431 protein-coding genes, 5 tRNA genes, 1 other RNA gene, 5 pseudogenes and 3 riboswitches (2 of these 445 only partly in view) are annotated in these 455133 nt (G+C 66.1%); of the genes and pseudogenes, 198 read left to right on the top strand and 244 right to left on the bottom strand.

Features of this window, described 5'->3' with window-relative positions:
• Window positions 1–465 carry the 5' portion of a TetR/AcrR family transcriptional regulator gene (locus QNO03_RS13545; protein WP_289603670.1) on the bottom strand. The gene continues 147 nt to the left of window position 1, outside the view, so 465 of the gene's 612 nt are visible here — the first part of the coding sequence; it begins with the start codon at window positions 463–465; the stop codon falls past the left edge of the window.
• Window positions 466–611: 146 nt separating this feature from the next.
• Here QNO03_RS13545 and QNO03_RS13540 point away from each other — a divergent pair, with 146 nt between their 5' ends.
• From QNO03_RS13540 to QNO03_RS13530, 3 genes are read left to right on the top strand one after another with little or no spacing between them, the layout of a single operon-like run.
• Window positions 612–1415 carry an SDR family oxidoreductase gene (locus QNO03_RS13540; RefSeq protein ID WP_289603669.1) on the top strand — a complete coding sequence of 268 codons (804 nt, stop codon included), beginning with the start codon at window positions 612–614 and terminating at the stop codon, window positions 1413–1415.
• A 47-nt stretch (window positions 1416–1462) separates the two neighbouring features.
• The gene (locus QNO03_RS13535) at window positions 1463–2716 is read left to right on the top strand and encodes an acyl-CoA dehydrogenase family protein (protein ID WP_289603668.1); all 1254 of its coding nucleotides are present in this window, start codon (window positions 1463–1465) and stop codon (window positions 2714–2716) included.
• A gap of 5 nt (window positions 2717–2721) precedes the next feature.
• Window positions 2722–3819: a phosphotransferase family protein gene (locus tag QNO03_RS13530; RefSeq protein ID WP_289603667.1), complete on the top strand. Its 1098-nt coding sequence runs from the start codon at window positions 2722–2724 to the stop codon at window positions 3817–3819.
• Between the two features lie 28 nt (window positions 3820–3847).
• Here QNO03_RS13530 and QNO03_RS13525 read toward each other — a convergent pair whose 3' ends face one another.
• Window positions 3848–4885 carry an NAD(P)-dependent alcohol dehydrogenase gene (locus QNO03_RS13525; RefSeq protein WP_289603666.1) on the bottom strand — a complete coding sequence of 346 codons (1038 nt, stop codon included), beginning with the start codon at window positions 4883–4885 and terminating at the stop codon, window positions 3848–3850.
• A 125-nt stretch (window positions 4886–5010) separates the two neighbouring features.
• Between QNO03_RS13525 and QNO03_RS13520 the strand changes: the two genes are divergently transcribed.
• Window positions 5011–5580: a hypothetical protein gene (locus QNO03_RS13520; RefSeq protein ID WP_289603665.1), complete on the top strand. Its 570-nt coding sequence runs from the start codon at window positions 5011–5013 to the stop codon at window positions 5578–5580.
• A gap of 145 nt (window positions 5581–5725) precedes the next feature.
• Here QNO03_RS13520 and QNO03_RS14710 read toward each other — a convergent pair whose 3' ends face one another.
• Together QNO03_RS14710 and QNO03_RS13515 are read right to left on the bottom strand one after the other, a co-directional pair.
• Window positions 5726–5827 carry an MFS transporter small subunit gene (locus QNO03_RS14710; RefSeq protein ID WP_442860216.1) on the bottom strand — a complete coding sequence of 34 codons (102 nt, stop codon included), beginning with the start codon at window positions 5825–5827 and terminating at the stop codon, window positions 5726–5728.
• The gene (locus QNO03_RS13515) at window positions 5827–7230 is read right to left on the bottom strand and encodes an OFA family MFS transporter (RefSeq protein ID WP_289603664.1); all 1404 of its coding nucleotides are present in this window, start codon (window positions 7228–7230) and stop codon (window positions 5827–5829) included. The genes QNO03_RS14710 and QNO03_RS13515 overlap by 1 nt, the downstream gene beginning before the upstream one ends.
• Window positions 7231–7624: 394 nt before the next feature.
• Here QNO03_RS13515 and QNO03_RS13510 point away from each other — a divergent pair, with 394 nt between their 5' ends.
• On the top strand, window positions 7625–9079 hold the full coding sequence (locus QNO03_RS13510; RefSeq protein ID WP_289603663.1) for a hypothetical protein: 1455 nt from the start codon (window positions 7625–7627) through the stop codon (window positions 9077–9079).
• A 117-nt stretch (window positions 9080–9196) separates the two neighbouring features.
• On the opposite strand, the gene QNO03_RS13505 is transcribed toward QNO03_RS13510, so the two are convergent.
• The 3 genes from QNO03_RS13505 to QNO03_RS13495 form a co-directional block, all read right to left on the bottom strand.
• Window positions 9197–9808, bottom strand: a complete 612-nt coding sequence (locus QNO03_RS13505; protein WP_289603662.1) for a dihydrofolate reductase family protein — start codon at window positions 9806–9808, stop codon at window positions 9197–9199.
• A gap of 95 nt (window positions 9809–9903) precedes the next feature.
• Window positions 9904–10452 (bottom strand): acyl-CoA thioesterase, encoded by a 549-nt coding sequence (locus tag QNO03_RS13500; RefSeq protein WP_289603661.1) that lies wholly within the window; start codon window positions 10450–10452, stop codon window positions 9904–9906.
• Window positions 10453–10560: 108 nt separating this feature from the next.
• Window positions 10561–11667 carry an NAD(P)-dependent alcohol dehydrogenase gene (locus tag QNO03_RS13495; protein ID WP_289603660.1) on the bottom strand — a complete coding sequence of 369 codons (1107 nt, stop codon included), beginning with the start codon at window positions 11665–11667 and terminating at the stop codon, window positions 10561–10563.
• Window positions 11668–11857: 190 nt separating this feature from the next.
• Between QNO03_RS13495 and QNO03_RS13490 the strand changes: the two genes are divergently transcribed.
• On the top strand, window positions 11858–12154 hold the full coding sequence (locus QNO03_RS13490) for an EthD family reductase (RefSeq protein WP_289603659.1): 297 nt from the start codon (window positions 11858–11860) through the stop codon (window positions 12152–12154).
• 4 nt (window positions 12155–12158) lie between these two features.
• Here the strand turns inward: QNO03_RS13490 and QNO03_RS13485 are convergent, their stop codons facing one another.
• The 8 genes from QNO03_RS13485 to QNO03_RS13450 all read right to left on the bottom strand — a co-directional run bounded on the left by QNO03_RS13485 (window position 12159) and on the right by QNO03_RS13450 (window position 19791).
• The gene (locus QNO03_RS13485) at window positions 12159–12842 is read right to left on the bottom strand and encodes a DUF6308 family protein (RefSeq protein WP_289603658.1); all 684 of its coding nucleotides are present in this window, start codon (window positions 12840–12842) and stop codon (window positions 12159–12161) included.
• A 10-nt stretch (window positions 12843–12852) separates the two neighbouring features.
• Window positions 12853–13854 carry a glycine betaine ABC transporter substrate-binding protein gene (locus tag QNO03_RS13480; protein WP_289603657.1) on the bottom strand — a complete coding sequence of 334 codons (1002 nt, stop codon included), beginning with the start codon at window positions 13852–13854 and terminating at the stop codon, window positions 12853–12855.
• Window positions 13854–14513, bottom strand: a complete 660-nt coding sequence (locus QNO03_RS13475) for an ABC transporter permease (RefSeq protein WP_289603709.1) — start codon at window positions 14511–14513, stop codon at window positions 13854–13856. The genes QNO03_RS13480 and QNO03_RS13475 overlap by 1 nt, the downstream gene beginning before the upstream one ends.
• Window positions 14514–14629: 116 nt before the next feature.
• Complete coding sequence (locus QNO03_RS13470) at window positions 14630–15910, bottom strand: ABC transporter ATP-binding protein (protein ID WP_289603656.1); 1281 nt, start codon at window positions 15908–15910, stop codon at window positions 14630–14632.
• A complete protein-coding gene (locus QNO03_RS13465; protein WP_289603655.1) occupies window positions 15903–16544 on the bottom strand; it encodes an ABC transporter permease in 642 nt (213 codons plus the stop codon). Before QNO03_RS13465 ends, QNO03_RS13470 begins: the two co-directional genes overlap by 8 nt.
• 840 nt (window positions 16545–17384) lie before the next feature.
• Entirely contained in the window at window positions 17385–17951 is a 567-nt protein-coding gene (locus QNO03_RS13460) for a hypothetical protein (RefSeq protein WP_289603654.1), read from the bottom strand.
• A gap of 144 nt (window positions 17952–18095) precedes the next feature.
• On the bottom strand, window positions 18096–18554 hold the full coding sequence (locus tag QNO03_RS13455; RefSeq protein WP_502874586.1) for a DoxX family protein: 459 nt from the start codon (window positions 18552–18554) through the stop codon (window positions 18096–18098).
• Window positions 18555–18615: 61 nt separating this feature from the next.
• Window positions 18616–19791, bottom strand: coding sequence for a M20 metallopeptidase family protein (locus QNO03_RS13450; protein WP_289603653.1), 1176 nt, complete (start codon window positions 19789–19791; stop codon window positions 18616–18618).
• Window positions 19792–20007: 216 nt separating this feature from the next.
• On the opposite strand from QNO03_RS13450, the gene QNO03_RS13445 reads away from it, so the two are divergent.
• The 4 genes from QNO03_RS13445 to QNO03_RS13430 all read left to right on the top strand — a co-directional run bounded on the left by QNO03_RS13445 (window position 20008) and on the right by QNO03_RS13430 (window position 24561).
• Window positions 20008–21438, top strand: coding sequence for a sensor histidine kinase (locus QNO03_RS13445; RefSeq protein WP_289603652.1), 1431 nt, complete (start codon window positions 20008–20010; stop codon window positions 21436–21438).
• Between the two features lie 71 nt (window positions 21439–21509).
• Window positions 21510–22349: a response regulator transcription factor gene (locus tag QNO03_RS13440; protein ID WP_289603651.1), complete on the top strand. Its 840-nt coding sequence runs from the start codon at window positions 21510–21512 to the stop codon at window positions 22347–22349.
• Between the two features lie 104 nt (window positions 22350–22453).
• Window positions 22454–23335: an ABC transporter ATP-binding protein gene (locus QNO03_RS13435; RefSeq protein ID WP_289603650.1), complete on the top strand. Its 882-nt coding sequence runs from the start codon at window positions 22454–22456 to the stop codon at window positions 23333–23335.
• Window positions 23332–24561, top strand: coding sequence for an ABC transporter permease (locus QNO03_RS13430; protein WP_289603649.1), 1230 nt, complete (start codon window positions 23332–23334; stop codon window positions 24559–24561). The genes QNO03_RS13435 and QNO03_RS13430 overlap by 4 nt, the downstream gene beginning before the upstream one ends.
• Before the next feature lie 2 nt (window positions 24562–24563).
• On the opposite strand, the gene malQ is transcribed toward QNO03_RS13430, so the two are convergent.
• Both malQ and QNO03_RS13420 read right to left on the bottom strand, forming a co-directional pair.
• On the bottom strand, window positions 24564–26732 hold the full coding sequence (malQ, locus tag QNO03_RS13425; protein ID WP_289603648.1) for a 4-alpha-glucanotransferase: 2169 nt from the start codon (window positions 26730–26732) through the stop codon (window positions 24564–24566).
• Window positions 26733–26838: 106 nt separating this feature from the next.
• Complete coding sequence (locus tag QNO03_RS13420) at window positions 26839–27165, bottom strand: DUF6221 family protein (protein ID WP_229946551.1); 327 nt, start codon at window positions 27163–27165, stop codon at window positions 26839–26841.
• Window positions 27166–27278: 113 nt separating this feature from the next.
• On the opposite strand from QNO03_RS13420, the gene QNO03_RS13415 reads away from it, so the two are divergent.
• Window positions 27279–27512 (top strand): hypothetical protein, encoded by a 234-nt coding sequence (locus QNO03_RS13415; protein WP_229946548.1) that lies wholly within the window; start codon window positions 27279–27281, stop codon window positions 27510–27512.
• A 21-nt stretch (window positions 27513–27533) separates the two neighbouring features.
• Here the strand turns inward: QNO03_RS13415 and QNO03_RS13410 are convergent, their stop codons facing one another.
• Complete coding sequence (locus QNO03_RS13410) at window positions 27534–28301, bottom strand: SDR family NAD(P)-dependent oxidoreductase (protein WP_289603647.1); 768 nt, start codon at window positions 28299–28301, stop codon at window positions 27534–27536.
• Between the two features lie 73 nt (window positions 28302–28374).
• Window positions 28375–31836 carry a bifunctional proline dehydrogenase/L-glutamate gamma-semialdehyde dehydrogenase gene (locus tag QNO03_RS13405; protein WP_289603646.1) on the bottom strand — a complete coding sequence of 1154 codons (3462 nt, stop codon included), beginning with the start codon at window positions 31834–31836 and terminating at the stop codon, window positions 28375–28377.
• A 133-nt stretch (window positions 31837–31969) separates the two neighbouring features.
• On the opposite strand from QNO03_RS13405, the gene QNO03_RS13400 reads away from it, so the two are divergent.
• Window positions 31970–32866: a LysR family transcriptional regulator gene (locus QNO03_RS13400; RefSeq protein WP_289603645.1), complete on the top strand. Its 897-nt coding sequence runs from the start codon at window positions 31970–31972 to the stop codon at window positions 32864–32866.
• Window positions 32867–33109: 243 nt separating this feature from the next.
• Here QNO03_RS13400 and QNO03_RS13395 read toward each other — a convergent pair whose 3' ends face one another.
• The 6 genes from QNO03_RS13395 to QNO03_RS13370 form a co-directional block, all read right to left on the bottom strand.
• Entirely contained in the window at window positions 33110–33904 is a 795-nt protein-coding gene (locus QNO03_RS13395) for a hypothetical protein (protein WP_289603644.1), read from the bottom strand.
• A gap of 117 nt (window positions 33905–34021) precedes the next feature.
• Window positions 34022–34492, bottom strand: coding sequence for a hypothetical protein (locus QNO03_RS13390; protein ID WP_289603643.1), 471 nt, complete (start codon window positions 34490–34492; stop codon window positions 34022–34024).
• A 721-nt stretch (window positions 34493–35213) separates the two neighbouring features.
• A complete protein-coding gene (locus tag QNO03_RS13385; RefSeq protein WP_289603642.1) occupies window positions 35214–36143 on the bottom strand; it encodes a YsnF/AvaK domain-containing protein in 930 nt (309 codons plus the stop codon).
• A gap of 221 nt (window positions 36144–36364) precedes the next feature.
• Window positions 36365–38053 (bottom strand): long-chain-fatty-acid--CoA ligase, encoded by a 1689-nt coding sequence (locus QNO03_RS13380; protein ID WP_289603641.1) that lies wholly within the window; start codon window positions 38051–38053, stop codon window positions 36365–36367.
• A gap of 83 nt (window positions 38054–38136) precedes the next feature.
• Complete coding sequence (locus tag QNO03_RS13375) at window positions 38137–39108, bottom strand: ATP-grasp domain-containing protein (RefSeq protein WP_289603640.1); 972 nt, start codon at window positions 39106–39108, stop codon at window positions 38137–38139.
• Window positions 39109–39259: 151 nt separating this feature from the next.
• A complete protein-coding gene (locus QNO03_RS13370; protein WP_289603639.1) occupies window positions 39260–40012 on the bottom strand; it encodes an SDR family NAD(P)-dependent oxidoreductase in 753 nt (250 codons plus the stop codon).
• Window positions 40013–40140: 128 nt separating this feature from the next.
• Between QNO03_RS13370 and QNO03_RS13365 the strand changes: the two genes are divergently transcribed.
• The 3 genes from QNO03_RS13365 to QNO03_RS13355 all read left to right on the top strand — a co-directional run bounded on the left by QNO03_RS13365 (window position 40141) and on the right by QNO03_RS13355 (window position 43172).
• Window positions 40141–40815: a phosphoribosyltransferase family protein gene (locus QNO03_RS13365; protein ID WP_289603638.1), complete on the top strand. Its 675-nt coding sequence runs from the start codon at window positions 40141–40143 to the stop codon at window positions 40813–40815.
• 159 nt (window positions 40816–40974) lie between these two features.
• The gene (locus QNO03_RS13360; RefSeq protein WP_229946518.1) at window positions 40975–41571 is read left to right on the top strand and encodes an HdeD family acid-resistance protein; all 597 of its coding nucleotides are present in this window, start codon (window positions 40975–40977) and stop codon (window positions 41569–41571) included.
• A 314-nt stretch (window positions 41572–41885) separates the two neighbouring features.
• Window positions 41886–43172 (top strand): ammonium transporter, encoded by a 1287-nt coding sequence (locus tag QNO03_RS13355; protein WP_289603637.1) that lies wholly within the window; start codon window positions 41886–41888, stop codon window positions 43170–43172.
• A gap of 84 nt (window positions 43173–43256) precedes the next feature.
• On the opposite strand, the gene QNO03_RS13350 is transcribed toward QNO03_RS13355, so the two are convergent.
• Window positions 43257–45050, bottom strand: a complete 1794-nt coding sequence (locus QNO03_RS13350) for a thiamine pyrophosphate-requiring protein (RefSeq protein WP_289603636.1) — start codon at window positions 45048–45050, stop codon at window positions 43257–43259.
• A gap of 244 nt (window positions 45051–45294) precedes the next feature.
• On the opposite strand from QNO03_RS13350, the gene QNO03_RS13345 reads away from it, so the two are divergent.
• From QNO03_RS13345 to QNO03_RS13330, 4 genes are all read left to right on the top strand, one after another.
• Window positions 45295–45828, top strand: coding sequence for a dihydrofolate reductase family protein (locus QNO03_RS13345; protein WP_229946510.1), 534 nt, complete (start codon window positions 45295–45297; stop codon window positions 45826–45828).
• 220 nt (window positions 45829–46048) lie between these two features.
• Window positions 46049–46864 (top strand): alpha/beta fold hydrolase, encoded by an 816-nt coding sequence (locus QNO03_RS13340; RefSeq protein ID WP_289603635.1) that lies wholly within the window; start codon window positions 46049–46051, stop codon window positions 46862–46864.
• A 7-nt stretch (window positions 46865–46871) separates the two neighbouring features.
• Window positions 46872–48434 carry a PAS domain-containing sensor histidine kinase gene (locus tag QNO03_RS13335; RefSeq protein WP_229946504.1) on the top strand — a complete coding sequence of 521 codons (1563 nt, stop codon included), beginning with the start codon at window positions 46872–46874 and terminating at the stop codon, window positions 48432–48434.
• Window positions 48435–48576: 142 nt separating this feature from the next.
• Window positions 48577–49053, top strand: coding sequence for a GtrA family protein (locus QNO03_RS13330; RefSeq protein ID WP_229946502.1), 477 nt, complete (start codon window positions 48577–48579; stop codon window positions 49051–49053).
• A gap of 7 nt (window positions 49054–49060) precedes the next feature.
• On the opposite strand, the gene QNO03_RS13325 is transcribed toward QNO03_RS13330, so the two are convergent.
• The 8 genes from QNO03_RS13325 to QNO03_RS13290 all read right to left on the bottom strand — a co-directional run bounded on the left by QNO03_RS13325 (window position 49061) and on the right by QNO03_RS13290 (window position 55349).
• Window positions 49061–50440, bottom strand: coding sequence for an NAD-dependent succinate-semialdehyde dehydrogenase (locus tag QNO03_RS13325; RefSeq protein WP_229946499.1), 1380 nt, complete (start codon window positions 50438–50440; stop codon window positions 49061–49063).
• Between the two features lie 153 nt (window positions 50441–50593).
• A complete protein-coding gene (locus tag QNO03_RS13320; protein WP_229946497.1) occupies window positions 50594–51358 on the bottom strand; it encodes a trimeric intracellular cation channel family protein in 765 nt (254 codons plus the stop codon).
• Between the two features lie 30 nt (window positions 51359–51388).
• On the bottom strand, window positions 51389–51679 hold the full coding sequence (locus QNO03_RS13315; protein ID WP_289603634.1) for an Rv3202a family protein: 291 nt from the start codon (window positions 51677–51679) through the stop codon (window positions 51389–51391).
• Between the two features lie 99 nt (window positions 51680–51778).
• Window positions 51779–52828 (bottom strand): glucose 1-dehydrogenase, encoded by a 1050-nt coding sequence (locus tag QNO03_RS13310; RefSeq protein WP_289603633.1) that lies wholly within the window; start codon window positions 52826–52828, stop codon window positions 51779–51781.
• A gap of 239 nt (window positions 52829–53067) precedes the next feature.
• Window positions 53068–53437, bottom strand: a transfer-messenger RNA (tmRNA) gene (gene ssrA, locus QNO03_RS13305).
• Window positions 53438–53635: 198 nt separating this feature from the next.
• Window positions 53636–53932, bottom strand: a complete 297-nt coding sequence (locus tag QNO03_RS13300; RefSeq protein ID WP_442860215.1) for a hypothetical protein — start codon at window positions 53930–53932, stop codon at window positions 53636–53638.
• 54 nt (window positions 53933–53986) lie between these two features.
• Window positions 53987–54319, bottom strand: coding sequence for a hypothetical protein (locus tag QNO03_RS13295; protein WP_289603632.1), 333 nt, complete (start codon window positions 54317–54319; stop codon window positions 53987–53989).
• A gap of 247 nt (window positions 54320–54566) precedes the next feature.
• Window positions 54567–55349: a hypothetical protein gene (locus QNO03_RS13290; protein WP_289603631.1), complete on the bottom strand. Its 783-nt coding sequence runs from the start codon at window positions 55347–55349 to the stop codon at window positions 54567–54569.
• Between the two features lie 285 nt (window positions 55350–55634).
• On the opposite strand from QNO03_RS13290, the gene QNO03_RS13285 reads away from it, so the two are divergent.
• From QNO03_RS13285 to QNO03_RS13245, 9 genes are all read left to right on the top strand, one after another.
• Window positions 55635–56297, top strand: a complete 663-nt coding sequence (locus QNO03_RS13285; RefSeq protein ID WP_289603630.1) for a nucleoside/nucleotide kinase family protein — start codon at window positions 55635–55637, stop codon at window positions 56295–56297.
• Between the two features lie 149 nt (window positions 56298–56446).
• Window positions 56447–57364 (top strand): SMP-30/gluconolactonase/LRE family protein, encoded by a 918-nt coding sequence (locus QNO03_RS13280; RefSeq protein ID WP_289603629.1) that lies wholly within the window; start codon window positions 56447–56449, stop codon window positions 57362–57364.
• Window positions 57365–57435: 71 nt separating this feature from the next.
• Window positions 57436–58512 (top strand): CdaR family transcriptional regulator, encoded by a 1077-nt coding sequence (locus QNO03_RS13275; RefSeq protein ID WP_289603628.1) that lies wholly within the window; start codon window positions 57436–57438, stop codon window positions 58510–58512.
• 96 nt (window positions 58513–58608) lie between these two features.
• Window positions 58609–59838, top strand: a complete 1230-nt coding sequence (locus QNO03_RS13270) for a glycerate kinase (RefSeq protein WP_289603627.1) — start codon at window positions 58609–58611, stop codon at window positions 59836–59838.
• A gap of 55 nt (window positions 59839–59893) precedes the next feature.
• Window positions 59894–61249, top strand: a complete 1356-nt coding sequence (locus QNO03_RS13265; RefSeq protein ID WP_289603626.1) for a GntP family permease — start codon at window positions 59894–59896, stop codon at window positions 61247–61249.
• A gap of 136 nt (window positions 61250–61385) precedes the next feature.
• Complete coding sequence (locus QNO03_RS13260) at window positions 61386–62852, top strand: amino acid permease (protein WP_289603625.1); 1467 nt, start codon at window positions 61386–61388, stop codon at window positions 62850–62852.
• Window positions 62853–63018: 166 nt separating this feature from the next.
• Window positions 63019–63432 (top strand): hypothetical protein, encoded by a 414-nt coding sequence (locus QNO03_RS13255; protein ID WP_289603624.1) that lies wholly within the window; start codon window positions 63019–63021, stop codon window positions 63430–63432.
• A 57-nt stretch (window positions 63433–63489) separates the two neighbouring features.
• A complete protein-coding gene (locus QNO03_RS13250; protein ID WP_289603623.1) occupies window positions 63490–63804 on the top strand; it encodes a hypothetical protein in 315 nt (104 codons plus the stop codon).
• Between the two features lie 100 nt (window positions 63805–63904).
• Window positions 63905–65164, top strand: a complete 1260-nt coding sequence (locus QNO03_RS13245) for an Nramp family divalent metal transporter (RefSeq protein ID WP_289603622.1) — start codon at window positions 63905–63907, stop codon at window positions 65162–65164.
• 3 nt (window positions 65165–65167) lie between these two features.
• Here QNO03_RS13245 and trxB (QNO03_RS13240) read toward each other — a convergent pair whose 3' ends face one another.
• The 7 genes from trxB (QNO03_RS13240) to QNO03_RS13210 all read right to left on the bottom strand — a co-directional run bounded on the left by trxB (QNO03_RS13240) (window position 65168) and on the right by QNO03_RS13210 (window position 69129).
• Window positions 65168–66145: a thioredoxin-disulfide reductase gene (gene trxB, locus QNO03_RS13240; RefSeq protein ID WP_289603621.1), complete on the bottom strand. Its 978-nt coding sequence runs from the start codon at window positions 66143–66145 to the stop codon at window positions 65168–65170.
• 74 nt (window positions 66146–66219) lie between these two features.
• The gene (locus QNO03_RS13235) at window positions 66220–67095 is read right to left on the bottom strand and encodes an ABC transporter permease (RefSeq protein WP_229946464.1); all 876 of its coding nucleotides are present in this window, start codon (window positions 67093–67095) and stop codon (window positions 66220–66222) included.
• Window positions 67092–68018: an ABC transporter ATP-binding protein gene (locus QNO03_RS13230; RefSeq protein WP_289603620.1), complete on the bottom strand. Its 927-nt coding sequence runs from the start codon at window positions 68016–68018 to the stop codon at window positions 67092–67094. The genes QNO03_RS13235 and QNO03_RS13230 overlap by 4 nt, the downstream gene beginning before the upstream one ends.
• A gap of 61 nt (window positions 68019–68079) precedes the next feature.
• On the bottom strand, window positions 68080–68256 hold the full coding sequence (locus QNO03_RS13225) for a hypothetical protein (protein WP_284162242.1): 177 nt from the start codon (window positions 68254–68256) through the stop codon (window positions 68080–68082).
• A gap of 205 nt (window positions 68257–68461) precedes the next feature.
• Complete coding sequence (locus QNO03_RS13220; protein ID WP_229946457.1) at window positions 68462–68602, bottom strand: hypothetical protein; 141 nt, start codon at window positions 68600–68602, stop codon at window positions 68462–68464.
• A 76-nt stretch (window positions 68603–68678) separates the two neighbouring features.
• Window positions 68679–68966 (bottom strand): hypothetical protein, encoded by a 288-nt coding sequence (locus tag QNO03_RS13215; RefSeq protein ID WP_289603619.1) that lies wholly within the window; start codon window positions 68964–68966, stop codon window positions 68679–68681.
• A 90-nt stretch (window positions 68967–69056) separates the two neighbouring features.
• A tRNA-Ala gene (locus QNO03_RS13210) sits at window positions 69057–69129 on the bottom strand.
• Between the two features lie 232 nt (window positions 69130–69361).
• Here QNO03_RS13210 and QNO03_RS13205 point away from each other — a divergent pair.
• Entirely contained in the window at window positions 69362–69766 is a 405-nt protein-coding gene (locus QNO03_RS13205; protein ID WP_289603618.1) for a four-helix bundle copper-binding protein, read from the top strand.
• Here QNO03_RS13205 and QNO03_RS13200 read toward each other — a convergent pair.
• A complete protein-coding gene (locus QNO03_RS13200) occupies window positions 69763–70278 on the bottom strand; it encodes a mycothiol transferase (protein WP_289603617.1) in 516 nt (171 codons plus the stop codon). The genes QNO03_RS13205 and QNO03_RS13200 overlap by 4 nt on opposite strands.
• A gap of 145 nt (window positions 70279–70423) precedes the next feature.
• Between QNO03_RS13200 and QNO03_RS13195 the strand changes: the two genes are divergently transcribed.
• From QNO03_RS13195 to QNO03_RS13180, 4 genes are all read left to right on the top strand, one after another.
• Window positions 70424–70645 (top strand): hypothetical protein, encoded by a 222-nt coding sequence (locus tag QNO03_RS13195; protein ID WP_229946449.1) that lies wholly within the window; start codon window positions 70424–70426, stop codon window positions 70643–70645.
• Between the two features lie 115 nt (window positions 70646–70760).
• A complete protein-coding gene (locus QNO03_RS13190) occupies window positions 70761–72698 on the top strand; it encodes a heavy metal translocating P-type ATPase (protein ID WP_289603616.1) in 1938 nt (645 codons plus the stop codon).
• Between the two features lie 16 nt (window positions 72699–72714).
• Window positions 72715–73710 (top strand): magnesium and cobalt transport protein CorA, encoded by a 996-nt coding sequence (locus QNO03_RS13185; protein ID WP_289603615.1) that lies wholly within the window; start codon window positions 72715–72717, stop codon window positions 73708–73710.
• Window positions 73710–74114, top strand: a complete 405-nt coding sequence (locus QNO03_RS13180) for an META domain-containing protein (protein ID WP_289603707.1) — start codon at window positions 73710–73712, stop codon at window positions 74112–74114. The genes QNO03_RS13185 and QNO03_RS13180 overlap by 1 nt, the downstream gene beginning before the upstream one ends.
• Before the next feature lie 9 nt (window positions 74115–74123).
• Here QNO03_RS13180 and QNO03_RS13175 read toward each other — a convergent pair whose 3' ends face one another.
• Window positions 74124–75485 carry an MFS transporter gene (locus QNO03_RS13175; protein WP_289603614.1) on the bottom strand — a complete coding sequence of 454 codons (1362 nt, stop codon included), beginning with the start codon at window positions 75483–75485 and terminating at the stop codon, window positions 74124–74126.
• 232 nt (window positions 75486–75717) lie between these two features.
• Here QNO03_RS13175 and QNO03_RS13170 point away from each other — a divergent pair, with 232 nt between their 5' ends.
• Window positions 75718–77157, top strand: a complete 1440-nt coding sequence (locus QNO03_RS13170) for a DHA2 family efflux MFS transporter permease subunit (protein WP_502874591.1) — start codon at window positions 75718–75720, stop codon at window positions 77155–77157.
• 97 nt (window positions 77158–77254) lie between these two features.
• Here the strand turns inward: QNO03_RS13170 and QNO03_RS13165 are convergent, their stop codons facing one another.
• Window positions 77255–78136, bottom strand: coding sequence for a manganese catalase (locus QNO03_RS13165; protein WP_229946445.1), 882 nt, complete (start codon window positions 78134–78136; stop codon window positions 77255–77257).
• A 198-nt stretch (window positions 78137–78334) separates the two neighbouring features.
• Between QNO03_RS13165 and QNO03_RS13160 the strand changes: the two genes are divergently transcribed.
• Entirely contained in the window at window positions 78335–79807 is a 1473-nt protein-coding gene (locus tag QNO03_RS13160; protein ID WP_289603612.1) for a S10 family peptidase, read from the top strand.
• A gap of 3 nt (window positions 79808–79810) precedes the next feature.
• Here the strand turns inward: QNO03_RS13160 and QNO03_RS13155 are convergent, their stop codons facing one another.
• Both QNO03_RS13155 and QNO03_RS13150 read right to left on the bottom strand, forming a co-directional pair.
• Window positions 79811–80566: a class I SAM-dependent methyltransferase gene (locus tag QNO03_RS13155; protein ID WP_289603611.1), complete on the bottom strand. Its 756-nt coding sequence runs from the start codon at window positions 80564–80566 to the stop codon at window positions 79811–79813.
• Window positions 80567–80608: 42 nt separating this feature from the next.
• Window positions 80609–81109: a DUF456 domain-containing protein gene (locus QNO03_RS13150; RefSeq protein WP_289603610.1), complete on the bottom strand. Its 501-nt coding sequence runs from the start codon at window positions 81107–81109 to the stop codon at window positions 80609–80611.
• A 297-nt stretch (window positions 81110–81406) separates the two neighbouring features.
• Between QNO03_RS13150 and QNO03_RS13145 the strand changes: the two genes are divergently transcribed.
• Complete coding sequence (locus QNO03_RS13145) at window positions 81407–82576, top strand: TIGR04086 family membrane protein (RefSeq protein ID WP_289603609.1); 1170 nt, start codon at window positions 81407–81409, stop codon at window positions 82574–82576.
• A 623-nt stretch (window positions 82577–83199) separates the two neighbouring features.
• Here the strand turns inward: QNO03_RS13145 and QNO03_RS13140 are convergent.
• A complete protein-coding gene (locus tag QNO03_RS13140) occupies window positions 83200–84108 on the bottom strand; it encodes an SDR family oxidoreductase (protein ID WP_289603608.1) in 909 nt (302 codons plus the stop codon).
• Window positions 84109–84328: 220 nt separating this feature from the next.
• Here QNO03_RS13140 and QNO03_RS13135 point away from each other — a divergent pair, with 220 nt between their 5' ends.
• A complete protein-coding gene (locus QNO03_RS13135) occupies window positions 84329–84769 on the top strand; it encodes a universal stress protein (RefSeq protein WP_289603607.1) in 441 nt (146 codons plus the stop codon).
• Window positions 84770–84785: 16 nt separating this feature from the next.
• Here the strand turns inward: QNO03_RS13135 and QNO03_RS13130 are convergent, their stop codons facing one another.
• Window positions 84786–86309 carry an MFS transporter gene (locus QNO03_RS13130; protein ID WP_289603606.1) on the bottom strand — a complete coding sequence of 508 codons (1524 nt, stop codon included), beginning with the start codon at window positions 86307–86309 and terminating at the stop codon, window positions 84786–84788.
• A 127-nt stretch (window positions 86310–86436) separates the two neighbouring features.
• On the opposite strand from QNO03_RS13130, the gene QNO03_RS13125 reads away from it, so the two are divergent.
• The 5 genes from QNO03_RS13125 (at window position 86437) to mdlC (ending at window position 91139) form a co-directional block, all read left to right on the top strand.
• Entirely contained in the window at window positions 86437–87003 is a 567-nt protein-coding gene (locus QNO03_RS13125; protein WP_289603605.1) for a TetR/AcrR family transcriptional regulator, read from the top strand.
• A 71-nt stretch (window positions 87004–87074) separates the two neighbouring features.
• Entirely contained in the window at window positions 87075–87542 is a 468-nt protein-coding gene (gene rraA / locus QNO03_RS13120; protein WP_289603604.1) for a ribonuclease E activity regulator RraA, read from the top strand.
• Between the two features lie 8 nt (window positions 87543–87550).
• On the top strand, window positions 87551–88129 hold the full coding sequence (locus tag QNO03_RS13115) for a dienelactone hydrolase family protein (protein WP_289603603.1): 579 nt from the start codon (window positions 87551–87553) through the stop codon (window positions 88127–88129).
• Between the two features lie 181 nt (window positions 88130–88310).
• Complete coding sequence (locus tag QNO03_RS13110; RefSeq protein WP_289603602.1) at window positions 88311–89534, top strand: MFS transporter; 1224 nt, start codon at window positions 88311–88313, stop codon at window positions 89532–89534.
• Window positions 89535–89546: 12 nt separating this feature from the next.
• Window positions 89547–91139, top strand: coding sequence for a benzoylformate decarboxylase (gene mdlC / locus QNO03_RS13105; RefSeq protein WP_289603601.1), 1593 nt, complete (start codon window positions 89547–89549; stop codon window positions 91137–91139).
• A gap of 43 nt (window positions 91140–91182) precedes the next feature.
• Here mdlC and QNO03_RS13100 read toward each other — a convergent pair whose 3' ends face one another.
• Both QNO03_RS13100 and QNO03_RS13095 read right to left on the bottom strand, forming a co-directional pair.
• Window positions 91183–92028, bottom strand: coding sequence for an HpcH/HpaI aldolase/citrate lyase family protein (locus QNO03_RS13100; RefSeq protein ID WP_229946425.1), 846 nt, complete (start codon window positions 92026–92028; stop codon window positions 91183–91185).
• A gap of 118 nt (window positions 92029–92146) precedes the next feature.
• The gene (locus QNO03_RS13095) at window positions 92147–92494 is read right to left on the bottom strand and encodes a 2-oxo-4-hydroxy-4-carboxy-5-ureidoimidazoline decarboxylase (protein ID WP_289603600.1); all 348 of its coding nucleotides are present in this window, start codon (window positions 92492–92494) and stop codon (window positions 92147–92149) included.
• A 416-nt stretch (window positions 92495–92910) separates the two neighbouring features.
• Between QNO03_RS13095 and QNO03_RS13090 the strand changes: the two genes are divergently transcribed.
• On the top strand, window positions 92911–93351 hold the full coding sequence (locus QNO03_RS13090) for a DUF3995 domain-containing protein (protein WP_289603599.1): 441 nt from the start codon (window positions 92911–92913) through the stop codon (window positions 93349–93351).
• A gap of 159 nt (window positions 93352–93510) precedes the next feature.
• On the opposite strand, the gene QNO03_RS13085 is transcribed toward QNO03_RS13090, so the two are convergent.
• Together QNO03_RS13085 and QNO03_RS13080 are read right to left on the bottom strand one after the other, a co-directional pair.
• Window positions 93511–94404 carry a dihydrodipicolinate synthase family protein gene (locus QNO03_RS13085; protein WP_289603598.1) on the bottom strand — a complete coding sequence of 298 codons (894 nt, stop codon included), beginning with the start codon at window positions 94402–94404 and terminating at the stop codon, window positions 93511–93513.
• Between the two features lie 11 nt (window positions 94405–94415).
• On the bottom strand, window positions 94416–95330 hold the full coding sequence (locus tag QNO03_RS13080) for an EamA family transporter (RefSeq protein ID WP_289603597.1): 915 nt from the start codon (window positions 95328–95330) through the stop codon (window positions 94416–94418).
• Window positions 95331–95376: 46 nt separating this feature from the next.
• On the opposite strand from QNO03_RS13080, the gene QNO03_RS13075 reads away from it, so the two are divergent.
• From QNO03_RS13075 to QNO03_RS13065, 3 genes are all read left to right on the top strand, one after another.
• The gene (locus QNO03_RS13075) at window positions 95377–95853 is read left to right on the top strand and encodes a MarR family winged helix-turn-helix transcriptional regulator (RefSeq protein ID WP_289603596.1); all 477 of its coding nucleotides are present in this window, start codon (window positions 95377–95379) and stop codon (window positions 95851–95853) included.
• 165 nt (window positions 95854–96018) lie between these two features.
• The gene (locus tag QNO03_RS14680) at window positions 96019–96843 is read left to right on the top strand and encodes a GNAT family N-acetyltransferase (protein WP_354003903.1); all 825 of its coding nucleotides are present in this window, start codon (window positions 96019–96021) and stop codon (window positions 96841–96843) included.
• 114 nt (window positions 96844–96957) lie between these two features.
• The gene (locus tag QNO03_RS13065; protein WP_289603595.1) at window positions 96958–98238 is read left to right on the top strand and encodes a glycosyltransferase 87 family protein; all 1281 of its coding nucleotides are present in this window, start codon (window positions 96958–96960) and stop codon (window positions 98236–98238) included.
• On the opposite strand, the gene QNO03_RS13060 is transcribed toward QNO03_RS13065, so the two are convergent.
• Complete coding sequence (locus tag QNO03_RS13060) at window positions 98157–98747, bottom strand: GNAT family N-acetyltransferase (RefSeq protein ID WP_289603594.1); 591 nt, start codon at window positions 98745–98747, stop codon at window positions 98157–98159. The genes QNO03_RS13065 and QNO03_RS13060 overlap by 82 nt on opposite strands.
• Before the next feature lie 73 nt (window positions 98748–98820).
• On the opposite strand from QNO03_RS13060, the gene QNO03_RS13055 reads away from it, so the two are divergent.
• Window positions 98821–99021, top strand: coding sequence for a hypothetical protein (locus tag QNO03_RS13055; RefSeq protein ID WP_289603593.1), 201 nt, complete (start codon window positions 98821–98823; stop codon window positions 99019–99021).
• A 62-nt stretch (window positions 99022–99083) separates the two neighbouring features.
• Here QNO03_RS13055 and QNO03_RS13050 read toward each other — a convergent pair whose 3' ends face one another.
• The 3 genes from QNO03_RS13050 to bsh form a co-directional block, all read right to left on the bottom strand.
• Window positions 99084–99569 carry a MarR family winged helix-turn-helix transcriptional regulator gene (locus QNO03_RS13050; protein ID WP_289603592.1) on the bottom strand — a complete coding sequence of 162 codons (486 nt, stop codon included), beginning with the start codon at window positions 99567–99569 and terminating at the stop codon, window positions 99084–99086.
• Complete coding sequence (locus tag QNO03_RS13045; RefSeq protein ID WP_289603591.1) at window positions 99536–100432, bottom strand: alpha/beta hydrolase family protein; 897 nt, start codon at window positions 100430–100432, stop codon at window positions 99536–99538. Before QNO03_RS13045 ends, QNO03_RS13050 begins: the two co-directional genes overlap by 34 nt.
• A 119-nt stretch (window positions 100433–100551) precedes the next feature.
• Entirely contained in the window at window positions 100552–101499 is a 948-nt protein-coding gene (gene bsh / locus QNO03_RS13040; RefSeq protein ID WP_289603590.1) for a choloylglycine hydrolase, read from the bottom strand.
• A 229-nt stretch (window positions 101500–101728) separates the two neighbouring features.
• Here bsh and QNO03_RS13035 point away from each other — a divergent pair, with 229 nt between their 5' ends.
• Complete coding sequence (locus tag QNO03_RS13035; protein WP_289603589.1) at window positions 101729–102415, top strand: M23 family metallopeptidase; 687 nt, start codon at window positions 101729–101731, stop codon at window positions 102413–102415.
• A gap of 316 nt (window positions 102416–102731) precedes the next feature.
• On the opposite strand, the gene QNO03_RS13030 is transcribed toward QNO03_RS13035, so the two are convergent.
• The 8 genes from QNO03_RS13030 to QNO03_RS12995 form a co-directional block, all read right to left on the bottom strand.
• Window positions 102732–103532, bottom strand: a complete 801-nt coding sequence (locus tag QNO03_RS13030) for an HpcH/HpaI aldolase family protein (protein WP_289603588.1) — start codon at window positions 103530–103532, stop codon at window positions 102732–102734.
• Entirely contained in the window at window positions 103517–104302 is a 786-nt protein-coding gene (gene hpaH / locus QNO03_RS13025; RefSeq protein WP_289603587.1) for a 2-oxo-hept-4-ene-1,7-dioate hydratase, read from the bottom strand. Before hpaH ends, QNO03_RS13030 begins: the two co-directional genes overlap by 16 nt.
• An 89-nt stretch (window positions 104303–104391) precedes the next feature.
• Entirely contained in the window at window positions 104392–105489 is a 1098-nt protein-coding gene (hpaD, locus tag QNO03_RS13020; RefSeq protein WP_289603706.1) for a 3,4-dihydroxyphenylacetate 2,3-dioxygenase, read from the bottom strand.
• Window positions 105490–105539: 50 nt separating this feature from the next.
• Window positions 105540–107057 carry a 5-carboxymethyl-2-hydroxymuconate semialdehyde dehydrogenase gene (gene hpaE / locus QNO03_RS13015; protein ID WP_289603586.1) on the bottom strand — a complete coding sequence of 506 codons (1518 nt, stop codon included), beginning with the start codon at window positions 107055–107057 and terminating at the stop codon, window positions 105540–105542.
• A gap of 36 nt (window positions 107058–107093) precedes the next feature.
• Complete coding sequence (locus QNO03_RS13010; RefSeq protein WP_289603585.1) at window positions 107094–107816, bottom strand: GntR family transcriptional regulator; 723 nt, start codon at window positions 107814–107816, stop codon at window positions 107094–107096.
• Complete coding sequence (locus QNO03_RS13005) at window positions 107813–109297, bottom strand: fumarylacetoacetate hydrolase family protein (protein WP_289603584.1); 1485 nt, start codon at window positions 109295–109297, stop codon at window positions 107813–107815. The genes QNO03_RS13010 and QNO03_RS13005 overlap by 4 nt, the downstream gene beginning before the upstream one ends.
• 177 nt (window positions 109298–109474) lie before the next feature.
• The gene (locus tag QNO03_RS13000; protein WP_289603583.1) at window positions 109475–110089 is read right to left on the bottom strand and encodes a hypothetical protein; all 615 of its coding nucleotides are present in this window, start codon (window positions 110087–110089) and stop codon (window positions 109475–109477) included.
• Between the two features lie 722 nt (window positions 110090–110811).
• On the bottom strand, window positions 110812–111549 hold the full coding sequence (locus tag QNO03_RS12995; RefSeq protein ID WP_289603582.1) for a DUF4145 domain-containing protein: 738 nt from the start codon (window positions 111547–111549) through the stop codon (window positions 110812–110814).
• A 423-nt stretch (window positions 111550–111972) separates the two neighbouring features.
• On the opposite strand from QNO03_RS12995, the gene QNO03_RS12990 reads away from it, so the two are divergent.
• A complete protein-coding gene (locus QNO03_RS12990; protein ID WP_289603581.1) occupies window positions 111973–113055 on the top strand; it encodes an alkene reductase in 1083 nt (360 codons plus the stop codon).
• A gap of 322 nt (window positions 113056–113377) precedes the next feature.
• On the opposite strand, the gene QNO03_RS12985 is transcribed toward QNO03_RS12990, so the two are convergent.
• Window positions 113378–114352 carry a CPBP family intramembrane glutamic endopeptidase gene (locus QNO03_RS12985; RefSeq protein ID WP_229946387.1) on the bottom strand — a complete coding sequence of 325 codons (975 nt, stop codon included), beginning with the start codon at window positions 114350–114352 and terminating at the stop codon, window positions 113378–113380.
• Entirely contained in the window at window positions 114342–115262 is a 921-nt protein-coding gene (locus tag QNO03_RS12980; RefSeq protein WP_229946386.1) for an alpha/beta fold hydrolase, read from the bottom strand. The genes QNO03_RS12985 and QNO03_RS12980 overlap by 11 nt, the downstream gene beginning before the upstream one ends.
• A gap of 276 nt (window positions 115263–115538) precedes the next feature.
• On the opposite strand from QNO03_RS12980, the pseudogene QNO03_RS12975 reads away from it, so the two are divergent.
• A pseudogene (locus tag QNO03_RS12975) lies at window positions 115539–115655 on the top strand (histidine phosphatase); the annotation flags it as partial.
• A gap of 202 nt (window positions 115656–115857) precedes the next feature.
• Here the strand turns inward: QNO03_RS12975 and QNO03_RS12970 are convergent.
• Window positions 115858–116556, bottom strand: coding sequence for a TetR/AcrR family transcriptional regulator C-terminal domain-containing protein (locus tag QNO03_RS12970; protein ID WP_229946382.1), 699 nt, complete (start codon window positions 116554–116556; stop codon window positions 115858–115860).
• Between the two features lie 104 nt (window positions 116557–116660).
• Here QNO03_RS12970 and QNO03_RS12965 point away from each other — a divergent pair, with 104 nt between their 5' ends.
• A complete protein-coding gene (locus QNO03_RS12965) occupies window positions 116661–117395 on the top strand; it encodes a DUF4386 domain-containing protein (RefSeq protein ID WP_289603580.1) in 735 nt (244 codons plus the stop codon).
• A gap of 100 nt (window positions 117396–117495) precedes the next feature.
• Window positions 117496–118008, top strand: a pseudogene (locus tag QNO03_RS12960) (oxidoreductase); the annotation flags it as partial.
• A 159-nt stretch (window positions 118009–118167) separates the two neighbouring features.
• Here the strand turns inward: QNO03_RS12960 and QNO03_RS12955 are convergent.
• The 5 genes from QNO03_RS12955 to QNO03_RS12935 all read right to left on the bottom strand — a co-directional run bounded on the left by QNO03_RS12955 (window position 118168) and on the right by QNO03_RS12935 (window position 123851).
• A complete protein-coding gene (locus tag QNO03_RS12955; RefSeq protein WP_289603579.1) occupies window positions 118168–119208 on the bottom strand; it encodes a 2-hydroxyacid dehydrogenase in 1041 nt (346 codons plus the stop codon).
• 9 nt (window positions 119209–119217) lie between these two features.
• Complete coding sequence (locus tag QNO03_RS12950) at window positions 119218–119850, bottom strand: histidine phosphatase family protein (protein WP_289603578.1); 633 nt, start codon at window positions 119848–119850, stop codon at window positions 119218–119220.
• Window positions 119847–121331, bottom strand: a complete 1485-nt coding sequence (locus QNO03_RS12945; protein ID WP_289603577.1) for an FGGY-family carbohydrate kinase — start codon at window positions 121329–121331, stop codon at window positions 119847–119849. The genes QNO03_RS12950 and QNO03_RS12945 overlap by 4 nt, the downstream gene beginning before the upstream one ends.
• Window positions 121328–122827 carry an FGGY-family carbohydrate kinase gene (locus QNO03_RS12940; protein ID WP_289603576.1) on the bottom strand — a complete coding sequence of 500 codons (1500 nt, stop codon included), beginning with the start codon at window positions 122825–122827 and terminating at the stop codon, window positions 121328–121330. The genes QNO03_RS12945 and QNO03_RS12940 overlap by 4 nt, the downstream gene beginning before the upstream one ends.
• A 70-nt stretch (window positions 122828–122897) precedes the next feature.
• Window positions 122898–123851 (bottom strand): sugar-binding transcriptional regulator, encoded by a 954-nt coding sequence (locus QNO03_RS12935; protein WP_289603575.1) that lies wholly within the window; start codon window positions 123849–123851, stop codon window positions 122898–122900.
• A gap of 286 nt (window positions 123852–124137) precedes the next feature.
• Between QNO03_RS12935 and QNO03_RS12930 the strand changes: the two genes are divergently transcribed.
• The 5 genes from QNO03_RS12930 to QNO03_RS12910 are packed head-to-tail and all read left to right on the top strand — an operon-like array spanning window position 124138 to window position 128916.
• The gene (locus tag QNO03_RS12930) at window positions 124138–125343 is read left to right on the top strand and encodes an ABC transporter substrate-binding protein (RefSeq protein WP_289603574.1); all 1206 of its coding nucleotides are present in this window, start codon (window positions 124138–124140) and stop codon (window positions 125341–125343) included.
• A 59-nt stretch (window positions 125344–125402) separates the two neighbouring features.
• Window positions 125403–126260: a carbohydrate ABC transporter permease gene (locus tag QNO03_RS12925; RefSeq protein ID WP_229946364.1), complete on the top strand. Its 858-nt coding sequence runs from the start codon at window positions 125403–125405 to the stop codon at window positions 126258–126260.
• Complete coding sequence (locus QNO03_RS12920; RefSeq protein WP_289603573.1) at window positions 126257–127156, top strand: carbohydrate ABC transporter permease; 900 nt, start codon at window positions 126257–126259, stop codon at window positions 127154–127156. Before QNO03_RS12925 ends, QNO03_RS12920 begins: the two co-directional genes overlap by 4 nt.
• Window positions 127157–127186: 30 nt before the next feature.
• Entirely contained in the window at window positions 127187–128233 is a 1047-nt protein-coding gene (locus QNO03_RS12915) for an NAD(P)-dependent alcohol dehydrogenase (protein WP_289603572.1), read from the top strand.
• Window positions 128230–128916, top strand: coding sequence for an HAD-IA family hydrolase (locus QNO03_RS12910; RefSeq protein ID WP_289603571.1), 687 nt, complete (start codon window positions 128230–128232; stop codon window positions 128914–128916). The genes QNO03_RS12915 and QNO03_RS12910 overlap by 4 nt, the downstream gene beginning before the upstream one ends.
• A gap of 388 nt (window positions 128917–129304) precedes the next feature.
• Here the strand turns inward: QNO03_RS12910 and QNO03_RS12905 are convergent, their stop codons facing one another.
• Window positions 129305–129679, bottom strand: coding sequence for a hypothetical protein (locus QNO03_RS12905; protein ID WP_289603570.1), 375 nt, complete (start codon window positions 129677–129679; stop codon window positions 129305–129307).
• A 187-nt stretch (window positions 129680–129866) separates the two neighbouring features.
• Between QNO03_RS12905 and QNO03_RS12900 the strand changes: the two genes are divergently transcribed.
• The 3 genes from QNO03_RS12900 to QNO03_RS12890 all read left to right on the top strand — a co-directional run bounded on the left by QNO03_RS12900 (window position 129867) and on the right by QNO03_RS12890 (window position 131653).
• Window positions 129867–130319, top strand: a complete 453-nt coding sequence (locus QNO03_RS12900) for an SRPBCC family protein (RefSeq protein ID WP_289603569.1) — start codon at window positions 129867–129869, stop codon at window positions 130317–130319.
• A gap of 97 nt (window positions 130320–130416) precedes the next feature.
• Window positions 130417–131058: a hypothetical protein gene (locus QNO03_RS12895; protein ID WP_289603568.1), complete on the top strand. Its 642-nt coding sequence runs from the start codon at window positions 130417–130419 to the stop codon at window positions 131056–131058.
• Window positions 131059–131083: 25 nt separating this feature from the next.
• The gene (locus tag QNO03_RS12890; RefSeq protein WP_289603705.1) at window positions 131084–131653 is read left to right on the top strand and encodes an MOSC domain-containing protein; all 570 of its coding nucleotides are present in this window, start codon (window positions 131084–131086) and stop codon (window positions 131651–131653) included.
• An 18-nt stretch (window positions 131654–131671) separates the two neighbouring features.
• Here the strand turns inward: QNO03_RS12890 and QNO03_RS12885 are convergent, their stop codons facing one another.
• The 4 genes from QNO03_RS12885 to QNO03_RS12870 all read right to left on the bottom strand — a co-directional run bounded on the left by QNO03_RS12885 (window position 131672) and on the right by QNO03_RS12870 (window position 134376).
• The gene (locus QNO03_RS12885; protein WP_289603567.1) at window positions 131672–132220 is read right to left on the bottom strand and encodes an NAD(P)H-dependent oxidoreductase; all 549 of its coding nucleotides are present in this window, start codon (window positions 132218–132220) and stop codon (window positions 131672–131674) included.
• A complete protein-coding gene (locus QNO03_RS12880; RefSeq protein WP_289603566.1) occupies window positions 132217–133278 on the bottom strand; it encodes an LLM class flavin-dependent oxidoreductase in 1062 nt (353 codons plus the stop codon). The genes QNO03_RS12885 and QNO03_RS12880 overlap by 4 nt, the downstream gene beginning before the upstream one ends.
• 2 nt (window positions 133279–133280) lie before the next feature.
• Complete coding sequence (locus QNO03_RS12875; protein ID WP_289603565.1) at window positions 133281–133685, bottom strand: winged helix-turn-helix transcriptional regulator; 405 nt, start codon at window positions 133683–133685, stop codon at window positions 133281–133283.
• A gap of 121 nt (window positions 133686–133806) precedes the next feature.
• Complete coding sequence (locus tag QNO03_RS12870) at window positions 133807–134376, bottom strand: DapH/DapD/GlmU-related protein (protein WP_289603564.1); 570 nt, start codon at window positions 134374–134376, stop codon at window positions 133807–133809.
• A 226-nt stretch (window positions 134377–134602) separates the two neighbouring features.
• Between QNO03_RS12870 and QNO03_RS12865 the strand changes: the two genes are divergently transcribed.
• Window positions 134603–135643: an FAD-dependent monooxygenase gene (locus tag QNO03_RS12865; protein WP_289603563.1), complete on the top strand. Its 1041-nt coding sequence runs from the start codon at window positions 134603–134605 to the stop codon at window positions 135641–135643.
• Between the two features lie 30 nt (window positions 135644–135673).
• Here QNO03_RS12865 and QNO03_RS12860 read toward each other — a convergent pair whose 3' ends face one another.
• On the bottom strand, window positions 135674–136654 hold the full coding sequence (locus QNO03_RS12860; RefSeq protein WP_289603562.1) for a hypothetical protein: 981 nt from the start codon (window positions 136652–136654) through the stop codon (window positions 135674–135676).
• Window positions 136655–137002: 348 nt separating this feature from the next.
• Here QNO03_RS12860 and QNO03_RS12855 point away from each other — a divergent pair, with 348 nt between their 5' ends.
• Window positions 137003–137719, top strand: coding sequence for an NADPH-dependent F420 reductase (locus QNO03_RS12855; RefSeq protein ID WP_354003902.1), 717 nt, complete (start codon window positions 137003–137005; stop codon window positions 137717–137719).
• Between the two features lie 103 nt (window positions 137720–137822).
• Here QNO03_RS12855 and QNO03_RS12850 read toward each other — a convergent pair whose 3' ends face one another.
• From QNO03_RS12850 to QNO03_RS12835, 4 genes are all read right to left on the bottom strand, one after another.
• Window positions 137823–138374 (bottom strand): dihydrofolate reductase family protein, encoded by a 552-nt coding sequence (locus QNO03_RS12850; RefSeq protein WP_289603561.1) that lies wholly within the window; start codon window positions 138372–138374, stop codon window positions 137823–137825.
• Window positions 138375–138456: 82 nt separating this feature from the next.
• Complete coding sequence (locus QNO03_RS12845) at window positions 138457–140007, bottom strand: DUF6297 family protein (RefSeq protein WP_289603560.1); 1551 nt, start codon at window positions 140005–140007, stop codon at window positions 138457–138459.
• A gap of 3 nt (window positions 140008–140010) precedes the next feature.
• Window positions 140011–140697: an ABC transporter ATP-binding protein gene (locus QNO03_RS12840; protein ID WP_289603559.1), complete on the bottom strand. Its 687-nt coding sequence runs from the start codon at window positions 140695–140697 to the stop codon at window positions 140011–140013.
• A gap of 49 nt (window positions 140698–140746) precedes the next feature.
• Window positions 140747–141061, bottom strand: coding sequence for a DMT family transporter (locus QNO03_RS12835; RefSeq protein WP_229946320.1), 315 nt, complete (start codon window positions 141059–141061; stop codon window positions 140747–140749).
• Between the two features lie 10 nt (window positions 141062–141071).
• Window positions 141072–141138, bottom strand: a riboswitch (guanidine-III (ykkC-III) riboswitch).
• Between the two features lie 138 nt (window positions 141139–141276).
• Here QNO03_RS12835 and QNO03_RS12830 point away from each other — a divergent pair.
• Window positions 141277–141522, top strand: a complete 246-nt coding sequence (locus QNO03_RS12830; RefSeq protein ID WP_289603558.1) for a hypothetical protein — start codon at window positions 141277–141279, stop codon at window positions 141520–141522.
• Between the two features lie 26 nt (window positions 141523–141548).
• On the opposite strand, the gene QNO03_RS12825 is transcribed toward QNO03_RS12830, so the two are convergent.
• Window positions 141549–142481 carry an AraC family transcriptional regulator gene (locus tag QNO03_RS12825; protein ID WP_289603557.1) on the bottom strand — a complete coding sequence of 311 codons (933 nt, stop codon included), beginning with the start codon at window positions 142479–142481 and terminating at the stop codon, window positions 141549–141551.
• Window positions 142482–142596: 115 nt separating this feature from the next.
• Here QNO03_RS12825 and QNO03_RS12820 point away from each other — a divergent pair, with 115 nt between their 5' ends.
• Both QNO03_RS12820 and QNO03_RS12815 read left to right on the top strand, forming a co-directional pair.
• Window positions 142597–143334, top strand: coding sequence for an SDR family oxidoreductase (locus QNO03_RS12820; protein WP_289603556.1), 738 nt, complete (start codon window positions 142597–142599; stop codon window positions 143332–143334).
• 117 nt (window positions 143335–143451) lie between these two features.
• Entirely contained in the window at window positions 143452–144096 is a 645-nt protein-coding gene (locus QNO03_RS12815; protein WP_289603555.1) for a hypothetical protein, read from the top strand.
• 25 nt (window positions 144097–144121) lie between these two features.
• On the opposite strand, the gene QNO03_RS12810 is transcribed toward QNO03_RS12815, so the two are convergent.
• Complete coding sequence (locus tag QNO03_RS12810) at window positions 144122–144655, bottom strand: VanZ family protein (protein ID WP_289603554.1); 534 nt, start codon at window positions 144653–144655, stop codon at window positions 144122–144124.
• 145 nt (window positions 144656–144800) lie between these two features.
• A complete protein-coding gene (locus tag QNO03_RS12805; protein WP_289603704.1) occupies window positions 144801–146699 on the bottom strand; it encodes an FAD-binding monooxygenase in 1899 nt (632 codons plus the stop codon).
• A gap of 222 nt (window positions 146700–146921) precedes the next feature.
• Between QNO03_RS12805 and QNO03_RS14675 the strand changes: the two genes are divergently transcribed.
• The 5 genes from QNO03_RS14675 to QNO03_RS12785 all read left to right on the top strand — a co-directional run bounded on the left by QNO03_RS14675 (window position 146922) and on the right by QNO03_RS12785 (window position 151143).
• The gene (locus QNO03_RS14675; protein ID WP_354003905.1) at window positions 146922–147305 is read left to right on the top strand and encodes a Rossmann-fold NAD(P)-binding domain-containing protein; all 384 of its coding nucleotides are present in this window, start codon (window positions 146922–146924) and stop codon (window positions 147303–147305) included.
• Entirely contained in the window at window positions 147190–147717 is a 528-nt protein-coding gene (locus QNO03_RS14670) for an NAD(P)-dependent oxidoreductase (RefSeq protein ID WP_354003904.1), read from the top strand. Before QNO03_RS14675 ends, QNO03_RS14670 begins: the two co-directional genes overlap by 116 nt.
• A gap of 71 nt (window positions 147718–147788) precedes the next feature.
• Window positions 147789–148994, top strand: a complete 1206-nt coding sequence (locus QNO03_RS12795) for a low temperature requirement protein A (RefSeq protein WP_289603553.1) — start codon at window positions 147789–147791, stop codon at window positions 148992–148994.
• 189 nt (window positions 148995–149183) lie between these two features.
• Window positions 149184–149525: a YnfA family protein gene (locus QNO03_RS12790; RefSeq protein WP_229946309.1), complete on the top strand. Its 342-nt coding sequence runs from the start codon at window positions 149184–149186 to the stop codon at window positions 149523–149525.
• Between the two features lie 181 nt (window positions 149526–149706).
• Entirely contained in the window at window positions 149707–151143 is a 1437-nt protein-coding gene (locus QNO03_RS12785) for a DUF2252 domain-containing protein (protein ID WP_289603552.1), read from the top strand.
• An 18-nt stretch (window positions 151144–151161) separates the two neighbouring features.
• Here the strand turns inward: QNO03_RS12785 and QNO03_RS12780 are convergent, their stop codons facing one another.
• Complete coding sequence (locus tag QNO03_RS12780) at window positions 151162–153564, bottom strand: ATP-binding cassette domain-containing protein (RefSeq protein WP_289603551.1); 2403 nt, start codon at window positions 153562–153564, stop codon at window positions 151162–151164.
• A gap of 167 nt (window positions 153565–153731) precedes the next feature.
• Between QNO03_RS12780 and QNO03_RS12775 the strand changes: the two genes are divergently transcribed.
• The 4 genes from QNO03_RS12775 (at window position 153732) to QNO03_RS12760 (ending at window position 155900) form a co-directional block, all read left to right on the top strand.
• A complete protein-coding gene (locus QNO03_RS12775; protein WP_289603550.1) occupies window positions 153732–154694 on the top strand; it encodes an alpha/beta hydrolase in 963 nt (320 codons plus the stop codon).
• Window positions 154695–154752: 58 nt separating this feature from the next.
• Window positions 154753–155007, top strand: coding sequence for a hypothetical protein (locus QNO03_RS12770; RefSeq protein WP_289603549.1), 255 nt, complete (start codon window positions 154753–154755; stop codon window positions 155005–155007).
• 90 nt (window positions 155008–155097) lie between these two features.
• The gene (locus tag QNO03_RS12765) at window positions 155098–155343 is read left to right on the top strand and encodes a hypothetical protein (RefSeq protein WP_289603548.1); all 246 of its coding nucleotides are present in this window, start codon (window positions 155098–155100) and stop codon (window positions 155341–155343) included.
• Window positions 155340–155900, top strand: coding sequence for a hypothetical protein (locus QNO03_RS12760; protein ID WP_289603547.1), 561 nt, complete (start codon window positions 155340–155342; stop codon window positions 155898–155900). The genes QNO03_RS12765 and QNO03_RS12760 overlap by 4 nt, the downstream gene beginning before the upstream one ends.
• 28 nt (window positions 155901–155928) lie before the next feature.
• On the opposite strand, the gene QNO03_RS12755 is transcribed toward QNO03_RS12760, so the two are convergent.
• Both QNO03_RS12755 and QNO03_RS12750 read right to left on the bottom strand, forming a co-directional pair.
• Window positions 155929–156774 (bottom strand): aldo/keto reductase, encoded by an 846-nt coding sequence (locus QNO03_RS12755; RefSeq protein ID WP_289603546.1) that lies wholly within the window; start codon window positions 156772–156774, stop codon window positions 155929–155931.
• Between the two features lie 31 nt (window positions 156775–156805).
• Window positions 156806–157207, bottom strand: a complete 402-nt coding sequence (locus QNO03_RS12750; RefSeq protein WP_289603545.1) for a (R)-mandelonitrile lyase — start codon at window positions 157205–157207, stop codon at window positions 156806–156808.
• Between the two features lie 313 nt (window positions 157208–157520).
• Between QNO03_RS12750 and QNO03_RS12745 the strand changes: the two genes are divergently transcribed.
• Window positions 157521–158273: a glucose 1-dehydrogenase gene (locus QNO03_RS12745; RefSeq protein WP_229946289.1), complete on the top strand. Its 753-nt coding sequence runs from the start codon at window positions 157521–157523 to the stop codon at window positions 158271–158273.
• 90 nt (window positions 158274–158363) lie between these two features.
• On the opposite strand, the gene QNO03_RS12740 is transcribed toward QNO03_RS12745, so the two are convergent.
• The 3 genes from QNO03_RS12740 to QNO03_RS12730 all read right to left on the bottom strand — a co-directional run bounded on the left by QNO03_RS12740 (window position 158364) and on the right by QNO03_RS12730 (window position 161683).
• Complete coding sequence (locus tag QNO03_RS12740) at window positions 158364–159506, bottom strand: serine hydrolase domain-containing protein (protein WP_289603544.1); 1143 nt, start codon at window positions 159504–159506, stop codon at window positions 158364–158366.
• Window positions 159507–159600: 94 nt separating this feature from the next.
• A complete protein-coding gene (locus tag QNO03_RS12735; protein ID WP_289603543.1) occupies window positions 159601–160167 on the bottom strand; it encodes a GNAT family N-acetyltransferase in 567 nt (188 codons plus the stop codon).
• Window positions 160168–160300: 133 nt separating this feature from the next.
• The gene (locus tag QNO03_RS12730) at window positions 160301–161683 is read right to left on the bottom strand and encodes a DUF2254 domain-containing protein (protein WP_289603542.1); all 1383 of its coding nucleotides are present in this window, start codon (window positions 161681–161683) and stop codon (window positions 160301–160303) included.
• 208 nt (window positions 161684–161891) lie between these two features.
• Between QNO03_RS12730 and QNO03_RS12725 the strand changes: the two genes are divergently transcribed.
• On the top strand, window positions 161892–163832 hold the full coding sequence (locus tag QNO03_RS12725) for an MFS transporter (protein ID WP_289603541.1): 1941 nt from the start codon (window positions 161892–161894) through the stop codon (window positions 163830–163832).
• A gap of 2 nt (window positions 163833–163834) precedes the next feature.
• Window positions 163835–164299: a MarR family winged helix-turn-helix transcriptional regulator gene (locus QNO03_RS12720; RefSeq protein WP_289603540.1), complete on the top strand. Its 465-nt coding sequence runs from the start codon at window positions 163835–163837 to the stop codon at window positions 164297–164299.
• On the opposite strand, the gene QNO03_RS12715 is transcribed toward QNO03_RS12720, so the two are convergent.
• The 3 genes from QNO03_RS12715 to QNO03_RS12705 all read right to left on the bottom strand — a co-directional run bounded on the left by QNO03_RS12715 (window position 164283) and on the right by QNO03_RS12705 (window position 167754).
• Window positions 164283–165905 (bottom strand): ATP-binding protein, encoded by a 1623-nt coding sequence (locus QNO03_RS12715; RefSeq protein ID WP_289603539.1) that lies wholly within the window; start codon window positions 165903–165905, stop codon window positions 164283–164285. The two genes, QNO03_RS12720 and QNO03_RS12715, sit on opposite strands and share 17 nt — an antisense overlap.
• Entirely contained in the window at window positions 165898–166713 is an 816-nt protein-coding gene (locus QNO03_RS12710) for an alpha/beta fold hydrolase (protein ID WP_289603538.1), read from the bottom strand. Before QNO03_RS12710 ends, QNO03_RS12715 begins: the two co-directional genes overlap by 8 nt.
• 543 nt (window positions 166714–167256) lie before the next feature.
• Entirely contained in the window at window positions 167257–167754 is a 498-nt protein-coding gene (locus QNO03_RS12705) for a MarR family winged helix-turn-helix transcriptional regulator (protein ID WP_289603537.1), read from the bottom strand.
• A gap of 95 nt (window positions 167755–167849) precedes the next feature.
• Between QNO03_RS12705 and QNO03_RS12700 the strand changes: the two genes are divergently transcribed.
• Window positions 167850–169712 carry an ABC transporter ATP-binding protein gene (locus tag QNO03_RS12700; RefSeq protein ID WP_289603536.1) on the top strand — a complete coding sequence of 621 codons (1863 nt, stop codon included), beginning with the start codon at window positions 167850–167852 and terminating at the stop codon, window positions 169710–169712.
• Between the two features lie 22 nt (window positions 169713–169734).
• Here QNO03_RS12700 and QNO03_RS12695 read toward each other — a convergent pair whose 3' ends face one another.
• From QNO03_RS12695 to ctaD, 9 genes are all read right to left on the bottom strand, one after another.
• Complete coding sequence (locus QNO03_RS12695; protein WP_229946267.1) at window positions 169735–170112, bottom strand: VOC family protein; 378 nt, start codon at window positions 170110–170112, stop codon at window positions 169735–169737.
• A 393-nt stretch (window positions 170113–170505) separates the two neighbouring features.
• Window positions 170506–173025: an MMPL family transporter gene (locus tag QNO03_RS12690; RefSeq protein WP_289603535.1), complete on the bottom strand. Its 2520-nt coding sequence runs from the start codon at window positions 173023–173025 to the stop codon at window positions 170506–170508.
• Window positions 173026–173062: 37 nt separating this feature from the next.
• Window positions 173063–173728, bottom strand: a complete 666-nt coding sequence (locus QNO03_RS12685) for a TetR/AcrR family transcriptional regulator (protein ID WP_289603534.1) — start codon at window positions 173726–173728, stop codon at window positions 173063–173065.
• A gap of 57 nt (window positions 173729–173785) precedes the next feature.
• Window positions 173786–174763, bottom strand: a complete 978-nt coding sequence (locus QNO03_RS12680; protein ID WP_289603533.1) for an aldo/keto reductase — start codon at window positions 174761–174763, stop codon at window positions 173786–173788.
• Between the two features lie 27 nt (window positions 174764–174790).
• The gene (locus tag QNO03_RS12675; RefSeq protein ID WP_289603532.1) at window positions 174791–175675 is read right to left on the bottom strand and encodes a Rieske (2Fe-2S) protein; all 885 of its coding nucleotides are present in this window, start codon (window positions 175673–175675) and stop codon (window positions 174791–174793) included.
• Window positions 175676–175812: 137 nt separating this feature from the next.
• Window positions 175813–177183, bottom strand: a complete 1371-nt coding sequence (locus QNO03_RS12670; RefSeq protein WP_289603531.1) for an FAD-binding oxidoreductase — start codon at window positions 177181–177183, stop codon at window positions 175813–175815.
• 85 nt (window positions 177184–177268) lie between these two features.
• Window positions 177269–179107 carry an L-lactate permease gene (locus QNO03_RS12665; RefSeq protein ID WP_289603530.1) on the bottom strand — a complete coding sequence of 613 codons (1839 nt, stop codon included), beginning with the start codon at window positions 179105–179107 and terminating at the stop codon, window positions 177269–177271.
• A 287-nt stretch (window positions 179108–179394) separates the two neighbouring features.
• Window positions 179395–179859, bottom strand: a complete 465-nt coding sequence (locus QNO03_RS12660) for a DUF4383 domain-containing protein (protein WP_289603529.1) — start codon at window positions 179857–179859, stop codon at window positions 179395–179397.
• 111 nt (window positions 179860–179970) lie between these two features.
• On the bottom strand, window positions 179971–181725 hold the full coding sequence (ctaD, locus tag QNO03_RS12655; RefSeq protein ID WP_229946241.1) for an aa3-type cytochrome oxidase subunit I: 1755 nt from the start codon (window positions 181723–181725) through the stop codon (window positions 179971–179973).
• Between the two features lie 196 nt (window positions 181726–181921).
• On the opposite strand from ctaD, the gene QNO03_RS12650 reads away from it, so the two are divergent.
• The gene (locus QNO03_RS12650; protein WP_289603528.1) at window positions 181922–182701 is read left to right on the top strand and encodes an SDR family oxidoreductase; all 780 of its coding nucleotides are present in this window, start codon (window positions 181922–181924) and stop codon (window positions 182699–182701) included.
• A gap of 14 nt (window positions 182702–182715) precedes the next feature.
• On the opposite strand, the gene QNO03_RS12645 is transcribed toward QNO03_RS12650, so the two are convergent.
• The 6 genes from QNO03_RS12645 to gcvP form a co-directional block, all read right to left on the bottom strand.
• On the bottom strand, window positions 182716–184290 hold the full coding sequence (locus QNO03_RS12645) for an alanine/glycine:cation symporter family protein (protein WP_229946236.1): 1575 nt from the start codon (window positions 184288–184290) through the stop codon (window positions 182716–182718).
• A 106-nt stretch (window positions 184291–184396) separates the two neighbouring features.
• The gene (locus QNO03_RS12640) at window positions 184397–185812 is read right to left on the bottom strand and encodes an L-serine ammonia-lyase (RefSeq protein ID WP_289603527.1); all 1416 of its coding nucleotides are present in this window, start codon (window positions 185810–185812) and stop codon (window positions 184397–184399) included.
• 11 nt (window positions 185813–185823) lie between these two features.
• Entirely contained in the window at window positions 185824–187131 is a 1308-nt protein-coding gene (glyA, locus tag QNO03_RS12635; protein ID WP_289603526.1) for a serine hydroxymethyltransferase, read from the bottom strand.
• Entirely contained in the window at window positions 187128–187505 is a 378-nt protein-coding gene (gene gcvH / locus QNO03_RS12630; protein WP_230022736.1) for a glycine cleavage system protein GcvH, read from the bottom strand. Before gcvH ends, glyA begins: the two co-directional genes overlap by 4 nt.
• Before the next feature lie 106 nt (window positions 187506–187611).
• The gene (gcvT, locus tag QNO03_RS12625; protein WP_289603525.1) at window positions 187612–188739 is read right to left on the bottom strand and encodes a glycine cleavage system aminomethyltransferase GcvT; all 1128 of its coding nucleotides are present in this window, start codon (window positions 188737–188739) and stop codon (window positions 187612–187614) included.
• Window positions 188740–188752: 13 nt separating this feature from the next.
• Complete coding sequence (gene gcvP, locus QNO03_RS12620) at window positions 188753–191605, bottom strand: aminomethyl-transferring glycine dehydrogenase (protein ID WP_289603524.1); 2853 nt, start codon at window positions 191603–191605, stop codon at window positions 188753–188755.
• 150 nt (window positions 191606–191755) lie between these two features.
• Window positions 191756–191862: riboswitch (glycine riboswitch) on the bottom strand.
• A 286-nt stretch (window positions 191863–192148) separates the two neighbouring features.
• On the opposite strand from gcvP, the gene cycA reads away from it, so the two are divergent.
• The gene (gene cycA / locus QNO03_RS12615) at window positions 192149–193636 is read left to right on the top strand and encodes a D-serine/D-alanine/glycine transporter (protein WP_289603523.1); all 1488 of its coding nucleotides are present in this window, start codon (window positions 192149–192151) and stop codon (window positions 193634–193636) included.
• Between the two features lie 22 nt (window positions 193637–193658).
• On the opposite strand, the gene QNO03_RS12610 is transcribed toward cycA, so the two are convergent.
• Genes QNO03_RS12610 through QNO03_RS12590 form a run of 5 tightly spaced genes read right to left on the bottom strand, consistent with a single transcriptional unit; the run spans window position 193659 to window position 196128 of the window.
• On the bottom strand, window positions 193659–194282 hold the full coding sequence (locus tag QNO03_RS12610; protein WP_289603522.1) for an Asp23/Gls24 family envelope stress response protein: 624 nt from the start codon (window positions 194280–194282) through the stop codon (window positions 193659–193661).
• 48 nt (window positions 194283–194330) lie between these two features.
• A complete protein-coding gene (locus QNO03_RS12605; protein WP_229946220.1) occupies window positions 194331–194945 on the bottom strand; it encodes a DUF6286 domain-containing protein in 615 nt (204 codons plus the stop codon).
• Window positions 194942–195343: an Asp23/Gls24 family envelope stress response protein gene (locus tag QNO03_RS12600; protein WP_289603521.1), complete on the bottom strand. Its 402-nt coding sequence runs from the start codon at window positions 195341–195343 to the stop codon at window positions 194942–194944. Before QNO03_RS12600 ends, QNO03_RS12605 begins: the two co-directional genes overlap by 4 nt.
• On the bottom strand, window positions 195340–195519 hold the full coding sequence (locus tag QNO03_RS12595) for a hypothetical protein (protein WP_229946216.1): 180 nt from the start codon (window positions 195517–195519) through the stop codon (window positions 195340–195342). The genes QNO03_RS12600 and QNO03_RS12595 overlap by 4 nt, the downstream gene beginning before the upstream one ends.
• Window positions 195520–195549: 30 nt before the next feature.
• Entirely contained in the window at window positions 195550–196128 is a 579-nt protein-coding gene (locus tag QNO03_RS12590) for an Asp23/Gls24 family envelope stress response protein (protein WP_229946214.1), read from the bottom strand.
• A 229-nt stretch (window positions 196129–196357) separates the two neighbouring features.
• Here QNO03_RS12590 and QNO03_RS12585 point away from each other — a divergent pair, with 229 nt between their 5' ends.
• Window positions 196358–196999, top strand: coding sequence for an RNA polymerase sigma factor (locus QNO03_RS12585; RefSeq protein ID WP_229946211.1), 642 nt, complete (start codon window positions 196358–196360; stop codon window positions 196997–196999).
• Window positions 197000–197116: 117 nt separating this feature from the next.
• The gene (gene aceB, locus QNO03_RS12580) at window positions 197117–198715 is read left to right on the top strand and encodes a malate synthase A (protein WP_289603520.1); all 1599 of its coding nucleotides are present in this window, start codon (window positions 197117–197119) and stop codon (window positions 198713–198715) included.
• Here the strand turns inward: aceB and QNO03_RS12575 are convergent.
• The gene (locus tag QNO03_RS12575; RefSeq protein WP_289603519.1) at window positions 198705–199847 is read right to left on the bottom strand and encodes an alcohol dehydrogenase catalytic domain-containing protein; all 1143 of its coding nucleotides are present in this window, start codon (window positions 199845–199847) and stop codon (window positions 198705–198707) included. The two genes, aceB and QNO03_RS12575, sit on opposite strands and share 11 nt — an antisense overlap.
• 173 nt (window positions 199848–200020) lie before the next feature.
• Between QNO03_RS12575 and QNO03_RS12570 the strand changes: the two genes are divergently transcribed.
• A complete protein-coding gene (locus QNO03_RS12570; protein ID WP_289603518.1) occupies window positions 200021–200479 on the top strand; it encodes a helix-turn-helix domain-containing protein in 459 nt (152 codons plus the stop codon).
• A 121-nt stretch (window positions 200480–200600) separates the two neighbouring features.
• Window positions 200601–201719 carry an alanine dehydrogenase gene (ald, locus tag QNO03_RS12565; protein ID WP_289603517.1) on the top strand — a complete coding sequence of 373 codons (1119 nt, stop codon included), beginning with the start codon at window positions 200601–200603 and terminating at the stop codon, window positions 201717–201719.
• A 68-nt stretch (window positions 201720–201787) separates the two neighbouring features.
• Here ald and QNO03_RS12560 read toward each other — a convergent pair whose 3' ends face one another.
• Window positions 201788–202384, bottom strand: coding sequence for a TetR/AcrR family transcriptional regulator (locus tag QNO03_RS12560; protein ID WP_229946200.1), 597 nt, complete (start codon window positions 202382–202384; stop codon window positions 201788–201790).
• A 111-nt stretch (window positions 202385–202495) separates the two neighbouring features.
• On the opposite strand from QNO03_RS12560, the gene QNO03_RS12555 reads away from it, so the two are divergent.
• Window positions 202496–203056, top strand: coding sequence for an NADPH-dependent FMN reductase (locus QNO03_RS12555; protein ID WP_229946660.1), 561 nt, complete (start codon window positions 202496–202498; stop codon window positions 203054–203056).
• 170 nt (window positions 203057–203226) lie between these two features.
• On the opposite strand, the gene QNO03_RS12550 is transcribed toward QNO03_RS12555, so the two are convergent.
• Together QNO03_RS12550 and QNO03_RS12545 are read right to left on the bottom strand one after the other, a co-directional pair.
• Complete coding sequence (locus tag QNO03_RS12550; RefSeq protein ID WP_229946194.1) at window positions 203227–203415, bottom strand: hypothetical protein; 189 nt, start codon at window positions 203413–203415, stop codon at window positions 203227–203229.
• 30 nt (window positions 203416–203445) lie between these two features.
• Window positions 203446–204405, bottom strand: coding sequence for a lantibiotic dehydratase C-terminal domain-containing protein (locus tag QNO03_RS12545; RefSeq protein ID WP_229946193.1), 960 nt, complete (start codon window positions 204403–204405; stop codon window positions 203446–203448).
• Between the two features lie 470 nt (window positions 204406–204875).
• Between QNO03_RS12545 and QNO03_RS12540 the strand changes: the two genes are divergently transcribed.
• A complete protein-coding gene (locus QNO03_RS12540) occupies window positions 204876–205844 on the top strand; it encodes a helix-turn-helix transcriptional regulator (protein WP_229946192.1) in 969 nt (322 codons plus the stop codon).
• A gap of 63 nt (window positions 205845–205907) precedes the next feature.
• Complete coding sequence (locus QNO03_RS12535; protein WP_289603516.1) at window positions 205908–207206, top strand: aminotransferase-like domain-containing protein; 1299 nt, start codon at window positions 205908–205910, stop codon at window positions 207204–207206.
• 7 nt (window positions 207207–207213) lie between these two features.
• Here the strand turns inward: QNO03_RS12535 and QNO03_RS12530 are convergent, their stop codons facing one another.
• From QNO03_RS12530 to QNO03_RS12515, 4 genes are all read right to left on the bottom strand, one after another.
• Complete coding sequence (locus QNO03_RS12530; protein ID WP_289603515.1) at window positions 207214–208686, bottom strand: dihydrolipoamide acetyltransferase family protein; 1473 nt, start codon at window positions 208684–208686, stop codon at window positions 207214–207216.
• A gap of 70 nt (window positions 208687–208756) precedes the next feature.
• Window positions 208757–209740 carry an alpha-ketoacid dehydrogenase subunit beta gene (locus tag QNO03_RS12525; RefSeq protein WP_289603514.1) on the bottom strand — a complete coding sequence of 328 codons (984 nt, stop codon included), beginning with the start codon at window positions 209738–209740 and terminating at the stop codon, window positions 208757–208759.
• Complete coding sequence (pdhA, locus tag QNO03_RS12520) at window positions 209737–210999, bottom strand: pyruvate dehydrogenase (acetyl-transferring) E1 component subunit alpha (RefSeq protein ID WP_289603513.1); 1263 nt, start codon at window positions 210997–210999, stop codon at window positions 209737–209739. Before pdhA ends, QNO03_RS12525 begins: the two co-directional genes overlap by 4 nt.
• Before the next feature lie 143 nt (window positions 211000–211142).
• On the bottom strand, window positions 211143–212282 hold the full coding sequence (locus QNO03_RS12515) for a histidinol-phosphate transaminase (protein ID WP_289603512.1): 1140 nt from the start codon (window positions 212280–212282) through the stop codon (window positions 211143–211145).
• Window positions 212283–212323: 41 nt separating this feature from the next.
• Here QNO03_RS12515 and QNO03_RS12510 point away from each other — a divergent pair, with 41 nt between their 5' ends.
• Window positions 212324–212743 (top strand): phage holin family protein, encoded by a 420-nt coding sequence (locus QNO03_RS12510; protein WP_229946181.1) that lies wholly within the window; start codon window positions 212324–212326, stop codon window positions 212741–212743.
• A 108-nt stretch (window positions 212744–212851) separates the two neighbouring features.
• Here QNO03_RS12510 and QNO03_RS12505 read toward each other — a convergent pair whose 3' ends face one another.
• Together QNO03_RS12505 and QNO03_RS12500 are read right to left on the bottom strand one after the other, a co-directional pair.
• On the bottom strand, window positions 212852–214480 hold the full coding sequence (locus QNO03_RS12505; RefSeq protein ID WP_289603511.1) for an HNH endonuclease signature motif containing protein: 1629 nt from the start codon (window positions 214478–214480) through the stop codon (window positions 212852–212854).
• A 2087-nt stretch (window positions 214481–216567) separates the two neighbouring features.
• Entirely contained in the window at window positions 216568–216819 is a 252-nt protein-coding gene (locus QNO03_RS12500; protein WP_289603510.1) for a hypothetical protein, read from the bottom strand.
• A gap of 219 nt (window positions 216820–217038) precedes the next feature.
• On the opposite strand from QNO03_RS12500, the gene purB reads away from it, so the two are divergent.
• A complete protein-coding gene (gene purB / locus QNO03_RS12495) occupies window positions 217039–218454 on the top strand; it encodes an adenylosuccinate lyase (protein WP_289603509.1) in 1416 nt (471 codons plus the stop codon).
• 104 nt (window positions 218455–218558) lie between these two features.
• On the opposite strand, the gene rlmN is transcribed toward purB, so the two are convergent.
• Window positions 218559–219821 carry a dual-specificity RNA methyltransferase RlmN gene (gene rlmN / locus QNO03_RS12490; RefSeq protein ID WP_229946170.1) on the bottom strand — a complete coding sequence of 421 codons (1263 nt, stop codon included), beginning with the start codon at window positions 219819–219821 and terminating at the stop codon, window positions 218559–218561.
• Between the two features lie 126 nt (window positions 219822–219947).
• Here rlmN and QNO03_RS12485 point away from each other — a divergent pair, with 126 nt between their 5' ends.
• Window positions 219948–220472 (top strand): GNAT family N-acetyltransferase, encoded by a 525-nt coding sequence (locus QNO03_RS12485; RefSeq protein ID WP_229946168.1) that lies wholly within the window; start codon window positions 219948–219950, stop codon window positions 220470–220472.
• A gap of 25 nt (window positions 220473–220497) precedes the next feature.
• Here QNO03_RS12485 and QNO03_RS12480 read toward each other — a convergent pair whose 3' ends face one another.
• Window positions 220498–220980 (bottom strand): nucleoside deaminase, encoded by a 483-nt coding sequence (locus QNO03_RS12480; RefSeq protein ID WP_289603508.1) that lies wholly within the window; start codon window positions 220978–220980, stop codon window positions 220498–220500.
• A 235-nt stretch (window positions 220981–221215) separates the two neighbouring features.
• On the opposite strand from QNO03_RS12480, the gene QNO03_RS12475 reads away from it, so the two are divergent.
• Window positions 221216–221689, top strand: coding sequence for a VOC family protein (locus QNO03_RS12475; RefSeq protein WP_229946164.1), 474 nt, complete (start codon window positions 221216–221218; stop codon window positions 221687–221689).
• Window positions 221690–221722: 33 nt separating this feature from the next.
• Here QNO03_RS12475 and QNO03_RS12470 read toward each other — a convergent pair whose 3' ends face one another.
• The 4 genes from QNO03_RS12470 to QNO03_RS12455 form a co-directional block, all read right to left on the bottom strand.
• A complete protein-coding gene (locus QNO03_RS12470; RefSeq protein WP_229946162.1) occupies window positions 221723–222616 on the bottom strand; it encodes a carbohydrate ABC transporter permease in 894 nt (297 codons plus the stop codon).
• A gap of 4 nt (window positions 222617–222620) precedes the next feature.
• The gene (locus tag QNO03_RS12465; RefSeq protein ID WP_229946160.1) at window positions 222621–223565 is read right to left on the bottom strand and encodes a carbohydrate ABC transporter permease; all 945 of its coding nucleotides are present in this window, start codon (window positions 223563–223565) and stop codon (window positions 222621–222623) included.
• Entirely contained in the window at window positions 223565–224785 is a 1221-nt protein-coding gene (locus tag QNO03_RS12460; RefSeq protein WP_289603507.1) for an ABC transporter substrate-binding protein, read from the bottom strand. The genes QNO03_RS12465 and QNO03_RS12460 overlap by 1 nt, the downstream gene beginning before the upstream one ends.
• 362 nt (window positions 224786–225147) lie before the next feature.
• Window positions 225148–226035, bottom strand: a complete 888-nt coding sequence (locus QNO03_RS12455; RefSeq protein WP_289603506.1) for an alanyl-tRNA editing protein — start codon at window positions 226033–226035, stop codon at window positions 225148–225150.
• Window positions 226036–226128: 93 nt separating this feature from the next.
• Between QNO03_RS12455 and QNO03_RS12450 the strand changes: the two genes are divergently transcribed.
• The 3 genes from QNO03_RS12450 (at window position 226129) to QNO03_RS12440 (ending at window position 228138) form a co-directional block, all read left to right on the top strand.
• Window positions 226129–226205: transfer RNA gene (locus QNO03_RS12450), tRNA-Met, on the top strand.
• 76 nt (window positions 226206–226281) lie between these two features.
• The gene (locus tag QNO03_RS12445; protein WP_289603505.1) at window positions 226282–226923 is read left to right on the top strand and encodes a GNAT family N-acetyltransferase; all 642 of its coding nucleotides are present in this window, start codon (window positions 226282–226284) and stop codon (window positions 226921–226923) included.
• Window positions 226924–226980: 57 nt separating this feature from the next.
• The gene (locus QNO03_RS12440) at window positions 226981–228138 is read left to right on the top strand and encodes an alpha-hydroxy-acid oxidizing protein (protein WP_289603504.1); all 1158 of its coding nucleotides are present in this window, start codon (window positions 226981–226983) and stop codon (window positions 228136–228138) included.
• A 42-nt stretch (window positions 228139–228180) separates the two neighbouring features.
• Here the strand turns inward: QNO03_RS12440 and QNO03_RS12435 are convergent, their stop codons facing one another.
• From QNO03_RS12435 to QNO03_RS12420, 4 genes are all read right to left on the bottom strand, one after another.
• Window positions 228181–228807 carry a TetR/AcrR family transcriptional regulator gene (locus QNO03_RS12435; protein ID WP_289603503.1) on the bottom strand — a complete coding sequence of 209 codons (627 nt, stop codon included), beginning with the start codon at window positions 228805–228807 and terminating at the stop codon, window positions 228181–228183.
• 231 nt (window positions 228808–229038) lie between these two features.
• Window positions 229039–229854, bottom strand: a complete 816-nt coding sequence (locus QNO03_RS12430) for a DUF1295 domain-containing protein (RefSeq protein WP_289603502.1) — start codon at window positions 229852–229854, stop codon at window positions 229039–229041.
• A 40-nt stretch (window positions 229855–229894) separates the two neighbouring features.
• On the bottom strand, window positions 229895–230584 hold the full coding sequence (locus QNO03_RS12425) for a response regulator (protein ID WP_289603501.1): 690 nt from the start codon (window positions 230582–230584) through the stop codon (window positions 229895–229897).
• On the bottom strand, window positions 230577–231857 hold the full coding sequence (locus tag QNO03_RS12420; RefSeq protein WP_289603500.1) for a sensor histidine kinase: 1281 nt from the start codon (window positions 231855–231857) through the stop codon (window positions 230577–230579). The genes QNO03_RS12425 and QNO03_RS12420 overlap by 8 nt, the downstream gene beginning before the upstream one ends.
• 132 nt (window positions 231858–231989) lie before the next feature.
• Between QNO03_RS12420 and QNO03_RS12415 the strand changes: the two genes are divergently transcribed.
• The gene (locus tag QNO03_RS12415; RefSeq protein ID WP_289603499.1) at window positions 231990–232523 is read left to right on the top strand and encodes a GNAT family N-acetyltransferase; all 534 of its coding nucleotides are present in this window, start codon (window positions 231990–231992) and stop codon (window positions 232521–232523) included.
• A gap of 1 nt (window position 232524) precedes the next feature.
• Here the strand turns inward: QNO03_RS12415 and QNO03_RS12410 are convergent, their stop codons facing one another.
• Window positions 232525–234060, bottom strand: coding sequence for a HAMP domain-containing sensor histidine kinase (locus QNO03_RS12410; protein ID WP_289603498.1), 1536 nt, complete (start codon window positions 234058–234060; stop codon window positions 232525–232527).
• Window positions 234057–234806, bottom strand: coding sequence for a response regulator transcription factor (locus tag QNO03_RS12405; RefSeq protein WP_289603497.1), 750 nt, complete (start codon window positions 234804–234806; stop codon window positions 234057–234059). Before QNO03_RS12405 ends, QNO03_RS12410 begins: the two co-directional genes overlap by 4 nt.
• A 192-nt stretch (window positions 234807–234998) precedes the next feature.
• Here QNO03_RS12405 and QNO03_RS12400 point away from each other — a divergent pair, with 192 nt between their 5' ends.
• The gene (locus QNO03_RS12400) at window positions 234999–235838 is read left to right on the top strand and encodes a formate/nitrite transporter family protein (protein ID WP_289603496.1); all 840 of its coding nucleotides are present in this window, start codon (window positions 234999–235001) and stop codon (window positions 235836–235838) included.
• Between the two features lie 18 nt (window positions 235839–235856).
• Here the strand turns inward: QNO03_RS12400 and QNO03_RS12395 are convergent, their stop codons facing one another.
• Window positions 235857–236351 (bottom strand): FBP domain-containing protein, encoded by a 495-nt coding sequence (locus tag QNO03_RS12395; protein ID WP_229946126.1) that lies wholly within the window; start codon window positions 236349–236351, stop codon window positions 235857–235859.
• Window positions 236352–236850: 499 nt separating this feature from the next.
• Here QNO03_RS12395 and QNO03_RS12390 point away from each other — a divergent pair, with 499 nt between their 5' ends.
• The 3 genes from QNO03_RS12390 to QNO03_RS12380 all read left to right on the top strand — a co-directional run bounded on the left by QNO03_RS12390 (window position 236851) and on the right by QNO03_RS12380 (window position 240302).
• Window positions 236851–237369, top strand: coding sequence for a CarD family transcriptional regulator (locus tag QNO03_RS12390; protein ID WP_229946124.1), 519 nt, complete (start codon window positions 236851–236853; stop codon window positions 237367–237369).
• A gap of 538 nt (window positions 237370–237907) precedes the next feature.
• Window positions 237908–239269, top strand: coding sequence for a hemolysin family protein (locus QNO03_RS12385; protein WP_289603495.1), 1362 nt, complete (start codon window positions 237908–237910; stop codon window positions 239267–239269).
• Complete coding sequence (locus QNO03_RS12380) at window positions 239262–240302, top strand: hemolysin family protein (RefSeq protein WP_289603494.1); 1041 nt, start codon at window positions 239262–239264, stop codon at window positions 240300–240302. Before QNO03_RS12385 ends, QNO03_RS12380 begins: the two co-directional genes overlap by 8 nt.
• On the opposite strand, the gene QNO03_RS12375 is transcribed toward QNO03_RS12380, so the two are convergent.
• The 5 genes from QNO03_RS12375 to QNO03_RS12355 form a co-directional block, all read right to left on the bottom strand.
• Window positions 240299–240892, bottom strand: coding sequence for a DnaJ family domain-containing protein (locus tag QNO03_RS12375; RefSeq protein WP_289603493.1), 594 nt, complete (start codon window positions 240890–240892; stop codon window positions 240299–240301). The two genes, QNO03_RS12380 and QNO03_RS12375, sit on opposite strands and share 4 nt — an antisense overlap.
• 115 nt (window positions 240893–241007) lie before the next feature.
• The gene (locus QNO03_RS12370; protein ID WP_229946115.1) at window positions 241008–241583 is read right to left on the bottom strand and encodes a hypothetical protein; all 576 of its coding nucleotides are present in this window, start codon (window positions 241581–241583) and stop codon (window positions 241008–241010) included.
• A gap of 16 nt (window positions 241584–241599) precedes the next feature.
• Window positions 241600–242745 carry a zinc-dependent alcohol dehydrogenase gene (locus QNO03_RS12365; protein WP_289603492.1) on the bottom strand — a complete coding sequence of 382 codons (1146 nt, stop codon included), beginning with the start codon at window positions 242743–242745 and terminating at the stop codon, window positions 241600–241602.
• A gap of 51 nt (window positions 242746–242796) precedes the next feature.
• Window positions 242797–244347 carry a sensor histidine kinase gene (locus QNO03_RS12360; protein WP_229946111.1) on the bottom strand — a complete coding sequence of 517 codons (1551 nt, stop codon included), beginning with the start codon at window positions 244345–244347 and terminating at the stop codon, window positions 242797–242799.
• 223 nt (window positions 244348–244570) lie between these two features.
• Window positions 244571–244735, bottom strand: a complete 165-nt coding sequence (locus QNO03_RS12355) for a hypothetical protein (RefSeq protein ID WP_289603491.1) — start codon at window positions 244733–244735, stop codon at window positions 244571–244573.
• Here QNO03_RS12355 and QNO03_RS12350 point away from each other — a divergent pair.
• The gene (locus QNO03_RS12350; RefSeq protein ID WP_229946108.1) at window positions 244734–245684 is read left to right on the top strand and encodes a lantibiotic dehydratase C-terminal domain-containing protein; all 951 of its coding nucleotides are present in this window, start codon (window positions 244734–244736) and stop codon (window positions 245682–245684) included. The genes QNO03_RS12355 and QNO03_RS12350 overlap by 2 nt on opposite strands.
• 57 nt (window positions 245685–245741) lie before the next feature.
• Window positions 245742–246473 (top strand): GAF and ANTAR domain-containing protein, encoded by a 732-nt coding sequence (locus QNO03_RS12345; RefSeq protein WP_289603490.1) that lies wholly within the window; start codon window positions 245742–245744, stop codon window positions 246471–246473.
• A 30-nt stretch (window positions 246474–246503) separates the two neighbouring features.
• Here QNO03_RS12345 and QNO03_RS12340 read toward each other — a convergent pair whose 3' ends face one another.
• The 3 genes from QNO03_RS12340 to pstS all read right to left on the bottom strand — a co-directional run bounded on the left by QNO03_RS12340 (window position 246504) and on the right by pstS (window position 249512).
• A complete protein-coding gene (locus QNO03_RS12340) occupies window positions 246504–247976 on the bottom strand; it encodes a mannitol dehydrogenase family protein (protein ID WP_229946103.1) in 1473 nt (490 codons plus the stop codon).
• A 93-nt stretch (window positions 247977–248069) separates the two neighbouring features.
• Window positions 248070–248270: a hypothetical protein gene (locus QNO03_RS12335; protein WP_229946101.1), complete on the bottom strand. Its 201-nt coding sequence runs from the start codon at window positions 248268–248270 to the stop codon at window positions 248070–248072.
• 126 nt (window positions 248271–248396) lie between these two features.
• Window positions 248397–249512 carry a phosphate ABC transporter substrate-binding protein PstS gene (pstS, locus tag QNO03_RS12330; RefSeq protein WP_289603489.1) on the bottom strand — a complete coding sequence of 372 codons (1116 nt, stop codon included), beginning with the start codon at window positions 249510–249512 and terminating at the stop codon, window positions 248397–248399.
• A gap of 231 nt (window positions 249513–249743) precedes the next feature.
• Between pstS and QNO03_RS12325 the strand changes: the two genes are divergently transcribed.
• A complete protein-coding gene (locus QNO03_RS12325; protein ID WP_229946095.1) occupies window positions 249744–250124 on the top strand; it encodes a DUF1304 domain-containing protein in 381 nt (126 codons plus the stop codon).
• A gap of 24 nt (window positions 250125–250148) precedes the next feature.
• On the opposite strand, the gene QNO03_RS12320 is transcribed toward QNO03_RS12325, so the two are convergent.
• From QNO03_RS12320 to QNO03_RS12305, 4 genes are read right to left on the bottom strand one after another with little or no spacing between them, the layout of a single operon-like run.
• The gene (locus tag QNO03_RS12320) at window positions 250149–251057 is read right to left on the bottom strand and encodes a DNA-3-methyladenine glycosylase family protein (protein ID WP_289603488.1); all 909 of its coding nucleotides are present in this window, start codon (window positions 251055–251057) and stop codon (window positions 250149–250151) included.
• Window positions 251054–251737, bottom strand: coding sequence for an alpha-ketoglutarate-dependent dioxygenase AlkB family protein (locus tag QNO03_RS12315; protein WP_289603487.1), 684 nt, complete (start codon window positions 251735–251737; stop codon window positions 251054–251056). Before QNO03_RS12315 ends, QNO03_RS12320 begins: the two co-directional genes overlap by 4 nt.
• Entirely contained in the window at window positions 251734–252363 is a 630-nt protein-coding gene (locus QNO03_RS12310) for a methylated-DNA--[protein]-cysteine S-methyltransferase (protein WP_289603486.1), read from the bottom strand. Before QNO03_RS12310 ends, QNO03_RS12315 begins: the two co-directional genes overlap by 4 nt.
• Complete coding sequence (locus QNO03_RS12305) at window positions 252350–252829, bottom strand: RNA polymerase sigma factor (RefSeq protein WP_289603485.1); 480 nt, start codon at window positions 252827–252829, stop codon at window positions 252350–252352. Before QNO03_RS12305 ends, QNO03_RS12310 begins: the two co-directional genes overlap by 14 nt.
• A gap of 117 nt (window positions 252830–252946) precedes the next feature.
• Here QNO03_RS12305 and QNO03_RS12300 point away from each other — a divergent pair, with 117 nt between their 5' ends.
• Complete coding sequence (locus QNO03_RS12300; RefSeq protein ID WP_289603484.1) at window positions 252947–254488, top strand: long-chain-fatty-acid--CoA ligase; 1542 nt, start codon at window positions 252947–252949, stop codon at window positions 254486–254488.
• A 202-nt stretch (window positions 254489–254690) separates the two neighbouring features.
• Here QNO03_RS12300 and QNO03_RS12295 read toward each other — a convergent pair whose 3' ends face one another.
• A complete protein-coding gene (locus tag QNO03_RS12295; protein ID WP_289603483.1) occupies window positions 254691–255665 on the bottom strand; it encodes an EamA family transporter in 975 nt (324 codons plus the stop codon).
• A 215-nt stretch (window positions 255666–255880) separates the two neighbouring features.
• Between QNO03_RS12295 and QNO03_RS12290 the strand changes: the two genes are divergently transcribed.
• Window positions 255881–256222: a hypothetical protein gene (locus QNO03_RS12290; RefSeq protein WP_289603482.1), complete on the top strand. Its 342-nt coding sequence runs from the start codon at window positions 255881–255883 to the stop codon at window positions 256220–256222.
• A 103-nt stretch (window positions 256223–256325) separates the two neighbouring features.
• On the top strand, window positions 256326–257105 hold the full coding sequence (locus QNO03_RS12285; protein ID WP_289603481.1) for a sigma-70 family RNA polymerase sigma factor: 780 nt from the start codon (window positions 256326–256328) through the stop codon (window positions 257103–257105).
• 25 nt (window positions 257106–257130) lie between these two features.
• Here QNO03_RS12285 and QNO03_RS12280 read toward each other — a convergent pair whose 3' ends face one another.
• Window positions 257131–258069 (bottom strand): glycosyltransferase family 9 protein, encoded by a 939-nt coding sequence (locus tag QNO03_RS12280; RefSeq protein WP_229946070.1) that lies wholly within the window; start codon window positions 258067–258069, stop codon window positions 257131–257133.
• Between the two features lie 139 nt (window positions 258070–258208).
• Here QNO03_RS12280 and QNO03_RS12275 point away from each other — a divergent pair, with 139 nt between their 5' ends.
• From QNO03_RS12275 to QNO03_RS12245, 7 genes are all read left to right on the top strand, one after another.
• On the top strand, window positions 258209–258742 hold the full coding sequence (locus QNO03_RS12275) for a D-glycero-alpha-D-manno-heptose-1,7-bisphosphate 7-phosphatase (protein WP_289603480.1): 534 nt from the start codon (window positions 258209–258211) through the stop codon (window positions 258740–258742).
• Window positions 258739–259800 carry a glycosyltransferase family 9 protein gene (locus tag QNO03_RS12270; protein ID WP_289603703.1) on the top strand — a complete coding sequence of 354 codons (1062 nt, stop codon included), beginning with the start codon at window positions 258739–258741 and terminating at the stop codon, window positions 259798–259800. Before QNO03_RS12275 ends, QNO03_RS12270 begins: the two co-directional genes overlap by 4 nt.
• Window positions 259797–260831: a glycosyltransferase gene (locus tag QNO03_RS12265; RefSeq protein WP_289603479.1), complete on the top strand. Its 1035-nt coding sequence runs from the start codon at window positions 259797–259799 to the stop codon at window positions 260829–260831. The genes QNO03_RS12270 and QNO03_RS12265 overlap by 4 nt, the downstream gene beginning before the upstream one ends.
• Complete coding sequence (locus tag QNO03_RS12260) at window positions 260828–262081, top strand: glycosyltransferase (protein WP_229946059.1); 1254 nt, start codon at window positions 260828–260830, stop codon at window positions 262079–262081. The genes QNO03_RS12265 and QNO03_RS12260 overlap by 4 nt, the downstream gene beginning before the upstream one ends.
• On the top strand, window positions 262078–262737 hold the full coding sequence (locus QNO03_RS12255) for a D-sedoheptulose-7-phosphate isomerase (RefSeq protein ID WP_502874585.1): 660 nt from the start codon (window positions 262078–262080) through the stop codon (window positions 262735–262737). The genes QNO03_RS12260 and QNO03_RS12255 overlap by 4 nt, the downstream gene beginning before the upstream one ends.
• Complete coding sequence (locus tag QNO03_RS12250; protein ID WP_289603478.1) at window positions 262734–264098, top strand: PfkB family carbohydrate kinase; 1365 nt, start codon at window positions 262734–262736, stop codon at window positions 264096–264098. Before QNO03_RS12255 ends, QNO03_RS12250 begins: the two co-directional genes overlap by 4 nt.
• Window positions 264099–264238: 140 nt before the next feature.
• A complete protein-coding gene (locus QNO03_RS12245) occupies window positions 264239–264943 on the top strand; it encodes an SDR family oxidoreductase (protein WP_502874590.1) in 705 nt (234 codons plus the stop codon).
• A 40-nt stretch (window positions 264944–264983) separates the two neighbouring features.
• On the opposite strand, the gene QNO03_RS12240 is transcribed toward QNO03_RS12245, so the two are convergent.
• Window positions 264984–265916: a DMT family transporter gene (locus tag QNO03_RS12240; protein WP_289603476.1), complete on the bottom strand. Its 933-nt coding sequence runs from the start codon at window positions 265914–265916 to the stop codon at window positions 264984–264986.
• On the opposite strand from QNO03_RS12240, the gene QNO03_RS12235 reads away from it, so the two are divergent.
• Entirely contained in the window at window positions 265915–267330 is a 1416-nt protein-coding gene (locus tag QNO03_RS12235; RefSeq protein WP_289603475.1) for an aminotransferase-like domain-containing protein, read from the top strand. The two genes, QNO03_RS12240 and QNO03_RS12235, sit on opposite strands and share 2 nt — an antisense overlap.
• Window positions 267331–267441: 111 nt before the next feature.
• On the opposite strand, the pseudogene QNO03_RS12230 reads toward QNO03_RS12235, so the two are convergent.
• The 5 genes and pseudogenes from QNO03_RS12230 to gap all read right to left on the bottom strand — a co-directional run.
• Window positions 267442–267648 (bottom strand): annotated as a pseudogene (locus tag QNO03_RS12230) (helix-turn-helix domain-containing protein); the annotation flags it as partial.
• A complete protein-coding gene (locus tag QNO03_RS12225) occupies window positions 267648–268139 on the bottom strand; it encodes a DUF2975 domain-containing protein (RefSeq protein WP_289603473.1) in 492 nt (163 codons plus the stop codon). The pseudogene QNO03_RS12230 and the gene QNO03_RS12225, both read right to left, overlap by 1 nt.
• A gap of 88 nt (window positions 268140–268227) precedes the next feature.
• Window positions 268228–269277 (bottom strand): CU044_5270 family protein, encoded by a 1050-nt coding sequence (locus QNO03_RS12220; RefSeq protein WP_289603472.1) that lies wholly within the window; start codon window positions 269275–269277, stop codon window positions 268228–268230.
• Window positions 269243–269839 (bottom strand): RNA polymerase sigma factor, encoded by a 597-nt coding sequence (locus QNO03_RS12215; RefSeq protein WP_289603471.1) that lies wholly within the window; start codon window positions 269837–269839, stop codon window positions 269243–269245. The genes QNO03_RS12220 and QNO03_RS12215 overlap by 35 nt, the downstream gene beginning before the upstream one ends.
• Window positions 269840–269993: 154 nt before the next feature.
• Window positions 269994–271001, bottom strand: coding sequence for a type I glyceraldehyde-3-phosphate dehydrogenase (gap, locus tag QNO03_RS12210; RefSeq protein WP_229946034.1), 1008 nt, complete (start codon window positions 270999–271001; stop codon window positions 269994–269996).
• Between the two features lie 98 nt (window positions 271002–271099).
• On the opposite strand from gap, the gene QNO03_RS12205 reads away from it, so the two are divergent.
• On the top strand, window positions 271100–272305 hold the full coding sequence (locus QNO03_RS12205; protein WP_229946032.1) for an ROK family protein: 1206 nt from the start codon (window positions 271100–271102) through the stop codon (window positions 272303–272305).
• A gap of 7 nt (window positions 272306–272312) precedes the next feature.
• Here QNO03_RS12205 and QNO03_RS12200 read toward each other — a convergent pair whose 3' ends face one another.
• The 6 genes and pseudogenes from QNO03_RS12200 to QNO03_RS12175 form a co-directional block, all read right to left on the bottom strand.
• On the bottom strand, window positions 272313–272723 hold the full coding sequence (locus QNO03_RS12200) for a VOC family protein (protein WP_229946030.1): 411 nt from the start codon (window positions 272721–272723) through the stop codon (window positions 272313–272315).
• Between the two features lie 5 nt (window positions 272724–272728).
• A pseudogene (locus tag QNO03_RS12195) lies at window positions 272729–273101 on the bottom strand (helix-turn-helix transcriptional regulator).
• Window positions 273102–273357: 256 nt separating this feature from the next.
• The gene (locus QNO03_RS12190) at window positions 273358–273810 is read right to left on the bottom strand and encodes a hypothetical protein (protein ID WP_289603470.1); all 453 of its coding nucleotides are present in this window, start codon (window positions 273808–273810) and stop codon (window positions 273358–273360) included.
• Window positions 273811–273982: 172 nt separating this feature from the next.
• Window positions 273983–274210 carry a hexameric tyrosine-coordinated heme protein gene (locus tag QNO03_RS12185; protein ID WP_289603469.1) on the bottom strand — a complete coding sequence of 76 codons (228 nt, stop codon included), beginning with the start codon at window positions 274208–274210 and terminating at the stop codon, window positions 273983–273985.
• A 79-nt stretch (window positions 274211–274289) separates the two neighbouring features.
• Window positions 274290–275483 (bottom strand): glycosyltransferase family 9 protein, encoded by a 1194-nt coding sequence (locus QNO03_RS12180; protein ID WP_289603468.1) that lies wholly within the window; start codon window positions 275481–275483, stop codon window positions 274290–274292.
• Between the two features lie 119 nt (window positions 275484–275602).
• Window positions 275603–276544, bottom strand: coding sequence for a sugar phosphate isomerase/epimerase family protein (locus QNO03_RS12175; RefSeq protein ID WP_289603467.1), 942 nt, complete (start codon window positions 276542–276544; stop codon window positions 275603–275605).
• 118 nt (window positions 276545–276662) lie between these two features.
• Between QNO03_RS12175 and QNO03_RS12170 the strand changes: the two genes are divergently transcribed.
• The 5 genes and pseudogenes from QNO03_RS12170 (at window position 276663) to QNO03_RS12150 (ending at window position 281650) form a co-directional block, all read left to right on the top strand.
• Window positions 276663–277376 (top strand): GntR family transcriptional regulator, encoded by a 714-nt coding sequence (locus QNO03_RS12170; RefSeq protein WP_289603466.1) that lies wholly within the window; start codon window positions 276663–276665, stop codon window positions 277374–277376.
• Between the two features lie 168 nt (window positions 277377–277544).
• Window positions 277545–278543: a 3-hydroxyacyl-CoA dehydrogenase family protein gene (locus tag QNO03_RS12165; protein WP_289603701.1), complete on the top strand. Its 999-nt coding sequence runs from the start codon at window positions 277545–277547 to the stop codon at window positions 278541–278543.
• Window positions 278544–278627: 84 nt separating this feature from the next.
• A complete protein-coding gene (locus tag QNO03_RS12160; RefSeq protein ID WP_289603465.1) occupies window positions 278628–280376 on the top strand; it encodes a dihydroxyacetone kinase family protein in 1749 nt (582 codons plus the stop codon).
• An 8-nt stretch (window positions 280377–280384) separates the two neighbouring features.
• Window positions 280385–281101, top strand: a pseudogene (locus tag QNO03_RS12155) (triose-phosphate isomerase); the annotation flags it as partial.
• An 81-nt stretch (window positions 281102–281182) separates the two neighbouring features.
• Entirely contained in the window at window positions 281183–281650 is a 468-nt protein-coding gene (locus QNO03_RS12150; RefSeq protein ID WP_289603700.1) for a ribose-5-phosphate isomerase, read from the top strand.
• Between the two features lie 31 nt (window positions 281651–281681).
• Here the strand turns inward: QNO03_RS12150 and QNO03_RS12145 are convergent, their stop codons facing one another.
• Window positions 281682–282704: a LacI family DNA-binding transcriptional regulator gene (locus tag QNO03_RS12145; RefSeq protein WP_229946015.1), complete on the bottom strand. Its 1023-nt coding sequence runs from the start codon at window positions 282702–282704 to the stop codon at window positions 281682–281684.
• 318 nt (window positions 282705–283022) lie between these two features.
• On the opposite strand from QNO03_RS12145, the gene QNO03_RS12140 reads away from it, so the two are divergent.
• From QNO03_RS12140 to QNO03_RS12100, 9 genes are all read left to right on the top strand, one after another.
• Window positions 283023–284336 (top strand): extracellular solute-binding protein, encoded by a 1314-nt coding sequence (locus QNO03_RS12140; protein WP_229946013.1) that lies wholly within the window; start codon window positions 283023–283025, stop codon window positions 284334–284336.
• Complete coding sequence (locus tag QNO03_RS12135) at window positions 284333–285250, top strand: carbohydrate ABC transporter permease (RefSeq protein WP_229946011.1); 918 nt, start codon at window positions 284333–284335, stop codon at window positions 285248–285250. The genes QNO03_RS12140 and QNO03_RS12135 overlap by 4 nt, the downstream gene beginning before the upstream one ends.
• Window positions 285250–286137: a carbohydrate ABC transporter permease gene (locus QNO03_RS12130; protein WP_289603464.1), complete on the top strand. Its 888-nt coding sequence runs from the start codon at window positions 285250–285252 to the stop codon at window positions 286135–286137. The genes QNO03_RS12135 and QNO03_RS12130 overlap by 1 nt, the downstream gene beginning before the upstream one ends.
• 56 nt (window positions 286138–286193) lie before the next feature.
• Window positions 286194–287339 (top strand): Gfo/Idh/MocA family protein, encoded by a 1146-nt coding sequence (locus tag QNO03_RS12125; protein ID WP_289603699.1) that lies wholly within the window; start codon window positions 286194–286196, stop codon window positions 287337–287339.
• 32 nt (window positions 287340–287371) lie between these two features.
• A complete protein-coding gene (locus QNO03_RS12120) occupies window positions 287372–288067 on the top strand; it encodes a ThuA domain-containing protein (protein WP_229946009.1) in 696 nt (231 codons plus the stop codon).
• On the top strand, window positions 288052–289161 hold the full coding sequence (locus QNO03_RS12115) for a Gfo/Idh/MocA family protein (protein WP_289603463.1): 1110 nt from the start codon (window positions 288052–288054) through the stop codon (window positions 289159–289161). The genes QNO03_RS12120 and QNO03_RS12115 overlap by 16 nt, the downstream gene beginning before the upstream one ends.
• Window positions 289162–289249: 88 nt before the next feature.
• Window positions 289250–290686, top strand: a complete 1437-nt coding sequence (locus tag QNO03_RS12110) for an aldehyde dehydrogenase family protein (protein ID WP_289603462.1) — start codon at window positions 289250–289252, stop codon at window positions 290684–290686.
• Window positions 290683–292224: a D-glycero-beta-D-manno-heptose 1-phosphate adenylyltransferase gene (gene rfaE2, locus QNO03_RS12105; protein WP_289603461.1), complete on the top strand. Its 1542-nt coding sequence runs from the start codon at window positions 290683–290685 to the stop codon at window positions 292222–292224. The genes QNO03_RS12110 and rfaE2 overlap by 4 nt, the downstream gene beginning before the upstream one ends.
• Entirely contained in the window at window positions 292221–293114 is an 894-nt protein-coding gene (locus QNO03_RS12100; RefSeq protein WP_289603460.1) for a glycosyltransferase family 2 protein, read from the top strand. The genes rfaE2 and QNO03_RS12100 overlap by 4 nt, the downstream gene beginning before the upstream one ends.
• Before the next feature lie 55 nt (window positions 293115–293169).
• Here the strand turns inward: QNO03_RS12100 and QNO03_RS12095 are convergent, their stop codons facing one another.
• The 5 genes from QNO03_RS12095 to QNO03_RS12075 all read right to left on the bottom strand — a co-directional run bounded on the left by QNO03_RS12095 (window position 293170) and on the right by QNO03_RS12075 (window position 297888).
• Entirely contained in the window at window positions 293170–293538 is a 369-nt protein-coding gene (locus QNO03_RS12095; protein WP_502874584.1) for a hypothetical protein, read from the bottom strand.
• Window positions 293539–293614: 76 nt separating this feature from the next.
• Window positions 293615–294169: a DUF308 domain-containing protein gene (locus QNO03_RS12090; RefSeq protein ID WP_289603458.1), complete on the bottom strand. Its 555-nt coding sequence runs from the start codon at window positions 294167–294169 to the stop codon at window positions 293615–293617.
• A 56-nt stretch (window positions 294170–294225) separates the two neighbouring features.
• Window positions 294226–295584 (bottom strand): MATE family efflux transporter, encoded by a 1359-nt coding sequence (locus QNO03_RS12085; RefSeq protein ID WP_289603457.1) that lies wholly within the window; start codon window positions 295582–295584, stop codon window positions 294226–294228.
• Window positions 295585–295690: 106 nt separating this feature from the next.
• Window positions 295691–296974, bottom strand: coding sequence for an MFS transporter (locus QNO03_RS12080; RefSeq protein WP_289603456.1), 1284 nt, complete (start codon window positions 296972–296974; stop codon window positions 295691–295693).
• The gene (locus tag QNO03_RS12075; protein WP_289603698.1) at window positions 296971–297888 is read right to left on the bottom strand and encodes a DUF4031 domain-containing protein; all 918 of its coding nucleotides are present in this window, start codon (window positions 297886–297888) and stop codon (window positions 296971–296973) included. Before QNO03_RS12075 ends, QNO03_RS12080 begins: the two co-directional genes overlap by 4 nt.
• A gap of 176 nt (window positions 297889–298064) precedes the next feature.
• Here QNO03_RS12075 and QNO03_RS12070 point away from each other — a divergent pair, with 176 nt between their 5' ends.
• A complete protein-coding gene (locus tag QNO03_RS12070) occupies window positions 298065–299183 on the top strand; it encodes a WD40/YVTN/BNR-like repeat-containing protein (protein WP_289603697.1) in 1119 nt (372 codons plus the stop codon).
• Complete coding sequence (locus QNO03_RS12065) at window positions 299161–299502, top strand: MoaD/ThiS family protein (protein ID WP_289603455.1); 342 nt, start codon at window positions 299161–299163, stop codon at window positions 299500–299502. Before QNO03_RS12070 ends, QNO03_RS12065 begins: the two co-directional genes overlap by 23 nt.
• A gap of 107 nt (window positions 299503–299609) precedes the next feature.
• Here the strand turns inward: QNO03_RS12065 and QNO03_RS12060 are convergent, their stop codons facing one another.
• The 8 genes from QNO03_RS12060 to QNO03_RS12025 all read right to left on the bottom strand — a co-directional run bounded on the left by QNO03_RS12060 (window position 299610) and on the right by QNO03_RS12025 (window position 310097).
• Window positions 299610–300374 (bottom strand): transglycosylase family protein, encoded by a 765-nt coding sequence (locus QNO03_RS12060; RefSeq protein WP_289603454.1) that lies wholly within the window; start codon window positions 300372–300374, stop codon window positions 299610–299612.
• Window positions 300375–300866: 492 nt separating this feature from the next.
• The gene (gene mmsB, locus QNO03_RS12055) at window positions 300867–302117 is read right to left on the bottom strand and encodes a multiple monosaccharide ABC transporter permease (RefSeq protein WP_229945983.1); all 1251 of its coding nucleotides are present in this window, start codon (window positions 302115–302117) and stop codon (window positions 300867–300869) included.
• Between the two features lie 2 nt (window positions 302118–302119).
• Window positions 302120–303628 (bottom strand): multiple monosaccharide ABC transporter ATP-binding protein, encoded by a 1509-nt coding sequence (gene mmsA / locus QNO03_RS12050; RefSeq protein WP_502874589.1) that lies wholly within the window; start codon window positions 303626–303628, stop codon window positions 302120–302122.
• Window positions 303629–303722: 94 nt separating this feature from the next.
• On the bottom strand, window positions 303723–304838 hold the full coding sequence (gene chvE, locus QNO03_RS12045) for a multiple monosaccharide ABC transporter substrate-binding protein (RefSeq protein WP_289603452.1): 1116 nt from the start codon (window positions 304836–304838) through the stop codon (window positions 303723–303725).
• Window positions 304839–304885: 47 nt separating this feature from the next.
• Entirely contained in the window at window positions 304886–306400 is a 1515-nt protein-coding gene (gene araA / locus QNO03_RS12040) for an L-arabinose isomerase (protein WP_289603451.1), read from the bottom strand.
• Between the two features lie 2 nt (window positions 306401–306402).
• Window positions 306403–307173 carry an L-ribulose-5-phosphate 4-epimerase gene (locus tag QNO03_RS12035; protein WP_289603450.1) on the bottom strand — a complete coding sequence of 257 codons (771 nt, stop codon included), beginning with the start codon at window positions 307171–307173 and terminating at the stop codon, window positions 306403–306405.
• Window positions 307170–308858: a ribulokinase gene (gene araB / locus QNO03_RS12030; protein WP_289603449.1), complete on the bottom strand. Its 1689-nt coding sequence runs from the start codon at window positions 308856–308858 to the stop codon at window positions 307170–307172. Before araB ends, QNO03_RS12035 begins: the two co-directional genes overlap by 4 nt.
• Window positions 308859–309050: 192 nt before the next feature.
• Window positions 309051–310097 (bottom strand): LacI family DNA-binding transcriptional regulator, encoded by a 1047-nt coding sequence (locus QNO03_RS12025; protein ID WP_289603448.1) that lies wholly within the window; start codon window positions 310095–310097, stop codon window positions 309051–309053.
• Between the two features lie 110 nt (window positions 310098–310207).
• Here QNO03_RS12025 and QNO03_RS12020 point away from each other — a divergent pair, with 110 nt between their 5' ends.
• Window positions 310208–312205, top strand: a complete 1998-nt coding sequence (locus QNO03_RS12020; protein ID WP_289603447.1) for an APC family permease — start codon at window positions 310208–310210, stop codon at window positions 312203–312205.
• Between the two features lie 43 nt (window positions 312206–312248).
• Here the strand turns inward: QNO03_RS12020 and QNO03_RS12015 are convergent, their stop codons facing one another.
• From QNO03_RS12015 to QNO03_RS11950, 14 genes are all read right to left on the bottom strand, one after another.
• Window positions 312249–312875 (bottom strand): cell division protein CrgA, encoded by a 627-nt coding sequence (locus tag QNO03_RS12015; RefSeq protein ID WP_229945965.1) that lies wholly within the window; start codon window positions 312873–312875, stop codon window positions 312249–312251.
• A gap of 59 nt (window positions 312876–312934) precedes the next feature.
• On the bottom strand, window positions 312935–314317 hold the full coding sequence (gene dnaB, locus QNO03_RS12010) for a replicative DNA helicase (protein WP_229945963.1): 1383 nt from the start codon (window positions 314315–314317) through the stop codon (window positions 312935–312937).
• 575 nt (window positions 314318–314892) lie between these two features.
• Window positions 314893–315342 (bottom strand): 50S ribosomal protein L9, encoded by a 450-nt coding sequence (gene rplI, locus QNO03_RS12005; RefSeq protein WP_289603446.1) that lies wholly within the window; start codon window positions 315340–315342, stop codon window positions 314893–314895.
• A gap of 18 nt (window positions 315343–315360) precedes the next feature.
• Window positions 315361–315600 carry a 30S ribosomal protein S18 gene (gene rpsR / locus QNO03_RS12000; RefSeq protein WP_007269381.1) on the bottom strand — a complete coding sequence of 80 codons (240 nt, stop codon included), beginning with the start codon at window positions 315598–315600 and terminating at the stop codon, window positions 315361–315363.
• A gap of 151 nt (window positions 315601–315751) precedes the next feature.
• Window positions 315752–316321, bottom strand: coding sequence for a single-stranded DNA-binding protein (locus tag QNO03_RS11995; RefSeq protein ID WP_229945960.1), 570 nt, complete (start codon window positions 316319–316321; stop codon window positions 315752–315754).
• A 33-nt stretch (window positions 316322–316354) separates the two neighbouring features.
• On the bottom strand, window positions 316355–316708 hold the full coding sequence (gene rpsF, locus QNO03_RS11990; RefSeq protein ID WP_229945955.1) for a 30S ribosomal protein S6: 354 nt from the start codon (window positions 316706–316708) through the stop codon (window positions 316355–316357).
• Window positions 316709–316909: 201 nt separating this feature from the next.
• On the bottom strand, window positions 316910–318190 hold the full coding sequence (locus QNO03_RS11985) for a M18 family aminopeptidase (protein WP_289603445.1): 1281 nt from the start codon (window positions 318188–318190) through the stop codon (window positions 316910–316912).
• A gap of 168 nt (window positions 318191–318358) precedes the next feature.
• On the bottom strand, window positions 318359–319198 hold the full coding sequence (locus QNO03_RS11980; protein WP_289603444.1) for an ABC transporter permease: 840 nt from the start codon (window positions 319196–319198) through the stop codon (window positions 318359–318361).
• Between the two features lie 40 nt (window positions 319199–319238).
• The gene (locus QNO03_RS11975) at window positions 319239–320192 is read right to left on the bottom strand and encodes an ABC transporter ATP-binding protein (protein ID WP_289603443.1); all 954 of its coding nucleotides are present in this window, start codon (window positions 320190–320192) and stop codon (window positions 319239–319241) included.
• Window positions 320193–320305: 113 nt separating this feature from the next.
• Window positions 320306–321238 (bottom strand): ABC transporter ATP-binding protein, encoded by a 933-nt coding sequence (locus tag QNO03_RS11970; RefSeq protein ID WP_289603442.1) that lies wholly within the window; start codon window positions 321236–321238, stop codon window positions 320306–320308.
• Window positions 321239–321279: 41 nt separating this feature from the next.
• Complete coding sequence (locus QNO03_RS11965; protein ID WP_289603441.1) at window positions 321280–322122, bottom strand: ABC transporter permease; 843 nt, start codon at window positions 322120–322122, stop codon at window positions 321280–321282.
• The gene (locus QNO03_RS11960) at window positions 322119–323135 is read right to left on the bottom strand and encodes an ATP-binding cassette domain-containing protein (RefSeq protein ID WP_229945946.1); all 1017 of its coding nucleotides are present in this window, start codon (window positions 323133–323135) and stop codon (window positions 322119–322121) included. The genes QNO03_RS11965 and QNO03_RS11960 overlap by 4 nt, the downstream gene beginning before the upstream one ends.
• A 66-nt stretch (window positions 323136–323201) precedes the next feature.
• Entirely contained in the window at window positions 323202–324410 is a 1209-nt protein-coding gene (locus QNO03_RS11955) for an MFS transporter (protein WP_502874583.1), read from the bottom strand.
• Between the two features lie 9 nt (window positions 324411–324419).
• Entirely contained in the window at window positions 324420–326102 is a 1683-nt protein-coding gene (locus QNO03_RS11950) for an ABC-F family ATP-binding cassette domain-containing protein (RefSeq protein WP_289603439.1), read from the bottom strand.
• A 113-nt stretch (window positions 326103–326215) separates the two neighbouring features.
• Between QNO03_RS11950 and QNO03_RS11945 the strand changes: the two genes are divergently transcribed.
• Window positions 326216–326536 carry a putative quinol monooxygenase gene (locus QNO03_RS11945; protein ID WP_229945940.1) on the top strand — a complete coding sequence of 107 codons (321 nt, stop codon included), beginning with the start codon at window positions 326216–326218 and terminating at the stop codon, window positions 326534–326536.
• A 2-nt stretch (window positions 326537–326538) separates the two neighbouring features.
• Here QNO03_RS11945 and QNO03_RS11940 read toward each other — a convergent pair whose 3' ends face one another.
• The 4 genes from QNO03_RS11940 to QNO03_RS11925 all read right to left on the bottom strand — a co-directional run bounded on the left by QNO03_RS11940 (window position 326539) and on the right by QNO03_RS11925 (window position 330923).
• The gene (locus QNO03_RS11940; RefSeq protein ID WP_289603438.1) at window positions 326539–326808 is read right to left on the bottom strand and encodes a hypothetical protein; all 270 of its coding nucleotides are present in this window, start codon (window positions 326806–326808) and stop codon (window positions 326539–326541) included.
• A 112-nt stretch (window positions 326809–326920) separates the two neighbouring features.
• Window positions 326921–328369, bottom strand: coding sequence for a phytoene desaturase family protein (locus QNO03_RS11935; RefSeq protein ID WP_289603437.1), 1449 nt, complete (start codon window positions 328367–328369; stop codon window positions 326921–326923).
• Window positions 328366–329460 (bottom strand): lipid II:glycine glycyltransferase FemX, encoded by a 1095-nt coding sequence (locus tag QNO03_RS11930; RefSeq protein WP_289603436.1) that lies wholly within the window; start codon window positions 329458–329460, stop codon window positions 328366–328368. Before QNO03_RS11930 ends, QNO03_RS11935 begins: the two co-directional genes overlap by 4 nt.
• A complete protein-coding gene (locus tag QNO03_RS11925; protein WP_289603435.1) occupies window positions 329457–330923 on the bottom strand; it encodes a glycosyltransferase family 87 protein in 1467 nt (488 codons plus the stop codon). The genes QNO03_RS11930 and QNO03_RS11925 overlap by 4 nt, the downstream gene beginning before the upstream one ends.
• Before the next feature lie 186 nt (window positions 330924–331109).
• Between QNO03_RS11925 and QNO03_RS11920 the strand changes: the two genes are divergently transcribed.
• Window positions 331110–332195, top strand: coding sequence for an inositol-3-phosphate synthase (locus QNO03_RS11920; protein ID WP_229945930.1), 1086 nt, complete (start codon window positions 331110–331112; stop codon window positions 332193–332195).
• Window positions 332196–332267: 72 nt separating this feature from the next.
• On the opposite strand, the gene QNO03_RS11915 is transcribed toward QNO03_RS11920, so the two are convergent.
• The 5 genes from QNO03_RS11915 to QNO03_RS11895 all read right to left on the bottom strand — a co-directional run bounded on the left by QNO03_RS11915 (window position 332268) and on the right by QNO03_RS11895 (window position 338637).
• The gene (locus QNO03_RS11915) at window positions 332268–333953 is read right to left on the bottom strand and encodes a formate--tetrahydrofolate ligase (protein ID WP_289603434.1); all 1686 of its coding nucleotides are present in this window, start codon (window positions 333951–333953) and stop codon (window positions 332268–332270) included.
• Between the two features lie 145 nt (window positions 333954–334098).
• Window positions 334099–335343 (bottom strand): D-inositol-3-phosphate glycosyltransferase, encoded by a 1245-nt coding sequence (gene mshA / locus QNO03_RS11910; protein WP_229945927.1) that lies wholly within the window; start codon window positions 335341–335343, stop codon window positions 334099–334101.
• A 192-nt stretch (window positions 335344–335535) separates the two neighbouring features.
• Entirely contained in the window at window positions 335536–335658 is a 123-nt protein-coding gene (locus QNO03_RS11905) for a hypothetical protein (RefSeq protein ID WP_269437777.1), read from the bottom strand.
• 808 nt (window positions 335659–336466) lie between these two features.
• Window positions 336467–337123 carry a histidine phosphatase family protein gene (locus QNO03_RS11900; RefSeq protein WP_229945925.1) on the bottom strand — a complete coding sequence of 219 codons (657 nt, stop codon included), beginning with the start codon at window positions 337121–337123 and terminating at the stop codon, window positions 336467–336469.
• A complete protein-coding gene (locus tag QNO03_RS11895; protein WP_289603433.1) occupies window positions 337120–338637 on the bottom strand; it encodes a CCA tRNA nucleotidyltransferase in 1518 nt (505 codons plus the stop codon). Before QNO03_RS11895 ends, QNO03_RS11900 begins: the two co-directional genes overlap by 4 nt.
• Window positions 338638–338781: 144 nt before the next feature.
• Here QNO03_RS11895 and QNO03_RS11890 point away from each other — a divergent pair, with 144 nt between their 5' ends.
• The 13 genes from QNO03_RS11890 (at window position 338782) to QNO03_RS11830 (ending at window position 356759) form a co-directional block, all read left to right on the top strand.
• On the top strand, window positions 338782–339312 hold the full coding sequence (locus tag QNO03_RS11890; protein WP_229945920.1) for an NUDIX hydrolase: 531 nt from the start codon (window positions 338782–338784) through the stop codon (window positions 339310–339312).
• Window positions 339313–339388: 76 nt separating this feature from the next.
• Entirely contained in the window at window positions 339389–341050 is a 1662-nt protein-coding gene (murJ, locus tag QNO03_RS11885; protein ID WP_289603432.1) for a murein biosynthesis integral membrane protein MurJ, read from the top strand.
• 199 nt (window positions 341051–341249) lie between these two features.
• Window positions 341250–342704 (top strand): discoidin domain-containing protein, encoded by a 1455-nt coding sequence (locus QNO03_RS11880; RefSeq protein ID WP_289603431.1) that lies wholly within the window; start codon window positions 341250–341252, stop codon window positions 342702–342704.
• Between the two features lie 175 nt (window positions 342705–342879).
• Window positions 342880–343926, top strand: a complete 1047-nt coding sequence (trxB, locus tag QNO03_RS11875; RefSeq protein ID WP_229945913.1) for a thioredoxin-disulfide reductase — start codon at window positions 342880–342882, stop codon at window positions 343924–343926.
• A 28-nt stretch (window positions 343927–343954) separates the two neighbouring features.
• Entirely contained in the window at window positions 343955–344281 is a 327-nt protein-coding gene (trxA, locus tag QNO03_RS11870; RefSeq protein ID WP_229945911.1) for a thioredoxin, read from the top strand.
• Window positions 344282–344338: 57 nt separating this feature from the next.
• Complete coding sequence (locus QNO03_RS11865) at window positions 344339–345481, top strand: peptidoglycan-binding protein (RefSeq protein WP_289603430.1); 1143 nt, start codon at window positions 344339–344341, stop codon at window positions 345479–345481.
• Window positions 345482–345763: 282 nt separating this feature from the next.
• A complete protein-coding gene (locus tag QNO03_RS11860) occupies window positions 345764–347893 on the top strand; it encodes an acyltransferase family protein (RefSeq protein ID WP_289603429.1) in 2130 nt (709 codons plus the stop codon).
• Between the two features lie 172 nt (window positions 347894–348065).
• Window positions 348066–348884 (top strand): dolichyl-phosphate beta-glucosyltransferase, encoded by an 819-nt coding sequence (locus QNO03_RS11855; protein ID WP_229945904.1) that lies wholly within the window; start codon window positions 348066–348068, stop codon window positions 348882–348884.
• Window positions 348884–350353 (top strand): glycosyltransferase family 4 protein, encoded by a 1470-nt coding sequence (locus QNO03_RS11850; RefSeq protein ID WP_289603428.1) that lies wholly within the window; start codon window positions 348884–348886, stop codon window positions 350351–350353. Before QNO03_RS11855 ends, QNO03_RS11850 begins: the two co-directional genes overlap by 1 nt.
• Before the next feature lie 17 nt (window positions 350354–350370).
• The gene (locus tag QNO03_RS11845) at window positions 350371–353352 is read left to right on the top strand and encodes a glycosyltransferase family 39 protein (protein WP_289603427.1); all 2982 of its coding nucleotides are present in this window, start codon (window positions 350371–350373) and stop codon (window positions 353350–353352) included.
• A 4-nt stretch (window positions 353353–353356) separates the two neighbouring features.
• Window positions 353357–354736, top strand: coding sequence for a hypothetical protein (locus QNO03_RS11840; protein WP_289603426.1), 1380 nt, complete (start codon window positions 353357–353359; stop codon window positions 354734–354736).
• A gap of 5 nt (window positions 354737–354741) precedes the next feature.
• Window positions 354742–355920, top strand: coding sequence for a glycosyltransferase family 4 protein (locus QNO03_RS11835; protein WP_289603425.1), 1179 nt, complete (start codon window positions 354742–354744; stop codon window positions 355918–355920).
• A gap of 47 nt (window positions 355921–355967) precedes the next feature.
• Window positions 355968–356759: a PIG-L deacetylase family protein gene (locus QNO03_RS11830; protein ID WP_289603424.1), complete on the top strand. Its 792-nt coding sequence runs from the start codon at window positions 355968–355970 to the stop codon at window positions 356757–356759.
• 10 nt (window positions 356760–356769) lie between these two features.
• Here QNO03_RS11830 and QNO03_RS11825 read toward each other — a convergent pair whose 3' ends face one another.
• Entirely contained in the window at window positions 356770–357864 is a 1095-nt protein-coding gene (locus QNO03_RS11825; RefSeq protein WP_289603423.1) for a glycosyl hydrolase family 28-related protein, read from the bottom strand.
• A 176-nt stretch (window positions 357865–358040) separates the two neighbouring features.
• Window positions 358041–358592 carry an ArsR/SmtB family transcription factor gene (locus tag QNO03_RS11820; RefSeq protein WP_289603422.1) on the bottom strand — a complete coding sequence of 184 codons (552 nt, stop codon included), beginning with the start codon at window positions 358590–358592 and terminating at the stop codon, window positions 358041–358043.
• Window positions 358593–358653: 61 nt separating this feature from the next.
• On the opposite strand from QNO03_RS11820, the gene QNO03_RS11815 reads away from it, so the two are divergent.
• Window positions 358654–359940 carry an MFS transporter gene (locus tag QNO03_RS11815; protein WP_289603421.1) on the top strand — a complete coding sequence of 429 codons (1287 nt, stop codon included), beginning with the start codon at window positions 358654–358656 and terminating at the stop codon, window positions 359938–359940.
• Between the two features lie 2067 nt (window positions 359941–362007).
• Here QNO03_RS11815 and QNO03_RS11810 read toward each other — a convergent pair.
• The 8 genes from QNO03_RS11810 to rpmH form a co-directional block, all read right to left on the bottom strand.
• Window positions 362008–363153 carry a ParB/RepB/Spo0J family partition protein gene (locus QNO03_RS11810; RefSeq protein ID WP_502874588.1) on the bottom strand — a complete coding sequence of 382 codons (1146 nt, stop codon included), beginning with the start codon at window positions 363151–363153 and terminating at the stop codon, window positions 362008–362010.
• 371 nt (window positions 363154–363524) lie between these two features.
• Window positions 363525–364673 carry a ParA family protein gene (locus QNO03_RS11805; RefSeq protein ID WP_289603419.1) on the bottom strand — a complete coding sequence of 383 codons (1149 nt, stop codon included), beginning with the start codon at window positions 364671–364673 and terminating at the stop codon, window positions 363525–363527.
• A 120-nt stretch (window positions 364674–364793) separates the two neighbouring features.
• Window positions 364794–365426 (bottom strand): 16S rRNA (guanine(527)-N(7))-methyltransferase RsmG, encoded by a 633-nt coding sequence (rsmG, locus tag QNO03_RS11800; RefSeq protein WP_229945881.1) that lies wholly within the window; start codon window positions 365424–365426, stop codon window positions 364794–364796.
• A 37-nt stretch (window positions 365427–365463) separates the two neighbouring features.
• Window positions 365464–366009 (bottom strand): Jag family protein, encoded by a 546-nt coding sequence (locus tag QNO03_RS11795; protein WP_229945878.1) that lies wholly within the window; start codon window positions 366007–366009, stop codon window positions 365464–365466.
• The gene (gene yidC / locus QNO03_RS11790; protein ID WP_229945876.1) at window positions 366006–366968 is read right to left on the bottom strand and encodes a membrane protein insertase YidC; all 963 of its coding nucleotides are present in this window, start codon (window positions 366966–366968) and stop codon (window positions 366006–366008) included. The genes QNO03_RS11795 and yidC overlap by 4 nt, the downstream gene beginning before the upstream one ends.
• Window positions 366969–366977: 9 nt before the next feature.
• On the bottom strand, window positions 366978–367349 hold the full coding sequence (gene yidD / locus QNO03_RS11785; RefSeq protein WP_289603696.1) for a membrane protein insertion efficiency factor YidD: 372 nt from the start codon (window positions 367347–367349) through the stop codon (window positions 366978–366980).
• 29 nt (window positions 367350–367378) lie between these two features.
• Window positions 367379–367726 (bottom strand): ribonuclease P protein component, encoded by a 348-nt coding sequence (rnpA, locus tag QNO03_RS11780; RefSeq protein WP_229945873.1) that lies wholly within the window; start codon window positions 367724–367726, stop codon window positions 367379–367381.
• A 63-nt stretch (window positions 367727–367789) separates the two neighbouring features.
• Window positions 367790–367927, bottom strand: coding sequence for a 50S ribosomal protein L34 (gene rpmH, locus QNO03_RS11775; protein WP_022892375.1), 138 nt, complete (start codon window positions 367925–367927; stop codon window positions 367790–367792).
• Between the two features lie 537 nt (window positions 367928–368464).
• Between rpmH and dnaA the strand changes: the two genes are divergently transcribed.
• From dnaA to QNO03_RS11720, 11 genes are all read left to right on the top strand, one after another.
• Window positions 368465–369883 carry a chromosomal replication initiator protein DnaA gene (gene dnaA, locus QNO03_RS11770; protein ID WP_229945871.1) on the top strand — a complete coding sequence of 473 codons (1419 nt, stop codon included), beginning with the start codon at window positions 368465–368467 and terminating at the stop codon, window positions 369881–369883.
• Between the two features lie 611 nt (window positions 369884–370494).
• Window positions 370495–371619, top strand: coding sequence for a DNA polymerase III subunit beta (gene dnaN / locus QNO03_RS11765; RefSeq protein ID WP_229945868.1), 1125 nt, complete (start codon window positions 370495–370497; stop codon window positions 371617–371619).
• A gap of 147 nt (window positions 371620–371766) precedes the next feature.
• Window positions 371767–372951: a DNA replication/repair protein RecF gene (gene recF, locus QNO03_RS11760; RefSeq protein ID WP_289603418.1), complete on the top strand. Its 1185-nt coding sequence runs from the start codon at window positions 371767–371769 to the stop codon at window positions 372949–372951.
• Entirely contained in the window at window positions 372935–373474 is a 540-nt protein-coding gene (locus tag QNO03_RS11755; protein WP_229945864.1) for a DciA family protein, read from the top strand. The genes recF and QNO03_RS11755 overlap by 17 nt, the downstream gene beginning before the upstream one ends.
• 265 nt (window positions 373475–373739) lie before the next feature.
• The gene (gene gyrB, locus QNO03_RS11750; protein WP_442860212.1) at window positions 373740–375797 is read left to right on the top strand and encodes a DNA topoisomerase (ATP-hydrolyzing) subunit B; all 2058 of its coding nucleotides are present in this window, start codon (window positions 373740–373742) and stop codon (window positions 375795–375797) included.
• Between the two features lie 75 nt (window positions 375798–375872).
• Window positions 375873–378530, top strand: coding sequence for a DNA gyrase subunit A (gene gyrA, locus QNO03_RS11745; protein WP_229945862.1), 2658 nt, complete (start codon window positions 375873–375875; stop codon window positions 378528–378530).
• Entirely contained in the window at window positions 378527–379036 is a 510-nt protein-coding gene (locus QNO03_RS11740; RefSeq protein ID WP_229945859.1) for a DUF3566 domain-containing protein, read from the top strand. Before gyrA ends, QNO03_RS11740 begins: the two co-directional genes overlap by 4 nt.
• A gap of 142 nt (window positions 379037–379178) precedes the next feature.
• Window positions 379179–379252 (top strand) — tRNA-Ile (locus tag QNO03_RS11735).
• Window positions 379244–379417, top strand: coding sequence for a DLW-39 family protein (locus QNO03_RS11730; protein ID WP_354003901.1), 174 nt, complete (start codon window positions 379244–379246; stop codon window positions 379415–379417). The genes QNO03_RS11735 and QNO03_RS11730 overlap by 9 nt, the downstream gene beginning before the upstream one ends.
• 67 nt (window positions 379418–379484) lie before the next feature.
• Window positions 379485–379557: transfer RNA gene (locus QNO03_RS11725), tRNA-Ala, on the top strand.
• 172 nt (window positions 379558–379729) lie between these two features.
• Window positions 379730–380647 carry a DMT family transporter gene (locus QNO03_RS11720; protein ID WP_289603417.1) on the top strand — a complete coding sequence of 306 codons (918 nt, stop codon included), beginning with the start codon at window positions 379730–379732 and terminating at the stop codon, window positions 380645–380647.
• 98 nt (window positions 380648–380745) lie between these two features.
• On the opposite strand, the gene QNO03_RS11715 is transcribed toward QNO03_RS11720, so the two are convergent.
• Entirely contained in the window at window positions 380746–381732 is a 987-nt protein-coding gene (locus QNO03_RS11715) for a hypothetical protein (protein ID WP_289603416.1), read from the bottom strand.
• Between the two features lie 152 nt (window positions 381733–381884).
• On the opposite strand from QNO03_RS11715, the gene QNO03_RS11710 reads away from it, so the two are divergent.
• Together QNO03_RS11710 and QNO03_RS11705 are read left to right on the top strand one after the other, a co-directional pair.
• On the top strand, window positions 381885–382427 hold the full coding sequence (locus QNO03_RS11710; protein ID WP_229945853.1) for a peptidylprolyl isomerase: 543 nt from the start codon (window positions 381885–381887) through the stop codon (window positions 382425–382427).
• A gap of 218 nt (window positions 382428–382645) precedes the next feature.
• Window positions 382646–383356 (top strand): rhomboid family intramembrane serine protease, encoded by a 711-nt coding sequence (locus QNO03_RS11705; protein ID WP_354003900.1) that lies wholly within the window; start codon window positions 382646–382648, stop codon window positions 383354–383356.
• Window positions 383357–383766: 410 nt separating this feature from the next.
• Here QNO03_RS11705 and QNO03_RS11700 read toward each other — a convergent pair whose 3' ends face one another.
• A complete protein-coding gene (locus QNO03_RS11700) occupies window positions 383767–384018 on the bottom strand; it encodes a cell division protein CrgA (RefSeq protein WP_229945849.1) in 252 nt (83 codons plus the stop codon).
• A gap of 201 nt (window positions 384019–384219) precedes the next feature.
• Between QNO03_RS11700 and QNO03_RS11695 the strand changes: the two genes are divergently transcribed.
• Genes QNO03_RS11695 through QNO03_RS11685 form a run of 3 tightly spaced genes read left to right on the top strand, consistent with a single transcriptional unit; the run spans window position 384220 to window position 385853 of the window.
• Window positions 384220–385008, top strand: coding sequence for a class E sortase (locus QNO03_RS11695; protein WP_502874582.1), 789 nt, complete (start codon window positions 384220–384222; stop codon window positions 385006–385008).
• A gap of 1 nt (window position 385009) precedes the next feature.
• Complete coding sequence (locus tag QNO03_RS11690; RefSeq protein WP_229945846.1) at window positions 385010–385180, top strand: hypothetical protein; 171 nt, start codon at window positions 385010–385012, stop codon at window positions 385178–385180.
• 4 nt (window positions 385181–385184) lie between these two features.
• Window positions 385185–385853, top strand: a complete 669-nt coding sequence (locus QNO03_RS11685; protein ID WP_289603414.1) for an aminodeoxychorismate/anthranilate synthase component II — start codon at window positions 385185–385187, stop codon at window positions 385851–385853.
• Here QNO03_RS11685 and pknB read toward each other — a convergent pair.
• The 7 genes from pknB to QNO03_RS11650 are packed head-to-tail and all read right to left on the bottom strand — an operon-like array spanning window position 385850 to window position 395150.
• The gene (pknB, locus tag QNO03_RS11680) at window positions 385850–387748 is read right to left on the bottom strand and encodes a Stk1 family PASTA domain-containing Ser/Thr kinase (protein ID WP_289603413.1); all 1899 of its coding nucleotides are present in this window, start codon (window positions 387746–387748) and stop codon (window positions 385850–385852) included. The two genes, QNO03_RS11685 and pknB, sit on opposite strands and share 4 nt — an antisense overlap.
• 6 nt (window positions 387749–387754) lie before the next feature.
• Window positions 387755–389569 carry a protein kinase domain-containing protein gene (locus QNO03_RS11675; protein WP_289603412.1) on the bottom strand — a complete coding sequence of 605 codons (1815 nt, stop codon included), beginning with the start codon at window positions 389567–389569 and terminating at the stop codon, window positions 387755–387757.
• A complete protein-coding gene (locus QNO03_RS11670) occupies window positions 389566–391005 on the bottom strand; it encodes a peptidoglycan D,D-transpeptidase FtsI family protein (RefSeq protein WP_229945835.1) in 1440 nt (479 codons plus the stop codon). Before QNO03_RS11670 ends, QNO03_RS11675 begins: the two co-directional genes overlap by 4 nt.
• Window positions 391002–392420 (bottom strand): FtsW/RodA/SpoVE family cell cycle protein, encoded by a 1419-nt coding sequence (locus QNO03_RS11665; RefSeq protein ID WP_229945833.1) that lies wholly within the window; start codon window positions 392418–392420, stop codon window positions 391002–391004. The genes QNO03_RS11670 and QNO03_RS11665 overlap by 4 nt, the downstream gene beginning before the upstream one ends.
• Window positions 392420–393889, bottom strand: a complete 1470-nt coding sequence (locus tag QNO03_RS11660; RefSeq protein WP_289603411.1) for a PP2C family protein-serine/threonine phosphatase — start codon at window positions 393887–393889, stop codon at window positions 392420–392422. Before QNO03_RS11660 ends, QNO03_RS11665 begins: the two co-directional genes overlap by 1 nt.
• A 44-nt stretch (window positions 393890–393933) precedes the next feature.
• Window positions 393934–394419: an FHA domain-containing protein FhaB/FipA gene (locus QNO03_RS11655; RefSeq protein ID WP_442860211.1), complete on the bottom strand. Its 486-nt coding sequence runs from the start codon at window positions 394417–394419 to the stop codon at window positions 393934–393936.
• Window positions 394419–395150 (bottom strand): FHA domain-containing protein, encoded by a 732-nt coding sequence (locus QNO03_RS11650; protein ID WP_229945828.1) that lies wholly within the window; start codon window positions 395148–395150, stop codon window positions 394419–394421. The genes QNO03_RS11655 and QNO03_RS11650 overlap by 1 nt, the downstream gene beginning before the upstream one ends.
• A 461-nt stretch (window positions 395151–395611) precedes the next feature.
• Between QNO03_RS11650 and QNO03_RS11645 the strand changes: the two genes are divergently transcribed.
• Window positions 395612–395694: transfer RNA gene (locus QNO03_RS11645), tRNA-Leu, on the top strand.
• Between the two features lie 143 nt (window positions 395695–395837).
• Here QNO03_RS11645 and QNO03_RS11640 read toward each other — a convergent pair.
• A complete protein-coding gene (locus QNO03_RS11640; protein ID WP_289603410.1) occupies window positions 395838–396227 on the bottom strand; it encodes a DUF5997 family protein in 390 nt (129 codons plus the stop codon).
• A gap of 51 nt (window positions 396228–396278) precedes the next feature.
• Here QNO03_RS11640 and QNO03_RS11635 point away from each other — a divergent pair, with 51 nt between their 5' ends.
• Window positions 396279–397022: a LysR family transcriptional regulator substrate-binding protein gene (locus tag QNO03_RS11635; protein WP_229945822.1), complete on the top strand. Its 744-nt coding sequence runs from the start codon at window positions 396279–396281 to the stop codon at window positions 397020–397022.
• A 113-nt stretch (window positions 397023–397135) separates the two neighbouring features.
• Window positions 397136–397513 carry a VOC family protein gene (locus QNO03_RS11630; RefSeq protein ID WP_229945819.1) on the top strand — a complete coding sequence of 126 codons (378 nt, stop codon included), beginning with the start codon at window positions 397136–397138 and terminating at the stop codon, window positions 397511–397513.
• A 1-nt stretch (window position 397514) separates the two neighbouring features.
• Here QNO03_RS11630 and QNO03_RS11625 read toward each other — a convergent pair whose 3' ends face one another.
• The 3 genes from QNO03_RS11625 to QNO03_RS11615 all read right to left on the bottom strand — a co-directional run bounded on the left by QNO03_RS11625 (window position 397515) and on the right by QNO03_RS11615 (window position 400705).
• Window positions 397515–399245: a cation:proton antiporter gene (locus QNO03_RS11625; RefSeq protein WP_229945816.1), complete on the bottom strand. Its 1731-nt coding sequence runs from the start codon at window positions 399243–399245 to the stop codon at window positions 397515–397517.
• A gap of 59 nt (window positions 399246–399304) precedes the next feature.
• Window positions 399305–400081, bottom strand: coding sequence for a metal-dependent hydrolase (locus tag QNO03_RS11620; RefSeq protein WP_289603409.1), 777 nt, complete (start codon window positions 400079–400081; stop codon window positions 399305–399307).
• A 105-nt stretch (window positions 400082–400186) separates the two neighbouring features.
• Window positions 400187–400705 (bottom strand): gluconokinase, encoded by a 519-nt coding sequence (locus QNO03_RS11615; RefSeq protein WP_229945809.1) that lies wholly within the window; start codon window positions 400703–400705, stop codon window positions 400187–400189.
• A 205-nt stretch (window positions 400706–400910) separates the two neighbouring features.
• Here QNO03_RS11615 and QNO03_RS11610 point away from each other — a divergent pair, with 205 nt between their 5' ends.
• A complete protein-coding gene (locus QNO03_RS11610; protein WP_229945807.1) occupies window positions 400911–401615 on the top strand; it encodes a FadR/GntR family transcriptional regulator in 705 nt (234 codons plus the stop codon).
• Between the two features lie 40 nt (window positions 401616–401655).
• Here QNO03_RS11610 and QNO03_RS11605 read toward each other — a convergent pair whose 3' ends face one another.
• Window positions 401656–402153: a Dps family protein gene (locus tag QNO03_RS11605; protein ID WP_229945805.1), complete on the bottom strand. Its 498-nt coding sequence runs from the start codon at window positions 402151–402153 to the stop codon at window positions 401656–401658.
• A 280-nt stretch (window positions 402154–402433) separates the two neighbouring features.
• On the opposite strand from QNO03_RS11605, the gene QNO03_RS11600 reads away from it, so the two are divergent.
• Complete coding sequence (locus QNO03_RS11600) at window positions 402434–403024, top strand: SRPBCC family protein (RefSeq protein ID WP_354003899.1); 591 nt, start codon at window positions 402434–402436, stop codon at window positions 403022–403024.
• Between the two features lie 81 nt (window positions 403025–403105).
• On the opposite strand, the gene QNO03_RS11595 is transcribed toward QNO03_RS11600, so the two are convergent.
• Window positions 403106–404590: an FAD-dependent oxidoreductase gene (locus tag QNO03_RS11595; protein WP_289603408.1), complete on the bottom strand. Its 1485-nt coding sequence runs from the start codon at window positions 404588–404590 to the stop codon at window positions 403106–403108.
• Between the two features lie 155 nt (window positions 404591–404745).
• Here QNO03_RS11595 and QNO03_RS11590 point away from each other — a divergent pair, with 155 nt between their 5' ends.
• Together QNO03_RS11590 and QNO03_RS11585 are read left to right on the top strand one after the other, a co-directional pair.
• On the top strand, window positions 404746–405246 hold the full coding sequence (locus tag QNO03_RS11590; protein ID WP_229945801.1) for a DUF4383 domain-containing protein: 501 nt from the start codon (window positions 404746–404748) through the stop codon (window positions 405244–405246).
• An 82-nt stretch (window positions 405247–405328) separates the two neighbouring features.
• Window positions 405329–405556: a DUF2630 family protein gene (locus tag QNO03_RS11585; protein WP_229945799.1), complete on the top strand. Its 228-nt coding sequence runs from the start codon at window positions 405329–405331 to the stop codon at window positions 405554–405556.
• Window positions 405557–405559: 3 nt separating this feature from the next.
• Here the strand turns inward: QNO03_RS11585 and QNO03_RS11580 are convergent, their stop codons facing one another.
• Genes QNO03_RS11580 through QNO03_RS11570 form a run of 3 tightly spaced genes read right to left on the bottom strand, consistent with a single transcriptional unit; the run spans window position 405560 to window position 407724 of the window.
• Entirely contained in the window at window positions 405560–405862 is a 303-nt protein-coding gene (locus QNO03_RS11580; RefSeq protein ID WP_289603407.1) for a hypothetical protein, read from the bottom strand.
• A 5-nt stretch (window positions 405863–405867) separates the two neighbouring features.
• Entirely contained in the window at window positions 405868–406773 is a 906-nt protein-coding gene (gene ku / locus QNO03_RS11575) for a non-homologous end joining protein Ku (protein ID WP_289603406.1), read from the bottom strand.
• Between the two features lie 15 nt (window positions 406774–406788).
• Window positions 406789–407724: a hypothetical protein gene (locus QNO03_RS11570; protein ID WP_289603405.1), complete on the bottom strand. Its 936-nt coding sequence runs from the start codon at window positions 407722–407724 to the stop codon at window positions 406789–406791.
• Between the two features lie 173 nt (window positions 407725–407897).
• Between QNO03_RS11570 and soxR the strand changes: the two genes are divergently transcribed.
• The 4 genes from soxR to QNO03_RS11550 all read left to right on the top strand — a co-directional run bounded on the left by soxR (window position 407898) and on the right by QNO03_RS11550 (window position 409949).
• Entirely contained in the window at window positions 407898–408356 is a 459-nt protein-coding gene (gene soxR / locus QNO03_RS11565; RefSeq protein WP_229945790.1) for a redox-sensitive transcriptional activator SoxR, read from the top strand.
• 80 nt (window positions 408357–408436) lie between these two features.
• A complete protein-coding gene (locus QNO03_RS11560; protein WP_289603404.1) occupies window positions 408437–408988 on the top strand; it encodes a flavin reductase family protein in 552 nt (183 codons plus the stop codon).
• Window positions 408989–409053: 65 nt separating this feature from the next.
• Window positions 409054–409272: a PLDc N-terminal domain-containing protein gene (locus QNO03_RS11555; RefSeq protein ID WP_229945788.1), complete on the top strand. Its 219-nt coding sequence runs from the start codon at window positions 409054–409056 to the stop codon at window positions 409270–409272.
• A 2-nt stretch (window positions 409273–409274) separates the two neighbouring features.
• Complete coding sequence (locus QNO03_RS11550; RefSeq protein WP_502874581.1) at window positions 409275–409949, top strand: pentapeptide repeat-containing protein; 675 nt, start codon at window positions 409275–409277, stop codon at window positions 409947–409949.
• Here the strand turns inward: QNO03_RS11550 and QNO03_RS11545 are convergent.
• Together QNO03_RS11545 and QNO03_RS11540 are read right to left on the bottom strand one after the other, a co-directional pair.
• Complete coding sequence (locus QNO03_RS11545) at window positions 409946–411172, bottom strand: L,D-transpeptidase (RefSeq protein ID WP_289603402.1); 1227 nt, start codon at window positions 411170–411172, stop codon at window positions 409946–409948. The two genes, QNO03_RS11550 and QNO03_RS11545, sit on opposite strands and share 4 nt — an antisense overlap.
• Window positions 411173–411318: 146 nt before the next feature.
• A complete protein-coding gene (locus QNO03_RS11540) occupies window positions 411319–412818 on the bottom strand; it encodes an SDR family oxidoreductase (RefSeq protein ID WP_289603401.1) in 1500 nt (499 codons plus the stop codon).
• A gap of 160 nt (window positions 412819–412978) precedes the next feature.
• Between QNO03_RS11540 and QNO03_RS11535 the strand changes: the two genes are divergently transcribed.
• The 4 genes from QNO03_RS11535 (at window position 412979) to QNO03_RS11520 (ending at window position 419248) form a co-directional block, all read left to right on the top strand.
• Complete coding sequence (locus tag QNO03_RS11535) at window positions 412979–415624, top strand: ATP-dependent DNA ligase (protein ID WP_289603400.1); 2646 nt, start codon at window positions 412979–412981, stop codon at window positions 415622–415624.
• Window positions 415625–415660: 36 nt separating this feature from the next.
• The gene (locus tag QNO03_RS11530; RefSeq protein WP_289603399.1) at window positions 415661–418141 is read left to right on the top strand and encodes a phosphoketolase family protein; all 2481 of its coding nucleotides are present in this window, start codon (window positions 415661–415663) and stop codon (window positions 418139–418141) included.
• 102 nt (window positions 418142–418243) lie between these two features.
• Complete coding sequence (locus QNO03_RS11525; RefSeq protein ID WP_229945779.1) at window positions 418244–418711, top strand: SRPBCC family protein; 468 nt, start codon at window positions 418244–418246, stop codon at window positions 418709–418711.
• A 78-nt stretch (window positions 418712–418789) separates the two neighbouring features.
• Window positions 418790–419248 carry a GNAT family N-acetyltransferase gene (locus QNO03_RS11520; protein ID WP_289603398.1) on the top strand — a complete coding sequence of 153 codons (459 nt, stop codon included), beginning with the start codon at window positions 418790–418792 and terminating at the stop codon, window positions 419246–419248.
• 100 nt (window positions 419249–419348) lie between these two features.
• Here QNO03_RS11520 and QNO03_RS11515 read toward each other — a convergent pair whose 3' ends face one another.
• On the bottom strand, window positions 419349–420347 hold the full coding sequence (locus tag QNO03_RS11515) for an SDR family NAD(P)-dependent oxidoreductase (RefSeq protein WP_289603397.1): 999 nt from the start codon (window positions 420345–420347) through the stop codon (window positions 419349–419351).
• 183 nt (window positions 420348–420530) lie between these two features.
• Between QNO03_RS11515 and QNO03_RS11510 the strand changes: the two genes are divergently transcribed.
• Window positions 420531–421538, top strand: a complete 1008-nt coding sequence (locus QNO03_RS11510; protein ID WP_289603396.1) for a LacI family DNA-binding transcriptional regulator — start codon at window positions 420531–420533, stop codon at window positions 421536–421538.
• 15 nt (window positions 421539–421553) lie between these two features.
• Here the strand turns inward: QNO03_RS11510 and QNO03_RS11505 are convergent, their stop codons facing one another.
• Window positions 421554–422600, bottom strand: a complete 1047-nt coding sequence (locus tag QNO03_RS11505; RefSeq protein ID WP_289603395.1) for a winged helix DNA-binding domain-containing protein — start codon at window positions 422598–422600, stop codon at window positions 421554–421556.
• A 72-nt stretch (window positions 422601–422672) separates the two neighbouring features.
• Window positions 422673–423788, bottom strand: a complete 1116-nt coding sequence (locus QNO03_RS11500; RefSeq protein WP_229945769.1) for a GTP pyrophosphokinase — start codon at window positions 423786–423788, stop codon at window positions 422673–422675.
• Window positions 423789–423894: 106 nt separating this feature from the next.
• Here QNO03_RS11500 and QNO03_RS11495 point away from each other — a divergent pair, with 106 nt between their 5' ends.
• The 4 genes from QNO03_RS11495 (at window position 423895) to QNO03_RS11480 (ending at window position 427150) form a co-directional block, all read left to right on the top strand.
• Window positions 423895–424653, top strand: a complete 759-nt coding sequence (locus QNO03_RS11495; protein WP_289603394.1) for an alpha/beta hydrolase family protein — start codon at window positions 423895–423897, stop codon at window positions 424651–424653.
• A 34-nt stretch (window positions 424654–424687) separates the two neighbouring features.
• Complete coding sequence (locus QNO03_RS11490) at window positions 424688–425596, top strand: carbohydrate kinase family protein (protein ID WP_289603393.1); 909 nt, start codon at window positions 424688–424690, stop codon at window positions 425594–425596.
• 88 nt (window positions 425597–425684) lie between these two features.
• Window positions 425685–426221 carry a YbhB/YbcL family Raf kinase inhibitor-like protein gene (locus tag QNO03_RS11485; RefSeq protein ID WP_289603392.1) on the top strand — a complete coding sequence of 179 codons (537 nt, stop codon included), beginning with the start codon at window positions 425685–425687 and terminating at the stop codon, window positions 426219–426221.
• Between the two features lie 77 nt (window positions 426222–426298).
• Entirely contained in the window at window positions 426299–427150 is an 852-nt protein-coding gene (locus QNO03_RS11480; RefSeq protein ID WP_289603391.1) for an HAD family hydrolase, read from the top strand.
• Here QNO03_RS11480 and QNO03_RS11475 read toward each other — a convergent pair.
• The 3 genes from QNO03_RS11475 to QNO03_RS11465 form a co-directional block, all read right to left on the bottom strand.
• Entirely contained in the window at window positions 427071–427850 is a 780-nt protein-coding gene (locus tag QNO03_RS11475; protein ID WP_289603390.1) for a phosphatase PAP2 family protein, read from the bottom strand. The two genes, QNO03_RS11480 and QNO03_RS11475, sit on opposite strands and share 80 nt — an antisense overlap.
• Window positions 427847–429139 carry an alpha/beta hydrolase gene (locus QNO03_RS11470; RefSeq protein WP_289603694.1) on the bottom strand — a complete coding sequence of 431 codons (1293 nt, stop codon included), beginning with the start codon at window positions 429137–429139 and terminating at the stop codon, window positions 427847–427849. Before QNO03_RS11470 ends, QNO03_RS11475 begins: the two co-directional genes overlap by 4 nt.
• Window positions 429140–429209: 70 nt before the next feature.
• Entirely contained in the window at window positions 429210–431744 is a 2535-nt protein-coding gene (locus QNO03_RS11465; RefSeq protein WP_289603389.1) for a bifunctional lysylphosphatidylglycerol flippase/synthetase MprF, read from the bottom strand.
• 124 nt (window positions 431745–431868) lie between these two features.
• Between QNO03_RS11465 and QNO03_RS11460 the strand changes: the two genes are divergently transcribed.
• Together QNO03_RS11460 and QNO03_RS11455 are read left to right on the top strand one after the other, a co-directional pair.
• Entirely contained in the window at window positions 431869–432678 is an 810-nt protein-coding gene (locus tag QNO03_RS11460; protein ID WP_502874580.1) for a glycerophosphodiester phosphodiesterase family protein, read from the top strand.
• A 46-nt stretch (window positions 432679–432724) separates the two neighbouring features.
• Window positions 432725–433834, top strand: a complete 1110-nt coding sequence (locus QNO03_RS11455) for a glycerate kinase (RefSeq protein ID WP_289603387.1) — start codon at window positions 432725–432727, stop codon at window positions 433832–433834.
• Here QNO03_RS11455 and QNO03_RS11450 read toward each other — a convergent pair whose 3' ends face one another.
• Window positions 433835–435148 (bottom strand): uracil-xanthine permease family protein, encoded by a 1314-nt coding sequence (locus QNO03_RS11450; protein WP_289603386.1) that lies wholly within the window; start codon window positions 435146–435148, stop codon window positions 433835–433837.
• Window positions 435149–435291: 143 nt separating this feature from the next.
• Between QNO03_RS11450 and QNO03_RS11445 the strand changes: the two genes are divergently transcribed.
• Window positions 435292–436161, top strand: a complete 870-nt coding sequence (locus tag QNO03_RS11445; protein ID WP_289603385.1) for an SDR family NAD(P)-dependent oxidoreductase — start codon at window positions 435292–435294, stop codon at window positions 436159–436161.
• Window positions 436158–437567: an aldehyde dehydrogenase family protein gene (locus QNO03_RS11440; protein WP_289603384.1), complete on the top strand. Its 1410-nt coding sequence runs from the start codon at window positions 436158–436160 to the stop codon at window positions 437565–437567. Before QNO03_RS11445 ends, QNO03_RS11440 begins: the two co-directional genes overlap by 4 nt.
• Window positions 437568–437639: 72 nt before the next feature.
• Here QNO03_RS11440 and pgm read toward each other — a convergent pair whose 3' ends face one another.
• Window positions 437640–439271, bottom strand: coding sequence for a phosphoglucomutase (alpha-D-glucose-1,6-bisphosphate-dependent) (gene pgm / locus QNO03_RS11435; protein WP_229945744.1), 1632 nt, complete (start codon window positions 439269–439271; stop codon window positions 437640–437642).
• A gap of 132 nt (window positions 439272–439403) precedes the next feature.
• Between pgm and QNO03_RS11430 the strand changes: the two genes are divergently transcribed.
• Window positions 439404–439766, top strand: a complete 363-nt coding sequence (locus QNO03_RS11430; RefSeq protein ID WP_289603383.1) for a hypothetical protein — start codon at window positions 439404–439406, stop codon at window positions 439764–439766.
• A 71-nt stretch (window positions 439767–439837) separates the two neighbouring features.
• Here the strand turns inward: QNO03_RS11430 and QNO03_RS11425 are convergent, their stop codons facing one another.
• Both QNO03_RS11425 and QNO03_RS11420 read right to left on the bottom strand, forming a co-directional pair.
• Window positions 439838–441043, bottom strand: a complete 1206-nt coding sequence (locus tag QNO03_RS11425) for a cobalamin-independent methionine synthase II family protein (protein ID WP_289603382.1) — start codon at window positions 441041–441043, stop codon at window positions 439838–439840.
• Between the two features lie 18 nt (window positions 441044–441061).
• A riboswitch (SAM riboswitch) is annotated at window positions 441062–441186 on the bottom strand.
• Window positions 441187–441316: 130 nt separating this feature from the next.
• A complete protein-coding gene (locus QNO03_RS11420) occupies window positions 441317–442786 on the bottom strand; it encodes a peptide MFS transporter (protein WP_283995851.1) in 1470 nt (489 codons plus the stop codon).
• A gap of 210 nt (window positions 442787–442996) precedes the next feature.
• Between QNO03_RS11420 and QNO03_RS11415 the strand changes: the two genes are divergently transcribed.
• The gene (locus QNO03_RS11415; protein ID WP_289603381.1) at window positions 442997–443983 is read left to right on the top strand and encodes an MsnO8 family LLM class oxidoreductase; all 987 of its coding nucleotides are present in this window, start codon (window positions 442997–442999) and stop codon (window positions 443981–443983) included.
• Window positions 443984–443990: 7 nt separating this feature from the next.
• Here the strand turns inward: QNO03_RS11415 and QNO03_RS11410 are convergent, their stop codons facing one another.
• A complete protein-coding gene (locus tag QNO03_RS11410) occupies window positions 443991–445391 on the bottom strand; it encodes an amidase (protein ID WP_289603380.1) in 1401 nt (466 codons plus the stop codon).
• Between the two features lie 145 nt (window positions 445392–445536).
• Between QNO03_RS11410 and QNO03_RS11405 the strand changes: the two genes are divergently transcribed.
• From QNO03_RS11405 to QNO03_RS11390, 4 genes are all read left to right on the top strand, one after another.
• A complete protein-coding gene (locus QNO03_RS11405; protein ID WP_289603379.1) occupies window positions 445537–445863 on the top strand; it encodes a rhodanese-like domain-containing protein in 327 nt (108 codons plus the stop codon).
• Complete coding sequence (gene pheA, locus QNO03_RS11400; RefSeq protein ID WP_289603378.1) at window positions 445860–446840, top strand: prephenate dehydratase; 981 nt, start codon at window positions 445860–445862, stop codon at window positions 446838–446840. The genes QNO03_RS11405 and pheA overlap by 4 nt, the downstream gene beginning before the upstream one ends.
• Before the next feature lie 49 nt (window positions 446841–446889).
• Entirely contained in the window at window positions 446890–447864 is a 975-nt protein-coding gene (locus QNO03_RS11395; RefSeq protein ID WP_289603377.1) for a DNA topoisomerase IB, read from the top strand.
• A 124-nt stretch (window positions 447865–447988) separates the two neighbouring features.
• A complete protein-coding gene (locus QNO03_RS11390; protein WP_229945724.1) occupies window positions 447989–448252 on the top strand; it encodes a hypothetical protein in 264 nt (87 codons plus the stop codon).
• 61 nt (window positions 448253–448313) lie between these two features.
• Here QNO03_RS11390 and QNO03_RS11385 read toward each other — a convergent pair whose 3' ends face one another.
• On the bottom strand, window positions 448314–449387 hold the full coding sequence (locus QNO03_RS11385) for a diacylglycerol/lipid kinase family protein (protein ID WP_289603376.1): 1074 nt from the start codon (window positions 449385–449387) through the stop codon (window positions 448314–448316).
• 67 nt (window positions 449388–449454) lie between these two features.
• Here QNO03_RS11385 and serS point away from each other — a divergent pair, with 67 nt between their 5' ends.
• Window positions 449455–450729, top strand: coding sequence for a serine--tRNA ligase (gene serS, locus QNO03_RS11380; RefSeq protein WP_289603375.1), 1275 nt, complete (start codon window positions 449455–449457; stop codon window positions 450727–450729).
• 55 nt (window positions 450730–450784) lie between these two features.
• On the top strand, window positions 450785–451633 hold the full coding sequence (locus QNO03_RS11375) for an HAD family hydrolase (RefSeq protein WP_229945716.1): 849 nt from the start codon (window positions 450785–450787) through the stop codon (window positions 451631–451633).
• A 19-nt stretch (window positions 451634–451652) separates the two neighbouring features.
• On the opposite strand, the gene QNO03_RS11370 is transcribed toward QNO03_RS11375, so the two are convergent.
• A complete protein-coding gene (locus QNO03_RS11370) occupies window positions 451653–452288 on the bottom strand; it encodes a hypothetical protein (RefSeq protein WP_229945713.1) in 636 nt (211 codons plus the stop codon).
• A 100-nt stretch (window positions 452289–452388) separates the two neighbouring features.
• Here QNO03_RS11370 and QNO03_RS11365 point away from each other — a divergent pair, with 100 nt between their 5' ends.
• Window positions 452389–452601, top strand: coding sequence for a hypothetical protein (locus QNO03_RS11365; protein ID WP_289603374.1), 213 nt, complete (start codon window positions 452389–452391; stop codon window positions 452599–452601).
• A 62-nt stretch (window positions 452602–452663) separates the two neighbouring features.
• Here QNO03_RS11365 and QNO03_RS11360 read toward each other — a convergent pair whose 3' ends face one another.
• Window positions 452664–453209 carry an inorganic diphosphatase gene (locus tag QNO03_RS11360; protein ID WP_229945706.1) on the bottom strand — a complete coding sequence of 182 codons (546 nt, stop codon included), beginning with the start codon at window positions 453207–453209 and terminating at the stop codon, window positions 452664–452666.
• Window positions 453210–453410: 201 nt separating this feature from the next.
• Between QNO03_RS11360 and dacB the strand changes: the two genes are divergently transcribed.
• Entirely contained in the window at window positions 453411–454838 is a 1428-nt protein-coding gene (gene dacB, locus QNO03_RS11355; RefSeq protein WP_289603373.1) for a D-alanyl-D-alanine carboxypeptidase/D-alanyl-D-alanine endopeptidase, read from the top strand.
• Window positions 454839–454899: 61 nt separating this feature from the next.
• Window positions 454900–455133, top strand: the beginning of a protein-coding gene (locus tag QNO03_RS11350) for an Rv3626c family coenzyme F420 biosynthesis-associated protein (protein ID WP_289603372.1). Its footprint extends 918 nt past the window's final position; 234 of the gene's 1152 nt are visible here — the first part of the coding sequence; the start codon lies at window positions 454900–454902; its stop codon lies beyond the right edge, outside the window.

The raw sequence follows: 455133 nt of genomic DNA, 5'->3' as shown, positions 1-455133 counted from the left end.
GGTGAAGCGGCCGCTGCGCACGGCTTCGGCCACGACGTCGTCCAGGAGTTTCTGCTGCCGGTCCCGGGCCGCGATATGCCCGGCCCGGGCCGGCCCCTCCAGGCTGCGGATCTCGCTGGCCGCAATGAAGGCGTGCTCCCAGCGGTAGGCGTGGACCAGGACCAGGCATTCGATGAGCAGGGCAAACCGCTGCTCCACGTCACCCCCGGCCTCGGCCAGGGCCGCCGTGCTGCGGGCGTACAGGTCTGCCATGGCGGATTCGGCAATCCCCACCAGCAGCGCCTGTTTGGACGGGTAGTGATGATACAGCCCGGGCACGGAGAGCCCGGCGCGGGTGGCGACCGTGCGGATGGTAGTCCCGTGGTACCCGTGCTCCACAAAACAGTCCAGGGCGGCGCGCAGCAGCGGGGGCAGGGCGGGGACGGAGAAGTCCCGCCAGCCGGGCTGCACACGGGTGTCGGTCATGCCGTCCCTTCCATGCAAACAATGTGGGAGCAATGCGAGAACAATGTGACCCTTGACACGTTCGGAGGGCCTGCACCAGACTAACCGTACCGAGCGGTCGCTCGGTAGTAGGTCCGGGAAGTAGTTTGAGCGGAAGTTGGCGCAGCATGACGGAACAGACGCCGGAGCAGCCGGAGCAGGGCCCAACCAAGGCCCGCCTCGAGGGCAGGACGGCAGTGGTCACCGGAGCCAGCCGCGGCATCGGACTGGCCATCGCCCGGCGGCTGGTGGCCGAAGGCGCGAAGGTCTGCATCACTGCCCGCAACATCGGCCCGCTGAAGGAAGCCGCCGCGGAGTTCCCGGAAGGCACCGTGCTGGCGGTTGCCGGCCGGTCCGACGACCCGGACCACCGCGCCGAGGTGCTGGACACCGTCGCGGACACCTGGGGCCGGCTGGACATCCTCGTGAACAACGCCGGGGTGAACCCCGTCTACGGCCCGCTGAGCGAGCTGGACCCGGAGGCTGCCCGCCGGATCCTCGACGTCAACGTGCTCGGCACCCTCGCCTGGGTCACCGCCGTCTGCGCCCATGAAGCCCTGGACTTCCGCGGCCGCGGCGGCTCGGTATTGAACCTCTCCTCCGTCTCGGCGCAGACACCTGCCGCCGGCATCGGCTTCTACGGCATCAGCAAGGCCGCCGTGGAACAACTCACCCGTACCCTCGCCGTCGAGCTGGCACCCACCGTGCGCGTGAACGCGCTGGCACCCGCCGTCGTCAAGACGCAGTTTGCCCGTGCCCTGTACGAAGGGCGCGAGGAAAAGGTGAGTTCCACCTACCCGCTCAAGCGGCTCGGCACCCCGGAGGACGTGGCCGGCGCGGCTGCCTTCCTGGCCTCCGACGACGCCGCCTGGATCACCGGGCAGATCATCAACCTCGACGGCGGCCTGCTGGTGGCCGGCGGCGCGGCCTGACCCGCCCGCTGGCCGAACAGCATCCCGCCACCCTAAGGACCCCCGCCATGAGCACCGTTTCGCCGGAGATCGAAGACCTGCGCCTGCGCACCCGTGAATTCATCCGCGGCACGGTGATCCCCGCCGAACCGCGGCCGGGCGCCGTCGTACCGGAGGCCCTGCTGGCGGACCTGCGCGCCGCCGCGAAGGCAGCCGGCGTCTTCGCCCCGCACGCACCGCACGAATACGGCGGCCAGGGCGTGCCGCTGGAGCATTGGTCCCCCATCTTCCAGGAGGCCGGCTACTCGCTGATCGGCCCGTCGGCGTTGAACTGCATGGCCCCGGACGAGGGGAACATGCACATGCTGCACCTGATCGGCAGCGAGGAGCAGAAGCAGCGTTATCTGGCTCCGCTGGTCTCCGGCGCGGCCCGCTCCTGCTTCGGTATGACCGAGCCGCACCCGGGCGCCGGTTCGGACCCGGCCGCCCTGCGCAGCACTGCCGCGAAGGTCGACGGCGGCTGGCTGATCACCGGGCACAAGCGCTTCACCAGCGGCGCCAACAACGCCACCTTCTGCATCGCCATGGTCCGCACCCCGGCGGTGGACGGCGCCCCCGCCGGAGCCACCATGCTCCTGGTGGACATGGACGCCCCCGGTGTGCGGATCGGCGAGCAGCTGCACACCATGGACCGGGCGATCGGCGGCGGGCATCCGCACGTGCACTTCGAGGACGTATTCGTGCCGGATACCGCCGTGCTCGGGGCACCCGGGGAAGGCTTCCGCTACGCGCAGGTCCGGCTTGGCCCGGCCCGGCTGACCCACTGCATGCGCTGGCTCGGCTTGGCCCGGCGGTCCCTGGACATTGCGCTGGACCGGACCAACCGGCGCGAGATTTTCGGATCGGTCATGAATGAACTCGGCCTGGCGCAGGAAATGATCGCCCAGTCCGTGATCGACATTGAAACCTCCGATGCCATCATCACCAAGACCGCGGCGCTGCTGGAGAGCGATGCCAGGGCCGGCTCCGCCCTGTCCTCGGTGGCCAAGGCCCACACCTCGGAGGCGGTGTACCGCGTGATCGACCGAAGCCTGCAGCTGTGCGGCGGCGACGGCGTCACCGACCGGCTGCCGCTGGCCTCGTACCTCAACGAGGTCCGCGCCTTCCGCATCTATGACGGCTCCAACGAGACGCATAAGTTGGCCATTGCCCGCCGCGCCTCCGCACACCGCCGCCGCGAGGTGGAGCACGGCGCCCCCGATCTCGCCGATGTGTCCCGCCCGGTGTCCGACGCCGAATCCCCCGCCGAAGCGAAAGCCTGAACGCCATGCACACCACTGCCGACGGCACCGAAGTTGTCGCCACCCGCGCCGACGCCGATGCGCTTGCCTCCCCTCCCCTGCTGATCCTGGACGAGGTCACCGCGTTCTTCGACGCACACGGGCTGGGGTCGGGACCACTGTCCTGGACGCAGATCGGCGACGGGCAGTCCAACATCACCTACCGGATCCGGCGCGGGAACGAGGACTTCGTACTGCGCCGCGGCCCGCGCCCCCCGCTGCCCCGCTCCACGCATGACATGGTCCGCGAGGCGAGGATCCAGCAGCTGCTGCGCGTGCAGGGGGTGCCGGTTCCGGAAATCCTGGCCGTCTGCGAAGACGAGTCGGTGCTCGGGGTGCCGTTCTACGTGATGGCTTTCCTCGACGGCCTGGTCATCACCAACACCATCCCGCCGGCGCTGACGTCGATGGAGGACCGCCGGGCCACCAGCGCCGCCGTCGTCGACGCCCTGGTCCGCATCCACTCGGTGGATGTGGGCAGCGGGGATCTGGCATCCTTCGGCAAACCGGAGGGGTATCTGCAGCGCCAGGTGGCCCGGTTCTCCGGGCTGTGGGAGGTCAACACCCTGCGCAACCTGCCCGAGGTGGCCCGGATAGGCAGCTGGCTGGCGGACAACGTGCCCGAAAGCCAGGCCGCATCGGTGCTGCACGGTGACTACCGGCCCGGAAACCTGATGTTCGCTCCGCAGTCCCCCGCACGGGTCATTGCGGTCCTGGACTGGGAGATGTCCGCCATCGGCGATCCGCTCGCGGACCTTGGCTACCTCACCGCCACGTACTCCGAACCCGGCAGCGCCGTCACGCCCCTCGAGCTGACCGGAGTGACCCGCAACCCCGGCTATTACACCCGGGAGGACGTCATTGCGGCCTACCGGGAGCGGATGAACCTGGATCTGGACGCGCTGCCCTGGTACCAGGCCCTGGCACTGTGGAAGGCCTCGATTTTCTGTGAGGCCATCTACACCCGCTGGCTCAAGGGCGAACGCCCCAACGACCGGGTGTTTGCCCCGTCGCTGGAGACCGGGGTGCCGCAGCTGCTGCGCACCGCCGCAGGGTTCGCGGGACTGGCACCGGCACCGCTGTAACGTCCGGTGCCGGTTCCTCCGGACCCGGCTAGGGCACGACGACGGCGCGGCCCAGCAGCTGGTTGTTCTTCAGTTTCTCGTAAGCCGCCGGCGCTTCCTCCAGGCTGAATACCTCGGTGTGCACATTGAGTCCGCCGCCCCGGGCCAGGTCCAGCACCTCGAAAAGTTCCGGCCGGGACCCCCAGTACGGGGCCCGGATGGAGGTTTCCCAGGCCGCGGTGGCCCCCAGGCCCACCGGCAGGGTTCCGGCGCCCACACCCACCAGCACCTGGTCGCCCTGTGATCCCACCATTGCCTGGCCCATGTCCAGCGTGGCCTGGATGGTCACGAAGTCGAAGACCGCGTCCACGCCCCGGCCGCCGGTCAGGTCCCGGACCAGGTCCACCGCACCGGGCTCGGACGGGAAGGTGTAGTGCGCGCCGACGTCGGTGGCCAGGTTCAGCTTCGCCTCGTCGATATCCAGTGCCACCACGGTGGCCGCGGTCATGGCCCGCAGGATCTGCACGGCCACGTGCCCCAGCCCGCCCACACCGATAACGACGGCGGTGGCGCCGGAGGGCAGTTTCTCCAGCGAACCCTTGATGGCGTGGTACGGGGTGAGTCCGGCGTCGGTCAGGGACACGTTCTGCACCGGATCCAGCTCCCCCAGTGGCAGCAGGTGCCGGGGACTATCCACAATCAGGTATTCCGCCATGGCCCCGGGGGCACCGAGCCCGGGCGGCGCAATACCGAATTTCCCGGCGTTGCGGCAGTAGTTTTCCCGGCCGCTGGAACATTCGTAGCAAAGTCCGCAGCCCCACGGCCCGTAGACGGCCATGGGGGTGCCCTCCTCGATGTACTGGACGCCTTCGCCCACCCGGTCCACCACTCCGGCGCCTTCGTGCCCCAGTGTCAGGGGCAGTCCGTAGATGTATTCGTTCTCCGGCAGGCTCATGATGAATTCGTCGGAGTGGCACACACCCGAGGCCGTGACCTTCAGGCGCACCTGCCCCGGGCCGGGTTCCGGAGTGTCAATCTCCACCACTTCGGGCGGCTGGCCGATGGTGCGGTACTGAAGGGCTCTCATGGCATGCTCCTGCTCTCCGCGGCGGCGGAGTATCCGCCGGGGCGCGGTGGATGGAATGTGCCCTTTAAGCGTTGCACCCGCGTCCCCGGTTCCGCAGCCCTCGAGCCGCAGGTAGCGTGTGGGTCATGAAGAATCTTCCGCTGTCTCTCGCGCTCGCCGCCTCCTCCGGCATATTCACCCTGCAAAGGCCGGCCGACTGGTCCCCGCGGATGCGCCGCACCTACATTGTTGCTCCGGGTGTTGCCCTCGGCGCCATCGGCGTCCTGGCCGTCCGAAAGGGCGCCCAAAAGGGAAGGGAACTGGCAGCTGCCGGGACCGTTGACCTCGTCACCCCCTTCACGGCTGGGGCTGGGTCTGGGGCTGGGACTGGGACTGGGACTGACGGCGGCGGCGAAGGCACCGATTCCACCACTGCGCCTTCCTACGTTGCCGGGAACGCGTCCGGACACCGGACCCTGGTGCCGGCAATTGCGCTGGCGGTTCTGGCGGCAACGGTGGGTACAACCGTGAGCGGGCTCCTGGCACTGGGCCTGGTGCTGGACGAGCGTATGGAAACGTGGCTGGTCCGGCGCGGGGTGGCGCAGCCCCGGCGGGTGATGGCGGTTGCTGCCGCCGCGGGTTCCCTGATCCTGGACCAGGCGATGGATTCGAGGGACTCGTCCAAGGACTCCAGGGAGCCAGGCGTCCATCGGTAGAGCCGGCGTACTGCCTCCTGCTGCGGCAGGAAGGTTAAACACTGCGGGCCGGCAGCGGGTGTTTTCCACACCCGCTGCCGGCCCGTTGTATTCCGTTCGGCTAAACAGCGTTTAGCCGAACGGTGTTGTCTAACTGATTGGTGCTTTAGCCGAAGAGCGCCGAAGCCTTGGTCAGGGTCTGAAAGATCCCGTAGGCCAGCGGAGCTCCCACCAGCACCCAGCTCACTGTCAGCTTTGCCTTAGTCATTAGCGTTCTCCGTTTACGGTAGCGGTCTGTTCCGGAGCCACGGGTGAAGACTTCGGCTCGTGGTAGCGGGATGCCACCGGTGTCACCAGCAGGTTGGCGATGAAGCCCACCACCAGCAGGCCCACCATGGTCAGGAGCGCGGGCTGGTAAGCCGCGGCCGTGAGTTCACCGGGGGTGCCCTGGGAATCCAGGAACGAGTTGACGATCAGCGGACCGGCAATGCCCGCGGCAGACCATGCAGTGAGCAACCGGCCGTGGATAGCACCGACCTGGTAGGTGCCAAAGAGATCCCGTAGGTAGGCCGGTACCGTAGCGAATCCGCCTCCGTAGAAGGAGATGATGATGAACGCCAAAGCCACGTACAGGAAGGTGGAACCGCCGCCGAACAGGGACAGCAGGATGTACAGGGCGCCACCGAGGCCGAGGTAGACCATGTAGATGCGCTTGCGGCCCACCAGGTCCGACGTGGCGGACCAGACAAAACGACCGCCCATGTTTCCAATGGAAAGCAGGCCCACAAATCCACCGGCAACGGCAGCGGAGACCAGGGAAACGCCGTCGGGCTGGCGGAAGAAGTCCTGGATCATCGGGGCAGCCTGCTCCAGGATGCCGATGCCGGCGGTGACATTGCAGAAGAGCACAACCCAGACCAGCCAGAACTGCTTTGTCTTGATGGCGTTGGCCGCGGACACGTGGTTGGTGGTGACCATGGCCTTGGCCTTGACCTTGGAGGGGTCGAAGCCTGCGGGCTTCCAGTCTGCCGCCGGCACGCGGATGCTCCACGCTCCGTAGAGCATGTAGACCAGGTACACCAGTCCCAGGGTGAGGAACAGTTTGCCTACGGCGTCGCCGCTGGCCACCCATCCTTCGGTTCCGGACTCCGGATCAAAGAAGCCCAGGAGGGCTGAGGACAGCGGGCTGGCGACCAGCGCGCCGCCGCCGAAGCCCATGATGGCCATGCCCGTGGCGAGTCCCGGACGGTCCGGGAACCACTTCATCAGGGTGGAGACCGGGGAAATGTAACCGATGCCCAGGCCGATGCCGCCGATGAAGCCGTAGCCCAGGTAAAGCAGCCAAAGCTGTCCGGTAAAGATGCCCACGGAACCGACGAGGAAACCGCCCGCCCAGAACACGGCGGCGACAAACATGGCCTTGCGGGGTCCGTTGCGGTCCACCCAGGTGCCCAAGACGGCAGCGGAGAGGCCGAGCATCACGATGGCAATGGAGAAAATGACGCCGATCTGCGTCAGGCTGGCGTCGAAGTACTCCACCAATGCCGTCTTGTAAACGCTCGTGGCATACACCTGGCCGATGCACAGATGCACCGCCAGCGCTGCCGGTGGAATCAGCCACCGGTTAAATCCGGGCGGTGCGATCGTTCGGTCGCGGTCCAGCCAACTCATCAAAAAACTCCCTTTATCTCACGCTAAATCTTGTCTCTCAACAACGATGCCTCGTGCGGCATGTCTTGCCCCGGTCCGACACGCAGTTTTCACCGGCTGGACCAAACAGCGGGCCGACATACCGCGCAACCTACTCGCCGGTAACTAATTTTGAAAAAGGCTTGCTTTGTTACCGATGGGTAGCTTAGATGTAACAGACATCACACTGAGTTCGGCCGGATATGTCTCACCGTTGCGACTGCCCCGGCCTTTTGCATCCGCGAAGGCTGCGCCTACCCGCGCAGCGCAGTCAGTCTCGAACCCGTAAGAAGCAGAAAAAGGACATTCAATGACGAGTTCTCCGTCCGGACGCGCCGCTAGCCGCCCGCACACACTTTTAACCATTCTTTTGGCATTGTTCCTGGTTCTCCTCCTGGCCTTCTTCGTCCTCTTTACAGGCAAGGTAGCCAGCGGAGCATCAGAACTGAGCGACGGCGCGGAGCGTGCCTCCACCGGCGCGGGCGACCTGCAGGAGGGCGCGGATAAGGCCAAGGCCGGCGCGGACAAGGTTGCCGCCGGTTCCGAAAAGGTTGATACCGGCGCGAACACCCTGGCCACGGGCATCTCCTCCGCCAAGACGGGTGTCACCACCCTGAAGGAAGGCGCCACCACGCTGGATGAGGGCGCACTCAAGCTCCTGGCCGGCGCAGAGGCCGCCAACACCGGTGCCAACAAGCTGGCCGCCGGTGCCACCAACGCCCGGACCGGTGCCGGGACTTTGGCCGCCGGTGCCAACGAGCTCTACACGAAGATGGCGCCGCTGGTCGGCGGGTCTCAGGAGCTGGCTGCCGGGGCCGATTCTGCTGTTGACGGCATCAATAAGCTCGCTCCCGGCGCAGCTGCGGTAAACGGCGGCGTGCTGGAGATTTATGCCGGCATCAACAGCACACCGGGTAAGGACGGCAAGACCGCCTACACGAATATCTCGGATGACTTTGCCCGCACCGGCAGTGCCTACGGCAAGGAAGGCGTCTCCGCCGGCGCGATTGAGCTGCGGACGGCTGGAGCAACTCTAAATGCGCTGACAAACCCCCTCGGCACACTAATTGGGGACGCGATGAAGGCTGGAGTGCCGGTGCCGCAAGCGTTGCTCGATGCTGCTGGTGGCCTTGGCGGAGGCTCGGGCGATCGCCTGATTGAAGCCGCAGACAAGCTCGAAGGACTCGAACGCCTTGTGGCGGGCATTGACGTAGGCCTCAAGGGCAACGGAACCCCGCAGGCGCCCGGCCTCATCTACGGCGCCGATGCCGTTTCCGACGGCCTGGCCGAGCTGCAGGGCAAGGCACCCGCACTGGCCGCGGGTGCACACAGCGCCGCGGACGGCGTCGCACAGCTTTACGCCGGCGCCGGCAAGCTGAACACCGGTGCAGGAACCCTCTACACAGGTCTGGACACGCTGGAGACCGGCGCGTACACGCTGGCCGACGGCAACTACAAGATCTACGACGGCACCATCACCCTCGCCGACGGCACCAGCCGCCTGGCCACGGGCACCGAGTCCCTGGACGAGGGCGTAGTGAAGCTCGACGACGGCGGCAAGACCCTGACCGCCGGCACCAAGGAGCTGAAGACCGGCGCCTCGGACCTGGCTGACGGCAACGGCGAGCTGGCCGAAGGCAGCAAGACCCTGGCCGACGGCAACAGCAAGATCTCCGAAGGTGCGGACACCATGCGGGCCAGCACCACGGCGCTGACTCCGGGTGAAATCCTCACCTCCCCGAAGATCCTGGCCGTGCTCATCCCGCTGCTCCTGCTGCTGATCCCGATCGGCATGCTGATCGCCAGCACACGCCGCGGCGCCCACGGCTAGTCCCTCACCGGACAGCAGCACCGTTGTACCGCTAGACCGCACCACCACTCGCATCACTGCAGAAAAGGGCAGGTACCGCACCCGCGGTACCTGCCCTTTTCCGTGTCGGGCATGGATTCAGGGAGCGGACCCGGAACCGGTCGGCAGAGCCGCAGGGTGCAGCGTCACCGAGATGGCTCCGGACCGGGTGGTCTGGGGCTGGGAGACGCTGTAGGAGGCGGCCTCCCGGATGTCTTCGAAGAGCCGCTTGCCCTGGCCCACGACCACCGGGAAAATCAGCAGCCGGTACGCGTCCACCAGCCCGGCCGCAGCCAGTGCCTGCACCAGCTGGTAGCTGCCGTGCACCTGGAGTTCGCCGCTGCGCCGGGACTTCAGCCGTTCCACGCTGGGCATCAGCTCCCCTTCGAGCAGAAGGGTGTTATACCAGGGCACACGCGGCATGGTGGCGGAGACCAGATACTTCGGCAGGCTGTTCAAAGCTGTGGCAATGAGGTCCCCGGGCTGGTTCGCGGCCTCCCAATAGGGCTGCATCATGTCGTACGTGTTGCGCCCCAGCAGGAGTGCATCGGCCATGGCGTACCACTCGGAGACAATCTGCTCCAGATCGGGATCAGCATGCGGAATCAGCCACCCGCCGCCGGTGAAACCACCGGACGGGTCTTCCTCCCTGCTGCCCGGAGCCTGCATCACGCCGTTCAACGTCAGGAAAGTGTTGACCGTCAGCTTCACCGAGCACCCCGTTCCTAGGTCCCCCTGTTTCTAGGGTCGGCCCGGCATCCGGGGGTGTCAACGGTCCCGGACAACCCCCGGGGCGGCAGTTCCGGTTAGGCCCAGGTGTGCGGAGCGGGGCGGCGGGTGCTCGGCAGGGCGACGGCGGCACGCCAGTCGTTGATCCACTCCGGCAGTTCCAGGTCCGACGGCGGGACGGCGCCTACGGCCTGGAAGATCTCCTCGTTGCTCACCGGGCCGTTCTTGGACACGAGCCGGGTGCAGATGACGGCACTGGCGTAGATCTCGCCGTCCACCACCATGCGCTGCTCGATGTAGATGGCGCGCTCATCGAAGCCGATGACCCGGGTTTCGATGCTGTAGCGCTGGTGCAGCTGCAGCGACTTGCGGAAGCTGATGGTCTCGTTGTTCGCCACCGGACTCCAGCCGCGCTTCTTCATCACGTCCCAGACGCCGCTTCGGACCAGCAGGTCAAAACGGCCCAGGTCCATCAGCGAGAAATACATGCCGTTGTTCAAGTGCATCGCAAAGTCGATGTCCGAGAGCAGGACTTTCATGGGCACCGAAGAGGTGTCGAAGAAGCCGAGCTTGGGGCGGCGGCGGGCGCGGAAGAGGGTCAGGATGGTGCGCAGGATCAGGTGCATGCCAGCTATATTACCGCTCAGTAACATAGTGTCGAGGTGCACCGCGGAAATTTCTTTTTCCGGTCCGTTCTTCGCGGACCGGCTCGGGTGCCCGCTACCCCACGCCTTTCAGCGCCACGGCTGGACCATGGCCTTCAGCGCTCCCGGCTGCTGGCCGGCGTCGAGCGCTTCCCGCACCTCGCCGAGCCCAAACTCATGGGTGACCAGCACGTCCAGGTCCACCCTGCCCTCGGCCACCAGCGAGATGGCCAGCGGCCAGGTGTTGGCGTAGCGGAAGATGCCGGTGAGCCAGATTTCGCGGTTCTGGATGATGCCGACCGGCAGTTCAACGTCCTCGGCACCCATACCCACCAGCACCGCCCGGCCGCCCGGGGCCACCGCGCGGATGCCGGCACGGACAGCGCTCGGTGCGCCGGAGGCGTCGATGAACGAGTCCACCCCCAACCCGTCCACCGGCTGCGATGCGTGCAGGGTATGCGTGGCGCCGTGCCCGGCCGCGAAGTCCAGCCGGTCCTGGGCAATATCGCTGACGTAGACGGCACTGGCACCGAAGGCCCGCGCCACCTGGGCAATGATCACCCCGACCGGTCCGGCACCCGCCACCAGCACGCGGTGCCCGGGGCCGACGCCGGCCTTCCGGCAGGCCCAGATGCCTACCGACAGCGGTTCCATCAGGGCAGCGGCTTCATCCGAAACCGTGTCCGGAACGGTGTGGGCGAAGTCGGACTCAATCACCACGTATTCGGCGAAGGCCCCGTCCACCGGCGGGGTGGCATAAAACGCCATGTCCGGGCACAGGTTGTACCGGCCCTGTCTGCACTGCCCGCAGCGGCGGCAGGGCTTCTGCGGCTCGATGGACACCCGCTCGCCGATCCGGGCCGCATCCACGGCGGAGCCGACGGCGGCAACGGTCCCCGAGGCCTCGTGCCCGAGCACCAGCGGTTCCTCCACCACAAACTGCCCTATCCGTCCGTGCCGGAAATAATGCACGTCGCTGCCGCAGACCCCGACGGCGGCCACCCGGACCAGCACCTCGTCCGGTCCCGGCTGCGGGAGCGGGCGTTCGTCGACGGAAAGGAGGTTGGGAGTGTCGGCGCTGCCGGCGTCGTCGGCGTTTTTACCCTGTCCGGCCGGGACGCGCAGGACCGAGACGCGCATCGTCTCCGGCAGGTCCGGCGTCGGCATTGCAGCGGCGGGACTGGTGGAAAGCGACATGCGGTTCCTCCTCGTTGCGGGTCCGCGGGCTCCGGTGGGCTCAGGCGTAGTCAGGACTCTAGCCCGGTGCGGGCCTGCTGTCCTTAAACCACCGCCGGCCCTGTCCCAACTCCGTTTCCCCTGCCCTGTCCCGGAGGCGCCGGGCGGAGTACCTTGAAGCGCGTACTCCCCTTCGTGGAGCAGGAGCCCAATGCAGACCCTCGTTGTCCTCTTCGGGCATCCCCGGAACCCTGATGCCTTCCGCCGGCACTACCGGAGCGTGCACCTGCCGCTGGTGCGCAACATCCCCGGGGTACGGGAGCTGCGCGCCTCGGAGGAGCTCGGCTCGTCTGCCGGCACGCCCCCGTATTTCGCGCTGTTTGAAGCGGATTTCGATGACGGGCCCGCCATGCAGGATGCCTTGACCACGGCCGAGGGGCAGGCTGCCAATGCCGACATTCCCAATTTCGCCACCGGTGGACTGACCGTGTTCACCTACCGGCGGTAGCGGCTTAGTCGTCGCCCGGCGCTTTCCGGAAGCCGCGCTGCTTGGCGTCCATCCACAGAATGACGTCCATGGCCCGCAGGGTGGACACCCGCGCCGGCAGCGCCGCCCGTTTCTGCACGGTGTCCAGGCGCCGGACCAGCTCCCGGTCATTGGCGGTCAGCAGGGCGTACCATTCCTCCCACTGGGTGAGGGAACTGGCCACGCCGGTGCTGCGGGCCACCAGAGGATCCCAGATGGGAATCAGTTTCGGGCGCTTGCGGGCCAGCAGCTTGCTGGTTTTGCCCGGACCCATCCTCCACTGCCCGCCCTTGTAGCCGCGGAAAAGGTCCCAGAGCAGCCAGGCCGGGCTTTCCTTACCCAGGACGTGCAGGTATTCAACGCCGGTCACGTCCGCCAGCTCCAGGGTCACCGGAATCAGTTCCAGCAGCTCGCCGATTTCCGGAGCCTGCGTTTCGAGCAGTCCCACCACCGCCGGACCCTTGAGGTCCTCACCCAGCAGCGCCAGCGCCACCAGGTCGTCGGCGGTGATGCGGTTGGCAGCACCCGGCGCATCGCCGCCGCCGGCCCACGTATCGAACCGCGCCCCGGTCCGCACGTGGCCGGAGGTCAGTTTCTGCGTGTAGTAGCGGTGCAGCAGGCCGGCGGCGTCGTCGACCCGGCCGGCGTCGAGGATGGCTGGCAGGTCCACGGTGTCCACCTCACTCGGGAGCGGTGATCAGGCCCTTCTCAACCATCCAGTCGAACGCGACGTCGGCGGGTTCCTGGCCGTTAACGTCCACGGCAAGGTTCATCTTGCGCAGTTCCTCGTCGGTAAGCAACGGAGATACCTGCGCGAAGATGTCCGCCAGCACGGGATACTCCTCCAACGCCTCGGTGTTGAAGACCGGAGCGGCGTTGTAGGCGGGGAAATAGGCCAGGTCATCCTCGAGCACGGTCAGCTCGAGCGAATCGATGCGCCCGTCCGTGGCAAAGACCTCGCCGAAGTTGCACTCCCCGGCGTCGGTGGCCGAGTACACGGCACCGGTGTCATAGATCCCCACGTTGGCGTCCGGCACCCCGTTGGGCGCACCGCGCGGCATGCCGTACTTTTCGAGCAGCGGATTCATGCCGTCCGGCCGGGAATTGAACTCGGCCTCGAGGCAGAAGGTGCGATCCTCAACCGGCAGCCGGGCGATGTCGGAAATGCTCTCCACTCCCAGTTCCTGCGCGGCCTCGGTGCGGATGGCCATCGCATAGGTGTTGTTCAGCGGTGCCGGGTCGCCCCAGGTGACACCGTTCGCGAGGTCCGCGTCATGCACGGCCTGCCACTGTTCCTGCTTGTCCGGGATGCCCGCACCCTGGCCGAGGTAGGCGATCCATCCGGTGCCGGTGTACTCCCAGGTCATGCCGGCCTGCCCGGAGAGGAGCAGCTCGCGCGCCGGCTGGCTGCCGGGCACGTTGGTCAGGTCGGTGACCTCGAAACCTGCGACCTTGGTGGCCAGCACGGCGATCTTGCCCAGGATGAGCTGCTCGGTGAAGTTCTTGCTCGTGACGGTGAGTTTGGCGTCGTCGGGCAAGCCCTCGACCGGCTGGATGGAGCCGGGATCCGCCTCCGGCACATAGGAGGCTGCCGGCTGCAGGCCGCAGCCCGAAAGCAGCAGGCCGACGGCGGCGGCACCGGCTGCTGCCAGGCGGACGCGCGTGGTTGACGGCTTGTTCATCAGAGTCCCTTCGGCCGGGCGATGTGCTCGACCAGGCGGCCGATCCAGTCGACCACCAGGGCCAGCAGCGCCACCAGCAGGGCGCCGGCAACCAGCACGGTGGTCAGGTTCAGGTTCACGCCGGTGGTGATGAGGATGCCCAGCCCGCCGCCGTTGACAAACGTGGCGAGGGTGGCGGTGCCCACCAGGAGCACCAGGGCGGTCCGGACGCCGGAGAGCATCACGGGCACCGCGAGCGGCAGTTCCAGCCGGAACAGCACCTGGGAGTTGCTCATGCCCACGCCGCGGCCGGCCTCCACAACGCGCGGGTCCACCTGCTGCAGGCCCACCATGGTGTTCCGCATGACCGGGAGAAGGGCATAGACCACCAGGGCGCCGATGGCGGCCCGGAAGCCGAAGCCGAGCCAGAAGGCCAGCAGCACCAGCAGCCCGATGGCCGGTGCGGCCTGGCCGATGTTGGCCAGCGCCATAATCGGGCCGGTGAACCGGCGCATCCGTCCGCGGGTCAGCAGCACGCCCAGCGGGATCGCGACCACCAGCACAATCACCGCGGACACACCGGTCAGCAGCAGGTGCTGGACGGTGTATTCCCACAGCGCTGCGGGGTCCAGGGTGGTGCGCTCGGTGACGCTGAGCTCCGCAGTGGTCAGCCACAGCATCAGCAGCCCGAAAGCCACCGCAATGCCAGCCAGCTGCAGCAGCAGGGGGCGCCACGACGTCGGTCCGGCACCGGTTTCGGCCTCGGCCCGGGCCTGCGCGGCCGTGGGGACGGCGGTCACCGGGTGCCCTGGCCGGCGGCAGCACCGGCGTCGTCCTGCACCGGAACCGGCGCCGCGTCGGTGCCGCGCTCGATGCCGCCGCTGTTAAGACCAACCGGAGCGCTGGAGGAACCCAGCTGCGCGGCGTCGTTCGCTGCCGTGATGGCTTCCATCACGGTCTGCACGGTGACGGTCCCGAGGAAACGCTCGTGCGGACCGGTGACGAGCGCCGCCCCGGTGCTGGAGACCAGCATGGTGTCCAGTGCGTCGTTCAGCGTGGACTGGTCGCTGATGACCGGAAGCTTGGGGTCAACGGTGTTGGTGTGCCGGTCCAGCCGGGAGAGCTGCCGGCGGGAGAGCCACTGGATGGGCCGTTCGCGTTCGTCCAGGACGACGGCGTTCTGCTCGCCCGCGCCCTGCAGCCGGGAGAGGGTGTCGCTGGCGAGGTCGCCAATGCCGGCCGTGATGGGTGCGGTCAGTTCCACCTCGTTCACCCGGGTCAAGGTGAGCTGTTTCAGGCCGGCGCCGGAGCCGATGAAGTTCTCCACGAACTCGTTGGCGGGGTTGGCAAGGATCCGTTCCGGGGAGTCGTACTGCACCAGCTGGGCGCCCTCGTCGAAGATGGCGATCCAGTCCCCCAGTTTCACGGCTTCGTCGAAGTCATGGGTCACGCAGACGATGGTTTTCTGCAGCTCGGACTGGATGTGCAGCAGCTCATCCTGGAGCCGCTGCCGGGTGATCGGGTCCACGGCGCCGAACGGTTCGTCCATCAGCAGCACGGGCGGATCGGCGGCCAGTGCGCGGGCCACGCCCACACGCTGCTGCTGCCCGCCGGAAAGCTCCTTCGGGTAGCGGTCCCGGTAGAGCGCCGGATCCAGGGACACCAGTTCGAGCAGTTCATCCACCCGGGCCTGGATGCGGTCCTTGTCCCAGTCGAGCATCTTGGGGACGACGCCGATGTTCGCCGCGACGGTCATGTGCGGAAAGAGCCCGCCGGCCTGGATGACGTAGCCGATGCCGCGGCGCAGCTGGTCGCCGTCGATCCCGGTGACGTCGTCGCCGTCGAGGATGATCCGGCCGCTGCTGGGCTCGATGAGCCGGTTGATCATTTTCAGCGTGGTGGTTTTACCGCAGCCGGACGGGCCCACGAGCATCACGATACTGCCCCGCGGAATTTCCATGGTCAGCCCGCCGACCGCCGGTTTGTCCTGCCCGGGGTAACGCTTGGTGACGTTGTCGAGCAGGATGCCGGTGCCGGTGGTTGTGGCGCCGGTGGAAGGGGAAAGGGTCTCAGACACGGATACCTCGCGGGGTTGTGAGCCGGCCGAGGCCGACCAGGAGAAGGTCAAGGATCAGGGCCAGCAGGATCACGCCGACGACGCCGACCACTACGGATTCGAGCGAATTGGCACCACCCAGGCGGGACAGGCCGGTGAAGATGAAGCCGCCCAGTCCCGGGCCGAGGGCGTAGGCCGCGATGGCGGCGATGCCCATCACCATCTGGGCGGACACCCGGACACCGGCAAGGATGACCGGCCAGGCCAGCGGCAGTTCGATGCGCAGCAGGGTGCGCAGCCGGCCCATGCCGACGCCGCGGGCAGATTCGATGACGGTCGGGGAAATCCCGGCCAGCCCCACCACCGCGTTACGCAGGATGGGCAGGGTGGCATAGAACGCCACCACGATGACGGCAGGCACGGCGCCGAATCCGAAGGGTGCGATCAGCAGGCCGATCAGTGCGAAGGACGGCAGCGTCAGGCCCACAGCGGAGACGCCGTTGGCCACTCCGCTGAGGGTCTTGTTCCGGTACACCAGTGCTGCGATGACCACGGCAATGACCGTCGCCAGGAGCAGGCACTGCAGAACTAGGCTGAAGTGCTGCCATCCGGCGAACAGGATCTGTTGATACCGGTCCGCCACGAATTCCCACACATCAAGACCTCTTCACTTGGTTACGAACGCTTCTGTCGTCCGCCCGCACATGGTGTCTGGGCGAAAACTACCAAGCAAGCTTACCGTTACCTGCTTCACATTAAGCGCCGAAAAGCTCCGAACCGGAACATCGTGACGCTTTAGCAGCGGTCTGGGGTGGGGTTTGGGTGGGTTGATGCGGGGTGCTGGGCGGGGCTGGGGGTGGGGGGTTGACGGGGTGCTCCGGGTGCTCCGGGCCCGGCCGTATCCGCCGGGGCTTTCTTCCTTGTGTCGAGGTTCTCTTCCGGCCGCTTTACCTTCTGTACAGCTGATGCGGCCAGGCCTCCACCTTCTGTACAGCTGATGCTGCCTGGCGGGCCCTTAGGGCGCATCTGCTGTACAGAAGGTGGCGTCTGCCGAGGTGCTTCCGGCACGGTTTCCCACGCGGTGCGACGGGCGTGGCTGGTGTTGTCCCAGCTGCAACATCCGCACCACCGAGTGGGACGCTCTGCTGCGAACGAGGATCCTGGCGGGTATCCCCACACAGCCTCCCACTTGGTGTGAATGGTGTGGTCCGTGTTGTCCCAGCAGCAACAACGGCACCACCGGGTGGGACGCTCTGCTGAGATTGAGAGTCCCAGGCTGGTCCATAGCGCTGTAGATGTCCCCCGGTCAGTCAGCAGGCAGCATTTACTGCACTATGAACGGCGGGCCGCCCGATCGATGTACAGATAACGGGGCTTAGCACCGTTCGTTGTACAGATAATGGGCTCATTCGGCATCGAAAAGCCCATTATCTGTACAGTCACTGCGCGCCGCGTCAGGCCTTTTCGTCGTCCCCGGCCCCAAATCCTCTCCGAGCTATTTCTCCGCGGGTTCCACGATTTCCAGTACGACGTTCGACCCGCTGTCAGGGTGGTAACTCCACGAAGCTGAGATGTCCCCCCACTGCGCATTTTGTGTGCCGTCAAGGGCCCGGGTGTTTCCCATTCGACTACTGACGCTGTCCGGCATGCCGGTCGCACCCAGAACGCATTCGATGTCTTCGTAGGCAGCACCGGTGGCGTAGTACTCCTCGCCCTGGCCATCCATTGTCAGGCTCTGGCCCTCGTCGCCAAGTTCAATTCCCGTTTCATCTTCAACACCGCATGTGCTCACCGCATCAATTAATGCGGTGGAAGGTCGAGTCGACGTCAGATCAATCTGCGCGATCAGGAGGCCGGCACCAAGCCCCACCAACAATCCGGCTGCAGCAAACAGCACGTAATTCCGGCGAGGAGAAGGCGACGCCGGCATGGCGGCTGCATTCGGCACCATTCCGGACGGTGGATCCAACGGTCGTGGCCGCGCGGGCGGCGCAAGGGGCGCCGGGGGCACATGGACGGCGTTGGGGACGGGGGCGGTCTGGTGATGCGGGTCCTGCGTCATAGCGTCTTCCTTTAGTACAGCCGGCGGATAGACAGAGCTCTGGCGCCCGCCGCTGTACTGTTCGCGCCTTTATCTACCCTCGGCACCCCGCGGGTATTGGTAAGGCTGGACGTAACGCCCCGCCCAACCGCCACCACCACACACCTATCCCTTCAACCCCTCCCGCAGAGCCTTCCACGCACCGGTGGACCACAGCGCCCACAGCACCAGCGGCGGCTGGAAGAACAACCGCACCAGCCGGGCGCGGTCCGAATCCAGACCGAACGCGTCCGTATGCGTGACGTACTGGGAGATGTTGCCCGGGAAGATGGCAATGAAAAACGCTGCGGCCGCCAGACCGACCGGGACCCGGCGCTTCCGCAGCAGGATCAACGACGCACCAAGACTTATTTCGGCCACACCGGACAGCAGCACCACGGCGTCCTCGTCCAGCGGCACCCAGCCCGGCACCTGCGCCTGGAATTCCTGCCGGGCGAAGGTCAGGTGCGAGGTACCGGCAAACGCCAGGAACGTCCCCAGCCCGACGGCTGCCCAACGCCGGGGTTTTGACATCGGCGGCGCTGGGCGGGCAGCAAGGGCGAGGACTTTCTTCAGGGCAGACATGCTCCCGACGCTAACACCCCGGCGTCGGCCGAGGCAGGGGCACCCGCTCCCTCCCCAGCCCCTAGGTCAGCCGGTTATACGCCAGCTGTGCCAGGGCGGCAGCCTGGTCCCCCAGCACCGCATCGTCGAAGACCACCCGCGGGGAGTGGTTCCACGCGGCGGTGACCGGGTTGACCGACGGCGGCGTCGCCCCGAGGAAGAGGAAGGTACCCGGGACTTCATTGAGCACCAGGGAGAAATCCTCCGACCCCATCAGCGGGTCCCGGGATTCCAGTACCCGGTCCTCGCCGAAAATCTCCCGCAGACCAGTGATCGCCTCCCGGGTCCGGTCGGCATCATTGCGGGTGACCGGGTACCGGATGGTGAAGTCCACCTCCGCGCTGCAGCCGTGCGCGGCGGCAATCCCCTCGGCGAGCGCCTTGGACTCGACGATCACCCGGTCCAGGGATTCCTCCGACAAGGTACGCACGGAGGCACCCAGGCTGGCGGAATCGGGAATCACGTTGATCGCTTCCCCGGCGGAAAGCTGCGTCACGGTAAGCACAATCGGATCGAACGCGGAAAACCGGCGGGTGGCCATGGTCTGCAGCGCCGTGGCGATCTCGGTCAGCGCGGGCACCGGGTCGATGGCGGTCTGCGGCTGTGAGCTGTGCCCGCCTGAGCCCTTGACGGTGATCCGCAGTTCGTTGGCGCCGGCCATCAGCGTGCCGGACTTGGTGCGGAACACGCCCAGCGGGCCGGGCCGCACGTGGATGCCGTAGGCGGCGACGGGACGTTCCCCGGCGGCGTCGAGCACTCCCTCGTCGATCATCAGGCTCGCGCCGTCGTGGCCCTCCTCCCCCGGCTGGAACATAAAGATCACGTTGCCGGAGAGGTCCTGCTGCTGGGCGCAGAGCAGGCGGGCCGCACCCACGAGCCCGGCCACGTGCAGGTCATGCCCGCAGGCGTGCATGGCGCCGTTGGTGGAGGCATAGTCCAGGTCCGTCAGTTCGTTCACCGGCAGCGCATCCATGTCTCCGCGCAGCAGGACGGTGGGTCCGGGTTCCGCCCCGCGCAGCACGGCGACCACGGAGGTGGTCTTGACACCCAGGATGATCTCCAGGTCCAGTCCCTCCAGCGCGGCGAGGATCTTTTCCTGTGTCCGCGGCAGGTTGATTCCGGTCTCCGGGTCCCGGTGCAGCTCACGGCGCAGGGCCACCAGTTCAGGCAGTATCGCCTGTGCTTCCTGTACAAACATGCTTGAAGTCCCGTCATCCGCGCTGATAACCGGCCGGTACGGCCGCTGCTATCTACGCAGTAAACCACCCCTTCCCCTCCAGCACAGCGGTCGACGTCCCAACAGGGCGATTACGGGAAACGACGACGGCGGGACGGCCGGAGTTCCGCTCCCTCTGGGGGTGCTCATCCCTGCGGCCGATACTCCGCCGCCCCCGCCCCTCCTAGACTGGGCACCATGATCGAGACCACGGCCTTCGACACACCCGGGTCCGGGCACGGCCCCGGACAAGGCTCCACCGGCACCGAGCAGCACGGACCGACGCGTCCGCGCTGGCTGACACGCCTCCCGTGGCGCACCGGCGAGGACTGGGAACGCCCGGGACCCACCCGCGAGCAGCAGCGCCATGACGTCATCGGCACCATCGTCCTGCTGCTGGTCTCGGCCTTCATCCTGGAAGTGAGCCGCGGAATCGGTGCCGTGGCCGGGGAAACCAAACCCATCTGGCTCCAGCACCTGGCCATGGCCCTGATCATCCTGCCGCTGGCGGTGCGCCGGCGTTACCCGGTGGCCGTGATGCTGGCGTGCAGTGCGGTGTTCCTCGGCCTGGGCCTGCTGGTGCCCTCGGTCTCCATGCAGATGACCTTCCAGGCCGCCTACTTCGCCTCGCTCTACACAGCCGTCGCCTGGGCGAAGGACCGCAGGATGCTCTGGCTCGGTACCACCGTGGTCATTGCCGTGATGGCCTTGTGGGTCATCCTTTCCTTCACCGTCTCCTCCTCCTATGACTCCGTCCTGGAACGGATCATGGAAGGCGATGACACCTACCGCGGCTTCCTGCCCCCGCTGGTGTCGCTGGCGATCTACAACTTCGCCATCAATGCCGCCTACTTCGGCGGGGCCATCATGTTCGGCATGAACGCCTGGCGCAGCGCCCACCAGCGCGAACTGCTCCTCACGCAGTCCGCCCAGCTGGAAGTCCAGGCGGCCGAGCTGGCCCGGCAGGCGGTGCTCGACGAGCGGCTGCGCATCGCCCGGGAGCTGCACGACGTCGTCGCACACCACATCGCGGTGATCGGCGTCCAGGCCGGCGCGGCGCGGCGGGTGCTGGAGAAAAAACCCGGGGCTGCGGCGGGCGCCCTGCAGACCATCGAGGGTTCCTCCCGCGAAGCGGTGGAACAGATGCGTTCCCTGCTGGGCGTACTGCGCTCGGGCGAGCAACCGGGGCCGGAGTCCGACGGCGGTGCTCGGCGCGCGCCCGAGCCCGGGCTGGCGGACCTCCCGGCGCTGGTGGCGGAGCATGGGCAGCTGGGACTGTCCGTTTCCTACCACCGGTCCGAGGACGTTCCCGGTGCCCTGGACCGGGTCCCCGCACCGATGGGCCTGTCGATTTACCGCACCGTGCAGGAGTCCCTGGCCAACGTCCGCCGGCACTCGACCGCCGGTTCCGCCGTCGTGGCCCTGCGTACCGGCACCACGGGGGAGGGACGGGCCTGGGTGGAAGTGGAAACCGTCGATGACGGCCGGCCGCGGACCGGCAGCACCGCGGGTTCCGGATTCGGCATCCGGGGCATCCGCGAACGTGCCGATCTGCACGGCGGCATCGCCGAGATCGGACCGCGGTCCGGCGGCGGCTGGCGCGTCCGGGTCCGGTTTCCGGTGCGCTGACCGCTACCGTGGTTGCCGAAGGCCGCATACTGCGGCCGGCAGAATTCCTTCGAAAGGCAGATACCTAAGCAATGGAACCGATCCGGGTCCTGCTCGCCGATGACCAGGCCCTGCTGCGGGCCGGCTTCGCCATGATGCTTTCCGTGGAGGAGGAAATCGAGGTGGTGGGCCAGGCCGCCAACGGCGCCGAAGCGGTGGAGTTCGCCGCCACCCACCCCGTGGACATCATCCTCATGGACGTGCAGATGCCGGTCCTCGACGGGATCCGGGCCACCGAGCAGGTGGTGGCGGCCGGCACCGCGAAGGTCATCATCCTCACCACCTTCGAACGCGACGACTACCTGTTCGACGCACTCCGTGCCGGCGCCAGCGGGTTCCTGCTCAAGAATTCCGACCCGGACGACCTGGTGGCTGCGGTCCACGCCGTCGCCGGCGGCCACGCCCTGCTGGCACCGGAGATGACGGTCCGCGTGATCGAGCGCTTCACCCGGCAGCTGCATGCCGAAACCGCCGGTGCCCGCCGCGATTCGGCCCTTCCGGGGGCCGGTTCCGGCGCTGCCGTGGGGATGCAGCCGCCGTCGGACGGAATGCACTCGGGCGGAATCCAGCCGGGCGGCACCCAACTGGGCGGCGCGCCGTCGTCGTCCGGTTCCGGCTCCGGTTCCGGGTCCACCGAGCAGCGGAAACTGCTGGCGTCGCTGACCTCCCGCGAACGCGAAGTCCTGGAACATGTGGCCGCAGGCAGGAGCAACGCCGAGATCGCCGCGGAAATGTTCGTCGCCGAAGCCACCGTCAAGACCCACGTGTCCAACCTGCTGGGCAAGATCCAGGTCCGGGACCGGGTGCAGGCCGTGGTGTTCGCCTACGAGTCCGCTCTCATCCTCCCGGGGGACAAGCCCGCGGCCGGCTGACCCGGCGGCTTCCATCCCGCGGCCGATCCCCTGCGGCGCTCTTCTGCCTAAGCTCGAAGCAGAAGTCCCCACTAGGCCCGGCCTTTCCGGGAAAGGAGCAGCGCATGCTGCAGGTCCGCAACCTCACCCGCCGCTTCGGCGACAAAACCGCCGTCGACGACGTCACGTTCGACATCCCCTCCGGCCGCATGACCGGCTTCGTCGGGGCCAACGGCGCCGGCAAGACCACCACCATGCGCATGATCATGGGCGTCCTGACCGCCACGTCCGGGGACGTACTGCTGGACGGCGCCCCGGTCACCGCTGCGCAGCGCGCACAGTTCGGGTACATGCCCGAAGAGCGCGGCCTCTACCCCAAGCAGCCCATCATCGACCAGCTGGTCTACCTCGGCCAGCTGCACCGGATGAGCCAGTCCTCGGCCCGCCGCGAGGCACTGGAACTGCTGGACCGGTTCAACCTGGCCGACCGCAGCAAGGACAAGCTCGAATCCCTCTCCCTGGGCAACCAGCAGCGGGTGCAGATCGCCGCGTCGCTGCTGCACCGGCCCACCGTCCTGATCCTGGACGAGCCGTTCTCCGGACTGGACCCGCTCGCCGTCGACTCCATGGTGGAGCTGCTGCGGGAGCGGACCTCCGCCGGCGTTCCGGTCCTTTTCTCCAGCCACCAGCTGGACCTGGTGGACCGGCTCTGCGACAACCTGGTGGTACTGCAGAGCGGCCGCCTGATGGCCGCCGGCACCGGCGACGAACTGCGCGCCACGGCACCCCGGCGGCACCGCATCACGGTCTCCCCCGACGCCGGCTGGCTGCGCGAGGAGCCCGGGCTCACCGTCGTCGACGTCGCCGGCCCGTCCGCGCTGGTGGAGTTCGACGACGACATCTCCGCCCAGCGCACCCTCGCCGCCGCCCTCTCCCGCGGCACGGTGCAGGAATTCTCCCCTCTCCGCCCGTCCCTGAGTGACATCTACCGTGAGGTGACAGCATGAGCACCGCAACCCGCACCCCCGTGGACAAGCCCGGACAGGCTCCGGAGACTCCGGACACCACCCCTGCCTGGGCGATCGTGACGCTGCGCGAAGTCACGGTCAAGATGCGTGACCGCACCTACCTGCTCTCCACGCTCGTGACCCTGCTGCTGATCGTGGGCAGCGTCCTCTTCAACGCCTACATGTCCTCACGCGGTTCGGACCATACGGTGGCTGTGGCAGATAGCGCCGCCACCGAAATCGTCGCCGCCGCCGACGCCGCCGGACAGGAAGACGATGGAAACACCAGCTTCGAAGCCAAGACGGCCGACTCCCCGGAAGCCGCCCTGCAGCTGGTCCGCGATGAAGAAGCCGACGCCGCACTGATCCAGGGGAAGGACGGAACCTGGACCCTGACCGGAAAGGACGAGATCAGCTCCGGGCTGCGCGGGCCGCTGTCCGAAGCCCTGACCAGCTACGTCATCAGTGAAAACGCGGCCGCTGCCGGCACCACGGCGGAGGAGCTGACCGCCGGCAGCGCGCTGGATGAAGCCCTGCTCGAAGGAGACGCAGACAAGGCCGTTATGGCCTCCATCGTCGGCTTCGCCTTCAGCTTCCTCTTCTACATGGCCACCATCATCTTCGGCATGGCGATTGCCACGTCGGTGCTGGAGGAGAAGCAGAACCGGGTGGTGGAAATCCTGGCGACCGCCATTCCCATCCGGCAGCTCCTCTACGGCAAGGTCATCGGCAACACCATCCTCGCCGTCGTGCAGCTGGCGCTCTACGGCGGCGCGGCCCTGCTGGCCCTGAACCTGACCGGGACCGCGGACATGGTCGGGTCCATCATCCCGGTCTCCGGCTGGTTCCTGGTCTTCTTCCTGATCGGGTTCCTGATCCTGGCCGCCGGTTGGGCGATGCTCGGGGCCATGGCCAGCCGGTCCGAGGACCTGAACAGCAGCTCCACCCCGGTGATGGCGGTCATCTTCGCAGCCCTGTTCGCCGGGATGTTCGCCAAGGGGCAGCTGCTGGTCATTGCCTCGTTCGTGCCCGTCATTTCCTCCGTGGCCATGCCCATCCGGATGCTTAACTCGGATGTGCCGCTGTGGCAGACCTTCGCGGCCCTGGCCATTGCGCTGGCCGCGGCCTACGCCCTGCTGGCCTTCGCCGCGAAGATCTACCGGCGGGCGGTACTGCAGAGCGGAGGCGCACTGACCCTGCGCAAGGCCATGAAGCTGGAGCAGTAGCCCTAGATCCCCTTCTGCATCAGGGCGGCCAGGGAGCGGAACCGTTCGTTCCGCTCCAGGCCGTCCAGCAGCACCGCTTCACCGTCGGGACCGCAGAGCGGAATCCGCCAGTTGGGATACTCATCGGCGGTCCCAGGCTGGTTCTGCGTCTTTTTCTCGCCGACCAGGTCGGCCAGGGCCACGCCCAGCAGCACCGACGGCGTCTGCAGGATGAACTTATGCAGCGCCTCCACGGTCTGCTGGATTTCTTCCCCATGCATCTGCCCGGCCACCTGCTTCGAGGCGGATTTCGGCAGCAGCCCGCGCTGCCGGAGCCCGTCCAGGACAGCTTCCTGGGCCTTGCTGTCCGCCGCACGTTCCTCTTCCACCGGCCGGTTCAGCAGGCCCAGGGACTCACGCAGGTTCACGTGTTCGCCGGCCAGGTAGCCGGCCGTCGGCGGAAGATCATGGGTGTTCACGCTCGTGAGCGCCCCCACCCGGTATTCCTCGGGAGCGCGGGGGCCGTCTTCGGTCTGCTCGAACCAGAGGATGGAGGTGCCCAGCACGCCCCGCTCCCCCAGGTACTCCTGGACCCACGGCTCGAACACGCCCAGGTCCTCGCCGATGACGACGGCGCCGGCCCGCTGCGCTTCCAGCGCCAGGATGCCGATCATCGCCTCGTGGTCGTAGTAGACATAGGCGCCTTCACCGGGCGACTCCGCGTTCTGCGGAATCCACCAGAGCCGGAACAGGCCCAGGATGTGGTCCACCCGGATGCCGCCTGCATGCCGGAGGATGGTGCGGATCATGTCCCGGTAGGCGGCGTAGCCGGACTCGGCCAGGCGTCCCGGGTGCCACGGCGGCTGGCTCCAGTCCTGGCCGCGCTGGTTGAACATGTCCGGCGGGGCACCCACGGAGATGCCCTCGGTCAGCACATCGCGGAGCATCCACGCGTCGGCGCCGCTGGGGTGCACTCCCACGGCAAGGTCATGGATCACGCCGATCCCCATGCCGGCCTTCTTCGCCGACCGCTGCACGGCCTCGAGCTGTTCGTCGCAGATCCACTGCAGCCACTTGAAGAACTCGATCCGTTCCTGCAGGCGGGGCAGCTGGCGGACGACATAGTCGCTGTCCGGGCTGGAAGCCTCGGCCCATTCGGGGGCACCGGGCGCCAGGTCCTCGGCGAGGGCGCACCAGAGCGCAAAGTTGTCCAGGCCCTGGCCGGCGTCGGCCTTGAAGGCATCAAACTGCTTCTGCCGGCTGGGGCTGCGCTCCACCTGGTACACGTCCTGCAGCACTGACAGCTTGGCCCCGTAGCTGGCGTCGCGGTCCAGTTCCCCGGCGGAGGTGTTGGCCGGGTAGAGGGAACGGGCCGCTTCCTCCGCGGCTTCCCGCCCGCCGTCGGTCAGGTAGGCGTACTCCGGGACGGCTTCCACCCGGATGTACAGCGGGTTGAAGAACCGCCGGGTGGTGGGCAGGTACGGGGACGGTTCGATGGGCGGCACGGGTTCCGCGGCGTGCAGCGGGTTGATCAGGACGAACCCGGCGTCGTACTCCGTGCCGGCGACGGCGGCGAGGTCCGCCAGGTCGGTCAGGTCCCCGATCCCCCAGGACCGGGAGGAGCGGACCGAGTACAGCTGGGCTTGAACACCCCAGGTGCGGCGGGCTTCGAGGGCGTCCGCGGTGTCGAGCCGGTCCGGGGTGACCACCAGGACGGCGCTGCCGGAAATGTCACCGCTGCGCACCTGAAGCCGGTGCCAGCCCAGGTCCAGGTCCTGAGGCAGCTGGACCAGGGTGCGGGCCAGCAGTGTGCCGTCGATGTCCCGTTCCTCGTCGGACTGCTTCGGCCAGTCGAGTTCCTGCTCGGAGCCGTCCTCCAGCTGCAGGGTGAGCTGCGCGGAGCTGCCGGCGGGCAGGTGCACCGGCACGCTGCCGGGCTTGCCCTGGCGGACGACGGCGGTGGGCGGCAACGGCCGTTTCCAGGCGGCCGCCCTGGACTCGGCCAGGGACCGTTCCAGGTCCTCCTCCGAGCCGGTCGCCATACCCATCGCGGAAAGAACACTGCGCAGCGTGGCGTCGGAGACCTGCTGCTCGGAACCGTCCCATCCCGTGAAGGTGGTGGCTACCTTGTGAAAGTCGGCAAGCTGGCGGAGCAGATCCGGCGTGGAGGGGGCTGTTGGCTTTTCACTCATAAAACCAATCTATGGCCCGCAGGCCGCCGCCCGCATCTTCAGCCCCGGACCCCGGACCCCGGACCCCGCCAGGCCCGGCCTGGCCGGGCCCGGCCGGGCGGTGCTCCTAGGGACGTTCCTGCGTCAGGCGCCAGGTGTCCTGGAAATCCGGATGGTCCTCATGCACGGAGGCAAGGGCGGAGAGGGCCAGCCGCGTCCATTCCAGTTCCTCACGGAACTGGGGGTCGTCGTCGGGATCCACCACCATGCGCGAAAGGGCATGGCGGCGGGCACCTCCGATGATCTCGATGAGCATCAGCTTCGTTTCGCATTCCTTCAGCAGCCGCTCTTCGTACCAGCGGTCGGAAAGTGAAACATCGGAGGAGGAGAGTAGTTTGCGGGCCTCGGAGATGTCTTCCTGGAAACGCGTGACCAGGAAATCGACGATATCCATGGCCGAATCCTACCTGCCGCCATGCCTGCCGGTCAGGGGTCCATGCGTGAACGGGAATATTTACCGGCGATGCCGTGGTTAGTGTAAGTATCAACTAATTCAGGAGATGCATTTTGTCGGTAACCAGCGACCACTCCCCCGTCACATCTGCGCGCGCCCGGCGCGTTCGCAGCATCCGTTCACTCCACCGTGGAGACACCGTTGAAGCCCGCAGCGGCGGCACCACCTATTTCCGTGGCGAGATCCAGGACACCGCGCCGGGTCTGGCCACGGTCTGGATCCGCGATGAGTCCACCGGCCTGCGGAGCGCGGCCAGCATGGACGATTTCAGCATCTGGAAAGTCTAGACACCCCGCCGCCAACCTGCTTCAGCGGTCGATGAGGGCCCCGGCGCTGATGTTCAGCGTGGCCGCGGTCATGCTCGCAGCGCGGTCTGAGGCCGCGAACGCTGCCGCGTAGCCCACATCCTCCAGGGTGGCGGCGTGGCCCAGCATGGTGGATTTAGTGATGGCGTCGGCGATCTCGCCGGCGCCTTCCATGTTTTCCGGCAGGGTTTCCGGGATTCCGCCCGAGCGCAGGGTCAGCACCCGGATGCCGTAGCACCCCAGTTCACTGGCAAGCTGGCGGCGCATGGCTTCCATCGCTTCAAAGGCGGTCAGCAGCCCGCCCAGGTACAGTCCCGGCACCGGATCGCCGGAGCCGCCAAAGACCAGGATCACTCCGGAACGCTGGCGCATCATCTGCCGTGCGGCGGCCTGCGAGGTCAGGAAAAACGTCTGGACCGCCGTGGCGACCGGCCGCAGGTAGTCGGCCAGGGGCATCTCCACCATCGGTGTTCCCTGCACGTCACCGTGCTGGATGACATTCAGGGAGATGTCCAGGCTTCCTGCAGCCGCAACCACGTCATCGGCGTGTTCGCGCACTGCCTGCTCATTCGTGGCGTCCAGCAGTGCCGTGTCCACTGTTCCGCCGGCATGGCGGATCTTCGCCGCCACGGCTTCGAGCGGCTCCGGCGTCCGGCCGGCGAGGAATACGCGTGCCCCTTCCCGGGAGAAGGCCTCCGCCACGGCGCCGCCGATCCCTCCGCCGCCGCCGTAGATCACCGCGTTCTTACCGTTGAGCATTCCCTGCAGCATGGCGTCCTCCCGGTTGGCTTGACCGGCCCCATCATGGACCGCGCCACGCGCAGAGGCAATGCCCGGTGAACGCCTAGATCAGCGCGTCCGAGAGGAAGTTCGGCGTTCCGAACCGGTGCGCGGTGATGCTCACGGCCTGCTCGTGCAGGAACGGCAGCAGCTCCAGGCGGCCCGACTCGGTCACGGGCTGGGCGTAGACCGCAATGTCCGGGGTGCCTCCGGTGGCTTCGGCCAGTGCCTGCACAGACCCGCCAATCAGCCGGATACGTCCGGACGTGAGCGAGGCAGCGGAGGCCAGCCATGCGGCGTCGTCCTCCACCCGGAACTCAAGTCCAAGTTCGGTCAGTACCGCCCGAACCCCGGCGGGGAGGTCGACGGCGGTGGAGATGGTGACTGCCGATCCTGCGGTCAGTGCCGCGGCAAGGACTCTGACCAGCAGGGCTGCGGGCTGTCCCTCCGACAGCCGGACGGTGACGGGAACGGGCACGTACCGGAAGACGTTGCGTTCGGCGGAGAGGCCGGACACGTCCTTGGCGGTGCCGAATTCGCTGTTCCAGGCGCGGATGTCGCTGTTCGCTGCGCGGCGGAGGAAGGCGCCGTCGTCGGCGGTGAACACCGCACCGGCCGATTCGGCGGCAGCGACAAGGCGTGCTGCCGGCGCGGCGGCGGGAAGCTCGGTGGCGGGAGCGGAGGTGCCGTTGACGGCTTCCCAGTTGCCCAGCCCGATCAGGTAGTTCGGGCCGCCGGCCTTGGTGCCGGCACCGACGGCGGACTTCTTCCAGCCGCCGAAGGGCTGGCGGCGGACGATGGCGCCGGTGATGCCGCGGTTCACGTACAGGTTGCCGGCCTGTATGCGGTTCAGCCAGACGTCCATTTCCGCGGGCTCGAGGGAATGCAGCCCGGCGGTCAGGCCGTAGTCAATGTCATTGGCGATATCGATGGCCTCTTCGAGGGTCGCGGCCGTCATGACGCCGAGGATCGGGCCGAAGTACTCGGTGAGGTGGTATTCGGAGCCGCGGCGGACACCGGTGCGGATGCCCGGGCTCCACAACCGGCCGCTCTCGTCGAGCTGTTCAGGCTGCAGCAGCCAGGTTTCACCCTCGCCGAGTTCGGTGAGGCCCCGAAGCAGCTTGCCCGCGGCGGGTTCGATGACCGGACCCATCTGCGTAGTGGGATCCTCCGGGTAGCCGACCTTCAGTGACTGGACGGCGTCCACCAGCTGGTTCCGGAAGCGCGGCGACTTCGCCACGGAGCCCACCAGGATCACGAGCGACGCGGCGGAGCACTTCTGCCCGGCATGCCCGAAGGCGGACGCGGCGACGTCGCGGGCGGCGAGGTCGAAGTCCGCGCTCGGGGTGACGATCACAGTGTTTTTGCCCGAGGTTTCGGCCAGCAGCGGCAGGTCGGGGCGGAAGGAGCGGAACAGTTCGGCGGTCTCGTAGCCTCCGGTCAGGATCACGCGGTCCACGGCCGGGTAGGAGATCAGCTGGCGGCCGAGTTCCGTTTCACCCAGCTGCACGAGCTGCAGGACGTCACGCGGAACGCCCGCTTCCCAGAGGGCTTCCACCATGACGGCGCCGCTGCGGGCGGACTGGCGGGCGGGCTTGATGACGACGGCGGACCCGGCGGCCAGGGCGGCGAGGGTCGAACCGGCCGGGATGGCAACCGGGAAGTTCCACGGCGGGGTGACCACGGTCAGGCGGGACGGCGCGAAACGTGCGCCCTCCACGGTGTCGAGTTCGCGGGCGAGCTCGGCGTAGTAATGCGCGAAGTCGATGGCCTCGGACACCTCGGGGTCCGACTGGTCCAGGGTCTTGCCGGTTTCAGCGGCCATAACCTCCATCAGCTCGGCCCGGCGGGCCTCCAGCACTTCGCCGGCGCGGTGCAGAACCTCGGCACGGTCGGCGCCGCTGAGCGCACCCCACGCCTTGCCCTTGGTCACGGCGGTGGTGATGACGGCGTCGAGCTCTGCTTCGGTTTCGACGGCGGCAGCTGCCACTGCGTCCTTGCCCAGCTTCGATCCGGGGACGCGGGACAGGATGGCCCGGCCCCAGGCCTGGTTGGCGGGCAGCGACGGGTCGCTGTCCGGGGTGTTGTCGAAGCTGTCCGTGGCGGCGGCGACGGGCAGGTTCCGGTCCTGCACGCGGTGCGGGGCGGGCACGGCGGTGTCCAGGTTTTCCAGCGAGGCCAGGAAACGCAGCTTCTCGCGCTCAAAGAGTGCCTCGTTTTCGGCCAGTTCGAAGACGGCGGACATGAAGTTCTCTGAGCTGGCGCCCTCCTCGAGGCGGCGGATCAGGTAGGCGATGGCGACGTCGAACTCCGCCGGGTGCACCACCGGGGTGTAGAGCAGCAGGCTGCCGACGTCGCGGCGCACCACCTCGGCCTGGCCGGCGGCCATCCCCAGCAGCATTTCGAATTCGATGCCGTCCCGCACTCCGCGTTCCCCGGCCAGCAGCCAGGCGAACGCGACGTCAAACAGGTTGTGCCCGGCGACGCCGATCCGCACATTCTGAATGCGGTCCGGGTGCAGGGCATAGTTGATGACGCGCTTGTAGTTGGTGTCGCTGTCCGCCTTGGTATGCCAGGTGGCCAGCGGCCAGCCGTGCAGCGAGGCTTCGACCTGTTCCATCGGCAGGTTGGCGCCCTTGACCACGCGGACCTTGATGGCGGCACCGCCGTCGGCGCGGCGCTTGGCAGCAAATTCCTGCAGCCGCATCATGGCCGAGAGTGCGTCCGGGAGGTAGGCCTGGAGCACGATCCCGGCTTCCAGGTCCTGGAACTCGGGCTGCGAGAGGATGCCCGTGAAGACCGCCATGGTCATCTCCAGGTCCTTGTATTCCTCCATGTCCAGGTTGATGAACTTCTTCACCGGGGACTGCGCGGCGCGGCGGAAGAGCGGGGTCAGGGATTCAATGACGTGCTGGACGGCTTCGTCAAAGGCCCACGGGGAGTGCGGGGCGACGGTGGAGGAGACCTTGATGGAGACGTAGTCGACGTCGTCGCGGGCCAGGAGGGCATGGGTGCCTTCCAGCCGGCGGGCTGCCTCGTGCTGGCCAAGGACCGCCTCGCCAAGGAGATTCATGTTTAGCCGGATGTTGTCCTTGCGGATGCCGGCGATGGCCTTGCCCAGCTTGGCGTCGGTGGCGTCCACAATCAGGTGCCCGACCATTTCGCGCAGCACCTTCCGGGCTGCCGGAATGACGATCTGCGGAACCACCGGGCCGAGGATGCCGCCGGCACGCACGGCGGCGCGCATGTACCAGGGCAGGAAGCCGGGTACGCGGGGAGCCAGGGCTGCGAGGTTGCGGGCGGCGACGCGGAGATCTTCGGGACGGACGACGCCGTCGACAAAGCCCACGGTGAACCCGAGGCCGTCCGGGTCCTTCAGGACTCCGGCCAGCTGGGCGGCGGAGGCATCCACGGGGACAGCAGCTGCTTCGGTCAGCCAGCGCCGGACGAGGGCGACGGACTGCTCCGCCAGCTCGGCGCTGGGAACGGCGTCGGCGGTGGCGCGGTCTTCAAAGATATCGGTCATGATGTGGTGCTCTTTTCACAAGTGGCTGTCCCCGGAGTACTGACCCAGTCTGCGCTTGATGTTCAATTAGATAAAGCGATCTTTTCCGACCGGTACAGATTGGTTTTCCTTAACGATTCGAAGGGCTCCCTGCATGCTCGATATCCGTCGCCTGCGGCTGCTGCGCGAACTCAAAATCCGGGGCACGCTGGCCTCCGTCGCTGCGGCCCTCAACTTCAGCCCGTCCTCGGTGTCGCAGCAGCTGGCCCTGCTCGAGAAGGAGGTGGGAGTGCCCCTGCTGCGCAAGACCGGACGCCGGGTCACCCTCACTCCGCAGGCCGAGATCCTGGTGGATCATGCGGCGGGAATCCTGGACGCCCTGGAACGGGCCGAAGCGGATCTGGCCGAGTCCCTGACGACCGTGACGGGCACGGTCCGGCTGGCCGTTTTCCAGTCCGCAGCGCTGGCCCTGCTGCCGGACGCCCTGACGATCCTGGGCCGGGACTACCCCGAGGTGCGGATTGAAATGATCCAGCGTGAACCCGAAACGGCGCTGTATGAAACCTGGGCCCGGGATTTCGATCTGGTGATTGCCGAGCAGTACCCCGGCCACGCCGCTCCCCGGCATCCCGGGCTGGACCGGGTGCAGCTCACCACGGACGCCATCCATCTGGCTGTGCCTTCCGGCGGGCAGGGCGGGGACATCCGTTCCATCGAGGACACCGCCGCCCGTGCCTGGGTGATGGAACCCCGCGGTGCGGCGTCACGGCACTGGGCCGAGCAGGCATGCCGGCAGGCAGGGTTCGAACCGGATGTCCGGTACGAAACGGCCGACCTGCAGGCGCAGATCCGGCTGATCGAGTCAGGCAACGCCGTCGGCCTGATGCCGGAACTGGTGTGGACCGGACGGGTTCCCACGGTCCGGCTCCTGGACCTCCCCGGCAGGCCGCGGCGGACCATCTTCACGTCGGTGCGGGAGGCAGGAGCGCAGCGGCCGGCCATTCTCGCGTGCCGGGAGGTGCTGGAGCGTACGGCGCGGCTGGTGTCGTAGGGCTGGTTTCCTGGTTCCCTGCCAGCGGCCTCCCGGGGTGGGATTCTGCTGCCAGTTCGGGATCCTGCTGCCAGTTCGGGGTTCTGCTGCCGGCGGTCCGCGATCCTGCTGCCGGTTCGGGATCCTGCTGCCAGTTCGGGGTTCTGCTGCCAGTTCGGGGTTCTGCTGCCAGTTAGGGAAATTCCTCCACTGCAGCGTGGCAGGGATTTCCCAAACCGGCAGCGTTTTCCCATATCGGAGGGTTTACTGCGGTTCCTCAGCTCCGGGGTTTACTCCGGACCAGGTGGCAGCGCCCCCCGAGTTGGGGAAGACGGTTGTCTTCATGGTGCGGTCCCCGGCCACCCCGGCCGGAACGTAGTACGCCGACAGGTCAGGAACGTTGGGGTCGTAAGGCGCATAAAGTCCCGGTGCGAGCGCAACCACCAGCCCGTCAACAAGCTTCCCGTCGAACCATGCGCCCACCCGGTAATCCACGGAGGCGGCATTGACGATCAGGGGGTAGCCCGGGAACGTTGCGCTGGCCTCGTCCGCTGTTGAGGAGGCCGGAGCAGCGGGTGCCGTCCCGGCGTCGGCCGCGGTCTCGTAGGGCGCGCACTGGATCAGGAGTTCCGAAACAGCGTCTCGCCAGGCAAAGATATCGAAGCCCGGGAAGGGACCGGGGCCCTCGGCCAGCGGTATGGCGCCGTCCATCGAGGCTGACAGGTCCTTGAGCAGGATGCCCATGCCCTCCGGGGCGCTGGCGGCGATATCTTGGACTTCCGCGTTAACGGTGCGGGCACTGTCGGCGGAGCCCTGGACGCTGAACGTTGTGTCGTTGTCTTTCACAAAGTAGATGGCTTGGTAGAGGGGCCCATTACCGCCGGTCCCGAGGAGCTTGAGACACGTTCCCTCCGCCGAGTCCAGCGCCACCGTTTCGGCGGTTGCGGAAGGCTTCGCGGTTGCGGCAGCGGGAGCTGAATCGTCCGGCTCCGCTGCTTCTGCGCTGCAGCCGGTGACGAACAGCAGGGCCAGGGCCGGTACGGCAGCAGTTTTGCGCATGGTTCCCCCAGGAATCGTAGACAGTGGCCCCACCCTAGCGCCTAAACCGGAGCGGCCGGGGTTTTGGTGCCGGGGCTCTTGCGTCAGGGCCGGGGCTCCGGCAGACGCTGCTTGGCCTCAGCTGACCCGGTACGGCGCACAGCTTGTCTCGAGTTCCGCAACGGTGGTCCTCCAGGTATCGGCGTTGAAGGTCCAAGGAGAACCGGGGTTTTCTGCAATCTTTATGGTGTTCTCCATCGGTGAGGACAGCTCCTCCAGCAGCGGCTCCATCTCCGGAGAGGCATCCTGAGCCACCCCCTGGATTTCCTCATGCAGTGCGCGGGCAGTCTCCACGGTTCCCTCGAAACCGCTAGTTCCACCACCGATTTTTACCAGGGAGGCTGCTTCGCGGAGGGGTCCGTTGCCCTCGGTCCCGAGGAGTTTGCGGCAGGTTTCCTCGTCCGAGTCCTGCGCCACCGTCTCGGCGGATGCGGAAGGCTTCCCTGTTGCGGTGCCAGTGGCAGACGACGCGCCGGACTCCCCTGCTTCGGCGGCGCAGCCGGTGACAATCAGCACGACAAGCGCCGGAATGGCGGCAGTTTTTCTCATGGTTCCCCCAGGAATCTTGGACAGTGGCCTCACCCTAGCGCCTAAATCGGCCCGCCGGCGGTATTCGGGAGCCAACGCTCGGGTGTACAGCTGACGGGCCCATTCCCGCCCTGGCCTTGTTCGAAGTACAGCTAACGGGCTCATCGCCGTCCCGGGGTTGTTCGAAGTACAGCTAACGGGCTTATGACCGACGGATAAGCCCGTTACCTGTACTAGCAATGGTCCGCCCACCGTCGAGTGTGCAGTAGATGCTGCCTGGGACCCATCCAGACAGCATCTACTGCACACTGAAGGCCGACGAACACACCCCACGGCCGGCCAAGGGCCAGGACCCCGGGCTAAGTCGGCCGCCGCGCGCACGAGGTCCCACGCATTGGTGCTGTTGTTGCGCGAGTGGTCCCGCCAGCACCCATATGCCCCAAAGGCTGGGACCCTGTGCTGGCCCTTCGGTGCTGCGCTCGCCGGGCTGGACTGGACTGATCTACTGAGCAGCACATGGGGTTATGGGCATCCATCCCAAAACCCCGTTATGTGCTCAGTAGATTCGGCCAGGGCCGGATTAGCCCCGTTATGTGCTCAGTAGATTCGCAAAACTCCCTTATCTGCTCACTAGATTCAGCCCCAGCCCGGAAACCCGTACAAACAAGCCGCACAGCAGAACGGCGGGCACCGGAAACCCGGGACCCGCCGTCGTGCCTAGTGCGTCGTGCGCGTTGAAGAGTTAGGACCCGGACCCCGACCCCGACCCCGAGGATCCGGACCCGGACCCCGAAGACCCCGAACCGCCCGACTTCTTCCCGTGGGAGGAGGAGTCGTTGACGTCCGTGTCGATCTGCTCCTTGCGGACCTCCTCGGAGACGCTCTCGGTGCCGGTCACCGTTTCGGTATCCAGGCGGACGCGTTCCACCGGCTCGGTGTGCTTGGACACCACTGCTTCTTCGGCGTGCAGCGTCACCTCGTGCTCGTCCTCAGTGAGCTCGGAGCCGGACAGTGCGTCCCCCGCATTGGCGTCCGTGATGGGTTCACGCTCGATCCGCACCTCTTCGTGACTGACCGGAACCTGCTTGGTGACGGTCTCCGTCACGATGTATTTGCGCAGCCGGGCCTTGCCCACCGCACGGCTCTCGGTGCCCACGTTCAGGCGCTCCTCGGACCGGGTCATGGCGTCGTCCCCGCTGGATCCCGAACCCGACGATGAGGAAAGGTTGGACGTGCCCGAGCTGCTGGACGTGCCGGCGGTCCGCGAATCCGACACCGTGCCGCTGCTCAGGTCGCTGTCCCGCGTCTCGGTAATCGTGTCGGTTTCCGAAATGGACTCCGAAGAACCGTCGTCGTAGCTGAAGCCGTAATACCGGTACAGCGTGACTTCCTCTTCCGGGCTGATCGATCCGTCGCTTTCGATATGCGGCGCGTTCCGAACCTCTTCCTTGGAGTAAGGCACCATGACGTCGGCGCCGTCAACGCTCGCCTCACTGAGGGGGATAAAGGTTTCCGACGTGCCGAAGAGGCCGGTGTTCACAGTGACCCATGCCGGTTCGTCGGTCTGGTCATCCAGGTAGAAGGTGCCTACGGAACCAATTGTGTCGCCGTTCGGCCCCACCACGTTGCCCGAACCACTCATGAGTCCTTCGACCTGCTGATTCGTGATCATCTTGTTCTCCTCGCGACAGCGAATCCGCCGGATCGGTTGACCGGCGGCGATTCACCACAGGCCCGGTTCGGAGACAGACGACGAGGCGGTCGGTTACCCGCCTACGGCTCCGGGGCCGGCTGGTTGACTGGTGAGGAACCTGGCATACATACCAAGTCCACTTATCATTCCAGCCCCCCACCGGGAGACCCGTCAATAGGTACTTGCAGCGAGGAGGTGAACTACGCGTCCTGCAGCAGGGTGTCCCGCACCTGGCGGCGCAGGACCTTGCCCAGCATGGACTTGGGCAGTTCCTCAATGGCGACAATCCGGCGCGGCACCTTGTAGGGCGTCAGGCGTTCCCGGCAGTAGGCGCGCAGCGCGGCCTCATCGAGTTCGGCACCTTCCTGGAGTACGACGGCGGCCACCACCTGCTCGCCGCCGTCGGCCCTCGGCAGGCCCACCACGGCGGCGTCGAGAATGTGCTGGTGCGTGCGCAGCACGTCCTCCACCTCGGACGGGGAAACGTTGAACCCACCGGTAATGATCAGTTCCTTGCGGCGGTCCACCACCTTCACGAAGCCGTCCTCATCCACAGTGACAATGTCGCCGGTACGCAGCCAGCCGCCGTCGAGCAGCACCTCGGCGGTACCCTCGGGATTGTTCCAGTACCCGGCAAAGACCTGCGGTCCGCGGACCAGCAGTTCACCGGCGGCGCCGGACTCGACGTCGTTCTCCGGGCTCTCCGGATCCACGACGCGCATCTCGGTGCTCGGGAACGGAACGCCGATGGTGCCGTTGCGGCGCGTCTCGGCGAACGGGTTGCCCAGGGCCACCGGGGAGGATTCGGTCAGGCCGTAGCCTTCCACCAGGAGGCCGCCGGAGACCTCTTCCCACAGCTTCACGGTCGCGGCCGGCAGGGTCATGGCCCCGGAAATGGCGTACCGGATGGTGGACAGGTCCACGCCCCGCTTGATGGACTCGTGCGCGGTCTTTTCGTAGATCGGCGGAACGGCGCAGAAGACGGTGGGCTTCGACTTCTTGGCGGCGGCCAGCACCAGGTCCACGTCGAACTTGGGGAACAGCACCAGCCGCGACCCGGTGAGCACCGAGAAGGTCAGGTACAGGGTGAGGCCGAAGGCATGGAACATCGGCAGGACGCCGTAAATGACTTCCTTACCCTCCTGCGCCCCGTGCATCCAGGCCTTGCCCTGCAGGGCGTTGGACCGCAGGTTGTAATGCGTCAGCATCACGCCTTTGGGCAGCCCGGTGGTGCCGGAGGTGTACTGCAGCGCCGCCAGGTCGGTGACCGCCGGGCGCGGGTGCTCCGGCGCCAGGGGTGCGTTGTCCAGCAGCTCTTCCCAGGACATGGTGTGTTCGGTCTTGGTGGTCAGGCCCTCGCGGGTGCGCCGCAGGGAGGGAACCGGAAGGGCCAGCGCCATCCGCTTAACCCGGGGCATCGCCTTGACGATGTTCACGGCCACGATGGTTTCCACGGCCACGTCGCCCGGGAAGTCCTGGACCTTCGCCACGGCCTTGTCCCAGACAATGGCGACCTTGGCGCCGTGGTTCTCGAACTGGTGGCGCAGCTCCCGCTCGGTGTAAAGCGGGTTGTGGCCGACGACGACGGCCCCCAGCCGGAGCACGGCGTAGAACGCGATGAGGTACTGCGGGCAGTTGGGCAGGATGACAGCCACCCGGTGGCCCTTGCGGACGCCGAGTTTGCGCAGGCCTTCAGCAGCCCGGTTGATCCGGTCGCCCAGGTCCTTGTAGGTGGTTTCGGCGCCGAAGAATTCCAGTGCCACCTTGCTGCCGAACCGCTCCACGGCGTCTTCCATCATGGAGGTGAGGGATTCGGTGGGCAGCTCAATCTGCGCGGGAACGCCGGGCTGGTAGTTCTTGACCCAATGCGGTTCCAGGGCAGCGGACATGGAGGTCTCCTTCGGGTTGGGCTTTACAGCACGACTATATCGACGCGGCAGCCCTGTGGATAAAAAAGTTGTGCCGCACCACGCTATCCCACGGGTGCTGTCAGGGAGGCGAGATACCGGGCGAGCGCGCGGGGCGCGGACCGCGGCGCCACGGCTTCGACGGCGGCGTTGTAGTTGGTGTTGGTGTTGACGTCGTACGTAAGCAGGCGCCCGTCGGCGGCTTCGATGAATTCAATACCGCACACCTCCAGGCCGGTGCGGCGGGCAAACTCCAGGTACTTGCCGATCACGGGATGGTCGAAGTCCCCGCGCAGGCTGAACAGCTGGGTGTCGGCATCCGGGGCAATGGTGGCACCCGGCGGCACGATGGGTTTGCCGGTGGACGGGTCGATGGCGCAGGCGTCGGCCGGGCAGAGCTGGAAGCCGCCGCGGGCCGTGTCCGCCTTGATGGCGTAGATGAATTCCCCGCCCACGATTTCCGCCCGGGTGATGAAGGGTTCCGCTGCCTGGATGTACTCCTGGATGAGGGTGATGCCGTCCGCCGGCTCCTCGAACTCCGCCGATGCCACGTAGTCCGCCAGTTCACCGTGCGAGTCGAACTTGCGGACCCCCAGCCCCTTGCCGCCCTGGTTGTGCTTGGTGATGAACGGCGCCTCGAAGCCCTTCGCTGCGGCCAGGATCTGGTGGCGCCCGACGGCGGCCACGGTGCGCGGGGTGTCGATGCCGGCGGCCCGCAGCGCGGTCAGCTGGTCGACCTTGCTCATTTCCAGTTCCAGCACCCGGCGGCCGTTGACCGTGCGCCGGCCGTGCGCTTCGAGCCAGGACAGCACCGCGCGGGCGTAGTCCTTGGACAGGCCGTGGTCCCGGGTATGCGAGGAAGCGCTGATCCGGGACCAGAAAATCCCCTCCGGCGGCACCGAATCCAGGTCCAGGACGCCGTCGGTCAGCAGCCATTCCTCCACATGCACACCTTCGGCTTCGAAGGCGCGGGCAAAGGGCGGGAACCACTCGGGGTTCTCGTGAAGGGCATAGACCGTGGGAGTGCCGGTGCTCATGGGGCTCACTTTCGCCGGTGTCGTCGTCGGACCCGGGATGGGCCGGCGGTGCACAGCAACCCTAGGCCCGACGGCGGGGCGCCGCCAGCTTCCGTGACGCCCGACGTCGGCCGCTCCCCTGCAGCGCCCCGCCCCACCAGCGCGCCCAGGCCTACCGCCCCCGGCCCGCCAGCCGGGCGACCAGTGCCTGCGGGGCCCGGCTGCCCACGGCCGCGAGGAACCGGTACCGCTTGGTCGGTATGGAGATGCCCTTGCCCGCGAAGGCATCCGCCAGGGCTTCGCGCACCACGCGGTCCGCGTTGAGCCACATCCACTTGGGGTACAGGCTCTTGTCCATTTCCATCCGGGCATGGAAGTCCGTGTGCACAAAGCCCGGGCAGACCGCGGTGACGGTGACGCCGCGGCCCTTGTAGTAGAGGTTGGCCCAGCGGCTGAAGCTGATCACCCAGGCCTTTGCCGCACTGTAGGTTCCCCGCGGGATGAAGCCGGCCACGGAGGCGACATTGATGATCCGTCCGCCGCCGCGGGACAGCATGGCGTTCAGTGCGGTGTGGCTCAGCTGCAGCGGCGCCCCCACCAACACGTTCAGGTGGTCCACCTCCGCCTGCAGCCCGTTGCGGGCAAAATCATTCTTCAGCCCGTATCCGGCATTGTTCACCAGGAGTCCGACGTCGGGCCGCTGCACCCGGCGGGCGACGGCGGCAACTCCCTCCGAGGTCGCAAGATCGGCCGCGATCCACTCGGTCTTGACGGAGTAGTCCCGCGCCAGCTCCCCTGCGGTGGATTCCAGCCGCTCGGTGTTCCGCCCGGTGAGGACCAGGTCGTAGCCCCGCTGCGCTAACTGGCGGGCAAACTCGGCGCCAATGCCGGAGGTGGCCCCTGTGATTACTGCTGTCTGAGTCATACCGCCACTTTTCTATGCCGCGCCGGGTTTGGCAACGCGGGCGGTTGCGCTGCCTCTTGCCGGTACCCGCAGCGGACCCTAGCTTGGGAAGAACACGCTGTATTCCCCCACCCGATCCGGTCATTCCCATGTTTTCCGCCTCTGTTCCGTCCCCCGGCTGGCAGGACCGTAACGACGCCGGACGCGCGCTCGCCGCCCGGCTGGCCGGCTACGCGGGCGCCCCGGGACTGGTGGTCCTGGGCCTTCCCCGCGGCGGGGTTCCGGTGGCCGCGGAGGTGGCCCGCGCCCTGGCCGCACCGCTGGATGTGGTGGTGGTGCGCAAGATCGGCTATCCGGAACAGCCTGAGCTCGCTGCCGGGGCGGTGGCGGGCATTGCGGGAACGGTCTGCGTGGTCCGCAACGAGGATGTGCTCCGGTACTGGCGCAGCCGCCGTTCCGATGCCGAGGCCCGGTTCGCGGCCGCGGCCGAGGACCAGCTCGCCGAAGTCCGGCGCCGGGAGGAGCTCTTCCGGCCGGACGCACCGTCGCGGAGCCTTACCGGTAGCACTGTCCTCCTGGTCGATGACGGACTGGCCACCGGCGCCACCATGCGCGCGGCGCTGGGCGCCGTCCGAAAACTGGCTCCCGCCCGCCTGGCCGCTGCCGCACCTGTGGCGTGCGGCAATGCGGCGGACCTCCTGGCCCCGCCGGCGGACGACGTCGTTGTCCTCTGGCCGGACAGCGGGCTGGAGGCCGTGGGGCTGGCCTACCGCCGCTTCGGCCAGGTTTCCGACGCCCAGGTCCGCGGACTGCTGGGACTGTAAGCCGGCCGCGCCCAGAGGCTCATGCCAGCCGTAGCGATCCGGTCCGGGCCACGCCCGATCCGCGGCCGGTCCCTAGAGAAGCCGGGTGCCTGCGGCCGATACTGGAAGGACCGGCGCTCCGCCGGGGCCGATGGGGGAATCTCCTTGGAGGTCTTGAGCATGTCCGCATCAGGCAGCACTTTCCATCAAGAGGGCGGGTTCGCGCTGGACGCCCTGAACCTGGCCAAGTCCGCCGTCCGCGGCATCCGCCTCGGTCTGGGTATCACCGGACTGGTCTCCGTGGTCCTGGGGCTGCTGATCCTGTTCTGGCCGGGAGCCACGCTCGAGGTCCTCGCCGTCCTCTTCGGCCTGTATTTCGTTATCGCCGGCGCTGTCCGCATCCTCCTCGGCGTCTTCACCGGGCTGGGCGCAGGATTGAAAATCCTGAATATCCTGGTGGGGCTGGCCCTGCTGGTGGTGGGGGTTATTGCTGTCCGCAACCCCATGGAAACCCTCACGGCCCTGGGACTGGTGATCGGGATCGCCTGGATTGTGGAGGGTGTGATGGCCCTGGCCGAGTCCGACCGCGGCGGGTCCCGCTGGTTCGCGATTGTCCTGGCCGTCCTGAGCATCCTCGCGGGCATCGTCGTGCTGTTTATCCCGCTCGAATCCCTCGCGGTCCTGGTGATTTACGGCGGCATTTTCCTGGTGGTCCTGGGCGCCATCCAGATTGTCCGCGCATTTGCCTTTGGACGCGGCATGCCCCGGACCGCCTAGTCTTCCGTTCTTCCCCGCCCGACGGCGGACCCCCGACGGCCCCGGCCCGACGGCGGACCCCCTCCGACCGCGGCCCTCCCCGGATAGCGCTCAACGGGATACCGCGTCCAGAAACCTCCCAGCCGACGTCCAGCCTGCGTTAACGCAGCGCTAACCTGCAGGCGCTCCCGGACGAAACATCCCGCCCGCACCCTTAAAGCAGCACCTCGTGCAGTGCGGTGCCGGTCAGCCTCGGGGGGCTGGTCCGTCCATATTCTCCGTCCGGCTGCATCGGCAGAGGCAGAAACGGGCGCAACCCGAACGGGAGTACCTCCATGGACTCTGGAAACACGGCCTGGCTGCTCGCCAGTTCCGCATTGGTCTGCCTGATGATCCCCGGGATCGCCTTCTTCTACGGCGGCATGGTGGGCTCACGGCGGATCCTGAACATGATGATGATGTGCTTCGGCGGGGCCAGCCTCGTGGCTGTCCTGTGGGTGTTTTACGGCTACTCCGCAGCCTTCGGCGACTCGCTGGGCGGCTTGGGCCTGCTCGGCAGCCCCACTGAGTTTCTCGGCCTGTCCGCGCTCCTGACGGAAGACCCCGAAGCGTCCATCCCGTTGGCCCTGTTCGCGGCCTTCCAGCTGATGTTCGCCTGCGTGACCACGGCCCTGGTGGCCGGGTCCGCCGCCGGCCGGATGAAGTTCGGCGCCTGGATGGTCTTCGCGGGCCTCTGGGCAACGCTGGTCTATTTCCCGGTGGCGCACTGGGTCTTCGCCTTCGACAGCGCAGACGGCACCGTCGTCGGCGGATGGATCGCCAACCAGCTGGGTGCCATCGACTTCGCCGGCGGCACCGCGGTGCACCTGAATGCCGGCGTCGCCGCCCTGGCCCTGGCGCTGGTCCTGGGCCGGAGCAAGGGCTGGCCCAACTCGCACGGCCAGCCGCACAGCCGGCCCTTGATCCTCCTGGGAGCGAGCCTGCTGTGGATCGGCTGGTACGGCTTCAACGCCGGCTCGGCCCTGAGCGCCGGGCACTCCGCCGCCGTCGTCTTCCTCAACACCGCCGTGGCCGCGGCAGCCGGCCTGCTGGGCTGGGCGCTGATGGAACGCCTGCGGCTGGGCCGTTCCTCGAGCCTGGGCGCGGCATCGGGGCTGATTGCCGCATTGGTGGCCATCACCCCGGCCTGTGGAGCGGTAAGCCCGCTGGGCGCCGTCGCCATCGGTGCGATTGCCGGGCTGGTCTGCTCGCTGGCCATTGAACTGAAGTTCCGTCTCGGGTTTGATGACTCGCTGGATGTCGTGGCGGTACACGCCGTCGGCGGCCTGCTGGGCACCCTCCTGATCGGGCTGTTCGCCACCGAGGCAGCACCCAACGGGGTGAGCGGACTGTTCTACGGCGGCGGGTTCTCCCTGCTGGGCATCCAGGCCCTCGCCTGCGGCGCCGTCCTGGTCTACTCCTTCGTGGTGACCTGGCTGATTGCCAAGGTACTGCAGCTGACCATCGGACTGCGTATCCCGGAAGAGAGCGAGCTGAAGGGCATCGACCTGATGGCGCACTCCGAATCGGCGTACCTGAATGACGAGGAACCCGTGGAACTCGGTGCACCGACCCGCACTTAGCCGGGGCGCCGAAAGGAGGAACGGGTGTATCCCTCGTGGGGTACACCCGTTCCGGCATGCCGGGGCCCCTCCCCCGACGGGGAATCAGAGGTCCCGGTACAGGCCTTCTTCCTGTGCCAGATAGACATCCAGCAGCTGGCGCGAATGTTCCCCTGCCGCCCCTTCCTGCGCCAGCCCGGCCTTCATGGTTTCGGCCTGGGCTGCGCCGCTGGGGAACGGCGGCAGCAGGGGCACCGCGGGATCGGTGACCACCTCGATCAGGAACGGCCGCTTGGCGGCGAGCGCCACGTCCCAGGCCTCGCCCAGCAGCTCCGGATCCTCGATCCGGATGGCTTCCAGCCCCAGCAGCTTGGCGTACTCGGCGTATTTGAAGTCCGGCAGCGACTGGCTGTCCTCGAACCGCGGATCGCCCTCCATCTCGCGCTGCTCCCAGGTGACCTCCGCCAGTTCGCGGTTGTTGAGCACGCAGATTACAAACCGCGGATCTTCCCACTTCTGCCAGAGCCGGCTGAGGGTGATCATTTCAGTCACCCCTGCCATCTGCATGGCGCCGTCACCGGAGAGCGCCACCACCGGCCGGTCCGGGTACGCGAGCTTCGCGGCCAGGCCGTACGGCACGGAGCAGCCCATGCTGGCCAGCGTGCTGGAAAGGTGGGCAGGTACACCCTCCGGAAGATGCAGCTGCCGTGCGTACCAATACACGGAACTGCCGACGTCGACCGCCACCTGGGCATTGCCCGGCAGGCGCAGGTTCAGCTCGTACACCACGCGTTCAGGGTTGACCGGATCGGCGGGTGTCATTGCCCGCACCCGGGCCAGCTCGTGCCAGCGGCGGACGCTTTCCTCGACCTGTCCCCGCCATGCGGCGTCGGGGCGGGCTTCCAGCAGCGGGATCAGGGCGTCCAGGGTGGCTGCGGCGTCTCCCGTGATGCCTACTTCCACCGGGTAGCGGTTGCCGACCGCGGAAGCATCCCGGTCAATCTGCACGCCCCGGGCAGTGCCCGGCTTCGGATAGAACTCGGTCCACGGATCGCTGGATCCGATGATGAGCAGGGTGTCACAGTTGTCCATCACGTACCCGGCGGAGCTGGTCCCCAGGTGCCCCATGGTTCCGGCCGCGAGCGGCAGGGTCTCATCCACATACGGTTTGCCGAGCAGGCTGGTGGTGATGCCCGCACCGATCTTCTCCGCCAGGGCGGCGACCTGGTCGCGGGCATCGCGTGCACCCTGCCCCACCAGCAGGGCCACCCGCTCCCCGGAGTTGATCAGGTCCGCGGCCGCCCGGATATCCGCTTCGGCCGGTGAGGTGCGCGCGGGACTGAACACGGGAACGGTATTGAGGATGCCGTGTTCCTGTTCGAGTTCCGGTGCCGGGGCCTGCTGCACGTCATGCGGGATGATGACGACGGCGGGAGTGCCCGTGGCCAGTGCCTTCTTGAACGCGCGGTCGAGCACCAGCGGAACCTGTTCAGGAGAATTGATCTGCTGCCGGAACGCCGAGGCAACATCCCGGGTCAGGTTCATCAGGTCCACTTCCTGCATATAGGAGGACCCCAGCACGCTGCGGGACTGCTGGCCCACTATGGCCACCACGGGCGCGCCGTCCAGCCGGGCGTCATACAACCCGTTGAGCAGGTGGATGGCACCAGGCCCCTGGGTGGACATCACCACCCCCACCCCGCCGGTGTACTTGGCATGTCCCACAGCCATGAAGGCGGCATTTTCCTCGTGCCGGACCTGGATGAACTCAGGATCACCGCTGCGGCGCATCGCGCCCAGGACGGTGTTGATGCCGTCCCCGCTGTAGCCGAACACCCGGTCCACGTTCCAGGCCTGCAGGCGTTCGACAATCAGATCCGCTACGAGCCGCTCGCTCATATTCTTTCCTTCCGCGCTGTTCCACCGGGCTGGTCCGGCCGCAACACCGGCCGGCGGAAAATAGTCAGGCTGCTTATGGTCCACCGTCTATCAACCTATCCCAGATACGTCCCCCGACGCCTCCGCAATACATGATTTCCCTGCCCGGGGCGGGCGGACTATTGCGCAGGTATTCCGTCCCGCGAAGAACAGGTTTGGAACCCGCCACTGACAACCGGCATGTGGGCCCCGCTATCCTCATCCCATGCCCAAGGTCATCTATTACGTCGCGTCTTCCCTGGACGGTTTTATTGCCACCGAGGACAACCGGCTGGACTGGCTGCTCCACTTCGGCTTTGAGGCCTTCCAGGAGCATTACAACCGGTTTATGGCCGACGTCGGCGCCGTAGTGATGGGCGCGGAAACCTACCGCTGGCTCCGGGCGGAGGAGCCGGACACCTGGGAGTACGCCCAGCCATGCTGGGTGCTCAGCCACGGGGAGGAATCCGCACCGCCGGCGGGGGATGTCCGCTTCGCCGCCGGTGATGTGCGGGAAGTCTTCCAGGACGCGCGGAACGCTGCCGGAGAGGGCAACATCTGGGTGGTGGGCGGCGGGAATGTGGCGGCGCAGTTTGCGGAGGCGGGCCTGCTGGATGAACTGTGGGTGACCTACATGCCGGTTGCCCTGGGCAGTGGGCGGCGGCTGCTGCCCGTGTCCGGCCCCACCTCCCCCATGCGGCTTATTGCCAGCACGCAGTTCGACGGCGGCGCCGCCGAACTCCGTTATGCAGTGGGCTGATCATCAAGGCACCTGGTGGCACTTTCTTCGCGGGAAATGCGGCTATTGGTATAACCGCCTTTTCCTGTGCACTTTCTTCCTATTCCCTCCGGACCGCCACGGACATTCCAACCGCACCCCCGCTGGCCGTTTTAGGAGTCCCGGCCCTGTAAGGTTTGCTGTGACTCCGCTTATGGCATTGGGGCAAGGCGCATAAGAAGAAAAGCAGGCACACAGGCAAATGAAGACTGATATCCGCACCCGGAACAATGTTCGGGTTCTGGGACGAGCAGATGGACCCGTACTGCTTTTTGCCCACGGTTTCGGCTGCGACCAGGGCATGTGGTCGCGGGTGCTGCCGCGCTTCACCGACGAGTACAAAGTTGTGCTTTTCGACCATGTTGGTGCCGGCGGTTCCGATCTGGATGCCTACACCCCGGCCAAGTACGCCACCCTGGACGGCTACGTCGCCGATGTCCTCGAACTCTGCGACGGACTCGACCTGCAGGATGTCACCTTCATCGGCCACAGCGTCAGCGCCATGATGGCCATCGCCGCCGGAGCCGCCGCGCCGGAGCGCTTTGCCCGGCTCATCCTGGTGGCACCGTCGGCCAGCTACATGGACTATCCCGAAGACGGCTACGAAGGCGGTTTCAGCCGGGCCGATCTGGACGAGTTGCTCGAATCCCTGGACACCAACTATTTGGTCTGGGCTGCCAATATGGCGCCGGCGATCATGGGTGTCCCCGACGATCCTGCCCTGGGGGAAGAGCTCCAGGGCAGTTTCTGCCGGGTCAACCCGACCATTGCCCGGCAGTTCGCCCGCGTCGCCTTCCTGACGGACGTCAGGAGCCTGCTCCCGCAGGTAGCCGTTCCCGCCCTCATCATGCAGGCATCGGCGGACCTGTTGGCTCCGGAGCACGTGGGCCGGTACCTGCAGGAGCACATCCCGCAGAGCACGCTGGTGCCGATGAAGGCCACCGGCCATCTCCCCCACGTCAGTGCACCGGGAGAAACCGCGGACCTCATCCTCGCCTACCTGCAGCACTCAGAGTAGACGCGCCATGGACCTGGATTTCCGGCTTGATTACCGCGCCCTGTCCGAATCGGCTCCGGCGGGCTATTTCATCACCCTGACGGACGGTACGGTGGTGAACGCCAACGGCACCGCCCAGAGGTGGATCGGCAAGACGCTGGACGAAGTCCGCGGTACCAGCCTGTTGAAGCTGCTGCCCGTGGGAGACCGGATTGTCTACACCACCCATGCCATGCCGCAGCTGGAGCTGAACGAGGAGTTCGCCGAACTCGCCGTCGACCTCCTGGGTCCCGAGGGCCAGCGGATCCCGGTGCTGCTCTCCGCCACCCGCTCCCCCGCCTCCGACGGGCGGCCCGCCCTCGACCAGGTGGTGGCGTTCTACGCCCACGAACGCCGGCTGTATGAACGGGACCTCATCTCCGCCCTGCGCACCGCCGAGGACGCCGAAGCCGCACGGGCGGAAGCCGAAGCCAGCCTTACCGCCCAGGCCGCGGTGCTGCAGGAGAAGGACGTGGTGCTGCAGGCCTCGCTGATGGAAAGCCTCCGCAAGGAGTCGATGCTCGAAACCATCCTGAACACCATCCGCGTGGGTGTGGCGGTCATCGACGAGGACGGCCGGCGCATCCTCACCAACTCGCGCCAGCGTCTCCACGAACGTCTCGCCGCGCCCTCCTTCACCCACCGTCCCACCGAAGCCGAGATGCAGATTTTCGGTCCGGACCGCATTACGCCGATCCCCGTGGACCAGCGCCCCGTGCAGCGGGCAGCCTCGGGCCAGTCCTTCTCCGACCAGCTCGTCTGGTACGGCAACGGTGAGGAGCAGAAGGCGCTGAGCGTCTCGGCCCGGTCCGTCAAGGGCGACGACGACGCCTTCCGCGGCTCCGTGATTGCCTACAGTGATGTCACGGGACTGGTGAATGCCGTGGCCGCGAAGGACGATTTTGTGGCCAATGTGTCCCATGAACTGCGCACACCGCTGACCTCGATCATGGGCTATCTGGAACTGGCCCTGGATGAGGAAGACGCCATCCCGTCCCATGTGGCCTCTTCGCTGAAGGTGGCACAGCGGAATTCGGAGAAGCTCCTGCACCTGGTCTCGGATCTGCTGACCGCCGCGGCCGGGTCCGCCAACATCCAGCAGGAAGTCACCGACCTCAGCGAACTGGTCCGCGCCGGCATCACCTCCGCCGCCCCCCGCGCCGAAATCAACTCGGTGGACATCGTTGCCAAGGTTCCCGAAACCCTGCCGGCCATGGTGGACCCCAAGCGCATTTCCCAGGTGCTGGACAACCTGCTGTCCAACGCCGTCAAGTACTCGCCCGACGGCGGACAGGTGACGGTCAGTGCCTGGCGCACCGACGCCGGTTCCACCGTCCTTCAGGTAGCGGACTCAGGCATCGGCATGACCGAGGCCGAGCAGGCGGAAGTCTTTACCAAGTTCTTCCGCTCCGGCACCGCGCGCCGGGCGCAGATCCCCGGCGTCGGGCTTGGGCTGGTCATCACCAAGCGCATCGTGGAGGAGCACGGCGGCACCATCGCCATGGCGAGCGAGGCCGGCAAGGGCACCGTCTTTACCGTCACCCTGCCCTGACCGGACTTGCATTCCTCCCGATTTTGCGGCCATTTAGGCGCTGTGTAACCATCCGAAAGGTAAAAGTCCCACCCCGCATGCACGCAGCGGGCAAGGGCAGGGAACGGTGTCCCGCAGCAGCGGGTTGAATGGATTGTCGGCAATGGCAGAAACCAGCAGGATGCACAGGGTGGTCAGCCGACTGGGCTCGTTTTCCGCCGTCGGCGCCGTCGCCTTCGTGGTGGACGTCGGCCTGTTTAATCTTCTCTCCGCCACGCTGATTCAAGACAGCCCCATCCTGGCCAAGACCGTCTCCGTCCTGGCGGCCACCACCGTCTCCTGGCTGGGCAGCCGGTACCTGACGTTCCGGAAGCTGCGGACCCGCAGCATACGCAGCGAATCCCTGCTTTTCGCCCTGACGAACCTGGTGGGCCTGCTCATCTCCACGGGCTGCCTGTACATCTCGCACTATGTGCTGGGTTTCGACAGCCACTTTGCGGACAACGTTTCGGGCAACATTGTCGGCATCGCCCTGGGCAACATCTTCCGCTATTTCGCGTACCGGTATGTGGTGTTCAACGGACCCAGCAGCCGCGCGGAGCAACCGGAGGAAGAACCGGAGAGCGCCCGCGCGGCCTAGGGAAGCGTTACTGCTTCCGCGGGGTGCGGATCAGCTTCTTGTTGACGAACTCGGCCATGCCGAAGCGTCCCAGTTCCCGGCCGACGCCGGAGCGCTTGACGCCGCCGAAGGGCAGGTCCTCCTGCGTGCCGGATGTGCCGTTGATCCAGACCATGCCGCTTTCGAGCCGGTCAGCCACGTCCAAGGCCCGGTCTTCGTCGGTGCTGAACACCGCTCCGCCGAGGCCGAACGGGGAGTTGTTGGCCAATTCAATGGCCTCTTCCTCGCTGGCAACCTTGTAGATGACGGCGGCGGGGCCGAACAGCTCTTCGGAGAAGGCCCGCATTTCGGGCGTGACCCCGGTCAGCACGGTCGGCTGGACGTAGGCGCCCGGTCCGTCGATCAGGCTGCCGCCGGTGTGCAGGGTGGCGCCCTTGTCCACGGCGTCGCGGATCTGCTCTACCAGGCCGTCTGCGGCGGCCTGCGTGGAGAGCGGTCCGAACCGGGTCTCCGGCTGCAGCGGATCGCCGGGTTCAATGGCGGACATCCGGGCGGTGAACTTCTCCACGAAATCGTCGTAGAGGTCTTCCATCACGATGAAGCGCTTGGCGGCGTTGCAGGCCTGCCCGCCGTTGCCCATCCGGCCGGCGACGGCGGCCTTGACCGTGGCGTCGAGGTCTTCGGTGTCCAGGACGATGAACGGATCGCTGCCGCCGAGTTCCAGCACGTACTTCTTCAGGTTCCGGCCGGCCACCTCGGCCACGGCGGATCCTGCCCGCTCGCTGCCGGTGAGGGACACGCCCTGGATCCGCGGGTCGGCGATGATGTCCGCGGCCTGCTCATTGGTGGCAAAGAGGTTGACGTAGGCACCCTCCGGCACACCGGCGTCGGCGAAAATCTGTGCCATTGCCAGGGCGGACTGCGGGCAGTTGTTGGCGTGCTTGAGCAGGACGGTGTTGCCCAGCATCAGGTTCGGACCGGCAAAGCGGGCCACCTGGTAGTACGGGTAGTTCCACGGCATGATGCCCAGCAGGGCGCCGACGGGCTCCGTGCGGACAACGGCGTTGCCGCCGCCCTTCACATCCAGCTGCTCATCGGCCATGAAGCCGGGGCCCTGGGTGGCGTAGTACTCGTAGATGTTGGCGGAGAGGGCTACCTCGTTTTTCGCCTCGCGCAGCGGCTTGCCCATTTCCAGGGCGATCAGCTTGGCGAGCTCCTCGGCGCGCTCCCGGTACAGCTCCGCAACGCGGGTGATGACCTTGGTGCGGTTCTCCACGGGCTCGTTCCGCCAGCTGGCGAAGGCTCCGTGTGCTGCGGTGACGGCCTGGTTGATTTCGGCGTCGGTGGATTCAGCGAATTCCTGAAGGGTTTCTCCGGTGGCTGGATTTACGCTCTTGTAAGCACTCATATTGGCCACGCTACTCCCGCAAATCGAGTCTGCAAAAGGCTGGAATTCCGGGACTAAATCCGCGTCGGGGCTTGTTGAACGGCAGCGGTGGGCCACCGCCGAACGGCGGATATTAACGGAGATTAACGGCACACAGAGACCGGTTGCCGTCCGTCAGCGGCGGAGGCGCGCTTTCCAGAATCGAGGACGCGGCCAGCCCTGCGCCGGGCTCCGCCGGTCCTCGGTGCGGGGGCGCCGGCTGAGCCGGACGCTGAATTCCCCGGGTCCGGGCAGCCGCCAGCCCCGCCGGCGGGCCACCGTGCACAGCACGGCACAGGTGCCGATGGCCACGCCCATGCCCACGTTCTGCAGGCCCAGATCGTAGAGGATGGCCATTTCGACGGCGGCCACCAGGGCGCCCGTGGCGTACAGGGTGTTCCCGCCGAAGATGGCCGGCACCCGGCCCACCACGATGTCGCGGATCATCCCGCCGCCCACCGCGGTGACGACGCCGATCAGGATGGCCGGCAGCCAGTCCAGCCCCAGCCCCAGCGCCTTGGCGGTGCCGGTGGCGGCCCAGCAGCCCAGCGCGAAGGCGTCAATCACGATGAGGAACCGGTTGGCCCACTTACCCTTGAGCTCAATGGCATAGGCAATGAAGGCCCCGGCAATGGCGGTGAAGAGATAGGCGGGGTTGGTCAGCGCGACGGGCGGACCGGCCTGCAGCAAGGTATCGCGCAGCACGCCGCCACCCAGCGCCGAGGTCAGCGCCAGGACCAGGAACCCTACCGGGTCCATCCGCAGCTGCCGCGCCACGGCCCCGCCGAGGACGCCGTTGGCCAGCACACCGGCGAGGTCGACGACGTCGAATACCGCCCCCGGGTCGAAAAGGTCCACGCCGCTCCTGCTGTTTCCGTCGCCGGTTCTGCCGGGGTCCATTCTACGTGGCTGCGGGCCCGGAAAGCGGGGTCAGCCCTCGTCCCCCGGCGGATAGTCGTCGTCGTTTCCCGGGATGGCCGTGTTCTGCTCCAGGATGTCGGCCTCGGATCCGTCGGGGTGGACCGCACCCTCGGGCCCGGCGTCCCCTGCACCCGGCACGGCGGGAATGTCCTGCTCAATGCCGTCCGCCTCGGAACCATCGCGGTGGATCTCCCCGGCTGGGCCGGCATCACCGGCACCGGGAACAGCAGGCAGTGACTGCTCCGCCCGGTCCGCATCCGAACCGCTGGGAATTACCGGTTGATCAGCGTCCTTGCGCATGTGCATGCCTCCAATGCGGGTTGCCGTTACCGCCGCGGGCGGCTTGGGTCTCTTCTGTCTATCACCGAAGCCGCCCGGTAGAAATAGCCTGCGGAACGGTTAGGCGTCCCGCAGGTCCAGCACTACCTTGATATCGCCGTCGTGGTCCTCGAAAGCCTGTGCATAGTCGGCCAGCGGAACGCGGCGGGAGATCAACTGCTCGAGCCACCGGGAATCGCTCTTGGCCAGGGCCGCGGCAGCCTTGAGGTAGTGGCGGCGGTTGGCATTGACGGTGCCGAAGACCACGCGGTTGTCCATCACCAGGTCCAGGTTCAGTTGGCCCAGATCCACCGGCTGCTCACCGCCGGGCTCGGAAACGCCGGTGAGGCAGGTGACCGAGTTCTTGGCGCCATGGTGCAGGACGTCGTTAATCACCGTGGGCACGCCGGTGCATTCAATGATGATGTCCGGCTTGATGCCGGATTCCGGAAGGGTGTCGGTGTGGAACACGGCACCAAGTTCCTTGGTCAGCTTCTCCTTGGGCCCGTCCTCTTCCAGATCGAAGACATGCACTTCGAGTCCGCGCTGCACACCGAGCAGCGCGGCAAGCAGGCCCACGGGGCCGGCGCCGGTGACCGCGACAACGCCTGGCCGGAAGTAGGCACGGCCGCCGATCCGGTCGATCTGTTCCCAGGCCTTGGCCAGGATGGTGGCAGGTTCCAGCAGCACTCCTACGCGTTCCAGCGAGGGTTCGAGCTTCACCATGTCCTCGGGGTCGCCGCGCCAGTATTCGCGCGCGAAGCCGTCGAGCCCCTCGATGCCGTGCTCGGTATAGGTGCCGGTCAGGCACATGTCCCACTCACCGGCCGCACAGGCCCGGCAGTTTTCGGCACAGGGGCGGCGAACGATCCCGACCACCAGGTCCCCTGCGGCGAGGTCTGAATCCTCCGGTGCCTCGACTACACGGCCGAGATTCTCGTGTCCCATCACCAGGTAGTCCCGGTCCGCAGGTGCCGTGCCGAATTCGGCCGCAATAACCTCACGGTCCGTGGCGCACAGTCCCACTGCGAGCGTCTCCACCAGCACGCTGCCTTCGGCGGCTTCCGGTTCCGGAAGATTCCGCAGTTCGAGCGAGTCCTTCTGTCCGGGGGTAATCGTCAGTGCCTGCATGTGTTTCCCTTCCCGCGTACCAAGGCTGCCTGCCCGTCTGTATCCCAGATTAGCGCCGCCGGGCCCCGGTGAAGCGTGGGCGCCCGCCGGTGCGGCGCAAACCGGCGGGGAGAAGCCGATGGGGCCAGGCGTTACGAAAATGGGTCCGGAAGGACTGGGTTCCGTGTCCGGGGCTTCCGTGTCCAGGAAATTCCGGGCCTGGAAACAACGAAGGCCCGCCGCGGGGCAGGCCTTCAAAGTGGTGGAGATGGGGGGAATCGAACCCCCGTCCGGTGTTGTTTTGTCAGGGCTTCTCCGGGCGCAGTATGCGTCGGATTTTCTCGGCCCCAGCCATCTTGCATACAGGTGGCTGTTCCGGGCCCAGCCGTCAAAATGTCCCGAACACCCCGACGGCGGGAGTGTTCAGCAGTGGCCCTCTAAACGACGCCAGGCTCCGGAGCGAGAGCAACTCCGGGCTGACGGACTACTCCGGCTGCTTACGCAGCGAGAGCGAAGTCAGTGCGCATAGGTTTGGCACTTATTGTTTTGCAGAGAGCGTTAACGAGATAACTCTGCGTTCTCGGCCCGCTTCCCCTGGCTCAACAAACATCGTCGAAACCGATCATCCCCGTATTGAGTTACCAATCAAGCGGCAGCAGCCGGTGATCCGGCCCCTGCAGCACGACCCTCTTCGAGCCGTTCAGTAGATATAACGACCCGTTTCCGCAGATCATTCCCGGCTGCTGCGGCGTTTTGCTTCCGCGCGTGCGGCGGCTCCGAAGCCAGCTTTTCCCACCCCGGAACCGCTGCACGCCTTTGCGGATGGCCCTAGCGGCGGCGGCCGAAAATCAGCGAAGCTGCGGCCACGGCACCGGTGACGGTGTACACGGCAGGCCAGGCACCCATCTTCTTGGCCAGCGGGTGGGACAGGCCGAACGCGGCCACGTAGCCGGCCGTCAGCGCCGCGGCGGTGCCCGTTCCGGCGTCGCGCTTCCAGAGGGCAAACGCACCGGCGCCCGCGGCTGCGAGTACGGCGCCGCCCAGCTGGCGGTTGCCGGTGTCACGGGCGGTCTTGTAGCCGCCGATCAGGCCGGCGGTGGTGATCAAAGGGGTCAGCAGGGACAACGGTTTCTCCTCAGATAGATGACAGTCCCAGCTTATGCCGGGGCCGGCTGGCCGCTACCCGCTGAACCCGCCGTCGGACTTGTAGGTGAGAGTGGCAGTGGGGCCACTGAACCGGTCATCACTTTCGCTCCATCCCGATAGTTCGTAGCCACCGTCCGCAAACCCGGTAAAGCCGACGAGGACTTCGGGGTCCCAGTAGCTGCCGTCCGTGACGAAGGCAATGTGGTTGAAGCCGTCCGTCTCCCAGTCACCCGGAACCCCGTTCTCGGCAAGGAAGCGGTCGATCCTTCCGATGAGGTACTGCAGGTGCGCATAAACACGGTTGCCTTCAAGGTCCGCCGTCTGAATGGGTCCAGCTGCATAGGGGTCTGAACCCGACGGTGGCATAAAAGCGTCCAGCTCAGAGAGCGTAGCTTCGCCTGACTCCAGGCCGGACAATTCTCCGTCCACCCCACCTGCCGGTCCCGTTGCCCCACTGGTGCCGGGGGAAGGAAGGCTCTGGTTATCGCTGGCCGCGTTTTCTGGAGCCGACCGACCCCCATCCGAACATGACGCCACTGCACCCGACCCCATTAGCAGCGCAACGGCCATCAATGTGACCCGCTGATTCATCTTGGTCCTTACAGGCATGGTGCTACCGCACAATGCTTGGGTTGGCTGTGTATTCGATGAAATAGATCGGGACATTTCCGTGTCCCTCATGCCCCTGTTCCAACCACCAGGCCGCTGTCCCTTCGACCCGGACGAACGTTTCCCCGTCGCCGTGCTTGGGCTCCTCCTCCAGGAATGCCTCCCACTGTTCGTCGGTGGTATTGGCCTGGCTTCGTGAGATCTCCCGCGCCACCTCTTCGGAGACCCGATAATTCACCCACCATTCAGTGTCCAGCACTGTGTAGTAACCCTCATCGCGTTGGCTCCAGCTGGCATCACCGAAGCTGATGTCGGCATCGGCGATGCGGGGTTTGCCATCGTGGATCAGTGTTGATTCCCGGGCTGATCCGAAGAGGTTTCCCTCGCCCAGGACGCCCCATTGGTCCTGCCCTCCGAGTTCTCCGTTCAGCCACGACAGCGTCGTCGGAGAGGAGGAAAGCTTGCCTTCGGCCAGGGCAGCGGCCTTCCATGCATTGAAATCCTCCGCGCCGCCTTCCAGTGCTGCGGAGTCGAGCCAGTCATTAAAGAAGTATCTGGTGATCGTTGCCCGCTCTCTGATGGGGTGGTATGTCGAGAGCGGCATAGTTGGATCGTCCCGGTTGGGAATGTCAACAGAACCACTGCCCGCGGCGTCGAGGACGGAGTTGATGTAGTCGTCGCTGACGCGGATGGACGCGTACTTTCCAGTCGGCGTTTCGACTTCACCGTCGATTTCCAATTTCTCGGAATGGCTCGGACCAGCAACGGCCTCATATGCAGACTTCATCTCCGCACAGCCCGATAGTGCGAGGACAACTGCGGCACCTGCCAGCAGAGTCACGGATTTCTTCAATTGTTCCCCCCGGAATGTTTTATTGCCGTTGATAAACGACGGTTCACTGTAACCGTCTCCCGAATACCGGGAACTGACCGGATTCGGCGTTTTGCCTGCCGTCCAAATCGTTATGCCGGAATGCCTCAGCCGAAGTGGGCACGGTCGCGGAGTAGCTGGCGGGGGCCGGCCGGAAGCGTGTAGAACTGAAAGAAAGCCGGCCGCTAAGACGGAGGAAAAGTGAACGGTTCCCCTCAGCTTCCGGAAGGGTTGGCCGAGAGGCTCTCCGAATTCGCGCGAAGCTCCGCCGGAACCGTGGTCATCGGCGTCGCCGGTGCCCCGGGAGCTGGAAAGACCACCCTGGTGGAAGCACTGGTCCGCGAGTTGAGCGGCGGGATTCCCGACGTCGAACAGCGCCGCTTTGCGCACGTGCCGATGGACGGGTTCCACCTTTCGGACCGGGAACTGGCCCGGCTTGGGCTGCTGGCGCGCAAGGGTGCCCCGGAAACCTTCGATGCCTACGGCTACGCCGCACTCCTGGAACGTCTCCGCTCCCCGCGGACCGCGGTGGTCTATGCGCCGGGATTTGAGCGGACGCTGGAGCAGCCGCTGGCCGGAGACATTCCCATGTTCCCGGCCGCGAAGGTGATCCTGACCGAGGGAAACTACCTGTTGTTGGACCGGCCGGAATGGCAGGAGGTCCGCTCCCGGTGCACCGAGGTCTGGTTCTGCGAACCCGACGACGAGCTGCGCGTCCAGCGGCTGGTGGAACGGCACATCCGGTTCGGGAAGTCCCCGGCGGAGGCCGCGGCGTGGGTGCGGGACGTGGATGAGCGCAACGCACGGCTGGTCCAGGAGACGAAGGCACGGGCCGACGTCGTCGTCCGCCCGGCGTGGAACTAGCCGCTCCGGACCGCTCCCGGACCCGCCCGTCGCGGTCCAACGCCCGTCCCGGGCTTTGGGCGGCAGTGCCGCCTCGCGTATAAAAGGACGCAGGCCACCGGCGTGAAAAGCTGGACCCATTGATCAGGCCCTTCAGAAGGAGACCACGCATGGACGCACGCCAGACACTGCTGGAAGACGGAGCCTCGCTGGAGCAGGTGGGTACTGGCGCGGTCTGGGCCGAGGGTCCCATCTGGGTTCCGGAACGCAATGCGGTGCGCTACAGCGACGTACGCTCCAACCGGATCCTGGAATACAGCGAAACCACCGGCGAACTGAGCGTTTACGGCGAGGACATTGAGTTCAGCAACGGCCGCGCCCTGGACCCGGACGGCTCCGTGGTCCAGTGCTCGCACGGGCGCCGGGCCATTGAACGCGACCGCAACGGCACCGTGGAAACCCTGGTGGACCGCTTTGGCACCGTCCGGTTCAACTCCCCGAACGACGTCGTCGTGAAGTCCGACGGCACCATCTGGTTCTCGGATCCCTCCTACGGGATCGACAACCCGGCCGAAGGCCACCCCGGTGAACTGGAATACGGCGACCGGTACGTGTTCCGCTTCGACCCCGCCAGCGGTGAGCTGACCGCGGTGATTACCGACATCATGGCCCCCAACGGGCTGGCGTTCTCCCCCGACGAGTCCGTCCTCTACGTCTCCGACACCGCCGAGGACGCCGTCTCCCCCTACGGCCCGGCGCAGTCCGCGGGCAACCCGATCCGCGCGTACGACGTCGTCGGCGGCCGGCAGGCGAAGAACGGCCGGGTCTTCGTGCGCGTTGCCCCCGGCGTACCCGACGGGTTCCGCGTGGATACGGACGGGAACATCTGGTCTTCCGGCGGCGACGGCGTACGCGTCTTCTCGCCGTCCGGTGAACTGCTTGAACACATTCCGGTGCCTGAAACCGTCAGCAACGTCTGCTTCGGCGGACAGGACGGCCGGACCCTGTACATGACGGCCACCTCCAGCCTGTACCGGATCCGCACCACGGCCAGCGACGCCGCGGCGGCCCTTCGGGCTAACCGGTAGCGGCGCGCGAACCGGTAAGGGACGACGGCGGTGCAGACCGGGCAGCCGTTCGCCCGCTTTAGACTGGGGATATGTCAGCGCCGCTAGGCAGTGCATTGGCGCAACGCGTCGTGGACCGCATCTCCCCCACGCTTCACCACAACGTCAACGTCATGGACGCAGCGGGACTCATCATCGCCTCGCGGGACGCCTCCCGCATCGGGACACTGCACGCGGGTGCCCGGGAGGCCGCAGCCACGGGGAAACCCGTCGTCATCCGGCCCTCCGCGGAACGCGACGGCATGCGGGCCGGTGTGAACTGTCCAATTGAAGTCGACGGTGCCGTTGTTGGGGTGGTCGGCCTGACCGGCGCCCCCGACGTGGTGATGCCACTGGCGGACGTCGTGGTCCTGACCATCCGGCTGCTGCTCGAGCGCGACCGGGAGATGGACAGTACCGCGTTGCGTGAGGCGCGGGACAGGGAACTGCTCGCGCGCCTGATCAACGGCGGCTCCCCGTCGGCCTCCCTGGAACAGGAGCTGGCGGCGGGTTCCCCAGCCCTGCCTGGACCGTGGCGACTGGCCGCCGTCCTGGACCGCACCGCCGCAGGTCCGCCCGCCCACCGGCTCCCTGTCCGTTCCGGCCCGGTCGGTGATCTGGTGTCCCGGTCGGGCCGCTACCGCTCGGCTTCGTTCCAGGGTGCCCTCTGGATTCTGCTGCCAGCCCACGACGCCGGAGCGCTCAGCACCGCGGCGTCGGATAGCGGCTCGGTGCTGCTGCTGGGCGATGCCTGCACCGGGACGGAGTCGCTTCAATCGGCCGCGAGGTCCCTCGGCTTCCTGGTTGCCCGTCCGGAGATCCTCCCCACGACATCCGCCGTCCTCCACCTTCGGGAGTTGAGCGCCGAACTTGCCGTGGCCTGCATGCCCCGTGAAACTGCCGGGCACCTGGCCTCCCGCATAGCTGACCTGACCGACACCCAGCGGACAACGCTGTCCGCTTTCCTGGACGCCGGCGGGTCCTTCTCCGAGGTTTCCCGCGTCCTCTACGCACACCGGAACACCGTCATCCAGAGACTCGACCGCATTGCGGAGGTGACGCAGCTGAACCCCCGGAACGCACATCAGGCGTTGACGCTGCGGCTAGGTCTGGTGGCTGCACGTGTATAACCCGTGCGTTATGACCACTAAAAAGCTCTAAAAGAGAATACTTAATGGCCATTTTCACCATAGGACTGTGAGTATCAACACTCTAATGTTGACAGAGTGCCAAATCCCCGCCCACCCGTAATTGTCGTCGCGCCCGATTCGTTTAAGGGCAGCGTTTCCGCCGCCGGTGCCGCCTCAGCCATGGCCCGCGGCGCGCGATTGGTGTTCGGCGCGGCTGCCGAGATCGTTGAGCTGCCAATGGCCGACGGCGGCGAGGGGACACTCGACGCACTGCTGGCAACCTGGCACCGCCCGCCGTTGAGCACGGCGACTACCGACGCGCTGGGACGCCCGAAGGCGGCCCGCTACGGCAGCTCTGCAGACGGCCGAGTCGGCATCATCGAAGCCGCCGAGGGAAACGGTCTCCCTGGTGTTTCGGACGTTCCCCTGCAACCGCTGCGGGCGGACAGCCACGGCGTAGGCACTATCGCCAAGCGGCTTCTGGATGACGGCGCCGAGGAGATCCTGCTGTGCATTGGCGGTTCGGCCAGCACAGACGGCGGAACCGGCCTGCTCACAGCCTTGGGGGCACGCTTTCTGGACGCAGCCGGCAATCCCGTAGCGCCAGGCGGCGGCGGTCTCACCAGTATCTGCTCCGTCGACACGTCCGGCCTGCATCCGCGTGCGGCCACCGTGCAGTGGAGGATCGCCGTCGACGTGGACAATCCCCTGTGCGGGGAACGAGGAGCGGCGGCGGTTTTCGGGCCACAGAAGGGTGCAGGCCCGGCGGACATCGAGGTGCTTGACGCCGGTCTCGCCAACCTCGCCCGGGTCCTTGCCGACCTCGCTGCAGAAACCCGGCCACCGACGGAAGGCAAGTCCAGCCGTCAGGGCCCGCCATATCTCTCCACCCCCGGTTTCGGTGCTGCCGGCGGCCTCCCGTTGGCGCTGGTGGCCCTGCTCGGAGCAGAAACCGTTCCGGGAGCGCAACTGGTGGCAGACGCGGTCGGTCTCGACGCCGCCCTGGCGCGCGCCGACGTCGTCCTGACCGGTGAAGGCTGCCTGGATACACAGTCGCTGGGCGGCAAAGTGGTAGACGCCGTCCGCCGCCTCGCGCCGGCGTCCGCCCCCGTCCTTGTGGTCGCCGGAACCGTCCAGCTCAGCGCGGCGCAGTGCCGGGAGGCCGGCATCACCGCGGCCGTGTCCATCGCCCGGGGAGCCTCAACGCTCCCTGAACTTACGGCCGCTGCGGACACCCTCATTGAGGACGCCGCCGCCCACATCTGCTCCGTGCTTGCGTTCGACTCCGCCGCACCAAGGAGTTTGGGACTTCACGAAAAGTCGTGATTCCATGATTTGCCCCGTTGATGAACACCGAAGTTTTTCACTTTAAAGGAACCCCATGATTGATCTGCTGATATTGCTGCTGCTGGTGATCGGCATTGTCGCCGTCACCGCGAAGCTGAAAATCTCTCCATTCCTCGCCCTCCTCGCAGCCGCCTTCATCGGGGCATTGGCGTTTCGCCTGCCGGTCGAGGAAATCATCCCGACCATTACGACGGCGTTCGGCAACACCATGGGCAACATCGGCCTGGTGATCCTTTTCGGCACGATGATCGGCGTCATTCTCGAGCGGTCCGGCGGCGCGATTGCCATGGCTGACGCACTGATCAAGGTCCTGGGGACGCGGTTTCCCACGCTGACCATGAGCATCATCGGCTACATCGTGTCCATCCCCGTGTTCTGCGATTCCGGGTACATCATCCTCAACTCGCTTAAGAAAGCCATGGCTGAACGGGCCAAGGTGTCCCTGGTCGCCATGTCGATAGCGTTGATGACCGGCCTGTATGCCACTCACACAATGGTTCCGCCCACTCCGGGCCCGCTGGCCGCCGCGTCCAACCTGAATGTCGTGGACAGCCTGGGCCTGCTGATTGCCCTCGGCCTCGTGGTGGCCGCAATTTCGGCGGGGGCCGCCCTGCTCTTCGCCAACCGGTTCCTGAACAAGGACGTCGAACTGCTGCCCGTTCCCGCCGAAGAGGCGGACGTGAGCTACGAGGATCTGCGGACCCAGTACGGAAAGCTGCCGAGCGCCTTCATGGCCTTCCTGCCGATCCTGCTGCCCATTGCACTCATCTGCCTGTCCTCGATAGCCAAGCTGCCCGGCGCGCCCATGGGTAGCGGCGGCCTGGCCGCAACCGTGAATTTTGTCGGCACCCCCGTGGTGGCGCTGGCGCTCGGCCTGGGGGCGGCGGTGTTCCTGCTGCGCGGCAAGGGCAAGCTCGAGTCCTTCAATACCCAGATCACGGATTCCATCGTGCTGGCAGCCCCCATCCTGCTGATCACCAGTGCCGGGGCAGCCTTCGGCGGGGTGCTGGGGAAGAGTTCAATCACCGCTTTCCTGTCCGACAACCTTGCAACGCTGGGTCTTGGCATTGCGGTGCCGTTCGTGATCTCCGCGGCGCTGAAGACCGCGCAGGGGTCCTCCACGGTTGCCATGGTGACGACGTCGGCCATGCTCCTGCCGCTGCTGGAGCCGCTGGGACTGGCCGGTGGTGCAGGTCCCGTCCTCGCGGTGCTCGCCGTCGGTGCCGGTGCCATGGTGGTGTCACACGCCAACGACTCGTACTTCTGGGTGGTCTCCCAGTTCAGCCGCATTCCGACGGCCACCGCGTACCGCACGCTGACACCGGCCACCGCCGTACAGGGCATTGCCGGCTTTGCAGCGGTATGGGTCCTGAGCCTGCTCCTGCTCTAAGGCTGACGGTACCCGGCGGAATAAATAGCCGGCAGGGGTACCCGCCCGGCGGACGCAGGTCCATACTTCTGCGGTAGCTGGTGTCCAGGCACCTTCATTCCCGGCGGCACATCTGCCGGTACGGATGGGAGCAGATATGTCTACAGCCGCCGGCCGCGGAGGTTCCGTTCTCCGCCGCAAGCCCATCGAGGAGATTGACGAGGAGAAAACCGGGAACAAGCTGTTCAAGAGCCTTGGGCTCTGGCAGCTGACCGCCATCGGGGTAGGCGGCATCATCGGCATCGGCATCTTCACCCTCGCCGGCCTGGTCGCCAACGGCGGCGCCGATGCCTCCCCCGTAGGCCCGGCAGTGCTGATTTCCTTCCTGGTCGCGGGCCTTGCCAGCGCCGCGGCCGCCCTGTCCTACGCCGAGTTCGCCGGGATGGTGCCGCGCGCCGGGTCCGCCTACACCTACGGCTACGTGGCGCTGGGGGAACTCGTGGGCTGGTTCATCGGCTGGGACCTGCTGCTGGAATACACCGCAATCGTGGCGGTGGTGGCCATCGGCATTTCCGGTTACTTCGCCGAATTCCTGGCCGGGTTCGGCATCGACATGCCCATCTGGATGCAGGGCACCGGGGACACTGTGGAGGGCGGACTGATCAACCTGCCCGCCGCCGTCGTCTGCCTGTTCATCACCTGGATCCTCAGCCGCGGCACCAAGACCTTCGGACGCTTTGAACTGGTGGCGGTGGGCCTGAAAGTGCTGCTGATTCTGTTCATCGTGGGACTGGGGTTCTTCTACGTGAACGCGGACAACTACACCCCGTTCCTGCCCAGCGGTTTCGGCGCCGTCTTCACCGGTGCCGCCACCGTGTTCTTCGCCGTCTTCGGCTACGACGCGATGAGCACGGCCGCCGAGGAAGCCACGGACGGCAAGAAACACATGCCCAAAGCCATCCTGCTCTCCCTGGCCGTGGCCATGGTCCTGTACATCCTCGCCACACTGGTGCTCACGGGGATGCAGAATTACCGGGACATCAGCCCCACGGCCGGCTTCGCCTCGGCGTTCCAGTCCGTCGGGCTGCCCGTCATTGCCACCGTCATTTCCGCGTTCGCCGTGCTGTCCATCCTCACCGTGATGCTCACCTTCCTGCTGGGTGTCACCCGGGTGTGGTTCTCCATGAGCCGGGACGGACTGCTGCCGGCCTGGTTCTCCGGAACCGATAAGCGCGGAACCCCGCAGCGGGTGACCTGGATTGCCGGCGGCACCTCGGCCCTGCTGGCCGGTTTCTTCCCCATCCGTGCCGTGGCCGACCTGACGAACATCGGCATCCTCGCCGCCTTCGTGGTCGTCTGCGTGGCCGTGATTGTGCTGCGCTACCGCCAGCCGGACGCCCCGCGCGAATTCCGGCTGCCGCTGATGCCGTGGGTACCGGCGTTCGGGGTGCTGGCCTCCGGGTTCCTGATGCTGCAGCTGCACTGGGAAACCTGGCTGCGTTTCGGCATCTGGCTGGTCATCGGGGTCCTGGTCTACGCGCTCTACGGCTACCGCCATTCGCTGCTTAATCCCAACAGTCCCCGGCACGGACGGATCAGCCCGGCTCCCCAGCCGGAAGGGTAAGCCGTGGACTGGATCAAATGAATGCGGCTCTTCAGGAGCAAAGGAATGTAGCGCCGAATGATCTTCCGCTGGGGAAAATACCGGCTATTATCAGCGTTAAGCCTTCCGAATATAGGGGCTTTCAGCTGGGGAGAAAATAACCGAAATGGGCAATCAGTCTCAGGCCGTGCCTTCTGCACGCGGACGCTCCGCCATGCTTTACCGCCGCGCACGCAGCGGTCTTTTCCTCATTGCCCTCTTCTGGGGATGGATGCTTTTGGGTGCCGCGGATTTCATTGCCGCCCTTTTCGGATCCCCCGTATATGCCGCCCTCGCCGTATTAGCTCTCGGTGCGCTGACGCTTGTTTCCTTGCTTTTCCTGCCGATCTGCCTTGCCTACCTGGTGCTCAACCGCCCGCGGGTCCCGGGGCAGGCCGGCGGAACGGCATCCCGGTCCCGGGACGCGCACCGCGCACGCCTGGCACCCGTGGTCCGGATGGCCCCACCCCGCGGCACCGCCCGCGGCACTGCCCGCGGTGCCGCGCCGGCCGCCCCGGCTGCACCGGCCGCCCCTGCCAAGCGGCGGGACCTCGCCTCCTAACCGGCCTGCAACACCGTTTCGGCAGGAATGTCAGAGGCGGTTGCCATTGTGGAGGACATGAGTTCCTCCCTGGGCACCCGGATGCCCTCCACCCCCGCCGCCCCCGTCACCCATGCCCACTACCGCCGGGAACCCTACGTCCGCTGCCGGACCGGCAACGGCACGGTGGACGGCAAGGCCGTGGCCTGGACGCGCACCGAGGTCCTGCTGCACTGGATTGACGACGACGGCCAGGCCCACAACCGCTGGACACCTGCCTCCACTGTCAGCCGGATTGCCCGGGACGAGTCCACCTGGCGTGATCCCTACGATGATTTCCGGTTCTATTACTCCCCCTCGCCCGCCGCCGCCGGAGCTGGCCGCGCCGTCTGAAAGCCGCCTGAAGCCGCCGCCGGCGGGCAATGCTGCCGGGTCATAGGGACTCCCGGAAGAATTGTTAGGCACGCCGAACTTTGAGTGCTAGGTTGCTGTCATGGCCCGTACAGTCCCACTTCCAGACACCACCGCGCGCCCGGTAAGCAGGCCCCGCAATATCCTGTGGCTCCTCGGCCCCGCGCTCGTGGCGGGAGTCGCATACCTGGATCCGGGCAACGTAGCCAGCAATATGACCGCCGGAGCCAAGTTTGGCTACCTGCTGGTCTGGGTGGTGGTGACCGGCAACGTCATGGCGTGGCTGATCCAGTACCTTTCGGCCAAGCTCGGCCTGGTCACCGGCCGCAGCCTGCCCGAGCTCCTGGGCGAACGCATCGGACGGAAACCGGCCCGGCGGCTGTACTGGCTGCAGGCCGAACTCGTGGCGATGGCCACCGACGTCGCGGAGGTGATCGGCGGCGCCGTCGCACTCTGGCTGCTCTTCGACCTGCCGCTCTTCCTGGGCGGAATCATCACCGGCGGCATCTCCATGGTGGTGCTGCAGCTGCAGAACAGCGGCCGGCACCGGAGCTTCGAGTACGTCATCGTCACGCTGATGCTGGTGATCGCCGTCGGTTTCACCGCGGGCGTGTTCTTGAACCCGCCCGACGCCGGTTCGGTTGCCCAGGGCCTGCTGCCGCGGTTCGAGGGCAGCGAGTCGGTACTGCTGGCCGCCTCCATCCTGGGTGCCACCGTGATGCCGCACGCCATTTACGCCCACTCCGCCCTGACCCGGGACCGCTTCCCCCGCCGCACCGCCACCCTCACCACTCCCCGGCTGATCAAGGCCACCAAGTGGGACGTGACCATTGCCCTGGCTGTCGCCGGTACCGTGAACCTGGCCATCCTGCTGCTTGCCGCCGGTTCGCTGCAGGGCGTGGAGGGCACGGACACCCTGGAGGGCGCGCACGCGGCCATCTCCGCGTCGCTGGGCGGGGTGGTGGCCACCCTGTTCGCCGTCGGGCTGCTGGCCTCCGGGCTCGCCTCGACGTCGGTGGGCGCCTACGCCGGGGCCGAGATCATGCAGGGCCTGCTGAAGGTGCGCATCCCCATGCTGCTGCGCCGGCTGATCACCCTGATTCCCGCCCTGGCGATCCTCGCCGTCGGAATCGATCCCACGTGGGCGCTGATCCTCAGCCAGGTCATCCTGTCCTTCGGTATCCCCTTTGCCCTGATTCCGCTGGTCTGGCTGACCGCACAGCGGGACCTGATGGGCGTCCACCGCAACCGCTGGTGGACCACCGGCCTGGGTGTGCTGGTCTCGGTGCTGCTGGTGGGGCTGAACATCACCCTGTTGGTGCTGACCTTCACCGGCGCCTGACCGCTACCCGTTCAGCACACCCTCCACCAGCGCGGTGGCGATGCTGTCCGCGTCCGCCTGCGCGGCCAGGTACCGTTCGGCATCCAGGGCGGCGGAACAGCCGGTGCCGGCCGCGGTGATCGCCTGCCGGTAGCGGTGGTCCACCGCGTCGCCGCACGCGAAGACTCCGTCCAGGTTGGTCTGGGTGCTGGGGGCGGCCACTTTGATGTACCCCTCCGCATCCAAATCCACCTGTCCGGCCAGCAGGTCCGTCCGCGGGGCATGGCCAATGGCTACGAAGATCCCCTGCACCGGCAGTTCCCGGGCAGTACCGGTGACGGTGTCCGTCAGCGTCATCCCGGTGACCTTGTCCGTCCCGTGGATCGCGGTGACCTCGCTGTTGAACTCGAACCGGATCTTGGCGTGGTCGCGGGCGCGCTGGGCCATGATGCGTGAGGCGCGCAGGGCGTCCCGGCGGACGACGACGGTGACCGAGTCCGCGAAGCGGGTCAGGAACAGCGCTTCCTCCATCGCCGAATCACCGCCTCCGACCACCGCGATGTCCCGGTTCCGAAAGAAAAACCCGTCACAGGTGGCACACCAGGAAATGCCCCGGCCGTTGAGCTGTTTTTCCTCCGGCAGTCCCAGCTCCTTGTACACGGACCCGGTGGCGAGGATGACGCTGCGGGCCTTGTAGCTTTTCCCGCCGCCGGTGGCCACGCGCTTCGTGTGGGTACCCAGGTCCACCGACACGACGTCGTCGTACTCCACCAGGGCACCGAACTTTTCCGCCTGCCGGCGCAGGTTCTCCATCAGGTCGGGCCCCAGGATGCCGTCCGGGAACCCCGGGAAGTTCTCCACCTCGGTGGTGTTCATCAGGGCGCCGCCCGCGGTCACGGAGCCGGCGAGGATGCGCGGTTTCAAGCCGGCCCGGGCGGCGTAGACCCCTGCGGTGTAACCGGCCGGACCGGAACCGATGATGAGGAGGGAATCGGTGCCCATCTGGTCTTCCCTTCGACGGCGGTTCTTCCAGTCTGGCGGGCAGCAGGTGGGGGCCGGTAGACCGGGGTACGTCTTTAGCGGATGCGGGAACGGATCCGCAGCGCCGCCAGCGCAGTCAGGACCACCACCATGGCTGCGAGCACAAACACCACGTAACCGGTGGGCACCACCCAGTCCCCCACCCTCGCGGTGATCCCGAAGATGTCCTGCACCACGGCCGCCGCTTCGGGCACGTCGGTCACGGTGTCCATGGGTCCGGCGGTCATTTCCTGGCGTATCACCATGGAGGACTGCATAAAGGGCAGCGCACTCACAAAATTCCGCACCCCTTCGGGAAAGGCTCCGACCGGAACATAGGACCCGGCGGCGAAGCCCAGGACCGTGCCCACCACCGTGGACATGGCGGCAAAGGCGCCGGGCGTACGGACATAGGTCACCGCGAAGGCGCTCAGTGCACCGAATGCCGCGCAGCTGAGGACCACGTAGCCGTACGTGCGGGCGAGCTGCCCGCCGGTGAGGGCCACGCCGTCGACCAGGCCGAGGTAAACCAAGCTGGCCACCATCACCAGGGTCGTCATGATCAGTGAGATAGCGATGATGGAAAGCAGGTACCCGAGCACCAGCTGCCCGCGGCTGATTGGAGAAACCAGGAAGTCCCGGAAACGGTCGGTGGCCGTGTCATCCACCACCACGTTCGCGGCGGCCAGGCCCGTGGTGATGGTGGTGATCCCGACGATTCCGGCGAACATCCAGCTGTCCACCAGCCCCTTTACCTCCGCCCTGGTGGCCTGCGGAAAGGATTCGGAAAGGCTCTCGACCTGCTGGTTGCCAAGGAACAGCGTGTAGAGCAGGAACAGGACCAGTACGGCAATCAGGGAAAAGAACACATTGAGCCGGTCGCGGAAATACAGGCGTAGGTTCCGGCCGGTGAGGTCCATAACTATGTTCATGCCGTTTCCCCCTGCCGGCCGGTCAGGGCCAGGAAAACGTCGTCCATGGTCCCGTGGCGGAATTCGAAGTCGAGCACACTGTCGCCGTGCGCGGCGAGGAGCCGGCGGGCGGTGTCGGACCGGTCCACCCGCAGCCGGAGCACGTTGCGGTCCGAACCGACGACGGCGACTCCGGCGTCGTCGGCCAGGCCGGCCAGCGCCTGCGGATCGGCGGAGGTGATGGAGAGGATGCTGCTGCTGTATTCGGCCCGCAGGGTGGTGGGCGTGCCGTCCGCGATGATCCGCCCCTTCTCAATCACGCAGACCCGGTCCGCTTCCTCGGTCTCCTCCATGTAATGGGTGGTCAGGAAGACGGTGAGGCCGTGGTTTTCGCGCAGGTCGTGGATGGTGGACCAGACAACTGCGCGGCTGGCCGGGTCCAGGCCGGCGGTGGGTTCATCCAGGAAGATGATCGACGGCGAGTGCAGCAGCGCCCGGGCGATATCCACCCGGCGTCGTTCCCCGCCGGAATAGGTGGCATAGCGCCGGTCGAGGAAGTCCCCGAGGCCAATCATGCGGCCGAGTTCGTCAATCCGCGCATTGTTGGCCGCTTTGTCCGGGGAGTAGAACCGGGCCCGGGTTTGCAGGTTTTCCCTTCCGGTGAGGATGGGGTCCAGCAGGGAATCCTGGAACACCACACCGATGGCTTCACGGACCCCGTTGCCGCTGCTGCCCACATCATGTCCCGCGACGGTAACCGTGCCGGCGTCGGGCGGCAGGACAGTGGTCAGGCAGGAAATGGTCGTGGACTTCCCCGCCCCGTTGGCCCCCAGGAAGGCGAACACGCTGCCGGACTGCACCTCGAAGGACAGATCGTCGACGGCGGTCACGCGGCCGAACCGTTTGGTCAGTCCCCGGACGGAAATAGCAGTTTCCGGAGTCACCTATCGAGTCCCCAGCCTTGCTGGTTGTCGGCGGCCGGCCCTTCCAGGCCGGCCGGGGCGGTCACAGCGCGCCGATACGGTCTTGGCTCTGAGCCTGGGCTGCTTTTTCCGCTTCTTCTTCGAGCTGGCGGCGCCAGCCGCGCGGCGGCGGCCACGGGATACCCCATAGGGCAAGCTGCTGCTTGGTGAAACCACCTGCAGGTGTGCGTGCTGCTTCTATTTCTTCACGGGTCGGCATTGGCAAATCATGACATGCAACCGGGGGTATGTCACCGAATAAATCTGACATTTCTTAGTTGGTCTGGCCGGGTCATTGATGGTGCGCCAGCCAGCCCACCTAATTCCGCCAAAATCCGCGGATTCCCGCGGTTACAGGGACCGCCGGTACCGCTAAAAAATACTTATTAGATACTCCCGGTACCGCCAATTCCGGCAATTAGGAATTAGGGATGTGTGGTCACCATAAGCAATTGCCACCCTTCGGGGACCTGTTGCTGGAGCGCTTCGCGGGCCTCGAGGAATCCATCTCCTTCGGCTTCCAATTCACGGGTTTCGACGGGACGCATAATGCCGGTGACTTTCATGCTTCCAGCATAGGCATCCGGAACCGGGCTCCTGTTCACCCGGGGCCGCGGAACACTCGGTTACGGGGAAGAGGGGCTAGGCCAGGTTTGCCGGCTCGTTGTGGACCAGCTGATCCTGCACGACGGGATTTCCGGAAACGCACAGCGAGGAAACTACGCGGTAAATGCCCCTGAGGAGCATCGAGACACCAGCGATGGCGACGGCCACGCCGAGATACAGGAACATCACACTGTTCCGCGTATCCGAATAAGCACCGGATGACATCAGAACATCCATGGCCGAAAAGAGGATAAAGAGGGCACCGAGGAACAGGATCGCGCCGCCCCAGGAGATGAGCGCCGCGCTCTGCTTGAAGTTGTTCACGGAGCAACTCTATCGCCCCACCGGGTCCCCGTCCCGGAGAGGCAAGGTCCGGACAAAGCAAAAACCCCCGGTTTCCCGGGGGTTTCCTTGTGGAGCTTAGGGGAATCGAACCCCTGACCTTTTCATTGCGAACGAAACGCTCTACCAACTGAGCTAAAGCCCCAAACTGCACCGCGCGCCGTCGTACTCGGTCCGATACAAATCGAACTCACTCGAACCACCGGCCCCGCTCGGTTACACCGATTCTAATCACCCTCTCCAGCCCGCACCAAACCCCTGGACACCTAGGAATGCCCCGGCGCCCCCGTTACGGTCAAGGAACCGGCGCGGCCTGCCCGGGGAGAGCGGTCCTGCGAAGCACACCGGAACCCACCACCGGAACCGAGGAGAAGGCGATGTCCCTGATCATCGAAATGCTCGAAAACCATCCCGCCGGAGCCCGCACTCCGGATCCCCGCCTTCTCGCCGAATGCCTGCGGGCCTGCGGTGACTGCGCCTCCGTCTGCAATTCCTGCGCGGATGCCTGTCTGGGTGAGGACATGGTGGGTGATCTGGTCAGCTGCATCCGCACCGATCTGGACTGCGCGGAGATCTGTGCAACCACGTCGGCGGTGCTGTCCCGGACAGGTACCACCGGTCCGGCCACCCCCAGCCTGCTGCACGCCTGCATTGCCGCCTGCGCTGCCTGTGCGGAGGAATGCCAGCAGCACGCGTCCATGCACCCGCACTGCCGGATCTGCGCGGAAGCCTGCCGCCGCTGCCTCAACGCCTGCCAGAAACTCCTGGCCTCACTCGGTTAGGACCGCCCGGCCATCACCATGCCCCGGACATAGGCTGCCTGGCCCACGTGCTCCAGGCAGTCCGCCAAGGTGCTCACCAGCCGGACGCCCAGCGTCACCGGCGGATCCCAGGCCCGGTCCACAATCACCTCCAGATCCTCCGCCGACAGCCCCGAGACGAAGGCCGCGGTGCGGGAGTGCACGTCGTCGTAGTAACCGAGCAGCGTCTCCGCGGAGCGCACCTGGACCAGGGCCACCTGCTCGGAGGTATGTCCGTACCCGGTGTCCTCCACCGCCAGCGGCAGTCCCACCCGGTCCGCCCATCCGTCCGCGGTCCAGGCCTGTTCCTGACCGGCCACCTCGGCCACCTGGTGGTCCTCCACCCGGGCCAGGTGCCAGATCAGCCAGGAGATGGAGTTTCCCTCCGGGTAGGGACGGCGGTTCAAGGCAGCCGCATCAAGGTTGTTCACGGCCCGCCGGACGGCGCCGGGCAGCCGCCCGAAGGCATCAACAAGGAGATCGCTCTGGTTCATGGCGGCAGGTTCCCTAGGGGTCGGCGGCACGGTTTCGCCATCCTTTCACGGTCCCCGGGGTCCGGGAAGGGGCCTTTTCGGGCATCAACAGAAAAAGCGGGATGGGCCGGTTCCATTCGCCGCGTGCGGTTCTAAGATTGCTCGCATGAGCTGGACAGACGAGCGTCCTGCATGGCTTCCGCCCATCCCGTCACCGCACCGCGGCCAGACCCGGATAGTTCTCGGAATGATCCTGGTCTGTTCCACTATGCTGGCCAGCCTCGTGGTCGCGGCGTTCGGCGCTTTGCTGAGCATGTACGTCCTCTGGCCGCTCGCCGGCGGCCTGCTGCTGCTGATGTCCGGGCTGCTCAGCCGCCGCGGCGTGTAGCGGCGTCCCGCTGAAACCGCCCGCTGATTGAAGCGGCCCTGCACCAAGGGCAGGGAAAATTTAGGTAAGCATTATCTTGCTGGAAAGTACCGCTCGGCAGGCTTAAAACGGAGGCATGTGGAGCGGAAGACTAGGTAGGATCCCGGAGGCGGTGCGCCGTTATCCGCTGGTGTTCGCCACGCTGCTGGCGGGTTTGGTGGTCCTTGCCCTGCTCACGGCCGGCGCCGGTACCGCCGCGGCCTGGACGGCAAGCCTGTACGCGGGTGCCGTGGCGCTGAAGACTGCCGCTGGAATGGTCCGGAATATCCGTGCCGGGAACTGGGGGCTGGACATCCTGGCGGTCATCGCGATCCTCAGCACCATCGCCGTCGGCGAATATCTGGCCGCGCTGATCATCGTGCTGATGCTCTCCGGCGGCGAGGCACTGGAGGATTATGCCGCCGGCCGTGCCCGCAGCGAGCTTGATGCGCTGCTGGACCGCGCACCCCAGCTGGCCCACCGGCTGGCGGCGGACGCCGTCGTCGACGTTGCCGCCACCGATGTCCGGCCCGGTGACGTCCTGCTGGTCCGGCCCGCCGAGCTGGTGCCCGTGGACGGCATCCTGCTGGATCCGGCCGCGGAGTTCGACGAATCCTCGCTCACGGGGGAATCCCTGCCCGCCCTGCGCACCGCCGGGGAGGCGGTGCTCAGCGGGTCGGTCAACGGCACCGCCGCCGTCCGCATCCGCGCCACAGCGACGACGGCGGACAGCCAGTACCAGCGGATCGTCGCCCTGGTGCAGGAGGCCGCGGCGTCGCGGGCACCCCTGGTGCGGCTGGCCGACCGGTATGCGCTGCCGTTTACCGGGCTCGCCCTGCTGATTGCCGGCGCTGCCTGGCTGGCCAGCGGCGATCCCGTCCGGTTCGCGGAAGTACTGGTCCTGGCCACGCCCTGCCCGCTGCTGATCGCTGCCCCCGTGGCCTTTATGGGCGGAATGAGCAGGGCGGCCCGGCACGGCATCATCGTCAAGGGCGGCGCAACCCTGGAACAGCTTGCCCGGATCCGCACCGCGGCCTTCGATAAGACCGGCACATTGACCGCCGGCCGGCCGGAACTGGTGGCAGTGCATCCGCAGCCGCCGTTCACTGCGGATGAGCTGCTGTCCCTCGCCGCATCCGCGGAGCTGTATTCCTCCCATGTGCTGGCCGCCGCGGTCCAGTCGGCGGCCACCGCCCGGGGGCTGGCCTTGCTGCCGGCGGACTACGCCTCGGAGGCGGCGACCAACGGGGTGGAAGCGCTGATCGGCGGCCGCAGGATCCGCGTGGGCAAGCAGCGGTTCGTTGCCGGCACCGGCGCCCACCCGGCCGAACAGTCCCTGCAGCCCGGCGAGCTGGCCGTCTATGTCGGGGTGGAGGGCGTCTTCGCCGGCACCCTGGTGCTCAGCGACACCGTGCGCTCCAATGCCGCGGCCACACTGACGGACCTGCAGCGCCTGGGCGTCCGGTCCACGGTCATGCTTACCGGTGATGCGGCCGCAACCGCGCACAGCGTTGCCCAGGGACTGGGCATTACGCAGGTCTCCGCCGGACTGCTGCCGGCGGATAAGGTCCGGGCCGTTGCCGCCCTGCCCGGCCGTCCGGTCCTGATGGTGGGCGACGGCGTCAATGACGCGCCCGTGCTGGCGGCGGCCGACGTCGGCATCGCCATGGGTGCCAGGGGTTCCACGGCGGCGGGTGAGTCCGCCGACGCGGTGATTGTTGCCGACGACCTCTCCCGGGTGGCCGTCGCCGTCGCCGTCGGCCAGCGCACGCGGCGGGTGGCGCTGCAGAGCATCCAGCTCGGCATCGCGCTGAGCATGGTCCTGATGCTGGTCGCGGCCTTCGGGTACATTCCGGCCGTCGCCGGCGCCCTGACCCAGGAATTGGTGGATTTGGCCGCCATCCTCAATGCCCTGCGTGCGCTGCACGGACCTCGGCACCGTTGCGCCCGGAGTGCCGGGCGGCACGGGGATCGGCGGGAAGGGGATAATGGTCAGTGGCCGGCGCCGGTGCCCGGCCGCTCACGTTCTATTTAGACGCTAGGGGATGTCCATGACGTTGGTCGACAATGCGGTGTATGTGGACGGCAAACGCCACCATGATCCGGACAGCCTCGATGAAACCTTTGAACTCACCCGCAGCTCCGGCGGCATGGCCTGGATTGGCCTGTACCGTCCGGACGAGGTGGAACTGCTGGCCGTGGCCGAGGAATTCGGCCTGAACCTGCTTATTGTCGAGGACGCCCTCGCCGGCCACCAGCGCTCGAAGCTTGAGCAGTACGGTGAGCAGCTCTTCCTCGTCCTCCGCCCCGCCCGCTACCTGGACGACGTCGAACGCGTGGAGTTCGGGGAGCTGCACCTGTTTGTGGGTCCCAACTTCGTGGTGACCGTGCGCCATGCCGAATCCCCGGACCTGACCCGGGTCCGCAAACGGCTGGAACAGGAACCGGATCTGCTGGCGCTCGGCCCGCAGGCGGTGCTCTACGCCGTGCTGGACCAGGTGGTGGATGAATACGCTCCCGTGGCCGCCGGGCTGGAAAACGACATTGACGAGATTGAGGACCAGCTGTTCAGCGGAGACGCCGAGGTTTCCCGCCGCATCTACGAACTCTCCCGCGAGGTGATCCAGTTCCACCGTGCCATCAGTCCGCTGGAAAACGTGGTGGGCGAACTGCGCCAGAATGCGGACCAGTACGGCATTCCGACGGACCTGCATGACAACCTCGGCGACGTCCTGGACCACGTGCTGCGCCTGATCGACCGGGTGAATGCCTACCGCGCCATCCTGGACAACGCGCTCACCCTTTCCTCAACGCTGGCGTCCAACCGTCTCGCGGAAACCAGCATTGAACAGAACGAGCAGGTCAAACGCATCTCCTCCTGGGCGGCCATCCTATTCGCGCCCACCCTGGTGGGCACCATTTACGGGATGAACTTTGAACATATGCCCGAACTGGCATGGGAATGGGGCTACCCGCTGGCCATCCTGGCGATGTTCGGGATGGGCGCCGTCCTATACGTGACCTTTAAGCGGAACAAGTGGCTCTGATGCGTCCGGCCCTGGTTCCGGTGCTGCTTCCGGCGCTGCTGGTGGTGCTGCTGCTGGGCGCGTGCGGGAACGACGCCGGTGCGTCCCCTGATCCCGGGGAAAGCGGCGGCAGTCCGGCGGCCGATGTCACCGGCGCGTGGGGCGACGTCGAAAATCCCGACGCACCGTCCCTGGACTTCAGCCCCGACGGGCGGGTCAGCGGCACGGACGGCTGCAACCGGTTGATGGGGCACTGGAGCATCTCCGGCAACCGCGTCAGCCTCCGCGACATGGCCACCACCCTGATGGCCTGCCCGCCCGGAATGGACACCTGGCTCTCCGCGGGTGCCGCCGCCGACGTCGACGGCAGCACCCTGCGGATCTACAACCAGGCGGGCACCGAAATCGGCGTCCTGCACCGGTAAATCACTGCCTTAGTGCCGGGCACGCTGCTTGGGTGAGCCCTCCACATGCAGGTCCGTCCCCTTGGTTTCCTTCACCATGGTCACCGCTACGAGGGAGACCACGCAGAGCACCATGATGTAGATGCCGATGGACGGCGACCAGCCGGTCTCGTTCAGCAGGGCCTGGGCAATGGTCGGCGCGAACGCTCCGCCCAGGATGGCCCCCAGCGCGTACCCGATGGAGACCCCCGAGTACCGCACCCGGGCCGGGAACATCTCCGCATACATAGCCGACTGCGGACCGTAGGACAGGCCCAGCCCGATGGTCAGGACAAAGATCGACACCGCGAACAGCACAATGTTGGTGGTGTCGATGAGCAGGAACATCGGGACCGCCCACAGGAACACCCAGGCGTACCCGATCTGGAAGGTGCGTACCCGGCCGATCCGGTCGGAGAGGATGCCGCCGTAGAGCGTGAAGATCAGCCAGCCGAAGGAGCCCAGCGTGGTGGCCAGGAGTACTGACGGCCGGTCCATACCCAGCCCGCCGGTCTCTGGTTTGCCGGTGGCGTAGGACGCGAAGAAGGCAATCACCAGGTACCCGGCGGCGTTGTTGGCGACGAAGATCAAGGCGCTGAGGATGACCTCGCGGCTGTTGTGCCGGAACAGCTGGCGCAGCGGCGCGGAGGATTCCTTCTTCCGTTCCTGGATCTCCTTGAAGATGGGGCTTTCGGCCACGGAACGGCGGATGAAGTAGCCGACGACGATGAGCACCACCGAGAGCAGGAACGGGATGCGCCAGCCCCAGGCCAGGAAGTCTTCCTCGCTCAGGCTGGTGCTCAGCACGTACATCACGAACGTCGCCAGGATCATGCCCACCGGCACGCCGATCTGCGGGTACGCGCCGAAGAGTCCGCGCTTGTTCACGGGAGCGTGTTCCACCGACAGCAGGGCGGCTCCGCCCCATTCCCCGCCGGCCGAGAAGCCCTGCAGGATGCGCAGCACAATCAGCAGGATCGGTGCGGCAATCCCGATCTGCGTGTAGGTGGGCACCAGACCGATCAGGGCCGTGGAAATACCCATCATGACCAGCGTGAAGACCAGCATTTTCTTCCGGCCGATCCGGTCCCCCAGATGCCCGGCGACGACGGCGCCCAGTGGGCGGAAGAGGAAGCTGATGCCGATGGTCGCAAAGGAGACCACCTGCCCCAGCGGACCGTAATTGATCGGCCCGAAATACAGGGTGGCCAGCACCAGGCCGGCCGCCTGGGCGTAGATGAAGAAGTCGTACCACTCGATGGTGGTGCCCACGAGGGTTCCAGCGAGGACTTTGCGTTCCTCCCGGCTCATTTGTCCGGAAGAAGGCACGGCGGATGCGGCGTTGGTACTCATCTAAAACTCCATTGTTTTGAGACGGATAGTGATTCGACGCGGATAGGGGATCATGCACCTGCACGGTGTAAAACTGGTTGCGGGCCATTAGCTCCCGCAGGCAATCCAACACTTCCGGATTGCACGCATCGTAACCATCTCCTCGACCGAACGGCAGCAACGCACCGTGAATAGCTCCAAGCCGGACATCAGACCCTGGCCAGCACTCTGGTCCCTGGTCATCGGGTTCTTCATGATCCTGGTGGATTCCACGATCGTAAACATCGCCACCCCGGCCATCATGGCGGACCTGGGTGCAGGGCTGGACCAGGTGATCTGGGTGATCAGCGCCTACCTACTGGCCTACGCCGTGCCGCTGCTGATCACCGGCAGGCTGGGCGACCGGTTCGGTCCGCGCCGCGTCTACCTGATCGGTCTGGTGGTCTTTACCCTCTCCAGCCTCTGGTGCGGCTTCGCGGACAGCGTGGAAGCACTGATCCTGGCGCGCGTGGTGCAGGGCTTTGGCGCTGCGCTGATGACTCCGCAGACCATGTCCGTGATCACCCGCATCTTCCCGCCGAACAAGCGCGGCACTGCCCTGGGCCTGTGGGGCGCGACCGCCGGCGTCGCCACCCTGGTGGGACCCATCCTGGGCGGCGTCCTCGTGGACGCGCTCGGCTGGGAATGGATTTTCTTCATCAACGTGCCCGTCGGCGTCGTGGGCTTCATCCTCGCCTACCGCCTGGTGCCGAAGCTTGCCACGTCCGTGCACCGCTTCGACTATCTGGGCGTCCTGCTCAGCGCGGCGGGCATGTTCTGCCTGGTCTTCGGCATCCAGGAGGGCGAGAGCTACGACTGGGGAACCATCGCCGGTCCCATCTCTGTCTGGTCCCTGATCATTACCGGCATTGTGCTCCTGGTGCTCTTCGTTGTGTGGCAGCGGTTCAACCGTGCCGAACCGCTGCTGCCGCTGAAGCTTTTCCGGGACCGCAACTTCTCCCTGGCGAACATCTCCATCACGGGCATGGGCTTCGCCGTGACGGCCTTCTCCCTGCCCTTGATTCTCTTCGCGCAGAACGTCCGCGGGTTGAGCCCCACGCAGGCGGCCCTGCTGCTGGCCCCCATGGCGGTCCTGTCCGGAGTTCTCGCCCCGATTGCCGGCAAGACCGTGCAGCGGGGGAATCCCAGATTCATTGCGGTGTTCGGGTTCGCGGCGATGGCCGCGTCCCTCATCTGGCTCGGCGCGCTTCTGAGCCCGGACGTGCCGTACTGGCAGCTTGTGCTTCCCATGCTCCTGATGGGCCTGGCGAACGCCTGCATCTGGCCCTCGGTCTCCCTGACGGCGACGCGGAACCTGGCGGCCGACGTCGCCGGTGCCGGTTCCGGTGTCTACAACACCACCCGGCAGTTCGGCGCGGTGATCGGCAGCAGCGCCATCGCGGCCATCATGCAGTCCCGGCTCGCGGCGCATCTGGGCGGCGGAGCGGCCGACGGCGGGACGGCGCCGGCCGCGGGCGCGTTCCCCGAAGCGCTCAAGGCGGGCTACTCCGAGGCGATGGGCCAGTCCCTGTACCTGCCCGCCGCGGTTATTCTCCTGGCCCTGCTGGCGTCGCTGTTCTACGCCAAGCCGGACCCGGAGCTGACCTCCGGCGGTGCCCGCGAAACGGCACGGAGCTCTGGCCCTCAGGCCTGACCTGCACTGCCCCAGCACCCGGCAGCACGCACCCGCACCCGGGCAGCGCGGAACCGGGCGAATTCGCCACATTCGCCCGGTTTCGGTCCTGCAGGGGCTATTCCTTGTTCAGCTTGTCCTGCACTTTGCCCGCGGCCTTCTCCACGGGGTTGGGCACATCAGTGGTGCCGTAGAACCGTGCGTCCGGCCGGGTGGGCGGAGGCATCGGAGCCCGCGTGGTGGGCCCGTCGTGGTAGCTGAACTCGCCCTTGCCGTCCGGCGTCGGACCCTTGGCCCAGGAACCTTCCTTCGCATGCTCCCCGTCGGAGAAGTTCAGGTACTGGTAGGACACCTCGCGGTGTTCCTTGTTGAGCGGGAAGTTGCTGGGTACCGGTAGCTGTTCCATGTTCTCCGCCTGAAGTTCCAGGGCCGCGGTGGTCCACTGGTTCTGGTGCATGGTGTCCCGGGCCAGCAGGAACGCCAGCAGGTCCCGCACCCCGTGGTCATCGGTCATGTGGTAAAGCCGGGCGACGGCGAGGCGGCCCTGCATTTCGATGTTGGCGTTGGACGTAAAGTCCGCCAGCATGTTGCCGCTGGCCGTGATGTAGCCGCCGGTCCAGGGATTGCCGTTGCTGTCCACCGGGCGTGCACCGGCACCGGCCGCAATCGCGTGCTGCACGTCCATGCCGCCCACCACTGCTGCAACAGTGGGATCGTCCTGGACGGCGTCGCTGGTAATCCCCAGCGGGGCCTTTTCCAGCAGCTGCGCAATCATGACTGCCAGCATTTCCACGTGGCCCATCTCCTCCGCAGCAATGCCGTACAGGAGGTCCCGGTATTTGCCGGGGATGTGCGCATTCCAGGATTGGAATCCGTACTGCATGGCTACCGTGATTTCGCCGTACTGCCCGCCCAGGGCCTCCTGCAGCTTCCGGGCGAATACGGCATCCGGCTTATCCGGGGTCGCTTTGAACTGGAGTTCCTGTTTGTGGAAAAACATGCATTCCTCCGCACCTTATGGACCGGCGTCGAAGTCGGCTTTCTCCGCTGTCGGGGCGCCGTGGCCGGTCACGGTGGTTCCAACGTAGACCCGTGCCGGTACCCACGGAAGAGTAGGCAGACCACTTGGCCGACACAGGCAGCAACCGCACCGTTTTCCTCCCTCTTTTTCTCCAGCCGCACCGGTAGTGTCCTTGCCATGGTCTCCTCGGAACACACTGAAACTCCCGCTCCCGGCCCGGAAACGGCTCCTGCCACGGACGTCACCGACGACTTCGCCGTCCGCCGGCACACGCTGCCGTCCGGCCTCGGTTACACCACCACCACCGGGCGGATGGTGTTCCGCAAGGAAGAGGTTAAGGACGGGAAATCGGACGGCTTCCTGCCCAAGGCCGAGATTTTCCTGGTCGCCTACACCGCGGATGCTCCCGAGACCGGACCCAACCGCCGTCCGGTGGTCTTTGCCTTCAACGGCGGCCCGGGTTCCTCCTCGGTCTGGCTGCACATGGGTCTGCTGGGACCGCGGATGGTGGATTCCGGGGACGCCGGCGCGCTGACCCCTCCCCCGTTTGACCTGGTGGACAATCCGCAGACCCTGCTGCAGCATGCGGACCTGGTTCTGATCGATCCCGTGAACACCGGTTTCTCCCGCGTGGTGGACGGCAATGACGCCGCCGAGTTCCACGGGTTCGAGGAGGACAGGGACCTGGTGGCTGAGGTGATCCGGCTCTGGACCACACGCAACAACCGCTGGCTGAGCCCGAAGTACCTGGTGGGCGAGTCCTACGGCACCCTGCGCGCCGTGGCCGTCGCCGGGAAGCTCTTCGATGCCTACGGACTGGCGGTCAACGGCCTGGGGCTGATTTCCACGGTGCTGAACCTGGCCACCCTGGATTTCGCGCCCGGCCGGGACACCCCCTACGCCCTGCACCTGCCGACCTATGCCGCCATCGCGCACTTCCACGGCCGCCTTCCGGGCCGGGAGCTGGCCGACGTCGTGCGCGGGGCCGAAGAGTTCGCAGCGCGGGAGTACGGGTACGCCCTGACCCAGGGTGCGCGGCTGAGTGCCCAGGAATTTCACGACGTCGTCGCCCGCCTGGCGGAGATCACCACTCTGAGTGAGGGGTTCATCCGCCGCACCAACCTGCGCTGGGACTACTCCCAGTTCTCCGCGGAGCTGCTGCGCGGCGAGAACCTGGCGGTGGGGCGCATTGACGGCCGCTTTACCGCCCCCGCGGAGGACCCGCAGGCTTCCATTAACTGGGATGATCCCAGCCTGGCGGCCATCAACGGGCCTTACTCCGCGGCCATCAACCACTATCTCCGTGCGGAACTGGGATACGAGAACGACCTCCCGTACGAAATCCTCAGCGCCCGGGTCCAGCCGTGGAGCTACAAGTCCTTCGAGGGTGTGCCCGTGGACGTCACCGGCACGCTGGAACGGCTGCTGGCGCACAACCCGGCGATGCGCGTGCATGTGGACTACGGCTACTACGACGGCGCCACGCCGCATTTCGCGGCGGAGTACGTCTGGGCGCACCTGCGGCTGACCGAGGAAGCACGGTCCCGCTTCACCCACCACTACTACGAGGCCGGGCACATGATGTACGTGAACCCCGGCTGCCGTGCGGACCAGCTGCGGAACCTGGCGGGGTTTGTGACCGCGGGCTAGGGTTCAGCCCTCCGGCGGGCGGCGGAACAGCGCGGTGAGCAGGAAGGATTCCCCAAACCATGGTGAGTCCGGTTCCTGAGCTGCCATGGGGCGGATTTCGATTTCCTCGAAGTCCGCAAAGACCCACCGCAGGTCGTCGGGACTGAAAGCGATTCCCGCTTCGAATGTCCCGTCCATGTAGAGCTGTTCGTCGGGAGCTTCGGAGCCCATCCGGCCCCGGGCAAAACAGGCCAGCCCCAGATAGCCGCCGGGCGCTAGGGTGCGCTGCAGCAGTTGCAGGTAGCTGATGCGGCGGTGCGGGGGAAGGTGATGCAGGCAGCCTGAGTCGTAGACCACTCCGTACGTTCCTGAAAGCGCCTCCGTCGGCAGGGCAAAGGCGTCGCCACAGGTAAATGACACCTCCAGCCGCCGGGCTGCGGCACGCTCCCGGCCCCATGCCACGGCCTCGGAGGAGAGGTCCACGGCATCCACCGTGTAACCGTTTTCCGCTAGGAAAAGGGCGTTGCGGCCGGGACCCGAACCGATGTCCAGTACCCTCGTCGGCGCGAACACTTCGTCGTTTACCCACCGTGCCAGATTCTCATCGGGTTTGTCGGCGAAGAACGGGACGGGCCGGGTCCGGTCAGCATAGAACCTGTTCCACCAGGTGCTGCCGGCGTCGTTGGTCCAGCGGACCGAATCACGGCCAAACAGCCCGTCCATCAGCCTCAGGAGATCATCAACGGACCGCAGGCTGCGGTAGATCGGCGGCTCGCTCATAACGCCAGACCCTACCCAAGCGGATCACCCGGGGGAACGGTGTTACCGGGTGGCGAAGTGCAGCCAGACGGCTCCGCCCCAGATGGCACTTGCGGTCAGCGCCAGTGCCAGTTCCGCCAGGATGCCGATGCCCATTGCCTTTAGTGTTGCCACGCTCGAGGACCACGCGGCGGACAGGTCCCGCTTGCGGAGCCATTCACTGAGCAGCAGCCCGGCGGCGAACCCGATGAACAGGCCGACGGCGGGAATGGTGAACATACCGACAATGCCCAGGCCCACCCCGGCCACGATGGAGCGGGTGGGGATCTGCCGCTCCTTGAGCCGGCGTCCCGTGAGGAACGCGCTGGACAGCATGCCGGCGATCAGGAGCACCGCCCCGATCCCGAAGGCCCACCAGCCGGCAGCGCTCTGAACCCCGAGTGCCCAGCCCAGCAGGGCAATGATGATCAGGATGCTGCCCGGAAGCACGGGCACCACAATGCCGGTCAGGCCCACGGCAATTACCAGGGCGGCGGCACTAGTTACAAGAAGGTCGGGATCCATTTCTCCAGTCTTTCATCAGCGGTTCTACCCCGGGCGCATTTGCAGTCCGGGGGTGGTTTCGGCCTGCCGGTTTGGGATCCTGCTGCCGGTTTGGGAAATCCCTCCGCTGCGCAGTGGCAGGGATTTCCCAAACTGGTCGGTTTTTCCCGAACGGTAGCGTTTACGCGATCCGCCGGCCCTGAATCCCCGGCGTGGCGTGTCACACACCCGGCGCGGCCGGGTGGAGTAAATACTAAGGATGCTTATATGGTGGCATCTTCAGCCCGATTCACCGGACGGAAAACAGGAGAGCAGTAAATGAGCACCGAACCAGGGAACACCGCAAAAGCTTCCACACCCGGACGCGGCGCCTCCGACGGCGGCCCCTTCCGGGACCGCACCGAGCGGCCGGCACCCATCGACGACAGCCAGGCTGTTGCCGACGGACACCGGGACGAGAGCACCGCCACCCGGGCAATGGACACCGACGCCGCCACGGCTCCCGCTGCTCCGCTGCAGACCTCCGGCCGCCGATCGGGCAGCCACGCAGCCGAACCGGCAGCGGGCTACCCGGACGAAACCGCCCGGACCGCACCCGTCAGCGATGCCGATGACACCCGTACCCGGGTCGCACCTGTCGCCACGGGTTCCGCCGGTTCCGCCGACCAGGACGGCACCGGCGAACACCGGGGCGCCACTTCGGTTTCCGCCGTCCGGGATCACCGCGACAGCGACGCTGACCGCACGGACCGGCACGCAACCGCCCACGGTACTGCCGATATGCGTAACGACGACGTGCGCAACGACGACCGCGATGTCGTACGGGACCGCGACGCCGACGTCGTGCGCGACCGCGACGGCCGGAACGATGGCCGGGACGCCGTCCACACCCGCGAGGCATCCCTGCCGAACCGCGAGGCGCTGCTTGCCCGGGAGAAGGAACGCTTCGGCGGCTTCAAGTTCGGTGCAGCGTTCTTCGGCTGGCTGACCGCTACGGGAATGGTTGTGCTGCTTTCGGCACTGGCTGCAGCGATCGGCGCGGCCGTGGGTCTTTCGGCTGAAACCAACCTCGGCGCGGCACTGGAATCGGCGGCTGCCAACCAGTCCGCCGGAATCATCGGTGCCATCATCATGCTGCTGGTCCTGCTGCTCGCCTACTTTGCCGGCGGATACGTCGCCGGCCGCATGGCCCGCTTCAACGGCGCCAAGCAGGGCGTGGCTGTCTGGTTGTGGGCACTGGTTGCCGCCGCCGTCGTCATCATCTTGGGCCTGATCTTCGGTAACGACATCCGCAGCATCAGCCAGCTGAACTCCGTGGCACCGCTGCCGGAGGATCTGGAAGGCGTTGACGCCGGAACCTGGATCGCCGTTGCCGCAAGCCTGGTCGTCACCCTGCTGGGTGCCATCCTGGGCGGACTGGCCGGCATGCGCTACCACCGCCGCATCGACCGTGCGGACTTCCGCACGGAGGAGACCACCGTCCGCTAAGGCGCGGATTTCGGTTTCAACGGCCGCTGCCCCGGTTTCCGGGTGCAGCGGCCGTTTTGCATTCGGTGCCTGTTAGGGGCGCAGTGGTTCCCAGCCGGTGGGACGGCTGAGACTCCCGACTAGAGGCCCCACAGGATGTCCCAGCTCCTGGGACGGGTGGTGCTGGTGAGATCCCACCCGCACCAACTGCACCGCCTCGTGGGACCCCCTGCGCACCGCCCTACCGTTCGTTGGAATCCCTACAGTTTGTGGCAATCCCCCCGCCGCGCAGTGCAGGGCTTGTCACGAACCGGAGGGAATCGGTCAGCGCAATCCAGGAAGTGCCCGCATAGCGGCGTTCCAGCTCCTCTGACCGCACAGCATCCCAGCCGGCGGGACCTGTGAGGCCCATGGGATCCCACCGGCACCAGCTGCACCACTTCGTGGGATGCTGTGCGGCTCCAGACTCCGGTTCGTCGGAATCCCTACAGTTGTGGCAATCCCTCCGCCACGCCGTGCAGGGCTTGTCACGAACCGTAGGAAATCGGCAGCGCAGTCCAGGCTGTGCCCGCCTGCTGACCGGCTTAAACACCTGAGGCCCCGCAGATGCGGGGCCTCAGCTCTAGCGGGGGAAACCGCAGCCGTTACGGGGAAGGGGTTCCGCCGTTGACGTTCAGGGTTTCGCCAATCACGTAGCTGGACTCCGGGGACGCCAGGAAGACGTAGGCGGGAGCCAGCTCGGTCGGCTGGCCCGCACGGCCCAGCGGGGTGCTCTGGCCGAACTCGGGCAGGTCTTCCTTATTCTGCCCGTCGGTCGGCTGCAGCGGTGTCCAGAACGGCCCCGGCGCCACGGCGTTGACCCGGATGCCCTTGGGTGCCAGCTGCTGGCCCAGACCCTTGGTGAAGTTGTTGATGGCCGCCTTGGTGCTGGCGTAATCCAGCAGGTTCGGGGACGGCTCGTAGGCCTGGATCGAGGTGGTGTTGATGATGCTCGAGCCGGCCGGCAGATGCTTCAGCGCAGCCTTCGTGACCCGGAAGAACGAGTAGATATTGGTCTTGAAGGTGTGGTCCAGCTGCTCGTCAGAGAGATCTTCAAGGTTGTCCACGGCAATCTGCTTGCCGGCGTTGTTCACCAGGATGTCCAGCCCGCCCAGAGCGGACACGGCATCCTCGACCACCTGGCGGCAGTACTCGGGATCCTTCAGGTCACCGGGAAGCTTCACAAGCTTGCGGCCGGTCTTCTCGACCACCTCGGCAATGTGCTGGGCGTCCGGCTCCTCCTCGGGAAGGTAGGAGATGGCGACGTCGGCACCCTCACGGGCGAAGGCGATGGCCACTGCGGCACCGATGCCGGAGTCACCGCCGGTAATGAGCGCCTTGCGGCCCTCGAGACGACCGGTCCCACGGTAGGTGTCCTCGCCATGGTCCACGTGCGGAGTCATGTCCTTGTCCAGGCCGGGCTCAGGCTGGTCCTGGATGGGCGGCGCGATGGACGGGTAGCGGTCCACGGGGTTCTGGAAGGTGTACTGGTCCGACTTGTTGCCGTTTGTCATAGAAGTTCCCACTTTCGGTAGGTCAGTCCATTCGGGCGGTCCGGCTAGGGCCGCCGTAAAAGGCGGGAGCTCACGCTAAGTAAGCATGCTTATTACCCTATGCCCGATGAGCGGTTCCGCTCAAGTCCGCCGTTCCGCCGCACAAATCGCCGCTGCTCTGGCCCTGCCCACTGCCGGGAGCGCAGACTGCTGCATATCCAACTGCTTGGAAGGGAACATCATGGCTGAGGGAACCCGGAAGCGGATTGTCGTTGGCGTGGACGGCTCGGAGGAGTCGCTGGAAGCGCTTCGCCTGGCCCGGCGGCTGGCGGACCTGCTGGACTGCCGCATTGACGCCATCACGGTGTGGGAGTTTCCGGCAATGCTGGCCACACCGTTTCCCACCACCGAATGGTCGCCCCGGGTGGAAGCCGAGCGGGGCCTGGCCGAGGCGGTGGAAGCCGCCTTCGAAGGTAACGGCACCCCGGAGGGCCTGACCCAGTCGGCGGTGTCCGGGCAGGCCGCCGGGGTGCTGATGGAAGCCAGCCGCGGGGCGGAGATGCTGGTGGTGGGCAACCGCGGGCGCGGTGGGTTTGCCGGCCTGCTGCTTGGCTCCGTCAGCACCACTGTGGCGGCGCACGCCTACTGTCCGGTGCTCATTGCCCGTCCCCACCGGGACTGACGGGGCCGGACCGAAACTACCGGTGGGCCGGAACGCGGCGCAGCAGCACGGCCGCACCGACGGCGGCCAGCACCATGGTGAGCATGCCGATCAGCGACGTGATGTTGACGCCGGAATCGAAGGCGGCCTGCGCGGAATGCAGCAGCGCCGATCCCGCCTCGCCCGGCAGGCCGCGGGCCGCTTCCACCGCTCCGCCGAGGGTTTCCCCGGCCGCGGCGGTCTGTTCGGAGTTGAGTCCGGCCGGAACCTCGACGCCATTGCGGTAGGAAGCGGTCAGGATGCTGCCCAGCACGGCCGTCCCCAGCACGGAGCCGATCTCGTAGGCGGTCTCGGAAATGGCCGAAGCCGATCCGGCGCGGGACGGCGGAACGCTGGCCAGGATCAGGTCATTGGAAATGGTTTCCGCAGCACCCACGCCCACTCCCAGGAACAGGAACGCGATCACCAGTTCCAGCAGGGTCACTGATTCACCGGCAACAAAGACCAGGCCGTAGCCGGCGGCGTTGAACAGCAGGCCGGCCGCAACCACGATCGCCGGGCGGACACGCTTCACCAGGGGCACCACGGCCAGGCCGGCGATGACGGTCAGCACCAGGCCGGGCAGCATGGTCAGGCCGGCTTCGATCGGTGTCTGCCCCACCACCAGCTGCAGGTGCTGGGAGAGGAAGAAGATGAAGCCCACCATGGCGAACAGGCTCAGCAGGTTCGAGGCGATGGAGCCGCTGAAGACCGGGTTCTGGAACAGCCGGACATCGAGCATGGGCTTTTCGCGGGACAGCTGGCGACGGACAAACAGGAAGCCCAGCACCAGGCCGACGGCGATGAACGGCAGGCCGGCCGCGGCGCCGTCGTGCGCAAATTCCTTGATGCCGTAGGTCACGGAGAGCATGGCACCCATAACCAGCACGACGCCGAGCCGGTCGACGGCGCCGGGGCTGGGGTCCTTGGACTCGGGCAGCAGGATGGGGGCGAAGATCAGCAGCGGCAGCAGCACCGGGATGGACAGCAGGAACACCGATCCCCACCAGAAGTGCTCGAGCAGCATGCCGCCCACAATCGGGCCGAGGGCAGCACCGCCGGAGAAACCGGCCGCCCAGATGGCAACGGCAAACCGGCGCTGGGACGGGTCGGTGAAGATATTGCGGATCAGGGACAGTGTGGCCGGCATCAGCATGGCACCGAATACGGCCATCAGGGCACGGGCAACGATCAACAGCGCCGCCGACGGCGCAAACGCAGCCACCAGGGAGAAGACCCCGAAGCCCACACTGCCGATCATCAGCAGGCGCCGCCGGCCGATCCGGTCACCAAGGCTGCCCATCGGCACCAGCAGGCCGGCCAGGACCAGGGCATAGACATCCACAATCCACAGCAGTTCGACGCCGGTGGGCGCCAGCGCCTGCGACAGCGACGGGATGGCAAAGCTGAGGACGTTGTTATCGATGGAAACGAGCAGCACGGGCAGCATCAGGATGACAAGTCCCCACCATTCGCGCGTGCCTGCACGCGTAACTGTGGGATTTTCCTGGACCGCCAGCACAGCGACCTCCTTCTGGAACAACGTTAGGGATTCATCACGGGAAACATACGAATATCTACTGTACCGTCTAGACTGTACGGTGGCGAATCTGCGGCAGTTTCGTCCGCCGATGGCGTAGCGTGAAACCATGCCCAACTCTCGTCCCGCCCGGGACCGCATCCTCGACGCTTACGAGGACCTGCTAATTAACGAAGGCCCGCGAGGTGCCACCCTGGATGCCGTCGTCGCGCGCGCCGAGGTTTCCAAAGGCGGCCTGCTCTATCACTTCAAGAACAAGGAAGCGATGGCCAGCGCGCTGATCGAAAGGCTCCGGGAGCTGGCTGCCACCGATCTGCGGACCATGCGTGAGGACCCTGAAGGCCCTGCACGCTACCTCGTCCGCAGTTCCGTGTATGTGGGCAGCGAGCTGGACCGGGCGTTGATTGCCGTGGTGCGCCTTGCCCAGGCCTCGGATACAGCGGCATCGGACCTGCTGCAGGAGATCCACCGCAGCTGGTTCGACCTGGTCCAGCAGGAGATCGGCGATCCGGCCATTTCCCGGGCGGTTATGCTGCTCGCGGACGGGCTCTACTACAACGAGGGACTGCCCGGCGGCTGGCCGCAGGACACCCGGGACACCCGCTCCCGCTCGGTTCCCGAACTGCTCAAAGTGGTGGACCTGCTCAAGTCCCACGCGCAGCAGGCGCGGGCGTAACCCGCCCCTTCCCCGCGATTGCCCGGCGTGGCAGGGCGGACTCGGCATGTGGCATCTGTCACTCTAGGGGCATGGAAACAAGCACAGCTGACCTGTACGACGAGCGCGGAGACGACCTGGCCTCGGTATCCCTGCAGTTCCAGGACCTGGGCGGGCACATCGGTTTCACCGGACCGGTCCGCACCGTCCGCTGCCTGGAGGACAACGGGCTGGTCAAGTCCCTGCTGAACTCCCCCGGGGAGGGCGCGGTGCTGGTGATCGACGGCGCCGGGTCGCTGAACACCGCATTGATGGGGGACATGATCGCGGCCGCCGCCGTGGAGAACGGCTGGGCCGGCGTCGTCATCAACGGCGCCATCCGCGACCGCGCCGCCGTCGCGAAGCTGCCGCTGGGGGTGAAGGCGCTGGGATCCAACCCGCGCAAGAGCGCCAAGAACTCTGTCGGCGAGATGGATGTGCCCGTAGAGTTCGGCGGCGTCACGTTCCGTCCCGGCGCCGTGCTCTACGCCGACGAGGACGGGATCCTCGTCGAACCCTAGGAGCCCCAATGGCCAACGTCCTGCTGTTCCACCACGCCCTCGGCCTGACGTCCGGCATGGACGCCTTCGCCGAGGTCCTGCGCGAAGCCGGCCACACGGTGACGGTGCCCGATCTCTATGACGGGCGCACCTTCACCGATCTGTCCGACGGGGTGGCCTACGCCCAAGAGATCGGCATGGACACCATCGAAGAACTGGGCGTCAGTATTGCGAACCGGTTTCCGGAGGAAATGGTCTATATCGGCTTCTCCCTCGGCGTGATACCGGCCCAGTGTCTGGCGCAGACCCGCCCCGGTGCCCGTGGCGCGGTGCTGGTCAGCGGCTGCGTGCCGCTTGGCGCCTTCGCTGACACCTGGCCGGCCGATGTGCCGGTGCAGATCCACGGCATGGACGCCGATGAAGAATTCGTCGACAGCGGCGACCTGGACGCGGCGGAAAACCTGGCCGCCACCACACCGAATGCCGAACTGATCCTGTATCCAGGCACCGCGCACCTGTTCGCGGACATCAGCCTGCCTGATTACGACATGGATCACGCGTTTGCCCTGACCCGGATGGTGCTGCAGTTCCTGGACCGGGTGGGCTAGCAGGTCGTCCGGTCCGGGGACCGCAGCACCTACGCAGCGGCACCGACCACCTGCGGGTAGTGCCGCACGGTGAATGGACATGGTCGGCGCAGTCTGCCACCTTTATTTATTGGAAGTGTGGCGGGCATCTCACCGCACCCCAACGACTGCACCACCTCGTAGACCAAGGACGTTCACGATCATGCAAACACAGAACCGGAAATGGGTAGTCATTCTTTGCTGGCTCACCGTCGTTTTCGAGGGTTTCGATCTGGTGGCGCTGGGCGCCTCGATCCCCACCCTTCTGGACACCCAGCACGCCGGCATCAACGCAGCAGGGGCCACCTTCGTCGCAACGATTTCCCTGGTGGGCGTCGGCATCGGCGCAGCCTTGATCGGCCCCATCTCCGACCGCTTCGGCCGCCGGCTTCCGCTGATCATCTGCGTTTTACTCTTCTCCATCTTCACGCTGCTGTTCCCCCTGATGCCGACCGTGGCCACCATGGGCCTCCTGCGCCTCCTGGCCGGTCTGGGCCTGGGCGGCTGCATGCCCATCGCCATCACCGCCATGCAGGAAGCATCCTCCAGTGAGCGCAAGGCTCACTCCAGCACCCTGACCATGACCGGCTACCACGTCGGCGCTGTCGCCGCGTCAGTGGTGGCACTCCTGGTGGGAGCGAACTGGCAGTGGCTCTTCTACGCCGGCGGCATCCTCGGGCTTCTTGCCGTTCCGCTGATGTGGGCGAAGCTGCCGGAAACCTCCCCCGTGGTCAAAGCCGTCAAGGCCGATAAAGCGGCAGCACCCAAAGTCCGGGTTGGTGACCTGCTGAGGAAGCCGTACCTGCGGATCACCCTGGGCCTGTGGGTTGCGGCCTTTATGGGCCTGCTCCTGGTCTACGGACTGAATACGTGGCTGCCGCAGCTGATGCGCCAAGCCGGCTACAACGTGGCGGATTCCCTGGTGCTGCTCCTGGTCCTGAACGTCGGCGCCATTGCCGGCCTGCTCACCGGCGGCCGCGTTGCCGACCGCCGCGGCGTCAAGGGCACCACCATGTTCTGGTTCGCGTCCGCCGCCGTGCTGCTGGTTATCCTGAGCATCCGGATGGAGAACCAGCTGGTGCTCAACGGCGTCGTCCTCGTCACCGGCTTCTTTGTCTTCTGCGCCCAGGTGCTGGTCTACGGCTTCGTCGGCTACCTGTACCCCCGCCACATCGTCGCGTCCGGCATGGGCTTCGTGTCCGCCGTCGGGCGTCTTGGCGCCATCACGGGACCCTGGCTGACGGGCACGCTGGTGGCCGCCGACCTCGCCTACCCCTTCAGCTTCTATGTCTTCGCTGCGGCGGCCGTCCTTGGACTCGTGGCGGTGTCCGTTGTCCCGAAGGCAAAGCGCGGAGCCGACGAGCCCGTGGCGGCACCGGCAGGATAGGAAAGCACCACCATGACGACTGTCCGCAACGCCACCTACGAGCTCCTGCGCAGGCACGGCCTGACCACCATTTTCGGCAATCCCGGATCCAACGAGCTGCCCTTCCTGGCCGCCATGCCGGAGGACTTCCGCTACATCCTCGGACTCCACGAAGGCGTGGTCGCCGGCCTGGCGGACGGTTTCGCGCAGGCGACGCGGCAGCCCGCGCTGGTCAACCTGCACGCGGCCTCCGGGTCGGGCAATGCGATGGGCGCCCTGACGAATGCCTGGTATTCGCATACCCCGCTGGTGATCACGGCCGGCCAGCAGGTCCGCGACACGATCGGCCAGGAGGTGATGCTCTCCAACGTGGAGGCCGCCTCGCTGCCCCGCCCGCTGGTGAAGTGGAGCGCCGAGCCAGCCTCGCCCGGCGACGTCGTCCGCACCATCGGGCAGGCCATCCACACGGCGGCGCTGGATCCGGCCGGTCCCGTGTATGTCTCCATTCCGTACGATGACTGGACGCAGGAGACGGGCGCGGCGGAGGCCCACCTGGCGGACCGCACGGTGGAACAGGCCGGCGAACTCTCCGAGGGCCAGCTCGCGGACCTGGTGGCGGCGCTCAATGCCTCCCGCCGCCCGGTCCTGGTGCTGGGTCCCGACGTCGACTCCGCCCGGGGGAACGCCGACGCCGTCGAACTCGCCGAGCGCCTCGGCGCGCCGGTCTGGGTTGCGCCGTCCGCGTCGCGCTGCCCCTTCCCCACCACGCACAGTGCGTTCCGCGGCGTCCTCCCCGCGTCGGTTGCCGGGATCACCCGCCTGCTGGAAGGCCATGACCTGATCCTGGTCATCGGTGCCCCGGTGTTCCGCTACCACCAGTACGAGCCGGGGAACTACCTGCCGGACGGGACCTCGCTGCTGCACATCAGCTGCGACCCCGGGGAAGCCGCCCGCGCACCCATGGGCCGTGCCTTCGTGGCCGCCATCGGTCCCGCACTGCGCCGCCTGGCGGCAGCAGTGGCACCGCGCGGCATACAGCTCGCGCCGCGTGCGAAGCCGGCCGCGGCACCGGCTGCCCGGGCCGGCGAACCGCTGGCACCCGAAGCCGTTTTCGACCTGGTCAACGAACTGGCCCCCGAGGACGCCGTGTACGTAAACGAAACGACGTCGACGGTCTCCGCATTCTGGGACCGGACGGACATGCGCCATCCCGGGAGCTATTACTTCCCGGCCTCGGGCGGACTCGGCTTCGGCATGCCCGCCGCGGTGGGCGTGCAGCTGGCGGATCCTACGCGCCGGGTGGTCGCGTTCATCGGCGACGGGTCGGCCAACTACGGCATCACGGCTCTCTGGACAGCCGCGCAATACGGGATTCCGGCGGTGTTCATCATCCTGAACAACGGCACCTACGGGGCGCTCCGCGGGTTCGCGGCAAAACTCAATGCCCTGGACGCTCCCGGGCTGGACGTGCCCGGCATTGACTTCGTCTCGATTGCCGCCGGATACGGGGTGGACGCCGGCCGGGCGGAAACCCTGGACGAGCTCCGTGCCCTGTTCACCAAGGCGCTGGGCTCGGACGCGCCCACCCTGATCGAAGTCCCCATCACCACGGTTTCCCCGTTCTGACCAAGCGGGAGAACGCGTTGACCGGAGGTGCTGTGGCTAGGTTCTAGGCGTTCCAGAGTCCGTAGGAGTCCGCCAACGAGGAGATTTTCTGCGCACGGGCCAGGCGCGGCAGGTAGGAGCCGTCACCCACCACGGCGCCGGCGGCGTGTGCCTCCAGCAGTTCATGGGCCCACATGATTTCGGATCCGCTCGGGGAAAGTCCCTGGTTGATGAAGTCCGTGGCCTCGGGCATCAGGCACAGCTTGCCGGTCATACCCATGCTCTGGGTCACCTTGCAGGCTTCCAGCAGCTTGTCCCCCAGGGCGCCGACGGTGGGACCGTCGATCGGGCCGGGCAGCTGGCCGACGCGGGAGGCGACCACCAGCTTGGAGCGGGCGTAGGCCAGGGCCATGGGATCGTCCGAAGCACCGGTGTCGCGGCGGAAGTCGCCGACGCCGAACGCGAGCCGGAATGTGCCCGGGGCGCTGGCAATGGCGGTGGCGTTTTCAATGCCGAGGGCGGATTCGACCAGGGCAAGCACCGGGGTTCCCGCCTGCAGACGCATGGCGGTGTGGGTGACTTGTTCGGGCTTTTCCGTCATCGCCAGCATGACGCCGCGCAGGCCCGGCGCCTTGGAAAGGGCAGCGAGGTCATCGGCCCAGTAGTCGGTCTCGATGCCGTTGACGCGCACCCAGGCGGTCATACCGGTGGAGAGCGCTTCGACCACGCGTTCGCGGGCTTCGGCCTTGCCTTCCGCGGGAACGGCGTCTTCCATGTCGAAGACCACCGAATCAGCCTCGGACGCCAGCGCCGGTGCAAAATTCGCTTCATCTGCGGCGGAAGCCAGCAGCCAGGAACGGGACAGTTTTGCGGGAAGGGCAGCGGCGCGGCTGTTTCGGAAAGGGGCCATAAGTAGACATTACTTTCACGGCTGGCGGTTCCGAAAATGCGACGGGCGTCATGTGGCTACCGTCACCTGTGTAAGGGGCACGGATGCCGGTTACCCCTCGCCCCGGTGCAGCAACGGGTCATGCGTCCAGCAGTCCTTCGAGCCGGAGAATGGCGGTGTCGCGCAGCTGGGCGGCGGCCTCTTCCCGGGGTGGGAGCTGCGTTTCGGTGCCGGCGGACTGGTCCCCAGGGTGCGGATGGTGGGCGAGGGCAGCGTCAATCTCCGCCTCGGTGAAGTCCGGGGCGGCGAGTTCGGCGAAGCTCAGCAACTCCCCTGCCGTGGTGAAGGGGCGGGCAGCGGCCACCTCGTTGTACCAGCGGGGAATGTCCGCGCAGGGGCGCAGCATCGCCTCCGCGTCCCGCCGGGAAGCGGTATTGAACGCGGTAAGGAAATCCGGTGCGTCCGTCGGCACGTCTTCAAAAGGCACGGGTGGGTCAGCTTTCGGTCGGAACTCGTCCGCAGCCGGCGCTGGATACCCTTGACCGACGCCGGCGGGAGTTGATGATGTTTTGGTCAGTCTGTGCACCCGTGTGATGCCTGTCAAGGAACTTCCCACCACTCCGCCTCCGGGGTTTGTGTTTCCCAGCAGTCGACATCTGCCCCAACGAGAATGCGGCCGGCGCCCGCGCCTGGCCCGGCTTCCCCCAGCTGATCATCGCTCCCCTCCCTGCGAGCCTGATCTTCCGCCGGCAGTGGACTCAGCCGCGCGACTCTTCGAAAATGGGAACTCAGCAACCGGAGTAAGGCGCTGATGAAGTCATGCCGGACCGAACAGGGAGTTTCCGGGCACCCAATCTGCCTTTTGCCAGCCTCGCTTGCCTCTGGACGGCGTGCGCTTTGGGGGTGCTGCACGCCGGGTTCAGCCTGTACTGGGCGCTGGGTGGCCCCTGGCTGCTGGATACCGTCGGCCGGTGGGCCGTGCAGGAATCCACCGAATCCCCTGTGCGGACCGGTCTGCTGCTCGGCTTCGTGGCCCTGCTCAAGGCCGCTGCCGCCGTGATTCCGACGGCGGCAGCGTACGGCCGGATCCGATGGCCGGGCCTATGGCGGGCGGTGAGCTGGGTGGGCGCTGCGGTGCTGGTGCTTTACGGCGGGGCGAATACGGTGGTCAGCAATGCCGTTCTTGCCGGGCTGATCCGTCCAGCTGCGGGATATGACCGCACGGCGACGATTGGGCATGCCTGGCTCTGGGACCCGTTGTTCCTGCTGTGGGGTGTGGCGCTGCTGGGCTATCTGATGCTCTCCCATTCCGGACGGCGGAAACACCTGGAAGGCCCCAGATGAGGGGCAACCTGATCTTCTACGAATCCCTCCGGTTTGTCGGAATCCGTCCAGTTTGGGAAATCCCTGCCACTGCGCAGCGGAGGAATTTCCCAAATTGGAGGGGTTTTCCCAAACCGTGCGGTTTTCCACACCGGCGTCCTGCGGCGGGATGCGCCTGAGCTAACCAGCCGCTGAACCCCGTAGGGTCCGCACCACCCCGCCGATCCTCCCCTGAACGTCCCCGGACAGGGACCGCAGCGGGGCCGGTAGGTTCTCCCTCGGCAGCAGGCCCATTTCCGCCGCCAGCGCGGAGGTCACGCGCAGGCCGCCGAACTGCCGGAACAGTTCCCAGACCGGTGCCAGCTGCGCCGACAAATGCCGGGCAGTCTCGGCGTCGCCGGACTGCGCCGCCCGGGTGATGGCGAGCGCCAGGTCCGGCAGGGTGCCGCCCAGCACGCTGAACCACACGTCCGCGCCGGCGAGCAGTGCAGGGGCGGCAAACTCGTCACCGCTGACCCCCAGAGCCATCCGGCCTGGCAGCGCGGCCCGCACCTCACGGATGCGCTGGTCCGCTTCGTCAACGGGGCGGGGCGGGATCTTCACGGCCTCCACATGCGGAAGGGCACCGAGCCGGGCATAGAACTCGTTTGTAAAAGAGAACCGGGTGGTGGTCGGATTGTCATAAATGCAGATCGGCACCGAACTGGCAGCCGACACGGCCTCGAACAGTCCGGCCACTTCGTCCTCCGTCAGCGGCTGGTAGGACACCGGAGCAAGCAGCAGTCCGGCGGCACCAGCGTTCTGGGCATCCTCCGCTCCGCGCAGGACATCCGAGGTCCGCAGGGCTCCGATCCCCACGATCACCGGCACCGTCCCGGCCGCCTGCACCGCGGCCGCTGCCACCCGGCGTCGTTCCTCCCGGGACAAATAGGCGTAACTGCCGGTGGAGCCCAAGGCGCCGATGGAATCCACCCCAGCCTTCACCGCACGGTGGACCAGCCCGGTGAACAGGTCCAAATCGACGGCGTCGTTGATAACAGGCGTCAGGGGAAAGGCGGACATACCGGTGAACACGGGACCTCGCTTCAGCATCGGGTAACTGACCGGTCCAGCAGATCACGCGGCCCCGCCGACCTCGCGGTGGCGCGCCGTTGTCCGGCAGGCCCGGCCAGCACCAAGGCCCCAAGCACCACGGCGGCACCCAGGCACTGTCCCGGACTGAGAACCTGCCCGGCAAGCAGCCAGCCGGCGGCGGCCGCAACCACCGGGCTGAGCAGCCCGAGCAGCCCCGCACTGGAAGCGGGAAGCCGGTGGAGACCGCGGAACCAGAGGCAGTAAGCCAGTGCAGTGCCGATCAGGCTGAGGTAGGCGTATCCGGCGAGGTTGATGCCGGTCAGTGCGGGCGGCGGCCCCTCCACCAGCAGGGCCACCGGCAGCAGGAACAATCCACCGGCCACCAGCTGCCAGGAGGTGGCAGCCAGCAGCGTGTCAGGCGTGCCCCACTTCTTGGTCAGGACCACCCCGGCCGCCATGGCCACCGCTCCCCCAAGCGCGGCGGCCACACCCAGGGCATCCAGCCGCGCCTGCGCCTGCAGCACCAGCAGCCCGACGCCGGCCAGCCCGGCCACGCCTGCCGCCAACCTGCGTCCCGTCAGGCGTTCGCCGATCCACCGCGAGGCAAACAAAGCCACCAGCAACGGCTGGACCGCGCCCACGGTGGCGGCCACCCCGCCGGGCAGCCGGTAAGCAGCCACAAACAGCAGGGCGAAGAACAGGCCGATGTTCAACATCCCCAGCACCGCCGAGCGCCACCACCATCCGCCGCGCGGCAGCCGACGGACCAGCAGGAACAGCAGCAGCCCTGCCGGCAGCGAGCGCAGTAATGCGGCCAGCAGCGGCCGGTCCGGCGGCAGCAGCTCCGCGGCCACGATGTACGTGGTTCCCCAGACGATCGGCGCAAGGGCCGTCGTCGCGGTCAGGATCAGATGTTTGCTAAGCACTTAGCTAACATAGCTAAGTGCTTAGTTAATTGCTAGGGTGCATTCCATGAACGATCACGTGGGTACGGTTCTTGAGCAGTGGGCGGCGGAACGGCCGGACCTGGATGTGTCTCCCATGGCCGTCGTCGGCCGGCTGTCCCGGGTGGCCCGCAGGTTCGATGAACAGTTGGCGGCAACCTTCGCGAAGCACGGCCTGGATGCGGCGTCCTTCGACGTGCTGGCCACGCTCCGGCGCTCCGGCGCTCCGTACACGCTCAGCCCCAAGGACCTCACCGCAAGTTCCATGGTCACCTCCAGCGCCATCGCGCAGCGGTTGAATCGGCTGGAGGCGCAGGGATATGTGCTGCGCGCCCCGAGTTCCGAGGATCGGCGGGGCAAGCAGGTGACCCTGACCGACGCCGGCCGGACCGCCGTCGACGCCGCCCTTCCGGACCATGTGGCCACCGAACACCGGCTGCTGGCAATCCTGGACGGGAGCGAGCGGAAGGTGTTGGCGGCACTGCTGGCCAAGCTGGAAGCTTGACGGTCTGCTTCCGCCTGCGGGACGGCTCTATGACGTCTGCATATGCCGGTGTCCGCCGTTGCGGCGGGCAGCGGTTAGACTCTGCGCAAGAGACCCTGTGGGAGGCCCACGGCGGTGCCCTGCCGGGCCGTCGGCTGCCGCACAGGCCCGTGGAATACCGTCACGATGCTGGAAGAAGTACAGATGCCCGGATTCACCCCTACACCGCCCCCGGCCCGCCGTCCGGGACAGGCCCCGCCTGCCGCGCCGGGGGCCTGGACCACGCCCGAGTCACAGCTGCCGTCGCTGCCCGTCCGCACCACCCTCCCGTCGGCACCGGGCAGCCCTTCCGCGCAAAACGTGCGCCGGGTAGACATCCTCCGCGACGACCCGGCGAAGGCGGATGTCCGGGCCCTGCTCGCCGAGAACCGCGATCTGCTGTATCCCGGTCCGGGATCGGGAGCTGCCGGCCTTACCCCGCCGTTCCTGAAGGATTCCTCGGTGACCTTCTGGACCGTGCGCGAGGGCGGCATCCTGCTGGGATGTGGTGCCTTGAAGGAACTTCCGGGTGTGCCCGGGGGCGTGGCTGGCGAGTACGGGGAGATCACCTCCATGCGCACGACGGCGGCCGCCCGGGGATTCGGAGTGGGCAAGCTGCTCCTGCAGCAGATCATCACGAACGCCCGGGCGCGCGGTTATGTGGCCCTGCTGCTGGAAACCGGAACACAGGAGTTTTTCGCCTCCTCCCGGCGCCTGTACCAGCGGCACGGATTTGTTCCCTGTGCACCGTTCGGGGATTACCGGGCCGATCCCCGCAGCGTCTTTATGCGCCTTGATCTGCAGGCCCCCGCCGTCCCGGCCGATGCGGGCACGCCGGACCCGGCCCCGGCCGGCGCCGACCCCGACACCCCCACCCCCACGCCGGCCCGTCCTCCGCTGTCCCCGCCCGGCACGCTGACCGCTATCCTGGCCGCACAGCGCGCACTGGCCTCCAAGCCACTGAAGCGCTGACGGTCCGGGCGTGCTGCCGGACCCGCAGCCGGACGCGTAGCCCGGCCGCGGGGCCGGGCGGGCTGCCGGACACGCATCCCGGGGGCGGGACCTCCGCCCTCTAAACTGGCAGGCATGGCACTCTCCACGGCGGACCCGGCGTCCCGCACCCGCACCCGGATCCTCTGGCTCACGCTCGGCTTGCCAGTGGCCCTGGTCCTGGTGGTCCTCGGCGCGCAGATCCACGGCCTCGACTTCACGGTCTATCGCGAAGGTGCCCGCGCCTTCCTGGGCCTGAGCGGACACCAGCTGTACGACCCGAGCCTGGTGCAGACCGATACCCGCGGCCTGCCGTTCACCTATCCACCCTTCGCCGCGCTGCTCCTGACCCCGTTCGCTGTCCTGCCCGCAGCTCTGGGGCTGGTCCTGCTGACGGCAACGTCCCTGGCCTGCCTGGTACTGACCGCCTTCCTCGTTGCCCGCTACCTGCAGGAGAACAAGGTTCTGCCCGCCCGGCTGCACACGGTCCTCGGTGGGAACGCGGGGGTCGCCGTCCTCGCCACCCTGCTGATCGGGGTACTCGGGCCGTGGCGCGAGGGGTTGGGCTTCGGCCAGATCAACCCGATGCTGATGCTCCTGATCGTGGCGGACCTGCTCCGGCCGGCGTCGTCGAAGGTGCCGCGCGGCATCCTGATCGGGCTCGCCGCGGGCATCAAGCTCACGCCGCTGGCCTTCGGCCTGATTTTCCTGGTCCGCCGTGACTGGCGGGCCATCCTGACCATGGGTGCCACCTTCGCCGCCACGGTCGCCGTCGGCTGGCTGGCCTCACCTGCCCAGTCCCGCACGTTCTGGCTCGATTCCCTCTTTGACTCCACCCGCGTCGGCGACACCACGGACATGTACAACGTGTCGCTGAATTCGTTCATCGCGCATCTGGGCACCCCCGAGGCGCTGCAGCGTCCGCTGTGGCTGCTGGCCTCGGCCGCCGTCGTCGTGCTGGGCTTTTTGGCCATCCGCCGCTCGGACGCGCGCGGCGACACGCTGGCCGCCGTCAGCGCGAATGCCGTGGTGATGCTCGCGATCTCCCCGATTTCCTGGTTCCACCACTGGGTCTGGATCGCGCTGGTGCTGCCGGCGCTGTGGGTCGCGGTACGACGGCGGCGGGCCGGGGTGCGTGCCGGTGGCATCGCGCTGCTGGTGGTGATGATGCCGGCGTTTATGCTCTCCTCGGTCACCGTCACGATGATGCTCACCGGCACTGTGAACGGCCAGGGTCCGGTGGCACTGGAGCTGTTCACCAGCCTGGGTGTGCTGCTGCCGGTGGCGGCACTGGTTTACCTGCTGGCCGCCCCGGTGTCCGCGGAGGGCTCACCGGCGTCGGCAGCAGACATGCCCGTCCAGCCCAGCGCGAAGTAGACCTCCGGCACGCCGGCATACTGCCGGTCCAGCCTGGGAACGCGTTCCAGTCCAGCGGCCTGCGCGGTCCGCTGGGACACGATGTTGGAGGCGGTGATCCGGGCCAGCACCGGAAGCTCCGGCAGCAGCTCCCGTCCGCGGCGGACGGCTTCGATGGCCCCTTCCTTGGCGTAGCCCCTGCCCCAGACGGCGGGGTCGTAGCGGTAGTACAGGTTCAGGATCTCCCGGTCATCCACCAGGGCCCGCTGCAGTCCGGTGAACCCGATGACCGTGTCCGGCTGACCGCGTTCGGCCACCGCCCAGTAGCCGAAACCCTCGCGCTCCCAGTGGGCGAGGAAAGCCTGCAGGGTCTTCGCCGCCGCGTCACCGGTGGGAGGTTCGGGGTTGTGCAGGTTGGTCCGGGGGTCAACATGGATCCGGATGGCGGCATCGTGATCGGTGTTTTCGAGGCGGCGCAGCAGCAGGTGCTCGGTAGCTGCTGGGGTCCAGTCGCTCGGGTCTTGGCGCATGCGCCCATCCTAGGCGGGGACGCCCCCAGATCAGTTCCACAGCTTGCCATGGGGAGCGGGGTATTCTTCCTGCATGACAATTCCCGGGGGCCACGAATCCGACGACCGATCAAGTGACGCCATCATGTATTTCTGTGGTGCGGTTGCCCTGCTGATGTTCTCGATACTCGCGTTCGGCAACGCTTCGGAATGGTTCGACTACGCCTCCGGCGCCATCTGCCTCGGTCTCGCTGCCGTACTTGGTTACCGGGGATTCCGCTCGGGAGCGGTCTGAGCCGGACATACCCGCAAGAAACCGCACCTTCCCTTTCTCGCGTGGTCCGTCGCGGACCAGCATTAGTCCAGTACCTCCGCAACGTGACGCAGCCACCGGGCGACGACGGCCAGCTCCTGGGCGCTGAACCCGTCGGCGATCTTCCCGTTCAGCTCGCCCAGCGCGGACTGTACGACGCCGAGCGCGGCCTTCCCGTCGGCGGTCAGGTTCACCCGGATGGTCCGGCGGTCGGCCGGATCCGGTGCCCGGGTGAGAAGCCCGGCCTTTTCCAGCCGGGCCAGCAGCCCGCTGAGCCCCGCCGGCGAGGCGTCCACCGCTTCGGCCACCTCACCGGTACTCGCGCCGGGACGGGTGGCCAGATACAGCAGCACCCCCGCGGCCGGTGCACTCAGTCCGCGGTCCTCGCCCCGGCGTCCGATCCAGCGGCGCAGCCGGCGTTCGGCGGTCAGCGTCAGGAAGATCAGCCGCGGCGGGCGCCGCGATCCGGCGCCGTCCGTCCCGCCGCCGTCCCGCATCACGGCTGGTTCGCGATCCGCCCGTCCAGCCACGCCAGCACCTGCGGCCAGAGGGTGTCTCGGACCCCGCGCCGGAAGAAGCCCATGTGCCCGATCGCGGGCACCCCGGCGTCGTCGGGCGTGTAGGTGCGCCGCTCCAGCGGGGCGTTGGTGAGCCGGCTGTAGATGGCGTTGATCTGTCCCGGGGTGGCCCAGAGGTCGTCGCTGAAGCCGATGGACAGCACCTCGGCCTTGACCCCGGCGGCGCGTTCGGCGGCGTCCATGCTCGGATCGTCGAAGAAGTAATTCGGTCGGCGGGACCAGGAGCTCCACTCGAGCATGGCACCGCCGGGCATGTCCTCGCCCAGCCCCATTTTCCGGCCGGGCACAACGCCGAGCAGCCGGCCGGTGAGCGGGCCGAGGACCCGCAGGACCAGTCCCACGCGCACCCGTTCCTTCGGATCCTGGATGGTCTTGGTGACGCCGGCGTGCGAGGCCACGGCCACGAACCCCAGCAGCCCGTCGGTGCCGTTGTTCAGGGCCATCGCGTGGCCGCCGATGCTGTGCCCGACGGCGAGCCGCGGCAGGTCCGGGAACCGCTCGGCCATCCAGCCCGCGGCGGCCGGAACGTCCTGGCTCATCCAGTCGCGCATCCGCAGCTTCCGGTTGGCCCTCGGGCTGCCGGACGCACCGGTCCCCCGGTAGTCGTAGGTCAGCACCGCGTAGCCGTTTTCTGCCAGGTATTCACTGAAGCCGGTATAGAGCCGTTCGGCCACAGCTGTCGCGGGATGGACCACGACGGCGGCGCGGGGCGCGGCGTCGGCCGGCAGACGCAGGGTGCCGGCGAGCGCTCCACCGGCAGGGACGGGGATGCTGATCCGTTCGGATGTGACTGCTGCCACACTGTTATTTCGCATGCGAAGTAATCTACACGGGACAGTGGGTTTCGGATACCCCGGGCTCTGGGCTTAGGGGAATCGAACCCCTGACCTTTCGGATCCAGCGTTAGTGTGCCGAATCGCGAAACGGTGAAGTCCTAGACCACCACGAGCTCCGTTTTCTCAGGCCCATGGTCGGCCATCGCGACGCTCTGGATCGCCGGGTTGTCGTACGTGTTCCAGTAATAGGTCATCGTCCGGGAGGAGAAGAGCCCGGTGTAGGTGGTTATTTCGAACTCGCCCGAGCCCATGGCCGCACTGCCATCCACCATCGAGACCCCCTGCAGAGTGTGGAAGGCTCGGGTGACATTCTCCTCTTCGGTGGTCTTCGGCGGGTAGTGCGCGTGGACGTAGGCCGCACGGACAAACCGGGACGGCGAGTAGTAGTCGCCAGGGATCCCCCGCATGAACGACCCGGAGCCGAACGGGGTCAGATGCGCCTGGTTGAGCACCACCTCCTCCGGGAAGTCTGGGGAGGTATTGAGGTAGTTGCGCAGGTTCTCGTGGTGCCAGCCGAAGCCGGGCTGGTTGGCCAGGACATCGACGTCGTCGTGGAAGACGTGCATGCCGTCGCTCGTGTACTCCACGACGATGGAGCGCGTTGAGTCGCCTATCAGCCAGTGCAACAGTGAGCTCGGATACTGCTCGTTGATGGGCCGATCCACAATGACAACGTTGTCCAGAGCTGCCTCGACCTCGTCGACTGTGGCGAACTGGGATGCCACCCAGAGCGGAAACTCGAAGGCGGCGACGTTCGTCGCGCCGTCGACCGGTGCCGGCGCGTACTCCGCGTACCCCGGAAAGTTGAGGCCGCCGACGGCCAGGCCTGCGTCATTGCCGCAGTCAAAGTACAGCGGCGTGTCTTCCTGAACGATGCCCATGCCGATGACGGCATGCTCGATCTTCGGCACCGCCCCGAAGGGCGACTTGGTGGCGTACCCGGTGGGCGTCACCACCACCCGCTCCCCGAAATCAGACGTCCAATCGAGATTCCGGGCGAAATAGAGGTTGCCGCTGCCGTCCGAGAACCTGATGCCTGTGCACATGTTGATGCTCCCTTTTTTGGCGAAGCCCAAACGGCGGTTCGCCTGGTCGGTGGGGTTACGCCGGAGAACCTGCCGAGGAGTTGCGGAGCTGGTCGCCCGGCCCGCAACCGTTCTACGTTTTCAGGGTAGGCCCGGACCCCGGGCCAGCGGCAGGTTCCCCGCGGAACTTGGTCCCGAATCCGTGCAGGTTCATAGTGCGGGATGGTCCGGGGACTCTATAAAGGGACCCATGGCCAACCCGCCCGATAAACCGCTGGCAGTCTCCCTCCCCTTCACCGGGAAATGGAAGGTGCAGAACAGTCCCCTGCGCCGGGTGCCCAGCCACGGCACGCATCTGCTCGCCACCACCTACGCCATCGACTTCGTAGGTGTGGACGACGCCGGCCGGACGGCACCCACCGTCAGCTGGCGCACCGCATTAAGCACCGAGCCACCGGAGCTGTTCTTCGCCTTCGGCCGCCCGATCCTTGCTCCGGTTAGCGGGAAGGTAGTGACTGTGCACGACGGCGAAACGGACCACGAGGCCCGCCGCTCGCAGCTGGCCCTCGTGCCTTACATGCTGGGCCAGCAGGGCCGGCTGCGGCAGGGAGCCGGTGCGATTGCCGGAAACTACGTCCTCATTGCCATGCCCGACGGCGGGGCGGTGGTTGGGGTGATGCACCTGCGGTCCGGCTCCATCCGGGTTTCCACCGGGCAGCATGTTCAAGAGGGCCAGCACCTCGGGGACTGCGGAAATTCGGGCAACTCCACGCAGCCGCACGTGCATGTGCAGGCCATGGACGGGCCCGACCCGTGGACCGCCCGCGGGTTGCCGTTGGTGTTCCGGTCCTTCGGCGAGAAACCCGCCCGTGGCAGCACGTTCCTTCGCCGCGAGAATGCGCTGCCGCAGGAGGCCTCGACGGTGGAGGCGCCCTGACCGCTTGAGGGCCCGTGGACACCTCCGAGGCTGGAGCCGGTCGCGTCCGGGGGGCAGCACCGGGCGCAGCACAGCATCCCACCGGGTGGTGCGGATGTTATCTAAAGGGATCCCAGCAGCCCCACCAGCACCACTCCGTGGGACGCCCTGCGGACGACGGCGGCTGGGCGAATCGAAAGTGCAGAACTTACCGATTTTCGGACGGAAAACGGTAAGTACTGCACTTTCGATTACCGGGGACGCCCTTCATCGCGAAAACAGCTACGGCCCGGGCCCCAACCGGCGGCACCGGAAGGTGCAGCCACGGAAATCCGCGTCAGTAACCCGCCCGGGCGCCGTCGTCCGCAGGTGAAATGTACTTCGCAGCCAAGGCTTCGCTGCCCCGGGCCAGGAGTGCGACGTCGGCCCCCACCAGAATGAAGTCAACCCCGGCGTCGATATAGCGGCGGGCAGTGGCCTCGGCGAACGCATTGACACCCACGGGCTTCCCGGCCGCCTTGACCGCGGCGATGCAGTGCTCGACGGCCGCAATCACGTCGGGATGCTCCTGCTGGCCGAGGTATCCCATGGACGCGGCGAGGTCCGCCGGGCCGAGGAACAGCCCGTCCACGCCGTCGACGGCGGCAATCGCCTCAACGTTCTCGACGGCGGCGGCAGTCTCGATCTGCACCAGCAGCGTCACGGACTCCGCGGCATTCTCGAGGTACCCCTCGATCCGGTTCCAGCGCGAGGCGCGGGCCAGGGCACTGCCCACCCCGCGGATGCCCTGCGGCGGATAGCGCACGGCACTGACCAGCTCGGCGGCCTGTTCCGGGGTGTCCACCATGGGGATCAGCAGGTTCTGCGCACCCAGGTCCAGGTACTGCTTGAGCAGCACCGCGTCCCCGGACGGCGGACGGACCACCGCGGTGACGGGATAGCCGTGCACGGCCTGCAGCTGCGCCAGCAGGGATTCGATCCCGTTGGGGCTGTGTTCGGCGTCGATCAGCAGCCAGTCCAGGCCGGAGCCGGCGCAGATTTCGGCGACCAGCGGGCTGCCGGAGCAGACCCACATCCCGGTCTGCCGGCCGCCGCCGGCCAGCCGGGCGGCAAAGGTGTCCTCTAGTCGAAGCGGCATGTGATGGTTCCCAACGGTCCGTAGTCGGCAAAAACGGTATCGCCCTTGTAGACCCACATCGGGCGGGTGAAGGAGCCGGCGAGGATGATTTCCCCGGCCCCCAGCGAGGTGCCATGCACGGCGAGCTTGTTCGCCAGCCAGTACACGCCGGCGGCGGGATGGTTCAGCACCCCGGCCGCGACGCCGGTTTCCTCTATTCCCTGGTTCCGGTAGAGCAGCGCCGAGACCCAGCGCAGGTCGACGTCGGCCGGTCGCACCGGGTTCCCGCCCACCACCATGGCGCCCATCGCCGCGTTGTCGGCGATGGTGTCCACGATGGTCCGGCCCTCCATCTCGATCCGCGAGTCCAGGATTTCCAGCGCAGGCACCACATAGTCCGTGGCGTCCAGGACGTCGAACAGCGTGCAGTTCGGCCCGGAGAGCGGCTTGCCCAGCACGAACGCCAGCTCCACCTCCACGCGGGGATGCGTGTAGCGGTCCCACTCCAGGGTGCAGCCGTTTTCCAGCACCATGTCGTCGAGGATGACGCCATAGTCGGGTTCGGTGATGCCGGTGGCGGCCTGCATGGCCTTGGAGGTGAGGCCGATCTTGTGCCCGGCCAGGGACCGGCCGGAGGCGATCATCCGTTCCCGCCACAGGTTCTGCACGGCATAGGAGTCGTCAATGGTCATGTCCGGATAGCGCGCGGTCAGGCGCGGCACCGGCGTGCGGGTGCGTTGGGCTTCGAGCAGCTCATCGGCCACCGCCCGGAGGGTCTGTTGATCTAGCACGGCGGTTACTTTCTGTTCGTGGTGCGCGGGTACGACGACGGCGGGGGCTGGCTTCGGCCCCGCCGTCGGGCGGTCTGGGGTCAGACGGTCTAGAGCTGGGTGCCGATCTTGAAGCCCTTGGCGGGCTCACCCGCGGAGCTGCCGCCGTCGTCGTCGGGACGGGTGTAGGAGAACCCGTCCGCGCCGATGGTGACCGCCATTTCGGAGGTTTCGGTGCGGGTGGTGAGTGGCTGCGGGTTGCCGTCCAGATCCAGGACCAGGGAGGCCTCGGTGTACCAGGAGGGGACCACGGGGTTGCCCCACCAGTCGCGGCGCTGGTTGTCGTGGACGTCCCAGGTGATGGTGGGGTTGTCCGGATCGCCGGTGTAGTAGTCCTGCGTGTAGATCTCGATGCGGTGGTCGTCGGGATCGAGGATGTAGAGGTAGAAGGCGTTGGAGACGCCGTGCCGGCCGGGGCCGCGCTCGATCCGGTCGGAGATGCGCAGGGCGCCCATCTTGTCGCAGATCTGGATGATGTTGTGCTTTTCATGCGTCGCGAAGGCCATGTGGTGCATGCGCGGGCCGTCGCCGCCGGTCAGGGCGGTGTCGTGCACGGTCTGCTTGCGGTGCATCCAGGCGGCGTAGGTGACGCCGTCGGAATCCTTGATGTCCTCGGAGACGCGGAAGCCCAGGTCTTCCAGGTAGGCGCGGCCGCGGGGCACATCCGGGGTGACCTGGTTGAAGTGGTCCAGGCGGACGAGTTCCCCGGCGGAGTAGAGGTCGTAGCGCTGGGTGAGGCGTTCCACGTGCTCGGTTTCGTAGAAGAACTCGTAGGGGAAGCCCAGCGGGTCCTCCACGCGCACGGAGTCGCCGATGCCCTTGGTGAAGCCGTCCTTCCGGCGTTCGGTGCGGCAGCCCAGTTCCTTGTAGTACGCCTCGGCCACGTCCACGTCCTCGGGGGTGCGGACGCGGTAGGCCAGTGCGGCGACGGCGGCCACCGGGCCCTTGCGCAGCACCAGGTTGTGGTGGATGAACTCCTCGAGGGAGCGCAGGTAGATCGCGTTCTCGTCCTCTTCGGTGACGTGCAGGCCGAGGACGTCCACGTAGAACTTCCGGGACCGTTCCAGGTCGGTGACCACCAGGTCGGTGTAGGCGCAGCGGACAATGTCCGGCGGGGCGATGCTGGGCGTGGGAATGCGGTTTTCAATGTCCATGGTTTTGCTCCTTTGCAAAAGGCGGGGGAAGTGTCGGGGAGGTTTTAGCCGTCGACCTTGGCGGCGTCGTCGGTCCCGAACTTGGGGGTGTGGACCTTACCCAGGGTGATGTGGACGGCCTGCTGGTCGGTGTAGAAGTCGATGGAGCGGTAGCCGCCCTCGTGGCCCAGGCCGGAGGCCTTCACGCCGCCGAACGGGGTGCGCAGGTCGCGGACGTTGTGGCTGTTGAGCCAGACCATGCCGGCCTCGGTGTTCTGCGCGAAGTTGTGCGCGCGGGTCAGGTCGGAGGTCCAGATGTAGGCGGCCAGCCCGTACTTGGTGTTGTTGGCCAGTTCCAGGGCTTCGGTTTCGGTGTCGAAGGGGGTGATGGCGACGACGGGGCCGAAGATTTCCTCCTGGAAGATCAGGGCGTCGGGGGCGACGTCGGCGAAGACGGTGGGCGCGATGTAGTTGCCCTCTTCGAGGCCTTCGGGGCGTCCGCCGCCGGCGAGCAGGCGGCCTTCGGACTTGCCGATCTCCACGTAGGAGGCGACCTTCTCGAAGTGTTCGGGGTGCACGAGCGCACCGACCTGGGTCTTCGGATCATGCGGGTCGCCGACGACGATGGTCTTGGCGCGGGCGGCGAAGCGCTCGCAGAACTCGTCGTAGACCGGGCGTTCGACCAGGATGCGGGAGCCGGCGGTGCAGCGTTCGCCGTTGAGGGAGAAGACGCCGAACAGGGCGGAGTCGATCGCGGCGTCCAGGTCGGCGTCGGCGAAGATGACACAGGGGCTCTTGCCGCCGAGTTCCATGGACAGGCCCTTCAGGTTTTCCGCGGCGTTGCGGAAGATGGTCTGCCCGGTGGTGGTTTCGCCGGTGAAGGAGATCAGCGGGACCTGCGGGTGCTTCACGAGGGCGTCGCCGGCTTCCTCGCCCAGGCCGTTGACCAGGTTGAAGACCCCGGCCGGGACGCTGGCGTCGGTGAAGATGTCCGCCCAGAGCGAGGCGGAGAGCGGGGTGAATTCGGCCGGCTTGAGCACCACGGTGTTGCCGGTGGCCAGGGCCGGGGCGAGCTTCCAGGATTCGAGCATAAACGGGGTGTTCCACGGGGTAATGAGCCCGGCAACGCCGATCGGTTTGCGGTTCACGTAGTTGATCTGACTGCCGGGGACCTTCATGGCGTCATCGAACTGGGCGACGATCAGGTCCGCGAAGAAGCGGAAGTTCTCCGCGGCGCGCAGGGCCTGGCCCTTGGCCTGGGTGATGGGCAGGCCGGTGTCGAAGGTTTCCATTTCGGCCAGGCGTTCCTCCTGGGCCTCCACGGCGTCGGCAATTCGGTTGAGGATGCGGGCGCGTTCGCGCGGCTTCATCTTGGGCCAAGGGCCGTTCACGAAGGCTTCGCGGGCGGCGGCGACGGCGGCGTCGACGTCTTCCTTCTGGCCCGCGGCGGCGGTGGCGTAGGTCTTGTTGGTCACCGGGTCCAGTACGTCGAAGGTGGCGCCGCTGGCGGAGTCCACGAACTTGCCGTTGATGAAGTGCTGGATGTGCGTGGGGAGGTTCTCGGGGACGAAGTGCGTGCTCATGGATGGTCCTCTTTCGTCGGTGAAGTCTTGGAAGTTCTAGATCGGCGAGGGCGGCTGGTGGCTCTGCGCCAGGAAGGCGTTCAGGGTGTTGGTGCGGTGCGCGCGGGCGGCGTGCTCGACGTCGGCCGCTGCGGCGTGTGTCTCGATCAGGTCCAGCAGGTGGTCGTGTTCCTGCACCGAGGCGTGTGCCCGGTCCGGGACGTACCGGAAGACCGAGGAGCGCATGCGGCCCAGCCGGTTCCAGCCGCGGTGAACCAGGTCCAGGATGTGCGGATTGGGGCAGCGGGCGTAGAGCAGGGCATGGAATTCGGTGTTCAGGGCGGTGAAGCGGACCGGGTCGAAGTTGCCCAGGACCTCGCGCATCTGGTTGTTGAGTTCCCGGGCCTTAGCCAGTTCCTCGGCGCTGATACTGGGGGCCGCCAGGGCGGTGGCTGCGCCTTCGATGATGCTGAGGGTCTGCATGGTGTGCAGGTACAGGTCCGGGTCGATGCCGGCCACCGTGGCGCCGACGTTGCGGACGAAATGCACCAGCCCTTCAGCCTCGAGCCGGCGGATGGCTTCGCGGACCGGGACCACGCTGAAGCCCATCTCGATGGCGATGCTACTGAGCACCAGCCGGTAGCCGGGGACCAGTTCGCCGCCGAGGATGCGGTCCTTGAGCTGGGCATAGGCCTGCTCCGACTTGGAGCCGGTACCCGTGGCGGTGCTGCTGGCTTGTCCGGTGCTGCTGACAGTCCCGCTCACGTTTGTGCTGCTCATGCCTGTTCCGCTGCCCAGGCCTCGTACTTTTCCTTCCAGGCGGCGTTCATCGGGTACAGCCCATCCACGCCGTGGCCGGCCCGAACCATTTCGGCGATGAACTCTTCCTGGTGTTCCTGCTTCAGGCAGACCTCCACCAGCTCTTCGGCGATGGCCGGCGGGATGACGAGGATGCCGTCGTCGTCGGCCACGATGATGTCGCCGGGCTGCACGGTGGCGCCACCGCAGGCGATGGTGATGTCGGTGTCCCAGGGGACGTGCCTGCGGCCGAGGACGGCGGGATGCGGGTTGGCGCAGAAGACGGGCAGGTCGATGCCGGCGACGGTGGAGTAGTCGCGGACGCCGCCGTCGGTGATGATGGCTGCGGCACCGTTGTGCTTGGCGCGCAGGGCGAGGATGTCGCCCAGGGTGCCGGTGCCCTTTTCGCCGCGGGCTTCCATCACGAGGACTTCGCCCTCGCCTACGGAGTCGATGGCGCGTTTCTGTGCGTTGTAGCCGCCGCCGTGGGATTTGAAGAGGTCCTCGCGGTTGGGCACGAAGCGCAGGGTGCGGGCGGTGCCGACCACCTTGCGGCCGGGGCGGGTGCCGGTGAGGCCGTCGATGGAGACGTTGTTGAGGCCGCGGGCGCGCATCTGGGAGGACAGGGTGGCGGTGGCGACGGATTCGAACTTCGCTTTGAGTTCCGGGGTAAGGGTTTGCTGCTGTTCCTGTGTGGCTTCAGGCTGCGGGGCGAGGCCGGCCTTTTCCGCGGAGCCCCAGGCTTCTTCGCGCTGCTTATCGTCCACCTTGGGCTGCGCGCCGAAGGAGGCCAGCGGGGTGATGCCGTCGGTGACGGTAGTGGCAAGGCGGCCGGTGGTCTGGTCCGTGCCGGGGACGTCCACCTCGACTTCGAGGCGGTCGCCGGGGACGGCCACGGAGGCGCCCGCGGGGGTGCCGGTGAGGATCAGATCGCCCCGTTCCAGGGTGAGCAGCTGGGAGAGGTCGGCGACCAGCTGGGCGAAGGGGAAGAGCAGGTCTGCGGTGGTGTCGTCCTGCGCGAGGTCGCCGTTGACCCAGGTGCGGACGCGCAGGGCGGCGGGGTCGACGTCGGCCGCGTTGAGGATATGGGGGCCAACGGGGGTGAAGCCGTCGCCGCCCTTGGAGCGGAGGTTGGAGCCCTTGTCTGCCCAGCGCAGGTCGTACACGCCCAGGTCGTTGCTGGCAGTCACTCCCCCGACGTAGCTCCAGGCGTCTTCGATGCTGACCCGCCGGGCCGTCTTGCCGATGATCAGGGCGATTTCGCCTTCGAAGCCGAGCAGTTCGCAGCCTGCCGGGCGTTCCACGCTGCCGCCGGTCAGGGCCAGAGAGGAGCTGGGCTTGAGGAAGTAGGAGGGCTGTTCCGGGGTGCGTCCGCGTTCCGCTGCCCGCGAGGGGTAGTTGATGTGGACGGCGATGACCTTGCCGGCCTGCTTCAGCGTGTCCGTGGTGGCGTCGTTGCCCATGTCTCTCCTGGATCAAGTACGAAATCGTATATGATCAGCGTCACATGCGACGGGGGTCTCGTCAAGGGCCTAGTTCGGCCTGCCAAGTGAGACGCCGGGCGCTGTACGGGTCTGCGGCAGCCCGGAACTTTTTCACGCACACTGAGGGGAGGACCAACTGCAATGACCCTGCCAAGCCTACGACGGGTCGCCAGCGCTCACCTGTCGGCGTTCGCGAAGGAGCCCCATGACTGCTTCCTGATGCTCTCGCCCGTCGGCCAATGTGTATGTCTTCCAGTGGCCGGGGTTGTTGCTCATGGTCAGGAAGGAATTGACCAGAATGCCGACGTGAATATCCAAGGTTTTCAGCTCTACCCAACTATCCCCTTCGCCCACGAGCCCCTGGAGCACAAGCTTCATGGACTCCCCCGGGACCAGTAGAGGGACATTGTCCGTGGCGAAACGTACATACTTCGTTATGACGCTCCGGCCATTTACTGCGAAGGGGTGGACAAAATCCGACCCTTCCCCACCTGGCCCCAGTTTCTTATGGAATGTCTGCGCTTCAAGTCGAAAGGTGCCGCCTGGCTGATCCACACCTTCGAGCCGAAGCTCCCGAATGACACGGGGTTTGGCACCCGTGTTGTGGACGACCACGGGGATTTGAATTACGAGTGACTGAGTATTGATGTAGCCACCGAAAGTTGTGACTGAGTAAAAGACGAGACGCCCGGGGCGGGCGTTGAGCCACCAGAATGATGAGACGGTAAAGATGAGTGCTAATGAGGCAATTAAGACGGTTGGTAGGTACATGGTTTGAATGTAGTCGAGGGCGCGTATGGGCCCGACACGCGCTCTGCGTGTCGCGACTCGGGAGCCATCCCACACACCTCAAGGTTCATGAAAAAAGGGGCCCTCCATACTGCGGACCCCTCACATGGTTCCCACACCTACGCGGACCATCGCCTCTTCCTCGTATCCGATCAGCAAGAGGCGCCTTTGGGACTGCTCGGTGGTATCGAGCGCGTGAGACAGGTCGAGCTGTTCGTGGTAGCCCGGCAATCGGGCTCACATCTCATTGATGCGGCTCGCCTCTAAACTTCGACGACTGGGCACCTTAGACGTCGAGCTGAAGTTGAGATGTACCGGCACTTATGGTACAATGTCCTCCCCATATAAACGAGAGAAAGGCATTATACATGGTACAAATGGCAGAAGCGAATCGAATTGAAGAGCACTGGAAGCAGGCAGGGGGCCTGCCTTGCAGTGAGCATAGCTATGACAAGGAATACCATCTGAGCGCAGATACGGGCGACTACCGCTGTACGGAATGCGGTGACACCCTCACCCGGGCCGAGATGAAAGCCCGCAGACGGGGTGAGGACTCCTAGGACAGACTCCAGTGCTCGCCTCCCCCAGACGGAGCATCTGGGGAGGCGCACCGGGGGTGCGGCGTCAATAGATGCATGTTGGTCCAGATATTCGTGTACTTGAGGGGCTAGGACGACCGGTCGGGGGCATCCCCAGCAAGGGGGTCAGCCCCCTCCCTGGCTGCCAGCCTTCCGCTCGTAGGCCTCCCGAACGTTACTTGGAAGGGCTTTATACAACTCTTGGCTCCTGCGCGGGCGGGTCACCAGTTCGTCAACGAGAGTATTGATCGCGAGAAAAAAGGTCTCGGCTATGGTCTCGTCATCCTCGTCAACGTAGATTGTTGCCGTTCCATCATCGTCGCGTTCGCCGTGAAGCGCCGTGTTGCCTACGTGCCTGAGCACATTAAGCAGTTGCATAGTGGAGGACGACACACGACCTTCAAGGCGAATGAGTCTCTCATCCAACCGCGTGCGCTCGGCACACTCCGGATCAAGGGCCTTCACAAGTCGTTCCATGGAAGCGCGGCAGAGGGCCGCAGCAGCCCTTCGAGAAAAGGGAAGCACTGCCACCGCTTCCCGGAAAAGGGCTGCAGCATCGGCAGGCATATCCTCATGCGGAGCACTCTCGGGTTCAATGAGCTCGCGGCTGGGGTATACGAGTTCCGAACCAAGCCAGATCGAATGGTCCTTGCAGGAATAACAGCGGCTGGCCGTCCAGGTGGGCCGTATCAACCTCCCTGTCTTCCAAGAGATAACCTCGTCATCACCCAGCTCTACAAACGATCCACCCTGCTCAGAGTCTCGTCCGAATAGGGCGAGCCACTCCTGGTCAGCGAGGGCGCCGCAGCGTGGACAGTTGAAACTGGGCGAGTTGAAGATGGGTGAACGGTGAACGGAAGCCATGGCGAGATTCTGCCACATGGCGTGAAGCAACGCCGAAGGATATCGCAGCTCGTGAGTTCCGAGACGCCCTAATTAGCCGGACGTATTTCCAAGCGCGACATTACCAAACTGGGGCTCGCGTCCATGTCTCTCGCTGATTGTTAAAGCAACCACATCTGGTATCTGTTGCGAGACATACTGAAGCAACAAATGGAAAGCCGATTGATTGGTACGCGTGACTTTCCACCACCCACGGTAAATCGCAACTGACCACCCAGTGCTTGAAGGGCTCCTTGAGAACACTGACTTGCAGGAGGCATCGCCGTTGTGATCTCGCACGCTTGGCGGAATAGAAGACGCCTTTCGTTTGGTTGTCGCCGGATAGACAAACCTTCGCTCAGAACGCCTCAGTCCTGGGCACACGCGACAAAAAGGAACCACCACTTGAAGCTCTTTACCCCCCCCCTCGTCGTCGGCACCATGGAACTGCCCAACCGCCTCGTCATGGCACCGATGTCCCGCGTCCGCGCCGACCGCAACGGCGTGCCCACCGACATCATGGTCGAGCACTACCGCCAGCGCGCCTCCATGGGCCTGATCATCACCGACGGCATCTACCCCTCCTTCACCGGCCAGGGCAACGCCCTGATGCCCGGCCTGGTCACCGAGGAACACGTCACCGGCTGGAAGCGCGTCACCGACGCCGTGCACGAAGCCGGCGGCCGGATCGTCGCGCAGCTGATGCACTCCGGACGCGTCGCACACGAGAACATCAACGGCGGCCGTCCAGTCGTCGCCCCCAGCGCCATCGCGGTTGAAGGCATGGCGCACACCTACGACGGCAAGCAGCCCTTCCCGGTGCCCCACGCCCTCACCGAAGCCGAACTCCCCGGCATCGTGCAGGACTTCGTCTCCGCCGCGCGGAACGCGATGAAGGCAGGGTTCGACGGCGTCGAGCTGCACGGGGCCAACGGCTACCTGCTGCAGGAATTCCTCTCCCCCGTCTCCAACACGCGTACCGACAACTACGGCGGATCGCCGCAGAACCGGGCCCGCCTGGTCATCGAGGCCTTCCGCGCCGTGGCCGAGGCCATCGGCGCCGAGCACACCGGCATCCGCATCTCCCCGGAGCACAACATCCAGGGCGTGCTGGAAACCGACCGCGCCGACGTGACCGCCACCTACACCGCGCTGGTGGACGGCATCGCCGATCTGAAGCCGGCCTACCTGTCCATCCTGCACGCGGATCCGGCCGACGAGCTGGTCCAGGGCCTGCGCCACCGCTTCGGCGGCCCGGTGTTGCTGAACACCGGCTTCGGCTCGGTCACCTCCCGCAGCGACGCCGTCATGCTGCTCGAAGAGGACCTGGCCGACGCCGCCGTCGTCGGCCGTCCCGTCATCGCGAACCCGGACCTGGCCCGCCGCTGGCAGGAGGACCACCCGCTGAACGAGATCGACCAGGCCACCGTCTACACCGACGGCGCCGCCGGCTACACGGACTACCCGGTGCTGGCTCCGGTTTCCTAGCTCGAACGAACGACGACGGCAGGCCTTCGCATGATGCGGGAGGCCTGCCGTTCGCCTGTGCGGAGGTACTCACGCCATTAACACCGCATGGCCCAAGGCCCAGTGATTGGGCGCAGTCCGGAGTCCCTCGCTGCAATTGCTATCCTCCGATGGATAGATAAGACAGAAACCGATTGGGGGTCGGGAAGCCGCATGGCTGACGACCACCGGCTCCACCGAAGCGGGCGAGCACAACTGCTTTCATACGGTCAGTCATAACACTGCTCCTTATCAGGATTGCTGCCCTGCGCCTGTCGCTCTGGCGCGGGGAACTAACGCTGTATCAAGGTGCCGGGGTGAGCACAGGCCCGGTATGCCGCGTGCGGTACCAGATCACCCCGGTGATTACCGCCAACAGGACCACGGGGATAAGGAAAGCCATGGAACCCACCCCGGAAGAGCGATCTGTCGTCGCATTGAGGTCGGCGTGAAGCGCAAGTGCCAACATCAGGCCAAGAGAATTATTGGCCGCGTGCAGCACGACTGACGTCTCAAGACCACCCGTACGCCACGTGATCAGCGCGAAGGTGATGCCCACGGCCAAGAACTGAAGATTGAGCCAAAGGTCGGTGGACAGGTGGATCGTCGCGAACAGCACCGAAGAGACGACCACCCCCAAGGCCAGGGCTGAGCGAGGGCTTCTCCCCCAGCTAGCAGCCACGCGAAAGATCAGCCCCCTGAACCCGTACTCTTCGCCCGCGGTCTGCAGCGGCACGATCAAGACCGTGACCACGAACATGAAGAGGAGGTCGCCTACGGCCCAGTCGGTCATTACGGAAGGCTGAAGAATAGTCAGGACGGTCATATAAACGGCCCAGACGGGCACAAGAACGAGTACTGCCCGACCCAGCACTGCCGCTCGGAACACTCCGGTAACGGAATGCATCGTGCGCCCCTTGACACCGTAGAGCCAGCGCTGGATGAGCATGCTCCACGGAATGAGTAGCGCGCTCGAGGCGAAGGTACCAGCCAGCGTAACGGTCGTGAATTCCGTGCCGCCAGTGACAATGCTGTCTCGGCCAAGCAAGAGATCAATCTGTCCACTGATCTGCGCGGCGACGGCACCAAATCCCAGCAATCCTCCAAAAAGAAGCACGATGGCAAGAATGCCACGCGGTATTCCGCGTCCTTTGGTTTTCCGGTCGAGCACCCGGTGGTACGGGGTGCCAGCCGGGATGTCTCCCCCGGCGCGGCTGGTGTCGTGATCGGTATCGCGGAGTGTGGATACCTGGTTGATGACATTCTCATTAGGACCCATGGCTGGCCTCTACTTTCGTGTTGTGTGTGGCGAGATGGCCCGGTTCAGCGGTGGCGGAGCCGTCGCGGGGCGAACCTAGGAAGGTGCGCAGGGCGTCATTGACGTCGTCGGCATGCGTCCAGAGCAACCCGTGAGGGGCGCCCTCCACCTCGACGTAGTGAGCAGCGGGCAGTGACCGGGAGAACCGGCGGGCCGTGTTGTCGATGGGCAGGATACGGTCGGCAGTGCCGTGCAGGATCAACACCGGCTTCCCGCTCCGGCGCACTGCTTCGACATCACGCCGAAAATCCTCGATCCACGAAGAGACGACGGCGTAGGCCGCCACCGGGGCGCTGGAGATTGCGGTGTTCCAGCTGCCGCTCACCGCCTCCTGGCTGACCCGGGTACCGAGGTTCTCGTTGAGGTTGTAGAAGTCCGAGAAGAACTGCGTGTACCAGGCGTACCGGTCGCTCCTGGCCGCAGCTTCAATTCCATCGAACACCGCCCGCGGCACGCCCTCGGGGTTGTCTTCACGCGCAACAAGGAAGGGCTCCAGCGAGGCGAGGAATGCAAGCTTGGCCACCCGCTCGTGGCCATACTTGGCGACATAGCGAGCGAGCTCGCCGGTCCCCATCGAGAAGCCCACCAGGACGACGTCCTGCAGATCCAGGGCCTCCAGCAGGATGCTCAGGTCGGCGGCAAAGGTGTCGTAGTCGTAGCCGACACTGACCTTCGATGACTGGCCGAAGCCGCGCCGGTCGTAGGTGATAACCCGGTACCCGCTGGCCAGGAGCTCCCGTGCCTGATGCTCCCAGCTGTGTCCGTTCAATGGATACCCGTGAATCAGGACGACAGGCTGCCCCGCACCCTGGTCCTCGTAATACAACTCGATTGGCGTGCTGTTCTCTGATCCGACGCTGATAAACGCCATGGTCTTCCCTCTCGGTAGTGTGCCCAATGACATGAACGCCCCAGCCGGTGGAGCTCCGCCCCTGGGCCGCGGCTGTGCCGGGATCGGATACCCGTTCACGGCGACGTTGCCAGACTCCCACCGGCGTCGGCGCTCTCGCGTCGGTGGCGAGCACCTAGAATCGGCCACCAGGCATTACCTAGAACGGCGACAGCAACCAAGAAGGGACAGAGCTATGCCGCGCTGCTACCAGGCCCCGTCCGCCGCGCCGTCGGACCCCGCGGCTAGGCTGGAGGAATGGCAACAGTAATCCTCGTGCGGCACGGCCGCACCACAGCGAACGCCTCCGGGCTGCCGGCCGGCCGGACCCCCGGCGTCGAACTCGACGCCGCCCGGCGAAGCCACCGTCACCGTTGCCGACGTTGCGGCACTGCTGGATCCGGTGGAATGGACCATTAGGTCCGCCGACACGCAGTTCCGCACCGTCACGGCGCCGGACGGACAGACCGTCACCCTGCCCGACGTCGTTGTGCAGGCCGCGCGCCGGAGCTAGAATCCCCCGCCGAGCTACGCCACCCTCCAGGACCCCGTGCCCGAGCTCGCCGTGTGGCCGCACCTAGCCGTCGCGCCAGGAACCCCGCAGAACCTCGATGCCATCCAGCAGAACGTCCAGCCCGACGGCGAACTCGGTGTCGTAGTCGTAGCCCTCCTTGGCCAGCTCCTCCACCACTTCGAGCAGGTACGGATACCGGGCAGCAGCCTCCGCCGACTCAGCATCGCGGGTGGCAGCGGCGGCCTCGGCCGACTCTTCCGGGGTCTCGAAGGACAGGGTCTCCTGCTGCAGCGCGAAGCCGTACACGTAGGCGTCCAGCAGGCTGGTGACGTGGACGGTGGTCCGGAAGGAAAAACCGTTCTCCCTTAAGCAGCCCAGCAGCGTGTTGTGTTGGCGCAGGCTCTCCGGGCCCGGGCGTCCTGCTGCTTCCATCCGCCCCACCGCCCAGCGGTGCCGGACCAGTGCGGCCCGGAGGGAGACGGCACGGTCCCGCATGGCCTGCTTCCAGCCGTGCCCGGCGTCAGGCTCCGTGACCTCGCTCCAGACGAGATCCACCATGCCCTCGAGCAGTTCCTGCTTATTGGCCACGTGCTTATACAGCGCCATGGGAACCACACCGAGTTCCTGGGAGAGGGTGCGCATGGTGAAACCCTCGATACCCACCTGGTCAGCCAGTTCGACGCCGGCGCGGAGTACGGCTTCCCGGTTCAGGCGCGGTCGGGACACGGGCGGCTGCTGCCGGTCCTTGGGTTCCTGCGGCAAAGCGGCCACCTTCCTGGGAATTGATGCTTGACAGAGTGTACGTCATACACCTACGTTCATCGCATGTGGTGTACGAAGTACACCTTTGGCCGACAGGGAGCACCATGCAAGCCTCCAACCGGACCGCCCGGACCGCCGGGATCCTTTTCCTCCTCACCTTTGTCTCGGCCATCGCCGGGGCCGCACTGTACGCACCGCTGCTCACCGACCCGAACTACCTCACGGGGCCCGGTGTGGACACCCGGATACTGCTCGGCGCGGTCTGCGAACTGGTGCTGATCATCACGAACATCGGCACCGCTGTCGTATTGTTTCCCGTCCTCCGCCGCTACAGCGAGACCGCCGCGGTTGGCTATCTCGCGGCCCGGATTGTGGAATGCACATTCATTGCCGTCGGCATCCTCAGCGTGCTCACCGTGGTGACGCTGCGGCAGACCGCCGGTGCCGACGCCGCTGAGTACCTGCCCGTGGCCCGGGCACTGGTGGCAGTGCATGGCTGGACATTCCTGCTGGGCCCGGGCTTTGTGGTCGGGATCGGGAACGGACTGCTGCTCGGCTTCCTGATGTACCGCTCGCATCTGGTGCCGCGGCCGATGGCATTGTTCGGTCTGATTGGCGGTCCGTTGATGTCGATGTCCGGTATCGCCGTGCTCTTCGGAGCCTATGGGCAGTCCTCGGTTCTCTCTGCCCTGGCCACCCTTCCCGAGATCATCTGGGAGGCCTCGCTGGGGATCTACCTGGTGGTGGTCGGCTTCCGCCGGCCGCGGAACACTGGAACAACCGAAGCCACCCTCGAACAACCTCATGTCTTGGGGAAGCTCGCGAACGAGCACTCCTAAGGTGGTCGGACGCACGCCTGCGGTCACCCTGTTTGAACTGGCCGACGGCGCCATCCGGCCCTGACGATCGGGCCCTAGCAACAACCTATTCCGGCTGACCCGCACCGACAACTACGGCGGATCGCCGGAGAACCGGGCCCGGATGGTCATCGAGGCCTTCCGTGCCGTGGCCGCGGCCGTCGGCGCCGAGCACACCGGCATCCGCATCTCCCCGGAACACAACATCCAGGGCGTGCTGGAAACCGACCGCGCCGATGTCACCGCCACCTACACCGCACTGGTCGACGGCATCGCCGACCTGAAGCCGGCCTACCTGTCCATCCTGCACGCCGACCCGGCCGACGAGATGGTCCAGGACCTGCGCCACCGCTTCGGCGGCCCGGTGCTGCTGAACACCGGCTTCGGCACGGTCACCACCCGCGACGACGCCGTCATGCTGCTCGAGGAGGACCTGGCTGACGCCGCCGTCGTCGGCCGTCCCGTGATCGCCAACCCGGATCTGGCCCGCCGCTGGCAGGAGGACCACCCGCTGAACGAGATCGACCAGGCCACTGTCTACACCGACGGTGCCGCCGGCTACACGGACTACCCGGAGCTGGCGCCGGTTTCCTAGTTCGGGCGAACGACGGCGGCAGGCCTTCCGCATCATGCGGGAGGCCTGCCGTCCTCTTTTACATGGATTCCAGCGCCTTCAGCCCAGGGAATCCTCCTATGTTGACGGCGAACGAAGCACCCGACGCGCCCGCCTCGTCGAGTGAGGCCCTCGCCACTCCTACGACGGAGCAACCGAACTGAAAGGATTTGCCCGGTAGTGCAATGCTTCGCCGCGGATGTACCGCCCGACTTCAGCAGCGATGATTTCTGCCGCGTTCCGGGCAGTTTCCTTGCTTGAGCCCGCCAGATGTGGGGTCATAACGACCCCGGCCGTGGTGAGGAGCCGTGAGGCGCCGGGGATCGGCTCTTCGGGGAATACGTCAAAGGCGGCTCCGAAGAGCTGGCCGCGCTCCAGAGCGTCCAGCGCGGCATCGTAGTCGAGGAGTGCTCCCCGAGCGCAGTTCACCAGTATGGAACCTGCTGGCATGGATGCAATTTCCGCAGCTCCAATCATGCCCGCAGTCTCTTCCGTTGCGCGGGCATGGAGGGACACAATCCGGGACCGTCTGAGCAGTTCAGGCAGATCCACAAGTTGCGCAGAGCCGACGTCTTCCTGACGGACGTAGGGGTCGTAGACGAGGACATCAGCACCGAATCCTCCGAGGATGCGGGCCACTTTCCGGCCGATGGCTCCGTAGCCGATCAGTCCGACGGTGCTTCCCTCAAGTTCAGGCCCGACACGGTCATACATGTAGTAGTCGCCCCGCCACTGCCCTCCCAGGAGATCGCCGTGGGTCGACGGGATCCGGCGTGCCGCAGCGAGCATCATTGCAACCGTATGTTCCGCGGTGGCAGTGGAGTTCCGCCCCGGAGCGTACGTTATGGCTACTCCGTGCCGGGTTGCGGCCTCAAGATTGGCGTTGACGGGCCCCCCTCTGCCGATGCAGAAGAGACGCAGGTCGGGACAGGCTGAGAGCACCTTCTCCGTTAGTGGAGCCATTTGGGTTACACATATCTCTACTCCCTGCAGCGCCTGGATCAACTCGTCCTCAGTACCGGAGGCCTCATCCACCTCTCCCACCCGGCCGAAGGGTTGCACCGGCCAAGGAAGTGTTAGTTCGCTCAAGGTAACTCCGCCCGGAATCTGACGATTTATGGCGTCGACGAGCAGGCTGGCAGTCACGAAGTGATCACCAGCGGCCAGAATGCGCATATTCATGAAGCGTCCTTAATTGGAGGAGTTGCAGACAGGTTTGGCTACGGCATCAGCGTTGTACCTCAAAAGGGCGGGTTGTCCGTTGTCTAGCCTGAGTTCGGTCAGCGAGCAGTTTTTCAACTCTGGGAAAACCCGCCGATAGTTGGATGTGTTGATGCCTAGGTAGGTGGCCAGGGCGAGTCGGAGGACGGTGGAGTGCGCGACGACGAGGACACGGCCTGCAGGGGACTCGGCGCTAATCCTCTCGAGAATCTCGCAGAACCGGGACGCAGCGCGAGTTGGATCTTCTCCGCCGGGAAGGTGGTGCACCACCGGATCCTTTTCGAACGCGGCCAGGGACTCGGGGAATCGCTCCTGCATCTCGGCCTTAGTTAGTCCCTCTCCCTCGCCGAAATCAAGCTCGGCCAGCCGGGCGTCCGTGTTGAGCGGAAGGGACGCAGCGGTTGCGGCCTTGCGTGCTGTGAATTCCGCCCGGCTGAGCGGGGAGGACCACACTCCCGTCAGGGACGCCGTCGCTGCCCACGCGGCGAGCCGGTCGCCCTGGTTGAGTCCGTGCGGCGTAAGCGCTACATCTGTCAGCCCCGCGTAGCGGTTGTCCGCATGCCAGACCGTTTCTCCGTGGCGGGCCAAAAAGAAGGTAGTCATAAAGCTCTCCTTGCATGTGCTGCGACACCGCTGTCGAGCCACCCGCGGTTCTCCAGCGAGGCCAAAAAGACCAGGTAAGGCGCCGCAAAGCGGCCGATGTAGTCTGTTCGCGGTGCAATGGTCTTCGTAACCCGCACCATGCGGCTGGCCATCTCGGCAGTGGTGCATCCCGAAACTCCTGCGGCAGCGAGAACGGCAGCACCTAACGCCGGTTCCGCACTATCGGGCAGGTGAATGTTCCTGCCGAGAACGTCAGCCCGTAGCTGGGACCAGTAAGAGCTTTTCGTTGCTCCGCCTGTGAACAGTAGTCGTCCGGAAGTGTTCGCGCCGAGGTAGTCGAGGTAGTCAAAGCACAGCCGTTCGACGAAGGCGAGGCCTTGGAGTACTGCGGCGTACCGCTCCGCTGCGCTGGTGGGCGTGCCGATGGTGAACCCGTGTGCATCCGGCGCATTGAAAGGAAATCGCTCTCCATTGGAAACGAGCGGGTAGGTGGTTGTGACGCCAGGATGGAACGGTTGGGCTGCGTGCTCGAGTCTTGCGAGGTCGCTGGCCGGAAAATCACGGCTGATGACCCCGGCCCCCGAGCTGGAGGCACCTCCGGGGAGCCATTGGCCGTCGGGGCCTTTATGGGAATAGACCACGCCGAGGGGGTCTTCGATGATGGTTTCGGACACGCCCTTGAGGACGAGCGTTGTTCCGACTACGGAATTCCAATCACCGGGTGTCACTGCGCCAGCCCCCAGCTGGGCAGCGCATCCGTCTGTGGCCCCAGCGACTATCGGTGTTCCGTAGGGAAGACCCGTCGACGCGGCGGCGTCTGCTCCCAGAGTTGCCAGTAGCGTTCCGGACCTGACCAGGGGTGGAAGGATGCTGGGTGAGATTGCCAGGTTTTCGAAGACCGACGTAGGCCAGGTCTCACTAATGAGATCAGCACCGGACTTGAGTGCGCTGCTGAGGTCGGATGCGACCAATCGGCCCGCAAGCCGGCTGTTGATGAAGTCGGTTTGGTGCATCAGCCTCGTGTCGAGACGGCTCAGAATTTCGGGCTGGTTTGCCTGCAGCCACGCGAGTTTCGGAAGGGCCCAAGTGGCCTGCATCCGCTGGTAGCCTAGCTTCGCCCAGTGGCCCTGGCCTTTCGCATTGACAAGGTGAAGAACCTCAGTCGCGCGGCCATCGTCATACATCAGTCCCCGGGTTAGTGGCTTGCCGCTGGCGTCGGCCAACAAAATGGTGCCGGATGTTCCGTCAACGGAGACACCGTGGATCATGGCATTAGTCGTGGCAAGGACCCGCCTGATGGCAGCCGTAGCGGCTTCCCACCATTGCTCGGGATCTTGTTCGTGGCGGTTCCCGTTACGGCGGCTGTTCAGCGGTGACGAAGCGGTGGCGAGGATTTCGCCGTCGTCGGCCACTGCGCAGGCCCGCACACTCTGCGTACCGAGGTCGATCCCGAGCCAAGCGTCGACGGTGGAGGCAGTCATAGGGTCACCGATTGCTCGCGCATGCGCACCAGTAGCGGCCAGGCACCTCGGGCACTTTCACGCAACTCGAGGAAGTTCCGGTACAGCCGGTCGTAGAAACGTGCACTCTCAGGTGACGGGTCGAAACTTGTGCTGATCCGCACATGTGCGCCGACTGCTGCCTCGATAGTGGATGCTGCCCTAGTGCTGGTGAGACCGAGAAGGTAGGCGCCACGAGCGCCGACCTCCGTATCGGTGAGTTTGCGAACAGGCACCCCGGTCATGTCGGCGATCAGTTGAAGCCAACGCGTGTTGTCGGCGCCTCCACCGCAGACACGCAGTTCGGCAGGAGCGGGCCCGGCGGCCTCAAGACAGTCCCGAATAACGAAGGTGAGTCCTTCGAGGACTGCGCGTGCGAGGTCTTCACGCCGGTGCTCAAGGGATAAACCGAAGAAGCTGCCTCGGGCGGATGAGTCGAGGAAGGGCGCTCGTTCCCCCGCCGGCGAGAGATAGGGAAGGAAAATAAGCCCGTTAGCACCGCGGGGGCTGTGATACGCCAACTCGGTGAATTCCACCGGGGTGCTGCAGTTGAGCACTGAGCAAGCCCACTGAATGACTTCTCCGCCAGCCAGAGTAGGCAACGCCCTTAGGTAACGCCCCTCGACTCCCAGCCCCACGGTGAGCCCGGCCGGCTCTCCCCCGGTGTCAATCCCGTCAGTGACCACTTCCGTGCACAGGGTTGTTCCGAGGATGCAGCACGCCTGTCCGGGAAGGATCGCGCCAGCTCCAATGGATGTCGCTGCAATGTCATAGGACGCCATGATGACCGGGGTCGATCGTGACAGTCCCAGGCTGGCCGCGACGTCGGCGCGGAGGGGGCGAGAACGATCGGTGTCGCTGAGGATGGCAGGCATGAGGTCTTTCGCCCATGGCATCTCATACGCCTCGAAGACTTCCGCGGAGTACTCGCGGGTGCGTATATCCATGAAGGGTGCCGCTCCGTCGGAGCCGTCGACTGCGCGGATACCCGTCAATTTGAAGAACAGCCAGCCATCGCACGTTAGTGACGACGTCGACGCCCTAAGCCGGCCGGGATCGTTCTTTCCGAGCCAGGTCAGGATGGCGTTCGGAAGTCCCGCGAATGTTACCGACCCATTCTTAATGAAGGCACGCTCCAACGTTCCTTCCCGCCGCCAAGCTTCGACGATGTCACCGGCTCGCCCGTCATTCCAGAGAATGGCCGGCCCCGTTGGCTCCCCGTTCTCGTCGATAAGCCAACTGCCATCGCCTTGTCCGGTGACCGCGAGGAAGTCGACGGGTGTTGGGAGCTGGGCAGCGACGTTTCTGATGCATTGGGACACTGCGTCCCAGACGACGCGCATGTCCTGTTCAACCCAGCCGGGGTGCGGTCTGTTGACGGCCGCGGGGCGGCGTGCGACGACCATCTCCCTTCCCTCGTCGTCATAACCGACGGCCTTGATCATGGTGGTGCCCGCGTCTACGGCTATTGCTGCCATGGTTCACTCCTCGTTGAGTCGACCCAACCGCTAGTTTCGCCAGAAAATCTTCAGTACCCCCGATGAGCAGTCACGCTTTACTTTTTTCGTCCTGACCGAGTGCAAACTGCGCCGTGCGGACGTCAGTGATGAGTACGTCAGCAAGCCCGGATTTAAGCGTCGCAACCACTGCGCGTTCCTTGCCTGGACCACCTCCGATCAGTATTTTCTGAGGAATCTTCACCAGCTGATCCTTTGAGATTCCGGTGATACGTCCATCAAACCCAGGTACTTCCTTGCCGTCGGCATCCAATAACGTGGTGCCGACTTCGGCCACCACGCCAGATCGCAACAGTCCCTCGAGCTCGCCAAGCAGGCGGGCTTGATCCGCAAGCAAAGAGCTGTCAGGCCACCCCCCGATAGTCAGCACGGCCATGTCGAGCCGGCCCATGCGGTGTAGGGACTCTTTTACTGCAGGCTGCGTCGCGATGATGCTTGCTGCTGCCCTATTTGTTGCCACCATGGGCGCGTGAAGCGCATACATTTTCCCGCTCGCCACACTGCTCAACGACGTAATGGCCTGCAGGCTCTCCCCCACGTCATTCGTTGCCGTACCTGTCAGCTGGACAACGTCGCACGTGGGGACGTCGCGCACCTGTCTGCACATTTCGATAATCGTTCGTCCCGAACCCAACCCAACCACTTGGTCCTCCTCCACGAGTTCCATAAATAGTTTGGCGGTAACGGATGCGATCACAGATCGTGTCTGTTCGGCGTCGTATACAGGTGCCACCAGCACAAGGGCAGAAGACAGCCCGAAACGTGCTGCCAACCGCCGCGATAACTCAGGATCAATCGGATCACGCATCCGTGCCCGCACTTCAACCAGGCCCGCGTCTCTGGCACGTTGGACCATTCTGCCCACCGTGAACCGTGAGACCCCCAGCTCCTCGGCGATGTCGATGGTCGAGCGATCGTGTTGCAGATGCTGGAGCGCTGCATAAACGTAGCGCACCTGTTCTTCGATAGAGAGTGGTCTGCTCATTCGAGCATCCTTCCGGCTCATCTGAGTAAGTGTGATTAGCATTACACCAGTTTGGTCCCCGACGCATCGACGGCGACGCGTCGCACGAGGGATCACACCAAGCCAAAGGACACAGTCGATGAAAAATCACACAGGAAACTTCGGCCTTATAACGCGCGCTGCGATTGCCTCAATCGCAGCTGGTGCGCTCCTGACAGGGTGTGCCGCCAGTGAGGGACCTTCGGCAGAGGCTGAGGTCGAGTCGTTTGACTGGCGAAACTTCGAGGGACGCGAACTTAATCTCCTCATGAGCGAGCACCCGCTTTCCGCCTCCATTAAAAAGAACCTTCCCGAATTCGAAGAGAAAACCGGCATCAAGGTGTCCATCGAGACACTGTCCGAAACCGACTACATGGTCAAAACGTTGACCGAGCTGCAGTCAGAGTCCGGGTCTTACGACGTGTTCATGACGTCCCAGCCGATGAACTACCAATATGCGGCATCAGGATGGATCGAGGATCTGCAACCCTGGGTGGACGACGAGAAGCAGACCGCGCCAGATTACGACTTTGACGACTTCTACCCCGCCCTCATCGAGGCCGAACGGTGGGACACCACGGACTTCGGCGGTGCCGGGGAGGGAAGCCTCTGGGCGATCCCCGCCAACGAGGAAGGGTACGCACTCTTCTACCGCAAGGACATCTTGGAGGCGGCAGGCATTGAGGTGCCGCAGACGATCGATGAGTTGATAGCGGCCGCGAAGAAGCTCGACGGAAGCGAATTTGAAGGCAAGGAGATTTCCGGGTTTGTCAGCCGCGGAGACAAGACGTACCCCACTCTGAACCCTTTCTCCACTTTCGCGGGAGCATACGGGGTGAAGGACATCACCGATGGAGTCGCCACCGTCAATTCACCCGAAGGCATCGAAGCCACTAAGAAGTGGGTCGAACTTATGGGTACCGCGCCGGAGGCGGCGAGCAGTTACACCTGGTACGAAGCACAGCAGGACTTCATCGCCGGCAATGCCGCCTTCTACATCGATGCTGACCACATGGCACCGGACTTCGAGCGCGAAGGCAGCGCCATCGCCGGCAAGGTCGGCTACGAGCTTCCCCCTGCAGGGCCCGAGGGGCGCGCATCCAGCTTGTGGCTGTGGTCGCTGGGCATGAACGCTGCTTCCGAGGAGAAGGGAGCCGCATGGCAGTTTATTCAGTGGGCTACGTCCAAGGAGATGCTTACGCAGGCCATCGGCGACGGAAACATGAACCCCACGCGCGTCTCTGTAGCGGAAAGCCCGGAAATGGCTGCCGCAACCGAAGGATGGGACGACTACAACGCAGTTTGGCAGGAGATTCTCGCCGAACACGCCGCGTGGCAGTATGCGCCGTCGTCTACTTGGCCCGAGGTGGGCGACCTCTGGGCGACGGCGATTCAGTCGGCAGTCCTCGGTGAAACCAGCGTAGAGGACGCGCTCGACGATGCGGCAACGAAGATAGACGCGGCCATCAAGTAAGGCGCCTGCCGGGGCCGGCGCCCCTGCGTCGGCCCCGGCCCGACCCGAAGAAAGCTCCAATGAAAAACAAGCCAGCTCTGCCATATCTCTTGGCCCTACCTGGGATCGCGATCTTCGTCGCCATGCTTTACCCGTTCCTGACTGGTGCCTGGTGGTCATTTAACTCCTACCGGCTCAACAGGGGAGATCCCGAGTTCAACTGGGGTCAGAACTTCGTATCGCTGTTCTCGACCGGCGAAGGACAACATGCAATCGGCGTCACGCTCACCTATGCCTTCGTCGTGGTAGTAGCCGAATGCGTCCTTGGGATTGGGCTCGCGATGCTTTTGAACTACGGCAGGTACGGCAACGCCTTTAGACTGCTAATCGTTCTGCCGTTGTTGCTGCCTCCCGTTATCGCTGCGCTTATGTGGAACGTCATGTTGACAGAAAACGGTGTGGTCAACTGGTTCTTGGAAGCACTCGGAAGCCAGAGGCTTTTGTGGCTCAGCGGGCCTGATAGCGCGCTCTGGTCAGTAATCCTGATCGACGTCTGGATCTACACGCCGTTCGTCGTCCTGCTGGCACAGGCGGGGCTCAAGAGCATCCCGTCGGAACTGCGAGAGGCTTCCGCCGTTGACGGGGCCGGACCGATCCGAAACTTCGTCTCGGTGACTCTGCCCATGCTCATGCCGGTCCTGATTGTCATCATCACCTTCCGCGGCATCGACTCGCTGAAAATGTTCGACATCATTTACACCACTACTCAAGGTGGACCAGTCGATGCAACCACCAATCTGCATGTGCTCGCGTACCTCGACGGAATTCGTAATCTCAACTTCGGTATGGCCATGGCCTCACTGATGGTCTTGTGGGCGCTGTGCTACCTCATTTCCTTCCTGCTCCTGAAGGCCCGCCGTAAGGAGGCCATGGCATGAGCACCACGCTTGAGCCGACCGCTCCACCGCAGAGCACTTCTAGTGCGCACGAAAACGCCAGCAAGCGCCGCCGACGCAAAAAGAGCTTTAAGCACGGGGCGGTCATCGCCCTCTTGAGCGCATGGACACTGTTTGCGCTGGCACCTATCGTGTGGATTTTCATGATGTCCCTGAAAACCCCGGAAGACATCATCTCCAACCCACCAAAGTTTTTCTTCCTACCAACCCTGGCGAATTACGCCGAAGTATTGAGCGGGCCCGAGTTTTTGTCCCCGTTCTTGAACTCTCTGATCGTCACCATTGGTGCCCTGGTGCTGACCTTGTTCATCGGATTGCCCACTGCCTACGCGCTGGCCCGGTTCAAATTTAAGGGTCAAGAGTCCATCGCCTTCGGCATCCTCTCCCTGCGATTCGCCCCTGAACTGCTGATCATCCTTCCGCTCTACCTGATCTATCAGAAGAGCAATCTGAACGACACCTATCTGGGGCTGATCCTTGCCTATCAGCTGGTGACGCTGCCGATGCTCGTATGGATGCTGCGATCCTTCATCGAAGACTTGCCGCGGGAGCTGGAAGAGGCGGTGGCCGTCGATGGCGGTACCCGGTGGACCGCCTTCCGACACGTACTTCTCCGCCTAATCGCGCCTGGTCTGGGAGCCAGCCTCATGCTGTCCTTCATCTGGGCATGGAACAGCTACACCCTCCCACTCGTCCTCAGCGGGAGAGATACCCAGGTCATCACCACGGGCATCCAGCAGTACATTTCCTTCCAATCAATCGATTGGGGGCCCATGGCAGCGGCGACCATCATCTCGCTGATCCCGGGCATCCTCTTCGCCCTCCTCTCTCTGCGCTGGGTCGTCGACGGCCTGACCGCCGGCACCGTCAAGGGCTAGGAACCCAACCACACACCTCTAGGAGTTCTCATGGCCACCCCTTCCACCATGCTCGCGAGCGTCCTGACTGAGCCCAAAAACATCCAGCTCCAACGCGTCGATCTGCCGCAACCTCAGTCAGGCCAGGTCCTAATGCGCGTTACCGCAATCGGCGTGTGCGGGTCGGACACGCACTTCTACGAAACCGGCGCAATCGGCGATCTCGTAGTTCACGGCCCCGTGGTCCTGGGACACGAAACTGCCGGTGAGATAGTCGCGGTAGGCGAGGGCGTCGACCCGCAACGCATTGGTACCCAAGTAGCCATAGAACCCCAGACGCCCTGCCGCCGGTGTGACTTCTGCAAGGAAGGCAGCTATCACCTCTGCACCAATATGCGCTTCTACGGCGCTTACCCAGTGGATGGGTCGTTTTCCGAGTACGCGCTTATCGACGATGATTTCGCTCATGCCGTCCCCTCCACAATGACAGCGGAAGAGGCCGCGCTGGTAGAGCCGGTGTCCGTGGCCATCCACGCCTGCCGCCGCGGTAACGTCACGGCTGGATCCAAAGTCCTGATCACCGGCGCCGGGCCCATCGGAGCCCTATGCGCGCAGGTGGCCCGCGCTTTCGGCGCCACTGAAGTCGTTATCAGTGATCCAATCCAGCATCGGCGGGAATACGTGGCTGCCCATGGTGCCAGCAGCGTGCTTGACCCGACTACTGATGGACTGGAGAAGTACGAGAAACACTTCACGGTCTATATCGATGCATCCGCAAACGCCCGCGCCATCCTGTCAGCCTTCCCCGCCATCCGGCCTGGCGGGACAGCGGTGCTCGTCGGCATGGGTGGAGAGGAATTACTGGTTCCAATCGCCATGATCCAGCACCGCGAGATAACCCTCACTGGAACCTATCGCTACGTGAATACGTGGCCCACAGCGATCGAACTCATCTCGACGGGTGCCATTGAAGTACGATCGCTGGTGACCGGGCGCCTCGGACTCGATGCAGTCGAGGAAGCGCTGATGAAGGCGAAGACGGATCCAACCGCCATCAAAACCATGATTATTCCGTCACTGACAGAGTCCGCTCAGTGACCGGTGTCAGGAACGCACGGCGGCCCCGACCACCCGTTGCCGCCCTCTATGTCGACGAGTTGCTCTTCGACATGGACGGTACCCTCATCGATTCCATCGCCGCCGTCGAAGCTGCATGGAAGACTCTCGCCGAGGAAGAAGGGATAGCAGTGCCTTTCGGTGCCGAGTTCCATGGGCGGACCGCAACTGATCTGGTCCGTTCACTTGTTGTCCCGGACCGGTTTCGCGCTGTTGTCAGCCGGCTGGAGGAGCTGGAAAGTTCTCAGGTCGGGCCAGTTGTAGGTCTTCCTGGGTCCGCCGAGCTCCTCGCGCGGCTTCCCCCGAATCGCTGGTCCATCGTCACCTCTGCTGCGAGGCCGGTTGCTCTGGCACGCCTGGCAGCGGCAGGTCTTCCGATGCCGACCCTGCTCATCACCGGTGATGACGTTGTGCGCGGCAAGCCGGACCCCGAAGCGTATCTGGCAGGCAAACGCTATTCCGGCCACGCACTGGCTTTCGAGGACACAGTCGCAGGCCTGGAGTCTGCGCGCGCAGCCGGATGCACAACAGTGGCCATCGTGGGAACATCAACCGCCTATGAGCTCAGCCCCTATGCCGACTTCCTCGTCGATTCTCTAGCATCAGTCACTGCGGAACCGGTGGCTGGCGGTGTTCTTCAAATCAACCTTCGGTTGGCCGCGTGAGGCTTCAGCGGCTGCGTCATCACCCGCGACGACGCGATCATGTTGCCGCGAAGAGGACCTGGCCGACGCCGTCGTCGGACGCCCGGTCATTGCCACCGGACCGTGGGAACGGGCCCCGACGACGACGTCGCGCGGATCGCCAGGCCAGCGCGGCCAGCATCAGGCGGGCCCTGCTTAGCCGACGGCATCAGAGTTGGTCATTTGTACCCGGGGTTCCCATCCGGCTGCATTTCGAGCGGAGCGCTGGCCGGGACCGGCCAGCCGCCAGTAGCCCGGTGGTAGTCAATAGCGCGCAGCAAAGGTGTCACGTCAAACGCGGTGATGTTCAGGCTGAGTTTGGTGCCGTTGGTCCACTTAACCGTCAAAAACCGCTGCCCTCTCATTACCGTCATGTGGTAGTTAGCAATGTCGCTGTAGGGAAGAACGTGTTCCTTGCCGAGGCTGCTGCGGAAGGCGACCTCATATTGACGCGCGCCACATAGAAGTTGCGGTACATCGCCACGAAGGCCAGCCCGCCGAGCAACATGGCCACGGAAGCAACCCGGGCACCAAGCGGCCCGTCTGACGAGAACCAGGCCCACGAGCCTATGAGGACCCCGAAACCGGCGGCCACCCACCCAAAGATCGGCACCACCTTGGGCATCCGCACCCGTTCCGGGTATTCCCTGGACCGGTTCGGATGCGTCCTCGCCCACCACGCAATCGCGCCAATAAAAACTGTAATCGATGCCGCGAGGAGAAACTCGAGGATATTCGCTGACATTGTTATTTACCTGTCCTGCTCGTTTACCAAGGCGCTAGCTCAGCATTCCTGCCTGAAAATCTACCCCAGGCGGACCTAACTTCCGCCAACGGTTCCGCCGGGCGGTGGCAGGGAAAGGCCGTGCAGTTCCGCGAAGCCCGAGCAGCAGGACCGATGATCCGCTGGGACGGACTGCCATACTCTGACCATGACCGTTTCCTTCGAATGCACCACCCGGACAAGCCTGCCTATGCTGGAGCTGTTCGACCGGGCCCGGAGCATTGACGCCCACAAGGAGTCCATGGCGCGGTCACGTGAAGAGGCCGTCGGCGGCGTGACGTCGGGCCTCATCTCCAATGGTGGGGAAGTCACCTGGCGGGCCTGGCACTTCGGCGTTCCGCTGCGGATGACAAGCCGGATCACCGAGATGGACCCGCCGGATTATTTCGTCGACGAGCAGGTCAAAGGCCCCTTCCGGCGGTTCCGGCATGTCCACGAGTTCAGCTCGGACTCGGAGGGCACCACGATGGTTGACCGGATCGAGTTCGAGGCGCCCCTCGGCGTCGTCGGGCGGCTGGTCGAGAAACTGGTCCTGGCCCGCTACCTCCAGAACCTCATCGAGACGCGGAACCGGCACCTGGCCGGGGATTTCGTCCGTTAGGTGGCGTCCCTGCTGCCGCCGTGCGAAGCCCGTCCATCGCCAGCACGGGGAGACGACCCTGCAGAAGAAATACGGCGATGCCCCGTCGAAACATGGAATGATCCATGAAATGACATCTAGCTGGAACCCCGGACCTGAACCTCTCGCACAAAAGTTCGAGGCTGCATGGAATGTATTCGCGGCCTCCTGCGGCCACCTTTGGGCTAATGAAGCGAGCTATCAGGCGTGGTTTGCGCATTATTTGATCGGGCAGTTCGGCATCGACCGAGTTGGGCGAGAAGTCATCATCAACGAAAAGTACTTCGTACACTCGCCGGGGATGGGCGAAGTACGGCCTGACGCGGTCGTTGCGCGAAAGCCCGGAATCATGATCCCGCACTACGCCAACGGTGAGGCCCGCTCCTCGGATGAGTCCGGCATCGGAATCCTCAAGCATCTCGCGGTGGTCTCCGAACTCAAGGTAGGAGCGAGCACCGCCAGCGGCCTCCAGCGCCGCTCAATCCTTGCTGACGTAGTGAAGCTGGACCGCCTGCTGGAAGAACACAGCCGCAGCTCACCGGATTCTCCTAAGCCGCTGGCCTACGTCTGCGTGCTGAATAACCACCACCGGCAGTCGTTCGACCTTAAATCGTTGGAGGCAGAAGTGCACGAAAGCGCCTACCACCCCAGAGTTCGGCTGATTACAGCCACCCCCACCCAGAAGCCGGTTGCGCCAGCCGACCGCGCCCTGGTCTGGTAATAACGTGGCACCCTTCTCTGCGGAAATGCTGTCGGACGGACATGTTTCCACGACGGATTCAAGAGTGCTCTCGGTCAGCCGAAGCAGCAGGCACAACTTCAGCAAGGACCGGGTGGAATCGGTGCTCCTGGTGGAAGGGCTCGGGGTCGACGGAGACGCGCATTCCGGCACCACCGTGCAGCATGTGTTTCGGAAGCGGTCCCACCCGACGGAACCCAACCTGCGGCAGGTGCACCTAATCCATGCGGAACTGTTCGACGAGCTGGAGCCGGACGGCTTCGAACTGCACCCCGGCGACCTCGGGGAGAACATCACCACCCGCGGCATCGATCTCCTGAACCTCCCCGAAGGGACCCTCCTGCGGATCGGACCCGACGCCGTCGTCCAGGTAACCGGTCTGCGGAGTCCCTGCCGGCAGATCGACCGCTTCCAGACCGGGCTGCTCAAAGCGGTGCTGCCCCGCGACAGCGCGGGAAAACTCGTGCGCAAGACGGGAGTCATGGGCATCGTGCTGGCCGGCGGGCTGGTAAACGTCGACGATGAGATCCGAGTCGAGCTTCCGGCCGGGCCGCAGCGTCGGCTCAATTGCGTCTGAAGCCTTGCCAGCAGTCCACTAGGTTGTGGCGAGAACCCTCAACTTGTCGATTACGTCGCCAATGGCGATCTCGATGCGACTGTAAACCTCGGCGTTGAGCACCAGGTTGCCCTCGAAGTCGCCCGCATTGGCGTAGAAGCCCACCGGGATGGTGGCGGCTTGGAAGAATCCGAAGAGGGGTCGAAGCTCGTGTTCGATCACCAGGGCGTGCCGGTCACTTCCCCCTGTTGCTACGAGGATGACTGGTTTGTTTGTGAGTGCGTACTGGCCGGTGAGGTCGAAGAAATGCTTAAACATCCCAGAGTATGAACCCCGGTATACGGGCGTAGCGGCGATAAGTAGATCGGACGACTCTACGGCGATGAACTCCGCCTCAACTTCTGGCAGCAGGGTTTCGCGCTCGATAGCGGTGAAGAACGATGGGCCCAGGTCGTACACGTTGGTTTGATGTACTTCCAGCTCCAACTTCTGCCCTAGCGAATCTGTGATGAGCGAGACGAGCGCCATTGTCTTGGAGTTCGCATTCGGACTGCCGTTGACGATTGCGACCTGGAGGGGGCGGCTCATACCTTGACCGCCTTCTGCTTCGCGGTCTCCTCACGGATAACGGGAGCTACCTCTGTCCCGAGCAGTTCGATCGCTTTCAGATGCTGTTTCTGGGGAAGTCCGCCAAATCCCATCTGGAATACTGCTCGGGAAACCCCATACAGCTCGTGGTACGCAAGCAGCTTGTCAATGATCTCTTGTGGGCTGCCCACGAGGAGACCGCCCGAGGGTGTCGCCTGTGCATTAAAGGCGTTGCGGGGGATATCGAATCCGACACCGCGTTGATGATTGTTCTCCCTCAATCCGCGAGCGAAGTATGGGTAGAAATCGTCCCGTGCTCCCTGACTCGTATCGCCCACCAAGCCGTGGGCGTTAATGCTGATCGGCAACGCGGCGGAGTCGTGGCCGGCGTCTGCTGCGGCCTGGCGGTAGAAGTCGACAGGGCGCTCGAACTGTGTGATGGGTCCAAGAAGTAGAGCTAAGGCCATGGGCAGGCCCAGCTGTCCGGCCCGGATGGCCGAGGCTGGGGTTCCGCCTACTCCGACCCAGATGGGCAGCTCGCCCACGGGCCGTGGTGCAATGTCCAGGCCAGTCAGAGGCTGCGTGAAGGCGCTGCCGGGCCATGTGACAGGGTTGTTGGCACGAATGGCGAGCAGGGCATCGAGTTTTTCCCGGTAGAGCTCGGCGTAGTCCGCCAGGTCATAGCCGAACAGGGGAAATGACTCTGTGTAGGATCCCCGGCCGGCGATGATCTCCGCCCTGCCGCCGGAAATCAGGTCCAGCGTTGCAAAGTTCTGGAAGACACGCACCGGATCCTCCGAACTCAAGACGGTCACGCCGCTGGTGAGCCGAATGTTCTCGGTCACCGTTGCGGCCGCCGCGAGCACCATATGAGGCGCTGATGCGATGAAGTCCGACCGGTGGTGCTCGCCCACACCAAACACGTCCAGTCCCACTTCGTCAGCCAGCCGTGCCTGCTCGAGAGTCTGACGCATTCGTTCCTCCGGAGAGGGCATGCTGCCCGTCGCAAGATCGGTCGTCAGCTCCCCAAAGGTAAGAATCCCTACTTCGAATGCCATAACTACTTCCCCTCGCTGTCGGTCGGAGCTGGCACCGGAGTGTTAGCGTCCTGCTCACCGAATGAATAGGCGTGTCCCCACGATGTGATGTCACGCAGAATGGGCAGGAGTGCCAGGCCTGCGACGGTCAAGGAGTACCGAACGCGAACCGGCCGGCCGTCGACGACTTCACGTTCCACGAGGCCATCGTTCTCAAGTTCCCGCAGTCGCTTGGCGAGCATGGTGTCACCAATGTGCGGGATGAAACGGCCGATGTCCGCGAATCCAGTCTCGCCGCGCCCTATTGCCTCGATGATGATCCCACTCCAACGGCGGCCGATGATGTCCATGGCTGCGATGAAGGACGGGCACGCCCCGTCGGCCGCTTCCTCTTCGTGCACCATCGGTGCGGGTTCTGCGTGCGTCACGGTTCTCCTCGTTTGCTGTGGAGTTTGGATACTTTCATAAACGTAGTAGCTACGTCAATAGAAGTACTTCCGTGACAGAATCGCATGGCCGGCTCAAGTGCGTCTGATTCCTGACCCGGGGTTAATCCTCGAGTGTCCGAATCACCCGCGCTGGTGAACCCACGGCCAGGGACCGCGCCGGAACATCCTTGGTGACGACGGCGCCGGCTGCCACCACGGCGTCGTCACCGATGCTCACGCCCGGCAGCACCGTGACGTTGGAACCGAGCCACACGTTCCGGCCGAGCGTGACCGGTGCCGGATGCATATCCGCACGCCGGTCCGGCGACAGATCGTGGTTCAGCGTCGCCAGGACCACGTTGTGGCCGATCAGGCAATCGTCGCCGATATGGATGCCGCCCTGGTCCTGGAATTTGCAGCCGGCGTTGATGAAAACCCGTTTCCCCAGGGTGATGTTTTGGCCGAAATCTGCGGAGAACGGCGGGAACAGGGCCACGGACTCGTCCACCGGTTTCCCAGTGAGGCGGGAGAGCAGCTCCCGTACCCGTGCCGGTTCGTGGTAGCCGCTGTTGAGTTCGCCGGTGATCTGCAGGGCCGTCTGGCTGGCGTGGTGCATGGCTTCATGCAGCGGTGAGCCCGCGGTGATCGTTTCGCCGGCGTTCAGCACTGCGAGCAGTTCCTCGAGTTCCATGGGAGTCCTTTACGCGTGGGTTGCGGATCAAAGTGCCGGCGCAGGCCGCCGCGCAGCTTCACAGGCTTTGCCCACATTCGCATCACCCGCTGCGCGGGACAAGAGCCGCACTGTGGCAGGATCGGCCGCATAAGCCGCTCGGGATTTCACTGTTTCATCCGCTGCAGATGCTCATCTGGGACGGCAGGTACGACCAGATGCACCGGGCCAATAAAGAGGAGAAGCCATGCGTGGCTCAGCACTGATCGTCGGGGCAGGCATTGCAGGAACCGCCGTAGCGCGGGGACTGCTCCGAGCAGGATGGTCGGTGCGGGTACTTGAACGCTCTGCCCATCTGCCCGGCAGCGGAACGGCACTGGCCATGTGGCCCGAGGCGATGAAGGCCCTGGACGCGTTGGGTGCCGGTGACGCAGTCCGCGCTGGTTCGGTGGAAGAGCCCGGCGCACGGCTCCTGAAACCCGACGGCAGCCAGATCGCAGCCATGGGCCGCGGCCGAACCGCGCGCATGGTCCCGCGCACGGTCCTGATGGACGCTCTCTCCGGGGATTTGCCCGCCGGAGTTATCGAATGGAATTCACCGGTCGCCGGGCCCTCATCCCTACCCGATGCCGATGTTGTGGTGGCCGCCGACGGGATCTCCAGCCGCCTACGCGCCGCCTACCTCGGGGCATCGCCCCGGGCGCTGGGTACGGTGGCTTTCCGCGGTGTTGTTTCCGGCCCGGCCGGCGGGAGTACCGAGACGTGGGGCCGCGGCCGGCTGTTCGGCATTACGCCCCTGGATCCCGGCAACACTAACTGGTTTGCCTGCCTCCGTTCCACAGACCTTCCTCCGCTGGGTTCCCCGGAGGCCTTCGGCATCCACGGGGCAGATCTGCTGCGCCGCCTCTACCTCGGGTGGCACCCGGACGTCGCCCGGGTGCTGGGAAAACTGGACGGGAGCCCGCTGGATTACCGGGAACTGTTCGATGTTCCACCTCTCCGCTCCTATATTTCCGGCAACGTTGCCCTGCTGGGCGACGCCGCGCATGGCATGGCGCCGAACCTTGGCCGCGGCGCCTGCGAGGCACTCCTGGACGCGGTTGCCCTGGTAGACGCCCTCAGCGTGGCTCCCGACGTTCCCGCAGCCCTGCAGCGCTACGACGCCGGCCGGCGTCGGCGGGGAAACGGAATGGTCCGCGCGGCACGGCTGCTGAACGGTATCGGCACGGCCAAGCGTTTCACCGGCATCCGGAACCTCGCGGTGTCCGCCGCGGCACGGTTCAGCTAGTCCTGCGCCGTCATTTCTGACTCGACTGATTTACCGGGTGCGAGCGAGCTCCTCACTGGAATACTGCGCTTCAATCTCTTTACTCCAGGCACGCGCATATAGGCCAAGGGCCCCCTGTTCCCGCAGCGGAAAACCCAGCCCGTTGAGTGCATGCTGGCAAGCGCCCATAGCCAACTGGTGTGCACTGCGACTGATGCGTTGTTTGTCTGCCCGGTACAAATACTCATCCATAGACCTTGCCCAGCGTTTCCGCCAGATATCCACTGCCGGCTCTGAGGCAAGGGCGGCCATCATCCTGTGTGTGGGTGCAATCCGGGGCGCAATCCGGGCCCGCATTGCCCTCCGCGCCTGCGAAGCGTGCGATCCAAAAGAACCTGTACACGCGTGCAGATGAGCGTTCCAGTAGTAGTCCCAGCTGGTGGTTCTGCGGTCGGGCCACACAGCGGACCGGGGCCCGTGCATCATGGCGTGGCCGGTGTCGAAGAGAAGCAGGGCAGCCAGCATCGAGCGTGTGTTGAGGCTGGGAAAGCGATTGACCGCCCACAAGGTCAAATCCAAGGAGATCTCGCCAATCTCAGCTACCAGTTCCAAGCCCTTTGGCCCACCGAACCGTGCAAGTGCCGCTTCCACCACCTCAGGTACCGGTCCACCCGGCGCTGGCGGATAAACGAGCCCCGGCGAGTGGGAGGTCTTCACGGTACCCAGCGTGGCAACGTTTTCGTCCGCCAGCGCGTCCGCAAACTTCCATAAGCGCTTAGCGACGTCGTCGGGGGCAAGCAAATGCAGGAGCACAGCCTGATGGTCGGATTCCAGACTGCGTGACAACCGAAACCGGTTCCCCTGCTGAGCCCTCAGTTGGGAAGACAGTGGGGCCACAATGTGGCGGATTATTTCATCACCTGCATCCTTACGCTCCGGCTCTATGGTCAGGATGGACCACAGGGTGGTTGTGCTGGCGTGCTGCTGCACCGGACGGGTAGCTGCTTCTCGATGAACAATGTTCGATTGCATTAGGCCGCTCTTTTCATCCCCAAAAATGATTTTTTCTTGACGTCGCTAGGCGTGTTCCCAACACTGTGTTCCCAACACGGTAAATGTCCATACGGGCTCTCAGAAATTGCCCAATTGTGTCAGAGACTCTTTTCCTGCGCACGCGGAGCGACTATGGGTTTTACGAACCAGCGACGCACAGCACCAGACCTTTCTGTTACCCAAGGCCTAGGCGTTCGTGACCGAAGCGGCTTGAAGCCGCCGCCACCGCCCGGGGGAATTCCTGTGCAGCAGGGGCGGTTTCCTCCCATAGGGACAGACGCGGGACACCGCGGCCGGTCCAGCTGAACACTATCGAAGGAATATGCAATGCCAACATTGGGAATTATCGGCAGCGGGAACATCGGATCGGCAGTCGCGCGGCTCGCGGTTGCCGCGGGCATGAACGTCGTTATCGCCAACTCGCGGGGACCTGAAACGCTCTCCGACCTGGTCGCCGAGCTCGGGCCGCTGGCCCAGGCCGGGACGGTGGAAGACGCCGCGAAACTCGGCGACGCCGTCGTGCTTTCCATTCCGCTGAACGCGGTTTCCGCTCTTCCGGACGGACTGCTGGCCGGCAAAATCGTCCTGGACACCAGCAATTACTACCCCTCCCGGGACGGGCGCATCGCCGCACTCGATGACAGCACCGTGACCACCAGTGAACTGGTGCAGAGCTGGCTTCCCGGAGCGCAGTACGTCAAGGCGTTCAATAACATCCTGGCGCACCACATTCCGCTTCTCGCCCGCCCCAGCGGTGCCGCGGACCGCTCGGCGCTGCCCATCGCCTCCGACGACGAGTCGGCCAAGGCTGAGGCGGCGGCACTCATCGACGGGCTGGGCTACGACGTCGTCGACGCCGGCGCCGTCGCCGAGAGCTGGACGTTTGAGCCGGACTCCGTGGGCTATACCCGTCTGTACCTCGCGGACGAGAGCACACCCGATGACCAGCTGATGAGCTCGGTTCCCGGCACAACGCCTAAGGCGAAGGTCGAGTCCGCCCTGGCCTCGGCCACCCGCGTGAACGTGGCGGAACGGCTCTTCTAATCCTTCGCCATCGAGTCTGCACAATTTACCGATTTCGGGCTGATAAACGGTAAATCGTGCAGACTCGATCCGGGGGCGGGCCGCGTACGCAGGAAGCCCAGCCTCACTTCACGGCGTAGGTCACCCGGACTCCCCCGTTGTCGAGGCGTTGTTCCCGCAGGAGTCGAAGTTTCAGCGACAGTCCGTCGGGCAGGGCCCGCGTGCCGCCGCCGACGATTACCGGGCAGATCACCAGTGACACGACGTCGACCAGTCCCATCCGCATAGCGCTCTTGGCCAGCTCCGGACCCCCGATCATGACGTTTCCCTCAGCTTTGGCCCGTTCCACGGCTTCCGGGGTCAGGGCGGGTTCCAGGGTGGTCCGCCCGGTGAACACCTCCGGGAGGGTGGAGGAAAACACCACCTTGGGCACCGCCGTCCAGGCCGCCGCGAACCGGTCCGACCCCGGCGGTCCCACGGCCAGGGATGGATCGGTTTCCCACACGGCCATGGTTTCGTACATGCCCCGCCCGTAGAGCACGGCGGACGCGTCCTCCAGGTCCTCGGAATGTGAGGCAAGAAAATCCTCGGTCGGCTCCAACCAGGCGAAGTTGCCGTCAGTGTCGGCGCTGTAGCCGTCCAGTGAGCAGTTCATGGAGTAGGTAAGCAATCCCATCGTCCGACTCAACCCTCCGGACTTCACCCAGCACAAGGGTGCTGGCGCCCAGGGCATGCATGCGTTCGCCAGGCCGTCGACCCTACTTGGGACGCGAATACATCACCAGCAGAACGCAGACCACAGAAAAGCCCGCCTGCGCCAGCAGCAGAACCGCCGGGACGTATCCGAGAAACAGGCCCAGCAGCAACGGCACCGCGGCCAGCAGGATGGTGTCCAGCCCCTGCGCCAGCGATCCGGTCTGGGCCGTGGGCACCGGACCGAAGACGGTCTCTACAGGCGGTGCGCTCCAGTCGGGCAGCGGCCGGTAGGCGCCCCGAACCGCCGCCGCACCAAACCCCACCCCGGCGAGCGCGCCGAGCCCGATCAGCTCCGGGGTGCCTGCACCCAGCAGCACCAGGGCGGCGCAGAACACCGTGGACCAGAGTGCCAGGGCGGCAGCCGGCAGGGCCGTCCGACTCAGCCGGACCAGTGCCGGGGACAGCGGCAGCAAGGCGTCCAGCCCCGGCGTGATCGCGGTCTGCCGGGCGAGCGTTCCCAAAGCCGGAACCGCAGCGAAGATGCTTAGCAGGATGATGCCCAGCTGCAGCAGCGCCGGCTGCTGCCCGGCGGACAGCAGAACCGTGACACACAGCAGCAGCACCAGCACCGGCCTCCCCCAGATACCGGGGGTGCGCAGGAACGCGGTGGTATCCGCCCTCAGCAGCGCGCCGAACGGGGTGCGGGCGCCCTTCGCGTACCAGCCCCGGGCGCGGGAGGTTCCCCCGCCGCGCGGAGTACTGGCAAACGCCCGCCCCAGCTCATTGGTGTCCATCAGATACAGCGCGGCACCGGCATGCCCCGATACCCCACCGCCGCGGATCAGTTCCCGGCCCGGAATCGCACCCATCCGCGCGAACACCACCAGCCAGAGCCCGACGACGACGGCCAGGACCACGGCGCCAGACCAGAGTTCCCCGGCCGCGGCCAGCCGCGGGAGGAAGCTCAGCAGGGCCAGCAGCACCAATCCGCCGGCAGCACCCAACGCTCCGCCCGGAAAGCCGTTTCCCGCAGACTGCCGCAGGGCGGCCAGGAGCAGCGCGCAGACCGCGGCCAGTCCGAAGACGACGGCACCGGCGAGCTGGCCTCCAAACGTTGCCTGCAGATCGGTGATGAATCCGACCGGCAGGTACAGGACCGCACCCGCTGCCCAGACGATGCCCACCCGGCGGAGCAGCCCTCCGGCCAGGAACTGGCGCCGGTCCACAGGCAGGCTCAGCCACCAGTACCCCTCGGCCGAGGGCACGGCCACCGGCCCGAGCTTCCGGGCCCCAGCCATCACCGAGGCCAAAGCGGCGAAGAGCAGAAGGGTCACTGCCACGCCGTCGGGCAGGGCGGTCAAGTCCGCGGTGATAACGGTGCGGCGGCCGCCTGCTCCGGACCCCAGAGCCCTCGCCACCTCATTCCGCATTGCCAGCACCAGTCCTCCGGCCAGGGCTCCGATGGTTCCGACTCCCAGCACAGTGGCATAGGCATCCAGCAGCACATCCCGGACCCGGACACTGCCACGGCGGTGGTCCCGCGAGGCTCCTCGGGTGTAACGGACCGGGTTGAAGTCCGTCGGCATCGGGTCGGCTGCTTCGGTACGGGGCACGGGTTACCGGCCCGCGATCTCAGCTGCGGCCCGGGCCGGTTCGATCTCCTGCACTTCGTCATCGATCAGCAGGCAGCGTCCGGCCGTCGCCAGGAGCAGCGCGGGATCGTGGGTCACGAGCAGCACCGTACCGCCGTCGTCGGCGTACTGGCGGATCCGCTCCCCCACCCGTTCGCGCATCACCGGGTCCAGCCGCTGCTCGGGTTCGTCGAGGATGAGCAGCGAGGACGGCCGGATCAGGGCCGAGGCGAGCAGCAGCCGCCGGCGCTGGCCGGAGGAAACGGACTCTGGGACGGCGTCGGCGCGGTCCTGCAGACCAAAGAAATCCAGTTCCGCGTCGACGGCTGCGTCCGGGTCGGCGACACCGTGGCCGCGTGCGACGAGCTGCAGATGTTCCCGTAGCGACAGCGAAGGGAAGAAAGCGTCCTCGTCGAAGAGTGCGGCCACCTGCCGGCGGAAAGGGATCGCGTCCTCATTGGCGGGCAGTCCGTGGACCCGCACCTCGCCGTCGAGCATCAGCTGCTTACCGGCGATCGTGCGGGCGGCGGTGGATTTGCCTGCCCCGTTGAAACCCACGACGCCGAGGATCTCCCCGGTATCCGCGTGCGCGGTGATGGCGCCGCAGACCGGCGCACCGGCGTAGCCCACCAGTAGGTTGGAAATCTCGAGCACGGCCCCCGCAGCAGTCATGCCGTCCAATCTAGCGGGTGGGACCCTGCGGCGGCGGCCAGGAACATGCCTAGTGCAGCGTCTTTAGCCCGATCACGCCGCCGACGATCATGGCCAGGAACAGGATCTTCAGCAGGGACACGGATTCGGCGCCGGTGGCCATGGCGTAGATGACGGTCAGGGTGGCGCCGATCCCCACCCAGACGGCATACGACGTGCCCAGCGGCAGCTCCCGCATCGCATACGCAAGCCCGGCCATGCTGGCAAGCAGTGCGGTAACGAAGATGGCCGATGGCCAGAACCGGCTGAATCCCTGCGACTTATCCAGGGCGGTGGCCCACACCGCTTCCAGGACGCCGGACAGCACCAAAACAATCCATGACATGAGAGTCTCCCTCGGGCCGTCTTGTCGCACACCGGGTACGGCACCCCTCGTCCGGGAGACCGTGTCGCGGCCTCCCGTCCACGGTCGCACGTCCGGTTATCCGGGGCAACTCCGCTTCGCGGCGGGTGAACTCGGCGGGTGAACCGGCGGGGAAGCCAGTGCCAAGTCTGCGCAGACCGTCGACCGGCGCGCACGAAAGTGCCAAAGTTTTAGCCATGACTGATGAACAGTTTGAACGCGATGACCTGGGCATCGCCGGGTGGTGGCCGAAGCTCACGTCCGAGTCCCGCGAGTGGCTGACCGCCAACAACGGCGACGCGGTGGAGCCGTGGGTCGTGGAGGACATCTCCCGCACCCGCGATATGGCTTCCGACGGCAGCGGCGCCTATTTCCTGCCGGACGCCGCCGTGGACTGGATTGAGGAAGCAGCCAACGGGGAGCAGCCGGGGCCGTTCGCCTGAAATCCGGAGAGTCCGGGGTTTCCACGCTAATCCGCGGGCTGCAGCGTGCGCACCCGGGACCGGTAATGCAGCGGTGATTCACCGACGCTGCGCTTGAAGGCCGTGCTGAACGCGCTCTCCGAAGCAAAGCCCAGCTCCAGCGCCAGCGCGCGGATCCGGGTATCACCGGATCCCAGTTCGTGCTGTGCCACGAGCATCCGCCAGTTGTTCAGGTACGAGCGAGGCGGAGTGCCGGCAACGTCCCGGAAGCGTTCAGCGAAAGCGGTGCGGGACATGGCCGCCGCGCCGGCCATCTCCGCCAGCGTCGGTGGCCGGGTCCGTGAGGCATGGATCAAGGCCAGGGCCGGCCGGAGCCGGTCATCGGCGAGCAGTTTCAGCCAGCCCTGCGGCAGGTCCGCATTGGTGATGGAGGATCGGAGCACGTCCAGCAGCAGGAGCTGCGCATATTGGCGGACCGCGAACCCCGAACCAATCCGCTGCCCGGACACTTCGTCGAAAAGCCGCCGAATCAGCAAGTGCAGGTGAGGTGCGGATTCCGTGCCGGAGCGGACGTGGGCCACGGCGGGAAGCGCCTGCAGCAGCAGGTTCCGGCCCACGGCATTGACGGCCACCCGGCCACCCATGATCACGTCTCCGGTTCCGGGCTCACCCTCCCCCACCTGGACGAAACTTCCGCTGGCGGGCGGCTCGATCCGGACGGGCACCCCGGTCCCGCTGCCGCCGTACAGCCGCAGCCAACTGCGGCCGTTGAGAACGACGACGTCGCCCGCCTCCAGCAGCAGCGGTTCCTCAAGGCCATCGGTTTCCAGGCGCATGCTGCCCTGCACTACGGCGAAGAACTTCAGGTCGTCGTCGAGCCTTGCCTCCGTTTCCCAGCGGCCGTGCACGGCGACGCTGCCGGAGATGACGCTGCGGACTTCAATGAAGTCGAGGATTTCGGATAAGCGGTCAGACACCATGTTTGTACTCTAGAGCAAATAGTTAGGACTTTTCATTATTCCCAGTCCCGATTCGAGCGGGCAGAGTGGAAGTACCTTCCGAAACCCGGAAGAAAAGCTTTTCCAAGGAGTCCCCATGAATGACAGCATGATTTCCCTCGTGACCGGCGCCAATAAGGGCATCGGCCGGCAGATCGCCGGCCAGCTGGCTGCCCTTGGCCACACCGTGGTGGTGGCCGCGCGGAACGCCGACGGCGGCGAGCGGGCTGCCGCTGAGCTGCGTGCGGAGGGTGGAGACGCCGTAGCCGTCGTCCTCGAGGTGACCGATCCCGCCTCGGTCACCGCCGCGGCGGACGAGGTCAAACGCCGCTTCGGGCGCCTGGATGCGCTGGTCAACAACGCCGGGATTGTGGCGACGCCGGGAGTCAGTTTTGCTGCCCAGCAGCCGGGTTCAGCGCAGGTGAATGAAATACGCTCGGTCTTTGAGACCAACTTCTTCGGCGTCATTTCCGTGACCGCGGCGTTCCTGCCACTGCTGCGCCTCTCCAATACCCCTCGCATTGTCAACGTCTCCAGCGTGGCCGGATCCCTGGCCGCAGTGTCGGATCCAGCCAATACGGACCCGATCGCAGCCGGCTATGCCCCCTCCAAGACAGCCCTGACCTCCCTGACACTGCAGTATGCAAAGGGGCTGGCACCCGAAGGCATTCTGGTCAATGCGGTTTGTCCGGGGTTTGTTGCCACGGATCTGAACGGTTTCCGGGGAACACGCACGCCGGAACAGGGGGCCCGGGCTGCCGTCCGGATGGCCACCATCCCGGCTAACGGACCCACCGGAACCTTCAGCGACGAGGACGGCCCCCTGCCCTGGTAGCGGAAACCGCGTCTGGCCGGTTTAGCCCGGCGAGGGGCCCGGCCGAATGACCCACCGAACCTGCCGCTATCCCCCCGGTCGCTGCTGGGCTATTGTCTCGGGTAACCGGGGGGATGCATGAAAACACGAATAACCTGCGCCATCCGCGCTGCGGCGGCCGCGGCCGTACTGGCCGCGGGGCTGGTCGGCTGCGCGCCGTCCGACGCCGAGCTTAACGAGGCACGGGCCATCGCCGAACTCAGCGCCAGCCCAGCCCCGGCGCCGGCCACAGCCACACCGCCGCCGTGCCCGGAGAGTGAAATTCTGCAGGTGGATCCGTCCGGGACCACCAGCATCAAACCCGACTGCTTTGACGAGGCCGTCGCCCTGGCCATCACCGAGTTCCCGGAACCGCTTCCTGCCGGTGTGGAATGGCGGGTTGAAACCCCCGATTACAGCGACCCCGAGGTCCGGCTGAAGCTCGGGGACATCAGCATCGCGGACGGCAACCAGGACAACGCCGTCGCCGGCTACTGGCTCTGTGCGTGGATGGACAGCTACCTCCGCGCCCTGGACAACAGCGACCCTGCCAGCCAGGAGCAAAGTATGGAGTACCTGGCCAAGTACACGTCCCTGCCCGCCATGCAGGAACACCTGGTCAACCCCGAAGTTTTCGACGCCTCCTTCATCACCCCGGCCCAGGCAGGGGACCCTGCCCAGCTCCGGAAGTTTTTCAAGGGCAGCTGTTCGTCCTTCCTGAGGGCTGCGGATCGATCCAGCTGACGGGCTGCTTACACACAACAACCGGTCAGGCAGTGGCGTTAGCTGCCCGGCGAAGGGAAGGCAGGAGCAGCGCGGCCCGGAAAAGACCGTATCCAAGCGGTGCTCCGACGGTGTTCGCCAGCAGGTCGTTGACGTCCGCGATATGTCCACCGCCGGCCAGGACGGCGTTGACGAACTGAAGCACCTCCATCGTGAGGCTGACGAGGAACCCCACGAGGAGGACCCCCACTGCCGAACGGATGCGGGAGATCAGCGGCAGCAGGATGCCCAGCGGGATGAAGACCAGCACGTTCATCACCATGTCGCCCAATTCCGCGTGCACCAGGGGAACCAGGTTGAGGTGGATCCACCACGGCTCGTCGTAAGTGGGTCCGCCGATGTGGATCGGCAGGACGGTGTTCCCAACGACGCCGGCGCCGTACACGCACATGACCGCGCTGACGACGACCCGCGGGAGGGTCAGCTCCCCTCGGCGGTGCAGCCGCCACAGCAGAATTGCGAAGACCATCACCGCCAGCGGCACGACGACGGGCAGCGCGGTGATCTCGTAGCGTGGCACTGGCGGCTCCTACCGGACGGGGGACGTGGTTCGACCCTACTGTCCTGCCGGCCAAACTCCCTCGAAGCGGGCTCTGCCAGTCTCCCCGTGAACGCGGGACGACGGCGGCACCCGGGCGCCGCCGTCGTCGTACGTTGAGAACCTGCTAGACCTGCGGCTGACGCGCAGGGAGCAGCGGAGCGAAGAACGCCGCGAGGTCCGCGGTGGCCGTCAGCGGCAGCACGTTGGCCACGTACTGGTCCGGGCGGACCACGACGACGGCGCCGTCTCGGGAGACCCCGCGCTGCTCGAAGATGTCAGCAGACGGGTCCGTGCCGTAGACCTTGGCCAGGTCGTTGAGCTGGAACGGGCCGATCTGCGGCTTGAACACCGACGGCACCGCAATGAGGTCAATGCCGGTGTGGTCCTGCTGGTAAATGACTTTCACGTCGAACCAGGCGTCGCGGTCGGCGCCCTCCGGCGTGGCTGCCAGCGGAGAATCCGGGGCGTTGTCCAGCCATTCCGCCAGGTCGGCCACCCGTGAAGGGGTGCCGGCAGCCGCGGCGTCGGCGAAGACGTAGATCCGCCATTTGCCGTCCGCCCGCGCCTGGTGGCCCAGCTGCACCGGGTTGGTGTCGCAGACCCGCTGCACGGGCGCCGACTTGAAGCGCTTGCCGAGGGGGAACCCGGCGGCCAGGTCCTGGTGCTTGGGCTCGGCAATAAGCATAGAGGGGGTGTACTCGGTCATAAACCCGGCCGGGAATTCGGCGGTCCGGACGTAGAAGTCCTCCAGGTCCGAAGGGTTCTCGAACTCCTCCGGCCGCTTCGCCATGAGCGATGACCACTCCTTGTCGAAGTCAATGAGGTTCTTCGCCACCACCTGGCGTTCCGCCGAATACGTGGAGAGCAGGCTTTCCGGGCTGCGGCCGTCCAGCACGTGGCCGAGCTTCCAGCCCAGGTTGAAGCCGTCCTGCATGGAGACGTTCATCCCCTGGCCGGCCTTTGCACTGTGCGTGTGGCAGGCATCTCCGGTGATGAAGACGCGCGGGGTGCGGGTGCCGAGGTCCTCCGGCCGGACGTCGTCGAACCGGTCGGTGAGCCGGTGGCCCACCTCGTAGACGCTGTGCCAGGCGACGTTGCGGACGTCCAGGGTGTAGGGGCTGAGGATGGCGTTGGCCTTGCCGATGATCTCCTCGATGGTGGTCCTGCGGACGGCACCGTTGTCGCCGTCGGGCACGACGCCGAGGTCCACGTACATGCGGAACAGGTGCCCGCCCTCACGCGGGATAAGCAGGATGCTGCCGCCGTTGGAGGACTGGATGGCGCATTTGGTGCGGATATCGGGGAAGTCGGTGTTGGCGAGGACGTCCATCACCCCCCAGGCGTGGTTGGCCTTGTCGCCGGCCATGGTGCAGCCGATGGCGTCGCGGACCTTGCTGCGGGCACCGTCGGAGCCCACCACGTACTTGGCGCGGACCGTGCGTTCGGTGCCCTCGAGCGGGCCGGCGGTGTGCAGGAGGGTGACGGTGACCGGGTACTCGGCGTCGTCGTCGACCGTCAGGCTGCGGAACTCGAACCCGTAGTCGGGCCGCATGCGGGTGGGTGAGTTGGCCATGAACCGAGCGAAGTAATCCAGCACGCGGGCCTGGTTGACGATCAGGTGCGGGAATTCGCTGATCCCGGCCGGGTCATCCAGTGCGCGGCCGGAGCGGACGATGTTCTCCGGGTTGTCCGGGTCCGGACGCCAGAAGCACATTTCGGTGATGCGGTAGGCCTCGGCAGTGATTTCCTCCGCGAAGCCGAAGGCCTGGAAGGTTTCCACGCTGCGGGCCTGGATGCCGTCCGCCTGGCCGATGACCAGCCGGCTGTCCCGGCGCTCCACGATCCGGGTGGTGACACCGGGGAACTGCGACAGCTGCGCGGCGGTGAGCATCCCGGCGGGCCCCGACCCCACGATCAGTACGTCGACTTTGTCGGGCAGATCGGCGGGACGGTCGACGCCGGTGCCGGCCGCCGGCTGGACGCGGGGGTCGCCGGATACGTAGCCGTGGTGGTGGAACTGCACGGGGGTCCTCACTTCGTTGTGCTGTTGATGCCCGCCGCGGTGGCCTGAACACGGGGTCCGGTACTCGAAGCGCAGAGGGTCCCGCCACCGTACCGGAGGTATGACGGGCGTCACAAGCTGGGCAATGCGGTACGTCTTGCCGGCGTTACAGCTGGGCACGGTACCTTGGTGCCCATCAGGCCAACCGCCGGCAGGGAAGAGTTCATGACAGTTACATGCGCAGTGATTGACGATTATCAGGACGCCGCCACCCGGTTCGCCGACTGGGAACAACTGGCTGATCAGGTGGAGCTGACCGTCTTCTCCGACCATCTGGCCGACGAGGATGCCGTCGCCGCACGCCTGGCCGGGTTCGACGTCGTCGTCATCATGCGCGAGCGCACCCCCTTTCCGGCGAGCCTGCTCGCCCGGCTGCCCCGCCTGAAACTGCTGGTGACCACCGGCGCGCGCAATGCCTCGATCGATCTGGCAGCAGACCATCGGCACCGATCTGCACGGTGCCACGCTCGGCCTGCTGGGGTTGGGGAAGATCGGGGTGCAGGTTGCCCGGGTAGGGGCTGCATTCGGGATGGAGGTCCTAGCCTGGAGCCAAAATCTCACCGCTGAACGCGCGGAAGCCGCCGGAGTCCGGTTCGCTCCCTCCAAGGAAGCGCTGCTGGCGGCGTCCGACGTCGTCTCCGTCCATCTGGTGCTGAGCGACCGGACGCGCGGGCTGCTTGGGGCCGGGGAGCTGGCCCTGATGAAGCCGGGTGCTTTCCTGATCAACACCTCGCGGGCCGGGATAGTGGACCAGACTGCCCTGCTGGATGCCCTTCGGCAACGGACGATTGCCGGCGCCGGGCTGGACGTGTTTGCCGAAGAGCCGCTGCCGGCCGATTCCCCGTTCCGGGACCTGCCCAACGTCCTGGCGACGCCGCACCTCGGGTACGTGACCGAGCGGAACTACCGCACGTTCTTTCCGCAGGTGGTGGAGGACATCTCCGCGTTCCTGGCGGGCGCCCCGATCCGGACGCTGTAGCCGCCGCGGACGTTTGGGTTTCCGTCCGCATCGTCTTCTGGCCGGGGCTGCGGACTCCTATTCTTTGTGCCATGCCGCATCTGCCGCGCCCGCCCCTTCCCGCTGTCCGCATCTCGGACGAAACCCACCGGGTCACCACCTTTGAGCTGTTCTTCGACCTCGTGTTCGTGTTCGCCTTCACCCAGGTCACCGGATTCATGGTGCATGAGTATTCATCCCTGGGGGTCCTGCAGGGGATGGTCGTCCTGGTCCTGCTCTGGTGGTCCTGGGCGCCCTTCTCCTGGCTCGCCAACCAGGCCCACGCCGACGAAGGACTCATGCGGTTCGGCCTGTCCGCCGTCATGGTGGCGATTTTTATTGCCGCACTCGCCATCCCGGAAGCCTTCGATGACCTCGACGGCGGCCTCCACGGCCCGCTGGTACTTGCCTTTGCGTACACGGCGGTCCGGGTCCTGCACCTGGGCCTGTACGTATATGCGGCCGGGAACGATCAGCCACTGCGCCGCCAGATAGCCAAGCTGACCTTCACCGCTGTCCTGGGAGCCGCCCTGGTCATCACCGGGGCGTTGCTGGGCGGAACCGCGCAGACCTGGTTCTGGCTGGCCGGCATGGCGCTGGACACCGGCATCACCTTCCTCATCTCGTGGCACGGGAACTGGCGGGTCCACTCGGCGGTGCACTGGACAGAGAGGTACGGGCTCGTGATCATCCTCGCGCTGGGCGAATCCATCGTGTCGATCGGGGTGGGGGCATCCGAGGTGCCCGTGAGCGTGCCGGTGCTTGCCGGTGCGGCGGCCGGCATCTGCCTGTCCATCGGGCTCTGGTGGCTCTACTTCGACGTGACGGCAGTGGCCGCCGAACACCGCTTCGCCGCACTGCGCGGATCCACCCGGTCTTCTGCCGCCGTCGTCGCGTACACCTACCTGCACTTGCCCCTCGTTGCCGGCGTTATCCTGACCGCTTTGGGCGTGGAGGACGCGCTGGCACATCTCGAGGAGGGGAAGGGCCTGGGCCGCGTCGGTGCTTTCGCGTTGTTCGTCGGCCCGGCGATGTATCTCCTGACCAGTGCCGCCTTCGCGTGGAGGATGGGCGGCGGCTGGAAGAAGTGGCGGCTGGGAACGGCTGCACTGCTGCTGGTTCTGATGGTGATTGGCCTGCCGTTGACCTCTTTGGCGGCACTTCTCCTCGTTACCGCACTGATCGTGGGGCTGGTTGCCGTGGAGAGCCTGCTTCACCGCGAGGCCCGGGGGCGGATACGGGGTTCGCAAGGGGCGTGATGTCCTGGCCGGCATAGGTTTTCCGTCCATTTCCAGCCACCTAATCGTCCGTTATGCACTTCTGCTGCCACTTTGAGGCTTTGCTGCCGCTTTGAACCGGCAGCAGATGGGCAAAGTGGCAGCAGATTCCCAAAGTGGCAGCAGAAAAACGGGCCAGGCATGCCCCGAACCTGCGGCAGGATGGATGCCATGACCATTGCAAAAACCATCCTGCTCTTCCTGCTCGCAGCCGCTGCGGAAATCGGCGGCGCCTGGCTGGTGTGGCAGTCCGTGCGGGAGGACCGGGCGTGGTGGTGGGCCGGCCTGGGCGTGATGGCCCTGGGCGTCTATGGGTTTGTGGCCACGCTCCAGCCGGATGCGCATTTCGGCCGGATCCTGGCCGCCTACGGTGGAGTGTTCGTGGCCGGATCCCTGGTGTGGGGCATGGTGTTCGACGGCTTCCGGCCCGACCGCTGGGACATCCTCGGCTCGCTGATCTGCCTCGTGGGGGTCGCCGTGATCATGTTCGCTCCCCGCAGCCCGGTGTCGTAATTGATTCCGGGAGCCGGAGGTTTGGCCCGGGAAGACGGCGGAGTCCAAAGTTCCGGACTCCGGACCCATCCCCTCTCGGAGGCCAATCCGCTATTCTTTGGACGTCGGCCGCCGTACAGAGTCTGACCCCCGCGAGGCCTGCCGGACGGCGCAACAAGCCGCTGCAGAGAGGTCGCCGATCATGGCCAGTATCCAGGTCAAGCACCCGAGCGTTACAGAACGCGTGGCAGCAGGCAAGGACTGCCGAGAGACAACACCCGTCTCCGCCCATCAGGGCTGGGTTCCCAACCCAGATCGCCCGGACCCCGTCGCGCTCATCGAAGAACAGAACCTCACCCGGGATCCGGACCTCGTGCCGGTGCGTCACGGCCGGATGCTTGACTCGCCGTTGACGTTCTACCGCGGTGCAGCCAAGATCATGGCCGCCGACCTCAAGGACACACCCCGGTCCGGCCTGACCACCCAGCTTTGCGGCGACGCTCATTTGTCGAACTTCGGGGTTTTCGCCTCACCCGAACGGACCCTGCTGTTCGACCTGAATGACTTCGATGAAACACTTCCGGGACCATTCGAGTACGACGTACTGCGGATGTCCGCCAGTTTCACCATTGCGGCCAGGAACAACTCCTTCACCAACGAAGAAGCGCGCTCGACAACCCTTGCCGCGGTCCGGGCGTACCGCGAAGCGATGCGCGAGTTCGCACAAATGGGAACCATGGACATCTGGTACGCACGCCTGACGGAGCAGGATATTTTGTCAGCGGTCCAGCTGGGGGCGGACACCAGCAAGGGTAAGGCGAAGAAAAAGGCAGCGAAACGGATCGAAAAGAGGGCAGAAAAGACCGCCAGGAAGGCGCGTTCCCGGGACAGCCTGCAGGCACTCTCCAAGCTGGCTGAGCGCGTGGACGGGGAGTACCGAATCGTCAGCCAGCCGCCGATCGTCATCCCCCTCAGGGAGTTCGGTGATTCGTTCGGCTTATCCGCGGACCAGATCTGGGAGGAATCCCGCGAACAGCTCCGGTCCTACCGAGCCACGCTGCAGGACGACAGACGCTATCTCCTCGAGCGCTTCGAAATCGTCGACATCGCCCGCAAGGTGGTGGGTGTGGGCAGCGTCGGCACCCGGGGCTTTATCGCGTTGCTTCAGGGCCGCGATTCAGACGACCCCCTGTTCCTGCAGGTCAAGGAGGCAACCCGGTCAGTCCTTGAGGACCACCTGCCCAAAAGCAGATACCGGCAGCCGGGCCAGCGCGTAGTGCAGGGCCAGCGAAGGATGCAGGCCGCCAGCGACATTTTCCTGGGTTGGACCAAGGGAGTGCAGGAAAACCGGTACCTGTACTGGCGCCAACTGCGGGATATGAAGGGCTCAGCGGTCGTGGAAACGATGAAACCCCTCGGGATGCAGTTTTACGCCCGCACCTGCGGCTGGACACTGGCCCGGGCCCACGCCAGATCAGGAGACCCGGTCGCGATCGCCGCCTATCTTGGCAAGAGCGAGAAATTCGATAACTCGGTCACCGACTTCTGCGAGCGCTACGCAGATCAAAACGAGCAGGACTATCAAGCCTTCGCCGACGCAGTACGTTCCGGGCGTCTGCCCGCGGTCGAAGGGGTCTAGGAGGCCCCGGCAGCCGCCTCACCCCGCCACGTACGCCGCCAGATGCTCCCCGGTCAGCGTGGACTCCCCCGCCACCAGATCCGCCGGCGTCCCCTCGAAGACGATCCGCCCGCCGTCGCGCCCGGCCCCGGGACCCAGGTCGATGATCCAGTCCGCATGCGCCATCACAGCCTGATGATGCTCGATCACAATCACCGACTTCCCCGAATCCACCAGCCGGTCCAGCAGGGCCAGGAGTTGTTCGACGTCCGCCAGGTGCAGCCCGGTGGTGGGTTCGTCCAGCACGTAGATCCCGTCCTTGCCGCCCATTTTCGTGGCCAGCTTCAGCCGCTGCCGCTCCCCGCCGGACAGGGTGGTCAGCGGCTGGCCCAGGTGCAGGTACCCCAGCCCGACGTCGGCCAGCTGGCCCAGGATCTTGTGCGCGGCCGGGGTGCGGGCCTCCCCCTCGGAGAAGAAGGTTTCGGCGTCGGTGACGGACAGTGCCAGGACCTCGGCAATGTCCTTCCCGCCCAGCGTGTACTCCAGCACCGAGGCCTGGAACCGGCGGCCCCCGCAGTCCTCGCAGACCGATTCCACCGTGGCCATCACGCCCAGCTCCGTGTAAATGACGCCGGCGCCGTTGCAGGCCGGGCAGGCACCCTCGGAGTTGGAGGAGAACAGGGCCGGCTTCACCCCGTTGGCCTTCGCGAATGCCTTCCGGATCGGCTCCAGCAGCCCGGTGTAGGTGGCGGGGTTGCTGCGCCGGGAGCCGCGGATCGGGCTCTGGTCCACCGTCACCACGCCGTCCCGGCCGGACACGGACCCGGTGATCAGCGAACTCTTGCCCGACCCGGCCACTCCGGTGAGCACCACCAGCACACCCAGCGGAATGTCGACGTCGACGTCGCGCAGGTTGTTGGTCGCGGCGCCGCGCACCTGCAGGGACGACGACGGCGGGCGCACCGTGTCCTTGAGCCGCGCCCGGTCTCCGAGGTGGCGGCCGGTCAGGGTGCCGCTGGCCCGCAGCCCGTCCAGTGGACCTTCGAAGGTGACGGTGCCGCCGTCGGTCCCCGCGCCCGGCCCGAGATCCACCACATGGTCGGCAATCGCGATGGTTTCCGGCTTGTGCTCCACCACCAGCACGGTGTTGCCCTTGTCCCGCAGCTGCAGCAGCAGCTGGTTCATCCGGGCAATGTCATGCGGATGCAGGCCGATGGTCGGCTCGTCGAAAACATAGGTCACATCGGTGAGTGACGAGCCCAGGTGCCGGATCATCTTGGTCCGCTGCGATTCGCCGCCGGACAGGGTTCCGGAGGGCCGGTCCAGGGACAGGTAGCCCAGCCCGATGTCCGCAAACGCGTCCAGCAGATGCTGCAGCCCGGTCAGCAGCGGGGACACCGAGGGTTCCTTCAATCCGCGGACCCAGCCGGCCAGGTCGCTGATCTGCATGGCGCACACGTCGGCAATGTTCAGTCCGCCGATCTTTGAGGACCGTGCTTCCGGGGCCAGCCGGGTGCCGTCGCAGTCGGGACAGGTGCTGAAGGTGATGGCCCGGTCCACGAAGGCCCGGATGTGCGGCTGCATCGCCTCGGGGTCCTTCGAGAGCATGGACTTCTGTATCTTCGGGATCAGGCCCTCATAGGTGATGTTGATGCCTTCCACCTTGATCTTGGTGGGCTCCTTGTAGAGCAGATCCTGCATCTCCCGCTTGGAGAACTTCCCGATGGGCTTGTCCATACTAAAGAAGCCGGAGCCGGAGTAGATCCGCCCGAACCAGCCGTCCATGCTGTAGCCGGGCACGGTGAGGGCGCCTTCGGCGAGCGACTTCGCGCTGTCGAACAGGGCGGTGAGGTCGAAGTCGGTGACCGCTCCCGTTCCCTCGCAGCGCGGGCACATGCCGCCCAGCCGGTTATAGGTGGCCTTCTCCGCCCGGGTCTTGCCGTCTCCGCGCTCGATGGTGATGGCACCGGAGGCCTTCACGGAGGGAACGTTGAAGGAGAACGCGTTGGGCGGGCCGATCTGCGGCTGCCCCAGCCGGCTGAACAGGATGCGCAGCATCGCGTTGGCGTCCGTGGCGGTGCCGACCGTGGAGCGCGGGTTCGCCCCCATCCGTTCCTGGTCCACGATGATCGCCGTGGTCAGCCCCTCCAGCAGATCCACCTCGGGACGGGCGAGCGCGGGCATAAAGCCCTGAACAAACGCACTGTAGGTCTCATTGATCAGCCGCTGGGACTCTGCGGCCACGGTGCCGAACACCAGCGAACTCTTGCCGGAGCCGGACACCCCGGTAAACACCGTCAACCGCCGTTTCGGGATCTCGATGCTGATGTCCCGCAGGTTGTTCACCCGTGCACCCTGCACCCGGATCACGTCGTGGCTGTCCGCTGTGTGCGCCGCCCGCCCGGTGCCGGTGCCTGTCCCAGCCGTGGTGTCCGTGCTCATTGCCGCTCCATCCGCCTGCGGACCTTCCGCCGTCGGTCCGATTCTGCCCGGCCACCCCGCGCGGAGCAACGGTCTGCCGGAACGACGGCGGGGCGCGCCTGCCCGCGTCGGGCAAGGCATGGAGGACTATATTCAGGCCTAGCGGACCGGATGAAAGAAGGCACACCATGGCAAAGCTTGATCTGCGCGTGCGGCTGGTAGGGAAAGTGCTGGCCCGGACCTCCGTGGCGCGCAAGAGCGAGGAACAGATCCTCGCGGACCAGCAGCGCACCATCAAGCACAACCCGGTGTTGGATTGGGTGCTGGGCGGGCTCGCCAAGGGAGTGACAACCCTGGATGACACCGCTGCCGGAGCGGAAGGCAGAATCCCGATCCGGGTCTACCGGCCGACCGACGCCGCCGGAACGTTGCCGCTGGTGGTCCTGATCCACGGCGGCGGCTGGACCGTCGGCAACCTGGACATCTATGACTCGCTGGCCAGCACCATCGCGCGGGACGCAGCCGCCGTCGTCGTTTCCCTCGAATACCGGCTGGCGCCCACGCATCCCTGGCCGGCAGCCGCTGAGGACTGCTATGCCGCACTGCTCGAGGTGGCCGACCGCGCCGCGGAATGGGAGGCCGACGCCGGCCGGCTCGCCGTCGTGGGCGACAGCGCCGGCGGGAACCTGGCAGCGGTGCTAACGCTGATGACCCGGGACCGGTCGGGCCCCGCCATTTCCTTCCAGGGGCTGATTTATCCGGCCACCGACATGACCCTGGGCAGCGCATCGATCGGCGAGAATGCCCATGCGCCCATCCTCACCGAGGAGGACATCCACCGCTACGGCAGCCTCTACGTTCCGGATCCGGAGGACCGGCGTAACCCCTATGCCTCGCCGCTGCTGGCGCTGGACCACTCCGGGCTCCCGCCGGCGCTGATCCAGGTGGCCGAGCATGATCCGATCCGCGACGACGGCCTGCGGTACGCCGATGCCCTCCGCGCGGCCGGCGTTCCGGTCCGCGTCACGACGTATGTGGGGATGCCGCATGGCTATCTGGCGTTCCCCCGGCTCTGCCGCAGCGCTCCCCAGGCGCTGGCCGAACTGACCGCGGAGCTGCGGCGGCAGCTGGCGCCTGCGGGCGTGCGGTAGCGCCCCCTTCGGTCAGGACCTGCCGGCGGCCATGATCCCGGCTCTGGACCGTGCGGACATGATCGACCCGATAGACAGCCAGGACATCACCGCCACCGCGGACAGCGCCGATCCGATGGACAGCACGGAACCGAAGGACCCGATCGAGCCGATCGAGCACGCGGACCCCACACTGCCGATCGACAGCACCGAATTCTTCGATCCAATGGACAGCACCGACCCGGTTGACCACAACGACAGCCTTGAAGGTTCCATGTCCGCTCCCCTATCTCCTCACTGCACCGCTGGTGGTGCACCTGTCCCTGCACGGTAGCCGTCGCAAACCCGGAATACGCGAGTAGCCGAAGGCAGAAAGTGTCAATAAATGCTTGACGTCTCGTTCATGTCAAGCTCTACTTGACGCATGAGAACTTTCCGGATCTTCAACGCCGTTTACGCCGCCGTGATGTTTCTGGGCGGAGTGGCACTACTAGCCGCCTGGCTGCTGCTCGATCTGCACGGATTCCCCAAGGGGCTCTGCCAGGGCGGCGGCTTCACCCTGCTCGTGGGCAGCGTGTACCTTGCGGTCACCTTTGTCTGGCGCGGGAACACCGACAGCAGCGGCATCGAGTACTGGCTGCCCAGCCGGGACCGGACGGATAAGCCGTGACGGACCGGAGCGGCACACACCAGGCCCAGCCCGGCCCGGACCTGCAGGAGCAGATCGGGTCACTGATCCTCGGCGACTACGACGACGCCGGGACCCTCACCGAGGCGGACCACCTCGCCCTGGTGGCCCGGACGGGCGCCGCCGAGCAGGCCAGCCAGCAGCTGCAGCACCGGGCCGTCGCGGCGGCACGGAGCGCGGGAATCAGCTGGGCCGCGCTGGGCCGCGAGCTGGGGATGACCCGGCAGGCGGCGCAGCAGCGTTTCGGCGCGCGGCCTGAGGAGCCGGCCACCGGTTCCCGCGAGCGCTGGCTAGGCCCGGTCACGGCCTTCGACGAAATGCCCGAGCTGGAACTGGCCGGGCGGCTGGGCTGGCGCACCATCGGCGTCGACATGCTCCGGCACCGCATGCTGCAGACCGATACCCAGTGGGAACACCGCCGCGTGCTGTGGACCCGGCCGGCCCACTACTACGAAACGGACGGCTGGCAGGTGGGCAGCAGATCCTTCCCCTGGCTGTACCTGGTCCGGGACCTGCACCGAACCCCCGAAGCAGACTAGGGCAGCCGCCAACGGCGCCGCCGCCCGCCTAGTCCAGCGTGACCCCGCCCAACCGGGCAACGGCGGCCGGGTCCCGGTGGTCGAAGAACAAGGACTTTCCGGTATCGAGGTCGGCGATGGAGGCCATTTCCTGCGGGCTGAGCTCGAAGTCGAACACGTCGAAGTTCTCCGCCATCCGCTCCGGCCGGACGGACTTCGGGATCACCACCACCCCGCGCTGGATTAGCCAGCGAAGCACCACCTGGGCAATGGACTTGCCGTGCACGTTCCCGATGTCCGACAGTGTTGGATCCGAGAAGAGGTTGTGCTTCCCTTCGGCGAACGGCGCCCAGGATTCATGCCGTACGCCGCGTTCGGTCATCAACTGGTTTTCGACCGCCCGCTGGTAGAACGGGTTGGTTTCGATCTGGTTCACCGCGGGAACCACCTCGTTGTGCAGGATCAGGTCCAGCAGCCGGTCCGGCATGAAGTTCGAGACCCCGATAGCCCGGGCGGCGCCGTCGTTGTAGAGCTGTTCCATTACCCGCCACTCGCCGTAGACATCACCGAAGGGCTGATGGATCAGGTACAGGTCTACATAGTCCATGCCTAGGTTCTGCAGCGAGGTTTCAAACGCCCGGCTGGTGGTGGCTTCGCCGTTGTCCTGGATCCAGAGTTTGGTGGTGATAAACAGGTCGCTGCGGGCAATACCGCTCGCCTGCACTGCCCGTCCCACGGCGTCTTCGTTCTGGTAGGCCGCTGCGGTGTCCAGCGAGCGGTACCCGGCGGCTAGGGCGTTGGTGACGGCTTCCTCGGTCTGGTCCGGCGGAACCTGGTACACGCCGAAGCCAAGGACCGGCATTTCGACGCCGGTGTTCAGGGTGACGTGCTCCATCGGTTTTCCTCTCGCAGGTGTCTTTCGTGACTCACGCCCCGTATTCCTGGTCGGTGACCAGGTCACCCCAGTCGGATTCCGGGGTGTCGTCGGGCGGCGCCTCCCACATGGCCAGGTGGGTCATGAGGTTGTCCGGGGCGGCGCCGTGCCAGTGCCACTCCCCCGGCGGGGTGTACACGGTGTCGCCGGGCCGCATCGTCAGGATCTCCCCGCCGCGGGCCTGGATCAGGCCGTAGCCTTCGGTGACGTGCAGGGTCTGCCCGACGGCGTGGACGTGCCAGGCGGTACGGGCGCCGGGGGCAAAGTGGACAGCATTGACCCGCATCCGGGACGGTGTGGGATGCGGTGCGGCAATGACTTCGAACCAGACATCGCCGGTGAACATATCTGCCGGCCCCTTGATACTGGGACTGCGCGGTTCCAGTTGCATCATGGCTCCCTGAGGGCTTACAGGTTCGGCACGGACCCGCGTCGATACCGGGATCGGCGGACGTTCGGTGCCGTCGGCCTTTTCGAGACTACAAGCGGAAAACGCCGACGGGGAGGGTCTGCACTGATTCCACCCGACCGCGCCCCGCATCCGGAACGGCGCCCCGCTCATGGCCCACGGATATGACACTGCCCACAACGGGGCCCCTGCCGCGGATTCTGCCGGATGCCGCCACCGTACGATCGAAAATGGGCCCCGCCCCACCCAGCGGGAACGGGCCGGGAAACCCGGCCATCTACAACAGGAGAATGTAAACGTGAGCGAACGACTCAAAGACAAAGTAGCCCTTATTACCGGAGCTGCCAGTGGAATGGGCGCATCGCATGCGCGGGCCTTCGTACGCGAAGGCGCCAAGGTCATGATCGCGGACATCAACGACGACGCCGGTGCCGCGCTGGCTGAGGAGCTGGGCGACGCCGCCCGCTACGTACACCTGAACGTCACGAGCGCCGAGGACTGGGCCGCCGCCGTGGCGGCCACCCTGGAAACCTTCGGTTCGCTGAATGTCCTGGTGAACAATGCCGGCATCCTCGACGGTGGACCGCTCGGCCAGTACCCGGCGGAGCGCTGGCAGCGGGCACTGGATATCAACCTGACCGGTCCCTTCCTGGGCATGACGGCTGCAGTGGACGCGCTGAAGGCCTCCGCGCCGTCGTCCGTCATTAACATTTCCTCCACCGCCGGGCTCGAAGGCATCGCCGGAATGCACGGCTACACGGCGTCGAAGTTCGGCCTGCGCGGGCTGACGAAGTCCACCGCACTGGAGCTCGCGGCGTCCCACGTCCGGGTCAACTCGGTGCACCCCGGGTCCATCCAGACCCCGATGACCGCCGTGATGGGCCGGCAGAAGCCGATCGACTTCACCGAAACCACCCTCACCCGGCCGGCGGCACCGGAAGAGGTCACCAGTGTTGTCCTGTTCCTGGCGAGCGACGAGTCCAGCTTCTCCACCGGCGCCGAGTTCGTCGTCGACGGCGGCATCACCGCCGGGAAGATCTACAACGTCTAAGACGGCGTAGTCCGGGGGCGGGGAAGACTGCCGGAGCGCTGGGTACTCCAACCCCGCGCTCCGGCGTGCATACCGGGAATCCCGGAATCCCTATCGCCGATTCGCCTGGCCACTCCCCCGCAGCTCTCCGAACGGCTTCCAAAAGAAGTCGAAGTGGCCCTGCGGGCTGCTCATAAACCGCTGGGTGAACACAACGCCGATATCCCCGTTCGGGTAAACGGCGGCACTGGTCCCGGACCCGCCGGCCCAGCCCCACATACCCGGCTCGGACCATACGGCGCCGAGGCCTGTCTGCACGGCGGTCATAAAGCCCCAGGACTCGTCGGGTCCGGCTACTTCGGCCACGCCGGCCTGCTGCAGGGAGGTCAGCTGGTCCACGGTCATCTGGTGCCGCAGTTCAGCCGGCAGCACGTTGTCATCGGCCAGTCCGGCGAGGAACTGCACGAAGTCCGGCACGGTGGACACCATGCCGCCGGCCAGGGACGCGAACTTCGGCGGACCTGCCAGTGCGTCCCGGTAGGACTCCGCTTCGAAGAGCCCGCCGTCGTCGTTGGCCGCATACACTCCGGGGAAATGCTCGTCGCCGGTCGGAAACCCGGTCCCGGTCAGCCCAAACGGTTCGCTGATCCGTTCCTGCACCAACTGACCCAGGGGCGTGAGGGCGGCGGCGGCGAGCAGCACCGAGAGCACGTCCGCGCTCGAGTGGTACATCCAGCGCTCCCCGGGCTGGTAGGCCAGCGGGACGCTGCCGAGCCGGGCCAGATACTCCTCGGGTGTCATGTCCGGCGGATTGGGACCCCAGAGGAAATCCTGCGTCGCCGCCACATACGGGGTCGGGTCAAAGTCGACACCCAGTCCCGCGGTGAAGGTCAGCAGGTGGCGCACCGTGAGGGGGCCGCGGGAAGGTACCGTCAGGGTCAGCGGGGCATCCGGAGTCACCAGCACGCGGGGGTTCGCGAGGGCAGGGAGCCAGCGGGCAACCTCGTCGTCCAGGCTCAGCGTGCCGTCGGCTACGAGGCTGAGGGCCAGGGCGCCGCCAAACAGCTTGCTCAGCGAGGAGATCCGGAACGGGGTGTCCTCGGCCATGGGCCCGGACTGCTCCAGGTCCAGGGACCCGACGGCGAAGATTTCGGTCTGCCCTTTGATCCGCACCCCGGCCACCAGCCCCGGGCACCAACCGGATTGGACGGTCTCGGTCAGCCTGTCCCAAAGAGGTGCGGCAATGCCTGGCATGGCTCTACTGTCCGCTTGCCCCGGGGAGGGAGTCAACGGACGGAGGCTCCGGGTCCGCCGAAAAGGACGATTGCCGGCGCCCCACCTCCGCGGGCTACGCCTTGGGTTCCCGCAGCGCCGAATAAATCAGCAGGTCCCGGCGCTGGCCGGAGATTTCCATGTAGCTACGCAGCAGACCCTCCCGCTCGAAGCCCGCGAGTTCGGCGGTGCGGGTCGAGGCGGTATTCCACGGTTCGATGTGCAGCTCCACCCGGTGCAGTTCCGGAAGCGTCCAGGCGAACTCCAGAGCGGCCAGCAGCGCGGACGCAGCGAACCGGTGGCCGCGGGCCGACGGCGTAATCCCGTACCCGGCCTGGGCGCGGCCCTTCTCCAACTCCCGGATCCACAGTCCCAGCTGGCCCACGCAACGGTCGGTGCCGGCCTCGGCCACCGCAAAGGAAAACCCGGCACCCTCCCGGTACCGGTTCCGCTGCCGGTCCACCCACTCCATGGCCTGCTCGGGGCTCGCGTTCCCGGGAAGACTGCCGATGGCGGGAAAATACTCGTCCCGGGACATCTCGATGACCGTTGCCACATCCTCATCCCGGAAGGCTCGGAGCCGTATGTTTCCGTGCTGCGGATCGGTGGACGGCCAGGCTGGCATGCCGGTGCTGGTTTCCATGGCCACAGCCTGCCACAGCCGCACGCCCGGCGGCACGAGGAGCGGCTGCTGCGGCGGGTTTGCTGCGGCTAGTCCAGCACGGCGGTGGTGCGGCGTTTGACGAGAGCCTGTAGTTTTTAGCCCCTGAACACCGTTAAACCGACCGGGTCTCCCCCGCCCGGTCCGTGAAGGCGGACCGCAGGTCCCCGGCCAGCGCTTCCTCGACCCGGCGGGCCATGTCCCGGACCTCCTGCTCATCGGCGACGGCCAGATCCCGGGAGGTGCTCTCCAATACCAGCGAGGACTGCCGGCGGATCTCCTCACGCTGGTCGTCGTTGACGGCGTTGGCAGCGCTGTCACGCAGCAGCCGCAGGATTGCGCACAGCACAATCGGCTCGGAGTGGGCATAGCGGCGCACCGGCCCGCAGACCAGGTCCATGAAGTACCGGTAGTCCCGGCCGACGGTCACCAGACGCAGTACACCGTCGACGTCGGTCTCCCCCTCCGGCCCGAGCCGGCGGCGGGAGAGATCCACCAACAGGTCCGCGCAGTAGCCCAGCGCGTGCGCTGCGGTGATCGGGTCATTGATGCTCGGTGACAGGGCCTTGACCGTAATATCGGTCAACTGGCGCAGGCCCAGCGCCGCGTCCTGCTCCGGCGTCCGCTCGTAACCGATCTCCAGGGCAGCAGCCAGAGCCTCGCGCATCGCCTCCTCCGGAACCGGTCCGCCGTCGTCGCTCCAGGCCCGGGCCACGGGTGTCCCAACGATGACATGGTCCCCGGGCTGCACCTCGATCCGCATGGTCAGCCCGTACTCGTGCAGCATCTGCACCAGCGGTTTGGCTTGCACCGCCTGGATGATGCCGCTGCGGCGTACCGGGATGGGAGTGCCGCCGTCGGGCTCCGGAAAGTCCTGCACCTCGCCGCTCCCGGACTCCGGATAGGTTTCACGCAGCACGGCCAGGCAGCCCTGGTGCGCGTTGAGCATCATGGTGTCCACGCGCAGGGACCGGGTGATGTGCCCGATAAACAGCAGCAGCACCACACCGCAGGCGATCCCGAGGATGTAGACGAGCCCCACCACCAGCACGGGGACGGGCCGGTCCGCATCCATGCCGTGCAGTCCGGTAATGGAGACCATGAAGGTGCCCATCAGCACGCCCAGGATCGTCTGCGTGCGGGCATCGCGGGCGAACTCGCGCAGCAGCCGGGGCGAAAACTGCTGCGAGGCCAACTGCAGGGCCACCACGGTCAGCGAGAAGGTCACGGTGGCGGCGGTCATCACGCTGGTGGCCACCGTCTGCAGCAGGCTGCTTGCCGTATCGACGCCGGTGGGCCAGATCCAGCGCGCCCAGACGGCGTCGGCTTCCGGGCGGACCTGCAGCAGCACGAGGGTCAGCAGCACCGCGGCGAGGGAAGCGCAGGTGGGCCAGAACCAGAGGGACGCCCGCAGCGCGTCCCGTGATAGGTGGAACCGTGGTTCCGGACCCGGGTGGCGCGGCGGGAAGGTGGACGGACCATACATGCTGTTGCTCATCGGCGCCTCTTGGAAGGTGGAATCTCGGCCACTCTCATTGTGCCCGGTTCTCCTTTGTGCGGCCCAAAATCCGTGCGTAGTGACGACGTCGTCACGTACCCCCATGAGATCGCTCACGGACAGGCACATATCGGCAGGGCAGGGGAAACCCCGGACGTACCGTTGATTTAAATCAACCTTTGACCTTCGTCAGCTTTTTGGAGTGCGCATGTCCATTTCCCCTGCCCCGCAGGGCGCTGCCCCCACCACCCGCGCCGAGGCCAGGGCAGAAGCAAAGCGCAAGCACCGCGCCATCCTTCAGGCCCTGACCGGCCTGCTGCTGGGCATGTTCGTCTCGATGCTGGCCAACACCGTGGTGAGCACCTCCCTGCCGGTCATCATTTCGGACCTCGACGGCGACCAGGCCGCCTTCACCTGGGTGGTCACCGCCACCCTGCTGGCCACGGCGGTCTCCACCCCGGTCTGGGGCAAGCTTGCGGATCTGCTCAACCGCAAGGTCCTGGTCCAGCTGGCCCTGATCATCTTCATTGTCGCCAGTGCGGCCGCAGGTTTCGCCCACAACACCGACTGGCTGATCGCCATGCGCGTGATCCAGGGCATCGGCGCCGGCGGCCTCGGTGCGCTGACCCAGATTGTTATGGCGGACATCGTTTCCCCGCGGGAACGCGGCCGCTACATGGGCCTGTTCGGTGCCGTCATGGCCCTGTCCACCGTCGGCGGACCGCTGATCGGCGGCGTCATCACGGATACCGTCAACTGGCGCTGGAACTTCTACGTGGCGGTGCCGCTCGCCGTCGTCGCACTGGTGATGATCCAGAAGACCCTGCACCTGCCGCCGCTGAAGAAGCGGAAGGTGCAGATCGACTACGCCGGCATCGTCCTGCTTTCGGCCTCCGTATCCTGCCTGCTCATCTGGGTGTCCCTGGTGGGCACCGACTTCGGCTGGGCCAGTGCCGCCACCGCATGGATGGTGGGCGGTTCGCTGCTGGGCCTGGCCGCGTTCGTAGCCGTGGAACTAAAGGCATCGGAACCGCTGATCCCGCTGAGCCTGTTCCGCAACCGGACCTTCACCTTCTCGGTGATCGGATCCCTCGCCGTCGGCGTCGCCATGTTCGGCACTACGGTGTTCCTGTCCCAGTACATGCAGCTGGCCCGCGGCGCCTCCGCGACCATGTCAGGGCTGATGACCATCCCGATGATGGCAGGACTGCTGATCATCTCCACGCTCGTGGGCCGGATGATCACCAAGACCGGCAAGTGGAAGGCCTACGTGGTGGTCGGATCGGTGCTGCTCACCGCAGGCCTGGTCCTGATGGGCACCATTGAATACGACACCAATTTCTGGCTGGTCTCGCTGTATATGTTCCTGCTCGGTGCCGGCGTGGGCATGGTGATGCAGAACCTGGTGCTCGTGGTGCAGAACGACGTTTCCACCCGGGACCTCGGCGTCGCCAGTTCCAGCATCAACTTCTTCCGCACGATCGGCGGCACCGTGGGCGTGTCCGCGCTCGGCGCGGTGCTGGCCACCCAAGTCACCGACCGGCTGGCGCAGAAGCAGGGCGAGCTGATGTCCGCCATCACTGCGCTGGGTGAAGAGGGCAAGGAAGTCGCCGCATCACTGGCCTCCGGCAGCATCCCGGATGTGAACGCCCTGCCCGAATCCGTGCGTTTCATTGTCGAATCGGTGTACGGCTCCTCCGTGGCGCACATCTTCATGATCGCTGCGCCGCTGGGGCTCCTGACCCTGCTGGCCGTGCTGTTCCTGCCGAACCTGCCGCTGGGCAGCATGACCCGGCACGAGAAGATGCAGGCCGAAGAATCTGCCGCGGCGTCCGGGAAAGCTCCCGCGACGGCTTCCGCTACGACCTCCGAGACCGTAGCGGCCGTGTCCGAAGGTGCCGCTGGCCATACCCCGGAGTCGCCGGCAAAGGACGCACCCGCAAAGGACGCGTCGTCTGGAAAAGGCTCGCCCGCCGTAAAGAACGCAGCCACGAAGCGCGCGCCCGCAGCAAAGGGCGCGCCGGCTGCAAAGGGGGCGCCGGCTGCAAAGGGTGGACCCTCCGGAAAGGCCGCGCCGACAAAGGGCGCACCCGCAGCAAAGGGCTCGTCATCCGGAAAGGACGCACCCGCGGGAAAGGGTAAGAACTAGCCGTGACGACGCCGGTAGCGGGGGACGCTGGCGATGGGACCTTCGAGTCCTCTGTCCTGGAGGTGGAACGCGAGTTCTCGGTGACACTTGCGGCAGCCCGCCGGATCTTCAAGGATTGCGCCGCAGCCGTCCATCCGGCCCTGCAGCCCTTGGGGTTCTCGGTGCTGATGACCCTGTACCGCACCGGGGAGTGCCAGCAGGGCGCCGTGGCCGAAGCACTTCAGGTGGACAAAGCCCTGCTGAGCCGGACAGTTACCCAGCTGGAAACCCTGGGCCTTGCGGCCCGGCGGGCGGACCCCTCCGACGGACGGGCCCAGCTGCTCGACCTGACCCCCGAGGGCCGGGTCCGCTTCGAAGGTGTACACAGTGCGAAGCGGTCCCGGCTGCGGGAGCAGCTGGGAAGCTGGACTCCCGCCGAGCTCAGAAACCTTTCCAAGCTGCTGAACAAGCTCAACGAGCGGGACTGATCCCGCCCGCAGTCTCCACACCGGGCAGGGATACCGTGAACTCGCTTCCCTCCCCCGGGCTGCTGACGAAGCTCAGCTCGCCGCCATGGGCCGCCACGATGTTTCTGGTGATCACCAGTCCCAGGCCGACGCCGGGAATAGCAGAGGCAATGGCGCGGCGGGCGCGGAAGAATTTTGTGAAGACCTTTTCCTGTTCGGCTTCGCTCATCCCGATCCCGGTGTCCGCCACGCAAAGCCGGACCGCCTCCGCGTCCTGCCACAGCCGCACCGTCACCGTCCCACCGCCGGGTGAGTACTTCACCGCATTGGACAGCAGGTTATCGACCACCTGTGCCAGGCGCTGCGGATCCACGTCCGCAATCAGCGATTCCGGAATGTCGGTTACCAGCGCCACCCGGCTCGCAGCGGCCTTCGGGGCTGCCGACACCACACCCGCCCGCACAATTTCGGCAAGGTTCATCGGGCGGCGGTCCATTTTCGTGGCGCCCGACGCCACGGACAGCAGATCGGAGACCAGTGCCAGCAAGCGTTCCGAGTTGCGCAGCGCAATCTCGATGGCTGATTTCACCTGCGGAGACAGCCCCTCCTCGTCCAGGGCGAGGTCCAGGTAGCCCATGATGGAGGTCAGCGGAGTCCGCAACTCGTGCGACACGCTGGCTACGAACTCTTCCTGCGCCGCCACGGCACGGACCAGCCGGCTGACGTCGCTGAAGGCAATCACGGATCCGGAGAAGGATCCCTCGCCTTTAATGGGCCGGGCCGAAACGTTAAGGGCCATCTCATGCTCGCCGGCACCGAACCATACCAACTGGTCGGAGAAGGCCTCTCCGGCGGCGGCCCGCCTAGCGGGGTTATCGGCATCGCCGATGGGCGTCACCCGGTCCGGACCGAACATCGTTTGTTCCTTCGCGGTGATGGGAATATCCCCCATGACCCGGCGCCAGCTGGAGAGCAGGTGGGTGTTGGTAAGCAGCGTGTTGCCCTTCGGATCCACCACCAGCAGGCCGACGTCGGCGGCGTCCAGAACCGATTCCAGCAGGGCCTCGCGTTCCCGGCTTTCCAACAGGTTCGCCTGCAGGATGCGGTCCTTTTCCTCCAGGGCCTTCTGCTTTTGCCGGATTTCCTCCTCCGCTGCGGCCCGGGCCGCTTCCGCCGCCTCTGCTTTCCGCAGGGCCGCCACGAGATCCTGCTCGTAGAGCCGGCGTTCGGAGGCGTTAAAAACGGCAATCCGGTCAATCTCGGCACCGTTCCCACCGTCTTCGGAGCGCACACCTGAGAGGAGCACCGGGACACACTCCCCGTCCGCAGACACCAGGTCCGCCGCCATTTCATTGAAGCACCCGGATACTGCGAGCTGCGGCACGGCATAGGAGGAGAAGAGCACTTGGTCCGCCCGCGGCATCAGGTCAAGGATGTTGCCGCCGAGCAGTCCGTCCCTGGAGCGCCCGGTCCAGGAGGCCAGTGTCTGGTTGACATCCAGGATCGTACCGTCCGTGGTGAGGACGAGATATCCGGAGGCCGCAGCATGGAAGTGTTTCTCGTAGTCCGTGCCCGGGTCGGTGTTTTCCGGGTTCTTGTGCCGGGGGTGGCCGTCAATGCTAGGCACGGATGCTCGCCTCCAGGTACTCCAGAATGGCCCCTGCAGTTTCCCGGGGAGAACTAAGGTGCGGCATGTTCCCGCGTGCTAACAGGTCCACACGCGTGCTTTGGGAAAGATGGCTGTGCAGGAACAACGACGCCGGTTCCGGGGTCAGCGGGTCGCCCGGGGACTGCAGGATCAGGGCCGGGACAGACACCTGGGGCAGTAGTTGCCGGACGTCCGCGGCGAAAGACATCTCCAGGAAGTCACGCACATACTCCGGACGCAACCGGCACATGTTCTCCGCCAGTTCGCCGCTCACCTCGGAGCCGGGTTCCGCGCCTGCTATTTCCGGCGCCATCGCCCGTGCCCACAGGGGGTAGTTGACCTCCACCATCTGCAGGACAGCCTCGATGTCCTCCGGCTGAAGCCCACCGGAGTACCCCTCGTCGTTCACATAGCAGGGCGAGGCGCAGAGCAGGACAAGACGCGCGATCCTCGGACTCCGCGTCGCCGCCGCCAGTGCCATCGTGCCGGCGATGCTGTGCCCGACGACCGTAGCGTCGTCCAGCTCCAGCACATCAATGATTTCGATCAGGTCTGCCAGGTAACCCTCGAAGGCAGCATATTTAGCGTCGCCGTAGGCATCCGGATCAGCACCTCCGGTTCCAACATGGTCGAACAGCACCACTTTGTAGGTGTCCGTAAAGAACGGCAGAATCCGGTCCCAGATGACCTGGTCACAGCCAAAACCCTGCGCCAAAAGCAGCGCGGGACCGTCCGTACGTCCGAGGACCCGGACATTGTTGCGGTGGATCACTGCGTCCGCATTCATCCTGTACCTTTCGTTGGTCTTGTTCACGCCTCGCTGGCAGCGCAATTGGCTGTGCACCGGGAATCCGGTGCGGAGCAGGCTGGTGGACGGGCCTCTGGCCTGTCAAAGGGGAAGAATCAACGTCCGCCCAACTGGTTTTCAGCGGCAGGAAAGCCGGAGAACCAACATTGTCATCCGGCCATTTGGCCGACGCGCTGCCGGATTCCGGCCCCTGCCCTACAAGGGGCGGGCAGGCTTTTCAGCGGGTGAAGGGGAACTGACTGCGGGCCCTGCTGTGGCCGGAGCGGCACACGGAGCAAAGGACTTACCGGTCGTATTGCGCATGAAATGGAAACCTTATAACGAGACTGTTTCAATCACCGGCGAGTTCGCCGGAGCGGAAGGCGCGAAAAGCGCTGGATTCCTCTTCGAAACCTAACAGAACGACCACCACAGGAGAAAATCAGGTGGCTTAGTTTCGCCGAAATGGACATCCAAACGAAGCCCTCATAAGTCTCGATGCGGACCTGCGTCGATGTGAGCTTCTAAATCGAAGACTCAGCGTTAGCCTTTCAAGCCGTCCCCGCTCCCGCTGAGCTCCCCGAGGATCCGTGCGAGCTCTACCCGGTCGCCCGGTTCCAGGACGGAAAAGAACTCATCTGCCTCACGCTTCCGGTCCGCCAGCACCGTGCCACGCAGCTTTTCCCCCGCGTCGGTCAGCCTCAGCAGGGTAGCCCGACGGTCGGTCGGGTGCGCCCGGCGCTCCATGAGCCCCTTCGCGGTCAATTGATCCACCACCTCGGTGGCTGACCGCGGGGCAATACGCAGCCGCTCCGCCAGTTCCTTCAACCGCAGCCCCGGCTCACCGGCTTCGCGTGCGCCGACGGGCGCATCGGCGGGCCCACCCCCCTCCGGCTCAGCCGCCCGGGCCACCGCATTCATCGCCCGGAACTGATGCGGGGTCAGCTCATACGGTGCGAGCTGGTGCATCCACCGCTTCCGCAGCCCGCGGAACGCCGCGTGCATCAGTTCTCCCAGAGCGGCCGGATCCGTGTTGTCCATGAAGACGAGTCTACCCACATTTGCCGGTAACCACATAATGAGGTAACCTCTGCATTAGCTGCCGCCTCGCACCTCACGGCAGCACAGGAGGAATCATGGCTATTCCCGAAACGGCCCCTGCGGCCCCCGGAAGCGGCAGAGGATCAGGTGGCGGGCCCGGCCCCGCGAAACTGAATCCCGCCGATCAAAAACAGCTGAACCGGCATCCGGTTTCCCTGCGGCGCATCGCCGCACTCTTCGCCCCACACAAGGGGACCATCGCCGTCGTCGTACTGCTGATCACCGCCTCCTCGGTGGTCGGACTCGCCCAGCCGTTCCTGGTCCGGGCCGTGATCGATGACGCACTGCCGCACGGCAACACCCGCCTGCTGCTGTTCCTCACCGCATCCATGGTGGGCGTGGCGGCACTGACCGCGGCGATCGGCGTTGTGCAGACCTGGCTGGCCACGAGCATGGGCCAGCGCGTGATGCATACCCTGCGCGTGAAGCTCTTTACCCACCTGCAGGCCCAGTCGCTCGGCTTCTTCACCCGCACCCGCGGCGGGGAGGTGCAGTCCCGGCTCACACACGATATTTCCGGCATGCAGTCGGTCGTCACCACCACCGCCACGGGCGTGGCCTCCAACCTCACGACGGCGGTTGCGACCGCCGTCGCGATGGTGGCCCTCTCCCCCGGGCTGAGCCTGATCTCGCTCGTGGTGCTGCCGCCGGCGATCTGGCTCTCCCGGCGCGTGGCAATGATCCGCCGCGACGTCACCGATGAACGCCAGCGCGAACTCGCCGCCCTGCACACCCAGGTGGAGGAGGGCCTCTCGGTCTCGGGCGTGCGGCTGGCCAAAACCCTGGGCACCATCCCGCGCGACGCCGACCGGTTCCGCGCCCGCTCGGAGACCCTCGTGGGCCTGGAGCTGCGCAGCCAGCTCGCCGGGCGCTGGCGGATGGCGACCATGCAGATTGTCTTCGCGGCCATTCCGGCCGTCATCTACCTCGCCGCGGGGTTCCCTGCCACCAACGGCGGAATGACCATCGGCACCCTGGTGGCGTTCACCGGACTGCAGGCGGGCATCTTCCGGCCGGTGATGGGCCTGCTGAACATCGGGGTGCAGTGGGTAACCGCCCTGGCATTCTTCAGCCGGATCTTCGAATACCTGGATCTTGAGCCGCAGATCCGCCCTGCCGCCGCTCCCGTCCGGCTGGATCCGGCCGCGGTCCACGGTGACGTGCGGTTCCAGGACGTGCATTTCACCTACGACGACGGCACCGAAGTCCTGCACGGCATCGACCTGACACTGCCCGCCGGGACCACCACCGCCGTCGTTGGATCCACCGGCTCCGGCAAGAGCACCCTGGCGTCCCTGCTGCCGCGGCTGAACGACACGAGCTCCGGCAGCGTCAGCATCGATGGCGTGGACGTGCGCGAGCTGGCCCCCGAGGACCTGGCCCGGATTGTCGGCGTCGTCTCCCAGGAGACCTATCTGATCCACGCTTCCATCCGCGAGAACCTGCTGCTCGCCGATCCGGACGCCAGCGACGACCAGCTCTGGTCCGCCCTGGCCGCGGCGCAGATGGCCGACACCGTCGGCGCCCTGCCCGAGGGCATGGACACCCTGGTGGGGGCGCGCGGCCACCGTTTCTCCGGCGGCGAGCAGCAGCGCCTGGCCATTGCCCGCACCATCCTGCGCAATCCGCCGGTCCTGGTCCTGGACGAGGCCACCTCGGCGCTGGACAACACCACCGAGGCGCAGGTGCAGCTGGCCCTGGAGCACCTCTCCGCCGGGCGCACCACGCTGACCATCGCCCACCGGCTCTCGACCGTGGAGAACGCGGACCAGGTGGTGGTGCTCGACGCCGGCCGGGTCATCGAGACGGGGTCACCGGCCGAACTCCGGGCAGCCGACGGCGCATTTGCCCGGCTTGCCGCGCACACCGCCACGCTGGAGGACAACCTCTCCCGCTAGCCGGAAGCCAGGGCGCCGGGATTCAGTCGTCCTTCCAGCCAACACAGAGGCAGAAGGGGTGGCCTGCCGGATCCAGGAACACGCGGAAGGTCCTCCCCAGCTGGTGCTCGTGTTTGGTTGCCCCCAGCGCGAGGACAGCAGCCTCGGCCTCGTCCAGGTCATCAACATCCACGTCGATATGCATCTGCTGGGGCATGTCCTGGCCCGGCCAGGCCGGCGGCGCGTAGTTCTCCACCTTCTGGAAGGAGTAGCGCTGACCGGTGACGTCGGAGATTTCGGTCCAGTCGCCGTCGTACCCGTTCAAGTCCACCTTCCAATCCAGGAGGGTGCCGTAGAAGGTGGCGAGTGCCACGGGATCCGGGCAGTCGATAACAGTGATGGGAGCGCGTGCGATAGCCATGGGAGGAAGCCTAGGACCAATTGCGGACAACCACTGTCCGCATGGAAACTTTTTCGCGCCGTGGCGCATCTGCTGCCAGTCTGTGTTTCTGCTGCCAGGCTGCGGTTCTCCTGCCGTTTTACGTTTTTCCTGCCGTTTTAAACCGACAGTAGAAACGCAAAGTGGCAGTAGAAGTTCAGCCGCGTGCCTGCATGGCCCGATTCAGGGCAACAATCGCGTCAGCGGCCGCCTCCAGCGCCTCCCGCTGCTCATCATCCAGGCGGGCGATTCCGGCGCGGATAGGCCCCGCGCTGCTCCCCGGAAGCCGGATCCCCCTTCCAGGGACCAACGAAAACGTGCCGCCCTTCCCGAAGGAAGGACGGCACGTTTTTGTGTGGTCAAGACCGGCGGGAGCTAGCTCCGGGCCGGTTCCTCCACCTCGGAGCGCGACTCATCCACATGCGGATGGCGGCGTTCCAGGGAGGCACCCTCGACGTCGACGTCGGGCAGGATCTTGTCCACCCACTTCGGCAGCCACCAGGCCTTGTCGCCTGCCAGGTGCATCAGGGCGGGGATCAGCAGCATCCGCACCACGAACGCATCCACCAGGACACCGAAGGCCAGGGCGAAGCCGATGGGCCGGATCATCGTGCTGTGCGAGAAGATGAAGCCGCCGAACACGGACGCCATGATGATTGCCGCAGCGGCGACCACCGACCGGCCGGCCCGGAAGCCCTGGGCGACGGCGAGGCGCGCCGGCGCTCCGTGGACATAGGCCTCACGCATGCCCGAGCCCAGGAAGAGCATGTAGTCCATCGCCAAGCCGAAGAGGATGCCCGCCAGGATGGTCGGCAGGAAGCTCAGGATCGGGCCGGGGGTCTCCACGCCGAAGATGCCGGACAGCCAGCCCCACTGGTAGATCGCCACTACGCCGCCGAGGGCTGCGAAGTAGGACAGGATGAAGCCGAGGGTCGCGATGATCGGAACGAAGATCGACCGGAACACCAGGATCAGGATCAGCAGGGACAGTCCCACGACCACACCGAGGTAGAGCGGCAGGGCCTCGCCCAGCTTCTCGGAAATGTCGATGTTGCCGCTGGCGGAGCCGGCCACGCCGATCTCATAGTCGCCGTTTTCGCCCTCAACCGGGGACATGCCACGCAGCGAGTTCACGAGGTTCTCGGTGGATTCGCTCGTGGGGCCTTCTTCCGGAATGACTTGGAAGGCAGCCACGCTCCGGTCTTCGGAGGTGCCGATGGGAGCAACTGCCGCCACATCGTCCTGGTCGAAGATGGCGGTGGCAATCTCGTTCTGGGCTACCAGCGCTTCCTCTTCGCTGGGCTCGCCCGGCAGTTCCGCCACCAGCAGCAGCGGGCCATTCTGCCCTTCGCCGAACTTCTCGGAAACGGCGGCGTAGGCCCGGTACTGGGTGGTGTCGTGCGCTTCGGCGGATCCGTCGGGCAGGTTCAGCCGCAGGTCCATTGACGGCACCGCCAGCAGCAGCAGTGCGGCAATGGAGGCCACCACCGTCACCACGGCGCGGATGGAGGACATGGGCTTGGCTTCCGCGAGCTGCGGGCGGCCCTCCTTGGCGGCAGCGCTTTCGGACGGGTGAATTGCGGCCCGCTCCTTGCGGCTGAGGATGCGCATGCCGACAAGCTTCAGCAGTGCCGGCGTCAGGGTGACCGCAACCAGCACGGCGATGGCGACACAGGCCGCGCCCACGGTACCCATCAGGCCCAGGAACGGAATTCCCGTGACGTTCAGGGCGAGCAGGGCAATGAACACGGTTGCACCGGCAAACACCACGGCGTTGCCCGAGGTGCCGTTGGCCAGCGCGATGGATTCCTGCAGGGGAAGGCCGGTCTTGAGCTGGCGGCGGTGCCGGTTCACGATGAACAGTGCGTAATCGATGCCCACGGCGAGGCCGAGCATCAGGCCGAGCACCGGGGTTACCGACGCCATCTCGACGACGCCGGAGAACGCCAGCCCACCCAGGGCACCGATGCCGACGCCGATCAGCGCGGTCAGAAGCGGCAGCCCGGCAGCGATCAGGGTGCCCAGCATAACGAACAGGACCACACCGGCGATGACGAGGCCAACCACCTCGCCGATGCCGAAGAGCGCCGGAGCAGCGGCCGAAATTTCAGCGGAGTAATCCACCTTGACCCCGTCGACGGGCTCGTCCTCAAAGAGGGCCACCACGGCGTCCTTGGTTTCCTGCGTGATCTCCATCTGCGACTCAGTGAAGGTCACGTTCAGGATGGCGGCGCTTCGATCCTCGGAAACAGTGCGGATTTCCTCGGCCATATCCAGCAGGGCTGCGCCCTGCTCGGCCTGCACGGCGCCGGCTTCCAGCTCTTCACTGCCTGCGTCCAGCTCCGCCCGCTTGGCATCCAGCTCGGTCTGCTGAGCATCCAGCTGGGCCATCATTTCAGCGGGTGCACCCGCCGCTTCGGCCTGCTGCCGTGCGGCGTCGAGCTGGCTCTGGCCGGCCTCCAACTGGGCCCGGCCGTCCTCAATCTGGGCGCGGCCTGACTCAACCTGCGCCAGGCCCGCCTGCAGCTCCTGTGCCTGGGCCTCCCGGTCGGCCTCGGTGGCGAACGGGTCGATGACGTTTTCCACCCCGTCCATCTCGGAGGCCTTGCCGACCAGCTCGGTGATTTCCTGCTGCTGCTCACCGGTGAAGCTGGATCCGTCCTCAGTCTGGATCATCACTGACCCGGACCCGCCCGACGCCTGCGGGAGCTTCTCCTGCAGGCGCTCAGTGACCTTGGTGGTGGGCGTATCGGGAATGGAGAACGCGGTGGTGAGGGTGCCGCCGAAGAGCGTGTAGGCAACACCGGCCACCACGAGCACTGCGAACCACGCCGCCAGCACGGAACGCGCACGGCGTGCGGCCGCCGATCCGAGGCGGTAGAGGAATTCAGCCATTGAGAGTCTGTCCTTTAGAGGGATGGTTGGAGGGAAACTACGGATTGGGGGAACTAGGGCGGGCGTCGCCGGCCGGCCCGGCAGCGTGGCCGGCCCTGACGGTCTCGAGGAGCTGGTTCAGCATCCGCTCCCAGCTGACCCTGGACGCGGGGGTGTCAACGGCGCCGGTGGCGCAGTGCCAGTGGTGGTACAGCACCCCCAACCCGCTGGTGAGTGCGCCCACGAGCAGGTCCACACTAAGCTTGTCCGCCTCCGGGTGGCGCCGGAGCATCACGGCCGAAAGCCGCTCGCTGAGCTCGGTAAACGCACGAAGCGCCATGGGATGCGCGGCCACTGCCGGCCCCCCGTCGCCGAGTACGCGGTTCAGGTAGGCCATGGGCGCCACCAGGTCCGCCTTGCGGAACGCCTCGGCAATCTCATCGAGCATCCCCATGCCCGCGGCGTCGGACGCCGGGACAGCGGTCAGGCTCGCGACGGCGGAACTGAGTACGTCGCTGCACACCTCGGAGACGATGTCGTGGATGGAGGCGAAGTGATTGAAGACCGTCCGCCGCGAAACATCGGCGCGCCGGGCCAGCTCGTCCACGCTGAAATCCGTGGCCTGGCGCTCGTCGATAAGCGCCGCCGCGGCAGCCACAATGGCCTGGCGATGGCGGCTTTTGAGCGCCTTGCGGCGGTCTTCGACCGGGAGGGTGGATAACACGTTTCTACACTACGTGCATCTTTGCACTCGGTGCAAAGCGTTCCAGGGGACCGCCGGTCAGTACCGGGCGCCCTCCGGCTGCGGTGCGTTGTTGAGCATTACCAGATCCTCGCCGCTGAGGACCAAGTCCCCGGCGGCTACGTTTTCCCGCAGATATTTCGGTGTTTTGGTGCCCGGGATCGGAATGACCCGGCGGCCCTGGGCCACCACCCATGCGAGTGCCACCTGCGCCGGCGTCGCACCCACCCGTTCCGCGACGTCGTGCACCCGCTGCACAATCGCCAGGTTTGCCCGCAGGTTCTCCTGCTGGAACCGCGGGAGCCTCCGGCGCATGTCGTCGGGCGGAAGGTCATCGAAGGACGTGAACCGGCCGGTGAGGAAGCCGCGGCCCAGCGGCGAAAAGGCCAGGAACGCCAGGCCCTGCTCCTCGCAGTAGGGGACGACGTCGGCGAGCCGGTCCCGGGTCCAGAGCGAGAGTTCGGACTGCACAACAGTTACCGGATGCACCGTCTGTGCCAGCTGGATCTGTTCCACGCTGGCTTCCGACAGGCCGATGGCCCGGGCCTTGCCGTCACGGACCACCTCGGCCATGGCGCCCCAGGATTCCTCCAGCGGCACCTGCGGATCCACCCGGTGCAGGATGTACAGGTCAACGTGGTCGGTGCCGAGCCGGCGCAGGCTGCCGTCGATGGACTCCCGGATGTGCTCGGGGCGGCCGTCCTTCTTCAGTCCGGGCATGGTCCCGGCGGCCGGGGCCTCGTTGCTGACCTCCAGCCCCACTTTCGTGGAGAGCACTACCCGCTCCCGGTAGCCGTCCCTCAATGCCCGGCCCACCAGTTCCTCATTGGTATAGGGTCCGTACACATCAGCGGTGTCGACCAGGGTGGCCCCCAGCTCGACACCTCCGCGGATCACCGAGATGGACGTTTCATCGTCGCGTTCCGCGTCCATGTCATAGGCGTAGCTCATCCCCATGCAGCCCAGGCCGATAACTCCGACCTCCGGTCCATTGGTTCCCAGATTTGTCGTGCGCACAGCAGCCTCCTTGATTGGCGGGCAGGTTCAGGGTTTAACGCTCACCTCCAGCAAACCGTCCCGGATCCGGGTGGAAAAGGACGGCTGTGGAGCAGTCGCCGGCCCGTGCACCACGTTCCCCGACTGCACGGAGAAGGTGCTGCCGTGCCAGGGACAGACAATGCACAGCTCGTTTTTCACTTCCCGCAGTTCCCCCTCGTACAGCGGACCGCCGAGGTGGCTGCAGGTGTCCGCGAGGACGGCCACCGCACCGTCCGCGGCGCCGTCGGTCCGCTTGAGCACCATCAGACTCACCGGTCCGAGCCTCGCCGGCTGCGGAACGCCGGATGCGAACGCATCCACCGGTCCCAGTGAGTGCCAGCCTTCCGGCACCTTCGCCGGGAAGTCCTCATTGCGGTTTACTCCGGCACCCTGCCGGTAGGACAGGTGCCCACCCAGGAACCCGCTTACGCCGGTGACCGCCAGGCCGGCGAAGGCGAGGACGCGGCCCAGCCCCGTCCGGCCCTTCCCGCGCACCAGCCAGGACACGGAATAGAGGCCGACGGCGATCGCGTTGGAACCCTGGTGCACAATCCCGGTGCGTTGCTGCTCGGTATTCAGCTGCGAGAAGTCCGTAACGCCCGCGAGCGCGGTGGGAGCGGCCGCCACTACTCCCACGCCAACCAGTGTCCGGGCGGCCCGCTCATTGCCGGGCAGCACGTCCAGCACCGCGGCGGATACCCAGGCCCCCAGCGGCACCACGATCATCAGCGGGTGCAGCGGATGCCCGAGGGGAACACCGTGCAGGACGTCCCGCACGGCAGGCCACGGCAGTAACGACTTCGCGGTCCTCGCCACCCATCCGGCGGCCGGGTCCAGCCACCCCGCGTTTTCCAGCTTGTCGGCAACAGTAACTAAGGGCAGTCGGCGCATGGGGCTCTCCTCACGGGGTAAACACCTGGTGGACTGCACAGGGTAGGCGCCGCCAAGGACGTCCGCCACCGAACCCGCAGCACGGCGCCGCTTCGGCCACTGTTGCGCAGGCCCATGCGACCGGGAACCACCCCGGCCTAAAGCGCCTTGCCCGGATTGAGGATGCCCAGCGGATCCAGGGCGGTGCGGATCGTGTGCATCACCTCCAGGGAGACCCCGCCCAGTTCCTCCTCCAGCCAGTCCCGCTTGAGCAGCCCGATCCCGTGCTCGCCGGTCAAAGTGCCGCCCAGCCGGTGCGCGAGGTAGAACATCTCCCCCAGGGCCGCCTTGGCCGGTCCCGTGGTCACGGAATCCTCCGGATCCAGCACGATCATGGGATGCAGGTTCCCGTCCGAGGCATGCGCGATGGTGAAGATGCGGACCCCGGTGCGGGCGGAAATCTCTTCGAGCCCGCTCACCACTTCGGCCAGCCGTCCCCGAGGAACGCCGATATCGCCGATGGACACCCGGCCCAGCTTCTCCAGCGAGGGGATGGCTTCCCGGCGGGCGGTGATCAGCGCGGCGGCATGCTCGTCGTCGACGGCCCGCTCACAGCTGCCCAGCGTTGTCAGGACGTCCATCACCACATCCTGCTCCAGGAACGCCCCGTACCCGTCTGTCTGTACCAGCAGGAACGCGCCGCCCTTGGACCGGTAATCGGTGCCCATGGCCATGTCCACCGCTTCAAGCGTGGGCCCGTCCATCAGCTCCATCACCGAGGGCTGGATCCGGGCGGCGACGACGGCGGACGCCGCCTGGGCCGCAGTGGTGACATCCGGGAAGAAGGCGGCCACCGTGGCGGTGTGCACCGGCAGCGGACGCAGCCGCAGCGTGGCTTCGACCACCACCCCGAGGGTTCCCTCCGAACCGATCATCAGGGCATTGAGGTCATACCCGCTGACGCCTTTGATCGTCTCGCGGCCGGTGCGCAGTTCCCGTCCGTCCGAGAGAATCACGCGCAGGGCCAGCACCGACTCCCTGGTCACGCCATACTTGGCGCAGCGCATGCCGCCGGCATTGGTGGCAATGTTTCCGCCGATGCTGCAGATGGCGGTGCTCGCCGGGTCCGGAGCGTAGAACAGGCCGTATTCCGCCGCGGCGGCATTCAGGTCGGCGTTCAGGACACCGGGCTCCACCACCGCCAGCTGCTCCTGGGGGTCGATGCGCAGGATCCTGTTCATGCCCGAAACATCGAGTACCAGCTCACCCGCCCGTGAGGACGACGCCGCCGCGAGCCCGGTGCCGGCACCCCGGGGGACCACCGGAACGCGGTGTTTGGTGGCTCGCTGGAGGGTGGCGACGACGTCGTCGGCGGAGCGGGCGAAGACCACCCCGTCCGGCAGGGATTCGGGGACAAAGCCGGAGCGGTCGGTGCTCACCCGTTGCCGGTCCGCTTCAAGGAAGGAGACGGATGGGAAGCCGCTTAGGACGGTACTGCCGGAAACCGGGTCAAGTGAATGCGTGGTCACGGGTTTCTCCTTTGGAGTTCGGCGCGGGGTGCCGGTCAGGATGCCGGAACGCAGGACGTCGGGTTTCTGGGGGGTTTATTTGGGCTCAAGGGACCATCCAGCCAAGAATCGACGTCGACTGCAGCCAGATCAGCAGGGTGATGAACGCCAGCAGGCCCAGGCTCCAGCCGATGAGCTTGCGCAGCAGTGTTCCCTCCGCCCCTTCCAGCCCGACGGCGGCCGAGGCGATGGCGAGGTTCTGCAGCGAGAGCATCTTGCCCATGACCCCGGCGGAGGAATTCGCCGCGGCCATCAACGTCGGTGACAGCCCGGTCTCATTGGCAGCGGCCACCTGGAGGGCCCCGAAGAGGGAGTTCGACGAGGTGTCGGATCCGGTGAGGGCCACCCCGATCCAGCCCAGCAGCGGGGAGAGCAGGGCGAAGAACCCACCCGCGGATGCCAGGGCAACCCCGAGGGTGGTGGTTTGGCCGGACAGGTTCATCACGAAGGACAGGGCCAATACGGAACAGACCGTCAGGATGGTCCAGCGCAGCTGCTTCAGGGTTTCCCCGTAGACGCGTACCCCGCGGGACGGTGCAATCCGGTACAGCACCATGGTGATGATGCCGGAGAACAGCAGCAGGGTCCCGGTGGCACGGATGTGGTCGAAACGCAGGGTCTGCGCAGCCACAGGCTTGCCGTTGGAGCCGGTGACATCCAGGCCCGGCCACAGGAAGGTGGTGCTGCCGATACTGGTCAGCCAGGTCTTGACCGCTGGGATCTGGGCGAGGGAGAACACCACGATGATGATCAGATACGGAGCGATGGCCATCCACACGTCGTGGCCCGAAGGCCGGCCGGTGTGCGAGGTGGTGCCGCTGGCGGCGCCGTCTCCATCCCCACCACTCCCGGACTTAACGCCGTCAGCCCCGGTGCCGGCGCCGGCCCCCACGGCGGTGGCTCCCCCGGCGACTCCCCCGGCGGTTCCCCCGGCTCCGGCCCCGGGACCCGCGCCCCGGCCGGAGCCGGTGAGGGTGTCGGTTCCGGCAGTTTCATCCAGCGACTCGGCTTCCCCCGCGTTCTCGGCCTCCCGGGTTTCCCCGGTCATGCCGATAATCTCGGCCGGCTGCCAGACCCGGAGCATCAACAGCACGGCCACCACCGTCACCACGGCGGCAACGACGTCGGTCAATTCCACGATGAAGAAGTTCGAAGCCACAAACTGCGCCAGCCCGAAGGCCGCTCCGGCCACCAGGGCAACCGGCCAGGTCTGCCGCAGCCCGCGCTTTCCGTCGACAAGGAAGACCAGGATCAGCGGAACCACCAAGGCAATGAACGGCGTCTGCCGTCCGGTCATGGAGGACAGTTCCTGCAGCGGAATGCCCGTGACGCCGTTCAGCGCAATAATCGGTGCTGCCATGGCGCCGAAGGCCACCGGTGCCGTATTGGCCAGCAGGGCAACGACGGCGGACTTCAGGGGCTGCATGCCTGCTGCCATCAGCATGGCGGCCGCAATGGCCACCGGTGCGCCGAAGCCGGCCAGGGATTCCAGCAGTGCGCCGAAACAGAAGGCGATGAGGATGGACAGGATACGCAGATCGTCGGAGATGGACCGGATGGTGCGCCCCAGGACCTCGAACCACGGCGTTGCCACGGTCAGCTTGTAGATCCACAGGGCATTGATCAGAATCCAGAGGATGGGAAAGATGGCATAAAAGGCACCGAGGCCCGTGGCCGAGGCGACCTGGCCCACCGGCATCTGCCAACCCACGATGGCCAGGATGATGGAAAGCCCCAGGCTGATCAGGGCCGCCTGATAGGCCTTCATCCGGAACACGCCCAGCAGGATAAACAGGATCAGCAGCGGCAGCGCCGCAAGGATTGCGGACAGGGCAAGGGAACCGGCAATCGGGTCGAGCGGTTGTTGGAATGCAGCAGTCGTCACAAAAACTCCTTTGTTTTTGTTTCCACATCCACGTGATGATGCGTTCGACCCTAGGCCCGCCCTACTGCAGGGTCAACGGTCTGCGCGGAAGCACCGCCCGCCTGCCCGCCAGTCCGCTGCTGCGCCGAGACCCGTCCTGCCTCCGGTCTTCTATTTGCCCCGGATAAACAACCGGTTAAACACAGCCGCCGCCGTGTTCCCGGCGGTGAGGCCAGGAACCGCGGCGGCGGCTGGGTGGGGGTATGGGGCGGGCAGGCAGACGATATCTGCCTACCCGGTGCGTTCAATTAGACGCGGGCGGCCGGGGCGTCCCGGCGATCGCGGGTCAGGGCAAAGCCCGAACCAATCATGGCAACCGCGAGGAAGCCGTGCAGCCAGTTATCCGCGGTGTTCAGCGGAACGAAGTTGGCCGCGGAGTCATGGCCGATGAACAGGCCGTAAACCAGCAGCAGTGCGTAGACCGCGCCGCCGCCGATGAGGTACTTGCGGGCGCCCGTTACCGTGCGGGAGAACATCAGGCCGGCGATGCCGAACAGGAGGTGGACGATGTTATGCAGAGCGGAAACCTGGAAGATGCCCAGCAGCTTCGCTTCGGAGTGGTGGCCAGCGAAGGTGAGTTCGCTGTAGTTGGTGGTTACGCCCGGGATGAAGCCCAGGACGCCAACCAGCAGGAAGACGACGCCGAAGGCCAGCGCGGCCTTCTGGACATTCGTGCGCCCGGAGGCTGCGACAGTATTGCCATGGTTCGACATTGCCAGTACCTAACTTTAGTTTCTAACCCCGAGTGAATACCTAGGGGACTACTTAGAAACATACTAAGCATACTTAGCTCAATGTCCTAATTGCTCGGATTGGCAAAAGAGTTATTGCCGGGGATCGGGATTGCGGGGTTCCTCGCTGCCCATATCCGCGGCGCCAAAGAGTTTTTCGGCAGGTGAATCGGTGTCGGAATTTGCCCGCGCCATTAGTTCCGGATGATGCAGGTCCAATGCCGGACGCTCCGAGCGGATCTTCGGCAGCGAGGTGAAGTTGTGCCGCGGCGGCGGGCAGGATGTTGCCCATTCCAGGGAGCCCCCGAAGCCCCATGGATCATCCACCTCCACCTTCTTTCCGTGCCGCCAGGTGGCGTAGACATTCCAGATGAAGGGAATCATGGACAGCGCCAGAATTGCCGAGCCAATGGTGGAGAGCTGGTTCATCCCGGTGAAATTATCCTCCACCAGGTAGTCCGCATACCGCCGGGGCATACCCAGCACGCCCAGCCAATGCTGGATCAGGAACGTCGTGTGGAAACCCAGGAACAGCAGCCAGAAGTGAATTTTACCGAGACGTTCGTTGAGCATCTTTCCCGTGAATTTTGGCCACCAGAAATAAAAGCCCGCAAACATTGCGAATACGACGGTGCCGAACACCACGTAGTGGAAGTGTGCCACCACGAAGTACGTGTCAGAGACGTGGAAGTCCAGCGGCGGGGAGGACAGGATGATCCCGGTCAGGCCGCCGAAGAGGAACGTGATCAGGAAGCCGATGCTCCACAGCATGGGGGTTTCAAACGTGATGGATCCCCGCCACAGGGTGCCGATCCAGTTGAAGAACTTCACCCCGGTGGGCACTGCAATCAGCATGGTCATGAAGGAGAAGAACGGCAGCATCACGGCGCCGGTTACGTACATGTGGTGTGCCCAGACCGTGACGGAGAGCGCGGCAATGGAAATCGTGGCGAAGACCAGGCCCTTGTAGCCAAAGATCGACTTCCGGCTGAAGACGGGGAAGATTTCGGACACGATGCCGAAGAACGGCAGGGCAATGATGTAGACCTCGGGATGACCGAAGAACCAGAACAGGTGCTGCCAGAGGATGGAGCCGCCGCGTTCGGGGTTGTAGATGTCGGCCCCGAAGCGGCGGTCCGCGCCCAGGGCGAAGAGTGCTGCCGCCAGGGGCGGGAAGGCCATCAGGACCAGAATCGCCGTCACCAGGGTGTTCCAGGTGAAGATCGGCATCCGCCACATGGTCATGCCCGGAGCCCGCAGGCAAATGATGGTGGTGATGAAGTTGACCGACCCCAGAATGGTGCCGAAACCGGACAATGCCAGTCCGAAGACCCACAGATCACCGCCCAGGCCGGGGCTGAACGCAACGTTGGACAACGGTGTGTAGGCGGTCCAGCCAAAGGACGCGGTGCCCTGCGGGGTGATGAACCCGGACAGTGCTATCAGCGAGCCGAACAGGAAGAACCAGAACGCGAGGGCATTCAGGCGCGGGAACGCGACGTCGGGCGCCCCGATCTGCAGCGGCATAATCACGTTCGCGAAGCCGGCGAAGAGAGGGGTGGCGAACATCAGCAGCATGGCCGTGCCGTGCATGGTGAAGAGCTGGTTGTACTGCTCCCGGGTCTGCAGGATCTGCATGCCGGGCTCAAACAGTTCGGCACGGATGAGCAGTGCCATCACGCCTGCCAGGGAGAAAAAGACAAAGGACGCGATCAGGTACATGTACCCGATGGTTTTGTGGTCCGTGGACGTGAGCCAGTTGACGACGATGCGTCCCCTGGATACGGGGACCACCCGGGGTGCGACGAAGGTTCCGTCCGGTTCCGCGGTGTATTTCATTGTCGACATGGAACTATCCCGATCCGCCGAAGGGTACTGCCCTGCCAGAACGACCTGTGCTTGGTATCGTAGGGCGGCGGCGGACGGCCCGCCAGAGGTCTCGGACAATCCGCGGGCGGGGCCGGGCGATGGCGCGGAATCCGCGTAGGCGGACCTGTTCGGGAAACCCGTGCCACAGGTGCAGGCGGCAAGGCAGAATCGGGTCATGGATACCCACACCCAATCGGCCGACCCATTTGCGCCCCGCGTCGCAGTCATCACCGGAGCCGGCTCGGGGATCGGCCGGGCGACGGCGCGGGCGTTCCTGGCCGCCGGCTTCCGGGTGGTCCTGGCCGGACGCCGGGAGGCGGAACTGCGGGACACCGCCGCCGGAGCCGGAGAAGAGGCGCTCGTACTGCCTTCGGATGTCACGGTGCCCGACGACGTCGAGCGGCTCTTCGCAGCCACCGCTGGCTCGTTTGGGCGGGTGGATGTTTTGTTCAACAATGCCGGCACCCTCGGCCCCACCGGCAGCGTCGACGAGCTGAGCCTCGAGGACTGGGACAGGACGCTGGCAGTCAACATCACCGGCACCATGCTGTGTTCCGCGGCGGCCGTACGGCACATGAAGGCTCAATCCCCGCAGGGCGGGAGGATCATCAACAACGGTTCCGTCTCGGCGCACACGCCGCGGCCGCTGTCGGCCGCATATACGGCCACCAAGCACGCCGTGACCGGCCTGTCCAAGGCCATTGACCTGGACGGCCGGCCGTTCGGCATCACTTGCGGCCAGATCGACATCGGCAATGCCGACACCGAACTGCTCAGCGGGATCGGGGGCGGCCAGGGCGCCCTGCAGGCGAACGGCACCCGGGCCGTGGAACCCGTGTTCCCGGTGGAGGAGGCCGCGGCCGCCGTGCTGTTTATGGCTCAGGCCCCGGCTTCGGCGAACGTCCGCTCGCTCGTGGTCACGGCATCCGGCATGCCCTTCGGCGGCCGCGGCTGAGGCGTTCCGGGGTGTTACGCCGTGGCGGCGGCTTCCTTGATGTCGTCGTTGTCAATGCCGAGCATTTCCAGCTTGCCGCTCTTGCGGTCCGCCAGGTACTCCTTCATTTCCTTCTTGATGACGGGCAGCAGCATGTACACGCCGAGCAGGTTCACGAACGCGCAGACGAACAGTGCCGCGTCAGCGAAGCTGATGACCTGGCTGAAGGACAGGACGCAGCCGGCCACGGTGAAGACCAGGAAGATGACCTTGTAGACGATCTCCCGGCGCTTGCCACGGCCGAAGAGGTATTCCCAGGACTTCAGGCCGTAGTAGGACCAGGTGATCAGGGTGGAGTAGGCGAAGAGTGCCACGGCGATGGCGAGCACGATCGGGAACCACGGGAGCACGGTGGCGAAGGCATCGGAGGTGAGGATGACGCCGTCGGGCGCGGCTCCGCCGCCCTGGACCTGGTCGATACCGGCCTGCAGGCTGGGGGTGGACGCCATGATGATGGCCAGGGCGGTCATGGTGCAGATAAGCACGGTGTCCACGAGCGGTTCGAAGAGCGCCACGAAGCCTTCGCTGACCGGCCGGCGGGTCTTGACGGCCGAGTGGGCGATGGCCGCGGAGCCGACGCCTGCCTCGTTCGAGAAGGACGCACGCTGGAAACCGACGATCATGACACCGATGATGCCGCCGGCGAAGCCCTCGGGGCGGAAGGCGCCCTCGATGATGGCGCCGAAGGCTGCCGGTACGTTCTGGAAGTTGACGATGATAACGAACAGGCAGGCCACGACGTAGATGCCGGCCATGGCGGGCACCAGCTTGGAGGTGGTGGCACCGATCGACTTGATGCCGCCCAGGATCACCACGGCCACCAGGGCAGCCAGGACCAGGCCGAAGATCAGGGCCGCGCCGGCGCTGCCGAGAAGGCCGTCGTCGCCGCCGGTGACATTCTGGATCTGCGCGAAGGTCTGGTTGGCCTGGAACATGCTGCCGCCGGCAATGCCGAAGATCAGGATCGCCACGGCGAAGATGCCCGTGAGGATTTTGGCCGGCCAGGTGCCGAAGCGGGCGAAGGCGACCGGCAGGTACTTGAACGGACCGCCGCTGATGGAACCATCTTCATGAACTTCGCGGTACTTCACGCCGAGCGTGCATTCGGCGAACTTCGAGGCCATACCGAGCAGCCCGGCCAGGATCATCCAGAAGGTCGCACCGGGACCGCCGAGGGCCATGGCCGCACCGACGCCGGCAATGTTGCCCAGGCCGACGGTGCCGGACAGGGCGGAGGTGAGCGCTTGGAAGTGCGGCACTTCACCCGGATCATCCTTGGAGGAGAATTTGCCGCGGACCACCTGCACGGCGACCTTGAGCCCGCGAAGCTGGATGAAGCCGAAGTAGAACGTAAAAACAATGCCGGCGAGAATCAGCCAGGCGACGACGATCGGGAAACTGAAGTCGCCGATGGTGACCGGAAAGAACACGATTCCGGAGAACACGGTGGTAATCGGTTCGAAAAAGGAGTTGACCGCGGAGTCAATGGTGCCCAGCAACCCACCGTCCTCCGATGCCGGTGCCATGGAAACTGCCCGTGCTGCGTTCATTGTTTCTAACCCCTGTTTTCGATAAGGCTGCTGTCAAAAGCGACAACAAAGCTTTACCCAAAACAGGGGTATTGCACAAATCACATGCCGTACGTGAGACGGATCGTCAGCACTCCACCACATTGACGGCCAGGCCGCCGAGTGCGGTTTCCTTGTACTTGGAACTCATATCGCGGCCGGTTTCCCGCATTGTCACAATCACTTCATCCAGTGAAACCCGGTGCTCGCCGTCGCCCCAGAGCGCCATCTTGGCTGCGTTCACGGCCTTCGCGGCACCGATGGCGTTGCGCTCAATGCAGGGCACCTGCACCAGCCCGCCGATCGGATCGCAGGTCAGCCCCAAGTTGTGTTCCATAGCGATCTCGGCGGCGTTTTCCACCTGTTCCGGGGTGCCGCCCAGGATTTCCGCCAGTCCGGCGGCGGCCATGGACGACGCCGATCCCACCTCGCCCTGGCAGCCCACCTCCGCGCCGGAAATGGAGGCCTGCTCCTTGTAGAGCACGCCCACGGCGCCGGCGGCAAGCAGGAAACGGACCACGACGTCGTCGCGCTGTTCGGGGGTGGCGTTCTCCATCCCCGGGCCGTAATGCGTGGCGTAGAACATCACGGCGGGAATGATGCCCGCCGCACCGTTGGTGGGCGCGGTGACCACCCGTCCGCCGGAAGCGTTTTCCTCGTTGACCGCCAGGGCCACCAGGTTCACCCATTCCTGCCAGAATTTCGGGTCCCGGTCCGGATCCTCGGCACGCAGCCGGGTGTGCCAGGCCGGTGCCCGGCGGCGGACCTTCAGCCCGCCGGGCAGCAGGCCGGTGCGGCGGATGGCGGAATTCTTGCATTCCTCCATAACGTCGCGGATATGCAGCAGGCCGGAGCGGATGTCTGCCTCCGCCCGGGATACCAGCTCGTTAGCCAGCATCACTTCGCTGATGCTCAGTCCGCTGCTGGTGCAGTGCTGCAGGAGCTCTACGGCGGTGCGGAAGGGATACGGGAGGTCGGACTTGCTGGCCTCCAGTTCCAGGGCATCCGCCCGTTCTTCACCATCGCGGACAATGAAGCCGCCGCCTACGGAGAAGAAGGTCGCTTCGTGCAGCACGGAACCGTCGGCGGACATTGCGGCGAACTTCATGCCGTTGGTGTGCCGCGGCAGCACGGTGAGCGGGTGCAGCACGATGTCCGCCTCGCCGTATTCCAGCGGGCAGGCCACGGCGCCCGGCACCTCGGCGCACAGCTGCAGTTTCCGCGAAGCCTCAATGTCGGCCAGCCGCTGCTCCACCTGTTCGGGCAGGATCAGCTCGGGCGCGAACCCCTCCAGGCCCAGCAACACCGCGGTCATAGTGCCGTGGCCGCGGCCCGTTGCCGCGAGGGAACCGTACAGGTCAACCCGGAGGCCTGCGACGTCGGGCAGGCTGCCGGCGTCGACCAATTCAGCCGCGAAGACCGCAGCGGCACGCATCGGGCCCACCGTATGGGAGCTCGAAGGGCCGATGCCCACGGTAAAGAGGTCAAAAACGCCGACAGCCAAGGTAGTGCTTCCTAACGGTGTGCCGCAGCGGGGGCAGCGGAGAGGTCCGCCACCTCCGGGTACAGCGGATGGGCCTGCGCGAGGGCGGTGACGCGCCCGCGCAGGGGTGCCAGGTCGGAGTCCTCATCGGCGATGAGTGCCTGGGCAATGATGTCTGCGACTTCCCGGAACGCAGCTTCGCCGAAGCCACGCGTGGCCAGGGCCGGGGTGCCGATCCGCAGGCCGGACGTCACCATGGGCGGACGGGGATCGAACGGGACCGCATTGCGGTTCACCGTAATGTCGATCTTCGCCAGCCGGTCTTCGGCTTCCTGGCCGTTGAGGGCCGCATTGCGCAGGTCAACGAGCACCAGGTGCACGTCGGTGCCGCCGGAGACCACCGAGATACCGGCCGCGGCGACGTCGTCGGCCAGCAGGCGTTCGGCGAGGATCCGCGCGCCCGCAAGCGTCCGTTCCTGGCGCTCCCGGAACTCGGGGGTGGCAGCGATCTTGAACGCGGTCGCCTTGCCGGCGATCACGTGTTCCAGCGGACCGCCCTGCTGGCCCGGGAACACTGCCGAGTTGATCTTCTTGGCAATGTCGGCGTCGTTGGAGAGGATGATGCCGCCGCGCGGACCCGCGAGGGTCTTGTGCGTGGTGGTGGTGACCACGTGGGCGTGCGGGACCGGGCTGGGGTGCAGCCCGGCAGCCACCAGGCCGGCGAAGTGGGCCATGTCCACCATCAGGTAGGCACCCACTTCATCGGCGATGCGGCGGAATTCGGCGAAGTCCAGCTGCCGGGCGTAGGCGGACCAACCGGCCACGATCAGTTTCGGCTGGTGCTCCTTGGCCAGGGCTTCCACTTCCGCCATGTCCACGCGGTGGTCGTCTTCGGACACGTTGTAGGGCACCACGTTGTAGAGCCGGCCGGAGAAGTTGATCTTCATGCCGTGGGTCAGGTGTCCGCCGTGTGCCAGGGACAGTCCGAGGATGGTGTCTCCGGGCCGGATTAGGGCATGCATGACGGAGGCGTTGGCCTGCGCGCCGGAGTGCGGCTGTACGTTGGCGAAATTCGCGCCGAAGAGGGACTTGGCCCGGTCAATCGCCAGCTGCTCAATCACATCCACGAATTCGCAGCCGCCGTAGTAGCGGCGTCCCGGGTAGCCTTCGGCGTACTTGTTGGTCAGTACCGACCCCTGGGCTTCCATGACGGAAACCGCAGTGTGGTTCTCCGAGGCGATCATTTCCAGGCCCTGCTGCTGCCGGCGGAGCTCGTTATCGATCTGCTCCGCGACCTCCGGGTCTACTACCGCCAGGGGATCGTTGAGGTAATCGCTCACAAGTCGCCGCCGTTCTTCTCCGCGTATTCCTCGGCGCTAAGCAGCGCGCCTTCGGCCGTGGCATTGACGGTGAAGAGCCAGCCGGCGCCGTACGGGTCCTCGTTCAGCAGGGCCGGGTTGTCGATGGCCTCCTGGTTGATTTCCACGATTTCCCCCGACACCGGAGCGTACAGATCCGAGACGGACTTCGTGGACTCGACCTCGCCGCAGGTTTCGCCTGCCGTGACCGTGTCGCCGACGGCGGGCAGGTCAACGTAGACGACGTCGCCAAGAGCGTCCGCTGCAACGGCGGAAATGCCGACGCGGACGGGGCTCGAAGAGTCTACCCACTCGTGTTCGGCGGAATAACGGAGTCCTGCGTTTACTTTGCTCATCTTGGGCCTCTCGGAAGCTGTTCGTCGGGTTCGTTCACTAATTCAAAGTCTAGGCGCGTGCGCTGGCGGGGCGGCATTCGCCGGGTCGGGCAGCGCGGCGCTCCGTTTACTGCTTACTGCGCTTGTAGAACGGAAGTTCCACAACCGTGAACTGCTCCTGTTTGCCGCGGAGGTCGACAGAGAGTTCCGTGCCGGGGGCCGTGAAGTCCGTATCGACGTAGGCGAGGGCGATGGGATAGCCGAGGGTGGGGCTGGGAGCGCCGGAGGTGACTTCGCCGATGACTGTTTCGCTGTCGCTGAGCACCGGGTAGTGGGAGCGGGCGGAGCGGCGGCCGGAGCCCTTCAGCCCCACCAGCTTCCGGGCGGGGCCGGCTTCCTTGCGGGCTTCGAGAGCGGAACGGCCCACAAAGTTGCCCTCCTTGGAAAGCGCGACGACGGGTCCCAGACCTGCAGCGTAGGGGTCCGTGTCCAAGGTGAGTTCGTTGCCGTACAGGGGCATGCCCGCTTCCAGGCGGAGCGAATCACGGCAGGCCAGACCAGCGGGAATCAACCCACGGCCCTCCCCCGCGGCGAGCAACGCGGTCCAGAGGGCCGCGGCACCGTCGTTGGGAACGTAGATCTCGAAACCGTCTTCACCGGTGTACCCGGTGCGGGCCACGAGCAGGTCCAGCGTCCGCTCCCCCGCCCGGACGCCAACGGTGGCGGCCGCGTAGTACTTCATGCCCGTGACCACGTCCTGCTGGCCGGCGGCGACCAGGTCCAGCAGGATCGCTTCGGCCGCAGGTCCCTGCACGGCCACCAGCGAGGTTTCCGCTGAAATGTTGTTCACCGTGACGTCGAAACCCTCGGCCCGGGCCGCCAGTTCGGCCGCCACGGTATCCGCGTTACCCGCGTTGGGCACCACCAGGTAGGCATCGTCGGCGAGGCGGTAGCTGATCAGGTCATCGATGATCCCGCCGTCGTTGTTGGTGATCAGCGAATACTTCGCACGTCCCTCCTTCACGGCGGAGAGCTTCCCGACCAGGGCGTAGTCCAGGAACGCTGCGGCGTCGGGACCGGCGACCTCCACCTCGCCCATGTGGGAGAGGTCGAACAGTCCGGCGGCACTGCGGACGGCCCGATGCTCGGCCAGTTCGGAGCTGTACTTGAGGGGCATCTGCCAGCCGCCGAAGTCGGTGAAGGAGGCACCCAGCTGTTTATGTGCCTCGTAGAGGGCGGTGTACTTCTCAGTCATAGGAATGGTCCCTCTAGTTTTCGAAGTCTTCGATGGGCGGGCAGGAGCAGATCAGGTTCCGGTCGCCGGCTGCACCGTCAATGCGGCCGACCGGCGGGAAGTACTTATCCTGGCGCAGGCTCCGCAGCGGGAACGCGGCCTGTTCACGCGGGTAGGCGCGGTTCCACTCGTTGGCGGCCACGACGACGGCGGTGTGCGGGGCGTTGCGCAGCGGGCTGCCCTCGAGGGAAAAGTCCCCGGCCGCAACCTGGTCGATTTCCGCGCGGATGGCGATCATCGCATCAATGAACCGGTCGATCTCGCCCAGGTCCTCGGACTCAGTGGGTTCCACCATCAGGGTGCCGGCCACCGGGAAGGACAGCGTGGGCGCATGGAAGCCGTAATCCACCAGGCGCTTGGCCACGTCCTCGGCGGTGACGCCGGTCTTCGCGGTGAGCCCGCGCAGGTCCAGGATGCACTCGTGAGCCACCAGTCCGCCCTTGCCCGTGTACAGCACCGGGAAGTATTCGTTCAGGCGGGCAGCCACGTAGTTCGCGGCCAGCAGGGCGTGCTTGGTGGCACTGGTCATCCCCTCGCCGCCCATCAGGCTGACATAGGCCCAGGAGATGGGCAGCACGCCGGCGGAACCGAAGCGGGACGCGGAGACCGGAATGTCCTCGCCGCCGGTCCAGGTGGCGGCGTCACCGGGCATAAACGGCGCCAGGTGCGCCTTGGCCGCCACGGGGCCAACGCCGGGACCGCCGCCGCCGTGCGGGATGCAGAAGGTCTTGTGCAGGTTCAGGTGGGACACGTCGCCGCCGAATTCGCCCGGCTGCGCCAGACCGACCAGGGCGTTGAGGTTGGCGCCGTCAATGTAGACCTGGCCGCCGGCCTCGTGGACGGCGTCGCAGACGTCGCGGACGTCGTCGTCGAACACACCGTGGGTGGAGGGGTAGGTGATCATGATCGCGGCGAGGTTGTCGCGGTGCGCGTCGATCTTGGCGCGCAGGTCCGCATGGTCGATGGCGCCGTCGTCAGCTGTTGCCACAACCACCACCTTCATGCCGGCCAGGACGGCGGAGGCGGCGTTGGTGCCGTGCGCGGACGCCGGGATCAGGCAGACGGTGCGCTGCTCATCGCCGCGGGAGTGGTGGTAGCCGCGGATGGCCAGCAGTCCGGCCAGTTCGCCCTGGGAGCCGGCGTTGGGCTGGATGGAGACGGTGTCGTAGCCGGTGATGACCGCGAGCTTCTCTTCCAGGTCCGCGATCAGTTCCCGCCAGCCTTCGGTCTGGGAATCCGGGGCGAACGGGTGGATGGAGGCGAACTCCGGCCAGGTCATCGCCTGCATTTCGGCGGTCGCGTTGAGCTTCATGGTGCACGAGCCCAGCGGGATCATGGTGCGGTCCAGGGCCAGGTCGCGGTCGGAGAGGCGGCGCAGGTAACGCAGCATCTGGGTTTCGGAGCGGTAGGAGGAGAACACCGGATGCGTCATGAACTCCGAGGTGCGCAGGAGATCCGCGGGCAGCTCGAAGCCATCCGCAGCTTCCGCCGGAGCGGCACTAAACGCGGCGGCGACGTCGGCGAGTACGGCCGGCGTCGTCGTTTCATCGGCGGAGATACCCACCGTGTCCGCGTCGATGCGGCGCAGGTTGATGCCCTTCTCCTCCGCGGCGGCAATGACCTCCGCGGCGCGGCCGGGCACGCGGGCTGTCACGGTGTCGAAGAAGGCGTCGTGCAGCAGCTCGACGCCGGCGCCCTGCAGTGCGGTGGCCAGCGTCCGGGCGGAATCGTGGACGCGGCGGGCAATCGCCGTCAGGCCTTCGGGGCCGTGGTAAACGGCATACATGGAGGCCACGATGGCCAGCAGCGCCTGGGCGGTGCAGATGTTGGAGGTCGCCTTTTCCCGGCGGATGTGCTGCTCACGGGTTTGCAGGGCCAGGCGGTAGGCGGGCGTGCCGGCCGAATCCTTCGAGACGCCCACGAGGCGTCCGGGCAGCGACCGTTCCAGGCCCTTGCGGACCGCCATGTACGCGGCATGCGGGCCGCCGTAGAACAGCGGAACCCCGAAGCGCTGCACGGAGCCGACGGCGATGTCCGCGCCCTGCTCGCCCGGAGGGGTGATGAGGGTCAGGGCCAGCAGATCGGCAGCCACGGTGACCAGCGCGCCGCGTTCCTTGGCGTCGGCAATGAGCTGCGTCTGGTCGCGGACCACGCCGGAGGCGCCGGGCTGCTGCAGGACGACGCCGGCCAGCTCGCCGTCCGGGAGGCCTCCGGCAAGGTCGGCCGTGATGACCTCAAAGCCGAGCGCCTTCGCGCGGCCCTTCACGACGGCGATGGTCTGCGGGAACAATTCGGCGTCCAGCACAATGGCGCCGTTGCCTTTGGACTTGTTGGACCGGCGCATCAGCAGCACGGCCTCGGCGACGGCGGTGGCTTCGTCCAGCAGGGAGGCGTTGGCGATGGGCAGCGCGGTGAGGTCCTGGACCATGGTCTGGAAGTTCAGCAGCGCTTCCAGCCGGCCCTGGGAAATCTCGGGCTGGTACGGGGTGTAGGCGGTATACCAGGCCGGATCCTCCACGACATTGCGCAGGATCACGGGCGGGGTATGCGTGCCGTAGTAGCCCTGGCCGATCATCTGCACGGCCGTCTTGTTTTTTCCGGCAATCCTGCGGAGGGCGGCGAGGGTTTCTTCTTCGCTCTTCGCCGGGTCCAGGACCAGCGGGAAGTTCTGGCGGATGGCGGCGGGGACGGCCATGTCCACCAGTCCATCCAGGGAGTCGTAGCCGACGGCCTTGAGCATGGTCTCGGCGGCAGTGGCGCGGGCACCAATGTGCCGGTCCACGAAGGATGCTGCGGCGGGGGCGGCGGAGGACGGTTCTACAGGCATGAGGGGCTCCAGGAAAGGCAGACGGGGGTACGCCCACAAATGGACGGCTCCTCCCCGCTCTGTATTGGACCTGAGAGTTTCCGCGGGTGTACTTCCGCTTGCACCGTCGGTGAGTTCCGGGCGCCGCCCGGCACTGCTTTCCAGAGTTGCCTCGCTGTGGCGGTACGGGGGCCTGAGAGATTCCCGGGGAGGGTTTGCTCCTACGGCGCCCGGCGGATGCTGATGCGCATCCGGCGGGACTCTCCCGCCACGGCTGATAAAGGCATATTCAATTGGGCACTGCTGGTGTGACAGGGCCAACTTTAGCCTGCACCCGGTACCGCCTCAACCCCCTGACACGCCCGGCCGCGGGGCTCCCTCGGGGCGGAAGAAGGAAAGCCCTGTGGCGGGTGTGACGTGCAACGTCACACCGGTGAAATTTGACGGCGCCCGTCGGCGGCTTCCAAACTGAAATGTCGGCGGCAGCGCCAACGGTACTGCCTTCCGGGGCGGAATAGGCGGGTGCGGCGGAGCTGCCGGCAGGTGCCTATATGAAGGAATTCGATGTCTGAGCGCAGAACCCGTCCACCAGGCGGCACTGCTCCCGCGCCGCAAAACGCCGCGGAGGAACCCCACCTCGCCCGCTCCCTCTCCAGCCGGCACATCCAGCTGCTGGCCATTGGCGGCGCCATCGGCACCGGACTGTTCATGGGGTCCGGCAAGACCATCTCCGCGGCCGGACCGTCGGTGATCTTCGTCTACGCGGTCATCGGTTTTATGCTCTTCTTCGTTATGCGGGCCATGGGCGAACTGCTGCTCTCCAACCTCAGCTATAAGTCCTTTACCGACTTTTCGGCGGACCTGCTGGGCCCGTGGGCCGGTTTCTTCACCGGCTGGACCTACTGGTTCTGCTGGGTGGTCACAGGCATTGCGGATGTGGTGGCGATTGCCCACTACGTCACCTTCTGGTGGCCCAACGCGCCCCTCTGGATACCGGCACTCGCCTGCATCCTGCTCCTGCTGGCGCTGAACCTGCCCACCGTCAAAGCTTTCGGCGAAACCGAATTCTGGTTCGCCCTGATCAAGATCGTTGCCATCCTGACCCTCATCGTGGTGGGCCTGGTGATGGTCCTGACCGGATTCACGCACGGCGACGGGGTCACGGCCGGCTTCAGCAACCTCTGGGAACACGGCGGCTTCTTCCCCACCGGTCCCATGGGCTTTGTGGCCGGATTCCAGATTGCCGTGTTCGCCTTCGTTGGCATTGAACTGGTGGGCACCGCTGCAGCCGAGACCAAGGACCCGGAAAAGAACCTCCCCCGGGCGGTGAACTCGATTCCCATCCGCGTCCTGCTCTTCTACGTAGGCGCACTGGTGGTGCTTATGGCCGTTATCCCCTGGGACGAATTCAGCGCCGATGAGAGTCCCTTCGTTGGCATGTTCACCCTGGCCGGGCTCGGCACCGCCGCGGCAATCGTGAACTTCGTGGTGCTGACCTCCGCCGCTTCATCAGCCAACTCCGGGATATATTCCACGTCGCGTATGGTTTTCGGCCTGGCGCACGACGGCGATGCCCCCTGCCCGTTCGGCCGCCTTTCCCGGCGGAAGGTTCCGCAGAACGCCCTGTTCTTCTCCTGCACCTTCCTGCTGGCCGGCGTCGTGCTGTTGTACGCCGGCGAGTCCGTCAGCGCCGCCTTCACCCTCGTGAGCACCATTTCCGCGCTGTGCTTCATGTTCGTCTGGTCCATCATCCTCGTCAGTTACCTGGTGTACCGGAAGCGCCGTCCGCAGCTGCACGAGGCTTCGACCTTCAGGCTGCCCGGCGGCGTCGTTATGGCCTACGTGGTCCTGGCATTCTTCGCGTTCATCCTGTGGACGCTGACCACCAATGCGGACACCCTGCAGGCGCTGCTGGTAACCCCCATCTGGTTCGCCCTGCTCGGCATCGTCTATGCCGTCCTGCGGCGCACCCCGCTGCATCAGGCCCGGGTTGCGGCGTACCGGGCCGAGACCGCCCGCGAGCGTGCCGAGCTGGCGGCAGGGCAACCGTAACGGCTGCTCTGATAGACAACCGTTAATAGACAACCGTTCCCCGGGAGCTGACCGCAGCGCCTCCACCCGGAGCGCCTGCCTTGCTGCTGGCATCGATTTCCAGGCCGAAGGTATTCAGGGGCACCTCCAGGGTGGACACCAGGTGCGGCACCACATCCTGCTGGATCCGGGTAATCACCCCCTGTACGTCGGCATCGGAATTGACCGTCACCTTCATGGCCAGGTCCGGATCGTCGGCGGTGCCGCGCAGCCGCACGGATGAGCCCACTACTCCGGGCAGCCTTTCCGTCTCATGGCTGACGGCCGCCGCCAGCACCTGGGGATCGCACACGGTGATGCCGTGCACCGGGTCTTCCTGCAGCCGGAACACTCCTGCCGCCCGGGTCCGCGGGATCTGGACCACGAGCCACCAGAGTCCCAGGATGCCGAGGATCACCCCCGCCAGCAGCACCGCCCACGGCGCGTAGTCCCCCGCCAAAAGGCCCGAAGAATCGGACAACACCCGGTCCGACTGTGCGGGGCTGCCGCTGATCAAACGGCCCAGCCACCCGGCGGCAATGAGCAGCGCCAGCGCCCCGGCGGCAAGGAAAAGGAGCCCGAGGATAATCAGCCAGGTCCGGTTGGCTCTTCCTGAATAGTGCCTCATTGCCGCTCCGTTTCCTGTTCATCGCCCGCTGCCGGCCGTCCGGCGTCGTCAATCCCGCATCCGGATCGTGGCGGTGACTACCGGCACCGGATCCAGTCCGGTGGCTGCGAGGCGCGAGCGCACCCCGTCCACCACCCAGTGTTCAAGGTCCGAGGTGCCATGCAGGGCCGTGGACACCTCCAGATGGACCTTGCGTGCGGAAGCCGTCGCCGAGGCCGACGCCACCCCGTCAATGTGGTTACAGGTGGATGCCGCCAGCCGGGCAACCGCACGCCGGCTCATCACCACGGTTTCCCCGCCCCGGACCGACGGGACGCCGCCGGATTCCCCTGCCCCGGGCAGCCCCGGCATATTCACCGGCTTCGCCCGCAGCGGCAGCGTGGAGAACTCACCCGGGATCATTGCGCACAACAGCAACACCAGCCCAATCAGCAGCAGCACCACGGCGCCGGTCCAGCCCCGGGTGCTGTTCCAGCCGGTCTCACCGAGCCAACGCAGCGGTTCGGTGACGAACGGGGGCCAGCTTCCCTGCACCAGGCGCGCGATGGCGCCCCACACCAGCCCGACACCCAGGGCGAGCAGAAGGACTGCGGAAATGGCCGCGGGAACGGACCGGCTGGGCCGGCGCCGCATGGACACCGGCGGCGGGGTTTTCGCGGTCATTGCAGCTTCCTCCGGCCGCGTTTCTCCCGCTGCGGCGGCTTCAGCCAGGACACGGTAATGTCCACCTGCTTCACCTGCACCCCGGTCAGGGCCGTCACCCGCTCGGTGATGCGCCGGCGCAGCTGTTCGGTGGCCTGCCGCAGCGGCATCGGATAGGGAAGGCCGACGGTGACCTTGAGGCTTGCGGCGTTGCCGGCCAGTTCCACTGTGGCATCCGGGCGCGCCGAGAGGTCGGCCCGCGTGCCGATGCCCAGGAATCCTCCCGAGCTTCCGCCCGCAAACGTTTCATCCCGGGCCACCTGGCTTGCTGTTTTCTCCAGCACCCGGCGGGCCAGGACCGTTTCGCCGCGGTCATTAACGTCGGCCGCGGAAGGCAGCGGTGCCGGGGAAATGCTCATCGGCTTGACGCTTTACCGAGCATTCCCTGAACGTCAACCTTCCCGTCCGCCACCAGCCCCACCAGCAGGCCGATCAGGCCGAACAGGACCGTGATGAGGAAAGCCAGCCACCCACCAAAGGCCAGTACGATTCCCAGCGCCAGCCCGATTACCAGACACCACCGCGTTGCGGACATGGAGTCCTCCTTTTGGTTCTAGAAGTGCCTTTACTCCAGGGACTTGGACGGCCTGGAGTCCGACTGGTCGTCCTGGTCATCGCTCTCATCCGGCAGATGGACGTCGGTGACATTCACATTCACTTCCAGCACTTCCAGCCCGGTGGCGTTCTCCACGGACCGGATGACGTTACGCCGGATGCCCTGGCTCACCTCCACCACGGAATAGCCGTACTCCACCACGATGCTCACGTCGATGGCGGCCTGCCGTTCACCCTTTTCCACCGTGACGCCGTTGCTGACATTGGTCTGCGAACCCGGAATCCGTTCAGTCATGGAGCTGAACGCCCGTCTGGCCGCATTGCCCATCGCGTGCACGCCCGGAACCTCCCGGGTGGCCATTCCGGCCAGCTTCTGCACCACGGTTTCCTCAATGGTGGTATCGCCCCTGGGCGTCTGCAGCGGCCCGCCCCTTTGCCGGGTGTCGGCCGACGGCGACCCCTGGCCCGAGCCCTCTACGCTCTGCTTGCTCGGGCCGCCCTGCATGCTTTGGCCGCCCTGCATACTCTGGCCGCCCTGCGAACGGGCCGTAGCGGACGTAGCCCCCGCTGTCTCTGATGGATCTGCCATGGGAAATCATCTCCTGCATTCATTGCGGCTTCACCGCGCACGTCCCTTACAGACTTAAAGACGGACGCTGCCCGGAATCGTCACGGTGAAACCATAAGTTCGGGCATCTTCCCCCTGGACCGGGGCCGGGTTATTCCGCCGGGTCTGCGGCTCTGGGAAAATGTGCCGAAGGAAAATGCGGCGAAGGAGTGCTCTAGGTCCGGTCGCTTCCGGACGGGACAGGGACACCATGGCAGGGCTTGCACCGGCGGCACCGAACGGCAGCGATCCCCAGCGCAGCTGTTCCGCAGACAGGCAGTCCCCGGAGGCTGCGCTGGTTGCACTCGCCCGGGAAGGGGACCTGCCCGCCTTCGAGTACCTCGTGGCCATGTACCAGCGGCGGCTGTTCCGGCTGGCGTACCGCATGCTTCGGGACCGTGGGGAGGCCGAGGACGTCGTCCAGGACACGCTTACCGCCGGATGGCGGCAGCTCCCGGACCTGAAGCGGGAGGACGCCTTCGGCAGCTGGGTGTACCGGACGGCCACCAACCGCTGCCTGGATGTGCTGCGGCACCGTTCCGCCCACCCCCAGGACCTCCCCGGCGCCGATCCCCTGGCCGACGCGGCCGCCGGCACGGACGGACCGGACCGGCAGCCGGTCCAGGGATCGGATCCGCACCACACGGCAGAGGTCGCGGCGGAACTGGACGCCCTCCGGCGGGCCCTCGCACTGCTCCCCGCGGACCAGCGCGCCTGCTGGCTGCTGCGCGAAGTCCATGGCCAAAGCTATGCGGAGATCGGTGCCGCCCTGCGCATCACTCCGCAGGCGGTGCGGGGGCGGCTGGCCCGTGCCCGCGAGCGCCTGTCGGCAGCTATGACGGAGTGGCGCTAACGCCCTTGTTGTTCCACTGGGCTGACAATAATATCTCCGATACGGAAAAGGTTTCGGGGATCACTTTTGGGGATCACCCTTGACTGTCCACCCGGATTGCCCACAGGGAGAATCATTATGGCCATTGAAGTAACAGACCTCTCGCCCGCCGAAGGATCGGAGCACATCCTGACGCCGGCGGCGCTGGAATTCATCGAGGAACTCCACCGCCGCTTCCGGAGCGTCCGGGACGAACGCCTTGCTGCCCGTTCCGTCCGCCGGCAGGAGGCCGCATCCACCGGCCGGTTGGATTTCCTCCCCGAGACCACCGATATCCGCAGCGGGGACTGGAAGGTGGCCGAAGCGCCCGCCGCCCTGCAGGACCGCCGGGTGGAAATGACCGGCCCTGCCTCGCCCGCCAAAATGGCCATCAACGCGCTGAACTCCGGCGCCAAGGTCTGGTTGGCGGACCTTGAGGATGCCTGCACCCCCACCTGGCACAACGTGGTGGATTCACAGGTGAACCTTTACCGTGCGGCACGCAGCGAGCTGTCCTTCACCTCCCCCGAGGGCAAGGAATACTCACTGCGCACGGATACGCCGCTCGCCGTCGTCGTTATGCGTCCGCGCGGCTGGCACCTGCCGGAAAAGCACGTGGTGATCGACGGCGAACCTGCCGTGGGCGCACTGGTGGACTTCGGCCTGCACTTCTTCGCCAACGCCCGGCAGCTGCTGGACAACGGGCAGGGACCGTATTACTACCTGCCCAAGATGGAAAGCCATCTGGAAGCCCGCCTCTGGAACGATGTCTTCACCTTCGCCGAGGACTACGTGGGTGTGCCCCAGGGTTCCGTCCGTGCCACCGTCCTGATCGAGACCATTCCGGCCGCGTTCGAAATGGAGGAAATCCTCTACGAACTGCGGGACCATGCCTCGGGGCTGAACGCCGGGCGCTGGGATTACCTGTTCAGCATGATCAAGGTCTTCCGCGACGCCGGGAAGGACTACCTGCTGCCGGACCGGGCCGATGTCTCCATGACCGCACCCTTCATGCGCGCCTACACCGAACTGCTCGTGAAGACCTGCCACCGGCGCGGGGCCTTTGCCATGGGCGGCATGGCGGCCTTCATCCCCAACCGGCGCGAGCCCGAGGTGACGGCAGCCGCCCTGGCGAAAGTGAAGGATGACAAAACCCGTGAGGCCGGCGACGGTTTTGACGGTTCCTGGGTGGCCCACCCCGATCTGGTGCCCGTCTGCCGGGAGGTCTTCGACGACGTCCTGGGCGACAAGCCGAACCAGGTTGACCGGCAGCGTGAAGACGTCTCCGTCACTGCCACCGACCTGCTCGATGTCAGCACTGCCGAAGGGTCCATCACGGAGGCCGGGCTGCGGTCCAACCTGTACGTGGCCATCTACTACGTGGCCATCTGGCTCTCCGGCAACGGCGCCGTGGCCATCCGGAACCTGATGGAGGACGCCGCCACGGCGGAGATTTCCCGGTCGCAGGTCTGGCAGCAGGTGCGGAACAACGTGGTGCTCGAAGACACCGGCGAGACCGTCACGGAGGAGCTGGTCAGCCGGATCCTGGCCGAGGAAACGGAGCGGCTGCGCGGGGAGGTGTCCGCGGACATGTTCACCGGCTACTTTGAGCCGGCCAGCCGCATCATCGGGGAGATCAGCCTCTCCAAGGACTACACCGATTTCCTGACGTTGCCTGCGTACGAACTCATTGACTAGCACCACTGTCGAAGCGGATCACCTGGCGGATGGCCTGTCCGTCCGCCAGGGTGTCCATGGCCGCATTGATGTCTTCCAGGGCGATGGTGGCGGACACTAATTCCTCCACCGGCAGCTTCCCCGCCCGCCACAACTGGGCGTAGACGGGAATGTCCCGGTCAGGAACGGCCGACCCCAGGTAGCTGCCGATGATGGTGCGGGCCTCTGCGGTGAGCGTCAGCGGCGCAATTTCGGCGGTCTGGTCTGGTGCTGGCAGCCCAACAGTGACCGTGGTGCCGCCCGGGGCGGTAATCCGCACGGCGGTTTCGAACGCGCGGGGATGCCCTGCCGCTTCGATCACGAGCGCGGGCCGGATGCCGGCGTCGAGGGCTTCCTGCGGGGTGTAGACCGCATCGGCGCCGAGTTCCCGTGCACGGGCCAGCTTCTCCGGCAGCGCATCGATGCCGATCACGCTGCGCACGTCCAGGGACAGGGCCGTCAGCAACGCGGCCATCCCGACGCCGCCCAACCCAACAATGGCGACGTCGTCATCCTTGCCGGGGCGTGCAGGGTTCAGCACCGCACCGCCTCCGGTCAGCACGGCGCAGCCCAGCAGGGCGGCCACGTCCGGGGGTATGTCGTCATCCACCGGCACCACGGATCTGCGGTTGACGACGGCGTGCGTGGCGAAGCCGGAGACCCCCAGATGGTGCCGCACTTCTTCGCCGTCGGCACCGTGCAGGCGTATCCCGCCCCCGAGCAGCGTCCCGGCATTGTTGGCAGCGGATCCGGGGATGCAGGGCATCTTGCCCCCGGTGCGGCAGCCGGCACATTCCCCGCAGCGGGGCAGGAAAGCCATCACCACGCGCTGGCCGACGGCGAGGTCCGCCACGCCCTCACCCAGTTCCTCCACCTTTCCCGCAGCCTCATGCCCAAGCAGCATGGGCAGCGGCCGGACCCGGCTGCCGTTCACCACCGACAGGTCAGAATGGCACAGGCTCGCGGCCTCGATGCGCACCAGGATTTCGCCCGGCCCCGGCGGGTCCAGCTGGAGATCCTGGACCACCACCGGCCGGGAATCCGCATATGGCCGCGGGGCGCCAATGGTCTGCAGGACCGCGCCTCTGATCGACCTGGTGCTGTGGGTACCCATGAACTCTCCCTCGAGTAACGTCGAACCGTTTCCGGTCCGGGCCGGCTTTTCTCCACGACAGCCCTATTCCACCATGCCTGTGCTGCACCGTTCCGGCGGTGGCCCAGGCATCTTTACCCGTGCCGCCCCGCGTTTCCGTGCGCCATGGCCGATTACTTTGGCAAGATGAGGGCATGAGTGAGAGTTCCAGGACCGCACCGGCACTGCCGGACAAAGACACCCTTGCATTGAAGCGTGCGCTGGCCGCCGGTGACGTCACCGTCTTCGTGGACGGCACGGCTCTGCGCCTGCCCGAGGGCGCCCGGGACGCGGTGCTGGACCTGCTCTCCCGCCTCGCGGAGGGCAACCCGGTGACGCTCTCCTCGGCGGCGCCCGCGCCGATGGACCCGCCGCTTCCCGCCGGGCCCGTGCCGCTGCTGACCACTTCCCAGGCGGCTGCCGCCGCCGGCATCTCCCACACCTACCTGCGGAACCTGACGGATGCCGGGATCATCCCGGTTCAATACCGGGGTTCGCACCGCCGCATCCGGATGGAAGACGTGCAGTCCTGGCTTGAATCCCAGCAGGCCGCCAGGGCTGCCAGGGCGGCAGGCGACGCCGTCGGGAACTCCGCGGACTCCCCGGGCGCCTGACACCCGCCAGCCCGCCGGGAAAGTTGCTCCGACGGGGCCTGCCAGCCGGTGTGGCTGGCATCTATGCTGGGGCTGTGTCGGCGGAAACCCCGCCGCCTGAACCTACTGACGGAGCACTACTGTGATCATCGGTATCCCCAAGGAAATCAAGAACAATGAATTCCGAGTAGCAATAACCGCTTCGGGCGTGCATGAACTGCGTACCCACGGCCATCAGGTGCTGGTACAAAGTGGTGCCGGCACCGGATCAAACATTACCGACGCGGAATACGCGGCGGCCGGCGCGCAGATCCTGGACTCAGCCGACGACGTCTGGTCCCAGGCCGCGATGATCCTCAAGGTGAAGGAACCCGTTGCCGCTGAATACCGGCATTTCCGTCCGGGCCTGATCCTTTTCACATACCTGCACCTGGCCGCAGAGCCGGAACTGACCGCAGCACTGCTGGAACGCGGCGTCACCGCCATTGCCTATGAAACCGTTCAGCGCGGCCGCACCCTCCCCCTGCTGGCACCCATGTCCGAGGTTGCCGGCCGGCTGTCGGTCCAGGTGGGGGCGCAGTCCCTGATGGCGCCCGCCGGCGGACCCGGCCTGCTGCTCGGCGGCGTCCCGGGCGTTCGGCCTGCGAAGGTGGTGGTGCTGGGAGCCGGTGTCGCCGGGACCAACGCCGCGGCTGCCGCCGTCGGCGCCCATGCCGACGTCACGGTCATGGACATCAACATTGACCGGCTGAGGGAACTCGACGAGCTGTACGCCGGCCGGATCAAGACAGTGGCTTCCAACGCGTTCGAGATTGACCGGGCCATCGTGGATGCGGACCTCGTGATCGGCTCGGTGCTGGTTCCAGGCGCCCGCGCACCGAAGCTCGTAACCAATGACATGGTCTCGCGGATGAAACCGGGAAGCGTGCTGGTGGACATTGCGGTGGACCAGGGCGGCTGCTTTGAAGACAGCCATCCGACCACGCACGAAGATCCCACTTTCCGTGTGCACGGTTCGCTCTTCTACTGCGTGGCCAACATGCCCGGGGCGGTCCCCAATACGTCCACTTACGCCTTGACCAATGTGACGCTGCCCTACGCGGTGGCACTGGCCAATCTGGGGGTGGCCGATGCCTTTGAGAAATACCCGGACCTGGCGCAAGGGCTCAATATTGCCGGCGGCCGTGTCACCCATTCCTCCGTGTCAGCCGCGCACGGACTCGAACTGGCCACGGATTGGCCGGACCTGGTGACCTTGTAGCCATTACAGAGCTGCCGCGTCTGCCCGGTCCGCCCGCAAGCGGGCCGGGCAGTTCCTTTTCCGCATGCTCAGGTGCCCTGAACCCGCATCACCCCGTCCACCAGTTCCTCCCAGCCCTTCCTCAAGCGCGGCAGGCTCATGCCTTCGGCTCCGTGCAGGTGGAGAAGCAGGCCGGCATCCAGAAAGGCCGTCAGCTGGTAGGCGGCGAGTTCCGGATCGGGGACGGAACCGGGCTGGCGGAGCAGCCCGGCCAGGTGTTGGCGGGTAAGGATGTGCGACGGGTGCTGGTAGCGGCTCCGGGGGTCGACGTCGGCCGCCCGGGCCAGTTCGCCGTTTACCTCCAGCGATGCGAGCCGGGCCATGCCGAAGGCCTGCAGCCGGTCCCGAGGCGGGGCTCCCGGCCCCAGCGGGGGCGGCCCGGAAAGGTAGGCCTTCCGGAAATCCTGCTCCGCGTGGTCCAGGAGCTCCTGCATCAGCCCGGCGCGTGATCCGAAGCGGCGGAAAACAGTTCCCTTGCCCACCCGGGCACGGCCGGCAAGGGCATCCATCGTCAGGGCATCGGCACCACCGGCGGCCACGAGTTCCATGGCGGCTTCCATCAGGCGGCGGTGGTTCCGGGCGGCGTCGTCCCGCAGGCCCGTCTGTGATGGTCCTCTCCCGGTCATGCCGGAAAGTCTAGCCCCGCGGGGAATAAAATCGGACTGTAGTCCGCTTAAGCCACTAAGAAGAATCCGTGCTCGTGCCCTTCAAGCGGCACGACCAAGACAGGAGTTCCAATTTTGAGCACCACCATCCTGACCCTCGTCGGCAGCCTCCGCGCCGGTTCCATTAACCGCCAGCTCGCCGAAGCCGCCGCAGCTGGAGCTCCGGAGGGCGTCGAGGTGAAGGTCTTTGACGGGTTGGGCGACATTCCGTTCTACAACGAGGACATTGATGTGGAAGGGCAGGTCCCCGAGGCCGCCCAGACACTGCGCGACGCGGCCGCTGCCTCAGACGGCCTGCTGCTGATCAGCCCCGAATACAACGGCACCATGCCGGCCGTCCTCAAGAACGCCATCGACTGGCTGTCCCGCCCCTTCGGCGCCGGTGCCATTTCCGGGATGCCGACCGCCGTTATCGGTTCCGCCTTCGGCCAGTACGGCGGCGTCTGGGCGCAGGACGATGCCCGTAAGTCGGTCGGCATTGCCGGTGCCCGCGTGGTCGAGGAAGTCCGCCTGGCCATCGGTGGATCCGTGACGCGTTACGCCGGTATCCACCCGCAGGAGGACCCTGACACCGTTGCCCAGCTTGGCGAAGCAGTCCGCGTCCTTGCGGAAGCCTCGGTCTCCGTAGCCTAGGCAACCGCCGGCAGGAGTGCCGGCAGGAATACTGGCATCAGTGCCGGCAGAAAAGAGGGACGGACCGTTACCGGTCCGTCCCTCTTCTGCGTTTCGTGGCTTTGCGTCTCGCGTCTTCGCGTTCCCGGCTTTGCGTTCCCGGCTTTGCGTTCCCGCCTTCGCGTTCCCCGCTAGTACCAAACCTCGTCCGCCCAGGCTGCGTCCCGCAGGTACTCGCGGGCGGGTCCTACGTTCCAAGCTTCGCCGTAGGGTGCCAGGACGCCGCTGGTTTTCAGGTCGGCCAGGACGTCTTCCGAACAGCCCAGGACCGAGCCGAGTTCCAACGCGTCGGTTACGACTACTTCTTCGTGATCGGCCACCGGATGGGCCCCCTTCCCATTAGTGCGCCGTCAGCGCTTATCGAGCAGAACCGATTCCCGTTCCGGACTCCAGGTCCGTGCATACAGTCCCATGGCGGCTTCCTCGCGAAGGCTAAGACCCAGGCGGTTCAAAAGCATATGCGCCTGGTAGACCGTCAAATGCTGGGCGCTTCGGCTGAGCCGCGCTTTGTCGGCCCGGTACAGATAGGTATCGATTCCGCGGAACCAACGGCGCCGCCAGTTTTCCACGGCAGATTCTGCTGCGGTCGCCGCCATTAGCCGGTGGGTGGGCATCACCTTGGCGCCCACCTGGACTGTCATGGCCTGCCGCACCCCGGCTGCCCGCGGCCCGAACCCTGCCGTGCAGCTGCGCAGGTGGCTGTCCCAGTAGTAGTCCCAGGAGAGTCGGCGGCGGTCCGGCCAGGCCGAGGCGCGCGGTCCCTTCATCATGCTCCTGGCCGCATCGAACAGCAGGAGCGAGCCAAGCGCCCAGCGGTTCTGGACCTTGGGGAAACGTGCAGTGGCCCAAGTGGCCAAATCGGAGGAGAGTTCAAAAACCTCTTCAGCGAGGGAAAGTCCTTCCACCCCGCCATACTTGGCGAGATCCGCCTCGACCCGGGGGTCCTGGGGTTCCGCGCCACCGGGGCTGAGCCGGTCCGTGGCGGGTTCGGTGATCTGTTGGCTGGTCTCGAGGTGCCCGATGACACCGCTCGACTGGTCCTGCAGGGCCACCAACAGTGACTGCAGCCGGTCCAGCGTGTTCGTCGTGGCCAGCACCCGCAGTTTCACGTGTGCGTGGGCGGGGTCCGAGCAGCGGGTGTAGTACCAGCGCTGCGCCCCCAGGACCTGTGCCTGAGCTGCCAGCGGGGTAACCAGTTCTCCGACGATGCCGTCCGCTACATCGAAGCCCCCTGTATGAATGGAGAGCGACCACCAATGAGTGCCCGGTTGCGTCCGTGAGGCTGGTCGAACTGCAGCTAGCTGGCTCATATGCGTCTTTCCCCTCGGGGTATGGTTACCGCCGCCGGCGGCCTTGCATTGTTTTGTCTACGTATCTTTGGCCCCGTGGGGGCCCTCAGTTAGAACCAATCCCAGCTCTTCATGATTGCTATCCCCCTTGGGTCTCAGGCTGTTGCTCAGCCGGCGCCTTGATTTGACTCCGAAAGCTTCCCCCGCCGTCGCAGGGCCTGTAAATAGCCTCCGGTGCCCGGTTCCTGACATGTCCGGATGTGGACCCGGAGGTACCGGGCTGTGGCCGGAGCCGAGGTGAAATCGGCCCGGCGCAGGAGATTTGCACGGGAGCGGTGCCCTACCGGCGAAGTTGGCATTAACCTGTCATGACCTGCAATCCAAAGTGTGTTGCAGACACAAAACACATTTGCCACACGCGGACCGGAAACAGGACCCGCTGGGTAGTGTAGCGGTGGGTGCTTCAGCTGATGCTTTTGAAAGGATTCGCCGTGCTGTCTCAGGTTTCGCTCGACGTTTACCGTTTTGCCGTAAGCCGTCCGGGGTGGACGGCCGGAGAGGCTTCCGAGGCGCTGGGGTACACGAGCCGGGCCATCGATACCGCAATTGGGGAATTGACTACGCGCTGCCTCCTGCTCAAGCAGTCCGACGACTGCCCGAGCTACATCGCGGTGTCCCCGGATGTGGCCCTCGCCGAACTGGTTGATCCGGATGAACGTGCCCTCCTGGAGCTGCGGGGCAGGATCTATGCCCGCCGGAGGGAGATGGCCGCATTGACGCCGGCCTACACCGAAGCACGTAAGCGTCTGGCCGCCGATGCCTCGGTGGAAGTGGTGGAGGACCAGGAAAAGGTCCAGCGGGTGCTGATCGAGTACGGGCGAAGCGCCACCGACCGGGTCCTCATCGCACGTCCGGGGCATGGCGCCAATGCCGACATCCATGAGGAAAGCGTGCAGAAGGACCTTGACCTCCTGCGCAGCGGCGTCCGGCGGCAGACCCTGTACCACGCCAGCACCCGGGACCACGTGCCCACCCGCAAGGCTGTCGAGACCATCACCGCGGCCGGGGGGCAGTTCCGCACCCTTCCGTACATGCCGCTGCGGACCCTGATTTTTGATGAAAAAGTGGCAGTGGTTGCCCGCGAGCTGTATCCCGGCGATGTGGCGGGCCTGGTGGTCCGGGATCCGAACCTGATCCGGATCTTCGGGCTCCTCTTCGAGTTCGCCTGGGGCCTTGCGGAACCATACCTGTCCGACAATCCCGGCGGCGAAGGCCTCACGAGCACACAGCGCTCTGTCCTCACGGCACTGGCGTCCGGCTATTCGGATGAGGCCATTGCCCGCCGGGTGGGAATCAGCGTACGGACGTGCCGCCGCCATATTGCCTGGATGCTGGAGGAACTGGGCGCCGAGAGCCGGTTCCAGGCGGGAATCAAGGCGCATAAGGCCGGGTGGATCTAGGAACCGGTACTGCCCTTAGACGTACTGGACAGCCGGTGCCAGGCGGCGAAGGTGCGGGCTAGCATGGCTGCCATGACCCCGGAGGAATTTGCCGTAGAACTACCGGTGAACACCATGGCCGCGCTGGAGCGTGCTGCAGGTTCACACCGTCATGAAGTCCTGTTCTCCAACCGCGCCTTCCACATCAAACAGTCCGCCGTGCGGGACGTCTTCGATATTTCCATCCGTCCCGGCCTGATTTCCCTGGCCGGAGGCAGCCCCGACCTGCGTTCACTCCCCCTGGCGGAACTGGGCCGCACTGCCCAGCAGATCATTGCGGAACACGGACTGGAGGCACTGCAGTACGGCGGCGGGCAGGGCATGGAAGAGCTGCGGAGACAGGCATGCGAGGTCATGGCTGCGGAGGGAATCCTCGACGCCGATCCCGCGGACATCGTCATCACCACCGGGTCGCAGTCCGCGCAGGATGTTGCCGCCAAGGTTTTCTGCGATCCCGGCGATGTCATCCTCTGCGAGGACCCTACATATGTGGGTGCACTGAATGCCTTCGAGGCCTACGAGGTGGACGTGCGCACCGTTCCAATGGACGACGGCGGCCTGGTTCCGGAAGCGCTCGAGCGGCGGATCCGCGAAGTGCGTGCCGAAGGCAAAACCATCAAGCTGCTCTACACCATTCCAAGTTTCAACAATCCAAGCGGTATTACGCTCACCGCCGGACGGCGGCAGGAAGTTGTTGGCCTCTGCCGGCGGAACAACATCCTGGTCCTCGAGGACAATCCCTACGGGCTGCTGCGGTTCGACGGCGAACCGCTGGCACCGATGCGGGCGGAAAACCCGCATGACGTGCTGTATCTGGGCTCGTTTTCCAAGATTTTCGCCCCCGGGGTCCGGCTGGGCTGGGCGCTGGTTCCCCGCCACCTGTACCGGCGTTTCTACCTCGCCTGCGAGGCCGTTGTCCTCTGCCCCTCGCCGTTGACCCAGATGCTGGTTTCGGCCTATCTGCGGGACTACGACTGGAGGGGCCACATAAGAAATTCCCGCAGCCGCTATGCCGAGCGGTGCGCCGCGATGCTGGCGGCGCTGGAAGAACAGCTGCCGGAGGGCGTCACGTGGACCCGGCCGGACGGTGGATTCTTCGTCTGGGTGACGCTCCCCGAGGGCGTGGACACTTATCCCCTGCTGTACGAAGCCATCGATGCCGGCACGGTGTTCATCCCGGGTGCGGCCTTCACCCCCGGCGAGCAGCAGTCCAACAAACTGCGCCTGGCTTTCAGCTCCGTCTCCCCCGAGGACATTTCCGAAGGCGTGCGCCGGCTCGCACCGGTCCTGCGTGCCGCCGTCGGCGCCGTCAAGGTGCGCTGAGCAGGCGTCAGTCCAGCAGCAGCGCCGGTTCTTCCAGGATGGCGGCAACGTCGGCCATGAAGCGTGCCGACAGGTCGCCGTCGACCACGCGGTGGTCGAAGGAACCACCGAGCGTCGTGATCCAGCGCGGCACAACCTCGCCGTTGACCACCCAGGGCTTCTGCTTGATGGTGCCAAACGCGACGATGGCTACTTCGCCGGGATTGATGATCGGGGTGCCCGTGTCGATGCCGAGCGAACCGATATTCGTGACCGTCAGCGTGCCGCCCCGCATGTCAGCCGGGGGCGTCCGGCCCTCCCGTGCGGTTGCCGCCAGGGTGTTGAGGGCGATCGCCAGTTCCTTCAGCGAGAGCTCGTGGGCGTCCTTGATGTTGGGCACCATCAACCCGCGCGGGGTGGCTGCCGCAATGCCGAGGTTCATGAAGTGCTTGACCAGGATCTCGTCCCCGGCCCAGGTGGCGTTGACGGAGGGGTTCCGTGCCGCCGCCCAGATGACGGCCTTCGCGAGGATCAGCAGCGGGGAAACCTTGATGCCGTCAAAGTCCTTCGACGTCTTCAGCCGTTTCACGAACTCCATGGTCCGGGAAGCATCCACGTCCACGAAGATGCTGACGTGCGGTGCGCTGAAGGCGCTTTCAACCATGGCCTTTGCCGTGGCGCGGCGCACTCCCCTGACCGGGATGCGTTCAATGCGCGAGTCCTCCGCTCCGGCGCCCGGCGCCCAGAATTCCCCGGCCGAATCACGCTCGGCCTCGCGCTGTGCCTGGTAGCTGATCAGGTCCTGCTTGGTCACTTCGCCGCTGGCTCCGGTGGCGGTGACGTCCGCGAGGTTGATGCCCAGGTCCTTTGCGGCCTTCCGCACCGGGGGCTTGGCCAGCACGCGCTGGATCAGCCGGTTGACCCGGTCGGAGACAGCGGCGGTTCCGGACGACGCCGGGGCGGGCGCGGTTTCCGGGGAGGTGGGCCTGACGGGTTCCGGGGCTGGTTCTGCCGCAGGTGCCGGGACGGGTGCCGGTTTGACGATGCGTTCCGGTTTCGCGGACACCTGGGCATCGGCCACGGCGGGCCGGCGCAGGCGGCGGCGCACTGCATCCGGTTTGGGGCCGGTACCGGTTAACGAGGCGGCAGGAGCTTCTGCTTCCGCGGCGGGCGCCTGGGTTTCCGTTTCCGGGGCGGCTGCCTGGGTTTCCGTTTCCGGGGGCGCCTTGGCTTCTTCCGCCTTCGGCGCGCCGGCGCCGCCGTCGACCGTCACGCTGATGATGGCCGTCCCGACGTCGACCGTTTCCCCTTCGGCAACCAGCAGCGAAGACACCGTGCCGGCATACGGCGAAGGAAGCTCGACCAGCGATTTCGCCGTTTCGATTTCCACGATCACGTCGTTGACGGCAACCGTGTCGCCCGGTGAAACCTTCCACTGCACAATGTCGGCTTCGGTCAGGCCTTCGCCCACGTCCGGCAGGCGGAATGTCTTTTCAGTCATGGCTTCTCTTCTTTAGGTACTGGGGCGCTTTAGATACACGGGCGGGCGAACAGGCTCAGGAGGAGGAGCGTCAGTAGGCGAAGGAACGGTCCAGGGCTTCGAGCAGCCGGTCGATATCCGGCAGATAGTGCTCTTCGACCTTCGCCACCGGATACGGCATGTGGAATCCGCCCACACGCAGCACCGGTGCCTCCAGGGAGAGGAAGGCACGTTCGGCCACGCGGGCAGCAATTTCGCCGCCGATGCCGCCAAACGTGGGCGCCTCATGGGTGACGATCAGGCGTCCGGTTTTCCGGACGGAGTCGGTGACGGTGTCGAAATCGATCGGCGAAATGGACCGCAGGTCCACCACTTCCACGGACCGTCCGTCCTCTTCCGCCGCTGCGGCCGCTGCCAGCGCCACCGGGACCAGGGGCCCGTAGGCCACGATGGTTGCGTCGGTTCCCTCGCGGACCACGTGGGCAGAGAACGGATCGGACGTTGGTGCGGTGGTATCGACGTCGCCCTTGAGCCAGTATCGGCGCTTGGGTTCGAAGACGATCACGGGGTCCTTGCACGCCACTGCCTGCTGGATCATCCAGTAGGCGTCCTGAGGGTTCGACGGCGTGATGATGCGCAGCCCCGCGGTGTGGGCAAAGAGGGCCTCGGGCGATTCGGAGTGGTGCTCAATCGAGCCGATGCCGCCGCCGTAGGGGATCCGGATAACCACGGGAGCGCTCAGCGCACCGTCGCTGCGGGAGTGCATCTTGGCCAGCTGCGTGGTGATCTGGTTGAAGCCCGGGAAGACGAAGCCGTCGAACTGGATCTCGCAGACGGGCAGGTAGCCCCGCAGGGCCAAACCGATGGCCGTGCCGATAATCCCGGATTCCGCCAGCGGTGTGTCCATAACGCGGTCCGCGCCGAAGTCGGCCTTCAAGCCTTCCGTGACCCGGTAGACGCCGCCGAGGGAGCCGATGTCCTCGCCCATCAGGAGGGAATTCGGGTGGGACTCCAGGGCCGCGCGAAGGCCGGCGTTAATGGCCTTGGCCATGGTCATGGTCATGGTGGTGCTCATGCGGTGTGCTCCCGGGAAGCGGTCGAGGAGGTGGCGGTGTCGTGCGGAGCTGCAGCGTCGGCGTCGGTGTCGGTGTCGGTGTCGGCGTCGGCGTCGGCGAAACCGGCTTCGTACCGGCGGTGGGCGTCCAGTTCCTCGCGGATCAGCGGGTGCGCTTCGGCGTACACATCGGCAAAGGCGTCCTCGAAGCCCGGTGCCTCCATCTGCTGCACGTTGTCCCGGAGCCGGACGGCCATGGTGCGGCCTTCCTCGCGGAGCTCCTCAAAGAACGCATCATCCGCCAGTCCCTGGCGGCGCAGGTATTTTTCCATCCGGAGCAGCGGATCCCGGTCCAGCCAGGCTTCCTCGTCAGCGCTCAGCCGGTATTTGGTGGGGTCGTCCGCCGTCGTATGCGCGCTCATCCGGTAGGTGAATGCCTCGATCAGCACGGGCCCGCCGCCGGAACGGGCGTGTTCGAGCGCCCAGCGCGTCACGGCATGGACAGCGAGGACGTCATTGCCGTCCACGCGGACGCCGGGGAAGCCGTAGCCCTGGGCGCGGTTGGCCAGCGGGATCCGGGACTGCACTTCGGTGGGGACGGAGATGGCCCAGTGGTTGTTCTGGCAGAAGAACACCACCGGGGCGTTGTAGGACGCAGCGAAGACCATGCCTTCATGGACGTCGCCTTCAGAGCTTGCACCGTCGCCGAAGTAGGCAACCGTGGCGGCTTCGGGAAGCTTGGGATCCACCAGCCGGTCGCGGGCCATGCCCATGGCATAGCCGACGGCGTGCGGCACCTGCGCGGCCAGTACCAGGGTGTAGAGATGGAAGTTCACCTCGCGGGGATCCCAGCCACCGTGTGAGATGCCGCGGAAGCGGCGCAGCAGCTGGGCAAGTTCCAGGCCGCGGGTATAGGCGACGCCGTGCTCGCGGTAGGTGGGGAAAACGTAGTCCTGTGGGAGCAGGGCCCGGCCCGAGCCGATCTGGGCGCCTTCCTGGCCGGTGAGGGGAACCCACATCACGAGTTCGCCCTGGCGCTGAAGGGCGGTGGCTTCTTCATCGAACCTGCGGACCAGGAACATGTCCCGGTAGAACCCGCGGAGTTCCTCGGGGCTCAGGTCCTTGACGTAGCTGCTGTACTCGTCATCCTGCAGAAGCTCACCGTCGATGGTGAGCAGCTGGACCATGTCCGGGACAGGGTTGTCTTCGGGAGCACCCATGAGGGAGTGCTCCAGTCCGGCCGCGTCGAACTCGCTGGCCGGCAGGTTTCCTACGTCCATGCCTACTCCTCGCCTGGACAGCCGAAAGCCGCACCGCGCTAGAAATATGCCTCATCAGGAATACATTCCCGGGTTTGCATATATGTGGAAGTTACTTCCCACAGCCTAACGATGGCACGGCTTTCGGCCCTACCTAAGACACGCTAGGAAACCCGTGGGCCTTTTGTATAAGTCGCACATAGAGCCAGGAACCGGGTGTTTGCTTCTTCCTCGCCAATGGTCACTCTCACACCCTCGTTTCCGAAGGCCCGTACCGCCAGGGCCTTCGCCTCCGCCAAGGCTGCAAACTCGCGGGTATTCTCTCCAAGCGCGAGCCATACGAAGTTGCCCTGCGCCGCGGGAATGGACCATCCCAGCGCCGTCAGGCCGTCCACCACCCGGGTCCGTTCCGCCACGAGTCCTTGTATTCTCTCCACAAGTTGGTCGTGATGGCGCAGCGACGCAACCGCCGCCTGTTCGGCGATGGTCGAGACCGCGAAGGGGACCGCTGACACGCGGAGGTGCTGGGTAATGGGAGCGTGCGAGACCGAATAGCCGACGCGCAGTCCCGCCAGGCCGGCGCCCTTGGAGAAGGTCCGCAGCACTACGACGTTGGCGTGGCTGCGGTACATGTCGATGCCGTTGACGGCGTCGTCGTCCCGGACGAAGTCCTCATATGCCTCATCGATTACCACGATGACGTTTTCCGGGACCTGCCGGAGGAAGTTTTCCACCTGCAGGGTGGTGAGTACCGGACCGGTCGGGTTGTTCGGGGTGCACAGCAGAATTACTTTGGTCCGCTCGGTGATGGCCGCGGCCATGGCGTCCAGGTCGTGTGTGCCGTCCGACTTAAGGGGCACCTGGACACTCTCGGCACCCGCGAGGCCCACACTGATGGGGTACGCCTCAAAGGACCGCCAGGGGTAGATGACCTCGTCGGCGGTTCCGTCCGGGTTCTGGCCGGCAAAGGTGCTGAGCAGCTGGTTCAACGCACCCAGGCTGCCGCCGCCCGTCACGATATCTTCAGCGGGCACGTCCAGGAACGCAGACAGCTCGTTGCGGAGGGCCGTGGAAAGCGGGTCCGGGTACCGGTTGACCGTTGCGTGCTCGTTTATCGCTTCCAGCACGGCCGGCAGCGGAGGGAACGGGTTCTCGTTGGAGGAGAGCTTGTAACTTTGAAGTCCTTCTACAACCACCGGCGGCTTGCCTGCCGTGTACTTGGGCAGCTTCCCAATGACGGGCCTGGGGACAATGCCGGATGCGGGAACTTCAGCTGCGTCGGTGTCATTCTCGGTAGTGGTCATGGCGTTAACACTAACGGCCTCTTTTCTGCCAGCATGAGGGCATGATTTTCCTCCTGCTGCGGATAGTCCTGAATGCTGTGGCCCTCTGGGTTGCCAGTTGGCTTTTGCCCGGGCTCACGGTGAGTGCACCCACGGGGAGCCTCAGCGGAGATCCGATGATCGATACTGGGCTCGCCTATCTCTTCATCGGCTTGATTTTCGGTGCCGTGAATGCGCTGGTCCGGCCGATTGCCCAGGGCATCACCCTTCCTTTGGCCATCCTGACGCTGGGGTTGTTCCGCATTGTCATCAATGCCGCCATGCTCGAACTCACCTCGTGGCTCAGCAGCTACACCCCCATCCGTTTCGAGGTCGATTCCTTCTTCTGGACTGCCATTCTGGGCGCTGTTGTCATCAGCCTCATTTCCCTCGTGCTGGAGACCGTGACCGGAAGTCGTCGGCGGAGCAAAGGCCTGCGGTAAGGGTCTGGCGGGGGATGTGCCGACGCAGACGGCGCAGCGTCAAAACGAAGGAGCAAAGGCCTGCGGTACGGGTCTCGCGGGGCATCTGCCGAACCAGACGGCATAGCGTCAAAACGGCGGTAACGCCTCCGTTGGTTCCGCAGACACTCCCATAGTCCCCGGTTGGCCACTTCCTGGTTGGCTACTTCCCGGCTGGCCACTTCCTGGTTGACTACTTCCCGGCTGGCCACTTCCTGGTTGACTACTTCCCGGCTGGCCACTTCCTGCCTCGCTTATTCCCGGCTGGCCACTTCCTGGTTGACCAGACCTGGCCACGGCATAAGTCGTGGGGTCTGTTCCAGTGAAGTCGCGGCCGTGCAGCAGTGCGTGCGTGCGGTAGACCCGTCCCATCGGGGAGGTCCACTCGACCACGCCCGGCACCGGCTGCCGGGCCTTCCACAGCCCGACCGTCTTGAACCGGTGATGCTTCTTGCACAGGTGAGCCAGGTTCCCGTGGTCGGTCCGTCCACCATCTCCCCACGCCCGGGTATGGTCGATTTCGCAGTTCCCTGCCGCCACGCTGCATCCCGGAAACCGGCAGGTTCCGTCGCGTGCCTGCAGCCAGCGCTTGAGATCCGGCGGAATCCGACGCTGCCGTCCGACAGACAGGATTTCTCCATCTGCATCCTGCAACAATCCCGTCCAGCGACCTGTGTTCAGCAGCAGCTCGCGGGCTGCATCGGCACCGACCGGACCGTAACCGTTCAACTCCGCCGGTGTGTCCGAAAGGCCCAGTAAGGATTCGGCCGACACCAGCACCATCACCTCCGCCCGCACCCCTCGCCCCGTCAGCGGATCCTGCGGCGAGTTGCCCAAGCGGCCCGGACTCCCGCCCGGTTCAGTATCCGTTTCCGCGATGGAGCGGGTTGGCTGACCGGTCAGGGCCGAGACGAAGACGTCCGCACGCAGTTGGTCCAGGGTCCGTGGATCCCCCGCCTTCTGTTCCCCACGGGCACAGGCAGTCAATCCGTTGAAAATCCCGTGCGCGGCAGCGGCAGGAAGGAACCCGGAAAGGACACTGATCCCGTCCGGCAGGTCCTCCAGCCAAACCCGGCGCTCCCCCTCAGCAGCGCGGTGACGTTCGGGAATGGTTGCCGGAAACATACGCTCACGCATCCTGCGGGCCGCCCGGTCGAACTGCGGCCCAGTCTTCCCGGGCGCCAACGGCAGCAGCACCGCTTCCAGCCGCTTCGAGTCCTCAAGCCGCAGCCCGGCGGTCTGCTCCACAACCGTCCGAGCCCTGCGGTAATCAAGAACACCGTGTTCCAACTCCGCCAGCGTGTCGGGACACCTGCTGCAAAGCAGATCGGCATCCGAAACCAGCCTCTGCGCGGCAAGACCCGTCACGCTCAGCAGCGCCCCGACCTCCGCGGCAGTGGTGCGGAGTACCCAGTTCGCATCCTGGTTCCGGTTCCGGTCTGCAGCCGGGGCGTTCGCATCTGCCGCAGCCGGGCTCTGTGCCGCGAGATCCGGATGCGGACACCGGCTTAGGTTCCCGGCGGTAAGTTCCTGCAGCCGGAACAGCGTGAGGGCCTGCTGCGCCTGCGCCCAGCAGACCAGTGCGTGAAGACGTTCCAGGGTCTGCAGGACCGCTTCCTGATCCAACTCCCCGGGCGCCTGGAGGGAGAGCATGCCCATAAGCCCGGCCGGCAGCACGGTACCGGCAGCCGGGGCGTCGCTGGGCGCAACACAGAACACGCCCTGCAACACCAAAGGCGTATCCGGATTCGGCTCCGGTTCCGCTGTCCGCGCGCCGGACGGCTGATTAGGGCTCTCAGTGTTTCCGGGAACTGCTTGGTCAGTGTTTCCGTCAACTGCTCGGTCAGTTTTTCCGCTGCGGCGAGGAACTGCTGGGTGGGTTGTACGGGCTTGGTGGGTTGCACGGGCAGTGGTGGCCTGTTCCATGGGCTCATTCCAGCAGCCTGCGCGACGCCCCAAACCGGTGGTCCGCGGCTGTGTGCAAAACGTCAGGGAGACATACCAGCGGGGTGTGTTGTGGAGGAATTCTCATTCTCTCTAAACCCTTGGGCGGACGTCCGGAGCACAGACAAGCTCCGATACTGGCAACGCAAGGCAGCAGCTGCTGAACCCGCATGGTCCGGTATTGCCACCCTTGCGACCCGCATCGTTCGGCTTCGCTACCCTTGCGGCCCGCCCCGTCCGGCATTGCCGCCCTTGCGGCCCGCCCCGTCCGGCATTGCCACCCTTGCGGCCCGCATCGTCTGGTATTGCTACCCTTGCGGCCCGCCCCGCCCGAGCGGGCCCGGCACTGGCGGGCGGGGCACCGGCACCGGACCTTGCGGCCCGCCCCGCGGAGGTGCCGGCGGCACTGTCGGTACAGGCCCAGGCGGCACTGTCGGTACAGGCCCAGGCGGCACTGTCGGTACAGGCCCAGGCGGCACTGTCGGTACAGGCGCAGGTTGCAGTGTCGGTACAGGCGCCCGCACAGGCCCCCTCGAAACGGCCCGCGAAGACGTCGGCGAAGACGTTCGAACTGAACCCACCGGCGACTGCTCCCGCTCCAAACGGTACAAGAATCTGGTCGCCACACTTCCAGCACCAACAGCAGCAGCCAGCGATCCCAACGAACTCTGCAGCGAAGCGTCATCGCTGACATCCGCGAGCGCAGCACCAGCAAGATAATTGTCCAACCGGTGCGCGGGACCCAGCCCTGCATCCTCCCCCTCGGGCGTGGCCACCGGATTGGTCAGCGTCATGGTGACCCGGTCCGGAGTATCGGGGTTCGCAGAAGCATCGATTCCTGGCACCCAGTCCTGCACATGCTCCAGATGCAGTGCCGGCAGTCCGGGCGGCAAGTCGGCCGAGCCTGTGGCGCTGCCCGCCGTCAGTACGAACGCGGGTTCGTACTCCCCCTCCTCTGTCAGATTGGCAGCAACATGCGCAGCGTGTTCCCCGCCCTGGCTGTAACCGGACAAGATCACCGAAGCTCCTGCTTCCGCTCCTGCATGCCGCAGCGCCTCCGCCACAGCAGCGGAGATGAATCTGCTCTCCTCGACCCGCCCTTCCAGATTGCCCGCAGAATCGAACGGATTCCGGCCTCCCATACCGGTTCCCTGCGTACCGGGAAGGGTGACGACAAACGTCCCGTTGGCACCCCCATCCACCGCGAGCACCTCAATCACGCCTGGATCGTTCTCCCGCTTCAGGACCTCCGAACGTTTCAAAATACCGGCAGCAGTTCCATCGAGTGGGACCTCCTCCGGCTCCCCGGGAAGAGGCGTGACAACGATTGGCCGCAGCACCCCCTGCGTTGGACCACCCAGAAGAAACAGGCCTCCCCGCGCCACCAGCTCAATGGCCGGAGTTGTGGCCAGACCCTGTTCCACCTGGGCAAGGGTGGGAAATCCTTCAGCCCGGGGCAACAACCCTGATGTGATCCAGGGAATCAGGGGAAAGAGGCCGCCAGAAGGCAGCCGCGCCTGGATCCGCCCCTCGGCTTCGGCGTAGGCACGTGCGCTTTCCCGCACGCCGTCCGCGACTTTATCCACTCCCGCCGCACAGTTCCTCAGTACGTGGGCTGCTTCCTGCAGAGTCAGGCTGACCCGGTCAGCGGTCGGAGAACCGCCGCCCCACGCACTGCCCGCCAGCCATAGGTCAGTGACCCGCTGCTCAAGGTTCCGCAGGCGGGCGGTGGTCCCGGCCAGCCGGTCCGCTGCCCGGGCCAAGTCCTCGTATTGAACCAACAGCCCGGCGGATCCTCCCCTGACACCGTACGGCTGCCGGTCCGTACCGCGGTCGAATCCACCTATGGCTGCCACTTTCGATCAGCTTCCTGCGGCCAAGGCGAGCGGATCGTGCCGCAGTTGCCCGGCGGCAGCACGCAACTGATGAGCTATCCCGGGCAGGGGCCGCACTGTTCCCGCCAAGCCATGCCGGAAAGCGTCTGCAGCCTGCGACTCCCACCGGACGTTGGCGGACTCGGCAACCTCGTACTCCAATTCATCGATTTCCGCCGAAAACTCCAGAAGCAGCCGTTCCATCTCCGCCGTATATGCGGCCGAAGCCACTTGGTCCATCGATTCCTCCTTCCGCGACGTATGCCCCGGCCCCGCCCCCGCCGTCCCGCCCCCGCCGTCCCGGTCCCGCCGTCCCGCTCAAATTAGCCGGACAACCGTCCCCAATCGAGGGCCGCCGGAGCCCATCAGGAGAAACAATCCTGCCCTTCCCTGACGTAACCCCCTGTGGAGGGGAAGTCACTCACCGGTTGCCACCCGCAGGCATGAAAGAATTGCCGCATGGCCGAATCCGAACCCCGTGTCTCCCTTGCCTCCGTGACCCCCGCTATTGCCTTGGGCCCGCTGGACGGCCGCTACCGCAGCGCCACCGCCCCGTTGGTGGATTACCTTTCCGAAGCGGCCCTGAACCGGGACCGGACCCACGTCGAGGTGGAATGGCTGATCCACCTGACCTCCAACGCGGTCCTGCCCGGCACCGCCCCGCTCAGCGAAACCCAGCAGAACCAGCTGCGGGAAATCGTCACGGGCTTCGACGGCAACGCCGTGGCCGAACTGGGCGAGATCGAAAAGCGCACCGTGCACGATGTGAAGGCCGTCGAGTACTACATTGCCGACCGGCTGCCGGCCATCGGCGTTGAAAACCTGACCAGCCTCGTGCATTTCGGCTGCACTTCCGAGGACATCAACAACCTCTCCTACGCGCTCGGCATCAAGGGCGCAGTGGAAAACGTCTGGCTTCCGGCGGCACAGGACCTGGTGCAGCAGATCGCCGCCATGGCCGAGGACACCCGTGCGGTCCCGATGCTCTCCCGGACGCACGGCCAGCCGGCCACCCCGACCACCCTGGGCAAGGAACTGGCCGTCACCGTCCACCGCCTCGGCCGCCAGCTGCGCCGCATCCGCAACACGGAATTCCTGGGCAAGATCAACGGCGCCACCGGCACCTACGCCGCCCATTACGCCGCAGCCCCGCAGGCCGACTGGCAGCAGGTGGCACGCAGCTTCGTGGAGGGCCTCGGCCTGACCTGGAACCCGCTGACCACGCAGATCGAATCCCACGACTGGCAGGCCGAGCTGTACGCCGACATTGCCCGCTTCAACCGCATCCTGCACAACTTCTGCACGGATGTGTGGAGCTACATCTCCATCGGCTACTTCGCCCAGGTTCCGGTGGAAGGTGCCACCGGCTCCTCCACCATGCCGCACAAGGTCAACCCCATCCGCTTTGAGAACGCCGAAGCAAACCTGGAGATTTCCAACGGACTGCTGGATACCCTGGCCTCCACCCTGGTGACTTCCCGCTGGCAGCGCGACCTCACCGATTCCTCCTCGCAGCGGAACATCGGCGTCGCGTTCGGGCACTCCATGCTGGCCATCTCCAACGTGGCCAAGGGCCTGGAGCGCCTGCACGTCGCCGAGAAGGTCCTCGCGCAGGACCTGGACTCCAACTGGGAGGTGCTTGGTGAAGCCATCCAGATGGTCATGCGGGCCGAAGCTGTTGCCGGCACGGAAGGCATGGAGAACCCGTACGAACGGCTCAAGGACCTCACCCGCGGCCACCGCGTGGACGCGGACCGGATGAAGGAATTCATTGCCGGCCTCGGTCTCCCGGCGGATGCGGAAGCGCGCCTGCAGGCGCTGACCCCGGCCAGGTACACGGGCATCGCGGACACCCTGGTGGACCACCTGAAGTAGGAAGACCTTAAACGACGACGGCGGGAGCCGGGCACGCAGCCCGGCCTCCCGCCGTCGTGGTTAACGCTTCGGTGCTGCCCGCCGCAGGGGCGGGCGAAAAACGGTTAGTCCGCCGCAGCGAGCTGGCCGCAGGCGCCGTCGATTTCCTTGCCGCGGGTATCGCGGATGGTGGTGGGGATACCGGCGTCGATCAGGTGGTTAATGAACTCCTGCATAACCTCCGGCTCCGGCGACGTCCAGATGGACCCCGGGGTCGGGTTCAACGGGATCGGGTTCACATGCACCCAGCCCCGGCCGCGGGCATTGAGCTTCTTGGCCAGCAGATCCGCGCGCCAGGCATGGTCATTCATGTCCTTGATCAGCGCGTACTCGATGGAGACGCGGCGGCCGGTGACGCGGTAGTAGTTGTACGCGGCATCCAGGGCCTCGTCCACCTTCCAGCGGCTGTTGACCGGGATCAGCTCGTCGCGCAGCTCGTCGTCCGGGGCATGCAGGCTCAGCGCGAAGGTCACCGGAATGTTCTCCTCGGCAAGCTTCTTGATGGCCGGCACCAGGCCAACGGTGGAGACAGTGATGTTACGGGCGCTCATGCCCAGGCCCTCGGGAACCTCGGCGGCCATCCGGTGGACGGCGTTCATCACGCGCTTGTAGTTGGCCAGCGGCTCGCCCATGCCCATAAAGACAATGTTGGTGACGCGCTCGGCGTCGTGGCCGCCGTCGCTCCGCTTGCCGCCGAGCCCGCCTTCCTTGATCACCCGGTTGGCCTGGACAATCTGGTCCAGGATTTCCGCGGTGGACATGTTGCGGGTCAGGCCGGCCTGGCCGGTGGCGCAGAACGGGCAGTTCATGCCGCAGCCGCACTGGCTGGAGACACACAGGGTGATCCGGCCGGGGTAGCGCATCAGCACGGACTCCACGAGGGAGCCGTCGAAGAGGCGCCACAGGAATTTGATGGTGTCGCCGTTGTCCGTGGTCAGGCGCTTGATCTCGGTGAGCAGCGTGGGGAACATCTCGCCCACCAACTCCCCGCGGCGCTCCTTGGGGAGATCGCTCATGGCTTCCGGATCAGTGGTGTAGTGCTGGAAATAGTGCACGGAGAGCTGCTTCGCGCGGAACGCGGGAAGGCCCAGCGACTTCACTTTCTCCTGGCGTTCGGCCAGCGTCATATCGGCCAGATGGGCCGGCGGCTGGGACACGCGGGGCGACTTGAACTGCAGCAGCGGGCGGCCGTCGGGCTCCTTGGCCTGTTCCCAACCCTCCGTGGCGGGGCGGACCTGGGGCCCGGTGGCGGTGGGAACCGAGCGGACGCGGCGCAGCTCGGACTTTTTGGCGGGGTTCTTGGCGGGGGAAGAATCGACAGTTGACATCGCCACTATTCTCGCACGGTTCGCATGTCCGGAACATTCCTTTTGCCAGGTGGGCACACAGGCGAAACACAGCCGAAACCCCGGCCTCCTAGCGTGGAAGGCATACCCTTGGCCGCTGGAGGCAGCATGTCGGATTTGAGACCCTTTTCCGGATTCCGTCCCTACTCAACACCGCACCTGCGGATCCGCGAAGTGCCGTGGAGCAATCCCGTAGGTGCCGACCTCCGTGAAGCCCAGCAGGCCGAACTCGACGCCCGCTACGGCACCGTGGAGCACGATCCCAGTCCACCCCGGGCCGCCGACGCGGCCGTCTTCCTCATCGCCTACGAGCGCAGCACCGGCCAACCGCTGGGTTGCGGCGGGCTGCGGCGGCTGGATACGACGACGGCGGAAATCAAGCGGGTGTATGTCCTGCCGTACGCACGCGGTTCCGGGGTGGCGACGGCAATCCTCGGGGCGCTCGAGGCACGGGCCAAGCAGATGGGATTCGCCGTTCTCACGGCGGAGGCCGGGTCCGCCCAACCCGATGGACAACGCTTTTATGAGAACGGCGGCTACCGGGTGGTGCCGAACTTCGGCCCGTACATCATGTCCGACGGGTCCACCTGCTATTCCAAGACCATCGGCGCCGCTTTGGAACGCCGGTTCTAGGAACCGGTCAGGGAGCCCACCGCCCCTAGTAGTCGACCCGTTCCGCAGCCGCAGTCCAGGCATTGAACGGAGCCATGGCGGGTGCGCCGTCCACGGCCAGCTGCGAGACCTGCATGGACCGTTGCTCCCGCGGCGTTTCGAAGTACTCGTAGAAGGCCGCGTCGTCGAACCCCGCGCTGGCGGCGTCGTGCCGGTCAGCAGCGAACACCACGCGGTCCACCCTCGCCCACAGCGAGGACGCCAGGCACATGGGGCACGGTTCGCAGCTGGTGTAGAGCACCGCACCGGTGAGGTCGAAGGTGCCCAGGGTGGCGCATGCGTTGCGGATGGCCGTGACCTCGGCGTGCGCGGTGGGGTCATTGTTTGCGGTTACACGGTTGACGCCTTCAAACGCGGCGCCTTCTGCCGTGACGATGACGGCGCCGAACGGGCCGCCGCCGTTGGCCACGTTCCCGGTGGCCAGGGCGATGGCCTGGGCCAGGTAAATGGCGTCCGGATTGGTGCTCATTGGCTTCTCCCTAGGTTTGGTGATGCCAGGTAGATAGCCGGTGATACCGGCCCGCCTTCGCAGCTGGAAGATTAGCAGTTATTGCTGCGCGGCCGGGCATGGAGGGGGCATCATGACGGCGACCCGTTGCCAGCAGGGGCGAGCGGTGGCAACGTGAAGGCACAGCGCGTTACCCGTATCCTCCATGGGTTCTCCGCCATGAAGCGCACCCATGGGCCTCCTGGAAGGAGCAGTCATGGAACGCATGATTTTCCCCAATCTCCCGGTTGCGGACCTGCCGGCAGCTGAGAACTTCTACCTCGGCCTCGGCTTCACCAAGAACCCGCAGTTCAGCGACGAACGCACCACCGCCATTGTCGTCTCGGACAGCATCGTGGTGATGCTGCTGCAGCAGGACTATTACCAGGAGTTCCTGCCCGAAGGGGACACCCCGCATCTCGCATCAGCGGGCAAGGAAGTCCTGAACGGCATCAGCTGCGACAGCAGGGACGAAGTCGACCGTTTCCTGGCCGCCTGCACGGCGGGAGGAGGCGCAGTCTATGCACCGGCCGAGGAAAGGATGCCGGGGATGTACAGCGGTTCGGCCACCGACCCGGACGGACATGTCTGGGAGTTTATGTGGATGGATCCCGCCAACGTTGAGCCGCCCGAGCGGACCTTCGAGGTCTCCTCCAACGCCACAGTGCAGGAGCAGAACTCGGCGCTGTGACCGGGCCGGCGCGGCCCGGTCACAGCGTGCCGTTTACTTGACCGCCCCCATGGACAGTCCGCGGACGAGTTGCTTCTGCGCCACCCAGCCGGCGATCACCACCGGCAGCGAGGCCAGTACGGACGCCGCTGAGAGCTGCGCCAGGAACAGGCCTTCGCTGGTCATCTGCGCGACGAGGAAAACCGGCACCGTGGCCGATTGCCCGGCCGTGAGGATCAGGGCGAAGAAAAACTCGTTCCAGGCAAAAATTACGCAGATCAGAGCAGTCGCGGCCAGCCCGGGTGCCACCATGGGCATCAGGACCCGCCAGAGGGTCTTCATCAATCCGGCTCCGTCCATCTGGGCCGCCTCCAGCACCTCGCCGGGAACCTCCAGGAAAAACGAGCGCATCATCCACACGGCGATGGGCAGGTTCATGGAGGTGTACAACACCACCAGGGTCCACACGTTGTCCAAGACCTTCAGCTGCCCGGCAATCACGTAGATCGGCATGATCACCGCGACCACGGGCAGCATGCGGGTGGAGATAAAGAAGAACAGCACATCGGAGGTTTTCTTCACCGGGCGGATGCTTAGGGCATAGGACGCCGGAACGGCCAGGAGGATGACGAGGATGGTGGAGACGCCCGTGGCAATCGCGGAGTTGGCGAAGTAGCTTCCGGCACCGCTGTCCAGCACCGCCCGGTATTGATCCAGCGTGGGGGCGAAAAAGAACACCGGCGGATCGGATGCCGCAGCGGATTCCTGCTTGAAGGACGTTAGCACCATCCAGAGCACCGGCGAGAAGAAAACCAGTGCGAGCACCCAGGTGACTGTGGTGAGGAGAGGACCGGCGTTGAACCGGCGGGCAGGTTTCCGGACCGGGTCTGCGCCGGCGCGGGTCTCCTTCCCAGCGGGAGGAGTAGGTGCAGCGGTTTGGGTAGCCACGTCGTTATTCCTTTACGTCGAAGCTCTTGAAGATCAGGCGAAGGGCCAGGGTGGCCACAATGATGGTCGCGATGACGACCACTACGCCCATGGCGGCGGCCTGGCCGATATCGAAGCCCAGGAAAGCCCGCTGGTAGATGTAGAACGGCAGGTTCGCGCTGGCCGTCCCAGGTCCGCCGGCGGTCATGAGGTAAATCTGGTCGAAGGTGTTGACCACGTAGATCGCGCCGAGCAGGATGCCGAGTTCGATGTAACGGCGCAGCTGCGGAAGCGTGACCGAGATGAAGGTCCGCCACCAGCCGGCGCCGTCCACCTGGGCCGCCTCCAGCACGTCCTTGGACTGGGCCTGCAGTCCGGACAGGACCAGCAGCATCATGAACGGGGTCCACTGCCACACCAGGGCCATCACGATGGAGACGATGGGATGCTGCGACGTCCAGTCCACCGGGGGGATCCCCACCAGGCCAATGACCCAGTTAAGCAGGCCATAGCTGGGATTCAGGATGGAAATGGACCACAGCAGGGAGCTGGCCACCGGCATGATCAGGAACGGTGTGATCAGCAGGGTCCGCACCACTCCCCGCCCCGCGAAGCTTCGGTCCAGCAAGAGGGCGAAGATGATCCCCAGCAGCATCGCAATGAACACACAGGCCACGGTGAAGAGGACACTGTTCAGCGCCGCCCCGCGGAACGTGGAGTCGGAGAAGATGTCGATGTAGTTCTCCAGCCCCACAAACTGGTTTCCCTCCGTCCGCAGCAGGTTCCAGTTCTGCAGGGAGTACCAGATAGTGAAGAGGAAGGGCACCTGCGTCACGATCAGGGTGAAAATGAGGGCCGGCAGCAGCGGCAGGCGCCGCCGCCATCCCTCAGCGGAGGACATTCCCCCGCCCTCCCTTTCCGTCGCGGCCTTCCTGGCGCGGACCTGTTGCCGCTCAACCAAGGTGGACATTAACCCGCTCCGTCCTGGTAGCTTTCCGCCACCGTTTCGGCGTAGCCCTGGGATTGCTCCAGCGCTTCTTGGACTGTCTGCTGTCCGGCGACGGCCGCCGAAATCTGCTGCGCCACGCGCGTGCCCAGGTCCTGGAACTCCGGGATACCCACAAATTGGAGTCCGGTGTAGGGCACACCGCGGACCATGCTGCTTTCCTGGGACGCCCCGGCCATGGCTTCCAGGGTGGGCTCGGCATAGGCCTCGGCCACCTCGGCGTAGTCAGGGATCTCATATGTGGAGAGCCGGCTTCCCGGCGGCACCCGTTCCCAGCCGATCTCTTCGCCGACCAGCCGGATGTATTCCTTGTTGGTCATCCACGAGACGAAGTCCCAGGCGGCGTCCTTGGAGTCGCTGGTGGAGGGGATGGCCAGGGACCAGCTGTAGAGCCAGCCGGAGGACTCCGTCTCCTTGACAGGGGCCGGCGCATACCCGCTTTTGCCGACGACGAGGGACGATGCCGGGTCCTCAATGGCGGAAACCATGGCCGTGGCGTCGTACCACATGGCCGTGTTGCCCTGGCTGTAGAGGGTCAGGCAGTCCCCGTATCCGCTGGTGGCGGCACCGGCCTGCCCGTAGCTCTGCACCAGGTCCACATAATCGGTGACGGCTTCTTCGACTACCGGCTCGTCCAGGCGGGCGTTCCAGTCCTCATCGAACCAGCGGCCGCCGTAGGTATTGATCATGGTGCCCAGCGGTGCCATGACCTCACCCCAGCCTGCCAGGCCCCGCAGGCAGACTCCGGACATGTTGTTTTCCGGATCGTTGAGCGCTTCGGCGAAGCCGCGGATGTCCTCCCAGGTGGGGGCTTCCGGCATAGTCAGGCCGGCTTGATCAAACAGGTCCTGGCGGTAGACAAGGAAGGAGGATTCGCCGTAGAACGGAACGGAGTAGAGATCCCCCTCGTAACTCAATGCGTCCCGGATAGTAGGAACGAAATCGTCGGGGTCGTACCCTTCGGTCGAATCGGCGTAATCCTGCAGATTAGTGATCCATCCGTTTTCCGCCCACATCGGCGTTTCGTAATTGGAGATCATCACGACGTCGAATTCCCCGCCCTGCGTGGCAACAGAGGCAGTGATCTTCGCCCGTGCCTCGTTTTCGGGGAGGGAAACAAAGCTGACGTCAATATCCGGATACTGTGCCTTGAATTCATCCTGAAGCGAGATTGCATCCTGCATCTGCGGATTGGAGACAATGGCTACGACAATCTCGTCCCTGCCCTCCGCCTCGGACCCGCTGCAGCCGGTCAGCGCCAAGGCCACTGCTGCCGCCGACGCCAGCCCCGTTCGAAGCCGGGAATGACGGTTGCAGTGATTCCCCCTGCTGTGTCGAAATCTCATCTGGTCACCTTTGCTCATTTGAGACAGCGGTTTCGTTCACGTGCGCGGAACACTACGTTCATCCATTCCAGTGGACAAGGGCTGTCCCCGGCTACTGGATCAATTGGCGTAAAAGCACTCCTCGGCGCAGGGCGGGAGGCGAATGCTCCGGAATAGGGAAATGCCAATGCCCGCGCTGCGGACCTGCAATCATTTGCAGATTAAGCCTCCGCGGCGCGGGTGCAAATGGTATCCATGACCACTTCCGCGGCTGCCTCGCCGGGTTCGCAGCTCAACCGCACTTCAATTTCCGAAACCGAGGCCAGCGAGGTCAGATGGGTGCCGCCGCAGGGAATACTGACCGGGCCGCCCGGCAGGTCGCAGACCCAGCGGCGCATACCGGTGAGAAGGTCCGATTCGCGTTCGATGCGGACCTCCGCGTCGGATGCCACCCACTCAGCCAACGTTGCATTCACGCCTTTTTCCACGGCTGCCAGATCCGTCAGCAGCGCATCCGGCAGGAAGCCCTTGCGCCGCAGAGACTTCCCCAACCGGTAAACGTCCCGGGATCCGCCGGGCAGAATCGTTGTTGTCTCAACCGCCAGGGCGTCGAAGTTCGGGTTCCCCGCTGCGTCTGCCTGCACCTCTTTTTTCCAGGCCCCGGCCAGCTGCCGGTTCAGGGCCAACGACGCCAGGTGGCAGGCAGTGTGCCCGGCCGAAAGCCCGGCGCGGTGTTCGCCGTCCACCCGAAGCCCTACACGATCTCCTTGGGTAATGCCGGTGTCCCCCGGCACTACATGAACCACCACGAAGACCCAACCCTCGGTGCCCTTCCTGACCGGGATGTCCCGGCCCAGGAACAGGATGGACCCGTCAGTGGCGCCCACGACGCAGTCAAGCAGGGGCACCTCGGTGCCGGCCGGCGTCGTCAGGGTTGCCCGGTCCGGCCCCTGGTCGGGCCAGGCCGCATCGACAGGGTGTACGGGGGTGGAATCCAGCAGGACGGCCAGCCGTCCGTCGGGCCGGGTTTCGATATGGAGAACGGTTCCGGTCCCGGTGAGGACTCCGGCTGGATAAGTGACGGCGGTATCAGTTTTCGGCAGGCTCACCCGGCCCAGCGTAGCGAAGCCTGCAGTGTGCAGTGTGAGCGGGGCCACTGGATTACGCCGCACGCCCAATCTGCGGTAAAGTCATAACCACGCCGCGGGGTGGAGCAGTTCGGTAGCTCGCTGGGCTCATAACCCAGAGGTCGCAAGTTCAAATCTTGCCCCCGCAACCAAAGAAAAAGATCCTGATCCGGAAACCCGGGTCGGGATCTTTTTTTGCTGCCCGGCAGGTATGCCAGACTGGCGGGCATGAGCGCCCTACGGCCCCTTCCCACGGTTCTTTCCGGCCGGTATGTCCGGCTCGAGCCGCTGACCCCCGGACTGCTGCCGGACCTGCACCGGGCCATCGCGGTGCCCGAGGTCTTCGCCGGCGGATACGGCGGCGGTCCGGCCGGGCTGCACCCTGATCTTGAGGGCTTCACGGCGTGGGCGCAGGCCCACTACCGATGGGATGAGCTGCCGTTCGCGGTGCGCCTGCTGAACGGGAACGGTGCCGGCCCTGTAGTGGGAACCAGCAGCCTGGCCGATCTGGACCTGCCCGGGGAAGCGGCCCAGCTGGGCTGGACCGCGTACGCTCCCGCCGTTTGGGGCTCAGCAGTCAATGCAGAAACAAAGCTGCTCCTGCTTGGCTACGCCTTCGCGGCCGGCTTTGGAAGGATCACCCTCCAGGCGGACTCCCGAAACGACCGTTCCCGCGCGGCGATCAGTGGAATCGGTGCGGTATTCGAGGGGATCCGCCGCCGGGACAAGCTCCGTGCAGACGGCAGTTGGCGGGACACTGCGGTGTACTCAATCCTGTCCCGGGAATGGCCCGCCGTCCGGGCCGGACTGGAACGGCGGCTGGACCGGTTGGCAGCGGGTCGGCAGGATGTACCGCCCCTGCGGGAGTAGCATCCGGGACACAGCAGAAACCCGGCAAAGCGGCCGGAAAGAGAAGGCGGAGCCTCAATGAGCACGAACTACGGCGATTATCAGCTGGGCATTTATCTGAACGGTGCCGGCGGCGTCCAACCCGAACTGCCTATGGACTTCGCCGCCATGGAGGCACTGGCGGAGAGCCGGATGGACCCGCGGATCCTCGGCTACGTGGCCGGAGGTGCCGGAAACGAGCACACCCAACGCGCCAACGTAGCCGCGTTTGAGCGTCTCGGCATTATGCCGCGCATGCTGGTGGGTGCGGCACAGCGCAGCATGGGCATCGATTTGCTAGGTCACCAGCTGCCTTCTCCGCTGTTCTTCGCGCCGGTGGGGGTATTGGGCGCCGTGGCCGACGACGGCGACCTCGCCACCGCCGCCTCCTCCGCGGAACTGGGCATTCCCATGGTGGCCTCCACCCTTTCCGCTGCACCGCTTGAACAGGTGCGGGCCGCAGCAGGCGAAACGCCGGGCTTCTTCCAGCTCTACCCGCCGGCGGACCGGGAACTGGCGGAGTCCCTGGCGCACCGTGCCGAAGCCGCAGGTTACTCCGGCATCGTCATCACCCTGGACACCTGGGTAAACGGCTGGCGCCCCCGGGACCTCAGCGCCGCCTATCTGCCGATGCTGTCCGGTCAGTGCCTGGCTAACTACCTTTCCGATGACCGGTTCCGCAAGCTCCTGGCCGAGCAGGGGTCCACCGATCCCGCCGCCGTCGTGATGCTCTGGGCCTCCCTGTTCGGCAATCCCACCATGACCTGGGAGGACCTGGCCTGGTTCCGTTCCCTGACGTCCCTGCCGATTGTGCTCAAGGGCATCTGTTCTCCGGAGGACACGCGGCGGGCGCTCGACGGCGGCATGGACGGGATTTACTGCTCGAACCACGGCGGGCGGCAGGCCAACGGAGGAATCCCCGCGATCGATTGCCTGCCCGGGGTGGTGGAAGCCGCCAACGGCGCACCGGTGCTCTTTGACTCCGGCGTGCGGTCGGGTGCGGACGCCCTGCGCGCACTGGCCCTGGGCGCGACGGCGGTGGGCATCGGCCGGCCCTATGTCTACGGACTGGCGGCGGGCGGGCAGGCGGGGATCACCCATGTGATGCGCAGCCTGCTGGCGGAGGCGGACCTGACCATGGCCGTTAACGGATATCCGGACCTGGAGTCGCTCCGGGGCAGCCTGCACCGGCTCTAGCACCACCCGCGACAGCGCAGGGCAGACAGGGCTGGACCGGGGTCAGGCCTCCGGGAAGCCGTCCCGCGGCCACCATGCAGGCAACAGGTAGCGCAGCGACGCCAGCCGCACCTCGACGTCGTCGTCGTCGCTGACCACCCACTGTTCGAACCAGGAGGCGTAGGCACCGCCGAGGAAGGCGGCTGTCGCATCCAGATCCGGGACGGGGTGTACTTCGTGCGCCCGCCAGACGTGGAGGGCCAGGAGGATCCGCACGGTCAACTGGTCGGCCAGGATCCCCAGGAAAGTCTCGGTGTGGAACAGTGCCCGGTACACCCGCTGCTCGGCCTTGGTGTGCTGCAGGATCTGCCGGATGGACTCGACATACAGGTCCCCGATCTCCGCGATCGTTCTTCCCGTTCCACGCTGGTCCAGTTCCACCGTGCCCAGACGGTCCACAACCCCGGCATATACGGATCCGGCAAAGTCGAAAATGTTGCGGTGGTGTCCATAGAAGGTGGTGCGGTGAACCCCGGCCTGCCGGCAGAGTGCGGCCACGCTGATCTCCGCCAGCTCGTGGTCCCGCAGCAGCTCCCACAGGCCGGCCTCGAGCGCTTCCCGGGTGCGGGCCGTCCGCGGTTCGGCCGATGATGCGCGCCGTGGCGGCTTGGGAAGGTGCAGTCCGGGCATGGGTCTTATCTTCTCAGATACACGGAAGGGCCCCGCCGAAGCGAAGCCCTTCCGTGCCGCGGCGCTGGGGGACGCCGCAAGCTTTTAGTTGGTGCCTAGTGGTTGGCCAGGCCCGCGGTCTCGCCGCCGGCTTCAGGTTACTTACTATCCTGCCCTATTCAACACCTGTAGAAGAACCTTCCATTCCCGAAACCCGCCGAATGTGACGCAGGAGACAGGACGGCGGTGGCCTCACCCGGCGTGCTGCGGACGCAGCCGCGGGGGAAGCGGGATGATCCGGGACGTCCGCCTGCGGTAGTCCGCGTAGTCGGGGTAGCGGGTAAGGGAAATGCTCTCGGTGAAGACGGTGGAGCCGGCGAAGAGCAGCGTCACCAGGATGGGCCCGGCCAGGGTCCAGTGCAGCACGGCGCCCGTCGCGGCAACGGCAAAACCGTAGAAGAGCCACCACTGGGCCTGTTCGAAGAAAAAGTTCGGATGGCGCGAGTAGCGGAACAACCCAGTCTGCAGGAAGCCGGTGGCCGGGGTCCGCCCCGTTGTGCGCAGGGTCTTTTTCCACTGCTGGAAGTTCCACTGCTGCTGGTCTGCCAGCGTCTCCCCCGCCAGCGCAAGCACAAACAAGGTGGCCAGCAGCCAGTCCCAGCCCGTAAGCGGGCCGGGGTGCCGGTAAACCGTCAGGACCGGAAGCGTCATCACCCAGATGACGATGTTCTGGTAGATGCTGATGAACAGCAGGTTGAAGACCTGGAACTGCCACGGCTTCAGGCGTCGACGCAGGATGCCCCAGCGGTAGTCCTCGCCGCCGGGTGCGTACCCGCCCTTGCGGGCAAAGTTAAAGGTCAGCCGGGCACCCCACAACGTCACCAGCACCGCCATCAGCGTTACCCGCGGGTCGCCGTCGGACGCTGCGGCGAAAACCCACAGGTAGGCCAACGGAACTACGGACCAGATGCGGTCCGTCCAGGAGTACTCCCGCGTGAGCAATGACAGCAGCCAGGTGCCGGCGCAGGTGCCGGCAAAGATCTCCAAGCAGACGCGGACCGGGTCCATGCTTGGAGGATACGGGCGCGTTCCTTCCTACGGGAACCCTTCAGCCCAGCAGCCGGTGTTCGTAGGCGAAGGCCACCATGGCTATCCGGGTGGCCAGCCCCAGCCGATCCTGGATCCTGCGGATGTGGGTCTTGACCGTGGCCTCTGAAAGGAACACGCTGCCTGCGATCTCCGCATTGCTCAGGCCCTTGGCCACCAGGAGAAACACGTCCTTTTCCCGTGCGGTCAGCTCGGCAATAGCCGCGGTATCGGGTTCCGGTGGATCGGCGCTGCGGGTCAGGTGCGCAAAGAGATCGTGGGCCGAGCCGGGGGCCACCACGGAATAGCCGGCATAGACGGTCCGGACGGCGGAAAGCAGGAACTCGGGTTCGGCGCTCTTGAGCAGGTAGCCGCTGGCTCCGGCACGGATGGCTTCCACCACTGCCTGGTCCCGGTTGAAGGTGGTCAGGGCTATCACCTTGGGGCGCTCCCGGCCGGCTTCGTCCGCTGCCGCCATGATCCGGCGGGTGGCCGTGATGCCGTCCACCACGGGCATGCGCAGGTCCATCAGCATCACGTCCGGGGACGCGGCGTCCGCCAGCTCCACGGCCTCCAGTCCATTGCCTGCGCTGCCGCAGTAAGCCAGGTCCTGCTGCGAACGGATGAGCATCTGGATACCGGTCCGGAACAGCGGCTGGTCATCCACCAGGGCCACGGTGATCGGTGCGGCGTCGGCCGCCGGGTCACTCATCTGCGCCAACCAGCTCCGCGGCATAGATCTCCGCACCCGGGGCGTTCAACATCAGGCCGTAGGGCAGGAATGCGGTGACCCGGAAGCTGTCCCCGTCCGGACCCGCCGTGAGCCATCCGCCGGCAAGGTGGGCCCGCTCGCGCATCCCGGGGATGCCGCGGCCGGTGCGGGCCGTGGTGGCTGCTTCGGCAACCAGTTCTCTTCGGGCCGCGTAGGACGCTATCTGCAGCGAAAGCCCGGAACCGCTCCAGTCCAGGTGGACGGTGACCCGGGTCCCTGTTCCGCCGTGGCGCAGGGCATTGGTCAGGGACTCCTGCACAATGCGGAAGACGGCCATCTGCTGTCCCTCCGGCAGGTCCACGGGTACCCCGGATTCCGTGCGTTCCACCTGCAGGCTGTTGCCCTGCTGCTCCACAAGTTCCCCGATATCCTCCAGCCGCGGCTGTGGGAGGGAGGAGCCGTCGTCGCCCACCCCCTCGATCACCCGCTGGGCGTCCGTCAGGGCGCGCCGGGCAGCCGAAGCGATGTTCTCCAGCGCGTCAAGCACGGGTTGTGGCTGGTCCTTGCCCAGATACCGGGACCCGTCCGCCTGGGCTGCAATCACGGCCAGCGAGTGGGCCAGGACATCGTGCAGGTCCCGGGAGATGCGGGTGCGTTCCTGTTCCACGATCAAATCCACTTCGGCTGCCCGCAGGTCTTCGACGGCAACTGTGCGCTGGTCGGACAACGTCCGGCGGTCTTCCCAGCTGCGCAGTGCATAACCGGCCAGCCATCCGACGGCCAAGATGACCAGCAGGAAAGATGAGTAGAGGAACCAGTAATCCCGCATAGTCACCCGTGAAACATTATCGATCGGAAGCCACCCGAGACCGGAGGAGTGGCTGCGCGAAAGCATGAGGAAAGCCATGGCAGCGGAAAAGAAGGGGGCAGCGGCTGCCGCGGCCGCCTGCTTCCATCTGTCCCCTGTGAGCGCAGCAAAGAACAGGACGACGGCCGCACCGATGTAGATAGGCCAGGTATGTGAATCGGGAGCGGGGACTATACGGAGGATCTGCGCGCCAAGCAGGGCAAAAAGCACCAGCAGGGCGGCGTAGGCATGCTTGGCGGACACGCCGATGGCCAACGTCAAAGCGAGCAACGGAAGGGCCGGGGGCCAGGCCAGGAAACCGGTACCGTACATGCGGTGCCCCTGCCCCAGGAGCCAAAGCGCCAGGAAGACGGCCGCGGCGGTTGGAGCACCCCAGGTTTTTGTATATTTCAAGACTTTGTTCATGGCACCGAAGCTATCCCGCCCCCCAACGACTTTCGGATGAAATGGCAGTCTTTCATCCCCGGGGCTGGGAATCCTGACCATTTGGCTGATTTCCCGTGAACCGACCGAAACAAATAGCCATAGAATTCCCCAATGGCAACCCTGATTACCCCCGATGCCCGCTTCCGGAGCAGCTGGCTGGCCGCGGCCGAAGAATTCGACGGCGAACGGATGGACGGTTCCGGCGTGTACGGGGACACCTCGCTTGAGCGCATCCGCACGGAAATTGCCGGGGACTTCTCCAGTTTCGTGCAGGGCCTGGTGGCGTACCGGCTTCCGGATACACCGCTGCCGGAGGGCTATGTGCACTGCACGCATCTGTGGCTGGTGGAGGGGGATGAGTTCCTCGGATCCCTTGCCATCCGGCACACCCTGAACGATTTCCTGTTCGAGCAGGGCGGCCACATTGGTTACAGCGTCCGGCCTTCCGCACGCCGGCAGGGGCATGCCGCGCGTGCGCTGCAGGACGCACTGCCGATTGCCTGCGCGCTGGGCATTGCACGGGTACTGGTCACCTGCGCTGAGGATAACGCCGGTTCGCGGGCAGTCATCGAGAAAAACGGCGGAGTCTACGAGGACAGCCGGAAAGGAGCCCGCCGGTACTGGATCGACCCGACCGGGCAGTGATTCAGCGGGTCCCCGCCAGTGGCAGCACTACCGTGAAACAGGTTCGGCCGGGTTTACTTTCGACGTCGACCGTCCCCCTGTTGGCTGTGACGAGGGCGGAGACAATGGCGAGGCCAAGTCCCGTGCTGCTGCCCGAACCGCGGGTTCGCGCGAAGTCGGCCTTGCTGAACCGGGAGAATAGTGAATCGATGAAGTCCGGGTCGATGCCCGGGCCGTCATCCGTCACCGTCAGAGTCACCCACGCGGACCCCGACTGAAGTCCGACGTCCACCCGGGTACCCGGGGGTGTGTGACGGTGGGCGTTGGACAGCAGGTTAATCAGGATTTGCCGGAGTTCCGCGTCAACGGCGGACACAGTCACCGGCTCCTCGGGCAGAGTCAGTGTCCATTGATCCTCCGGGGCGGAGACCTGCGCATCGCTCACCGACTCAATAATCAGCTCGGTGAGGTCAACCTCTGCCGGCTCACCACGCTGGCCCTCGTCCAGGCGGGCAAGCAGCAGCAGGTCTTCGACCAGGGCGGACATCCGCCTTGATTCACTGTCCACCCGTTCCAGGGCAGCCCGGCCCGGCGGACTGACGTGTTCGCTGAGTAGGACCAACTCCGTATAGCCGCGGATGGCGGTCAGCGGAGTACGCAGTTCGTGGCTGGCATCCGCCACGAACTGCCGCACCTTTGTTTCGCTCGCCTGCCGGGCACGCAGCGCATTGGTGACGTGGTCGATCATTCCGTTCAGGGCTGACCCCACGGTTCCCACTTCCGACCCCGGCCGGGCGGCCGCTTCGGGGACCCGGACGGGAATTTCCACCTCCCCGGAAGCCAGCGGGAGCTTCGACACCGACGTTGCGACGGCAGCAAGTTTGTCCAGCGGCCGCAGCGACCGGCGGATGATCACCGTGCCCGTGAACCCGGTGACAAGCAGTCCCGCGAGGGACAGGACAACCATGGTGATATCCAGCGACGCAAGGGTGCGGTCCCGCGGCCCAGTCGAGAGTCCGGTGACGAACATCCCCTCCGCCGTGCCGGAAGGCGACGCGAAGGCATCCACCCGGTAACGCCCGCTGGACAGGTCGATATTGCCGGGGCTGCTGCCGGGGTCGGCGGCAGCCAGCAATTCCAGGTCTGCCGCAGTCAGGAACTCCGCGCTTCCGTCCTCAAGCACCAGACTGGATCGACGAGGCAATCCGTCCTCAACAACGACATTGAACGAACCCGGGCGCCGTCCGTACTGGGTGCCGTTTCCCTTTGCTCCCGTTCCGTTGTCCGCACCGGCTGGGTCCTGTGCCCTACCCGTCCCGGGGGCTTGGTTCTGTTCACCGGCCTGGCCCGGGCTGAACCCTGCCCTCCCCGCGGCACGTTCCAGGCTGTCGTCGAGCACTCCGGTGAGATACCGGCTCATGGCGACATGGCTGAACAGCCCCAGTGCCGCGCAGGTGGCCGTCAGGAGGGCCAAAGTGGCGAGGATCAGCTTGGTACGCAGGGGATGGCTGCGCAGTTCGGCTCTCCCCCCAGCTGCGTGCCGTGCCTTCCCGCTCACGGGGCCACCGGTTTGAGTACGTAACCGACACCCCGGACCGTGTGGATCATGGGCGGGCGTCCGGCGTCGATCTTCTTGCGCAGGTAGGAAATGTACAGTTCCACGATGTTCGCCTGGCCGCCGAAATCGTAGTTCCAGACGTGGCTCAGGATCTGGGCCTTGCTCAGCACCCGCCGGGGGTTTTCCATGAGGTACCGGAGCAGCTCCCACTGGGTGTTGGAGAGGGCAATCTCCTCCCCGCCTCTGGTGACTTCATGGCTTTCCAGGTTCATCACCAGGTCATCAACCACCAGTTCCGCGGAGTCCGACGCCGTAACTCCGGAACGCTGCACCAGCCGGTGCAGCCGGAGCCGCAGCTCTTCCATGCTGAACGGCTTGGTTACGTAGTCATCCCCTCCGGCGGCCAGACCCAGGATGCGGTCCTCCACCGCGTCCTTGGCGGTCAGGAACAAAGCGGGAACCTGCGGAGAAAACGACCGGATCTTCTGCAGGGCCTCCAGACCGTCAGCGCCCGGCATCGTCACGTCCAACACAACGACGTCGGGGCAGAACTCCCGCGCCGCAGCAACCGCACCCGGTCCATCACCGGCGGTAATGACATTCCAGCCCAGCGTCCGCAGACCTATGCCCACCAGCTCGGCGAGGGCTGCCTCGTCGTCCACCACCAACGCCCGGATGGGACCGCCGTCCGGGTGCGCCAGGCGCGGAAGAGCTCCGGCGGGGAACCGGGACAGTACGTCTGCCATGGGTACGTCCTTTGGCTCTGGTGGCTCTGGTGGCTGGCACAAGCGTAAGCGCAAAGGGCGGTTTTGCCTCCGGTATTTTCGGCCGGCGGGAGTCAGGGGGTGAAGCCGGGGCCGCAGCGGACCCTGCGGCATCATCAGCAGGCTTATGGTTGCATAGGTAGGCGCACAGCATTTCCGCACTGAAAGGACGTCATGAGCGAGGAACGCCGCAGGGAAATCGGAGAATCCTCGGCACCGGTGGAGGACGAACTCAAGCAGTCATTTGATAACACCGTGACGGAAGGTGCCGAACGGCTGCACCGTACCCTCCGGACGATCCTGGTGACCGGAGTATTCGGCGGCATGGAGGTTGGTCTGGGCGTGATGGCGTATCTGGCCGTTATGCATGAGACCGGCGACCACCTGCTGGCGGGCCTGGCGTTCAGCGTCGGCCTGATTGCCCTCTTCCTGGCACACAGCGAGCTGTTTACCGAGAACTTCCTGATGCCGGTCGCCGCCGTCGCGGCCAAGGAAGGCAGCGTCAAAGCCCTGGCGAAGCTCTGGGGTGGAACCCTGCTGGCCAACCTGGCCGGCGGCTGGATCTTCATGTGGATTGTGATGCAGGCCTTCCCCCAGTGGTCTCCGACAGTGGCAACGTCGGCACTCCACTTCACGGAGGCGCCCTTTTCGCTCCAGACCGTCGCGCTGGCGGTCCTGGGCGGCAGCACCATCACCCTCATGAGCCGGATGCAGCAGGGCACCTCCTCGGATCCGGCCAAGATCGTGGCAACGGTAATCGGCGGTTTCCTGCTGGCCGGCCTCCAGCTCTTCCACTCAATCCTGGATTCACTGCTGATCTTCGGTGCCATCGTCTCCGGGGCCGAAATCACGTATCTGGAATGGCTCGGCTGGTTCGGCTACACCCTGCTCTTCAACATGCTCGGCGGGCTGGTGCTGGTCACGGCACTGCGGCTGGTGCGGACCAAGGAGCTGGTGGCGCAGAGACGCAGGGAGGCGCCCGGGGACCCCGACGCCGCCCGCAGCGACGCCTGAGCTCCCCGGGCAGGCGCCTTACCGGGCCATGACGTTTCGCATAAACTGCCCGCTGCGCTCACGCAGGCCCGAGATCCGCTCGGCAATCACCAGTTCCGGATCGGGATGGATGGGATTAGGCAGAACCGCCGCACGGACGTTTGCGGAGCAGGTGAAGTCCGCGTGAATGAGTGTTCCCACCGTGTTGCCGTCGCGGCCGCGCTGCCCCGCCCGGCGGGCTACATAGAGGAAGACCGGCTCTTCGGAATAGACGTCCTGGCAGAGGGCGCACATGACCCGGCGGTTCTTGGGCGCACTCAACTCCGGAGCGCGCAGCAGCACACCGACAGCTTTCCCGTCCACCGGCAGGACCAGGTAGGCGCGCTGGGGCATTTTGTGGTCCCGCCAGCCCAGCTGGTCCAGGTGTTCCCACTCCAGGTCCGCGAAACCGGCGGGGAGGTTCATCGCGGCCACCTCCGAGCGGCTGGCGTTAACGAAGGATTTGCGGATGGTTGATTCAGTCAGGGGTTCCATGATGTCTTTCAAGGCTTTCGTCAGCAGGAAGGAGCGCACCGTTCCGGGCGCGTAAGGGCGGAGGCAGCAAAGGCCGCGGTGCAGGCCGCACGGCCCACCTGCCCTTCCGCTGCGGCGGTCCGCGCGCACATCATGATGACCCTGTTAGACACCGCGCCATCCTAGCAACTGCGCCCCGCCCCCTAGGCAGTACCGCGCCTGGAAGACTCCTCCCGCGGCGCGGACCACCGGTGAAATGCCTCATTGTTTTTACGCCTCGAAAAAGGCACTTGCGCAGGGAGGATAAGCTAGCTGAACAGCGTGGGCACCGCGGGCGGACAGTTAATGACTTAATCCGTCAATCATCCGAGCAGTATCCGCACCCCTCGCCTGGAAATTGACTCCTTCTCTATTGCCCGCCCGTCCAGCCGCCACCTCACCCGTGACCGGCCTGGACAGGTCCAAGCGGTCTTGGGAGCCGCTTCCGAAGCAATTCCGGAACCAACAGAGGAACGTCATTTTGAATTTCACCGTCGGGCAGACCCTGGTGTACCCGCACCACGGCGCCGTTACCGTTACCGACATTTCGCCCATGACCGTCAAGGGAGTCGAGCGTGAAACGCTGACCTTCCGCGTGCATGCCACCGAACTGACCATCAAGCTTCCGGCGGACAACGCCGAAGACGTGGGCGTCCGCCGTGTCATCGACGAAGACGGCGTGGAGGCCGTGTTTGCAGTGCTGCGCGGTCCGGTGGGGATGGAACCGGATAACTGGTCCCGCCGCTTCAAAGCTAATGAAGGCAAGATGTCCACCGGCGAGCTTCACCTGATCGCTGAAGTTGTCCGCGACCTGTGGTGCCGCGAGCGTACCCACCCGCTGTCCACCGGGGAGAAGCGGATGCTGCTCAAGGCGCGCCAACTGCTCGTCTCCGAACTTGCCCTGGCCCGCTCCTCGTCCGGTGAGGAAGCCGGCGACCTGCTCGATTCCGTCCTGCTGGAAACCGTCTCGGAGCCGGAGCCGGAGCTGGCCACCAGCTAGTCCCCTCCCCCGGCCCTCCCGCCCGGCGCAGTGCCGGCCGGGAGGCCGGGGGCGCACCCGCAGGCCCGTTTTGAATCCGGGTGGGGTGGCGTTGTATCAAGGAAAGTAGGACGGCTTCCGCCTCCCGGCAGGCCGTCCGCTGCGGATTAAGAGAACTTCGAGGGCCTTGATGCCGTGGGCCCGGAAAGGCGCCCGTGAATTTTCCCTGTACGTGTTTTTACCGGCCTGTGCCCGGCACCGGCCGCCTGGGAATTGAAATCTATGACCCGTTTTGTCTGGTGCGCCAGCACCGGGTGGCGGCCTCCACCAACCATGAACCGACGTACAGGCACGACCAGGGCAGCTGGTAGCCGGTTCGTCGCGGATACCGGCTGCTTCCAGGGACGCACCTTGGAATGGGCCGCAGGTCCGTCCTGTATTATTTCTTGGACTATGGATGACCCTCCCTCACATAAACCCATGCCCCTCCCCGTCCTGACCGTGTTGCAGACTGTGTTCACCCCGGCTGCACCGGCTATTACGAGAGAGGGGCAGCCCCATGTATGAATGGCTCATGGTCGGCGTAGGTTTGCTCCTCACCGTCGGCACGGGACTGTTTGTCGCCTCCGAGTTTTCCCTCGTCAACCTGGACCGCGCAGAGCTTGAAGCCCGCCGCGACCAGGGCGAGAAGCGCCTTAATCCCACCATCAACGCGCTGAAGATCACCTCCACCCATCTTTCCAGCGCCCAGCTCGGCATTACGCTGACCACACTGCTGACCGGGTACACCTTTGAGCCGGCAATCAGCTCCCTGCTGCGCTCCCCGCTCACCACCCTGGGCCTCCCCGAGGGGATGGTGCCGGGAATCGGCGCCGTTGCCGGCATTTTCCTCGCCACCGTCTTCTCGATGATTATCGGTGAGCTGGTTCCCAAGAACTTTGCCATGACCCTCCCGCTGGCCACCGCGAAGCTGGTGGTGCCGTTCCAGACCGTCTTCACCACGGTATTCAAGCCAGTGATCCTGCTGTTCAACAACACCGCGAACGCGATCATCCGGTCCTTCGGCATCGAACCCAAGGAAGAACTGTCGGGCGCCCGAAGCGCCGAAGAACTCAGCTCCCTGGTCCGCCGCTCCGCCCTGGAAGGCGTGCTGGACCTGGACCACGCCGTGCTCCTGAACCGGACCCTGCGCTTTGCGGACCACTCCGCTGCGGACGTTATGACCCCCCGGGTCCGCATGCGGACGGTACACGAGTCCGATACTGCCGAGCAGATTGTCGCCGTTGCTACGGCAACCGGTTATTCCCGCTTCCCCGTGATCGGACGGGACTCGGATGATGTCCTCGGCGTCCTCCACCTCAAGCAGGCCTTCGCGGTTCCGCTGGCTGCACGGACGTCGGTCACCGCTGCAGAGCTCATGGTGGAACCGCTGCATGTACCCGAGTCCATGGGCGTCGATACCCTGCTGGGACTGCTGCGGGCCCAAGGCCTGCAGGTAGCGATCGTTTCCGACGAGCACGGCGGTACCGCCGGCATTGCCACCCTCGAAGACCTCGTGGAGGAAATCGTCGGCGAACTCGAGGACGAACACGACCGGGCACGAATCGGCGTCGTCCGCACGGGCCGCGCCATCACGTTCGACGCCTCACTGCGGCCCGACGAACTCCTGGACCGCACCGGCGTCGAGGTTCCCGACGGCGAGGAATACGACACCATCGCCGGATTTGTCACCGACGAACTGGACCGTCTGCCGGAACTGGGCGACGAAGTGGAGATCGAGGGTGGCACCCTCCGCGTGGAGCGGGTGGTCCGAAACCACATCGAACGCCTGCGCTTCACCCCGTCCGGTTCACTGGAAACTCCGGTGAGCGCGCATGACCGCATTGTCGACTCGCTGACCAAGGAACTGACCCATGAGTGAATACCTGCCCGGAATCATCTGGCTCGTAGTGCTGCTGGTGGTCAACGCCTTCTTCGTGGGCGCTGAATTCGCGGTCATCTCGGCCCGCCGGTCGCAGGTTGAGCCCAAGGCCGAAGCTGGAAGCAAGGCCGCGAAAACCACGCTGTGGGCGATGGAACACGCCACCCTGATGCTGGCCACCAGCCAGCTCGGCATCACCGTCTGCTCCCTGGTCATCCTGAACGTCTCGGAACCGGCCATCCACCACCTGCTGGAGATCCCGCTGGGCCTGACGCCGCTGTCCGCGGACGCCATCGGCATCATTGCCTTTGTGGTGGCGCTGCTCGTGGTGACGTTCCTGCACGTGGTGGTGGGCGAAATGGTGCCGAAGAACATCTCGTTCTCCGTCCCCACCCGCGCCGCACTGCTGCTCGCTCCGCCCCTGGTGATGGTGTCCCGCATTGTCCGTCCGGTCATCTGGACCCTGAACGGCATTGCCAACGGAGTCCTGCGCCTGTTCAAGGTAGAGCCCAAGGATGAAGCAACCAGCGCCTACACCCTGGACGAGGTTGCGAACATCGTGGAGCAGTCCACCCGCGACGGGGTCCTCTCGGACCGCAGCGGCACCCTGACCGCGGCGTTCGAGTTCACGGAAAAAACCGTGGCCGACGTCGAGGTTCCGATCAGCCAAATGGTGCTGCTGCCCGAGACCGCCACCCCGGCGGACCTGCAGCAGGCCGTGGACGTCCACGGGTACTCGCGCTACATCCTCACCAACGACGACGGCGACCCCGACGGCTACCTTCACCTGAAGGACGTTATGGACCTCACCACGCCGGACGAATTCGCCGCGCCGGTGCCGGCCAAGCGGATCCGCCGGCTGGCCTCGGCTTACCGGGGCAGCGAGCTGGAAGATGCCCTGGCCACCATGCGCCGTACCGGCGCGCATGTGGCGAGGGTCTTCGATGCCAAGGGCACCACCACCGGCGTGCTCTTCCTCGAGGACATCATTGAAGAGCTGGTGGGCGAAGTGCACGACGCCACCACGGTCTAGCGCCTGCGTTTCCACCACGGCCGCCGCTGCTCCGGGACCGGAGCGGCGGCGGCTTCATTCTCGGCGGCCGCCGCCTTCCGGTCCCGCCAGCGCTGCACTTCCCGTTCAACTTCGCGGGGCTGGGTGATGACGGGCGGACCGCCTTCGAGCTGGCGGCGGGCATCGATGACCCGCGCATTGAAATCCTCGACGATTTCCCGGACCTGCCTTTCGGTCCACCGCGTGTCCAGCCGGGCGTCCAGTTCGGCGTCTTCGGTGCGGAGCAGGATGGCCTGAGGTCCCAGCCCGGTCACGTTCTCCCGCTGCATCAGCCCCTTGATCCACCAGTCCGGGTCGTGGCCGTCACCGAGGTTCGGAATGGGCTTGCCTGCATATTTGAGGTTGTCGAAGTCGCCCCGCGCCATGGCGTCGCGGACCAGGTAATCCGCCTTCGCGGCGTCGTCGACCTTCCGGCGTTTGTGCTGCAGCTCGTCCTCAGCGGCCGCCTGCTCAACGTCCGCTTCGTCGAGCCCGCCGCCGGCAGCTGCCGCCCTCATCCGCGCGGCCCGCTCCATCCTGCGCCGGTACTGCTCCGCACCCCTGCCGTCCATGATCTCCCGTCACCATCGATTCACCTGTTTAGTGTTTCAACCGGTCCGGACCTTTCCAGTATTCCTCCGGGCTGGAACCCGGTCCACTGTTGAACGGAGTCACTTCTGAACGGAGTCACTTCCGCAGCCGCCGCACCACTGCACCGACGGCGGTGGCCGCCCCGGCACCGGCCAGCAGCCACGGACCGCCGACGAGGATCGGATCAATCCACTGGTGGTTTACGTCCGCCCGCTTCCGGCCAACCCGGGAGGAGTAGCCGTGGCGGGAGAACTCGCTGAGGATGCCGGTCTCCGTGACCGGGTTGTCCGGGTGCAGGGTGGCGAAGGACGCCAGGTGGCTTTCCACAGCGTCCACCCGGTCAGCTGCCAGCAGGATCAACCAGTGCGCCGCACGGGCCTCACTGAACCGGCGGTAGGCGTACCGGCGCATCACCCCGGAGAGCCCCTTGGGCGGGCAGGAAGTCCCGAACACGGGAGTGAGGAACTTGTGCTCGATCGACCGTTCCCGGGGATACTTTTCCTCCTGCCGCACCGGGAATTCCCAGTGCGCACCGCTGAGGGTCGGGTCGAACTGCAGTTTGGGGACGGCGGGGCGGTCCTTGGGATCAAGATCCGCGCCCCACCCCGGGATCCGGGCGCGCAGTTCCTCGCTGGTGGGGGTCAGGGCGGGCTTTTGCGGCGTGTACGGCATGGCGGCGTCCTTCCTTTCAGGATCCGGGGATGATGACGGGCTTAATGCAGTTATCCAGCTTGGCTGAGAACATGTGATAGCCCTCGGCAATGTGTTCCAGCGGAATCCGGTGCGTGATGATCTCGCTGGGCTTGAGGTAGCCGGCCTGGATGTGCTCGAACAGGCGCGGCCACTGCCGCTTCATCGGAGTCTGGTTCATGTTCAGTGTCAGGCCCTTGTTCATGGCGTCGCCGAACTTCACCGCACTGAACATCGGCCCGTAGGCACCCATAACGGAAATGGTGCCGGCTTTGCGCACCGAATCGATGGCCCAATTGAGCGCCACGGGCGAGCCGCCCTGCAGTTTGAGCTTGGTGGAGGTGACGTGCTGCAGGAAATTGCCGTCCGCCTCCGCCCCCACCGCATCGATCGCGACATCGGCACCGAGGTGGTCGGTGATTTTCTTCATCTGCATCACAATGTCGTCATACTCGGTGAAGTTGTAGGTCTCGGCATGGGCGAAGGTCCTGGCCTTTTCCAGCCGGTAGTCCAGGTGGTCAATGACAATGACCCGGCCGGCCCCCATCAGCCAGGCGGACTTCGCGGCGTACAGTCCCACCGGTCCGGCGCCGAAGACAATCACGGTGTCGCCCTCGACAATGTCGCCCAACTGGGCGCCGAAGTAGCCGGTGGCCAGTGCGTCAGTGCACATGAGTGCGTCTTCTTCGTCCATCCAGTCAGGAATGATGGAGGGTCCGACGTCGGCGAACGGGACCCGCACGAATTCCGCCTGGCCGCCGTCGTACCCTCCGGTGGTGTGCGAATATCCGTACAGGCTGCCGACGGCGGTGGCGTTCGGGTTTACGTTATGGCAGTTCGAATACAGTCCCCGCGCGCAGAAGTAGCAGGACCCGCAGTAGATGTTGGCGGGAACCATCACGCGGTCGCCGGCTTTGAGGTTCCGCACCGACGGCCCAACCTCTTCGACCACACCGATGAACTCGTGCCCAAAGGTGTGCCCGACCCGGGTGTCGGGCATCAGGCCGTGGTAAAGGTGCAGGTCGGAGCCGCAGATTGCCGCCCGGGTGACCCGCACGATCGCATCGTTGGGATGTTCTATCGGCGGGATGTCCTTCTCTTCGACCCTCACCTTGTATGGTCCTCGGTACACCATTGCTCGCACTGGGCGTCTCCTCGTCAGAAGCCGGATCTGGCCCCTTAACAATAAGCAGACTTAGTAAGTTTGCAAGCCCCGTTCGGGCCCATCGGCCGGAAGCTCCACGGTGAACACGGTTCCCTGGCCGGCTTCACTGCTGAAGCCGATGCTTCCCCCGTGTTCTTCCACAATCCGTCGGGTAATCACCAGCCCGAGTCCAGCCCCGGGGATGGCGGCAGTCAGTGCCCCGCCGGACCGGAAGAACCGGGTAAAGACCTGCTCCTGCTCCTCCACTGTCATGCCGATGCCCGGGTCGGCCACCTCGATGACGACGGAGTCGTCCTGCCGCCGGGCGCGCACCCGCACCGTGCCGCCGTCGGGCGAATACTTGACCGCGTTGGAAACGAGGTTTTCCAGCACCTCCCTGATCCGGCCGCTGTCCACCACCGCCCGCAGGTCTGCGGGGACCTCAACACTGAATTCCACCCCGTTGACGCTGGCCCGGGCGCCGAAGGAATCGACGGCGGCGTGGACCAGGGGGGCGAGTCCGGTTTCCTGCAGGTCCAGCGCAGCGCTGCCGGACGCTACTGAAAGCAGGTCCGTGACCAGCTGCAGCAGCCGTTCGGCGTTCCGGACTGCCGTCTGCAGGGCCGATTCGACGGTGTTTGGCAGCTGCACCTCCGCCTCCAGGGCCATGTCGAGGTAGCCGAGAATGGAGGTGAGCGGCGTCCGGAGTTCATGGGAAACGTTCCCGACAAATTCGGCCTGGGCCGCCAGTGCACGCACCAGCTGGGTGACGTCGCTGAAGGCCAGGACCGATCCCCTGAAGCCGCTGCCGTCCCGGACCGTCCGCGCACTTACGCTGACGGCCATCTGGCCCTGCCCGGTGCCGATCCAGACGATCTGCTCCGAGAAGGACTCCCCGGCAATCGCCCGGCTGATGGGACGCTGCTCGTCCGGTATCAGGGTTTTCCGGTCCCGCCCATAGATGGGCCACGTGCCGCCTCCGAAGGTGGGGGACCCATCCGACGGGATTAATGACCGGGCGTTTTCCATCATGGCGTTGGCGAGGATTTCCCTGCCCTCGTCATCAACCACGAGCACCCCCACATCCACCGTGTCCAGGATGGTCTGCAGCAGGGATTCCCGCTGCAGTGCCCGCTGTTCGGCAGCACCCCTGGCGGCTTCGGCGGCCTCCGCCTGCTGGAGTGCCTCCACCAGGTCGCGTTCATACCGGCGCCGCCCGGGCACGGGGAATACGGTGACCAAATCAAGGGTGCCGGTGCGGGAGGGGATCCGGGCCGCCGAAATATAGGCCGGCAGCCTGGTGTTGCCGGGTCCCTGGAAGTCGACACTGAGGTTCACCGCAGGTCCGGAAGTCAATGCTGCACTCCAGCGCTGGTATTCCAGCAGGTCCTCGGGTGACAGAAGGTCGACGAAAAGGGTTCCCTCCAACGCCCGCCGGTCCCTTCCAGCCCACGCGGCAAATGTGGAGTTTGTTTCGAGAATGACGCCTTGGGGAGATATAAGAACGTGCCCGGACGGGGCAAGGTGGAAAAGGGTCGACAAGTCGGGAATGGACGTCCGCTGCCAGGGGATGCGCGGAAAACGGCGGGAATGAGGGGGCATGCCGACCTTTAGAAAGAACAAGTTATGCAGGGACTTTTCCCGGGACCCGCAGTTATTAATACGATTGCGCATTGTGCCCGGCAAATGAATTTATCAGCCAACTTGCAAAAGGCGGGAATGTGACACGGCATGGCGCCCGGGTGGTTCCGTGTGCTCCGCCAGCGGCGGCGGCCGGTACCGCCTCACCTCCACGGGGGGGGTGTGCGGACGGCAGGAGATACTACTACGAATCGGGCACTTCGGCATGGGTTCCGACCGTCTTCGCGGAGAGGATTTCCGGCTGGTGGACATGGCCATCCAAGTGGGAAAGACTTCCATCCCGGGAGTCGCTCCAAAAGGCGTTCCGGGTGGGGTGGCCCTGCACGAACAGTACCGAAAGGATGGCCATGAGCCAGCCAGCCACACTTCGCCCGGCTTCTCCCCCTTCTACCCACCTCCTCTGGTGGAACCTGACCGTTGATGCCGGCACCTTCGATCTGGCCGACCGGATCATTAGTGACCTTGTCACCCCCCTGGTTGCGCAGGCGAGGCTGTGGGGAACCAAGCGGTGGTTCTACACCCGGAGAATGCAGCCGTCGAATGCGCAGCTCCGGCTGCGGATACTGGCCCCCTCGGAAACCCTGGACCGGTTAAAGTCCCTGTTGGGAGCCCTGCAGGAACAGTCCGGGGATCCGGTCCGCAGCCTAGCGGCAGTGCATGAGTTCAACGAACCGGTCCTGGACCGGACAGTGGGGACGGACGCCCTGCTGCCTTCGGCGGAGGCTGATCTGGCCCGCTACGGCGGAGTGGAAGGGCTGGCCCTCGCAGAGGAGGTCTTCGAGCTTTCTTCGGATCTCTGCCTCTGGGCCACCGCACGGTTCGGGAAGGCACAGAACCGCTCCGCACTGGCTTCGCTGCTGCTCTTTGATTCCGCGTACGCCATGATGAAGGGGCCGCGGGCGTCCACCTGGCCGGACCGCCGTCGGGTCTCCTGGGAGTACTACTGGGACAGCCACCTCCACAGCTGCACAGCCTCGGATCCCCGGGCCGCCGGAGTCCAGAAGGCAACGGGTGCGCAGGCGCAGGCACAGCTGATGCCCGTGCACCGGCTGATGATGGCCACGGCATCCGAATCCGCCGTGATGAACTGGCGCCGCCGCTGGCTGCGGACCATCGACACATACCTGTACCGGGCAGACAAGGCCGGAGCCAGCCGCAGCGCGCAGCACCTTACGGTGTACCAGGCGCACGGCCTGCTCAACCGGCTCGGATTCACGCTTCGCCAGGAGGCGCTCATCGGGGTCTACGCGCGGAACTGGAGCAGGGAGAAGGAGGCCGGCCTGACGGACACCACGTGATGCCGGCGCAGGGAACGACATTGGCGGGACGCTCACGGGCGGCGATAGAGTCGACCCATGAACTTATCCTCCGAGCAGCACTCCGTTGCCGCTGAACTGCAGCAGCTTCTCCTGCAGACCGAATCGGTGGAGTTCTTCCTCGAAGGCTTTGTCTCCCATGCCGCGGAGCTTTTCAGCAGCGACGTCGAAGTCCTGGCCGGCGTCACCCTGCTGCGGAATAAGCAGGGTGCCACCGTAGCCAGCAGCAGTGAGGCCGCCCGTGCACTGGACGAAGTCCAGTACGGCTTCGGGGACGGTCCGTGCATGCGGGCCTCGCGAACGGGAAAAACCGTGCTGGTCGAAGATGTCCGCACCGACTCGCGGTGGCCGGACTATACCAACGCCATCCGTGACCGCGGGTTCTATTCCATCCTCGGCGTCCCGCTTCTCCTCGGCAGCGACGGGGGCGCCGGGTTGAACCTCTACGCCCGGGAGCCGGGGTACTTCACTCCCGAGGTCATCCGGACAGCAGATGCATTTGCCGCAGAGGCTGCGGTGACCCTGCGGATAGCCGTTCAGATCGCCCGGCACAGGAGCACCGCCAACCACCTCCGGACGGCCATGCAGGCCCGGACCACCATCGACCTCGCCGTTGGAATCGTGATGGCCCAGAACAAGTGCGGCCAGGACGAAGCCTTCGAGATCCTGAGCCGTGCCTCCGGCAACCGAAACGTGAAACTCCGGGAGCTCGCTGAGCGCGTAGTGCAGTCCGTAACCTCCCAGACAGTGACAACGCACTTCGTCGACTAGGTGTCATCAGGCTGCAGGGCGGTGTACCGGTTAATCCACCCGTTCCGCGATGGCTGCCTTGGCCCCGCTCCTGTGCAGGGTATCCAGTGCGGCAAGGTATGGGTCTGTGAAGCGCGGTTCCCGGGCCAGGTTGGCGAAGAAATGCTGCTGTGAGACAAAGGCCAGCGGGTCTTCCCGGTTCCGGGCGGCCACAGCCATCACTTCGTCGCGGTGGTTGTCCACCACGCGGATAGGAACACCGGCCTCATCCACTCCCTCGGCGTACCGCGCCCAGGCGGCAATGATGGTGGCGGAACGGGAAACCTCGCCGCCGGCCGCAATGTTGTCCCGGACTACCGGCACCAGCCACTTCGGAATCCGGTCCGAACTTTCGGCGCACAGGCGGGCGAGGGTATCCCGGACATGTTCGTTGCCGAAGCGCTGCAGCAGGCGCAGCTTGTAGGCGTCCAGGTCCACGCCCGGTACGGGAAGCAGAGTGGGGGTGGCTTCGCGGTCCATGTACTCCAGCAGGAACTGCGCCAACTGCGGGTCCCGGACTGCTTCATGCACGTACCGGTAGCCGGCCAGGTAGCCCAGATAGGCCAACCCCTGGTGGCCGCAGTTCAGCAGGCGCAGTTTCATCCGCTCATACGGCTCCACATCGGCCGCCATGCTCACGCCGGCGTCCTCCCACGGGGGGCGGCCCTGCGGAAAATCATCCTCCAGTGCCCACTGGGCAAAGTCTTCTGCGACGACCGGCCAGGCATCCTCCACGCCGAATTCCGCGGCAATCGAGGTACGGTCCGCATCGGTTGTTGCGGGAGTGATCCGGTCCACCATGGAGGAGGGGAACGGTACGGACTCCTGCACCCACTCCCCCAGTTCCGGGTCCAGTAACCGTGCAAATTCGCCGAATGCCTTCCTGGCCACTTCGCCGTTGCCCGGTAGGTTGTCGCAGGACATGACCGTGAACGGTTCAAGTCCGCGGCTGCGGCGGCGCCGGAGAGCCTCGGTGACGAGGCCGAAAACCGTAGCGGGAACAGCGCCGGGCAGCAGATCCGCCGCGATTTCCGGGGCTCCGGCGTCGAACTCGCCCGTCGTGTCGCTGATGTTGTAGCCGCCCTCGGTAATGGTCAGGGAGACGATTCGGGTGGCCGGAGCAGCCATTTTTTCAATGACCGCCTCGGGGTCCTCGGGTGCGTACAGGTACTGGGCAATGGACCCGATCACCCGCGCTTCCCGGACGCCGTCCGGATGCTTCAGGACCAGGGTGTACAGGCAGTCCTGGCTATCCATAACGGTCTTCATCGCGGCGTCGGAGGGCAGCACCCCCACGCCGCAGATGGCCCAGTCCAGGGCCTTGCCCTGGTTCATCAACCGGTCCAGGTACATCGCCTCGTGTGCCCGGTGGAATCCCCCAACCCCGAAGTGCACAATGCCGGTGGTCAGACGGGAACGGTCATATTCGGGCCGCGGCAGGGACGCCGGCAGGTCGGAAAGGAACTCTTCGCTGAGTTTGGTCATGATGAGCCGCCTTAGGCAAAAGGATGGGCGTCAATCTACCAGACCCCTTCTCCCGGCACCCGGCCTCGGGCGGCCTTTTAACCACGTACTTCGTCACTCGACGGCCTGGGTATCCAGTTCGATAAAGGCCCAGTCCGGCTCAGCCAGGATGGGGTCCATCACCGGTCCGCCGGCCTCGGCGATCCGGTCCTGGACCTTGGGCGGCAGGCCGTCCTGGCGGAGGTTGTTCCTCAGCCAATCCTTGGCGGAGCTGTCCAGGTACGGCCACCAGCGCTCGATTCGGATAGGTTCCACTGCAGCCCCCTTCAGCGTTGCGTAAATCCACGGTGACACCGGCACCGGGGGGGCGCAAGAGGGCACCGAAAGAGGGGCAGCCGCAGCTCCAGTGCTACCGGCAGGTAGTACCGGAGCGGTCCAGGCCTAGTCGCGGACGGTGATGGATTCCAAGGCGGCATGGGCCTCTTGGGCCAGGGATTCGGGGATGGGTGCGCTCTTTGCCGCGTCCGCAGAGGTCTGCTGGCCCTCACTGCTGACCACATACTGGCCGAAGGTCCGCACGCGTTCCACAAGGGCCTCGTCGGCGTACGAGCTGCAGTAGATCTGGTAGGAAACCAGTACCAGCGGATAGGCGCCGGGCGCGGTGGTCCGCCGGTCCAGCTGGAGCGCAATGTCATTCTTTCCCCGTCCGGGGACCCGCGTGGATTGCTCGACGGCGGTGCTCGCCGCCTCGGCACTGATCGGCACGAATTCGCTGCCGACCAGCAGGTTGGCGGTGCCCATGGAATCGTCAATCACCGAGTCATCGGCATAGGTCACGGCTCCCTCGGTACGCGTCACGGTACTGACGACGCCGGAGCTTCCCTGCGCGTTCTCCCCCTGCAGCCCGCCCGGCCAGGTTCCGGACGGGGCGTCCGGCCAGGCCTCCGGCACTACCTCGTGCAGGTATTCAGTGAAGTTCTCCGTGGTGCCCGAATCATCGGCACGGCTGACCGGGGTGATCCGTGTGGAGGGCAGCTGCACGTCCGGGTTCAGGGCCGCGATGGCCGGATCGTTCCAGGCCTCAATCCCGCCGCGGAAAATCCGGGCAATGGTGTCGGCATCCAGGTTCAGCGATTCGATGCCGGGGAGGTTGAACGCTACGGCAATCGGGGAAATGTAGGCCGGAATGTCCAGGGCACCGTCGGGGCCGCACACCGTTTTGGCATCTTCCAGCTCTTCGTCCTGCAGATAGGCGTCCGAACCGGCGAAGTTCACCGCACCGGCCAGCAGGGCGCTGCGTCCGGCACCTGAGCCGTCCGGGGAGTACTGGAGCTGGACCTTGGGGTGCAGCGTGCCGAAACCGGCGATCCAGGAATCCATTGCCGGCCCCTGTGCGCTCGATCCGGCGCCGGAGAGCACTCCGCTGAGGTTGGAAGTACTGTTCTCGGCCGCCTCCCGCTGGGCATCGCCAAGGGGATAGTCGGATCCGCATGAGGTAAGGGCAAGCGATGCCAGCACCACCGTGGCCAGGGAACGGGCGGGGCGGATTGGGCGCAAGGGGTGTCCTTCCACAAGGGGGCTTCGGCGTCCAACGCCGCAGGAGGCAGCGGCTGGTTCTTCCGCTCATTCAAGGCTAGCCGGATTTTGGCTCCCTCCGCCAACCGAAAGCCCCCTTCACCCTTGAGCGCCGGCATTGCCGGCTGTCACGATTGACGGCACTGCGGATTTAATCCGGTTCGGCGCGTCAGCGCCGGGCGGCTCCGCGGCCGCAACGTTCGAGGAGTACCCGTGCTGATAGCCGCAGCCATCTTTGCCGTCGTGGCCGCCGCGGTGGCTTTCTACTTCTTTATGCTCGAGTCGCTGCGCTGGGCGGAACCCGAAACCGCCGCGGTCTTTCAGCTGCGGGGGTCCAATGCTGCCGCCACGGCCCAGCTGGCCTACAACCTGGGGTTCTACAACCTCTTCCTGGCGGTGGGTGCCGGGCTGGGAGTGGTCCTGCTCTTCGCCGGCAACGCCGTGGCCGGGCTGACCCTGATGACGTTCACCACGGCCTGCATGCTGCTCGCCTCTGTGGTCCTGGTGCTCAGCGACCGGAGGATGGGGAAACTGTCCCTGGTCCAGGGCGGTCCGGCGGCGTTCTCCCTTGTCTTTTCGCTGCTGGGCACCTGAACCGGTGCCGCCGCCGGCGGAACGTTACCCGGCAGCGCCGGCGGGCACCGCGGGAGCATAGGCGGCCGAGGTCCACAGATGGAACAAGGCGTAGGAGCGCCACGGACGCCACGGCTGCGAAAGCCGGGCAGCCTCGCGTCCGGATCCCACTCCCAGCGCCCGCTTGAGCACCAGGTCGTCAGCCGGATACGCGTCGCGGTCCCCCAGTACCCGCACGGCCAGATAGTCGGCCGTCCAGGGTCCGATTCCAGGCAGGGCCAGCAACCCGGCCCGTACGGCTCCGGGTTCCGCACCGGCGTGCAGCGGCAGTCCTCCGGCTACTGCCCCTGCCAGGGCAGAGACGGTCCGGGCCCGGGCATGCGTGATCCGCACTGCGGACTGGATGTCCGCAGCCGGAACGGCAGCCAGCCGCTCTGCCGAGGGAAAGGCGGACAGCCCGGCGGGCCCCGGCTCCCCGAAGGCCGCGACCAACCGCGATCCGAATGTCCGGGCAGCGGCAAGGGATACCTGTTGCCCCAGGACAGTCTGGACCCCGGTCTCGAAGCCATCCGTGGAGCCTGGCACCCGCAGCCCGGGGTGCCGCCGCACCAGGGGCTCCAGCAGTTCGAACCCGGCGAGGAACGGATCCACGACGGCTGGGTCCGCGTCCAGGTCCAGCCACGCCCGGACTATCGCGGTCAGGGCCGCTTCCTCCGGTTCCGGCAGTCCGGGCAGGTCGAGGACCACCCCGGCATCCCCGAAGTGCACCGCCGCCGCGACCGGAGCGGACCCCGCCGCAAGCAGCCGTTCCACGGTGGCGCCGCCGTCGGTCCGGGTGACCCGCTCCAAACCGGGTACGGCGTGCGCCTGCAGCGCATTCGCCAGGGGCTCCCAGGCGAACGGGGTGCGGTGCTGCAGTACATAACGCCGCCGGCCGGCGGTGTCTTCGCTCACTCCAGTCCGGTCATGCGCAGGGTGATGTTGATCCGGCCCGAGGCCAGCCCCGACGCCGGGTCTGCGGTGCCCGCCAAGGTCCGCGGGACGCCATGATACGCGAAGCGGGAGGGGCCGCCGAACACGAAAAGGTCTCCGGATTCCAATTCCAGGTCGGTGTAGGGACGGTTCCGGGTTTCGGTGTTGCCGAACCGGAAAACACAGGTGTCCCCGATGCTGATGGACACCACGGGCGCGCTGGATTTCTCGTCCTTGTCCTGGTGCATGCCCATGTGGGCGCCCTCCGCGTAGTAGTTGATCAGCGCGGTGTCGGGAGTGTAGTTTTCCGGCCGGAAGTCCTCCCTGGCGTAACTGCCATCGGGTTGCCGGTAGGCCTCACGGAGGGCGTCGCGGCCCAGTTCCACCAGCCAGTCGGGCAGTTCCGCGACGCGTCCGCCGCCGACGTCGTCGGCTGTCCTCGTGTATTTGTAGGGCTGCCAGTGCCAGCCCAGGCACACGGTCTGCACGGACATGGGGTGCCCGCCCGGCAGGACGGCCGCGCGCATGGGAACCGGCCCGATGGCCCACTGCCGGCAGGCCGCTACGATGTGCTGCTGTTTCTCCGGCGGCAGCCAACCGGGCACATGTACCGCGCCGACGGCGGGTTCGGAACGTTCACGCGGGAACAGGGAGTTACTCATGCGGCAGCTTCCAGGTCGAGGAGGATTTTCTTCGCAGCGGGACCGCCGCGGTAGCCGCCGGTGGTTCCGTCCGAGCGCAGCACCCGGTGGCACGGAATCACCAGGGGCAGCGGATTGCGTCCGCAGGCGGTGCCCACGGCCCGGACCGCCCCCGGATTTCCGGTCAGCGCGGCAATACCGGCGTAAGTGGCGGTGTGCCCGTAGCCAATGCCCTGCAACGCCTCCACCACTGTCCGCCGGTAACCGGCGGTCAGCCGCAGGTCCAGGTCCAGGTCAAAACTGTAGCGGGTGCCGTCGAAATACTCGCGGAGCTGGGCGGCGGGACGGGCCAGCCGTCCGGGGGCTTCCAGGATCCGCGGACTGATCCGGGTACTCAGGTCCTGCAGCACCGTATCCACCCCTTCACATTCGAACGCGACCCGGACCAGGCCGGCGTCGGTTGCCGCGAGGACGAGCCGGCCCACGGGACTGTCGATGACCGTGTAGGCCACGTCCAGCAGCCCGGCCGGCTCCGCCTCGGCGGCAAGGCGCGCATGCAGCGCGGCCAGGACCGCGTCCTCGTGCGGATCGGGGTCCAGCAGGCCGGCGGCGGAGAGACCGCCCCCGGAGGGCTCACAGGATGCCATTGCGGTCCTCCTTGTACAGGGTGCGTAGTTTCTTCATGCCGTCTGCGGCGGACCGCCGGCAGGCGGCCTCGCTGCCGCCGAGCAGCCGGGCCACTTCGGCGTAGGGAAGACCCGCGAGGTGGTGATAGGCCAGGGCCTCCCGCTGGCGGACCGGCAGGGTTTTCAAGGCCCCCCACAGCCCGTCGGTGTCCGGCGGATTGGCCGCCGCCCGTTCCGGGATGAGGTCCACGGGCAGCGGGTTCCGGGCGGCTGAGCGGTGCTGGTCCACGGCCTTCCGCTTGGCGATGGTGACGAGCCAGGCCTGGACATTGGCGCCGTCGGGCAGGTCCGGGTAGGCGCCGAGCGCGGCGAGGAACGTCTCCGACCAGGCGTCCTCGGCCTCATCCGGGCCCAGGACGGCACGGCAGACCCGCAGCACGGCCGGACCGTGCTCGCGGACAATCTGCTCAAAGGGTTTCACTTCCACATACGGTAGACGTTTTCCACCGCCGGTTTGTGAGCCCGCGCGGTGCGGAAAGTTCTTCCCCGTCCAGCGGCAGTGGCTAGACTTCCCCTACGTCACAGATCAAAGGAGATCTCCCCCATGCATAATCTCGCCAGCATCCTGACCGAAACGGCGGCACGCTTTCCGGAGCGTACAGCCCTAAAACTGGATGACACCGTCGTGTCCTATGCGGCCCTGGACGCCATGAGCGCCAAGGTAGCCGGCCTCCTTGCCAGCAAGGGAGTGGTACCCGGAGACCGTGTTGCGCTGGTGATGCCGAACATTCCCCAGATGGCTTTCGTTTACTTCGGCGCGCTGCGCCACGGCGCCGTCGTCGTCCCCATGAATCCGCTGCTGAAGGCCCGCGAGGTGGCCTACCACCTGCAGGACTCCGGTGCCCGGATCGTCTTCGCCTGGGAGGGCGTGGCTGCGGAAGTCTCCGCCGGGGCTGAGGAAGCCGGCGGCGTGGACGTGGTGTCCGTGGACTCCGGGGCGTTCCTGCAGCTGCTGGCCGGTGCGGACAGCAGCACGGAAGTCGCCGAAGTGGATGACCAGGACACGGCGGTGATCCTCTACACCTCCGGAACCACGGGACGGCCCAAGGGTGCCGCACTCACACACCGGAACCTGCTCAGCAACGCCCGCGTGGCCCAGTCCCTGCTGAACACCGTGGAGACGGATGTCCACTTCGGCGGACTGCCCTTCTTCCACGTATTCGGCCAGACCGCCGCCCTGAACTCCTCGGTCCTTTCCGGGGCCTCCATCAGCCTGCTGCCCCGTTTCGACGCCGGCAAGGCCCTGGAGATCATCGAACGCGACGGCGTGACCATCTTCGAAGGCGTTCCCACCATGTACGTGGGCATGCTGCGCCACCCGTCAGTGAAAACCACCAACCTCTCTTCCCTGCGCGGAGCCATCACCGGCGGGTCCGCCATGCCGCTGGAAGTCCTGCACGAGTTCGAGGAGGTTTTCGGCATCGAACTCCTGGAGGGCTACGGCCTGTCCGAAACCGCGCCGATCGTGTCCTTCAACGTCCCCGGCGGGAACCGGCGGCCCGGCTCGATCGGCAAGACCGTGGCCGGAACGGAAGTCCGGATGCTCGACCCGGACGGCAACGACGTGCCGACGGGCGACATCGGGGAGCTCTCCGTCCGCGGCGACGGCGTGATGAAGGGGTACTGGAAGAACGACGACGCCACCGCCGCTGCCATCCCGGACGGCTGGTTCCGGACCGGGGACCTCGCCCGCTTCGACGAGGAGGGCAACATCTACATCGTGGACCGCAAGAAGGACATGATCCTGCGCGGCGGCTACAACGTCTATCCGCGGGAGATCGAAGAGGTGCTCTACGAACATCCGGCGGTGGCCGAAGCAGCGGTCATCGGCATCCCCGACCCGCTGCACGGCGAGGAAATCGTGGCCGTGGTGGGGCTCCGGGAAGAGGCCGTGCCTGCTGACGACACGGCGAGGGAGGCCCTGATCGCAGACATCCAGCAGTTCACCAAGGACCGGTTGGCCGCGTACAAGTATCCGCGCCGAATCGAGCTCACCGACGCGCTGCCCAAGGGCCCCACGGGCAAGATCCTGAAGCGCGAAATCAAGGTCTCCGCACCCCTGGTGGCTGAAGCGCCTGGGGTCTAGGCGCGCGGGCTTGGGGCCTTGGGCCCCTACGGGGCCTGGAACGGCGGCAACGAAATTCTCCGCTCGCAGAGCTCGCGGGAATATTAAAGCCGCCTTCCTCCAGGCCCCTCCAGTGCCGACGGAAGGCCAGCAGGTGCCGGTCCCCGGTCCCCTGTGTTTGCGGCCTGCGGGGCGTTGCGGGAATTGAAGGGTTAAGCGGCGGCTAGGCGTAGGGCTCGACGTCGGCCGTTGCTTCGCCTGGAAGGCCCGCCGTTTCGTCGGAGCGGACCAGCACGACGCCGGCGACGATCAGGACGCCGCCCGCCAGCTGCACGGGCCGGGGCAGTTCGGCCAGCAGCAGCCACGCCCACAGGACCGCGAACAGCACCTCGGTCAGGGAAACGAAAGAAGCCACCCGTGAACCCAGCGAACGGGCCGCGATGATGCCGGTGACATAGGCCAGCACCGTGGAGAAAAGCACCAGGCCGGCCACCGGAACCCACCAGGCCGTCTGCCAGCCGCCAAGCTCCACATCCGCGGTGCTCACAGCCATCGGAAGGACGCCGGCGAGGCCCAGTACGGCCATGGTGGCCCCACCGACAAACATGCCTCCCGTGGCAAGCACCAGGGGCGGAAGGGAATCGTTCTGTTTGGCGGTGATGAAGAAATAGCCCGCCAGGCAGACGGCTGCCGCGAGACCCCACAGCACGCCCACCGGGTCGACGCGGATGCTGCCGCCCAGATCCAGGACCAGCACGAGTCCTGCCACGGCGGCCACCGCGCCGAGGACCGTGCGGAGGCCGGGCCGGCGGCGCGTCACCGCCCACAGCCAGAGCACCATAAGCACCGGAGCCAGGAACTCAAGCAGCAGGGCCACGCCGACGGACAGGCGCTCCACCGCGTTGAAATAGAAGAACTGGCATCCCGCCACCCCAATGAAGCCGAAGACCACGATGGTGCGCCAGTTAGTCCACACCTGGCTCCAGCGCCCATGCAGGGCAACTGCGGCCGGAATGGCCAGCACCAGGGCGGCCCCGAGCATCCGGACAGCAACGGCGCCGGTGGAGGTCCAGCCGGTCTCCAGCAGCGACTTCGCGAAGGAACCGGAGAGCCCGAACACGGACGACGATGCAAGCGCTACAAGAATTCCGGCTGCTCCGGGACGCAGGCGGCCGGGTGTGGCCCGGGCATGTGCCATGGATCCCCCTGGGTAGGCGTTGTCCGGGACACCGCGCCCGGGTTTTACGACGGCGACGCTACCCGGGGCGGGGTGGCGTTTCAACAATCCGTCCCAAGGCAACCCCACGTCCCCTTATTGGAGCACAAGGACAGCAGAAACGGCGGCGGGCCTTCCCCCGGGCCTAGGGTTGGTAGGTCAAGAAGACGGCGCCTCCTCCTGCCAGGGATCTTTCCATGGTTTCCATGCTCACCTTCGTCAGCCGCCGCACCGCCTGGCTCGTCCTCGCCGGCTGCACCGCCTTCTGGGTGGTGCTGATTGCCGGTCTTTTGGAAGCACCGCTGGGTACCCCGCCAACCCTCATGTTCCTGTGGATGTACGCCAGCCTTATGGTGGCCCTGGCCAGCACGCTGGTGGCCGCAGCCGCCGTCGCCGCGCTGCTCCTGCACCGCAGGGCACCCGCCGCAGGAAAACCCCAGCCGCCTGCTCCAACGGATCCCGGCCCACAGCAGCCGGCGGAGCCGAACGGTCCGCGGGACTTATACCTTCTGCTCCGTGGCCAGTTCAAGGAGCAGTGACAAAACAAGTGGTCCGGACTCTTGATAACGGGTGAGTGCTCTGGTGTTCTGATCGGGCGGTCCAGCAGCGGGCCGGACCTGCTGCTGAAAACCCTGCCCGCAGATGAGCCCTCACTCCCCCTTTTCGCCGTCCCTCCTCCCGTTTGAACAGGCCCGCCAGGCGCGGGGCGACCTGCAGCAGGCACTGCACAATGAGCTGGTCCTCAAATACCGTGACATCGCCGAAACCGCGGCCGCCGCCTATGCCGGCAGGGGGCGCGAGCTGGCTGATCTTCGGCAGGTTGCCTACATGGGACTGATCAAGGCGGTCCAGCGCTTTGATCCTGCAGTCGGCCCGCATTTCCCTGCCTTCGCAGTCCCGACCATCCATGGGGAACTCAAGCGGTATCTCCGGGACCATTCCTGGGTGGTACGCCCACCACGGCAGCTTCAGGACCTGCGGACGGCCATTGCCAGGCTGCAGCCGGAGCTGCTGCAGTCGCTCGGGCGTGAGCCCTCACTCCGGGAACTGTCCCAGGCACTGGGAGTCAGCACCACAACCGTCTCGGAGGCGTGGAACTGCCAGAGCAGTCTCCGCCCTGAGTCTCTCGAGGCCTTGGCCGATACCGCCGGCGCCGAGCAGTGGGCCGTGGCGGACGGACGGCTGGAACGCGCCGAGAACCTCGCCATGCTTCGCCGCGCCGTGCGGAAACTGACCGACCAGGATAAGGAACTGTTGTTCCGACGCTACTTCCACGAGGAGTCCCAGCAGGCCATCGGCGAGCGCCTGGGCATGACGCAGATGCAGGTGTCCCGCGGTTTAGCCCGGATCCTGGTGCGTCTGCAGCACGAACTACTGGGCGCACCCGTGGCGGCACCCGCTTCCGACGCCGCCACCGCCTGACCTCCGGCTCCACCGGCACCGCGTCCTACAGCGCTTCGAGTTTCTCCACCGCGGACAGGACGTCCTCCACTGTGACCGCCAGCAGCGCCGGATCGGGATCCCCGGCAAATGTGTCCCCACGGCGCCGGCTCTCGTCGGTCAGGGCGATGTGCGGGCCCGGGGGTGGCCCCCATTCGCTGACCGGCGCCGGGCCGAAGAGGACCACCGACGGCCGGGCGTAAGCGGAGGCCAGATGCGCTGCACCGGTATCGGCGGAAAGTACCAGCCGGGACCGGGCAATCACTGCGGCGAACTCCTCCAGGCGCAGTTTCCCCGCCACCACGCTTTCCGTCGGCAATCCGGCGGCGGAGGCGACGGCGAGCGCCCGCCGGCGTTCGCCCGCACTGCCCGTGAACAGCACTGGCGCACCGGCAGCGGAGAGTTCCCGGGCGACGTCGGCAAACCGGTCCGCAGGCCACAGCCGACTGCCGTACGCGGCACCCACGTGGATGACCACCGCTTCGGGTACCCCGGCGGCGGCCGGCGGCGGGTCCAGCCGGTAATCCAGCGGATCGGCGGGGATGCCGTGCCAGGACAGCAGGTCCGCCCACCGGTCGCGTTCGTGAACCCCGTCCTTCCACGGCGGCCCGTCCCAGCCGGGCCCGGCGTGCCCGATCCGGCGGGCGGGCTGCACCGCCTCCAGCCGGCTGCAGCTCTCCGGCCCGCTGCCGTGCAGGTTGACGGCAATGTCTATCTGTCCTGGTTCGAGCGGAATGGGTACATCGAGTCCGTGCAGGGGAAGCAGGTCATCCACGGCGCCGGTAAGCGGCAGCACGGGCCGCAGCCACTCCTGGGCGGCATAGCGGATGCGGTGCCCCGGGAATTCCCGGCGGAGGGCCTTCAGGGCCGGAACCGCCACCAGCAAATCCCCCAGTTTCAGGGCACGCAGCACCAGCAGCTCGGGACGGCGGACCAGTTCGGGCATGGGTGCGGCTTCCTTCCGGTCGGGTGCACATCCTGCCAGAACAACCGGCGGCCGGATACGGGTGGTGCGGCAGTGCACCCTGTCCAAGAAGTGGCCCGCGGGATGTTTAGCTCCCCTTCCGGAGGGGAACAGATGCGGTATGGGATTTTTGCCGTCACCGCCGCGTGCCGTCCTGTTCGACCGGGACGGCACGCTGGTTGTTGACGTGCCCTACAACGCTGACCCGGCCCTGGTGCAGCCCTTGCCCGGCGCCGCCGAAGTGCTGGACCGGCTGCGGCGGCAGGGCGTCCGCGTTGGAGTGGTCACCAACCAGTCCGGCATTGGCCGGGGAATGCTGACCGCTGCCCAGGTGGAGAGGGTCAACGCCGCAGTCGAGAACCTGCTGGGTCCCTTCGATGTCTGGGAACTCTGCCCGCACGCCCCCGGATACGGGTGTATCTGCCGCAAGCCCCGTCCCGGCATGGTGCTGCGGGCCGCCAGGCGCCTCGGGCTCGATCCGGTCGAGGTCGCAGTAATCGGAGACATTGGCGCCGACATGCGGGCCGCCGCAGCCGCCGGTTCGCGCGGTGTGCTGGTTCCCACAGCGGTGACCCGTGCCGAGGAAACCGCCGCTGCGCCGCTCGTGGCCAGTGACCTGGCCGGCGCGGTGGAGCTGCTGTGGGGCAGCAGATGACCCGCCGCGTGCTGGTGGCACGGCTCGACGGCGCCGGCGACGTCCTCCTGGCCGGGCCCACTGTCCGGGCCGTGGCTGCGGCGCCCGACGTCGAGGTAATGCTGCTGTGTGGTCCGCAGGGTGCGGCCGCCGGCCGGCTGCTGCCCGGGGTGTCCCGGGTGCTGGAGTGGTCCTGTCCCTGGATCCTGAACCCCTCACCGGAACCGTCCCGGGACCTGCTGCAGGCGCTTCGGGAGGTGGTCCGTGCTGCCCGGGCCGACGAAGCGGTCATCCTTACGTCCTTCCACCAGTCGCCGCTGCCCCTGGCGCTGCTGCTTCGCGAGGCGGGGGTCTCCACCATCACTGGGGCGTCCACGGATTACGCCGGGGCCCTGCTGACCTGCCGGCTGAAACCCGGGGAGGACTTCCCGGAAGACCAGCCGGAGGCGGAACGGGCACTGCGGATCGCAGCCGCCGCGGGTTTCCGGCTTCCGGCCGGCGACGACGGCAGGCTGCGGCTGGGTCCGCTGCCGGACATTTCCCATCTGGTGGGCAGCGGACCCTATGTCGTGGTGCATCCAGGTGCGGCGGTACCCGCGCGTGCCTGGCCCGCGCTGCACCATGCCGCCGCCGTCGAACTGCTCACGGCTGCCGGATACCGCGTAGTGGTCACCGGCGGACCGGGCGAGAAGGAACTGACCGCCACGGTCGCCGCCGTGGCCGGGCTGGACCTGGGCGGACGTACCGATCTGGCGGGGCTGGCCTCCGTCCTGGCGGGAGCCGACGCGGTGGTGGTCGGCAATACCGGCCCCGCCCATCTCGCCGCCGCAGTGGGAACCCCGGTGGTCAGCCTCTTCGCCCCGGTGGTCCCCGCCATCCGCTGGGCGCCCTACCGGGTTCCACTGGAACTGCTGGGGAACCAGGGCGCCCCCTGCGGCGGGACCCGGTCCCGGACCTGTCCGGTTCCGGGACATCCCTGCCTGTCCGGCGTCACGCCTCAACAAGTGGTGGACGCGGTACAGCGGCTGGTCACCGGCGTTCCATCCCTGCAGACGCACCGTGAAATGAGGCACCGATGAAGATCCTGCTGTGGCATGTCCACGGCGGCTGGATGGAGGCATTCATCCGCGGCGCCCACCAGTATCTGCTGCCGGCCACCCCCGCCCGGGATGCCTGGGGGCTGGGGCGCGGCGGCAGGCCCTGGCCCGGGTCCGCCGTCGAGGTGGCGCCGGAGGCGCTGCGGGAACAGCAGATCGACGCCGTAGTGCTGCAGCGCCCCACGGAAATCGAGGCCTGTACCCGCCTGCTCGGCCGCCGGCCGGGCCGCGACCTTCCCGCCGTCTACCTGGAGCACAACACCCCGCGCGGCAACGTGCCCTCCACCCGGCATCCGCTGGCCGGGCAGACGGAGATCCCGATCGTGCACGTCACGCAGTTCAACCGCCTGTTCTGGGACAACGGAGCGGCTCCGGTGCGGGTGATCGAACACGGCATCCCCGATCCCGGCTACCTCTACACCGGGGAACGCCCGCATCTGGGGGTGGCCGTGAACGAGCCGGTCCGCCGCGGCCGGGTGGCCGGAACGGATTTACTGCCCGGCTTCGCCCGGGCTGCTCCGCTGGAGGTCTTCGGCCTCGGGACAGAACTATTGCCGGATTCCCTGCACCTCGGGAGTGGACGGGTGCTGGTCCGCGGCGACCTCCCCGTTGCCCGGCTGCACCGGGAACTGGCCGGCTGCCGGGCCTATCTGCACCCGATGCGGTGGACCTCGCTGGGACTGTCCCTGCTCGAGGCCATGCACCTGGGCCTGCCCGTCCTGGCCCTGGCCGCCACCGAAGCGGTCCGGGCCATCCCGCCCGGGGCCGGGGTGGTCAGCAACGATCCCGAGGAGCTGCTCCAGGCCGCTCGGATGTTCTTGGCGGATCCGGAGCAGGCGCGGACCTGCGGCCGCGCCGCACGGGCGGCTGCCCTGGCTCGATACGGGCTGGAGCGGTTCCTGGCCGACTGGGACGGACTCCTCGCAGACCTGCTCACAGAGACGGATTCCGCCGCGCCGTTGGCTGCGGCGGCAGGAGCCACACCGGCATCGACAGGAGGGGGACAACAGTGAGAATTTCAATGGTGTCCGAACACGCAAGTCCGCTGGCTGCGCTGGGCGGGGTGGATGCCGGCGGGCAGAACGTGCATGTGGCCGCACTCTCCGTGGCGTTGGCCGCCCGCGGCCACACGGTCCAGGTGTACACCCGGCGGGATGATCCCGGATTGCCGGACCGGGTGCAGGTCCAGGACGGGCTGGAAGTCGTCCATGTCACCGCCGGGCCGGCACTTCCGCTGCCCAAGGATGACCTGCTGCCCTACATGGGGCAGCTGGCCGACGGCGTTGTGGCCGACTGGGGTGCCGAACCGCCCGACGTCGTGCATTCGCATTTCTGGATGTCCGGCCTTGCGGCGCTCGAGGCGGCCAATGCAGCGGAGGGCGGCGTGCCGGTGGTCCACACCTTCCACGCCCTGGGCACCGTGAAGAAACGGCACCAGGGTGCCGAGGACACCTCCCCGCCGGAGCGGACCTGGCTGGAGCCCTCCGTGGGCCGCCGCGCGGACCGGGTGCTGGCCACCTGTTCGGACGAGGTCTTCGAGCTCAAGGCGATCGGAGTGCCGGGCAACCGGATTTCCGTTGCCCCCTGCGGTGTGGACCTGTCCCTCTTCGCGTCCGAGGGACCCGCGGAGCCGCGCCGGCGGCGGCACCGGATTGCCGCGGTCGGGCGCCTGGTGCCGCGCAAGGGTGTGGACCTGGCCATCCAGGCCCTGGCCCTGCTGCGGGATGAGGGCCTCGACGACGTCGAACTGCTGATTGTGGGGGGCTCCAGCGACTGCGCCGGGCTGGAATCGGATCCGGAGGCGCGGAGGTTGCTGGATCTTGCCCGGTCCCTGGGGGTCGAGGACCGGGTGCTGCTGCGCGGACAGGTGCCGCGTGAACAAATGCCGGCTGTGCTGCGCAGTGCGGATGCCGTGGTGTGCGCGCCTTGGTATGAGCCCTTCGGCATCGTGCCGCTGGAGGCGATGGCGTGCGCGGTACCCGTGGTGGCCTCCGCGGTGGGCGGGCTGATCGATACCGTAGTCCACGGCAAGACCGGCCTGCATGTGCCGCCCCGGGACCCGGCGGCCCTGGCCGCGGCACTCTCTGAGCTGCTGCAGAATCCGCGCTACGCCCGGAGGCTGGGTGCTGCGGGCCGGCAGCGCGCCGCCGCCCGCTATTCCTGGGACCGGGTGGCGCTGGATACGGAGAAGGCGTATCAGCTTGCCCTGGGCACGGCGGCCCGGCCGGTCCGGCTGCAGCCGCTGGGAGGGAAGGCACTGTGAGCATCGAATCGCCGATCACCCCGGCGCCGGCATCCTTCGCGGGTGCGGGTGCGGGTGCGGGTGCGGGTGCGGAGCAGGCGGTGCTGGACCATCTGGCCGCCGCGCAGCCCGCGCTGCTCTCCGTCCAGCGGCAGGCACGGCACCTCACGGAGTGGGGCATCGAGCTGGCGGCCCGCCTGCTGGCAGGGCACCGGCTGCTGTGCGCTGGAAACGGCGGTTCCGCCGCGGAAGCGCAGCATCTAAGTGCGGAACTGGTAGGCCGGTTCGACGGGGAGCGGCGCCCGTTTTCCGCCCTTGCCCTGCATGCGGAAACCTCCGCGGTCACCGCGATCGCCAATGACTACGGATTCGAGCAGCTCTACGCCCGGCAGGTGCAGGGCCACGGCAGGCCGGGCGACGTCCTGATCCTCTTCTCCACCAGCGGTGCCAGCCCCAACCTGCTGGCCGCGGTGAGGGCCGCGCACGGTGCGGGGCTGCGCACGTGGGCACTGACCGGGCGGGCCCCGAATCCGCTCGCGGCGGCGTGCCAGGACTTCATTGCCATCGACGCGCCGGCGGCGAACGCGCAGGAGGCCCACCTGGTCGCCCTGCATGCCCTCTGCCGGTCCTTCGACGCCGAGATCGCGCGGTGCACAGAGGCAGGAGGAACTCCGTGAAGTCGATAGTTGTGGTGGGTGATGTCCTGCTGGACACAGACATTTCCGGCTCGGCGCAGCGCCTGTCCCCGGACGCTCCTGTGCCCGTGGTGGAGGTGGACGACGTCGGACGCCGGGCGGGAGGAGCCGGCCTGGTTGCGCGCATGCTGGAACGGGACGGGCGGCAGGTCCAGCTGGTGACGGTGTTGTCCGACGACGACGCGTCCGGGCTGCTGCGCACAGCGCTGGCCGGCATCCCCCTGGTCGAGGGTCCGTCAAACGCCCCCACCCCGGTGAAGACCCGGATCCGGGCCGGCACCCATGCCGTGGTCCGCTTCGATTCCGGCTGCTCCCCCGCCCCGGTTCCCGGGGTTACTCCACAGATGCTCGCCGCCGTCGCCGGAGCCGATGCGGTGGTGGTGGCCGACTACGGACGGGGCCTGACCGCCAACCCGCTGCTCCGGGAGCTGCTGGCGGTCCTGGCCGCACGCATTCCGGTGGTCTGGGACCCGCATCCTGCGGGTACGGATCCGGTGCCCGGCGTCGCTGCCGTGACGCCGAACCTCGCCGAGGCCCTGCAGGCCGCGGGACTGGCGCCGGGCGGGGTTCCGGCCGCCCTGCACGCGGCGGAACGGCTGCTGGCCCGCTGGCAGAGCCAATCCGTAGTGCTCACCATGGGGGCACAGGGTGCGCTGGCACTGCCCGCGACGGGCCTGGCGCAGGTTCTTCCGGCCCCGAAGGTTTCCGTGGACGACACCTGCGGTGCCGGGGACAGGTTCGCCGCTTCCCTCACCGCCCGGCTGCTCGACGGCGCCGGGCTGGAGGCTGCCGCCGAAGGCGCGGTGCAGGCCGCGGCGTCCTTCCTGGCCGCAGGGGGCGTGGCCAGCCTCGAAACGGAGGCACCGCTGCAGATGCCGGGTTCCGGAGCGCCGGACGCCATGGAAACGGCGGCGCGGGTCCGGGAACGCGGGGGAACCGTGGTGGCCACCGGCGGCTGCTTCGACCTGCTGCACGCCGGACATGCCCGCACGCTGCTTGCCGCCAGAGGACTGGGCGACTGCCTGATCGTCTGCCTGAACTCGGATGATTCGGTCCGGCGGCTCAAGGGTGAGCACCGTCCGATCATCGGTGCCGGGGACCGGGCCGAACTGCTGCAGTCCCTGGAATGCGTGGACGGAGTGCTGGTCTTCGAGGAGGACACTCCCACCGCGGTGCTGGACCGGCTGCGGCCGGACATCTGGGTAAAGGGCGGCGACTACCGCGAAGACCAGCTCCCCGAAGCCGCGTTAATCCGTTCCTGGGGCGGGGAAACCGTCACCGTCCCGTTCCATCCGGCCCGGTCCACCACGGCCCTGGCCTCCGCACTGGCGAAGGTCGGGTGACCGGCACCATCCCCGGTTTCCACCGCCACGCCGTTCCGCCGAAAGGAATTCCCATGAGCCTGTCCCCAGCGGCCCCCGCGCCGGCTTCCCTTCCGGATCCAGTGCCCGGTCCTGTCCCGGTCCCGGACCCCCTCATCCAAATACTCCCCCTTCCCGCGGTGTTCACCGGCCGGGTGCTGGTCACCGGCGGCGCCTCCGGGCTGGGTGCCGCCGTCGTCCAGGCGGTGACCGAGGCGGGCGGCAGCGTGGTGGTGCTGGACCGCGATATCAGCGCCGTCACGGAGGCGAAGGCCATACAGGTGGACGTGGCGGACCGGGCCCCCGTTGAAGCGGCCGTCCAGGAGGCGGCGCAGATCCTGGGCGGACTGGATGCCGTGGTGACCGCCGCCGGCATTGACCGCTGCGGGCGGCTGGAGGACGTGGCGGCGGAGGAATGGGAGAAGGTCATCGGGGTGAACCTGATGGGCACCGTCTCCGTGGTCCGGGCGGCGCTGCCTCATCTGCGGAAGAGCCACGGCCGGGTGGTCACGGTGGCCTCCTCGCTCGGCATCAAGGCGGTGTCCGATGCCACGGCGTACTGCGCCTCGAAGTTCGGGGTGATCGGGTTCAGCCGTGCCCTAGCGGCCGAGACCCGTGGCCAGCTGGGCGTCACCACCATGATTCCGGCCGGTATGAAGACCCGGTTCTTCGACGACCGCACCGAGCAGTACCGCCCGCAGGACGATTCGCGGCTGAACGATCCGGAGAACGTGGCCGCGGCGATCCTCTTTGTGCTGGGCCAGCCGAGGGGGTGCGAGGTCCGGGAAATGGTCATCTGCCACGAGGAGGAAGACTCCTGGCCGTAAGCCGGGCAATTACGGCCAGGGTGCGCAGTCCGGCGCCGGCCTAGCCGCGCATCTGCCGGCTCCGGGACCGGACCGCGACGGCGGCACACAGGATCACGGCCAAGCCGCCGACCGCCGTGGCATAGGTGAGCTGCTCGCGCAGGATCAGGGCCGCCCAGCAGATGGTCAGCACCGGCTGGACCAGCTGCACCTGGCTGACCTGCGCCATGGGGCCGATTCCCAGCCCGCGGTACCAGGCGAAAAAGCCCAGGAACATGCTCACCACGGCCAGATAGCCGAAGGCGCTCCACTCGGTGAGGCTTCCCGTGGGTGGCCGGCCGGCCACCGCCGCCAGGGTCAGGGCCAGCATCAGCGGAGACGCAAGGACCAGCGCCCACGAGATGGTCTGCCAGGCCCCCAGTTCCCGGGCCAGCAGGCCTCCTTCGGCGTAGCCGACCGCCCCCGCACCAACGGCGGCAAGCAGGAGGACATCGGAGAAGTGCAGGCCGCCAAGTCCCCCGCCCTGCAGCGCGGCAAACCCAACGGCCGCAGCGGTTCCGAGCCCGGCCATCAGCCAGAACATCCGGGGTGGACGTTCCTGCGTCCGCAGGACAGCGATGACAGCCGTTGCCGCCGGAAGGACGGCAATGACCACCGCGCTGTGGCCGGCCGGGGCAGTGGTCAGGGCAAAGGAGGTCAAGAGGGGGAACCCGGCGACGACGCCGCCGGCCACCAATGCCAGGCGTCCCCACTGCGCACCCCGTGGCAGGCGCTGCCGGGTGGCCGCGAGCGCGGCTGCGGAGAGGAGGGCGGCGATGACTGCCCGGCCCGCACCGATGAACAGCGGCGACATCCCGCCGTCCTGCACCGCAATGCGGGTGAAGGGGACAGTGAACGAGAAGGCCGCCACACCCAGCAGCCCCCAGCCGAGTCCGGCTCGGTTTAGGGATAGCAGCGGCGCAGGATCGAGAGTAGCGCTATTATCTGGCTTCATGGCCGATAGTAGCAGTGCACAACGGATCGTGGCAGGGCTGCGGACGTGGATTTTGACCGCCGCCCCGGGGGCGCAGCTGCCGTCGACGCGGACCCTGGTGGCGCAGTACGGCGCCAGTCCGGTCACGGTGCAAAAGGCGCTGCGCACCTTGGGTTCGCTGGGCCTGGTGGAGAGCCGTCCCGGCGCCGGAACCTTTGTGCGGGCCCGCAGCGCCACCCGCCCGCACGACTATGCCTGGCAGACTGCCGCGCTGGGCGCCCCGCGGAGCATCCCGCCGATGTCCGCTGCCCTGCGGGCCGTCCCCGACGACATGATCGCGCTGCACGCGGGGTATCCGGACCGGGACCTGCTCCCCTCCCGGCTGGTGCGGGCCGCATTCGCCCGTGCCGCGCGCAGCGAAGCCGCCCTTTCCCGCTCCCCCGCCGCGGGGCTGCCCGACCTTCGGGCCTGGTTCGCCGCGGAACTGGGTGAAGCCGCACCGTTCGGCGTCGCGCCGCCGGCTCCCGCCGACGTCGTCATCCTGCCGGGCAGCCAGAGCGGCCTCAGTACGGCGTTCCGCGCCCTCGTTGGCCCCGGCCAGCCCCTGCTGATGGAATCGCCCACCTACTGGGGCGCCATTCTCGCCGCCGCGCAGGCCGGGGTGCAGGTCATCCCCGTGCCCAGCGGCAGCCTCGGCCCGGACCCCGCTGAGGTGGCCCGCGCCTTCGAATCAACCGGTGCCCGGGCCTTCTATGCCCAGCCCACCTTCGCCAACCCGACCGGGGCCCAGTGGTCCCGTACACGGGCGGACCAGATCCTGGAGACGGTGCGACGGTACGGGGCCTTCCTGATCGAGGATGACTGGGCCCATGACTTCGGCATCGCCGGCACCCCGGAACCCCTGGCCGCCCGGGATGACAGCGGACACGTGGTGTACCTGCGCTCCCTCACGAAGAGTGTCTCCCCCTCGGTGCGGGTGGCGGGCATCATTGCCCGCGGCCCGGCCAGAGAGCGCCTGCTGGCGGATTTCCAGGCCTCATCGGTGTATGTCAGCGGCGTCCTGCAGGCCGCCGCGCTCGACGTCGTTACCCAGCCGGCGTGGCAGACGCACCTGCGTTCCCTCCGCGGCCAGCTGGGCACCCGGAGGGACCTGCTGGTGGACGCGCTGCAGGAGTATGCGCCGCTCGTCCAGCTGGACGCAGTGCCCCGGGGCGGCCTGAACCTCTGGGGGCGGCTGCCGGACGCCACCGACGTGACCCGCTTTGCCCGGGAGTGTGAAAACGCCGGCGTCCGGGTGGCCCCCGGCACCGAATGGTTTCCGGCGGAGCAGACCGGCGCCTACCTCCGGCTGAACTATTCCGGCCCCAACCCCGGGTCGTTCGCCGAGGGTGCCCGCATCATCGGGCAGACGCTGGAGCAGCACCGGCAGGACTGACCGCTACTGTGCGGCCCGCGAACCCGCCGAAGGCCCCGGCCCGGACTCCGGCACGCCGTCCGCCGCTGCGTCGGCGCCTGCGCCCGCATCGGCGTTGGCATCGGCGTCGGCGTCCTCCGGCTCCCACCGGAGGAGGTCCCCCGGCTGGCAGTCGAGCACCTCGCAAAGGGCGGCCAGGGTGGTGAAGCGGACGGCCTTGGCGCGGCCGTTCTTCAGGACCGCCAGGTTCGCCGGGGTGATCCCGATCCGTTCGGCCAGGGTTCCCACGGGCATTTTCCGCCGAGCGAGCATCACGTCGATGTCCACGATGATGGGCATCAGATCACCCCGCCGAGCTCGGTGCGCAGACGGGCGGCCTCTGCGGCGGTGGCGACGGCGGAGGCGAGCAGTGCGCGCATCACCAGGACGAGCAGGGCGCCGGCCGCAACGGTAATGCCCATGCCGCCGATCAGCAGGACGATGCCCGGTGCCACTTCCTCGCCGGGGGCCAGCACCGTGCCCAGCGCGAACAGCAGCAGGGCCGCGGCCGAGAGCGCACCGATGATGACATCCACGTAGCGGAAGGCCGCGGAGGAGAAGACGGTCCCCCGCCGCACCATGGTCAGCAGCCGCCAGACGCAGACCAGGCAGACCTGGAACGCCAGGATGCCGAGCACCACGATCACCAGGACCGGCACACGGACGGCTTCCGCGCCGGCTTCGGCGAGGTCAATACCGAACAGCGGCACCATCACGGCCTGCACAAACAGGGTGCCCAGCAGCACCAGCGCGAGGACGCTGCGTAACACCAGGATTGTTGCTTTTCCCATCATGGTCTCCCTGCGGAAGCACTGCGGCTATTGAAGGTCAATCAATACTTATCGACTATCGAGAGATTCCGCAAGGGTCTCCCCGGGCCTAGGGCGCCGAATCCACAACGGAGGTTGTGATTGCCGTCCACCTAGTCACGGTGCCCGCCGGGACCCCTTTGTCCTCCCTGAGCTGCACCTCCCGCTCGCCGATCATTTGGCCGGACTCCGGGTCGATGATGATTTCCATCCTGGTCCGGTAATTGCTGCTTTTCATTCCCAGGGAGACTCCGGTCCGCCCGTCCAACGTGGCCTCGCGGTCCACCACGGTCACCCCTGGGATCAGGGCAATAGCTTCGTAGAGCGCGGCACGCAGGTTAGCCGGAATCACACCTGTTCGCAGGATGTTTGAGGCCGCCGTGAAGGCTTCGGCATCCGTGTTCCATCCTCTGCCCTTTGTTTGCTCATAAATCATGTTCAGCAATTCGTCCGGGTTGAGGGGTGCGCTTTTAATCATCTCGTTCAGCGAAATATCGTTGAGGACCTGCCAGTCGAAGCCACCCCATTGCCCGCCGGGTGCACGCAATACTTCGCCGTCCATCGGCATTCCGAAGGCCCGCCTTTCCGCCATCCTCTCGGACGCCTGCCGCGAACCTTCGCCGAAGAACTGCACCGGTGCAATGGGCTCCGAGGTCCAGACCCATTCCCCGGTCCTATCCGCCGGCACATACATCTGCCGGTCCATACTGGCTAGCCAGCGGTAAGTGGCCTCTCCCGTCTGCCTGGGCTCGAACATCATTATCACGCCGGTGGTATTGATCTTCAGGTACTGGCCTGGCTGGACTACGGGATCAGACGTGTTGACCGCGGCTGTCGCGGCAGCGTCGAGCACCCGGTCCGCCTCCGCCGTCGCCCCCGGGCGTTCATCGGCTCCGACGACGTCGACCGCCACCAGCGTCGCGACGAGTGCCACAGCCGCGGCGGAGGCAAACAGAGTGCGGCGCCAGGGCCGCACGGGGTGCAGCACCGGTGCCGGGGTTTGATGTGCGGATTCATCCGCCGCCCTTTGCATCAGCTTCTCCCGCCCGGCGGCCAGGACGGCCGGGGTTACGGTTCCGGTGGTGTTACGCGTTGCGCGGAGCAGGTGCAGTTCGTCCATGATCACTGTCCATTTCGTCGAAAAGGGCAAAGCCGAGGTCGGCCCGGAGCCTACGCCGGGCGCGGTTGATGCGGGAGCGGACGGTGCCGATGGGCACGCCCGTTGCGGTGGCGATGCCGTCATAGGTCAGGTCCGCCCAGGCATAGAGCAGGATCGCTTCCCGGTCGATCGGGGTCAGCGCGTGCAGTGCCGCACCGATCCGGGACCGGTCGCCGTCGGCGTCGACCTCCGCGTCCACGTCGTCCAGCCCGTCGGCGGCATGTCCGCGGTCGCCGTTCCGGGCCAACGCCCGCAGCATGCGGGCTTCGGCGCGGTGATGCCGGCGCAGCAGATTCGTGGCGATGCCGAAGAGCCAGGGCCGTACGGCCTCGGACGGTCCTTCGAAGCCTGCCCTGCGTTCAAAGGCGATCAGGAAGGTTTCCGCCATCACGTCTTCGGCGGCAAAGTCACCGGCACGCCGGGCCGCGTACCGGTAGATGTCCGGTGCGTGCCGGTCATAGAGTTCCCCGAATATGGCAGGGCCGCTGCGCGACCGCTCCACAATCTCTTTGTCTGTCTTCACACCTTGTAATGCCCGCTCACCGGCAATGGTTCACGGATCCCCCGGATTTCTTTTCGACGGCTGCCCCTCTGGGCAACATGCACATTAAACGACGACGGCGCCGCCCGGACTCGCAGGGAGTCCGGCGCGGCGCCGTCGGGCGTGCTTCTTGAGACTAGAGCTTGGAAGCAACCAGTCCGGTCAGGTCGACCAGGCGGTTGGAGTAGCCCCACTCGTTGTCGTACCAGCCGACGATCTTGACCTGGTTGCCCATAACGCGGGTCAGGCCGGAGTCGAAGATGCAGGAGGACGGATCGCCCACGATGTCGGAGGAAACAATCGGATCCTCGGTGTACGTGAGGATGCCGGCCCAGCGCGGATCCTGTGCGGCCTTGGCGTAGGCGGCGTTGATCTCTTCGACCGTGGCTTCCTTTTCCAGCGTGACGGTCAGGTCAGTGACCGAGCCGGTGGGGACGGGAACGCGGATGGCGAAGCCGTCCAGCTTGCCCTTCAGCTCCGGCAGGACCAGGCCGATGGCCTTTGCGGCACCGGTGGAGGTCGGCACCATGTTCAGGGCAGCGGCACGGGCGCGGCGCAGGTCGCTGTGCGGGCCGTCCTGCAGGTTCTGGTCCGCCGTGTAGGCGTGCACGGTGGTCATGAGGCCCTTTTCGATGCCGAAGGCGTCGTTGAGGACCTTGGCCAGCGGGCCCAGGCAGTTGGTGGTGCAGGAGGCGTTCGAGATGACGTCGTGGTTCTCGGCGTCATAGTCGCCGTCGTTCACGCCCATAACCACGGTGAACGCGTCACCCTTGGCCGGAGCGGAGACCAGGACCTTCTTGGCACCGGCGGTGATGTGCTTGCGCGCATCGTCGGCGTTGGTGAAGAAGCCGGTGGATTCGATGACGATGTCCACATCGAGCTCGGCCCAGGGCAGGTTGGCCGGATCGCGCTCAGCGAAGACCTTGATGGTGGAGCCGCCGACAACCAGGTTGCCCTCTTCGACGGTGACCTTCTCGGCCAGGCGTCCGGCTACCGAGTCGTACTTGAGCAGGTGGGCCAGCTGGGCGGGATCGCCGAGGTCGTTGACCGCAACAACCTCAAAGCCTTCACCGTGCTGCAGGGCTGCCCGCAGGTAGTTGCGGCCGATCCGACCAAAACCGTTGATTCCGACGCGTACCGTCATGAGTGCCTCCTTGATGCAAACAAGTAAATTTAGGAACTAAATTTATTCTCTCCTATAATTATGCTGTTATTACCGCCACACGTCAAAAGGCCACTTCCATGGACGCCTCCGCAAACACCCCGCAGCTGCTGCGCCGCACCAACCTGCGCGCCGTGCTGGAGGTGCTCCGTGCCGCCCCGTCCGTCACGGGCACCGACCTGATCAACGCCACCGGCCTGACCCGGGCCACGGTGATTGCGGTCTGCGACGACCTGATTGCCCGCGGCTGGGCCCGCGAAACCGACTCCCCGCGCCTCGACCGGCAGAAAGGCCGGCCCGCCCGCCGGTTCGAGTTCAACGAAAGTGCCGGTTACGTCCTGGGGCTCGACGTCGGCATCGCCACCGTCCGTGTGCTGGCCGCGGACCTGGCGGGCGTCGTCGTGGGCGAATCAGAGGCGCGGTTCCCGCGTCACGGCGGGGAGCCGGAGCAACGACGCCGGGTAGTCACCGAGGCCGTTGACGCCGCGCTGGCGGACGCCGGGATTTCCTCTTCGGCGGTACTGTGCGCCGGGATGGGCATTGCCGCCCAGGTCACCGGGGCAGGCGTTATGGCCCCGGGGCAGGAGGTGGCGCCCATGTTTGATCTCGGGTTGAGTTCCACCTTCAGCGAGGCCCGGGGCTGGCCGCTGCTGGTGGAAAATGACGCCAAACTGGCAGCCCTCGCCGAACGCTGGCGCGGCGTTGGTGCCGGTGAGGACAATCTGGCGGTGATCCTGGCCGGCGAACGCCTGGGCAGCGGCATCATCGAGTCCGGCCGGCTGCTGCACGGCGCATCCGGCGGCACCGGGGCCATGGGCGTCCTGGATCTGGTTGCCGGGGTCGGCAACGAGGACGGCATCGCGAAGCTCGCGCGCCTCTGGGGCAGCGCCGCGTTGAAGGAGGGGCACAGCGGCAGGATCCGCGAACTCGTGGGGCCGGACACCAACCGCGCCTCGGCACGGCTGGTGTTCGAGGCTGCCGAGGCCGGGGATCCGGTGGCCGAGGAAATCCTGGGCCGGATCGCCCGGCGGATGGCCAGGGTACTGGCCCTGGTGTCCTCGTTCTTTGATCCCCGGCTTATCGTGATCGGCGGTGCGGTGGCGGCGTCGGCCACGGCCCTCCTGCCCGCCATGACGCAGGAACTGGACCGGTATGTGGCGAAGCCGCCCCGCGTTGCCGTCTCGAACCTGGGCACCATGCTCGTCCCCACCGGCGCCGTCCGCCTGGCCCTGGATTATGTGGAGACCCACCTCCTGGACCTGGTGCCCGAACCGCGCCGGGAGTAGGCGGAACCTACCGCAGTTCCTGGATGCGCAGCTGGTTCCCGGCCGGGTCCCGCAAAGCGCAGTCGCGGGCTCCCCAGTCCTGCTCCATGGGTTCCTGGATGACGTCCGCTCCCCCGGCGACGGCACGCTCGAAGGTCCCGTCCAGATCTGCGGTTGCCAGCAGCAGCCCGGCGTAGGTGCCCTTGGCCATCATTTCCCCGATGGTCCGGCGCTCGGCGTCGGTGATGCCCGGGTCAGCCGCAGGCGGCTGGAGGACAATGGACGTCCCGGGCTGGTCCGGCGGTCCCACGGTAATCCAGCGCATGTCCTGGTAGCCGACGTCGTTGCGGACCTCGAAGCCGAGCACATCCCGGTAAAACGCCAGCGAGGCGTCGGGGTCCGAGTGGGGAAGAAAAGCTGCATTGATGGAAATATTCATCGAACTCACCCTCTTTGGGGCGGCGGCAACCGCCCGTTCCTGATTGGTCGTTGCACTTTGCGGGTCACGCACCCAGGCAGGTCGAGCTCCTGCTGTGCGGCCCGCCGCCGGTAAGTCCCGGAGGTACGCCCACAAGCTCGGTAAAACGGGTACTGAAGGTGCCCAGCGACGAGCACCCCACCGCGAAGCACCCTCAGTGACACTGAGGGTGCTGCAGCGCAGCAGGGTCATGGCACGTTCAATGCGCCGGGTCATGAGATAGGAGTACGGCGATTCCCCGTATGCCAGCCGAAACTGGCGGCTGAGATGCCCGGCGGAAAGATGGACCCCGCGGGCGAGGGCTTCCACGTCCAGCGGCTTGTTAAACTCGCGGTCCATCCGGTCCCGCACCCGGCGCAGCCGGGCGAGGTCCGCCAACCGGCGGGAGGTGTCCAACGGCCGGCCGGATCCCTGCTCCCTGTCCGCAGTTGCTGATGCTGAAGCTGCGCCACTCATCGAATGCTTCCCTGCTGCTGTCCTGTCTGGTGTTCGACCTACGCTACCGACGGCCGGGGGAAGGCGCTTCTCGATTCCTGATCATTTTTGGCCCCTTTTGACCAAGGGCCGGGTGCCTCTGCACCCGGCCCTTAATCAACTACGCCTGGTCTGAACCATCCGCGGTTCCGTCGGCGGATTCCCGGTCCTCATCCGGCCCGCCGTCGTGATCGTCATGGTGGCCGCCGTCGTGGTGGCGGTCGTCGTCGGGTCCGCCGTGATCGTGGCGGCCGTCGGGTCCGTCCTCTGCATTTCCCTCGGCACCCTGGTCCCCGTCATTGGGTCCCTGGGCGTCCTGGTCCTGGTCCTTTTCGTCCTGGTCCTTCTGATCCTTCTGGTCCTGGTCTTTCTGGTCCTGGTCCTGGTCCTGGCCGTCGACCCGGCCCTCACCCTGCCCGGCATCCTGTTCCTGCGTTGTGGTGCCGGCCTGCTCAAGCTCATCGTTATCCCCTACAGCAGTACCCGCGAAGAAACTGGCAACCAGAAGCCCAATACCGGCAAGGGCACTACCGCCCCAGACGACGGCTTTCCTGGTTCCGCTCCGCATTCCCATAGTGGTGTTTCACCTCCGAATAAGTGGTTCACTGACAGTTCCATAGTCGAGCAGGAATCTTGGAGGATTCTTGGAAACCGCCGGAGGCAAGCAGGATGCGCCGCCGGTGCGGGCGCCGGTGCGGTCCCTACCCAGAGATATGCGTGGTGGCGTATATATTGATCTGGGCCCGTCACCTCCAGTAATTGTTGGCGGCGGCGACGGTAGCGAACTCCGTGGCAACAACGTGCGAGGCCGCGATAATACTGTCCGGATTGTTGGCATAGGCGTCGCGGATAATGTGCTCCACCTGTCCGTCCGGCTGGATCGCAAAGGCCGTTTGGAGCGCCAGGTTAATGGCCAGCTGGCGCCCTTCCTCCGGAGTTGCACATTTGAGTGAATTGTTCGGCACCAGTTCCATGGTCCGTCCTGTCCTCTAGTCGGCGGACGCGGGTGGATACACCCGTTCCCCTCAGTTTCACGCGACGGGATGCCTCCACTCAAGGACTCGCGGTGCATTTACCCCGGCCTACCCCGCTTTGCACCGCCAGCAGCTCCTCGACGTCGGCCCACACATCGCCCACCTGCACCCCCGCGACGAACGAGTCATCGTGTTCGCACCGCTCGGCCGTCCAGCCCACCTGCGTGACGTCCGCCTTGCAGACGGGGCACGCGGACACCCAGGCCATGTGCACACGGTGCGTGGCGCGGCCAATCGCCCCGGCATTGACCACATTGCCGAACCAGTAGATCCCCACCGTTGCCGTCCCGACGGCCTGCGCCAGGTGGCGCGGACCGCTGTCATTACCCACCATCACGGTGCTGGCCTGCAGCAGGGCCGCGAGCGTGCCAATGCCCAGTTCACCGGCCAGCGAGCGGACGGGTGCCCCGGGTCCGGCGGCTGCGAGTGCCAGGTCCGCGACCTCCTGCGCCAGGTCCCGGTCTGCGTCGTTCCCCACCACCACGACCTGGCAGCCCTGCGCGACGGCGAGTGCCGCCAGCTCTGCGAAGGACGACGCCGGCCACCGCCGCCGCGGATCGGTGGCCCCGGGGTGCAGGGTCAGCAGTTTCCCGTCCGGCTTCAGCAGTGCGGAAACGAAAGCCGCTTCTGCGGGGAGGACCGGCAGCTGCGCGTCCAGGCTGACGGGGGCGGCACCGGCAAGCCCGGCCACCTCCAGCGCGCGGAACACCTCATGCTGGTAGTAGATGTAGGGGATGCTCCGGTCCAACGCCGCGGCGTCGGGGGTGCGGGTCCCCACGGTGTGCCGGGCACCCAAGCCAAGCAGGAAGGGATTCGAATTCCGCCCGCCGCCGTGCACCTGCACGGCCAGGTCAAAGCGCTCCTGCCGCATCCTGGCCAGGAACTCCTCCACCACCCGCGGGTCCTCCGGTCCGGCGGCGATTCCGGGGGCCGCGGGCAACACCTCCACCCGGTGCACCGGTCCTGGCCGGTCAATCAAAAGGGCAGCGTGCAGGGCCGTTCCCAAGAGTGTGATGGAGGCGGCGGGATACGCGGCGGCAAGTGCCTCGATGGCGGGGAGCGCAAACATCAGGTCACCGAGGCCGCCGCCGCGGAGTACGGCGATCTTTTCCACCCCGGCAAAGCGAGGGGCCAGCGGGCCTACGCCGCGGGCCACTCCATCCCGCTGTCCCGGTGCGGGCCACGGCTGTCCTGAGGGGGGTGCCTGGGTCATTGCTGTCCTCCGGTCGCTGCCGCCGGTCCTGTAGCCCGCCACCCTAGGGGGTGCAGCCGCCGGGTCCAAGGGTGGTGATGGTTCCGCACAGCCAGCCGTTCGGTGCCGTGCCGCGAAAGTCAGTCCTCCGGCAGCTTGGCCGCCAGGATGCCGCGGATGTAGTCGCGGTTCATGGCCGAAACGGTGAGGCCGTCACCGCCGTAGTGCTCCACGCACATGGGACCGTCGAAGCCGGCGTCGAGAGCCATGCCGATCGCCTCCCGGTAATTGATGAACCCGAGGGCCAGGGGCGCCGGCGCGGAGGCGTAGGAACCTGTGGCGGGGTCGTAGTCCCGGAAGTAGTTCTTCAGCTGCCAGTAGTTGGCGTGGGGCAGCATCTTGGCCAGCATTCCGCGCCAGTCCTCGACCCCGCGGTGCAGGCGGACGATGTTGCCGATATCCGGACACAGCCCCACGTTGGGCAGGTCCACGGCGGTGACCAGCTGCACGGAACTGTCGGCCGTGCCGAGGAAGGTCCCCTCATACATTTCCAGGGAAAGACTCACTCCCCGCTCGGCGGCGTACTCGCCGAGCTCGCGGAACCGCGACGCCGCCCGCTCCCGGTTTTCCGGGGTGTCCTCGTCCTCGGCCCCCGGGGCCAGCCAGAACCAGGTCGCATCCTTCTGCGCCTGGGTCAGCGGATCATGCAGGCCCAGGCACACCATGGACACCTCGAGGTCCGCCGCAGCATCGATGGTCCGCTTCGTGTAGGCGAGGTTGCGCTGCGCCTGCTCCTCGTTGGGGGTGATGACGCTCTTGCGCGTCACGGCGATGTCACTGAACGCCAGGCCGTAGGAACGGGCCGTCTCCAGCAGCTGTTTCCTGCCCACGGAATCCAGATCGCCCGGACGCACCCAGGAATCGGTGAGATCAACGTAGTCGAATCCCGCGTCACGGACCTCACGGAGGGTTTGTTTCCAACCCGCAGGACCGGCCGTGGTTCGGTCCTGCCCGTCCGCGGTGACGCCGGCAAAGTTCAGGAGGGCCGCACCTATCGGCCAGTTTCCGGCGCTGTAATCCATGTTGCTCTCCTTGGAAGTCGGCAAAATCGGGAACTGGCGGGGAGGGTGCTGGCCAACACCCTATAGGATATTGGCAGGCTGTCCACCCAGAAGCGGCGGGCGTGGATAAGGGAGCGGCATGGAGAAGAACGTTGCTGGCGGGGCATGGATCCAGCGCAGCATCCTGACCGACCAGGTGCACAAGGAAATCCTCGCGCGCCTCATGGACGGGAAGCTGGAATCCGGCGCTTCCATCAGCATCGACGGAACGGCGCGTGAGCTTGGGGTGTCGCCGACGCCGGTGCGGGAGGCCTTGGCCCGGCTCGAGTCCACGGGCCTGGTGACCCGTGCCGCACTGAGGGGCTACCGGGCTGCGCCGCGGCTCAACCGGGAGGAACTCCTCGACTTGATGGACGCCCGGCTGCTGCTGGAGCCGCACAACGCGGAAGTTGCCTGCATCCGCGCGGATGAGGCATTCCTCGCTGCTTTGGAGCACACCATCGAGGACCTGCGGCAGGCACCGAACGGGCCGCACTTCGCCGACTACCGTTCCTATTGGGAGGCCGACGAGCGTTTCCACCGCATGATCGCCGAGCAGACGGATAACAAATTCCTAGTCGGTGCCTACACCTCGCTTGGCGGACACGTGCACCGGTTCCGGTTATTCAGCGGAACCGGCGTCGATGATGCCGGCAGTGCAATCGAAGAGCACACCCGGGTTCTGGATGCCATGCGCCGCAGGGACGCTGGGGCGGCCCGGACCGCGATGGCCGGCCATCTCCGCGGCGTCCGCGAACGTGCCGCCCGGGAAAACGGTACCCCCGGCGAAAGCGGCGGAAGCAAGCCTGCTTAACCTGCGGAGCCCACCTATACTCTCCCGCACCATGGTTGACACCACCGGGACGCGTGTGGATCCTATAGGAAACACGACGGGCATCCCGGTGTAGCTTCTACCGTTTTCCTGTCCCACAACCGCACCTCCGGTGGCGCCGTGTCCCTAGACGCATGCACATCAGAGGAGATGGCGATCGTGGCTCAGCGCTCAGTAGCAGTTGTGGGTTCGGGATACATGGGTGGGGGCATCGCGCAGATGCTGGCCCTCGGGGGTGCGCGCGTCGCCCTGGCGGACGTTTCGCAGGAGGTCGCGGAAAAGAACCTCGGGCGCCTGCTCACTGAAGCTGAACAGTTCGTTGCGGACGGATTGTTCCCGGCGGACGCGGTGCAGCGCCTGCAGGAGAACCTGTGGGCCGCTCCGGGCATTGAAGAAGCCGTCGCGGATGCCTCCTACATTGCGGAGGCAGTCCCGGAGATCATCGAGATCAAGCACAGCACCCTGCGCCGGATCAGCGCGGCGGCGCGGCCGGACGCCGTCATCGGGTCCAATACCTCGACCATCCTCATCGCCAGGCTCGCCGAGGCGGTCGACCACCCCGGCCGTTTTCTCGGCGTCCACTTCTCGAATCCGGCACCGTTTATCCCCGGCGTCGAGGTTATCCCCCATGCCGGCACAAGCCCTGAGACGGTGGAGACGGCGCAGGAAATCGTCACGCTCACCGGCAAACGGTCCGCCGTCGTCAAGGACGTCACCGGATTCGTGCTCAACCGCCTGCAGTACGCACTGTTCCACGAGGCCGCACAGCTGGTCGAGGAAGGCATCGCCACGGCGGAGGACGTCGATACCCTCGTGCGCACCACCTTCGGCTTCCGCCTGCCGTTCTTTGGCCCGTTCGCCATCGCGGACATGGCCGGACTGGATGTCTACTCGTTCTGCTACGCCTCACTGCAGACCGAGTTTCCCGAACGGTTCGCCACCCCTAAGGCCCTGCAGGATCTCGTTGATGCAGGGAAGCTCGGAACCAAGTCAGGCGGTGGCTTCCTGCAGATCCCGGCTGAGCAGACGGACAACCTTGTTGCCTACCGCAACAAGGCCTATGTGGCCATGGCCGGGCTGCTTAACGTGCTCGGCCCGAGCCCTGTCGATGCGGTAGTCAAGGACGGCACTGCCCCGAACACCCGCTGAACCCGCAGTACAACTCCATGCTCCGCCGAAAGGGCGGCACCGTGAGGCGCTGCGTCGGCCGGCGGTCCCGGACAGAGGTGGAACATGACTTATCTTGTGAACGATCCCGCGGACTTCGCAGCCGATGCCCTGCGCGGCTACGTTGCCGCCCATCCCCGGCATGTGGCCATGGCACACGGGGGCGTGGTGCGCTCGACCGAAACCCCGAAGGGCCAGCCTGCCCTGGTCATCGGCGGAGGGTCCGGCCACTACCCTGCCTTCGCCGGATGGATCGGGCCCGGCATGGGCCACGGCGCGCCCTGCGGCAACATCTTCTCCTCCCCCTCGGCCTCCCAGGTGTATTCCGTGGCACGGTCGGCTGAAAACGGAGGCGGCGTCATCCTCGGCTTCGGCAATTACGCCGGCGACGTCCTGCACTTCGGGCAGGCCGCCGAGAAGCTGCGGGCCGAAGGCGTGGACGTGCGGATCATCCGCGTGTCCGACGACGTCGCCTCGGCAGCCGCCGGGGACCATCGTGACCGCCGGGGCATCGCCGGAGATCTGGTGGTGTTCAAGATCGCCGGCGCCGCCATAGAGGCCGGAGCCGACCTCGACGAAGCCGAGCGGCTGGCCTGGAAGACCAACGACGCCACCCGCTCCTTTGGGGTGGCGTTCAAGGGGTGCACCCTGCCCGGCGCCGCAGGGGCGCTGTTCCACGTGCCGGTGGGCGAAATGGGGATCGGACTGGGTATCCACGGGGAACCGGGCATCCGGGAGGTACCGATGGGCACCGCCGTGGAGATCGCGGACCTCCTGCTCGACGGCGTCCTGGCCGAGGAACCTGAACACACCGGGGACGGCTACCGGGGACGGGTGGCCGTCCTGCTGAACGGCCTGGGCACGGTCAAGTACGAGGAGCTTTTTGTTGTCTATGGGCGGGTGGCCGAGCGCCTGGCCGCACGGGGCCTCACCGTGGTGGCCCCCGAAGTCGGCGAGCATGTCACCAGCCTGGATATGGCGGGACTGTCCCTGACCCTCCTCTTCCTCGACGACGAACTCGAGAAGTACTGGCTGGCGCCGGCCGATACCCCGGCCTTCCGCAGGGAAGCACCCGACCTAGCCGCACGACCCGAACGTACCGGTGTGCACGTTCCCGGCGAGGAACCCATCCCGGAGTCCACCGCCGAATCCCGGGAGCTGGCGGAACGGATTGCGGAGGCCCTGGAGCTGATCCAATCCGCCGCCGCCGAGAACGAGGAATACTTCGGGCGGCTGGATGCCGTCGCCGGCGACGGCGACCACGGCCAGGGCATGGCTTACGGCTCACGGGGCGCAGCCACATCCGGACGTGCCGCTGCGGAACGGGGCGCCGGCGCCCGGACCGTGCTGATCCATGCCGGGGAAGCCTGGGCCGAGGAGGCCGGTGGTACCTCCGGTGCGCTCTGGGGTGCTGCCCTGACTGCCGCCGGCGGGGTCTTCGACGACACCCGCGGCACCGAACCGGCGGAGGTGGTGCGGGCCATCGTCGAGGGAATCGAAGCAATAGTCCGCATCGGCGGCGCGGTACCGGGCGACAAAACGATGGTGGACTCCGCCCTTCCCTTCCGGGACGTGCTGGTTGCGGAGTTCGGCAGGTCTTCAGATCTGGCCGGAGCCACGAAGAAGGCCGCCGCCGCCGCACGGGAGGCCGCCGAGTCCACCGCGCAGATGACTGCCCGCCTCGGGCGGGCCCGCGTCCTGGGCGAAAAAAGCCTCGGCACTCCGGATCCGGGAGCCGTGTCCTTCTCCCTGCTCATGGACGCGTTGGGTGACTTTTTCCGTTCCGGCACGGTTGCTTCCAAGGCACTGCCGTGACCCTCTGGATGGGCACCAGCTGGAAAATGAACAAGTCCCTGGCGGAGGCCCGCGACTACACGAGGGGCCTGCTCACCGGCCTGTCCGGGCTCAGCCTCGACGGCATCCAGCCGTTCATCATCCCCCCGGTCCAGGCGCTGGCGGCGGTGGCGGAAATCCTCGGTGACGACGGCCGGGTCCTGCTCGGGGCGCAGAACGCCCACTGGGAGGACGGCGGGGCGTGGACCGGTGAAGTGTCGGTGCCCCAGCTCGCCGACGCCGGGGCGCGGCTGGTCGAAATCGGCCACTCCGAGCGGCGGGAGCACTTCGGCGAGACCGCGGATACCGTGCGCCTGAAGGTGGGCGCAGTCCTGGACCATGGGCTGATCCCGCTGCTGTGCATCGGGGAACCTGCATCCGTCAAAGCTGCCGGAGGTTCCGCTGCCTTCATCCTGGACCAGGCCCGCAGCGCATTGGACGGCCTGGATGATCACCGGCTCGCCCGGGTCCTGATCGTTTATGAGCCCATCTGGGCCATTGGAGCCAAGGGGCGCCCACCCCAGGCTGCGGAACTGCGGGAAGCGTTTGCCGCCCTTTCACAAAGGTACGGCGGCCGGGTCTCCGGCCTGCTCTACGGAGGCTCGGTGAACCTGGACAACGCCGGGCAGTTGCTGGAGGCCGAGCATGTCGATGGCTTGTTCGTCGGCCGTGCGGCGTGGCAGGTGGAGGGGTATCTGGGCCTGCTGGGCATCGCGGAGCGGTATGGAACCGGGCCGGGCACCACCGGCCCGGAGAGAAAGAGCTACGGGAAGCAGAGGGAAACCGTGATGGATGGAAACAGGAAACTGCGGATTGTCATAGGCGGCGACGACGCCGGATTCGACTACAAGGAGGTGCTGCGCAGGGACCTCGAGGCAGACGAACGGGTGGAGAGCGTCGTGGATGTCGGGGTCTCCCACAGCGAGAACGTGGATTATCCCCATGTCGCCGTGGATGCGGCGCGGAAGGTGGCCAGCGGCGAGGCGGACCGTGCGCTGCTGATCTGCGGCACGGGCCTGGGTGTCGCCATCTCGGCCAACAAGGTTCCCGGCGTCCGGGCCGTGACGGCCCATGACTCGTATTCGGTGGAGCGCTCTGTGTTGAGCAACAACGCGCAGGTGCTGTGCATGGGCCAGCGGGTGGTTGGCATCGAGCTCGCCCGGCGCCTGGCCAAGGAATGGCTCGGCTATGCGTTCGATCCTTCCAGCTCTTCCGCAGCGAAGGTGGACGCCATCACCGGCTACGAGGGCCGCTGACCGCCGGGCCGGCGGGCGGACCCGGCCTGCGTCAAGACGTACTCTGCGTCAGGGACGTAGCCGGTGCCGTCGACGAACGGACGATCAGCTGCGTGGCCAGCTCCACCCGGGTGGAGTCGGGCTTCTCCCCTCCCATCTGGCGCAGCAGCGCCCGGACGGCAGTCCGCCCCATCTCCTTGAGGGGCTGGGCCACGGTGGTCAGGCTCGGAACCGCCTGCTCGCCGATATAGGTTCCGTCGAATCCGACCACGCTCAAATCCCGGGGAACGGAAATTCCCTGCGAGCGCGCGTGCGCGAGGACACCAAGGGCAATACTGTCGGAAGCGGCAAACACGGCCTGGGGCGGGGTTTCGAGTGCAAGCAGCCGGGCCAGCGCTTGGCTGCCGGTGCCGGCGTCGAAGTCTCCGGCCAGGACATAGTCCTCATAGATGGGAAGACCCCGTTCGAGGAGAGCCGCCATGTAGCCGTGCTCGCGGTCCTGGCTGCACTCCGCACTGGCAGGGCCCCCAATGAAGCCGATCCGTGTGTGGCCCAGGTCCAGCAGGTGCTCCGTGGCAGCCTTACCTCCCGACCAGTTCGTGGCACCGACGCTGGATACCTCCGGTCCCAGGGGATTAATCGGGTCAATCACCACAACGGCAATTCCCTGGTCCTGGACCGCCCTGATTTCCCGGGACGACCACCGGGAGGTCACGAGCAGGAGTCCGTGCCGGCCCATCCCCCGCATCCGCTCGGCCCGCCCCTCGGGTGGATAGCCCGTCGGCCAGGTCTTGGAGAGCACCACCTCGGTCCCCTCACCCTCCGCGCTTTCGAGGATGCCATCCATCACCTCTGCGTAGTAAGCGCTGGTCACACTGTCCACCACCACATCAATCGTCCGGGGAACAAAGGGCGTCAGCGGGCGGCGTTGGCCGGGAGGCTGGTAGCCGGCGTTCTCCAGGGCAGCCAGGATCCGCCTGCGGGTGGCAGGTGCCACATCACCGCGGTTGTTGACCACCTTCGACACGGTGGGCACCGAGACCCCCGCGAGCTCCGCCACGGACGCCAGCGTCACTTTCGTCTGTGTATCTGCATTCGACAAAATCCGAAAACCTTTCGCTTCGACCGCCGCCCGGCAGCCCACCCTCTGCGGAATCATCCTGGGCCCGGCGTTCCAGCAGCGGCGCAGGGCCCTGAAGGAACAAAGAAAAGAGAAACCCTTGACGCCGGTATGTGATGTAGCTAACTTTACGCCTGTTAGTTGTTTTTATCGAAAATATTTCGATATCTCTTCCGCAGTGTGGCGGTCAACGGCCGTGTACCCGCGGAGTTGACCGCCCATCTCTGCCGGCAGTGCCGCTGGCCGAGTCGACTTACGGAAGAACTGATAAACATGCAAACACGTACTTCTCTTCTCGCAACGGCCTCCGCACTCACCTTGGCAGTCGGCCTCTCGGCCTGTGGATCGAGCGGACCCAGTGATCCCGCCGCGGACTCCGATGCCCCGACCATGTGGGCACTCACGGGGAGCAGTGAAGACATCTTCCGCTCCTCGATCGAGACCTGGAACGAAGACAACCCGGATAACACCATCAACCAGGAATTCTTCGCAAATGATGCCTACAAAACCAAGGTCCGCACTGCAATAGGCGCGGGCGAAGGACCGACCTTTATCTACGGATGGGGCGGCGGCGTCTTGAAGTCCTATATCGACGCCGGCCAGGTGACCGACCTGGACCAGTTCCTGGCGGACAACCCGGAGGTCAAGGACCGCTACATTCCCTCGGTGCTGGAAAACGGCGTGATCGACGGCAAGACATACGCCCTGCCGAACAACAACATGCAGCCGGTGGTCCTGTACTACAACAAGGAAGTCTTCGAGAAGGTCGGAGTGGAACCCCCCGAGACCTGGGAAGAACTCATGGCACTGGTGCCGACGTTCAACGAAGCGGGGATTGCACCCTTCGCGCTGGCCGGCCAGTCCAAGTGGCCCAACCTCATGTGGCTGTCCTACCTGGTGGACCGCATCGGCGGTCCCGAGGTGTTCCAGGCGATCCTCGACGGCAAGGAGAACGCATGGTCCGATCCCGCCGTCATCGAAGCACTCACGAAAATCCAGGAACTGACCGACGCCGGGGGGTTCATTAACGGCTTCTCCTCCATCGCTGCCGACGCCGGAGCCGACAGCGCCCTGCTCTACACCGACAAGGCGGCAATGATGCTGCACGGCGGCTGGGTCTACCAGAACCTGAAGAACGACGCCCCCGAATTCGTCGAATCGGGCGACGTCGGTTTCGTGCCCTTCCCCGCCGTTGAAGGTGGCGCGGGCGATCCGGCGAACATCGTCGGCAACCCGGCAAATATGTGGTCCATCTCCTCGAAGGCTTCCGACGGGCAGAAAGAGTCGGCACTCGAGTACCTGAAGGGCGGGCTGTTCAGCGAGGAATACACCCAGGCCATGATCGATTCGGGGGCCGTTCCCGCGGTCAACGGCATTGAAGAACAGCTGGAAGCCTCGGAGGACAAGGATTTTGTCCAGTTTGTCTACGGTCTGGCGCAGGACGCCCCGAGTTTCCAGCTCTCCTGGGACCAGGCGCTGAGCCCCGCCCAGGGTGACGCAATGCTCGCAAACCTCGACCAGATCTTCCTGGGCGAGATTACCCCCGAACAGTTTGCCAAGAACATGAACGCAACCCTGGGCAAATGAGTACCCTGCTGAAGCCCAAGCCGGGCATCCCCGTGCGGGGTGCCCGGGCCGAGGGTCCCTCGGCGTGGATGGTCGTTCCGGCCCTGGTCTTCTTCCTGACGTTTGCCGTGATTCCCCTCCTCGGCGTCGTCTTCCTCAGCTTCACCCGGTGGAACGGGTTGGGCGAGATCACCTTTGGCGGCCTGGAGAGCTGGCGGACTGCGCTTACCGATTCCGTGACCCTGAACGCCCTCATCGTCACCCTGAAGATCCTGGTCTATTCCCTGCTCGTGCAGGTTCCAGTCAGTCTCCTGCTGGGGGTCTTCACGGCGGGGAACCACCGTTACAGGGCCCTGCTGGCCATCCTGTACTTTGTCCCCCTCCTGCTCTCGTCGGCGGCAGTGGCCATCGCTTTCCGGGCCCTGCTTGACCCCAATTTCGGTGTCGGGCCGGGACTGGGCATTCCGGTCCTCGCCCAGGACTGGCTGGGCAGCTCCGATCTGGTGCTGTTCGTCGTCGTTTTTGTTATTGCGTGGCAGTTTGTTCCCCTGCACACGCTGATCTACCAGGGAGGGGTACGCCAGATTCCGGCGTCCTTCTACGAAGCCGCCCAGATCGACGGGGCGGGGCGCATGCAGCAGTTCTTCCACATCACGCTGCCCCAGCTGAAGTACACCATCATCACTTCCTCGACCCTCATGGTCCTCGGATCGCTGGCGTACTTCGACCTGATTTTTGTCCTCACGGCCGGCGGCCCGGGATACTCCACGCGGCTCCTGCCCCTGCACATGTACCTCACGGGCTTCCGGGCCAATGACATGGGGGCAGCCAGCGCCCTCGGGGTCATCCTCGTCGTTATCGGATTGGGGCTTGCCCTCATCCTGCAGCGGCTCGGCGGCAGGAACCGCAGCGCCAGCCAACTGGAAGGATCCTGATGGCACTGGTCACCGAGTCAGCGAAGACGCACGAACCCGTTCCGCCGCCCTCCAGGCGACACCGGGGCGGCAAGGTCACCCCCAATTTCCTCGGAGGGCTTGGCGGCTGGGTTTGGCTGGCATTGATCGTCCTCCCCATCTATTACGTGGTCATTACCAGCCTGAAGAACCAGGCAGGGTTTTTCGGGAGTAACCCGTTGGCGCCGCCCACCGACCCAACACTGGCGAACTACCGGACTGTCCTGGAGGCGGACTTCGTCCGGTACTTCACCAACAGTGTGATCGTGACGCTGGGCAGCGTGGTTCCGGCAGTCGCCGTGTCCTTTATGGCCTCCTATGCGGTGGTCCGGGGAAGCGGCCGGATCATTGCCTCAGCCCACAAACTGTTCCTCCTCGGGCTGGCCATTCCGCTGCAGGCGACCATCGTCCCGATCTATTTCATGATCACCAGGGCCCAGCTTTATGACTCCCTGCTGGCCCTGATCCTTCCCTCGATAGCATTCGCCATTCCAATCTCGGTCCTGATCCTGTCGAATTTCCTGCGGGACGTGCCGAGGGAACTGTTCGAATCAATGCGGCTGGACGGCTGTTCCGAATTCACCATGATGTGGCGCCTCGCGCTCCCGTTGGTCCGTCCCGCGGTAGTCACGATCGCCATCTATAACGCCTTGAATGTGTGGAATGGCTTCCTGTTCCCGCTCATCCTCACTCAAAGCCCGGAAATGCGGGTGTTGCCGCTGTCCCTCTGGACTTTCCAGGACGAATTCACCGTCAATGTGCCGGCGGTCCTCGCCGCGGTGGTGCTGTCCACGCTTCCACTGGTGGCCCTGTACGCCTTTGCCCGCCGTCAGCTTGTCAGCGGCTTGACTGCCGGGTTCAACAAGTGAGCGGGGGGAACACCGGGGCGGTGGCTGCAGCGTCAAAGCCCTCCCTTCGGGTAGGCATGGTGGGGTACGCCTTCATGGGTGCCATGCACTCACATGCCTGGCGCACCGCCCCGCGCTTCTTCGATCTGCCGATGCGCCCGGAACTCGCTGTACTCGCGGGCCGGAACAAATCCGCCGTCGAGGCCGCCGCAGAGAAAATGGGGTGGCGGGACACCGAAACGGACTGGCGGGCACTGGTGGAGCGCGACGACGTCGACCTCATCGACATCTGCACTCCCGGTGACGCCCATGCCGAAATAGCCATCGCCGCCCTGGCGGCAGGCAAACACGTACTCTGCGAAAAACCACTGGCCAACACGGTGGAGGAAGCCCACCGGATGGCAGCCGCCGCGGAGGCCGCCGAAGCTTCCGGGGTATTCGCCATGTGCGGGTTTTCGTACCGCCGCACCCCCGCCCTCACGCTTGCCCGGAGTCTGGTGGAGCAGGGCAGGATCGGCACCATACGGCACATCCGTGCCCAGTACCTGCAGGATTGGCTGTCGAATGAGAATGCCCCGCTGACCTGGCGGTTGGACAAAAGCAGGTCCGGATCCGGTTCCCTGGGCGATATCGGCGCCCACAGCATCGACGCGGCCCAGTATGTCTCCGGACAGCGGATCGTCAGCGTTTCGGGGCACCTGCAGACCTTTGTCCACGAACGGCCCATCGGAGGCACCCTCGTGGGCCTTGGCGGCGCGGGGGCCAGCGACGCCGGGAAAGGGCCGGTGACCGTCGACGACGCCGCTGTTTTCACCACCAGGTTCGAGGGGGGTGCGCTCGGTGTTTTCGAGGCAACCCGTTTCGCGCTGGGCAGGAAAAACTCAATGCGCCTGGAGCTCAACGGAAGCCTGGGATCCCTGGCCTTCGACTTCGAGAACATGAACTCCCTGGAGTTCTACGACGGCACGGAACCGCCGGAAACGGCCGGGTTCAGGACGATCAACGTGACCGAACCGGAGCACCCCTATACCGGAAACTGGTGGCCCTCCGGCCATGGCCTGGGCTACGAGCACGGGTTCACCCATCAGGTCGTGGACCTCGTAAACGCCGTCTCCGCCAGCCGCACGCCGTCGCCGTCCTTTGCGGAAGCACTGCAGGTCCAGACAATCCTGCACGCCGTGGAACAGAGCGCCGGGGCCGAATCGCTGTGGCAGCACCTTTGAGCGGCCAATCCAATCCACATGAAAGAGACTCCATGAAAAACAGACAGGCCCTCATCGTCCGCGGCGGCTGGGACGGCCACCAACCCGTGGAAGCGACGGAAAGGTTTCTACCGTTCCTCGAGGACCAGGGGTTCGATATCCGGATTGAGGAATCGCCCAAGGTCTATGCGGACGCCGGCTACATGGGCCGGGTAGACCTCATCGTGCAGTGCAACACGATGAACACCATCGAAAAAGACGAGTTCCACGGGCTCCGGACGGCCATAGAAGCCGGCACCGGGATGGCCGGCTGGCACGGCGGCATCGCTGATTCCTACCGCAACGAAGCCGACTACCTCCACCTGATCGGCGGACAGTTCGCGTGCCACCCCGGCAAGCATCCGGACGAGCGGACGGGGGAACAGTCCGACAACTACGTGCCGTACCGGGTGAATATGCTGCCGGCCGCCGCAAACCACCCCATCACGGCCGGAATAGGGGACTTCGACCTCGTCACTGAGCAGTACTGGGTGCTCACGGACGACTACATCGACGTCCTGGCAACCACGACGCAGGCGGTCCGCGAATGGGACCCGTGGAACCGGCCCGTAACCTCCCCCGCCATCTGGACCAGGCAATGGGGCAAAGGCCGGATCTTCGTGTCCACGCCGGGACACCGCGTGGAGATTCTCGACGACGCCAACGTGCGTCAGATCATCGAAAGGGGTTTGCTGTGGGCGAGCCGTTGAATGTCGGAATGATTGGGTGCGGAGCGATTGCGTCGCAGTACCTCGCAACGATTCCCTCCCTGCCGTCCATCCGCCTCCAGGCGGTCGCCGACCTGGACCACCGCCGCGCAGTCGCCGTCGCAGAGTCCTCCGAAAACATCCGCGCGATGACCGTCGATGAACTGCTGGCCAATCCGGACATAGACACGGTCCTTAATCTCACGATCCCTGCCGCGCATGCCGAGGTCGCGGCGCAGGCGATTGCTGCGGGAAAGCATGTCTACGGCGAAAAACCCCTGGCCGCGGATACGGCCTCGGCCCGGCACGTCCTCGACCTGGCGCAGCACGCCGGCGTCCGGGTGGGATGTGCTCCCGACACGGTGCTCGGCACGGGGATCCAAACCGCCCGCAAAGCCGTCGACGACGGCCTGATCGGCCGCCCTATCTCTGCCGTCGCAACAATGGTCACCCCCGGCCACGAACGGTGGCATCCCAACCCGGACTTCTATTACGTTCCGGGTGGGGGCCCGCTCCTGGACATGGGCCCGTACTACGTCACGGCCCTGGTCACCCTGCTCGGCCCTGTCAGTTCGGTGATCGGAGCAGCCAGCCACACCCGGGCCCACCGAATCATCGGGTCGGGTCCGCGCATCGGCGAATCAGTACCTGTCTCCGTGGATACCCATGTCACCGGGGTGCTGGTCCATGACTCCGGCGCGTTGTCCACGCTGATCATGAGCTTCGATGCGGTGAATACCCGTGCTTCCAACATCGAGGTACATGGCGAGGCGGCCAGTCTGACCGTCCCTGATCCCAACTACTTCGACGGCGATGTGTCCATCTGCACGATTGCGGGCCGGGACAACGGGTGGGACAGCCTCCCCGCGAGCGCAGGCTACCTTGGCGCGGGCCGCGGTTATGGCCTGGCCGACATGGCCCTCACTCCGGCCGGTGAACAGCACCGTGCCAACGGCCAGCTCGCCTATCACGTCCTCGACATCATGGAATCGCTGCTCCGGTCAGCGGCAGAGGGAGTTTCTGTTCCAGTGCACAGCACCGCGGAAAGGCCGAAAGCGGTTCCGCTCACGTCGCTGTCCTCACTCGCCGTTCCGTAAACGCTTCCAAGTCGCGGTGTGCTCCTCCGGGTGTCTGAAAGGCAGGGGATCCGGGTACAGGATCGGTACGACGCGACAAGGAGCGCACATGTCCACCACCATCCGCCCAAAGGCCTCCCCCACTGCGCCGGGCACAGCGGTTTCGCCGGACCTGATCACCATCCTCGACCCGCGGGACGGCACCGTCGTCGGCAGCCTGGAACCGACCAGCCGCGCCGGAATCCGGGCCGCCGTAGCGGCAGCCCGGGACGCGCTGCCGGGCTGGGCCGGCACCGCTCCCGCGGAGCGGGGCCGGCTGCTGCGTGCCGCCGCTGCCGCCCTGGAACTGCGTGCCGCCGAACTTGCCGGGGTGAACACCCGCGAGACGGGACGGCCGGAAGCCGAAGCCCTCGCCGGCGTGCACGCCGGTGTGGCGGCCCTGGAGCAGTATGCCGAACTCGGGCCGGTGCACCGGGGACACAGCCTCCGCGGCGGCGTCCTGGCCGCCGATTACACAGTGGCCGGGCCGCGCGGTGTCGCCGTGGTGCTTACCCCGTGGAATGATCCGGTGGCAGTGGCCGCCGGGCTGATCGGTGCGGCGCTGGCCGCGGGCAACACTGTGGTCGCCAAGCCCAGCGAGCGGTCGCCCCACACCGGGAAACTGCTCGGTGAGATCCTGGCCCCGGTCTTCCCGGCCGGGGTACTTGCCACCGTCACCGGCGGGGCAGACGTAGGTGCCCATCTGAGCATGGATACCGGAGTGGATGTCCTGGCACACGTCGGTTCCAGCGAGACAGGGGAACGGATTGCCCGGGCGGCGGCCCTGACGGGAGCCCACGTCATCCTGGAAAACGGCGGCAACGACCCGCTGCTGGTGGACGGGGACGTGGATCCGCAGTGGGCAGCCGGACAGGCCGCCGTCGGGGCCTTCAGCAACAGCGGCCAGATCTGTACGTCGGTGGAGCGTATCTACGTCCACCGCAGCATCGCGGACGCGTTCTGCGCCGGACTCACCGCCGAGGCGATGCAACGCAACGTGGACCGGGCCGTGGCTCCGCTGGTGGATACCCGGCTCCGCGATGTTGTGCACCGGCAGGTAGCCCAGGCGCTGGCACGCGGCGCCACGGTTGCCGAAGGCGGAGTAGTGCCGGAAGGACCCGGCGCCCACTACCCGGCAACCGTCCTGCTGAACTGTTCGGCCGGGATGGACGTCTTCGATGCTGAAACGTTCGGCCCGGTGGCTGCCGTGCAGGTGGTGGACAGTTTCGAGGAGGGACTTGGCCTCGCCGCGCAGGGCGACTACGGGCTGGCCGCCACGGTTCTGACGGGCAGCATCGCCCACGCGCAGCGTGCGGTCGCGGGTCTGGAGGTTGGCACCGTTAAGATCAACGCCGTCTTCGGCGGAGCTCCCGGCGGGTCGGCGCAGCCACGGCGCCGGAGCGGCCGCGGCTTCGGCTACGGCCCGGAACTCCTGGACGAGTTTTCCCTGGTGAAGGTGGTCCATATGGCCTCCCCCGGCCCCGCTTCGCCGGCAAGCCCGGCATGACGGACTTCCCGCAGCCCGGAGAAGTGCGCGGCCTGACGCCGGGGCTGCCGGGCCGGATCGCGGCAGCCTCGCTGCGCGTGGCAGTCATCGGCGATGTCATGCTGGACGGCTGGTGGTCCGGGGTCACCGAGCGGTTCTGCCGCGAAGCTCCGGCACCCGTGGTTGATATCCAGCGTCGGAACTACGCAGCGGGCGGTGCGGGAAACACCGCCATGAACCTGCAGTGCCTCGGCGCGCGGGTGCGGCTCGGCGGGTTGACCGGCAGCGACGCGGCCGGCGCGCAGCTGCGTACGATCCTTTCCGGAGCGGGGGTGGATCTGGCCGGGCTGGTGCAGCATTCCGGTGCCGAAACTGCCACCAAGTACCGAATAGTCGCCGGTGAGCAGGTGCTGTTCCGGCTCGACGACGGCGGCCGGTTTCCGGCGGCGGCCGAAGAACTGCTCGCCGCTTCGGTCCCCGCGCTGGTGGAGGGCGCCGACGCGCTGGTGGTCTGCGACTACGGCACCGGCCTGTTGCACGGGCGTGTCCGTGACGCCCTGATAGCGCTGCGGGGCGGCCGCCTGACCGTGGTGGATGCGCACGACGCCGCTGCCTGGTCCGGTCTGGCCCCGGACCTGGTCACACCAAATGCCGCCGAAGCCGCCCTGCTGCTGGGCAGGGACCTGGGGCCGGACCGTGCGGCAGGAGTGCGTGCCGCGGCTCCGGCCCTGCTGGCCGCTGCCGGTACCGCCGCAGCCGCAGTCACCCTGGACCGGGACGGAGCGGCCCTGATCAGCGCCGGCGGCGGATTCCACCGCACCTGGGCCCGTCCCGCCGCGGAAAAGCAGGCATCGGGCGCCGGCGATACCTTTGTAGCCTGCCTGACCCTGGCCCGGGCCGCAGGCCTGCCGCTGTCCACCGCCGCCGATCTCGCGCAGAACGCCGCCGACATAGTGGTCCAGCGGCCCGGAACCTCCGTGTGCAGCACCGCCGACCTGGAAAAACACCTGGACAGCTTTGCCGACACGGCGCTTAGCCAGAGCGAGCTCCTGGCCCGGACGGCCGCCGAACGGTCTGCCGGGCGCCGGATTGTCCTGACCAACGGCTGCTTCGACGTGCTGCACCGCGGGCATACCCGGTACCTGAACCAGGCCAAGCAGCTCGGGGACATCCTGGTGGTGGCCCTGAACAGCGACGCCTCCGCCCGGCGGTTGAAAGGACCCGGCCGTCCGATTAACCCGGTGCACGACCGGGCCGGAATCATTGCCGCGCTCAGCTGCGTGAATTACGTGACCATTTTCGACACCGACACTCCGATTCCGCTGATCCGCGAACTGCGGCCGGACATTTACGCCAAGGGCGGGGACTACTCCGCCCAGATGCTCGCCGAAACCCCCGTGGTGGAGGAATGCGGCGGACGCGTGCGGATCCTGGACTACGTCTCCGACCACTCCACCACTGCCCTGGTCTCCCGGATCCGGGCGGGCGGCACCGCTCCTCCTCCCCGCAACCCCGCCGGCGGCACTGACGGGGGCCCTGCCGGGGCGGCTCCCCCGTGACCCGGCGCTGGTCCGGCGACTGGGCACTTCCGCCGGGTTCCGGCAACCCGGCGGACCTGGACGTGTTGATTCCCACCCGTAACCGGCCGGCCGAACTTGCGGTCACCCTCGCCGGGCTGGCCGCCCAGGACGGCCTCCGCTTCGACGTCGTCATCAGCGACCAAAGTACCGATGTCCCGTCCTGGAACCACCCCGCCGCGGAGGCCATGGTCCGTGTCCTCCAGGCACAGGGACGCTCCGTCCGGCTGCTGCGGCACCTGCCCGCCCGCGGGCTGGCCGAACAGCGGCATTTCCTGCTGGGGGAAGCCAGCGCACCACTGGTCCTCTTCCTGGATGACGATGTCTGGCTGGAACCGGACATGCTGGTCCGGTTGACGGCCGCGCTGGCGGCCTCCGGCGCCGGCTTCGTGGGGGCGGCCGTGCAGGGGTTGTCGTATTTGTCCGACCGGCGGCCCGAGGAACAGCAGCCGTTCCAGATATGGGAAGACAACCAGGTGCAGCCCGAACGGATCCGCCGCGGCGAGCCAGGGTTCTCCCGCTGGACACTGCACAACGCCGCCAATCTGGCGCACATTGCTTCCGGACTGGGTATCCCGTCCGGCGAATGGCAGCTGTACCGGATCGCCTGGGTGGGGGCCTGCGTCCTCTATGACCGGGAAGCGCTGCTCGCCTGCGGCGGGTTCGGGTTCTGGGACCAGCTGCCCTCCGGGCATGCCGGGGAGGACGTGGCGGCGCAGTGGCGGGTGATGGAGAGGTTCGGCGGCGCGGGGATGGTTCCCTCCGGGGCGGTGCACCTGGAGTCGCCGACCACGGTCACCGACCGGTCCGCCGACGCCGCCGAGCTCCTGCTGGGGCCCGGCACCGACGATCTCCACCGACCTGCAAAGTAGGCCCGCTCGCGCGCCGACGGACATCGGCAGGGAGATTTTCGGCTAGCTGAACCGCTCAGGCAGTGGGATCGGTGGGACGGGGAGCTCCCGGCTCATCGTCGACCGGGGCCGGCGTCGCCGGCCTGCCCACGCTTCCGGCACCGCCGGGAATCTTTGCGGAGCTGCGGTTGATGCCCGAACCCTGGCTGAGGTGCTCGGGGTTCGGCTTCTCCGTCATAAGCAGCAGAGAAGACACCAGCAGTGAGGCGATAAACGCGATGCCGACGGCGATGAGGCCGAGGTCGAACCGCAGTTCCTTTTCCGCTCCCCCGGTGGCGAAGATCATGGTGGCAACACCGGCAATCACGGCCAGCACGGCAGAGAAGATCAGCGGTGCCTTTACGGAGTTCCGCTTCTGCGGCCCGCCGGTTGAGCTGTTCGCCACTATCATTGCCTCCTGCTGTGTTGGGGTGGCGCGGATCGGTGCGTAAATGCACCACGCGCGTTACCTAGTTTACGGCCTACGCCTGCTCCACTGCGGCGGTGCGGGAATCGTGCCGGGCACCCAGTGCGGAAATGGCCACGATCACGGCGGTGACAATCGCCGCGCCACCGGTCACTCCGAGCAGGGCGCGGACACCAAGGTCGTAGAACGCCGGCACCAGGACACCTGCCACGAGCGCAGCCGCACCGGTGATCAGCCAGTCGCGGGCCGGGAGGAAGTCCCGCCGGTTCCGCACCCACAGGACTATTTCCAGGGCTCCACCGAGGATGAGGGCGGCAGCTGCCGCCACCCGGAACGCCTCGGCGGAGGCAAGTACCAGCGTGGCCGCACCGGCCAGGACATAAACCACTGCCTCAACCAGCAGGAAAGCCCGTACCTTGCCGTGTCCACGGGCTGCGGCCAGCATCGGCCAGAGTGCGGCGCCGGTGAGCAGCAGGAAGGCTCCCCCCGCGTATGCCAGGACCGGCTCGGTGGGATCCTGCCAGAAGACGGTCAGCACGCCGTAAACGGCGGCCACCACCGCACGGACCAGCATGGGTCCCCAAGCTGCCCCGGGATTGGATGCGCCCACTGCAGAGCCTCCGCTTTCACTTCGCCGTTGTGATGGCCGGTTGGCCACCGTCAAGCTTAGTCGCTCGCGCCTGCGGCCGCGGCACCGGTGACCATCCAGGCATCCCGCCGGGAACGCCACGACAGCGTCACGGCGCGGGCGCTCATGTAGCCAAGCGCGAAGGCCGCCCACAGCCAGGCAATCCCGCCGGTGCCGGACAGGCCTGCCGAGTGCACCCAGATCAGCAGCGGGAGATAGGCAGCCAGGTTCAGCAGCCCGGTGAGGGCCAGGTATTTGGCGTCACCCGCGCCGATCAGCACGCCGTCCAGCACGAACACCAGCCCGCAGATCGGCTGGGAAAGCGCGAGGACCCAAAGCCCGGCGGTCATCGCCTGCTGCACCCCGGCGTCGTTAGTAAAGAGCACTCCTGCCACCGGTGCCACCAAGGCCAGCAGCGCCCCCGTGATGACGCCGAACCCCACCCCCCACACGATCATCCGGCGCGTCAGGGCGCGGGCCAGCACCGTATCCCCGGCGCCCAGCTCCTTGCCGATCATGGCCTGGGCCGCGATCGCCAGGGCATCCAGCGCGAAGGCAAGGAAGGTAAACACGGTCATCACCAGCTGGTGGGCGGCGAGGGATTCCGGCCCCTGCGCAGTGGCGACCAGGACGGTGGCGAGCACCGCGGCGCGCAGGCTCAGCGTGCGCAGCATCAGCCACGACCCCACGTGGGCGGTGACCCGGATCCCGGACGCGGCGGGCCGCAGGGAAACCCCCTGCGAGCGGGCCATCCGCGCCACCGCGGCCAGGTAGAACACCGCCATGCCGCACTGGGCAATGCTGGTGCCCAGCGCGGATCCCGCCACGGAAAGGGAGAACCCGTAAACCAGCAGGTAGTTCAGCCCAATGTTGACGGCGAAGCCCACCGTGGCCACCACCAGCGGGGTGCGGGTGTCCTGCAGCCCGCGCAGCACTCCCGTGGCGGCCAGGACCACCAGCATGGCGGTCAGGCCCGGCATCGAGAAGCGCAGGTAGTCCACGGCGTAGCGGTGCACATCGCCGGTGGCCCCCATGGCGCTGCACAGCTGCGGAGCGAGCAGGAACCCGGCCGTGGAAAGCACCACGCCCAGCACGACCGCCAGGGCAATGCCGTCCCGTCCGGCGGCGAGCGCCTCGGCCTGCCGGTTGCCGCCGAGGTAGCGCGCCACCGTGCCGGTGGTGGAATAGGCCAGGAAAACCATCAGCCCGACGGCGGTCTGCAGCACCGTGGAGGCCAGGCCGACGCCGGCCAGCTGGGCCACCCCGAGGTGGCCGACAATGGCGGAGTCGGCCAGCAGGAACAAAGGTTCGGCAATCAGTGCACCCAGCGCCGGCAGGGCCAGGGCCAGGATCCGGCGGCTGAGCGTCCGGGAGGAAAGGTGTGCTTCGCTCTTCACGCCTTCCAGCCTACGTTTCGGGCACCTCCGGAATCGAAAGTGCAGTACTTACTGGTTTTCCGCTGGAAACCGGTAAGTACTGCACTTTCGATGGCCGAAACGGTAACTACTGCACTTTCGACGACGACGGCGTCCGCTCCCCGCCGTCGTCGCCGGTGCGCAGGACGAGGACGGCCACCGCTGCCGCTGCCAGCAGCAGAACCCCCACAAAGAGCACCAGTGACGGCCAGCCATCCTGCTGGAAGTAGTAGCCGCCAACCCAGCCCAGCAGGCTGGAGCCCGTGTAGTAGAAGAGGTTGTAAAGCGAAGAGGCCTGCGCCCGGCCTTCAAGGGCCAGCTGCGGGGTCCAGCCCGAAGCAATGGAATGCGCGGCGAAGAAACCGGCGGTGAACACCAGCAGACCGGACACAATGGCCGGAAGATTGTCGGCCAGCGTCAGGGCCAGGCCTGCCGCCATCGCACCAATGGACAGCAGCAGCACGGGTTTCCGCCCGCCGCGGAGCTTGGCGGCCAGGGTTCCGGCGGCCCGGGAGGACCAGGTGCCGGCGAGGTAGGCAAGGAACAGGGAGCTCGCCAGGCTCGAGGGCAGTCCGAAGGGCGGCTCCCCCAACCGGAAGCCAAGGTAGTTGTAGACCGCGACGAAGCCACCCATCAGCAGGAAACCCTGCAGGTACAGGGCCAGCAGCCGGGGACTGCGGAGATTGGCCGCCAGCCGGGCAGCCAGGCCGTGGCCGGGGGCGGAGCGGCGCACCGGGACAAAGCCGTGCTGACGCGGCGCGGTAACCATAAAGACGGCTGCGGCGCCGGCGGCCAGGAGGCTGACGGCGGCTACGCCCAGCCGCCAGTTCACCAGTTCCGCAAGCGGTGCGGCCAGGATCCTGCCGGCAAGACCCCCGATGGTGGTGCCCGATACGTAGGTTCCGGCGGCGACGGCGGCATGGAGCCGGCTGACTTCCTCACTAAGGTATGCCAGGGCCACCGCCGGGATTCCGCCCAGCGCGGCACCCTCCAGGAAACGGAGTCCCAGCAGTACCGGCAGGCTGGGGCTCAGGGGAACGGCCAGGCCAAGCACCACTGCGGCCAGAATCGCCATCCGCATAACGGGCAGCCGCCCAAAACGGTCCGCTGCGGCGGACCAGGGAATCACGGCAACTGCGAGTCCCAGGGTCGCGGCGGACACGGTCAGGGCGGCGGTCGAAGCGGAAATGTCCAGGTCCGCTGCCAGTTCCGGCAGGACCCCCTGCAGGGAGTACAGCTGGGCGAAGGTCGCCACACCGGCGGCAGCGAGTCCCACCAGGACGCCGCGGTAGCCGCTGCTGCCGGGGCGGTGTCCCGTGAACTGTCCAGTGGGCGGTCCATCCGTTCCGGCGGCTTTGTCCTGCCGTCTCACGGCTGGTCCGCGCCGAGGGGTGCAGCGGATATGGGTCCGCTGCTCAGCGCACCGCACAGTTCGGCATCGAGGTTGCGGCGGGCCTGCGCCTCCCAGAGCCCGCGTCCGGCCGGCGTGCGGTAGAGCGGATCGGCCGCCGCCAGCTGCTGGACCACCCGCCGTCGTCCGGCCGCAAAGTCCGCCTCCGACAGGTGCCCGTATTCGGCCCGGACCGCCTGCAGGTAGGAGCCGTAGCGGGCCGGTTCCCGGGCCAGCACCGCCAGGTCCGCGTCCGTGAGCAGCGCCCCGTTGCGGTCCGCGGGATCAGGGTCATGGGTGGCGGTGAGGCGGACCAGCCGCGCGCACTCCGTCACCTCTGCGGCGCCCACACCCGCAGGCACCAGCAGCTGCTCCGCCAGCCGGGCGGACGCTTCCTCGTCGGCCCCCGGACGGCCGGTGTAGACCGCGTCGTGGAACCAGGCCGCCAGGGCAACCGGGCGGGGAACATCGCCTCCGGTGAGCAGGTCGAGGGATTCGAGGACCTGCAGCAGATGCCTGCGGTCGTGGTAGCGGCGATGCGGTTCGTTCCAGCACTCCAGCAGGAGTTCGCCCGGCTCCGGCATGCCGGGGAGCAGCCGTTTCCACCGGTGGCGCAGTGGTGCGGCGAGGGCGGACGGGCGTTCCCGTGCCGGGATTCGCAGCCCGCTGGCAATAAGGATGCGGACCAGCTGCCCGCCACTGACCGGCTCCGCACCGCGGGATACGAGATCGTCATAACGTTCGCGGGGCACGTCGTAATGGTCACCGTCGAAGGCCCTGACGGTCACATCGGCAGCCCGGGTGAAGGCGTGCAGCTCAGCCAGGCTGACATCGGACACCAGGTGGGAAAAGAGGGTGTAGTGCGCCGGCCACATCGGCGGATCGATGTAGATCATGGATGCCGGGCTTCCGGCCGCAACAACAGCATCTTTCATGTCTATCGCACCCGGGGCTGGAATTTCCATGCAGCCGCCGCGTCCTTTGCGCACCCCCCAGGGTCAGATCCTGAAAAACGCTTGTCCCGGCGGTCCCTCGGTGCTGGAATGACCGCATGGATGCCGTACCCCACGCGATGCCCACCGCTGTGCCCTCCACCGTGCCCACCGGCCCCAGCGTCCCGGCCGTCGTCGCTATCGGAACCCGCAAGGGACTGTGGCTGGCGACGAGCTCCGACCGCCGGAACTGGGAGGTGCGCGGACCGGAATTCGCCATGACAGAGGTCCCGTCCCTGGCATTCGACACCCGCAGCGGGACGCCGCGCCTGCTGGCCGGGGTGCGCTCCGAGTGGTGGGGGACGAATGTCGCCATCTCTGATGATCTGGGCAAAACCTGGCAGGAACCCGAGCAGGCGGCCATTGCCTTCCCGGAGGACACCGGCGCCTCACTGGAACGCATCTGGCAGCTGGCCCCGGACAGCGCGGACCGGCCCGGCGTCATCTGGGCCGGCTGTGAGCCGATTTCCGTGTTCCGGTCCGAGGACGGGGGCAAGCACTTCGAGCTGGTGCGTGGGCTGTGGGACCACCCGCACCGCACCCAGTGGGGTGCCGGCTACGGCGGGCCGGCCGCCCATACTGTCCTGCCAAGCCCGAGCGACGAGTCCGTGCACGTGGCGATCAGCAGCGGCGGCGTGTACCGGTCCGACGACCGCGGGGACACCTGGGGCGCCTTCAACTCCGGCATCATTGCGGACTTCATGCCGGAGAAGTATCCGGAATTCGGGCAGTGCGTACACAAGGTGGCCCGCGACGCCGGGAACCCGCAGCGGTTGTACGCCCAGAACCATGGCGGGGTGTACCGCAGCGACGACGCCGGCGGCGAGTGGATTTCCATCGCGGACGGCCTGCCTGCGGACTTCGGCTTCGTGATGCTCGCCCATCCCACCCGCCCGGACACCATCTGGACCATTCCGATGGGCTCGGCGGGAGAACGCAATCCACCGCAGGGCCGCCCTGCCGTGTACCGCAGCATCGACGCCGGCGGCAGCTGGGAACGGTTCGACGCCGGCCTGCCGGAGTATGACTTCAACGCGGTGCTCCGCGACGCCGCCGATGTGGACGACGCCGATCCCGCCGGAATCTATTTCGGCACCCGTGGCGGCGAGGTCTACGCCAGCTCCGACGAGGGTGAAACCTTTTCCCTGGTGGCGGCCAACCTTCCGGATGTACTCTGTGTCCGCGCCGTCGCGCTTTGACGCACCCGGCCGTACGGCCGCCGTCGGGCTGGTGCTGCCAGCGGCACTGGCCGACGCCGCGGACGGACAGCGGCTGTTGGCCCTTCGTCCCGGAAGCGGACATGGGACGGCGGGGGACGTCACGGTCGCGGATGTCCTGACGCTGCTGCAGGTGGATTTTCCGGGGCTGTACCGCCGCATCTGCGACGAGACCGGTCGAGTGCGCCGCTATGTGAACCTGTACCTGGACGGCGAAGATATCCGGGACCTGGATGGTGCGTCCACGGTGCTGCCGGACCGTGCCGAACTGCTGGTTCTGCAGTCGATCGCCGGCGGGTGAGCCGGCGCCTGGACCACCACAGTTAAAGCGGAACGGGCACTTCCGCAATCGCGGAAGTGCCCGTTCTGCTTAGCTACCCGCCCGGAAGCGGATTGCAGTGCCTGAGATTAGGCAGGCAGCTGCAGGGTCTGACCGGTGAAGATCAGGTCCGGGTGGATAACGGTATCCAGGTTGGCGTTGTACAGGGCCTGCCAGCCGCCCTCGATGCCCAGCTTCTCGGCGATCTCGGAGAGGGTGTCGCCTTCCTGGATCAGGTAGGTCTCACCGGACAGTGCCGGAGCCGGGGTCTGAACCGGAGCCACGGCCTCAACCGGGACGCTGGCCGGTGCCGGAGCAACCGGGGCAGGCTCGACGTAGGTCTGAACCGGAGCGGGCTCGGTGTAGGTCTCCACCGGAGCAGCCTCGACAACCGGGGCCGGCTCAACCGGAGCAGGCTCGGCAACCGGGGCCTGCTCAACTACGGGGGCCGGCTCTGCGGCCGGAGCAGGCTGGGCAGCCTGCGGGTTCGCAGTAGCGCCGGTCATGCCCAGCTTGGCGGTGCAGGCAGGCCAGGCGCCGGGGCCCTGTTCGGCCAGGACCCGCTCGGCTACGGCAATCTGCTGCTCCCGAGTCGCATCGGCAGCGTTGGCTGCGTACTCGGTGCCGCCGAAGCCGGCCCAGGTGCTCGGCGTGAACTGCAGCCCGCCGGAGAAGCCGTTGCCGTTGTTGATCCCCCAGTTTCCGCTGCTTTCGCACTGTGCAAGGGCGTCCCAGTCCATGGAGGCTGCGTTGGCCGGAGCGGCCATGCCGACAAGGCCGGCAGCGCCAGCACCAGTGATGGCGGCGGTGGCCAGGCCGCGGCGTACGATACGACGGATCTTCTGGTTCTTCATAAGTCTTTTGCTCCCACGGGTTCCACCTGCGCTCGTCCCGTCCCCGGGCTTCCTCACGCCGTCGCCTTCCCCATTGTGATAGAGGTCTTCGTCGATGCCGCGCAGCGGCGACGCACAGTGGACGCGCGGCATCAGGCTTACTGGTTTGAGGCCGCACCAGGTTGGTGCCGGCCGCCGCCGACTTCGATTCAGTCAGGCGGTCCAGCCCTCGATCAGGGCCTTAACCAACGTAGGGGAGGCTTTTACCGAGATCAAATCGATATCAACGCTGCTCAAATCGTTACGTTCTGCAGATCCGCGTAAATAAGCGGATCCCTTACAATCCAACCCTCATTTTGTAGACTTCGTCACAAGGTGTTTTGGGGTGCTTTGGCGGCTTTTTATGTGGCGGGCATCATTTTCTGGGCGTGGGGAAAGCCACAAAAGAAAGCCACAAAAGAGGCGGCGGACGCCCCGTAAGGGACGTCCGCCGCCGACGGCTTCTGGAGGACGCTATTTCAACGCGTTGGATGCCTTCCGCTTGTTGAAGACGTCAAAGCCGACGGCCAGCAGCAGGACCAATCCCTTGATGAACTGCTGATAGTCGATTCCCACACCCAACAGCGACATTCCGTTGTTCAGGACGCCCATGATCAGGCCGCCGGTGATCGCCCCCACAATGGTGCCCACGCCGCCAGTAACGGCTGCGCCGCCAATGAATGCGGCGGCTATGGCATCGAGTTCGAACAGGTTTCCTGCCCCGGGGCCGGCCGAGTTCAGGCGGCCGGTGAAGATCAGCCCGGCCAGGGCAGCCAGCACGCCCATGTTGACGAACAGGAGGAAGTCCACCCGTTTGGTGTTTACGCCGGACAGGTGCGCCGCCTGGAGGTTGCCGCCCCTGGCGTAGACATGCCGGCCAAAAACGGAACGGTTCATCACGGCGCTGTAGGCAATCACCAGGATGCCCAGCACCACCAGGACGATCGGCGTGCCGCCCCGTGAGCTGGCCAGCAGATAGGTGAGTCCGAGCAAAATGGCGGCGCTGAAGGCCAACCGGGTGAAGAACCAGGCCCGGGGCTCGTCATCGAGGTTCAGCTTGGTCCGGGCAGCCCGGCCGCGCAGCTGGCTGATCACCAGCAGTGCGGTGGCCAGCACGCCCAGCCCGACGGTGGTCCAGTCCAGGAGGTTGGTTTCCGGCGGAAACAGGCCGGGGAACAGGGATCCGCCGCCCAGCTGGCGGTATTCCTCCGGGAATCCGGTGATCCGCTGGTTGCCCAGGATGATCTGCGTCAATCCGCGGAAAACGAGCATGCCGGCCAGCGTGACAATGAAGGCCGGGATGCCGACGTAGGCAACCCAGAACCCCTGCCAGGCACCCACCAGGGCACCCACCGCCAGGGACGCCACCAGGGCCGCCCACCAGGGCATGCCCCAGTCACGGATCATGATCCCGGACATGGCACCGACAAAAGCCGCCACGGATCCGACCGACAGGTCGATGTGCCCGGCAACGATGATCATGACCATGCCGATGGCCAGCAGCAGGATGTAGCTGTTCTGCACGATGATATTGGACACGTTGTCCGGCTGGAGAAGCGCGCCGCCGGTCAGCACCTGGAACAGGGTCACGATGACCAGCAGTGCCAGGAAAATGCCGATCTGGCGCAGCCTGCCGGCCAGGAACCGTCCGGCGTCCCCCAACGGAGATGTCTTGGGGCTCCTGGTGCCGAGAGCCGGATCCTCGCCGGCGAGAGTGGAAACCATTGTTATTCCTTTTCCTGGGTCATGTACTGCATAAGTCGTTCGGGAGTGGCTTCGGCGATGGGGACCTCCGCTGTGATCCGGCCCTGTGCCAGGGTGTAGATCCGGTCACAGATCCCCAGCAGTTCCGGAAGTTCCGAGGAGATGACCACCACGGCTTTGCCCTCTGCGGCCAGCCGGTTGATGATCGTGTAGATCTCGTATTTGGCCCCCACATCGATGCCGCGGGTGGGTTCGTCGAGGATCAGGACATCCGGGTCGGCGAACATCCATTTGGACAGCACCACCTTCTGCTGGTTTCCGCCGGACAGCTTGCCGGCCACCGCTGCCACGGAGGGTGCCTTGATGTTCATGCTGCGCTTGTAGTCCTGCGCCACCACGGTTTCGCGGCCGCCGTCGACCCATCCCCTGGTGGCCAGCTTGGTCAGGGCGGATGCCGAGATGTTCCGTTTGATGTCCTCGATGAGGTTCAGCCCGTACCGCTTGCGGTCCTCCGTGGCGTAGGCGATGCCGTGCCGGATGGCTTCCGGCACGGTACGAGCGGTGATTTCCGTGCCGTTCTTGTACAGCTTCCCGCTGATGTTGGATCCGTAGCTCCGGCCGAAAATGCTCATGGCCAGTTCGGTGCGCCCGGCGCCCATCAGTCCTGCGATTCCCACGATTTCGCCGGCGCGGACGGAAAGCTGCGCATTGTGGATCACCGTCCGTGCATGCTCGCGGGGGTGGTGGACCGTCCAGTCCTCCACGCGAAGCACCTCCTCGCCGATCTCCGGCGTCCGGTCGGGATAGCGGTTCGTGAGCTCGCGGCCCACCATGCCCTTGATGATCCGCTCCTCAGTGACGGCGTCGCCGTGCAGGCTGAGGGTTTCGATGGTCTGCCCGTCCCGGAGGATGGTGACGGAGTCGGCAATCGCCCGGATCTCATTGAGCTTGTGGCTGATGATGATGCAGGTGATGCCGTCCTCGCGGAGGCCGCGGACCAGGCCCAGCAGATGCGCGGAGTCTTCATCGTTCAGCGCGGCGGTCGGTTCATCCAGGATCAGCAGCTTGACGTCCTTGGACAGCGCCTTGGCGATCTCCACCAGCTGCTGCTTTCCCACGCCGATGTCCCCCGCCGGGGTCACCGGATTGATGTCCAGCCCCACCCGCCGGAGCAGTTCGGCGGCACGGACGTTGGTTTCGTTCCAGTTGATGAATCCCCGGGCCGAGCGCTCATTGCCCAGGAAAATGTTCTCGGCCACCGAGAGGTAGGGCGAGAGTGCCAGTTCCTGATGGATGATCACGATCCCGCTGCGTTCGCTGTCCTTGATGTCCCGGAAGGAAACGGCCTCGCCGTCCAGCAGGATCTCCCCCTCGTAGGTCCCGTGCGGGTAGACGCCCGAGAGGACTTTCATGAGGGTGGACTTGCCGGCCCCGTTCTCGCCGCAGACCGCATGGACCTCCCCGCGGGTAACGGCCAGGGTGACGTCCTGCAACGCCTTGACCCCGGGGAAGGATTTAGTGATCCCCATCATCTGGAGAATGTAGTCGCTCACTCGGACCTCTCTGTGCCTGGACTGGATGCTGGTTTACCCGGGCGGGCAGCGGTGTGCCGCCCGCCCGGGACCGTTATTCGAGTTCCGAGGCCTCGTAGTAGCCGCTCTCGACAAGGACCTCTTCGTAGTTGTCCTTGGTGACGATCTCCGATTCGAGCAGGTAGGAGGGAACAACCTTCACTCCGTTGTCGTAGGTCTCCTCATCGTTGACCTCCGGTTCCTCACCCTTCATCAGCGCGTCGACCATCAGGACGGCACGTTCGCCAAGTTCGCGCACGTCCTTGAAGATCGTGGAGTACTGCTCGTCGGCCATGATGGACTGCACGGACCCGACTTCGGCGTCCTGTCCGGTGATGACAGGCAGGTTCTCCCCGCTGTAACCGCCGGAGCGGAGCGCGGAGATGATGCCGATGGACAGTCCGTCGTAGGGCGACAGCACGCCGTCGATCTGCTGGCCGCCGCCCACCGTCAGTAGGTCCTCCATGCGGTCCTGCGCGGTGTCCGGCAGCCAGCGGAGGATGGCGGCCTGCTCAAACCCGGTCTGGCCGCTGGGGACCTTCAGGGTCTGGTTGTCCAGGTAGGGCTGCAGGGTGTCCATCGCGCCTTCCCAGAAGAAGGTGGCGTTGTTGTCATCGGGGCTGCCGGCGAACAGTTCCACGTTGAACGGGCCCTTCTCGCCGGTTTCCTCGCCGTTTTCGTCCAGGATTCCCAGGCCGGTGAGCAGTGAGGTGCCCTGCTGTACGCCAACCTCGTAGTTGTCGAAGGTCGTGTAGTAGTCCACGGTGTCGGACTCGTTGATGAGCCGGTCATAGGCGATGACGGGAATGTCCTGGGATTCCGCCGTCTCCAGCACGCCGGTCAGCGTTGTGCCGTCGATGGAAGCGATCACGAGTGCCTCGGCCCCGCCGTTGATCATGTTTTCGATCTGCGAAACCTGGGTGGGAATGTCGTCGTTGGCGTACTGCAGGTCCACTTCGTAGCCGAGTTCCTCGAGCTGCGACTTGACGTTCTCGCCGTCGGCGATCCAGCGTTCGGACTGCTGCGTCGGCATGGCGACGCCGATCTTGGCTCCCTCGTTGGAGCCTTCGGCGGATTCACCCCCGCCGCGGTTGCCTGCGCAGGCGCTGAGGCTCAGCGCGAGCGTCAGGGATACTCCCCCGATGAGGGTTTGTTTCAGGGTCAGTGCCATGGTTCTGCCTTTCGTGGTGCCTGGTCTGGTGGAGTGGGTAGTTGGGGTCAAAGCTTGGAGGCCAGCCGGTAATAGGCGGAGTTCCAGCGCACTTCCCGCTGGAACTCCCGCAGCTTGGTGTCGGCGTCGATGAGCAGCAGTTCGACGCCGGTCATCCCGGCGAAGTCCGTGACGACGTCCGCGCCGATCGCCGTGCTGAGGACCGTGTGGTGGGCGGCGCCGGCCGTGAGCCAGGCCGCGGCCGACGTCGGGAGGTCCGGATCCGGACGCCAGACGGCGCGGGCGACCGGCAGGTTCGGCAGGGGCGCGTCCGGCGGCACCACCTCCACAGTGTTGGCGGTGAGCCGGAACCGGTCGCGCATGTCGGACATGGCGACGACGACGCCGGGGCCCGGGTCCGTGTCGAAGACCAGCCGGACGGGGTCTTCCCGGTCCCCGATACCCAGCGGATGGATTTCGAGTGCCGGCTTCTGCGTGGTGAGGGTGGGGCAGATTTCCAGCATGTGCGCCCCGAGGATTTTCTCCTCGCCGGGAACCAAGTGGTAGGTGTAGTCCTCCATCAGGGAAGCGCCGCCGGGAAGCCCTGCCCCCATGACCTTCGCGGCACGGACCAGCATGGCCGTTTTCCAGTCACCTTCGGCGCCGAAGCCGTAGCCGTGCGACATCAACCGCTGCACCGCGAGACCGGGAAGCTGCCGAAGCCCGCCTAGATCCTCGAAGTTCGTGGTGAAGGCACCAAAGCCGCCTTCTTCCATGAACTGCAGGAGGCCAAGCTCCTGGCGGGCGCCGTACCGGAGCGATTCATGCCGCTCACCGCCGCGCCGGAGTTCAGGTGCGACGTCGTAAAGTTCCTCGTATTCGGCGACGAGCTTGTCCACGGCGTCGTCGGTCTGGGCGTCCACCACGGCTACGAGGTCGTTGACCCCCCAGCTGTTGACCGAGACGCCGAACTGCAGTTCCGCCTCGGTCTTGTCCCCTTCGGTAACCGCGACATTGCGCATGTTGTCGCCAAAGCGGGCGATCCGCAGGTCCTGGATGGCCGCCCGTCCCGCGCAGGCCCGCTGCCAGGACGCGATCTGCCCGATGACCGCCGGTGCCGAGACATGCCCGACGACGGTTTTGCGCGGAACGTCGAGCCGGGTGGCGATGTAGCCGAACTCCCGGTCGCCATGGGCGGCCTGGTTCAGGTTCATGAAGTCGAAATCAATGTCGCTCCACGGCAGGGCAACGTTGATCTGGGTGTGCAGGTGCAGCAGCGGCTTGCGCAGTGCGTCCAGGCCGCTGATCCACATCTTGGCGGGGCTGAAGGTGTGCATCCAGGCGATGACGCCGATGGTGCGGGTTTCGGCGTTGGCTGCGAGCGCGGCGGAGCGGATGGACGCGGCGTCGGTCAGGGTCGGCTTCCAGATGATCCGGACCGGCAGGCCGGCGGATTCCAGCATGCCGACAATGGCCTGGGACTGCTCGGCGACCTGGCGGAGCGTGTCTTCGCCGTAGAGGTTTTGGCTGCCGGTAAGGAACCAGACCTCGTAGGGCTCGAGGGACGTGTCTAGCGGGCTCACGGTTATGCGCTCCTGGAGGTTGTTGGGGCCGGTGTTGAAGCGGCGGGTTGTGGCGGGGCGGCCGGCGGAGCAGGTGCAGGGCCGGCCGGCTGGCCGTACACGTTCTGGTACCGGTGGAAAAGGGAGTCGATGTCGGCGGGGTCCAGGGGCACCGGCTCGCCGAGCTGCCGGGAGAGGTGGACCGTGCGCGCGACGTCCTCGAGCATGACCGCGGCCTTGACCGCGTCGCGGGCATCCCGGCCCACGGTGAACGGGCCGTGGTTGCGCATAAGGACGGCACGGGACCGGTGGCCCGCCAGGGTGGACACAATGCCCCGTCCGATGGAGTCGTCCCCGATGACGGCGAAGGGACCCACGGGGATCTCGCCGCCGAATTCGTCGGCCATGGCCGTCAGGACGCAGGGCACGGATTCTCCCCGGGCGGCCCAGGCCGTGGCGTAGGGGGAGTGCGTGTGGACCACTCCCCCGACGTCGGGCATGTGCCGGTAGACGTAGGCGTGCGCGGCGGTGTCGCTGGAAGGTGCCAGTCCGGCACCGGGGGTGCCGGGAACGGGGCTGCCGTCCAGGGTGCACAGGATCATGTTCCCGGCGGTGAGGTCGTCGTAGCCCACTCCGCTGGGTTTGATGACGAAGAACTCGGTGCCCGGGACCCGCCCGGAAATGTTTCCGGCAGTCCAGGCAACCAGGCCATACCGGACCAGTTCGGCGTGCAGGCCGGCGACTTCGGTCCGGATCTGCTGTATCCGTTCCTCGACGGAAGCCGTCACGCTCATGCGGACACCTCGCGGACCTTGCGGGCCGAACGCCGCAGGGCTTTCAGCCGGTGCATGACGTCGTTGCCGCCGCGCCCGAAGTAGTCGTGCAGGGTTACGTATTCCGCGTACAACCGGCTGTAGGTCTGGGCACGTGCGGGATCCGGAAGGTAGGCATTGTGCTCAACCCGGCCCATGGCCGCAGCGGCCGCACGGACGTTGGGGTAGGCGCCGGCCGCGACCGCCGCGTGGATCGCGGAGCCCAGCGCCGGACCCTGGTCGCTGCCGATCACGGAGATCGGCATGTCCAGGACATCGGCATAGACCTGCATCAGGAACCGGTTCTTGACCAGCCCGCCGGCCGCGATGAACTCCGTGACCGGGACGCCGGAGGCGGCAAAGGTTTCAATGATGGTGCGGGTGCCGAAGGCGGTGGCTTCGAACAGCGCCCGGTAGACCTCATGCGGGCGGGTGGCGAGGGTAAGCCCTACCAGCAGCCCGGAAAGTTCGTGGTCCACGAGCACCGACCGGTTGCCCGACTGCCAGTCCAGGGCCAGGAGCCCGTGGGCGCCCACCTCTTCCCGGCCCGCCTGCTCCGTCAGCAGTTCATGGACGCTGAGTCCGCGTGCGGCGGCTTCTTCCGTCACCTCCGGCGGAACGAAGTGTTTGGTGAACCAGCCGAAGATGTCACCCACACCCGATTGGCCGGCTTCGTACCCATAGAGGCCGTCCACAATTCCGCCGTCGACCACGCCGCACATCCCCGGGACCTCCCGCAGGACGTCCGCGCTCATGACGTGGCAGGTGGAGGTCCCCATGATCGCCACCATCTGTCCCGGAGACGCTGCTCCGGCGGCCGGGGCGCAGACATGGGCGTCCACGTTGCCCACGGCAACTGGGATGCCTTCCGGCAGCCCGGTCCAGGCTGCGGCCTCGGCGCTCAGGGTTCCCGCCGCCGAGCCCAGGCTTCCGATCGGGTGTTCCAGCTTTTCCTCTACAAAGCCGGCAAAACCGGGGTTCAGTGCGGCCAGGAAACCGCGGTCGGGGTAGACCCCGTCCTGCAGGATTCCCTTATAGCCGGCCGAACAGGCGTTGCGCACGTACCTGCCGGTGAGCTGCCAGACAATCCAGTCGGCGGCCTCCACCCAATGCTCCATCAGGCCGTACAGCTCGGGATCGTCTTCGAGCAGCTCCAGGCCCTTGGCGAATTCCCATTCACTCGAAATCAATCCGCCGTACCGCGGCAGCCAGGCTTCCCCGCGGTCTTCCGCCAGGCGGTTAATCCGGTCCGCCTGCGCCTGGGCGGCATGGTGGCGCCAAAGCTTCACATACGCATGCGGCCGGTCTTCGAGCCCGGGCAGTTCGTTCAGCGGTGTTCCGTCCGCTGTGGTGGGGACCATGGTGCAGGCCGTGAAATCTGTTCCCACTCCGATGATGGACTCCGGCGCGACGCCGGCGGCCCGGACCGCGGCGGGCACGGCCTGCTGCAGGACCTCCCTGTAGTCGGCCGGAACCTGCAGGGCCCACTCGGGCGGCAGCGGTTCCCCGGTGGCTGCCAGGACCGTATCCATGACCCCGTGCCGGTAGGCATGGACCGCGGAACCCATTTCGGCGCCGTCCTGCACCCGCACAACGACCGCACGGCCGGAAAGAGTGCCGTAATCGATGCCCACCACGTAGGTGGGCGCACTGCCGGGCTGGCTCACGGTGACCTCATTGTCATCTGGTTGTCATCTGGACCGCCACCGCCATCCGGGCGTATGTGAACGGTCACATTGATATTTCCAGTCAGGCTACCAACCAAATGTGGCGCAGGCCACACCCAGAGGTCACGTTTTGGTTACGGGTGCGCCGGTCAGATCCGGGCGTGCTCCGCAGCGGCAGCCGCCGTGCGCCGGTCAGATCCGGTCGTGCTCCGCAGCGGGAGCCGCCGTGGACCCGCGGCGGATGAAACGCGGGGCCACGTCCCCGAGGGTGACCGGGCCTTCCCCACGCAGCTCCGCCAGCAGCACGGCAATGCAGCGGCGGCCCAGCTCCGGGAAATCCTGGCGGATGGTGGTCAGGGGCGGCAGAAAATGCGCGGCTTCAGGGACATCGTCGAATCCCACCACGCTGAGGTCCTCGGGAACCCGCAGTCCGGCGTCCGCATAGGCATGCACGATGCCGAGGGCAATGTGGTCGTTACCGCAGACGACGGCGCTGAACGTGCGCTGCTGCCTCAGCTCGAGCCCCACCCGGTAGCCGGAATCCGCCGTCCACTCCCCCGCGGAGAGGATTGCCGGCTCCAGTCCCCATTCCGCCATCTCCTCCAGGTAGCCCTGCCGCCGGGCCTCGGTTTCCACCCATTCCCCCGGCCCGGGCACGTGCACCACCCGCCGGTGGCCAAGTTCCAGGAGGTGGCGTGTCGCCAGCCGTGCGCCGGCCAGCTGATCCACGGACATGCGGTGGTCCTCGCCGTGCAGGGAATGCACGGTGACAAACGGGATCCGGATGGACAGCTTCTCGATGACCTCCAGCGTGCGGGCCTGGGGAGCCAGCACCACAAGGCCCTCCACGGCATGGCTCATCAGCCGGTCCAGCGCCGCTTCGATGGACCGGTGGTCCGCTTTGTCGATGTAGGCGGGGTCCACTACGTAACCCGCCGCGTTGGCAGCCGTCTGCACTGCCTGCAGGCTCGCCGTCGGACCGTACTCCACTCCCGAGGCAACCAGGGCGCCGATAATCCGGGATTCCTTGGTGACCAAAGCCCTGGCCGCACGGTTGGGGCGGAACTGCAGCTCCTCCATGGCGTCAAGCACCCGCTGGCGGGTGCTCTCGCGCAGATTGGAGTGCCCATTGATCACGCGTGACACGGTCTGGTGGGAAACCCCTGCCGCGGCCGCAACGTCGCGGATATTGGGGGCACGCCGATGGCTTACGGAGCCGGTACTTCCCTCAGAAACCATAATCAGAACCGTACTCCACGGCAGGGTTCCCGACATCCGCCGCAGCCGGGTGAGGTCCGCGGTCTCCGCTTCTGGACAGTGGATGCGGCACAGGTCTAACGTTGGTCCTCGTGCTCACATTCTTCAATGCGCTCAGGCGCATTCTGGTCGGGCGTCCTTACGGCAACGAACGGCTCTCGCACACCCTTCTCCCCAAGCGGATTGCGCTCCCTGTTTTTGCCTCGGACGCCCTGTCGTCGGCTGCCTACGCACCCGACGAAATCCTGCTTACCCTGGCACTGGCCGGCGTCGCTGCGGTGACCCTCTCCCCCTGGGTGGGTCTGGCCGTCATTGTTGTGCTGCTCACGGTGGTGGCATCCTACCGGCAGAATGTACGCGCCTATCCCTCCGGCGGCGGCGACTACGAAATTGCCAGCACCAACCTGGGCAAGCCCGCCGGCCTGACCGTTGCCTCCGCACTGCTGGTGGATTATGTGCTCACTGTGGCGGTGTCGATGTCCTCGGCGGCGTCCTACCTGGTGACGGCCATCCCGGCACTGCACGGCACCCAGGCCACCATCGCCGTCATCGGGGTGGCCGTCCTGGTCCTGGTGAACCTGCGCGGCATCCGGGAAGCCGGCGCCTTGTTTGCCGTACCCACCTACATCTTCATGGCTTCCGTACTGGGCATGTGCCTCACCGGCTTCGTCCAGTTCCTCAGCGGAGACCTCCAGCAGGCCCCCTCTGCCTCCTTCGAACTGGTGCGGGAATCCGCTTACGACGAAGGGCTCGTCGGCCTGGCCGGCGCCCTGCTGCTGCTGCGCGCCTTCTCCTCAGGCGCAGCCGCACTCACCGGCGTCGAGGCGATCAGCAACGGCGTACCGACCTTCCGCAAACCCAAGAGCGCCAATGCCGCCACCACCCTGCTGCTCCTGGGCGTGATTTCCGCGGCCATGATCAGCGGAATCATCGCCATGGCCAACCTCACCAAGGTCCATGTGGCACAGGACCCGGCCACGCAGCTCACGGCCAACGGTTCCCCGGTCGGTGAGCAGTACGTGCAGCATCCGGTCATCAGCCAGCTGGCGGAAACCATCTTCGGCGGCGGCAGCATCGCGTTCTACCTGGTGGTCGCTTCCACGGGGCTCATCCTGGTGTTCGCCTCCAACACCGCTTTCAACGGTTTCCCGGTGCTTGCCTCGATCCTGGCCAAGGACGGGTTCCTGCCCCGGCAGATGCGCACGCGTGGGGACCGGCTGGCCTTCAGCAACGGCATCATCGCCCTCGGCCTGGGCGCGCTGGTGCTCATCGTGGCCTTCGATGCGGACGTCACCCAGCTGATCCAGCTCTACATTGTGGGAGTGTTCGTCTCCTTCACCGCCAGCCAGCTGGGTATGCTCCGGCACTGGACCGGCAAGCTGCGCACCGAGCGGGACAAGGATGCACGGCACCGGATGCAGCGCTCAAGGGCCATTAATGCCATCGGTTTCGGTATGACCGCGCTGGTGCTGCTCATCGTGATTGTCACCAAGTTCACCCACGGCGCGTGGATCGCCCTGCTGGCCATGGCCGTGCTGTACGTGATTATGTACAGCATCCGGGCCCACTACGACACGGTCGCCCGTGAACTGGCGCTCGACGACGGCGAGCACGGGCTCGCGCTGCCGTCCCGCGTCAATGCCGTGATCCTGATTTCGCAGGTCCACAAGCCCGCCCTGCGGGCTATTGCCTATGCACGCGCGTCCCGCCCCTCAAGCCTGAACGCCATCATCGTGGACCTGGATCCGGAAGACACCCAGCGCACCCTGGATGATTGGGAGCGGCTGCAGATTCCGGTGCCCCTCACGGTGCTTTCCTCGCCCTACCGCGAGACCATTTCCCCCGTGCTGTCCTACCTCCGCGATGCCCGCCGCAATGCGCCGCGGGAACTGTTCGTGGTCTACATCCCCGAGTACGTGGTGGGCCGCTGGTGGGAACAGCTGGTGCATAACCAGACCGCCCTGCGCATCAAGGCCCGGCTGCACTTTGAGCCGTCCATCATGGTCGCCAGCGTGCCCTGGCAGCTTGCCTCCAGCCACGACGCCCACGGCCAGCCAGCCGGCGGACCCGGGGCGAACAACCGGGGCTAGGCACGCCGCGCTGCTGCTGCGCTACTGAACTGCCACGATGCTGCTACTGCAGGGCGTCTTTGCGCCCGGCCAGCACGGACCGGTAGGCGTACTCGGTGAGCCGGCCGTCCTGGACTGCCTGCTCGACTGCCGCGAAGGAACGCGGACCGTCGTCACCGCTGTACGGGAAGTGGATGAGCTCGGCGATGAGCTCCCATTCCTCGGTGATGGAATCGATGAGATCACCGGGGGTCTCCTCGGCTGAGGGTCCCCCGCCCAGGACCGTCCAGTCACCCTCCGGCACCCGGTAGGCCTGCAGCCGGTCCAGGTCCGCTTCGAGCTCCGCCAGGGAGGCGTATTCCGTCTGTGCGACCGGCGGCACGGAGCCGTCCGGCGTCGCCAGCTGGCTGACGAAAGTGTCCTCGGAGGACGGGTAAATGGACGTGGGTACCGGTTCGCCTTCCTCCAGGTAGGCGGGAAGCTGGGAGGGCATCCAGTACCAGGCGTCGCCCTGGTCCGGTCCGCCCGGCTGGTCCCGCTCGCTGATCCAGCCGCGGGCCGTGAGCAGTGCTTCTGCGTCGTCGCTGAAATAGGCGGTCTCGCCGCGCAGCAGCGCATTGACCTCATGCTCGGCGCGGCGGGCCTGCTTCTTCTTGGAGACGGCCTTCTTACGGGGCTTTGACTTGGGCACGGCGGGATCTCCTGCGGCTGTGGGGGAAACGGGTGGAGGCGGGGGGGTGCGGGGGCGGGCTAGAAGCCGCTGCCGCCCTCAACTGCCATGTTCGAGAAGCGTGAGTAGTGGCCCTGGAACCCGACCACTATGGTTTTGGTCGGACCGTTACGGTGCTTGGCCACTATGACGTCGGCCTCACCGGCACGCGGTGATTCCTTGTCGTAGATGTCCTCACGGTGCAGCAGGATCACCATGTCCGCATCCTGCTCGATGGATCCGGATTCACGAAGGTCGGAGACCATCGGCTTCTTGTCGGTGCGCTGTTCGGAACCACGGTTCAGCTGTGACAGGGCGATAACCGGCACTTCGAGTTCCTTGGCGAGCAGCTTCAGGGCACGGGAGAACTCGGATACTTCCTGCTGGCGGGACTCCACCTTTTTGCCGGACGACATCAGCTGCAGGTAGTCAAGGACCACCAGCTTGAGGTCGTGGCGCTGCTTCAGGCGCCGGCACTTGGCGCGGATTTCCATCAGGGACATGTTCGGGCTGTCGTCGATGAACAGCGGCGCGTCATTCATCCGTCCCATCGTGGTGGCGATCTTGCCCCACTGCTCATCCTTGATGGTGCCCTTGCGCAGGTCCTGGAGGCCGATGGTCGCCTCCGCGGAAAGCAGGCGCATGGCGATTTCGTTGCGGCCCATTTCCAAGGAGAAGAAAACGGTGGTCATGTTGTTCTTGATGGCTGCGGAACGGGCAAAGTCCAACGCGAAGGTGGACTTACCGACGGCGGGACGCGCGGCGATGACAATCATCTGGCCTGGATGCAGGCCCTGGGTCAGCTCGTCCAGCTCGTAGAAGCCGGTGGGCACGCCCGTCATACCCTCACCCCGGTGCCCGGCAGACTCGATCTCGTCCACCGTTCCCTCGATGATGTCCTTCAGCGGAACGTAGTCCTCCGCGGTGCGGCGCTCAGCGACGGCGTAGATCTCCGCCTGGGCGGCGTTGACGATGTCGTCCACTTCCATGCCCTCGTTGGAATAACCCAACTGGACAATCTTGGTGCCTGCACCCACGAGGCGGCGCAGCACGGCCCGCTCGCGCACGATCTCGGCGTAAAAACCGGCGTTGGCGGCAGTCGGTACGGACTGAATCAGGGTGTGCAGGTAAGCGGGGCCACCGATGCGGCCGATTTCGCCGCGCTTGGTCAGTTCATCGGAGACGGTGACGGCGTCGGCGGGCTCGCCGCGGCCGTAGAGATCGATGATGGCCTCGTAGATGGCCTCATGTGCCGGACGGTAGAAGTCCAGGCCGCGCAGGACCTCGACGCAGTCCGCGATGGCGTCTTTGGAAAGCATCATGCCGCCGAGTACCGACTGTTCGGCTACAAGGTCCTGGGGCGGTGTCCTCGCGAAGTCCGGACTTGATGTTGATGCCGGGGAGTCCGTATGCGTGAGCGACACTGTGACCCTTTCCATGGAGGCGAAGACGTTCGATCCCTGCCCTGCCGGAGGGATGGCTTATCTCTATCAGCCCGCACTGACTTCCGGCCGGAAGGACGGCGGCGGTGCTGGCAGATCGGCCCGGCGGACATGCGTCTGAAGAAGGGATTCACCGCAACCGTATGCCCCCGGCGCCCTGCCGACAAACGAGTTATCCACAGGTCCTGTGGATAGTCTGTGCATAACGCGGCGTGTCTTGTGCACAGGTTGGGTATAAGCATGTGGATAAATATTCATTTTTTCGAGAAACATGGCTCTGACTAGGGCAAACGCTTGTCCACACCTGTGTAAACAGACTATTTTTCCGCCGCGCCGGACGGCGGACCTGAGGTTGACAGCAGTGAAAAAGAGGCCTAGGTGTGCCGAAATCCACACCCATCGGCTCAGATATCCACAACAGTGCAGGAAGAGTCCCGGATTTCCTTCCCCAGCCTTCCTCGGCAGCGGCCCTGGCCGCCCCGTCAACTGCCCAGGAACGCAAAAACACCCCCCGGCCCGAAGGCTGGAGGGTGTTCTGCGTTCGTCTGCGTTAGACGCTAGCCGGCAACGACGTCGAGGTCGATGACTGCTGCAACATCGTTGTGCAGGCGGACGTTGGCCTGGAAGGAACCAACCGACTTGATGTGAGTCGGCAGTTCAACCTTGCGCTTGTCGATGGTGCCGAGACCGGCAGCTTCGACAGCGGCAGCAACGTCGCCGGGCTTGACGGTACCGAAGAGGCGTCCGGACTCGCCGGCCTTGACGGTCAGCTTGACCGGCTTGGCGGAGAGAACAGCAGCCTGCTTCTGAGCATCTTCCAGGGAAGCGTGCTCGCGGGCAGCGCGGGCAGCCTTGATGGACTCAACCTGCTTCTCGCCACCCTTGGTCCAGGTCAGAGCGAAGCCGCGGGGCAGGAGGTAGTTACGTGCGTAACCGTCCTTAACCTCGATGACGTCGCCGGCAGCGCCGAGACCGGTTACTTCGTGGGTCAGAATGAGCTTTGCCATGAATTAGGTTCCTTTCCTTTAGCCGCGGCCAGCGCCGGAGTAAGGCAGGAGAGCAACTTCGCGGGCATTCTTGATTGCCTGCGCGATCTTGCGCTGTTCCTGCACGGACACGCCAGTTACGCGACGAGCGCGGATCTTTCCGCGGTCGGAAATGAACTTGCGCAGCAATGCTACGTCCTTGTAGTCGATGACAGTGATGTCAGCGGCCTTCAAGGGATTGGACTTTGGTTTGGGCTTGCGAAGTTCAGCCTTAGCCATCGTGGAGCTCCTTATGTCTAGTGGAGCCCGTGGATACATTTTCCACGGGATGGGCTCGACGGCGGTTGCCGTCTGAGGATGGCGCCCGAGGGCGCCGGGTGAAGGGCCGCTTCTCCCTCAAAGGGGGTTGCCGCTCTTCGGATGAAGAGGTTTAGAAGGGCGGATCGTTCGAATCCGGACCGCTGCCCCATCCACCGGAGTTGCCGCCCGCAGGGGCGCCCCAGGGATCGTCAGCCGGTGCGGACTGCGTCTGCTGCTGGCCGCCACCCCAACCGGGGTTGGAGTTGCCGCCGAAGCCGCCGCCGCCACCGCTGCCGCCGTTGTTGCCGCCGAAGCCGCCGCCGCCACCGCCGGAGCGCTGGGTGCGGGTGACCTTGGCAGAGGCATAACGCAGCGAGGGGCCGATTTCGTCGACCTCAAGCTCCATTACGGTGCGCTTTTCGCCCTCTTTGGTTTCGTACGAACGCGACTTCAGGCGGCCCTGGCAAACAACACGCGTCCCCTTGGTCAGGGATTCGGCCACGTTTTCAGCGGCTTCGCGCCAGACAGATGCCCGGAGGAACAGCGTTTCGCCGTCTTTCCAGTCATTTGACGTGCGGTCGAAGGTCCGCGGAGTCGAGGCAATGGTGAAGTTAGCCACTGCCGAACCGGACGGAGTGAACCGGAGTTCCGGATCATTCGTTAGGTTGCCGACGACGGTAATAGTTGTCTCGCCTGCCATGTTGCCTCCTGATATCGGTTTGGTTTGCAGAAATTACTCTGCGGAAACCTTTGCAGCTTCAGCCTTAGCGGCCTTCTTGGCATCCTTCTTGGAGATCTTCTGCTCTTCCGGGCGGATGATCTTGGTGCGCATGATGGTCTCGTTCAGGCTCAGCTGGCGATCAAGCTCGGCTGCTGCTGCAGGCGTACCGGTGAAGTTAACCACCGCGTAGATGCCTTCAGTCTTTTTCTGGATTTCGTAGGCCAGTCGACGACGGCCCCAGATGTCTACCTTGTCGATGGTTCCACCATCGTTGCGGACAACATTGAGGAACTTGTCGAGCGAAGGCTCGACGGTACGCTCTTCGACCTCGGGGTCGATGATTACCATCAGTTCATAAGCACGCATTTGTGAACCCACCTCCTTTGGGCTATACGGTCACGGCATTTCCGTAACAGGAGGTTCTTTTGCGTTGTCTCCTCCTCGGCGTGCGGCTGATCCGCAGCGGGAGGAATCTGCCGACCTAAGCCGACAGCACAGACTTTCTTATCCTATCCGATTTCCCGGACCGGGATTGACACGCCGGGATCCGCAGGAGCCGGCCCCCGGTCAGGCCCCTCCGCCCGCGAAGAACAGCTCGGCCACGGCGGCCAGGCGTTGGGGATCCTGCACACCCGCCATTTCCCGGGCCGAGTGCATGGACAGCACGGGTATCCCGACATCCACTGTCCGGATGCCCAGCCGGGTGGCCGTCAGGGGGCCGATGGTGGAGCCGCAGGGAACCGAGTTGTGGGAGACGAACTCCTGGTACGGCACCCCGGCAGCGGCGCAGAGACGCGCCCACCGGGCCATGCCGGGCGCATCGGTGGTGTACCGCTGGTTGGCATTGATCTTCAGCAGCGGGCCGCCGTTGAGCACCGGGTGGTTGGCGGGGTCGTGGCGTTCCGCGTAGTTGGGGTGGACGGCATGGCCGACGTCGGCGGAGATGCAGAAAGAGGCGGCCAGTGCCCGGGCACGGTCTGCCGTCGTCGCCCCGAGGCCGTCGCCGATCCGCAGCAGGACGTCCTCAAGGAACGGTCCGGCCGCTCCGGACCGGCTGCCGCTGCCCACTTCTTCGTGGTCGAACGCGGCGAGGACGGCCACCGGCGCCGCCGGGGCAACGTCGGCCGCGATGAGCGCGACGACGCCGGCGTGGACGGAGGAGAGATTGTCCAGCCGGCCGGAGGCAAAGAATTCACCCTCGGCGCCGAAGACCTGGGGTGCCTGGGTGTCGGCGGCAACGATGTCGTACCCGCCGATTTCCTCCGGTGCCAGGCCCGCCTTCGCGGCCAGCAGTTCCATCAAGTCCGATGTGGAAGGATCGCCCAGTCCCCAGACCGGGTTCATATGCTGCTGCTTGTCCAGCTTCAGGCCCTCATTCACGGCCCGGTCGAGGTGGATGGCCAGCTGCGGGAACCGCATCAGGGGACCGGTTTCCACGAGGTGTTCTTCGCCGTCCAGGGTGACCATCCGCCCGGCCAGCTGCAGCTCCCGGTCCAGCCACGAGTTCAGCAGCGGACCGCCGTACACCTCCACGCCGGCCTGGAGCCAGCCGAGCCGGCCGGTGGTGGGACGGGGCTTGAGTTTGAAGGACGGCGAATCGGTGTGGGTGCCGAGGATCGAGAAACCAGTGGCCGGGCCTGCGGCCTCCGGGGTGACCCAGGCGATGAACGCCCCGTCGCGGACCACGAAGAACTTTCCGGGCGACCGGGGGAAGTCACCGGTTTCGAGTACTTCGGTGAATCCTGCCTCCGTGAGGCGGCGCGCCCCTTCGCGCGCCGCATGGAAGCTGGAGGGTGAGGCGCTGACAAACGCGCCGAGATCTTTTACGTGGGCCAATGCGTTCGACATGCTCCGATTCAACCAGAGCCCGCCCTCCCGGCGTAACCGCGTCCGTTTGCGGGCGTAAGAAACCCCCGGCAGGTCAACTGCCGGGGGTTGTGGAGGAGGTGTTGCTCAGTCCGGTGGGGGCGGCGGCGGCCGTTCTTCCGCCACCACCCACACCGAAGTAACAGTGCCCTACACGTCCCGCTTCTTGGTGATGACCAGGGAGGCGATCAGCAGGACCCCTGCCCATGCGGCGAGGACCAGTCCACCCTGCAGCTGGGTCAGGGCGCCGTCCGCGATGGGACCGGCGGTGACCAGCTGGGTTCCCGCATTGCTCGGCAGGAACCGTGCGGCATCGGGAATCCAGTCCGCCAGGTTCTCGACGATGGCCACTACCAGCGGGAGGACAAAGATGATGCCGATGGCAGTCACGACTCCGCCGGCGGTGTTCCGCAGCAGGGTGCCGATCGCCATGGCAAACACGGCGATAAGCGCCAGGCACGTTCCGGTGTTGAGGACGCTGGCCAGCACGCCGTCGTCGCTCAGGGACAGGTCGAGGTCTGCGCTGGCTAGGATCGGCCGGGCAATCAGGAAGGAGATGAAGGCCGCACCGGCACCAACCACGAAGGAAATCAGGGCAATGAGCAGGTTCTTCGCGAGCAGCGCGGGAATGCGCTTCGGAACGGCGCTGAAGGTGGAACGGATCATGCCGGTGCCCCACTCGGAGGCGATCAGCACCACGGCGAGGGATGCAATGAGCAGCTGGCCGAAGAAAAGTCCGCTGGCGGGGATCTCCGGGACCAGGCTGTCGGCCGCGGGGGGCCCGGCCTGCGCTGCCTCCGGACTTCCGGTGGCGCCGAATTCAGTGACTAGCTGGGCGGTGCCCCAGGCAGCCAGGGCCGCAAGCCCCACCATCACCACCACGGTGATGGCCAGGAGGATGACGGTGGATGGGACCGTGGTGATCTTGATCCACTCGGATTTCAGGACCCGAAGGAAACTCACGCCGGGACCGGCGGGGGCCGAGGGCACTGGCGCTGAATTCTTGGATGTTGTAGCGGTACTCACGGTTCTACTTCCCCTTCCCGGAGGCAGTTCCCGCAGCGGCAAGCTCCTGCGGCAGGTCCTGGGACCGGTATTCGACGTCGTCTCGGGTCAGCTCCATGTAGGCGTCCTCGAGGGATACCTGCAGGGGCGTCAGTTCGTACACCAGGATCTGCCGCTCAAGTGCGGTCTCGGCGATCGTGCGCGGTTCCGCGCCGGTGATTTCCAGCAGCCCGGATTCCTGCTCGACGCCGGTGACTCCCGGGCCGGTCAGTGCCTGGAGCAGTTCGCGCGGGCTGTCCGTGCGGACCAGTACGCGGACCTTTTTGTGGCCGCCAATGATTTCACTGATCGGTGCATCCGCGATGATCTGCCCGCGGCCGATCACGATCAGGTGGTCGGCCGTCTGCGCCATTTCACTCATCAGGTGCGAGGAAAGGAAAACGGTGCGGCCTTCGGAGGCGAGTCCCCGGGCCAGATGCCGGACCCAGAGGACGCCTTCCGGGTCGAGTCCGTTGACCGGCTCGTCCAGGATGACGGTGTGCGGGTCGCCCAGCAGGGCCGAGGCGATCCCCAGCCGCTGCCCCATGCCGAGGGAGAAGCCGCCAACCCGCTTCTTCGCCACCGGGGTCAGCCCGGTCAGTTCAATGACCTCGTTGACCCGCTTGGTGGGAATGCCGTGGGTGGCTGCCATGGCCCGCAGATGGTTGTAGGCACTGCGCTTGGTGTGCACGGCCTTCGCGTCGAGCAACGCGCCCACCTCGCGGAGCGGCGCCTTGAGCCGGGAGTAGGGCTGGCCGTTAACCAGCACCCGGCCGGAGGTCGGATTATCCAAACCCACGATCATGCGCATGGTGGTCGATTTACCGGCTCCGTTGGGGCCCAGGAAACCCGTCACCTTCCCCGGCTGGACGGTAAAGGAAACGTCGTTTACGGCGGTTTTGTCGCCATAGCGCTTCGAAAGGCCATATGCCTCGATCATGGGTGATCCTCACGGTTGGGAAGCAAAATCTGGGGGGTCTACCTCCACCATAGGCGGCGCGGAGCGCTGCGGGACCGGTCCAAGGGATGAATCAGGGTCCCCCTCAGGGATGATCAGGGGCTTCCCTGACCGTCCTGCCCAACGCCCTGCGACCGGTATTCGACCTCACCGCGGGTCAACTCCATGTACGCGTCCTCAAGCGATGTCTGCTGCGGGGTCAGTTCAGTAACCAGGATCCGCTGCGCCAGCGCGGCCTCGGCAATGCCACGTGCGGATACGCCGAGGACTTCGAGCCGCCCCGCTGCCGGCCGGCGGATCTCCACACCGTCTGAGCCAAGGGCCGCGGCGAGGGTGTCGGCGTCGTCGGTGCGCACCAGGATGCGTTCCCGGCTGCTGCCCGCAAGTACCTGGTCCATGGGTGCGTCCGCCAGGATCCTCCCCCGGCCAATCACAATCAGATGGTCAGCGGTAACGGCCATCTCGCTCATCAGGTGCGAGGAGATAAACACCGTTCGCCCCTCTGCGGCGAGACCGCGGGCCAGGTGGCGTACCCACTGCACACCCTCCGGGTCCAGGCCGTTGACCGGTTCGTCAAAGATCAACGTCCTGGGATCCCCCAGCAGGGCCGCAGCGATGCCCAGCCGCTGGCCCATGCCCATGGAGAAACTCCCCACGCGCTTTTTCGCCACCGCACCCAGGCCGGTCAATTCGATGACCTGGTTAATGCGCGCGTTGGGGATGCCGTGGGTGGCGGCGAGCGCACGCAGGTGGTTGTAGGCGGTCCGCCGGGGATGGACGGCCTTGGCCTCCAGCAGGGCGCCCACTTCCCGCAGGGGCGCCTTATGGCTGGCGTACGGCGCCCCATTGACCGCCACGGTGCCGGCGGAGGGATGGTCCAGGCCCATGATCATGCGCATGGTGGTGGACTTGCCGGCGCCGTTGGGTCCCAGGAACCCGGTGACCTTGCCCGGCTGGACCGTAAAGGTAATGCCGTCGACGGCGGTCTTGCCACCGAACACCTTCGCGAGGTTTCGGGCCTCAATCATGCGGACTCTCCATTTCCAACGGTGTGACGGCACCGCCCCCTCTACCGGGAGCTGATCGACTCGAACTTGCGAACTGCCAGGGGAACAAAGACCACGAGCATCACGGCCGAGCCGATCAGCACCGTGGCAACGGCGTTCTGCATCGGCCAGGTGTCCGGGACGGGCGCGCTGCCGAGGTTGCCGAACAGCTCGCGTACGGCCTGCACGAGCGCCGACACCGGGTTCCAGTCCGCAAAGGTCTGCAGCGGTCCGGGGAGGTTGGAGCTCTGCACAAACGCATTGGAAATGAAGGTGATGGGAAACAGGATCATGAAGGATGCGTTGTTGATGGTCTCCGGCGAACGCACCGTCATCCCCAACAGGGCCATGACCCAGCTGAACGCATAGGAGAAGAGCAGCAGCAGTGCAAGGGCGGCCAGGAACCGTCCGGGGGTGCTGTCCACCCGCCAGCCCACCAGCAGTCCGGTGCCCATCATGATGAGCATGGAAATCCCGTTCAGCGCCAGGTCGGCGTTGGTCCGGCCAATCAGCACCGCGGAGGGGCTCATCGGCAGCGTCCGGAACCGGTCGATGATGCCCTCCTTCAGGTCCTGTGCCATGGCTGAGCCGGAGAAGGTGGATCCGAAAACCACCGTCTGGGCGAAGATTCCCGCCATCAGGAACTGCGTATAGTCGGTGCCTGCCACCGCAATGGATCCGCCGTAGACCTGGCTGAACAGCAGCACGAACATGATCGGCTGCAGCACGGCGAAAATGATCATGTCCGGTGAGCGCTTGATTTTGATCAGGTTGCGCTTGGTGACTGTCCAGCCGTCACCGGCCCACCGGGCCGGAAGGCTCGGCGAGCTGGTCCGGATACCGGTTGCTGATACTGCCGCGCTCATCGGTGTGCCTCCTCTTTTTCCGTTTCGGCGTCCTCTTCGGCCGGCTTGCCGGTGAGCTGCAGGAAGACGTCGTCCAGGGTGGGGCGGCGGATGCCGGCGTCGTGCAGTTCGATGCTGCCGGCTTCGAGTTCGGACAGGATGCGCTGGAGCGCTGCGGGACCGTCGACGACGGCGACCTCGAGTGTCCTGCCGTCGCCGGAAAGGTGGGGATCCCCGGATCCATGCCTGCCCAGGATGGACAGCGCTTCGTCCGCGTCCTCCTGGCGGTGCAGGGCCACCGCTACCCGGTGCCCGCCGATCTGCGCCTTCAGGTCATCCGAAGTGCCTTCGGCAATGACCTTCCCCTCGTCAATCACGGCCACCTTGTCGGCCAGCTGGTCCGCTTCCTCCAGGTACTGGGTGGTCAGCAGCAGCGTGGTTCCACGGGCCACCAGGTCGGTGATGACACCCCAGAGCGCAATCCGGGAGCGCGGGTCCAGTCCGGTCGTGGGTTCGTCCAGGAAGAGGACCCGTGGTTGGTTCACCAGGGCGCCGGCGAGGTCCAGCCGGCGGCGCATACCGCCGGAGTAGCCCTTGACCGGCCGGTTGCCGGCGTCGGAGAGCTCGAACATATCGATCAGTTCGACTGCCCGTTCCTTCGCGCGCCGGGCAGGCAGGTGGTACAAATGCCCCACCATGTCCAGGTTCTCAATCCCGGTGAGGTTCTCATCCACCGCGGAGTACTGGCCGGACACGCCAATGACGCGCCGGACTGCCTTGGGATCGCCGAGCACGTTGATGCCGTCGATGACGGCGGTGCCCGAATCGGGCCGGATCAGGGTGGTGAGGACCTTGACGGCGGTGGTTTTCCCGGCGCCGTTCGGGCCCAGCAAAGCGGTCACTGTTCCTTCAGGGACAGCGATGTCCAGTCCGTCCAGGGCATGCACGGGACCGGATTTCGAGGAGTAGACCTTGGTCAGACCCTCGGCAGAGATCAACGGCGTGGAAGTTGACGACTGTGGTGAAAAGGACATGCGTCGAGGGTAGGACCGGGAACGGGAGCTCCGCCCCTCTCATGCGGACACCATTGGTCCGCAGTATTAAGCCGATTCGGGTACGGCTTTCCGTTCGGCGGCGGCCGGCGCAAAGACAATCGAAACCAGCATGGCGGCACCCACCACCAGCAGCGCATTGCGGATCCCCCAGCTCTCGCCCAGGAAGCCGAGCACCGGCGGGCCTACGAAGAAGGCCATGTAGCCAATGGTGGAAACCACGGAGACCCGGCCCGCGGCATGCACGGGGTCCTCTCCGGCGGCGGACATTCCCATCGGAAAGCCCAGCGCCGCACCGATCCCCCACAGCACGGCCCCTGCAGCGGCCAGCACCAGGTTCGGGGCGAACACGAAGAGCAGCAGTCCGGCGAGGGAGGCGCTCATGCATATCCGCAGCGCCGGAACGCGTCCCAGCCGGTCAATCAGGCGGGCACCAAACCAGCGGGTGAGGGTCATGGCGGCAACGAACACCCCGAACATCACGGCTCCGGTTGATTCGCTGGTGCCCAGCCCATCCACCGTCGCCTTGGCCACCCAGTCATTGGCCGCGCCTTCGGTGAGGGCGGCGCCCAGGACGACGACGCCGATCAGCACCGTGCGCCCCTCCCGCCAGGCGCCGAACCGGGACGGCTTTGACGACGCATCGGCGCCAGTGCCGGCAGCAGCCGGGTGCGGCAGCTGGAGGAAGTTCCGCGGCACGATCAGCACCGCCACGCAGACCACGGTCAGGATGCCCAGCAGGTGCAGGGACAGCGAAACGCCGGCGGCGGACAGCACGGCACCAATCATGGCGCCCACAAACGCCCCGCCACTGAACGCGCCATGGAATTTGGGCATCACCGTCCGGCCCACCCGGCGCTCCACGTCGGCACCCTCCAGGTTCATGGCAACGTCCCAGCCGGCAATCCCCACCCCGAACACCAGCAGGCCCGCGCCGGTCAGGGGAATCGACCCGAGACTCAGGCCCGCGGCGATGGCGAGCGAAGCGGCCGACGTCGTCAGGCCGCCTGCGCGTACCGCACCGGCCGTGCCGATCCGCTGGGCCACCGAACCGGCCAGTGGCAGCGCCACGACGGATCCAATGGCCGAGAACAACAGGAGCAGGCCGACACCGGCGGCACCAATACCCAGGTCCTGCGCCGCGGCCGGAATCCGTGCCGCCCAGCTGGCGAAGACCAGGCCGTTGAGACCAAAAATCACGAAGACGGCGATGAGTGCTTTATTCAGGGCTGATTCGCTGGTTTCCTCCACGCCCAATATTGTCCCCTACCGGACCCGCTCCACGCGTTTTTCGTCCCACACCGGGGTTTCGGACTCGTAAACCCTGCCGTCGGAACCGAACACCAGGAAACGGTCGAAGCTGCGGGCAAACCAGCGGTCATGGGTGACGGCCAGGACCGTCCCTTCAAAAGCGTCGATGGCCTTTTCCAGGGCCTCGGCCGAGTGCAGGTCCAGGTTGTCGGTAGGCTCGTCCAGCAGCAGCAGGGTCGCGCCGGAGAGCTCCAGGAGCAGGATCTGCATGCGTGCCTGCTGACCGCCGGAAAGCGACTCGAACTTCTGTTCCGAGGACGCAGCCAGGCCGTAGCGGTCCAGCACTCCGGCGGCGGCTTCGCGGCCCAGCCCGGACCGGTGTTCGTCGCCGCGGTGCAGGATGTCCAGCAGGGTCCGTTCAGCGAGGTCGGGGCGCATCATGGTCTGCGCGAAGAACCCCGGCCGGATCCGTGCCCCCAGTTTCACCGAGCCGGCATGCGGCACCGCCGCGATTTCCACTTCCGAGACGGGCTCGTGTTCCTTATCCGGGTCGCTGCCGCCCAGGGCCAGCAGGCGCAGGAAATGGGACTTTCCGGATCCGTTGGAGCCAAGCACACCCACCCGGTCCCCGAACCAGATCTCGGTGCTGAACGGCTTCATCAACCCAGTCAGTTCCAGCTTCTGTGCGACGACAGCGCGCTTGGCCGTCCGCCCGCCGCGCAGCCGCATCTTAACGTTCTGCTCAAGGGGAAGGGCTTCGGGCGGTCCGGCCTCGAGGAATTTGGCCAGCCGGGTCTGCGCCGCGTGGTACCGGTTGGCCATGTCGGAGCGGAACGCGGCCTTGTTCTTGTACATGTTGACGAGTTCCTTGAGCTTGAGATGCTCCTCGTCCCAGCGCCGGCGCAGTTCCTCGAACCGGGCGTTGCGGTCCTCGCGGGCCTTCACGTAGCTGCTGAAGCTTCCGCCGTGGATCCAGGCCGAAGCTCCGTTGATACCCGGCTCCAGGGTCACGATCCGGGTGGCGGCGTTGTCCAGCAGTTCGCGGTCGTGGCTGACAAACAGCACGGATTTCCTGGACTCGGCCAGCTTTCCCTCGAGCCAGCGTTTGCCGGGGACGTCCAGGTAGTTGTCCGGTTCGTCCAGGAGCAGGAGCTCGTCCGGCCCGGCGAAGAGTGCCTCCAGGACCAGCCGTTTCTGCTCGCCGCCGGAAAGCGTTGCGGCCCTGCGGTACTGCGCCCGGTCGAAGGGCAGTCCGAGCGCGGCCATGGTCACCTCATCCCAGACGGTTTCCTGTTCGTAGCCGCCGACGTCGCCCCATTCGGTGATGGCGGTGGCGTAGCGCATCTGGGTGGGCTCGTCGTCGTGCTCCATCATGGCGAGCTCGGCTGCGTCCACTTCGCGGGCCGCGGCAGCGAGGGCCGGCGGCGCGGCCGAAACGAGCAGGTCGCGGACCGTGCTGTCATCACGGACCTGCCCGACGAACTGGCGCATGATGCCCATATTGCCGGACCGCGAAACCGTGCCCTCGTCAGGTTTGAGATCCTCGGCGATGATCCGCAGCAGGGTGGTCTTCCCGGTGCCGTTGGGGCCGATCAGGGCCGTTTTATGCCCGTCGCCGACCTTGAAGCTGACGCCGTTGAGCAGCTGCCGGCCGTCGGAGAGGAAATAGTCAATGTTGGATACGTCGAGATGCGCCACGTACCCATCCTCCCATTCCCCGCGGCTGGCTCCCCGTTGGCCGGAAGCCGCCGGCCGGGCATACGATGAAAAGCCCTGGAATTTCAAGGAAAATCTCAAGAAAGCAGGACCAAATGATCTTCATTACCGTCAAGTTCCTCGTCAAGCCCGAGTGGACCGAGCGCTGGCCGGAACTGACCGCCGGCTTCACCGCCGCCACCCGCGCCGAGCCCGGCAACCTCTGGTTCGACTGGTCCCGCAGCCTGGAAAACCCGAACGAGTTTGTGCTCGTGGAGGCGTTCAAGGACGACGCCGCCGCCGCGCATGTCCAGAGCGGCCACTTCCAGCAGGCCATGAAGGACATGGTTCCGGCGCTGGTGGAAACCCCGAAGATCATCAACACCGTCATTGACGGCGAAGAATGGTCCCGGATGGGCGAGCTGACCGTCGAGTAGGACTACTTTTTATCCGGCTCGTAGCCGGCACGGCGCAGCATTTTCCGCAGGTCCACCACGGTCTGCTCGTCTATGTCCTTGCCTTTCGGCACCCTAAGGACATCCGTCTGCCCGGCCAGGGTGACCTCGTACTTGCCGTTGTGCTCCCGGGTAGTGTCGGCCACTGCTTCCAGCAGTGACAGGACGTCCTTCCATTCGACGTTGCTGCTGGAAGGATGACGCAGGATCTTGTCCAGCGTGTCCCGGTGGTGGTTGTTCAAATGCTCGGTCATGGGAACCTCCTGTTACCAGTTCCCCATGACCGGCCACCACGCGCAAGGCCCGGCTCTCTGTTGTTCAGGGGTCCTTCCCGGGATTGTTCCCGCTGCACCCGCGGGACTGGGCCTAGCCCGGTTCGGGTGCGAGGTCGGGCACCGGCAGCCCGAACACGTCCTTGAGTGCCAGCTTTGCCGCATGCAGTCCGCCCATGCCGTGGACCCCCGGTCCCGGCGGGGTGGACGCGGAACTGAGGTAGACCCCGGGCACGGCCGTCCGCCACGGTTTTGGAGACAGGACCGGACGGATCAGCATCTGGGCCAGCGTCACTGCCCCGCCGCCGAAGTCCCCGCCCACGTAGTTGGCGTTGTACTGCGCCAGATCAGCCGCCGTCGTCACCCGCGAATCGACAATGACATCACGGAAACCGGGGGCGAACCGCTCAATCTGGGCGGTCACCGCTTCGGTCATGTCCACCGTGGAACCGGCGGGCACATGGCAGTAGGACCAGAGAACGTGGCGGCCGGCGGGGGCACGGCTGGCGTCGAAAGCGCTCGGTTGGGACAACAGCACGTACGGGCGGCGCGGGTGCCGGCCGGAGGCGACGTCGTCCTCGGCCGCAGCCAGTTCGCCCCGGGTGCCGCCCAGGTGGGCGGTTCCCGTGCGCGCCATCTCCGGGTTGGTCCAGGGCACCGGACCGGAGAGGATGAAGTCCACCTTGCACGCAGCGTTCCCGTAGCGGAACCGCTCCAGGGCCTTGGCATAACGCGGCGGAAGCCGGTCCCCGCCCAGTTCCAGCAGTACCGACGGGGACACATCCAGGATCACGGCCCGGGAGTCCGCCACCTCGTCCAGGGAAGTGATCCGGTGCCCGGTGGAGATCTCACCGCCGTGCTCCCGCAGGTCATCGGCCAGCGCCTCGGCGATGGCCTGCGAGCCGCCTACCGGGATGGGCCAGCCCACGGAGTGGGCCAGGGTTCCCAGCATCAGCCCGCCGCCCGCGGAGGGCAGCGACGGCATTCTGCCGACGGGGTGCGCCGCGACGCCGGAGAGCAGGGCCGGGGCGGCGTCCTCCACGAAACGCCGGTTCCACAGGGGTGTGCCCTGGTCCAGGGCCGCCAGGCCGAAGCTCGCCAGCGCAACCGGATCCCGGGGAATGCTCAGCAGGGAGCCCATCAGCAGTTCAGTGACGGCCTCGCTGCGCTTCACCAGCGGTTCCATCAGCCGCCGGTAGGCGGCACCGTCGCGTCCCAGCCCGTCCACGGTCCGGTCCAGGTCCTTGTACGCCAGTGCCGCACGTCCGCCGTCGAGCGGCGATGCATAGGAAATCTCCGGCACCGCAAGCTCGATCCGCCGGTCCAGGCCGAAGCTGCGGAAGAACGGGGAGGCCAGGGCCATGGGATGCACGGCCGAGCAGATGTCGTGCAGGTGGCCGGGTTCCATCAGTTCCTTGGTGCGGCTGCCGCCGCCCACCGTGGATTCGGTTTCGAACACCCGGACCGTGAGGCCGGCGCGGGCCATAACGACCGCCGCTGCGAGTCCGTTGGGTCCGGCCCCGACCACACTGACATCGCTCACGAGTCTGCCTTGTTCCCCTTCCGGCCGGCGATGCGGCCTGCAAGTCCCTTGGCGGAGGCCGGGAGGCCGCGCAGCTTCCCGGGCGCCTCACGGCGCATTTTCAGGGCGTTGGCCACCAGTGCGTACCGCAGCGGATGCAGGGGAATGTCGTAGGTGGTGGGAATGGTGACCACGGTCTTGGAGAAGTTCCGCTTGAACGTGGTGACGTTGATCAGGCTGGGGTAGTTGTCGCTGACAATGCCCGTGAGGCCGCAGGCGGTGTTGCCGGCTTCCTTGAGGACCTTGAAGGCCTCCCACAGCAGCAGGTAGGGCGCGTTGGTCTTACGGGCACTGTGCGAGCTGGCCGCGAAGTAATAGACCGAGTAGCCCCGGTACTCGGTGGTGATCAGCCAGGACACGGCCTGCCCGTCCATGTAGGCCACCATGAGGCGCAGGTGGTCGCCGAGTTCGGTGAGCAGTGTTTCGTAGAAGGTGGACTCGAAGCTCGAGAAGCCGTCGCGGGAGGCGGTTTCCTGCATGATCGGGAACAGCTCCATACGGAACACTTCCGCCCAGCGGTCCCGCTCAATGGTGCTGACCTTGACGCCGAGCTTCTCCGCCTTGCGGATCAGGTTCCGGGCGTTGGAGCGGAACGAGGCAAAGATTTCATCGGTGTCCGGGGTCAGGTCCACCACGATTTCGCGTTCGTACCAGCCGTGTTCCAGCGGGCCTGTGACGGGCGGCTGGGGATGCTCGATCTGCATGCGGATGTAGAGCGGGTCCACCGCGGGATCGGCCCGGAACTGTTCCTGCACGGTGGAGACCAGCCGGGCTTCGGCGTTGTGCGTGCGGGTGGTGAACCAGGTGGGGCCGTTGACGACGACGAGGGACGGTCGGAGCCGCCGTTCGGACCGGAGGTAACTCGCCGTGGCCACCAGGGTGCCGCCGTCGTAATAGGCCCAGATGCCGTAGGGGCTTCGGCCGAGTTTCCGCTCAAAATCCGCCCAATAGGGGGTCTGTTCCAGCGGAATCACCACATCGGGGTGCGCGGCGGCAAGCGCCTCGAACTCCTCGTGGCTGAGCTGCTCGGAACGGTATGGAACGGGGGTCACTGTGCTTCTTTCGCCGGGGCCGCATGCGTTTCCAAGGGTACCCGAACCGGCCCTCCCCGCCGCAGGAGCCAGCGGTCGGGCGCAGCGTTAAACGGGCCGCCCTGGGGATCGTCGACGCCGCCGCGGCGCACCGGATCGCCGTCGGGTTCGAGGATGTCGGCAACCACCCGGTACATCAGCCACATCGTGGCCAGAACGTGGCCCAGGATGGCCAGCACGTAGTAGGGCGAATCGAGGTTGTGCTCCGCCGCACCGCCCGAAGTCTCTTTCGCCAGGTACATCCAGACGGCCCACCAGTGCATCACCTCGAAGAACTGCCAGATGAGGAAATCGAGCCACCGCGGCCGGGCAAGGGCAACCAGGGGAATCAGCCACAGGACAAACTGCGGGGAATAGACCTTGTTGGTCAGGATGAATGCCGCCACGATCAGGAAGGCCAGCTGCGCCAGGCGCGGCCGGCGCCCGGCCCGCAGTGCCAGCACGGCGATTCCTGCGCATGCAAGCGCGAAAAGCAGGTATGCCGCAACGTTGATGAACTCCGCGCCGACGCCGGTTCCACCGGCCCTTTCCACGGTCAGGTTCCACGCGAACCAGATGGAGGAGTACCCGGCCGGACGGTCCCCGGTGAAGGTCAGGAAGAAGCGCCAGGATTCGTAGTCCCGGAGCAGGAACGGCAGGTTCACCAACAGCCAGGTGCCGGCCGCAGCCGCGAAGGCCAGCACCGCCGGGCGCAGCCGCAGCGTCCGCAGTGCAAGCACCAGCACTGCGCCCAGAATCAGCACGGGATAGAGCTTCAATGCGGTCCCCAGACCGATCAACACCCCTGCGGCCACCGGACGGTTCCGGGCAAAAGCCAGCATGCCGGCCGTGGCCAGCATCACGGCAAAAATGTCCCAGTTGATGAACATCGACAGGATGGCCGCCGGAGCCACCGCCACCATGGCCGCGTCCCAGGGCCGGCGGCCGGCCAGGCGCATCGTGGCGATGACCGTGGCAATCCACGCCGCCGCAGCCAGGACCGCGTTGACGTCAAAGTAGCTGAGCGCCCGGGCATCAGTGGCACCGGCGCCGGGCACCACCAGGGCGGTGGCTCCGGCCAGCAGCCCCAGCAGGACCGGATACTCGAAAAGGGCACCCTCGGTCAGGAACGGGAAGATCCCCTCCCCCAGCCCCCGGGTGCGGAAGAGTTCCGGCCAATCCGAATAACAGGCGGCATAAAAATGGTCCGGTGTGCTCCACCCGCCGGCACGGCACGGCGTCTTCACCAGCACCCCCAGCAGGGCAGCGGCGGTCGTGAGCAGGATCAGCACCCGCTCCACGGTGAAGAATCCCGGCGTGACTATCCCCGGCGCGGTGTGGATGCCCAGCGGCCCGCCGATGCCTTCGGTGAACCTGCGGAGGAACGGATCGTTGCGGGACGGCACCACAATCCGCTGTGGACCGCGCCTGGGGTTGGGCTGCATAGGTTCAGTATCCACCAGGGCCCCGTGCGCTGCGGGCCCCTGCGGCGCCGGACGGATGCACCGGACCTGGTCCCGGGAAACACCGGCAGGTGATAACAGCGCCGGAGATGTGACTCCAAGCACGTAGACTGGGGAGGTTGTCTGCGCCGGGGGCGCAGCGTTCAACATTTTCTTCAAAGGAGAACCGTGTCCGAGAACCCCATTCGGGTCGCAATTGTCGGTGTTGGAAACTGTGCAGCTTCGCTGGTACAGGGTGTCCAGTACTACCGAAGCGCCGACCCCAACGAAACCGTCCCTGGCCTGATGCACGTAAAGTTTGGCGATTACCACGTCAATGACGTGCAGTTCGTGGCCGCTTTCGACGTCGACAGCAAGAAGGTCGGACTCGACCTCGCTGACGCGATTGGCGCAAGCGAAAACAACACCATCAAGATTGCCGACGTGCCGCAGACCGGCATCACGGTACAGCGCGGCCACACCCTCGACGGGCTCGGTAAGTACTACCGGGAAACGATCACGGAATCCGACGCGTCTCCGGTGGACATTGTCGCCGCCCTGCGGGACAACGCAGTGGACGTTATGGTCTGCTACCTGCCCGTGGGATCCGAGCAGGCCGCGAAGTTCTACGCCCAGTGCGCCATTGATGCCGGCGTGGCCTTCGTCAATGCCCTGCCCGTCTTCATTGCCGGCACCAAGGAATGGGCGGACAAGTTCACCGCGGCCGGCGTGCCGATCGTGGGCGACGACATCAAGAGCCAGATCGGCGCCACCATCACGCACCGCGTTATGGCCAAACTGTTCGAGGACCGCGGGGTCATCCTGGACCGCACGTACCAGCTGAACGTCGGCGGCAACATGGACTTCAAGAACATGCTCGAGCGCGAGCGCCTGGAATCGAAGAAGATCTCCAAGACGCAGGCCGTCACCTCCAACACCTCCGCCGCGCTTAAGGCCGACGACGTGCACATCGGCCCGTCGGACTACGTCGCCTGGCTCGATGACCGCAAGTGGGCGTTCGTCCGGCTCGAGGGACGCAACTTCGGCGACGCTCCGGTGTCCCTGGAGTACAAACTGGAGGTCTGGGACTCCCCCAACTCCGCAGGCGTCATCATCGATGCCGTCCGTGCCGCCAAGATCGCCCTTGACCGCGGGGTCGGTGGGCCCATCCTTTCGGCCTCGAGCTACTTCATGAAGTCGCCGCCGGAGCAGTACAACGACGACATCGCCAAGGAAAAGGTGGAGCAGTTCATCCGCGGCGAGGTTGAGCGCTAAAAGCCCTGAGCCAATGCCCCTGTCCCCCTTCCGGGAACAGGGGCATTGCTGTTTCCGGACCCGGCACCGGCCTTAGATGAGCCCGCTGGGTGTTCCATCCGCAGACACACCCATCCGCAGCGCTGCCGGATTCCGGGGCAGCCCCGGCATGGTCATGACTGCGCCGGTCAGCGCGACCACGAAGCCGGCACCGGTCTTGAGGGTCAGGTCCCGGACGTGGAGCGTAAAGCCGGACGGGGCCCCAAGGACCGCAGGATCATCGGAGAAGGAGTAGGGCGTCTTCGCCATGCAGACCGGCAGGTGCTCCAGGTTCCGCGCTTGGATTTCCTGCAGCCGCCGCCGGGCCGGCGCCGCGAATTCGACGTCGGCGGCTCCGTAGATTTCCCGGGCCACGGTACGGATTTTCTCTTCCACCGGCATTCCGTCCGGATACAGGAACCGGAAATCCGCCGGCTGGTCCAAGGCCCGGAGCACCGCCGCCGCCAGGTCGTCGCCGCCCGGGCCGCCGCCGCCCTGCGCCCACACGTCGGCAAGGGCGGCACTGACGCCCTGCTCGGCGCACCAGTCCAGAAGCCAACGCAGTTCGGCGTCGGTGTCTGTCCTGAAGCGGTTGACCGCCACCACCGGGTTGATCCCGAACCGGCGGATGTTTGCCAGGTGCCGCTGCAGGTTCGCGGCACCGGCCCGCAGTGCCGGAATATTCTCCGCGGTGAGGTCGTCCCTGGGAACGCCGCCGTGCATTTTCAGGGCCCGGACGGTAGCGACCACCACGACGGCGTCGGGGGCGACATCCGCCACCCGGGACTTGATGTCCAGGTACTTTTCCGCGCCGAGGTCAGCACCAAACCCGGCTTCCGTCACAACGATGCCGGCCAGCCGGCGGGCGGTCGCGGTGGCGATGACTGAATTACAGCCGTGTGCGATGTTGGCGAACGGGCCGCCGTGGACGAGTGCCGGGGTTCCGGCCAGGGTCTGCACCAGGTTGGGTTTGAGGGCGTCGCGCAGCAGCAGTGTCATGGCGCCCTCGGCGCCAAGGTCGGCGACGGTGACGGGCCGGCGGTCATAGGTGTAGCCCACGGTGATCCGGGACAGGCGTTCGGAGAGGTCCGCAAGGTCCCGGGCGAGGCAGAAGATGGCCATCACTTCCGAGGCCACGGTGATATCGAAGCCGTCCTGCCGCGGCACGCCCTGCGCCGGACCGCCGAGGCCGATCACAATGTCCCGCAGGGCCCGGTCATTCATGTCCAGGACCCGCTTGAAGGTGATGCGCCGCGGATCCAGTCCCAGCTGGTTGCCCTGGTAAATGTGGTTGTCCACCAGGGCGGCCAGCGCATTGTTCGCCGCGGTGATGGCGTGGAAATCGCCGGTGAAGTGCAGGTTGATGTCTTCCATCGGCACCACTTGGGAATAGCCTCCCCCCGTGGCGCCGCCCTTCATGCCCAGCACCGGCCCCATGGATGGTTCGCGCAGGGCTATCATCACCGTTTCCCCGGCCCGCTGCAGGGCGTCCGCCAGTCCAACCGTCACGGTGGATTTGCCTTCACCCGCGGGGGTCGGACTCATGGCGGTCACGAGGACCACCCGGCCGCGGGCCGCACCCTCCGGCAGGAGCGCCGGATCAACCTTGGCTTTGTAGCGCCCGTACGGTTCCAGTGCACCGTCCGGAATGGCTACCCGCCGGGCTATCTCGGTAATGGGCAGCAAGCGGGCCGCACGGGAAATCTCGAGGTCTGAGGGCACGTCCGCACTGGTAGGCATATCGTCTGTTCCTTCCGCTGCGCCGTCAACGGGTCGCCTCGACGGCCATTGGTGCTTGGATGGAAGCCAAACTATCAGCAGGTCGGGTGCGGGTGGCCCCTGAAGGTCCCGCCGGCGCTGCCGTGGGGCAACTTAGGCCCTGCGGTTATTTACGGACCGCACGGCGCGCGAACAGGTCCGCCGCCTCCCGGTAGCTTTCCGCCGTCAGCATGGCCGTCCGCCGCCAGCCAAACGCCTGGGCGTGGACCGCTGCCCCTTCACCGAGCGTCCGACGGCGTTCGGTGCCGTCGTAGAGGGCCTCCAGTTCGGCGGCCCACCGGCTGGGAGCGTGGCCGTCGACGAGGATGCCGCTCCTGCCGTTACGCACGGCTTTGGGAAGCCCGCCCACGTTGGCGGCAAGGACGGGGGTGCCGCAGGCCTGGGCCTCGAGGGCAACCAGTCCAAACGATTCGCTGAACGAAGGCACGGCCACGACGTCGGCGGCACGGAACCAGTCGGCTAGCTGGTGCGGTTCGACCGGCGGACGCAGGGACACGGTGTCCTGCAGGCCCAGCCGGCGGATCATCGGTGCCAGGTCAAGTACGGAGGATCCGCTGCCGGCACCCAGGATGCTCACACGGAGGGGAATGTCCGGGCGGCGGCGCCGCAGCTCGGCGGCCGCCTCAACCAGGATCTGGGGGCCCTTCAGACGCTGGATCCGGCCGGCAAAGACCACATGGAAAACTCCGGGGAGGAACCCCCGGCCCGCCTGCACCCCCGGCCTCCCCCGTGGCGAAAAGACGTTCAGATCCACGCCGGGTGCCACCACGTCGACGGCTGCGGGATCGGCGCCGTAGAGTGCTTCGAGTTCCGCTGCCTCGGTGCTGGTGTTGGCGATCAGCCGGGTGGCACCGTGAACTACCTGCTGCTCGCCGTCAATGCGGATCTGCGGCTCGGGTTCCTCCCCCGGCTGGGCCTGGAGGTTCTTGACGCGGGCCATGGTGTGCATGGTGTGCACCAGTGGCAGGTCCCATTGCTGGGCAACGGATAATCCCGCCGTTCCGGATACCCAGTAGTGGGAGTGCACAACGTCGAATCCGCCGTCGAGCAGGAATGGCTGCGCTTCGGCCACCGCATACGCCAGGTCCAGGTAGGGCAGCCGTTCCTTGGGAACCTTGCAGACAGGGCCGGCGGTCACGTGGCGGACCTTCACCCCGGGAGCCAGCTCGACGTCGGCGCTCTGCAGGGGGTCCGTGGCGCGCGTAAAGATCTCGACCTCGGTCCCGGCCCGTGCCAGTTCCAGGGCAACGGAGCGGACATACACATTCATGCCGCCGGCATCGCCGCAGCCAGGCTGCTCGAGGGGGGAGGTATGGAGGGAGAGCATGGCCACACGGTTGACCTGGGGCACTTCGCTCCCTTCCTTACAGGTATTTTCTCTATCGACTTTATAACGTCACGCGGCTGGGCTTTGTTTCCTGTCACCCAGAACACGTCCGGCCCCCGCCGCGGAAGGCCCGGCACAGCACTGCCCGGCACCTCGCTTGGAGGTGCCGGGCAGTGCGGCTGGATCCGCCTGGTTCCGAGCTGTTTGAGACTGAGATCACTTGACGGAATGGAAGTAATGCAGGAGCAGATGGCCTTCGGGGCCACACAGGGCCGCGTCCATCCGGGCATCACGGACGGCGCTGGAACGGAGGTAGGAGCTCCGTAGTCGCTTGAGCATTGGGTACACCCCCTTCGCTGTGCGTGGGGCGAATGCTGCTCGTGGGGTGAATTGGTTGCTTTTGGGCATGACGGTATTGGGCAGGGGGAATTCAGACATGGGAATCTCCGACAGGGAAGCACCACAAAGGCGCAAAACAATAAACAGATAAAAGATGCGTCGAAATGACGCTAGAAACCAATAAAAGACATCAAAGAGACGTTCAGGCGATTTGCGGGAAAATACCCGACCATGACGCCGCGATATCTTTCAAAGGGAATGCCGGCGATTGACCCGCACCAAACCTGAACCACATGCAGCCGTCCAGCCCCCTTCGAAACAGGGGTGCCGGAACGGAGTGTGGTGCCGGATGAAGGTGCGTGGTGCTCGCGCCGGTGGCGCAGACGGCAGACGGCCTGCCGGGCGGCGGCGTTTAGGCTGAAGCGGCCGGCCAGGAAGCAGCCGCGGTAACCCCGGTGGAGGCTATATGCCCGCCGGAGAGGACCGAGGATGGCACCCGTGGGGTCCGGAAGGATCGCCGGAGATTGCCGCCGGTTTTGCCACCGGTCACTACGATGTGAATTCCATTAGTGTTCATCAATCTCCACCTCCTGTTCGCGGTACGCGGGGTACTGGACGCTGATGCAGGCTGCAGCTCGGTAAGCCCAATAAGCTCAACTAAGCCTGCACGTCCGGTTCGGTCTTTTGCGGGCCATGAAGTGCCCGCAAAAGAAAGGTACAACAAAACCCAGGTCCGTGCCAAGCACTTTTTGTAAATTCACCGGAATTTTTTATTGCCGGTGCGTTAGGCACGCGTGCCCTCTGCGTATTAGAGGTTCCAGCCGACGACGGCGGGGGTGCGCTTGTCCCACCCGAGGGTGCAGACCGCAGCGGTGCTCAGCGCGAAATGCCGGCCCATCTCGGGGGCCAGACCCAGCCAGCGGGCGGCCAGGATGCGCAGGAAATGTCCGTGGGCCACCAGGAGGACCTTCTCCACCGGCATTGCCTCCGGGTTCCGGTCCATGGCCGTGCCGCTTCCGGCCTGGACGGCTGAGATGATGCGGTCCGCCCGCTCGGCCACCTGCGCCAGGGTCTCCCCGTTGGGCACGCCGTCCTTCCAGATCAGGTAGCCCGGATTCTCCTCGCGGACCTGCCGGCTGTTGCGGCCCTCGTTATCCCCGTAATCCCACTCGTGCGCATGCGGAAGCACTTCGGCGTCGGGGTAGCCCACCAGTTCCGCGGTGCGGCGGGCACGGATCAGCGGGGAGGTGAAGACCCGGTCAAACGTCACCGGTCCGATCTTCGCCCCCGCGGCCGCGGCCTGTGCCTCACCTTCGGCCGTCAGGGGTATGTCGGTCAGGCCGGTGTAGTTGCCCTCGCGGGACCATTCCGTTTCACCGTGGCGCAGGAGCCAGAGCCGGGGCAGCCGGGTTCCGGACGGCGTCAGGTCCGGAACTGCCGGTCCGAAGTTTTCCCCGTTGCTCATTTGCCGTCCTTGTTCGTCCGTGGTTCGCCCGGTTCCCCGAGGGGTTCCTTTTCCGTTGTATCAGGTGTTGCGGGGCCGGCAACCTGGTTTTCCGGTTGTTCAGCCCACCAGCCGCGAAGCAGTTCCGCTGCCTCGGCTTCGGTGCGGGGACCGTTCTCCATCCGTTCCTCCAGCAGGAACCGGTACGCACGGCCCACCACCGGGCCGGGCCGGATCTGCAGCAGGGCCATGATCTGTTCGCCGTCCAGGTCCGGCCGGATCGAGGCCAGCTCCTCCTGCTCGGCGAGCGCGGCGATCCGCTGTTCCAAGTCGTCATAGGCGAAAGCCAGGCGCTCGGCCTTGCGCCGGTTGCGTGTGGTGACATCGGACCGCGTCAGGCGGTGCAGCCGCTGCAGCAGCGGACCGGCATCGTTCACGTAGCGGCGCACCGCCGAATCCGTCCAGCCTGCGTCACCGTAGCCGTAGAAACGCATATGCAGTTCCACCAGGCGGGCGACCGCCTTGATGGTGTCGTTGTCGAACCGCAGGTTCTTCATCCGCTTGGCAGTGAGCTTGGCCCCCACCGCGTCGTGGTGCAGGAAACTCACCGAGCCGCCCGGCTCGAAGCGGCGCGTGGATGGCTTTCCGACGTCGTGCATCAGGGCCGCGAACCGCAGCACGAAGTCCGGTCCCGGAACGGGACCGTCGGTACCGGTTTCCAGTGCGCAGGCCTGGCGCAGGACCGTCAGTGAATGCTGGTAAACGTCCTTGTGCCGGTGGTGCTCGTCCACTTCGAGCCGCAGGGCGGCCACCTCGGGCAGGACATGGTCGGCCAATCCGCTTTCCACCAGCAGGTCCACGCCTGTCCACGGGGCCTTGCCGCAGATCAGTTTGGTCAATTCGTCCCGGACCCGTTCGGCGGAGATAATCCCGATCCGCCCGGCCATCTCCCGCATCGCTTCGAAAACATCCGGGGCCACTTCCACACCCAGCTGGGAGGCGAAGCGGGCGGCGCGCATCATGCGCAGCGGATCGTCGGAGAACGACGTCGATGGCGCACCGGGGGTGCGCACCATGCCGTCGTGCAGGTCGCGGGCTCCACCGAAGGGGTCCACCAGTTCCATGGACGGCAGCCGGAGGGCCATCGCGTTCATGGTGAAGTCGCGGCGGAACAGATCGTCTTCGAGCTTGTCGCCAAAGGCGACGGCGGGCTTGCGGGAGTCGGGGTCGTAGGCGTCGGCCCGGTACGTGGTGACCTCCACCTGGAAGCCGTCCTTGCGCATGCCGATGGTGCCGAACTCCCGGCCGATCTCCCAGTAGGTGTCGGCCCAGCCCTTGATGACCTTGATGATGTCGTCCGGGCGCGCGTTGGTGGTGAAATCCAGGTCCGGGGAAACCCGGCCCAGGAACAGGTCGCGGACGGGACCGCCAACAAGGGAAAGCTCGTACCCGGCGTCCTCGAAACGCGCACCCAGCTCCGGGATCACGGCGGGTAACGGGGACTTCAAGGCCGAACTATCAAAAAGGTGCACCATAGTCCTTTAAGCGTGCCAGATAAAACAGCGCCGGACCGACAACCGGTCCCGGCAAGGGCGCGGACACGCCGGGCGTTCCCGCGTCCTCTCCGGCGGCCCGCCCAACAGTCATCATCCCCGGACAAAGATCGTTACAGTGGGAGTATGGCCCATCCCGTACCGAGCGCCCCTAAGCGGACCCCGTTGACAGCGTCAATGGGCGGCGCCGGTGCGCATACGGTACATTCCCCCCTCCCCACCGTGGAAGAGGTTTCCGCCGGCGGGATTGTGGTGGATACCTCAACCGGGCAGCTGCAGGTGGCCATCATCGCGCGCCTGAACCGCGGCGGACGGCTGGAGTGGTGCCTGCCGAAGGGCCATCCCGAGAACGACGAGGACAACCAGGCCGCCGCCGTCCGCGAGATCGCTGAGGAAACGGGTATTGACGGCCGCATCCTCACGGCGCTGGGCAGCATCGACTACTGGTTTACGGTCAGCGGGCACCGGGTGCACAAGACGGTCCATCATTTCCTCCTGGAAGCCTGCGGCGGGCATCTGACCATCGAGAATGATCCGGATCACGAAGCCGTGGATGTCGCGTGGGTCCCCCTGGCGGAGTTGGGCCGGCGGCTCTCCTTCCCCAATGAGCGGCGCATTGCCGACCTGGCCCGCGAAATCCTTCCGCGCTACCTCTGACCGCTGCCTCCGGCGCCGCCCGGACCCGGTCCCCGGTTCAAGCAATCCGGACTGCAAGTGAGAACATAGGGTCACGATGGCCGAAAAGAATATAGCCCCCAGTACCGCGCGTTCCAGCGCCGTGATGGCAGCTGGCACCCTGGTATCCCGTCTCCTTGGCTTGGTCCGCACCGCTTTGCTGGCTGTCGCCATCGGCAGTACCGGGCTGGTCAGTGATGTCTTCAGCTCGGCGAATGTGCTGCCGAACTTCATTTACCTCATGGTGGCCGGCGGCGTCTTCAACGCCGTCCTGGTCCCGCAGATCATCAAGGCCAGCAGGCAGCCGGACCGGGGAGCGGAGTATGTCTCCCGCATCCTGACCCTCAGTCTCCTGGTGCTGGCGGTCCTTGCCCTTGTGGCCACGCTCGCGGCACCCGTAATCCTGCGCATCGTCCTGTCCCTGGGAGCTGACCAGCTGCCGCTGGCCACCAGCTTCGCCTACTGGCTCTTCCCGCAGATCTTCTTCTACGGTGCCTACGCGCTCATTGGGCAGGTGCTCAATGCCAACGGACGCTTCGGCGCCTATATGTGGGCACCGGTGGTGAACAACATCGTGACCATCGCCGGGCTGCTTGTTTTCATCTCGATGATCGGCCGGGAGGAGACGTCGTCGTTCTCGCCGGAGAACTGGACCCCGCAGGCCACACTGATCCTGGCCGGCTCCACCACGCTCGGCATCGTGCTGCAGGCTGCGGTCCTGCTGTTCCCGCTTCGCCGGCTAGGGCTGGGACTGCGCCCCTCCTTCGGCCTGCGGGGCGTGGGGCTGCGCCAGACCGGCCGGGTGGCCAAGTGGACCATCCTCACCATGCTGATCGGTAACGGCGCCTACCTCGTCTACACCCGCGTAGCCACGATCGCCACGGACGCCCGGCCGGAATACCTGGCTATGGGCCGCGAGATTGCCGGACAGCTGAACCTGGAAACCGCGTCGATGCTGTACATCATTCCGCATTCCATCATCACGCTGTCCCTGGCCACCGTGCTGTTCAACCAGATGTCCCACGCGTACACGGAAAAGAACTACGACGAGGTCCGCGCCACCCTGTCGCAGGGGCTGCGGGCCATCGGAGTGGCCACAGTGTTCTGCTCCGCGGTCCTGATTGTGCTTGCCGGGCCCATCAGTATCTGGTTCAGCGGCGGGTCCAACATTTCGGCCACCCTGCAGGCACAGGTGCTGGTACTGCTCGCCGTGACGGCACCGTTCCTCAGTGCCTCCTTCCTCATGAACCGCGCGTTCTACGCAGACGAGGACGCCAAGACACCGCTGATCATGCAGATCATCCTGTCCGCGTTCGGCCTGGCCCTGGCCGCGTGCGCGGCGGCCCTGCCGCCGGACAGGATCATCTTCGGACTGGCCATCGCCTACTCGCTTGGAAATATTGGCGCGGTCACGGTCAGCCATATCTTCCTTAAGCGCAGCCTGGGCGACTACGGCGCCGGGCACGTCGTGGACGTCCATATCCGTCTCGTGGCTGCCGCACTCGGCGCGGCCGCTGCCGGTGCGGCAGCGCTCTGGCTGATGGGCGGATACACGGTGGAGGGCTTCGCCTGGCAGTCCCTGGCCGCCGCCACCGTGGTGATGGTGGTCTGCGGTGCCTTGATGGCCGGCGTGTACTACGTGTTGCTTCGGGTGTTGCGGGTCTCCGAGCTGGACGCTTTCCTCCGCCCGATCCTTGCCAAACTCCGCCGGACTGCCTAAAGTGCCGACTCCGGCATTGGCCGGTGTCACAGGTAGCATGGGAACAAAGCAGGCAGTTCAGGGCTGCGGCAATCGGCCGCGTTCGGTGTCCATGAACGAACATCCAGATTCAAGCAGAACATTTAAGCATGACGCAGTTCATCGCCGTTCATGTTGATTGCCGTTTTCATTTTGATTGCCGTTTTCATTGGAGGAACACGTGCCACAGTCGGTAGACGTCGGTTCAGTACTGGGCGGCCGTTACAAGGTGACCGCACTGGTGCTTGCCTCGGCGGAGCAGGATCTGGTGCTCGATGGTGTGGACCAGGTCCTGAACCGTTCCGTGAGCATCCTGCTGGCCGCCCCCGTGAACGCCAGCCAGGTCTCGGCAAGCGCGCGTGAAATCGCCACCGGTGAACGCCACGGAAATGTCCAGGTGCTGGATTTGGGCGTCAGCGACGGCCGCACCTACCTGATCACCAACAATGCCAACGCCGCTGATCTGCTGGACCTGGTTATCGAGCGGGATGGCCCCTACGTGGAGCCGTTCTTCACCGACACCCTGGGGTCCGAAATCTTTGGTGTAGCGCGCTCCCGGGAACCGGAAGTCGTTGAAGATGACCGCTACGTCGAGTACGAGGACCCCGCTCCCCGCCGGCCGCTGCTTTCCGGCGCCAACAAGCCCCGGCTGCCGAAGTTCGGCCGCACGGGTGCCGCAGCCGGCGCTGTCGCCGGCGCCGCTGCCGCGGATGCCCGGGGCGAAGCAGTCTCCGGCGGTGCCACTGTTCCTGCACCGCCCGCAGTCCGGCCCAAGCAGTCCGCCCCCACCGCACCGGCAGCCAAGGTCACCAAGTGGGAAGATGACGAACCGCAGGCTGCCGCCGTGCCGCAGCGCAACGGCCGTTCGGCGTCGACCTTCCCCAAGTCCGCCCTTGCCGCCGGCAGCTACGACGACGGCGACCGCTACGACGGCGGATATGGGGACCCCGATGAGGACTATGACGACGGGGATAAGCCGAACCGCAAACCCGGGCGCATCCTCATCGGCGCCGTCCTCAGCCTCGTGCTCGTTGTTGCCGTGGTTCTCGCGGTTTCCCAGCTGGGCAAGTTGGGGGAACTGTTCGGTGCCGACCCCGAGGCCGGCGCTACCACTGAACCGACCCAGGACGCTGCTCCGGCCCCGAGCGCCAGCGCGGCCGAACCCGCACCGGCAGCGGAGATAGCGGGCATCACGCGGCTGGTACCGGGTAATCCGCAGCTGGACTCCGCCAATGACGGCGCCCTGCCCCAGATGATCGACGGCAACCCTTCCTCGTACTGGTCCAGCTACGTTTACGCCAGCGATACCTTCGGCGGGCTCGCCACGAGCCTGGCGATGGTGGTGGACCTTGGTGCCGACTCTGAGGTCAACGAGGTCGACATCACCCAGATGAACGGTTCTTCGGGGGGCAGCTTCTCCATCATGCTCAACGACACCCCCGACCTGAACGGTGCGACATCGGTGGCCCAAAGCGGCTTTACCGGTCCCACCACGAGCATTCCGGTGCCCAAGGTGGACGGACAGCCAGCCACTGCCCGTTACGTCATCGTCAACTTCACGCAGCTGCCGCGCCTCAACGGCGTCCAGGCCGCGTACCCCTGGGGACTGAGGATCGCCGAAATCGGCGTGTCCTGACCCCTCCGCTTCAAACCGGCCGCCAGGCCGCGATCAGCATGACCCGAGCAGGCCCCCGGAATAAGCTGGAACCGGTAATGGTTGTGCCGTGTGGACCATAGAGGAATCGACCCCAGGGATTCGATCTCCGCTGTAGCTCGATCCCGTAGTTCAACAAGGAAGAGGAACACTCCCCGTGAGCACCGTAAACCCCGTAGCCACCACCGACGGCGCCGCTGCTGCCGGCGACGTCCGCGAGGTCATCATCGTCGGCTCCGGCCCCTCCGGATACACCGCTGCCGTCTACGCGGCCCGTGCCAACCTGAAGCCGCTCCTGATCGCCGGCTCCGTCACTGCCGGCGGCGAGCTGATGAACACCACCGATGTGGAGAACTTCCCCGGCTTCCCCGAAGGCATCATGGGTCCGGACCTGATGGCCAACTTCGAAAAGCAGGCTGCCCGCTTCGGCACCGAAATCCTCTTCGAGGACGTGACCGAGGTTGACCTCACCGGCGACATCAAGACGGTCACCATCGGCACCGGAGAAACCTTCCGTGCCCGCGCCATCATCATCTCGACCGGTTCCGCTTACCGGGAACTGGGGCTGCCGGATGAGAAGCGGCTCTCCGGGCGCGGCGTCAGCTGGTGTGCCACCTGCGACGGTTTCTTCTTCAAGGGCCAGGACATCGCCGTCGTCGGCGGCGGTGACTCTGCACTGGAGGAAGCACTCTTCCTCACCAAGTTCGCCGCTTCCGTGACCGTGGTGCACCGCCGGGACAGCCTGCGTGCCTCCAAGATCATGCAGGAGCGGGCCCTCTCCCACGAGAAGATCCGGTTTGCCTGGGATTCGGAAGTTGCGGCCATCCGCGGCGAGGATAAGGTCACCGGCCTGGTGCTGCGCAACACGAAGGACGGCTCGGAGTCCGAGCTGAACGTCACCGGCGTGTTCGTAGCCATCGGCAACGATCCCCGCGTCGATCTGGTGCGCGGCCAGCTGGAACTTACGCAGGAAGGCACCATCGCCGTCCTCGGGCGGACCTCCAAGACCTCGCTGCCCGGCGTTTTCGCCGCCGGCGATGTCATTGACCCGACCTACCGGCAGGCAATCACTGCCTCCGGCTCCGGCTGTGTGGCAGCCGTCGACGTCGAGCACTACCTTGCCGATCTGGGCGGATCCGTCTCCACCGCGGCGGAGGTTCCCACGCCGCCGTCCGAGGCTGTCTCCGAACACGCAGCCCTTTAATTCCATTCCCCGCTAGGAGAGCAACATCATGAGCAACGCAAAAGCAGTAACCGACGCTTCTTTCGGTACCGACGTCCTCACCGCGGACAAGCCGGTTATCGTGGATTTCTGGGCTGAATGGTGCGGCCCCTGCCGCATGCTTTCCCCCATCCTCGACGACATCGCCGCCCAGTACAGCGACAAGGTGGACGTCGTGAAGGTGAACGTGGACGAAAACCCGGCCATCGCCGCCCAGTACGGCATCACCTCCATTCCCGCCGTGTACGTCTTCAAGGGCGGCGAGGTAGCGGCGACCTCCATCGGCGCCAAGCCGAAGCAGGTCCTTGAGCAGGAATTCGCGGCTTTCCTGAAGTAATCACTCATGACTGTGCATGGTGAAAGCCTGCGGAGGCTGGATTGCAGCCGGCGCGTAGTGACGCTTCGAGAAGCGTTACTGCGTGCCGGCGTCACCTTGTCCTACCTGGCACCGGACGCCGTAACCGATCCGACTGTCTTCGACGACCACGTCGACGCTGCGGTCCGCGCGTTCCAACAGAGCCGCGGGCTGATCGTGGACGGCGTTGCCGGTCCGGACACCCAGCGCGCTCTCTCGGAAGCACAGTTCCGGTTCGGAGACCGCACCCTGGACTATGTTGAGGGTGCTCAGCTGCGCGGCGACGACGTCGCCGAACTGCAGCGCCACCTCTCCCACCTGGGCTTCTACTACGGCCACATCGACGGCAGTTTCGGGGTACGCACCCGCTACGCCGTGGCTGAACTGCAGCAGAACCTCGGGCTGCCGGGCAGCGGCGTGTGCGACGGCGACACCATGCAGGCAATGTCCCGGGTCAACCGGGCCATTTCGCCCAGCCAGGCCTTTGCCCTGCGTGACTACGAGCGGCTGGACCGCGCCACCGCCGCGCTCCGCGGCCGCATCATTTCCGTAAACATCGGCCGTTCCCCCCGGGAGTCCCCGCATACCGCCGAACGCCTCACCGGGAATCCCCTGACCGAGGTGCTGATCACCACGGACATCGCGGAGCGGGTTGAACGCATCCTGCGGGAGTTCGGAGCCCAGTTGGTCCCGCAGCAGGCCGGCTCGGTCCGCGACCCGGGATCGCGGTGGAACAGCCCCAGCCTGAACCTGGACATCCACTGCGACTGGCTCGACCAGCAGGCGGCCTCCGGCATGGCGGCCTACTACTGGGGACTGCCCGGCACGGGCGAGGCACGCTCCCCCATTGGCCACCGCGCCGCTGTCCTGCTGATGAAGGAACTCGGCGCGCGCACCGATCTGGACAACCTTGGGGTGCACGCCCGGACCTGGGACACCCTGAAGGTTCCGGGAGTCCCCTCCGTGGGGCTGGATCTGGGCTACCTCAGCAATAGGCACGACGCCGAACGCCTCGCCGATCCGGTCTTCCGCCAGACGGTGGCCGACTCCATTGTGATCGGCATCCAGCGCCTGTACCTGCTGGAAGAGGAAGACCAGCCCACGGGTACCTTGGCCCTGGACGATGTGTTGAAGTTCAACCCGGCCCAGACCGAAGCAAACCGTCAGGTATCCGGACTCTAGGCCCGGTCCTACACGTTCGAAGCGGCACCCCTGATTCAGGGGTGCCGCTTCGTTTTCCCCATACCCGAGTGATGGGCACGAGTAGGTGTGCGGATACGCGTTTGGCGAGCGATTTTCCCCGCCGGAGCGCGGAAACTACTCGGAATCGAGCATGAAACTACTTGGCCTGAGCGGATATGGTGGCTTGTCCACCGGGACCCTCACTGGACCCCCGGACCGTTGCGCTAGCATTACCGTCGATGCGGCAGGATCCGGAGGCCGTTCCTAACCCAGAGGGCGCTGATGCGATCCACTTTCCCTTCCCTGAAGAGCCGTGAGCCCGCCCGCCCCGCAGCTCCGGGCGCACGCCTCCGGCCGGACGTCCAGGGCCTCAGGGCAGTCGCGGTGGTCGTCGTCGTGCTCGACCACCTTGTTGGCTGGCCGAGCGGCGGTTTTATCGGTGTCGACATTTTCTTCGTGATTTCCGGATTCCTGATCACGGGACTCCTCCTGCGCGAATACGAAAAGACCGGTTCCATCTCCTTTGCGAACTTCTACCGTCGCCGCATCAAGCGGATCCTCCCGGCATCCACACTCGCGATCGCGGTGACGCTGGCGTGCTCCTTCCTGATCTTCGGGCAGGGCCGCTTCATGGAGACGCTCAAGGATGGCGCCGCCGCCGCGCTCTTCAGCGCGAATTGGCGGTTCTCGGCCACCGGTACCAACTATTTCCGGGCCAACGGCCCGGTCTCCCCCCTCCAGCATTTCTGGTCGCTCTCGGTGGAGGAGCAGTTCTATTTCGCCTGGCCGGCGGTGATGCTGCTGGCCCTGACCCTGGTGGTCAGGCGGGGCGGCGGCCGGCACCACGCGCGGCTCGGTGCGGGCATGGTCATCGGGCTGGTCTCCCTCGCCTCCCTCGCCTGGGCGGTGTGGGAGACCCAGTCGCTGCCCACGCGTGCCTACTTTTCGACCTTCTCCCGCATCTGGGAGCTGGGTGCCGGAGCAGCGCTGGCCTTCACTGCACCCCTGTGCGCGCGCCTTCCGGCCCGGCTGCGGCCGGTGATTGCCTGGCTCGGCCTCGCGGCGATGGCGGCAGGTCTCTTCCTCATCGATTCCTCATCAGCATTTCCCGCACCCTGGGCCCTTCTCCCCGTAGCCGGCGCCGTCCTCGTGATCCTCGCCGGAACCGGGACCAGCGAACACCGGTTCCTCCTTCCCCTTACCAACCCCGTGAGCGGGTACCTGGGGAACATCTCCTATTCCCTGTACCTGTGGCACTTCCCGGTGATCATCTTTGCCGGGGCGGTCTTCGTCGAGCGGTCGCCGCTGTTTTACGTCGGCTGTGTGGCCGCTATGCTCCTGGCCTCCGTGTTCTCGTTCCACCTTGTCGAGGATCCGGTCCGCAGATCTGCGTGGTTGTCCGGCGGCCGCACTCAGGCGGTTACGGAGGTGACACGCGGCACCGGGTTCCGGCGGGCTGCCGTCGCCGCGGCGGTTACCGCCCTGATGACCGCTGCCGCGGTTCCCTTCATTCCCCCGCAGGAGAAGGAAATCCGCCTGGCAAACGTTCTCCCGGCAGGGGTGTCGAAGGAGACGGCGGCCCTGCAGGAGCAGATCCGCACCGCGCTCGGCAGCACCGAGTGGCCGGACCTGAGCCCCTCCCTGGACGATGCCATGGCGGGCCTCGAGGCGCCGAAGGAGATCACGGCCTGCGGCGGCCCCGGGCGTCTCGTGGTCGAGAGGTGTACCTGGGGTGATCCGGACGCCCGGCACCACGCCGTCGTCGTCGGAGATTCGATCGCCATGACCTGGGTGTCACCACTCCGGGAAGCGCTCGGAACTGGCAACGACTGGGACGTGACCAGCCTGGGTACCTTCGGCTGCACGTTCACCGATCTGTTGATCGAGAACCCCGAACCCGAAGTAGTGCAGGCCTGCGAACGTCGGAAGTCCCAGGCCATCGCTGCCATCAAGGAGCTGCAGCCGGACGTCGTCTTCATTGCCAACACCTACGAGCCGCGTTTCCCCGCGTTCTGGAACCGGCCGATGACCCCGCAGGAGTGGCAGGGAAGCATGGACACCATGCTTCAGCGGTTCAGCGGCTCCGTGGACCGTGTGGTCTTCCTTGCCCCGCCGCCGCTCTACACGGACATCACGGACTGCTACTCGAAAATGGCCCAGCCCTCGTACTGCGCAGGCACCATCGATCCCCAGTGGCGCACCTTTGCGACGGCGGAGATGGAACTCGCCGACACCGTAGGTGCTTCCTTCGTCAATCCGGAACTGTGGTTCTGCGCGGAGGACTGGTGCCCCAGCTTCGTCGGCACCACGCCCACGAAGCGCGACCTTGTCCACATGACGCCCGCATATCAGGTGAAGGTGGCCCCGGCGCTGCGGGCCGAGCTCCTCGACCAGGGCATAGTCGACTTCTAGCCTTCTGTCCTCTCCGCCGGCAGTCAACACCGGGTCGGCAAGTGCCTCAACGCCTAAGTTGCGTAACTACTACTCGTGTCCCGCCTCCCGGGCGTTACTAACGTCACTGATTGATTGCTCGTGTCGAAACCGGGCAGGAATGCTGGCGGATCAATTATCGAGGAGCATCCCTATGGGGACAGAAACTGGTTACTCACACGGGCGCACCGAGCATCGGGTGCACCGCCCCGTCGTCCACAGGCATCTGGCGGACCTCGGCAGCGCACCGGCCAGGGCGCAGTCCCGCACCGCCGTCGACCTGGAAGTGGTCATCCCGGCCTACAACGAAGCCGCGCGCATCCCGGGCACCCTGGAGGCTACGGCCGAGTTCCTCCATGCACAGCCGTGGACCTCGCGCATCGTGGTGGTCGACAACGGAAGCGCCGATGACACGAGCGCCGTGGTGCGGAAGCTCTCGCGCTCGGTGTCTGTGGACATCGCCCTCCTCGGGTGCTCCCAGCCCGGCAAGGGGGCCGCGGTCCGCCGCGGCCTGCTGAGCAGCCGTGCACGCTACGCAGGTTTCATCGACGCCGACCTTGCCACCCCCATCTCCACACTCGAGAGTGCAATGCCGCTCCTGGAAGCGGGCATCGCAGCCGTCATCGCTTCGCGTCATGCTCCGGGCGCGGAGTTCGTCCAGCCCCAGCAGCTCGGCCGGCGCCTCGGTGGAGGAGCCTTCCGCTTCATGACACGGCGCATGGTGCAGGGCATCGCGGACACGCAGTGCGGGTTCAAGTTCTTCGACCTCGCCGCCGCTAAGCGGGCACTGGTCGAATGCCGCACCATGGGATTCGCCTTCGACGTCGAGCTCCTGCAGCGGATGCAGTCCCAGGGCGGACGGATCGTCGAACTCCCCGTGGCCTGGACCGACAGTCCCGCCTCGACCTTCCGCCCCGTCAGGGACGGTCTGGCGAGTTTCCACGCCGTCCACCAGATGGGGCGGGCACTCTGATGGAAAATCACCGTAAATCCCCGACCGCACACCTCGCCGGGAAACATCTGCTGGTCCTCAACTGGCGCGACATCCGGCATCCCCAATCAGGCGGCGCCGAGCAGTACATGCACCAGATCGCCGTCCGCTGGGTCAAGGCAGGGGCCAGGGTCACCTGGGTGACCGGGCGCGGCAGCAACCAGGCACCGCAGGACGTAATCGACGGCATCACGGTCATCCGGGCGGGCGGCCCGCTCGGACTGTACGGCCGGGCGGCGCTTTGGATGCTCCTCAACGGCACCAAGTTCGACGGCGTGATCGACTGCCAGAACGGTATCCCGTTCTTTTCGCCGCTCTTCCTGCCACGGGCGACGCCGGTCGTGCAGGTGGTGCACCACGTCCACCAGGACCAGTTCGCCACCAGGTTTGCACCACCCCTCGCGGCCGTCGGGCGTTTCCTCGAGAAGGACGTGGCGCGGGTGGTCTACGGCCAGCGCTCCATCGCCGCTGTTTCCCTGTCCACCCGCCTGGAACTTCGGCGCCGCCTGGGCTACTCGGGCCCCATCTTCGTGGTGCCCAACGGCACGATGGACCTGCCCGACGAGGTAGGACCCCGGGACCCGGACCCCACCATCACCGTGGTCAGCCGGCTGGTCCCACATAAGCGCCTCGACCTGCTGCTCGGCCAGATCGCCGTCGTGGTGGAAGCGATACCGAACCTCCGCGTGAACATCGTCGGTGACGGATCAGAGCGGGAGCGGCTGCATAAGATCGCCGCCGACCTCGGCCTGCTCTCGAATGTCACCTTCCACGGATACCAGCCGAATGCAGTCCGTGACGGGCTCCTCAGCCGGGCCTGGATCACCGCATCCACCTCCGCAGCGGAGGGGTGGGGCTGTTCCATCATCGAGGCCAACGCCTGGGGCGTGCCCTGCGTCGCGCTGCGGGTTCCCGGCATCCGGGACTCCGTGGTCGATGGGAAGACCGGCTGGCTGGTGGACGAGCCCCGGGACTTCGGAGCCACACTCATCACGGCCCTGAAGGAAACCGGCGACGTGGAATCGGCACGTTCCATCACGGCCGCGTGCCGCGACTGGGCGGCCCGCTTCACCTGGGACCGGAGCGCAGCACTCCTTGCGGGGGTCCTGATCGAGGAAATGCGGGCTACGCGGGGAATCCGTTCCCAGCGCCGTCGTGCCCGCTCGGACATGTCCGCATTGGTCCGTTTCGCCACACCGGCGAACTTCGACCCGTCGACATCCCTGAGGGCCACGGACGAAGTCATAACGGACGGCCCGCAGACCGCCATCCTCCTCAACGGGTGTGATGAGACCGATGCGATGGGCGTGATGCGCCGGATGGGTATCTTCGAGTCGGATATCAGCCTCGCAGACCGCGAAGGCATCCTCACCGGTCCCTCGACAGCACCGGTTGCGGGCGGCACCGACCTCCAGCCCGTACCAAAGGGCTTCCGGAGCCGCGCTACATGAGCGCGTCGGCATTACCTGTGAGTACCGCCGTGCCCGAGCAGTTGGAGCGCGCCTCCACGCGGTCGGCGGCCTCCGAGGTCGCCCACAACAGCGGTCTGCTCTCCGTGTCCGCAGGCGTAGTGGGAGTCGTCAGCTACATCTGCACCCTCCTGATGGCCAATGCCCTCAGCTCCCAGGAGTACAGCAACCTGGCTGCGGCGCAGATGCTGTTGGGCATCGTCGGCATCGTCTCCTCCGCCCTCGTGCCCCTGCCCCTCTCACACGCAGTGGCAACTAATGCTGCCGGCAGCGCCGGCCGCCGGGACGGACTGGCGTTCGCGCTGACGGTGTCCGTGGCCGCGGGCATCGTGGCAGCCGGCACCACGGGAGCCGTTGTCTCGGCCTTCGGATCCCCTGTCCTGGCGCTGGTCGCCGCACTGACCGCCTTCGTGCTGTTTGTCGTCGCCGCCCCGCTGGGGTGGCTGCAGGGCGAGTTGAGGTTTGTCCGGTACGCGGCCGCCTCAATCGCGGAGGTGCTGGTCCGGCTCGGCTTCAGTGTGCTGGTCATCGCCCTGGCCTGGGGCGCGACGGGCGCCGTCCTTGGCTTCGCACTTGGCGCGCTGGTGATCCTCGCCGTGCCGCGCTCCTTTTACCGGGACATCACATGGCGCCCGCAGGTTCTCCGGGACCGCTGGCGCTGGTCGGAAACCGGCGACATCGCCCTGACCCTGTGCATCGTCACGGTCCTGACCGGGGCCGACGTCGTCGTGATGTCCTTCCTGGACGGCGGGACGGACGCGGCGGCCGGCTTCCAGGCCTTGTCCACCATCGCCAAGGGCCCCATCTATGTTGCCGCAGGCACGGTCCTGGTCGCCTTTCCCCTGCTGCGCCGGGCCGGTGCGGACCGGGAATCCATCCTCGTGTCCGCCCTGCGGTCCTTCGGCCTGTTGGCCATCGCCGCCTGCGTGGTCATCGCCACGGTACCGGCACCGGTCGTGGAACTGGTCCTCCCCGAAAAGTTCCATCCCTCGATCGCCCTGCTTCCCTGGCTGGCGGGAGCCGGCCTCGGGTACGCGGTGCTCACGGTCCTCGCGACCATCCTTTTGGCCCTGCGCGCCTACCGGCGCTGCCAGCTTGGCCTCATCGCGGCTACGGTGCTCCTGCCGGCTGGGATGGCGGTGGGCTGGAGCGTCGGTGGTGTTCCGGGTGTGGCCGTCGGCACCGCCGCAGCATCGCTCGCTTCCGCCGCGGTGCTGGCGATCATCGCTTTTCCGCTCCTCCCCCGTTCCACCCGGCGCCTGGCCCTCCAGGGCCTCCTTGCCGGTGCAGTACTGTCCCTTCTCCTCCTCGTGGCCGGTCTCGTGCCACCCCTATGGATTCTGGTGGTTCTCATGACAGGTTTCGGTATCCTTGCAGGTCAGCGGCGTTCAAGCGCCCCCGAGACAGAACGGGAGGCGGAGCCGGCCCGGCCGGTGCGGCGAGGTCTCCGGGCCCCGGAGCGGTTCAGGCCGACCCGGAGCGGGCTGCTCGGTTTCATCGTGGTGGCCTGTGTTGCCTTCGGAGCCCGGGCCGTGGGCCTGGCCCGCGGATTCGAGCTGTGGGTGGACGAGATGCTGTACGCCCGCCTGGGGTATTCCGTCAGCCTCGGCGAAATCCCCAACCTGCCGGACGGCCCGTTTATGCTCCACCCGCCCGGCTATTTCCTGCTCGAGGGTGCCGTGATCAGTGTCTTCGGCATCTCCGGAGACAACCTGGACCTCGTCCTGCAGCTGCGCTGGCTCAACGCGGTGCTGGGCGCAGTCAGCGTAGGGCTGGCCTTCCTCCTGGTCCGTGCGGTCGCGAACACGCCGGCCGCCTGGATCACCGCGGTGGTGCTGACATTGGAGCCGTTCGTGCTGCGGAACAACAGCCGCGTGTTCCTTGAGACCTTCGGCATGGCCGTGATGCTCGCCGGGTTGCTGGTCCTCGTGTCCCTCATGCAGCGCAACGCCCCCCGCTACCGGGTGCCGCGCCTCGCAGTGGCCGGTCTGCTCCTGGGATTCGCGGTCCTCACCAAGGACGTCTTCGTCCTCGGCGCCGTGGCCCCGATCCTCATCGCCGCCCTGTGGCGGCGGACCCTCGCCGTGCGTGACAGCCTCACCGTCGTGGCGGCCGCCCTGGTCCCCTACACGGTGTACCTCCTGGTACTCGGCTTCAACGGGTTGCTGGACACGTGGCTCTGGGCTAAGGGCAGCGGGGTGCGCCGCGCAATCGGGCTCGAGCAGTCCACGGGCTTCAACGCCGAGGGCGCACCGGGGATTCTAGGCCGGGTCCTTGACCAGATCGGCCAGTTCGGATCTTCATACCTCCTCCTGGCCCTCGCCCCGCTGACCGGGCTTCTGCTGTGCTTCAGCGCCAACGCCGCGCGGCGCCTGCTGGGCCTGGTGGCGCTGATGTTCGGTCTCTTTGGCTTGTACAGCGCAGCCTTCGGCACCCTCGAGGAGCAGTACGGCTACCCCGTCCTGGTCGCAGGTGTGCTTAGCACCGCGGTCTACGCGGTTGAACTGGTGGAAAGGCGGCCAAGCTGGCGGACACCCGTCATTCTTTTCGCCGCCGCCTTAACGGCACTCACCGCGGTCTTTGGGCTTCGGGCCATGGTCACCGTCGACAACGGGTTCGTCCAGGCACGGAACTGGGCGAACGCGAACCTTCCGGCGGACGCCCGCGTCAGCGTGACCAACAGCACAGGTGAGCTCGCTTTCGAAAGCGATTCCCGCTTTGGTGTGTGGCCGTCGGCACCGCTCCTGGAGGCGAACGATGCAAACTACGTCCTGACCCAGGACCACCCGACATCCATGGGCTACGGCTACGCGCAGCCGGCCATGTTGGAGTGGCTCGAAACCAATGCCCAACCTGTGTTCTCCGCAGAGGGACCCACCAACGGGAACACCGTCATTTGGCAGATCGATGACGAAACCCGCCGCAGCGGAGCGGCGGAGAACATCGGTTTCCCGTCCGCCACCTACGAAACCGAGCGTTAGGACCATGCCCCACCCCCTGACCGCGAGACGGAAAACCCGGGTACTGCTGCAGCTGAGCGTCATCGCTCTCCTGGCGGTGATTGCCGTCGGGAGTTTCATCGTCGTGGTCCAGCGCGGCGACGGCCCGGACGCCGCTGACGGCGGCACCCGGTTCGGAGTCCTCGCCTCGCAGTGCGACTCCGTGCGGTCCCGCGAACTCCGGCAGGCCGGGATAAGCGTGGTCCACGTGGATCTGCGGTGGGATCTCTACCATCCGGAAGCACCTGCAGCAGCACCGGCGTACACGCAGCAGGTCTTTTCGATGCTGGAGATCTGCCGGGACGCCGGATTCGACGTCGTCCTCGGGCTGGGGACCCAATATTCCCCGGAATGGGTGCGGGACCTGCCCGACGGCCGGTTCGTCGACCAGACCGGCGCGAGCAGCGAGTCAGCCGCGCCGAACCTGATGTTCAGTGCGGACGCACGCTGGGCCTTCGAGACCTATGTCACGGAAGTGGTGCAGCTGCTGCCGGAAAACAGTGTCACGGCAATCCGCGTGGGAACCAGCGAGGCAGGTGAGTTGGGTTTCCCCGCCGAGCCTCTGACCAGCCGGAATGGCCGCAACAGCTTCTGGGCCTACAGCGATGCCGCACAAACGGGCAACGGCCTTCCCGACGGCATGGCGAGCACGCCGATGCCAGGATGGATGCCGGGCGACACGGAGTGGTCAGGATCGGCGTTCACCGCGGACGACGCCTCCACCTGGTTCGACTGGTACACGGACTCGGTGGCCCGGACTGTTGCCTGGCAGATCGGGCTGCTGCAAGGGCTTGGATTCGAAGGCGATTTCCACCTGCCCCTGGCTGGACGGGGCGTGCTGCCCGAGGACCGCGAGAGCGCGGTGCAGGCACTCCTCGACGGGACGGGTGACCGGGATGCAAGCCTTGAACGCGGGCTCTACTACCCGGATCAGTTGCCTGCCCTCAAGGATGCCGTACCCGAGGCGAGGATCGTTGCCGATATCACGGGCCTTGGCGACCCCACGGCAGTTCTCGCCCGCAGCGAATCTCCCCCCACCGACACGTGCCGGGGAGAGGATGCCGGTCTGCCGCTGGAGGAGACACCGGGAGTCCAGGACTGGTCGGCGTCGCGGTGGACCATTGCCGTCGCCCGCAGCGCTGGATATCCGGTGATGGGCGAAAACCCGGGCCCCTCCTCCCAGCCGGGGACCGGCAGCGCTGCCAATTCGGATCCGCTCCGGGATCAGCTGAAGTCCGGTGTCCGGTACGCCGGGGACTGCGGCCTGGAGATCTTCCTGTTCGCGTTCGAGGATGATTTGTTCGCACCGGGGGCCGAGGTGCCCCTCTCCGTCTACGCGGACACGATCCGCGGCGTTGAAGGGTGAAGGGTATGACTAGTCCCCCACGCTCCACGGTCACCGCACCAGTGGCTTCGGTCCCCCCGGAGCTCCACGGCCGGCTGCGCGTGCTGCATCTGGGGTTCGAAGATCCGCTCATGCCGGGAGCCGGTGGAGGCTCCGTCCGTACGCACCAAATCAACCGGCGACTGGCGGCGGGCGGATTCAGCGTGACCGTCCTGACCACCACCTATCCGGGAGCCGAGGAAAGGATCCAGGACGGAGTCCGCTACGTGCCGGTCGGCTTCGGGCAGGGACGCAACCGGCTCACCCGCCTCCTGGGCTATGTTGCGCGGCTGCCGTTCGAGGCACGCCGACGACGTGGAGAAGCCGACCTTGTGGTCGAGGACTTTTTCGCCCCGTTCTCCAGCATGGCCGCGCCTCTGTGGTCGGGCCGGCCGACCATAGGGGTGGTCCAATGGCTTCACGCCGGTGACAAGGCCCGGCAGTACAAGGTGCCGGTGCACTGGTTGGAGCGGTTCGGCGTCCGTAGCCACTCCCGCATGATTGCGGTGTCCCAGGGCACCGCGGACAAGCTGGCGCTCCTGAACCCTGCTGCCCGGGTGGAGGTTGTCGGCAACGGAATCGACCGGAACTCGCTCGACCGTGAGCCGGAGCTCGGCGACAACGTCCTGTTCGTCGGACGGCTCGAACTGAAGCCCAAGGGCATCGACCTGCTGCTCGCCGCGTGGACAGCGGCGGCCCCGCAACTCGGGGCGAAGCTCATCCTTGCGGGCACCGGACCCGACCACGAGAGGATCGAGCAGCTGATCAACTCGCTCGGGTTGTCAGAGTCGGTGGAGTTGGTCGGCTGGGTGTCGGGAGAGGCTAAGCGGGACCTCGTGCGCTCTGCCCGCCTCGTCGTCGTACCCTCCCGTCACGAGACGTTCGGCCTGGTGGCGGTTGAGGCCCTCGCCGGCGGAACCCCCGCGATAATTTTCGACATCCCGGGCCTTCGTGAGGTGGTTCCCCGGGACTGCGGCTGGATGGTGCGTCCATTCGATGTGCAGGCCCTCGCCGCCGAACTCGTGCAGCGGTATCCCGATGGTTCCACGCTGCTGGCAGCAGGCCGTCGCGGTCAGGCGTTCGCCCGGCAGTTCGACTGGGACGTCCAGGCGGACCGGCAGGCGGCCATCTACCGCAGCGCGCTGTCGGCGCGCACCGGAGGCTGATCCGCCGACGTGACTGCCATACTCGTTCCGCATCCGAAAGGCCTCCCGTGATCTCCAGCCTGCCCCGCGTCCAGCACTCCCTGCTGGGCAACAATCCATGGCTTTTCCTCTCCCCGCACCTCGACGACGCGGTGCTGTCCTGCGGCGCGCTGCTCCAGGAGAGCGCACGCGCCCGTGACATCACTGTGGCCACGCTCTTCACCGAGCCGGCGAGCCCTCCGCATACCCGCGCGGCGAGGACCTTCATCAGTCAATGCTGCGCCTCGGATGCCGGGTCGCTCTTCGAGGCCCGGCAGGTCGAAGACCGGGAAGTGTTGGAGGAACTGGGCGTGCGCCACCTTCATCTGGGCCTCGAGGATGCCCTGTTCCGCCAACGGCATGCGGCGCCGGCAGCTGCGCTGGTGAAGAAGGTGCTCCCCGAACTTGTGCACCGGTATCCCACCTACCGGTACGACATTGCCCTGGGGCGCATCTCGCGGGGGGACCGCACTCTGATCGAGAATCTCCGTCTGCGGGTCCGGGAGCTTCTGCAGCAAACCGGCGCTGAGCTGTTGTTCTGCCCGATCGGGATCGGGCGGCATGTGGACCATCTGATCACGCGTCGGGTAGGGACTTTTTTCCCGGACAAGGCGGTGTACTACGCCGATTTCCCGTACAACCTGTCCTTCCCGGTGGACCAGAAGTTCGTGACAGCGCAACGGCTTCAGCGAGGGACCTGGGACCGGCATCTGGCGGCGAAGGAGGCCATGATCAGAGGGTACGGCACGCAGGCCGACGCCTTGTTTCCCGACGGACAGATCCCCTTGGAACCGGAGGCGTACTACGCCCCCGCGGCGTAAACCGGGGCGGTCAGCAGCTGTACCCGAGGGAATCCACCCGGCTGCCGAAGCCCGGGTTGATCTGGAAGGCTCCGCTGCGGCAGGCCTTGTTGCCGCTGAGCACAACACCGGTGAGCTTTCCGAAGATATCAACGGACAGCCCTGGATTATCCTCGAAGCGGTTGTCCCGGACCTCCACGTTGGTGACCGGGCCTTTGCCCCCGTAGTAGCCGGTGACGAGGCCTCCGCTGGACCCCCAGAAGCGGTTTCCAACGATTGTGAGGTTATAGGCACCGGCCTTACCGACGGCGATCTGCATGGCGGACCCGTGGCGGCCGCCGCGCACCGTATTACCCAGATAGGCGACATCGTGGACGGGCTCGCCCATACTGTGCGCCACGAGGCCGTCGTCGCCGTCGTCACCCTGTCCCTGGTCCACCGTGTTGCCCTGCACAACGCCGAAGCTGGCGTCCAGGATGTGGATGCCGTCCAGCTGGTCGTACCTTCCGTTGGTGGAAACCGAGGTGGTGTTGTTTCGGATGCAGAAGCCGGAGCTGGCCACCACTGCGATGGAATAGGTGAACGGATTAACCGTCGTTACTTCCTCGACGACGACGTTGGTGGAGTACCGGACGTCGATCAGGTACTCGGTGAGCCGGTTTGGCATGTTTCCGTCAAGGGTGTCGCCGCTGTGGTCCGCGGTCAGGTCCGAAATAGTCACCCCCGAGGCACCGTTCGTTGTGATCAGCGGGTGGCCGCCGAAAGGCCCCGTGCTCTCAAGAAACTGCGGTCCCGCCTTCACTCGGGTGGCACTGCCCGCTCCCTTGAGCGTCACGCCGTCGCGCAGGAGGAGGGGACGGGAGAGGAGGTAGGTGCCTGCGGACAGCTGGACCACCTCCCCGCCCCGGCCCGAGGAAGCGTCAATGGCCGCCTGGATGGTCCCTGCCCAGTCCACCGTGGAATCTCCGCCCGGCGCTTCGACACGGCTGACAGTGGCAGCAGTACTTCCGGTAGCTACGCAACTCATGGCCGTACTCCCTTCCACGGCGGTCTCGGCCTGTGCGGGCACGCCGAGGAAACTTGACGCGAGAACCATGGCGGCCACGCGTGAAAACGAGCGCTTCATGAGCCTCAGTGTAGGGGCCGCTGCCGAATAGGTCGCCCGTAATTCCGCTGCAGTCTTTCCTTGCTGCCTCGGGATCCCTGCGGGCGGCACCAAAAGCCGTTTCACGTGAAACAACCCCGACGCCCAGTGCTGCATGCGTCCCAGGTTCGCGGGTACGGCGCGGCGCTCGGGTGGGGCTAAGTGGCGGTGGTGTTTGTAGGTTCTGCCCCGGGCCGGCCCTCGGGATGGACGGCCAGAAAGAGCGAGTAGTGGGTGCTGCCCTCAGGGGGCTTTTCCGCTTCGAATTCGTCGAACAGGTTCTGGACGCGTTCGAGGAGCCTTGCGTGTCCTTCTTCGGTCAGGCGTATGCCTAACCGGGATATCGTGACCTGCTCCGATGCGGGAACCTGCCCGACCTCGGAGACAAAAGCGCCAATCATCGCGCTGCGCATCCGGGGATCGCGGCTATCCAGATTCAGCTGCCACGACTTGCCCGTCGCCCGGTACGGAATCTCATATGCACCGCTCGGCCCGGACCTTGCCTCCTGCGGTTCCAGGAAACCTGCCGACACGAGCTTGCGGACGTGAAAGAGCACCGTGGCCGGATTGCTGTCGAGCCTGGTCGCGATCTCCTTGTTGGTCAGCTCCTCGTTGAGGCAGAGACGCAGAATGCGAACCCGTATCGCCGAGGCAAGGGCTTTCGCCTCTTCCTCACTCGCTGACCGCCGAGGGGCGCCGCCGCTCACCATGGGTGCAGAGTACCAGAGGGGGCTATTGACAAATATCAATCGATTGCCCAGAGTCAACCACATGACCGACGGATATGGTGCCGAAGAGCAAGCGCAAGCAGGGGTCCTCCAGGATCGTGACTTCCGCTTCCTGCTGTATTCCACTTCACTGAGCCAGATTGGACAGCAGATTTCAGGCCTCGCACTGCCGCTGGTAGCGGTGGTTTCGCTGACAGCCACGGAGTTCGAAGTGGGACTCCTCTCCGCCATGAGCACTGTTGCGTTCCTGTTGATCGGCCTGCCCGCCGGCGTCTGGGTTGATCGGCTGCGGTACCGGCGGATACTTGTCGTCTCGGATCTGATCGGGGCAGTGGTCCTGCTGACTATTCCGACCGCCTGGTGGCTTGGCGTCTTGACCGTCTGGCAGCTCTACGCTGTGGCTCTGGTTATGGGTGTCTTCAGCGTCTTCTTCGACGTGGCCTACCAAAGTTATCTCCCTCGGCTCATAGGGAGGGAGCGTCTGGTCGAGGGAAATGCCAAGCTGGAGACAGTGCACTCTGTCGCCCAGCTGGGCGGCCCGGTTGCAGCCGGCCAGCTCATCGCCTGGCTAACGGCTCCCGTTGCCCTGGCATTCGATGCCGTCGCCATGGGTTTGTCCGCGCTGTTCGTTGGACGCATGCGTTACCAACAGCCCAAGCCCGACGCAGGTGCGCGGTTGCCGTTGGCAGCTGATATCGCTGAGGGCCTGCGTTTCGTCCTTGGCAACCCGCTGCTTCGGGCGATCGCCGGTTCCACAGCATTATTCAATCTCGCCTTCGCGGCCTACATGGCCATGCTTGTGTTCTTCCTGCCGCGTGATATTGGCTTGGGTGCCCAGCAGATCGGAATCGTCTTCTCACTACTGGGTATCGGCGGTCTGGCCGGTGCCCTCGCTACGAGGCGTTTGACCCTGTGGTTGGGCGAAGGGCCAGCCATCTGGCTGTCCACCGCCACAACGACGCCCTTTGCCCTCCTGATGCCGGCGGCCGACGGCGGGTGGTCGGTCTGGCTCGGCGCGTCCGGCCTCGCGATGGCCGGGTTCGGCATAGTCGTTTACAACGTGACCCAAGTAAGCTTCCGGCAGCGGCTGACCCCGGACCACCTGTTGGGCCGCATGAATGCCACCATGCGGTTCCTGGTCTGGGGAGCGCAGCCAATCGGAGCGGTGATAGGTGGCTCCCTTGGACAGCTGTACGGGGCAGAGGCTGCTCTCTGGATGGCAGGAACGGTTGCCTGCATGGCCTTCTTGCCTGTTGTCCTGTCGCCCCTGCGCAGGATGCGCCGTCTGCCCGATGGACAGGACGCTGTAGCCGCCCCTCCTCCCGCTTAGGCTGGTGCATGGCCTGGGCCGTGTACAGCCCTGTGGGCCCCTATGTGGCTACGTAAGCGCGCCAGAGACAGCACTGACCCGCAGCACCGTTTCACGTGAAACAGCTACACACACCGGGCGCCCAGCTGCACTGAAGTCGAACCTTGCCGTCTTTGCTGCGTCGAGCACTATCTCCCCTGGCAGAGCACTAGAAGGATCCGTTTCACGTGAAACAGTGGACGATAACGGTGCCTGTCGCGTCCGCCCACCATTTTCGACGAAGCAGTCGATGCATCGCCAGCACCGCGACAGTGCGTCGACCGCAACCGCCAACGTCCGCCGCTATGTCGCTATCTCGCCATCAACTTCAGCCCTTGCCCATGCCAGGCAGCGAAGCGCCGCCCGGAGGTCGGCGGTGTTTCAGCCCGGAAACCAACGGTGTTTCACGTGAAACCGGCCGGCCTTTCGAGTCGCCTTCGTGCCTCGCGACCCAGCAAGAAGACGCAAACAACCCGCTGCATAAGTTCCAATGGGAACGTTCCTCGGCAACTTCACCGGTTGTGCGCACCCTTCTCACGTGCTGACGTGCGGGTTTCACGTGAAACGTCGGCGAACTGGAAGGAGTCCTGCAACAACGCAGCCCGACTCAGGATGGCTACGGTGTGCGGCCGGAACGCCCCTAGTCGCTTGAGTTGACCCAAATCGTTTGGCTTTAGGGCGGCTTCTTCCGCAATCGCGGTATAACTACGCGGTATAGCTAATTGGCTACACGACCTGCAGGGACGTGCTCATTCACTGGATACCGGGATGGATGCGCGGGTTCATAAGCGCGAACCCCGCGGAATGACCCATTGCCGAGCCGGCGGTCCAAGCACAAAGCACCGGAAAGACACACCTCCGTCTTGACCGTCGCTAACGATACCGAACCTATGAGCTGCGCTGTTTCACGTGAAACAGTGCAGCTCTTCCTGTGGTCGGGAACCTGTCATCTTGACGGACCAGGGACTCCTCGGGAATCCCTTCCCTTCGCGAGACTCTTCAGCGCCCACGCACAGGATCTCCACATCAATAAAACGGCCGTCCAGTTCAACCCTTTCCCGACGGCGAACAGCGCGAAGTCTAGCGCCCTAGCGCAGACAACTAAGTAGGGTTCGGTTGTGTACCCGGTGTTTCCGATTGCTGGCTTGTTGTACACCGGTGGCCACCCCGGGGGGCTAGGTAGAAACCCTGCGGCGGAGGGGTTATGGGGAGCGTTAGCCACAAGGGCCTCTGGACCCGCGCGGTGCCGGTGTGTTCACCACAGCACCCGTCGGTGTCCGGCCGACATCAGTACCTCGGTAAAGATGGGCAGCGGGCGATGTTTCACGTGAAACCGATGCGGGACATCGTCAGGCTGGTGTGGCGTAAGGACCTGAGTAAGGAGGGGCAGGGCGCGCTGGTTCACGCGAAACCGATGCAGTGGCATCCGTCGGTGCGGCATAAGGACCAGGGTACGCGCTGCAACAGCGCCGGTGTTTCACGTGAAACCACCAAGCACTCACCGTACCTAAGCGGCAGAAGCTCTGATTTCGACGCCCACGCACCCAGCGGTATCCAGCCCATGCTGCGAGGTGGACTGTTTCACGTGAAACAGTGCATCCTTAAGCTCTACAGCTCTGCCGCAGACGAGAAGTGGCCGCGACTAGGCCAGAGGGAACAAACTAGCTCCTGAGTGCGGCCGTTGTTATGGCGACTAGCGGTGGAGACGGGAAGTTGCCGCCGCGCCGTTCTGACCGACCGATCGGCCGACCGCCCCCGGGAGGGACGAATCCCAGGCCTCCACTGAACGACTCCGGCACAATTCCTTTACGGCGTATGGGCCGCCATTAAGGTTAGACAACTCCTACCGACAGCCAACGTCGCTTTAGGGCGTGATAGTCGAGGGCTACGACCCGAAGTGGGACGAACGACCGTCAGTCCATCCGCGACAGCGTCACCGGAATGACCTTTGCCACCAGTGACAACAAAGCGCAAGACACCCCTGAAGACAATAAGGGCCGGTGTTTCACGTGAAACACCGGCCCTTCACTCCAGCACAGACTTCCCGATTTACTCGCCAGGTGCCGAGAGGACGCCCATAATCCGGTTCAGATCGTCAACGCTGGCGAACTCGATGCTGACCTTGCCCTTCCGGGCACCCAGGGTGATCTTGACGTTTGTATCCAACCGATCGGAAAGCGAGGTCGCCAAGTAATCCAAACGTTCGTGCCGGGCGCCGATCTTCGGCTTAGCCGTCTTCGCCGGCTTCCGGATCCCATCAGCCAGTGAAACGATTTCCTCCGTGGCCCGCACGGAAAGACCCTCGGCCACGATCTTTTGGGCCAGCTTCTCCATCTCCGCTGGATCGCCGAGTCCAAGGAGCGCACGCGCGTGCCCAGCTGACAGAACCCCCGCGGCCAGACGGCGCTGGACCAAAGGAGGCAGCTTCATCAACCGCAGAGTGTTGGTTACCTGCGGTCGTGAGCGTCCAATTCGATCGGCGAGCTCCTCGTGCGAGCACTCGAAATCGTCCAGCAGCTGCTGGTAGGCAGCCGCCTCTTCCAGCGGATTCAGCTGACTACGGTGCAGGTTCTCCAGGAGGGCATCGCGGAGCAGATCGACGTCCTGGGTGGAACGGATAATCGCGGGAACGAAATCAAGTCCCGCGGCTCGGGACGCACGCCAGCGGCGTTCACCCATAACCAGCTCATACGGATGTTCTGCATCTGACTCGGGAGAGGGACGCACCACGATTGGCTGCAGTACACCGATTTCACGGATCGAGTGTACAAGCTCGGCCATATCGTCTTCATCGAAGACGGACCGTGGCTGTTTGCGGTTGGGATGGATCGAGTCGATGGGGAGTTCGGCGAACGTGGCCCCGGGAACCTCAACGAGGCCTTCCGTATCTGGGGCGGCCGGCGATGTTTCACGGGAAACATCGTCGATCACGGTGGCTGCATCCGGCGTCTGGTCACTGGCTCCAGCCGATGCCGCAGATGCGGCCTCCTCTGCCTCAGGCCCGCCTGCTGCTGGGTCAGTGGCGGCGATCTGCGCCTGCTCCTCATCCTTGCTGCCGGCGTCCTTCACGGGCTTCCTGGAGGCGGGGGCCGGAGCATCCGCACCGGTTCCCGACGGCCCGGCAGTCAAACTTTCGGCTTCAGCGATGGCGGCATTCTCCTGAGAATCCGCCTGCGAGTCCTTACCAGTGCGCATGTCGGCGTTGGCGACAGAGGAACGGTTCATCGAACTTCGCGTAGTGGACTTCTTCGCAGGTCCCCGGAGCGCATCCTTGTTAATGCCTGCGCCCTTGCGGGGGCCGGAGCTGCTGGCGCGGGGCTCATCGGCTGCCGCGAAAAACAAATCAACCGGGCGTCCTGATGCCGTGCCGGCCTGGTTAGGGCTTGAGGTTTCCACAGGCTCGGCACTGCTAGGGATCAAAGCTCCCAGACCGCGGCCTAAACCACGACGCTTCTCGGCCATGGGTAAGTCCTTCCCTTATGCCAGCAACAAGCGGCACGGATTGATTGTGAGAGTATTCTAAGGCGCGAAACCACCGATGGCCGCCGCACCGCGCCGGGGCGTCCCTAGGCGCGCTGGGCTATCTCGGCTGCAGCTTCCAGGTAGGACAGGGCGCCGGTCGAGGAGGGGTCGTATGTCATGACCGTCTGCTGGTAGCTCGGTGCCTCTGAAATGCGTACCGACCGCGGGACGACGGCGCGGAGAACCTGCTCCGGGAAATGCTCGCGTACCTCGGCCGCGACCTGGGCCGCGAGGTTCGTCCTACCGTCGTACATGGTCAGCAGAATCGTGGAAACAACCAGATCCGCGTTCAGGTGCTTCTGAATCATCTCGATGTTCTTGAGCAGCTGGCTCAAACCTTCGAGTGCGTAGTACTCGCACTGGATCGGAATGAGGACTTCCCTGGCTGCGACGAAGGCGTTAACGGTCAGCAGTCCCAGGCTCGGCGGGCAGTCAATGAAAATGTAATCGAGCCGCTCCAGCCCCTGCTTTTCGCGCTCTGCGGCGTAGACGTCGATCGCGCGGCGCAGGCGCTGTTCGCGGGCCACAAGGGAGACCAGTTCGATCTCTGCCCCGGCCAGGTGAATGGTTGCAGGTGCGCAGATGAGGTTGTTGATGTCCGGGCACGGCGCAATAACGTTAGCCAGCGGGAGGTCATCAATCAGCACGTCGTAAATACTCTCGACCTCTGCGCGATGGTCAATGCCGAGGGCGGTCGATGCGTTTCCCTGCGGGTCGATATCGATAACCAGAACGTTCTGCCCCGCCGTGGCCAGCGCAGCAGCAAGGTTTACCGTGGTGGTGGTCTTACCAACCCCACCCTTCTGGTTGCTCACCGTCATGACCCGCGTTTCCGGTGGACGTGGCAGTACGCGCCCACGCAACTTATCGCGGCGCCGGTTTTCACTGGCCAGTTCCCGGGCCAGGGGGGTGCTCTCGTCCATCAAGTCCATAACATCTACCGATGTTGACGCAGGAGCGGCTTCATCGGATACACCACCTTCGATAGCTTGGGGGGTCGGCACTTGTACGGCGCTGCTTTCAGTCCGGGCGGGTTGCTGCGGCTCAGCAGACCCCGTTTCACGTGAAACGGCGTCGGGTGCTCGCTTGGCCACAACCTTTTGCGGTTGCTTTCTGCCGAAAGAGGTGGACAGGGCCGATCCAAGTGCGGCGAAAGGAGGAATTCTTCTTGCGGCGGAATCGCGCACACTCACCTGGTCATGCTCACTTTCCAACATAAAGCGTTAAGGCATTGGTCCATCTAGACTATCCGCTCCCCGGCTATTACCCGGGACCATCACGGGTGTGTGCATGCTACGCGAATGTCAGACACCTCACCCTACGGTTATGCGCACCACCGTTGTCGGTTCTTCCAGCAGATCCCCACCCACCGTCACCACGGCGGTATCCCGCCCGCCCAGCTTCCGGATCGCCTTCGCTGCCTTCTGCACTTCTTCCTCGGCGCTGCGTCCCTTAATCGCCAGGACCTGTCCCTTCCCGTGCAGGAGCGGCACGGTCAACCCGGCCAGTCCGCCGAGCGCGGAGACCGCCCTCGCCGTTGCCACGTCTACATTGACCTCGGCGACTACCTGCTCAGCCCGCCCCCGGATCACGCGGACGTTGTCCAGCTCGAGGTCCGAGATGACTTCATTCAGCCAGATCACCCGCCGCTCAAGCGGTTCGATGAGCGTGATGGCAATGTCAGGGCGGGCGATAGCCAGGCATAGACCCGGCAGGCCTGCTCCGCTGCCGACGTCGGCCACGGTCGCGTTCGCGGGGATCAGCTCCGCCACTACGGCGCAATTGAGTACGTGCCGGCTCCAGAGCCGCGGAACCTCCCGCGGCCCGAGCAGGCCCCGCTCCATTCCCGAGGTCGCCAGGTGCTCGACGTACCTGCGTGCCAGGTCGAGGCGGTCACCGAAGATCGCCTGGGCGGCGTCCAATTCTGCGGGCGTTGTGTCAACCACTTACTTGTTATTCCTTCTCTGCACTGCGTTGGGGGAACTAAGACGCAGGCAGGGAAACGACGATGTGACGGTCTGCGCCTTCACCTTCGGATTCACTGACCAGACCGAGTTCAGCCACGGCGTCGTGGACGATCTTGCGCTCATAGGCACTCATGGGATCCAGAGCCACTTCCTGGCCGGTGTCCTTGGCACGAACAGCTGCTTCCTCCGCAATGGACTGCAGCTGCCCGCCGCGCTCTTCACGGTAGCCGGTGATGTCCAGGACAAGCCTGGAACGGTTTTCCGTGGCCGTCAGTACCGACAGCCTCGTGAGTTCCTGCAATGCCTCCAGAACCTCGCCGTCACGTCCCACCAGCGCCTGGAGAGCGGTGTCGTCACCCTCTTCGGAGACGATGGAGATGTAGGTGCGCCCGTTGCGGACCTCGATGTCGATATCCCCGTCTATGTCGGCGATGTCCAGGAGCTCCTCGAGATAGTCCGCGGCGACATCTCCCTCTTCCTCCAGCCGTCCGGTGCGCCCCTGAACAGGTTCCGCAGCCTCCTCAACGGGGACTACGGAATCATCAATGTGCTCAGTGCTCATCTTCTTTTCCTGTTCTTCCGCTGGGGCTGGGTGCGCTGGCCTTTCGGTACCGCCGGTACTTCCACGGGCGTTTCGCCCTTCTTCTCTCCGAGCAACGGCGCCATCGGCAGGCCCTTGCGGGCACGGCGCTCAGCCAATGCCTTAGCCGCCGGCGATCCCGGGGTAGGCATCCGCCGGATCACGAAGAACTGCTGTCCCATGGTCCACAGGTTCGTGGTTGTCCAGTAGATGAGGACGCCAATGGGGAAGTTGATGCCGCCTACGCCGAAGACGATGGGCAGTACGTACAACATCATCTTCTGCTGGCGCATGAAGGGGCTGGCGAGTGCCTCCTCGGACATGTTCTTGGACATGATCTGCTTCTGGGTGATGAACTGCGAAGCGGTCATGGCCAGAATCATGATGATGGAGAGCACTACAACCGAGAGGTGACCCTCGTCCCCGAAGCCGTGCAGCAGCGAGGAAGAGAGGGGGGCCCCAAGAATGGTCGCCTCATCGAACTGCTGGATGGCGCTGTGGGAAAGTGCTCCCTGGCCCTCACCCCGGGCATTGGATGTGGAGATTCCGTTCAGCACCTGGAACAGGGCGAAGAAGAACGGCATCTGGACAAGCATGGGGAGGCAGGCAGCAAACGGGTTGGTCCCATGCTTCTTGTACAGGGCCATCTGTTCCTGCGTCATTGCCTGACGGGAGAGCTGGTCGGTCTTGCCCTTGTACTTCTGCTGCAGCTTGCGCAGGTCCGGCTGCAGTGACTGCATGCCGCGCTGTGCCTTGATCTGCTTGACGAAGACCGGAATCAACGCGGCGCGGATCACGATCACCAGGCCGATGATGGACAGCGTCCACGTCCAACCGGATGCGGCATCCATCCCGAGGAAAACGAATCCCTCGTGGAAGACCCACATGATCCATGACACTACCCACTTAAAGGGGAACAGTATCGTCTCGAAGAAACCCATTTACACTCCTCAGGCCGCCGAGCGGCTGTCTTCGTCAGCTGGAATCACGGGGTGATTCAGCACAATGATCCTCGGGACCTTCGTTGAGTCCCAAATCCGGTGTCCATCAGGTACGTGATCCACGCCGCCGCCGTTCCAGGGATGGCAGCGTATCAGCCGTCGGAAAGCCAGCCAGGAGCCTTTAACGGCTCCGTGGACGGTAACTGCTTCGAGGGCATAGGCGGAACACGAAGGGAAAAATCGGCAAACCTGGCCGTACAGCGGTGAAACGGCCTTCCGGTATGCCTTCAGCAGGCCGATGAGGATCAGGCGGGGGAGGTCCCATAGAAAATGGGCAACGGCGATCAAGGCCCTCAACGGATGTGATCCGGAGTCCCTCATCGCTGGCTCATCCTCCCTGCCTGGCATGTCTAACGCTGCGAAAGTTTGGCTATACAAGCGTTCAAAGCGCTGTGATAGTCGGCGCTGAGTACGGACCACGACGCCGAGGCTGAGGCAGGAAGAGCCCTCACCACCACGTCCAGTCCGGTCGGGTGGACTATCAGTGACTGCGCTGCCGCTTCCCTCAGTCTTCTCTTAACGAGGTTGCGTGTCACCGCGTTCCCGACGGATTTGGCCACGATGAAGCCTATGCGGCTCGGCTGGTCGCCCGTAGGAACCGCATATAGCACTACGTTCCGGCGCCCACTTCGGGCACCGGAACGTACAGTACGAGAAAAATCCGCCGATACCCTTACCCGGTTCCTCACGGCCAACATTGGGACCACCTGGAATCCGGGACAGAGCTGCTAAGTGGCAGCATCGGCAAACTTTGAGGTTATTTAGGCCGACAGTTCGGTACGGCCCTTGCCACGGCGTGCGGAAAGGATGGCACGGCCGGCACGGGTACGCATGCGAAGGCGGAAGCCGTGCTTCTTGGCACGACGGCGGTTATTCGGCTGAAAAGTCCGCTTGCTCACGGTAGTTACTCCAAGACAATCTTGAGTCGCGCCGGCACTTGTTGCGACAAGGGGGAAGAACAAGCGGCGCTTTTTTCATGTGTCTGTCTGTACTCGCCCGGACCTGGACCCTGATTTCCAGAACCCCTGCAGGGCATGTGTGAGTACAGATAGCAGACACAAAGGACTACTCAACGTTAGGTGAGTAAGGGGCACCAGTCAAACCGGGGCACTGCCCGGCTTCGAAGCCTCAGCACCACGGGTGGTCCACCGTCCGGAAACAGGGTGCCGATCCAGCTCTCTTCAGGCTGTGTACCCAGATTTTTCAACAGCTGTGGACAACTGCTGTGGGTATCCATCCGCCGCAGGTCCTGTGAGACGGCCGACAGCCCCCGGATTCGGCGGATTTCCAGCTACCACCACGCGAAATCATCCTTTAGGCTTGGCGACGGGTACTTTATCCACTATCTGTGCATAACTCTGTGGATGAAGTACCAGGGATCCCCGCCGGGGTCCTTGGTTTTCTTAGACAGCCGCAAGGCGTCATGAGAGGTTTTTGTGGGTACGGACGAAATCAACGATGTGGGCAGCTCCTGGCGCAAGGTCATCCGGACCTTGGAGACGGATGACAGGGTCACTCCCCGGCAGCGTGGATTCGTGGTGCTTGCACAGGCGCAGGGACTCATCGGCACCACCTTGCTGGTGGCAGTACCCAACGAACTCACCCGCGAAGTACTGCAGACACAGTTGAAGAACATTCTCGACGAGGTTCTCCGCGGTGTGTTCCAGGCGGATATCCAGTGTGCGTTCGTGATCGATTCGGATCTCACACCGGTGGCGGAAGCCGAGCCCGAACCGGAAGAGCAGCCGGCCGCACCCAGTCCCGTGCCCACCGGCGAAAGCGCTCCGTCCCCGACGCCGCCGAGCACCAGCCAGGAATTCGGCCGGCTCAACCCCAAGTACGTCTTCGAAACATTCGTGATCGGATCCTCCAACCGGTTCGCCCACGCGGCAGCGGTAGCCGTGGCGGAAGCTCCCGCCAAGGCCTATAACCCCTTGTTCATCTATGGGGACTCGGGGTTGGGAAAGACCCACCTGCTCCACGCGATCGGGCACTATGCCCGCCACCTGTACACCGGGATCCGGGTCAGGTACGTGAACTCCGAGGAGTTCACGAACGACTTCATCAACTCGATCCGCTATGACGAAGGCGCCAGCTTCAAGCAGCTGTACCGCAATGTGGACATCCTGCTCATTGACGACATCCAGTTCCTGGCCAACAAGGACGCCACCCAGGAAGAGTTCTTCCACACGTTCAACGCGCTGCACAACCACAACAAGCAGGTGGTCATCACCTCGGACCTGCCGCCCAAACAGCTCTCCGGGTTCGAGGAACGCATGCGGTCACGGTTCGAATGGGGCCTGCTCACCGATGTGCAGCCGCCGGAACTCGAGACCCGCATCGCGATCCTCCGGAAAAAGGCCATCGGCGACAGCCTCAGTGCCCCTGACGATGTCCTGGAATACATCGCGTCCAAAATCTCCACCAACATCCGCGAACTCGAAGGCGCCCTGATCCGCGTCACCGCGTTCGCCAGCCTGAACCGCCAGCAGGTGGACGTGGGTCTGGCCGAGATCGTACTCAAGGACTTGATTACCGACGACGGCGCCCAGGAGATCACCGCGGCCTCAATCCTCGGGCAGACGGCAGCCTACTTCCAGATCAGTCTGGAGGAACTGTGCAGCAAGTCCCGGACCCGGACCCTGGTCACTGCCCGGCAGATCGCCATGTACCTTTGCCGCGAACTGACAGATATGTCCCTGCCGAAGATCGGCCAGGAACTGGGCGGCCGCGACCACACGACGGTGATCCACGCGGACCGCAAGATCAGGGAACTCATGGCCGAACGGCGGGCCATCTACAACCAGGTCACCGAGCTGACCAACCGGATCAAGCAGCAGCAGCGCGAGGCCTGAGCACCGTTTTCCCGAGGCCCGCAGGGGCTCAAAATTAACATTTGTGGACAAGGGTGTGGATAACCCGGTGGACAACCCCTGGTTACCCACACTTCCCTGTGGATACAGGGAATCCTCAGAAAGTTTCCAACAGGCTCCGACACGGCCGCTGCAGTGGGTCCACAGGTTATCAACAGGCTTAAACAGCCGGGATGCACCGCAGCGCCGGGTTATCCACAGTATCCACAGGAGTTATTAACACTACGGATCTTAAGAAATTCGGTTCCACCAAATAACAACTAAGCTCACGGCCCACCTCGAACGACACCTCTGAAGACTCTTCAAAAGCTCTTTTGAGGAGACCAGCCAGGACCGATGCACCCGCTCCGCCCGTTATCGGTGCAGGCATCCACCGGACAGGGCTAAGCTGTCACAGAGTATGGTTGTCATTCGCGTGCAAACCCGTACGGTTCGGTGTCCACGGCAAAGTCCATGACAGCCGGGAACCAAACGGGAGCTGGACCTTCCCTCCGCGGATGCTGTTCCATCGGTTTGCACACACATGGCTCAAGACGAGTTCAAGACAAGTTCAGTTGTACTGAGAAGTACGTTGCGAAAGGCGGCACCCTTCAGTGAAGTTTCGAGTTGAGCGGGATGTCCTGGCCGAGGCCGTCACGTGGACAGCACGTTCCCTGTCCCCGCGCCCGCCGGTTCCGGTCCTTTCGGGGCTGCTTATCAAGGCCGAAAACGGTTCACTGAGCCTGGCCAGCTTCGACTACGAGATTTCCGCCCGTCTGCAGATTCCTGCCGACGTCAGCGAAGAAGGAACCATCCTCGTATCCGGCCGTCTGCTGGCTGAGATCTGCCGAAGCCTTCCCTCCGCACCGGTCGAAGTGGAGACCGACGGCGCGAAAGTAACCCTGACCTGCCGCAACAGCCGGTTCAACCTCGCCACCATGCCGGAAGCGGAATACCCGGAACTGCCGGCACTTCCCGAAGTGAGCGGTGTCGTTGACGGCGATGCCTTCGCCCAGGCCGTTTCCCAGGTCATCATTGCCGCCAGCCGGGATGACACCCTGCCCATCCTCACCGGTGTACGGATGGAGATCGAGGATGATCTCATCACTTTCCTGGCCACCGACCGCTACCGGCTGGCCCTGCGTGAACTGTCCTGGAAGCCTGCAACGCCAGGCATTTCCACCAGTGCACTGGTCAAGGCCAAGACCCTCAACGAGGTAGCCAAGACCCTCGGCGGCGCCGGTGACCTCAATATCGCCCTGTCCGACGACAGCGAACTGATTGGTTTTGAAAGCGGCGGACGCCGGACCACCTCCCTGCTGGTGGATGGCGACTACCCCAAGATCCGGTCCTTGTTCCCCGAGAACACGCCAATCCACGCGACCGTTGAAACCCACGCACTGGTCGAAGCCGTGCGCCGCGTCTCGCTCGTCGCCGAGCGCAATACCCCGGTCCGGCTCGCCTTCACCGACGGGCAGGTGTCCCTGGACGCCGGCACCGGTGAAGATGCCCAGGCCTCTGAAGCACTGGAGGCGGCACTGGTGGGGGATCCCATCACGGTGGCCTTCAACCCGCACTACCTGAGCGAAGGCCTGGGCGCATTCCCGAGCAAATACGTGCGTTTTTCCTTCACCACGCCGCCCAAGCCGGCCGTGATTTCCGCCCAGGAAGAGCTCACCGGAGATGATCAGGCTGATTACCGTTACCTGCTGATGCCGGTGCGTCTCCCCAACCAGTAATTTCCCGCTGCGCCGGGCGGATTGGGGAAAAACCGGCGTAACAAAGCCGTCGTAACACAACTTGACAATGGCCTTTGATGGACGGCCGTTATTGGGGCAGCCGGGCAGTGCCCGGCAGGTTTACGGACAGGAGAGGAACAAGAACCGATGTACGTTGACCACCTGTCCCTGTCCGGCTACCGCAGTTACCCGCAGCTGGACATCCGGTTGGAACCAGGCGTCACGGTGTTCGTCGGCCCCAACGGCACTGGCAAGACCAACATTGTCGAAGCAATCGGCTACCTTGCGACGCTCTCCTCCCACCGGGTCAGCACCGATGCGCCGCTGGTGAATTTCGACGCCGAACAGGCTGTGATCCGGGCCCGTCTGGTGCGTGGCCCGCAGGCCACCGGGGTGGAGCTGGAAATAAATCCAGGGCGCGGCAACCGTGCCCGGATCAACCGGGCCAATCCGGTGAGGGCCCGCGACATTCTCGGCCTGTGCCGGACAGTGCTCTTTGCGCCTGAAGACCTGGCGCTGGTCAAGGGAGATCCCGGCAGCCGGCGGCGGTTCCTCGATGAGCTGATCGTTTCGCTGGTCCCGCGGCATGTCGCAACCCGGTCGGATTATGAACGGGTGCTGAAGCAGCGGAACGCACTGCTGAAATCCGCTCGGGCGGCCGGCCGCTTCACTTCCGCCCACGAGGCCACCCTGGATGTCTGGGACCAGCACATGGCCGTGGCCGGCGCCCAGCTCGTGGCCGCACGGCTTGAAGCGCTGCAGCGGCTGCAGCCGCACCTCCAGTCGGCCTACCGGGATCTGACCGACGGCTCCAAGATTGCCCGGGCGGTCTACCGCTCCACTCTCCAGGGCACAGTGAACGACGACGGCGCGGTGGATGGCGCCCAGGACCCTGACGAGCTGTATGCCCTGGACGTGCCTGCGCTGACGGAGCGATTCCTGCAGGCCTTTGCCGCAAACCGGCGCCGCGAGGTTGACCGCGGAATCTCCCTGGTCGGCCCCCACCGGGACGAATTGGAACTGATTCTCGGGCAGGCCCCGGCCAAGGGGTATGCCTCCCATGGGGAAACCTGGTCCTTCGCCCTGGCCCTGCGCCTGGGCTCCTACTATCTGCTGACCAGCGACGACCCCACTCCGGGGGCCGGACCGATCCTGATCCTTGACGACGTCTTTGCGGAGCTGGATGTCCAGCGCCGGCAGCGGCTGGCCGGAATTGTCGCCGGCGCCGAACAGGTGCTGGTGACCGCTGCCGTCGGCGACGACATTCCGGAGGCCTTGGCCGGGCGCGTCATTAACGTGATTCCGGGAGGCGTCAGTGTGCCCGTCTCCTGATCCCGTCCGTCCGGGTGAGGAACCCGGGGACCGGCCCGATGCGGCCCGGGAACAGCTGAACCGCATGCGCCAGGCAGCCCTTGCCCGCGGTAACCAGCGCACGCCCGCCTCCCGCCGCAAGAACGGACGCCGCCAGCAGGCGCCCTTTATCCCCGGGGAATATGTCGGCAGGGACCCGCAGGGACTCGGCAACGTCTTTACCCGCTTCGTCAACGAACGCGGCTGGAACTCTCCCGTCGCCGTCGGTTCCGTGATTTCACGCTGGGAAGAACTCGTGGGAAGCGAAGTGAGCGCGCACTGCAAGCCGGAGTCGTTCCAGGACACCACGGTGCAGGTCCGCTGTGATTCCACCGCCTGGGCCACGCAGCTCCGGCTCCTCCGGGACACCCTCATTGCCCGGTTCGATGCCGAACTGGGTTCCGGCGTCGTCACCAAGATCGAAGTCATCGGTCCTGCGGCTCCGAACTGGCGCAAGGGACTGCGCAGCGTCAAGGGCAGGGGCCCGCGCGATACCTACGGATAGGAACCGGCACCACGGTGACCTCTCAACTGCAGGAAAAGGCTCGGAAACCTCCCCGTACAGGAGCCGGTTAGCGGCCGGAAAACCCCGGTACCGGTATCGGCCCCTATCCTCGGCGCTTTAATTGGCTTCAAAGCGTCATTGTTGGCCTGTCAGGGGGTGTTTTGGGCAGGTTTGGCGCCCGCGGCGCGGTAGAATCGAGAGTGGAGATGCCTGTCCGCTGGGGAGGCTTCATTTTCTGACGAAACAAGAGGAGTCGACAGCACCTGTGGCTAACGACAATGACATGGACAACTCAGAGGTAACACCAGAGGACCACGCAGCACCCGAAAAGGCCACCCCCGTGGAATACGGTGCTAACGAAATTACGGTTCTGGAAGGCCTTGAGGCAGTCCGCAAGCGCCCGGGCATGTACATCGGTTCCACCGGTCCCCGCGGCCTGCATCACCTGGTGTACGAAGTGGTGGACAACTCGGTCGACGAGGCACTCGCCGGTTACTGCGACCACATTGAAGTAGTCCTGCAGGCCGACGGCGGCGTACGCGTCACCGATAACGGGCGCGGCATCCCCGTGGACCTCCACCCCACCGAAGGCATCCCCACCGTCCAGGTTGTTATGACCATCCTGCACGCCGGCGGCAAGTTCGGCGGCGGCGGCTACGCCGTCTCCGGTGGCCTGCACGGCGTCGGCATCTCCGTAGTCAACGCCCTCTCCGAGCGCGTCGAGACCGAGGTCCGCCGGCAGGGCTTTGTCTGGCACCAGAGCTTCGCGAACGGCGGGCACCCCGTCGGCGAGCTGCGCCAGGGCGAAGCGACCGAGGAAACCGGCACCACCCAGACGTTCTACCCGGACCCCACGATCTTCGAAACCACCGAGTTCGACTTTGAAACGCTGCGTGCCCGCTTCCAGCAGATGGCGTTCCTGAACAAGGGCCTGCGGATCAAGCTCACCGATGAGCGGACGCTGGAAGAGGAAACCGAGGAAATCGCCGAGACCACCGACGAGGACGCGGCTCCGAAGCACCGCACGGTGGACTACCTCTACGCGGACGGGCTGCTCGACTACGTCAAGTACCTGAACTCTGCGAAGAAGGTCGAAGTTGTCCACGACGACGTGATCGCCTTCGAGACCGAGGACTCGGACAAGAAGATGGCCGTCGAGATGGCCATGCAGTGGACCACCGCGTACTCCGAGAGCGTCCACACCTACGCGAACACGATCAACACCCATGAGGGCGGAACGCACGAAGAGGGCTTCCGCGCCGCCATGACGTCGCTGATCAACCGGTACGCCCGTGAGAAGAACATCATCAAGGAAAAGGATGACAACCTCACCGGCGATGACATCCGCGAAGGCCTGACCGCCGTCATCTCGGTCAAGCTGGCCGAACCCCAGTTCGAAGGCCAGACCAAAACCAAGCTCGGCAACTCCGAGGTCAAGGGCTTTGTCCAGCGGGTGGTCACCGACCAGCTCGGTGACTGGCTCGAACGCAATCCCGGCCCGGCACGCGACGTTATCCGCAAGTCCATCCAGGCCTCCCAGGCCCGCCTCGCGGCCCGCAAGGCCCGTGAATCCACGCGCCGCAAGGGGCTGCTGGAATCCGGCGGCATGCCCGGCAAGCTGAAGGACTGCTCCTCCAAGGACCCGTCGAAGTCGGAAATCTACATTGTGGAGGGCGACTCCGCAGGAGGCTCCGCCGTCCGCGGCCGCAACCCCGAAACCCAGGCCATCCTGCCGCTGCGCGGCAAGATCCTGAACGTGGAACGTGCCCGGCTGGACCGCGCACTCGGCAACGCCGAAGTGCAGGCAATGATCACGGCATTCGGCGCCGGCATCGGTGAGGACTTCGACGTCGAAAAGGCCCGCTATCACAAGATCGTGCTGATGGCTGATGCCGACGTCGACGGCCAGCACATCACCACCCTGCTGCTGACGCTGCTCTTCCGCTACATGCGGCCGCTGATCGAAAACGGGTATGTGTATCTGGCCCAGCCGCCGCTGTACCGGATCAAGTGGTCCAACCACGCCCACGACTACGTCTACAGCGACCGTGAGCGGGACGAGGTCATCACCCGCGGCCTGGCCAACAACCAGCGCCTGCCCAAGGACAACGGCATCCAGCGCTACAAGGGCCTGGGCGAGATGGACTACACCGAACTCTGGGACACCACCATGGACCCGGACCACCGCACGCTGCTGCAGGTCACCATGGATGACGCCGCGGCCGTGGATTCGGTCTTCTCCGTGCTGATGGGCGAAGACGTCGAGTCCCGCCGCAGCTTCATCCAGCAGAACGCCAAGGACGTGCGCTTCCTGGACATCTAGCGGATCGGCAGCCGGCGCCTGACGCCGGGGAGCAACGCATATGGACTTGAGCGACTTAGAAACGGAAGCAGAACTATGAGTGATGAGACTCCCGAGGTAACCGGGGATGAGACTCCCCTGGCCGGGACCGCACTGACTGATCGGGTTGAGCAGATTGACCTGCAGACCGAAATGCAGCGGTCCTACCTTGATTACGCCATGGCGGTCATTGTTGGACGTGCACTGCCGGACGTGCGGGATGGGCTCAAGCCCGTGCACCGCCGCGTGCTCTACGCGATGTTCGACGGCGGCTACCGCCCCGAGCGCTCCTTCAACAAGTGCGCCCGCGTGGTCGGCGAGGTCATGGGCCAGTACCACCCCCACGGCGACTCGGCGATCTACGACGCCCTGGTCCGCCTGATCCAGGACTGGACCATGCGCTACCCGCTGGCCCTGGGCCAGGGTAACTTCGGTTCGCCGGGTAACGACGGCGCTGCGGCACCGCGGTACACGGAAACCAAGATGGCTCCGCTGGCCATGGAAATGGTCCGCGACATCGACGAGGAAACCGTCGACTTCCAGGACAACTACGACGGCCGTAACCAGGAACCCACCATCCTGCCTTCGCGGTTCCCGAACCTCCTGGTCAACGGTTCCTCCGGCATCGCCGTCGGTATGGCCACCAACATCCCGCCGCACAACCTCCGCGAGGTTGTCGACGGCGTCCAGTGGTATCTGCAGAACCCCGAGGCACCGAACGAGGAACTGCTCGAGGAACTGATCCGCCGGGTCAAGGGCCCCGATTTCCCCACGGGCGCACAGATCCTGGGCCACAAGGGCATCGAGGATGCCTACCGGACCGGCCGCGGGTCCATCACCATGCGTGCCGTGGTCAATGTGGAGGAACTCCAGGGCCGCACCTGCCTGGTAGTCACCGAACTTCCCTACCAGGCCAACCCGGACAACCTGGCCGTCAAGATCGCCGAACTGGTCAAGGACGGCAAGATCACCGGCATCGCCGACATGCGCGATGAAACCTCCGGCCGCACCGGCCAGCGCCTGGTGATTGTGCTCAAGCGCGACGCCGTCGCCAAGGTGGTCCTGAACAACCTCTACAAGCACACTCAGCTGCAGGACAACTTCGGGGCCAACATGCTGGCCATCGTGGACGGCGTTCCGCGCACCCTGAGCCTGGATGCCTTCATCCGGCACTGGGTGACCCACCAGCTCGAAGTGATTGTGCGGCGCACCCGGTACCGGCTGCGCAAGGCCGAGGAAGCCGCTCACATCCTGCGCGGCCTGCTCAAGGCACTGGATGCCCTCGATGAGGTCATTGCCCTGATCCGCCGCTCCTCCACCGTCGAGGACGCCCGGAACGGCCTGATGGGGCTGCTGGAAATCGACGAGATCCAGTCCCAGGCCATCCTGGATATGCAGCTGCGCCGCCTGGCGGCCCTGGAACGCCAGAAGATCCAGGACCAGCACGCCAAGCTCGAAGCGGAGATTGCCGAATACAACGTCATCCTGGCCTCCGAAGAGCGCCAGCGGCAGATTGTCAGCGACGAGCTGCAGGAAATCGCCGACAAGTACGGCGATGACCGCCGCACGCACATCCTCATGGGCTACGACGGAGACATGAGCATGGAAGACCTCATTCCCGAAGAGGAAATGGTGGTCACGATTACCCGCGGCGGCTACGTCAAGCGCACCCGCAGCGACAATTACCGCCAGCAGGCCCGGGGCGGCAAGGGCATTAAGGGCGCGCAGCTGCGCGGCGACGACGTCGTCGAGCACTTCTTCGTCACCACCACGCACCACTGGCTGCTGTTCTTCACCAATCTGGGCCGGGTTTACCGGGCCAAGGCCTATGAACTGGCCGAAGCGGGCCGGGATGCCAAGGGCCAGCACGTGGCCAATCTCCTGGCCTTCCAGCCGGACGAGCGCATTGCCCAGGTCCTGGCCCTCCCGGACTACGACACCGCTCCGTACCTGGTGCTGGCCACCAAGCGCGGACTCGTCAAGAAGACCCGCCTTGCGGACTACGACACCAACCGGTCGGCCGGCGTCATTGCCATCAACCTGCGCGACGGCGACGAACTGGTGTCCGCGCAGCTGGTGTCCGAGACCGATGACCTGATGCTGGTTTCCCGCATGGGCCAGTCGCTGCGCTTCACCGCCACCGACGACGCCCTGCGACCCATGGGCCGCGCCACCTCCGGCGTCACCGGCATGAAGTTCCGCGAAGATGACGAACTGCTGGCGGCCGACGTCGTCACCGAGGACTCGTTTGTCTTTACGGTGACCGAGGGCGGCTATGCCAAGCGCACGAGCTCAGACGAATACCGTGTCCAGGGCCGTGGCGGACTGGGCATCAAGGTGGGCAAGCTCGCCGAGGAACGCGGCCACCTGGTCGGCGCCATGGTGGTCCAGGAAGAGGACGAAGTCCTGGTGGTTATGCAGGGCGGCAAGGTTGTCCGTTCCTCCGTCACCGGCGTGCCTTCCAAGGGACGCGACACCATGGGCGTTATCTTCGCCAAGCCGGATAAGAATGACCGGATCATCGCCGTGGCACGGAATTCCGAGCGGGACCTGGCCGTTGACGAGGAAGCCGAACAGGCAGACGGGGCTTCGGAAGAGTCCCCGGCAGCCGCCGGCGTCGAATCTGTGGAGCCCGCAGGCGATGAAGTACCGTTGTCTACAGACGAAACGGCTGCGCCCGATGCACAGTCAGCACAAGATGGAGGTAGCGAGTGAGCTCGACCAACCCAAACCCCAGGTCGTCCTCGGGCGGCGGGCCGCGGGTGAAGACCCCCGCCCGACCCGCCCAGCGTCCTGGAGGGGGTCAGAGCGCCTCGGGTAACCGCCAGCCGCTGGTAAAGCCCGCACCCAAGGCCAAGGCCCGCAAGGCCAGGCTGCTCGTCAGCAAGATCGATCCCTGGTCGGTCCTGAAGATGGCCTTCCTGCTCTCCGTGGCGCTTGGCGTGGTCACTGTTGTGGCCGCCATCGTCCTGTGGACCGTGCTGGACCTGACCGGCATCTTTGACCGCGTCAACACCCTGCTGGGAGAAATTGCCGGCAGCGAGTCCGGCGGGTTCGACCTCCGAGACTTCGCTTCGCTGGGACAGGTGGTCTCCTTCGCGACCATCATCGCCGTAGTGAATGTCCTGCTGCTGACGGCCCTTTCGATGCTTGCCGCAGTGCTGTACAACATCGCCTCCACCCTCGTGGGCGGCATCGGCGTCACCCTGACGGACGACTAGCGGGGCAAAACCACCGCATCTGAATTCCATCTTTTCCGCCCGGCCGGCACTCCAAATCCGCCGGCCGGGGCGGAAAAGCTCGAAGGATTTGGGTTCACGGCAGAGGTGGGGTAAAGTTTTATCTCGGCCCGAGAAGGTATCGGGGCGCATAGCTCAGGCGGTTAGAGCGCTTCGCTGATAACGAAGAGGTCCCAGGTTCAAGTCCTGGTGCGCCCACGGAACACCTTGAAAAAGGTGGACCACAACGGCAAGGAGAATTCCGTGAAGAAGTTGCTAGCAGTTACGGCAGCGGCGGCTGCGGGAATCTTCGCCTTCAAAAAGTGGCAGGAAACTGCCGCAGAGAAAACCGTTTGGAAGCAGTCGACAGACAAGGTTGACTGACTGCCAGGAGGTAGCTCTGGTTATAACCTTCGGAAACGGTAGGTTATACTGGATAAGTTCTCATTTCGGGGGCATGGCGCAATTGGTAGCGCACCTGCTTTGCAAGCAGGGGGTTCGGGGTTCGAGTCCCCGTGCCTCCACCGAATAAGTACCGAAAAAACAGAAGGTCCCCGCTCTCCGGAGCGGGGACCTTCTGCGTTAAGCGATGCGACGGCCGCCCTTCCCGCCCTTCCGCCCGGCCCGCGGTGGAGGCTGCCCAGGCTGCCGGGACGTCGGGACATCGGGACCGTGGAGCTGGACTAGGGTTGGCCTGTGAATGTTTTCCTCGCGGTAGTTGGCGTGCTGGGCGTCTCCGCATCCGGGCCCATCATGGCCGCCACTGCTGCTCCCGCCCTGGCCATAGCGTTTTGGCGAAATGCCCTCGGCGCAGTGCTGATGGGAACCCCTGCGGTGCTGGGCCGCCGTCGGGAGTTCGGGCAGCTGACCGCACGCGACTTCAAATGGACGGCCATCGCCGCGTTGGCCCTGGCACTGCACTTCGCCTGCTTCATCACGTCGCTGCAGCTGACGTCAGTTGCCGCTGCAACGGCGCTGGTCTGCCTGCAGGCCGGGTGGATTGCGTTGTTCAATGTGCTGCGGGGCATCAGCGTACCGCCGGCCGTGCTGGCCGGGCTCGCGGCGGCGTTCGCCGGCGTGCTGGTCATTTCCGGGTTCGATCTGGGCTTGTCCGAAGAAGCGCTCATCGGTGATGTCCTGGCCGTAGCCGGCGGTGCCCTGGCCGGCGTCTACACCATAGCCGGAGGGAAAGCACGGGAATCCATGTCCACCGGCACCTACACCACCCTCTGCTACGGAGCGTGTGCGGTATTGCTGCTGGCCCTCTGCGCCGCCTTCCGGCAGCCCCTTGTGGGTTTCCCGCCGGCGGCATGGCTGGGGATCCTCGGGGTCACCATCGTGGCGCAGATCCTGGGCCACACGGTGTTCAACCACCTGCTGGCCGTGATCAGCCCGCTGGTGGTGTCCATGATCATCCTGCTGGAGATCCCGGGTGCGGCCATCCTGGCGGCGGTTTTCCTCGACGAGAAGCTTCCTGCCGGAACATATGCAGGCCTGACACTGATCCTGGCGGGACTGACGGTGGTGGTAGCCGGGCAACGCCGGATCCGGGCCGGGCAACGGACGCAGGCGGTCCCACCCGCTCCTCCGGCGCTGGGCGGGGACAAGCTGTAAACAGGACTTAAAGACAGGAGGAGGACCCCGCCGAAGCGGGACCCTCCTCCTGTACTCGTCCCGGCTGCCGGACCTAGGGCCGACGCCGGAACATGTGGCTACTTGCCGGTGTTGTTGTTCTGTGCGCCGGACGGCTTTGCGGCGTCCTTGGCGTCACCGGCGGTGTCCTTGCTGTGCTTGCCGGCCTCAGGGGACTTTTCGCCGGACCGGGCGGCAGCGCGTTCGGCTGCTTCCTTGATGCTGGCGACAGTCTCCTTGGTTTCGGAGGCCGCGGGCTTGGCGGTGTCCGCAGCGGCGGGCTTGGAGGCCGTCGTCGGCTTAGGGACCTCAACCACGGGTGTGGCCGGCTTGGCGGAGGCGGCAGAGGATGCGCCGGTGCCGGCAGGTGCCGTTGCCGGAACCGTGGTCGCCGGGGTGGGCGAGGCAGCGGGGGCCGCAGGCTTCGGCGCCGGAGTCTTCCACGGATCCTCAACCGGACGGGAAGCGCGCCAGGCGGCCACGCCTGCCGTCACTGCGGCAGCGACGATGCCAAAGACCAGCCAGCCCTTGCCACCGCCCTTCTGGTTCTTGCGGGCTTCCTTGGCAGCCTGTGCGGCGGCCTTCTGTGCACGCTTGAGAGCCTTCTTGTTGCCGGTCACCTTGGCAACGGCTGTCTGCACGGGCACATTCGCGGCAGTCAGGCTGCGCGAAACGTTGTCCGCTGCTACGCCGATGCGCGTGGAGAGGGCGGGAATGTAATCGTCGACAACCCGGTCCTTGGCGGTGTTCAGTGCCGGAGCGGCACGGTCCAGGGTGCTCTGGATACGGGGAGCGGCTTCATCCACAGCGTGGCTGATGCGCGGTCCCACCTTCTCCAATCCGTCCTGGATGCGGGGAGTGACAGTGGCTACTCCCTGGGCAATTTCGTCAGCAGCACGCTTGATGCCGTCCTGGATTTTCGGAGATGCGGTTTCGATCCCCTTCTCGATGCGCGGAACGGCCCAGCCTCTGGCGGCCTCCACCTTGGGTGAGGCCCAGTCGCGGGCAGTCACGATGCCTGCGGCCACATTGGCTTCGAGATCATGGGTGATGCGGTCCTTCTTCAAAACTACCTCCTGGGATAGTTGTCGTTTCAGCCTTAGCCTACGTGTTCCGGCTGGTCTCTGCTATCGGAGGCCCTGGCCGGGCGTGGTTTTCACTGTGCGCTGAACACGGCCGTTTCCGCCCACGCGGGGAGGTGCCGTGGAACAATGTCCTTATGACTGCTATTCCTACAGCAAAAGCAACCATCCACACTTCCATGGGTGACATCCGTGTCAACCTGTTCGGAAACCACGCCCCCAAGACGGTCAAGAACTTCGTGGGCCTGGCCACCGGCGAAATTGAGTGGACCGATCCGGCAACGGGCGAAAAGACCAGCCGCCCGCTCTACGACGGGACGATTTTCCACCGCATTATCAAGGACTTCATGATCCAGGGCGGTGACCCGCTCGGCCGTGGCACCGGCGGTCCGGGCTACCAGTTCGACGACGAGATCAACCCCGATCTCGATTTCTCCGCACCGTACAAGCTGGCCATGGCCAACGCAGGCGTCCAGATGGGCCGGGGCACCAACGGCTCGCAGTTCTTCATCACCTCCGTGCCCACCACGTGGCTGCAGGGCAAGCACACCATTTTCGGTGAAGTTGCCGATGACGAGTCGCGCGGCCTTGTGGACCAGCTCAACGCGGTCTCCACCGACGGACGCGACAAGCCGACCGAAGACGTGGTTATCAACAGCATTACCGTCGAGCAGCTCTAGTCTGTTCGAAGGTGCCCCGGCCGGAGTCTCCGGCCGGGGCTTTTCGTCAATATCCGGGAGTCCCAGCAATGTCATATGGTGTGCCGGCCGAGGTGCCGGCTTCGCAGGTCCCCGTGTGTCCCCGACACCCGGACCGGGTCAGCTATATCCGCTGTCAGCGCTGCGGACGCCCGGCCTGCCCCGAGTGCCAGACGAATGCCGCCGTCGGGGTCCAGTGCGTGGACTGCTTCAACGAGCAGCGCAAGGCCCAGCCCGCCTACCGCACCCCGTTCGGCGGCCGTGTGGCCCGGACCGAAAAGCCCATGGTGACCATCACCATCATGGCCATCTGCGCCGTCGCCTTCCTGCTGCAGCAGTTGCTGCCGGAGTTCACGAGGACGTTCTTCTTCGCGCCGGTGCTGGCGGATTACCAGCCGTGGCGCCTGCTGACTGCCGCGTTCCTGCATTCCCAGGGCGGGGTCATCCACATTGCCTTCAACCTCTATGCCCTGTGGTTCCTGGGCCGGAGCCTGGAGCCTCTCTTCGGCCGCGCGCGGTTTGCGCTGCTGTACCTGATTTCCGCCCTCGGTGGTTCCGTGGGTGTCATGTACCTGGCGGAGCCGGCCACAGCGGTGGTGGGCGCCTCAGGCGCAGTTTTTGGACTCTTCGGCGCCCTGTTCGTGGTGATCCGCCAACGGCGCGGAGAGCTGCGTTCCCTGTTGATCCTCCTGGCGGTGAACCTGGTCCTGGGGTTCGTGTTCCCAGGGATAGCGTGGCAGGCCCACGTAGGAGGACTCGTCACCGGTGCTGCGTGCGCAGCCATCCTGGCCTACACGCCGCGTGGAAAGCACCGTACCGCCATTCAGCTTGCCGGTCTCGCCGGAGTGGTACTGCTGCTGATCGTGGCGGCGGTGCTCTGGCAGTCCCCCGTGCAGATCATCCCAGGCTGATCGGCCCTGCCGATCCACAGGCTCCGTGCCCGCCGTCCCTTGACGGCGGGCACCGCCATTTAACCCGGGTGCGGAGCCCTGCCGGGCAGAAAAAGTTATCCACAGGGATACCCACAGTGTTAATAACCTACATGGTTGTAGTTTTCGATCCCGGCCCCCAGTCCACAGGGTTATCCAGAGGCTGTGGAGACTTACACACATGTAATTCCACAGGTGTGGATAACCTGCTTCCCTTTGTTTGCAAGGAAGTTCCAAAAGTAACCCACAGAGTTACCCACACCTGTGGATAACTCCGTGCACAACCTGTGAACAACAGGAAAATCAGGGGATAGCGCCAGGCGGGCAACAAAAAAGGCTTCCCCGGTGCCGAAACGGCACGGGGAAGCCCAGGTTGGGGAACGCGGGTGTGGTCAGCGCCAGCGCGTTGTCATCAGAAAACCGACAATCGCGATTCCGAAGCCCACCAGGATGTTGCTGGCTCCGAGGGCAGGCACCGGATACTCGCCCTGGGTGATGTAGTACGTGATGATCCACAGCAGTCCCAGGATCATGAGCCCGAACATTACCGGTTTGTACCAGACGGGGTTCTCTTTGGGGACAGACGCTGTCTGGCCCTGAGTAACGGGGCGTGAAGGCTTCTTACGGGATTTGGACTCAGGCACGGATCCTCCTAGCGGAACCGGCTCTGCGGGCGCCGGTGGTTGTAGTCATGGACTGGGATGGCAAGGCTGTGAAGAACTCTCCTGGAACCCGCACAGACCTGTTAGGGTCATCCCTATTCTGAATATCCTAGCGAATGCCACGGCCAAGCTGTTCCGGTTGATCCAGGACCGTGGAATACCGGTACCAGCTAAAGGAGTCCGTTGGCTGATCCACCAACCACCGCCGTGCGGCACAGCCGGGAGCGCAGTGCTCCCGCATCACGGCCGGGCCGAAAGTGGAGGCTCGGCGTGCAGGTGGCCGGCGAACTCCTGATCACCATTGGTGTGGTCCTGGCCCTTTACGTGGTGTGGCAGCTCTGGTGGACCAACCTGGATTCAAACCGGGCCCAGGAGGAAGCCATCAGCGGGTTGTTCAAGGAGTTTGACGTGCCGGCATCGCCGGCACCCCCCGGGGACTATGGGGATCCAGTCGTCTTGGCGCCGATAAGCGGGGAAGGGACGACCTTCGCCGTCGTGTACGTGCCGAGGTTCGGACCCGACTATGTCGCCCCGGTAACCAGCGGCGTGGGAACTGCGGTCCTTGACCGCCTGGGACTGGGACACTATCCCGCTACGGCCATGCCGGGCGCCGTCGGCAACTTTGCCGTCGCCGGCCACCGCCAGACCCACGGCAAGGCACTGGATCCTATCCACACCCTGGTGCCCGGAGACCACATCTATGTGCAGACCGCCGACGGATACTACGACTACGTCTACCGCAACACCCAGATAGTGCTGCCGGACCGCGTGGATGTCCTCTCAGGCGTCCCCACCGAGCCCGCCGCGGTTCCCCAGGACCGGTTCCTGACCCTCACCAGCTGCAACCCGCGTTTCGGTTCGCAGGAACGCATCATCGCCTATGCACGGATGGATTCGTGGCGTCCGTCCTCTGCCGGGCCCCCCGCCGCGATCGCCGACGCGGTGGCCGCCAATGCTTCCGGAGGCCGGTAAAATGTACGGATGGCTGTTCCGGCACCTTCCGGGACCGTTGTGGGTCCGGATCCTTCTGTCCGCGGTACTGATTGCCGCCACGGTGTTGGCACTGATGGAGTACGTCTTTCCCTGGCTGGACCGGACCAGCTTCCTTCCTTCCCTAACGGATTCAACGATTGGCGGTTCCTAGCCCCATGAGCACCCGTATCCTGGTGGTCGATAACTACGACAGCTTTGTCTACACGCTGGTGGGCTATCTCCAGGAAATGGGGGCGGACACCACGGTGATCCGCAACGATGACCTGGACACAGCTGCGGCGGCGGAACTCGCTGCAGACCACGACGGCGTACTGGTCTCCCCGGGGCCGGGCACACCCGCCGAGGCCGGGATATCAGTGGACCTGATCCGGTGGTGCGGAGCAACCAAAACCCCCATGCTGGGCATCTGCCTGGGCCACCAGGCATTGGCCGAGGCCTACGGCGGCACGGTCACGCACGCACCGGAACTGATGCACGGAAAGACCTCCCTCGTGGAGCACACGGGAGACGACGTTTTTGCGGGGCTGCCCAGCCCACTGACAGCCACCCGCTACCATTCCCTGGCTGCCGTCGCAGACAGCATCCCCGCCGAACTGCGGGTCACGGCGCGTACCGCCAGCGGAATCATCATGGGGCTGCGGCATGCCGGTGCACCCTTGTCCGGGGTGCAGTTCCATCCGGAATCGGTCTTGACCGAGGGCGGTTACCAGATGCTGGGCAACTGGCTGGAATCGGCCGGGCTCACGGGAGCAGCAGCGCACGCCGCCACCCTCAGCCCGCTGATCTCCAGCGCCGCCGGTCCGGCAACTCCCGCGCGGGCCTAGCGGCGTCCCGGAGGCGTGCCGCGCGTAGGCGTCGGCGTGGGAGTGGCAGAATCCTCGGGATCCGGAGCGGGTGCCGGTGCCTTAGCTACCGAGAGCTCCACCAATGTGCGGGGGGCGACTGCCGTCCCGGCGGGGATGCTCTGCATGATGACCGTTCCGGGTGCGTGATCGGCGGACTCGACCTGGATCACCTTCGGTGTGAGGAGGAACTCGGGACCGACCAGTGTCGTTTCCGCCTGATCCTCCGGCAGGTTGCGGACATCGGGGACAATCACCAGTCCGCTGGACACCACAATGTCCACTTCCTGCCCCATCGGCACGGTCTCGCCGATGGCCGGGTCGGTACCAAGTACGCGTCCCGCTTCCATCGTGGAACTGTTGGCCTTGATCGTGGCACCGCCCTTCAGGCCCAGCTCGCGCAGTGCGTCCCTCGCCCCGGATTCCGTCATCCCGAAGAGATCCTGCGGGATGGCGGCACTGGAAGGACCTTTGGAGATGTAAAGCGAAATGCCCTCGCCGAGGGCGGTGTCGGCGCCCGCTGCCGGAGTGGTCCGGATAGCGAGGTCCTTGCTGATGTTCTCGCTGTACTCCTCGATGATCCTTGGCGGCTGGAACCCTGCGTCGATGACGGCGTTCATGGCATCGGTCTGGGTCTTCCCCTCGACCACGGGGACCGTGGCGGTGACCGGGGCTGGAGGCTTGGCATTGATCATGTTCCAGCCGACGAATCCGCCCACGGCGAGCACGAGCACCACCAGGATGCTGAATACCGTGATCCAGGCGCGCCGGCGGGCCTTTTGCTGCGGGTCGCGGTCACCGGTTGAGCCGATATCCAGGGCAGTGCGGTCCCCGCCGCGGCGTCCGCCGTCATCATCCGTAAGGAGCGGGCTTCCGGCCGGAACATTGGCCATGGTGCGTGTGCGTGCTTGGTCTTCCCGGGAGGAGGGCAGGACCGTCGTGGCCGGCTCCGCCGGGCCGGACACGGCAATCGCCTGCGTGGCAGCGGTGGCGGGGCCGTCGTCGCGCGCTGCCAGCAGGGCTTCCCGGAACTCCCGGGCCGTTTGGTAGCGGTGGTCGCGGTCCTTGGTCAGTCCACGCTTCAGCACATCGTCCAGGGCCGGCGGGACTTCGGGATTGAGGCTGCTGGCTGCGACGGGCTCTTCACGGACATGCTGGTAGGCGACGGACACGGGGCTTTCCCCAATGAACGGCGGCCTTCCGGTGAGCAGTTCGAACAGCAGGCAGGCAGCGGAATAGAGATCGCTGCGGGCATCTACGGTTTCACCACGGGCCTGCTCGGGCGAAAGATACTGGGCAGTGCCGATCACGGCCTGGGTCTGGGTCATGGTCGCCGCCGAATCCGCCATTGCACGTGCAATGCCGAAATCCATGACCTTCACGGAGCCGTCGGGAGTCACCATCACGTTGGCAGGCTTGATATCCCGGTGGACAATCCCCGAGCGGTGGCTGTAGTCGAGGGCCGCGAGGACGCCAATAAGGTAGTCAACGGACTTTTCGGTGGTGAGCTCGCCCGCCTTGAGCAGGTCGCGCAGGGTCCGGCCAGGAACGTATTCCATCACGATGTAGGGCAGCCGGACATCATCACGGGTGGACGCGGATTCCTGGTCCCCGGTGTCATACACGGACACGACGGAGGGATGGTTCAGGCCGGCAACGGCCTGCGCCTCGCGCCGGAACCGTGACTGGAACAACGGGTCACGGGCCAGATCCGGACGCAGCACCTTGATGGCGACGGTCCGGCCCAGCCGGATGTCGCGGCCAAGGTAGACATCGGCCATCCCGCCGCGGCCGATGAGTTCACCCACCTCGTACCGTCCGTTGAGGACGTTGTCGGTGTTGAGGGTGGGTTGCCCCCGAAGGAAGTCTGCGCTCATGGTCTTTTAGTTGCTGCCCGTAGGGCCGGTCATGCTTGCGCCGCCGGACTGGTTCTGGCTCGTGCCGGTGCCTGCGCCGGCACCACTGTTGTCGGTGTCGCCCGTTGTCGGAGGGGCCGTCGAAGTTGACGGGGCAGGCGTGGGCTGGGGTGCAGCCGGGGCGACGTAGAACGTGACCGTGGAGCCCTCGGGAACGGCGGTGCCTTCTCCGGGTTCAACGGCGGAGACCCTGCCCGGCTGTGCGCCGGACGAAGGGCGTTCCCCACCGTTGTTGGGAACCAGGCCGGCCTGGGTCAGCAGCTGGCTGGCTTCCTGAGCGGACCTTCCGGTCAGGGACGGGACAGTAACCAGCGCCGGTCCGGAGGAGTATACGACGGTGACGGCGTCGCCGCGGTTCAGTGGTCCCGAGGGATTCACTTCAATGACCAGTCCCTCCGGGACATTGGCGTCGGAGACCGGAAGGCGTTCGACCTGCAGCCCGAGGGCGCTCAATTCCGCAGCCACTTCGTTGACCGGCCGGTTGGCATATTCGGCCGAATTGATGACGATTTCCTCGTCCGAAGGAGTCGCTGACGGGGTCTTGGACGGTGAGGCGCTGCGGGACGGGCTCGTGGAGCTGGCGGCCGGAGCCGGGTCCTCGTCACCTTCGGAACCGGTGAGGACGAAGAAGGCCACCACGCCTGCCAGAATCAGCACGAGCAGGGCGATCAGCGGAATGGTCCAGGGGCTGCGCCGCTTTTCCTCTTCGACGTCACCCGGGTCGGCGCCGTCGTAGTCGGCCTCGTCTTCGTCGGTCCAATCCCGGGATGCGGCGAGCTCGCCCGTCCGCGCGTCATCTGCGGCTACGGAGGCACCGGCGACGGTCGGCAGGGCCGACGTCGACGGCGCGGTGTCCACCACGCGGGTGGCGGACGTACCGGCGGTGGGTACCGGCGCCGTAATCGCACTTGTGGAGGAACCGAAGAGCAGCATGCCGGGGACAGCTTCCTCCGCGGCGTTGATGTCGCCCCGGCGGATAGCTGCGACAGCCAGTGCCAGGGACTCGGCGTCGGCCGGGCGGTCCGCCGGATCCTTGGCGAGCATGGACATGACCAGGGCGCGCACCGGCTCCGGAATGGACTCCGGAAGCGGCGGCGGAGTGTCGTTGACCTGTGCCAGCGCAATCGCGATCTGGGATTCGCCGGAGAACGGACGGCGGCCGGCAAGGAGCTCGTAGCCAATGACACCAAGCGCGTAGATGTCACTGGATCCGGTGGCCTGCTGTCCGGTGGCCTGTTCCGGGGCCAGGTACTGGGCGGTTCCCATCACCTGGCCGGTGGCGGTAAGGGGCACCTGGTCGGCGAGGCGGGCGATGCCGAAGTCGGTGATCTTGACCTTGCCGTCGGGCATGATCAGCAGGTTGCCCGGCTTGACGTCCCGGTGCACCAGGCCCTGGTTGTGGGCTACGGCCAGGGCCGTAGCGACCTGGCCGATGATGGACAGGGTCCGGTCCGGAGAAAGCACCTTGTCGCGCTCAATGATGGTCGACAACGGCTGCCCGGGGACCAGCTCCATGACCAGGTAGGCCGAGCCGTCCTCCTCGCCGTAATCGAAAACGTTGGCGATGCCGGGATGGTTGAGCAGGGCGGTGTGCCGTGCCTCCGCCCGGAACCGGTTGAGGAAGCCCGGGTCGCCGGTGTACTCCTCCTTGAGGATCTTGATGGCGACAATGCGGCCCAGGACCAAGTCCCGTGCCTTCCAGACCTCGCCCATACCGCCAATGGCAATACGGTCGGTCAGCTGGAACCTGCCGCCTAAGGTGATACCCGATGTAGGCCTCACTTGTTCAACACCGCCTCTAGGAGTTTCTGCGCGCTTGGAGTGGTCAATTGGGCACCGGTAGCCAGATCCACGTCTTCCATGACGACGGAAATGGCTACCTGCGGATCGTTGGCTGGTGCGAAGCCGGTGAACCAGGCGTTGTCGCCCCGGCCGTCCACCTGGGCCGTGCCGGTCTTGCCTGCCACCTCGAAGCCGGGAACCCGGGCGGCCTGGGCCGAGCCGTTATTCACGACGCCGACCATCCACTCGGTGAGCTGGCGGGCAGTATCCGGACTGACGGAGGTATTCAGCTTGGTGGGCTTCGGCTCGTCAATCACGGAAAGATCGGGGGCACGGACGCTGCGGACCAGATTTGGGGTCATCTGCTCGCCGTTATTGGCAATCGCCGCGGAAATCATGGCTACTTCCAGCGGTGTGGCGGTAACGCTGCCCTGGCCGATGGAAGCAAGGGCCAGCTGGGCCTCGTCCTCGTTTTCAGGGAAGTGGCTCTCCACGACGCCGACGGGGATGGACAGTGGCGTGTCGAAACCGAACTTTTGGGCCTGTGCCGCGATGTTGTCCTGCCCGAGGTCCAGCGCCACCTGAGCGAAGACCGTGTTGCAGGACCAGGCGAGGGCAAAGGCGAAATCCGCCTCGGACCGGGACGCGCAGGCACCCGTGGTGAAGTTCGGGAGGGAAGTGTTGGTCCCGGGCAGGGGGAACGTGGGAGGGTTCGGGATCACGGAGTCAGCGTCATACTTGCCCGATTCCAGGGCTGCTGCAGTGTCCACGAGTTTGAAAACGGACCCGGGAGCCAGCAGGGACTGGGTTGCCGGGTTGAGGTAGGGCGACAATCCCGGCGTGGAGGTCAGCGCATCCATGTTTGTCTCGAGCAGAGCGGTGTCGTGGCCGGCCAGGAGATTGGTGTCATAGGAAGGCTTCGAGACCATGGCCAGGATGTCCCCCGTTTTCGGGTCCAGCATCACGATGGATCCCTTCTGGCCGTCGGGAATCAGGTCGTACGCCAATTGCTGGAGTTCCGGGTCGATGGTCAGTTCCACCGACGCACCTTGGCTCTGGGCGCCGGAGAAGAGCTGCACCAGCTTGTCGTAGAACTGCTGCGAACTGTTGCCGGTCAACTCCGCATTCATTGCCATTTCCAGCTGTGTGGTGCTGTTCAGGTTGAAGAATCCGGTCAGGTGGGAATAGAGCTCGGGATTGTTGTAGACCCGCTGGTAATTGAACTCGTCGTTGGAGGGAACGGATTCGGCGACTGCCTTGCCGTCCACGAGGATCGAGCCGCGGGGTTCGCCGAAATCGCGGTAGATGCCCCGGTTGTTGTTCGGGTTCGCGTTCAAGTCCTCGGCGGCAAAGAACTGCACGTAGGTCAGTGAACCCAGAATGAGGACGAACATCGCCAGGGCTACCACCCAGCTGTTACGGATAGCCTGGTTCATTCGTCTCCTTCCTTAGGGATACGCCGCCCGCGTGTGGAAGCGCCGATCGGGTATTCGGACATGGCTGGAACCATGTCGGTGGCCAGCGGCCCGGTTGCCGAGGGCCGGCGGGATGCGTCCGAGATCATCAGCAGCAGCGCCACAATGATCCAGTTGGCCAGCAGGGAGGATCCGCCCGCGGACATAAAGGGAGTGGTCAGGCCGGTAAGCGGAATCAGGCGCGTCACGCCGCCGATAACCACGAAGCACTGCAGGGCGATGGTGAACGACAATCCGCAGGCCAGCAGCTTTCCGAATCCGTCCTTGGTGCCCAGTGCCGCCCGGAAGCCGCGGGAGACCAGCAGGACGTAGAGCAGCACAATTGCGAAGATGCCGATGAGACCCAGTTCCTCGCCGAGGGCAGCAATAATCATATCGCTGTTCGCAAAGGTCACGAGATCCGGACGCCCCTGGCCGAGTCCCGTGCCGACCAGCCCCCCGCTGGCAAGGCCGAACAGTCCCTGCACCACCTGGTGGCTGCCGCCGATGCTGTTGTACACCTCGGGATCAAAGGCATTCAGCCAGCCGTGGATCCGCAGCTGCAGGTGGCTGAACAACTGGAGGGCGACGAAGCCGCCCACCGCCAGCAGGCCCATGCCGATCAGCACCCAGCTCACACGGCTCGTGGCGACATAGATCATGGCCATAAACAGGCCGAAGAACAGGATGGACGAACCGAGGTCCCGTTGGAACACCAGGACGCCGATGCTGACGAGCCAGGCGGCGAGCATGGGGCCCAGATCCTGCATGCGGGGCAGCTGAAGCGGCCCCACCTTCCGTCCCGCGAGCAGGATGAGGTCGCGGTTGGTGGAAAGATAACCGGCGAAGAATATAGCCAGGGTGATCTTGGCGATTTCACCGGGCTGGAAGGTGGCGTTGGAGCCTACCCTGATCCAGATCCGCGCCCCGTTGATCTCCTGGCCCAGGCCCGGCATCAGCGGCAGCAACAGCAGGACCGCGCTGACGATCAGGGAGATATAGGTGTACCGGCGGAGTATGCGGTGGTCTTTGATCACGAACAGCACGGCGATGCCGGCGGCCACGGCCACGGCACTCCACAACAACTGCCGGTCCGCGGCATTGGTACCTTCGGTAATGTCCAGCCGGTGGATCATAGCCAGTCCAACGCCGTTCAGGGCAGTGACCACTGGAAGTATTACCGGATCGGCATATTTTGCACGGAAGCGCAGCACGAGGTGGAAGATGACCACCAGAGCCATCAGGGTGCCGCCCTGGACCCAGAAATCGGAGTCGAAGGCACGGTCTTCATCCAGCCCGACAATCATATTGGCCCCCACTCCGACCAGAAGGGCCACGAGGAGCAGGAGCGCTTCAATGTTTCGGCGCGGCTTGGACACGGTGAGGACGTCAGACATTACTGGACACCTCCACAGGCGCTGTTGGCCGCGGCGCTCGGAGATGCGCCGCCGTCGTCCATCCCCGAACCCGAGTCCGCCGGCGGACACAGTACGGCCTTTGCGGTATCGCGCAGCTCGGTGACAATCTTCCCGGCGTGTTCAAGGTCCCGCGCCGGGAGGGTGTCCTCCACCCGGTTGCGGTGGTATTCGGAGAGGCTGTCCACCGGAATATCGGAGACGTCCGTGACATGCGAAAGGTGGATCGGCCCGAGCGTCTGGGAAACCCCGTTGAAGATGGCAACCCGGTTGTCATACGACCCCACGTAGTAGCGGGTCTGCGTCCAGGTGTAGCCGAGCCAGACGGCGACGGCGAGAAGGAGCGCAACCACGGTCAGGAATGCGGGCAGCAGCCAGCGCTTCCACGCCGGCCGGGGTGAATCTCCGGTCTGCTGCTCTGCGGCCTGCCCGGTGTCCGCCTTGTGGGTAAGCATGCGGGCAGCGCGGCGCTCGGCGGAGCGCTTGGTGACAATGGGGATCTCGCCGGTCTCGGTGGCCAGGGCGGCCGCACCCACCAACACATGGGGGCGGGAAGCGAGATCCTGGCGGATCAGGGCGGCGCGTTCGCGTTCGCTCTCGTCGTCGTCCGCGTCGTCACCGGCATCCGTGCCGTTGGCCGTCTCCGGACTCGACGCGGCATCCGGTGCGTCGTCAACGACCGGAGGTACTGCAGCGGCGACCGCGGCGTCACGGGACCCGGTGTCCTGGGAAGGGAACTGCGCAGTGGCTGGGCCGGAGCCCGCGTTGGCATCTTCGGCGATTTCGATGACGGCGACGGTGACATTGTCGGGAGAACCGCCGGCCAGGGTCAGCTCCACGAGGGTGTCGACGCACTCCTGCAGGTCCGAGGAGCCGCGGAGGACACCCTCAATGTCGGAATCCCGCAGGACTGCGGTCAGCCCGTCCGAACACAACAGCCAGCGTTCCCCCGGTTCCACCTCGAATGAGGCCAGATCCAGTTCCGGACTGGCATCCACATCACCGAGCACGCGCATCAGGACATTCTTGTGCGGATGGACTTCGGCTTCTTCGGGCTGCAGGCGGCCTTCGTCGATCAACCGCTGTACGAAGGTGTGGTCGATGCTGATCTGCTCGAACCGGCCGTCCTTCAGCCGGTAGGCACGGGAGTCGCCAATGTGCGCAAGTGCCAGCCGCTGGTCGTGCAGCAGGAGCGCGGTGACCGTGGTGCCCATGCCGGAGAGCTGGGGGCTGGTGGTCACCAGCTCGGACAGCAGCGAGTTAGCTGCCTGGATCTCGTCGGCCAAGATGGTCAGCGGCTCGTCTTCATGGCTGTCGCTGTCGAGGTGGACCAGGTCAAGCACGGTGGACGCGGAGGCGACATTGCCTCCGGCATGGCCGCCCATGCCGTCGGCTACGACGGCAAGGTAGCGGCCGACGTAGGCGGAATCGTCGTTCTTGAAACGAACCATTCCGACGTCGGACCGTGCAGCATATCTAAGGACCAGGGCCACCTTCAGGGCCTCAATTCGATGACCGTCTTGCCGATGCGGATGGGCACACCGGGTTCGACGGGCAGCGCCCGTGTGAGTTGGCTGCCGCCAAGATAGGTTCCGTTGGTGGAACCGAGGTCTTCGATGAACCAGCGGCTGCCCTGGGGGAAGAGCCGTGCGTGGCGGCCCGAGGCATAGTCGTCTTCGAGGACGAGCGTTGCCTCCTGGGCGCGGCCCAGGAGGATCGGGCTGGCAGCCAGGTCAATGGTGGTGCCGCGCAGGGGTCCTTCCGTAACCACCAGTTCCCGCGGGGCGGCCCTGCTGGGCGCCGGGGCACGCTTCTCCAGGCCGGGGTCCTTGCGGATCTGGCGGGCCGTGGGTGTTCCGGTCCGGTTGCGGCTGCCGACGGCAAGATCGCGGCGGATGGCGCCGACGACGGAGACCACCATGATCCACAAGAGGATCAGGAAGCCGTACCGCAGGAGTGTTTCAGTTAATTCGCTGAGCACTAACGTCCCCCGGTCCGGACGGGCAGCAGCCGGAACACGATCCGCGTGCGGCCCATGGCAATTGTGGATCCGTCAGTGAGCACTGCTTCACCTTGAACTTTCTGGCCGTTGACGAAGCTGCCGTTGGTGGAGCCGAGATCGACGGCACGGCTGGCACCGTTTTCGGTGCGGATCTCCAGATGGCGGCGGGAAACTCCCGTGTCATCCACGGGGATGTCCGCTTCGGAGGAGCGTCCCAGGACCACGGACGGCGCATTCAGGGTGTACCGCTGGCCGTCGATTTCGAGGACGGGCTGCATCCGGCCGGAAGGTCCCTGCTTCGGTGCCGGTGGCGAGGGTACCCGGGGCTGCGTGGACGAGGACTTCTCGGTGGCGGAGTCCACTTCCAGCACTCCCGCTTTCAGCGAGGAGTCCTTAGTGAAGGAGACCCGCACGGGCCCCTGAAGGGTATAGGACTGGCTCCGGGCATGCTTGATGACTACGTCGCAGAGTTCTTCCGCAAGCGGTGCCCCCCACTTCTGGGCCTGTGTGAAGTCCGGGCTGGAAAGGCGCACGGTAAAAACGTTCGGGGCAAGGGTCCTGCCCTGGCCAAGGACCATCGAGTTCTCGTCGAGTTCCCTGCGGAGTGCAATGGCAAGTTCCAGGGGTTCAACACGGCCGGACGAACCGGTTGTGAAGGCACCGCGAACAATCTTCTCTATGCCGCGTTCGACATTGTCGAGTAAGCCCAAGTCCGTCTCCTTCCGTGTCCTGTCCATTGAGTTGCCACGTCTGCAGCACCTTCCCCCGGCACCGCGGTGCGGGCGGAACAGTCCGCCGGGACTGGGTTGGGACCGGTTCCGGCAGGGCACAGGTACATACGTCCACTTCGATACTACTGGTGAGCGCAGATAAATGTCTTACCGCGGCATCGGCACCCGGTGTGCCTTAAAGCGCCGGGGAACGGCAGGAAGCATCCCGGTAGCCGCCGGTAGCCGCCGGATATTGTGCGGGGACCGGCCCGGCGGAGGCCTGGTACGCCCGTGCAGCGAGGCCGTTTGGAAGCAGCATCAGGGGCCGTTTAGGTGTTTCAACGGATTGCCGGTATGCTTGATTCTGCTGTTCCCGAGGAAATGCAACGGATCCTCCCGGACAAGACCGCTTCAGCGGAATCGTCCGGCTATCCGTAGGATTACCACGGGAAACCATTTATGCGCGAGTGGCGGAACGGCAGACGCGCTGGCTTCAGGTGCCAGTGTCCGAAAGGGCGTGGGGGTTCAAATCCCCCCTCGCGCACATAGATTGGGAATGACCCCGGCCAGATGGCCGGGGTCATTTTTTGTGTCCGGCGGCTGACGGTTCCGGTGTCCGGAACGGCAGAGGGACCGTGGAGCGTGCTCCACGGTCCCTCTTTGCCCGGCGGCCAGCGCCGGCAGCGGCTAGGCTCCCTGCGCCTTTTTGGCTTCCGCGTCCTTGACCCGCTGGGTCTCGGCGCGCACGGCAGCGAAGCTCGCCCGCTCTTCCACCAGCCAGGCCGGCGGCTGGGCCAGCAGTGCCTTGATTTCCTCGGTGGTCAGCGGCTCGGTCACGCCGGCGCGGGTCAGGCCGCCGATGGACACGTTGAGTTTCTGTGCCACCACCGGACGCGGGTGCGGACCGGTCCGCCGCAGTTCGACGAGCCACTCAGGCGGATTGGACTGCAGTTCATCGAACTGGGCACGTGAAATAGGCCCGTCCTGGAAGTCCTGCGGCGCTGCGGGCAGGTAGATGCCCAGTTTCTTGGCTGCCGTGGCAGGCTTCATGGATTGGGGGGATTTCTCGGAGGTCATGTTCCAAGGGTATCCGCCCGCCGCGCCCACCCGGTGGGCTAAGGTGTTTTGATGCCCACAGACACATCAGCACCCCTTCAGGGGGCCACATCCCGGCCGTTGACCGTGGCCTACGTACCGGGTGTGACACCGGGCAAATGGATCACCCGCTGGCGGGAACGGCAGGATCAGGAACTGCGGACTTTCCAGTGCGAGGAGCCCGACGCCTTGGAAGAACTGGCGTCCGGCCGGGCGGATCTGGCATTTGTCCGGATACCTGCCGAAGGTTTTAACCGCCCGGACGGGGTAAACCTGATTCCACTGTATGAGGAGCAGCCCGTGGCTGCCGCTGCCAAGGAGCACCCTCTGGCGGCCTTTGATGAGGTGGAGTTGGCGGACCTCGACGGCGAGACGATCCTGGACATTGACGAAATGGGTGGAGCCGCCGTCGCCCTGGAGGTTGCTGCGGCAGGCAGCGGCGTAGTGATCCTGCCCATGTCCGTAGCCCGCCTGCATTCCCGAAAGGATGTTGCAGCGCGGCCGGTGAACGGCGTTCCCGCAACCCGGATCGGCATTGCCTGGCGCCAGGAGCGGGATGCCGCCGACATCGAAGAGTTCATCGGGGTGGTGCGGGGACGTACTGCCAACAGCTCCCGCCAGCCTTCCATCCAGGCCGAGCAGAAGTCTTCGGCGAAAAAGCGGACCAAGGAACGGCAGACCCGCAGCGGGGCGAAACCTGCCGTGAAGTCCGGCGGGCGCCCAGGGAGCAAGGGCAAGGGCAATAGCAAGGGCGGCAAGCCGCGGCGTAGCCGCTGAAGTCGCGCAGCCGCTAAGGTGCCACCCGGTGGACTGCCAACCGGTTCCCTCTGGTGACTCCCAACCGGTCCCCTCTGGTGACACGCGACGAGGGCGGTGGTAGCTTGCGGCGGATGCGGATCAAAATGAGTGGCATCCATGTGCTTGACCCGGAACGCGCCTACGAGTTCTACACGGGGACGCTCGGCCTGGAACCCCTGATGGCCATGCCGGAATACAACCTGTTCATTGTCTGCTCGCCCGAGGACCCGGGCGGTCCCGGACTGCTGCTGGAGCCCAGCGACAATCCGGTGGCCGAGGCCTACCGGTCAGGGATTTACGGGCAGCAGCTTCCCGTACTCGTGCTCGGTGTTCCCGATGTGCAGGCGGAGTACGAGCGGCTGTCGGGGCTCGGCGTCGAATTCCTCGGTGAGCCGACCCTAGACTCGACCGGAGCAATGGCAGTGTTCGACGACGGCTGCGGCAACTACCTCCAGCTCCACCAGGACTAGGTCAGCGTTCCCCCAGCCGCGGCCGCAGCCGGGATTCCTCCAGATCCAGGAGACGCTGTGCCTCAGAGAGCGTCCGGGAGGTGAAGCGTCCCTCCCGGCGGGCGACCAGCAGTTGGTTCCGTTCGGCTTCGACGACGGCGCGCCGCAGCTGCCGGTACTGGAGCTGCGGCGTGGGATCCTCGTTCTCCCCGAGTGCCCGCGCCCGCTCCCAGGCGAGCTCGCTCCGCAGGAACGAGCTTTGCCGGACCCGCTCCACCACATCGGGATCCACGTCCTGGTGTACGCCCAGGCATTGCTCCGGCTGTTCCAGGATGCTGAGGCCGGCGCCGCTGAGCTCATCGATCAGCTTGGCAAGCTCCCGCTGGTCTGCCGCGACATCCCTGCCCTGCACGCCCAGGACGCGGATCAGCCACGGCAGGGTGCCGCCCTGCAGCAGCAGTGTTGCCACCGCGACGGTGAAAGCAATAAGTACCAGCTGCTCCCGGTACGGTGTCTGTTCGGGCAGGGACTGGGCCGCGGCCACGGTCACCACACCACGCATGCCGGACCAGGAAATCACCATGCCGCCGCGCCAGCCCAGGCCTTCGCGGTTCAGCTGCTCGATGTCGGCCCGGCGCCGTCGGTAGAGCAGCTCGGCGCGGAGGTGCCGCCTGCGCTGGCGGTCATCCGTCAGCCCGCCGGCTTTGACCCCGTCCAGCCACCGCCGGAACCGCTTGGTCCGCCGGTCCTGGTACCGCACTTTGGCCCGGAGCAGGTACATCAGGGGGGTGACCCAGGCGAACCGGACAAGGATCAGCAAGGCGGTGGTTGCCAAACCGATCAGTACGGCATCAAGGACCGGCAGGAGGCTGGTGTCGACGTTTTCAACCAAGTGCCTCAATTCCAGCCCCATCAGCAGGAACACGCCGTTTTCCAGCAGGAACTGGATGGTCCGCCAGTTGATGCTGTCATTGATCCGAACCTGCGCCGTGAATGCGGAGGCGCTTCGATGCCCGGTGTACAACCCGGCAACAACGACGGCAAGGACGCCGGAGGCTCCGGCCTCCTCCGCCGGGATGAAGGCGATGAAGGGAACAACAAAGGAAATGGCCGTGTCCAGCACCGGATCGTGCAGTTTCGAGCGGATGTAGACCGTGGCCGCGCCGACGAGCAGTCCCACCAGGATGGCAACAACGACGGCGAAACCGAAGTCGCCGATCCCTGCCCAGATACTGGACAGGCCGCCGGCGGAGGCAGCGACGGCCGAGCGCAGCAGCACCAGCGCGGTGGCATCGTTAACCAGTCCTTCGCCCTCGAGCACCGTCACCAGGCGCGGCGGCAGGCCGAGCCGTTTGCCGATGGAGGTCGCGGCCACGGCGTCCGGCGGGCTGACGACGGCGCCCAGCGCCACTGCGGCTGCGAAGTTCAGGTCCGGCAGCAGCAGGTAGAGCAGCAGGCCGGTCACAAAAGCCGAGACCAGGACAAGGAAGACCGACAGTGCGGAAATAGCCCCGATATTGCGCCGGAAGTCCACCACCGGAACGTTGACCGCCGCGGCATACAGCAGCGGCGGGAGCACACCCATCAGGATCACGTCGTGCGGAACGGAGAATTCCGGCACACCCGGGGTATAGGAGAGGGCCAGCCCGACGACTACCAGGATGAGCGGGGCGGCTATCCCAAGCCGCTTGGAAAAAGCCGTAATGGTGACAATGACGGCAACGCCTACAACAATCAGAAAACCCGGTTCCACACTTCAACACTAGTCCCGGCGCGGAACGCGCATGCTGCCGCCGGCGGGCGCGGGACGGCCTAAGTGTAGGGAGACCAGCCCGTCAGCACCGTGAGCATGTCCAAGGTCACTCCGAAGATTGCGTAGATGGTCACCGGCACCATCAATGCCCATTCGCGCCAGGACCCTGCGGCACCGATCAGGGGCAGCGAGAAGCTGCCGCTGCTGCGCCAGAGCTTGTTGACCACCGGGAAACGGGTCAGGGAACGCGGCCGCTTAATCCGCAGCGGCCACAGGATCATCACGCCTTGATGCGTCAGGAGGTCGCCCACAATGTGGACTGCTACGCCCAGGCCCACGGCTACCGGGAGCCAGTCGTTGTTTTCCGGGGCATACACGGCTATGAACCCGGAGAAAGCCAGTGCGAGGAACCAGCTGCGGACCGGCCCGCCGGCAATTTTCAGTGCCTTGAAGGCGAACCCCATGAGTAGGACGGACAGGATACCCGCGCCTACGGCCACGGAACCGAAAACAGGAACGTCGGCAGTCACCCTGCCCAGCGCCGTCGCAAGGGCTACGAAGACAGCCAGGCCGAGCAGGGAGTGGGTTCCGCGCCTGTGTCCTCCGCTGACCGCTTCCGTCAGCCGGGCGAGGATTTTTGTCACCGGCGGAAGTGAGTGGGCAATGGTTCCGCTGTGGTGGTCGAGGTCCGGCAGCAGAGCCGCGCCGGCGGTCAGCAGGGCGCCGGTGACAATGCCCAGGGGAGTGACCGGATACCAGCCGAAGGCGTAAGGGGCGGTGGACGCCACGGCAACCCAGGCCGCGGCACCGCTAGCGGCATGGTGGCCACCCATCATGGTTGAAAGTCCTTCCAGAGGGCGGTGCAGGCGCCGGAGAGTTAACGAAGGTAACTATTTTTCCACGGTTTGGGCAGCTGCCGGGCCACTGGGGCGGCGTCCGCGTCAGGCGGCGTCGAAGCCCAGGTGGTGCATGACGGCGGCCACGATTTCGGCGGGGCTATTGGTGATGTCAAGGCGGAGGCCCGCTTCCTCCGGCGAAAGGGGCTCCAGGGTGCTTAGCTGGGAGGGAAGCAGGGAGGGCGGCATAAAGTGCCCGGTCCGGGTCTTCATCCGCTCGGAGAGCACTTCGCTGCTTCCGTCCAGATGCACGAAGGTGACATCTCCGGAGGCCTGGGCAAGGACATCACGGTAGGTGCGTTTCAGGGCCGAGCAGGTGACTATGGTGCACCGGCCGTTGTCCGCCTGGGTGCCCATCCAGTCACGGATCGCGAAGAGCCACGGCCAACGGTCGTCGTCGTCCAGCGGAGTTCCCGCGGTCATTTTGGCGATGTTGACCGCGGGGTGGAACTCGTCCGCCTCGGCGGCTATCCAGCCGAGGCGCTTGGAGAGCAGGTTGGCAATGGTGGTCTTGCCGGAACCCGCCACACCCATGATGACGATGTGCTGTGCACTGGGGGCCATGTCGATCTCCTGGGGACGTCGTTGTCGCGGGTTCGGTTCCGGCTGCTAACCAAACAATTTTCGTAAAGGTATCACCAAAGCATCCAATAACCGTGGTTTAGTAGGATTTTATCGAAAGAACGGCTGCCGACAGTGCCGTTCCCGTGGGAGGCACTGTATATGCTGCCAACGGAATATGTGTCGGAAGCCAGCGGGAGACACGGATATGACTGAACAGGCGGGACCGCCGGCCGCAGTGTTGAATGCCCGGATTATCGAGACGCTGGGCTCCGATATTGTCTCCGGCGTACTTGCGCCGGGCGACCGGCTGACACTGGAGGGACTGCAGCACGAGTTCGGGGTGTCCCGCACCGTGGTCCGGGACTGCATGCGGATCCTCGAGTCCATGAACCTGGTGTATTCCAAGCGCCGCGTCGGCATTGTGGTCCAGGAGCGGGACCTGTGGAACGTGTTCGATCCCCGCGTCATCCAGTGGCGTCTGGCGGGTCCGGGCCGGACCGAGCAGTTCCGGTCGCTGACCGAACTGCGGGTGGGAGTGGAACCGGTTGCCGCAGCCGCCGCTGCCCGGCATGCCGCACCGGATGAACGGACCCGGATCCTGGAACTGGCGGCAGAATTACGCAGGCTTGGGGAGGCCGGGGAGCTGGAAAGGTTCCTCGACGCCGACGTCGAATTCCATACACTGCTGCTCCAGGCCAGTGGCAACGAGATGTTCTCTTCGCTGCAGAACGTGGTTGCAGAGGTGCTTACCGGCAGGACCAGGCAGGGCCTGATGCCGCCGAATCCGACGGAAGCTGCCCTGCAGGGGCACCTGCTGGTTGCCGAGGCCGTCGCTGCAGGGGATGACGGCGCTGCCTTGGCGCATATGACAGCCCTGTTGGAGGAAGTGCGGCAGGCCGTGGCCGGCTAGCGGCCGGAAACGGCACTGCCGCACTTCCCAGGAGCGGGACCTAGCGGGTCGGTTCCAGGTTGCTGTCCTCGGGGGTGACCACCTCGGCCGTGGCGGAGATGTTTTCCGCATCCACCATCCAGGCGTACTGCTCCAGCTTGGCGATGAAGCCGTGCAGGATGTCTGCGGTGGTCGGATCTTCCTCGTCCACCTGGTCATGGACGTCGCGCATCGTCTTGACGACGGCGTCGAGCATGGCGACCACGTGGGTCACGGTGTCGCGGGTGTCCACGAGGCCGGCGGGGAACGGCGGCAGGCTGGTGCCCTCGGCCACTGCCACGCTGCGCCCGTCCGGAACGGCCCGGAGGGCCCGCATCCGTTCTGCGAGCTCGTCGGCGAAGATGCGTGCGTCGTCGATGATCTCGTCAAGCTGCAGGTGCATGTCGCGGAAGTTCTTTCCCACCACGTTCCAGTGGGCCTGCTTGCCCTGCAGGTGCAGCTCGATCATGTCCACCAGAACGGCCTGCAGATTGGTGGTCAGTTCTTCAGATGCCTTCATGTTTTCCTCCACTGTTGACGAAAAATGAGTACTGAATGCACCCAGCACGTTTTCCGCCTCCGGATACTGTCCGGACCGGCGGCTTCGGCGGGTGGATTGTTCCCCAGCCTAACCCTGCAGCGCGGCCCCGGCCATAAGGGGACGGCTCACGGGAAAGCTACTATAAGCAACCTTACTTCCAGTTGAAGTGCCCTGTCCTCCTGTGTACGGTGAGGAAATCGGGGCTCCTGATCAAGGGGTGCCCGGCCAGACGCAGGATTCGCACTACCGGAGGGACAGCATGACCACCGTAGAAGAGTCGATCAACGTAGCAGTACCAGTGACCACGGCTTACAACCAGTGGACGCAGTTCGAGTCGTTCCCGCACTTCATGGGCGGGGTCGTCTCGATCACACAGCTTTCGGACACCACCACCCACTGGGTGACCAAGGTGGCCGGCGTCGAGCGGGAATTCGACACCGAAATCACAGAACAGCATCCGGACGAGCGCGTTGCGTGGAAGAGCACGGACGGCAAGTCCCATGCCGGCGTCGTGACCTTCCACCGCCTGGGCGACGCCGAGACGCGGGTGAGCGTGCAGCTGGACTGGGATCCGGAAACCTTCGTCGAGAAGCTGGGCTCCGTGGTCGGCGCCGATGACCGGCAGGTGAAATCGGACCTCGCCCGCTTCAAGGAATTCATTGAGAGCCGCGGCTCCGAGACCGGCTCCTGGCGGGGAAACGTCGACGCCCCCGGTAACGCGGCCACCGGAGCATCCGGCTCCGCCCCTGTGGGCCCGACCTCCACGGACACCTCACGGCTGGCTGCGGCACCCGATGCGGATCCGGCGATGGATGATCCGGAATCCGGCGGCCCCCGGGCCGGCCTCTAACCACTGAGGGATTTAAACAGGAACTGCGGATGCCTTGCCGGCATCCGCAGTTTCCGTTTAAATGGCTGTTAACTGCCGTGGTCAGGCCGGATCCAGGTCCTTTACCGCCGGACCTTCCAGGAGTGCACCTTCTGCGCCGAAACGCGAGCCGTGCAGCGGGCAGTCCCAGGACTGCTCCGCGTCGTTCCAGTTCAGGACGCCCTTCATATGCGGGCAGATGGCCGATACCCGGCTGGTCTTGCCTTCCACCGTGCAGATTCCCACCGGCTTGCCGTTTTCCCGGGCCACCACGCCCTGTCCCTCCGGCGGTGCCTCGTCGGTGCTGGTGGCCAGTCCGGCCGCCCAACCTGTGAGCATGGACAGTCCGACTTCGGCGTTGTCCCGCAGGGTGGAGGCAGCATCCAGTGGGGCTACCCGGGGCTTGTACAGCTCGCGGGCCCAGGGATTCTCGCCGCCGAGAATCTCGGCGCTCAAGGCGAGGGAGGCGGCTACCGCATTGGTCATACCCCACTTGTTGTAGCCGGTGGCGGCATAGATATTCGCCCCCATCAGCGGCAACTGCCCCACATAGGGCAGGCTGCGCGCCGGCGAGTAGTCCTGTGCCGACCAGGCAAAGCTCGCGGCGCTTCCCACGGCGAAGTTGTCCACCGTCCAGCCCACGAGGTCGTCAACCAGTTCCTGGGTGTGCTTCCTGCGTCCAACGGTGTGTCCGTTGCCGCCGGCCAGCAGATAGGAGATCCCATCCGACTCCGCCGTCCGCAGGGAGCGGGTGGGGGAATCGGCGGAGAGGTACATACCCTGCGGAACCGCGCCGGTGACCGGAAGGGCGACGGCGTAGGAACGTTCAGGCTTCAGGACGGCGAAGTAACCACCGCGGTCGAGGATCGGGATGCCGGTGGCCAGCACCAGATGCCGGGCAGTGACCTCGCCCTGGTTGGTGATGACCCTGATGCCGGCACCTTCCTCATGGCGGGCTCCGGTCACGCGGACGCCTTCGATGAGGCTGCCGCCGTGCGCACGGTAATCCTTGGCCAGGCCGGCGAGCACCGTCATCGGGTGGATCTGTGCCTGGCCGCGCAGCCGCAGCGCACCCGTGGTTTCAAACGGCAGTTCAGTGTCCGTGGTGAACTCGACGTCGAGTCCGGCCGCCTGTGCGGCCTCGTGTTCCTTCCGCAGGCTCTTGAGTCCCTGCTCGGTAGTGGCGTAGGTGTAGGCGTCCCGCACCTCGTAGCCGATGCCGTTCTCATCGCAGAAGCGCAGCAGCCAGCTTTGCCCCTGGCGGTTGGCTTCCACGTACTGGCGGGCGATCTCCGCATTGTGGTGGGAGGTAATGCTGGACAGCTGTGTCCCCTGCAGGAGTGAGACCTTGGCGGTTGTGTTGCCTGTTGCCACGGCGCCTACCGTGCGTGCTTCCAGAATGGCCACCCGCTGTCCGCTCCGGGCCAGCAAGGCCGCGGTGGTCAGTCCGGTGAGCCCGGCACCGACCACCACGGTGTCATAGGCGACACCGGGGGCGAAGGGATCAGTGGGTATAACGGGCGCGGTTTCGAGCCATAGAGATTTCAAGTTGTCCTTCCCGCCAAGCTGACGAAGTGATGTGGGAGCCGCCTCGCTGAAAGTCAGTATGCTTCCCACCCTGCCCCAATTGTGCAACAGTTTAAAGTCCTGATCACCGATCCTCCCGGCCCGGTCTTCCGGTGCTGCGGAGCAGAGGAGTTGTCATGGCAAGCCCCAGTTACAGTTCCGGCGGCCTCACCGCACACCGGACCAGCGCACAAAAAGCGGCAATGGCCTTCGGGATTATTTTCCTGCTCATCGGCGTCCTGGGGTTCATTCCCGGGATTACCGCTAGCTACAGCCAGCTTTATTTCGCGGGTTACGCCTCGGAAGCTGCGCTTCTAGGCATTTTCCAGGTCTCGGTACTCCACAATGTGGTCCACATGCTGCTGGGATTTGCCGGGCTTGCCCTGGCGCGGAGGCATTCCACAGCCAAGCTCTATTTGCTGGGAGGCGGCATTCTTTACGCCGTGCTCTTCATCTACGGGCTGCTTATCCCGCTGGATTCAGACGCCAACTTTGTCCCGTTCAATACGGCGGATAACTGGCTCCACGCGGTTCTGGCGGTTGCCATGATCCTGCTCGGTATTTTCCTTGGCCGGCAGAGCGAATCGAGCTCCTACCGCAGCAACCCCAATCCCGGGGAAGGTTCGGTTCCCAATTAGGTTCCCGCCCGGAGCTGACCCTGCCGCATCCAGTGCGGATCCGGCGCTGGAATCCACTGTCCGCCCCGGTTAGCGTAGGAGCATGGATGCACAGGAAATTCAGCACCGGATCTCCGAACTCGTCGCCCAGGAGCAGAAGCTTCGTGAGGCTGACCCGGAACACCACGCGGCCGAACTGCGCCGGGTGGAAGAGCAGCTCGACCAGTACTGGGATCTGCTCCGCCAACGCCGTGCCAAGGCCGAGGCAGGGCAGGATCCGGACGAGGCGCAGGAACGGCCCGTTGGTGAAGTTGAGGGATACCGCCAGTAAGGACTAGGCCTTCGGTGCGGATGCGGCGCCGGAGGCTTTCGCCGTGCCGCCGCCGCCGGTGACCTGCCGCAGCAGAGTGGCTGCCCCAATGCTGCGCCGGAAGGGGCTTTCGCCGCGGAAGGTTTCCCCCAGGGCCCAGATCACCAGGCAGCCCTTGCTGAGGGTCTTCAAGAGTCCAGCGTTGCGGGGCGTCAGCGCCATCATGGACGCAGCACCGAACGCCGCCCAGCCGATAAGCGGTCCGTTGGGCACCTTCACAACGGTCTGCCGTCCGAAGGGGTCCGTGAAGAAATTGCGAGAGGCCATGATGTTCAGGCGCCTTTCCGGGTTTTAGCTGGACTCTTTGAGGCCGCTGTCTTGGATTTGGCGGGAGCCTTCTTGGCGCCGTCGTCCTTGGTGCCGGCCGGCGGTTCGCCGGACCCGCTCTTCTTTCCACGGTTTTTCTCTACGCTGCGGCGCAGTGCCTCCATCAGGTCCAGCACCTTGCCGCCCTCATCCTCTTCGGATTCTCCGCCGAAGGTCTCCTCCGTGTCGAGCGAATCACCCTGTTCGAGCTTCGCGTCGATGAGGGTCTTGAGCTGCTCCTGGTAGTCGTCGGTGAACTCCGATGGATCGAAATCTCCGCTGAACGAGTCGACGAGGGCCGCGGACATCTCCAGCTCCTTCGCGGAGATCCGCACCTTTTCATCCAACGAGGGGAAACTGGCGTCCCGGACCTCGTCCTCCCACAACAGGGTCTGCAGGGTCAACACGTCGCCGCGCACCCGAAGGGCACCCAGCCGGCTCTTCTGCCGAAGGGAGAACTGCACAATCGCCGTCCGGTCGGTGTCCTCCAGGGTCCGCCGCAGCAGCACGTAGGACTTTGTCGACTTGGAATCCGGCTCCAGGTAGTACGTGCGGTCAAACAGGATGGGATCCACCTGCTCGCTGGGCACGAATTCCACGACGTCGATTTCCCGGCTTTTTTCCACGGGAAGGGAGGCCAGGTCCTCGTCGGTGAGGACGACGGTCTGCTCGCCGTCGTCGTAGGCCTTGGCAATGTCCTTGTATTCCACCACCTCGCCGCAGATTTCGCAGCGGCGCTGATAGCGGATACGCCCGCCGTCCTTGCCGTGCACCTGGTGAAGGCTGACATCGTGGTCCTCGGTGGCGGCGTAAACCTTGACCGGCACATTGACCAGCCCAAACGCAATTGCGCCTTTCCAGATCGCTCTCATGTCATCCAGTGAACACTAGATTCCGGTTCCGTTGCCAGAGCCGGGTTTGCCTGCACGTGCCTCCTGCAGATGTTGCCACAGCAGCCGGTACACCCGCGGATCGGAGAAATAGGCGGTGTGGGACTCGGGAAAGGGCTTGGCGGAGTCCACCTTGCGGTCGAACACGTTGACCTCCCGGCCGGCGAAAACCCGTTCGGCGCAGAACGAGAGCAGATCACGCTCGTCCCAGAAGTTCAGCCAGGGCAGGGCCGGTCCCGCACCGCCGCGGCCGGGCCCGAGGTAGGCCAGGGCATCCAGGAGGTAAAACCACGGAGCGGGGGACCCGAGGGTGACCAGCAGGTCCACCCGGAGGCCAGCGGCCTCGGGGGAACTGAGCAGGTCGACGGCTGCAACGGAGCCGAGGCTGTGCCCGAGGATCACCACCGGCGCATCCTGGTCCGTGCTGCGCAGGGCGTCCGCGATGCGGGCGCGGGCGGCGTCCCCCTGCCGAAGGTAGAAGGCGACCTTGGCGAAGAATCCGCTGCCGGCGTCAGTCAGCCGGATCCGGTGCCGGACACCGGCGTCAGTGAGTGCACCCAGAATCAAATCCTGCAGTGTCTCCCCCAGGAACGCGGTATCGGGCACCTCAGGCCCGGCGGAGGCAGGCACGGCCGGTCCCACCGGACCTGCAGCGCCCAGATCCATGGCGAAAAGGGCCAGGGCAAGGGAAGCGTCGGACACTCCGGGTGGATCTTCAGCCGAATACCGCGGAGGCAGTGCCGGCACAATATCGACGTCAAGGGGAGCGGCAGCGGCCCAGTCGACCGGAAGTACCCGGTAATCGGACAGCCCGCGCACCTGCTGCACCTGCTCCCGCACCAGGCCCGCAAGCTGCGGGTTGGGCCGGCCCGTGCCAGGGAGGAAAACCAGGGTTCCGGGTTTCTCCTGCGGGCCCAGGGGTGGGGGCTCCACGGCTGCCTCCTTCGCTGCTGCGCCGTTCCCGGATGGCCTGAGGCCTCCCCGCAGGCGCTGATAGGGACACCTTCACATGCCGCGCGCCGGGCCGCCAGTGGGGCGCATCCAGTCAGCCGCGCTGGCCGCCGGGCCACCGGGCGGATAATGGTGCAGTGGAGGAAAGGCGGGCCGTGGAAACCAATACACCCGATACCGGGCCTGCCCGGGCCGAATTGTCGGTGGGACAGGTGGCCGAACGCAGCGGGGTCAGCGTATCCGCGCTGCACTTCTACGAACGCCAGGGACTGCTCTCCAGCCGGCGGACGCAGGGAAACCAGCGCCGCTATGACCGTTCGGTGCTGCGCCGGGTGGCGGTCATCCGCGCCGCTCAGCAGGCCGGGATCCCGCTGGCCGTGATCAACCGAGCCTTTGCCGAACTTCCCCCGGACGGAGTGCCCGACCAGGCCGACTGGCAGCGTCTCTCGGCGGCCTGGCAGCAGGAGCTCGATACCCGCATCCGGCACCTGGAGGCGCTGCGCGACCGCCTGGGCGGCTGCATCGGCTGCGGCTGCCTTTCGCTGGCCCAATGCCGGTTCGTCAATCCCGAGGATTCCGGCTCGGGAACGGGTGCCCGGGCGTTCGACGTCTAACCACGGATTTGACCTCAACATTGGTTGAGGTTTTAGCGTTGAGGGATGCCCTTGATGGGTTGGCCCGTGAGAGGACACTAATGACGCGGAATACGGCTCTGTGCGAGCGGAATGTAACGGATGCATTCAAGGACGCCTTCCGGGCTCATCCGGCGGGTGTCGCCATCATTACGGCCGACGGCGGCAGCGGCCCGGTGGGCCTGACCGCGTCCTCGGTTTCCTCCGTGTCGGCAGAACCACCGATCCTGTCCTTTTCCCTGGCGTCGACGCACGGAACGGCGGGTGTGATTGCCGGTTCCCCTACCGTCGTCGTGCACCTGCTGGGCGCAGAAAACGCCGCACTTGCCGCCCTCTTCGCCCGCCAGGGCGCAGACCGGTTCGGCGCCACGCGGACCCGGACCCTGCCCGGCGGGGAGCCGGTCCTGGAAGACGCGCCGGTGGCGCTCCTGTGCCGGGTCGACGGCAGGGTTCCGGTGGGCAGCTCCATCCTGATTGCCGCCACCGTCCTGGAGATTATCCCCGGCAGTACCGGCCAGGACCCGCTGGTCTACCACAACCGGACCTATCACCGCCTGGGCAGGCACTCCGCGCTGGGCGAGTCGGGTCCCGTCGCAGGCGGAAGCGGGGAATAGCGGATAATCGGGTACGGACCCGTTCGGCGACCGCCAGCGGGAAGAACCCACCGGGAGGTACGGCGATGGCAAAGAAAAAACTCAAGGACCTGAGCAGCGGACAGAAAAAGGGCCTGGGAGTCCTGACCGGAGTCCAGTTCCTGCTGGCCGGGGCTGCGCTGCGGGATCTCCGCCGCCGTCCGAAGGACCTCATCCGCGGCAGCCGTGGATGGTGGATGGCCGCCTGCGGCATCAACTTCGCCGGACCCATTGCGTACTTCCTCTTCGGCCGCCGGTCAGCCTAGGCATGGTGCGGCCCCGGACCTCCGGTACTGCCGGAACCAAACCGCCCGTCCTTGACCCGGTCCGCCTGCAGGGCCTGACCCCGGGTGCAGACGTCCCGGTCGGCAGCCATCAGGAAGCAGTGGCCTACAACGGGGATTCCTTCGCGGGACTTGAGCTGCGCGGAGCGGTGTTTTCAGAGTGCAGCCTCACCGGGGTGTCCCTGGACAACGCCGATCTCACCGCTGCCCGGTTCCTGGAATCCACCCTGGAGAACCTCTATGCCCCGGTGCTGCGGGCTGCCAGGAGCACTTTCCGGGACGTGGAAATCTCCAATCCGCGGCTCGGCTCCGCGGAGCTGTACGGCGGCGCCTGGAACTCGGTCCGGGTGGACGGCGGCAAGCTGGATTTCCTGAACCTGCGCGGCTGCACGCTGACCAACGTGTTGTTCTCCAACTGCATCATCGGTGAACTGGACCTGGACGGCGCGCGGTTGAACCGGGTTGCCTTTCGGAACTGCCGGATCGACTCCCTGCTGCTGGGCAGCGGCGGCACGGCCGTGGATGCGGACCTGCGCGGGTCCGCATTCCGGAGTATCACCGGGCTGGCCGGCCTCAAGGGATTCACCGTGGACGAGGAGCAGCTTTTGCTGCTGGCTCCGCTGCTCGCCGACCAGCTGGGCCTTCGGGTGGAAGCCTAGGGCTGCTGCCCGGCGTACTGGTCCCAGGGGATGTTCCAGTCGCCGTAGCCGTCGTGGATGGGAACGGGACCGGCTTCGGTGTTCAGCACCTGCACCACGTCACCGGCGTCGAAGTTGTCGTAGAAGTACTTGGCACCCTCGGCGGACATCCCCACGCAGCCGTGCGAAACGTTGATCCGACCCAGGGCGCCCAGTGCGCCGTCGAGCGCCTGGTGGACAAAGACGCCGCTGTTGGTCAGGCGGCTGGCCCAGGAGGCGTCGAACGGTTCGTAGTAGTCCGGGTCTCCGGGCTTCAGCCCGATGGACTCGGCACGGAAGGGCAGCTTCTCATGCTGGCTGACCACCACCTGGTAGCCGGAGGGCGAAGGCCAAGTGGGTTCGCCGAGGGTCACCGGGAAGGTCCGGACCAGCTGCCCGTCCATAAACACCTGCATGGTCTTCGTGTAGTTGTCCACCACGGCCAGTCGGGTGTTGTGGGTGTTGAAGGTGCGGGTTTCGTTGAAGTTGCCGATCATGCCGTTGCCAAAGTCCACGCCGAACAACTGCATGTCCACCGTGACGGCACTGTTGGCGGCCCAGAAGGTTTCCGGCCGGTAGCGGACGTGCTGGTCGGTGAGCCAGAAGAAGGCGCCGGTCTGCCCCGAAGTGCTGGTGATCTTGATGGCCTGCTCGACTGCGTCCTTGTTGGTGACCGGTTCGCTGAAGGTGATGTCGATGGGCTGGCCGACGCCCACGCTGGCGGCGTTCTGCGGATACATAAACGCGTTGGCTTCATTGGCGGGCAGTACCGTTTCGAATCCCTGCCTGCGGGTGGTTTCCTTGCCGGCGGTGTCGGTGAGCACCACCTCCAAGCGGTACTTGGTGTTGAAGGCCAACGGGGCGCCTGCGGTCCAGACGGCTTTGTCTGCGGCCAGGATGCCCGGCACGGTGTCGCCACCGGACTGGGGCTTCAGGATGACCTGATTAATAACCGCGTTGGTGGCGGTTACGGAGGGAAGCACCGCTGGATTCACACCCACGGCGCCGTCACCCGGCGTCGTGGTGATGGACACCGGAGCAGCCTTCACCGAGGGTGACTCCGACGGACCGGAGGAAGCGGAGGAATCGGACCCGGACGAGCCGAGGATGCCGGTGGCGAAGGCGGCACCGATGCCGCCGCCCAGAACGAGCACCACGGCAATTGCCGCGGCTATCAGCCCTTTACGGCTCTTTGTGTCCTGCACAGCCAAGTCCCCTCAAAGTACAAGCCGGGCCGTCGTGGATGACGGAAACCGGCATGATCGCAGTTGGGCCGGCTGGTCCGGCGCAAGTGTCCTACCGATGATATTAGATCCTTGGGAACTCTCGGACGCCGTTACGGAATTGTCGCCTAACCCGCGGCTGCCGGTCCCGCAGGTGGTGCCAGGCGGGCTGCCTGCCGGGTGATGTTCTTCGCCATGGAGGGAAAGATCAGCCCGTGGAAAGGGGCAATCAGCCACCAGTACAGCTTCCCGCCGAGTCCCTTGGGGAAGTAAATGGCCCGTTGCCGGTAGAGGCTTCCGCCGTCGCCGTCCGGGTCCACCCGCATCTCCAGCCAGGCCTTGCCCGGCACCCGCATCTCGGCGCGCAGCCGCAGCAGGGTGCCGCGCTCCAGCAGTTCCACCCGCCACCAGTCCACCACGTCACCGGTGAACAGTGTGGTGGGATTGCGCCGGCCGCGCGTGAGGCCCGCTCCGCCCACGGTCTTGTCGAGCACCCCGCGGATCGCCCAGGCCATCGGCAGGGAATACCAGCCGTTCCGGCCGCCCACCCCCTCGATGACCTGCCAGACGGCCGCCGGGTCCACCGGTGCACGGCGCTGCCGGGCATCCACGTATACCGTCTGGCCGGCCCAGTCCGGGTCGCTGGGCAGGGGATCGGAGGCTAGATCGGACGACGCCGACGCGCTGGCCCAGGTGGTCTCGACCTCGCCGCGCTTCTCCTTGCCCAGCGCCCGGCTGACGGCACCGCGGTAGTCCGTCAGCCCGCCGTCGGGCAGCGGCACGTACCGGTCAATGTCATGTTCCTTCGCGACGGCGTCGTGCTGCAGGGACTCGACGAGCGGCAGTGCCATGGCACGCGGAATAGGAGTCACCAGGGACACCCAGTGTCCGGCCAGCCGCGGAGCGGGCAGCGGAAGGGCGTAGATGCGGCGCCGGGGCAGCCCGGCCTCTTCGGCGTAACCGTTCATGATCTCGGCGTAGGTGAGGACTTCGCGTGCTCCGATGTCGAAGGTGCGGTTCACCTCGCCGGGGATGTCCACGGCCCGCACCAGATAATGCAGCACATCCCGGACGGCAATCGGTTCGATCCGGCGCCGCACCCAGCTGGGGGCGGGCATCACGGGCAGTGTCTCGGTGAGGTGCCGGATCATCTCGAAGGACGCAGACCCGGACCCGATCACGACGCCGGCCTGGAACACCACCGCCGGCACCTCGCCTTCAAGGAGGATGCGTCCCACCTCGGTCCGGGATTTCATGTGGGGCGACAGCTCACCTTCGGGATGCAGACCGCCGAGATACACGATCCGTTTCACCCCCGCTTCCGCTGCGGCGTCGGCCACCAGGTGGGCAATCGCAGATTCCTGGTTGCTGAAACCCTTGCCGGATGCCATGGAGTGCACCAGGAAATACAGGGTGTCTATGCCGGTGAACGCCGACGCAGCGGAGTCCCGGTCCGAGAGGTCGCCCTGGACGATTTCGACGTCGGATGCCCAGGGCACGTCGGAGAGCTTTTCGGGGGAGCGGGCCAGGACCCGGACACGGTGGCCGTCCTCGAGCAGCAGCGGGACGAGCCGCCCGCCGATATAGCCGGTGGCACCCGTGACCAGGATCTGCTGGCGTTCTGTCATTTTCCCAACATACACACGCACCGGCACCGACGGTCAGGGCCGCGGAAGGTTCGGCGTCGAACGCCTGGAACTGCGGCGCCCGGCCAGGATACCCGGCCTATTCATAAGCCCCCTGATGAAATACTGGCGTTTGTCCGGTATCCCGGTAAGACTAGGGGGCATGGCGACAGGTGGAGGCAGCAAGCAGGAAACCGTCAGCGTGGAGGGCCACCGGCTCCGCTTGACCAACCTGGACAAGGTTCTTTATCCGGAAACGGGGACCACCAAGGCAGACGTGATTTCCTACTACGCTGCCGTGGCGGACTACATGCTGCCGCACTCGCGCAACCGTGCGGCCACGCGCAAGAGGTGGGTGCATGGAGTGGGCACGCCTGAGCACCCCGGCCAGGTGTTTTTCCAGAAGAATCTCGAGGACTCCGCACCGTCCTGGGTGAAGCGGTTCCCGATCGAACACAAGACCTCCACCAATATTTATCCGGTGGTGAATGACCTGGCCACGCTGACCTGGCTGGCTCAATCCGCCGCCCTGGAAATCCATGTGCCGCAGTGGCAGTTCGGGCCGCGCGGCAGGATCGGCAACGCTGACCGGATGGTCCTGGACCTCGACCCCGGCGACGGCGTGGGGCTGGCGGAGTGCGCCGAAGTGGCCCGCCTGGCCCGGTCCATTCTGCAGGACATGGGCCTGGACGCCCGGCCGGTGACCAGCGGCTCCAAGGGCATCCATCTCTACGCCGCGCTGGACGGCAGCCAAAGCTCCGACGACATCAACGCCGTGGCCCATGAGCTGGCCCGCGCCCTCGAAGCCGACCATCCGGACCTGGTGGTCAGCGACATGAAGAAAACTCTCCGCAAGGGCAAGGTGCTGGTGGACTGGAGCCAGAACAACGGCAACAAAACCACCATCTGCCCCTACTCCCTGCGGGGCCGGTTTACCCCAACGGTCGCGGCGCCGCGCACCTGGGCGGAACTCGAGGATCCGGACCTGGCGCAGCTGGATTACCAGGATGTGCTGGACCGGATCAAGGACGGCGACCCGCTGGCCGGCATGGAGAGCGGCGCCTTCGAGGAGGAGTCGCTGGAGGAGGCAACGGAGGAATCGGATGCGGCATCCGAAGAGGTCCGGTCTGCGGGCGGGGCCGACCGGCTAACCAAATACCGGAGCATGCGCGACGCCGCGAAGACACCGGAACCGGTTCCCGAGGAGCCTTCCACTCCCTCTGAAGGCAACAGCTTCGTCATCCAGGAACACCATGCCCGCCGGCTGCACTGGGATTTCCGGCTGGAGCACGACGGCGTGCTGGTGTCCTGGGCGTTGCCGAAAGGGCCGCCGTCGACCTCCGGAAAGAACAACCTGGCCGTGCAGACCGAAGATCATCCGCTGGATTACGGGAAGTTTGAGGGACATATTCCCAAGGGGGAATATGGCGGCGGCGACGTGACCATCTGGGACCACGGCACGTATGAACGCGAAAAGTGGCGTGACGGCAAGGAAGTTATTGCGGTGCTGCACGGCCAGCCCGACGGCGGCCTGGCCCGCGACGGCGCCGCCGACCGCCGCTTCGCGCTGATCCACACCGGCTCGGGCGGCGACAAGGCCAACAACAACTGGCTGATCCACCTCATGAAGAACCAGCCGAAGCCGGGCGAAAAAGGCAATGAGCCGGAGGACAACCCCACCCCGGCCGCCGGGACCTCGCCCGCGAAAGCGGAGACAGCGGAGACACCGGAGGGCAGTGTGGCCGCGGCGGCCCGGGCCCAGACGGCCACTGCCACAGCCGGAGCAAAAACCTCCCCGGTGGACACCACCGCCGCGGCCCGGGATGCGGACGCTGCGTCGGTGCCGGCGGTTGAGCCGATGCTGGCAACACTCGGCACCCGGGCGGAAATCAACGACGACGACGAGTGGGCTTTCGAGATGAAGTGGGACGGCGTGCGCGCCGTCGTTACGGTCACTCCCGAGGGAACCCGGCTGCTCTCGCGCAACGGGAACGACATGACCGCCGCCTATCCGGAACTGCAGGACCTCAGCGCGCACCTCAACGGGGAGCGGGCCGTACTGGACGCCGAAATCGTCGCCATCAACAAGGCGGGCCGGCCGGACTTCGGGTTGCTGCAGCCCCGCATGCACCTGACCAAACCCAGGGAAATCACGGCTGCGGCCGAACGTACGCCGGTGCACCTGATGGTTTTCGACCTGCTGTGGCTGGACGGAAACTCCCTGGCAGACCTCAGCTATGTCCAGCGCCGGGAAATCCTGGAATCAGCGGTGGAAGCCACGCCGGACGGGCATGTCCAGGTGCCGCCGGTCCTGGACATGTCCATGGACGAGGCGGTGGCTTCCAGCAAGGAACTTGGGCTGGAAGGGGTGATGGCCAAACGCCGCACCAGCACCTATTCCCCGGGCCGGCGCTCCAAGAACTGGTTGAAGCTGAAGAACCAGCTCACGCAGGAAGTGGTTGTGGTGGGCTGGCGGCCGGGGCAGGGAAACCGGCAGAACAAGGTCGGCTCCCTCCTGGTCGCCATTCCAGAGGGTGTGGACCTGAAATACATCGGACGCGTGGGGTCCGGCCTGAGCGAGAAGGACCTCGCCCTGATCGGTCCGCGCCTGAAGAAAATGTCCCGCAAGACCGCGCCGCTGGACGATGTGCCGGCAGCGGATGCCTCCGACGCCCAGTGGGTACGCCCTGCACTGGTGGGCGAAGTAACCTTCTCCGAACGCACCGGCACCGGAAAACTGCGCCATCCCGTCTGGCGCGGCCTGCGCCCGGACAAGAAACCGTCCGACGTCGTGGTTGAGGGCGCCTAGCAACCAACAGCGACACCGGCTGGAAAGGATCCCGAGATGACTGACACCAGCGCCACCACGCCGAACCGCATTCCCGGTACCGAGCCGCACCCCGACAGTGCCCTGGACGGGGTGGATGCCTGGTGGCGGGCCGCGAACTACCTGTCCGCCGGGCAGATCTACCTCCGGGACAATCCGCTGCTGCGCCGCCCACTGGAGAAAGCCGACGTCAAGGCCCGGCTGCTGGGCCACTGGGGCACCACTCCCGGCCTGAACTTCATTTACGCCCACCTGAACCGGCTGATCCGTGAGCAGAAACGGAACGTCCTGTTTATTACCGGCCCCGGGCACGGCGGTCCCGCCAATGTGGCGAATGCCTGGCTGGAAGGCACCTACTCGGAGATCTACAGCCATGTGGGCCGGGACGAGGAAGGGCTGCGCACCCTGTTCCGGCAGTTCTCCTACCCCGGCGGCATTCCCAGCCACGCGGCACCGGAAACGCCCGGCTCCATCCACGAGGGCGGGGAACTGGGCTACTCCCTGGCCCACGCGTACGGTGCGGTCTTCGATAACCCGGACCTGGTGGCGGCCACGGTGATTGGCGACGGCGAGGCCGAAACGGGTCCGCTGGCCGCCAGCTGGCATTCCAACAGCTTCCTTGACCCGGCGGTGGACGGGGCGGTGCTGCCAATCCTGCACCTGAACGGCTACAAGATCGCCAACCCCACCATCCTGTCCCGGATGCCCGAAGAACAGCTGCTGAAACTGCTCGAAGGCTACGGCTACCGGCCCTATGTAGTGACCGTGGAGGACCCCCATGCCGTCCGGCAGGCCCACGAGGACTTTGCCGCCGTGCTGGAGACCTGCCTGGCGGAAATCACCGCCATCCAGGAGCCGTACCGCACCGGAGAAAAAACGGCGGCACCGCCGGATGTCCCCGGTGCCGGTGCAATGGAGCAGCACGCGCCGCGCTGGCCGATGATTGTGTTCCGCTCACCCAAGGGGTGGACCGGTCCCGCCGTCGTCGACGGACTGCAGGTCGAGGGCACCTGGCGGGCGCATCAGGTACCGCTGTCCGAGATCCACGACAACCCCGGCCATCTGGCCCAGCTGCAGGAGTGGCTGCAGTCCTACCGTCCCGGGGAACTGTTCGACGCCGAGGGCCGGCTCGTAGAAGGAATCGCCGCGTTGGCCCCGGAGGGAGACCTGCGGATGAGTGCGACGCCGTATGCCAACGGTGGGCGCCTGCTGCAGGACCTGCACCTGCCGGAGTACGCAGACCATGCGGTGAAAATCGACCATCCCGGCTCGGAGCGGGTCAGCCCGATGTTTAACCTGGGCGGTTACCTGCGCGAAGTGATCCGGAAAAACCCGTCCAACTTCCGGATCTTCGGCCCGGACGAGACCGCTTCCAACCGGCTGCAGGCCGTGTACGACGTCACCGACAAGGCCTGGCAGCAGCGCATCGACGAACTGGACGAGCATCTGGCCCGCAGCGGCCGAGTGGCCGAGGTGCTCAGCGAACACCTGTGCGAGGGCTGGCTGGAGGGCTACCTGCTGACCGGGCGGCACGGCGTGTTCAACTGCTACGAAGCCTTCGTGCACATTGTGGATTCCATGTTCAACCAGCACGCCAAGTGGCTGAAGGTCAGCCGCAGCTTGAGCTGGCGCCAGCCGGTCGCCTCGCTGAACTACCTGCTTTCCAGCCACGTCTGGCAGCAGGACCACAACGGGTTCTCACACCAGGACCCCGGCTTCATTGACCACGTGGTGAATAAGAAGGCGGACGTTATCCGGGTCTACCTGCCGCCGGACGCCAACACCCTGCTGGCCGTGGCCGGGAACATCCTGGACAGCCGGGACCGGGTCAACGTGGTGGTTTCCGGCAAGCAGCCGGCCCCGGTCTGGCTGGATCCGGAGCAGGCGCTGCTGCACGTGGAGCGCGGCATCGGGATCTGGGACTTCGCCGGCAGCGAAGGTTCCGGCCCCGGCACCCGGACGGACCCCGACGTCGTGATGGCCTGTGCCGGCGACGTGCCCACCCTGGAAACCGTGGCTGCCGCGGCACTGCTGAAGGAACAGCTGCCGGACCTGAGGATCCGGGTGATCAATGTGGTGGACCTGATGGTCCTGCAGGATCCGCGCGAGCACCCGAACGGGCTGTCCGACAGGGATTTCGACACCCTGTTTACACAGGACCGCCCGGTGATTTTCGCGTATCACGGCTATCCCTGGCTGATCCACCGCCTGACCTACCGGCGTACCAACCACGACAACCTGCACGTGCGCGGCTACAAGGAGGAAGGCACCACCACCACGCCGTTCGACATGGCCATGCTGAACCAGATCGACCGGTTCCAATTGGCCATCGATGTGCTGGACCGGGTAGCGTCGTTGGGATCGACGCAGGCGTCCTTCCGGCAGCATCTGCAGGACGAACGGGCACGTGCCCGGCAGTACACCCGCGACGAAGGGCAGGATCCGCCGTACATCACCGGCTGGAACCTGCAGGAAGCAGAGCAGGACACGCCCGGCTAGGTTTTGCGGCCAGCCAGGCGCGGTACGCATACGCTTCGGCGCCGCCCGTGAGGGAATGGGTGCCGTGGAAAAAGTACGATCCATCCATCGAAGGAGAGTTCATTGACCACTGATCAGACGAGCCTTGTAGTTTCCCGGGTCATCGACGCCTCGGCAGCCGACATCTTCAACCTGTTGTCCAACCCCGAGCGCCACCACGAGCTGGACGGCTCCGGCATGGTGGTCTCGGACGAGAAGACCGACCGCATTACGGCTTCCGGCCAGGTCTTCAAAATGAACATGCACAACGAAAAAATGGGCGACTACCAGACGGAAAACCACGTCACGGGGTACGACCACAACAAGCTGCTGGCCTGGCAGACCGCCCCGGCCGGCACCGAGCCCAAGGGCTGGCAGTGGGTCTGGGAACTGCAGGCCGAGGGCGCCGACTCCACCGAGGTCACCCTGACCTACGACTGGTCCCACGTCACCGATAAGGAAACCCTGAAGAAGGTTTCCTTCCCGATGGTGTCCAAGGATGACCTCGAGGATTCGCTGAACAAGCTCGCCGCAGCGGTTTCGGGCGTTTAAGGGCTTTTTAGAACGTACGACGGCGGCCGGTGCCTTCCTTCGGGGAGGCGCCGGCCGCCGTCGTTGTAGGGTGGCGCAATGCGTGAAGGAACACTGATCCGTGAAGCCACTCCGCTGGATGTCCCTGCCTTGGCGCGCCTGCGGGCGGTGTGGGCGGCCGAGGCGGGCGGGGACAGCCCGGTTGATGCAGGCTTCGTCAAGGAGTTCAGCCTCTGGTTGGCAGCCAACCCGCGCACGTTCTTCGTCGCCGAAGCGGAGGCAGGCGGGCCCCTGATCGGCATGCTGAACCTGTCGATCTTCGAGCGCATGCCGAAGCCGGGCAAACCGGCATCACTTTGGACCTATGTGGCCAACGCCTACGTGCTGCCCCCGCACCGCAATTCGGGTGTGGGCAGCGCGCTGCTGACGGCGGCACTTGAGTATTCGCGGGGGATCGGGGCAGCGCGGGTGGTCACTTCGCCCTCGCCGGCGTCGAAGAACTTCTACGTGCGGAATGGTTTTGAGGCGGCGGAAGAGCTGGCAGTCCACCGGTTCTGACCATCGCAGGACCGGAAAACAACGACGGCGGCCGGCACCTTCCGTAGGGAAGGCACCGGCCGCCGTCGTGCGCCTGGATAACCGGGCGGATCAGCGGGGATTAGACCGCGGACCAGCCGCCGTCGGAGGGCAGGATGGCGCCGTTGATGTTTACGCCGTCATCGCTGAGCAGGAACGTGATGGAGGCCGCGAGGTCCTCCGCCGAGGCCAGGCCCGGAATGTTCACGCGGGCCGGGCCGAGGCGGGCCTCGCCGTACTCGCTGGTCTTGCCGCCCATCGGAATGCCGGTCGCGACGCCGCCCGGAGCTACGGCGTTTACACGTATGCCTTCCTTGGCATACATGAACGCGGTGCTGCGGGTGATGCCTACGACGGCGTGCTTCGAGGCCGTGTACGCCACGCCCGAGGCGGAGCCACGCAGGCCGGCTTCGGAGGTGATGTTCACGATCGAACCCTTACGTGCTTCGAGCATGGTCGGCAGCACCGCGCGGGTCAGGCGCATCACGCCCTCCACGTTGACGGCGAAGATCTTCTGCCACATGGCATCGGAGACCTCATGCAGCGGGGAGAAGTCGTCATTGATGCCGGCCACGTTGGCCAGGCCGTCAATCTTGGAGCCGGAAGCGGCCATGATGCGGTCGATGGCAGCGGCGTCGGTCAGGTCGCCTGCAACCGGAACAATGGCTTCGCCCAGTTCTTCGGCGAGTTCCTTGATGCGGCCTTCGGCGATGTCGACGGCAATCACGCGGCCGCCTTCGCGGGCAATGCGGCCGGCAGTGGCGCGGCCGATGCCGGAACCGGCGCCGGTGACGATCACGGTGCGGCCTGCGAAGCGGCCCTCAACGGTCGGGAGGACGGTTTCGGCGATCTCGGGCATCACGCCGCCGTTGGCCTGCTTCACGAGTTCATCCACGGCAGCCTGCGGAAACTTGCCCTGGCTGAGGTCAACGAGCTGCTGCAGCTTCATGGTCAGGGCGGGGCCGAGCGTGTTCTCGTCGCTTCCAGCCTGCGCGAGGAAACCGCGGATGGCGGGGCCGCCGGCGGGGTGGTCGAGCCACTGCTGGACGGTGTTCTGGGCGGTGATGGGCGAATTGGCCACGAACCGGTCCTTTCGATCGGGGCAGCGGCCGTAATCTGCGGCCGCCGGTACCGGCAGCTCGCCACGATGGTTACACGTGTAAGTTGCCTGTATCGTCAGACTACCGGAGAAATCTCCAATGGATAAGGGCTGACGCCGTCGTGTTTGGACGGGCTGCCAGCGGCAAAGGCGAAAGGGACGTCAATGAACCGCAGGGTCACGTCCACCGACGTCGCGCAGGCGGCAGGGGTCTCCCGTGCCACCGTCAGCTACGTGCTGAATGGACGTACCGGGCAGGGCATCTCGGCGGCCACGCGGGACCGGGTGCTGGCCGCCGCGCGGGACCTGGGCTACGCGCCGTCGACCGCTGCCCGCACCCTGCGCCGCGGCCGCAGCGACCTGGTCCTGATGCTGCTGCCGCCCGAACCGCTGGGCCGGGCGCTGGCGATTCTGATTGACGCCGCTTCCGAGGAAGTCGAACGGCAGGGGCTGCGGCTGGTGGCGCACCGGCTGCCCCGGCAGGGCGGAGCCGTCTCGCTGGTGCATTCGCTGGCCCCGGCGGCTCTGATCCTCGTCACTCCGCTCCCGGAGCCGGAACTGGCCGCCCTTGCGGACGCCGGTATCCGGGTTGCGTCCCTGCACCAGGCCCAGGATGATCCCCTGGCGCCGGACCTCGGCATCGGTGCGCGGCAGGTACAGCACCTGGCCGACGCCGGCCATCAGCGGATCGGCGTGGCGGTGCCGCCGGAGTCCGGTTACGCCTGGCGGGTGGACGTCCGGCTGGCCGCCATCGCGGACGCGTGCGCGCGGCTTCGGCTTCCGCCCCCGGTGGTCGCTCGGCTGGGCCTGGACGCAGGGGAGGCCGCCGACGTCGTCGCCCGTTGGCTCGATGGGCCGGAGCCGGTGACCGCGGCCTGCGCGTTCGACGACGAACACGCCTTCGCGCTGCTGGCCGGCCTGGCGGCAAACGGCCGGACGGCACCACGGGACCTCGCGGTGATTGGGGCCGAAGACATTCCGCTGGCGTCGCTGGCAGTGCCGCCGCTGACCACCGTGTCGGTGGATGCCCGCTCCCTGGGGCAGCGGTTTGCGCGGATGGCGGTGGCATCGGTGGATGTGGCGCAGGACCTGCCGGAGAACGGGGCGGGGGCCAGTGGGGAGCCGGACCCGGCCCTGCCGCCCGTCCGCCTGGTGCGGCGGGCTTCGGCCTGACCCGGAAGGCCCGCGTCAGCCGTGCGGCCAGTCGGCGACGGCCTGCGCCACGGCCTTCTGTTTGGCCGGGGAGATCCGTTCCACCAGATCGATGACCGGTTCCGGGGTGGCCCGCGAGGTGCGGGGGAGCCGCCAGGTACCCACCACCACGCCGTCGTCCAGGATTGCCGGGCGGAAGACTCCGTTGCCACCCGGGACAATTGCCGCCAGCATGGCCGGGCCGGCGACCAATGAACGGTCCGCATAACCAAGGATCCATTCGTCGAATGCCGGCACCAGGGTTACACCGGACGGACCCGGGATCTCCGGATCGCCGATGATCCACGCCGGCGTGCCGTCGACTTCCACCTGGACCAGGTCCTCGACCCCGGCTGCAGCCTTACGCACCACGGTTTTGGGCAGCTTGGTCCACCACGCCACATCCGCCTCGGTCACCGGACCGCGCGCCAGCACAAAGCCGCGCAACACAGCTGAGAGTTCGGCGCCGGCAGGGTCAGCAGCGGCGCCGGGCGACGTGAGGGTAAGCAGTTGCTCGGTACCGGACGGAGAAAACGGTCCCCAGTGCGCCAGACCTTCGACCGAGAGGTGCATCAGCAGGTGGTATCCGCGGCCGTCAGCCGTCTCGATGCCCGCACCTGACCACAGCTCCATAACCTCGGCCCGGCGCATCGACCGCAGGCCCAGGGCCTCCCGGAGGGTTTCCCGGCCGCGCGAAAGCACTGCTTCGTCGAGGCCGAGCTCGGCCCGGCGCCGGGCAGCCATGTTGCGGGTCCGCTCCGCGGTGAAGGACAGCAGTGTCGCGAGATGTTCCGGGGTGGTGGCAAAGAGGGTGCCGCGCATCGGCCAGCTGCGCACCAGCTCGCCGCGGTCAAACGCATCCCGGACATCCTGGACCGTGGTGCCGGGACGCGAGCGGATGGCAATGGCCCGGAGCACGGCGGGCAGGTCCTGGCCCTGCAGTGCGACAGTACGGCGCACGACGTCCGCTGGAGCCAGGTCCGAACCGCCCAGCAGCTGCGATTGTCCGCGCATCCGCCGTGCGGACTGGGCTGAAAGTGTCACGGGGCAAAACTATGCGCGCGGGGCGGTGCCGGGCAAGGCTTCCCGTCCAGTCATCCGGCAGCGGCTGGAGCGCTAGGAGTTTCCCAGTTCCGCTTCCCGCGCCCGGTACAGCTGCATCAACCGGTAGCGGCGGCCCAGTGACTCCCGGCGGGGTTTGGCCGGCGCGTCCTCCGGCTCGGCCGTCAGATCGATGTGCTTCTTGCCGAAACGCCAGAGCAGCAGGTCATCGAGCAGACGGTCCGGCCCGGGGGAGTACCGGTGGTCCAGGGCCGCGCGGACCTTGGTGATGGCGTCGGCCTGCAGCAGCCCGGCCAGGTCCATGGTGGTCTTCATGCCGTGTGCGGAGAGCATTTCCGCGGCCCAGCCCCAGTCATCGCCGGACTTGCGGTTCACGTGCGGCAGCAGGGTCATCCAAATGTCCCGGATCCGGTTGGGGGTCAACGGGGCGCTGCCCTGGCCTTCCTCGTCCCAGAATCCGGTGACGGTCTCGTAGCGTTCGTGCAGCTCGGCGAAGGCCGTTTCGACCGTCTCCAGCATGGCGGCGGTGGCGGTGAACTGGCGGTCAAAGTACGGGCTCCAGGCGCGGGGATCGCCGGCCTTGAAGCGAATATCGTGCTCGATCTCGGACCAGGCGTGGGCCAGCACGGTACGGATCTGCACTTCGAACAGGTAGCTGCCGTTGGGCCGGTCCGGGTCCAGTAGTTTGTGGAATTCCCGCACGGTGTCATTCTGGATGGTCCGCAGGATCAGGTGCCGGCTGGAATAGCCGTAGGTGCCGGACTCAATGGAGCCAATGTCCTTCTCGCGGTCGCCGCGGCAGTCAAACTCCGCGCGCTGGCGCTTGATCAGGTTCGCGGCTTCATCCACTTCGTGCGGCAGCGTCATGATGATGCGCAGGCCCACCAGATCGGTCAGGTTGCGCAGCGGATCCGGGAACAGCAGGGAGGGCAGCTCCCCGGGGTGTTCCGGCGGCAGCATCCGGGAGGCCTTATCCCGGAAGGACTCCACGGTCTTGGTGCGTGAGGCGACAAACAGCGGTTTCACCGGACTGTCGTCAAAGACAGCGCGGAGATTGGCTTCCATCTCTGCGGTGACCGCCTCCAACCCCGGGCGGACCCGGGCGTATTCATCGGTGCTGGCCTGGACCACGGGCCGCAGCCGCTCATCCAGTGTGTCCCACGCGCTCAAAAGCTGTTTCCTTTCCCCTGCCTGCCGACAGCTTATGGCAGGGCAATTCCCCAAGGTGCCGATAGGCTCCATCCCAGATTAAGCCCCAGCGAGGAGATGAATGGTCATGGCGGCATCCGCAGTGCGCATTCCCTATGGTCCGCACCCGGACCAGTACGCCGAACTCACCCTTCCGGAGGGCGGTGCCGCACCGCGTGCAGTGGTGGTCATCATCCACGGCGGTTATTGGCGTTCGGCCTACGATGCGGAGCTTGGCCGGCCGCTGGCCGTGGATTTGGCGGCCCGCGGGTTTGCTGCCTGGAACCTGGAATACCGCCGGGCCGGGAACGGCGGCGGCTGGCCGGAGACCTTCGAGGACGTCTGCGCCGGAATCGACGCCCTCGCGCCGGCTGCACGGGAGTACGACGTCGACCTCTCCCGGGTGGTCCTGCAGGGCCACTCCGCCGGGGGCCATCTGGCCGTGCTCGCTGCGGGGCGGACCGGATCGCCCGTCACACTGGCCGGCGTCGTGAGCTCCTCCGGGGTCCTGAACCTGGGCGAGGCCCACGAACTGGGACTCAGTGACGGCGCGGTACGGAATTTCCTGGGCTGTCCGCCGGAATCGAATCCACAGCGCTACCGGGATGCCGACCCGATGCACTCCCTGCCGCTGCCGGTTCCGGTCTGGGCGCTGCACGGTGAAGAGGACACCACGGTGCCGCTGAGCTCCTCCAGCAGCTGGGTGGATGCCGCCCGGGCCAGCGGATCACCTGCACAGCTGCGGATGATCCCCGGCGACCACTTCGCCATGATCACCCCCGGCACCAAGGCGTGGGACGCCGTCGTCCAGGTGGTCTGTGAGGCCGCCGGAATCCCTGTCCTTTAAGGAAACCGAAAGACGGCTCTGTTAGGTTGGCAGTGTGCTTACAGTTATTGGGGAAGCCCTTGTTGATGAAGTAGTCAGCGATACCGCTCCGCGGCGTTTTCACCCCGGCGGCAGCCCGCTGAATGTCGCTGTGGGCGTGGCCAGGCTGGGCAGGCCGGTGCAGTTTGTGGGCCGCTTCGGATCGGATACCTACGGGGCGATGATCGCCGAGCATCTCCGCGCAAATTCCGTCCTGACCGCCTTCGAGGCCGATGAGCTTCCCACCAGCGTGGCCACGGCCGTGCTGGATCCGGCAGGCGGCGCCCGCTACACCTTTGACCTTGACTGGACGCTGCCCGGCCTGGATCTGCCCTCCCTGCTGGACGGCACCACCATGCTGCACACCGGGTCCATTGCGGCCATGCTCTCGCCCGGCTCGAGCCACGTGCTGCGAGCCGTGGAAGAGGCCCGGCCCGGCTGCACCATCACGTACGATCCGAACTGCCGGCCGACCATCATCACCGATGCCTCCTACGCCCGGGAACAGGCGGAGAAATTCGTCGCACTGGCCGACGTCGTCAAGGCCTCCGATGAAGACCTGCGCTGGCTCTATCCGGACCAGTCCGCCGAGGAATCGGCCCGGCAGTGGCTGACGGCAGGACCCTCCCTGGTAGTGGTTACCCGGGGGTCGAAGGGACCGTGGGCGGTGGCCGCGGCCGGTGAATACGAGGTAGCGGCACCCACGGTCAGTGTGGTGGACACCGTGGGCGCGGGGGATTCCTTTATGTCCGCGCTTCTGGTGGGCCTGATGGACCGGGAGCTCGACGGCGGTGCCCGGCGCAGCGACCTTGCACGGATCAGCTCCGGCGACGTCCATGACCTGCTCTCCTTCGCCGCCCGGGCCGCAGCTGTCACCGTCTCACGCGCGGGGGCCAACCCTCCCTACCGCAGTGAAGTTCCCTGAGCCGGCCGTCCCGGCTCCGCCCTTCCCAAGTTCCGCCGCTCTCCGCAGCGGCGGCCCCCTGCTCAGTAACCATCCCGAAAGGAAAACAGTGGAAAGCCGTGACCCGTACGAGGCACTCCCGCAGGTGCCCGCATTCACCGTCGACAGCGAGGAATTCAGCGACGGAGGTACCTTCGCACCGGCCCAGTACAGCGCCAAAATGGGTGTGCCTGACGGCAAGGATGCCTCCCCCGAGCTGACCTGGTCCGGGTTCCCGGAGCAGACCCGCAGCTTTGCCGTCACGATGTATGACCCCGACGCGCCGACCGCCAGCGGCTACTGGCACTGGGCTGCCTTCAACATTCCGGCCTCGGTCACCGGCCTGCCCTCCGATGCAGCCAACACCGGAGGGATGCCGGCCGGGACCGTGCAGCTGGCCAACGACGCCGGTTTTGCGGGTTTTGTGGGCGCTGCTCCGCCGGCAGGACACGGCCGGCACCGCTACTTCGTGGTGGTCCATGCGGTGGATACGGAGGAACTGGATGTCCCGGCGGATGCCAGCCCGGCAGCCCTGGGCTTCGCGCTCTTCACCCACACTCTGGCGCGTGCCAGGATGGTCTGCACCGCCGAAATCCCCGCCGAGTAGCGTTCCTGCAGCCGGCGGGAGCGGGTGGCCCGGCACAGTTGGCCGCTCCCGCCGCCGCCGCAAGTAAGCTGGATGGCATGCGGGAACAGCGGGGGCCGGTACGGCTGGTAGCAAGTGACATGGACGGCACCATCGTTGGTGCGGACAACAGCATCAGCGACCGCACCGTGAAGGCTTTCCGGGCCTGCATCGAGGCGGGAATCGACGTCGTTTTCGTCACCGGACGCCCGCCCCGCTGGCTGGACCCGCTGCGGGACCGGATTGGCCATGAGGGCACGGTCATCTGCTCCAACGGCGCCATCACCTACGACCTCGCGGCGGATCAGGTCCTGTCCACCAGCCTGCTGCCGCTTGACCAGATGTTTGCAGCCGCCCGGATCATCCGGGACCTGTTTCCACGGGCGCATTTTGCGGCGGAGACGGTGGAGGGCATCCACCTGGAGGAAGGTTTCGCGGAGGCCGGTTCCGTTTCGCTCCTGGGCGGGATAGTGCCCGGCCCGCTGGAGGAATCCCTCGCAGGCCAGCCGGGCGTGGCCAAGTTCCTCGCCCGGGCGCAGGACATCTCCCCGGACGAGTTCCTCCGCCGGGTGGCACCTGTCGTCGCGGACCTGGTGGAGACCACACACTCCGCGCCGCGGATGCCGCTGCTGGAGATGTCCCGGCCCGGACTCAACAAAGCCGTGACCCTGGCCGGCTACGCCGCCCGGAAGGGGATCAACGCGGCGGACACGGTTGCTTTTGGTGACATGCCCAACGACATCGCGATGCTGGACTGGGCCGGACGGGGTTACGCCATGGCTTCGGGGCACCCTGCCGCACGCAGGGCCGCCGGTTACACCGCGCCGGGTTTTATGGAAGACGGCGTCGCGGTGATCCTGGAACAGCTGCTCGATGTTCGGGAAGCCTCCTCAGGAGCTGGTGTGCGGTAATCACCACGGCCAGCCAGGCCGCGCCGAGCGTCCAGGCCACCAGCACATCCGTCAGCCAGTGGTGGCCCAGGTAGACCCGGCTCAGGCCCACGGCACAGGTGAAGGCCGCTGCCACCAGGACGGCGGCTGCCTTCGCCCAGCGCTTATGCACGTGCAGGACCACCAGGTAGGCGAGGATTCCCGCGATAACTATCGAGTTCAGGGTGTGCCCGCTGGGGAATGAGGCGGAGGACTCGTAGGGCGGAACGGCGTCGGCCAGGTCCGGCCGCGTGCGCCCGATCAGGGCCTTTCCGGAAACCGTCATCAGCAGTGAACCGGCAGCCGCGGCTGCCGTGAGGATCAGCGGCGTCCAGGAACGCCAGCGCAGGCACATCACGAGCACTATGACCCCGGCAATGATCGGCATGCCGAGGGTGCCGGCCAGATTCGTGAAACCGGTGACGGCCGAATCCAGCCCCGGATTGCGCAGTTCCAGGGCCTGTTCGAGTGCCGGCCGGTCCAGCCCGGCAATGCCGTCCTCGTCCGTCACTGAATCGTAGACTTCGGCAGACACCAGGGTCAGGGCCAGCGCCGGAAGCAGGCCGACGGCGAGAATGAGCAGCAGGGTCACATGCGGGGACGTCGCGCGGGTGACCGTGCGCAGCAGGCGCCGCAGCTTGTTTGCGGCGGTGGAAGGCTGTTGCACGGGGTCGGAGCTCATGGATCAAGTATGCCAAGCCGGGAACACAGCCAGTCCAGGTTGTTCTCCAGCCCGGCCCGCCAGACCTGCCAGGAGTGGCCGCCCGGCAGTTCCTGCAGCTGGACGTCCACGCCTGCCGCCCGCGCCGCCGCATAGACCTCCCGGCCTTCCGGTGCATAGACCTTGTCCTCCCGGCCGACGACGACGATCCCGGCAAGGTCGGGAAATGACATCCGGCCGAACCGGTCCACGGCGTTCTGTGCTGCAAACGCGCGGGCCTCGTCACCGAAGTAGGTGTCCAGCAGTGCCTGATGCCCATCCACGTCAGTAGGTTCGTTTTCGCCGGCGATGTCCAGGAACGTTGGGTAGGTCTCCGGGTGGTTCGCGGCCAGCTGCACGGCGCAGGTGCCACCGAAGGAATAGCCGGCGATGGCCCATTGATCCGGTGCCGCGGTTCCGGCACCGAGTTGCTCCTGCACCCAGGCCGGAAGATCCCGGGCCAGATAGGCCGCCGAGTCGCTGACGGACGTGTCCATGCATAACGGCCAGTCCGGATTCGCTGCATTGCTGAGATCGGGCATCACAACAACCGGTGCCAGGCCGGAGTTCCGGGCAGCAAAACCATCCATCATTTCGGTGATGCGTCCGCTGACCAGCCAGTCGTTCGGGGATCCCGGCTGGCCGTGGACCAGGACCAGCACAGGCAGGGTAACGGCACCTGGTGCGGCCAGATAGGCCGGGGGTAGGTAGATCAGCGCCGGGTTGGACGCATATCCGGACGCCGTGGCCGGAATTTCGGTGCGGTACACCCTGCCTTCCCCCGGCAGGTCCGACGGCGGTGTCCAGCTCCGTTCAGAGGCGGCCGGACCACCCGTGGCGGCCGGCCGGGGAAACGGATCATCGGTGGCCGACGGCGGGGCCAGGAGGGAGCCCACTGTGGGGTACTGTGCGTACGCCAGGTTGACGGTGCAGGCCAGCGCGGCGAGCAGGGCAAGCGCCGCCAGGACTCCGGCGGCACGGCGGATGGCCGGGGCTCCCGGAGCTGCCACCAGCCGGAAGGCCAGCTGGAAGCCCAGGACCGCCAGGGCGCTGTAGACGTAGAGCATCCGCGGCAGGGAAGCATTCCACCAGTGGAATATACCTTCGGCGAGCACAGACAGCGCTGCCGTGCTTCCCGCTGCGACCACACAACAGACCAGAAAGGTGGGCAGACCCAGCCTCCTTCCGGCCAGTGCCAGCCACAGGAGCGCCGCCACCCCCAGGGCCAGGAGTACGGCCGGGAGGATCCCGTCGATCAGGGACAGTGACATCACGGCTGCCGCCACCTGTCGGCCGCTCCGGGCGGCGGGTTGACCGGCTCCGTCATCCGGTACGGCGCCCTCATCCGGTGCGGTCCACGATCCGGCGGGCGAGGGTCAGCCCTTGTGCCAGGGACAGGCCGGGGACATAAGCCCGGGCCAGCGCGTTGGCGATGGCCGGGAGGGAGGCGGGGTCGGGATAGGTCATGTACAACGGCACATAGTCCGGGTTGAACTTGGCTTTGAAGGCCAGCAGGGACCGGAACCCGTAGACCGGTTCCAGGGTTTCCCCAAGCCGGTCCAGCAGCCGGTCCATGACGGGGGATTCCCCGGCGTCGTCGTCCTGGTCCTGCGCCCGCGCCAGCGGCGCACCGGACAGGCTGAGGAAGGCGTAGCCCTCCTCCTGCAGTGAAAGTGCCGCCGAGGCGATGAGGAAGTCCATCCCCAGCCGGAAGCCGCTGCCCCGGCGGCGCATGAAGTCCAGGGTCCAGCCCACCACCGCTCCATCCCGGTAGACCGGCAGCCAAGACGTCACTGCATGAACGGTGCCGTCTTCGTCGACGGCCAGCAGGCAGCGCACCTCCGGATCATCGAGCTCCTCCAGGCCGCCCAGCGTGAAGCCCATTTCCGGCATGTTCTTATCCGCCACCCACTCCTCCGAAATGGCGTAGAGCTGGTCCTTCACCGCCAGCGGGGCGGTGGGATAGCTGATCCACCGCGCGCGGATCCCCTGCTTGCGGGCCTGGTTCATGGCCGTGCGGAGGTCCTGGAACTTCTTGCCCTTGAAGGCCAGGGAGCCCAGCGGCAGTACGGTCTCCTCGGCCACCTGCAGCGAGGAAAAACCCAGCGCGCAGCTGTAGTCCCGCACCTGTGTTCCCACGGAGTAGAAGCAGGCGGTGGTGCCGCTTGCGGCACAGAACGCGGCAAAGCCCTCGACGGTACTGCGCAGTTCCTCCCGCGGTCCCACCGGCTCCCCGACGGTCAGGGCAACGCCGAGGTCCATCCGGTAGGCAACGTAGGAACCCCCGCCGGGGGCAAACCAGTAGCTGTTGCCCGGCCACAGGGTCATCCACGCCATGGTGCTGCCGCCGGTGGAGGTGAGCAAGGCCCGGGCACGGTCCCTGTCCGCGGTGGCGGCACTGTACGGCGGAACCAGGAAGGAACGCAGCAGCAGGACGCAGGTAAAGGTCCAGAAAAGCACCCCCACACCTTCGTAGAGCAGGACGGCAGGAAGACTCTCCGGCACCAGCCCTGGAGCCCGGGTGCTCACCTCCAGGACCGGAAGGAAACGCCCGGGCAGGTCCGCGGCCAGCAGGCCCGGCGTTGCGGGCGGGGAAAAACCGTTTCGGTTCAGGAGGCCCCCGCCGAGGTAGAGCGCCGCGAGGATGAGGGCCGCCACTGCGGCTGCACCCGCGACCCGGCGGTAGGTCCCGGGGGGAGCGCAGACAGGAAAGAGTCCGCGGGTAAAGGCCAGCAATACCAACACGGACAGCGGGACGGCCATGGGCAGCACCAGGGCGATGGAACTTCCGGTGCCGGCGGCCAAGACGGCGGTTCCCTCACCGGCCAGCAGCCGGGCGATCCGGATTCCGGCCAACACGGTCATGGCACCCTGCAGCAACAGGGCTGCCCACCAGGCGAACCGCCGCCCGCGCCGCAGCCCGGCGGCGAAGACTGCCAGCAGGACAAGGGGCAGGGTGGCAAGGAAGAACGCGGCAGGCCCGGCGCGCAGCTGGATGCCGGCGGCGACACACCGGGCGGAATCCTCGGCACCTCCGCAGAGCTGCTCGAACTCCGCCGGAGTCCGCACTTCCACGTCAGTGAACAGGTACCGCAGTATGGACAGCGGCCCAACGGGTTCACTGCTCAGGGCACTGATGACGGGTCCGACGGCGGAGGCCAGTACGGTCAGTGCCACCAGCACCCGCGCCTCCCGGCGGCTGGTGACCAGCCGGCGTGGAACGGCCGGCCGGCGTCCCGCCAGCCAGGGGCCCGCGAATGCCCCGGCTGCGGCGGCCCCGAGGACCGTCAGGTCCGCGAAGCTTCCGCCATAGAGCGCCAGCAGGATCAGCAGCGTGAACAGCAATACCCGCAGCCGGCGCCGCCACAGGGTCCCGAGCCAGGCGCTTGCCGCCGCAACCGCCGCCGCGAGGAAGGCCACCGGTCCGCTGAAGGATTCGGAGACGAGGGCGCGGGACCAGGTCCCAATGGATGCACTGGTCAGATAGGTGAACCCGGTGGTCAGCACCAGCCCGGCGATTTGTCCGCCCAGCCCGGCGAGCAGGAACCGGCCGGTGCCCAGCAGTCGCTCCGCGGGAAATCCTGCGAGTACTGCCAGGAGTGTGCCGCCGATATATCCGGCCGGCCCGCCGGCCCAAAGGCAACACAGGACCAGGGCCGCCGGATTTCCCGGCAGGGTCTGTGCCGAAACGGTGACCCAGTCCAGCAGTGTTCCCTCCGGCCCACGGCGGAGCGAGGAAGTGAGTGCCCCCAGAATCCAGAAGCAGGCAATGAAGACCAGTGTGGCGGGCGACCGGACGGTGCTTCCCAGCAGCCAGTGCAGCGGCCCGAGGATCAATACCCCCAAGCGCGGGCGAGCGGGAGGTGTAACAGGCACGGTACTGGGCCTCCCCGGGCTACTCCGGCGGCTGGGGGCGCCGGTTGCGGTCCTGCAATTCTAGGCCGGTGCGCCCGGACAGGAAGCGTCCGCCGGGCCGCCCGGGCCTTGGTAAGGTACGAAGGTGTTGGCAACTTATCCATACTTCCGTGCTCCCCGGGACCAGGCGACAGCGAACCCGGAAGCCTCGCCGGCACCCATCGCGCTGGCCCACCGCGGCTTTTCCCCCGACGGTTTCGAGAACACGCTCGCGGCGTTCCGCGCCGCTGCGGAGCTGGGGATCAGCTATCTGGAAACGGATGTGCGCACCAGCCGCGACGGCGTCCTCATGGCTTTCCACGACGAAACCGTGGACCGTCTTTCGGGGGGCGTGGCGGGAAAAATCAGCCAGCTCACCCGCAAAGAACTCAATGACGTACTGGTGGGCGGGGCGGAGCGGATCCCGACCTTTGAGGAACTCCTGACCGAATGGCCGCAGATGCGGTTGAACGTCGACGTCAAGGACGCCGCCGGATCAGCACTGCTGGCCGCACTGATCGAAAAGCACTCCGCGCATGACCGGGTGCTCGTGGCCTCCTTTTCCGATCTCCGCCGGCTCCGCACCCTGCGCCGCCTGGACCGGACCGCCGCAAGCTCCGCCGGCAGCGCCCTCACCGCCGCGCTGCGCCTGCTCGCACCGCTGGGCGTGGCCGGATTCCTGGCCCGGCTGGGCCGGTTCCAATGCGTCCAGGTTCCGCTCCGCTTCGGCCCCATCCGCGTGGTGACACCGGGCTTTGTCCGCAGCTGCCACCGCGCCGGAATCCAGGTGCATGTCTGGACCGTGAATGACGCCCCGACCATGAACATGCTGCTGGACCTTGGCGTGGACGGGATCGTCTCGGACCGTTCGGACATCCTGATCGACGTCCTCAAGAACCGCGGGCAGTGGCGGTAGCAACTACCTAGTCCGCCCTGTCAGTCCCGGCTGGCAGGATGGAGGCATGCGCGTAGTCATTGCCCCGGACAAATTCAAAGGTTCCCTCAGCGCGGCGGAGGCCGCCGCAGCCATGGGAGAAGGCGTGCTGGCTGTCTACCCGGACGCCGACGTCACCGCGGTTCCCGTGGCGGATGGAGGCGAGGGCACCCTGGACGCCGCACTGGCCGCCGGTGCCCAGTCCCGCACCGCCCGGGTCACGGGACCGCTGGGCCGGGAGGTCACGGCAGTCTGGGCCCTCACCGAAGACACTGCCCTGATTGAAACCGCCCGGGCCAGCGGATTGGCCCTGCTGGATCCCACTCCCGAGGCTGCCCTGGCGGCCACCAGCTACGGCAGCGGCCAGCTGATTCTCGAAGCCCTGGACGCCGGAGCGCGCACCATCATCCTGGGTATCGGTGGTTCGGCCATGACCGACGGCGGTTCCGGCGCGATGGCTGCACTGGGAATCCGGATCCTCGACGATACGGGAATGCCCGTACCTCCCGGGGGAGCGGGCCTGCTGCGTGCGGCATCCCTGGATGCTTCCGGCCTGGACCCGCGGCTGGCCGAAGTGGATCTTAGGATCGCCGCCGACGTGACGAATCCGCTCTTGGGGCCGGAAGGCACGGCAGCGGTGTTCAGTGCGCAGAAGGGTGCCGATGCCGAGGCGCAGGCGGTCCTCGAAGAGGCGCTGGGCAACTGGGCACGGCTGCTGCAGTCCGCCACCGGCATCGACGTCGACATCCCCGGTGCCGGCGCGGCAGGCGGTTTCCCCGCCGGGTTCCTGGCCTTTACCAAGGCATCACTGAATCCCGGCTTTGAACTGCTCAGCAGCTTCACCGGACTCGACGCAGCGCTCACCCGCTGCGACCTCGTGCTTACCGGGGAAGGCTCACTGGACGCCCAGTCCCGCTACGGCAAGGCACCCCTGGCCGTTGCGGCCCGCGCACGGGACGCGGGGATCCCCGTGGTTGCCGTCGCGGGCAGGATCACCCTCACCCCCGACGAACTGCAGGAATACGGCATCGTGGCGGCCGTGAGCCTGCTGGACGTGGTGCAGCGGCCGCAGGACGCCATGGACCAGGCCGCCAAGTACGTTGCCTGGGCCACCCGCCAGGTCCTGGAAGGAGCCTGACTAGCCGAGCCTGCTGGGCTTGGCCCCGGCATCCTCCTGCGGCTCGTCCGGATCGGTTCCCCGCCAGCGGGCAATCGCCTGCATGCCGTGGTAGGCGATCAGGGTGGCTCCGGTGCCCAGCGCAATGCCGCCGAATTCCAGCCCGCCCACAATCCAGGTGAAGTTCGCGATGGCAATGATCAGGCCCAGCCCCGCGGTGGAGAGGTTGATCGGGTTCGAGAAGTTCACGCGGTTATCCACCCAGATACGCACGCCCAGGATGCCGATCATGCCGTAGAGGACGACGCCGGCGCCGCCCAGCACGCCGCCGGGAACCGTGGCGATCATCGCGCCGAATTTCGGGAACAGGCTGAGCAGGATGGCGACAATGCCGGCCACCCAGTACGCAGCCGTGGAGTACACCCGGGAGGCGGCCATGACGCCGATGTTTTCCGCATAGGTGGTGGTGGCGGAACCGCCGCCGGACCCGGCCAGCATGGTGGCCAGGCCATCGGCCATCAGGGCCCGGCCGGCATACGGGTCCAGGTCGCGGCGGGTCATCGCTGCCACGGACTTCACATGCCCGATGTTCTCCGCCACCAGCACCAGGACCACCGGAACGAAAAGGCCGATCACCGAGAAATGGAAGGTGGGGGTCATGAATTCGGGCAGCCCGATCCAGGCCGCATCGCCGATGGCCTGGAAGTCCACCTCGCCCTGGAGCATTGCGGTGATGTAGCCCGCCACTACGCCCACCAGGATCGACAACCGGCCCAGGAACCCCTTGAACAGGACGGTGGTCAGCAGGATCACCACCACAGTGACGGTGGCGGTCAGCGGTCCCCGCTCAAAGTTGTCCCGCGCCGACCCGGCGAGGTTGAGCCCGATCAGCGCCACGATGGTGCCGGTGACCACCGGCGGCATCAGGACCTGGATCCACCGGGTTCCGGCAACCTGCGCCGCAAGGCCCACCAGGAACAGGACAAAACCGGCCATGATGATGCCGCCCAGCGCTCCGCCGGGGCCGTGCGCGTTGGTGGCTGCCCCGATCGGAGCAATGAACGCAAAGCTGGAACCCAGATAGCTGGGGACCCTGCCCGCCGTGATGATGAGGAACAGGATGGTGCCGATGCCCGAGAACAGCAGGGTGGTGGCCGGCGGAAAACCGGTCAGCAGCGGCACGAGGAACGTCGCACCGAACATGGCCACCACGTGCTGGGAACCGATGCCGATGGTCCGCGGCCAGCTCAGCCGCTCCTCGGGAGCCACATAGGTGCCCGGCCGGATGGTTTTACCGTCTCCGTGAAGGGTCCAGTCCGTGCCGAATCTGCTCATGGGGGTGCCTTCCGGGGAGGGGTGTTTAGGCAAGATTGTAACCATCCCGAATTGCCGGGATGTTACGTTGCATACGAACCACCGTAGAGCAGCGCAGGGTGGTTGACGGTCTCGGGTTTAAACCGATCAGACGATGGAGCAGCATGGGCATTTCAGTTTCAGGACGAGTAGTCCTCATCACCGGGGCAGCCATGGGCATGGGACGCCTCTACGCAGAGCGCGCCGTGCGCGAAGGGGCGGCGGCGGTGGTGCTCTGGGACCTCAATGCGCAGGCCCTTTCCGACACCGCCGGGGAACTGCGAGGACTGGGCGGATCCGCCATTTACCCCTACGCGGTGGACGTTGCCTCCCTGCCGGACATTACGGCCACAGCCGAGCGGGTCATCCGGGAGGCCGGCGTTCCGGACATCCTGATTAACAATGCCGGGATCGTGCGCGGCAAGTACTTCTGGGAACACGCACCGGAGGCGGACATTGATGCCGTGATGCAGGTCAACACGCTCGCCCCCATGCAGGTGACCCGTGCCTTCCTGCCCGGCATGATCGAGCGCCGCACACCGGCGCGCATCCTGAACGTCGCCTCCGCCTCCGGCACGCTGTCCGTGCCGAAAATGAGTGTGTACACCGCGTCGAAGTGGGCCGTAATTGGCTGGAGCGACTCGCTGCGCCTGGAACTGGCCGAGTCCGGCAACGGCCATGTTGCCGTGACCACGCTGATTCCCAGCTACATCAAGACCGGAATGTTTGAAGGTGCCCGGGGGCCGCTGCTGACGCCGCTGATGGAACCGCAGCACGTGGTGGACAAGGCATGGGAGGCACTCCTCGCCGGGAAGGCGCGCCTCCAGCTGCCGTGGACAGTGGCCCTGGGCAGTGCCCTGCGCAATGTGCTGCCGCAGCCGGCATGGGACGTGGTGGCCGGACGGGTCTTCAAGGTGTACCAATCCATGGACCACTTCACCGGCCGCAAACCGGCAGCCCCGGACGCCGCAGCAAACGGAAGCACCCGGGCATGAGCGAAATGGTTTCTGCGTTCTCGCCTGATGCGTCCGTTGGTGCCGTTCCCACAGTGCTGGCCCGCCTGCGGGAAACCTTTGATTCCGGGCGTACCCGGCCGCTGGCCTGGCGGCGGGAACAGCTCCAGGGACTGGTCCGTCTCTTCGCTGAACGGGAACAGGACCTGGCGGAGGCACTCGCAGCAGACCTGGGCAAGAATCCGCTGGAAAGCTACGTCACTGAGCTTTCACTGGTGCGGGCCGAAGCTGAACACGCCCTGAAGTATCTGGAAAAGTGGGTCCGCAGCAAACGCGTTCCGGTCCCGCTGGGGCTGCAGCCGGCGTCGGCCCGGACCGAACCCCAGCCGCTGGGCGTGGTGCTGATCATCGGTCCCTGGAACTATCCCGTGCAGCTGGTGCTGGCACCGCTGGTCGGAGCGCTGGCCGCAGGCAACGCGGCCGTGCTCAAGCCCAGCGAACTCGCCCCGGCGACGTCGGCCGTGCTGGCGGACCTGCTGCCGCGCTATGTGGACCCCGCCGCCGTGGCCGTGGTCGAGGGCGGGCAGGAGGCAAGCACCGCCCTGTTGAAGGAACGGTTCGATTCGATCTTCTTCACCGGTGGGGAACGTGTGGGCCGGATTGTGCTGCAGGCAGCCGCCGAACACCTGACCCCGGTCACCCTGGAACTGGGCGGAAAATCCCCGGCCGTGGTGCTGGACGGCAACTGGGCCGCCGTCGCCCGCCGCCTGGTGTTCGGGAAGCTGCTCAACGCCGGGCAGACCTGCGTGGCCCCTGACTATGTCCTGGTGACGCAGGAGGCCGCCCCGGCCCTGAAAAAGCACCTGGTCCGCGCAGTTGCGGAACAGTTCGGCAAGGATCCGTCCCGGAGCAGGGACCTGGGCCGGATCGTCAATGAAGCGCACTGGGAACGGCTGGTGGGACTGCTGGACAGCGGAACGGTCCTGTCCGGCGGGCGCAGCGACCGTGGCAGCCTGTACCTGGAACCGACCATCCTCACGGATGTGGCTCCGGATTCGCCGGTGATGCAGGAGGAAATCTTCGGCCCCATCCTGCCGGTCCTTGAGGTCCGGGACCTGGCGGAGGCAATGAAGTTCATCAATTCCCGCCCGGTGCCGCTGGCGGCGTACCTGTACAGCGACTCCGCCGCGGACCGGAAGGCGTTCGAAGAAGGGGTGCGGGCCGGCAGCATCAACCACAATGCCAGCACCGTGCAGCTGGCCGTGCCGGGCCTGCCGTTCGGCGGTGCGGGCGCCAGCGGCACCGGTGCGTACCACGGCAGGTATTCCTTCGATACGTTCAGCCAGCTGCGGCCGGTCTTCACCAAGGGCACCCTGTTGGATACCCTCCGCTTCGCATACCCGCCCTATACGGGGCTGAAGAAACGGATCCTGCGCCGGCTCCTCTGACCGGCAGGCACGCTGTTTAAAGCGGAAAGGGGTGCACCTGCAGGTGCACCCCTTCTGCTTGCGCAACGGAACCTAGGAAATGACGCCGTCCACGATGGCCTTGGCTTCGGCCTGGACCTGGTGCAGATGCTCCTCGCCCTTGAAGGACTCGGCGTAGATCTTGTAGACATCCTCGGTACCGGAGGGCCGCGCCGCGAACCAGGCATTCTCGGTGGTCACCTTCAACCCGCCGATGGGTGCCCCATTGCCGGGTGCCTCGGTCAGGCGGGCCGTGATCTCTTCGCCGGCCAGGGTGGTGGCGGTGACGTCCGACGGCGAGAGCTTGGCCAGCGCTGCCTTCTGGTCCCGGGTGGCCGGTGCGTCCACGCGGGCGTACTCGGGATCGCCGAACTGGTTTGTCAGCTCGCGGTAGCGCTGGGACGGGGTCTTGCCGGTCACTGCCGTCATCTCCGAGGCCAGCAGGGCCAGCAGGATGCCGTCCTTGTCAGTGCTCCACGGCTGGCCGTCGAGGCGGAGGAAGGAAGCGCCGGCGGACTCCTCGCCGCCGAAAGCGGCTTCGCCGGAGAGCAACCCGGGCACGAACCACTTGAAGCCGACCGGAACCTCCATCAGGACCCGGCCCAGATCGGCGGTGACGCGGTCGATCATGGACGAGGAGACGAGGGTCTTGCCCACCATGGCGTCGGAACTCCAGCCGGAGCGGTTGCGGTACAGGTAGTCGATGGCGGTTGCCAGGTAGTGGTTCGGGTTCATCAGCCCCGCGTCCGGGGTGACAATGCCGTGCCGGTCGGCGTCGGCGTCGTTGCCGGTGGCAATGTCGTAATCCGCGGCCCGCGAAATCAGGGATGCCATGGCGTACGGGGAGGAGCAGTCCATGCGGATCTTCTCGTCCCAGTCCAGGGTCATGAAGGCCCACTGCGGGTCCACGTTGGGGTTGACCACGGTCAGGTTCAGGTGGTGCCGCTCGGCGATGGCGCCCCAGTAGTCCACGGAGGCACCGCCCAGGGGATCGGCGCCGATGTGGAGCCCTGCACTGCGGATGGCGTCGAGGTTCAGGACCGCGGGGAGGTCTTCCACATAGTGCGCCAGGAAGTCATAGGTGCCCACCGAGTCCGCCAGGCGCGCTTCGCCGAGGGGGATGCGGCGGACGCCGGCCAGGCCGTTTTCCAGCAGCTCGTTGGCGCGGTCCGCAATCCAGTTGGTGATATCGGAACCGGCCGGCCCGCCGGTGGGCGGGTTGTACTTGAAGCCGCCGTCCGCGGGCGGGTTGTGTGACGGGGTGACAACAATGCCGTCGGCCTGCTCGGTCCGGGTGGCATTGTGCCGGAGGATGGCGTGGCTGACGGCGGGGGTGGGCGTGAACCCGTTGCGCGCGTCGATCTGTACGTTCACGCCGTTGGCGGCCAGGACCTCAAGTGCCGTGTTCTGTGCCGGTTCGGACAGTGCATGCGTGTCCTTGCCCATGAACAGCGGTCCGGTGATGCCCGCCGACGTGCGGTACTCCACGATCGCCTGGGTAATGGCGGCAATGTGCTGCTCATTGAAGGCACCGTTGAGGGAGGAGCCCCGGTGCCCGGAGGTTCCGAACGCCACGCGCTGTGCAACGTTGGCTGGATCCGGGACGACGTCGTAATAGGCGTCCAAAAGCGCAGTGAGATCTACAAGGTCGGAAGGTTCGGCACGCTGGCCGGCACGATTAGACATACCCCTAAGCATGCCAAAGAAACGGCGCAGACGGCAGACACGGCCCTGCAGGGAAACCGGGGCCGGGGGCCTTAGGCTCTATCCCGAAGTCTTGGCGGCGGGAAGCCAGGGAGTGTCAGGGGGAAGAGCATAGTGGCTGTTTCAGGCGGTTTTGGTCCAGCACGGGAGCGTGTGCCGCAGGGCCTGCGCCGCGGCACCCGGGCGCTCATGGTGGGTTTTAACGTGCTTTACCTCTGCGCCGCCCCGGTGTTGTGGTTTTTCTGGACGCAGCGGGCAGCGTTCCGGCTGCCCAGCTGGGCGGAAAACACTGCGGGTTTCGCCGCCGGCCCCTTGGCCGTCCTGGTCCTGGCCGCGGCGTGGATTACTGCCGGTATCCTCTTCGCCCGGGGCCGGCGGCAGCTCGGAGCGGCGGCGTTCAACACCATCTGCGCGCTGGGCGCCCTGGCCGCCGTGAGCGGGATGCTCGTGCTGGTCAGTGCCGGGCTGGACCGCTGACGAGGCTGGTTCCGCACGCCGCGGAAAGGGCTTTTCCGCCGCACGAGCGGGCCGGCGGCACCGCTGTTGGGTTACCAGAGCCGGCTGCTTGCCAGCCGGGCACCCTCGCCCAGGGCCTCGAGTTTGGCGGCCGCGATCTGGGGATGCACCCGTCCGCCCAGCCCGCAGTCAGTGGAGGCAATGATGTTTTCCCGTCCCACCAGCCCGGCGAAACGCTCGATCCGGTTCGCCACCAGTTCCGGATGCTCCACCACGTTGGTGGCATGGGAGACGACGCCGGGGAGGATGACCTTGCCGTCCGGCAGTTTGGTGTCCTCCCAGACCCGCCATTCGTGCTCGTGCCGCACGTTTCCGGCTTCAAAGCTGTAGCCGCCCGCGTTGATCCGCAGCAGGGTGTCCACCAGATGCCGGAACTCGATGTCCGTGGTGTGCGGCCCGTGCCAGGAGCCCCAGCATAGGTGGAACCGGACCTGTTCCTCCGGGATGCCGCGCAGGGCGTAGTTCAGGGCCTCCACACGGACCTGCGTGAACCTGAGGTAGTCCTCGACGGACGGTTCGGGATTGATCTGGTCCCAGTTCTCCGCGATGGACGGGTCATCGATCTGGACAATCAGCCCGGCGTCGGCAATGGCCAGGTATTCCTCGCGCATGGCGTCCGCACACGCGAAAATGAACTCTTCCTCGGTGGCGTAGTACTCGTTGGCAATCCGGGAACAGGACCCGGGGGACAGTGACGCCAGGAAGCCTTCCGTCAGCCCCGCCGACGCCAATCCCGCCTTGAGGTTGGCAATGTCGTTCGCCACGGCGTCGTACCCGGTGTATTCCACCGGGCCCGTGACCTTCGGGAAGACCTTCTGCGCGCCCGTGGTGATGCCCGAGGACGGGTCGGAGTAGGCCGCGGAGAAGCGTTGCCGGTCGCGGCGGTCGCCGAAGCTGGTGAGGACCACACTGCCCGGTTCGGAGCGGTGCGGCTCCATGTCCCAGATTCCCGTTTCGGCCACGCTCAGGCCGGCGAGCCGGGAGAAGGAATAGGACCACCAGGCCCCGTAGTCGACGTCGGCGGACATCGCGTGGCCGTATTCGCCGTCGTTCGGAATATCGATGCCGGCCTTCAGTTGGCGGGCCACCAGGTCGGCGACGGCGGCCTGCAGTAGCTCCGCGTAACCCCCGGTGTCTGCGGGATCGGCTTCGCGTGCCGCATTCGCGGCCAGCAGTTCAGGAGTACGGGGAAGGGAACCGGCGTGGGTGGTCAAAATGCGGTCAGTGCTTTTGCGCATGGCAGTCATCCTTGGGAAGCAGTGCTCTTGCCGGCACCGGACGCCCGGAAGGGCGGTGCAGGCCGCTTCGTCATCCGAACCACCCGCGAAGCATGGGGTTGGTGCACGGCCAAGTCGGAGCTTGGCGGCCGTGTCTCCTGAAGCTGGGACCCATCCTAACCACGTTCCGGGGCACAGCCAAGCATGTCTGCGGACACAAGCGGACACAAAAAAGGACGGCGGCACCGGAGAGTTCCGGTGCCGCCGTCCCTGCTGCAGTGGTGCGGGGTGCTGCTAGCGCACGCCGCCCATGAGCTTCTTGATCGACGGTGTCGCCGCAGCCAGGGCAATGCCCAGGATGATTGCGGTGACGCCGCTGAAGGTGAAGTAGCTGACCTCGGTTGCGGGATCGTAGAACTGTGCCAGCCAGCCGGCCAGGGTGGTGCCCAGGGAGACGGACAGGAAGAACAGGGCCACCATCTGGGTCCGGAAGACTTCCGGAGCCAGCTTGGTTGCCACCGACAGGCCGATCGGGGACAGGAACAGTTCGGCGAAGGTGAACAGCAGCAGGATGCCGGCCATGGCCAGCAGCGGGGTGCTGTTCGGGGCACCTCCGGAGAACGGAATGAAGGCCAGGAAGGCGAGGCCCATCACGGCCAGGCCCATGGCGAACTTCAGCGGGGAGGACGGCTGGCGGTCGCCCATCTTGGTCCACACACCGGCGAAGACCGCGGCGAAGATGATGATGAAGACCGGGTTAATGGACTGCACCCAGCTCGGCGGCATTTCCCAGCCGAAGATGCTGCGGTTCAGGGAGGTGTCCGCGTACATGGCAACCACCGTGAACTGCTGCTGGAACAAGGCCCAGAACGCAGCGCTGGCAATAAAGAGCGGCATGAAGGAGTACACCCGGCGGCGTTCCACCTGGTTCACCTTCTTGCTGCTGAGGATGATGACGAAGTAGGCGACGGAAGCCACGATGGCCACGGCCGCCATGACCACGGCGAGGTTCTTGGCGGTCAGGATGTTGAAGACAACGGCCAGCGCAATAACAACCAGACCGGCCACGGCAATGAGCCCGACCTTCATGTACTGCTGCTTCGGGAGCGGGTTGGCTACATGATGTGCGGATTCGGGCAGGTTCTTGCGGGTTACGCCGTACTGCACCAGACCGATGGCCATGCCGATGGCGGCCAGGCCGAAGCCGTAGTGGAAGCCGTACTCGGTCCAGGCCAGACCGGTCAGGATCGGGCCGATCAGGGCACCGATGTTGATGCCCATGTAGAAGATGGAGAAGCCGGCGTCGCGCCGCTGGTCCTTCTCGTCGTACAAGGTGCCGACGAGCGATGTCGCATTGGCCTTGACGCCGCCGGAACCCAGGGCGATCAGGATCAGGCCTGCGGCCAGTCCGACGGCGCCGGGAAGCACGGCCAGGGAAATGTGGCCCAGCATGACCAGTGCGGCGGCGTAGAACAGCACCCGTTCGGCGCCGAAGACGCGGTCCGCCAGCCATGCACCGAGGATGGTGGAGAGGTACACGCCACCGCCATACGCACCGACCAGGGAGACGGCGATGGCTTCGTCGATGCCGAGGCCGCCGTCGGTGGTGCTGTAGTACATGTAGTACAGCAGGATGCCCTGCATGCCGTAGAAGGAGAATCGCTCCCACAGCTCAACACTGAAGAGGTTGGCCAACATCCGGGGATGGCCGAAGAAGGTTTTACGCGCTTCTTTTACGCCTGGGGTACTGGGGGTATGGCTCACGAGTTTAATATTCCCACCCCCGGGAGGGGTGAATGCAGCCACAACCGAAAGAATCCGCCGGGGAACGCGAACCTTCCCTGCCCGTACGTGGGGAAGGTCACACGTAAATGGGCCAATCCGGCCCGCATTACATGCTTGGGTGCCTGCATGACGCCGGGATTTGCACGTCCGGCGCGGAATTCCCCCACCACCGGGCGGGTTGGTACAGGTATGGCCAGCCTCAGTGTTCCCCTCTCCATCCTTGACCGCGCCAACTCACGGGAAGGGTTTTCCGAAGCTGATGCGCTCGGTGCCGTACTTGAGCGCGCGGAGGCGGCGGAAGTGCTCGGATACCGCCGCTTTTGGGTGGCCGAGCATCATGCAGTGGCGGGAATCGCCGGGTCTGCGCCCGCCGTCCTGATGGCTGCCCTGGCAGCGCGCACCAGCAGCATCCGGATCGGTTCCGGGGGTGTCATGCTGCCGAACCATCAGCCGCTGGTGGTGGCCGAACAGGCAGCCACCCTGCAGGCCCTGAATCCCGGCCGGATCGACCTTGGCCTGGGCCGGTCCATCGGGTTCACACCGGCGGTGCGGACCGCGCTGCGGGCAGGGCAGGCCGAGGCGGAACAGTTCGAAGCGCACCTGGCGGAACTGCTGGCCTACCTCGACGGCACCGCGCCCATTACCGCCCGCCCGCAGGACGGCGGTCGAACGCCCGTCTTTGTGCTGGCCACAGGTGCAGGTGTGGAGATAGCCGCCCGGGCCGGGCTCGGCGTCGTTCTGGGCGGCCCGGCGTTATTCCGGACCAACAGCGCCGGCCGCGCCGGTGCGCTGGAGCGTTACCGCGCCGCCTTCCGCCCCTCGGACCGCTTCCCGCGCCCCTATGTCGTGGCTGCCGTCAACATTGCGGTGGCCGGGACCGAGGAGGCTGCCGAGGAACTGCTGCTGCCCGAAGCGCAGGCACTGGCCGTTTCCCGGACCAAGGGTGTTTTTCCCGCACTGTCCAGCGCTGCCGGCGGCGCCGACCCGTCACCGCGGCACCAGGAGCTGGTCCGAGGCGCCCTTGACACGTCTGTCTATGGAACCGTCGGCCGGGTGCAGCAACGCCTTGAGGAACTGGTGGCTTCCTCCGGAGCGGACGAACTGCTGGTGACCGGCGGCGCCTTCGACGTCGAGGGGCAGCGGGAATCCGACCGCCTGCTTGCCGGACTGTTCTAGCCGGAGGTCAGTAGCCCAGCTGGGCGGCGACGGCAAGCAGGTCCGCTTCGGCGCCGGGCCGGCCGATCAGCTGGATGCCCATCGGCAGGCCGGCGGCGGTGTCCAGCACCGGCAGGGTAATGGCGGGAAGTCCGCAGACATTCACCATGGACGTAAAAGGGGAGTATTGGCACTGGCGTGCGTAGTCCTCATCCGCCCGGTCTTCGGCACTTTCGCCCTGGCCGGCGTACCAGCCAATGGGCCGCGGCGTCATGCCCAGGGTTGGTGTCAGGACCATGTCGTAGGCGCTGTATTGCCGGATGGTCTCCACCTCGAAGGTCCGGAGGACGTCGACGGCGGCCACCAGGTCCGCCGCACTCCGCTGAAGTGCCCTCCGCCGCATAACCGCGGCCAGGTCCGTCAGGCGCTCCTCGCCGCCCGGGGACAGGGCGGCGGTCGACAGCCCGGCGGTCCACACCACCTGGAACGCGTCCGGATAACGCTCGTCGTACCTCAGATCCGTGTCCACCAGATCGTGGCCGGCGCGGGTGAGGGCGGCAACGCCGGCGTCGAGCGCCTCCACGGCCTCGGGATCGAGCCGGATATCCAGCCGGGATTCGAAGGGTGAACGGGTACTGACCCCGATCCGGAACCGTCCCTCGGCCCGCAGCGCCGCCGCCAGGAAGGTTCCCGGGGCCGGGGCGGCGTTGGTGGCCCGGTAATTGGGTTCGTCGACCATCGCGTCCAGCAGCAGCGCCGCATCGGCGGCGCTCCGGGCCAGTGGGCCGGCTACGACGAACTGGCCCAGGTCCTGCTGCGCCGATCCGGCCGGGACCCTGCCCCGGTTCGGCTTCAGGCCCACCAGGCCGGTGGCCGCTGCCGGAATGCGGACGGACCCGCCGCCGTCGGTTCCCGGAGCAAAGGGGATCAAACCCGCGGCCACTGCCGCGGCACTCCCACCGGAGGATCCGCCGGGGCTGAGCCGCGGATCGCGGGGATTCCGGGCGGGCGGACCCACCTGGTTTTCGCTGTAGCTGCTGAGCCCGAATTCCGGGACCTGCGTTTTGCCCAGGCTGATTGCCCCGGCGCGGCGCAGGACGGCCGGAAGCGGCGCGTCGTCCTCCGCCACCCATGGGTCCAGCGCGGCGCTGCCCAGGGTGGTGCGGACGCCGGCCACATCGGTCAGATCCTTATGTGCCAGCGGCATCCCATGCAGCAGGCCCAGCCGTTCTCCCCGGGCGCGGCGGCCGTCAGCCGCCCGCGCTTCCGCCACGGCCTCCTCCGGCGTCGGCGTCAGGAACGCGCCCAGCGCCGGGTTGAGCTCCTCGATCCGCCGGAGATAGTGGACAGTGACTTCCTCGGCACCCAGACTGCCCGAGGCCAGGGCATCCCGCAGTTCGACGGCGGTCATATCGTGGGGAGCGGGCATTGCATACCTTTCGTTGCATGCTGGATCCGGACGTTTATTCTCCCGGACCGCGTCCCACTATAGGCTGGAGAAAACGGCCCTGCGCAGCGGGACCCGGGTCCCCGGGCGCGCGGTGCAGGGCGATCGTACGACAGTGAGGGCAGCGATGAGCGAGATGCAGAGCGTAACCGTAGAGACCATCCCCGAGGGCGCAAAGATCCTCGACGTCCGGGAAGACTACGAGTGGGAAGCCGGGCACGTCGACGGCGCCCTCCACATCCCGCTCGACCGGCTGCCCGAAGCCCTCGATGACCTGGATCCGGATCAGGACCTGGCCGTCATCTGCCGCACCGGCGGCCGCAGTGCCCGCGCCACCCAGTGGCTGGAGGCCAACGGTTACTCCGCCGTGAACGTCAATGGCGGGATGGGTGCCTGGCTCGAAGCGGGCAAGCCCATGGTCTCCGACAACGGGCAGGAACCGACCGTTAAATGACGTCCGCCGCCGATACCCGCCCCGCCCCGCACCACTCCGGTCCGGAAGGGGAAGCCGTGGTCTACGCCTACCTCGGGCCGGAAGGCACCTTTACGGAGGCGGCCCTGCTGAGCATTCCTGGCGCCCAGGACGCGGTCCGCATTCCGGCCCCCAGCGTGAATTCGGCACTGGAAATGGTCCGTTCCGGACAGGCGACCGCTGCGGTTGTTCCGATCGAAAACTCCGTCGAAGGCGGGGTCAGTGCCACCCTCGATGCGCTTTCCGCGGGAACCTCGCTGCGGATCCTGCGTGAGGTCCTGGTGCCGATTACGTTTGTCCTGGCTGCGCGTCCGGGGACCGGTCTGGCCGACATCCGCACTGTCTCCACGCATTCGCACGCGTGGGCGCAGTGCCGCGAATGGGCGGCAGCAAATATTCCGGACGCGGAATATCTTCCCGCGTCCTCCACGGCGGCAGCCGCCGTGGAACTCGGGGGCCCGGAGCCGGGCTTCGAAGCGGCCATCTGTTCCCCGCTGGTTGCGCAGCGGCTCGGGCTGGAAGTGCTCGGGGAGGACATCGGCGACGTCCGGGACGCAGTGACCCGGTTCGTGATGATCAGCCTGCCCGGCCTGCTGCCCGAACCCACCGGAGCGGACAAGACCACCCTTGTGGTTCCCCTTCCCGAGGACCACCCGGGAGCCCTGATGGAGATCCTGGAGCACTTCTCCACCCGCGGCGTGAACCTGAGCCGGATCGAGTCCCGTCCCACGGGTGTGTTCCTTGGCGACTACTTCTTCAGCATTGACGCAGACGGCCATGTGGCGGACGCCCGGATGGCGGACGCCTTGAAGGGCCTGCACCGGATCAGCCCGGAGCTGCGCTTCCTGGGTTCCTATCCCCGGGCGGACCAGCGCGAGACGGAGATTTCCCGGCATACCAGTGACGAGGCGTTCCGCGCCGCCGACATTTGGCTCGAGTCCGTCCTGAACGGATACTAGGGCGAGAAGCCGCTGCCGGTCCGGCAGCGGCGCGTGAAAGGTGCGCACCATGGGTCGACTGCGGCGGAGCAACTGCGAACATCCCGGCTACTCCCGGCGGCGCTGGGGCAAGGGCTTCAGCTACCGGGATGTCCGCGGCGGGATCATTACCGACCGTGCCGTCCTGGCCCGGATCCGTTCGCTGGCGATTCCGCCGGCCTGGACGGAGGTCTGGATCAGTCCCTATCCCAATGGCCATATCCAGGCCACGGGAACCGACGGGGCGGGCCGCAAGCAGTACATCTACCACCCGCACTGGCGCGAAATGAAGGACCGCGAGAAATTCGACCGCGCCCTCGAGTTCGCCCAGTCCCTTCCCGCCGCACGCCGGCTGATCACCAAGCACCTGCGGGCAGAGGGCTGCGGGCCCGAGCGTGCCCTGGCGGCGGCTTTGCGGATTGTCGACGCCGGGGCGCTGCGGGTCGGCGGGACCAGATATGCCGAGGCCAACGGCTCCTACGGCACCACGACGCTGCGCATCGAGCACGTGTGCCTGGACGGAACCGAGGTGCGCTTCGACTTCCCGGGCAAGAGCGGCCAGGAATGGCACACCTCGATCAAGGATGCGGACCTTGCGGCGGCCATCGATCCCATGCTCCGGCGTCCCGGTGCGGATACGGCGCTGGCCTACCTGGGGGTGGACGGAGCCTGGCACAGTGTGGATGCCGCCCAGCTCAATGCCTTCCTGAAGGAAGTGACGGGCGGGGACTTCAGTGCCAAGGATTTCCGTACCTGGCAGGCCACCGTCGTCGCCGCAATGTCCCTGGCCCGTCTGGCGCCGTCGTCCGTTACCACCCGCGCCAAGCAGAAGGCCGTGGCGGCCACGGCCCGCGATGTTGCCGAGCACCTGGGCAACACGCCGGCCATTGCCCGCAAGTCCTACATCGACCCGCGCGTGGTGGACCGGTTCTTTGACGGCCGCGTGATTCCGGTAACCGGGTTTTCCGCGTCGGAGACGGCTGTGCGGATGATGCTCGAGGATTAAGCGGGTTTCCGCGGGCACCGGCAATAAGTATGCTGATGGAAGGCGCGTGCAGTATTGGCGCTCTGGACGACCACTCCAGATTTGGACAACCAACAAATTTGGACAACCAAAGGAAGGTGCCGGCATGAGCGAGTACCCCAACGAACAAGAGCAGCTCAAGGACCCGAAGCCCAGCGGTGTTTCCACCAATGACGATAACTACCGCGGCGATGTCGGCGACCAGGGCAACGACATCCGCTTTGCCGAGGAAGAGGCACTGATCCGCGAGCAGGCTTCCCCGTCCTCCCTCGAGGACGAAGGCAAGTACACCGCGGCAGAGGGCGCCAAGACGGACGAGGACCGCGAAGGCGGCTACACCGACGCCGAAGGCACCCAGGACGGCAAGTAACGCCTTCCCCTGGAAGCGGCGCTGCACCCACCGGTGCGGCGCCGCTTTTTGCTTCCGTCTGTTAGGCCTTCGGCGGCAGCACGGGCGAGGGCGGCACCCGGACCAGCAGGGCCTCGGTATCCACCTCGACCGTGATGCTGGTGGCCGGGCCGGTCAGGTCGCCGTCGAGCTGGGTCTGTGTGGGTTCCGCGACGGTCACCGTGATTTTCCGGACCCGGTGGTGGCTGATCACCGGGAGGTCCTTGGGATAGCGCGTCATCACCTTGCCCGCCACCCAGGCCCACCCCAGGACACTGCGCGGGCTGATGATGACGACGTCGAGCAGGCCGTCGTCCACCACGGCGTCGGGGATGAAATCGATGCCGGCGGGCAGGCGTCCGGTATTGGCCACGAGCACACTGTGGACCTTCTGGGACTGCGCCGGCCCGCCGTCCAGGCTGACGGACATCCGCGTGCGGCGCCCCGGCAGCAGACGGACGCCTGCTTCGCTGTAGGCCAGCCAGCCCACCCGCTTTTTCAGGCCGTCCCGGGTTGCGGCGATCACCTGGGCATCCAGTCCAATGCCGCCCATCACCAGGAAGGCATTGTGGGAGCGCTGGCCGGTCGATGAGTCTTCGAGCAGGATGTCGGCCATATCGATCCGCCGCACGTCTCCGTGGAGGGCGTTGCGGATGTTTCCCGTCAGGTCCGCGACGGAGATGTCCAGGTTGCGGGCCAGCAGGTTGCCCGTGCCCAGCGGAATGAGTCCCAGGGCGGCACCGGAATGCGCCACGGCCCGCGAGACTTCACGGATGGTGCCGTCCCCGCCTGCAGCGAGTACGACGTCGGCCCCCGATTCCAGTGCCTGCAGCGCCTGCAGGTAGCCGGGGCTGTCCACAGTGGTTTCCAGAATCAGGGGCGGATCCCAGCCGGCGAGTTCACACGCGGTCCTGAGCACCGCTTCGGCGTCGGCGGCCAGCGCCTTGATGGGATTAACGACCATGGCCACCCGCTGGTGCGCCGCCCCCCGCGGGGCGAATACTGCCGCGTCCGCTGCTGCCCGCCGCCGGGTTCGGGTGCCTGCAATAACCCAGGTTGCCGCGGAGGCCAGGAGGGCGGTGCAGAGGACAAGGAAGAGCGTAATTTCAACGGGCATGATGCATCCCAGAATAGCCGTCACACCGCGGATCAAAGGCCGGGCAGGTTTTCGGTACTCTTGAATCGTGATCGATGTAAATGAGCTCCGCGAAAACCCTGAAAAATTCCGAGCCTCGCAGCGCGCCCGGCTGGCCGACGAGAGCATTGTGGACGCGATCATTTCCGCCGACGCCGCCCGCCGCGACGCCCGGACCCGCTACGAGACCCTGCGCGCCGAGCAGAACGCCTTCGGCAAGCGCGTGGCACAGGCCAAGGGCGATGAGAAGCAGGCCCTTCTGGCCGAGGTCAAGGAACTGGCTGCCGCGGTCAAGGCCGCCGGCGCCGAGGCCGACGCCATCCAGGCGGAATCCGACGCACTGCTGCGCCGGATCCCGAACCTGGTGTCCGACGGCGTGCCCGTCGGCGGCGAGGACGACTTTGAGGTCGTCAAGACGGTCGGCAAGCCCCGCGACTTCGAGGCCGAGGGATTTGCCCCCCGCGACCACCTGGAAATCGGCGAACTGCTGGGCGCCATTGACATGGAGCGCGGCGCCAAGGTGTCCGGCTCCCGTTTCTACTTCCTCCGCGGCGTCGGCGCCCGGCTGGAACTGGCACTGCTGAACATGGCCATGGACCAGGCCGTGAAGGCCGGGTTCGTCCCGATGATCACCCCCACCCTGGTGCGTCCCGAGACGATGCAGGGCACCGGCTTCGACGTGGCGCACGACGCCGAGATCTACCGGCTCGCCGAAGACGACCTGTACCTGGTGGGCACGTCCGAGGTGCCGCTGGCCGGCTACCACGCCGACGAAATCCTCGAACTCGACGGCGGACCCGTCCGTTACGCCGGCTGGTCCTCCTGCTACCGCCGGGAAGCCGGTTCCCACGGCAAGGACACCCGCGGCATCATCCGGGTCCACCAGTTCAACAAAGTGGAAATGTTCGTCTACACCCGGCCGGAGGACGCCGCGGAAGAGCACCGCCGGCTGCTGGCCTGGGAAGAGGAAATGCTGGCCAAGGTCGAGCTGCCCTACCGGGTCATCGACACGGCGGCCGGCGACCTGGGTATGTCCGCAGCCCGGAAGTTCGACTGCGAGGCCTGGGTTCCCACCCAGAACGCCTACCGCGAGCTGACGTCCACCTCCAACTGCACCACCTTCCAGGCCCGGCGGCTGAATATCCGCGAACGCCAGGCCGAGGGCAAGGGCACCCGCGCCGTGGCCACCCTGAACGGAACGCTGGCTACCACCCGCTGGATCGTCGCCATCCTGGAACACCACCAGAACCCGGACGGCTCCGTTAACGTGCCGGCTGCACTGCAGCCGTACCTGGGCGGCCTGGAGGTTCTTCCGGTCCTCTAGGTCCGAGGGTTCGGTGTCCTAGCCGCCCTCCGGCCGGATCTGCTTAGATAAAACGATGACAACTTTGAGTACCGCTGGCATCGAAGACCAGCGAACCCCTGACAAGCGGCACCTGGTAGCCCTGGATGTAGACGGAACACTGGTGGACCACGACGGCCACATGTCCCCGGGTGTGCGCAATGCGGCACGCGAGGCCATCCAGGCCGGACACCATCTGGTGGTGGCGACGGGCAGGTCCTACGGGGCCGCGCTGCCGATCCTCGAACTCCTGGGCCTGACCGAGGGGTACTGCGTCTGCTCCAACGGCGCGGTGACCCTTCGTCTGGATCCGTCCCTGGAAGACGGCTACGAAGTGCTGGACCGCGTGGTCTTTGATCCCCAACCGGCTCTCGCCGCGCTGCGGGAGAAGCTCCCGACGGCGAAGTTCGCCCTTGAAGACGCCGAAGGACGGTTCCTTTCCACCGAGCGCTTCCAGGACGCGAGCTTCGGCGCCGAAGCCCTCGCGGTGGATTTTGAGGCCCTGCTCGAGGCACAGGCCGTCCGGGTGGTGGTCTTCAGCACCGACAGCACGGCCGAGGAATTCGGCTCCGCGGTGGGGGCGATCGGCCTGCACGGTGTGACGTATTCCGTGGGCTGGACAGCCTGGCTCGACATTGCCGCGGCCGGCGTGACCAAGGCCAGTGCCCTGGAACAGGTCCGCCGCCGCCTGGAGGTGGATCCCACGCTGACCGTCGCCCTGGGTGACGGCCGCAATGACATCGAGATGCTGGACTGGGCCTCCCGGGGCGTGGCCATGGGCCAGGCACCGGAAGAGGTGCTCGCGGCGGCATCCGAAGTTACCGGCACCGTTTACGAAGACGGCGCGGCCAGCGTGCTGGCCAGCGTACTGCGGGGCCTAGCCTAGCTGCCCTTCCCGGGCGCGGTCAGGCGCCGTAGGGCAGCGCGGCCGGCGGCAGGGACGCCGGCCCATACACCAGGCCCAGCAGGCGTGCGGCGGCAGGCCGGGTGGCCCATTCCTCGCTCCAATGCGACCGGACCACCGCCTTGCTCACTGCCTGCGCGGTGATTCCCAGTTCCTGGGCAACGAACTTCTGCTGTCCACGCGCTCCGGGTGTCATGAGGTCCAGGACCTTCCACTCGGCGTCGGTCCGGGCCGCCACGATCAGGCCCAGCAGGCGCAGCACGGCTTCCGCCTCCGCTGCCAGCTCCGCATCCGGCCCGTCCACGGCAAGCGGGACCCGGTCACCCGTGCGCTGGGCCCGTTCCACCGCCCGGCGGGAGTAGACGAGTCCGTAGCCCCGCGCGTCCCGGAGATCGTCAGGCAGCGGAAGCTGGAGTTCACCGACCCCCACCCCCACATGCCAGCGGCGTTCCCGGACCGCCGTCAGCGCGGCCTCCACCGCAGCCGAGGCATCCGTGAGCACACCCTGGGCTTCATCGCCGACGGTGCGCTGGAAGGGAACAGCCGCCGGCAGGTGACGAAGGGACCGGATCAGGTCCGGAACCAGATCCCCGACTTCCCGGGAATCCCGCTGGTTAATGGTCAGCACATAATGCATGGCCCCAGCATGTCAGACCGTCCCTGAAAACAACCGAATGCGGTTGCGGCGCGCCCAGAGAGCGCGGAAAGACAGCCGGCCGGGCGGTAGAGTCGGCCGCATGACCAGCCAGGAGCACGCACCCCGCCCGGACCGCCGCCCCCTGCTTCGCCTGCTGTTTGTGGTGGGCGTCATCCTTCTGGGGGCCTGGGCGGCATGGCTCACGCATAGTTGGATTGTCCTCGTGGTTGCCGTCTTCGTGGCGGTTTTCCCAGCCCGTACCCACGGCGGGGACATGCGTTCCTGGGCGCGCAGGGCAGGCGGCGGCAGCTGAGTGCTTAAACGCCGACGGCGGCCGGCCCCCGAGGGGACCCGCCGCCGTCGTACTGCGGAACGTTAGTTGTTGACGGGGTTGGCGTCGACGTCGCGGCCCTGGGCCTGATCGTCTTCGTGGCCTTCGCCCTGGGCGGAGAAGCGCTCCAGGGAAGCCTTGACCTCGGCTTCGGCTGCTTCGCGGCCGGCCCAGTCTGCGGCTTCAACCCACTTGCCCGGCTCCAGGTCCTTGTACTTGGTGAAGAAGTGCTTGATTTCATCCAGCAGGAAGTCGGACACGTCCGAGAGGTCCTTGATGTGGTCAAAGCGCGGATCCACCGGAACACACAGGACCTTGGCGTCTCCGCCGCCGTCGTCCACCATGTTGAACACGCCGATGGGGCGGGATTCCACCAGCACGCCGGGCATCAGGTCGAAGTCCTGCAGCATCACCAGGGCGTCCAGCGGATCGCCGTCCTCACCCAAGGTGTTCTCGAAGTAGCCGTAGTGGGTGGGGTAGGCCATGGAGGTAAACAGGACCCGGTCCAGGCGCAGGCGGTGGGTTTCGTGGTCGATTTCGTACTTGACCCGGGACCCCTTGGGGATCTCGATGGTGACGTCGAGCTTCATTGCAACTCCTCACTGGGTGGCCCGCAGGGGGAGCCACTGGAAAGACTGGATAACGGATACGGCCCCGGCGTGCCCCGGAACGGAAAGGTCGGGCGGGACGCCGGCGTCGGTCTAGTGTTAAAGATATATGTCCTGCGCCGGGTTCGGCGCACAGGACCCGTTGGCCGGGGGAACCGGCGAAAGTGAAAGAGTCGGTGGGACATGTCTCGGATGTTCTCCGGCACGCTGCTGGCCCTTGCCTTTGCGGTGCTGCTGGTTCCACTGGCCTGCTATGCCCTCCCGCCCGTTGCCGAAGCAGTGACCGGCTCGCGGCTGGAGCGTACCGAGGTTGTTCCCGGGTATCTGCGGGCACCTACTGAACTGGCCGGCAGCGGTCCCGTTTCAGCCCCGAAACCGTCGGATCCCCTGCCTGACCAGGAGACGTTGGGGCGGCTGCTGGATGCCGAGCTCGACGTGGACGGCAGTGGCGCCTTCTCCGCGGTGGTGCAGGACGTACTGACGGGAACGGTGCTCTATGACCGCAACGGCACCGCCGGTCAGGCTCCGGCCTCCAGCCTCAAGGTCCTGACCGCTGCCGCGGCACTGTCCGCGATGGACGGCGGCACCCGCTTTCCCACCACTGCACTGCCGGGGGAGGATCCCGGCACCGTGGTCCTGCGCGGCGGCGGCGATGTGCTGCTGACGGCGGGCCCGTCGGATCCGGAGTCCGTGGCGGGGCGGGCCGGACTGGCCACCCTCGCCGAGCAGACCGCCTCGGCGCTTGCCGCAGCCGGGACCGCAGGCCCGGTAAAGGTCCTTGTGGACGACTCCCTGTTCACCGGGCCGGCGCTCTCTGATGCCTGGGGAGAGGCCGACGTCGAGGCCGGCGAGATTGCGCCTGTCTACTCCCTCGCCGTGAGTTCCGCCTGGGCAGAGGAAGGCACCGGGCCGGGGCCGCGCGTGGACGATGCCGCCCTGTCCGCGGGGGAGTCCTACCGCGCCGCGCTTGCCGAAGCCCTTTCCGGACAAGGCATCGCCGTAGAGCCGGACGTGGAACGCGGCACCGCTCCCGACGGGGCCGCCGCCCTGGCCGAAGTCCGCTCCGCACCGCTGACACAGCAGGTCGACTACATGCTGTTGAACTCGGACAACTACCTGGCCGAGGTGCTGGCCCGGCTCAGCGCCGCAGCCTCGGACCGCGAAGCATCCTTTGCCGGGGGGATCGAGGCCGTCAAAGCCGAGGTCGCCGGCCTGGGCGTGGATACCGGAACGATGGTGCTTGGTGACACCAGCGGGCTGTCCGGGGAGACCTCGGTCTCCGCCGAGCAGCTGACCTCGTTGATGCAGATCCTGCTGACCACCCCGGACCCCGATCTGCGCGCAGTTGCCGGCGGGCTCCCGGTTGCTGCCCTGAGCGGCACCCTTGCCGACCGCTACGACGGGAACACGGATTCCGGTGCGGCAGGAATTGTCCGGGCCAAGACGGGGACCCTGCTGGCGGTGACCTCCCTGAGCGGCTATGCCACGGACGCGGACGGCAGGGTGCTCGCGTTCACCTTCATTGCCAGCGGGTTGAACGGAAACACCCAGCAGGCGCGTGACGCCGTGGATTCCGCCGCAGCAGTGGTGGCCGGGTGCGGCTGCCGGTAATACCGCCGCAGCGTTCCCCAAGGTGGTGCGGCCACGCGGGGCAATGTGGTCGAATGGACCAATGGAGAGCAACGAGCGAGGCCATCGAACCCCTGTACCCCAGAACAGCATGCCCTCCGGCGCGCCGTCGCTCGTGAACTGGGACCTGGCCGCATCCACCGCTGCCGCCATGGTGGCGCCGGGTCCAAAGATGTCCGCCCGCGAGATCCGCACTGCCGTGGCTGAGTTGCGGGCCGCCGCCGAGGCATCCGTGGCGCACGTCCACCGCATCACCGGGCTGGAGGCCGCCCGGGAC

It is taken from the genome of Arthrobacter sp. zg-Y877 (genome assembly GCF_030373105.1).
In the GTDB taxonomy this organism is placed as follows: domain Bacteria; phylum Actinomycetota; class Actinomycetes; order Actinomycetales; family Micrococcaceae; genus Arthrobacter_B.
This window is presented reverse-complemented; position numbering and strand designations above follow the sequence as displayed.

Bases quoted from the DNA above. Each gene is read 5' to 3' on its own strand.
- QNO03_RS13540 (WP_289603669.1), top strand. From the start codon at position 612: ATGACGGAACAGACGCCGGAGCAGCCGGAGCAGGGCCCAACCAAGGCC.
- QNO03_RS13535 (WP_289603668.1), top strand. From the start codon at position 1,463: ATGAGCACCGTTTCGCCGGAGATCGAAGACCTGCGCCTGCGCACCCGT.
- QNO03_RS13530 (WP_289603667.1), top strand. From the start codon at position 2,722: ATGCACACCACTGCCGACGGCACCGAAGTTGTCGCCACCCGCGCCGAC.
- QNO03_RS13525 (WP_289603666.1), bottom strand. From the start codon at position 4,885: ATGAGAGCCCTTCAGTACCGCACCATCGGCCAGCCGCCCGAAGTGGTG.
- QNO03_RS13520 (WP_289603665.1), top strand. From the start codon at position 5,011: ATGAAGAATCTTCCGCTGTCTCTCGCGCTCGCCGCCTCCTCCGGCATA.
- QNO03_RS14710 (WP_442860216.1), bottom strand. From the start codon at position 5,827: ATGACTAAGGCAAAGCTGACAGTGAGCTGGGTGCTGGTGGGAGCTCCG.
- QNO03_RS13515 (WP_289603664.1), bottom strand. From the start codon at position 7,230: ATGAGTTGGCTGGACCGCGACCGAACGATCGCACCGCCCGGATTTAAC.
- QNO03_RS13500 (WP_289603661.1), bottom strand. From the start codon at position 10,452: ATGCACCTGATCCTGCGCACCATCCTGACCCTCTTCCGCGCCCGCCGC.
- QNO03_RS13495 (WP_289603660.1), bottom strand. From the start codon at position 11,667: ATGTCGCTTTCCACCAGTCCCGCCGCTGCAATGCCGACGCCGGACCTG.
- QNO03_RS13490 (WP_289603659.1), top strand. From the start codon at position 11,858: ATGCAGACCCTCGTTGTCCTCTTCGGGCATCCCCGGAACCCTGATGCC.
- QNO03_RS13480 (WP_289603657.1), bottom strand. From the start codon at position 13,854: ATGAACAAGCCGTCAACCACGCGCGTCCGCCTGGCAGCAGCCGGTGCC.
- QNO03_RS13475 (WP_289603709.1), bottom strand. From the start codon at position 14,513: ATGCTGTGGCTGACCACTGCGGAGCTCAGCGTCACCGAGCGCACCACC.
- QNO03_RS13460 (WP_289603654.1), bottom strand. From the start codon at position 17,951: ATGACGCAGGACCCGCATCACCAGACCGCCCCCGTCCCCAACGCCGTC.
- QNO03_RS13455 (WP_502874586.1), bottom strand. From the start codon at position 18,554: ATGTCTGCCCTGAAGAAAGTCCTCGCCCTTGCTGCCCGCCCAGCGCCG.
- QNO03_RS13450 (WP_289603653.1), bottom strand. From the start codon at position 19,791: ATGTTTGTACAGGAAGCACAGGCGATACTGCCTGAACTGGTGGCCCTG.
- QNO03_RS13445 (WP_289603652.1), top strand. From the start codon at position 20,008: ATGATCGAGACCACGGCCTTCGACACACCCGGGTCCGGGCACGGCCCC.
- QNO03_RS13440 (WP_289603651.1), top strand. From the start codon at position 21,510: ATGGAACCGATCCGGGTCCTGCTCGCCGATGACCAGGCCCTGCTGCGG.
- QNO03_RS13435 (WP_289603650.1), top strand. From the start codon at position 22,454: ATGCTGCAGGTCCGCAACCTCACCCGCCGCTTCGGCGACAAAACCGCC.
- QNO03_RS13430 (WP_289603649.1), top strand. From the start codon at position 23,332: ATGAGCACCGCAACCCGCACCCCCGTGGACAAGCCCGGACAGGCTCCG.
- malQ (WP_289603648.1), bottom strand. From the start codon at position 26,732: ATGAGTGAAAAGCCAACAGCCCCCTCCACGCCGGATCTGCTCCGCCAG.
- QNO03_RS13420 (WP_229946551.1), bottom strand. From the start codon at position 27,165: ATGGATATCGTCGATTTCCTGGTCACGCGTTTCCAGGAAGACATCTCC.
- QNO03_RS13410 (WP_289603647.1), bottom strand. From the start codon at position 28,301: ATGCTGCAGGGAATGCTCAACGGTAAGAACGCGGTGATCTACGGCGGC.
- QNO03_RS13405 (WP_289603646.1), bottom strand. From the start codon at position 31,836: ATGACCGATATCTTTGAAGACCGCGCCACCGCCGACGCCGTTCCCAGC.
- QNO03_RS13400 (WP_289603645.1), top strand. From the start codon at position 31,970: ATGCTCGATATCCGTCGCCTGCGGCTGCTGCGCGAACTCAAAATCCGG.
- QNO03_RS13395 (WP_289603644.1), bottom strand. From the start codon at position 33,904: ATGCGCAAAACTGCTGCCGTACCGGCCCTGGCCCTGCTGTTCGTCACC.
- QNO03_RS13390 (WP_289603643.1), bottom strand. From the start codon at position 34,492: ATGAGAAAAACTGCCGCCATTCCGGCGCTTGTCGTGCTGATTGTCACC.
- QNO03_RS13385 (WP_289603642.1), bottom strand. From the start codon at position 36,143: ATGATCACGAATCAGCAGGTCGAAGGACTCATGAGTGGTTCGGGCAAC.
- QNO03_RS13380 (WP_289603641.1), bottom strand. From the start codon at position 38,053: ATGTCCGCTGCCCTGGAACCGCATTGGGTCAAGAACTACCAGCCCGGC.
- QNO03_RS13375 (WP_289603640.1), bottom strand. From the start codon at position 39,108: ATGAGCACCGGCACTCCCACGGTCTATGCCCTTCACGAGAACCCCGAG.
- QNO03_RS13370 (WP_289603639.1), bottom strand. From the start codon at position 40,012: ATGACTCAGACAGCAGTAATCACAGGGGCCACCTCCGGCATTGGCGCC.
- QNO03_RS13365 (WP_289603638.1), top strand. From the start codon at position 40,141: ATGTTTTCCGCCTCTGTTCCGTCCCCCGGCTGGCAGGACCGTAACGAC.
- QNO03_RS13360 (WP_229946518.1), top strand. From the start codon at position 40,975: ATGTCCGCATCAGGCAGCACTTTCCATCAAGAGGGCGGGTTCGCGCTG.
- QNO03_RS13355 (WP_289603637.1), top strand. From the start codon at position 41,886: ATGGACTCTGGAAACACGGCCTGGCTGCTCGCCAGTTCCGCATTGGTC.
- QNO03_RS13350 (WP_289603636.1), bottom strand. From the start codon at position 45,050: ATGAGCGAGCGGCTCGTAGCGGATCTGATTGTCGAACGCCTGCAGGCC.
- QNO03_RS13345 (WP_229946510.1), top strand. From the start codon at position 45,295: ATGCCCAAGGTCATCTATTACGTCGCGTCTTCCCTGGACGGTTTTATT.
- QNO03_RS13340 (WP_289603635.1), top strand. From the start codon at position 46,049: ATGAAGACTGATATCCGCACCCGGAACAATGTTCGGGTTCTGGGACGA.
- QNO03_RS13335 (WP_229946504.1), top strand. From the start codon at position 46,872: ATGGACCTGGATTTCCGGCTTGATTACCGCGCCCTGTCCGAATCGGCT.
- QNO03_RS13330 (WP_229946502.1), top strand. From the start codon at position 48,577: ATGGCAGAAACCAGCAGGATGCACAGGGTGGTCAGCCGACTGGGCTCG.
- QNO03_RS13325 (WP_229946499.1), bottom strand. From the start codon at position 50,440: ATGAGTGCTTACAAGAGCGTAAATCCAGCCACCGGAGAAACCCTTCAG.
- QNO03_RS13320 (WP_229946497.1), bottom strand. From the start codon at position 51,358: ATGGACCCCGGCAGAACCGGCGACGGAAACAGCAGGAGCGGCGTGGAC.
- QNO03_RS13315 (WP_289603634.1), bottom strand. From the start codon at position 51,679: ATGCGCAAGGACGCTGATCAACCGGTAATTCCCAGCGGTTCGGATGCG.
- QNO03_RS13310 (WP_289603633.1), bottom strand. From the start codon at position 52,828: ATGCAGGCACTGACGATTACCCCCGGACAGAAGGACTCGCTCGAACTG.
- QNO03_RS13295 (WP_289603632.1), bottom strand. From the start codon at position 54,319: ATGCCACCGTCGGGTTCAGACCCCTATGCAGCTGGACCCATTCAGACG.
- QNO03_RS13290 (WP_289603631.1), bottom strand. From the start codon at position 55,349: ATGAAGTCTGCATATGAGGCCGTTGCTGGTCCGAGCCATTCCGAGAAA.
- QNO03_RS13280 (WP_289603629.1), top strand. From the start codon at position 56,447: ATGGACGCACGCCAGACACTGCTGGAAGACGGAGCCTCGCTGGAGCAG.
- QNO03_RS13275 (WP_289603628.1), top strand. From the start codon at position 57,436: ATGTCAGCGCCGCTAGGCAGTGCATTGGCGCAACGCGTCGTGGACCGC.
- QNO03_RS13265 (WP_289603626.1), top strand. From the start codon at position 59,894: ATGATTGATCTGCTGATATTGCTGCTGCTGGTGATCGGCATTGTCGCC.
- QNO03_RS13260 (WP_289603625.1), top strand. From the start codon at position 61,386: ATGTCTACAGCCGCCGGCCGCGGAGGTTCCGTTCTCCGCCGCAAGCCC.
- QNO03_RS13250 (WP_289603623.1), top strand. From the start codon at position 63,490: ATGAGTTCCTCCCTGGGCACCCGGATGCCCTCCACCCCCGCCGCCCCC.
- QNO03_RS13245 (WP_289603622.1), top strand. From the start codon at position 63,905: ATGGCCCGTACAGTCCCACTTCCAGACACCACCGCGCGCCCGGTAAGC.
- trxB (WP_289603621.1), bottom strand. From the start codon at position 66,145: ATGGGCACCGATTCCCTCCTCATCATCGGTTCCGGTCCGGCCGGTTAC.
- QNO03_RS13235 (WP_229946464.1), bottom strand. From the start codon at position 67,095: ATGAACATAGTTATGGACCTCACCGGCCGGAACCTACGCCTGTATTTC.
- QNO03_RS13225 (WP_284162242.1), bottom strand. From the start codon at position 68,256: ATGCCGACCCGTGAAGAAATAGAAGCAGCACGCACACCTGCAGGTGGT.
- QNO03_RS13220 (WP_229946457.1), bottom strand. From the start codon at position 68,602: ATGAAAGTCACCGGCATTATGCGTCCCGTCGAAACCCGTGAATTGGAA.
- QNO03_RS13205 (WP_289603618.1), top strand. From the start codon at position 69,362: ATGTCCCTGATCATCGAAATGCTCGAAAACCATCCCGCCGGAGCCCGC.
- QNO03_RS13200 (WP_289603617.1), bottom strand. From the start codon at position 70,278: ATGAACCAGAGCGATCTCCTTGTTGATGCCTTCGGGCGGCTGCCCGGC.
- QNO03_RS13195 (WP_229946449.1), top strand. From the start codon at position 70,424: ATGAGCTGGACAGACGAGCGTCCTGCATGGCTTCCGCCCATCCCGTCA.
- QNO03_RS13190 (WP_289603616.1), top strand. From the start codon at position 70,761: ATGTGGAGCGGAAGACTAGGTAGGATCCCGGAGGCGGTGCGCCGTTAT.
- QNO03_RS13185 (WP_289603615.1), top strand. From the start codon at position 72,715: ATGACGTTGGTCGACAATGCGGTGTATGTGGACGGCAAACGCCACCAT.
- QNO03_RS13180 (WP_289603707.1), top strand. From the start codon at position 73,710: ATGCGTCCGGCCCTGGTTCCGGTGCTGCTTCCGGCGCTGCTGGTGGTG.
- QNO03_RS13175 (WP_289603614.1), bottom strand. From the start codon at position 75,485: ATGAGTACCAACGCCGCATCCGCCGTGCCTTCTTCCGGACAAATGAGC.
- QNO03_RS13170 (WP_502874591.1), top strand. From the start codon at position 75,718: ATGATCCTGGTGGATTCCACGATCGTAAACATCGCCACCCCGGCCATC.
- QNO03_RS13165 (WP_229946445.1), bottom strand. From the start codon at position 78,136: ATGTTTTTCCACAAACAGGAACTCCAGTTCAAAGCGACCCCGGATAAG.
- QNO03_RS13160 (WP_289603612.1), top strand. From the start codon at position 78,335: ATGGTCTCCTCGGAACACACTGAAACTCCCGCTCCCGGCCCGGAAACG.
- QNO03_RS13155 (WP_289603611.1), bottom strand. From the start codon at position 80,566: ATGAGCGAGCCGCCGATCTACCGCAGCCTGCGGTCCGTTGATGATCTC.
- QNO03_RS13150 (WP_289603610.1), bottom strand. From the start codon at position 81,109: ATGGATCCCGACCTTCTTGTAACTAGTGCCGCCGCCCTGGTAATTGCC.
- QNO03_RS13145 (WP_289603609.1), top strand. From the start codon at position 81,407: ATGAGCACCGAACCAGGGAACACCGCAAAAGCTTCCACACCCGGACGC.
- QNO03_RS13140 (WP_289603608.1), bottom strand. From the start codon at position 84,108: ATGACAAACGGCAACAAGTCGGACCAGTACACCTTCCAGAACCCCGTG.
- QNO03_RS13135 (WP_289603607.1), top strand. From the start codon at position 84,329: ATGGCTGAGGGAACCCGGAAGCGGATTGTCGTTGGCGTGGACGGCTCG.
- QNO03_RS13125 (WP_289603605.1), top strand. From the start codon at position 86,437: ATGCCCAACTCTCGTCCCGCCCGGGACCGCATCCTCGACGCTTACGAG.
- rraA (WP_289603604.1), top strand. From the start codon at position 87,075: ATGGAAACAAGCACAGCTGACCTGTACGACGAGCGCGGAGACGACCTG.
- QNO03_RS13115 (WP_289603603.1), top strand. From the start codon at position 87,551: ATGGCCAACGTCCTGCTGTTCCACCACGCCCTCGGCCTGACGTCCGGC.
- QNO03_RS13110 (WP_289603602.1), top strand. From the start codon at position 88,311: ATGCAAACACAGAACCGGAAATGGGTAGTCATTCTTTGCTGGCTCACC.
- mdlC (WP_289603601.1), top strand. From the start codon at position 89,547: ATGACGACTGTCCGCAACGCCACCTACGAGCTCCTGCGCAGGCACGGC.
- QNO03_RS13100 (WP_229946425.1), bottom strand. From the start codon at position 92,028: ATGGCCCCTTTCCGAAACAGCCGCGCCGCTGCCCTTCCCGCAAAACTG.
- QNO03_RS13075 (WP_289603596.1), top strand. From the start codon at position 95,377: ATGAACGATCACGTGGGTACGGTTCTTGAGCAGTGGGCGGCGGAACGG.
- QNO03_RS14680 (WP_354003903.1), top strand. From the start codon at position 96,019: ATGCTGGAAGAAGTACAGATGCCCGGATTCACCCCTACACCGCCCCCG.
- QNO03_RS13065 (WP_289603595.1), top strand. From the start codon at position 96,958: ATGGCACTCTCCACGGCGGACCCGGCGTCCCGCACCCGCACCCGGATC.
- QNO03_RS13060 (WP_289603594.1), bottom strand. From the start codon at position 98,747: ATGCGCCAAGACCCGAGCGACTGGACCCCAGCAGCTACCGAGCACCTG.
- QNO03_RS13055 (WP_289603593.1), top strand. From the start codon at position 98,821: ATGACAATTCCCGGGGGCCACGAATCCGACGACCGATCAAGTGACGCC.
- QNO03_RS13045 (WP_289603591.1), bottom strand. From the start codon at position 100,432: ATGCGAAATAACAGTGTGGCAGCAGTCACATCCGAACGGATCAGCATC.
- bsh (WP_289603590.1), bottom strand. From the start codon at position 101,499: ATGTGCACAGGCATCAGGTTCTCGGACGGCAGCGGCAACCTCTATTTC.
- QNO03_RS13035 (WP_289603589.1), top strand. From the start codon at position 101,729: ATGGCCAACCCGCCCGATAAACCGCTGGCAGTCTCCCTCCCCTTCACC.
- QNO03_RS13030 (WP_289603588.1), bottom strand. From the start codon at position 103,532: ATGCCGCTTCGACTAGAGGACACCTTTGCCGCCCGGCTGGCCGGCGGC.
- hpaE (WP_289603586.1), bottom strand. From the start codon at position 107,057: ATGAGCACGCACTTCGTCCCCGAGAACCTCCCCACGCACATCCAGCAC.
- QNO03_RS13010 (WP_289603585.1), bottom strand. From the start codon at position 107,816: ATGAGCAGCACAAACGTGAGCGGGACTGTCAGCAGCACCGGACAAGCC.
- QNO03_RS13005 (WP_289603584.1), bottom strand. From the start codon at position 109,297: ATGGGCAACGACGCCACCACGGACACGCTGAAGCAGGCCGGCAAGGTC.
- QNO03_RS13000 (WP_289603583.1), bottom strand. From the start codon at position 110,089: ATGTACCTACCAACCGTCTTAATTGCCTCATTAGCACTCATCTTTACC.
- QNO03_RS12995 (WP_289603582.1), bottom strand. From the start codon at position 111,549: ATGGCTTCCGTTCACCGTTCACCCATCTTCAACTCGCCCAGTTTCAAC.
- QNO03_RS12985 (WP_229946387.1), bottom strand. From the start codon at position 114,352: ATGGGTCCTAATGAGAATGTCATCAACCAGGTATCCACACTCCGCGAT.
- QNO03_RS12980 (WP_229946386.1), bottom strand. From the start codon at position 115,262: ATGGCGTTTATCAGCGTCGGATCAGAGAACAGCACGCCAATCGAGTTG.
- QNO03_RS12965 (WP_289603580.1), top strand. From the start codon at position 116,661: ATGCAAGCCTCCAACCGGACCGCCCGGACCGCCGGGATCCTTTTCCTC.
- QNO03_RS12955 (WP_289603579.1), bottom strand. From the start codon at position 119,208: ATGAATATGCGCATTCTGGCCGCTGGTGATCACTTCGTGACTGCCAGC.
- QNO03_RS12950 (WP_289603578.1), bottom strand. From the start codon at position 119,850: ATGACTACCTTCTTTTTGGCCCGCCACGGAGAAACGGTCTGGCATGCG.
- QNO03_RS12945 (WP_289603577.1), bottom strand. From the start codon at position 121,331: ATGACTGCCTCCACCGTCGACGCTTGGCTCGGGATCGACCTCGGTACG.
- QNO03_RS12940 (WP_289603576.1), bottom strand. From the start codon at position 122,827: ATGGCAGCAATAGCCGTAGACGCGGGCACCACCATGATCAAGGCCGTC.
- QNO03_RS12935 (WP_289603575.1), bottom strand. From the start codon at position 123,851: ATGAGCAGACCACTCTCTATCGAAGAACAGGTGCGCTACGTTTATGCA.
- QNO03_RS12930 (WP_289603574.1), top strand. From the start codon at position 124,138: ATGAGCGAGCACCCGCTTTCCGCCTCCATTAAAAAGAACCTTCCCGAA.
- QNO03_RS12925 (WP_229946364.1), top strand. From the start codon at position 125,403: ATGAAAAACAAGCCAGCTCTGCCATATCTCTTGGCCCTACCTGGGATC.
- QNO03_RS12920 (WP_289603573.1), top strand. From the start codon at position 126,257: ATGAGCACCACGCTTGAGCCGACCGCTCCACCGCAGAGCACTTCTAGT.
- QNO03_RS12915 (WP_289603572.1), top strand. From the start codon at position 127,187: ATGGCCACCCCTTCCACCATGCTCGCGAGCGTCCTGACTGAGCCCAAA.
- QNO03_RS12905 (WP_289603570.1), bottom strand. From the start codon at position 129,679: ATGTCAGCGAATATCCTCGAGTTTCTCCTCGCGGCATCGATTACAGTT.
- QNO03_RS12900 (WP_289603569.1), top strand. From the start codon at position 129,867: ATGACCGTTTCCTTCGAATGCACCACCCGGACAAGCCTGCCTATGCTG.
- QNO03_RS12895 (WP_289603568.1), top strand. From the start codon at position 130,417: ATGATCCATGAAATGACATCTAGCTGGAACCCCGGACCTGAACCTCTC.
- QNO03_RS12890 (WP_289603705.1), top strand. From the start codon at position 131,084: ATGCTGTCGGACGGACATGTTTCCACGACGGATTCAAGAGTGCTCTCG.
- QNO03_RS12885 (WP_289603567.1), bottom strand. From the start codon at position 132,220: ATGAGCCGCCCCCTCCAGGTCGCAATCGTCAACGGCAGTCCGAATGCG.
- QNO03_RS12880 (WP_289603566.1), bottom strand. From the start codon at position 133,278: ATGGCATTCGAAGTAGGGATTCTTACCTTTGGGGAGCTGACGACCGAT.
- QNO03_RS12870 (WP_289603564.1), bottom strand. From the start codon at position 134,376: ATGGAACTCGAGGAACTGCTCGCAGTGCTGAACGCCGGCGAAACGATC.
- QNO03_RS12865 (WP_289603563.1), top strand. From the start codon at position 134,603: ATGCGTGGCTCAGCACTGATCGTCGGGGCAGGCATTGCAGGAACCGCC.
- QNO03_RS12860 (WP_289603562.1), bottom strand. From the start codon at position 136,654: ATGCAATCGAACATTGTTCATCGAGAAGCAGCTACCCGTCCGGTGCAG.
- QNO03_RS12855 (WP_354003902.1), top strand. From the start codon at position 137,003: ATGCCAACATTGGGAATTATCGGCAGCGGGAACATCGGATCGGCAGTC.
- QNO03_RS12850 (WP_289603561.1), bottom strand. From the start codon at position 138,374: ATGGGATTGCTTACCTACTCCATGAACTGCTCACTGGACGGCTACAGC.
- QNO03_RS12840 (WP_289603559.1), bottom strand. From the start codon at position 140,697: ATGACTGCTGCGGGGGCCGTGCTCGAGATTTCCAACCTACTGGTGGGC.
- QNO03_RS12835 (WP_229946320.1), bottom strand. From the start codon at position 141,061: ATGTCATGGATTGTTTTGGTGCTGTCCGGCGTCCTGGAAGCGGTGTGG.
- QNO03_RS12830 (WP_289603558.1), top strand. From the start codon at position 141,277: ATGACTGATGAACAGTTTGAACGCGATGACCTGGGCATCGCCGGGTGG.
- QNO03_RS12825 (WP_289603557.1), bottom strand. From the start codon at position 142,481: ATGGTGTCTGACCGCTTATCCGAAATCCTCGACTTCATTGAAGTCCGC.
- QNO03_RS12820 (WP_289603556.1), top strand. From the start codon at position 142,597: ATGAATGACAGCATGATTTCCCTCGTGACCGGCGCCAATAAGGGCATC.
- QNO03_RS12815 (WP_289603555.1), top strand. From the start codon at position 143,452: ATGAAAACACGAATAACCTGCGCCATCCGCGCTGCGGCGGCCGCGGCC.
- QNO03_RS12795 (WP_289603553.1), top strand. From the start codon at position 147,789: ATGCCGCATCTGCCGCGCCCGCCCCTTCCCGCTGTCCGCATCTCGGAC.
- QNO03_RS12790 (WP_229946309.1), top strand. From the start codon at position 149,184: ATGACCATTGCAAAAACCATCCTGCTCTTCCTGCTCGCAGCCGCTGCG.
- QNO03_RS12785 (WP_289603552.1), top strand. From the start codon at position 149,707: ATGGCCAGTATCCAGGTCAAGCACCCGAGCGTTACAGAACGCGTGGCA.
- QNO03_RS12780 (WP_289603551.1), bottom strand. From the start codon at position 153,564: ATGAGCACGGACACCACGGCTGGGACAGGCACCGGCACCGGGCGGGCG.
- QNO03_RS12775 (WP_289603550.1), top strand. From the start codon at position 153,732: ATGGCAAAGCTTGATCTGCGCGTGCGGCTGGTAGGGAAAGTGCTGGCC.
- QNO03_RS12770 (WP_289603549.1), top strand. From the start codon at position 154,753: ATGATCGACCCGATAGACAGCCAGGACATCACCGCCACCGCGGACAGC.
- QNO03_RS12765 (WP_289603548.1), top strand. From the start codon at position 155,098: ATGAGAACTTTCCGGATCTTCAACGCCGTTTACGCCGCCGTGATGTTT.
- QNO03_RS12755 (WP_289603546.1), bottom strand. From the start codon at position 156,774: ATGGAGCACGTCACCCTGAACACCGGCGTCGAAATGCCGGTCCTTGGC.
- QNO03_RS12750 (WP_289603545.1), bottom strand. From the start codon at position 157,207: ATGATGCAACTGGAACCGCGCAGTCCCAGTATCAAGGGGCCGGCAGAT.
- QNO03_RS12740 (WP_289603544.1), bottom strand. From the start codon at position 159,506: ATGCCAGGCATTGCCGCACCTCTTTGGGACAGGCTGACCGAGACCGTC.
- QNO03_RS12735 (WP_289603543.1), bottom strand. From the start codon at position 160,167: ATGGAAACCAGCACCGGCATGCCAGCCTGGCCGTCCACCGATCCGCAG.
- QNO03_RS12730 (WP_289603542.1), bottom strand. From the start codon at position 161,683: ATGAGCAACAGCATGTATGGTCCGTCCACCTTCCCGCCGCGCCACCCG.
- QNO03_RS12725 (WP_289603541.1), top strand. From the start codon at position 161,892: ATGTCCATTTCCCCTGCCCCGCAGGGCGCTGCCCCCACCACCCGCGCC.
- QNO03_RS12710 (WP_289603538.1), bottom strand. From the start codon at position 166,713: ATGAATGCGGACGCAGTGATCCACCGCAACAATGTCCGGGTCCTCGGA.
- QNO03_RS12705 (WP_289603537.1), bottom strand. From the start codon at position 167,754: ATGGACAACACGGATCCGGCCGCTCTGGGAGAACTGATGCACGCGGCG.
- QNO03_RS12700 (WP_289603536.1), top strand. From the start codon at position 167,850: ATGGCTATTCCCGAAACGGCCCCTGCGGCCCCCGGAAGCGGCAGAGGA.
- QNO03_RS12695 (WP_229946267.1), bottom strand. From the start codon at position 170,112: ATGGCTATCGCACGCGCTCCCATCACTGTTATCGACTGCCCGGATCCC.
- QNO03_RS12690 (WP_289603535.1), bottom strand. From the start codon at position 173,025: ATGGCTGAATTCCTCTACCGCCTCGGATCGGCGGCCGCACGCCGTGCG.
- QNO03_RS12675 (WP_289603532.1), bottom strand. From the start codon at position 175,675: ATGCGCCGACTGCCCTTAGTTACTGTTGCCGACAAGCTGGAAAACGCG.
- QNO03_RS12660 (WP_289603529.1), bottom strand. From the start codon at position 179,859: ATGTCGAACCATGGCAATACTGTCGCAGCCTCCGGGCGCACGAATGTC.
- ctaD (WP_229946241.1), bottom strand. From the start codon at position 181,725: ATGTCGACAATGAAATACACCGCGGAACCGGACGGAACCTTCGTCGCA.
- QNO03_RS12650 (WP_289603528.1), top strand. From the start codon at position 181,922: ATGGATACCCACACCCAATCGGCCGACCCATTTGCGCCCCGCGTCGCA.
- QNO03_RS12645 (WP_229946236.1), bottom strand. From the start codon at position 184,290: ATGAACGCAGCACGGGCAGTTTCCATGGCACCGGCATCGGAGGACGGT.
- gcvH (WP_230022736.1), bottom strand. From the start codon at position 187,505: ATGAGCAAAGTAAACGCAGGACTCCGTTATTCCGCCGAACACGAGTGG.
- gcvT (WP_289603525.1), bottom strand. From the start codon at position 188,739: ATGACTGAGAAGTACACCGCCCTCTACGAGGCACATAAACAGCTGGGT.
- gcvP (WP_289603524.1), bottom strand. From the start codon at position 191,605: ATGCCTGTAGAACCGTCCTCCGCCGCCCCCGCCGCAGCATCCTTCGTG.
- cycA (WP_289603523.1), top strand. From the start codon at position 192,149: ATGTCTGAGCGCAGAACCCGTCCACCAGGCGGCACTGCTCCCGCGCCG.
- QNO03_RS12610 (WP_289603522.1), bottom strand. From the start codon at position 194,282: ATGAGGCACTATTCAGGAAGAGCCAACCGGACCTGGCTGATTATCCTC.
- QNO03_RS12605 (WP_229946220.1), bottom strand. From the start codon at position 194,945: ATGACCGCGAAAACCCCGCCGCCGGTGTCCATGCGGCGCCGGCCCAGC.
- QNO03_RS12600 (WP_289603521.1), bottom strand. From the start codon at position 195,343: ATGAGCATTTCCCCGGCACCGCTGCCTTCCGCGGCCGACGTTAATGAC.
- QNO03_RS12595 (WP_229946216.1), bottom strand. From the start codon at position 195,519: ATGTCCGCAACGCGGTGGTGTCTGGTAATCGGGCTGGCGCTGGGAATC.
- QNO03_RS12590 (WP_229946214.1), bottom strand. From the start codon at position 196,128: ATGGCAGATCCATCAGAGACAGCGGGGGCTACGTCCGCTACGGCCCGT.
- QNO03_RS12585 (WP_229946211.1), top strand. From the start codon at position 196,358: ATGGCAGGGCTTGCACCGGCGGCACCGAACGGCAGCGATCCCCAGCGC.
- aceB (WP_289603520.1), top strand. From the start codon at position 197,117: ATGGCCATTGAAGTAACAGACCTCTCGCCCGCCGAAGGATCGGAGCAC.
- QNO03_RS12575 (WP_289603519.1), bottom strand. From the start codon at position 199,847: ATGGGTACCCACAGCACCAGGTCGATCAGAGGCGCGGTCCTGCAGACC.
- QNO03_RS12570 (WP_289603518.1), top strand. From the start codon at position 200,021: ATGAGTGAGAGTTCCAGGACCGCACCGGCACTGCCGGACAAAGACACC.
- QNO03_RS12560 (WP_229946200.1), bottom strand. From the start codon at position 202,384: ATGACCGGGAGAGGACCATCACAGACGGGCCTGCGGGACGACGCCGCC.
- QNO03_RS12545 (WP_229946193.1), bottom strand. From the start codon at position 204,405: ATGAGCCAGCTAGCTGCAGTTCGACCAGCCTCACGGACGCAACCGGGC.
- QNO03_RS12535 (WP_289603516.1), top strand. From the start codon at position 205,908: ATGGCTGCCATGACCCCGGAGGAATTTGCCGTAGAACTACCGGTGAAC.
- QNO03_RS12530 (WP_289603515.1), bottom strand. From the start codon at position 208,686: ATGACTGAAAAGACATTCCGCCTGCCGGACGTGGGCGAAGGCCTGACC.
- QNO03_RS12525 (WP_289603514.1), bottom strand. From the start codon at position 209,740: ATGAGCACCACCATGACCATGACCATGGCCAAGGCCATTAACGCCGGC.
- pdhA (WP_289603513.1), bottom strand. From the start codon at position 210,999: ATGGACGTAGGAAACCTGCCGGCCAGCGAGTTCGACGCGGCCGGACTG.
- QNO03_RS12515 (WP_289603512.1), bottom strand. From the start codon at position 212,282: ATGACCACTACCGAGAATGACACCGACGCAGCTGAAGTTCCCGCATCC.
- QNO03_RS12510 (WP_229946181.1), top strand. From the start codon at position 212,324: ATGATTTTCCTCCTGCTGCGGATAGTCCTGAATGCTGTGGCCCTCTGG.
- QNO03_RS12500 (WP_289603510.1), bottom strand. From the start codon at position 216,819: ATGGACCAAGTGGCTTCGGCCGCATATACGGCGGAGATGGAACGGCTG.
- purB (WP_289603509.1), top strand. From the start codon at position 217,039: ATGGCCGAATCCGAACCCCGTGTCTCCCTTGCCTCCGTGACCCCCGCT.
- rlmN (WP_229946170.1), bottom strand. From the start codon at position 219,821: ATGTCAACTGTCGATTCTTCCCCCGCCAAGAACCCCGCCAAAAAGTCC.
- QNO03_RS12485 (WP_229946168.1), top strand. From the start codon at position 219,948: ATGTCGGATTTGAGACCCTTTTCCGGATTCCGTCCCTACTCAACACCG.
- QNO03_RS12480 (WP_289603508.1), bottom strand. From the start codon at position 220,980: ATGAGCACCAATCCGGACGCCATTTACCTGGCCCAGGCCATCGCCCTG.
- QNO03_RS12475 (WP_229946164.1), top strand. From the start codon at position 221,216: ATGGAACGCATGATTTTCCCCAATCTCCCGGTTGCGGACCTGCCGGCA.
- QNO03_RS12465 (WP_229946160.1), bottom strand. From the start codon at position 223,565: ATGTCCACCTTGGTTGAGCGGCAACAGGTCCGCGCCAGGAAGGCCGCG.
- QNO03_RS12460 (WP_289603507.1), bottom strand. From the start codon at position 224,785: ATGCAGGATGCAATCTCGCTTCAGGATGAATTCAAGGCACAGTATCCG.
- QNO03_RS12445 (WP_289603505.1), top strand. From the start codon at position 226,282: ATGAGCGCCCTACGGCCCCTTCCCACGGTTCTTTCCGGCCGGTATGTC.
- QNO03_RS12440 (WP_289603504.1), top strand. From the start codon at position 226,981: ATGAGCACGAACTACGGCGATTATCAGCTGGGCATTTATCTGAACGGT.
- QNO03_RS12435 (WP_289603503.1), bottom strand. From the start codon at position 228,807: ATGCCCGGACTGCACCTTCCCAAGCCGCCACGGCGCGCATCATCGGCC.
- QNO03_RS12430 (WP_289603502.1), bottom strand. From the start codon at position 229,854: ATGGACCCGGTCCGCGTCTGCTTGGAGATCTTTGCCGGCACCTGCGCC.
- QNO03_RS12425 (WP_289603501.1), bottom strand. From the start codon at position 230,584: ATGAGTGACCCGGCGGCCGACGCCGCACCGATCACCGTGGCCCTGGTG.
- QNO03_RS12420 (WP_289603500.1), bottom strand. From the start codon at position 231,857: ATGAACAAAGTCTTGAAATATACAAAAACCTGGGGTGCTCCAACCGCC.
- QNO03_RS12415 (WP_289603499.1), top strand. From the start codon at position 231,990: ATGGCAACCCTGATTACCCCCGATGCCCGCTTCCGGAGCAGCTGGCTG.
- QNO03_RS12405 (WP_289603497.1), bottom strand. From the start codon at position 234,806: ATGGCAGACGTACTGTCCCGGTTCCCCGCCGGAGCTCTTCCGCGCCTG.
- QNO03_RS12400 (WP_289603496.1), top strand. From the start codon at position 234,999: ATGAGCGAGGAACGCCGCAGGGAAATCGGAGAATCCTCGGCACCGGTG.
- QNO03_RS12395 (WP_229946126.1), bottom strand. From the start codon at position 236,351: ATGGAACCCCTGACTGAATCAACCATCCGCAAATCCTTCGTTAACGCC.
- QNO03_RS12385 (WP_289603495.1), top strand. From the start codon at position 237,908: ATGTATGAATGGCTCATGGTCGGCGTAGGTTTGCTCCTCACCGTCGGC.
- QNO03_RS12380 (WP_289603494.1), top strand. From the start codon at position 239,262: ATGAGTGAATACCTGCCCGGAATCATCTGGCTCGTAGTGCTGCTGGTG.
- QNO03_RS12375 (WP_289603493.1), bottom strand. From the start codon at position 240,892: ATGGACGGCAGGGGTGCGGAGCAGTACCGGCGCAGGATGGAGCGGGCC.
- QNO03_RS12370 (WP_229946115.1), bottom strand. From the start codon at position 241,583: ATGCCGTACACGCCGCAAAAGCCCGCCCTGACCCCCACCAGCGAGGAA.
- QNO03_RS12360 (WP_229946111.1), bottom strand. From the start codon at position 244,347: ATGCCCCCTCATTCCCGCCGTTTTCCGCGCATCCCCTGGCAGCGGACG.
- QNO03_RS12350 (WP_229946108.1), top strand. From the start codon at position 244,734: ATGAGCCAGCCAGCCACACTTCGCCCGGCTTCTCCCCCTTCTACCCAC.
- QNO03_RS12355 (WP_289603491.1), bottom strand. From the start codon at position 244,735: ATGGCCATCCTTTCGGTACTGTTCGTGCAGGGCCACCCCACCCGGAAC.
- QNO03_RS12345 (WP_289603490.1), top strand. From the start codon at position 245,742: ATGAACTTATCCTCCGAGCAGCACTCCGTTGCCGCTGAACTGCAGCAG.
- QNO03_RS12340 (WP_229946103.1), bottom strand. From the start codon at position 247,976: ATGACCAAACTCAGCGAAGAGTTCCTTTCCGACCTGCCGGCGTCCCTG.
- QNO03_RS12315 (WP_289603487.1), bottom strand. From the start codon at position 251,737: ATGAGTAACTCCCTGTTCCCGCGTGAACGTTCCGAACCCGCCGTCGGC.
- QNO03_RS12310 (WP_289603486.1), bottom strand. From the start codon at position 252,363: ATGGCATCCTGTGAGCCCTCCGGGGGCGGTCTCTCCGCCGCCGGCCTG.
- QNO03_RS12300 (WP_289603484.1), top strand. From the start codon at position 252,947: ATGCATAATCTCGCCAGCATCCTGACCGAAACGGCGGCACGCTTTCCG.
- QNO03_RS12295 (WP_289603483.1), bottom strand. From the start codon at position 255,665: ATGGCACATGCCCGGGCCACACCCGGCCGCCTGCGTCCCGGAGCAGCC.
- QNO03_RS12290 (WP_289603482.1), top strand. From the start codon at position 255,881: ATGGTTTCCATGCTCACCTTCGTCAGCCGCCGCACCGCCTGGCTCGTC.
- QNO03_RS12285 (WP_289603481.1), top strand. From the start codon at position 256,326: ATGAGCCCTCACTCCCCCTTTTCGCCGTCCCTCCTCCCGTTTGAACAG.
- QNO03_RS12280 (WP_229946070.1), bottom strand. From the start codon at position 258,069: ATGCCCGAACTGGTCCGCCGTCCCGAGCTGCTGGTGCTGCGTGCCCTG.
- QNO03_RS12275 (WP_289603480.1), top strand. From the start codon at position 258,209: ATGGGATTTTTGCCGTCACCGCCGCGTGCCGTCCTGTTCGACCGGGAC.
- QNO03_RS12270 (WP_289603703.1), top strand. From the start codon at position 258,739: ATGACCCGCCGCGTGCTGGTGGCACGGCTCGACGGCGCCGGCGACGTC.
- QNO03_RS12265 (WP_289603479.1), top strand. From the start codon at position 259,797: ATGAAGATCCTGCTGTGGCATGTCCACGGCGGCTGGATGGAGGCATTC.
- QNO03_RS12235 (WP_289603475.1), top strand. From the start codon at position 265,915: ATGGCCGATAGTAGCAGTGCACAACGGATCGTGGCAGGGCTGCGGACG.
- QNO03_RS12240 (WP_289603476.1), bottom strand. From the start codon at position 265,916: ATGAAGCCAGATAATAGCGCTACTCTCGATCCTGCGCCGCTGCTATCC.
- QNO03_RS12225 (WP_289603473.1), bottom strand. From the start codon at position 268,139: ATGGGAAAAGCAACAATCCTGGTGTTACGCAGCGTCCTCGCGCTGGTG.
- QNO03_RS12220 (WP_289603472.1), bottom strand. From the start codon at position 269,277: ATGGACGAACTGCACCTGCTCCGCGCAACGCGTAACACCACCGGAACC.
- gap (WP_229946034.1), bottom strand. From the start codon at position 271,001: ATGACGGTACGCGTCGGAATCAACGGTTTTGGTCGGATCGGCCGCAAC.
- QNO03_RS12205 (WP_229946032.1), top strand. From the start codon at position 271,100: ATGGACGCCTCCGCAAACACCCCGCAGCTGCTGCGCCGCACCAACCTG.
- QNO03_RS12200 (WP_229946030.1), bottom strand. From the start codon at position 272,723: ATGAATATTTCCATCAATGCAGCTTTTCTTCCCCACTCGGACCCCGAC.
- QNO03_RS12190 (WP_289603470.1), bottom strand. From the start codon at position 273,810: ATGGGAATGCGGAGCGGAACCAGGAAAGCCGTCGTCTGGGGCGGTAGT.
- QNO03_RS12185 (WP_289603469.1), bottom strand. From the start codon at position 274,210: ATGGAACTGGTGCCGAACAATTCACTCAAATGTGCAACTCCGGAGGAA.
- QNO03_RS12180 (WP_289603468.1), bottom strand. From the start codon at position 275,483: ATGACCCAGGCACCCCCCTCAGGACAGCCGTGGCCCGCACCGGGACAG.
- QNO03_RS12175 (WP_289603467.1), bottom strand. From the start codon at position 276,544: ATGGATTACAGCGCCGGAAACTGGCCGATAGGTGCGGCCCTCCTGAAC.
- QNO03_RS12170 (WP_289603466.1), top strand. From the start codon at position 276,663: ATGGAGAAGAACGTTGCTGGCGGGGCATGGATCCAGCGCAGCATCCTG.
- QNO03_RS12165 (WP_289603701.1), top strand. From the start codon at position 277,545: ATGGCGATCGTGGCTCAGCGCTCAGTAGCAGTTGTGGGTTCGGGATAC.
- QNO03_RS12160 (WP_289603465.1), top strand. From the start codon at position 278,628: ATGACTTATCTTGTGAACGATCCCGCGGACTTCGCAGCCGATGCCCTG.
- QNO03_RS12150 (WP_289603700.1), top strand. From the start codon at position 281,183: ATGGATGGAAACAGGAAACTGCGGATTGTCATAGGCGGCGACGACGCC.
- QNO03_RS12140 (WP_229946013.1), top strand. From the start codon at position 283,023: ATGCAAACACGTACTTCTCTTCTCGCAACGGCCTCCGCACTCACCTTG.
- QNO03_RS12135 (WP_229946011.1), top strand. From the start codon at position 284,333: ATGAGTACCCTGCTGAAGCCCAAGCCGGGCATCCCCGTGCGGGGTGCC.
- QNO03_RS12130 (WP_289603464.1), top strand. From the start codon at position 285,250: ATGGCACTGGTCACCGAGTCAGCGAAGACGCACGAACCCGTTCCGCCG.
- QNO03_RS12125 (WP_289603699.1), top strand. From the start codon at position 286,194: ATGGTGGGGTACGCCTTCATGGGTGCCATGCACTCACATGCCTGGCGC.
- QNO03_RS12120 (WP_229946009.1), top strand. From the start codon at position 287,372: ATGAAAAACAGACAGGCCCTCATCGTCCGCGGCGGCTGGGACGGCCAC.
- QNO03_RS12110 (WP_289603462.1), top strand. From the start codon at position 289,250: ATGTCCACCACCATCCGCCCAAAGGCCTCCCCCACTGCGCCGGGCACA.
- rfaE2 (WP_289603461.1), top strand. From the start codon at position 290,683: ATGACGGACTTCCCGCAGCCCGGAGAAGTGCGCGGCCTGACGCCGGGG.
- QNO03_RS12075 (WP_289603698.1), bottom strand. From the start codon at position 297,888: ATGATCTACATCGATCCGCCGATGTGGCCGGCGCACTACACCCTCTTT.
- QNO03_RS12070 (WP_289603697.1), top strand. From the start codon at position 298,065: ATGCCCACCGCTGTGCCCTCCACCGTGCCCACCGGCCCCAGCGTCCCG.
- QNO03_RS12060 (WP_289603454.1), bottom strand. From the start codon at position 300,374: ATGAAGAACCAGAAGATCCGTCGTATCGTACGCCGCGGCCTGGCCACC.
- mmsB (WP_229945983.1), bottom strand. From the start codon at position 302,117: ATGGTTTCCACTCTCGCCGGCGAGGATCCGGCTCTCGGCACCAGGAGC.
- mmsA (WP_502874589.1), bottom strand. From the start codon at position 303,628: ATGATGGGGATCACTAAATCCTTCCCCGGGGTCAAGGCGTTGCAGGAC.
- chvE (WP_289603452.1), bottom strand. From the start codon at position 304,838: ATGGCACTGACCCTGAAACAAACCCTCATCGGGGGAGTATCCCTGACG.
- QNO03_RS12035 (WP_289603450.1), bottom strand. From the start codon at position 307,173: ATGAGCGTGACGGCTTCCGTCGAGGAACGGATACAGCAGATCCGGACC.
- QNO03_RS12025 (WP_289603448.1), bottom strand. From the start codon at position 310,097: ATGGTTTCTGAGGGAAGTACCGGCTCCGTAAGCCATCGGCGTGCCCCC.
- rplI (WP_289603446.1), bottom strand. From the start codon at position 315,342: ATGGCAAAGCTCATTCTGACCCACGAAGTAACCGGTCTCGGCGCTGCC.
- rpsR (WP_007269381.1), bottom strand. From the start codon at position 315,600: ATGGCTAAGGCTGAACTTCGCAAGCCCAAACCAAAGTCCAATCCCTTG.
- QNO03_RS11995 (WP_229945960.1), bottom strand. From the start codon at position 316,321: ATGGCAGGCGAGACAACTATTACCGTCGTCGGCAACCTAACGAATGAT.
- rpsF (WP_229945955.1), bottom strand. From the start codon at position 316,708: ATGCGTGCTTATGAACTGATGGTAATCATCGACCCCGAGGTCGAAGAG.
- QNO03_RS11985 (WP_289603445.1), bottom strand. From the start codon at position 318,190: ATGTCGAACGCATTGGCCCACGTAAAAGATCTCGGCGCGTTTGTCAGC.
- QNO03_RS11975 (WP_289603443.1), bottom strand. From the start codon at position 320,192: ATGATCGAGGCATATGGCCTTTCGAAGCGCTATGGCGACAAAACCGCC.
- QNO03_RS11970 (WP_289603442.1), bottom strand. From the start codon at position 321,238: ATGATTGAGGCCCGAAACCTCGCGAAGGTGTTCGGTGGCAAGACCGCC.
- QNO03_RS11965 (WP_289603441.1), bottom strand. From the start codon at position 322,122: ATGAGCGCGGCAGTATCAGCAACCGGTATCCGGACCAGCTCGCCGAGC.
- QNO03_RS11960 (WP_229945946.1), bottom strand. From the start codon at position 323,135: ATGTCCTTTTCACCACAGTCGTCAACTTCCACGCCGTTGATCTCTGCC.
- QNO03_RS11945 (WP_229945940.1), top strand. From the start codon at position 326,216: ATGATCTTCATTACCGTCAAGTTCCTCGTCAAGCCCGAGTGGACCGAG.
- QNO03_RS11940 (WP_289603438.1), bottom strand. From the start codon at position 326,808: ATGACCGAGCATTTGAACAACCACCACCGGGACACGCTGGACAAGATC.
- QNO03_RS11925 (WP_289603435.1), bottom strand. From the start codon at position 330,923: ATGCAGCCCAACCCCAGGCGCGGTCCACAGCGGATTGTGGTGCCGTCC.
- QNO03_RS11915 (WP_289603434.1), bottom strand. From the start codon at position 333,953: ATGCCTACCAGTGCGGACGTGCCCTCAGACCTCGAGATTTCCCGTGCG.
- QNO03_RS11905 (WP_269437777.1), bottom strand. From the start codon at position 335,658: ATGCTCAAGCGACTACGGAGCTCCTACCTCCGTTCCAGCGCCGTCCGT.
- QNO03_RS11900 (WP_229945925.1), bottom strand. From the start codon at position 337,123: ATGAGCAACGGGGAAAACTTCGGACCGGCAGTTCCGGACCTGACGCCG.
- QNO03_RS11895 (WP_289603433.1), bottom strand. From the start codon at position 338,637: ATGGTGCACCTTTTTGATAGTTCGGCCTTGAAGTCCCCGTTACCCGCC.
- QNO03_RS11890 (WP_229945920.1), top strand. From the start codon at position 338,782: ATGGCCCATCCCGTACCGAGCGCCCCTAAGCGGACCCCGTTGACAGCG.
- murJ (WP_289603432.1), top strand. From the start codon at position 339,389: ATGGCCGAAAAGAATATAGCCCCCAGTACCGCGCGTTCCAGCGCCGTG.
- trxA (WP_229945911.1), top strand. From the start codon at position 343,955: ATGAGCAACGCAAAAGCAGTAACCGACGCTTCTTTCGGTACCGACGTC.
- QNO03_RS11860 (WP_289603429.1), top strand. From the start codon at position 345,764: ATGCGATCCACTTTCCCTTCCCTGAAGAGCCGTGAGCCCGCCCGCCCC.
- QNO03_RS11855 (WP_229945904.1), top strand. From the start codon at position 348,066: ATGGGGACAGAAACTGGTTACTCACACGGGCGCACCGAGCATCGGGTG.
- QNO03_RS11850 (WP_289603428.1), top strand. From the start codon at position 348,884: ATGGAAAATCACCGTAAATCCCCGACCGCACACCTCGCCGGGAAACAT.
- QNO03_RS11840 (WP_289603426.1), top strand. From the start codon at position 353,357: ATGCCCCACCCCCTGACCGCGAGACGGAAAACCCGGGTACTGCTGCAG.
- QNO03_RS11835 (WP_289603425.1), top strand. From the start codon at position 354,742: ATGACTAGTCCCCCACGCTCCACGGTCACCGCACCAGTGGCTTCGGTC.
- QNO03_RS11825 (WP_289603423.1), bottom strand. From the start codon at position 357,864: ATGAAGCGCTCGTTTTCACGCGTGGCCGCCATGGTTCTCGCGTCAAGT.
- QNO03_RS11820 (WP_289603422.1), bottom strand. From the start codon at position 358,592: ATGGTGAGCGGCGGCGCCCCTCGGCGGTCAGCGAGTGAGGAAGAGGCG.
- QNO03_RS11815 (WP_289603421.1), top strand. From the start codon at position 358,654: ATGACCGACGGATATGGTGCCGAAGAGCAAGCGCAAGCAGGGGTCCTC.
- QNO03_RS11810 (WP_502874588.1), bottom strand. From the start codon at position 363,153: ATGCGCACTGGTAAGGACTCGCAGGCGGATTCTCAGGAGAATGCCGCC.
- QNO03_RS11795 (WP_229945878.1), bottom strand. From the start codon at position 366,009: ATGAGCACTGAGCACATTGATGATTCCGTAGTCCCCGTTGAGGAGGCT.
- yidC (WP_229945876.1), bottom strand. From the start codon at position 366,968: ATGGGTTTCTTCGAGACGATACTGTTCCCCTTTAAGTGGGTAGTGTCA.
- yidD (WP_289603696.1), bottom strand. From the start codon at position 367,349: ATGAGGGACTCCGGATCACATCCGTTGAGGGCCTTGATCGCCGTTGCC.
- rnpA (WP_229945873.1), bottom strand. From the start codon at position 367,726: ATGTTGGCCGTGAGGAACCGGGTAAGGGTATCGGCGGATTTTTCTCGT.
- recF (WP_289603418.1), top strand. From the start codon at position 371,767: ATGTACGTTGACCACCTGTCCCTGTCCGGCTACCGCAGTTACCCGCAG.
- gyrA (WP_229945862.1), top strand. From the start codon at position 375,873: ATGAGTGATGAGACTCCCGAGGTAACCGGGGATGAGACTCCCCTGGCC.
- QNO03_RS11710 (WP_229945853.1), top strand. From the start codon at position 381,885: ATGACTGCTATTCCTACAGCAAAAGCAACCATCCACACTTCCATGGGT.
- QNO03_RS11690 (WP_229945846.1), top strand. From the start codon at position 385,010: ATGTACGGATGGCTGTTCCGGCACCTTCCGGGACCGTTGTGGGTCCGG.
- QNO03_RS11685 (WP_289603414.1), top strand. From the start codon at position 385,185: ATGAGCACCCGTATCCTGGTGGTCGATAACTACGACAGCTTTGTCTAC.
- pknB (WP_289603413.1), bottom strand. From the start codon at position 387,748: ATGAGCGCAGACTTCCTTCGGGGGCAACCCACCCTCAACACCGACAAC.
- QNO03_RS11670 (WP_229945835.1), bottom strand. From the start codon at position 391,005: ATGAACCAGGCTATCCGTAACAGCTGGGTGGTAGCCCTGGCGATGTTC.
- QNO03_RS11665 (WP_229945833.1), bottom strand. From the start codon at position 392,420: ATGTCTGACGTCCTCACCGTGTCCAAGCCGCGCCGAAACATTGAAGCG.
- QNO03_RS11660 (WP_289603411.1), bottom strand. From the start codon at position 393,889: ATGGTTCGTTTCAAGAACGACGATTCCGCCTACGTCGGCCGCTACCTT.
- QNO03_RS11640 (WP_289603410.1), bottom strand. From the start codon at position 396,227: ATGACCTCCGAGAAATCCCCCCAATCCATGAAGCCTGCCACGGCAGCC.
- QNO03_RS11635 (WP_229945822.1), top strand. From the start codon at position 396,279: ATGCCCACAGACACATCAGCACCCCTTCAGGGGGCCACATCCCGGCCG.
- QNO03_RS11630 (WP_229945819.1), top strand. From the start codon at position 397,136: ATGCGGATCAAAATGAGTGGCATCCATGTGCTTGACCCGGAACGCGCC.
- QNO03_RS11620 (WP_289603409.1), bottom strand. From the start codon at position 400,081: ATGATGGGTGGCCACCATGCCGCTAGCGGTGCCGCGGCCTGGGTTGCC.
- QNO03_RS11615 (WP_229945809.1), bottom strand. From the start codon at position 400,705: ATGGCCCCCAGTGCACAGCACATCGTCATCATGGGTGTGGCGGGTTCC.
- QNO03_RS11610 (WP_229945807.1), top strand. From the start codon at position 400,911: ATGACTGAACAGGCGGGACCGCCGGCCGCAGTGTTGAATGCCCGGATT.
- QNO03_RS11605 (WP_229945805.1), bottom strand. From the start codon at position 402,153: ATGAAGGCATCTGAAGAACTGACCACCAATCTGCAGGCCGTTCTGGTG.
- QNO03_RS11600 (WP_354003899.1), top strand. From the start codon at position 402,434: ATGACCACCGTAGAAGAGTCGATCAACGTAGCAGTACCAGTGACCACG.
- QNO03_RS11590 (WP_229945801.1), top strand. From the start codon at position 404,746: ATGGCAAGCCCCAGTTACAGTTCCGGCGGCCTCACCGCACACCGGACC.
- QNO03_RS11585 (WP_229945799.1), top strand. From the start codon at position 405,329: ATGGATGCACAGGAAATTCAGCACCGGATCTCCGAACTCGTCGCCCAG.
- QNO03_RS11580 (WP_289603407.1), bottom strand. From the start codon at position 405,862: ATGGCCTCTCGCAATTTCTTCACGGACCCCTTCGGACGGCAGACCGTT.
- ku (WP_289603406.1), bottom strand. From the start codon at position 406,773: ATGAGAGCGATCTGGAAAGGCGCAATTGCGTTTGGGCTGGTCAATGTG.
- QNO03_RS11560 (WP_289603404.1), top strand. From the start codon at position 408,437: ATGACGCGGAATACGGCTCTGTGCGAGCGGAATGTAACGGATGCATTC.
- QNO03_RS11555 (WP_229945788.1), top strand. From the start codon at position 409,054: ATGGCAAAGAAAAAACTCAAGGACCTGAGCAGCGGACAGAAAAAGGGC.
- QNO03_RS11550 (WP_502874581.1), top strand. From the start codon at position 409,275: ATGGTGCGGCCCCGGACCTCCGGTACTGCCGGAACCAAACCGCCCGTC.
- QNO03_RS11540 (WP_289603401.1), bottom strand. From the start codon at position 412,818: ATGACAGAACGCCAGCAGATCCTGGTCACGGGTGCCACCGGCTATATC.
- QNO03_RS11535 (WP_289603400.1), top strand. From the start codon at position 412,979: ATGGCGACAGGTGGAGGCAGCAAGCAGGAAACCGTCAGCGTGGAGGGC.
- QNO03_RS11530 (WP_289603399.1), top strand. From the start codon at position 415,661: ATGACTGACACCAGCGCCACCACGCCGAACCGCATTCCCGGTACCGAG.
- QNO03_RS11520 (WP_289603398.1), top strand. From the start codon at position 418,790: ATGCGTGAAGGAACACTGATCCGTGAAGCCACTCCGCTGGATGTCCCT.
- QNO03_RS11510 (WP_289603396.1), top strand. From the start codon at position 420,531: ATGAACCGCAGGGTCACGTCCACCGACGTCGCGCAGGCGGCAGGGGTC.
- QNO03_RS11495 (WP_289603394.1), top strand. From the start codon at position 423,895: ATGGCGGCATCCGCAGTGCGCATTCCCTATGGTCCGCACCCGGACCAG.
- QNO03_RS11480 (WP_289603391.1), top strand. From the start codon at position 426,299: ATGCGGGAACAGCGGGGGCCGGTACGGCTGGTAGCAAGTGACATGGAC.
- QNO03_RS11475 (WP_289603390.1), bottom strand. From the start codon at position 427,850: ATGAGCTCCGACCCCGTGCAACAGCCTTCCACCGCCGCAAACAAGCTG.
- QNO03_RS11470 (WP_289603694.1), bottom strand. From the start codon at position 429,139: ATGTCACTGTCCCTGATCGACGGGATCCTCCCGGCCGTACTCCTGGCC.
- QNO03_RS11455 (WP_289603387.1), top strand. From the start codon at position 432,725: ATGCGCGTAGTCATTGCCCCGGACAAATTCAAAGGTTCCCTCAGCGCG.
- QNO03_RS11450 (WP_289603386.1), bottom strand. From the start codon at position 435,148: ATGAGCAGATTCGGCACGGACTGGACCCTTCACGGAGACGGTAAAACC.
- QNO03_RS11445 (WP_289603385.1), top strand. From the start codon at position 435,292: ATGGGCATTTCAGTTTCAGGACGAGTAGTCCTCATCACCGGGGCAGCC.
- QNO03_RS11440 (WP_289603384.1), top strand. From the start codon at position 436,158: ATGAGCGAAATGGTTTCTGCGTTCTCGCCTGATGCGTCCGTTGGTGCC.
- pgm (WP_229945744.1), bottom strand. From the start codon at position 439,271: ATGTCTAATCGTGCCGGCCAGCGTGCCGAACCTTCCGACCTTGTAGAT.
- QNO03_RS11425 (WP_289603382.1), bottom strand. From the start codon at position 441,043: ATGCGCAAAAGCACTGACCGCATTTTGACCACCCACGCCGGTTCCCTT.
- QNO03_RS11415 (WP_289603381.1), top strand. From the start codon at position 442,997: ATGGCCAGCCTCAGTGTTCCCCTCTCCATCCTTGACCGCGCCAACTCA.
- QNO03_RS11410 (WP_289603380.1), bottom strand. From the start codon at position 445,391: ATGCCCGCTCCCCACGATATGACCGCCGTCGAACTGCGGGATGCCCTG.
- QNO03_RS11405 (WP_289603379.1), top strand. From the start codon at position 445,537: ATGAGCGAGATGCAGAGCGTAACCGTAGAGACCATCCCCGAGGGCGCA.
- pheA (WP_289603378.1), top strand. From the start codon at position 445,860: ATGACGTCCGCCGCCGATACCCGCCCCGCCCCGCACCACTCCGGTCCG.
- QNO03_RS11395 (WP_289603377.1), top strand. From the start codon at position 446,890: ATGGGTCGACTGCGGCGGAGCAACTGCGAACATCCCGGCTACTCCCGG.
- QNO03_RS11390 (WP_229945724.1), top strand. From the start codon at position 447,989: ATGAGCGAGTACCCCAACGAACAAGAGCAGCTCAAGGACCCGAAGCCC.
- QNO03_RS11385 (WP_289603376.1), bottom strand. From the start codon at position 449,387: ATGCCCGTTGAAATTACGCTCTTCCTTGTCCTCTGCACCGCCCTCCTG.
- QNO03_RS11375 (WP_229945716.1), top strand. From the start codon at position 450,785: ATGACAACTTTGAGTACCGCTGGCATCGAAGACCAGCGAACCCCTGAC.
- QNO03_RS11370 (WP_229945713.1), bottom strand. From the start codon at position 452,288: ATGCATTATGTGCTGACCATTAACCAGCGGGATTCCCGGGAAGTCGGG.
- QNO03_RS11365 (WP_289603374.1), top strand. From the start codon at position 452,389: ATGACCAGCCAGGAGCACGCACCCCGCCCGGACCGCCGCCCCCTGCTT.
- QNO03_RS11360 (WP_229945706.1), bottom strand. From the start codon at position 453,209: ATGAAGCTCGACGTCACCATCGAGATCCCCAAGGGGTCCCGGGTCAAG.
- dacB (WP_289603373.1), top strand. From the start codon at position 453,411: ATGTCTCGGATGTTCTCCGGCACGCTGCTGGCCCTTGCCTTTGCGGTG.